General features: G+C 41.9%; 337 protein-coding genes, 13 tRNA genes, 1 other RNA gene, 1 pseudogene and 1 riboswitch. Of the genes and pseudogenes, 217 read left to right on the top strand and 135 right to left on the bottom strand.

The genetic code is table 11. The annotated features are described in order from the left end of the window. From QNM16_RS21245 to rlmB, 4 genes are all read left to right on the top strand, one after another. On the top strand, positions 1-3,989 hold a 3,989-nt coding region (locus QNM16_RS21245), incomplete at its 5' end, for an SdrD B-like domain-containing protein (protein ID WP_284022275.1). Then, on the top strand, positions 3,982-8,058 hold the full coding sequence (locus tag QNM16_RS21240) for an OmpA family protein (protein ID WP_284022274.1): 4,077 nt from the start codon (positions 3,982-3,984) through the stop codon (positions 8,056-8,058). The genes QNM16_RS21245 and QNM16_RS21240, both read left to right, overlap by 8 nt. A 159-nt stretch (positions 8,059-8,217) precedes the next feature. Beyond that, positions 8,218-10,710 carry a ribonuclease R gene (rnr, locus tag QNM16_RS21235; protein ID WP_284022273.1) on the top strand — a complete coding sequence of 831 codons (2,493 nt, stop codon included), beginning with the start codon at positions 8,218-8,220 and terminating at the stop codon, positions 10,708-10,710. A gap of 2 nt (positions 10,711-10,712) precedes the next feature. After that, positions 10,713-11,450, top strand: a complete 738-nt coding sequence (rlmB, locus tag QNM16_RS21230) for a 23S rRNA (guanosine(2251)-2'-O)-methyltransferase RlmB (protein ID WP_284022272.1) — start codon at positions 10,713-10,715, stop codon at positions 11,448-11,450. Between the two features lie 16 nt (positions 11,451-11,466). Here the strand turns inward: rlmB and yjjG are convergent, their stop codons facing one another. The 3 genes from yjjG to QNM16_RS21215 all read right to left on the bottom strand — a co-directional run bounded on the left by yjjG (position 11,467) and on the right by QNM16_RS21215 (position 13,633). Beyond that, the gene (gene yjjG, locus QNM16_RS21225) at positions 11,467-12,141 is read right to left on the bottom strand and encodes a pyrimidine 5'-nucleotidase (RefSeq protein ID WP_284022271.1); all 675 of its coding nucleotides are present in this window, start codon (positions 12,139-12,141) and stop codon (positions 11,467-11,469) included. Further along, entirely contained in the window at positions 12,138-12,671 is a 534-nt protein-coding gene (yjjX, locus tag QNM16_RS21220) for an inosine/xanthosine triphosphatase (protein WP_284022270.1), read from the bottom strand. Before yjjX ends, yjjG begins: the two co-directional genes overlap by 4 nt. 62 nt (positions 12,672-12,733) lie before the next feature. Then, positions 12,734-13,633, bottom strand: coding sequence for a phosphoribulokinase (locus QNM16_RS21215; RefSeq protein ID WP_284022269.1), 900 nt, complete (start codon positions 13,631-13,633; stop codon positions 12,734-12,736). Positions 13,634-13,921: 288 nt separating this feature from the next. Between QNM16_RS21215 and QNM16_RS21210 the strand changes: the two genes are divergently transcribed. The 11 genes from QNM16_RS21210 to QNM16_RS21160 all read left to right on the top strand — a co-directional run bounded on the left by QNM16_RS21210 (position 13,922) and on the right by QNM16_RS21160 (position 21,976). Further along, the gene (locus QNM16_RS21210; RefSeq protein WP_284022268.1) at positions 13,922-14,785 is read left to right on the top strand and encodes a hypothetical protein; all 864 of its coding nucleotides are present in this window, start codon (positions 13,922-13,924) and stop codon (positions 14,783-14,785) included. Positions 14,786-14,850: 65 nt separating this feature from the next. Then, positions 14,851-15,867, top strand: coding sequence for a UDP-glucose 4-epimerase GalE (gene galE / locus QNM16_RS21205; protein WP_284022267.1), 1,017 nt, complete (start codon positions 14,851-14,853; stop codon positions 15,865-15,867). Positions 15,868-16,049: 182 nt separating this feature from the next. Continuing rightward, positions 16,050-16,175, top strand: coding sequence for a hypothetical protein (locus tag QNM16_RS21200; RefSeq protein ID WP_284022266.1), 126 nt, complete (start codon positions 16,050-16,052; stop codon positions 16,173-16,175). 263 nt (positions 16,176-16,438) lie between these two features. Next, positions 16,439-16,771: a hypothetical protein gene (locus QNM16_RS21195; RefSeq protein ID WP_284022265.1), complete on the top strand. Its 333-nt coding sequence runs from the start codon at positions 16,439-16,441 to the stop codon at positions 16,769-16,771. 417 nt (positions 16,772-17,188) lie between these two features. After that, a complete protein-coding gene (dusA, locus tag QNM16_RS21190) occupies positions 17,189-18,202 on the top strand; it encodes a tRNA dihydrouridine(20/20a) synthase DusA (RefSeq protein ID WP_284022264.1) in 1,014 nt (337 codons plus the stop codon). A gap of 170 nt (positions 18,203-18,372) precedes the next feature. Further along, on the top strand, positions 18,373-19,050 hold the full coding sequence (locus QNM16_RS21185; protein ID WP_284022263.1) for a PspA/IM30 family protein: 678 nt from the start codon (positions 18,373-18,375) through the stop codon (positions 19,048-19,050). Positions 19,051-19,059: 9 nt separating this feature from the next. Further along, entirely contained in the window at positions 19,060-19,260 is a 201-nt protein-coding gene (locus QNM16_RS21180; protein ID WP_284022262.1) for a PspC domain-containing protein, read from the top strand. 8 nt (positions 19,261-19,268) lie between these two features. Next, positions 19,269-19,592 carry a hypothetical protein gene (locus QNM16_RS21175; protein WP_284022261.1) on the top strand — a complete coding sequence of 108 codons (324 nt, stop codon included), beginning with the start codon at positions 19,269-19,271 and terminating at the stop codon, positions 19,590-19,592. A 107-nt stretch (positions 19,593-19,699) separates the two neighbouring features. Beyond that, positions 19,700-20,215, top strand: coding sequence for a copper chaperone PCu(A)C (locus QNM16_RS21170; protein WP_284022260.1), 516 nt, complete (start codon positions 19,700-19,702; stop codon positions 20,213-20,215). 8 nt (positions 20,216-20,223) lie between these two features. After that, a complete protein-coding gene (locus QNM16_RS21165) occupies positions 20,224-21,210 on the top strand; it encodes a DUF2333 family protein (protein WP_284022259.1) in 987 nt (328 codons plus the stop codon). 4 nt (positions 21,211-21,214) lie between these two features. After that, positions 21,215-21,976, top strand: a complete 762-nt coding sequence (locus tag QNM16_RS21160; RefSeq protein WP_284022258.1) for a TIGR04219 family outer membrane beta-barrel protein — start codon at positions 21,215-21,217, stop codon at positions 21,974-21,976. 78 nt (positions 21,977-22,054) lie between these two features. Here the strand turns inward: QNM16_RS21160 and QNM16_RS21155 are convergent, their stop codons facing one another. Together QNM16_RS21155 and QNM16_RS21150 are read right to left on the bottom strand one after the other, a co-directional pair. Next, positions 22,055-22,924, bottom strand: coding sequence for a TIGR03899 family protein (locus tag QNM16_RS21155; RefSeq protein ID WP_284022257.1), 870 nt, complete (start codon positions 22,922-22,924; stop codon positions 22,055-22,057). Next, positions 22,914-23,453 carry a hypothetical protein gene (locus QNM16_RS21150; RefSeq protein WP_284022256.1) on the bottom strand — a complete coding sequence of 180 codons (540 nt, stop codon included), beginning with the start codon at positions 23,451-23,453 and terminating at the stop codon, positions 22,914-22,916. The genes QNM16_RS21155 and QNM16_RS21150 overlap by 11 nt, the downstream gene beginning before the upstream one ends. A 182-nt stretch (positions 23,454-23,635) precedes the next feature. Here QNM16_RS21150 and QNM16_RS21145 point away from each other — a divergent pair, with 182 nt between their 5' ends. Both QNM16_RS21145 and QNM16_RS21140 read left to right on the top strand, forming a co-directional pair. After that, positions 23,636-25,834: a bifunctional diguanylate cyclase/phosphodiesterase gene (locus QNM16_RS21145; protein ID WP_284022290.1), complete on the top strand. Its 2,199-nt coding sequence runs from the start codon at positions 23,636-23,638 to the stop codon at positions 25,832-25,834. 233 nt (positions 25,835-26,067) lie between these two features. Next, positions 26,068-28,281, top strand: coding sequence for a YgiQ family radical SAM protein (locus QNM16_RS21140; protein ID WP_284022255.1), 2,214 nt, complete (start codon positions 26,068-26,070; stop codon positions 28,279-28,281). 60 nt (positions 28,282-28,341) lie between these two features. Here QNM16_RS21140 and QNM16_RS21135 read toward each other — a convergent pair whose 3' ends face one another. The 3 genes from QNM16_RS21135 to coaBC all read right to left on the bottom strand — a co-directional run bounded on the left by QNM16_RS21135 (position 28,342) and on the right by coaBC (position 33,122). Continuing rightward, positions 28,342-31,095: a S9 family peptidase gene (locus tag QNM16_RS21135; RefSeq protein WP_284022254.1), complete on the bottom strand. Its 2,754-nt coding sequence runs from the start codon at positions 31,093-31,095 to the stop codon at positions 28,342-28,344. A 118-nt stretch (positions 31,096-31,213) separates the two neighbouring features. After that, positions 31,214-31,801, bottom strand: coding sequence for a nucleoid occlusion factor SlmA (slmA, locus tag QNM16_RS21130; RefSeq protein ID WP_284022253.1), 588 nt, complete (start codon positions 31,799-31,801; stop codon positions 31,214-31,216). A 121-nt stretch (positions 31,802-31,922) separates the two neighbouring features. Continuing rightward, positions 31,923-33,122 carry a bifunctional phosphopantothenoylcysteine decarboxylase/phosphopantothenate--cysteine ligase CoaBC gene (gene coaBC, locus QNM16_RS21125; protein ID WP_284022252.1) on the bottom strand — a complete coding sequence of 400 codons (1,200 nt, stop codon included), beginning with the start codon at positions 33,120-33,122 and terminating at the stop codon, positions 31,923-31,925. A 172-nt stretch (positions 33,123-33,294) separates the two neighbouring features. Here coaBC and radC point away from each other — a divergent pair, with 172 nt between their 5' ends. The 3 genes from radC (at position 33,295) to rpmG (ending at position 34,650) form a co-directional block, all read left to right on the top strand. Further along, positions 33,295-33,969 carry a RadC family protein gene (gene radC, locus QNM16_RS21120; protein WP_284022251.1) on the top strand — a complete coding sequence of 225 codons (675 nt, stop codon included), beginning with the start codon at positions 33,295-33,297 and terminating at the stop codon, positions 33,967-33,969. A 277-nt stretch (positions 33,970-34,246) separates the two neighbouring features. Next, a complete protein-coding gene (gene rpmB / locus QNM16_RS21115) occupies positions 34,247-34,483 on the top strand; it encodes a 50S ribosomal protein L28 (protein ID WP_023397288.1) in 237 nt (78 codons plus the stop codon). Between the two features lie 11 nt (positions 34,484-34,494). Beyond that, positions 34,495-34,650 carry a 50S ribosomal protein L33 gene (gene rpmG, locus QNM16_RS21110; RefSeq protein ID WP_005493124.1) on the top strand — a complete coding sequence of 52 codons (156 nt, stop codon included), beginning with the start codon at positions 34,495-34,497 and terminating at the stop codon, positions 34,648-34,650. Between the two features lie 77 nt (positions 34,651-34,727). Here rpmG and QNM16_RS21105 read toward each other — a convergent pair whose 3' ends face one another. Beyond that, positions 34,728-36,704: a winged helix-turn-helix domain-containing protein gene (locus tag QNM16_RS21105; protein ID WP_284022250.1), complete on the bottom strand. Its 1,977-nt coding sequence runs from the start codon at positions 36,702-36,704 to the stop codon at positions 34,728-34,730. Positions 36,705-36,830: 126 nt separating this feature from the next. Here QNM16_RS21105 and QNM16_RS21100 point away from each other — a divergent pair, with 126 nt between their 5' ends. After that, positions 36,831-38,651 carry an alpha/beta fold hydrolase gene (locus QNM16_RS21100; protein ID WP_284022249.1) on the top strand — a complete coding sequence of 607 codons (1,821 nt, stop codon included), beginning with the start codon at positions 36,831-36,833 and terminating at the stop codon, positions 38,649-38,651. A gap of 73 nt (positions 38,652-38,724) precedes the next feature. Here the strand turns inward: QNM16_RS21100 and QNM16_RS21095 are convergent, their stop codons facing one another. Beyond that, positions 38,725-39,645 (bottom strand): manganese-dependent inorganic pyrophosphatase, encoded by a 921-nt coding sequence (locus tag QNM16_RS21095; protein ID WP_237138094.1) that lies wholly within the window; start codon positions 39,643-39,645, stop codon positions 38,725-38,727. Between the two features lie 207 nt (positions 39,646-39,852). Here QNM16_RS21095 and QNM16_RS21090 point away from each other — a divergent pair, with 207 nt between their 5' ends. Beyond that, positions 39,853-40,344 (top strand): hypothetical protein, encoded by a 492-nt coding sequence (locus QNM16_RS21090; protein WP_284022248.1) that lies wholly within the window; start codon positions 39,853-39,855, stop codon positions 40,342-40,344. A 2-nt stretch (positions 40,345-40,346) separates the two neighbouring features. Beyond that, positions 40,347-41,156 (top strand): bifunctional DNA-formamidopyrimidine glycosylase/DNA-(apurinic or apyrimidinic site) lyase, encoded by an 810-nt coding sequence (gene mutM, locus QNM16_RS21085; RefSeq protein WP_284022247.1) that lies wholly within the window; start codon positions 40,347-40,349, stop codon positions 41,154-41,156. Positions 41,157-41,163: 7 nt separating this feature from the next. Here the strand turns inward: mutM and QNM16_RS21080 are convergent, their stop codons facing one another. Continuing rightward, positions 41,164-42,291: a M20 family metallopeptidase gene (locus tag QNM16_RS21080; protein ID WP_284022246.1), complete on the bottom strand. Its 1,128-nt coding sequence runs from the start codon at positions 42,289-42,291 to the stop codon at positions 41,164-41,166. A gap of 179 nt (positions 42,292-42,470) precedes the next feature. Here QNM16_RS21080 and QNM16_RS21075 point away from each other — a divergent pair, with 179 nt between their 5' ends. From QNM16_RS21075 to QNM16_RS21050, 6 genes are all read left to right on the top strand, one after another. Next, positions 42,471-43,418: an ATP-grasp domain-containing protein gene (locus tag QNM16_RS21075; RefSeq protein WP_284022245.1), complete on the top strand. Its 948-nt coding sequence runs from the start codon at positions 42,471-42,473 to the stop codon at positions 43,416-43,418. Between the two features lie 4 nt (positions 43,419-43,422). After that, the gene (locus QNM16_RS21070) at positions 43,423-44,802 is read left to right on the top strand and encodes an ATP-grasp domain-containing protein (RefSeq protein ID WP_284022244.1); all 1,380 of its coding nucleotides are present in this window, start codon (positions 43,423-43,425) and stop codon (positions 44,800-44,802) included. Between the two features lie 74 nt (positions 44,803-44,876). Beyond that, a complete protein-coding gene (locus QNM16_RS21065; RefSeq protein WP_284022243.1) occupies positions 44,877-47,462 on the top strand; it encodes a M14 family zinc carboxypeptidase in 2,586 nt (861 codons plus the stop codon). A 165-nt stretch (positions 47,463-47,627) separates the two neighbouring features. Continuing rightward, positions 47,628-47,777: a hypothetical protein gene (locus QNM16_RS21060; protein WP_284022242.1), complete on the top strand. Its 150-nt coding sequence runs from the start codon at positions 47,628-47,630 to the stop codon at positions 47,775-47,777. Positions 47,778-47,991: 214 nt separating this feature from the next. Continuing rightward, the gene (locus QNM16_RS21055) at positions 47,992-48,606 is read left to right on the top strand and encodes a trimeric intracellular cation channel family protein (protein ID WP_284022241.1); all 615 of its coding nucleotides are present in this window, start codon (positions 47,992-47,994) and stop codon (positions 48,604-48,606) included. Positions 48,607-48,689: 83 nt separating this feature from the next. Next, the gene (locus tag QNM16_RS21050; protein ID WP_284022240.1) at positions 48,690-50,201 is read left to right on the top strand and encodes a YifB family Mg chelatase-like AAA ATPase; all 1,512 of its coding nucleotides are present in this window, start codon (positions 48,690-48,692) and stop codon (positions 50,199-50,201) included. On the opposite strand, the gene QNM16_RS21045 is transcribed toward QNM16_RS21050, so the two are convergent. Together QNM16_RS21045 and QNM16_RS21040 are read right to left on the bottom strand one after the other, a co-directional pair. Further along, positions 50,198-50,902 carry a response regulator transcription factor gene (locus QNM16_RS21045; protein ID WP_063361345.1) on the bottom strand — a complete coding sequence of 235 codons (705 nt, stop codon included), beginning with the start codon at positions 50,900-50,902 and terminating at the stop codon, positions 50,198-50,200. The two genes, QNM16_RS21050 and QNM16_RS21045, sit on opposite strands and share 4 nt — an antisense overlap. 213 nt (positions 50,903-51,115) lie before the next feature. Further along, on the bottom strand, positions 51,116-53,569 hold the full coding sequence (locus QNM16_RS21040; RefSeq protein WP_284022239.1) for an alpha/beta hydrolase family protein: 2,454 nt from the start codon (positions 53,567-53,569) through the stop codon (positions 51,116-51,118). 128 nt (positions 53,570-53,697) lie between these two features. Between QNM16_RS21040 and QNM16_RS21035 the strand changes: the two genes are divergently transcribed. Further along, positions 53,698-54,777 carry a hemolysin family protein gene (locus QNM16_RS21035; RefSeq protein ID WP_284022238.1) on the top strand — a complete coding sequence of 360 codons (1,080 nt, stop codon included), beginning with the start codon at positions 53,698-53,700 and terminating at the stop codon, positions 54,775-54,777. A gap of 25 nt (positions 54,778-54,802) precedes the next feature. On the opposite strand, the gene QNM16_RS21030 is transcribed toward QNM16_RS21035, so the two are convergent. Beyond that, positions 54,803-56,011, bottom strand: coding sequence for an EAL domain-containing response regulator (locus QNM16_RS21030; RefSeq protein WP_284022237.1), 1,209 nt, complete (start codon positions 56,009-56,011; stop codon positions 54,803-54,805). 224 nt (positions 56,012-56,235) lie between these two features. Here QNM16_RS21030 and QNM16_RS21025 point away from each other — a divergent pair, with 224 nt between their 5' ends. After that, positions 56,236-57,249, top strand: a complete 1,014-nt coding sequence (locus QNM16_RS21025) for a site-2 protease family protein (RefSeq protein ID WP_284022236.1) — start codon at positions 56,236-56,238, stop codon at positions 57,247-57,249. Here the strand turns inward: QNM16_RS21025 and QNM16_RS21020 are convergent. After that, the gene (locus QNM16_RS21020) at positions 57,246-58,559 is read right to left on the bottom strand and encodes a short-chain fatty acid transporter (RefSeq protein ID WP_284022235.1); all 1,314 of its coding nucleotides are present in this window, start codon (positions 58,557-58,559) and stop codon (positions 57,246-57,248) included. The two genes, QNM16_RS21025 and QNM16_RS21020, sit on opposite strands and share 4 nt — an antisense overlap. 299 nt (positions 58,560-58,858) lie before the next feature. On the opposite strand from QNM16_RS21020, the gene QNM16_RS21015 reads away from it, so the two are divergent. Further along, on the top strand, positions 58,859-59,083 hold the full coding sequence (locus QNM16_RS21015) for a hypothetical protein (RefSeq protein WP_063361351.1): 225 nt from the start codon (positions 58,859-58,861) through the stop codon (positions 59,081-59,083). Between the two features lie 125 nt (positions 59,084-59,208). Here the strand turns inward: QNM16_RS21015 and QNM16_RS21010 are convergent, their stop codons facing one another. After that, complete coding sequence (locus QNM16_RS21010; protein ID WP_284022234.1) at positions 59,209-60,117, bottom strand: AEC family transporter; 909 nt, start codon at positions 60,115-60,117, stop codon at positions 59,209-59,211. 153 nt (positions 60,118-60,270) lie between these two features. Between QNM16_RS21010 and QNM16_RS21005 the strand changes: the two genes are divergently transcribed. After that, entirely contained in the window at positions 60,271-60,642 is a 372-nt protein-coding gene (locus QNM16_RS21005) for a YacL family protein (RefSeq protein ID WP_284022233.1), read from the top strand. A gap of 7 nt (positions 60,643-60,649) precedes the next feature. On the opposite strand, the gene QNM16_RS21000 is transcribed toward QNM16_RS21005, so the two are convergent. Continuing rightward, positions 60,650-61,366 (bottom strand): 2OG-Fe(II) oxygenase, encoded by a 717-nt coding sequence (locus tag QNM16_RS21000; RefSeq protein ID WP_237138057.1) that lies wholly within the window; start codon positions 61,364-61,366, stop codon positions 60,650-60,652. A 29-nt stretch (positions 61,367-61,395) separates the two neighbouring features. Between QNM16_RS21000 and QNM16_RS20995 the strand changes: the two genes are divergently transcribed. Continuing rightward, positions 61,396-61,785 (top strand): acyl-CoA thioesterase, encoded by a 390-nt coding sequence (locus QNM16_RS20995; protein ID WP_284022232.1) that lies wholly within the window; start codon positions 61,396-61,398, stop codon positions 61,783-61,785. 40 nt (positions 61,786-61,825) lie between these two features. Here the strand turns inward: QNM16_RS20995 and QNM16_RS20990 are convergent, their stop codons facing one another. Together QNM16_RS20990 and uvrA are read right to left on the bottom strand one after the other, a co-directional pair. Further along, on the bottom strand, positions 61,826-62,875 hold the full coding sequence (locus QNM16_RS20990; RefSeq protein WP_284022231.1) for a hypothetical protein: 1,050 nt from the start codon (positions 62,873-62,875) through the stop codon (positions 61,826-61,828). A 70-nt stretch (positions 62,876-62,945) separates the two neighbouring features. Continuing rightward, on the bottom strand, positions 62,946-65,765 hold the full coding sequence (gene uvrA / locus QNM16_RS20985) for an excinuclease ABC subunit UvrA (protein ID WP_284022230.1): 2,820 nt from the start codon (positions 65,763-65,765) through the stop codon (positions 62,946-62,948). A 418-nt stretch (positions 65,766-66,183) separates the two neighbouring features. Here uvrA and QNM16_RS20980 point away from each other — a divergent pair, with 418 nt between their 5' ends. From QNM16_RS20980 to QNM16_RS20965, 4 genes are all read left to right on the top strand, one after another. Next, positions 66,184-66,873, top strand: coding sequence for a substrate-binding periplasmic protein (locus QNM16_RS20980; RefSeq protein ID WP_284022229.1), 690 nt, complete (start codon positions 66,184-66,186; stop codon positions 66,871-66,873). Between the two features lie 52 nt (positions 66,874-66,925). Next, positions 66,926-68,290, top strand: coding sequence for an MFS transporter (locus tag QNM16_RS20975; RefSeq protein WP_284022228.1), 1,365 nt, complete (start codon positions 66,926-66,928; stop codon positions 68,288-68,290). A gap of 110 nt (positions 68,291-68,400) precedes the next feature. Then, complete coding sequence (ssb, locus tag QNM16_RS20970) at positions 68,401-69,069, top strand: single-stranded DNA-binding protein (RefSeq protein WP_063361360.1); 669 nt, start codon at positions 68,401-68,403, stop codon at positions 69,067-69,069. A 773-nt stretch (positions 69,070-69,842) separates the two neighbouring features. Further along, positions 69,843-71,489 carry an EAL domain-containing protein gene (locus QNM16_RS20965; RefSeq protein ID WP_284022227.1) on the top strand — a complete coding sequence of 549 codons (1,647 nt, stop codon included), beginning with the start codon at positions 69,843-69,845 and terminating at the stop codon, positions 71,487-71,489. On the opposite strand, the gene QNM16_RS20960 is transcribed toward QNM16_RS20965, so the two are convergent. Next, positions 71,481-72,383 (bottom strand): 1-aminocyclopropane-1-carboxylate deaminase/D-cysteine desulfhydrase, encoded by a 903-nt coding sequence (locus QNM16_RS20960; RefSeq protein WP_284022226.1) that lies wholly within the window; start codon positions 72,381-72,383, stop codon positions 71,481-71,483. The genes QNM16_RS20965 and QNM16_RS20960 overlap by 9 nt on opposite strands. 211 nt (positions 72,384-72,594) lie before the next feature. Here QNM16_RS20960 and QNM16_RS20955 point away from each other — a divergent pair, with 211 nt between their 5' ends. The 9 genes from QNM16_RS20955 (at position 72,595) to tldD (ending at position 85,473) form a co-directional block, all read left to right on the top strand. Next, complete coding sequence (locus QNM16_RS20955; protein WP_284022225.1) at positions 72,595-74,607, top strand: SUMF1/EgtB/PvdO family nonheme iron enzyme; 2,013 nt, start codon at positions 72,595-72,597, stop codon at positions 74,605-74,607. A gap of 124 nt (positions 74,608-74,731) precedes the next feature. Beyond that, positions 74,732-75,775 (top strand): rod shape-determining protein, encoded by a 1,044-nt coding sequence (locus QNM16_RS20950; protein WP_010376642.1) that lies wholly within the window; start codon positions 74,732-74,734, stop codon positions 75,773-75,775. Next, positions 75,775-76,617: a rod shape-determining protein MreC gene (gene mreC / locus QNM16_RS20945; protein WP_284022224.1), complete on the top strand. Its 843-nt coding sequence runs from the start codon at positions 75,775-75,777 to the stop codon at positions 76,615-76,617. The genes QNM16_RS20950 and mreC overlap by 1 nt, the downstream gene beginning before the upstream one ends. Beyond that, positions 76,607-77,083, top strand: a complete 477-nt coding sequence (gene mreD / locus QNM16_RS20940; protein WP_063361365.1) for a rod shape-determining protein MreD — start codon at positions 76,607-76,609, stop codon at positions 77,081-77,083. Before mreC ends, mreD begins: the two co-directional genes overlap by 11 nt. Continuing rightward, positions 77,083-77,661 (top strand): Maf family protein, encoded by a 579-nt coding sequence (locus QNM16_RS20935; RefSeq protein WP_284022223.1) that lies wholly within the window; start codon positions 77,083-77,085, stop codon positions 77,659-77,661. The genes mreD and QNM16_RS20935 overlap by 1 nt, the downstream gene beginning before the upstream one ends. Then, positions 77,654-79,126: a ribonuclease G gene (gene rng, locus QNM16_RS20930; RefSeq protein WP_284022222.1), complete on the top strand. Its 1,473-nt coding sequence runs from the start codon at positions 77,654-77,656 to the stop codon at positions 79,124-79,126. The genes QNM16_RS20935 and rng overlap by 8 nt, the downstream gene beginning before the upstream one ends. A 6-nt stretch (positions 79,127-79,132) precedes the next feature. Beyond that, positions 79,133-83,164 (top strand): YhdP family protein, encoded by a 4,032-nt coding sequence (locus tag QNM16_RS20925; protein WP_284022221.1) that lies wholly within the window; start codon positions 79,133-79,135, stop codon positions 83,162-83,164. Between the two features lie 45 nt (positions 83,165-83,209). After that, positions 83,210-84,037, top strand: a complete 828-nt coding sequence (locus QNM16_RS20920) for a carbon-nitrogen hydrolase family protein (RefSeq protein ID WP_417710415.1) — start codon at positions 83,210-83,212, stop codon at positions 84,035-84,037. After that, complete coding sequence (gene tldD, locus QNM16_RS20915) at positions 84,034-85,473, top strand: metalloprotease TldD (RefSeq protein WP_284022219.1); 1,440 nt, start codon at positions 84,034-84,036, stop codon at positions 85,471-85,473. Before QNM16_RS20920 ends, tldD begins: the two co-directional genes overlap by 4 nt. Positions 85,474-85,515: 42 nt before the next feature. Here the strand turns inward: tldD and yjgA are convergent, their stop codons facing one another. Then, complete coding sequence (gene yjgA, locus QNM16_RS20910) at positions 85,516-86,040, bottom strand: ribosome biogenesis factor YjgA (RefSeq protein ID WP_284022218.1); 525 nt, start codon at positions 86,038-86,040, stop codon at positions 85,516-85,518. A 148-nt stretch (positions 86,041-86,188) separates the two neighbouring features. Between yjgA and pmbA the strand changes: the two genes are divergently transcribed. Next, positions 86,189-87,538, top strand: a complete 1,350-nt coding sequence (gene pmbA, locus QNM16_RS20905) for a metalloprotease PmbA (RefSeq protein WP_284022217.1) — start codon at positions 86,189-86,191, stop codon at positions 87,536-87,538. 31 nt (positions 87,539-87,569) lie between these two features. On the opposite strand, the gene mgtE is transcribed toward pmbA, so the two are convergent. The 12 genes from mgtE to QNM16_RS20845 form a co-directional block, all read right to left on the bottom strand. Then, positions 87,570-88,928: a magnesium transporter gene (gene mgtE, locus QNM16_RS20900; protein ID WP_284022216.1), complete on the bottom strand. Its 1,359-nt coding sequence runs from the start codon at positions 88,926-88,928 to the stop codon at positions 87,570-87,572. 300 nt (positions 88,929-89,228) lie between these two features. Further along, the gene (locus tag QNM16_RS20895; RefSeq protein WP_284022215.1) at positions 89,229-89,504 is read right to left on the bottom strand and encodes an HPr family phosphocarrier protein; all 276 of its coding nucleotides are present in this window, start codon (positions 89,502-89,504) and stop codon (positions 89,229-89,231) included. Continuing rightward, positions 89,504-90,346, bottom strand: coding sequence for an RNase adapter RapZ (gene rapZ, locus QNM16_RS20890; protein ID WP_284022214.1), 843 nt, complete (start codon positions 90,344-90,346; stop codon positions 89,504-89,506). The genes QNM16_RS20895 and rapZ overlap by 1 nt, the downstream gene beginning before the upstream one ends. A 12-nt stretch (positions 90,347-90,358) precedes the next feature. Next, positions 90,359-90,814: a PTS IIA-like nitrogen regulatory protein PtsN gene (ptsN, locus tag QNM16_RS20885; RefSeq protein ID WP_284022213.1), complete on the bottom strand. Its 456-nt coding sequence runs from the start codon at positions 90,812-90,814 to the stop codon at positions 90,359-90,361. Positions 90,815-90,816: 2 nt separating this feature from the next. Further along, positions 90,817-91,104, bottom strand: coding sequence for a ribosome hibernation promoting factor (gene hpf / locus QNM16_RS20880; RefSeq protein ID WP_023397244.1), 288 nt, complete (start codon positions 91,102-91,104; stop codon positions 90,817-90,819). Between the two features lie 26 nt (positions 91,105-91,130). Next, positions 91,131-92,642 (bottom strand): RNA polymerase factor sigma-54, encoded by a 1,512-nt coding sequence (locus QNM16_RS20875; protein ID WP_284022212.1) that lies wholly within the window; start codon positions 92,640-92,642, stop codon positions 91,131-91,133. Between the two features lie 41 nt (positions 92,643-92,683). Continuing rightward, a complete protein-coding gene (gene lptB, locus QNM16_RS20870; RefSeq protein WP_284022211.1) occupies positions 92,684-93,409 on the bottom strand; it encodes an LPS export ABC transporter ATP-binding protein in 726 nt (241 codons plus the stop codon). Then, positions 93,406-93,936, bottom strand: a complete 531-nt coding sequence (gene lptA / locus QNM16_RS20865; protein ID WP_284022289.1) for a lipopolysaccharide transport periplasmic protein LptA — start codon at positions 93,934-93,936, stop codon at positions 93,406-93,408. The genes lptB and lptA overlap by 4 nt, the downstream gene beginning before the upstream one ends. Beyond that, the gene (gene lptC / locus QNM16_RS20860; RefSeq protein WP_284022210.1) at positions 93,926-94,480 is read right to left on the bottom strand and encodes an LPS export ABC transporter periplasmic protein LptC; all 555 of its coding nucleotides are present in this window, start codon (positions 94,478-94,480) and stop codon (positions 93,926-93,928) included. The genes lptA and lptC overlap by 11 nt, the downstream gene beginning before the upstream one ends. Next, a complete protein-coding gene (kdsC, locus tag QNM16_RS20855) occupies positions 94,477-95,028 on the bottom strand; it encodes a 3-deoxy-manno-octulosonate-8-phosphatase KdsC (protein ID WP_284022209.1) in 552 nt (183 codons plus the stop codon). Before kdsC ends, lptC begins: the two co-directional genes overlap by 4 nt. A 2-nt stretch (positions 95,029-95,030) precedes the next feature. After that, positions 95,031-96,002 carry a KpsF/GutQ family sugar-phosphate isomerase gene (locus QNM16_RS20850; RefSeq protein WP_284022208.1) on the bottom strand — a complete coding sequence of 324 codons (972 nt, stop codon included), beginning with the start codon at positions 96,000-96,002 and terminating at the stop codon, positions 95,031-95,033. A gap of 8 nt (positions 96,003-96,010) precedes the next feature. Then, on the bottom strand, positions 96,011-96,973 hold the full coding sequence (locus QNM16_RS20845; protein ID WP_284022207.1) for a calcium/sodium antiporter: 963 nt from the start codon (positions 96,971-96,973) through the stop codon (positions 96,011-96,013). Positions 96,974-97,208: 235 nt separating this feature from the next. Between QNM16_RS20845 and QNM16_RS20840 the strand changes: the two genes are divergently transcribed. The 7 genes from QNM16_RS20840 to murA are packed head-to-tail and all read left to right on the top strand — an operon-like array spanning position 97,209 to position 101,880. Further along, positions 97,209-98,024 (top strand): ATP-binding cassette domain-containing protein, encoded by an 816-nt coding sequence (locus QNM16_RS20840; protein ID WP_284022206.1) that lies wholly within the window; start codon positions 97,209-97,211, stop codon positions 98,022-98,024. Between the two features lie 2 nt (positions 98,025-98,026). Next, the gene (mlaE, locus tag QNM16_RS20835) at positions 98,027-98,803 is read left to right on the top strand and encodes a lipid asymmetry maintenance ABC transporter permease subunit MlaE (RefSeq protein WP_284022205.1); all 777 of its coding nucleotides are present in this window, start codon (positions 98,027-98,029) and stop codon (positions 98,801-98,803) included. 11 nt (positions 98,804-98,814) lie between these two features. After that, positions 98,815-99,360, top strand: coding sequence for an outer membrane lipid asymmetry maintenance protein MlaD (mlaD, locus tag QNM16_RS20830; RefSeq protein WP_063361385.1), 546 nt, complete (start codon positions 98,815-98,817; stop codon positions 99,358-99,360). Between the two features lie 6 nt (positions 99,361-99,366). After that, positions 99,367-100,053, top strand: coding sequence for an MlaC/ttg2D family ABC transporter substrate-binding protein (locus QNM16_RS20825; protein ID WP_284022204.1), 687 nt, complete (start codon positions 99,367-99,369; stop codon positions 100,051-100,053). Continuing rightward, complete coding sequence (locus QNM16_RS20820; protein WP_417710375.1) at positions 100,046-100,339, top strand: STAS domain-containing protein; 294 nt, start codon at positions 100,046-100,048, stop codon at positions 100,337-100,339. The genes QNM16_RS20825 and QNM16_RS20820 overlap by 8 nt, the downstream gene beginning before the upstream one ends. Before the next feature lie 5 nt (positions 100,340-100,344). Then, on the top strand, positions 100,345-100,602 hold the full coding sequence (locus QNM16_RS20815) for a BolA family protein (protein WP_284022202.1): 258 nt from the start codon (positions 100,345-100,347) through the stop codon (positions 100,600-100,602). Between the two features lie 12 nt (positions 100,603-100,614). Further along, complete coding sequence (gene murA, locus QNM16_RS20810; protein WP_284022201.1) at positions 100,615-101,880, top strand: UDP-N-acetylglucosamine 1-carboxyvinyltransferase; 1,266 nt, start codon at positions 100,615-100,617, stop codon at positions 101,878-101,880. A gap of 40 nt (positions 101,881-101,920) precedes the next feature. Here murA and QNM16_RS20805 read toward each other — a convergent pair whose 3' ends face one another. The 3 genes from QNM16_RS20805 to QNM16_RS20795 form a co-directional block, all read right to left on the bottom strand. After that, positions 101,921-102,994 (bottom strand): trypsin-like peptidase domain-containing protein, encoded by a 1,074-nt coding sequence (locus QNM16_RS20805; RefSeq protein WP_284022200.1) that lies wholly within the window; start codon positions 102,992-102,994, stop codon positions 101,921-101,923. A 103-nt stretch (positions 102,995-103,097) separates the two neighbouring features. Then, on the bottom strand, positions 103,098-104,450 hold the full coding sequence (locus QNM16_RS20800) for a DegQ family serine endoprotease (RefSeq protein WP_284022199.1): 1,353 nt from the start codon (positions 104,448-104,450) through the stop codon (positions 103,098-103,100). A gap of 163 nt (positions 104,451-104,613) precedes the next feature. After that, positions 104,614-105,069: a Z-ring associated ZapG family protein gene (locus tag QNM16_RS20795; protein WP_284022198.1), complete on the bottom strand. Its 456-nt coding sequence runs from the start codon at positions 105,067-105,069 to the stop codon at positions 104,614-104,616. A gap of 137 nt (positions 105,070-105,206) precedes the next feature. On the opposite strand from QNM16_RS20795, the gene zapE reads away from it, so the two are divergent. The 8 genes from zapE (at position 105,207) to QNM16_RS20755 (ending at position 111,657) form a co-directional block, all read left to right on the top strand. Beyond that, complete coding sequence (gene zapE / locus QNM16_RS20790; protein WP_284022288.1) at positions 105,207-106,295, top strand: cell division protein ZapE; 1,089 nt, start codon at positions 105,207-105,209, stop codon at positions 106,293-106,295. 222 nt (positions 106,296-106,517) lie between these two features. After that, complete coding sequence (rplM, locus tag QNM16_RS20785; RefSeq protein ID WP_023397225.1) at positions 106,518-106,946, top strand: 50S ribosomal protein L13; 429 nt, start codon at positions 106,518-106,520, stop codon at positions 106,944-106,946. Positions 106,947-106,954: 8 nt separating this feature from the next. Further along, positions 106,955-107,347: a 30S ribosomal protein S9 gene (rpsI, locus tag QNM16_RS20780; RefSeq protein ID WP_155732008.1), complete on the top strand. Its 393-nt coding sequence runs from the start codon at positions 106,955-106,957 to the stop codon at positions 107,345-107,347. Between the two features lie 480 nt (positions 107,348-107,827). Beyond that, positions 107,828-108,418, top strand: a complete 591-nt coding sequence (gene petA, locus QNM16_RS20775) for a ubiquinol-cytochrome c reductase iron-sulfur subunit (protein WP_284022197.1) — start codon at positions 107,828-107,830, stop codon at positions 108,416-108,418. A gap of 104 nt (positions 108,419-108,522) precedes the next feature. Beyond that, positions 108,523-109,746, top strand: a complete 1,224-nt coding sequence (locus QNM16_RS20770; protein ID WP_063361535.1) for a cytochrome b — start codon at positions 108,523-108,525, stop codon at positions 109,744-109,746. Then, positions 109,743-110,480: a cytochrome c1 gene (locus tag QNM16_RS20765; protein WP_237136112.1), complete on the top strand. Its 738-nt coding sequence runs from the start codon at positions 109,743-109,745 to the stop codon at positions 110,478-110,480. The genes QNM16_RS20770 and QNM16_RS20765 overlap by 4 nt, the downstream gene beginning before the upstream one ends. Positions 110,481-110,578: 98 nt before the next feature. Beyond that, positions 110,579-111,202: a stringent starvation protein SspA gene (gene sspA / locus QNM16_RS20760; protein WP_211036133.1), complete on the top strand. Its 624-nt coding sequence runs from the start codon at positions 110,579-110,581 to the stop codon at positions 111,200-111,202. Beyond that, positions 111,202-111,657, top strand: a complete 456-nt coding sequence (locus QNM16_RS20755) for a ClpXP protease specificity-enhancing factor (protein WP_237136111.1) — start codon at positions 111,202-111,204, stop codon at positions 111,655-111,657. Before sspA ends, QNM16_RS20755 begins: the two co-directional genes overlap by 1 nt. Before the next feature lie 41 nt (positions 111,658-111,698). On the opposite strand, the gene dolP is transcribed toward QNM16_RS20755, so the two are convergent. From dolP to QNM16_RS20735, 4 genes are read right to left on the bottom strand one after another with little or no spacing between them, the layout of a single operon-like run. After that, positions 111,699-112,265, bottom strand: coding sequence for a division/outer membrane stress-associated lipid-binding lipoprotein (gene dolP, locus QNM16_RS20750; protein ID WP_284022196.1), 567 nt, complete (start codon positions 112,263-112,265; stop codon positions 111,699-111,701). A 1-nt stretch (position 112,266) separates the two neighbouring features. After that, complete coding sequence (locus tag QNM16_RS20745) at positions 112,267-112,851, bottom strand: SIS domain-containing protein (protein ID WP_284022195.1); 585 nt, start codon at positions 112,849-112,851, stop codon at positions 112,267-112,269. 1 nt (position 112,852) lies between these two features. Then, positions 112,853-113,218, bottom strand: a complete 366-nt coding sequence (locus tag QNM16_RS20740; protein WP_284022194.1) for a YraN family protein — start codon at positions 113,216-113,218, stop codon at positions 112,853-112,855. A 44-nt stretch (positions 113,219-113,262) separates the two neighbouring features. Next, complete coding sequence (locus tag QNM16_RS20735) at positions 113,263-115,137, bottom strand: penicillin-binding protein activator (RefSeq protein WP_284022193.1); 1,875 nt, start codon at positions 115,135-115,137, stop codon at positions 113,263-113,265. Positions 115,138-115,199: 62 nt separating this feature from the next. On the opposite strand from QNM16_RS20735, the gene rsmI reads away from it, so the two are divergent. The 4 genes from rsmI (at position 115,200) to QNM16_RS20715 (ending at position 125,929) form a co-directional block, all read left to right on the top strand. Next, complete coding sequence (gene rsmI / locus QNM16_RS20730; RefSeq protein ID WP_284022192.1) at positions 115,200-116,060, top strand: 16S rRNA (cytidine(1402)-2'-O)-methyltransferase; 861 nt, start codon at positions 115,200-115,202, stop codon at positions 116,058-116,060. Between the two features lie 46 nt (positions 116,061-116,106). Next, positions 116,107-116,467: RNase P RNA component class A (gene rnpB / locus QNM16_RS20725), an RNA gene on the top strand. 280 nt (positions 116,468-116,747) lie between these two features. Next, a complete protein-coding gene (locus QNM16_RS20720) occupies positions 116,748-123,917 on the top strand; it encodes a LamG-like jellyroll fold domain-containing protein (RefSeq protein ID WP_284022191.1) in 7,170 nt (2,389 codons plus the stop codon). A gap of 347 nt (positions 123,918-124,264) precedes the next feature. Further along, positions 124,265-125,929, top strand: coding sequence for an alkaline phosphatase (locus QNM16_RS20715; protein ID WP_284022190.1), 1,665 nt, complete (start codon positions 124,265-124,267; stop codon positions 125,927-125,929). Between the two features lie 49 nt (positions 125,930-125,978). Here the strand turns inward: QNM16_RS20715 and QNM16_RS20710 are convergent, their stop codons facing one another. Beyond that, on the bottom strand, positions 125,979-128,981 hold the full coding sequence (locus QNM16_RS20710) for a bifunctional diguanylate cyclase/phosphodiesterase (RefSeq protein ID WP_284022189.1): 3,003 nt from the start codon (positions 128,979-128,981) through the stop codon (positions 125,979-125,981). A 440-nt stretch (positions 128,982-129,421) separates the two neighbouring features. Between QNM16_RS20710 and mraZ the strand changes: the two genes are divergently transcribed. The 16 genes from mraZ (at position 129,422) to lpxC (ending at position 147,088) form a co-directional block, all read left to right on the top strand. Next, a complete protein-coding gene (gene mraZ, locus QNM16_RS20705; RefSeq protein WP_284022188.1) occupies positions 129,422-129,880 on the top strand; it encodes a division/cell wall cluster transcriptional repressor MraZ in 459 nt (152 codons plus the stop codon). Positions 129,881-129,902: 22 nt separating this feature from the next. After that, a complete protein-coding gene (gene rsmH / locus QNM16_RS20700) occupies positions 129,903-130,838 on the top strand; it encodes a 16S rRNA (cytosine(1402)-N(4))-methyltransferase RsmH (protein ID WP_284022187.1) in 936 nt (311 codons plus the stop codon). Continuing rightward, a complete protein-coding gene (gene ftsL, locus QNM16_RS20695) occupies positions 130,839-131,162 on the top strand; it encodes a cell division protein FtsL (protein ID WP_063361405.1) in 324 nt (107 codons plus the stop codon). Beyond that, positions 131,159-132,973 carry a peptidoglycan D,D-transpeptidase FtsI family protein gene (locus QNM16_RS20690; RefSeq protein WP_284022186.1) on the top strand — a complete coding sequence of 605 codons (1,815 nt, stop codon included), beginning with the start codon at positions 131,159-131,161 and terminating at the stop codon, positions 132,971-132,973. Before ftsL ends, QNM16_RS20690 begins: the two co-directional genes overlap by 4 nt. Continuing rightward, complete coding sequence (locus tag QNM16_RS20685) at positions 132,966-134,429, top strand: UDP-N-acetylmuramoyl-L-alanyl-D-glutamate--2,6-diaminopimelate ligase (protein WP_284022287.1); 1,464 nt, start codon at positions 132,966-132,968, stop codon at positions 134,427-134,429. Before QNM16_RS20690 ends, QNM16_RS20685 begins: the two co-directional genes overlap by 8 nt. Next, positions 134,426-135,808, top strand: coding sequence for a UDP-N-acetylmuramoyl-tripeptide--D-alanyl-D-alanine ligase (locus QNM16_RS20680; RefSeq protein WP_284022185.1), 1,383 nt, complete (start codon positions 134,426-134,428; stop codon positions 135,806-135,808). Before QNM16_RS20685 ends, QNM16_RS20680 begins: the two co-directional genes overlap by 4 nt. Further along, positions 135,808-136,890: a phospho-N-acetylmuramoyl-pentapeptide-transferase gene (gene mraY / locus QNM16_RS20675; protein ID WP_284022184.1), complete on the top strand. Its 1,083-nt coding sequence runs from the start codon at positions 135,808-135,810 to the stop codon at positions 136,888-136,890. Before QNM16_RS20680 ends, mraY begins: the two co-directional genes overlap by 1 nt. After that, entirely contained in the window at positions 136,891-138,210 is a 1,320-nt protein-coding gene (murD, locus tag QNM16_RS20670; RefSeq protein ID WP_284022183.1) for a UDP-N-acetylmuramoyl-L-alanine--D-glutamate ligase, read from the top strand. It abuts the gene before it with no gap. After that, a complete protein-coding gene (ftsW, locus tag QNM16_RS20665; RefSeq protein ID WP_284022182.1) occupies positions 138,211-139,386 on the top strand; it encodes a cell division protein FtsW in 1,176 nt (391 codons plus the stop codon). It abuts the gene before it with no gap. Continuing rightward, positions 139,383-140,447 (top strand): undecaprenyldiphospho-muramoylpentapeptide beta-N-acetylglucosaminyltransferase, encoded by a 1,065-nt coding sequence (gene murG / locus QNM16_RS20660; protein WP_284022181.1) that lies wholly within the window; start codon positions 139,383-139,385, stop codon positions 140,445-140,447. Before ftsW ends, murG begins: the two co-directional genes overlap by 4 nt. Before the next feature lie 37 nt (positions 140,448-140,484). After that, a complete protein-coding gene (gene murC, locus QNM16_RS20655; protein WP_284022286.1) occupies positions 140,485-141,894 on the top strand; it encodes a UDP-N-acetylmuramate--L-alanine ligase in 1,410 nt (469 codons plus the stop codon). Further along, positions 141,891-142,799 (top strand): D-alanine--D-alanine ligase, encoded by a 909-nt coding sequence (locus tag QNM16_RS20650; RefSeq protein WP_284022180.1) that lies wholly within the window; start codon positions 141,891-141,893, stop codon positions 142,797-142,799. The genes murC and QNM16_RS20650 overlap by 4 nt, the downstream gene beginning before the upstream one ends. A gap of 1 nt (position 142,800) precedes the next feature. Beyond that, on the top strand, positions 142,801-143,580 hold the full coding sequence (locus QNM16_RS20645) for a cell division protein FtsQ/DivIB (RefSeq protein WP_284022179.1): 780 nt from the start codon (positions 142,801-142,803) through the stop codon (positions 143,578-143,580). Beyond that, on the top strand, positions 143,577-144,809 hold the full coding sequence (gene ftsA, locus QNM16_RS20640) for a cell division protein FtsA (protein WP_039608215.1): 1,233 nt from the start codon (positions 143,577-143,579) through the stop codon (positions 144,807-144,809). Before QNM16_RS20645 ends, ftsA begins: the two co-directional genes overlap by 4 nt. A gap of 21 nt (positions 144,810-144,830) precedes the next feature. Further along, a complete protein-coding gene (gene ftsZ, locus QNM16_RS20635; protein WP_284022178.1) occupies positions 144,831-146,087 on the top strand; it encodes a cell division protein FtsZ in 1,257 nt (418 codons plus the stop codon). A 77-nt stretch (positions 146,088-146,164) separates the two neighbouring features. After that, positions 146,165-147,088, top strand: a complete 924-nt coding sequence (lpxC, locus tag QNM16_RS20630) for a UDP-3-O-acyl-N-acetylglucosamine deacetylase (protein WP_284022177.1) — start codon at positions 146,165-146,167, stop codon at positions 147,086-147,088. A gap of 51 nt (positions 147,089-147,139) precedes the next feature. On the opposite strand, the gene QNM16_RS20625 is transcribed toward lpxC, so the two are convergent. Beyond that, the gene (locus QNM16_RS20625; protein ID WP_284022176.1) at positions 147,140-147,613 is read right to left on the bottom strand and encodes a DUF721 domain-containing protein; all 474 of its coding nucleotides are present in this window, start codon (positions 147,611-147,613) and stop codon (positions 147,140-147,142) included. 482 nt (positions 147,614-148,095) lie between these two features. Between QNM16_RS20625 and secA the strand changes: the two genes are divergently transcribed. The 5 genes from secA (at position 148,096) to nagP (ending at position 157,850) form a co-directional block, all read left to right on the top strand. After that, on the top strand, positions 148,096-150,804 hold the full coding sequence (secA, locus tag QNM16_RS20620) for a preprotein translocase subunit SecA (protein ID WP_284022175.1): 2,709 nt from the start codon (positions 148,096-148,098) through the stop codon (positions 150,802-150,804). A gap of 61 nt (positions 150,805-150,865) precedes the next feature. Beyond that, on the top strand, positions 150,866-151,261 hold the full coding sequence (gene mutT / locus QNM16_RS20615; RefSeq protein WP_284022174.1) for an 8-oxo-dGTP diphosphatase MutT: 396 nt from the start codon (positions 150,866-150,868) through the stop codon (positions 151,259-151,261). An 86-nt stretch (positions 151,262-151,347) separates the two neighbouring features. Next, complete coding sequence (locus QNM16_RS20610; protein ID WP_284022173.1) at positions 151,348-153,411, top strand: M13 family metallopeptidase; 2,064 nt, start codon at positions 151,348-151,350, stop codon at positions 153,409-153,411. A 261-nt stretch (positions 153,412-153,672) separates the two neighbouring features. Then, positions 153,673-156,270: a family 20 glycosylhydrolase gene (locus tag QNM16_RS20605; RefSeq protein WP_417710362.1), complete on the top strand. Its 2,598-nt coding sequence runs from the start codon at positions 153,673-153,675 to the stop codon at positions 156,268-156,270. A 278-nt stretch (positions 156,271-156,548) separates the two neighbouring features. After that, a complete protein-coding gene (nagP, locus tag QNM16_RS20600; RefSeq protein WP_284022172.1) occupies positions 156,549-157,850 on the top strand; it encodes an N-acetylglucosamine MFS transporter NagP in 1,302 nt (433 codons plus the stop codon). Positions 157,851-158,141: 291 nt separating this feature from the next. Here nagP and QNM16_RS20595 read toward each other — a convergent pair. Then, positions 158,142-158,217: transfer RNA gene (locus QNM16_RS20595), tRNA-His, on the bottom strand. A 184-nt stretch (positions 158,218-158,401) separates the two neighbouring features. Here QNM16_RS20595 and QNM16_RS20590 point away from each other — a divergent pair. From QNM16_RS20590 to QNM16_RS20400, 39 genes are all read left to right on the top strand, one after another. Beyond that, positions 158,402-159,220, top strand: a complete 819-nt coding sequence (locus tag QNM16_RS20590; RefSeq protein WP_284022171.1) for a mechanosensitive ion channel family protein — start codon at positions 158,402-158,404, stop codon at positions 159,218-159,220. 19 nt (positions 159,221-159,239) lie between these two features. Further along, positions 159,240-160,034: a DUF481 domain-containing protein gene (locus tag QNM16_RS20585; RefSeq protein ID WP_284022284.1), complete on the top strand. Its 795-nt coding sequence runs from the start codon at positions 159,240-159,242 to the stop codon at positions 160,032-160,034. A gap of 128 nt (positions 160,035-160,162) precedes the next feature. Next, on the top strand, positions 160,163-162,778 hold the full coding sequence (locus QNM16_RS20580; protein ID WP_284022170.1) for an SLBB domain-containing protein: 2,616 nt from the start codon (positions 160,163-160,165) through the stop codon (positions 162,776-162,778). Positions 162,779-162,792: 14 nt separating this feature from the next. Beyond that, positions 162,793-163,713, top strand: coding sequence for a Wzz/FepE/Etk N-terminal domain-containing protein (locus tag QNM16_RS20575; protein ID WP_284022169.1), 921 nt, complete (start codon positions 162,793-162,795; stop codon positions 163,711-163,713). Between the two features lie 59 nt (positions 163,714-163,772). After that, positions 163,773-164,711: an exopolysaccharide biosynthesis polyprenyl glycosylphosphotransferase gene (locus QNM16_RS20570; RefSeq protein WP_417710410.1), complete on the top strand. Its 939-nt coding sequence runs from the start codon at positions 163,773-163,775 to the stop codon at positions 164,709-164,711. A 21-nt stretch (positions 164,712-164,732) separates the two neighbouring features. After that, positions 164,733-165,893: an O-antigen ligase family protein gene (locus QNM16_RS20565; RefSeq protein WP_284022167.1), complete on the top strand. Its 1,161-nt coding sequence runs from the start codon at positions 164,733-164,735 to the stop codon at positions 165,891-165,893. Continuing rightward, complete coding sequence (locus QNM16_RS20560; protein WP_284022166.1) at positions 165,886-166,764, top strand: glycosyltransferase; 879 nt, start codon at positions 165,886-165,888, stop codon at positions 166,762-166,764. Before QNM16_RS20565 ends, QNM16_RS20560 begins: the two co-directional genes overlap by 8 nt. 13 nt (positions 166,765-166,777) lie before the next feature. Further along, positions 166,778-167,872 carry a glycosyltransferase gene (locus QNM16_RS20555; protein ID WP_284022165.1) on the top strand — a complete coding sequence of 365 codons (1,095 nt, stop codon included), beginning with the start codon at positions 166,778-166,780 and terminating at the stop codon, positions 167,870-167,872. Beyond that, on the top strand, positions 167,869-168,921 hold the full coding sequence (locus QNM16_RS20550) for a glycosyltransferase (RefSeq protein ID WP_284022164.1): 1,053 nt from the start codon (positions 167,869-167,871) through the stop codon (positions 168,919-168,921). Before QNM16_RS20555 ends, QNM16_RS20550 begins: the two co-directional genes overlap by 4 nt. 82 nt (positions 168,922-169,003) lie before the next feature. Further along, the gene (gene rfbB, locus QNM16_RS20545) at positions 169,004-170,089 is read left to right on the top strand and encodes a dTDP-glucose 4,6-dehydratase (RefSeq protein ID WP_284022163.1); all 1,086 of its coding nucleotides are present in this window, start codon (positions 169,004-169,006) and stop codon (positions 170,087-170,089) included. Positions 170,090-170,092: 3 nt separating this feature from the next. Then, on the top strand, positions 170,093-170,962 hold the full coding sequence (gene rfbA / locus QNM16_RS20540; protein ID WP_284022162.1) for a glucose-1-phosphate thymidylyltransferase RfbA: 870 nt from the start codon (positions 170,093-170,095) through the stop codon (positions 170,960-170,962). Between the two features lie 2 nt (positions 170,963-170,964). Then, entirely contained in the window at positions 170,965-171,657 is a 693-nt protein-coding gene (gene rffC / locus QNM16_RS20535; RefSeq protein ID WP_284022161.1) for a dTDP-4-amino-4,6-dideoxy-D-galactose acyltransferase, read from the top strand. Next, entirely contained in the window at positions 171,644-172,768 is a 1,125-nt protein-coding gene (rffA, locus tag QNM16_RS20530; RefSeq protein ID WP_284022160.1) for a dTDP-4-amino-4,6-dideoxygalactose transaminase, read from the top strand. The genes rffC and rffA overlap by 14 nt, the downstream gene beginning before the upstream one ends. Positions 172,769-172,797: 29 nt before the next feature. Further along, positions 172,798-173,829: a TDP-N-acetylfucosamine:lipid II N-acetylfucosaminyltransferase family protein gene (locus QNM16_RS20525; protein WP_284022159.1), complete on the top strand. Its 1,032-nt coding sequence runs from the start codon at positions 172,798-172,800 to the stop codon at positions 173,827-173,829. A 40-nt stretch (positions 173,830-173,869) separates the two neighbouring features. After that, on the top strand, positions 173,870-175,294 hold the full coding sequence (locus tag QNM16_RS20520) for a lipopolysaccharide biosynthesis protein (RefSeq protein WP_284022158.1): 1,425 nt from the start codon (positions 173,870-173,872) through the stop codon (positions 175,292-175,294). A gap of 68 nt (positions 175,295-175,362) precedes the next feature. Then, positions 175,363-176,529 (top strand): nucleotide sugar dehydrogenase, encoded by a 1,167-nt coding sequence (locus QNM16_RS20515; protein WP_284022157.1) that lies wholly within the window; start codon positions 175,363-175,365, stop codon positions 176,527-176,529. A gap of 1 nt (position 176,530) precedes the next feature. Next, the gene (locus QNM16_RS20510) at positions 176,531-177,553 is read left to right on the top strand and encodes an NAD-dependent epimerase (protein ID WP_284022156.1); all 1,023 of its coding nucleotides are present in this window, start codon (positions 176,531-176,533) and stop codon (positions 177,551-177,553) included. Between the two features lie 1,026 nt (positions 177,554-178,579). Continuing rightward, on the top strand, positions 178,580-179,704 hold the full coding sequence (locus QNM16_RS20505) for a polysaccharide export protein (protein WP_284022155.1): 1,125 nt from the start codon (positions 178,580-178,582) through the stop codon (positions 179,702-179,704). 15 nt (positions 179,705-179,719) lie between these two features. Beyond that, positions 179,720-180,154 (top strand): low molecular weight protein-tyrosine-phosphatase, encoded by a 435-nt coding sequence (locus QNM16_RS20500; RefSeq protein ID WP_284022154.1) that lies wholly within the window; start codon positions 179,720-179,722, stop codon positions 180,152-180,154. A 14-nt stretch (positions 180,155-180,168) separates the two neighbouring features. Continuing rightward, the gene (locus tag QNM16_RS20495; RefSeq protein WP_284022153.1) at positions 180,169-182,406 is read left to right on the top strand and encodes a polysaccharide biosynthesis tyrosine autokinase; all 2,238 of its coding nucleotides are present in this window, start codon (positions 180,169-180,171) and stop codon (positions 182,404-182,406) included. 409 nt (positions 182,407-182,815) lie between these two features. Continuing rightward, positions 182,816-184,090, top strand: a complete 1,275-nt coding sequence (tviB, locus tag QNM16_RS20490; protein ID WP_284022152.1) for a Vi polysaccharide biosynthesis UDP-N-acetylglucosamine C-6 dehydrogenase TviB — start codon at positions 182,816-182,818, stop codon at positions 184,088-184,090. 60 nt (positions 184,091-184,150) lie between these two features. Next, a complete protein-coding gene (locus QNM16_RS20485; RefSeq protein WP_284022151.1) occupies positions 184,151-185,197 on the top strand; it encodes an NAD-dependent epimerase/dehydratase family protein in 1,047 nt (348 codons plus the stop codon). A 35-nt stretch (positions 185,198-185,232) separates the two neighbouring features. Next, entirely contained in the window at positions 185,233-186,642 is a 1,410-nt protein-coding gene (locus QNM16_RS20480) for a mannose-1-phosphate guanylyltransferase/mannose-6-phosphate isomerase (protein WP_284022150.1), read from the top strand. A 3-nt stretch (positions 186,643-186,645) separates the two neighbouring features. Next, on the top strand, positions 186,646-188,052 hold the full coding sequence (locus QNM16_RS20475) for a phosphomannomutase (RefSeq protein ID WP_284022149.1): 1,407 nt from the start codon (positions 186,646-186,648) through the stop codon (positions 188,050-188,052). 156 nt (positions 188,053-188,208) lie between these two features. After that, positions 188,209-188,979: a glucose-1-phosphate cytidylyltransferase gene (rfbF, locus tag QNM16_RS20470; RefSeq protein ID WP_284022148.1), complete on the top strand. Its 771-nt coding sequence runs from the start codon at positions 188,209-188,211 to the stop codon at positions 188,977-188,979. Positions 188,980-188,981: 2 nt separating this feature from the next. Continuing rightward, a complete protein-coding gene (gene rfbG, locus QNM16_RS20465) occupies positions 188,982-190,037 on the top strand; it encodes a CDP-glucose 4,6-dehydratase (protein ID WP_284022147.1) in 1,056 nt (351 codons plus the stop codon). Then, positions 190,024-190,560 carry a dTDP-4-dehydrorhamnose 3,5-epimerase gene (gene rfbC, locus QNM16_RS20460; protein ID WP_284022146.1) on the top strand — a complete coding sequence of 179 codons (537 nt, stop codon included), beginning with the start codon at positions 190,024-190,026 and terminating at the stop codon, positions 190,558-190,560. The genes rfbG and rfbC overlap by 14 nt, the downstream gene beginning before the upstream one ends. Further along, complete coding sequence (locus QNM16_RS20455; protein ID WP_046007010.1) at positions 190,560-191,699, top strand: DegT/DnrJ/EryC1/StrS family aminotransferase; 1,140 nt, start codon at positions 190,560-190,562, stop codon at positions 191,697-191,699. Before rfbC ends, QNM16_RS20455 begins: the two co-directional genes overlap by 1 nt. Further along, positions 191,683-192,339, top strand: a complete 657-nt coding sequence (locus tag QNM16_RS20450; RefSeq protein WP_052713299.1) for a NeuD/PglB/VioB family sugar acetyltransferase — start codon at positions 191,683-191,685, stop codon at positions 192,337-192,339. The genes QNM16_RS20455 and QNM16_RS20450 overlap by 17 nt, the downstream gene beginning before the upstream one ends. Before the next feature lie 2 nt (positions 192,340-192,341). Continuing rightward, complete coding sequence (locus QNM16_RS20445) at positions 192,342-193,175, top strand: glycosyltransferase family 2 protein (protein ID WP_052713300.1); 834 nt, start codon at positions 192,342-192,344, stop codon at positions 193,173-193,175. Further along, entirely contained in the window at positions 193,172-194,260 is a 1,089-nt protein-coding gene (locus tag QNM16_RS20440) for a glycosyltransferase (RefSeq protein WP_046007011.1), read from the top strand. The genes QNM16_RS20445 and QNM16_RS20440 overlap by 4 nt, the downstream gene beginning before the upstream one ends. Further along, positions 194,226-195,305: a glycosyltransferase family 4 protein gene (locus tag QNM16_RS20435; RefSeq protein ID WP_284022145.1), complete on the top strand. Its 1,080-nt coding sequence runs from the start codon at positions 194,226-194,228 to the stop codon at positions 195,303-195,305. The genes QNM16_RS20440 and QNM16_RS20435 overlap by 35 nt, the downstream gene beginning before the upstream one ends. Continuing rightward, the gene (locus tag QNM16_RS20430) at positions 195,272-196,198 is read left to right on the top strand and encodes an EpsG family protein (protein ID WP_284022144.1); all 927 of its coding nucleotides are present in this window, start codon (positions 195,272-195,274) and stop codon (positions 196,196-196,198) included. The genes QNM16_RS20435 and QNM16_RS20430 overlap by 34 nt, the downstream gene beginning before the upstream one ends. Continuing rightward, the gene (locus QNM16_RS20425; protein WP_284022143.1) at positions 196,195-197,457 is read left to right on the top strand and encodes a lipopolysaccharide biosynthesis protein; all 1,263 of its coding nucleotides are present in this window, start codon (positions 196,195-196,197) and stop codon (positions 197,455-197,457) included. Before QNM16_RS20430 ends, QNM16_RS20425 begins: the two co-directional genes overlap by 4 nt. Next, positions 197,450-198,571 carry a glycosyltransferase family 4 protein gene (locus QNM16_RS20420; RefSeq protein WP_284022142.1) on the top strand — a complete coding sequence of 374 codons (1,122 nt, stop codon included), beginning with the start codon at positions 197,450-197,452 and terminating at the stop codon, positions 198,569-198,571. Before QNM16_RS20425 ends, QNM16_RS20420 begins: the two co-directional genes overlap by 8 nt. 78 nt (positions 198,572-198,649) lie before the next feature. Further along, positions 198,650-199,558, top strand: coding sequence for an NAD-dependent epimerase/dehydratase family protein (locus QNM16_RS20415; RefSeq protein ID WP_284022141.1), 909 nt, complete (start codon positions 198,650-198,652; stop codon positions 199,556-199,558). A gap of 10 nt (positions 199,559-199,568) precedes the next feature. Next, positions 199,569-200,123, top strand: coding sequence for a sugar transferase (locus QNM16_RS20410; RefSeq protein ID WP_284022140.1), 555 nt, complete (start codon positions 199,569-199,571; stop codon positions 200,121-200,123). Between the two features lie 218 nt (positions 200,124-200,341). Then, the gene (locus QNM16_RS20405; protein WP_284022139.1) at positions 200,342-202,294 is read left to right on the top strand and encodes a polysaccharide biosynthesis protein; all 1,953 of its coding nucleotides are present in this window, start codon (positions 200,342-200,344) and stop codon (positions 202,292-202,294) included. 360 nt (positions 202,295-202,654) lie between these two features. Further along, on the top strand, positions 202,655-204,772 hold the full coding sequence (locus QNM16_RS20400; RefSeq protein WP_284022138.1) for a YjbH domain-containing protein: 2,118 nt from the start codon (positions 202,655-202,657) through the stop codon (positions 204,770-204,772). Positions 204,773-204,994: 222 nt separating this feature from the next. On the opposite strand, the gene QNM16_RS20395 is transcribed toward QNM16_RS20400, so the two are convergent. From QNM16_RS20395 to QNM16_RS20380, 4 genes are all read right to left on the bottom strand, one after another. Then, positions 204,995-205,465, bottom strand: a complete 471-nt coding sequence (locus QNM16_RS20395) for a DDE-type integrase/transposase/recombinase (RefSeq protein ID WP_284022137.1) — start codon at positions 205,463-205,465, stop codon at positions 204,995-204,997. A gap of 42 nt (positions 205,466-205,507) precedes the next feature. Beyond that, on the bottom strand, positions 205,508-205,675 hold the full coding sequence (locus QNM16_RS20390; RefSeq protein ID WP_284022136.1) for a hypothetical protein: 168 nt from the start codon (positions 205,673-205,675) through the stop codon (positions 205,508-205,510). 708 nt (positions 205,676-206,383) lie between these two features. Continuing rightward, the gene (locus QNM16_RS20385) at positions 206,384-208,306 is read right to left on the bottom strand and encodes a hypothetical protein (RefSeq protein ID WP_284022135.1); all 1,923 of its coding nucleotides are present in this window, start codon (positions 208,304-208,306) and stop codon (positions 206,384-206,386) included. A gap of 235 nt (positions 208,307-208,541) precedes the next feature. Beyond that, positions 208,542-209,198: a Crp/Fnr family transcriptional regulator gene (locus QNM16_RS20380; RefSeq protein ID WP_284022134.1), complete on the bottom strand. Its 657-nt coding sequence runs from the start codon at positions 209,196-209,198 to the stop codon at positions 208,542-208,544. A gap of 312 nt (positions 209,199-209,510) precedes the next feature. Between QNM16_RS20380 and QNM16_RS20375 the strand changes: the two genes are divergently transcribed. Then, positions 209,511-209,729, top strand: a complete 219-nt coding sequence (locus tag QNM16_RS20375; RefSeq protein ID WP_284022133.1) for a YgjV family protein — start codon at positions 209,511-209,513, stop codon at positions 209,727-209,729. On the opposite strand, the gene QNM16_RS20370 is transcribed toward QNM16_RS20375, so the two are convergent. Continuing rightward, a complete protein-coding gene (locus QNM16_RS20370) occupies positions 209,726-211,369 on the bottom strand; it encodes an amidohydrolase (RefSeq protein WP_417710343.1) in 1,644 nt (547 codons plus the stop codon). The two genes, QNM16_RS20375 and QNM16_RS20370, sit on opposite strands and share 4 nt — an antisense overlap. A 122-nt stretch (positions 211,370-211,491) precedes the next feature. After that, positions 211,492-211,701 carry a hypothetical protein gene (locus QNM16_RS20365; protein WP_284022132.1) on the bottom strand — a complete coding sequence of 70 codons (210 nt, stop codon included), beginning with the start codon at positions 211,699-211,701 and terminating at the stop codon, positions 211,492-211,494. Positions 211,702-211,908: 207 nt separating this feature from the next. Here QNM16_RS20365 and proB point away from each other — a divergent pair, with 207 nt between their 5' ends. The 4 genes from proB to gltX all read left to right on the top strand — a co-directional run bounded on the left by proB (position 211,909) and on the right by gltX (position 216,108). Continuing rightward, positions 211,909-213,027, top strand: coding sequence for a glutamate 5-kinase (gene proB / locus QNM16_RS20360; protein WP_284022131.1), 1,119 nt, complete (start codon positions 211,909-211,911; stop codon positions 213,025-213,027). A 48-nt stretch (positions 213,028-213,075) separates the two neighbouring features. Further along, entirely contained in the window at positions 213,076-214,029 is a 954-nt protein-coding gene (locus QNM16_RS20355; protein WP_284022130.1) for a GGDEF domain-containing protein, read from the top strand. Positions 214,030-214,162: 133 nt separating this feature from the next. Beyond that, positions 214,163-214,528 (top strand): glutaredoxin family protein, encoded by a 366-nt coding sequence (locus tag QNM16_RS20350; RefSeq protein WP_284022129.1) that lies wholly within the window; start codon positions 214,163-214,165, stop codon positions 214,526-214,528. A 92-nt stretch (positions 214,529-214,620) separates the two neighbouring features. Continuing rightward, entirely contained in the window at positions 214,621-216,108 is a 1,488-nt protein-coding gene (gene gltX, locus QNM16_RS20345) for a glutamate--tRNA ligase (RefSeq protein ID WP_039608265.1), read from the top strand. A 21-nt stretch (positions 216,109-216,129) separates the two neighbouring features. Here gltX and QNM16_RS20340 read toward each other — a convergent pair whose 3' ends face one another. The 3 genes from QNM16_RS20340 to QNM16_RS20330 form a co-directional block, all read right to left on the bottom strand. After that, on the bottom strand, positions 216,130-216,573 hold the full coding sequence (locus tag QNM16_RS20340) for a MarR family winged helix-turn-helix transcriptional regulator (protein ID WP_284022128.1): 444 nt from the start codon (positions 216,571-216,573) through the stop codon (positions 216,130-216,132). Further along, on the bottom strand, positions 216,570-217,052 hold the full coding sequence (locus QNM16_RS20335) for a glutathione peroxidase (protein WP_284022127.1): 483 nt from the start codon (positions 217,050-217,052) through the stop codon (positions 216,570-216,572). Before QNM16_RS20335 ends, QNM16_RS20340 begins: the two co-directional genes overlap by 4 nt. 73 nt (positions 217,053-217,125) lie before the next feature. After that, positions 217,126-217,989, bottom strand: a complete 864-nt coding sequence (locus QNM16_RS20330; RefSeq protein ID WP_284022126.1) for a LysR family transcriptional regulator — start codon at positions 217,987-217,989, stop codon at positions 217,126-217,128. Between the two features lie 151 nt (positions 217,990-218,140). Here QNM16_RS20330 and QNM16_RS20325 point away from each other — a divergent pair, with 151 nt between their 5' ends. From QNM16_RS20325 to QNM16_RS20315, 3 genes are all read left to right on the top strand, one after another. Then, on the top strand, positions 218,141-219,295 hold the full coding sequence (locus QNM16_RS20325; protein WP_284022125.1) for an iron-containing alcohol dehydrogenase: 1,155 nt from the start codon (positions 218,141-218,143) through the stop codon (positions 219,293-219,295). Between the two features lie 170 nt (positions 219,296-219,465). Further along, complete coding sequence (locus QNM16_RS20320) at positions 219,466-220,104, top strand: cytochrome b/b6 domain-containing protein (RefSeq protein WP_284022124.1); 639 nt, start codon at positions 219,466-219,468, stop codon at positions 220,102-220,104. A gap of 196 nt (positions 220,105-220,300) precedes the next feature. Further along, the gene (locus tag QNM16_RS20315) at positions 220,301-220,996 is read left to right on the top strand and encodes a DUF3581 family protein (protein ID WP_284022123.1); all 696 of its coding nucleotides are present in this window, start codon (positions 220,301-220,303) and stop codon (positions 220,994-220,996) included. A gap of 15 nt (positions 220,997-221,011) precedes the next feature. Here the strand turns inward: QNM16_RS20315 and argE are convergent, their stop codons facing one another. Further along, positions 221,012-222,190, bottom strand: a complete 1,179-nt coding sequence (argE, locus tag QNM16_RS20310; protein WP_284022122.1) for an acetylornithine deacetylase — start codon at positions 222,188-222,190, stop codon at positions 221,012-221,014. A gap of 167 nt (positions 222,191-222,357) precedes the next feature. Between argE and argC the strand changes: the two genes are divergently transcribed. The 7 genes and pseudogenes from argC to QNM16_RS20275 all read left to right on the top strand — a co-directional run bounded on the left by argC (position 222,358) and on the right by QNM16_RS20275 (position 229,228). Next, positions 222,358-223,365, top strand: coding sequence for an N-acetyl-gamma-glutamyl-phosphate reductase (argC, locus tag QNM16_RS20305; RefSeq protein ID WP_284022121.1), 1,008 nt, complete (start codon positions 222,358-222,360; stop codon positions 223,363-223,365). Further along, on the top strand, positions 223,362-224,150 hold the full coding sequence (argB, locus tag QNM16_RS20300; RefSeq protein ID WP_284022120.1) for an acetylglutamate kinase: 789 nt from the start codon (positions 223,362-223,364) through the stop codon (positions 224,148-224,150). The genes argC and argB overlap by 4 nt, the downstream gene beginning before the upstream one ends. 8 nt (positions 224,151-224,158) lie before the next feature. Continuing rightward, on the top strand, positions 224,159-225,076 hold the full coding sequence (locus tag QNM16_RS20295; RefSeq protein ID WP_284022119.1) for an ornithine carbamoyltransferase: 918 nt from the start codon (positions 224,159-224,161) through the stop codon (positions 225,074-225,076). A gap of 15 nt (positions 225,077-225,091) precedes the next feature. Continuing rightward, positions 225,092-226,303: an argininosuccinate synthase gene (locus tag QNM16_RS20290; protein ID WP_284022118.1), complete on the top strand. Its 1,212-nt coding sequence runs from the start codon at positions 225,092-225,094 to the stop codon at positions 226,301-226,303. A 21-nt stretch (positions 226,304-226,324) separates the two neighbouring features. Then, positions 226,325-227,683 (top strand): annotated as a pseudogene (gene argH, locus QNM16_RS20285) (argininosuccinate lyase); the annotation flags it as partial. 691 nt (positions 227,684-228,374) lie between these two features. Further along, complete coding sequence (locus QNM16_RS20280) at positions 228,375-228,890, top strand: hypothetical protein (RefSeq protein ID WP_284022116.1); 516 nt, start codon at positions 228,375-228,377, stop codon at positions 228,888-228,890. A 209-nt stretch (positions 228,891-229,099) separates the two neighbouring features. After that, the gene (locus tag QNM16_RS20275) at positions 229,100-229,228 is read left to right on the top strand and encodes a hypothetical protein (protein WP_284022115.1); all 129 of its coding nucleotides are present in this window, start codon (positions 229,100-229,102) and stop codon (positions 229,226-229,228) included. Between the two features lie 126 nt (positions 229,229-229,354). Here QNM16_RS20275 and QNM16_RS20270 read toward each other — a convergent pair whose 3' ends face one another. Continuing rightward, a complete protein-coding gene (locus QNM16_RS20270; RefSeq protein ID WP_284022114.1) occupies positions 229,355-230,710 on the bottom strand; it encodes a capsule assembly Wzi family protein in 1,356 nt (451 codons plus the stop codon). After that, positions 230,707-231,189 (bottom strand): pantetheine-phosphate adenylyltransferase, encoded by a 483-nt coding sequence (gene coaD / locus QNM16_RS20265; RefSeq protein ID WP_284022113.1) that lies wholly within the window; start codon positions 231,187-231,189, stop codon positions 230,707-230,709. The genes QNM16_RS20270 and coaD overlap by 4 nt, the downstream gene beginning before the upstream one ends. Positions 231,190-231,359: 170 nt before the next feature. On the opposite strand from coaD, the gene QNM16_RS20260 reads away from it, so the two are divergent. Both QNM16_RS20260 and thiI read left to right on the top strand, forming a co-directional pair. Then, positions 231,360-232,016, top strand: a complete 657-nt coding sequence (locus QNM16_RS20260) for a TetR/AcrR family transcriptional regulator (RefSeq protein ID WP_284022112.1) — start codon at positions 231,360-231,362, stop codon at positions 232,014-232,016. Between the two features lie 168 nt (positions 232,017-232,184). Beyond that, positions 232,185-233,642 carry a tRNA uracil 4-sulfurtransferase ThiI gene (gene thiI, locus QNM16_RS20255; RefSeq protein ID WP_284022111.1) on the top strand — a complete coding sequence of 486 codons (1,458 nt, stop codon included), beginning with the start codon at positions 232,185-232,187 and terminating at the stop codon, positions 233,640-233,642. A 12-nt stretch (positions 233,643-233,654) separates the two neighbouring features. Here the strand turns inward: thiI and QNM16_RS20250 are convergent, their stop codons facing one another. Together QNM16_RS20250 and QNM16_RS20245 are read right to left on the bottom strand one after the other, a co-directional pair. Next, positions 233,655-234,551, bottom strand: coding sequence for a ketopantoate reductase family protein (locus tag QNM16_RS20250; RefSeq protein ID WP_284022110.1), 897 nt, complete (start codon positions 234,549-234,551; stop codon positions 233,655-233,657). After that, complete coding sequence (locus QNM16_RS20245; protein ID WP_284022282.1) at positions 234,548-234,931, bottom strand: VanZ family protein; 384 nt, start codon at positions 234,929-234,931, stop codon at positions 234,548-234,550. Before QNM16_RS20245 ends, QNM16_RS20250 begins: the two co-directional genes overlap by 4 nt. Before the next feature lie 173 nt (positions 234,932-235,104). Between QNM16_RS20245 and QNM16_RS20240 the strand changes: the two genes are divergently transcribed. Together QNM16_RS20240 and QNM16_RS20235 are read left to right on the top strand one after the other, a co-directional pair. Then, positions 235,105-235,587, top strand: a complete 483-nt coding sequence (locus tag QNM16_RS20240) for a YajQ family cyclic di-GMP-binding protein (RefSeq protein WP_284022109.1) — start codon at positions 235,105-235,107, stop codon at positions 235,585-235,587. An 86-nt stretch (positions 235,588-235,673) separates the two neighbouring features. Continuing rightward, positions 235,674-235,845: riboswitch (cobalamin riboswitch) on the top strand. 39 nt (positions 235,846-235,884) lie between these two features. After that, entirely contained in the window at positions 235,885-237,741 is a 1,857-nt protein-coding gene (locus tag QNM16_RS20235) for a TonB-dependent receptor domain-containing protein (RefSeq protein WP_284022108.1), read from the top strand. Between the two features lie 41 nt (positions 237,742-237,782). Here the strand turns inward: QNM16_RS20235 and msrA are convergent, their stop codons facing one another. From msrA to QNM16_RS20220, 3 genes are read right to left on the bottom strand one after another with little or no spacing between them, the layout of a single operon-like run. After that, positions 237,783-238,316 carry a peptide-methionine (S)-S-oxide reductase MsrA gene (gene msrA / locus QNM16_RS20230; RefSeq protein WP_284022281.1) on the bottom strand — a complete coding sequence of 178 codons (534 nt, stop codon included), beginning with the start codon at positions 238,314-238,316 and terminating at the stop codon, positions 237,783-237,785. Then, positions 238,313-241,423 (bottom strand): efflux RND transporter permease subunit, encoded by a 3,111-nt coding sequence (locus QNM16_RS20225; protein ID WP_284022107.1) that lies wholly within the window; start codon positions 241,421-241,423, stop codon positions 238,313-238,315. The genes msrA and QNM16_RS20225 overlap by 4 nt, the downstream gene beginning before the upstream one ends. A gap of 3 nt (positions 241,424-241,426) precedes the next feature. Then, complete coding sequence (locus QNM16_RS20220) at positions 241,427-242,476, bottom strand: efflux RND transporter periplasmic adaptor subunit (protein WP_284022106.1); 1,050 nt, start codon at positions 242,474-242,476, stop codon at positions 241,427-241,429. Positions 242,477-242,704: 228 nt separating this feature from the next. Here QNM16_RS20220 and QNM16_RS20215 point away from each other — a divergent pair, with 228 nt between their 5' ends. From QNM16_RS20215 to QNM16_RS20195, 5 genes are all read left to right on the top strand, one after another. Then, positions 242,705-243,412 carry a DUF2982 domain-containing protein gene (locus QNM16_RS20215; protein WP_284022105.1) on the top strand — a complete coding sequence of 236 codons (708 nt, stop codon included), beginning with the start codon at positions 242,705-242,707 and terminating at the stop codon, positions 243,410-243,412. 17 nt (positions 243,413-243,429) lie between these two features. Beyond that, a complete protein-coding gene (locus QNM16_RS20210) occupies positions 243,430-243,762 on the top strand; it encodes a hypothetical protein (protein WP_284022104.1) in 333 nt (110 codons plus the stop codon). A gap of 32 nt (positions 243,763-243,794) precedes the next feature. Then, complete coding sequence (locus QNM16_RS20205) at positions 243,795-245,501, top strand: Lcl C-terminal domain-containing protein (protein ID WP_284022103.1); 1,707 nt, start codon at positions 243,795-243,797, stop codon at positions 245,499-245,501. After that, complete coding sequence (locus QNM16_RS20200; protein ID WP_284022102.1) at positions 245,491-246,024, top strand: Lcl C-terminal domain-containing protein; 534 nt, start codon at positions 245,491-245,493, stop codon at positions 246,022-246,024. Before QNM16_RS20205 ends, QNM16_RS20200 begins: the two co-directional genes overlap by 11 nt. 106 nt (positions 246,025-246,130) lie before the next feature. Beyond that, a complete protein-coding gene (locus QNM16_RS20195; RefSeq protein WP_284022101.1) occupies positions 246,131-246,913 on the top strand; it encodes a YggN family protein in 783 nt (260 codons plus the stop codon). On the opposite strand, the gene QNM16_RS20190 is transcribed toward QNM16_RS20195, so the two are convergent. The 7 genes from QNM16_RS20190 to QNM16_RS20160 form a co-directional block, all read right to left on the bottom strand. After that, a complete protein-coding gene (locus QNM16_RS20190; protein WP_284022100.1) occupies positions 246,910-247,749 on the bottom strand; it encodes an amidohydrolase family protein in 840 nt (279 codons plus the stop codon). The genes QNM16_RS20195 and QNM16_RS20190 overlap by 4 nt on opposite strands. Further along, on the bottom strand, positions 247,749-248,477 hold the full coding sequence (locus tag QNM16_RS20185) for an SDR family NAD(P)-dependent oxidoreductase (protein WP_284022099.1): 729 nt from the start codon (positions 248,475-248,477) through the stop codon (positions 247,749-247,751). Before QNM16_RS20185 ends, QNM16_RS20190 begins: the two co-directional genes overlap by 1 nt. Before the next feature lie 9 nt (positions 248,478-248,486). Then, positions 248,487-248,981, bottom strand: coding sequence for an FKBP-type peptidyl-prolyl cis-trans isomerase (locus QNM16_RS20180; RefSeq protein ID WP_063361493.1), 495 nt, complete (start codon positions 248,979-248,981; stop codon positions 248,487-248,489). 48 nt (positions 248,982-249,029) lie between these two features. Next, positions 249,030-250,526 carry a transglycosylase SLT domain-containing protein gene (locus tag QNM16_RS20175; RefSeq protein ID WP_284022098.1) on the bottom strand — a complete coding sequence of 499 codons (1,497 nt, stop codon included), beginning with the start codon at positions 250,524-250,526 and terminating at the stop codon, positions 249,030-249,032. 90 nt (positions 250,527-250,616) lie between these two features. Further along, entirely contained in the window at positions 250,617-251,588 is a 972-nt protein-coding gene (locus QNM16_RS20170) for an MBL fold metallo-hydrolase (protein ID WP_284022097.1), read from the bottom strand. A 1-nt stretch (position 251,589) separates the two neighbouring features. After that, positions 251,590-251,877, bottom strand: a complete 288-nt coding sequence (locus QNM16_RS20165) for a cell division protein ZapA (RefSeq protein WP_237136011.1) — start codon at positions 251,875-251,877, stop codon at positions 251,590-251,592. Beyond that, entirely contained in the window at positions 251,877-252,104 is a 228-nt protein-coding gene (locus QNM16_RS20160; RefSeq protein ID WP_063361545.1) for a hypothetical protein, read from the bottom strand. The genes QNM16_RS20165 and QNM16_RS20160 overlap by 1 nt, the downstream gene beginning before the upstream one ends. A gap of 227 nt (positions 252,105-252,331) precedes the next feature. Here QNM16_RS20160 and QNM16_RS20155 point away from each other — a divergent pair, with 227 nt between their 5' ends. Together QNM16_RS20155 and QNM16_RS20150 are read left to right on the top strand one after the other, a co-directional pair. After that, positions 252,332-253,168, top strand: coding sequence for a 23S rRNA (adenine(2030)-N(6))-methyltransferase RlmJ (locus tag QNM16_RS20155; protein ID WP_284022096.1), 837 nt, complete (start codon positions 252,332-252,334; stop codon positions 253,166-253,168). Positions 253,169-253,285: 117 nt separating this feature from the next. Continuing rightward, entirely contained in the window at positions 253,286-254,566 is a 1,281-nt protein-coding gene (locus QNM16_RS20150; RefSeq protein ID WP_284022095.1) for an EAL and HDOD domain-containing protein, read from the top strand. 48 nt (positions 254,567-254,614) lie between these two features. On the opposite strand, the gene QNM16_RS20145 is transcribed toward QNM16_RS20150, so the two are convergent. The 3 genes from QNM16_RS20145 to QNM16_RS20135 all read right to left on the bottom strand — a co-directional run bounded on the left by QNM16_RS20145 (position 254,615) and on the right by QNM16_RS20135 (position 258,866). Continuing rightward, positions 254,615-256,102: a Ppx/GppA phosphatase family protein gene (locus QNM16_RS20145; protein ID WP_284022094.1), complete on the bottom strand. Its 1,488-nt coding sequence runs from the start codon at positions 256,100-256,102 to the stop codon at positions 254,615-254,617. Position 256,103: 1 nt separating this feature from the next. After that, entirely contained in the window at positions 256,104-258,191 is a 2,088-nt protein-coding gene (ppk1, locus tag QNM16_RS20140; protein WP_284022093.1) for a polyphosphate kinase 1, read from the bottom strand. Positions 258,192-258,359: 168 nt separating this feature from the next. Further along, positions 258,360-258,866 (bottom strand): glycine cleavage system transcriptional repressor, encoded by a 507-nt coding sequence (locus QNM16_RS20135; RefSeq protein ID WP_284022092.1) that lies wholly within the window; start codon positions 258,864-258,866, stop codon positions 258,360-258,362. 271 nt (positions 258,867-259,137) lie between these two features. Between QNM16_RS20135 and QNM16_RS20130 the strand changes: the two genes are divergently transcribed. From QNM16_RS20130 to QNM16_RS20100, 7 genes are all read left to right on the top strand, one after another. After that, positions 259,138-261,372 (top strand): ABC transporter permease subunit, encoded by a 2,235-nt coding sequence (locus tag QNM16_RS20130; protein ID WP_284022091.1) that lies wholly within the window; start codon positions 259,138-259,140, stop codon positions 261,370-261,372. Positions 261,373-261,384: 12 nt separating this feature from the next. Beyond that, positions 261,385-263,034 carry a phosphate ABC transporter permease PstA gene (gene pstA, locus QNM16_RS20125; RefSeq protein ID WP_284022090.1) on the top strand — a complete coding sequence of 550 codons (1,650 nt, stop codon included), beginning with the start codon at positions 261,385-261,387 and terminating at the stop codon, positions 263,032-263,034. A 29-nt stretch (positions 263,035-263,063) separates the two neighbouring features. Then, a complete protein-coding gene (gene pstB, locus QNM16_RS20120; RefSeq protein WP_039608306.1) occupies positions 263,064-263,891 on the top strand; it encodes a phosphate ABC transporter ATP-binding protein PstB in 828 nt (275 codons plus the stop codon). A 68-nt stretch (positions 263,892-263,959) separates the two neighbouring features. Continuing rightward, positions 263,960-264,661, top strand: a complete 702-nt coding sequence (phoU, locus tag QNM16_RS20115) for a phosphate signaling complex protein PhoU (RefSeq protein WP_046355639.1) — start codon at positions 263,960-263,962, stop codon at positions 264,659-264,661. A gap of 131 nt (positions 264,662-264,792) precedes the next feature. After that, a complete protein-coding gene (locus QNM16_RS20110) occupies positions 264,793-265,470 on the top strand; it encodes a TIGR00153 family protein (RefSeq protein WP_284022089.1) in 678 nt (225 codons plus the stop codon). 175 nt (positions 265,471-265,645) lie between these two features. Then, positions 265,646-266,914 carry an inorganic phosphate transporter gene (locus tag QNM16_RS20105; RefSeq protein ID WP_063361506.1) on the top strand — a complete coding sequence of 423 codons (1,269 nt, stop codon included), beginning with the start codon at positions 265,646-265,648 and terminating at the stop codon, positions 266,912-266,914. 75 nt (positions 266,915-266,989) lie between these two features. Beyond that, positions 266,990-267,895 carry a hydrogen peroxide-inducible genes activator gene (locus QNM16_RS20100; RefSeq protein WP_284022088.1) on the top strand — a complete coding sequence of 302 codons (906 nt, stop codon included), beginning with the start codon at positions 266,990-266,992 and terminating at the stop codon, positions 267,893-267,895. A gap of 30 nt (positions 267,896-267,925) precedes the next feature. Here QNM16_RS20100 and QNM16_RS20095 read toward each other — a convergent pair whose 3' ends face one another. Next, positions 267,926-268,123, bottom strand: coding sequence for a hypothetical protein (locus tag QNM16_RS20095; protein WP_284022087.1), 198 nt, complete (start codon positions 268,121-268,123; stop codon positions 267,926-267,928). Positions 268,124-268,276: 153 nt separating this feature from the next. Further along, positions 268,277-270,784 (bottom strand): GGDEF/EAL domain-containing response regulator, encoded by a 2,508-nt coding sequence (locus tag QNM16_RS20090; protein ID WP_284022086.1) that lies wholly within the window; start codon positions 270,782-270,784, stop codon positions 268,277-268,279. Between the two features lie 268 nt (positions 270,785-271,052). On the opposite strand from QNM16_RS20090, the gene queA reads away from it, so the two are divergent. The 8 genes from queA to QNM16_RS20050 all read left to right on the top strand — a co-directional run bounded on the left by queA (position 271,053) and on the right by QNM16_RS20050 (position 280,289). Next, a complete protein-coding gene (gene queA, locus QNM16_RS20085) occupies positions 271,053-272,087 on the top strand; it encodes a tRNA preQ1(34) S-adenosylmethionine ribosyltransferase-isomerase QueA (protein ID WP_284022085.1) in 1,035 nt (344 codons plus the stop codon). A 205-nt stretch (positions 272,088-272,292) separates the two neighbouring features. Then, entirely contained in the window at positions 272,293-273,423 is a 1,131-nt protein-coding gene (gene tgt / locus QNM16_RS20080) for a tRNA guanosine(34) transglycosylase Tgt (protein ID WP_063361509.1), read from the top strand. Between the two features lie 32 nt (positions 273,424-273,455). Continuing rightward, on the top strand, positions 273,456-273,794 hold the full coding sequence (gene yajC, locus QNM16_RS20075; protein WP_023397444.1) for a preprotein translocase subunit YajC: 339 nt from the start codon (positions 273,456-273,458) through the stop codon (positions 273,792-273,794). Positions 273,795-273,815: 21 nt separating this feature from the next. Next, a complete protein-coding gene (secD, locus tag QNM16_RS20070) occupies positions 273,816-275,675 on the top strand; it encodes a protein translocase subunit SecD (protein ID WP_284022084.1) in 1,860 nt (619 codons plus the stop codon). 8 nt (positions 275,676-275,683) lie between these two features. Next, entirely contained in the window at positions 275,684-276,625 is a 942-nt protein-coding gene (gene secF / locus QNM16_RS20065; protein WP_237135999.1) for a protein translocase subunit SecF, read from the top strand. Between the two features lie 162 nt (positions 276,626-276,787). Continuing rightward, positions 276,788-277,318 (top strand): hypothetical protein, encoded by a 531-nt coding sequence (locus QNM16_RS20060; RefSeq protein ID WP_284022083.1) that lies wholly within the window; start codon positions 276,788-276,790, stop codon positions 277,316-277,318. A 231-nt stretch (positions 277,319-277,549) separates the two neighbouring features. Next, positions 277,550-279,289, top strand: a complete 1,740-nt coding sequence (locus QNM16_RS20055) for a bifunctional diguanylate cyclase/phosphodiesterase (RefSeq protein ID WP_417710407.1) — start codon at positions 277,550-277,552, stop codon at positions 279,287-279,289. Positions 279,290-279,494: 205 nt separating this feature from the next. After that, a complete protein-coding gene (locus QNM16_RS20050; RefSeq protein ID WP_336620313.1) occupies positions 279,495-280,289 on the top strand; it encodes a substrate-binding periplasmic protein in 795 nt (264 codons plus the stop codon). 6 nt (positions 280,290-280,295) lie between these two features. On the opposite strand, the gene QNM16_RS20045 is transcribed toward QNM16_RS20050, so the two are convergent. From QNM16_RS20045 to QNM16_RS20025, 5 genes are all read right to left on the bottom strand, one after another. Further along, the gene (locus tag QNM16_RS20045) at positions 280,296-280,910 is read right to left on the bottom strand and encodes a hypothetical protein (RefSeq protein ID WP_196760683.1); all 615 of its coding nucleotides are present in this window, start codon (positions 280,908-280,910) and stop codon (positions 280,296-280,298) included. Between the two features lie 24 nt (positions 280,911-280,934). After that, the gene (locus QNM16_RS20040) at positions 280,935-281,090 is read right to left on the bottom strand and encodes a hypothetical protein (RefSeq protein ID WP_284022081.1); all 156 of its coding nucleotides are present in this window, start codon (positions 281,088-281,090) and stop codon (positions 280,935-280,937) included. Positions 281,091-281,436: 346 nt separating this feature from the next. Next, positions 281,437-283,068, bottom strand: a complete 1,632-nt coding sequence (locus tag QNM16_RS20035) for a methyl-accepting chemotaxis protein (RefSeq protein WP_284022080.1) — start codon at positions 283,066-283,068, stop codon at positions 281,437-281,439. Between the two features lie 149 nt (positions 283,069-283,217). Next, complete coding sequence (rsuA, locus tag QNM16_RS20030) at positions 283,218-283,928, bottom strand: 16S rRNA pseudouridine(516) synthase RsuA (RefSeq protein ID WP_284022079.1); 711 nt, start codon at positions 283,926-283,928, stop codon at positions 283,218-283,220. 49 nt (positions 283,929-283,977) lie between these two features. Further along, positions 283,978-284,307 (bottom strand): 5-carboxymethyl-2-hydroxymuconate Delta-isomerase, encoded by a 330-nt coding sequence (locus QNM16_RS20025; RefSeq protein ID WP_284022078.1) that lies wholly within the window; start codon positions 284,305-284,307, stop codon positions 283,978-283,980. Positions 284,308-284,509: 202 nt separating this feature from the next. Between QNM16_RS20025 and QNM16_RS20020 the strand changes: the two genes are divergently transcribed. The 5 genes from QNM16_RS20020 to QNM16_RS20000 all read left to right on the top strand — a co-directional run bounded on the left by QNM16_RS20020 (position 284,510) and on the right by QNM16_RS20000 (position 289,008). After that, positions 284,510-285,295 carry a hypothetical protein gene (locus tag QNM16_RS20020; RefSeq protein WP_284022279.1) on the top strand — a complete coding sequence of 262 codons (786 nt, stop codon included), beginning with the start codon at positions 284,510-284,512 and terminating at the stop codon, positions 285,293-285,295. Then, positions 285,288-285,911, top strand: coding sequence for a LysE family translocator (locus QNM16_RS20015; protein ID WP_284022077.1), 624 nt, complete (start codon positions 285,288-285,290; stop codon positions 285,909-285,911). The genes QNM16_RS20020 and QNM16_RS20015 overlap by 8 nt, the downstream gene beginning before the upstream one ends. A gap of 8 nt (positions 285,912-285,919) precedes the next feature. Further along, entirely contained in the window at positions 285,920-286,417 is a 498-nt protein-coding gene (locus QNM16_RS20010; RefSeq protein ID WP_284022076.1) for a gamma-glutamylcyclotransferase family protein, read from the top strand. 12 nt (positions 286,418-286,429) lie between these two features. Continuing rightward, positions 286,430-287,995 carry a serine hydrolase gene (locus QNM16_RS20005; RefSeq protein ID WP_284022075.1) on the top strand — a complete coding sequence of 522 codons (1,566 nt, stop codon included), beginning with the start codon at positions 286,430-286,432 and terminating at the stop codon, positions 287,993-287,995. Between the two features lie 95 nt (positions 287,996-288,090). Continuing rightward, a complete protein-coding gene (locus QNM16_RS20000; protein WP_284022074.1) occupies positions 288,091-289,008 on the top strand; it encodes a histone deacetylase family protein in 918 nt (305 codons plus the stop codon). A gap of 4 nt (positions 289,009-289,012) precedes the next feature. Here QNM16_RS20000 and QNM16_RS19995 read toward each other — a convergent pair whose 3' ends face one another. Then, the gene (locus QNM16_RS19995) at positions 289,013-289,315 is read right to left on the bottom strand and encodes a DUF4144 family protein (RefSeq protein ID WP_284022073.1); all 303 of its coding nucleotides are present in this window, start codon (positions 289,313-289,315) and stop codon (positions 289,013-289,015) included. Positions 289,316-289,392: 77 nt separating this feature from the next. On the opposite strand from QNM16_RS19995, the gene QNM16_RS19990 reads away from it, so the two are divergent. Then, on the top strand, positions 289,393-291,909 hold the full coding sequence (locus tag QNM16_RS19990) for an EAL domain-containing protein (protein ID WP_284022072.1): 2,517 nt from the start codon (positions 289,393-289,395) through the stop codon (positions 291,907-291,909). Here QNM16_RS19990 and QNM16_RS19985 read toward each other — a convergent pair. The 12 genes from QNM16_RS19985 to rsmD form a co-directional block, all read right to left on the bottom strand. Further along, complete coding sequence (locus tag QNM16_RS19985; RefSeq protein WP_284022071.1) at positions 291,885-292,697, bottom strand: DUF2797 domain-containing protein; 813 nt, start codon at positions 292,695-292,697, stop codon at positions 291,885-291,887. The two genes, QNM16_RS19990 and QNM16_RS19985, sit on opposite strands and share 25 nt — an antisense overlap. A 193-nt stretch (positions 292,698-292,890) precedes the next feature. Further along, positions 292,891-294,174 (bottom strand): phosphoribosylamine--glycine ligase, encoded by a 1,284-nt coding sequence (gene purD / locus QNM16_RS19980; protein WP_284022070.1) that lies wholly within the window; start codon positions 294,172-294,174, stop codon positions 292,891-292,893. Positions 294,175-294,188: 14 nt separating this feature from the next. Further along, positions 294,189-295,019 (bottom strand): class I SAM-dependent methyltransferase, encoded by an 831-nt coding sequence (locus QNM16_RS19975; protein ID WP_284022069.1) that lies wholly within the window; start codon positions 295,017-295,019, stop codon positions 294,189-294,191. A gap of 101 nt (positions 295,020-295,120) precedes the next feature. Continuing rightward, the gene (gene purH / locus QNM16_RS19970) at positions 295,121-296,707 is read right to left on the bottom strand and encodes a bifunctional phosphoribosylaminoimidazolecarboxamide formyltransferase/IMP cyclohydrolase (protein ID WP_284022068.1); all 1,587 of its coding nucleotides are present in this window, start codon (positions 296,705-296,707) and stop codon (positions 295,121-295,123) included. Positions 296,708-296,959: 252 nt separating this feature from the next. Beyond that, positions 296,960-297,250 (bottom strand): DNA-binding transcriptional regulator Fis, encoded by a 291-nt coding sequence (gene fis, locus QNM16_RS19965; protein WP_010374122.1) that lies wholly within the window; start codon positions 297,248-297,250, stop codon positions 296,960-296,962. Between the two features lie 15 nt (positions 297,251-297,265). Continuing rightward, positions 297,266-298,237 (bottom strand): tRNA dihydrouridine synthase DusB, encoded by a 972-nt coding sequence (gene dusB, locus QNM16_RS19960; protein ID WP_284022067.1) that lies wholly within the window; start codon positions 298,235-298,237, stop codon positions 297,266-297,268. Positions 298,238-298,516: 279 nt separating this feature from the next. Beyond that, positions 298,517-299,392, bottom strand: coding sequence for a 50S ribosomal protein L11 methyltransferase (prmA, locus tag QNM16_RS19955; protein ID WP_284022066.1), 876 nt, complete (start codon positions 299,390-299,392; stop codon positions 298,517-298,519). A 178-nt stretch (positions 299,393-299,570) separates the two neighbouring features. Then, on the bottom strand, positions 299,571-301,412 hold the full coding sequence (rpoD, locus tag QNM16_RS19950; protein ID WP_284022065.1) for an RNA polymerase sigma factor RpoD: 1,842 nt from the start codon (positions 301,410-301,412) through the stop codon (positions 299,571-299,573). Positions 301,413-301,515: 103 nt separating this feature from the next. Next, a complete protein-coding gene (dnaG, locus tag QNM16_RS19945; protein WP_284022064.1) occupies positions 301,516-303,273 on the bottom strand; it encodes a DNA primase in 1,758 nt (585 codons plus the stop codon). 76 nt (positions 303,274-303,349) lie between these two features. Continuing rightward, the gene (locus QNM16_RS19940) at positions 303,350-303,796 is read right to left on the bottom strand and encodes a GatB/YqeY domain-containing protein (protein ID WP_063361530.1); all 447 of its coding nucleotides are present in this window, start codon (positions 303,794-303,796) and stop codon (positions 303,350-303,352) included. Positions 303,797-303,817: 21 nt separating this feature from the next. After that, on the bottom strand, positions 303,818-304,033 hold the full coding sequence (gene rpsU / locus QNM16_RS19935) for a 30S ribosomal protein S21 (RefSeq protein ID WP_010362466.1): 216 nt from the start codon (positions 304,031-304,033) through the stop codon (positions 303,818-303,820). Between the two features lie 164 nt (positions 304,034-304,197). Beyond that, positions 304,198-304,794, bottom strand: a complete 597-nt coding sequence (rsmD, locus tag QNM16_RS19930) for a 16S rRNA (guanine(966)-N(2))-methyltransferase RsmD (protein WP_284022063.1) — start codon at positions 304,792-304,794, stop codon at positions 304,198-304,200. 287 nt (positions 304,795-305,081) lie between these two features. Between rsmD and ftsY the strand changes: the two genes are divergently transcribed. From ftsY to QNM16_RS19895, 7 genes are all read left to right on the top strand, one after another. Continuing rightward, positions 305,082-307,283, top strand: coding sequence for a signal recognition particle-docking protein FtsY (gene ftsY, locus QNM16_RS19925; protein WP_284022062.1), 2,202 nt, complete (start codon positions 305,082-305,084; stop codon positions 307,281-307,283). A 73-nt stretch (positions 307,284-307,356) separates the two neighbouring features. Beyond that, complete coding sequence (gene ftsE, locus QNM16_RS19920; protein ID WP_284022061.1) at positions 307,357-308,061, top strand: cell division ATP-binding protein FtsE; 705 nt, start codon at positions 307,357-307,359, stop codon at positions 308,059-308,061. Beyond that, positions 308,058-309,044: a permease-like cell division protein FtsX gene (ftsX, locus tag QNM16_RS19915; RefSeq protein ID WP_284022060.1), complete on the top strand. Its 987-nt coding sequence runs from the start codon at positions 308,058-308,060 to the stop codon at positions 309,042-309,044. The genes ftsE and ftsX overlap by 4 nt, the downstream gene beginning before the upstream one ends. A 231-nt stretch (positions 309,045-309,275) precedes the next feature. Beyond that, complete coding sequence (rpoH, locus tag QNM16_RS19910) at positions 309,276-310,139, top strand: RNA polymerase sigma factor RpoH (RefSeq protein ID WP_284022059.1); 864 nt, start codon at positions 309,276-309,278, stop codon at positions 310,137-310,139. 134 nt (positions 310,140-310,273) lie between these two features. After that, positions 310,274-310,984 (top strand): 1-acylglycerol-3-phosphate O-acyltransferase, encoded by a 711-nt coding sequence (locus QNM16_RS19905; protein WP_284022058.1) that lies wholly within the window; start codon positions 310,274-310,276, stop codon positions 310,982-310,984. Then, positions 310,984-311,319 (top strand): ribonuclease E inhibitor RraB, encoded by a 336-nt coding sequence (rraB, locus tag QNM16_RS19900; RefSeq protein WP_284022057.1) that lies wholly within the window; start codon positions 310,984-310,986, stop codon positions 311,317-311,319. Before QNM16_RS19905 ends, rraB begins: the two co-directional genes overlap by 1 nt. A 152-nt stretch (positions 311,320-311,471) precedes the next feature. Continuing rightward, on the top strand, positions 311,472-312,749 hold the full coding sequence (locus tag QNM16_RS19895; RefSeq protein WP_284022056.1) for an HD-GYP domain-containing protein: 1,278 nt from the start codon (positions 311,472-311,474) through the stop codon (positions 312,747-312,749). Here the strand turns inward: QNM16_RS19895 and QNM16_RS19890 are convergent. Then, positions 312,709-313,032 carry a hypothetical protein gene (locus QNM16_RS19890; protein ID WP_063363164.1) on the bottom strand — a complete coding sequence of 108 codons (324 nt, stop codon included), beginning with the start codon at positions 313,030-313,032 and terminating at the stop codon, positions 312,709-312,711. The genes QNM16_RS19895 and QNM16_RS19890 overlap by 41 nt on opposite strands. 255 nt (positions 313,033-313,287) lie before the next feature. Here QNM16_RS19890 and QNM16_RS19885 point away from each other — a divergent pair, with 255 nt between their 5' ends. Further along, a complete protein-coding gene (locus QNM16_RS19885; protein WP_284022055.1) occupies positions 313,288-314,553 on the top strand; it encodes an outer membrane protein transport protein in 1,266 nt (421 codons plus the stop codon). A gap of 48 nt (positions 314,554-314,601) precedes the next feature. On the opposite strand, the gene mutS is transcribed toward QNM16_RS19885, so the two are convergent. Further along, a complete protein-coding gene (gene mutS, locus QNM16_RS19880) occupies positions 314,602-317,184 on the bottom strand; it encodes a DNA mismatch repair protein MutS (RefSeq protein WP_284022054.1) in 2,583 nt (860 codons plus the stop codon). 22 nt (positions 317,185-317,206) lie between these two features. On the opposite strand from mutS, the gene QNM16_RS19875 reads away from it, so the two are divergent. Both QNM16_RS19875 and recA read left to right on the top strand, forming a co-directional pair. Further along, entirely contained in the window at positions 317,207-317,698 is a 492-nt protein-coding gene (locus QNM16_RS19875; protein WP_284022053.1) for a CinA family protein, read from the top strand. A 65-nt stretch (positions 317,699-317,763) separates the two neighbouring features. Beyond that, entirely contained in the window at positions 317,764-318,813 is a 1,050-nt protein-coding gene (recA, locus tag QNM16_RS19870; RefSeq protein WP_284022052.1) for a recombinase RecA, read from the top strand. 97 nt (positions 318,814-318,910) lie between these two features. Here the strand turns inward: recA and trmL are convergent, their stop codons facing one another. Further along, positions 318,911-319,375, bottom strand: a complete 465-nt coding sequence (gene trmL, locus QNM16_RS19865; protein ID WP_284022051.1) for a tRNA (uridine(34)/cytosine(34)/5-carboxymethylaminomethyluridine(34)-2'-O)-methyltransferase TrmL — start codon at positions 319,373-319,375, stop codon at positions 318,911-318,913. Positions 319,376-319,644: 269 nt separating this feature from the next. Between trmL and QNM16_RS19860 the strand changes: the two genes are divergently transcribed. Further along, complete coding sequence (locus QNM16_RS19860) at positions 319,645-320,541, top strand: cation diffusion facilitator family transporter (protein ID WP_284022050.1); 897 nt, start codon at positions 319,645-319,647, stop codon at positions 320,539-320,541. Here the strand turns inward: QNM16_RS19860 and QNM16_RS19855 are convergent. The 3 genes from QNM16_RS19855 to QNM16_RS19845 are packed head-to-tail and all read right to left on the bottom strand — an operon-like array spanning position 320,496 to position 323,507. Continuing rightward, the gene (locus tag QNM16_RS19855) at positions 320,496-321,449 is read right to left on the bottom strand and encodes an alpha/beta hydrolase (protein ID WP_284022049.1); all 954 of its coding nucleotides are present in this window, start codon (positions 321,447-321,449) and stop codon (positions 320,496-320,498) included. The genes QNM16_RS19860 and QNM16_RS19855 overlap by 46 nt on opposite strands. After that, positions 321,449-322,819 carry an ATP-binding protein gene (locus QNM16_RS19850; protein WP_284022048.1) on the bottom strand — a complete coding sequence of 457 codons (1,371 nt, stop codon included), beginning with the start codon at positions 322,817-322,819 and terminating at the stop codon, positions 321,449-321,451. Before QNM16_RS19850 ends, QNM16_RS19855 begins: the two co-directional genes overlap by 1 nt. Position 322,820: 1 nt before the next feature. After that, positions 322,821-323,507, bottom strand: a complete 687-nt coding sequence (locus QNM16_RS19845) for a response regulator (protein ID WP_284022047.1) — start codon at positions 323,505-323,507, stop codon at positions 322,821-322,823. Between the two features lie 333 nt (positions 323,508-323,840). On the opposite strand from QNM16_RS19845, the gene QNM16_RS19840 reads away from it, so the two are divergent. After that, positions 323,841-324,329: a Spy/CpxP family protein refolding chaperone gene (locus QNM16_RS19840; RefSeq protein ID WP_284022046.1), complete on the top strand. Its 489-nt coding sequence runs from the start codon at positions 323,841-323,843 to the stop codon at positions 324,327-324,329. 38 nt (positions 324,330-324,367) lie between these two features. Here the strand turns inward: QNM16_RS19840 and QNM16_RS19835 are convergent, their stop codons facing one another. From QNM16_RS19835 to xseB, 6 genes are all read right to left on the bottom strand, one after another. Continuing rightward, positions 324,368-325,441, bottom strand: coding sequence for a PAS domain-containing protein (locus QNM16_RS19835; protein ID WP_284022045.1), 1,074 nt, complete (start codon positions 325,439-325,441; stop codon positions 324,368-324,370). 123 nt (positions 325,442-325,564) lie between these two features. Continuing rightward, on the bottom strand, positions 325,565-326,824 hold the full coding sequence (locus QNM16_RS19830) for an alpha/beta hydrolase (protein ID WP_284022044.1): 1,260 nt from the start codon (positions 326,822-326,824) through the stop codon (positions 325,565-325,567). Between the two features lie 313 nt (positions 326,825-327,137). Next, the gene (locus QNM16_RS19825) at positions 327,138-327,374 is read right to left on the bottom strand and encodes a helix-turn-helix transcriptional regulator (protein ID WP_039608355.1); all 237 of its coding nucleotides are present in this window, start codon (positions 327,372-327,374) and stop codon (positions 327,138-327,140) included. 649 nt (positions 327,375-328,023) lie between these two features. After that, on the bottom strand, positions 328,024-329,889 hold the full coding sequence (dxs, locus tag QNM16_RS19820; protein WP_284022043.1) for a 1-deoxy-D-xylulose-5-phosphate synthase: 1,866 nt from the start codon (positions 329,887-329,889) through the stop codon (positions 328,024-328,026). A gap of 112 nt (positions 329,890-330,001) precedes the next feature. Then, complete coding sequence (gene ispA, locus QNM16_RS19815) at positions 330,002-330,889, bottom strand: (2E,6E)-farnesyl diphosphate synthase (protein ID WP_284022042.1); 888 nt, start codon at positions 330,887-330,889, stop codon at positions 330,002-330,004. A 4-nt stretch (positions 330,890-330,893) separates the two neighbouring features. Further along, a complete protein-coding gene (gene xseB / locus QNM16_RS19810) occupies positions 330,894-331,136 on the bottom strand; it encodes an exodeoxyribonuclease VII small subunit (protein ID WP_284022041.1) in 243 nt (80 codons plus the stop codon). 245 nt (positions 331,137-331,381) lie between these two features. Here xseB and pomA point away from each other — a divergent pair, with 245 nt between their 5' ends. The 3 genes from pomA to QNM16_RS19795 all read left to right on the top strand — a co-directional run bounded on the left by pomA (position 331,382) and on the right by QNM16_RS19795 (position 333,793). Then, positions 331,382-332,149 (top strand): flagellar motor protein PomA, encoded by a 768-nt coding sequence (gene pomA / locus QNM16_RS19805; RefSeq protein ID WP_063363178.1) that lies wholly within the window; start codon positions 331,382-331,384, stop codon positions 332,147-332,149. A 3-nt stretch (positions 332,150-332,152) separates the two neighbouring features. Beyond that, positions 332,153-333,088 carry a flagellar motor protein MotB gene (locus QNM16_RS19800; protein WP_063363179.1) on the top strand — a complete coding sequence of 312 codons (936 nt, stop codon included), beginning with the start codon at positions 332,153-332,155 and terminating at the stop codon, positions 333,086-333,088. Positions 333,089-333,262: 174 nt separating this feature from the next. Next, positions 333,263-333,793 carry a hypothetical protein gene (locus QNM16_RS19795; protein WP_284022040.1) on the top strand — a complete coding sequence of 177 codons (531 nt, stop codon included), beginning with the start codon at positions 333,263-333,265 and terminating at the stop codon, positions 333,791-333,793. A gap of 48 nt (positions 333,794-333,841) precedes the next feature. Here QNM16_RS19795 and QNM16_RS19790 read toward each other — a convergent pair whose 3' ends face one another. The 3 genes from QNM16_RS19790 to putA form a co-directional block, all read right to left on the bottom strand. Further along, positions 333,842-334,717 (bottom strand): hypothetical protein, encoded by an 876-nt coding sequence (locus tag QNM16_RS19790; protein ID WP_284022039.1) that lies wholly within the window; start codon positions 334,715-334,717, stop codon positions 333,842-333,844. 141 nt (positions 334,718-334,858) lie between these two features. Continuing rightward, complete coding sequence (locus QNM16_RS19785) at positions 334,859-336,058, bottom strand: aromatic amino acid transport family protein (RefSeq protein ID WP_284022038.1); 1,200 nt, start codon at positions 336,056-336,058, stop codon at positions 334,859-334,861. Positions 336,059-336,306: 248 nt separating this feature from the next. Beyond that, positions 336,307-340,110, bottom strand: a complete 3,804-nt coding sequence (putA, locus tag QNM16_RS19780; RefSeq protein ID WP_284022037.1) for a bifunctional proline dehydrogenase/L-glutamate gamma-semialdehyde dehydrogenase PutA — start codon at positions 340,108-340,110, stop codon at positions 336,307-336,309. Positions 340,111-340,384: 274 nt separating this feature from the next. On the opposite strand from putA, the gene QNM16_RS19775 reads away from it, so the two are divergent. The 6 genes from QNM16_RS19775 (at position 340,385) to QNM16_RS19750 (ending at position 348,426) form a co-directional block, all read left to right on the top strand. After that, entirely contained in the window at positions 340,385-340,873 is a 489-nt protein-coding gene (locus QNM16_RS19775; protein ID WP_284022036.1) for a winged helix-turn-helix transcriptional regulator, read from the top strand. Positions 340,874-341,188: 315 nt separating this feature from the next. After that, positions 341,189-341,515, top strand: a complete 327-nt coding sequence (locus QNM16_RS19770) for a 2Fe-2S iron-sulfur cluster-binding protein (protein ID WP_284022035.1) — start codon at positions 341,189-341,191, stop codon at positions 341,513-341,515. Further along, entirely contained in the window at positions 341,502-342,905 is a 1,404-nt protein-coding gene (locus QNM16_RS19765; RefSeq protein ID WP_284022034.1) for an FAD/NAD(P)-dependent oxidoreductase, read from the top strand. The genes QNM16_RS19770 and QNM16_RS19765 overlap by 14 nt, the downstream gene beginning before the upstream one ends. After that, positions 342,892-344,109: an NAD(P)/FAD-dependent oxidoreductase gene (locus QNM16_RS19760; protein WP_284022033.1), complete on the top strand. Its 1,218-nt coding sequence runs from the start codon at positions 342,892-342,894 to the stop codon at positions 344,107-344,109. The genes QNM16_RS19765 and QNM16_RS19760 overlap by 14 nt, the downstream gene beginning before the upstream one ends. 178 nt (positions 344,110-344,287) lie before the next feature. Next, positions 344,288-347,521: a S41 family peptidase gene (locus QNM16_RS19755; protein WP_284022032.1), complete on the top strand. Its 3,234-nt coding sequence runs from the start codon at positions 344,288-344,290 to the stop codon at positions 347,519-347,521. 161 nt (positions 347,522-347,682) lie between these two features. Beyond that, positions 347,683-348,426 carry an SDR family oxidoreductase gene (locus tag QNM16_RS19750; protein ID WP_284022031.1) on the top strand — a complete coding sequence of 248 codons (744 nt, stop codon included), beginning with the start codon at positions 347,683-347,685 and terminating at the stop codon, positions 348,424-348,426. 220 nt (positions 348,427-348,646) lie between these two features. Here the strand turns inward: QNM16_RS19750 and QNM16_RS19745 are convergent, their stop codons facing one another. The 8 genes from QNM16_RS19745 to miaB form a co-directional block, all read right to left on the bottom strand. After that, positions 348,647-348,991 (bottom strand): hypothetical protein, encoded by a 345-nt coding sequence (locus QNM16_RS19745; protein ID WP_284022030.1) that lies wholly within the window; start codon positions 348,989-348,991, stop codon positions 348,647-348,649. A gap of 94 nt (positions 348,992-349,085) precedes the next feature. Beyond that, positions 349,086-349,628, bottom strand: coding sequence for a GNAT family N-acetyltransferase (locus tag QNM16_RS19740; RefSeq protein WP_284022029.1), 543 nt, complete (start codon positions 349,626-349,628; stop codon positions 349,086-349,088). A gap of 1 nt (position 349,629) precedes the next feature. After that, positions 349,630-349,869 (bottom strand): helix-turn-helix domain-containing protein, encoded by a 240-nt coding sequence (locus QNM16_RS19735; RefSeq protein WP_284022028.1) that lies wholly within the window; start codon positions 349,867-349,869, stop codon positions 349,630-349,632. Positions 349,870-350,061: 192 nt separating this feature from the next. Beyond that, entirely contained in the window at positions 350,062-351,639 is a 1,578-nt protein-coding gene (lnt, locus tag QNM16_RS19730) for an apolipoprotein N-acyltransferase (protein WP_284022027.1), read from the bottom strand. Continuing rightward, positions 351,617-352,495: a CNNM family magnesium/cobalt transport protein CorC gene (gene corC, locus QNM16_RS19725; RefSeq protein ID WP_063363196.1), complete on the bottom strand. Its 879-nt coding sequence runs from the start codon at positions 352,493-352,495 to the stop codon at positions 351,617-351,619. Before corC ends, lnt begins: the two co-directional genes overlap by 23 nt. Before the next feature lie 18 nt (positions 352,496-352,513). Further along, positions 352,514-352,975 (bottom strand): rRNA maturation RNase YbeY, encoded by a 462-nt coding sequence (gene ybeY, locus QNM16_RS19720; protein ID WP_284022026.1) that lies wholly within the window; start codon positions 352,973-352,975, stop codon positions 352,514-352,516. Further along, positions 352,972-354,021, bottom strand: coding sequence for a PhoH family protein (locus QNM16_RS19715; RefSeq protein ID WP_039608383.1), 1,050 nt, complete (start codon positions 354,019-354,021; stop codon positions 352,972-352,974). Before QNM16_RS19715 ends, ybeY begins: the two co-directional genes overlap by 4 nt. A 54-nt stretch (positions 354,022-354,075) precedes the next feature. Next, positions 354,076-355,509: a tRNA (N6-isopentenyl adenosine(37)-C2)-methylthiotransferase MiaB gene (gene miaB / locus QNM16_RS19710; protein WP_284022025.1), complete on the bottom strand. Its 1,434-nt coding sequence runs from the start codon at positions 355,507-355,509 to the stop codon at positions 354,076-354,078. 266 nt (positions 355,510-355,775) lie between these two features. Here miaB and QNM16_RS19705 point away from each other — a divergent pair, with 266 nt between their 5' ends. Beyond that, positions 355,776-356,939, top strand: coding sequence for an FAD-dependent oxidoreductase (locus QNM16_RS19705; RefSeq protein ID WP_284022024.1), 1,164 nt, complete (start codon positions 355,776-355,778; stop codon positions 356,937-356,939). Positions 356,940-357,108: 169 nt separating this feature from the next. On the opposite strand, the gene QNM16_RS19700 is transcribed toward QNM16_RS19705, so the two are convergent. From QNM16_RS19700 to lolB, 17 genes are all read right to left on the bottom strand, one after another. Further along, positions 357,109-357,193 (bottom strand) — tRNA-Leu (locus QNM16_RS19700). Positions 357,194-357,222: 29 nt separating this feature from the next. After that, positions 357,223-357,297: transfer RNA gene (locus QNM16_RS19695), tRNA-Gln, on the bottom strand. A gap of 38 nt (positions 357,298-357,335) precedes the next feature. Continuing rightward, positions 357,336-357,420, bottom strand: a tRNA-Leu gene (locus QNM16_RS19690). 22 nt (positions 357,421-357,442) lie between these two features. Then, positions 357,443-357,517 (bottom strand) — tRNA-Gln (locus tag QNM16_RS19685). 42 nt (positions 357,518-357,559) lie between these two features. Beyond that, positions 357,560-357,644: transfer RNA gene (locus QNM16_RS19680), tRNA-Leu, on the bottom strand. A 22-nt stretch (positions 357,645-357,666) separates the two neighbouring features. Then, positions 357,667-357,741, bottom strand: a tRNA-Gln gene (locus tag QNM16_RS19675). Positions 357,742-357,779: 38 nt separating this feature from the next. Continuing rightward, positions 357,780-357,864: transfer RNA gene (locus tag QNM16_RS19670), tRNA-Leu, on the bottom strand. Positions 357,865-357,886: 22 nt separating this feature from the next. After that, a tRNA-Met gene (locus tag QNM16_RS19665) sits at positions 357,887-357,963 on the bottom strand. Between the two features lie 2 nt (positions 357,964-357,965). Then, a tRNA-Gln gene (locus QNM16_RS19660) sits at positions 357,966-358,040 on the bottom strand. A gap of 33 nt (positions 358,041-358,073) precedes the next feature. Further along, a tRNA-Leu gene (locus QNM16_RS19655) sits at positions 358,074-358,158 on the bottom strand. A 47-nt stretch (positions 358,159-358,205) separates the two neighbouring features. Then, positions 358,206-358,282: transfer RNA gene (locus QNM16_RS19650), tRNA-Met, on the bottom strand. A gap of 319 nt (positions 358,283-358,601) precedes the next feature. After that, positions 358,602-359,693, bottom strand: coding sequence for a redox-regulated ATPase YchF (ychF, locus tag QNM16_RS19645; protein WP_039608386.1), 1,092 nt, complete (start codon positions 359,691-359,693; stop codon positions 358,602-358,604). Between the two features lie 46 nt (positions 359,694-359,739). Then, the gene (pth, locus tag QNM16_RS19640) at positions 359,740-360,324 is read right to left on the bottom strand and encodes an aminoacyl-tRNA hydrolase (protein ID WP_039608387.1); all 585 of its coding nucleotides are present in this window, start codon (positions 360,322-360,324) and stop codon (positions 359,740-359,742) included. Positions 360,325-360,343: 19 nt separating this feature from the next. Then, complete coding sequence (locus QNM16_RS19635; protein ID WP_039608388.1) at positions 360,344-360,952, bottom strand: 50S ribosomal protein L25/general stress protein Ctc; 609 nt, start codon at positions 360,950-360,952, stop codon at positions 360,344-360,346. Positions 360,953-361,154: 202 nt separating this feature from the next. Next, complete coding sequence (locus QNM16_RS19630) at positions 361,155-362,102, bottom strand: ribose-phosphate pyrophosphokinase (RefSeq protein ID WP_284022023.1); 948 nt, start codon at positions 362,100-362,102, stop codon at positions 361,155-361,157. Between the two features lie 84 nt (positions 362,103-362,186). Then, positions 362,187-363,041: a 4-(cytidine 5'-diphospho)-2-C-methyl-D-erythritol kinase gene (gene ispE, locus QNM16_RS19625; protein ID WP_284022022.1), complete on the bottom strand. Its 855-nt coding sequence runs from the start codon at positions 363,039-363,041 to the stop codon at positions 362,187-362,189. Beyond that, positions 363,041-363,628 carry a lipoprotein insertase outer membrane protein LolB gene (gene lolB / locus QNM16_RS19620; protein ID WP_284022021.1) on the bottom strand — a complete coding sequence of 196 codons (588 nt, stop codon included), beginning with the start codon at positions 363,626-363,628 and terminating at the stop codon, positions 363,041-363,043. The genes ispE and lolB overlap by 1 nt, the downstream gene beginning before the upstream one ends. A gap of 83 nt (positions 363,629-363,711) precedes the next feature. Here lolB and hemA point away from each other — a divergent pair, with 83 nt between their 5' ends. From hemA to QNM16_RS19555, 13 genes are all read left to right on the top strand, one after another. Beyond that, on the top strand, positions 363,712-364,968 hold the full coding sequence (hemA, locus tag QNM16_RS19615; protein WP_237135940.1) for a glutamyl-tRNA reductase: 1,257 nt from the start codon (positions 363,712-363,714) through the stop codon (positions 364,966-364,968). 7 nt (positions 364,969-364,975) lie between these two features. After that, positions 364,976-366,061 (top strand): peptide chain release factor 1, encoded by a 1,086-nt coding sequence (prfA, locus tag QNM16_RS19610; RefSeq protein WP_063360590.1) that lies wholly within the window; start codon positions 364,976-364,978, stop codon positions 366,059-366,061. Next, positions 366,054-366,908: a peptide chain release factor N(5)-glutamine methyltransferase gene (gene prmC, locus QNM16_RS19605; RefSeq protein WP_417710299.1), complete on the top strand. Its 855-nt coding sequence runs from the start codon at positions 366,054-366,056 to the stop codon at positions 366,906-366,908. The genes prfA and prmC overlap by 8 nt, the downstream gene beginning before the upstream one ends. A 63-nt stretch (positions 366,909-366,971) precedes the next feature. Beyond that, positions 366,972-368,519, top strand: a complete 1,548-nt coding sequence (locus tag QNM16_RS19600; RefSeq protein ID WP_284022020.1) for a DUF3369 domain-containing protein — start codon at positions 366,972-366,974, stop codon at positions 368,517-368,519. A gap of 7 nt (positions 368,520-368,526) precedes the next feature. Beyond that, positions 368,527-368,901 (top strand): SirB2 family protein, encoded by a 375-nt coding sequence (locus tag QNM16_RS19595; protein ID WP_284022019.1) that lies wholly within the window; start codon positions 368,527-368,529, stop codon positions 368,899-368,901. 139 nt (positions 368,902-369,040) lie between these two features. Continuing rightward, positions 369,041-369,844, top strand: a complete 804-nt coding sequence (locus QNM16_RS19590; RefSeq protein WP_284022277.1) for a tetratricopeptide repeat protein — start codon at positions 369,041-369,043, stop codon at positions 369,842-369,844. 349 nt (positions 369,845-370,193) lie between these two features. After that, the gene (kdsA, locus tag QNM16_RS19585; protein WP_284022018.1) at positions 370,194-371,045 is read left to right on the top strand and encodes a 3-deoxy-8-phosphooctulonate synthase; all 852 of its coding nucleotides are present in this window, start codon (positions 370,194-370,196) and stop codon (positions 371,043-371,045) included. A 96-nt stretch (positions 371,046-371,141) separates the two neighbouring features. Then, positions 371,142-372,035, top strand: coding sequence for a transcriptional regulator GcvA (locus tag QNM16_RS19580; RefSeq protein WP_284022017.1), 894 nt, complete (start codon positions 371,142-371,144; stop codon positions 372,033-372,035). A gap of 16 nt (positions 372,036-372,051) precedes the next feature. After that, a complete protein-coding gene (locus QNM16_RS19575; RefSeq protein WP_284022016.1) occupies positions 372,052-372,693 on the top strand; it encodes an alpha/beta fold hydrolase in 642 nt (213 codons plus the stop codon). Then, complete coding sequence (locus QNM16_RS19570; protein WP_063360584.1) at positions 372,686-373,054, top strand: DUF423 domain-containing protein; 369 nt, start codon at positions 372,686-372,688, stop codon at positions 373,052-373,054. The genes QNM16_RS19575 and QNM16_RS19570 overlap by 8 nt, the downstream gene beginning before the upstream one ends. An 18-nt stretch (positions 373,055-373,072) precedes the next feature. Further along, positions 373,073-374,158 (top strand): 23S rRNA (cytidine(2498)-2'-O)-methyltransferase RlmM, encoded by a 1,086-nt coding sequence (gene rlmM / locus QNM16_RS19565; RefSeq protein ID WP_284022015.1) that lies wholly within the window; start codon positions 373,073-373,075, stop codon positions 374,156-374,158. Positions 374,159-374,451: 293 nt separating this feature from the next. After that, complete coding sequence (locus QNM16_RS19560; RefSeq protein WP_284022014.1) at positions 374,452-376,080, top strand: FAD-binding oxidoreductase; 1,629 nt, start codon at positions 374,452-374,454, stop codon at positions 376,078-376,080. A 217-nt stretch (positions 376,081-376,297) separates the two neighbouring features. Further along, positions 376,298-376,555 (top strand): hypothetical protein, encoded by a 258-nt coding sequence (locus QNM16_RS19555; RefSeq protein ID WP_284022013.1) that lies wholly within the window; start codon positions 376,298-376,300, stop codon positions 376,553-376,555. A 52-nt stretch (positions 376,556-376,607) separates the two neighbouring features. Here the strand turns inward: QNM16_RS19555 and QNM16_RS19550 are convergent, their stop codons facing one another. Both QNM16_RS19550 and cysZ read right to left on the bottom strand, forming a co-directional pair. Continuing rightward, entirely contained in the window at positions 376,608-377,822 is a 1,215-nt protein-coding gene (locus QNM16_RS19550) for a glycerophosphodiester phosphodiesterase family protein (RefSeq protein ID WP_284022012.1), read from the bottom strand. A 64-nt stretch (positions 377,823-377,886) separates the two neighbouring features. Next, positions 377,887-378,612 (bottom strand): sulfate transporter CysZ, encoded by a 726-nt coding sequence (gene cysZ, locus QNM16_RS19545; protein WP_284022011.1) that lies wholly within the window; start codon positions 378,610-378,612, stop codon positions 377,887-377,889. Positions 378,613-378,844: 232 nt separating this feature from the next. Between cysZ and QNM16_RS19540 the strand changes: the two genes are divergently transcribed. Together QNM16_RS19540 and QNM16_RS19535 are read left to right on the top strand one after the other, a co-directional pair. After that, positions 378,845-379,117: a hypothetical protein gene (locus QNM16_RS19540; RefSeq protein ID WP_284022010.1), complete on the top strand. Its 273-nt coding sequence runs from the start codon at positions 378,845-378,847 to the stop codon at positions 379,115-379,117. Between the two features lie 52 nt (positions 379,118-379,169). Then, complete coding sequence (locus tag QNM16_RS19535) at positions 379,170-379,757, top strand: CBS domain-containing protein (protein WP_284022009.1); 588 nt, start codon at positions 379,170-379,172, stop codon at positions 379,755-379,757. A gap of 74 nt (positions 379,758-379,831) precedes the next feature. Here QNM16_RS19535 and QNM16_RS19530 read toward each other — a convergent pair whose 3' ends face one another. Continuing rightward, on the bottom strand, positions 379,832-380,125 hold the full coding sequence (locus QNM16_RS19530; protein WP_284022008.1) for a hypothetical protein: 294 nt from the start codon (positions 380,123-380,125) through the stop codon (positions 379,832-379,834). Between the two features lie 214 nt (positions 380,126-380,339). Between QNM16_RS19530 and QNM16_RS19525 the strand changes: the two genes are divergently transcribed. The 6 genes from QNM16_RS19525 to msrB all read left to right on the top strand — a co-directional run bounded on the left by QNM16_RS19525 (position 380,340) and on the right by msrB (position 388,610). After that, positions 380,340-381,071, top strand: a complete 732-nt coding sequence (locus QNM16_RS19525) for a TrmH family RNA methyltransferase (RefSeq protein WP_284022007.1) — start codon at positions 380,340-380,342, stop codon at positions 381,069-381,071. 43 nt (positions 381,072-381,114) lie between these two features. Continuing rightward, positions 381,115-384,504 (top strand): chromosome segregation SMC family protein, encoded by a 3,390-nt coding sequence (locus QNM16_RS19520; protein WP_284022006.1) that lies wholly within the window; start codon positions 381,115-381,117, stop codon positions 384,502-384,504. Positions 384,505-384,522: 18 nt separating this feature from the next. Further along, complete coding sequence (zipA, locus tag QNM16_RS19515) at positions 384,523-385,227, top strand: cell division protein ZipA (protein WP_284022005.1); 705 nt, start codon at positions 384,523-384,525, stop codon at positions 385,225-385,227. 95 nt (positions 385,228-385,322) lie between these two features. After that, positions 385,323-387,344, top strand: a complete 2,022-nt coding sequence (gene ligA / locus QNM16_RS19510; protein ID WP_284022004.1) for an NAD-dependent DNA ligase LigA — start codon at positions 385,323-385,325, stop codon at positions 387,342-387,344. 75 nt (positions 387,345-387,419) lie between these two features. Then, positions 387,420-387,893: a DUF2919 domain-containing protein gene (locus QNM16_RS19505; protein ID WP_284022276.1), complete on the top strand. Its 474-nt coding sequence runs from the start codon at positions 387,420-387,422 to the stop codon at positions 387,891-387,893. 261 nt (positions 387,894-388,154) lie between these two features. After that, positions 388,155-388,610 carry a peptide-methionine (R)-S-oxide reductase MsrB gene (msrB, locus tag QNM16_RS19500; protein WP_284022003.1) on the top strand — a complete coding sequence of 152 codons (456 nt, stop codon included), beginning with the start codon at positions 388,155-388,157 and terminating at the stop codon, positions 388,608-388,610. Between the two features lie 38 nt (positions 388,611-388,648). On the opposite strand, the gene QNM16_RS19495 is transcribed toward msrB, so the two are convergent. Both QNM16_RS19495 and QNM16_RS19490 read right to left on the bottom strand, forming a co-directional pair. Continuing rightward, positions 388,649-390,277: a response regulator gene (locus tag QNM16_RS19495; RefSeq protein ID WP_284022002.1), complete on the bottom strand. Its 1,629-nt coding sequence runs from the start codon at positions 390,275-390,277 to the stop codon at positions 388,649-388,651. A gap of 129 nt (positions 390,278-390,406) precedes the next feature. After that, positions 390,407-390,482 (bottom strand) — tRNA-Val (locus QNM16_RS19490). Positions 390,483-390,525 lie beyond the last annotated feature (43 nt).

Below are 390,525 nucleotides of genomic sequence, written 5' to 3'. Positions count from 1 at the left end.
CGGGTGACAAATCTATCTCAGGTCGCGTGTTTGTGGACATTAATCAAGATGGCACAAATAACGGCAATGACTTTGCACTTGCTGGCATTGCGATCACGCTAACGGGTCAGGATCTTTACGGCGAAGAGGTGAGCCTAAACACCACAACGGATGCAAACGGTGCATTCAACTTTGCTGGTCTGCGCAAGTCTGATGCGGCGGGTTACATCATCACGCAAGGCACAACAGATTACCTTGAAGGTCAAGATTACCAAGGTGCAACCCCAGATCAATTTGGTTCAAACAGTGAGATCAAACTGGTATTAGCTGAGCAAGCAGTGGCAGATCTTATCTTTACAGAGCAGATTTATTCTGACGCGAAAATATCGGGTAAAGTATTCATTGATTCAAATAACAGTGGCTTGTTTGATACAGAGGAAACAGGGTTGGCTGGTGTCATAGTGACATTGAATGGTACTTCGGCATTTGGTGAGCCTATATCTATCCAAACTCAAACAGATCAAGCTGGTTTGTTCTCGTTTGATAATCTGATTGAAAGTGATGAACAAGGTTATACGGTAACGCAAGTTCAGCCAGTTGAGTTTAGTGACGGCCTTGAATCGCGCGATGGAGTTATAACTTCAACAGATACAAATGATGCATTTGTGGTTTTATTGTCGACTAGCGATCAGGCTGAAAATTTGCATTTTGCTGAGCTATATATGGGTCGAATTTCCGGTGCTGTGTTTGTAGACAGAAATTCTGATGGTCTATTGGGCAACGGCGATGATGCTATTGCGAATACAGTAATTAAGCTAACAGGTACAACTCATTTAGGTAATGACATTGCTTATGAAGCGATTACTGCTGAAGATGGTCGATTTGAGTTTACACAATTACCGCAAAGTAATGAACAGGGCTATCAGCTCACCCAAATACAACCTGAGCATTATGCCGATGGTTTTGACTATCAAGATGGGACCCGAGTTGATGATTCGGATCAACGAGATGTCATAGACAAGTTGGTACTTGCTCAAGGTGGTGAGCTAGCAAAGCTAAACTTCACTGAAGGCTTCGGTATTGCAATCAGTGGCCGTGTCTTTATTGATAAGACGGACTCTGGCTTATTCCCACAGGGCACTGTGCAAGAACTATCAGAGTTGATGATCGCAGAGAGTGAAATTCAACTCACAGGTGTGGATTATCAAGGTTATCGTGTTGAGCTGACTGCGCTGACCAATGAGCAGGGGGTTTACTCTTTTACTGAATTGCCGCCAAGTAATGAGCAAGGTTATACCTTGACACAGGTTGTACAACCAGATGCTTATTTAGATGGCCAAGAGTCAGCCAATGGCGCCGTGATTGCGAGTACCAAAGGCACGGATAGTATTTTTGTTGGTACCATCTTAGAAATTAAACAGTATGCAAATTATGATTTTGCTGAGCTACCAACTGCTTCTATTTCTGGCGAAGTTTGGGTTGATGCAGATGAAAATGGCTTATTAGATGAAGGTGAAGCACTGCGTATTGGTGGCGTTCAAGTCAATTTAACAGGCTCCACACTAGACGGCATTGAAGTAGAGCGCGCCGTAGTTTCTGACGAACAAGGCGAATATATCTTCGATTATTTATATCCAGGTACGTATCAAATCACCCAACAACAACCAGATGCTTGGTTAGATGGTAAAGAGCAGCTAGGTAATGCGGGCGGAGCAGTTGGAGAAGATCAATTCTCGGGCATTTCAATTGCCTTAGATCAGCATGCAACAGGATATAATTTTGCAGAGCGCGGCAGCGATCTTGCTGGTCGAGTGTATATTGATTTGAACGATGATGGTGTACAAGACACATATGAGTTGGGTTTACGTGATGTTAGATTGACCATTACCGGTGCAGATCTGGATGGGCAGCCTGTTAGCCGTGATATTTTAACTGATGCTTATGGACGATATGAGTTTGAAGATCTGCCACTCAGTGGTGTGGATGGATTTACTGTAACTGAGTACCAACCTGAAAATACACAAGATGGTCTTGATAGTGTAGGTAGTATTGGCGGCGTGCTTGGTGATGATTTGATCTCTGCGATCCACATCGAGCGACACGTCACAAAGGCACATTCATATAACTTCGGTGAGCAGTTAATGGATCCGGCCAGTATTTCCGGCTTGGTATGGTTAGATAAAAACCACAACCGTGAAAAAGATGATAGTAATGGACAAAGCGGTTGGATCGTTGAGCTGTTACCGGATCCCATGACTGGGGAAGGCAATCCGCTAGATGCAGAGCCATTGGCAACGATCGAATCAGATGCTAACGGCCAATATACTTTCCATGGTTTACCTGTGGGTACGTATGAAGTGCGCTTTAGACACCCTCAAGGTGGTGTAATTTATGGTCTTCCAGTCTCTGACGATCCAGAGGCGAGTACTGAAAAAGGGACTATCTTAAATCTACGAGTGAGTGCGGGCGAACAGGTTGAGAATCAGTCATTACCTGTCGATCCATCTGGCGTGATTTATGACTCAGAACTGAGGAAGCCAATTGAGGGTGCAAAAATTAAGATCACTGGCCCAGATGGTTTTGAGCCTGATCTGCACCTAGTAGGTGGTTCGGCGAATGTAGAGCAAACCACCAGCGATGATGGTTACTATCAGTTTTTACTCTTTGCACAAGCGCCTGCTGGGGTATATGAGTTACATGTAACGGAACCAAACGGGTATCAAAGTGGTGGTTCGAAGCGTCTACCTGTATGTGCTAATACACTCAGAGTGGGTGCTCGAGAATTACCAATTACCATTTTTGCTGAAGAAACTGTGCCAACGCTTAATGCACCTGAGCATGTCGCAACCCAGTGCGCTAGCCACTCGGATCAAGCACTGCAAGATATGCATACAACACAGTACTATCAGAGCTTTTATATTGAGCCTAAATTACCATCAGGCAACGTCGTAAATAACCATATTCCGTTAGATGCCTTTGGCGACGATCTTGTTCATGTGAGCAAGCAAGCGCTTAAACAAGACGTTGTGATTGGTGAGCTGGTGCCTTATCGCATTAAGGTGACCAACCAGTCAGATATGGTGCTTTCACCTCTGGGTCTTATTGATCAACTGCCAGCTGGTCTGAAATATGTTGCTGGTAGCGCTAAAGTCGATGGTCAAGCGATTGAACCAGAGCAGCAAGGCAGACAATTACGTTGGCATGTGAGCGCCTTACAACCAGAGCAGTCGATGATGATCGAATTGATCGTGGTTGTCGGTGCCGGTGTCAGTGAAGGCAAATACATTAACCAAGCTTGGGTAGAGTTTGTCGGGGGCTTGTACCAAAACGGTGTGGGTAACCGTATCTCAAATATCGGCGAAGCTGCGGTGAGAGTTGTGCCAGATCCTATTTTCGATTGTAGCGATCTGTTGGGTAAAGTCTTTGATGATCACAACCGTAACGGCATGCAAGATCAGGGAGAGCCAGGGCTACCAGCCATTCGTCTTGCTACGGCGCAAGGTCTTTGGATCACTACGGATCAGCATGGTCGCTATCATCTTGCATGTGCAGACATTCCACATGCAATTCGCGGTGGTAACTTTATTGTTAAACTAGACGAGCGCAGCTTACCTTCAGGTTATCGTGTGGTGAGTGAAAATCCACGAGTGGTGCGTTTAACACGTGGTAAATCACAACAACTTGACTTTGCAGCCAGTATCCATAAAGTAGCGCGCATTGAGATCACCGCTGAGTTATTTGATGGTGAGTCAGTTATGCCTGAGTACTTGTCTCGTCTAACGCAGCTAATGGATGCACTAGATAAAACACCGACAGTGATCCGCATCGCGTATCAACAATCTGAATTAGAGCAAACCACAGAAGCGGAGCGCAAATCTCAATTGTTACTTGAATGGCTCCAAACACAAGTAGCAGAGCGTGAGCTTCCAATCACTATTGAAACGGAAATGATCCCATTTTTTATTCCAGCTTTACCAGCCCACCAGCAGTTAGGAGGAAGCGATGACTAATCGATTCTTGCTAAGTAAAATTTCGTTATTGTGTGCAGCAGCGTATGCTTCTGCACCTTCAATGAGCTATGCCTTTATCGACGCTGTTAATGATAGCAAAGTGGCGTCTGCGGCAAGTAATACTGAACGGGTGATAGTGCAAAAGCATTTTGTTTTTAGTGGATTGGATGAGCCTAAGGCAAAAACCGTCGCAATAGAGCGCACGGTTAAAAATGATAAGTCCGCTCAATTCGTGAAAGACTCTGCGATCCGTTTTGTTTCTGGTAAGCATTATTTAACGGGCACTACGAAGCTTGAAATGGACCGTATTATTGGCTTTTTGCAAGGCAAGCAAGATATTAAATTGCACTTTATCGGCCACGCAGATTCACAAGGTCTGAGCGCCAATGCGCGTAAGATTTATAAAACCAATCAGGGTCTGTCTGAGCATAGAGCTAATATTGTATCGGATTATTTTCGTCAGCAGCTTAATCTTGCCCCCTCTGCGACAACAACCGAAGGTCGATCTAATCGCGAGCCGGTAGCAAGTAATGCGACATTGGCCGGAATGGCTAGAAACCGCCGAGTCGAAGTCATTGCTGTTTACACAGAAACGCGCAAGGTCAAAGATACACAGGTTATAGCTCCGCCGCAGCGTCATAAGTTATGCGGCAACAGTACATCTCATCAAGGGCCGCTGAATATCACCATAGATGGTGAAGCCTTTATGGATGAAGATGCAACCAATAATGCCGATAGTCAACGCTGTGCTGATATCAATTTAGAGCGCTTTGAGCTGCAATTAAAATATGACCCTTTGAATGTATTGCCGAAATTGAACGTGCAGCACGCACTGGCTAAATCTGGTAATACCTTGATGCTACATCTAAAAGGTTATAGTAATTACCAGAGCTTTTTTGATTACGCAGAAGTGCAGATCCTCGCCCCACACAGTGACAAAGTGCTGGCGAAGGTGGCGTTAGATGAAGGATTAACAGGCCGCTGGCGATTACCGAGCAATATGCTGGGCATGAGCTTGAAATACCGCTTAAGAGTTTACAATAAGCAAGGCCGCTTTGATGAAACAAGCCTTGCTCAGGCTGATTTCAAACCTCGCTATGCGGTAGATGCCAACAAGCTTGATGGATATCTAATGACAGGTTACGGCAAGTCGACGCTTGCTAAGCAAAATATCAAAATCTCAGGCGGTGCACTGACTTTATATGGTGAGCAAGTACCGAGTAATCATCGTGTGTACTTCTTAGGCCGTGTGGTAGCTGTAAATCGTGAGCGTAAATTTGTACATCAAGAAATTGTTCGTAGTGGTTTTCATCGCGCGGAAGTTGCCGTTTTAAATGAGCAAGGGGAAGGACGCTTAATCCATCGGGATTTAGCATTGCCAAAGAGTGATTGGTTTTATGTGGCAATGGCCGATTTAACCTTAGGTCAAAACAGCCATAATGGTCCAGTTGAATTACTCAGTGCTGATCACAACAAAGACGGCAATGTGTTTGCCGAAGGCCGATTAAGTGGTTATATCACGGGGAAATGGCAAGATGAATACAAGGTTACCGCGCGGATAGATACGCAGGAACAAGGGCTGAATAAGTTACTCTCTGGCTTACATGAGAAAGATCCAAAAAGCTTATTTCGACGTCTTGAAGAAGAGCAGCACCCGACAGAATATGGCGATGACTCGACCGTGATTGATGATGCACCAACCAATGGTAAGGTGTATCTAAAAGTCGAGAAGTCTCAGTCTCACGTATTATGGGGTAACTTTAATACGTCGTTCAATGATACTGAGTTGGCACGTGTTGAACGAGGCTTATATGGTTTGCAATTGCAATACATCACAGATGAGCTGACTGCTGCCGGTGACAATCAATCCCAAGCTCATTTCTATGCAGCAGAGGCGGAAACGCTAGGCGCGTATGAGTCCCACCGCTCCACAGGCGGCTCTCTGTATTATCTTCAACATCAAGATATAGTGCAGGGATCTGAACAGGTAGCTGTTGAGGTACGTGATAAAATTACGGGTTTAGTGTTAGTCAGGCGCAGCCTAGTTGCTGGTCAAGACTATGATATTGATGCACTACAAGGGCGAGTGTTACTTAATAGACCCTTGTCTTCATTCCAGCAAGACGACTTATTGGTGCGTACCGCAAGTTTAGATAGCAACCCTGTTTATTTAGTGGCGCAATATGAGTATACACCGGGGATAAACGGTTTAGACAATTTGACGTATGGTGCACGTTTGAGTCATTGGCTGAGCGATACTATTCAAGTGGGTACTACGCTGAATCATCAAGAACAAGACCTGTTTAACGATCAATTGATTGCGTTAGATGCTACATACCGTAAAAGTGATACTGCATACATCAAGGTTGAGGTCGCCCAAACAGAAGGTATTGGCAATACATTGAACTCGTTTACTGGTGGTATTGAGTTTGACCAGCAACAGTCGAGTGAAATGGGCCAAGTAGCTGATGGGCATAGAATTGAAGCTGCATTTGAGTTTTCTGATCTTGGTCTGGATGAACAGGGGCATGGCCAATTTTATTGGCAACAACTTGAATCCGGGTTTAACTCGACAGGCCAAATAAGCCAAGTTGATAGCCATGCAGTTGGCACATTTTGGCAATGGCAAATTGAAGACGATCATGCCATTCAGCTCAAAGTGGATGAACAAAAAGCAGAGCAGCAACAACGCAGGCAGGCGGCTGAATTAGGGTATGTGTATCAACTAAATGACGATTGGCAAATTAGCAGTGCTGTGCGTCAAGACAATAAAGAAAACCTTACAGAGCAAAATGAGCAGTCTCAAGCCCGTCAACTTGATGATGGTGAACGTGTTGATGCAATAGTACAGCTTGATTACGACGGCAGTGAAAAGTGGCAGCCTTATGTTTATATTCAAGGCACGCTTGCAAGAGAGCAAAGCCGACTAGCAAATAACCGTGTTGGTATCGGCACTGAAGTGCAATTGACAGACACACTGGCTGTCAATTCTGAGGTATCTCATGGCAACCTCGGTGAAGCGGGTAAACTCGGGGTTGATTGGCAATATAAAGCGGGCAGCAATGCTTATGTTGAATATCGTGTCGACCCTGATGGGGGAGAGCTATTTTCGACCGGCAAGCAAAAAAACTGGGTAACAGGCTCAAGACATAGATTTAATTCTTCAACCAGCGTCTACGCAGAGCAGATCTGGCAACAAGATAGTCGACAAACGGGTTTAACCCATGCCTATGGCATTGAACATGACTTTTTAGTTGGTTGGCAAGCGGGCCTTGGTTTTGAACAAGGTGAGCTTGAAAGTGATAATGATTTAATAGACCGTGATGTCACCACCTTATCGCTTGGCTATCAAACCGATAAATGGCAGTGGCGCAGTGCTCTCGAGTACCGAGAAGATAGCAATAGTACGGAGACTAGAACGTCTTGGCTGGCAAGACAAAACATTCATGCAAAATTAACTGATGATTGGCGAGCACAGCTGCGCATCGACTGGGCGCAAAGTGACAGTTCCTTATCTGACAGCGCGCCTGCGGGCGCGCTCAACAGTGACTTCACTGAAGCACAATTTGGTGTGGCATATCGACCGATTGAAGCGAGCCCTTGGTCCGGTATGGCAAGCTTTACATATCTTGAAGATTTAGCGCCTGCATCACAATTGAGTGGCATTGGTCTCGATAACACGCCACAGCAGCGAAGCCGCGTGTGGGCATTAGACGTAAATTATCAGCTGACACCGCGCTGGCGTATCGGTACTAAACTGGCGCAGAGACAAGGTGAGCTGAGAATGGGGCGTGACACAGGTCAATGGTTTGATTCTGAGGCAACACTTGGCGTATTGCGTGCTGACTACCATTTGATGCATCAATGGGATGCAACCCTTGAGTGGCGCTCTTTGAGTGTTGGCTTAGCAGAAGACCGCCGATCGGGCGCCCTATTTGCGCTACATCGCCATGTGGGAGAGCATATGAAAATCGGTGTTGGCTATAACTTTACTGACTTCTCTGATGATTTAACGGACCTAGACTACGACTCAAAAGGGTGGTTTATCAACCTTGTTGGTAAGTTCTAGGCAGTGCACTTAACTCTCCCAGAGTTCCAACTTGGCATTAAGATGGCTTGTTGGAACTCATCTCTGATTATTAAATTATAGTTGCCTTAAATTGTTTGGTTAGGCCATTAGTATGTTTTGCGTTAGAATATAGCTATAACTCCTTTACACAGTTTATGCATGTCAAAGCAGGACCCCTATCTCTCTCGAGAACAAGAAAAATACGATAATCCAGTTCCAAGCCGTGAATTTATACTGGAAAAGATTAAAGTCAGTAGTAAAAAGACCAGCTTTAGCCAATTGTGCCAAGCACTTAATGTGTTTGAAGAAGAGCGCCAAATTGCCTTTAAGCGCCGTCTTCGTGCTATGGAGCGCGATGGGCAGCTGCATTTTAATAAATTCAAATGCTACGTTATCCCTTGTGATGATGGCTTGGTGAAAGGCAAGGTCATTGGTCATCGCGATGGATTTGGCTTTTTGGAAGTCGAAGGTGAGAAAAAGGATTGGTTCATTACCAAACATCAAATGGATCGCGTATTACACGGAGATTGGGTATTGGCCAAGGCGGCAAGCCGCGGCTCTGGCGGTAAAGTTGAAGCGCGTATCGTGCGTGTACTGGAGTCTGAACGTGCCCCTATCATAGGACGTTATTTTGTTGAGCACGGTATGGCGGTGGTTGTGCCTGAAGATCCGCGTTTAACTCAAGATATTGTAATTTTGCCGGGCGGTGAAAAAGGGGCTCGCCATAACCAAATGGTGCAGGTTGAAATTACTCAACGCCCAAGCAAGCAAATGAATGCTGTTGGTAAAGTTACGGATGTCATTGGCGATCATATGGCGCCGGGCATGGAAATAGAAGTTGCATTGCGCAACCATGATATTCCGCATGTGTGGCCTCAAGCAGTTGAAGATCAAGTCAGCAAACACGGTGAGTTTGTTGCTGAGAAAGACAAGCAAGGGCGTATTGATCTTCGTAATCTACCATTATTGACCATTGATGGTGAAGATGCGCGAGACTTTGATGATGCCGTGCATTGTGAGCGTAAGCGTTCAGGTGGTTGGCGACTTTGGGTAGCCATTGCTGATGTCTCTCACTACGTTGAAAAAAATAGCCCGTTAGATAAAGAAGCGATTGAGCGCGGTAACTCAGTGTATTTCCCAGAGCAAGTAGTACCCATGTTACCTAAGGTATTATCTAACGGCTTATGTTCACTGAATCCAAAAGTGGACAGACTATGTATGGTCGCTGAGATGACAGTTTCAGAAGCTGGAAAATTGTCTGGATACCGTTTTTACGAAGCCGTGATGAATTCTCATGCGCGTCTTACGTATACAAAGGTACATGCGATTTTACAAGGTGATGAAAAACTGCGTGAAGAGTATGCAGATGTCACTGAGCATCTAACTGAACTACATAATATGTATATGGCGCTGAAGTCGGCGCGTCAAACCCGTGGTGCGATTGAGTTTGAAACGCTGGAAACGCGTTTTGTATTTAATGCATATCGTAAGATTGAATCAATTGTGCCTGTGGTTCGAAACGATGCACATAAACTGATCGAAGAGTGCATGATCTTGGCCAATGTCTCTGCGGCGAGGCTACTTGAAAAGCACGACGCGAGTAGTTTGTACCGTGTTCACGATGAGCCAGATCCTGAAAAATTGAGTCACTTTAGACAGTTTTTAAATGATTTGGGCATAGAGAGCCCAATTGGTCATGAGCCGACTCCACTTGAGCTGACAGAAGCACTTGCATCATTGGGCCAGCGTCCTGAAACTGAGCTGATCCAAACCATGTTATTGCGCTCTATGAAGCAAGCGGTGTATCAACCAGACAATATCGGCCACTACGGATTGGCATTGAAAGCGTATGCACACTTTACTTCACCGATCAGGCGTTACCCTGACTTGGTGGTGCACCGTGCAATCAAAGGCATTTTAGCGGCGCAGGGGCAAACCGTATCTGGTGCTTATGTATATGATGCTGATGAAGCTGATCAGTTAGGTGAGCAGTGCTCTATGACTGAACGTCGCGCTGATGATGCAACACGTGAAGTTGCTGATTGGCTCAAATGTGAGTTTATGCAAGACCATGTTGGCAGTGAGTTCTCAGGTGTTATTTCGTCAGTCACGAACTTTGGTTTATTTGTTCGCCTTGATGAGTTGCAAATTGACGGCATGATCCATGTGAGCAATTTAGGCCATGAGTATTTCCATTTTGATGGTGCAAAGCACTGTTTAGTGGGTGAGCATAGCAAAACGGTTTATCGTTTAGGGGACAAGCTAAGCGTTGTTGTGGCATCAGTGAGCTTGGATGAGCGACGCATCAATTTGGTGCTGGCAGATGAAGCTGAACCAGATCGCTACGCGCGACGCCGTAAAAAGTCAAAGCCGAGTGGTGATGCTGCCAAAAGTAGCGTTCGTGCTCAGCTGAAGGCAGGCAAGATCCCAAATGGTAAGTCAGATAAGCAAGATGACTCGTCAGAAAAAAGCGCTAAAAAAGCCAAAAAGCGCAAAAAAACAACCCCGAAAGGGGTGTTGAAAAAAGGCAAAAAAGCGGGCGCATCAGGAAATAAAAAAACCGCTAAAAAGAGTACAGGAAAAAAAGCCACCAAGGCAAAAAGGCCGGGTAAAAATGCCCGCAAGAGACAAAAAAATAGTGCTGGAGCATAGTTTTGAGTAATGAATTAATTTTTGGCTTTCACTCTATTGAAGCCATTTTAGCCAAAGAGCCAGAGCGCTTTTTGGAGATTTACGCACTAAAAGGACGCGATGATAAGCGCTTGAGTGCCGTGGTTAATGAAGCACGTAAATTTGGTATCTCGGTGCAGTTTATGCAGCGAAAAGCGCTAGATAATAAGGCGAAAGGCGAGCAACACCAAGGCCTTATTGCCAATGTAAAAGCGCCGCGTACATTGAATGAAAATGACCTACAAGGGATCATCGATGCTAACGCTGCGCCATTTTTCTTGGTGCTAGATGGTGTGACTGATCCGCACAACTTAGGTGCTTGCTTACGTAGTGCTGATGCTGCAGGTGTACACGCGGTGATTGTGCCAAAAGATAAGTCTGCGAAACTCAATGGTACAGCGCGTAAAGTTGCGTGTGGTGCCGCGGAGACAGTACCTCTTATTCAAGTGACTAACCTAGCCAGAACGCTACGTGACATTAAAGAAGCGGGTGTTTGGGTTGTGGGTACGGCTGGTGAAACTGACAGTGAGGTTTTCACTTCAGATTTAAAAGGCCCAATCGCGATTGTGATGGGCGCTGAGGGCGATGGTATGCGCCGCCTAACCAGAGAGCACTGTGATTTATTGGTAAAAATCCCGATGGTTGGTACCGTATCGAGCTTGAATGTGTCGGTTGCGACCGGTGTTTGCTTGTTTGAAGTACTGCGCCAACGCAGTTTGTAAGCATTACTTGGAGGGGCTACTTCACCAGTAGCGCCTCTAATTCTGATAAATGACTGACTTGATAAGTTGGCGTTATATCCTCTGGGCAGGTTTGTCCATCATGCTGTAACCAGCAACTATCAATACCGAATCGATTAGCACCTAAAATGTCACTCTTGGGTGTATCTCCCACCATCAAAACCCGCTCTTTGCTTGGGTTATCTAACAGCGCTAATGTGTGCTCAAAGACTTGAGGATCCGGTTTAGCGACGCCCACTTGCTCAGAAATCACGACATGATCAAAAAAGTGTTTGAACCCTGTTTTATGTAAGCGCTTTTCTTGTAGCGCAGTAAATCCATTGGTGATGATATTCAGTGAGACAGTTGGGTTGAGCGCTGACAGCAGTGACTGTGCGCCCGGCAAAGGGGTGCATATATCCGCCATGGCGTTTAAAAAGCCTAGGTTCAAAGACTCTGGCGAAACAGATAATTTGGAAGCCCATGCATTGAAGCGCGTCACTTGCAGTGTTTGTGCATCAATTTTTCCATCTTGATACTGCACCCAAAGCGGTGCATTGAGGGTTTGATATTCATCGTAGTCTTGTCGGTCGAACGTGACACCATGTTGTTTGAATAAGGTTTGCAGACCAAGAAAAGCATCAAAATGAAATAGCGTTTCATCGGCATCAAAAATGATATGTGAGTACTTCATGAACTATATAACTCTGAATGAATAAACGGTGCCATGGCTAACGTGAGTGCTTGTGTATATGAACTTTCTCTGGTGGCAAGGTTATTCGTAAGCAGGCCTATTGCGCCACCTTTTTGTTTTATATTGGTGGTGTTGAATACGCGATCCATAACATGTCCGAGCTCTTCACCTTGCTCTAAAGCTGAATATATTTTGTCGGGAAGGGGGAGGTTACAACTTCTGCTGATACTGGTTTGTTGCTTATCTGCAATGACGACAAATGCAAATGTGGCTGCGCCATAGTCAAACCTAGCGGCACCGCCTTCCATCGCGCAGTAATAATCTGCATCATACTGTGCTTTAAGATAATCAACCCGATTTTGAGCGCCTAAACGCGTATCTAATTCGCCAAGCGGTTGGTCTGGTACACCACTAGGTGCATGGTGCCCTTCGCAAATAATTTCTGCTTCTGGAAAGTATTGCTGAAAAATCGTTTTTGCGGCATTAATTTTGACTGGGTTTTTAGAACCAACAAGTATTTTGAGCATCATTTATTTCATATCCCTCAATTTTGAATAGCTAGTTTACTGAGGGAACGTGAAATAAGGCAAATTTAAATGTTGAGCTCTGTGGGTGCTAAATTTTCATAGGCACGTTTTTTGATGAGCAAATCTTTAATAAGTGGTGTTAATACCAATTCCATCGCCAAACCCATCTTACCACCAGGGACAACCAAGGTATTGACCCGTGACATGAAGCTGCCTTCAATCATTTGCAAGTAATAAGGGAAGTTCACATCTTCAATGCCGCGAAAACGGATCACCACAAAACTTTCATCCAGTGAAGGAATGTCTTTCGCGCTGAAGGGGTTAGATGTATCGACTGTTGGTACGCGCTGAAAATTAATGTGTGTGCGAGAAAATTGTGGTGTGATGTGATTGATATAATCATCCATACTTCGCACGATAGAAGTCATTACAGCTTCTCGTGAGTGGCCACGCTCATGTGTGTCTCTAATGAGCTTTTGGATCCATTCAAGGTTAATGATAGGCACCATGCCAATGAGTAAGTCGACATGTTTAGCCACATTATGTTCTTCTGTTACCACCCCACCATGCAAGCCTTCATAAAACAGCATATCAGTGTTTTTTTCTAGGTCTTGGTATGGTGTAAATGTGCCAGGTAATTGATTATAAGGAACAGCATCATCGAATGTATGTAAGTACTTACGTATACTCCCGTTTCCTGTCTTTCCATAACTGGCAAATAACTCTTCAAGGGCTGCAAAGTCATTGGCTTGTTGGCCAAAGTAACTTAGGTGCTTGCCCTCTTGTAAGGCTTCGCGTTTGAGTTTATCCATTTCAGGGCGCGTGTAGCGATGAAAGCTATCTCCTTCAACGAGTGCGGCTTTGGCGTCGAGACTGCGGAAAATATGTTTAATTGCATTAGTGGTGGTGGTGGTTCCAGCGCCTGAGCTTCCTGTGATAGCAATGATTGGATGTTGTTGTGACATGATAACCTCAATAAAAACGGAATCTAATCGCGGCCTCACTTATTTAACAGCGTGCTAGCCGAGTGTTGTTGCGCACCAATCGCGCTTCTGCATTAAGTCATGTGAAGCATAACAAATTCGCTGCCATCATCACTGGAACTTTAATTTGATGTTACTGAAAGACAAAAATTTCGCAAGCGCTTTGCGAGCATAGGTTATTTTTCATATATCGTGGGTGTATTTAAATGTGAGATTTTATTGGTTTTTGAAGTGTGTACTGGGTAAGATCAAAAATAAAAAGGAATCACAATGTATAAAGCCATAAATAATGCGCTGGTGGTGTGTAGCTTTATTATCCTTACACATGTACAGGCTGCAATGCCCAAAAGCCAAATATGGTTGGCACAAGAGGGAGAGAGCGGGTTTACTGTGCAGCCCCTGACAGATAAAAGTGCCTATAATAATCAGCCACTGATAACAGACGATGGGGTCTACTACACTAAAGAAGTTGAAGTGCAGGGGCAATCTCAAACAGATTTGTTTTTATACCGCTTTGACGATAATTCGCATACTAATTTGACGAATACGCCTGAATCAGAGTATTCCCCTACAATTTTCCCACATAAAAAAGGCATATCAACCATAGTAGTAGAAAAGTCTGGGGAGCAAAGACTGTGGTTTTACCCAGAGGATAAATCACAATCGACATCACGTATTTTCGAGCATATTAAACCTGTGGGTTATCATGTTTGGGGTAAAAATGAAGAGGTTATTCTGTTCATTTTAGGCCAGCCACATTCGCTACAGTTTACAAATCTATCAGGACATTTGCCTAAGGTTGTAGCAAAAGATATTGGACGCAGCCTAGCTTATAATTCTGCGAGAGATATATATAGTTTTACATATATGGTAGATGGCGAACAGTGGTTTGCAACCTACTCAAGTCAGCATAATTCAGTTCGAAAACACTTCAGATTACCTAGCACTATTCGGGATTATACTTGGATGAACGACAATGTTGTGGCCTATGCACTAGACAATAAAATATATACAAGGGATATTGATACACCTAAATCTGTATCTTTATGGCGCAATTTGCAAGACTATTGTGATACGAATATTACCAGATTAAGCTATTATGAGGGTAGTTTGGCTTTTGTCTGTGCGCGATAAACGCTATATAATTCGAGCTCGGTGATATAGCCAGTGTATATGATATATTTTTAGGTAGGAAAAACATGGTGGTTTTAGTTACAGGTGGGGCGGGTTATATTGGCTCGCACACTGTCGTGGAGTTACTCAACCAAGGTGATGATGTTATTGTAGTTGATAATCTTTCCAATTCATCCAAGGTGGCGCTGAGTCGTGTTAAAGAGATTGCAGGTAAAGATGTTACGTTTTATGAAGGGGACGTATTAGACCGCGATTTTTTAGACTCTGTCTTTTCAAAACATGATATAGACCAAGTTATCCACTTTGCTGGGCTAAAATCTGTAGGTGAATCGGTACAAAAACCAATAGAGTACTACCAGACAAATGTTCAAGGAACGCTTAACCTTTTGGATGCGATGAAAGATGCGAATGTATTTAAGTTAGTATTTAGTTCATCAGCGACTGTTTATGGAGATCCAGATAGCCTACCTATTCGTGAAGATTTTCCTGTTGGTGGTACCACCAACCCATACGGCACTTCTAAACTGATTGCGGAAATGGTTTTGCAAGATGTTGCTAAGTCTGACGACAGATGGGCGTTTGTTATCTTACGTTACTTTAATCCCGTAGGTGCACATCATACAGGGTTAATTGGTGAAGACCCCAATGGTATTCCCAACAACCTATTGCCTTATATCACACAGGTCGCGGTAGGTAAGCTAGAAAAGCTTGGTGTATTTGGTAATGATTATGATACCCATGATGGGACAGGTGTGCGGGATTACATTCATGTTGTTGATCTGGCAATAGGGCACCTGAAGTCTCTACAGAAGATAAGCACTGAAAATGGCGTTCATATTTATAATTTAGGTACTGGCAATGGCTACTCTGTTTTAGATATGGTGAAGGCGTTTGAATCTGCATCGAATAAAACGATTCCTTATGATATTAAACCTCGTCGATCAGGCGATATTTCAGCCTGTTATGCCGCACCTGAAAAGGCCAAGCAAGAGTTAGGGTGGGTGGCTGAGCGAGGGCTAAATTCTATGATGGAAGATTCTTGGAAATGGCAGAAAAACAACCCTAGAGGCTATAGTTCATAATACCTTGTATTTACTGTGTGATTTTGAGGTTATGTAGGATGAATAACCTCAAAACAAGGCTCTTGTAGCATAGGATAAATGCCTAATTACTGTTTAGTTTAACGGTATACTGATGTTTGACTTGTCAAAATTGGGTTGTTACATTTTCTGCTATAAAAATATTCATTATAAGGCTTTGTCTCATGAAATTGCAGAAAAAAATCTTGCGAGTATTATCTGATAGAGAAATGAGTTTTGTACAAGGTGGGACGCACAATGGTAAAAACCCTCCGGAAATGATGCAAAGGTTACTCGAGTTTCCACGATAGAAAAATATCAGAATTATAAGAGTGGGCAGAAAAGGATGTATATTAATGAGATACTTACTTATATTGATTGGTCTTTTAGGGGGCTTTTTCTTTTAGCCGTTTTATTTTTAGTTGTTATGTTTTGGGAAAGAAGGTTTAGCTTATTTTTTGGTGGTAAGAGTAGCTTAAAAAGCACAGAAGATCATATCCTCCATTCTTGTTTCCTAACAGGCTTATGTATTGTGGTATTTTACATAACTGGTACTACGATAACTGAGCATATCATGTCTCTATCTATGGATACTATCTCGCTCAGGCGTTTGTTCTACTTCTCTATTTTATTAAACCTATCCTTATTTTTTGTTTCTTTGTTTTTGCTCCATGAAATCAGACAATGTGCGTTTTCGAATATCACGCGGACAGTGTTGTATTTAATGTTTATCGAACTATCACTAACTCTTGCACAGCTTATCGCAAGGGGCTATTTCGATTTTAATGCGTTAAACCCTTTTTATAGTTTGATCATTGTAGTCTGTAATACCTTGGCACTCATTGCACTGGTGAGTTACCCAGCTAAGTTAATTTTACGAAAAAGAGGGCTGTATTCAAAATTTTAAATTAGGTCATACAGAGATATTGTGCTGTGTTTTTGTCATTATTGCCTCTGTATTGTCATTTTGTCATTCATTGCTTTTTGTATACATGTCTAAAAGAACACCTAGGGGGACAGTTTTGCTCTATTCCCTTCAAAATCTCTTCTTCCACCTCTTCAACACGTTGCGACTCCATTTATCGGCTATGCTCATTTTGCTGAATGTTTTACTTTCATTGTGTATAATCTTGCCATTAAACTTTGCTCTAACTCGACACTTGTATCGAGTTTCACCGCTTGTAGTCTTGCGTTTTTCTATTGCGTAAAATGCCATTCGAAGCTCTCCTTAAAGGGTTCCCGTCCTACTTTTTGGGGGTGCCTATGGGGTACCATTCATCGAAAAATAGGCTAAAACAAGCGCAAATCAGGTAAAATAGTCACTATGAAAAGTACTGATAAATCAGGCGTTAGCCCACTAAATACAAGCGATTCGGCGTTTCGCCGCTTCTCCGTTGCACCTATGCTAGATTGGACTGATCGGCATTGTCGAACATTTCATCGCAAACTGAGCAAACATGCTGTTTTGTATACGGAGATGATAACCACAGGTGCAATTATCTATGGTAAAGGTGATTATTTAGCGTTTGGCGAGCATGAAATGCCAGTTGCATTGCAACTAGGTGGTTCTGATCCAACAGCTCTGGCTGAGTGTGCTAAACGCGCTCAAGAATATGGCTACAATGAAGTGAATTTAAATGTTGGCTGTCCTTCTGATAGAGTTCAAAACGGCCGGTTTGGTGCTTGTTTGATGGCTGAACCAAACCTTGTTGCTGAATGTGTTGCTGCAATGAAAGCAGAAGTATCTATCCCGGTAACAGTGAAAACGCGCATTGGTATCGATGAGCAAGATTCTTATGAATTCTTAACAGCCTTGATTGAGGCATCCCATAAAGTTGGGTGTGATGATTTTATTATTCATGCAAGAAAAGCTTGGTTGCAGGGGTTAAGCCCAAAAGAAAATAGAGAAATTCCACCGCTTGATTACCCCAGAGTTTATAAGTTAAAGCAAGACTATGCGAACCTGCATATCAGCATTAATGGCGGAGTTAAGACGCTAGAAGAGTGTCTGCATCATTTGGAGCATTTGGATGGTGTAATGGTTGGCCGAGAAGCGTATAGCAACCCTTTCTTACTGTCACAAGTTGATGAAAAGTTATATGGGGATGCACCATTCACACAGACTCGTCATGAGGTTGTACGTAGTATGTATGATTACTTTGAGCAAGAGATGACGCGTGGTGCAAATTTCTGGCATATTGCACGTCATATGTTGGGAATCTTCCAAAATCAACCAGGTGCACGCGGCTACAGACGTCACTTATCTGAAAATGGTCATAAGAAAGACGCAGATATTAGCGTCATGGAAAAAGCACTTACGTTTGTACCTGAAGTCTAAAATCATATATGACCAAAAAAACAATTTTTTGGTCATATTTACCACATTTTAATCATCTACTTTATTTTTAAGTGCTACACATTTTATTAAGCTTCTGTTTTTAATAGGTTTTAATATTTGGCATAGAGTTTGGAACATTAGAGTCATCATATGTTATTAAGGAACATGTAATGGCTTTAATCAACCGCATCGAAGATCTAATTAAATCGGAATTTAACACGTTACTCGGTGATGCCTGCTCTAGAGAGCGCTGTTCACCGAATATCAATGACGCATCTGCGCGTATCCAGGCGCTCATTATCCAATTGAAAACGGAAGCGTCGTCAGCCCGCAAACAAGTCGTTAACTATGAGGGTGCTATTGCAGACTGGTATGAAAAAGCACAGTACGCTTTAGAAAAGGGCAGAGAGGATTTGGCGAAGGCGGCTTTAAATGAAAAGTTTAGCTGTCAAAATAAATTATCGTCATTAAAAACGCATCTTGAAAACTTGTCTCAAGCGTTAAATAAATTGGAGCAGGAGTATATTGCTTTGCAGTCAGTCCAGCAAAGCAATACTAAAAATGAAAGCCATAGTCACAGTATTAAAGAAGAGTGTTTACGTGCACGCCTTAAACTAAAACAAGCTTTGCATGGACCCGCTATGCAAGATTTAGCGTCACATATCTCAGAGTGGGAAAGAAAGCTCACATCAACAGAATCTCCACATGGTCACTCATTTACGAGTCAAGCACATAAAACAATGGATGAATTGAATCGATTGATCCAACATGAAAATGTCACGTCCATGATGCAGTCTTTAAAGCGAAAAGTTGCTTTAGCATCGTCAAGTAAGCCTTTGTCTCAGTAGGAGAAAGCTATGCATTCACGAAAATATGAGAGTACCTTGAACCCTCGAGGTAGAAAGAAAATTGCGGGTGTTTGCAGTGAAGTTGCAAAACGCATCGACTTACCTGTTTGGTTAGTTCGCTTGCTGTTGGTATTAATGGCATTAAAATTTACTTGGCCTTGCATTATTGGTTACTTCATTGGGTGGCTTTGTTTATCAGATAAGAAATAGGAGGCGTTATGAAAACAGTGGCGTTAATATTATGTGCATTACTGGGGGCACTGCTATTTTCATGGTTATCCATTCCATATACTGCACTGGGCTTATCAGATTTGTTTCAAGAGTTAGGTTGGGTTGGTTTAGAGTTTTTTGGCTTTCTGTTACTGATGGTTTGTGGAATTGCGATTGTGGCGTTACTCAGTGTCGGAATACTGGGAGTCGGGTTAGTTATGCTCATTGGGCTAGTATTGGCATTTTTATTTAACTCCGTCATGATAGCAATTCCTTTATTTATGATATTGGTACTTGCTTGGTTAGTATTTGAAAAAGCCCCTGAATATTGATGTTATTTAAAGCTGGTGGCCATATAATTTGCTGTGAATTCAGTGCTCAAGAACGGTATAATCATCGTATCTAATACTGTTTAAATCAGAATTAAAGGAATCCAGCCATGCGTAAAGCGTTTGCATTTGTATCTCTGTTGTCTTTGTCTTTTTTCGGAGCTGCTCATAATCATCAACATGATGGTCATGACCATCATCAACATCAAGTGGTTCAAGATTCAGTGGGTCTTCAGGTTAACAAAGCTAAGATTCGTGCTTTTCTGCCGGCTGCGAAGTCTACGGCTGGTTATATGACGCTGCACAACAATACAGACAAGCCTATTACTATTGTAAGCGCTAAAATTGAAGGGCTAGGTCGTGTTGAAATTCATGAGCATATTCACAGTAACGGCATAATGAAAATGCAGCCTGTAAAAGCGCTTATTGTCTCAGCTAAAGGGCATGTTGAATTTAAACCAGGCGGTTATCACCTAATGGGTTTTGATCCAAAAATTAAGTTAAAAGTAGGCGAAACCCGCAAACTCACACTATATTTTTCTGGTGGTGAAAAAGTTGAAAGTACTATCAAAGTTGTTTCTTTAAAAGATGAATTTTCCAATGAGTCACACCATCATCATCATTAGGAGCTAGGATGAAAGAACATAAAGGCAAGGTATTTGCCGCACTGGCTGGTATCGTCGTTTTAGGTTATATATTGGCGGTGTATTGGAGTTTTGAGCCTGAACAGTTTGATGTGGTAGAACGTGCAAAATTGCGTGCTGACGAGCAAAAAACAACTTTAGTAACAGGGTACGTTACAGCAAATACGTTAGTTGAGGTAATGCAAACATTATTAGATAAGCCCGGAGGTTACTTGTCAAATGATGTGCTTCCTCCTAGTGTTTTAATGGATAACATGCCAGCCTGGGAGTTTGGTGTGCTTGAAATGTCGAGAGACTTAGCGTTGTCGATGCGCAAAGACTTCAGCCGTTCACAATCACAGTCTACTGAACATCCAAGTTTAAAGAAAGCGCAACCTAAATTTAATATAAGCTCAACAGCTTGGATATTACCGAGCGCGGAAAGCGAGTATCAAGCGGGAATTAATTTTTTACAAGAGTATCAAGCGCAGATAGCGAATCAAACTCAAGTTGATAGCCAGTTTTATGCACGTGCAGATAACTTGAGAGGTTGGTTAAAAGAAGCGGAAAAGCGCATGGGTAGCCTGAGTCAAAGACTTAGTGCCAGTGTTGGGCAAGAACGAATAAATACTGACCTAGCAGGGGATGCAAATGCAGCTCAGGCGACTGCGGGTAAGCAGCAGTCAGTAGTCAAGACATCATGGTGGAAAATTGATGATGTTTTTTATGAGTCTCGAGGTGCAACATGGGCACTATTGCACTTTTTGAAGGCTGTAGAACATGATTTTTCCGATGTGTTGGAAAAGAAAAATGCCAAAGTGAGCTTACAGCAAATTATTAGGGAGTTAGAAGCCACACAGGAAACTGTATGGAGCCCGGTAATTTTGAATGGCAGTGGCTTTGGTTTTGTAGCTAATCACTCATTAGTGATGGCGAATTATATATCTAGAGCAAATGCAGCTCTAATAGAACTCAGTGAACTTTTAGCGCAAGGATAAAAAAATGAAAAAGTATTGTTTAGCGGCAGCGTTGTCTCTGGCTTGCCTTACACCTGCAGCACATGCTGATACTTTATTAGGTTTATACTTAGGAGCCGAAGGGTGGCAAAATGATCCTGAAGGTAGCTTTGCAGAAAAAGGTAACCTTCAATCATTTGATTTTGAAGATGAGACCTTTTCAAGCTTTTACGCAGCCCTTGAACATCCTGTTCCGCTCGTACCTAATGTAAAACTGAAATACACTGAGCTTGAGCTAGTGGGCAGTACAACATTAACGGACACGTTTGAGTTTGGTGATAGTAACTTCACCGTTGGTACACAAGCTAATACTGTCGCCGATTTAAATCATATTGATTATATTTTCTATTACGAATTGTTTGATAACGATCTCGTTTCTTTTGACTTTGGTATAAACGCTAAGCAATTCGATGCAGATGTAGTTGTTACTGGTGATGTTAACGGCTCTCAAGTAACTGAAACAGTCGATTTCTCAGGTTTTGTACCTTTAGGTTATTTACGAGCAGAAGTAGGATTACCGCTAACTGGGTTGAGTGTGTTTGCGGAAGGTAGTCTTCTCGCTATTGACGATAGTAAAGTTCAAGATTATCAAATAGGTGTAGCTTGGGAGTTTATCGATAACTTAGCTGTAGATGTTGCTGTAAGAGCTGGTTACCGCTCTTTAGTGCTTGAGTTAGACGATATTGATGACTTTGATTCTGACATTGATGCATCAGGTCCATTTGCCGGATTGCAAGTACACTTCTAATTCACTTACCTTGATAAGTATGCACTAGTTTGGATAGCCCTAAAGCGACGAAATTCGTTTGAGGGCTATTTTTTTGCTCTACTCAAAGGTAAGTGAAAACTCTTCTTCTAGAGTTTTATTGAGCAGTTGTCGATACGTTTTATTGACGGGTGTATTGATTAATTTTTTTAGCTCATCACCCGTTTGTGTCAGCTTGTAATAACTCAATACCAGTTCATTACTTTTAGCTTCAAAGTTCACTTTTTGATTCTGGTAAACCAATGTTAGAGACTGGCCTTTTTGCAAGCTCGCAGATTCAATTTCTTGGCGGTACATCAGATTAATATCCATTAACGTGAGGATATGCGGAAAACTGAGGCCTGCTTGCGCTAGGTTGATTGTTTCGGTGCTGCCTTTTCTCAATAAGTCTAACAGTGAAGGTTTTTTGTAGTACCCTAGAATTATTAAGTAGCTATCTTCTTTTTCTAGATAGCCACACAATGAGGCACATTTTTGTAACGCTTCGGCCTCTCTTTGCGTCATTAACTTTAGTGTTTGCAGGCTTTTAATCGAAAATGTTCCTGGAGCAATAGACTCCCCGACAAGTATTTTCGCCCATAACTTTTGCATCGTTTGATTGGCGATATCTTCTGCTAAGGAGATGAAGTGTTCTAGCCAATCTGGATCAGGTCTACCGCGGCTAGTCACATCCGGGCAAAGAGATAAGGACATGCCCATGACAGCTTCAATATTTTGTTGACGTTGTATTTTTTGAAGTTGCTGCCTCTTTAAAGCTCTTTTTAGTGTGCCATGCTCACTTTTGATAAAAAAGCTATTTTGTTGTGCAGAGCTAGAAGTAAAGCGTCCATTTGTTGCTGCAGGTTTTGCGTGTTTGACCATAGCATAGCCAAGCTTTTCTTCGATAAGTAAAGCTAAGCTTGAGCGGGCTTGGGCACTTTTAATTGTCATTAGTTTCTTGCCCCATTACTTGTAATTGGAGTTGAGAGTTCATTTCATTGACGGCCGTTTGTACAATTTTTTCTAAATAATATTTGGTAAGAAATGCATTTAAGCTGCCAATAATTGGAGAAAGTACTTCTCCATGGATTAATACCGTGATTTGCTGAGTTTTAGGCTGAAAAAATATACGCATCCTAGCTTGGTGCTCCTCATGGAACCTTAAGTGATATTGTAATTCATGAGGTTTTTTTTCGACTAATGTTGCGTCAACTCTGCCGCGAGAGTGATTAAAAGCGACAAACCCACCTACTTTCTCTTCATTTTGCATCGACAGTAATTGTATCTTACTCGATTCTAATACATTTATTGCCTGTACCCAGTTTTTCGTTGAAAGAATGAACTTTAAGGCATGAGGGTGATCTTTAGAAATAGGTGCTGTAATGTTGATTTGGTATGTTGTGGGCAGCATATTTACAATGATGAGGATGATCAGTACACCAAAAATAATTACTTTTAAGACTGTTTGAATTAGTTGCACTTGATCTCCCTCGACGTTTTATTTACGCCTTAACTGAGCGCAAGTATTTGAACATCGTCTATAATATTACTTGGGTGTTAACGAATGTAGAACTCGATAGTAAAAACCTATCATATTTTATAAGATGAAATATAGAGAAAGCTGCTCTTGCAGAATTGATGTGGTTAAGCATAAGGTGGATGATGGCGTCTGAGCAAGAAGATTTTCTATTTGCAGATCAAGAAGTTTCCCATGATACCCAAGAAGGTGATACGGGCTTTTGGGACGTTCTGGTTGTGGACGATGATCCTGAAATACACTCTGTGACAAAGCTTGCTTTATCTGGGGTAGAGTTTTGGGGTAAAACGCTACGTTTTCATCATGCCTATTCAGGAAAGGAAGCTGTCGCTTCTTTAAAGAATCTACCTGAGGTATGTGTTTTACTGCTTGATGTTGTGATGGAGAGCGATGACGCTGGGTTAAACGTGGTTAAGCAAGTCCGCGAGGAGATAGGTAATCATGCGGTGCGGATCATATTACGCACTGGTCAACCTGGATATGCGCCAGAAGAGAAAGTGATCCGAGAATATGACATCAATGACTATAAAATGAAGACTGAACTTACCCGCGGTAAGTTGGTGACATCATTGATGACCGCAATTCGATCTTATCAACAGATTTGTGAACTAGAGCAGCAAAGTGTGGCTTTGGCAAATATACTAGACGCTTCACAGGCTATTTTGGGTCACACAGACATGGTTTCATTCGGTAAAGCTGTGGTGCAGCAGCTTGCCAAGATAATCGGTGCCCTTGATAGTGGGTTGGTAGCGGGTGTCACTAATGGTTCTCGCGTGATTATATTTGGCGGTACAGAGCACTACGAAGAATTTATCGGGCAAGGATTGGAGCAGTTAGATAACGGCAGAGTGATTATGCAAGTGCAAAACTGCTTTGACCGCGAAGTTCACCAACACACCGACCATGATATTACCTTCTTATTGGAGGGAAAAAGCCGAAAAGCTGCAATTTTTGTGGAGGTTGAGCAGCCTCCATCAGCTTCTCAATTGCAATTTGCTGAGATATTTTTGACCAATGTGGGTGTGGGCGTTGACAACATAAAGTTGATCAATGAGTTGCGAGATGTAGCATATAAAGATGCGCTTACACGGTTACCCAACAGGGCTAATTTTGTTGATCTCATCGCACAGTTTTATCAACCCGGCAGTGATGATTTAGTTTTTGTGCTGCTTGATATTGCACAGTTTTCGGATATCAACAATGGCTTGGGTCAGGAAGTGGGCAATTTACTTTTACTCGCGGTGAAAGAGCGACTTTGTCTTGAGTTTCCACAAAGCCAGCTATTGTCACGTATTGGTGCCGATGTATTTGGCTTATTACTACCAAGTCAGTTGTTTGATGAACAGGGGTTTGTAGATACCATTACTGTGCCTTATCAAGTTGGTGAACATGTATTAACTATGCATTTTCATATTGGTGTTTGCCGTCAAGCAGACTTTCATCACCTAGGTCTAGAAACGCTAAAGTTAGCTTACATCGCGCTGAATCAAGCAAAGCAAGCGAATAAGATTTTAGATTGGTATACGCCAGACTTAGAAGAAAAAATGGCATGGCGACTTGGTTTGATCCGCCAACTTAGGCAAGACTTTGAAATGAGCAAGTTAGAAGTTTGGTATCAACCACAATTTAGCTTAGAGACCAATAACGTTATTGGCTGTGAGGCTTTGTTGCGTTGGCCATCAGGTAACGGCGATTATATTTCTCCAGGTATTTTTGTTCCACTAGCAGAGGATTCGGGACTCATTGTAGATATTGGCCAGTGGGTTCTGGAGCAAGCATGTAAGTTACAACATCAGCTGAGTGCCCAAGACATTGATATTAGCGTAGCAGTGAATGTGTCAGTGCCGCAATTCAAAGTGAATAACTACGCTGAGCAAGTAAAAAGTACAATCACTCACTACCAAGTCTCCCCTGAAAAAATAGAATTAGAAGTAACAGAAAGCGTGGTAATGGATGAAGTTAAAACGGTGATTGAGACGTTGGGTGAATTAAAGTCTTTTGGTGTTGAAGTGGCAATTGATGATTTTGGTACGGGATTTTCATCGCTAAGTTACCTACAACAACTACCTCTTGCACGTTTAAAAATTGACCGCGCATTCGTCAAAGATATTCCCGATTCAGATAGCGGGGCTATTGCTGATCTGGTGATATCGTTAGGCCGTCATTTGGGCTTGAAAACCATCGCTGAAGGGGTGGAAACGCAACAGCAAGCTGATGTACTTAAAAAATTGGGCTGTGATGAAGTACAGGGGTTCTTATTGGCGAAGCCCATGCCTAAAGATGAGTTGTTAGTGTTTTTAAATGCCACTGATCATGACAAATGAATAACTTCAAGTAAATATTGCGTATGTCTAATGTGTAGATAATTACCTCGCAGTTTAACCGATAAAGACGATAATTTTCCTGTAGTCGTAATTTATTCCTGTTTTTAATTTATTTTAGATTAATAATTACAGTGATTTAGGTTTTTTAGCTCATACTTTCACCATCTATAGTACGGTATAGCGTGCCGCTGGGGTATAATAGTAACCTTGCAAATTATTTGAGCCGTCACTTTATGAATACATCAAAGGTCTCCGGGTTAAAAGCGGAGCGTTCGCTTTTCTCATATCCTAAATACTGGGCTGAATGCTTTGGCCCAGCCCCATTTTTACCAACTTGCCGTGCTGAAATGGATGCTTTAGGGTGGGACAGTTGTGACATCATCATTGTTACAGGGGACGCATATGTCGATCACCCTAGCTTTGGTATGGCGGTGATAGGTCGAGTACTTGAAGCGCAGGGCTTCAGAGTAGGTATTATTGCGCAGCCGGATTGGTCCGATAAAACAGCCTTCGAGTCACTGGGTAAGCCAAACCTATTTTTTGGTGTAACGGCTGGCAATATGGACTCTATGATCAATCGTTATACTGCAGAGAAGCGGATCCGCCATGATGATGCTTATACACCTGGCAATATAGGTGGTAAGCGTCCTGATAGAGCCGTGGTTGTGTATAGCCAACGCTGCCGTGAGGCATATAAAGATGTACCTGTTGTGATTGGTGGTATTGAGGCTAGCTTACGCCGCATTGCACATTATGATTACTGGCAAGAAAAAGTGCGCCGTAGTGTAATCTTTGATGCCAAAGCGGATATCTTGATTTACGGTAATGCTGAGCGCCCATTGGTAGAAGTAGCACATCGCATTGCCAACGGCGAGACCATTGACACAATTCAAGATGTACGAGGCACCGCGGTCATTCGTAAGACGCCAATTGAAGGTTGGCGAGGCAGTGATTCAACTGCCATTGATAAAGTAGGGAAGATTGACCCTATTCCAAACCCATATGGTGCCGATGATATGGGGTGTAGCAAGTCTGAATTTGCCAAAGCGGGTATTGATTTGAAAAGTGAAGCGGCAAAGCCAATCACAGTGCAGCCGCCAAGATTAAAGCCATGGGAAAAGGTATATGTGAAGCTGCCTGCTTTTGAGCAAGTGAGTGTGAATAAGCCATTATATGCCCATGCTTCGCGTATCTTGCATCAAGAAACAAACCCAGGATGTGCAAGGGCTTTATTCCAACGTCATGGAGATCGCTCAGTCTGGGTAAACCCACCTGCATTTCCACTAGAAACAGAAGAAATGGATCATGTATTTGGGCTGCCTTATCAACGTATTCCGCACCCAGCTTATGGCGACGACAAGATCCCAGCCTATGACATGATCAAAACCTCAGTCAATATTATGCGAGGCTGTTTTGGGGGCTGCAGTTTCTGCTCGATCACTGAGCATGAAGGTAGAATCATTCAAAGTCGTTCAGAAGAGTCTATTATTGAAGAAATAGAACAGATCAGAGATAAAGTACCGGGCTTTACTGGGGTGATTTCGGACTTAGGCGGCCCGACCGCAAACATGTATAAACTGCGTTGTAAGAGTAAAAAAGCGGAAAGCACCTGTCGTCGTTTATCGTGTGTGTATCCTGATATTTGTAAGCACATGGACACAGATCATACTCCGACAATAGAACTGTATCGCAAAGCACGAGATGTTGAAGGGGTTAAAAAGATCCTGATAGCTTCAGGTGTTCGCTACGACTTGGCGATTGAAGATCCGCGTTATGTCAAAGAGCTGGTATCCCACCATGTTGGCGGCTACTTAAAAATTGCACCTGAGCATACTGAAAGTGGCCCGCTATCGAAGATGATGAAGCCCGGTATGGGCACCTATGATAAGTTTAAAGAGTTATTTGATAAGTACTCAAAAGAGGCAGGCAAAAAGCAATATTTAATTCCTTATTTCATTTCTGCGCATCCAGGTACAACGGATGAAGACATGGTGAATATGGCACTTTGGTTGAAAGCACACGACTTTAAGTTAGATCAGGTACAAAATTTTTATCCATCGCCTATGGCCAATGCAACCACGATTTATCACACTGAAATGAATTCGTTGCGTAACATCAAAAACAATCACGAGGAAGTAGCGGTACCAAAAGGTGCGCGTCAGCGTCGTTTGCATAAAGCCATTCTGCGTTATCATGATCCTGCGGGCTGGCCACAGATCCGTGAAGCGCTGAAAAACATGGGTAAAGCACACTTAATCGGTCGAGGACCTGAATGCTTAGTGCCTGATGAAAGCACGCGAGGTAGACAAACGGGCTCAGGGCAAAAGCGTGGTAATAAAGCTCTGACAAAGCACACTGGGTTTAGCCAGTTTAATCAAGCGAATACAAAACCTAGAGTTGGTAAAAATAAACGTAAGCCGAACAAGAGTAAGCCAACACATCATTAAAATAAAAAAGCCGCTCAGTGCGGCTTTTTTTGGACGGTTGTCCCGTACAACTAGACGGTATCAATTTTCAGGGCGATAGGCTTTGCCTGATGTGATCCACTCAGGTGCAGGCATATCACGTAAGTAGTGGTCAAAATACTCCATCATGCGCACTGAGAAATCCACTTGATTCGGGAACTGCTTCAAGTGATGTGGCTCACCTTCATATTGTAAGAATATAGCGTCTTTATTATGGCGTCGTAGTGCTAAGTAGTATTGGATACCTTCTTGCCATGGTACCGCGCCATCTTTGTCCCCAAACATCAGTAGAATCGGCGTATTCACCTTATCTGCAAAAAATACCGGCGAGTTCTCAATGTATAACTCAGGCGCTTCTGTCAACGTTTTACCAATTCGACTTTGCCCTGTTTCGTACTGGAATTGACGAGCAAGGCCTGATTTTAAACGGATTCCGCTGTATGCAGAAGTCATGTTTGATACCGGGGCACCAGATACGACGGCTTTAAACATATCTGTTTGTGTCACAGCAAAAGCGCTTTGATAACCAGCCCAAGAGTGGCCTTGTAAACCAATTTTATTTTTGTCAGCAACACCCATATCAATCAGCTTTTGCGCTGCATTGATCAAGGTTTGTGTTGATGATGGTCCCGGCTTGCCAATTTCAAAGCGAATATCTGGTAAAAATACAGCGTAACCGTTGGACGTGAACATTGGGAAATTAGGTCTGTGGTTGAGTTCCATTTTAGGGAAGTCATACATGCGTTGACTCATGTATCGATAGAAATAAATAACCACAGGGAGCTTTTGACCTGGTTTATAATCAGCAGGCTTGATAAGCACACCTTGCAGGTTTTCGCCATTGTAGCCCTTATATTGAACCAGTTCAGGTTTTTGACCCCAAGCAAATTTACTCACTTGCGGGTTAAGGTTGGTAATTTGTTGAGCTTGTGTAAATTGGCTATCTGTTTGCCAATAATCAGGGAACTGGTGATAGCTTTGCTGAGTGAAAATAAACTTATCTGCATGCTTTGCTTTTTTCACCAGATCAAATCGGGTTTTCCCTTCTAGTACGGTTTCTAGTTTACCGGTTTCAAGACTTAGTTTAGCAACATGCGTTTGCTTATTTCGTAAGTTATGGGCAGATAAAAAGAGCGTCTCGTCTTTTGCAAAGCCGACCTGCTTTTTATCTAGGTTGATCACACGATAGCGAGTGTTGGTTTCTTTTCCAGCCGTTAGGCGCTTAGCTTTGCCTGTCGCGCTATCAAAAGCCCAGATATCGTATTTACTGTAGGCATATAAGGTGCTGCCATCTTTTTGCCATCCAGCAAAGCCATAACCTGGATTTGGTTCTGGGTAATCATGCTGGTCATCCGCGAAAATCGCTTGGCGAACAGCTTGGCTGACCGCGTGTTCCTTTTGTTGGTGTAAGTCTTTTAGCCAAATTTGGTCGTTAAGAAAATAAGCAGCATGTCGTCCCGTTGGAGACAGTGAAGGCTGATTTGGCGAGTCTTTAACAATATAGCCTTTTGCACCTGTACTGACTTTGACTGCATAATAATCGGCATAAAAGCCTTTATACATGACTTTTTCTAGGTAAGGCTGGTCATTTTTACCTAATAAGAAACCGGCTTCTGTATTGAGGGTGACATCGCGCACTGTTTCATCAGCTAGCTGAACAACCTTCTGCGACTCTATATGATAAACCGCTTGGTATTGGCGTTCGCGGTTGGTTTTTTTCCACGTATTTTGTTCGCGGGTTTTAATCTCAGGGTCATTATTGTGCCAAATTTGTAGCCCAGATTGTTGGCGAATGGTATTAAAGTCTCTTAAAGAGGTGTCATTATTATATTTGAGCTCTTCTACCTTGTCGCTTAGCAGTGGGCGGTTTTCAAAATAGAGTCGTTCACCTTGCTCAGACCATTCGAGATTTGCCGTTTTTGAACTATACCAGCCAGCTGGATTTTCTATGGTACTTAGCTTGTCCGTGTTTGCATCCCAAAGTGTCACTTCGTAGCTGCGACGACGTTTATCTTCGTTTACGTAGTTGCCAAGGTTAAATGCCACAATGCTAGAATAGGGATGCCACGCTATTGCACTGACTGTAATGCCAGGCTCACTAAATAAAGGACTGGTTGTGTTGTTTGTTAAGTCTAGATACTGAACTTGATTATTGGCACCAGTTTCATCATGTTGACTGAATAGTACACCATACTCGGCGGGGCTTAAGCCATAATTAACAACATTATCAAAGCGTTGTGTTTGGCTTGTTGTTAAATCGACAACTACTAATGTCAGCGGCTTATCTTTTTTATCTGCGCTGATTTTAGGGGCGTCTGCGCTTTGCGTTGCGTCTTTTGGCTCTGTTTTTTTATCTTCGCGATAGGCTAACCAGCGGCCATCATCACTGAGTTGATAGTCTTTGACGTGCTCGAAGCGCTGTTGCTTCCCTGTTTGCGTATTTACAAGTACCAGATTGCTTTTTAGTGCTTTTTTTTCTTTTTTACTGGCTGTTTCCAACGCAAGCAAAGTCGGAGTTTGAATAAACGCAGCCCAAGTAGCCGATTTATTCAAATGTGCTTTTGTACCACGTTCAACAGTCGCGAGCAGCTTATTCGTAGCTAGGTTATATACTTGCCCCTGTGCATTTCCTCGATAAGGCTTGGCACTAAATGCGAGCACTTTGCCATCTTCAGCTAATTGCGTGCCTTGTGCATATTTGAAGTCAAAAACATCGGAGAATTCGAGTTGGGCTTTGTTGGCCATTACTTGACCAGAAAATAAAGCCGCTGCTATAAGCGAATAAGTATACTTCATGATTCTGTCTATTTTATTTATTGAGTGTGTCTTTGTAACACTTTTAATGCTTAAACAAAATCATGCTGCGTTATGTGGGAGTGAAAAAGCGTTAGAAGCGGTTAGGTACCGCTTCTAGTTACAACCAAATGCGTTGTAGTTCTTGCCAATGATTGGTGAAAGTTGCAGTGGGTTTAGCTTTAAAATCACTGCGAACGAATTGATTCATTTTGCCTTCAACATGTGCTAAGAATAAATTGGCGAGTGCTGCTTCATCACTGTTGAATGCTTTACCTTCTCTCAGCTTTCTTTCTCTTAAAACTTGCTTGAATTGTGTTTCAAGTTTTTCGAATAGGCTTTGCACACGTTCTCTCAAACGCTCTTGTTCACCTTGCAGTGCGTCACCTGTTAAAATGCGTGTAATACCAGGGTTTTTCTCAGAGAAGGTCAGTAGCAAGTGAAGAATATTATACACGCGACTTTGCGTATCTTTTTCATTTTCTAAAATGATGTTGATCCTTGAAAGCAACGTGTCTTCAATAAATTCGATTAGCCCCTCAAACATTCTCGCTTTACTTGGAAAATGACGGTATAGAGCGGCTTCTGAAACGCCTACTTCAGCTGCGAGCTTTGCAGTTGTGATCCGTTGACCTGGGCTAGTTTCAAGCATTTGCGCAAGAGATTGAAGAATTTGCTCTTTGCGATTACTGCGTTTAGTCGCTGGCATGAACTTTCCTTTAATAATTATCGTTATTCTGGTCTGTATGGTGTGTTTTTATTAGGTCCATACTTGATAAAGACCTATGTTAATGTTTTATTCAGCTTCTTTCCAGCCTTTTAACACTAGGTCAACTAAGTTTACCTGCAATTGCTTTAATGACAGTGAGTGCTAACTCTGTTTTGCTAGAAGTTGGTAATGTTCGTTGTTCATTTGCCCAAAATAAAGTTAAGGCATTGTTATCTGAGTTAAAACCAAGACCTTCTTGTGAAACATCGTTGGCGCAAATCATATCAAGGTGCTTGTTTTTTAATTTGCCCAGTGCATATTGCTGAATATCTTGAGTTTCAGCAGCAAAGCCAACTGTATAAGGGCGTTTATCCTGTAAAGCTGCCACTGACGCAATAATATCAGGGTTTTTGACTAGAGTAAGCGTCATTTCATTGCCCTGTTTTTTGATTTTTTGGTCGGCAATATCAGCTGCGCGATAGTCTGCAACGGCGGCACATCCAATAAATATATCTGACTGTGGTGCCAGTTTGAGCGCAGCTTCATGCATTTCAGTGGCACTGCTAACTGTCGTGATATTTAAATCTTGTGGCGCTGCTATATTAACAGGCCCTGAAATTAAATTGACTGTTGCGCCTAGGGTGTGTGCTGCATGTGCTAGGGCATAGCCCATCTTGCCAGAACTATGATTGGTGATATATCGCACTGGGTCGAGTGCTTCACGAGTGGGTCCTGCGGTAATCGTTACAGTTCGACCTTTAAGCAATTTTGGTGTTGGGTTAAGTGCTGTAATACAGTGCCCTAATAGCTCCATGGGCTCTAGCATTCGCCCTTTACCAACATCACCACATGCTTGCTCACCACTGCCTGGTCCCCATATGGCTACGCCATAAGTCGATAGCATTGCTAAGTTTTTTTGTGTGGCTGGGTGCGCATACATTTGCTGGTTCATTGCTGGCGCAATAGCAACTTTAGCAGGTGTAGCAAGCACTAAAGTTGTCAGCAGGTCATCAGCAATACCATTGGCCATCTTGGCGATTGTATTACAAGTCGCGGGCGCGATTAATATCAAATCAGCCCATTTGGCAAACTCAATATGCCCCATTGCAGCTTCAGCTTGCGGGTCGAGTAGGGAGTCTGATACTGGCTCTCCGGAAACAGCTTGCATGGTTAACGGGGTAATAAATTGCTTTGCAGAGTCTGTCATCACAACTTTGACTTCGCAATGTTGCTCTTTTAAGCGTCTTACAAGCTCTGCGCATTTATACGCAGCAATACCACCGCTTATTCCCAATACTATTTTTTTGCCAGCTAAGTTCATCTTCACATTTCCACAGCTTAAACTGGGCTAAAGATATCACAGCCACTAGGTTGTTTTGAATCATACAGTGTATAACTGCGTAAATAAGCTCGTTTTGGGCGTTTTTTTTATTGGCTGGCATGTTACATAAAGAGCTAAGACTAAGGAATAAGCACCGTTACAAGGAGAGAGCATGCAGCTTACCCAATTACCAAAACATACTAGGCCTAGGGAGAAGTTGCTGAATGAGGGGCCTGGTGCGCTCAGTGATGCCGAGCTTTTGGCTATTTTTCTGCGCACCGGTGTAACTGGCATGAATGCGATTGAACTCGCAGATTCTTTATTGCAACAATGTGAGTCACTACAGCGTTTATTTAATGCTTCGCAGGCTGAATTTGTCGCGCTAAAAGGAGTGGGGGAGGCTAAATATGTACAATTTCAGGCAGTTTTGGAGCTTTGCAAGCGATATTTAAAAGAGGGATGCAAACGCGAATATAAGTTTGAAAGCCCGGCCATGGTCCACAATTATTTGAGCATGCAATTAAAGGGCTTAGAGCATGAGGTATTTATGGTGTTATATCTGGATAGCCAGTATCAACTCATTAATGATGAAATATTATTTCGGGGTACGATTAATTCTGCTTCAGTGTACCCTCGGGAGGTGGTTAAAGCTGCGTTAAAACACAATGCGGCAGCAATTATTTTTGCCCATAATCACCCATCAGGTATCAGTGAACCAAGCCGTGCAGATAAAATTTTGACAGAGAAACTACAAAAAGCTTTAGCATTAATGGATATCAAAGTCTTAGATCACATCATTGTTGCGGGAAATCGCTGCGTTTCATTTGCCGATATGGGCCTACTATGAGCTTTTATTGAGCATTTTTAGGCTGCAAACCGTTATTTCGCTTAAATTTTATAAAATAGTTTAATTTAAATGCAGTTTTTACTTTCCACAGGGGCCTATGATCATTATAATTGGCCGCTATCAAATTTTACCCATGAGCTGACTAGGATACCATCAGGTCCTTGATCTCTGCCTGCAGATGCTGTATAAAGAGCGCCCTTTGTTTTTACCCGGGGCACACCAGTGTAAGGCCTAAGGGGAAATTAAGCTCGAGCGAAGTTATTGGAGATACATAGACATGTCTAAAGTCTGTCAAGTTACAGGTAAGCGCCCGGTTGTTGGTAACAACCGTTCACACGCGCGCAACGCAACTAAGCGTCGTTTCCTACCTAACCTACAAACACACCGTTTCTGGGTTGAAAGTGAAAAGCGTTTCGTTACTCTACGTACTACTACTAAAGGTATGCGTATTATTGATAAAAAAGGCATCGACGCGGTATTAGTAGATATCCGTGCTCGCGGCGAAAAAGTATAAGGAGCTAAATCATGCGTGATAAGATCCGTTTAGTTTCAACTGCTGGTACTGGTTATTTCTACACTACCGACAAGAACAAGCGTAACATGCCTGAAAAAATGGAGATCAAAAAGTACGATCCTAAAGTACGTAAGCACGTGATCTTCAAAGAAGCGAAAATCAAGTAATTTTTGCTTTAAGATTTGAAAAACCCAGTCTTGTACTGGGTTTTTTGTTGCCTGAAATTTACAGACTTGAAGGTATGTCAAAGTCTGAGAGCGTGTATATCACCTTGCATAGGCTTTAACTTAATATATGTAATAGCATCATCATTGATAGTGTATTGATGCACAAAACCATCAGGCTGTGCTAGTACACGTTGTTGCTGTTTTGTCTCGATGTCGTAGTACCAAATACCATCATCCGGCTTATAGTAATAAATATTGCCAGCCAATATTCGCCAATTGAGCCAGTTGATGTTACTCACATGAGGGAGCAATAGTAGCTCTTTACCTTCGTCTATTGTCCAAATCCCACTGACGTGTCGTTTTGTATAGTAAAGTTGGTTTTGATAATAATATCCGCTATATCCCCCGTTATTTGTAAGTTGTGTATGACTCTGTTTTATTCGGTCAAATAACCACAGTTGCCACTCTCCTTGCTTATTACTGCTATAAATTATTTGCTCACCGTTGTCATGATAGTTGGCCACATATGCTTTGTGCTTAGGGTCAATGACTTGCTGTAAGTCGTGTGTGTTTAAATCAAGTTCAAGCAAGGCACCTTGTTTTTCAAATAGAATAGTCTCTGTTACTGGGTGTGGTTGGTAACGTTTAAATCCAAATTCAAAAGGCAAAGCAAGTTTTGTTGTTTGGTTATTTCTGATTATCCATAGCTCATGTTGTTGCTCTGTATTAGACACATAAATTAAGTGCCCTTCGTTAGTGCGCTGTGGTAATCGGTTGAGCGCAGCATTGTCAAATAATGACTGGCTTTGCTTGCGTTTGATATGAAACGCTTTCACTTCGGAGCTGATATGGTACTGGCTGTGTATCAGTAGATCCTTTTCTTTAACTTGTGTAATGGCCAAAGATTCAATTGGATAGCTGGTATTTTTGATCCTTTCTATTTGATTGGTATCAATATCAAGTTGATATAGAGAGTGTTGTTCGCTGAAGTAGAGTGCGTCTTCACCAAAGCCCATCGCTGTTATCGCTCCTGCAAACTTTGTCATTTGTATTGTTTTTAACGACTCGCTATTTACAAGGTGAATTTCTGTGAGATCGGGCGCTAGGTAGCGAGCGTACGCAAAGAGCTCTTTTTTTGGATGCGCAGCTAATAAGTAGTCACCTTTCATATCATAATGTTCCGCTGGCAATGAGGCTTGAATGAGCTTTTGACTATTTAGTAAAAACTTAAATATGGTAAATGGACTGGCATTATTTTCCCGGGCTCTTATGAATATAGCTTTGTTATCATGCTGCCAAGCAAGCTTTAAGTTAGCCATATTGCTGCAGTCAAAAGCATCAGTATCAGTTACATCATCTATTGTGTGTAACTTAACACTGCACTGCTCTTCTTGTTGAGTAACATAAGCGATGTATTGACCATCAGCGCTCATACTGTGTGACTGGAGTTGTGCGGTTGTAATAGGCAATAAATGAGTCTGCTGTGTATTTAAGTCTTTGAGGTAGAGATGTTGGGTACCTTGCGCATGGTTGGTGTTAAGGTAAGTGAGCTTGCCATTAAAAGAGGTGCTAGCTCTTGTCTCAATGCCAGCATGTGCAGTGAGCCTTTCTAATTGCAAAGGGGATGGAATTGGATCATGCCCGCTTAATGACCATCGAATGGCGTAAAATACGATGGCGATAAAAACGAGTAGACAAATTGAGAGCAAAACGGCTTGATTAATTATCTGTTTTTTTTGTGGGGCTGATGTTGTTACATCTGCACTAAATACATAGCCGATTTTAGGTTTGGTTTGAATAATGCTGGAATTGGGTTGGAGGGTTTCTAAGTGCTGGCGAAGTTTTGATATGGCTTTGTTAATCGCACTGTCTGATACAATACGACCGTCCCAAGCTAAATCAATGAGTGTATCTCGCGTTAGGATTACATGGTTATTGGCAATGAAGACAGACAGCAATTGAAATGATTTAGCTTCTAAATATACTTGCTCATTGGCTACTGACAAAGTCCTTTGCTGCGTATCAAAGGTAATTCCATTGATGATGTATTTCATTTTTATTATTGATTATTATAAATATTTTTTTGGTAAGGAAAAGCTCTTAACTTAGTCTCACTCAGGTTATGATTTCAATGTATCAGCTTCATTATATTAAACGCAACGAAAATTGGAGCTGTGATTATGAGAGTACAACTAGGTCTTTTTTTATTTATTTTCTTGCTACAAGCCTGTGGTGGCGGTCAGAGTGAGGGGACTGGAATAAGCCCCATAAAGAATACTGAGACCTCAGCCACTGACAAATCATCCATGCGACTGTCTTTGTCTGGTCAACATTATATTGTCGCTTTTCCTCAAGGGGGTATCGACCCCGCTCGAGCATATAAGTTACTACTTGCCTTTCATGGCTCGGGCCAAAGTGAGCTGGGCATGCAGTCAATGACTCAATTAGAAACATTGAGTGATGAATACATTGTTGTTTATCCGAAATCGCAGGAAGTTGAATGGGACGAAGGGTGTAGCTGTAATATCGCGTCACGATTGGGGGCAAACGATGTCAACTTTGTTGTTCAGTTAGTTGAAAAAATGCATCGTGATTATAATTTACTCGAAGGGGAAAATTACGCAGTAGGATACTCACAAGGCGGATTATTTAGTCAGAATATGTTGTGCAAGCACAGCGATATCTTTAGGGCTGTTGTTAGTGTGGGTGCCCCCATGTCAGCGCAATTAGGACGTACTTGCCAGATCTCAGAACCCACCCATTACATGTTGGTTCAAGGCACTGCTGATAAGGTATTACCTTATACGGGCTATGTAGATAACAACTTTCCTCTGCTGTCTGCACCTGATGCTATCGAAGTCATTGCCGAGCAAAATGGACTAGATCTAGATTACACTGAGGATCAATACAATGCGTCGGTCACTGAACGCGTTTATCAGTCTGAGCAAGGTGTGACGAATAAATTGATCTCTATTCAAGGTGGGGGGCATCAATGGTCATTTTCACACTATGATACCGCAAATGAAATCTTAGATTTTTTTACAGAGCATAGCCAATATCCAATAATGGAAGGATCGGCTTTATATAACGTTGACTCAAAAAGGTATCATGTTAGAAGCTTAGGTGATGACTCAGCGGCTGGAGATATCGTGATTTTACCTGGCGCTAATCGATTTTTTCACAGCGATTCTGCATGGGCTGCTTTAATTCAGCCTTTGTTGGCAAAGCACAGTCGAGTACATGTAATTGATAGGCTTGGGAGTGCTTGGAGTGGCTCAAGTGATACACCTTCACAGGCTAGTTTTGCCGCTGATTTACCAGGTTTATTGGCATTACTTGAGATAGAAAAAGTCACACTGTTATCATTTTCGAATGCAAATTTAACGACTTTAATGTATTTAGCTGAGCCCAACCCAGATATTGATATTAACGGGGTTGTCTGGGTCGACCCTGATGTCATTATGGCGCATTCAATCCAACTATATCAGAGTGGTCCTGTTGCAGAGCTTAGAGCATACCCTGAGATATTCTTAGAGCATGTGGCTGCAGGTAATTGGAGCGACAAGAGCATGGAGAGAATAGCCATAGAGCGAGCTGAGATCGAGTCACTTATCCCTGATATTTATCAAGAAGACATGGATTGGGCCTATTATGATTTGGTGACAAATCAGCGTGCCGATATTGATAAACAAGTAACGCGTATAAAGGAAATGATGAGCTATCATGATGATTTAGAGACGGTCAGTCATTTGAACCTAGCATTGAGTGTGCCTGTGAGTATCGTAGATGGTGATTTTGAGCGTCATGATATAGCGCTTGCTTCAGAGGATGACAAACCTGCTTTGATAAAATGGCAAGAAGAGGGGAGTTTTTGGAGCCAGTCTCTGGCTAATGACACTGGCGGTCATTATTACCCTTTACAGAATACCAGTCATCAACTTTTCTTTGAGCACCCTGATACGGTGATTGATGCGGTTTTAGCTTTTCATCAAGCCCAGTAGTTATCAATGCGTGGGCATGATGGATATAAAAAAACCGAAGCATAAGCTTCGGTTTTTTATTACAAATCTGCGATTAAGCAAATGCATCCTGAAGTGGTGGTACTACTTGCTTTTTACGGCTTAGTACACCATCAAGCCAAACGCGGCTTTGCTCAGGCGCTTGACCATAGGCTTTTTCGATAATGCCTTCATCGTTTGATGCAATCAGCATTTGCGAGCCTTCTTTCATGATATCAGTAAGAAGCAGTAGTACTGAATGACGACCGCCTTCTTCTTTTAATTTTGCGATATCTGCTTCTAGGTCTGCTTTGATTTCGTCAAATACAGACAGGTCGATGACTTCTAGCTGACCGATACCAACTAGGTTACCGTTCATGTTAAAGTCTTTAAAGTCACGCATTACAAGATCGCGAGCCGGCGTGCCTTCAACCGCTGATTTTACTTTGAACATTTCCATGCCAAACGCTTTGAAATCTTCAATACCAGCAATCTCTGCTAATACTTCAACACATTTGATATCTGCTGTTGTACATGTCGGTGATTTGAAAATAACCGTATCAGATAAAATTGCGCCTAACATCAGGCCTGCGATGTCCTTAGGAATTTCAACACCGTAAAAGTCATACATCATCTTGATGATGGTGTTACTACAACCAACTGGACGGATCCAACACTCAAGTGGCGTTGAAGTGGTTAAATCACCTAGTTTATGGTGATCAACAACACCGACAACGGTTGCTTCGTCAATGTCATCAGGTGCTTGTGTTTTTTCAGTATGATCAACGATATACACTTCTTCACCTGCATAGCTTAATTTAAGCTCTGGGGCTTCGAAGCCAAAGCGATCTAAAATAAACTGTGTTTCTGGTGATACATCACCTAAACGAGTAGGAATTGCTTCTTCACCAATTTGGTTTTTAAGGTAAGACAGTGCAATTGCACCACAAATTGAATCAGAATCAGGGATTTTATGACCCACTACATACATTGCCATTGACGGACTCCTAAAAAATTTTGTCGCTTATTTTAGCAAAAATTAATCACATTAATACAGTGTCAGACTGGTTTTGGACCTAGAAAATAGTCTAAGCTGCGATTGTGAAATTAAAATAGGCCAATGAATTAAAGTACAGCTCGGCTTCTTAGCAATGTATAGTACTATGATCTAATTAATCTTCTTGTAAGTATCTATGGGGCCAATATGGGGTTAAGTCGCAAAGCTTGGAATAATGTGGTGATTTTTTCCATGTTGATCATGATCTTTTTTCTCAATGGGCTTCATCATAAACTCAATCCGCAACAAGCTGAATTTGAACGAGTTATGGTCTTGCCTGAACAAAGCTTTGTATTGGCTATGGCTTACCCCGGGGTTAAAATTGAGCGTATTGGCACAACGTGGCGTATTGATAATAAACTGATTGAACCCGCGCAAGACGAGTACACTGAGCAGGATCTTGTGCACATAGTTCAGCAGTGGCAAAGCCTTGAATTACAAACGGTCGCACCACAGCAGTTTAATCCAGACTCTGCTATTTCAGTGGTGACTTTTTGGTTAGCGGGGGAGGAGTTGCCGCTGAGTTATCAGTTATATCGAACGCAAGAAGTCTACTTTCTGTTTGCTAAACGCCAGCAGCAGTGGCTAGAGCTCAGTGCAGATACTGCCAAACAATTATTTAAACCAATAGAAATTTAGTTATGCCAGAATTACCAGAAGTTGAAGTTAGTCGTTTAGGTATTGAGCCTCATATCAAGGGGCGAACGGTTGAAGAGGTTCGTATTCACAACGGTCGCTTGCGTTGGCCTGTGCCTGAAGAAGTTGCCCAGCTGGAGCGCACTGCCATTTTGGCAGTTAAGCGCAGAGCCAAGTATTTATTATTAGAAAGTGAGGCTGGGACCGGCATTTTGCATTTGGGCATGTCAGGCAACTTACGTGTTGTTGAAAAAAACGAGCCCTTAAAAAAACATGATCATGTTGAGCTACTTTTTGATAATGGGCTTGCGTTGCGACTCAATGATCCGCGTCGGTTTGGTGCATTTTTATGGCAGGAACCGGATCAGCAGCACAGTTGCTTTGCTAAATTAGGCCCGGAGCCTTTAACCGACCTTTTTGATGCTAACCATTTATACCAAGCCAGTCGTGGTAAAAAAGTCGCGGTGAAGCAGTTTATTATGGATAACCATGTGGTGGTTGGGGTCGGCAATATTTACGCCAATGAATCTTTGTTTAAAGCGGGGATCCACCCAAAACGTGAAGCCGGTAAAATTTCTTTGGCACGATATCAAAAGCTGACGCCAATTATTAAAGAAACGCTGGCCGCTGCAATTGAGCAAGGGGGCACAACATTAAAAGATTTTGCCCAAAGTGACGGTAAGCCGGGTTATTTTGCACAAGAGTTACTGGTCTATGGCCGTAAAGGCGAGCCTTGCGTGCAATGCGAGACCATTTTACAAGAGATCAGGTTAGGTCAGCGCAGCACAGTCTATTGTACTAAGTGCCAGCGCTGACAATAGGCTATGCTTGATGTGCAGCAGGTGCCGCGATGCTTGCCCTGTAGCATAGTTCCGATAATATGGCGGTTACCTGCTCGATACGCAGCTCAAAACTTGATTTGAGCGCACGTTCGTTTCGCGTATGGTCGCCATCCCCATAGGGGCCAAAGCCATCTAATGTTGGCGTTCCTGTAGCTGAAGCTGTATTAGCATCAGAGACGCCGCCACGATGCTCGATCGGTTGAGCTTCTCCTAAAATGTCGTTAATTTCCTCCAGTAGCGCTTGTTGCGCTTGGGTCGGTGCCATCACACCGCGTTGTAAGCCGCCTTGTATATCCACTTCTACGCCAGTGATCTCTATGGCCATACAAATATTTTCAATGCCTTCTAGCAGTCTTTGTTGTTCGGCATGATTGGTAAAACGTGCTTCAACTTGCATCGTCGCTTTGCCCGATATGGTATTGGCACCTATACCGCCCTGTACTTTGCCTACGTTAACTGTACTGCCGGCTTTAAGGTCAGTAAGTGAGCTCATCTCTAATAACATATTGGCCATGGCAAAGTTGGCGTCAATACCGTCTCTATAGTGATTACCAGCATGGGCCGGTTTACCTGTCACGGTGATATGGTAGGTCGCGATGCCTTTTCGTGCGACAACAAGTTCATGCTCTTTCCCTGCAGCTTCAAAGACGAAACACGCATCATATTGCTTGGCAATTTTTGTGGTCAATGACTGGCTATCATCGCTGCCAATTTCTTCATCGCTCACCAGTAGCCAATCGATATTTGCGAGTTGACCATATTGCTGCTTGAGTTGTCTAAGCGCATTTAAGGCAACCCAATTTCCACCTTTCATGTCACAGACACCCGGGCCATAGACGTAATATTCGTCTTCTGAAAACTCGGTAAAGGTGTCTTTGGGGAAAACCGTATCGAGGTGGCCTAGTAATAATATGCGTTTACCTGAGTTCCGAGGTGAGCGAAACAGCAAGTGATCGCCAATGTGCTCTCGTTGGTAGCGAGTGAGTGAAAAGCCCAGAGGCTCTATCAGCGCAATCATTTGCTCACCGTGTTTATCCACACCAAGTTTATTTTTACTGTGCGAGTTACAGCGAATTAAGTCCGCTAATTCTGCATAGTCCAGATTCATCCTAATCTTCTCCCTGTGAAGGTTTGGCTCATCGTGGCGTTTTTCGGTTGCAGTTCGGTGAAGCTTTTATGAACAGTTTTCAGTTCAGTAAAAGGATCAAAAATTTGTCATACAGATGGTCTTAACTAGTAAGACAAGGCTCTGTTTATGCACCTATTTTTAAACCAAGGAGATACTTTATGACAGCCGTATCGCGGGCGCCGCATGTCGGGATTTGGATGTACGAAAATGGCGGGGGAAAAGAAATTGAACAACAGTTGGTTCACGCATTAGCCGAGCGTGGGATCTTAGCTAGTACAGGTCTAAATCTGCGTGATGCCAGAGCGCGAGATGGTGGGATTGAGTGTAACGGTGTGGCAATGGAGCAATTAGATGCTTTTTTAAGTTACAACGCAGGGCAGCAAACACAATATCAGCTTTATTTATACGAAACGCTCAATGAAACAATTCCAACGTTGAATAACTATCGAGCTTTTGCACTGGCTGAAGATAAGTTTCGCACCTCCCACTTGCTCAATAGTCATGGGATATATACGCCTGATTACCGTTTATGCCACAAAAATGATATGGACGGCTTACGTGCTGCGCTACACGATTTTGGCGGCAAGCTTGTATATAAACCCACTGATGGATGGGGCGGCGTCGGTATTGTAAAAATTGAAGGTGAGCAGGCATTGGATATGATCATGCCATTTTTGAGTCGTACAGATTTACGCTATTTCTATGTGGAGCGCTTCATTAATTACGACAATACAGATTATCGCGTCGATATTGTTGATGGTCAGTTTGTAGGTTGTTATGGCAGAAAAGCCCCTAAAGATGATTGGAAAACCAATGTCACCAGTGGTGGCAGTGTATTTGTGCGTGAAGCGAATGATGAGGTGGTGGAACTGGCATTAAAAGCAACCAAAGCGTTGGGGCTTGAGATCGCGGGGGTTGATCTCATTTATGATCGAGAAAAAGAACAGTACGTAGTGTTAGAGGTCAATACAATTCCTGCTTTTGCAACCCCAGAGCAAGAGCAGCTAGGACTGACATTTAATCAAGCTAAAATCCAAGCTATGGTGGGTTTGATTGAAAAAACAGTGCTTAATAAAACTTCATTTCAATCTGCCAAGGTGGCCTAATCTCATGCAAAACAAAACACAATTACCCAAAATTGGCTTGCTCTATTTGGACTATGTACTGCGCTTTTTTGATAAGTCTAATTTTAAAGGCTGGCCCGATAAAATTGAAACTGTGGTTTATCACTGGGGTAACGATAAGGCACGCTTTATCGCCGAAGTGAAGCGTAAAAAAATTGAGGTATTGATCGGTAATATTCCGGCAACGGCCTATGAAACATTTAGAGAGATTGCGCGTGCTTTACCTGAGGTTAGGTTTTTACCTTCACTGGATAGCCAGTTTTCGAATAAATCTAAAGAAAACGTCACCCACTTTTGTCGTAAATATAAGCTGCCTGCGCCACATACAGAAATATTCTACATTCCCGAAAGAGCACAGCAATATTTGGCAAAAGCACAGTATCCGAAAATTATTAAGCGCTCTTATGGTCCGTCGAATTATGGTGGATATTTTGTTCATAAAGTAGATAGTGCTGAGGAGGCACAGGCTCTGCTGAGTGAGAAAAAGTATTACCCACTCTACATTCAAGACTTTGTGCCTATGGAGGCGGATATTCGCGTAATGTTGATTGGTCATAAACCGGTATGTGCGTTTTGGCGCAGGCCCCCCGAAGGTGAATGGTTAACCAATACCAGCCAAGGCGGGAGTATGGACTATCAAGCTGTGCCCAAATCAGTATTGAAGCTGGCAACTGCCGCATCTAAAGCGGCCAATGCGGAATATTGGGCATGTGATATAGCATTGGGTAAAGATGGCAAATTGCGCATTTTAGAATGTGCAACGGCCTTCGCAGCATTTCCTTACATCCGAGATTGGATCGGTCAATACTTGATGTGGCTACTCTCTAGTGGTTATTTCAGAAAGCCAAATATTCCTTTATATAACTGGGAAGAGCTTGGCAAAATAGACTCTCGACTATTGCGTACCATGCGTCATATCGGTTTTTCTCAGTACACGCCAAGCCAAGATTGTGCAGAAGTATTCCAGCAATTTGATGAACAAGCGTTTCCTATTTTAGATACAAATTTCAAGATTGGAGAAGAGTGGCCAAGTGAAATTTGGAATCTGCAAGATAACTTTGTGCTTGGCGCTCAAACTGTTGCCGCCAAAGCCATGCAGCCAATTCCTGCCAGTGATGAGTTAGCCGAAGATCTCAATAACTATGATGCGCCCCAGTTTGATGAAGCCCAAGTGAGGGCACTGTTGAGTCAGGTGCGAGGTGTGGGTGAAAAGATGGTTGATGACATTATGACGACTTTTGGTGCACATGGTGTCGTTGAAGCGCTCAATACTGACCCTCAAAAGCTGTGTGTGGTGAAAAACCTCAAAGATAAAAAATTAGAGAAGATAGTCGAGCATTGGCAAAACCATGCAGGCCAAATCTAATTGAACCAAAGAGATCCTTCTAGTGACGGGGGCTTTGCCGCCGTCTTTTTCCGCCCTAAGAGTAAATCTGTGCTATGAAAATTCAATATGCTTCCTATCAAGACACCATCGACGCCTTGCAAAATGCAATGAGTGAACACCCACATTTAATTCGCCTTCAAAGCATTGGCAAAACATGGGAGGGACGACCGATCATGTTGGTGACAGTGTCTTTAGATGTGACCTATGCGGATGATAAGCCTGCTTTGTTGTATACAGGCTCTATTCATGCCAGAGAGTGGATAGGAAATGAATTGGCACTTAAATTTATTCATTATATTACTGAAAATTATCGCTTTAATCCAAAGCTGCAAACAGCGCTGACCCGTAATACCTTGTATATGGTGCCTTGCTTAAATCCAGATGGCTTTGAGTATTCACGAAATCACTTTTCATTTTGGCGAAAAAACCGTCGCAATAATGGCGATGGTACTTATGGTGTGGACTTGAATCGTAATTTTGATGCCAAATTTATGCGTAATCAAAATACTGGCTCAAACACCTACGGCGGGCCACACGCTTTTTCAGAGCCTGAAACTTGTGCGATCCGGGATTTTGTTGAACAACATGACAATATTCGCATCGCACTAGATTATCACTCACAGGGGAATGTGTTTTTCCCTGCGCATAAATTTAACCATGAAGTAGAGATCGAAGGGGCTGATCTCAATATTTTGTGCGCCAACATGAATCATGAGATCAAAAAAGTCACTGGCAGGCAATATGGGATCCATCGCGGTAAACCGCCAGCTCAGCTAATTCATGGCAGTGGTCGTGAATATTATTACCGCAAGGGGATCATTGCCACTGTGGTTGAGGTGGGGACAAGGAATATTCCGGATTATATGAAGAATATGTCAGAAAGCGTTGCGGAAAATATTCCCGCGATTGTACATGCTTTGAATGAAGCGATAAATTACTCGCCCCTTGCTCCTCAACGTGTAGCCGATTTTACGATTAAGGGCGTCGATCACGAGGGCGTGGAGCTTGAGTGGCAATACGACAATAGAGATGATATTTACTTTGAGCTATATCGCAGTGAAAGTAACAAAAGTCCTTGTGGTGAAGAAAGTCTAATCGCCATTACCAAGTCTTTATCGTTTAGAGACTCACAGCTGCGCAGTGGACAGAGCTATTTTTATAATATTCGCGCTGTAGATAAAGTCACTAAAATTAAATCACCATTTAGCCCTGAGCTCAGGCTAAAAACGCATTTAGCGCGACATCAAAGTGCGCGGACACTATTCCCCGCGAAAGAGTATGTAGGGTATTTGAGCGAGAATTATTTGTCTAAAAACAAAGAGCACTTTGGTTATAACTCGATGTTTATTGGGGTTGATAAGAAACGGGGGGTGAGCCTTGGCGTGGTGCAGTTTGATTTAAGCACTCTACCTGTTGGCGCTAATATTGAACGCGCTGAATTTTCGCTTTACCCAATGAACCGTGTAGCGGCTAAAATTGAGCAATATGGTGAGTGGTCAGTGTCCATTATTGACCCAAATGAGATTGTAGATATCTATGATTATCAAGCTGTCAGTGAAGCTAGGCCTCTGCACACATTAGGGCAGACCTTTGAATCAGATAAGATGACGCAAGGGATTTGGATGAAGTGGCAGCTCAATGGGGTAGAGCGCACTTTACTAAATTCGTTGATTACACAAAAGAGTTTATTGCTGCGCTTGCAAGGTCCTAAAACACTGCCCATCGGCAATGACTCTCAGGTGATGCAATTTGACATTGGTTACGGTCCTTTTGGCAGTGGCTTACATTACCGTCCCAATTTGGAATTGGTTTATCAGGTCCCTGAGCAGCAGCTAACTTTGGCACCAACTCGCTGTAATACGATTTACAAAGATGCGGTTGTCGCGGATAGGCTTGCCTCTGGTTTTGATGAGCAAGGAGAAATTGTTTATGGGCAAATGGCGTTTGCTTTAAACGCCGATTTGCCTGTCGAAAAAACAGTGTTTACTCAAGCATGTTTGACACTGCGCAGTTGTAACAGTATTGCCAGTGCCAAGGATGTTCGCTTTACGATTGAGCTTGTAGAGCTGCAAGATGTAGATTTCCAAGCGGTTAAGCAGCGTCAAAAAATAGAGTATATCGGCTATGAAGTGAGTAATGAGCAGTTGCGTGAGCGTGCTGAGCATCACTTTATATTTGATAGTTATAGTTTACAGGCTTTAGAGCGCCTGCATCAGGCACATACGCCCTTTTACTTTATCATTCGTGCAACCTCAGAATCACAAGCAACCAATGCTTTAGTTAATTGGACTGCATGTCAGGATCAACACCCTGCTCAGCTTAAAATCAACTATATCTCGCGACGCAAACAGGCCGTGTCTGCACCGCGAAATCTATCTGCTCAGACAGAAGGGGGAGTGGTGAAGTTAATGTGGGAGAATCCTGAGGATGACGATTTTGTCGGTTGTTTTGTAGTACGCAATCGATTTCATCCACCACGTTCTCCGTTTGATGGCGTTAAGTTGTATGGCGGAAAAGACGCATATACATTAGATAATTTTGGTAATGCAAAGCTCAGTAAATATTATGCGGTGTTCAGTTATGACGATGTTCCTAATTATTCAGAGCCCGTCACTCTGTATTTTTGTGCAGAGGAGTAACAGCCAAATTGATGCCGGAGTATCTTGCTCTCCGGCAGAGGCAATGTAGTTGTTTCATCACTCGAATTAAATTCAAAATTAATTATTTTATTTATCTAATCTGTACATCCACGTTTTTCTTAAAGTATTAATTTTATTATTTCTTTGATTTTTTAGGCTCTGTATTTGGCAAGAAAAATTCCCAACACCCCTGCTAATTTTGTCGCCAGTGAGCGAAGTGAAGTAAACACCAAGAGTGTGACTCTTGATACAACTGCGTTAGCTGAAACGCAGCACTCGCTTGCTGAGAGTATCACTCTTCCCTATTTTTATTGATTGTACAGGTTTTAGGGCGAATAGTGTGGGAACGGGAGGGTGGCCAAACTGTCCGTAATTGGGTGACCCATTTTATGTTCGATCAAGGCAATGGATTGCTAAGATAAGAGTGATACGCATGGAGGCTTTACTGAGTGAAGCGGTTTTTATACTTGGCGCGCATTGATGATGTCAGTTACCATTTAGGTTTTACTGTTATTGATGATAAGCGCGTATGACTGAACTATATCACTGGTTTGATTTACTGGGTGTTATGGTCTTTGCCATTTCAGGTACTTTGTTGGCACACCGTAAGCATATGGATGGATTTGGCGTGGTGGTGCTGGCAACTGTAACCGGTATTGGTGGTGGCACAATACGAGATATGATTTTAGATACTCCCGTATTTTGGCTCCATGATAGTAGCTATTTTATTGCTATTTTTAGTGCTGTAATTTTATGCATTTGGTGGCTTAATCGACAAAAAATAGTGCCAAAGCAGCGTCTACTGGTTGCTGATGCATTCGGACTGGCATTTTTTGCAGTGATGGGCATGCAAAAAGCTATGAGCTTGGCAATGCCAGATACAACGGTGATCATAATGGGTGTGTTAACTGGGTGCTTTGGTGGCGTGATCCGAGATGTGTTAGCTGATGAGATGCCAATGTTGTTAAAAGGCGAGCTGTATGCCATTACCTGCATTATCGGTGGGATTATATATACTCAGCTAACACACTTTGAAGTGCCCCTAGAAGTCACTATGGTGGTGTCGATGTTGACTATCTTGTTGTTACGTCTGGCGGCAATTAGATGGAATTTGGTGCTACATGTTTTTAAATATAATTCTTAGGTTTACCCCTGCCTCACTGTAAAAGGCAGTTGGGTAAATCGGCGTTCAATTAGGTTGCTTATCAATTAACTGTGAGACAATGGATGTCGTTAGCAAAAATTTATACACGTGCACAAGTGGGGGTGGATGCGCCCCTTGTCACGGTTGAAGTTCATCTAAGTAATGGTTTACCCGCCTTTAATATTGTTGGCTTACCAGAAGCGTCCGTTAAAGAGTCTAAGGAGCGAGTGCGCTGTGCATTAGCCCATTGTCACTTTTTATTTCCTGAGCAACGTATTACCGTTAATTTGGCCCCAGCAGATTTACCAAAGCAAGGGGGAAGATATGACTTGGCCATTGCGATTGGCATTATCGTGGCGTCTGGGCAGCTTAATCATACTCAAACAGAGGGTTATGAATTTTACGGTGAGCTTGCACTGACAGGCGAGATCCGAGAGGTGACGGCGATTATTCCCGCTTTAATTGCGGCGGCGAATGCACAGCGTTGTTGTTATATTCCTAAAGCAAATCAAATGATGGCCAGCTTGGTATCAAGCGGTGTACGCAAGTCCGTGTTGAGTTTGCGAGATGTATGGTTGGATTTAGGCGGCCAGCAAGCGTTGCCTTTTGATGAACATATGGAGTGCTCCGATGAAGATCAATTTAGCGCCCATATTGATATGAATGAAGTCAAAGGCCAAGCGGTTGCAAAGCGCGTGTTAGAAATTGCTGCAGCAGGTGGACACAATGTTTTATTTTTGGGTCCGCCAGGTACTGGAAAGTCTATGTTAGCCCAGCGCATGCCTACAATTATGCCGCCTATGCAAATTGACCAAGCGTTGGAAACTGCGTCGGTTTATTCTCTCATCGGTAAAAATATTGACCCATCTCAATGGCGTCAACGGCCCTTTCGTTCTCCACACCACACATGCTCTGCTGTCGCTTTAGTCGGCGGGTCATCTACGCCTAAACCAGGGGAGATTTCTCTGGCACACAATGGCATTTTATTCTTGGATGAATTACCTGAGTATGAACGCAAAGTTTTAGACTCTTTAAGGGAGCCTATGGAAACGGGCATGGTGAATATTTCCAGAGCTGCCCAGCAAGTGGACTTTCCCGCGCGATTCCAACTTATTGCGGCGTTAAATCCAAGTCCTACAGGGTGCCACAACGATAAGCGTTCCACACCGGAGCAAGTATTGCGCTATTTGAGCAAGGTGTCCGGTCCCTTTATCGACCGTATTGACTTGCAAATTGAGTTACCAAGGCTAAGTACTGCTGAACTGCAGTCAAAAGCAGAAGCTGAGAGTAGCGCCTGTATTCGAGGGCGGGTTGAGCAGGCGCGGTTGGTTGCGCTTAGCCGTCAAGGTAAAGACAATGCACAGCTTTCAAGTAAAGAGTTAGACAGGTATTGTGTGTTATTGGATGGGGTTGCAGACTATTTAGCAAAAGCGACTGAAAAACTGCATCTATCGCCACGTTCTTACCATAGAGTGGTTAAAGTTGCGCGTACCATAGCCGATCTGAATAGACATCAAGATATCATGCTGACGGACTTAAAAGAGGCGCTTAGCTATCGTGCATTTGAGCGCCTGCTTTCACAACTTACACGCTAAGTGGATAGCATATATCCTTTACCACGCACAGTAACGATGCGTTTTTGATCTTTTTCATCACCCAGCTTTTTGCGAAGTCTGCCTATTAATACATCCACAGTACGATCGCTTGGGCTCCAATCTGGCTGACCTATATCCTCAGAGATCTTTGCGCGAGAGGTGGCTTTACCCGCATTGGCAATGAGACAGATAAGTACTTTATGTTCTGCTTCGGTGAGCCGCGCTTCATCGCCATTTGGGTTGATCAAAGTACGGTTGTCAGGGTGCAATTTGAAGTCTGCATATTCGATGAACTCTTCGGATTCATCTTCATTACGTGCGCCAGCTAAACGTTTATAAAGTGCGCGCATACGCAATTCAAGTTCTAATAAATCGACTGGTTTGCAGACATAGTCGTCAGCACCTTGCGCTAAACCTGCGATGCGGTCTGCTTGCGAATCTCGGCTAGACAACATAATGACACCGAGATCGGTTAATGTATTAAGTTCCTTAGCTAGTTGCAGGCCGTCGGTGGCTGGCAATACTATATCAATGATAGCCATCATAAATGGCGTGCCTTTTTGGGCATGCTCCTGCACGTGCTCTAGGGTTCGAGCACCGGTATTATCAACAGTGATATGAAACTCCGTTTGTGCAAAGTGACTTTCGACTCTTTTAGTCAGTAACTCATCGTCCTCGACTAACAATACGTTTATGCTCATGGTCTCGAAACTTATTCAATAATTAATCTTTATCTTAGCACCGAGAATTCTCGGCTGAGAACCCTAAGTTATCTATTTTTATATAAAAACTCTAATGAAATACGACAGTAATTTGTATGCTATTTAGTCACTTTTTAAAAATAATGAAATAGTTCTAGCTTTTTATTACTTGCACATAAAAAAATAGCAGCACTAAAGTGCTGCTACAAGATTTTATTTACCATACATGTGTTGCCACCACTGTGGCTCATCTTTTAGGTGCTTATCAAAGTAAGCGAGCATAGTGTCCCACCATTGGAAACGACGGTCTCTGGCGAAGATTTGATGATCTGCACCTTTATATTCAATCAGCTCGACGTCTTGATTTAACATTTTTAGCGCTGTGTACATAATATGACTTTCGCCAACTGGGACGTTGACGTCAGCATCACCATGGATCAATAGTAATGGCGTTTTTACTTTGTCAGCATTGAATACAGGGCTTTGTTGGCTGTAAAGCTTGCTGTTATTCCAAGGGTAGCTGTGCTTTGATGCCTCAGCTGAGTATAGGTAGCCCCACCAACCGTGACCCCAATAAGACGTTAGGTTAGAAATACCTGCATGTGAAATCGATGCGCTGAACATGTCAGTTTTGGTCGCCAAAGTCATCGTCATAAAGCCACCATAAGAGGCACCTAGGTTACCCAAACGTTTTTTATCAACAAACTGATAAGCGTCTAAGAATGCGTTGGTGCCTTCAATGATGTCATCAGCTGCTCTGTTGCCCCAGTCATTGACATGTTTTGCTGAGAAGTCTTGACCAAAACCTGTTGCACCTGATGGTTGTAATACGTAAACAACATAGCCGTTGGTCGCCCAGAAATTAAATGGGTAACGGCCCGTAAACCCGCGAGAAACCGGAGATGTACCGCCATAGTAGTAAATAAGTGCTGGGTGCTGCTTATTTTTATCTAAGCCGTGCGGGATATAGACACGACCTTTAATTTCAGTGCCAGCTGAATTAGTGAAGTTAAACTCTTCAAGTGTTGCAATTTCAGCTTGTTTATAAGCGATTGGCTGAGAGTCCCAAAGTGTGCTTACACGATTGTTTTTCACATTTAATTGCACTAACTTTTGCGGTGTTGATGCCGTAGTACCAGCCGCAATGACGACAGGGCTGCGCTTATCAGCGACACTGTACTTGTCGACAACGTCCATTTTAGTTTTTAGCGATTTGAATTTGTTTTTACTTTCATCAAATAAATACAGTTTTTTGCGATCTTCATCTACCGCTTTTAGTACAAGGTCACCATTGTTAAGGACTTTGAATGACTCAATAGAAGGATCAAACTTTTTGCTAAGTGCTTTTATATCAGTGCCTTGGGTGTTCATCCAAAAGAGTTGAGTATCATAGTTGTTTGCCAATACGCCTTCATCAAGCGCGCGGCCTGCACCATTGCCAAATTCGGCACCCGCGGTCACGTAAATGCCATCGTTACCATAACGTGCATCGTTAAAAGTACCGTACTGACCCAGTACTTTGCTGCTATTTGTATTGAGATCAAATTCAACCAGCTCTGTCATGTAGTGTGCTGGTGCAGCATAATATTTTGGTGAGCGAGTGGCCAGAATGCGGTTATTTTTGGCGTCAAAATCTTTCAGGGAGTGGCTGAGATCATGTTCAGTCACAGCTTGAATAAGCCCCGTGCTGATATCCATTAAATACACTTGGGTAATATTCCGTGCGTATGACCAGCGGTCTTCTAACCCTTTGTAATGTTTTACAATTTTATCACCTTTAGGGGCTGTTTTTGTCCATGAAAATATTAAGGTATTGTCATTAAAGTATTTAAACCCGCTGGCTCCATCTAAATCTTCCGCGATGACGGTTTCTTTCAGGGTTTTAATATCGAGCGTTTTTAACTGCTTGTTTTGTACAAAGACCGCAACTTTAGAGTCCGCTCTCCAGCTTACTGCGTTAGCTCTCACTCCGTTTAGGCGATAAATAATGTCACCATCTTCATTGTAAAGTACGGTATCACGCAGTGCGGCATTGCCTTTGTTATCCTGATAATGCTGTTGTGTGGCAACATAGTAATTTGCATCAGGAGAGACAGAGATTGCACTGATTGTCGGTGCATCGAAAAGTTGCTTGGCAGAGAGTGCCTTTGTGCTTTTACTGGTAAAGTTAAGTTGGTCGTGTTCTGCTGTGCCAGTAAAATCAACCGCTACTTTTTTCCAGTCACTGACTTGCTCTGCGACGATAAGTAGTTGGTGGTCGCCAGTCACAGCATTGAGCTGATAAGCGCTTTTTCCATCAAGCTGTTGACCATTTAAAAATACATGAGCTTTCTCAATACCTGCTAAAGTCAGTTTACCTTGTACAAATCGTGATGTAGAAAACTCAAGTTTGAGTGCCTGTAGTCCACCCATTGTTAACGCATTGACATCAGCAAGTGGTTGCCACTTAACTTGCTCACCAAATACCTCTAATGATGGGCTATCTGCACTGAGTTTATTGATTAGCGTATTGACTATGGCTGATTGGTGGCCAGTATGATGCGGCTTAGTTTGAATATTTTGACCAATCGGACCAATAAATTGTATGTTCTGAGGATCGATTGGCGCTGCGCTGAGTTGCGTAGCTATTGCGGAAAAGAGTAAAGTGACCGCGGACTTAAATTTCATAGTATGCGCCTATTGTAGGTAAATAATATGCGGTAATATAACATATTCATAAAGAATGCTATGCGCTGTGCGATTAAATGCTGTACAGCTATGATATAAGTGAATGGTTTTCACGTGAGGAGTAGACCTTGTTTTTGTTAATTAGCTACATGTTATTAGCTATCGCGATTTCTTTTTTGTGCTCGGTAATGGAGGCGGTACTACTGAGTATTACGCCAAGTCATGTTGGGATGATGAAGCAACAAAACCCAACTTTGGCATCAAGAGTAGAGAAGTTAAAAGAAAATATTGATAAGCCTTTGGCGGCTATCTTGACGCTTAACACCGTTGCCCACACTGCAGGCGCAGCGGGTGTCGGTGCACAAGCTGCCGTTGTCTTTGGTGATGCGGCTGTAGGTATTGCATCGGCAGTGATGACCTTATTGGTATTGGTGTTATCTGAAATTATCCCAAAAACACTCGGTGCAACATACTGGCGTGCGCTAACACCAAGTGTCAGCTTTGCACTGGTATGGATGGTACGCTTGTTAAAACCTTTCGTATGGATGTCTGATCAATTGACCAAGTTAATTGGTAAGAAGGGCGACGAGTCCATTTATATTCGTCAAGAAATAGAAGCTATGGCAGAAATGGGCTCTCAAGCCGGTGCACTGCAGGCTGAAGAATCTGCAACAATTCGTAGTTTGTTGCAATTTAGGCATGCCAAATTAGAAAACCTGATGACGCCCAGAACGGTACTTTTTAAAGTACATAAAGATATGACAGTACATGACTATCTTGCTGATCATGGCTCTGTATCATTTTCTCGCGTGTTGGTATTTGATCAGAACAGCGACGACATTGTGGGCTTTGTGCATAAAAATGACATTATGCTGGCTTACCACAGGTTAGGTGAAGAGTATAAAATTAGTAAATTAATGAAGCCGCTGTATACGGTACCAGAAACCTTAGCTGCTCCTAGTTTGTTCCAAACCTTGTTAGAAAAGCGCATTCATATTGCGTTAGTTATCGATGAATATGGCGATATTCAAGGTATTGTAACGCTTGAAGATTTACTTGAATCTTTGATGGGGATGGACATTGTTGATGAGCGTGAGCAAACCAGCGATATGCAAGCTGCTGCAAAACAAAAATGGCAGCAACGTGTTGATAATCATAGCCATCTCATTGTCACTGAAAACGAACCAGATAAGCAAGATGAGCAGTAATATCTGATTCGTTGTGTGTTTATCATTAAGGGTTAGAATTAATCATTCTCTGCCAAGAGTGTATCCAACGCACAAACTCTGACAGGGCTTTTGGTCTACTGATCAAATAGCCCTGCATCAACAAACTAAATTTATACCGTTCTAAATACTGTAATTCTTCTATTCGTTCAATGCCTTCTGCGACAATATCGAGTTGCTCGTTTTGAGCAATGTCTATTAAGCTATCAACCAACACCTGAGAAAATCGATCTGATTCAATATAGGTAATTAAAGAGCGGTCAATTTTTATTTCAGTGAATGGCAATGTCTTTAACTGGTGAATATTGGTAAACCCGGTACCAAAGTCATCTAGGGCGAGGTCAAAACCCCGTAAACGCAGGCGGTTGATGGTCTCTAATTGTAAGCTAGTGACAATCGGCTGGTTTTCGGTGATTTCAACAATGACCTCTTGTGGCTTTAAGCGGTTCAACTCTAAGATTAAGGCTAATTTATCTGGACAGCTTGTGTCATTGAGTTGGATGGGCGAGAGGTTAAATGCCAGCTTGAAAGGATAATTTAATTCATTTCTAATCAATTGAAACTCTGTAGCTGCTTTTTCGAAGAGCTGAAAAGTCAGTAAGTTAACCAAATCAAGGTCTTCTGCCACACCAATGAAGCGCTTGGGCAGCATGACTTGTCCTTGATTTTTGGAGACGATACGTGCCAGCACTTCAATGCTTTTAATCTGCTTGGTACCACGATGTACTTTGGGTTGATAAAATGGGGTGATCTCATGTTGGCTAATGGCTTCGAGTAATTTATCTTCCGTGATGGGCTGCTCGTACTCTTCTTCTGTGCCGACAAAACTATCTAATTTTTTTAAATTTCTTTCGACATCGATGAGTTGAACCGGTTTAGCGATATTGCCGATTAAGTGGGTGCAATGTTGTCTAGCTAAATTAGCCGCAAGATCTATGATGCGATTTTCCATTTCTGAGATGATTATAATGCCACCTGGGTAATGTATCTCACCGAGATGACGAATAAACTCCATACCGTCCATTTCGGGCATATTGAGATCGGTAAAAATGGCATCAAAAGGGTAGGGGGATTGCTTTATTTTTTCGAGCGCTTTTGTTGCACTGTCGACCGCCGTAATGTGTTCGACATCAAGCTCAGAGAGGATAGCTTGCATCACGATTAAAATTGCTTGAGAGTCATCTACAACAAGTATGCGTCGGCTACGGTTGTTCATAATTTCCTGTCCCTAGGGCTGAATTTCACAGTTGCTCGCTAAGATTAGAAAGCTATTATCTTACTTGATTTACAAGTATGACCAAATTATTGCAAACAGATCAGAGAGTGTGTCTGTTCAACACCATAAGCGTAGTACAACTTAGCAATAATTCACTCAATCTCTCTTCAATAGATACTGCGAATTAGTGATAATAGGAAAAATTTCACAGTGTAGTGAGCGTGATGACAAGAATTGAACTTCCTATCGGAAGCATGATGGTATCGGTGATGATACATCAACACAAAGTAATACAAGTGTATAAAGAGCAGCAGTCAGTGCCCATAGAAGAGCATGGAGCACATCAGCTGAGGGTTGATTTAGATGGGCATGAACTACAACTAGATACGTCTGAGTTAAATGCCAATGCGCTGGCTGTGTCGGTTGATAATGCGCCTTGGCAATGGGTAGAGGTGCCACATGCGACAGCGCAGCAACGCGGTAATTGGCTCGGTTTAGCTGCGCTTGGGTTTAAATTATTTAAAAGTGCTAAAGTGATAAAAGCTGCACTGCTCGGTGCGTCAGTCGCGGGCTATGCATGGTTGTTCTCTTGGCAGTTTGCGTTAATGCTGGTGGCCTGTTTGGTGGTGCATGAATATGGCCATGTTAGAGCAATGAGATACTTTGGACTAAAAACTAAAGGCTTCTATTTGATCCCATTTGTCGGTGGTTTAGCCATGAGTGAAGACAAGATGACTACGCGCTGGCAAGATGTGATCATTTCTTTGATGGGGCCTGCTTTTGGCCTTTTTACCTCTGTGCTGGGTGTGGTTTTATATTATGCGACTGGTGCAGAGATCTTTGCCGGGGTCGCAGTGTTAAGTGCGCTACTTAATCTATTTAACTTACTTCCTATTTTGCCACTCGATGGGGGGCATGTATTAAAAAGCATTAGTTTTTCGATGCGTTCTTGGATGGGCTTATTAGCCTGTTTAGGCGGTTTGGCACTGGGATTATGGATAAGTTATGAGTTTGGCTTAATGCTGCTGGCGTTTTTTATTTTTATCGGTAGTGTCGAGATTTTATTGGAATGGCGCAGTAGGCATCAAACTCATTTATTGCCCCTCGATAGGTATGGTCAGATTGTATCCGCGGCACTTTATGTACTGGTCGCTGTTGGTCACATTGCTGTGATGTGGCACTTTGCAGACTCAGATAATGTGATCCTGAGCCTGCCAGTTAAAGTCTTATCTAGCTAAACGAAAGTTAAAATCGCGGCGATAATAACGCCTGTTACAACCAGTTGTAGCAGGCAAAACCCCATAATATCTCGGGCCTTTAATCCCGCGATGGCAAGCACTGGCAATGCCCAAAATGGCTGGATCAGGTTAGTCCACGCATCTCCCCAAGCCACAGCCATGGCAACACGGGCAATATCTGCTTCTAGTGCTTGCGCAGCAGGAATGACGATGGGCGCTTGAACAGCCCATTGGCCGCCGCCAGAAGGGACAAAGATATTAACTAACCCTGCACTTAAAAAGCTCCAAAATGGCAGGCTTTGTGCGTTGCTGATAGAAACGAACCCCGCTGAAATCTGCTCTGCAAGACCTGTTTTTACCATAATGGCCATAATGCCAGCATAAAATGGGAATTGGATCACGATACCTGCACCGCCTTTGATGGCTTCTTGTAGCGCATTAAGGGTGTTTGCAGCCGAGCCATGTAAGAGGATCGCTAAAAATAAAAACAGTGCGATGATGATATTGAGGTTTAGTCCGCCATTCTCCACTAAAAAGTAATAGCCTAAATAGCCGCAACCAATGAGCCCTATGATTCCGCCAAGTAACGGACTATGCTCTAAGCGCTCTGCTGGGGTTAAATTAGTTTTATTTGATGATTGAAGTGCTGAGCGTAACTTTTCCTTATCGATAAATATTTGTTCTTTTTTAGGCGGTAACATGGCGCGGTTTAACAAGGGTAATATGATCAACATGACAGCGAGTAAAATGAGGTTAAAATACGAAAAAATCGTTTGTTCGGTCGTTAAAATACCAATTTGAGACTGGGCAAAATGTCCCTCTGAAGCAACTGTTAAGGGTACTGAGCCGGCAAGACCGCCATGCCAAACGATAAACCCTGAATAGGCGCTGGCGACGAGGACACGATAATCGACCTCAATCTGGCGAGCCAGTGCTTTGGAAAATAGCGCGCCGACGACGAGTCCAAACCCCCAATTGAGCCAGCTTGCGAACATGGATACAACAGTAACAAGCAAGATGGCTTGGCCTGGTGACTTTGCACATTGTGCTAATCTGGAGAGGAGTCTGCCGCATAACGGTGTATTGGCAAGCATAAATCCTGCGATTAATACCAAGAGCATTTGCATGGCGAAGGTGAGTAAATTCCAAAGTCCAGCTCCCCAGATTTCAATAACCTCAATGGATGCAGCTGGGGTGAAAAGTGTTGCCATTAGCATCACAAATAGGGTGAGGATGATGACAAAAACAAAGGGATCTGGCAGATAGCGTTCAACGATATTGCTCAGTGGTCGGGTGATCTTGTTTAGCATGTGAAAAATCCTGTTTTTATTATTCGACCTACAAAGTGCTTTGCTGCATAGTGGGCGTGCTAAGCTAATATGGTCATATTTGATAATATAACTAACGAAATCACTAATAGTTAGTGTTTTAGACTAAATAAAGTCAGCTAATCTTATTTTTAAATATTTAAGTTGTTGATATAGTTGAATTAATAAATGTGGCACGCATTGTGGTTAATATTGTTTATAGTGAATGAAGCATGGAGCTTCTGTAAACTCTGTCACAATGTAATGTTATTGGAATAAACATACAACAAAGAGAGGTATTTATGGCAGGACAAGGTTCTGGCGGTAATGTTATTGCAGCAATATGTAATATATTTTTTCCTGGCTTAGGTCAGTTAGTTCAAGGCCGTATTTTGGCTGCGCTTATTTTTGCGATTATTACGTTTGGTGGCTACGCGCTATGGTTTTTAGTGGTGCCAGCAATTATTGCGGCGGTTGTTCATTTATGGGCGATCATCGACGCTGCTAAGTACTCTTCTAGAGAGTAACTTACACCACTCGATTTTACTTTTCTAAGTCAGCTCAGTTGCGTGGACATTACCATGCATCTGAGTCTAACCTGTTATTTTTAATATCCCTATCACCCCGTCGAATTTTATCAATGAGACAAACTTTAAAGAACAAGCCAATAAAGCCAAAAGCTCATGGTCAAAGGGCTTAATAACGTGGACATGACGACGCTACTGGCAAGTGTCGCTTGCGCACAAGCTTGTTGCCTAGCCACAAGGTAAGCATTGACTCCAAGCGGAGAGGCGGCCATTAAAGTAAGCACAGAGATCTGCATCGTCGGTAAAGTGAGACTAGAAGCAAACCCCCAGACCATAGCAGGTAAAAGCAGCAGCTTCACGAGGCTTAAAATGAGTGCACTTTGCCATGCTTGTTGCAGTGAATATTGCACCAAACTTACCCCCAGAACAAACAGCGCCCCCGCAATAGCTGGTTTGGCCAGCCAATCCAATCCAGAGAGCATTAATTTAGGAATAGAAAGCTCAAGTGCATTTAGCAACAACCCAAGACTAATACTCAATACAATGGGGTTGATGAATAAAGGTTTGAAGGTACCTACGAGGGACTGCTTCACCGTACTAGAAAATAAAAAGCTGAGTGCAAACAACAAAGCGCTGTGGAAGGTGATGATCATAAACACCATAGCACCTGCATCAGTGCCAAGCGCTGCAATTATAACGGGTAAACCAACCAGTACAGTATTTGAGTAGGTGCCGCTTAATCCCCACATGGCCGCTTCATTCAGTGCATTTTTATGTGTCATCCATTTTGCAAATAGCACTAAGAAGTAACAGGTCGCGACAGGGAGATAAAAAGCCAGTAATAGTTTTGCAGATGCCACCTTTGATAGATCAGCTTGGTACATATTAAGAAATAGAAAAACGGGGATCGCCAAGTAAAATATAAAGCGTCTGAGCCCTTCAAGCTGATTAGTGGCTATAAAACCGGTTTTACCGCATACAAACCCCGCAAGGACTAAAAATATTAGGGGGAATAGAATTTCAACAGGGGTCATAGCAAAACGGTGCGAGTGAATTAGAGGTGCATTATACGAGCATGAAGGATTTTTTCATGACTTTATTACGGACTTTTTAGTGTGTCATTCCCTTGCCCATTTGAGGTTATTCCGCGATATAATAAAATACTGTCCAGTGTGAGTATGAGTAGTATGGAATATCAGTTTATTAGAGATCCAATCACAGGTTATCGTGTGCGAATGTCACAGGAGCATGCGTTAGTTGGGCGCTGGCTTAATGAAGAGCTGGCGATTGCCGATGTAAAGTCCTTTGTCGAGCAAATGGAAAGTATCGTCAGTAGTCAGGATGAGATCCGTATAGAAGGACGGGAAGTCCGTTTGATCTTATCTAAAGACGAAGCCCTGTTTGAAGCGCACTCTTTGTATCAAAATGATGTTGATTTATCTCGGTATGAGGATGACTTTTTAGAATTAGACGAAGATGGCCTTGTCGCTGGGTGCGGCTTTGAAGACTTTCAAGCCCTGATGCTAGATTGGCAAGCGTTTACACAGGGCCGAAGATAAGTCTCTTTTAAGCGGTGGCGTTTTGCGGTGGTGCACCGTATAGACGCTCAGCTCTTTGAAATAATACCCAAGAGGTTAAGATATATTTGTCATTGGATAAAGGCATGTTGCCTCTGTGTGTATGGGTAAAGTAACTCGGTGCAATCACCATACTGCCTTGCTTAGGGGCAAGTTTTTTATTTTGATAGAAAAACTCGGTTTCTCCGCCATCTTCCACATCATTAAGGTAAAACATAAATAACAGTACACGGTGTAGTGCTTCATTATGATGGAGCTGTGGGTAAACCTCGCTGTGCCAATATGGGTAGCCGCCTTTGTTAACTGGATATTTTTGTGCCTGAATGGGTCCTAATCTAAACAGCTGCTGTGTCAAGATAGGCAGCTGCGGTTTACCGATTTCTTCGAAGTTATCCATAGTTAGATTGACTGGCTGGCCTGTTTGCGGATGATAGACATTCAAGCCAAATGCTCCAAGCATCATAAAAAAGTGCTCTTCTATATATTCAAATAAATATTTTGAGGTGGCTTGTTCAATTTCGCGCAGTTGACTTTGGTATTCAGGGTGATTATTGAGATACAAATCTTGGCTGACTTTTTTGCTGAGATCGACGCCGCCAGACGTTTGTCCTTGAGCTAAATGTGGACTTTCATCAAAGGTTTGCATAAATTTGTTGCAAAACTCTGCACTGAGTGCATTGTCATAAACGCGAATAAAATCAGTCATCTCAATCCTCAAAGGTTATTAGAATTATTATGCTTACAGAAAAAATCATGCCACGCTTTAGTGAAACCGATGTGCTTGGCCATATAAACAATACCGTACTCCCTGTGTGGTTTGAAGCTGCTAGAGCACCTATTTTCAAAATATTTACACCTGATTTAAATCCACATAACTGGAAACTGATTGTCGCCAAGGTAGAAGTTGTCTTCAAAGGAGAGCTTTTTTATGGCCAAGAAGTAGCAGTAAAAACCATGATTGAAAAGCTAGGAAATAGCTCTTTTGTGATTTTGCAGCAAGCTTGGCAGCACGGTGAATGCTGCGCGGAAGGGCGTACAGTTATGGTGCGTTATGATTTTGCAAGCAAGTCTTCTCAGCTTTTAAGTGATGCTGAGCGCGAGGCACTGTCCGCGTATCTTTTGTAAAGCGGTCGTGTGGCGCTGCGTAAACAGCGCCATCTAAGGGTTACTTGGTGGTAATGTGTGTTTTAAATTGATGCCCCAGCGCTGCAGAAATACAAGGGAGCACATCGTATTGGTAGCTCGATAAGGTATTGGCATCATCCAATTTGGTGATTTGCAATATCTCATAATCATTTAACTCTATGATACGTGTCCCGGGCACATGCTCACAGCGCGAACGCGAGTCTGCTTCATATTCATAAATAAAGTGCGCCAATATACGTTTTAAATGGGTTTCGTATTTAACCGTGTTTTCACTGACGGTTGAGATCCTCACTTTAAACGCTTCAAAGTCAGGATCTTCCTCAACGTTCTCTGTGGGCTCAACTTTTAAGAGGCTAACTTCATTGGTTTGCGGAGTTTCATTATTTGACACTGCAACAGTAACTGGTTGGTTACTAATGATTTCAAACCACCCTCTGAGAAATTGGTTTACACCGCCAGACAAGCCTGTATGTGATAACAGGTTAGCGACTTGTACAAGAATAAATAAGCTAAAAATAAAGCGTAATAGCCCAGTGGTGACAGGGAATTTGTAATCGATAGGTTGCCAAATACGGTGCAGACCAAATGGCCTCAATAATATCAGCGCTAACAAATATAACGGCTGAATAATTTGCAACAGCAACAGCAGTACGATGGTGGTGAGAAAAAACCAGGTTGGCAATGAGAGCAGTACACTGAGGTTGTGACTGTAGGGCAGGGGATCTGAACTGACACCTGTAATGTCATTGATCATGCCAGCGGCTTGCACTAATGCATAGTTAGCGATAAAGGCATAAAAGAGTAAAATAATCGCTTTACCTGGCAAGCTTTCCCAAAATACTAAAAATTTTGGCCAAAACTCGTAGATCATGGCACACAGTACCAGTACTGCTACCAAGTTAAACCAGCCAGTATTGTCTTGGTTAGCAAAGATAATGGCATAGACACTGATAAATAGGGACGAGAAGTAAAGTCTTTGAGGTGTATTTAGTGAGTGCCAAAAGCGCTCGAAAGGGGCACTGATCTTTTTGGCTGTTTGCTTAACTTTGGTCCATGCGGGGTGATTCATTGTTATTTTAATTCCCTACTGTTTAAAACTAAGTCGCAGTGGTGAATGTATTACCACTGCGACTGGTTAGTTATAACATAGGGTTAAGATAACGACCAGTGTGCGATTGCGGGTGTTGCGCGACGTCTTCTGGTGTGCCTGATACTAAAATTTGCCCGCCACCTGAACCACCCTCAGGGCCAAGATCGACAATCCAGTCCGCAGTTTTGATCACATCTAAGTTATGCTCGATCACAACCACGGTATTACCATGATCACGTAAACGGTGCAGGACTACCAATAATTGTTGGATATCATGGAAGTGCAAACCTGTGGTTGGCTCATCAAGAATATATAGGGTTTTACCTGTATCACGCTTCGAAAGCTCTCTTGCTAACTTAACTCGCTGAGCTTCACCACCTGATAGCGTTGTTGCAGCTTGACCAAGTCGGATATAAGACAAGCCAACATCCATCAATGTTTGTAGCTTGCGTTTAATCGCTGGGATCTTATCAAAGAACTCTCGTGCATCTTCCACGGTCATCTCGAGTACTTCATGAATGTTTTTACCTTTATAAAGTACCTCAAGTGTTTCACGATTGTAGCGTTTGCCTGTACATACATCACAAGGGACATACACATCCGGTAAAAAGTGCATTTCAACTTTTAATACGCCGTCACCCTGACAGGCTTCACAGCGTCCGCCTTTCACATTAAAACTAAAGCGACCAACTTTGTAACCGCGAGAGCGTGCCTCTTGAGTACCAGCAAACAACTCTCTGATCGCGGTGAAGATCCCAGTATATGTTGCTGGATTAGAACGAGGTGTGCGGCCAATTGGGCTTTGATCAATGTCGATGACTTTATCAAAATGATCCAAGCCTTGAATGTCTTTATGCGGTGCGGGTTCTGACACGGTTGCACCGTTCAACGCGCGATGTGCAAGTTTGTAAAGGGTATCGTTGATCAGTGTTGATTTACCAGAGCCAGATACACCTGTGACGCAAGTCATCAAACCAAATGGGATCTTTAAATCGACATTTTTTAAGTTATTCCCTGTGGCTCCAAAGAGCTCTAACCATTTATCGTTTGGTTGGTGACGCTCCTGTGGCACAACAATTTGCTTGGTACCCGCCAAGTATTGGCCTGTTAACGAGTCTTTGTTTGCAATGATGTCATCACGAGAGCCTTCAGCAACCACATGGCCGCCATGTACACCAGCGCCTGGACCAATATCGATGATGTGATCGGCTGCGCGAATAGCATCTTCGTCATGTTCAACTACGATAACCGTATTACCCAAATCACGAAGATGTGTAAGTGTACTCAAAAGTCTGTCATTATCTCTTTGGTGTAAGCCAATTGAAGGCTCATCGAGGACGTACATGACGCCTACCAGACCTGCACCAATTTGACTTGCCAGCCTGATCCTTTGCGCCTCACCCCCTGATAGGGTATCGGCACTGCGTTCGAGTGAGAGATAGTTCAGACCAACGTTAATTAAAAATGACAGTCTGTCACGGATCTCTTTGAGTACCTTTTCTGCGATTTGTGCTTTTTGGCCTGATAAAGTGAGATCTTCAAAGAACTGACATGCTTCGCCAATGCTCATGGTGGTCACGACCGGTAGATTGGTATCACCAATAAATACATGTCTCGCTTCTTCTCTCAGTCGCGAGCCATTACAGCTAGGGCAGGCTTGGCTGGTTTGGTATTTAGCAAGCTCTTCACGTACTGAGGTAGATTCAGTTTCATGATAACGGCGATTCATATTATTTAAAACGCCTTCAAACTCATGGTTGCGAGTAATTAGGTCCCCGCGATCATTTCGGTAACTAAATGCGATCTTCGTTTTACCTGAGCCTTCTAATACGACTTTTTGTGCGGATGCAGGGAGCTCACCAAACGGAATGTCTAAATCGAATCCGTAATGTTGCGCAACCGACGTCAGCATCTGAAAATAGTAGAAGCTGCGTTTATCCCAGCCCTTGATCGCGCCACCTGCAAGGCTAAGCTCAGGGTTTTGCACGACGCGATTGGGATCAAAATACTGTCTTACACCTAGGCCATCACAGCTTTGGCACGCACCTGCTGGGTTATTAAATGAAAACAGGCGAGGTTCTAACTCGGTCATGGCATAGCCACAGGTTGGGCAGGCAAAGTTGGCAGAAAAAATTAAATCTTCTGCATCCGGATCATCCATACTGGCGATTTGCGCAATACCATCTGCTAATTCAAGTGCTGTTTCAAAGGACTCGGCTAATCGCTGTTGTAGGCCATCTTTTACTTTAAAGCGGTCAACAACAACTTCAATAGTATGTTTTTTGTGGAGTTCCAAAGTGGGTGGATCAGAGAGATCGCATACCTCTCCATCAATACGTGCTCGGATAAAGCCTTGACTGGCAAGCTGCTCCAAAAGTTTAACGTGCTCACCTTTACGGTTTTTCACCACAGGTGCAAGTAGCATGAGTTTGCTGCCCTCAGGTTGAGCAAGTGCGGTATCTACCATTTGGCTGACTGTTTGCGCTTTAAGTGGCAGATCATGTGTTGGACAGCGCGGCTCACCGACTCGGGCGAATAACAATCTTAGATAGTCGTAGATCTCAGTAATAGTGCCCACTGTTGAGCGTGGGTTGTGCGACGTAGACTTTTGCTCGATGGAGATAGCCGGAGAAAGTCCTTCGATGTGATCAACATCGGGTTTTTCCATCAAGGATAAAAACTGTCTTGCATAAGCGGAAAGAGACTCGACATAGCGTCTTTGGCCTTCGGCGTATAACGTATCGAAAGCAAGAGAAGATTTTCCTGAACCAGACAGTCCAGTAATAACAATTAACTTGTCTCTTGGGATAGTTAAAGAGATGTCTTTGAGGTTGTGCGTACGCGCACCTCTTACTTCTATTTTATCCATAGTGGCCTTATGTGAATCTCATGTGCTTGCAACCATTATTGGTACGTACACCCCGTTTTATGGTGTTTGCTATTTCACAGTTGTGAAATGTATGTTCTTTGATACGTACTTAATTAACCTAGGTGATCACGCTTAGGGTTTGCAAACTAAATTATGGGTAGCTGTATACACATACAGTATACTAAAAGCTGCGGTTATTCCACCCTTGATACGTGCTAAGCCATGTACTGGCTCACTCGCTGAGGTTGATTGCAAGAATAGACGGAATAAGCGCGCATGTTAGCGCATCCGACATACAAAATTAAGCTTTTGCAAAAATAAACAACTAAACTTATTTTTGAATATCACCTACTGAGTGGTGCAAGTGCGTTTTTTGCTTTTGAGTCTTTTTTTTCTTCCACCTTTGTGGGCATGCGAAATGACGGTGCGATTTGAAAATTACGCTGCGCAATCTCGTTTGGATGAAGAAAAGGGCTGGCACGGAATGGATGTTGATTTTGCCAAAGCCTTATTGGATGAGGCGGGATGTAGTTATAAGTTCGTCAGTATTCCATGGGGACGTTCATTGAAAATGCTTGAAGCGGGTAATATTGACTTAGTACTCAGCGTTACCCGCACGCAAGCGCGTACAGAGTTTGCCTATTTTGTGGGTCCTCAGCGCATGGAAACCATAGTGTTCGCAATGAATGCAGAACGCATGTTTGACGTTGACAGCATGGATGATTTGTTTTCTTTACCCGTTCCTGTTGCGATACAACAAGGTGCATTTTACGGGCGCACTTTTACTGAAAGGTATAGTAAACGGTTAGGCGATGAAACCCAGTTTATCTTTGTCCCTGATAATCAAACCAAGCTTAGTTTGCTCAAACACGGGCGTATAGCCGGTTTTTTGGAAGAAAAATTTAATATTATTTTTCAGTCAACAAATCATCCTGACTTTATGACCATAAAAATCGCACCGCTGGTAGTGAACCAATCACCGGTCTATTTTGCATTTAGTAAAAAAAGTGTGTCTGACAAGCAACTAGAACACTTAGTCAGCGCGTATAACAGACTGAATAAAACTGGGCGGTTTAGTGAAATATTAAAAAAATATCAGTTAGACTGAGTTTTTGCTAAACTAGCTCGCGATTTTTTACTGTTTGACTTTACATTACTTTATGTCCAATCAATCTTTGAACCAAATTGAAAAACGCGCCGCTTTTTCACTGGCGGGAGTCTTTGCTTTTCGCATGCTCGGCTTGTTTATGCTGATGCCAGTATTGGCGATCTATAGTGATTCATTCGAAGATGTTTCGCTTCTTTGGATTGGACTGGCTATTGGTGCGTATGGTTTAACACAGGCGCTTTTACAGATCCCAATGGGATGGCTGTCAGATAAGTTTGGCCGCAAACCAATCATTATTGGCGGTCTTGTGGTATTTGCAATTGGCTCTGTCATTGCTGCTACCGCGGAATCTATTTACTGGGTGACAGCGGGTCGAGCGCTACAGGGAATGGGCGCTATTGCCAGCGCTTTGCTTGCGCTTGCATCTGATTTAAGTCGTGATGAACAGCGACCTAAAGTGATGGCGGTGATCGGCATGTGCATCGGGCTGAGTTTTGCTGTAGCCATGTTAGTCGGCCCTATGGTTGCCGCTGCTTTTGGTATTGCAGGGGTCTTCTGGTTGACCGCGATATTGGCTGTGGTCGGCATCTTAATTGTCTTGTTTGTGGTGCCTAATGCGGTGCATAAAGCACCTAAAGGTGACACGGTTGCGTCACTGGTCGATATTAAAAATCTAGTTAAGCACCCGCAATTACTACGTTTAGATCTTGGTGTATTAATGTTGCACCTGACGCTGACTACATTATTTGTTGTGTTACCCGCGAAATTGATTGATGACGGGCTAGATGCACAATCTCATTGGCAAATATATATTCCTGTATTGATACTTGCGTTTGTTTTGATGGCACCTATGATGATGATCGCAATAAAGAAACAAAAAGAAAAGCAGGTGTTTTTAGGCGCTGTTGCCATGCTGAGTGTCAGTACTTTATTACTGATATGGCTGTCTGACTCGTTGTGGGGCATAGCACTGTCAATGACGCTGTACTTTATTGCATTTAACTTCTTAGAAGCGACCATGCCTGCACTTGTTTCTCGTATTTCACCAGCAAATCAAAAAGGCTCTGCCATGGGGGTGTTTTCTTCTGGGCAGTTTTTAGGTGCCTTTTTAGGTGGTGTTCTTGGCGGTTATTTAGCACAGAATTATGAGACGCAAACTGTATTTGCTGCGGCAGCAGGAATTGGGGTAATATGGCTGGCTATTGCATGGCGCATGCAAGTCCCTCCACGTAGTAAAGCGTTGAGCTTTGTAACAGAACTCGATAAACCTCAGCATGCACAAACACTTGCTGATAAACTAGTTACATTACCGGGCGTGCTAGAGGCGACTGTGGTCAGTGAAGAAAATCGCGCTTATTTAAAAGTGGATGAAAGTAAATTTGATTTAAACCAAGCGAAGCAAATTTTATATTCTTAATAACGAGGAACGAGGCGCGATGAGGAGTCGAATTCGAAGCGCAATCGGTATACAATCGTTAGAGAGAGTTAAACTAAGCAATGCTTGTAATTGTGTGAGGAGAGGGTGCCATGGCACGCGGTGTGAATAAAGTAATCTTGGTAGGTAACCTAGGCCAAGATCCTGAAGTTCGATATATGCCTAACGGCAACGGTGTAGCGAACATTAGTATTGCAACCACAGATAGTTGGAAAGACAAAAACACAGGTCAGCTGCAAGAGCGTACTGAGTGGCACCGAGTTGTGTTATTCGGTAAATTAGCTGAAGTGGCTGGTGAATACTTACGTAAGGGCTCACAAGTATATATTGAAGGTCGTTTGCAAACGCGTAAGTGGACCGATCAAAGTGGTCAAGACAAATATACAACTGAGATCGTCGTAGACATGGGCGGTCAAATGCAAATGCTTGGTGGCCGCAATGAGCAAGGTGGTCAATATCAATCTGGCGGTAACCAAGGCGGTTACGGACAGCAGCAAGGTGGTGGTTTTGCGCCTCAGCAAAATAATCAGCAGCAATATGGTCAACAACCTGCAGCACAGCAGGGTGGCTTTGCACCACAGCAACAAGCGCCTCAGCAAAGTGCGCCTCAGCCGCAAAATAATAACTTTGGTGGTGGACAATCTCAAAGTGCACCTGCGCAGAGTGGACAGCCTCAAGGTGGCTTTGCACCTCAGCAGCAAGGTAGTGCTTCTAACCCTATGGAGCCACCAATTGACTTTGACGACGATATTCCATTCTGATCAAAGACAAATATAAAGTTATTTGAAAACTTAAAAGCCGCTAAATAGCGGCTTTTTTAATGTTATTAGAAAGGTAATGATTAAGCGCTTAGTTAATAAAGCAGTGAAAAGCTTCCAACATGAAATTGAAGGGTTTAACTTTCCAAATATAAGTTGGGGTAATCAAAGTAACTGTTTGCTCCATAGGTTACTTCGATGGTGTACAACTTTAAAAGAGGTCGGTGTTAGTTTTAAAAGTCAATCATGCCTTACAATAAAGTGTCTGTAGCCTGTTTAGCGCGCCGAAGTGCATTGTGTCCTTGTTAAAGTTCGCCAACCTCGATGAGTGTTTGCCTCTCTCTGCTGAGATTCACTATACGCTCATCTTCAAGAGCAATTAATGCAAGCATGAGCATTTATTCGAGCTCACTTAAAAAACTTATTTTGTCAGATATTGTATGGTAGCAATTAAATGTAGTTTTCGTATTTTTACTACATTATGATGACTAAGCCATAACCAGAGTTGTGTTAAGCGTATTGAGATAACATAAATAGAGTATGTGAGCATTTGTACATAGGGAAATAGCTTTGAAACTCAGGCCAAAATTGTGGTTCGTTATGACGCTCAGAAGTAGTGAGCTCTTTCATGGTCTTTTTGCTACCTGTTTCATTTATTATCCTAAAAAATAATACATTCAAGATCAGCGGCTTTTGGGAATCTTAATTAGGTTGCCTTGAGTTTTGTAATAGATTGAACAAAACTTTAATCAGATTCCTTGATGGCAGCCAGTATTATGTTTCACTTCGCGCTAACTAAACACATCGCCAAACGTGAGTACGTGTTTTTGTTTGCTTGGAGTATATTGCTCATAGTGAGTAATTTAGTGGTGATACAATCGACCAACACTTGGATTGATGAAGAAGCGAAGGGCTTAGATACGCAGTTGTCTTATTATATTGTTTCTATACCCCCTCAAGAGCTCAGCATGTTGGCTAAACAACATGGCTTTAGTGTTTTCCCTAGTAATGATGTTTTCATTTCATGGTTCTCCTCGGCGTATCATTTTAAAGTTGGCGAACAGTCAATGAACATGTACCCAACTCAAATGATTAGTAGAGGGTTAACGTGGGGTATTTGGATAAACACAGTTATTTTTGGAGTGGGGGCTGGGTTTGGTGTTTTATATGTAAATCAGCGCAAACGCTATGTAGAGCGTCGCCAGATGAACAAGCTAAATACGCCTAAAAAACGAGGTGATAAAGAGGAGGCTGCAGCGCGAATACCTGTTACAACAGAGCAACAAGTGACGATGTTTGCGATGTTTAAGTGGCGCTGTGAGCTGCCGAAGCATATTGAACCACAAAGCCATTTTAGTGTTACTTTGGCGAAGTGTTTCAATAAGTACCAATATTGTTCTGCTAAATATCTATCTTCAGGCACTTTGACCGTCACACTTGGTGCGTTAAGTAAGAATGAAGTTGAGCAAGCGATCAAACGCTTACATGAAGTTGTATATCAAGCATTACTTGCCTTTCGTGGAGATTTATCACGTAGTGCGGTTAAGTGCGGTGCATGTTTTTATGGTGAAGGTGCTGACCAAACACAAGTGTATCAAATTGCTAGATCTTCTTTAAGTATTGCACAAAATCATGTTTGGCAACATATACATATGCTTCCACTAAATTATACGTTAGCATCGAGTTTACTCGATGCGGAAGTGCATATAATGGAAGATATCCGCGCTGGGCGATTTGTACTTTTTTGTCAGCCATTATTTGAGTTCAAATCACAAGATGTTATCCAAAGTGAAGCGTTATTACGTGTTAGGCATAAAACGCTAGGCTTGATCACTGCGGGGCAATTTATTCATAAGATACACCACAATGAGCATTTAGTTGAACTCGATAAGGCCATTGTTAAACAAGCATTAAAAGTTTTATCTAAAGAGCCGAGAGGTTTTTCGGTGAGTGTTAATTTACATGTAGTGAACTGGTCCAATAGTGTATTTTTAAGCTGGCTGATAGGGGCTTTGAAGGATTCAGGCCGAGCAAGTGATGTAACTCTGGAACTGATGATAAATGACTATTATCAACATAAAGAATACTTTGAGCAGTTTTTTTCTTCGCTGGTACTGCTGGGTACTAATGTGGTGTTGGATCACGTTAATAAACCATTAGATGTTATTCAACTGCAAAGGCTGCATAGTGTAAAGGGCATCAAGTTGGCCTTTGAGCTCATTCACGGTATTAATGGATGCGCTAAGCGGCGTGCAGTAGTTAAGCAGATAGTAGGTCAAGCCAGAAAATTGCAAGTGCCGGTTTATGCGGTGGGTGTAGAAACGCAAGATGAGTTTAACTGTATCAAGCGCCTTGGTGTTGATGGTGCGCAAGGGTATTTTTTCAGTGCGCCCTTGTTAGAACTGGAAAACAGCTTAAATTAACTCACGATAGCGAAGACCGTCTAAGCCTTGTAGACCTCCTGTATGTATGGCGATAATTCGGCTGTGTTTTGGGAAGTGATCTTGTTCAATCAATTGCCAAAGTCCATACATCATTTTGCCTGTGTAGATAGGCTCTAGAGGCAAATTATAATCACGCCGCATTGTTTGACAGAATTGCCAAAGTGCGTGTGAAAATTTACCATAACCCCCACCATGAAATTGCGTCAGTATTTGCCAATTTTTTTGAGCCATTGCCTTTGGGTTTAGATTCACGACTTCTTCATTTAAATACTCAGCCCCTTTTAGTACTGCAAACCCCATAAGCTTTACGGAGAGGTTAAGTCCATCAAGTATACCGGCTAGCGTTCCACCGCTACCAACAGCACAGCAAACATAGTCACTTTTAGGTAAAGAGCGTGCTAATTCTTCGCAGCCTTGCAAAGCAAATTGGTTACTACCACCTTCAGGTATGATAAAAGCATTGGGAAATCGCTTTTTGAGCAGAGCAAGGTAATCAGGATCATGACGTTGTCGATATTCTATTCGAGTGACGGGATGTAGGTTGACGTTACATGCTTTGGCAAAGCGGATAGTTGGATTTGCTGCATCAAGGTGTGGGCCTCTCACAATAATATCCGCAGGGATATTGAACAGCTTACTGGCCATGGCTGTTGCATATAAGTGATTTGAGAAAGGTCCACCAAAGGTGACAAGAGAGCGGCATTGCTGGCGTTTAAGTTCTTCAAGATTATATTTAAGCTTTCGCCACTTGTTTCCTTGCACGGTGGGATGAAGAAGATCATCTCTTTTTACCAGCAATTTTATTTTTTTGGCTTCTAATAAAGGATGCCTAATTGACTGTAGAGGTGATTCTAAGTGGCCTGAAGTCTTCATTTGATTTTTGATTTATCTGTAAATAAACGCTTTGAGGTTATTATTTCATGAAAATGTGCTCAGAACACTGGTAAGTACGTGACTAATAGTTGTAAACTCAGATATTAATTGTGCAAGGCTTGTGTTTTACTTCGTAAGTACATAGCATTGAGCATTAAAACATCAAAAATAACAAAGACCAAAACAACTGCCGCTGTTGGGAATGGAATATATGCGAATTGCTCCTTTATCTCTTTTTGTCTCTGCCGCCTTATTGTCTGTAAGTGTTTGGGCACAAGATACTGCGACTGTGACAGCTATCGAGTCAGAGCGCTCCGAAAAACAGGCTGAGTTAGATAGATATACTCAGATTTTAGACAAGCACGTGGCTGAAGAAGCCCGTTTACAATCACAACTTGAATTGTTGAGGACCAACTCAACAGAGTTGGATAAAGAAAAGAATCAGGCACTCGACGCCATGAATGATTTATATCGTCGATTGATTGATGATCCTTCTATTGATATTTCAGCTGCGCAGATGAGGTATCAGCAGTCTGTTGCTGATCATAAATCGAATAAAGAAGATATTGCGATGCAGTTAGCGGCCATAGCATCGCACCGCAAAGATATAGAGCAAATTCGCGTCAGTAAACACACCCTAGTTAATACGCTTGCGAGCTTAAAAGATCAATTAAGCACAGCGCGAGTAGAGCGGCTACGCAACGAGTTTACCCGTGAAGGCACATTAGAAGTCGAACACACTATTAACTGTAAGCGGACAGAAACGCTTGCTGCGTGTGAGCAAAGGGGTCAGCAATTAGGTCTACAAAAAGCAACTAAACGCTTTATTGATCAGATATTTGCAAACCTAACAGAACAACGAATTGTAGAGCCGAAGAGGCACTTAGCTGGTGCGCAAGTACAGGTAGTGAGCAGCCATGTGATTGGCAGTGCATTCAGCGGTCAGGGTAATTATAGCGTTAATCTAAGTGTGACGATGCGCGGTGACGTCAATAATAGCCGCTTATGTGGCTTATTAGCGCTGGATAATCGCTTTTGTAGCGAGTACGGCACGCCATTATCTGTAGGTTATCAAGCAAGTTACCCAACGACATTCAGTGACAGCCAGCTTACTTTTAAAGATGAGCTTGATAAACCCAAACCAAGTGTGCCTAGTGTAGCGGCATTGCAACCACAGACAGAAATTAAATCACAAGTCATTCAACAAGCACCTCAAGACAGGCAGGTTGATCTTACTTTACGGTCTAATGTTTATGATGATGAAGTATTTATTGATGGCGTAAGTTATGGTTCTACTAAGCTAGTTGTCAGTGTTCCTACAGGATCTTATGACATTGAGATCCGTAAATTAGGTTATGAGTCTTATAAAGCTAGAATTGACGTAAGGCGTGCGCGAACGATAAATGCCAAATTGATAAAAAAGCCTGAGTCGATTGCTGCACCGACACCGCAAAGAGAGCAAGTAGAGCGTCCAAGCACTGTACAAAAATCAGTGACGCCTAACTTGATTGAAAATAAAGTGGTGATTATTCCTGCAGGAACATTCCAAATGGGTGACTTAACAGGTAATGGACTTGCTAATGAGCGCCCAGTGGTGGAGAAAGTGCTCAGTCACTCCTATGCGATGCAAAGCAATGAGGTGACGGTAGCAGAGTTTAGACAGTTTATTGCTAGCACGGGATATCAAACAGAAGCTGAAAAAGGCACTGGGTGTGCACATTACAAAAATGGCGAGCCTATTTGGGAAAGCGAATACAATTGGAGCAATCCAGGTTTTGAGCAAGCGGAAAACTTCCCTGTAGTTTGTGTTACCTATGAAGATGCAAAAGCATATGCAAACTGGTTATCTGCGGAGCAAGGTATTCAATACCGTCTGCCAAATGAAGTAGAGTGGGAATATGCAGCCAGAGCCGGAACAGGTTCAGAATACCCTTGGGGTAATGAGATTGGTAGAGGGCTGGCAAATTGTGGGTGGTGTGGCAGTGAGTGGTCAAATAAAAGTCCATCCCCAGTTGGTGAGTTTTCACCAAATAACTATGGTTTATATGATACCGTCGGCAATGTTTGGGAATGGACGCAAAAGCGTGCTTCTCAAGAAGATGTGACGGTGCGAGGCGGTGCATGGAACTTTGCACCTAGCTTGGCTAGGGTATCAACACGCCTAGCTTTAGCGCCTGATTTTAGAGCTAATTATATCGGTTTTAGATTGGTTCGTGAAAGATAAATAATGCGCCGAGTTGGGCGCATTCAGCTAAAGTGCAGTTAGCACTTTGTAGACTTAATTATTTTTGCCGCAGTGACAATTACTGCGGCTTAGTTAAAAGAATTCTTTAAGGTTACCCAGCCTCATGTTTAAAAAGCTACGTGGATTATTTTCAAATGACCTGTCTATTGATTTAGGCACGGCGAATACACTGATTTATGTTAAAGAAGAAGGTATTGTATTGAACGAGCCTTCTGTTGTGGCAATTCGTCAAGAGCGAGCAGGTGGACCAAAAAGTGTTGCCTCTGTCGGTACAGCTGCAAAGCAGATGCTTGGTAGAACACCAGGTAATATCAAAGCGATAAGGCCTATGAAAGATGGTGTTATTGCGGACTTCTATGTGACGGAAAAAATGCTTCAGCATTTTATTAAGCAAGTTCACAACAATAACTTTATGCGTCCAAGTCCACGCGTATTAATTTGTGTACCGTGTGGTGCAACACAAGTTGAGAAGCGTGCGATCCGTGAGTCAGCCATGGGAGCTGGTGCGCGTGAGGTATACTTGATTGAAGAACCAATGGCCGCAGCAATTGGTGCTGGTTTACCAGTATCTGAGGCAACGGGTTCAATGGTTGTTGATATCGGTGGTGGTACAACAGAAGTTGCGATCATCTCACTTAACGGCGTGGTTTATTCTTCCTCTGTGCGTATTGGTGGTGACAAATTTGATGAAGCCATCATTAATTATGTAAGACGTAACTTTGGTAGCTTAATTGGTGAAGCAACTGCGGAGCATATTAAGCATGAAATCGGTTCTGCTTTTAAGAGTGAAACACCAATTGAAATTGAAGTGCGCGGACGTAATTTAGCAGAAGGTGTACCACGTTCGTTTACACTTAACTCACACGAGATTTTAGAAGCATTACAAGAGCCACTAATGGGGATTGTGAGTGCAGTGATGGTTGCGCTAGAGCAATCTCCACCTGAGTTGGCATCTGATATCTCAGCGCATGGCATGGTCTTAACAGGCGGTGGCGCATTGTTAAAAGATTTAGATCGATTGCTGATGGAAGAGACTGGAATCCCTGTCGTGGTTGCTGATGATCCTCTTACGTGTGTTGCACGCGGTGGTGGTAAAGCGCTAGAGATGATTGATATGCATGGTGGCGATGTATTTAGTTACGACTGATGAATTTACTGTTTGGCCGAAGCATCTCTTTACAACTGCGACTTACTGTCGCAGTTGTGCTTAGTATTATCCTCATCATAGGTGACAGGTATACCGCTGGTGGTACTTTTGTCAGAACGACACTGAATACCTTAGTTAGCCCAGTATTATATGCCGCTAACATCCCATACGAACTATTTAATGTGAGTGCACAAAGCTTACATACGCGAGATCGGCTCCTAGACGAGAATGAAACCTTGCGCGCCAAGCAACTTTTGCAAAGTGAGCAGCTTCAGCAATTCCAATTTTTATTAAAAGAAAATAACGAGCTGCGAGCGCTACTGGGGGCTTCGTCACGACAGTCCCATGACCGCCAAATCGCTCAGGTACTGTCTGTGCGTTCGAATCGATATAATCATCAGGTTGTTATTAATAAGGGCACGATTGATGGCGTATCAGAAGGGCAAGCTGTTATTGATGAACTGGGATTAGTAGGTCAATTGACTCATGTCGGCACCACAACCTCCCGTGTATTGTTGATGACAGACACGACCCATGCGACTCCAGTTCGGATCTTACGTAATGATGTCAGTATGGTAGTCGAGGGGATTGGCAAGATCAATTTGGTGCAATTAGCCCATGTCTCACACAGTTTGGATATTCGTATCGGCGATATCTTAGTGACCTCAGGTCTAGGGAGTCGCTTTCCTGAGGGTTATCCAGTCGCCGTTGTTACTGAGATTGACAGAGATGAAGGACTGCCTTTTGCAAAAGTGTATGCTGAACCTATTGCGCAGTTAGACAGGATTAGACTACTGGTTATTTTAGGGGAAAACGATACGGAGGTAAGTAATGAGCCGTAGCTTTTCTTTTATCACGTTTAGCGTGTTTCTTGCGCTTATTATGGCATTGATGCCATTACCCTTTTCTTTAGAACCTTTTAGACCAGATTGGGTCCTATTAGTATTGATGTATTGGTCAATTGCGTTACCGCACAGGGTTAATATTGGCTGGGCATGGTGCACGGGTCTGATCATGGATTTGGCTGTAGGCTCTCCTTTGGGGGTTAACTCATTGACCTACTCAGTGTGCATATATATTACAGTCAGTAATTTCCAGAAGTTAAGAAACTTCTCCTTGTGGCAGCAAGCCATGTTAATAGGCTTGTTTTTAGCGCTGTACCACTTATTGCAGTTTTGGCTAAATCATTTCTTATTAGATATTTACTTTAATCCTGCATATTTATGGCCGGCTTTGGTTGGTATGTTGTGTTGGCCTTGGATCTTCCTATTGCTAAGGAAGTACCGTAGACATTTTAGGATCCGTTAATGACCGTAAAATTATATTTGGCTTCGGCATCTCCACGCCGCAAAGAGTTATTGAGCCAGCTTGGTTACGATTTTGAGCAATTTTCTGTCGATGCGGATGAGCGAGCTTTGCCAAATGAAGCACCTGAAGCTTTAGTTGAGCGCTTGGCTAGGCTCAAAGCACAAAGTGGAGTTGGAATAGGAAGTGAGAACCGTCCTGTTTTAGGTAGTGATACGATTGTTGTCGCTGATGGAGAAGCACTTGGTAAGCCTGTAAACAAAGACGACTTTATCTCTATGATGACAAAGCTATCAGGCAACACGCATCAAGTGATGACTGCGATTGCGCTGGCAGATAATCAGACAGTGATGAGTAAAACAGTCATTACTGAGGTGACCTTCAAAGTACTCTTAGCTTCAGAGATAGAACAATATTGGTCAAGCCAAGAGCCACAAGATAAAGCCGGTGGTTATGGTATACAGGGTCTCGGTGGACGATTTGTAACACAGCTTAAAGGTAGTTATTTTGCTGTAGTCGGACTACCTTTATATGAAACAGACGAATTAATTCAAGCATTTATGGCGGGTCGAGATGAGTAGCGAATTATTGATCAATGTAACACCAAGTGAAAGTCGAGTCGCACTCATTGAAAATGGTGTGCTGCAAGAAGTGCAAGTTGAACGCGTCGGTAACTTAGGCATTGTTGGTAACATCTATTTAGGCAAAGTGAGCCGAGTGCTACCGGGAATGCAGGCTGCGTTTGTTGATATTGGCCTAGAAAAAGCTGCTTTTTTACATGCCTCAGATATTGTCAGTAGTGCTTCTATTGAAGAAGCTGTTGATCATCAGCCAATTAAAAAGGTACAGGATATTAGAGAGCTGGTTAAGCAGGGCCAATTCATTATGGTGCAGGTTGTCAAAGATCCAATCGGTACCAAAGGAGCGCGTTTAACCACGGATATTACCATCCCCTCTCGTTACTTAGTTTTTATGCCTGATGCAACGCACGTTGGTGTTAGTCAAAGAATTGAAACAGAAGAAGAGCGCGACCGTCTTAAACATATTGTTGCCCAATATAACGATGAAAATGGTGGCTTTATTGTTCGCACTGCAGCTGAAGGAGCTGCTGAAGCAGAGTTAAAGCATGACGCAGAGTTTCTAAAAAAACTTTGGCAAAAAATTGTTAGCAAGCGAAGAAAGACCAGCAAAGCAAGTATCTTGCATGAGGATTTGACGCTGGCGTTCCGTACTCTACGCGATTACGTTGGTGAAGATATGGAACGTATTCGTGTTGATTCGAAGTTGACGTATCAGCAGTTGAAGACGTTTACAGAAGAGTTTGTACCTCAATTATCTGAAACTTTGGAGTATTACCCTGGCGAGCGTCCGATTTTTGATCTTTTTGATGTCGAGGCTGAGATACAAAAAGCGCTGCATCGTAAAGTTGAACTTAAATCAGGCGGCTATTTAATCATAGATCAAACAGAAGCCATGACGACTGTAGATGTGAATACAGGGGCATTTGTTGGCCACAGAAATCTAGAAGAAACCATTTTCAATACCAATGTTGAGGCAACTTCTGCTATTGCGCGTCAGCTTAGGTTAAGGAATCTAGGCGGTATTATCATAATCGACTTTATTGATATGGTTTCCGATGAACATAAACGTCGAGTATTACATTCACTCGAAGCGGCACTGGCAAAGGACCGCGCTAAAGCAAATATTAATGGGCTGTCAGCGCTTGGCTTAGTTGAAATGACGAGAAAGCGCACAAGAGAAAGTCTAGAGCATATTTTATGTGATGTATGTCCCTCTTGTTCTGGTAGAGGATCTCTGAAAACCGTAGAAACGGTTTGTTATGAGATATTGCGTGAAATTGTCAGAGTAAATCGAGCATATGATGCGGATAAGTTTATGGTGTATGCATCTGCTGCTGTGAGTGAGGCCTTGGTTAATGATGAGTATCATAACTTAGCTGAACTAGAGCTGTTTATTGGGAAGCAAGTAAGTATCCAAACTGAAAACTTGTACAGCCAAGAGCAGTTTGATGTGGTAATGATGTAGGCCGATATGCACCCCAAAACAATTTGTTTTTTTTGTATTCGAAAGGTTTGGCAAGCTTTTGCTGTAACCTTGGTTATGCTTGCGGTTTTGGTTTCTCTGTTGAAGCTGAGCTTGCCGTACGCTAATGATTACAAAAATAGCATAGAATCTTTGATTTACCGTCAACTTGATGTTGAGTTGAGCATTGGCTCAATTAGTGCGAGTTGGCAAGGCACTGGACCTGCTCTTGTGCTTGAAAATGTAAGCTTTGAAGATAACCAAAATGCTCCTATTTCTCTACATATTGATAATACCAGCTTGCAGGTTAACGTTGTTCAGTCTCTGCGGCAATGGCAATTAGTTTCCAATTATTTTGTGCTTGATGGTTTTAAAGCGAATATTCATCTAGATAGGCTTAATTTGGAAGACAGTGCTAATGAAGGAGAGTTTGAGCAACAGGCACTGATAGAAGGATTATTTTTAGGTGAAACTGGGCATTTCTCGGTCCAAAATAGTGAGGTTCACTTTTTTGGATTGCAGGATCTGCAACACACCATACTTATACAAGATATGGTTTGGCAAAATAGCACTAATGCACACCATGGTGAAGGCCGACTTGTTTTTCCAAGTTTATCCAAGGGGAGTTTAAATACCCGAGTTAAGCTTTCAGGACAAACTTTGCAAGAAATTGAAGGCGATATTTACCTCCAAGCTAATGATCTAAATGTATTAGACTTAATTGATGAGCATTTAGATGATAGTTATCGCAGCCTCAGTGCCAGCATAAATGGACAGCTTTGGACTCAGCTGCAGCAGGGAAAATTAAGTGACATATTAATTCAAGTTGAGCCTAGCTACGTGACTTGGAGTGATAAAAATAGGTTAAATAAATTAGGCCTAGAAAGTGGGCAGCTGTTAATTGAGCCGTCTGAAACTGGTTGGCTATTGACTAGCTCTGAGTTTACTTTCGTCAGCAACGATCATAATTATCAGCCAACACGATTTCAGGGTCAATGGTCGAGCACTCAGCGCATGTTTTGGCTACAGCAATTTGATTTAGAGCCGGTAGCACATGCCCTTGCATTGACAAAATACGATTGGGCGAAAGGCATAGAGAAAAGCCAGTTTAAAGGCGAGCTCAATAAGGCTAAGGTCACTTGGCAAGCAGACAGCGGCATCAATGTTTGGGGTCTTGCAAAAAATATTGCATGGCTTGAAAGTGATGCTGCACCAGGCCTTACGGGTTTAGACCTTGAAATTAACTGGCTGGGGCAGCGTGGTGTGGTCAGCGTAAGTGCCCATCAGCAACAGCTCATGACTGGGCCGCGCTTTATAAAGCCCATTGGCATTGATGAGCTCCATGGCGAGATACATTTTTGGCAGGATATGAATGCGCATTGGCAGGTTAATTCCGATAATTTGTGGGTAAGTAATGACCACCTTGCAGTGGCGCTAGAATTTCATACTCGTTTATTCTCTCAGCCTGAATTAGATTTGTATGCAGAAGTGTATGGTCAAGATGCTTCGATTGCGGGGCATTATTTTCCATTGGATTTAATGCACAGCAACTTGGTTGAGTACTTAGACAGGGGCATCATTACCGGAGAAGAGGTTAGTGCTCAAGTATTGTTGTCAGGGCCATTAAATGCGTTTCCATATCGTGATAAACAGGGGCAGTTTGAAGTATTGGCGCATATTGAAGGCGCTGAGTTTTTATTTGCACCTGATTGGCAAAGCGTAAAAAATGCTGGAGTTGAGCTGCATTTTCATAATGAACGTATGGATATTACGGCAGGTTCTGGCCAACTTTCCAATCAGAATATTGTCGGTAATGTGTTGGTGAGTTTGGCTGATCTTGAGCAAGCTGATAATCTCACGGTTAAAATCAGCCAGCAAACAGAAGCATCAAGTTTAAACGATTTTTTTGCAGATACACCGATAGCAGATCCCTTGGTTAATGTACTTGATATTGTTCAAGGTGAGGGCACTGTATATGGTGAGATAGATCTCGATATAGACTTACATAACTTAGAAGTTGTTGCAAAAGGGGCGGTGCAGTTAAATGGCAATCATATTTATCTTAGTAAACCGGGTATGCAGCTTAACGATGTGCATGGTGAATTAACCTTCCATGATGATGAGATAAAACTTCAGGAAGCACAAGCAACTTGGTTAACCATGCCGATAGAATTTTCGGTTATGGGTAATGGTGATAAACAAGGTTATGAAGTAAACATAGAAGCAGCTTTACAAGCCAGCAGCGAAGCCTTATTACCACACGGTAATGGGTTGATGGATGGTTTTATTGAAGGTAATGCGCTTTTAAGTACCAATATAGCGCTAAATTTTACAGAGCGAGGATTTAATTACTTAGCAAGTTTCAGCTCAGATTTGACTGGCGTGTCAGTGATGCTACCTCATCCTTATAGTAAAACGTCTGACTCAGCTGGAAAATTGATTGGTGAAGTAAGAGGCGATGACATATCTAACCTGATCACAGCGAATGTGAATGATCTACTGTATTTCAATGGTATTTTAGATAATAAAAATGGACGCTTCGATAAAGCGCACTTGGTAGTTGGATCACAAAATCGAGGGCTTGATCCGTTAGGCTTTACAGTGACGATCGATCAACCTGACGTTCAGTTAGATACATGGTTCGCTTTTATTGATAGGGTTATCGAGAAGAGCACATCATCGTCGCAAAATAACACCAGTTTATTACCAGAACTGAATGAAATAAGAGCGAATTTTGGTGAGCTTCTTGTTGGTAATATCCTGTTCAATGACATTGAAATGCAGATGAAGCCAGAAAGTGATGGCTGGAAAATGCGCTTGAATGGAAAGGAGCTCAGAGCACAGGTCCTGCTGCCTACTGAGGAAACTGCTGCAATTGATATACAGGCAGATTATCTGCGTTTGAATTCACAGCAGGCAGAGGTGCCTGAAGTAGAAGAAGCGACAGATTTGAGCTGGTTGACGCGTATTCCAGCCATAGAGTTTGGTTGCGATGATTGCCGTATTAATCAGTATCAACTTGATAGAGTAAACCTGTCAATTGTGGGTAATGGTGAGCAACTTACGATTGCAAACTTAGATGTAGATAAAGGTACACATACGCTTTCGGCGAAGGGGAGTTGGCGAGACGGTGTGTCACTTATAAATGGCAATTTAAGTAGTGCTGACTTTGGTGACTTAATGGAAGAGTTTGATATCACGTCAACTGTGAAAGACTCTCAAGCTAATATCGATTTTAATTTGAGTTGGCAAGCTGCGCCGTATGATTTCCAATGGGAAACATTAGCTGGAGATATTCAGTGGCAACTGGGCGAAGGCCATTTGACAGATATTAGCGATCAGGGTGCGCGTGTTTTTTCTCTGTTGAGTTTGGACTCTTTGGTACGCAAGTTGAAGCTTGATTTTAGGGATGTTTTTGCTAAAGGTTTTTTCTACAATCAAATGGAAGGTAGCTTGCAGATCGATAATGGTGTTGCGTTCACTCAAGATACGAAAATGGATGGTGTACCAGCTGATCTGAGTATTTCTGGTTATGCGAACTTAAAGACGCACGAGATTAACTATGATTTAGCGATTGCGCCACAGGTCACGTCGAGTTTACCTGTGATAGTGGGTTGGATGGTTAATCCAGTGACTGGACTGGCAGCGCTTGCAATTGACAAGGTTATTCATTCGGCACGTGTGATATCAGAAATTAATTTTAAGGTGACAGGTACAATGCAAGAGCCTGTTGTGACCGAGGTAGAGCGTAAGAGTCGCGAGGTTACGTTACCTGGCGTGAAGCCGCCAGAGTCGCCACCACCTGAAATCCCAAATGACGTATCTAAGCCTAAAGATGTTGAAGGAAATGAGTCAGAGTCAGGTCTGCCGACAGTGTTAAGCACAGAACGTGTGCAATCGAGCACCGAGCAAACGGTGACACCAAAGCAGAACAAATCAGTGCCGATAAAGCCAAAGCAAACTGAGTTAAAAATGGGTGAAACCCAGCCGTCAGAGCAGGAAAAGCCGATAAATGACGAGTCCCAAGGTAATGGACGTTAGACCTTGGAAAAGAGCAGTGCGTTTAACAAAGTGGTATAAAGCATGATGAAATCTGACTACGCCAATATTGTCGTGATCCCAATGTGCTCGGCTATGGCACCTGAAGAGAATTTTAAATATCTCACTCAACAATTAGATACTTTGAGATTGACGTCGCCCAGTTTAGTGTGTTTGCCAGAAGCCTGGCTGGCATTTTGTGCAAATGGTTTAGACTCGCTTTCAATTGCAAAGCGCAGCGACGAGTGGATAGAAAAAATAGCACAACTTTGCAAAGCTAAAGGTATATGGTTGAGCGCAGGTACCATGCCAATTTCGGCGACGGGCGATAAATATTTCGCCGCCAGTTGCCTGTTTGACGATAGCGGCAAGCTTGTAGCTCAGTATAACAAGATTCATCTATTTGATGCTGATGTCAGCGACAAAGCAAAGCGCTACCGAGAATCCGAGTTTACAGCAGCGGGTGATCAAGTTGTTGTTGTAGATAGTCCCTTTGGTAAGCTAGGCTTAAGTGTGTGTTATGACATGCGCTTTGCAGGTTTGTATCAGGTTCAACGTGAGCAAGGGGCCAATATACTCCTAATTCCAAGTGCGTTTACCACGGTAACAGGTCAGGCTCATTGGCTGCCATTACTACAAGCAAGAGCCATAGAAACACAAAGCTATGTGGTTGCTGCAGCGCAAGTTGGGCAACATAAAAATGGGCGAGAAACATACGGGCATAGCGTTATTATTTCCCCATGGGGAGAAGTGCTAGATAACAGCGCGCTATCTTTAGAGCCAATACAAAGACGGTTAGATTTAACCGAGCTACGCAGTATAAGGCAAGCAATGCCTGTATTGCAGCACAACCGATTTAAGAGCAATATGATATGAATCAAGTTGAAAAAAGCTTGTTAGCTGACAGTCAGTTAACTAGAGAGCAACTGGAAAAAACACTTAATTATATTCATCAGCACAATGTTGATTATTCCGACCTTTATTTTCAGTCCAGTTACAATGAAACATGGGTACTTGAAGATGGCAAGATAAAGGAGGGGAGCTACAACATCGAACGCGGTGTAGGTGTTAGGGCCGTTAGTGGTGAGCAGACTGGCTTTAGTTACTCAGATGCAATCAACTTAGAAGCAATTAATCAAGCTGCTGAAGCGGCACGTTCCATTGCCCAGCAAGGTGAGTCTAAGCGCGTGCAAGTTTTTACTGATGTAAAAGCGCCAATTCAGTTTCATCCTGTGCAGCCACTGCTTAGCATGACGGATGAAGAAAAGATAACTTTACTGAAAGAAGTCGATGCAGCGATCAGAGATTTAGCGCCGGATGCTCAGCAAGTCGTTTGCTCGATTGCTGCAGTATATGAGGAGGTGTTAATCGCTGCAAGTGACGGCACGTTTGCGACTGATATTCGCCCGTTAGTTCGTTTAAATTGCTCTGTATTATTGGAAAGTAATGGCAGAAGAGAACGCGGTAGTGCTGGTGGTGGTGCTCGCTTGGACTATGGTTATTTTAAAGAGTTAGAAAATGGCCAACCACGCTGGATGGTCTATGCAAAAGAGGCTGTGAGACAAGCACGTGTAAACCTAACTGCCATTGATGCTCCTGCGGGAACTATGCCGGTTGTGTTAGGCGCTGGTTGGCCTGGCGTACTGCTACACGAGGCTGTGGGGCATGGTTTAGAAGGAGATTTTAACCGCAAAGGTGCGTCAGCTTTTAGTGGCCGAGTCGGCGAACAAGTAGCTTCATCATTGTGTACTGTAGTTGATGATGGCACGATGGCGAATCGTCGAGGTTCGTTAAATATCGATGATGAAGGTACACCTGCTGGTTATAATATTCTGATTGAAAACGGTATTTTAAAAGGTTATATGCAGGACAAGACCAATGCTCGTTTAATGGAGACTCAGCCTACAGGTAATGCACGTAGAGAGTCGTTTGCACATCTACCTATGCCTAGAATGACAAATACTTATATGTTGGCAGGACAGAGTACACAGCAAGAAATCATCAGCTCAGTGAAAAAAGGCATTTTTGCGAGCAACTTTGGCGGTGGTCAAGTGGATATTACTTCAGGCAAGTTTGTTTTTTCTGCATCTGAAGCGTATTTAATCGAAGATGGTAAAGTAACGCAGCCAATTAAAGGCGCAACTCTGATTGGCAATGGCCCAGAAGCTATGCAGCAGATCTCTATGGTTGGTAATGATTTGTCGTTAGATAGAGGTGTTGGTGTCTGCGGTAAAGATGGTCAAAGCGTGCCGGTTGGTGTCGGTCAGCCAAGCCTTAAAATTGATCAATTGACGGTGGGTGGTACCGCTTAATCTACCTATAATGATTAAGGGGAGCGCGCTCCCCTCAAAAACTTAGGGCAGAATTGCTTCTTTCAAGTATTGAAACAACTCTTTATAGCCTTTGGCAGGCTTCTCTGCTTTAAGCTCTTTGTTTGCTTGGCGGACCAATTGACGCAGCTTTTGGCGTTCCATAGTTGGATGTGCTTCAAGAAGTTCGTTAATTTTGCTATCTCCAAGTTTAAGCACTTCATCTCGTACTCTCTCTACTTGGCCAAGTAACACTTCTGCTTGATTATTTTTGTTGAGCAACATATCTAAAGCGGTTTGTAGCTGTTCAACATTTTCTGTTGTACGAAGTACTTTAGCAATGTAATTCATGTGGCGACGGTATGCGTCATGTTTGCCACGGATCTTATCTGCAAGTGCCATTGCTTCAATAAGTTCATTTGTCAAAGGCAGTTTGTCTCGTTGCTTTTTGCCAAGTTCAGCAATATCAATACCAAGTTGCTGATATTGCTGAGCATCTCGCTTCAGCTCGCTTTTGGAGACATAGATGATTTCTTCATCATCAATATTGTGATCTGGTTTTTTTGCCATAATAAAGGCCATTTAATATTACAATTATATTGATTATACCAAGAAGCGCAGAAAAATATCGTAATAGTGAGGTCATTTACAATTATCACGGCGAAATGCTCACTGCTGTGTTAGGATTGTAGAGTTTAAAAGTATTTGGAAAAGCAACATGAATGATAACCAAGCGGGTTCGATATACCAACAAATCGACGAAGTAAAAGAGGCTGTATCTGAGGTTTTGACGATGGCGTCAAAGTTGGGGGCTACGTCTGCTGAAGCGGCGATGAGCCGCACCTCTGGACTGTCAGTGAGCACGCGAATGGGCGAAGTCGATACCATCGAATTTAATCAAGATGGCAGCTTGGGGATCAGTGTTTATGTTGGTAATCATAAAGGTTCAGCTTCAACTGCTGACCTGAGTGAACAAGCATTACACTCAGTTGTTCAAAAAGCCATTGAAATTGCAAAATATACGGCTGATGATGAATGTAATGGATTAGCTGACAAAGCTTTAATGGCACAAAATATTCCGGACCTTGATTTATACCACCCTTGGGAGCTATCGCCACAAGAAGCGATTGAATCTTGTATTGAAGCAGAAAAATCTGCGCTTGAATTTGATAGCCGAATTGTAAATTCGGATGGTGCGAGTATAGCGTCTCACCAAGGCCTTAGGGTGTATGGTAACAGCCATGGCTTTTTAGCTGGCTTCCCTCGAACACGTCACACTTTGAGCACCATGGTGATCGGCCAAGAAGGCGATGTGATGCAAAGGGATTCCGCATTTAGCATCTCGAGAAAGCATGATTTACTAAAGGCGCCTCAAACAGTTGGAATAGAGGCCGCAGAGTCGACATTGGCTAAGTTGAAGAGTCAGAAGCTTGAAACCATGAAGGTGCCAGTGGTATTTAGAGCTGATATTGCGAATAGCCTATTTGGGCATCTTGTTTCAGCAATTGGTGGTGGTGCCTTATATCGCAAATCTAGTTTTCTATTAGATACGCTTGGTAAGCAGGTTTTTAATTCTTGTGTCAATATTCATGAAAGGCCGCATTTGTTGCAAGGTTTAGCGTCAAGCCCATTCGATAGTGAAGGAGTATATACACAAGATAGAGATATTATCGTCGGTGGTGAGCTTCAAACCTATTTAATGGCAAGCTATGCTGCGAGAAAAATGGGCATGCAGGCAACAGGTCATGCTGGCGGGATCCACAATTGGTTAGTTCAAAGTACCCATGAAAATTTGGCTGCCATTTTAAAAGAAATGGGGACTGGTTTACTGGTTACCGAATTGATGGGGCAGGGGGTGAATACTGTAACTGGAGATTACTCTCGTGGTGCTGCTGGCTTTTGGGTCGAAAATGGAAATATACAATACCCAGTGAGCGAGATTACCATTGCGGGGAACTTAAAAGAGATGTTCCACAATATTCAGGCAATCGGCGGTGATATTGAGTTACGTGGCGCAGTTCAAACTGGTTCTGTATTAATTGATAGCATGCAAGTGGCTGGTCAATAGAGCTGATTCATTTGGTTACTCTGAGCTAGGCTCAGAGTAAAAACCAAGTGGCAGTACCTAAAAACGCAAAAATTCCAACAATATCTGTCACTGTTGTTAAAACTACACTCCCAGCAAGTGCTGGATCTATCTTCATGCGCTTGAGGATCAGAGGAATACTTGCCCCTGCGATGCCTGCTGCAACCAAGTTCATAAACATGGCAAATGCGATAACTGCGCCGAGTTTAAAGTCCCATTGCCAAACCGCTACCACACCAGCGATCAATAAAGACCAAAGAACACCATTGAGAGCGCCAATCGCGAGTTCTTTCCCGAGTAAAAACTTTTGGTTAGTTTGATTAACATGTCCAAGAGCAATACCTCTAATAACTAAGGTTAATGTCTGGCTACCGGCCACGCCTCCCATACTAGGTACAATGCCATTGAGCACTGCTAAAATAGGTAGGATATCGAGAGTGCTCTCGAAAAAGCTTGCTACAAAGGCGGCGAGCAGTGCGGTGAGTAAGTTGATCCCAAGCCAAATTGAGCGCCTTTGGCTACTTTTCATGACTGGTGCAAAAGTATCTTCTTCGTCTTCAAGACCTGCCATACTCATTAAGCTATGTTCAGCATCTTCTCTGATAACATCGACAATGTCATCAATAGTTATGCGGCCTAAGAGCTGCGTTTGATCATCGACTACGGGAGCTGATATCCAATTATGTCGTTCAAAAAGTTGGGCTACTTCGCTTTCGGGCATGTTGACAGGAATGGTTTCCCTATCTTCATTCATCAATTCTTGGACAAGCTTATCAGGTGGGTTAGTCAATAAGATGCCAATAGGTAAAGACCCTAAAAAGCGATTTTCTTTGTCTACGACATAGAGATCATCTGTGCCTTGAGGTAGTTCCTCTTTTAGACGCAAGTATCTTAAAACCACATCAAGGCTTACATCTGGACGAATGGTGATGGTGTCGCCATTCATTAGTGCCCCTGCAGAGTCCTCATTATAGGATAGAGCAAGGGTTGCCCGTGCTCTATCTTGACTGTCCATGGCACTGATAACATCTTGGTAGACAGGTACTGGAAGGCTTCTAAGTACTTCACCAAGGTCGTCATCGTCCATATCCTCTGTTGCAGCCGCAATTAACTCTGGCTCCATTTTAGCTATGATACTTAAACGAACATCTTCTGAGAGCTCTTCAAGTACATCGCCTTGAATATCTGGGTCGACCAATTGCCAAAGTGTTGTTCTGATTTTATGAGGAGAGGATTCAAGTAGCAGTGCGGTATCGCACGGGGGGATCTCAGCTAATGTTTGTCTGACTTGAACAAACTGCCCACTGTTTATTGCTTTTGTTACTTGTTGTAATTGTTCCAGTGTATAGTCTTGCTCAAAAACGTCAGGCATAGGCTTCCAAATTTAAAAATAAGAAAAGGTGATTACTTGTTGTGAATAGTCACTTTAATGATTTATTAGCAATTTTCTGCAGTACAAAATGGCAATTAAGCTGTTTTATACGGAAGAGAGCTCATAATTTTGAGCTTAGTGTAAGTGCACAAGACACATTATCAATGCTAGTTATCATATTGTAATAGATAAAATAATAATTGATTATAGCTGCTTAAAATAAAAGTACGCTATTGCAGTATTACTACAAATTAAGAAGTGACAAGTTACACTAAACAAGAGATTAGGAAAGATAATGAGTTATTCCGCTTCATGAAACTTGTCTTCAATGAGGTTACCAATAGCAATTAAAGCATTTTTGGCATCAGGGCCAGTACACCTCACCTCAACTTCTTTACCTTGGCTACTTTCTAAGAGAAGCAATGCTAATACGCTATCTCCCTGTGCACTTTTATCACCTTGATAAAGTGTTATTTGTGCATCGAACTGAGTTGAAAGCTGTGCCAATGTGGTTGCGGCTCTGGCATGCAGTCCCAACTTATTCTTTATCAGAAAAACCCCTTGGCATCGCTGCATCACTCTTGTTCTCGGTGACGAATTTTCACATTAGAGTGTGTTTTCTGAAAGCGTTCACCAAGCGTTTGGGCTAGGTAAACTGAGCGGTGTTGCCCACCAGTACAACCGATAGCGATTGTTAAATAGCTACGATTATTACGTTCAAGGTGTGGTAACCAAGTCTGCATAAATGTTTGTATTTGCCAAACAAACTTTTGTACTATGCTGTGACTCGATAAGTAATCTATGACAGGCTGGTCCAAGCCTGTTAGGGGCTTTAATTCCGGCTCCCAATGAGGGTTGGGTAAAAAGCGTGCATCAAAAACGTAATCCGCCTCTTTGGGAATACCATGTTTAAAGCCAAAAGACTCAAAAGTAATAATTAGTTGCTTATCTTTTTGGCCTAATATTTTTTCACGAACACTTTCTGCCAATTGATGAACACTTAAGTCCGTTGTATCTATTGTGATATCAGCACGGCGTATCAATACGTCTAACAACGTTCTTTCTTGCTTTATAGCCAAGTCTAACGGTAAATCATTAAGTGAAAGCGGATGTAAACGTCGTGTTTCCGAAAAGCGTTTAATCAGAGTCTGGTCATCACAGTCTAAATAAAAAACCTTCGGTTTAGCGAAGCCCGGCAAATATTCTAAAATATCATGGAACTCTTGTTGCTCTTTTGGCAGGTTTCTCACATCGATACTAACTGCAATTTTATTATAGCTGTCTGAAACACTGCGAACTAAAGCAGGTAACAAGTTGACAGGAATATTATCAGCACAGTAATAGCCCAAGTCTTCTAATACTCTTAATGCAACAGATTTACCCGAGCCAGATCGGCCACTGATAATTATGAGCTCCACGATTCATTCCTATTATTTATCAAACTCAACAAGGACTTGGTAAAGCTCATGATCATTACTTGCTTGTCTAAGTCTCTTGCAAAAATGCTTATCATTTAGTTTACCAGCGATACTCGCCAAGGTCTCTAAATGTTGTTTATTTCCACCTTCTGGTACGATGAGTGAAACAAAAATGTCTACATTGCGATCGTCATAGGCATCAAATGGAATAGGCTGCTGATTTACAAGTAAGATGGCAATGATATTATCCAGCCCTGCTAGTCGTCCGTGCGGAATAGCTATGCCTTTTCCAATACCCGTACTGCCCAGTTTTTCGCGATTTAAAAGTGCCTCGAGAATATCGTGCTGATTGGCGTTTGGTATTTTTTCTTGTGCCAATTCACTGATGTATTGGAGTATTCTTTTTTTACTATTAAAAAGGACCGCAGCTTTGCTGCAGTCCTCAGAGATTAGTGTGCTAAGTTTCATGGTTAATGTCGAGTTAGCTTCTCTTTATGTTTAATAACTTGCCTATCTAGTTTGTCAATCAAGCCGTCGATGGCTGCATACATGTCTTTATGTTCTGTTGAAGCAAATAGCTCGCCGCCATTTACATGCAAAGTGGCTTCTGCTTTTTGAATTAGTTTTTCGACATCTAGGATTACATGCACGTTATTGATGTGATCAAAATGCCTTTCTAGCTTCGCAAACTTACTTGTTACGTAGTCTCTTAATGAATCGGTAATTTCTACATGGCGACCAGTTAAATTTAGTTGCATAAGCATTTTTCCTTCTTTTGTTACGCCTAAATCAAGCTTTTACGCTGATTAGACGGTGGAATAGCCAAAGACTCTCGGTATTTGGCAATAGTACGTCTTGCCACCTTAATACCTTGGTCAGCTAATACATCTGCAATTTTGCTATCACTTAAAGGCTTAGCTGAGTTTTCTGCAGCAATTAGCTTTTTGATGAGTGCTCTGATTGCTGTTGAAGAGCATTCCCCACCATTCTCGGTACTAACATGGCTCGAGAAGAAGTATTTCAATTCATAAATGCCGCGAGGCGTGTGCATAAACTTTTGTGTTGTTACCCGAGATATTGTTGACTCGTGCATATCAACCATTTCAGCAACATCATTGAGAACCATAGGCCTCATTGCCTCAGGGCCATGTTCAAAGAATGCCTGTTGTTGCTGAACAATGCAATTGGTAACTTTCAATAAAGTTTCATTTCTGCTTTCTAAACTTTTAATAAACCATTTCGCTTCTTGTAAATGCGAACGAATAAACTGACTGTCACTATTTGATTTGACTGAGCGTGACATTGCAGCGTAATGATCATTGACTCTAATTTTGGGCATTGAGTCAGGGTTTAGCTCAACTACCCAGCGCCCTTTTATTTTTTTGACGGATACATCGGGGATAACATAATCCGCTTCTTCTTGCACGATACTGGCTGCTGGCTTGGGATTCAAACTATGGATTAGCGTCATGACCTCTTTGAGTTCGCCCTCTTTAAGCTTCGTTTTTTTCATAATAGTACGATAATCACGATTTGCTAATAGGTCTATATGCTCTTCAATTACATGCTTTGTTTGTTCCAGCCAGGGCGTGTCCATTGTAAATTGATTTAGTTGCACAATCAGACATTCTTGAAGGCTACGAGCTGCGATCCCGACAGGGTCAAACAGTTGAATACGTTTTAATACGGCTTCAACTTCATCTAACTCTATTGGCTCTTGATCATTGTCTTTATTTAAGCTTTCAACAATATCTTCGCAAGGTACCGTCAAGATTCCAGAGTCATCAACACCTTCAACGATAGACAGTGCAATCAGCCTGTCGATTGCACTAAAAGGTGTGAGTTCTAATTGCCACATAAGGTATTCTTGAAGGCTTTCGGTTGTTTGGCCTTGATAGACACTTTCATCTTCAGGCATTGGGCCTGAAGAGCTTACTGGTGCAGCACTGATATATTCATCCCATGTGACGTCCATAGCCATTTCATCACTGAGTGTTTCTTTGTTGAGTGCTGTATCCGTGTCTTGTTCATAGTCACTCAGCTGCGGTTCAACGGCATCTTCAGTATTGCTGTCTGTTTTCTCTGCAGTCTGAGCTTGTTCATGGGTTTTATCTACACCGTTATCAAAGGCTTCTTGTTCGTTTTCTTCTACTTCCAATAAAGGATTGCTATCCAGCGCTTCTTGAATTTCTTGCTGGAGGTCTAATGTGCTTAACTGCAGCAGGCGTATTGCTTGCTGCAGTTGCGGTGTCATTGTTAATTGCTGCCCCATGCGCAGCTGTAGCGATTGCCTCATGTATATCTAACAATCCTTTCTGTTGTTACGCTTATTCTTAACTATAGCCTGAATTGCTCGCCTAAGTAGACATCTCGGACGGTTTGATCCGCTAAAACATGTTCAGGTGTGCCCGAAGCAATTAATTCACCATGGGAAACAATATATGCTTTTTCACATACATCCAAAGTTTCTCGAACATTATGATCAGTGATCAATACGCCGATCCCACGGTTTTTTAAATGCTCAATAATTTTCTTTATATCTAACACTGAAATTGGATCAACACCAGCAAAAGGCTCATCTAATAGAATAAATTTAGGATTTGCGGCTAAAGCGCGAGCAATTTCTACGCGTCGACGCTCACCACCAGAGAGAGCCATTCCCAAACTAGAGCGAATATGTTGAATATTAAATTCATCGAGTAAATCGTTCAATATCGTTTCGCGTTGGGCTTTGTTGAGGTCTTTTCTAGTCTCAAGTATAGCCATCAAATTGTCGTACACCGTTAATTTTCTGAATATTGAAGACTCTTGAGGCAAATACCCTATACCCAACCGAGCTCGGCTGTGCATTGGTAATAGAGTTATATCTTGTGAGTCAATATGAATACTGCCCTTATCGCTTGGTACAAGGCCAACAATCATATAAAAAGTGGTGGTTTTGCCTGCGCCATTTGGGCCGAGTAAACCAACTATGCTTCCTGCTTCAACACTTAGTTCAACATTTTTTACAACTTGTCTGCCTTTATAACTTTTGGCCAGTGCCGTCGCTTTTAATGTGCTCACTGCGGCTCCTTGTTACCATCTTGTTCTTTATCAACAGGGAGTAAAACAGTTCTCACACGTTTACCTTCCTCATTTGCCTTTTGTGCGCTAATAAGCTGTTTTTCCATATCATAGAGGATCTCTTGGGCAGAAATCTTTTGACCAGCTTGGCTGATTTCGGCATTGCCTTTAATCGTTAATAAGCGATTAGCTACGTCATATCGTACTTCTTGGGCTGAGGCTTTTAATAAGCTGCCATCGGTCTGCTGCTCTTGGAAAATCGCGGGAGATCCTGTTGCAACTAATAATTGTTTATTCTCACCCAAATCTTCTCTGCGATGGACTTCAAGACGATCAGCGAAAATTTTTCGTTGGCCATGTATTATCTCGACGTTTTCTTCAAAAACCCCAATATTAGTCTGCAACTGTGCTTGTTGCTTACCTGAACTGATGATCACTTGTTCAGGCGTATTGTTGGCAAGGGCACTATATGGAAAAAGTGCGATAGCACAAGTAACTAGTAGGGTTGCACTTAATTTATTGCTTATCATAAATCGTTTCAGTGTGGTTAATGAGTTCAATGACCTCAACATTGAGATCGGCGATTAGCCCTTTACCGGTAATGGTTAAGCTTGGGCCAGTAATGATCACCGGTTGCTCTGAGCGCATTATTCGATTACTGATTTCAAGTCGAAGATTATCTGCGTCTATTTCGGTGATCATGGCATTGTCATTTAAGTTTGTCGCTTTGACGTTGCCTTCTAAAATCAAAGTATCGTTTTCATATAAGGTGGCTTCATTGGCAGTGAGCTGCCAGTTATGTTGCCCATTATGTAGAACAAAAATTGGTACTTCAAAGTGGCTAAATCCCAACTCTTGATATAACTCCATTCGCTGTGCTGTTATTTGATAACTCAGCTGTCCATTTTCTGCAAATGAGGTCTGTTTTAAATCAATTGCAACGTAGTCAGGTTGAGCGATTGTTTCTTGTTCTTGCTGTAACGACAGTTCTGTTTGGGTCAAATAGGGGTACCAAAGCCACAGCATGGCAGCACCGAAAACTACGAGTAAAATAACCCGCAAATTGGTCATGTACTGCTCCCCGTAGAGAGTAATTCGTTACCTTGACTCAACATTAATAAGTCGGTTAGTTCTCTCACAGCGCCAAATCCACCTGGCAACAAGGTTGTGTAATGAGCCAGTTTTTTTACCAGTGGGTGGGCATCTGCGACGGCAACAGCGAGTCCTACTTTTTGCATTACCGGAATATCAGGGCCATCATCGCCAATATAGGCAATTTGATCATCAGTTAAGTTTAAGTTGTCTTTTAATTCTTCGTATGCTTTAACCTTATCTTCTTGACCTTGGTAAATGTGTTTTACGTTTAAGCTAGTCATACGTTGCTTAACTATTTCTGAATGTCGCCCAGTAATGACGGCAACTTCAACACCAGTTTCAATTAAGGCTTTGATTCCGAAACCATCTTTGGTGTTGAATGCTTTTAATTCTTCACCTTGGTTACCCAAATAAATACGACCATCTGAAAATACGCCATCAATATCGCAAATTAGCAGCTTGATAGATTTCGCTTTGTCGCTTGTCTGTACAGAGATTGCTTGATAAAGCTCACTAAATTGCATGTTTATAGTACTCCTGCTCGCAGTAAATCTTGAGTATTGAGTGCCCCGATAGGGTGTTTATTTTCATCAATGACGATTAGGCCATTAATGCGCTTTTTTTCCATGATATTAAGGGCTTCAGCAGCCAGCATATCAGGTGATGCCGTAGTACAACAAATAGTCATCACTGAATCAATAGTATCATTATGCAAATCGGCTTTTTGTTCGATAACACGGCGTAAATCGCCATCAGTGAATATACCGCATAGCTGCTTTTGCTCATTCACGATGGCAGTCATGCCTAAGCCTTTAGCTGACATGTCGAATAATGCGTCTTTAATAGAGCTTCCCAGCGGAGTCATTGGCACATCACTGCCGCTATGCATGATGTCTTGTAATGTTAATAGTAATCTTTTACCCAAGCTTCCACCTGGGTGTGAAAGCGCAAAATCATCCGCGGTAAAGCCTCTTGCCTCTAATAAAGCCACAGCCAACGCGTCACCCATTACAAGCGTCGCTGTGGTACTGGCTGTAGGTGCTAAACCGAGTGGGCAGGCCTCTTGCGAAACTTTAATACAAAGATGGATATCAGCTTGCTGTGCCATTGTGGAGCTTGCGTTGCCTGTCATGCTGATCACTCGTGCGCCAATTCTTTTTATCACAGGAATAATGCCGACAACTTCTCCTGTTTCACCTGAATTTGAAATAAGCAAGACGACGTCTTCGGCGGTGATCATACCTAAGTCACCGTGGCTCGCTTCGCCCGGGTGTACAAAAAAAGAGGGAGTGCCTGTACTGGCCAGTGTCGCCGCAACTTTATTGCCAATGTGGCCTGATTTTCCCATCCCGATGACAATTACACGCCCAGTACAGTTAAGCATAAGCTCACAAGCTGAGATAAAATTGTTGTCTATATACTGATTGAGCTCGCTAATTGCTTGTTGTTCAATATCTAGTACGCGTTTTGCGGACTCAATAAATACGTGTTTATCCATATTAACTCCTAGATAATTGCATACATATAGCCAACAAACGCGGCAAGTAGCAGGCCGCCTTCAATGCGGTTAATTTGTCGTTTACCTCTGAGGTTTACGCTCATGATAATTAACGCGGCGGTTGCGCCTAACATGACATAAATATCACGTTGGGAAATATTCATATCCAGCTGAGCTGGGTTTAATATCCCCGCGATTGATAATACTGCGAGTATATTGAAGATATTAGAACCAATGATGTTACCGAGCGCGAGGTCGTCTTCATTTTTCAATACTCCAGCAACACAAGCTGCCAGCTCAGGTAAGCTGGTACCGATAGCAATAATTGTTAGGCCAATTAACAAATCGCTCATACCAAAGAACTTGGCGATATCGACAGCAGAGTCAACCAGCAAATCTGCGCTGACAGGCAGTACTATCATGCCAACAATAAGCCATAACAGTGCATTTTTTGTAGGGACATTATCTGGAACTTCATCACATGCCTCTGAAACGAGAGGATCATCTTCTTGGTCTTTACCACTATTTTTGGTGATATAAATCAGGCCAAGGATAAAACTTGCAAAACCGGCTAATAAAATAAAGCCTTCAGTCGCGCTAAAGTAATTGTCACTGATGATATACCATGCGCCTAGTGACACGATGATAAGTAACGGCATCTCTCGGCGTAAAATGCCTGAACCGACAGCCAGAGGACGAAGCAGGGCAGTGATACCTAAAACAAGTAAAATATTAGCAATATTTGAGCCAACGGCATTACCAACTGCAGTATCTGTTTTATCTGATAAAGCAGCTTGTGCTGCGACCATCATTTCTGGGGCTGAAGAGCCCATAGCAACTATCGTTAGGCCAACAATTAAAGTTGGGACGCCAAAGTTCTTCGCTAAGGCAGCTGCGCCAAAGACAAATCTATCTGCGCTCCAAACCAGTGCAACAAAACCTAAGATGAGAATGACAAAAGATAAAACCATGAAACCTATGCCGAGCAACTAAATTACAGTGCGGTAAATATTATCAAATGCGTTGTCAAATGTATAAATAATCTCACCTAGTTACTTAACTCCGTCTTTGATTAACCTACATTCTGATGCAAAGAATGGTGACAAATAACCTTTTTAAACCATGACCATTACAAAATTTTACCAATTTGCATTTTCCATCTTGGTTGAAAAAAACGTATTATTCACCCATTGGTGAAATCGATATATGGAGAGCGACTTGTCGCAGTCAATCGTTGAAGTCAAGGATGTAACCTTTTCTCGCGGTGAAAGAGTCATATATAAAAATATGAGCTTTTCAGTGCCCAGAGGTAAAATTACAGCCATCATGGGGCCAAGTGGTATTGGTAAAACCACCATGTTGCGCTTAATAGGTGGTCAACTTCGCCCAGACAGTGGTGATATTACATTTATGGGCTCAAGTGTCCCTGCTATGACTCGATCTGAGTTATATCAGGCTCGCAAGCAAATGAGCATGTTGTTTCAAAGTGGTGCACTGTTTACCGACATGTCAGTTTTCGACAATGTGGCTTTTCCGCTGCGCGAACATACACAATTAGGTGAAGATTTAATTCGTTTGATTGTTTTAATGAAATTACAAGCTGTTGGCCTTAGAGGTGCAAAAGACCTTATGCCTGCTGAATTATCAGGCGGTATGGCGAGGCGAGCAGCACTGGCGCGAGCAATTGCTTTAGACCCTGAACTAATTATGTACGACGAGCCGTTTGCAGGGCAGGATCCAATCTCAATGGGCGTACTGGTCAGGATGATAAAATCGCTTAATGAAGTGTTAGGGCTATCTTCGTTAATTGTCACGCATGATGTTACAGAAGTACTCAGTATTGCAGACCATGTGGTTATCATCGCAGAACAAGGCGTAATTGGAAGTGGTACACCAGAGCAAATGTTGGCACATAGCTCTCCGCTTGTGCAGCAGTTTTTGCAGGGGCTATCAGATGGTCCAGTGCCATTTCATTTCAATGCAGCACCTTACGATGAGGAATTATTGGATGGAGGCGTGTAAGCGTGGACTTTTTACAAAAGCTAGGACATAAGACGCTCAATCGCTTTGCATCAATTGGGCGAGCTACTCGCATGTTATTAGGTGCCTTGCTAAATATGCCTAATGTACGTCAAGGTACGCCATTACTGATAAAGCAGCTTTACATGGTTGGTCATCAATCTCTTTTGATTATCATGGTATCGGGATTGTTCATTGGTATGGTTTTGGCACTGCAAGGCTACACTGTTTTAGTAGGTTATGGTGCGGAAGACAGCTTAGGTCCGCTCGTTGCTTTGAGCTTATTACGAGAGCTAGGGCCGGTGGTTACTGCGCTTTTGTTTGCTGGCCGAGCAGGCAGTGCACTGACGGCTGAAATAGGCTTGATGAAAGCGACAGAGCAGTTATCCAGTTTAGAAATGATGGCGGTTGATCCATTAAAACGTGTCGTTGCACCTCGTTTTTGGGCTGGTTTTATAAGTATGCCTTTGCTAGCACTCATATTTTCAGCAGTGGCAATATTGGGTGCGCATTTAGTCGGCGTTGACTGGCTTGGTGTCGACTCTGGTAGTTTCTGGTCAATCATGCAATCTCAGGTTTCTTTACAGCAAGATATCATGAATGGTCTGATTAAAAGTTTTGTATTTGCGTTAATTGTGACGTGGATAGCACTGTATAAAGGTTATGATTGTGTCCCGACCTCAGAGGGGATCAGCAAAGCGACAACGGAAACCGTTGTGCATTCTTCATTGGCTGTTTTAGGTTTTGACTTTGTATTAACAGCAGTGATGTTTTCGAGTTAAGGGTTAGGAAAATGAATACACGGAAAATAGAAATTTTGGTTGGCTTATTTGTCGCTTTAGGCGTTGCTGCATTTGTGATGTTAGCCATGAAAGTAGCCAATGCGGGGATCAGCGGCAATGGTGAAACATATCAACTAGACGCTAAATTTGACAATATCGGATCATTGAAAACACGCGCGCCGATTAAAGTAGGTGGTGTTGTTATTGGCCGCGTCGACGGCATTCGCATTCATCCGCAAGAGTTTGTGCCAGTGGTGAGCATGAGCATTGATAAGACGTATGAATGTCAGTTTTCGGATACAACGTCTGTGGCTATCTTAACTTCAGGTATTTTAGGTGAGCAATATTTGGGTATTTCACCGGTTATCGCGTCTGAGTCTGCCAAGCAAACATGTTTAGGTAATGAAGTATCTACGCAAGATGAGGTAGATTTAGATGACTTATTTGGCGTCGAGAGCCTTGCGCTCAAAGATGGTGACACAATCACAGATACTAAATCTGCACTGGTACTAGAAGAGTTGATTGGCCAGTTCCTATTTAATCAAAGCAGCGAGTAAGTCACCATGATAAAGAATTATTTCGTTATCGCTATCAGTGTGTTGACGCTGACATTATTTAGCGCAGTTGCTAATGCAGCACAGGTTGATTTGAAAGACCCTTATAAGATGGTTCAACAAGTTGCGGATAATACGTTTAAGCGTGTGGCAAAAGATCAGAGCATCATTGCAAAAGATAAGGAGCATTTACGAGTTATCGTAGAGCAGGAGCTGTTGCCATATATTGATTATAAATATGCTGCTTATCGCGTGTTAGGCAGTTATATACAAAAAGTGCGTAATATCAAAGATAAACAAGAAAAGGCGCAAGCAGTCAAAAACATTCGCGCATTTATTGAAGTGTTTAAATCATATCTGGTGGCGACATATGCTGGTGTATTTACCCAATATACAGACCAGAAAGTGGAGTTTGAAGCGCCGCGTCCTTTTGCAGATGTTAATGTCGCGACTGTAAGAACCAAGATTGTTGAAGCAGGTAAACCAGACATTAAGATTGACTTTAAAGTACGTCAAAACAAGCAAGGTGAGTGGCGCGCTTTTGATATGATGGCTGAGGGGATCAGCTTGTTGGATGCCAAGCAAAGTGAATTACACGGTATTTTGCGCCAGCAAGGCATTGAGCATGTTATTTCTCTATTAGAGAAGAAAAGCCAACTGCCAGTGCAGTTTAGAGGGGATGATGGAAATGCCTAATCTGCACTTCGACAAAGTTGCTGATGATATAGTGGCGGTAAAAGGTGAGTTGACCCGTGACACCTTAATAAATGAATCACTTCTTAATCAATTGTTAGAAAATGCGCAGTCAGTGCTGTATTTTGACCTTTGTGAGGTCTCAAGGGTTGACACAGCGGGCTTAGCTTGGTTAATTCACTCTTTAGGCAAATTAAAACGACAAGGCATACGCCTTGAGTTGCAGAATAGACCTGAGCAATTGCAAAATTTGATGGAATTGGGGCAGGTCACAACCTTATTTGAGTGAGTCCGATGGAAACAAATCAAGTCGAAACTGTTTTACAGCAATCTTTGACCTTAGAAGAAGTAAAAGTAAAAGCAAATGGCAGTCACTATGAGGTGATTGCTGTTGGCGAGTGTTTTGATGGACTAAGACGCGTAAAAAGAGAGCAAATGGTCTACGGCCCATTAATGGAAGTGATCAAAGATGGGACGATCCATGCTGTAAGTATTAAAGCTTTTACACCTACCGAGTGGCAACGCGAGCAAAAGTTTATCTTGCCACAATAATTAGGAGCCACAATGGATCAGTTTGTTATCCAAGGTGGCACCACTTTAAACGGTGAAGTCACTATCTCTGGAGCCAAAAATGCGGCTCTACCTATCTTATTTGCAGCATTACTTGCTGATGGCAAAAGTATTTTCAGTAATGTGCCTCAATTACGCGATATTGTTACCACAGAAGCTTTACTTCGTACACTTGGTGCCGAGGTGACATGGCGTGGCGATTTACTTGAAGTAGATGGTCGCTGTGTCGACAAGGTGCTAGCACCCTATGAGCTTGTAAAGCAAATGCGCGCTTCTGTATTAGCGCTGGGACCTTTGTTGGCACGTTTTGGTCAAGCACAAGTATCTTTACCTGGTGGATGTGCAATTGGCGCAAGACCTGTGGATTTACACATTTCGGGTCTAGAAAAAATGGGCGCTCAGATTACGGTTGAAAATGGTTATATAAATGCGCAGACACCTCAAGGTAAGCGTTTGCAGGGCGCAGAAATTTTCATGGAAACTGTATCAGTTGGTGCAACAGAAAACCTACTTATGGCTGCGACGCTTGCTGAGGGGACTACTGTCTTGGAAAACGCCGCGCGCGAACCTGAAATTATTAACCTCGCTGAGTGTTTGACCTCTATGGGCGCGAACATTCAAGGGGCAGGCTCGAGCCGTATTGAAATCCAAGGTGTTGAGAAGCTAAACGGTTGTGAGCATAAAATTCTTCCAGATCGTATTGAAACAGGCACTTTTTTGGTGGCTGCAGCAATGAGCAAAGGTGAAGTATTGTGTCGTAATACAGATCATGCGAGTTTGGAGCCTGTGCTTGAAAAGCTTCGTCAAGCCAATGTCGCTGTTGAAGTGAATAATGACAGTATCTTTGTCAGCATGAAGGATCGAGACCTAAAAGCTGTAAATATAAAGACCATGCCTCACCCTGGTTTTCCAACCGATATGCAAGCGCAGTTTACAGCGCTTAACGTTGTTGCCAATGGCAGCGCGACTATCACAGAGACTATATTTGAAAATCGCTTTATGCATGTGCCAGAGTTACAGCGAATGGGCGCAAATATTCGTTTGGAAGGCAATACTGCGATCTGTGATGAGACACAGCGTCTATCTGGTGCTCAGGTAATGGCGACAGATTTACGTGCGTCGGCAAGTTTGATTTTAACGGGTATTATTGCCGAAGGTGAAACTGTGGTGGATCGTATTTATCATGTGGATAGAGGTTATCAAAAAATAGAAGATAAGCTCAGTCGACTAGGTGCGAACATTCGCAGAAAACACAATTAAAAAAAGCGAGCTTAGCTCGCTTTTTTTATTTAAAAGAGGCCTAGTAAATTGGGGTCTCTAACTCCATGACTTCGACCATAAATGATAAGCGTTGACCATTTCGGTTTACTTCAAATTCTAGCACTGTACCAGGCTCTGTATTACCTATGGTGCGAAGTGTTTGCTGTGGGTTAGTAATGGCTTTACCTGCCACTTTAGTGACTATATCCCCGTCTTTCATGCCTACTTGCCAAGCAGGACCAAGGGGGTCTAAGTCTCTGATGCGAAGTCCCATAATTGGTGTATACACGTCTGTGATTATCTGCCCTTTGTTATCTACTGCAGTGCCTTTAAAACCAAGATAGCCTCTAATGACACGGCCATCCTCTATTATTTTGGTCATCACATCTTTAGCTAATCTATAAGGGACAGCAAAAGATATCCCCTCGATATCGATATTATAGCGGGTGGTAAATTGTGCAGAAGTGATACCTACTAAAGTGCCGTTTGAATTGACCAAAGCGCCACCTGAGTTACCAACATTAACAGCTGCATCGGTTTGCAATAAGCTGTTGTATTGGCTTTCGGTTAGTGCCTGCTTTCCGGTTGCACTGATGATCCCTTGAGTAATGGTTTGCCCCAAATTAAGAGGGTTTCCAATAGCAAGTACAACATCACCGATACGCGGTAATAGGTTATCATCCATTGGGATAACAGGGAGGTGATTTTCCTCTACTTTAATGACCGCAAGATCTGTGATGGTATCAAAGCCTATGAGTATACCGTAGTATTGCCTGCCATCAGGCAACAGTACGATAATTTGGTCTGCACTATTAATGACATGGTAGTTCGTTAAAATATAGCCATCAGCACTCATAATCACACCTGAGCCGAGCTCTTGGATACGATTTTGCCTTTTAAAGCGGGGGACAGAGCTGAAGCTTTCGGAAAAAATAGTGACTACAGCAGGTGCTGCGCGACTAACGCCATTGGCAAAACTCATTTGTTGCACCGTATAAGGTACATTGAGGCTGGCAGCTCTTTCTTTTAATCCTGGTTTTAACCAGAGAATTAAAAATGCAATACCAAGCCCAATTATTACTGGGGCGAGGATAAATCTAATAAATTGCAACACGGTTTATTATTATACATAGTTTATTTTGTGATAAATCTATGATGACACAAAACAACGCAGCGGCAAGAGCCGCTGCGTAAATCTGAGGATTTTTTTGTATTATTTACTGAATTAAATAGAAAACAGAATCTCTGCCTCGTTTAATACCCAATACAATATTACCCTGAATATCGTCGATTAGTCGCTTCATGTCGCGCACAGTGGTGACGCGTTGGCGGTTCACTTGCATGATCACATCACCCTCTTGAAGTCCTACACGGGCTGCAGGTGAGCGCTCTTCAATGCTGACGACCACGATACCTTTATTACCGTTTCGTTCATTACTCTCAAGTACAGCACCTTGTAAACTTGGGTGAATACGATCAGCTTGTGCTTGTCGCTCGTTTTGGCCTTGCAACTTGACGTCAAGCGTACGCTTTTTGCCATCACGATAAATGCCGACTTTAATTTCTCGTCCTTCACCTAGAGTTGCAATTTTCCCTCTTAATTCGTCAATGCTTTCAACACTGTCGCCATCAATACTGATGATTACATCGTTCGCTTTTACACCTGCTTCAGCAGCCGCTGAATCTTTAGTCACTTCTTGGATAAACACACCTTGTTTAACATCAAAACCCTGTGCCTCAGCAAGACCTGCATTAAGTGTACGGCCAACGACGCCCAGTGAGCCACGCCTTACTTGCCCGTATTCAATGATCTGATCAACGAGGTTTTTCATCATATTGGATGGGATAGCGAAGCCGATCCCAACATTACCGCCAGACGCCCCTAAAATGGCTGTATTGATGCCAATCAGTTCACCTTTTAAGTTGACCAGTGCACCACCCGAATTACCTTGGTTGATGGCCGCATCTGTTTGAATAAAGTCTTCGTAGCCTTCAATATTTAAGCCACTACGCCCAAGAGCACTGACAATACCTGATGTTACTGTATGACTTAAACCGAATGGGTTGCCTATGGCAACGGAGAAGTCACCAACGCGTAATTTATCTGAATCGGCGAGTTTCACTTCTGTGAGGTCGTCATTATCGATTTGTAATAATGCAATGTCAGACTCTTTGTCAGCACCGATCAGCTTTGCTTTAAACTCTCTGCCATCTTCTAGCGTGACAAGAATATTATCAGCTTCATCTATTACATGATTGTTTGTAACCACATAGCCTTCATCGGCATCAATGATCACCCCTGAACCTAATCCACTGAAAGGGCGTTTTTGCGTACGTGCTGGGGGATTACCAAAGAAAAAATCAAATGGGTCAACACGACGGCGCACTTCTTTAGCGCCAGATACTTGAATACTCACGACCCCTGGAGTTACGCGCTCTAACATTGGAGCCAGTGTGGGGAGTTGTTGACCGTCAACCGCAACAGGTAGCCTTGCTTCTGCACTTTGTGGTGCTAAAAGTAAGCTTGAAGAAAAAAGCGCTGCGGATAATAAAGTTAATTTTAATTTCATAGTCTGGAAATTCTCCTAAATAACAGCGTTAAACACATCACTTTAGTGAACTTAAAGCAGTTGTTTTCGTTCAACATGACATGAGTTAGTTTTGTGAGCGGGGAGTGCCCGCTCAGTTATCTGGTAGTTATTTCTAAAGACTATGGGGTCAAAAAAAAGTTCATCAAGAAGTTTTTAGTTGCTCGCTTTTTGTACGGTCGTCATTAAATAAACCGCTTTCTCCCTCTGCGTAATCGGCAGGTGGCGCATTGTGGATGGATTCTGAATTGCGTCTTTTTTCTGGTCTTGCACGCAACGAAGCTTGAAGCTGCTCTGTGGTTTCTTTTGAGAAGAAAGGTTCATTTGCCTGACTGCGCTTCTCTTCAAGTAATAGCTGATTTGTATCTTCAACATGTTGAAGTAGTTGGCTGTAATTGTCATGCATTTTACCTACTAGCTTTTTGGTATTGGCTAAGTGGTCTGCTACATCTTGCCTATATTGCTCCAAGTTTTGCTCTGCTTGTTGTGCTTGCTGCTCTAACTCTTCATGCTTGAACTGCTTTTTGGTAAAGAGTGAACCTAAGAAGAATGCACTGATCGCTACGATGATTAATAAGCCCAACCATGCAATTGTTGTCATATTTACTCCTGTGTAAGGTGAGTGGCACCTGTTACTTTTACTAAAATACTCTCAATCGATAGGTTAAATATACGCTGAGAATGGATGCGTGTTAATATATTGGGCAAAGAAAACTGCTCAGTTTAATAAAAAATATGATGACGCCTTGGGAAAAGTATCAAGAAGACCTTAAAAGAGATGACTTTCAGTACGACAGTGCACAAGAAAACGCGGTCAAGCACTTGCAGCGTTTATATGATGATTTAATCGCACAACCTCCTGAGCCCAAAGGTTTCTTTGCAAAGCTGTTTGCAAAGAAGCAAGTAGAGCCGGTAAAAGGACTCTATTTTTGGGGCGGAGTAGGTCGTGGAAAAACGTATTTAGTGGATACTTTTTACGAGGCGTTGCCGAGCGATAGAAAAATGCGCGTACATTTTCACCGCTTTATGCATCGTGTACATGATGAACTTAAAAAGCTTAAAGAAGTTAAAAACCCGTTGAATGTTGTGGCTGATATCTTTAAATCTGAAACGGATATCATCTGCTTCGATGAGTTTTTTGTGCAAGACATTACGGATGCTATGTTGCTCGGTGGATTAATGGAAGCGTTGTTTGAACGCGGGATTGTGTTAGTTGCGACATCTAATATTGTGCCTGATGAGCTATATCGAAATGGTTTGCAGCGCGCACGCTTCTTGCCAGCGATTGCATTGGTGAAAGCGAACACTGAAATCGTAAACGTTGACTCGGGTATTGATTATCGTCTGCGCACATTAGAGTCAGCAGAAATTTTCCATAGTCCACTTGATGCACAAGCGGATGCTAACTTATTTGAGTACTTTGATAAGTTGTCACCAGAGCTGGGTGTACTTGATGCTGAGATAGAGATCGAAGGACGAATGATTAAAACGCGCAAAGTATCTGATTGCATTGCGATGTTTGATTTTACACAACTATGTGAAACTGCTCGCTCACAAGTGGACTATATGGAGATTAGCCGCCTATATAACACGGTTATCCTATCGAATGTGAAGCAAATGGGACAATCTAACGACGATGCTGCACGACGATTTATCGCTTTAGTTGATGAGTTTTATGAGCGCAATGTCACCTTGATAATATCTTCTGAAGCGCCTATCGACGAGATCTACACAGAGGGGACATTAAACTTCGAATTTAGACGTTGTATCAGTCGCTTACAAGAGATGCAGTCATTAGAGTATCTCTCCAGAGAACACTTAGCTTAGCAAAATCACATTTCTGGCGGAAAAATCGGCCATACGCTGGTTTTTCCCAACTACCCTTGCTATAATCCGCGGCCTGCCACGTTGCGTTCTATAGCCCTCGTCGGCTTAGCCACCGACTTGAGCGGCAAAAAAGTCTTAAACTCGAAGGGGTTGAAGCACCATTAGTAGAGCGGTAGTCCTCTGACTACCTGTGGTTTTAACTGAAAACTTTGGATTTTATAAATGAAAACGTTTGTTGCTAAACCAGAAACTGTAAAACGTGACTGGTACGTAGTTGACGCTGAAGGTAAAACTTTAGGTCGTATTGCTACTGAAATCGCTGCTCGCCTACGCGGTAAGCACAAGGCTGAGTACACTCCACATGTTGACACTGGTGATTACATCATCGTTATCAACGCTGAAAAAGTTACTGTAACTGGTAACAAAGCTCAGCAAAAAATGTACTACGCTCACTCTGGTTACCCAGGTGGTCTTAAGTCTGTTAACTTCGAAAAACTTCAAGCTAAAAAGCCTGAAATGATCATCGAAAAAGCAGTTAAAGGCATGTTACCTCGCGGTCCTCTAGGTCGTGAAATGTTCCGTAAACTTAAAGTTTACGCTGGTAACGAGCACAACCATGCGGCACAACAGCCTCAGGTTCTAGACATTTAAGGAGCACTATCATGGCAAATCAATACTACGGTACAGGTCGTCGTAAAAGTTCAAGTGCTCGCGTATTCTTACGCCCAGGCACTGGCAACATCGTAATTAACCAACGTTCTATCGAAGAATACTTCGGTCGCGAAACTTCTCGCATGGTTGTTCGTCAGCCACTAGAGCTAGTTGAGCTATCTGAGAAGTTTGACCTTTACATCACTGTTGAAGGTGGTGGTATGACTGGTCAAGCTGGCGCAATCCGCCACGGTATCACTCGTGCACTAATGGAGTTTGACGAGTCACTACGTCCTACTCTACGTAAAGCTGGCTTCGTTACTCGTGACGCTCGTCGCGTTGAACGTAAGAAAGTTGGTCTTAAGAAAGCACGTAAGAAGACACAGTTCTCAAAACGTTAATTTATTACGTTTCAGAATGTCAAAAACCCAGCCTTGTGCTGGGTTTTTTGTTTTTTGTGCCGGCTATCAATATCCCTATTAAAACATCTTGAAATACGCCAATCTCAAATTCAGTAACTTTCAGTAAACTCTAAAAGTTGTTCACTTTGTACGCTTATTGACCATTTCTTTTGCTACACTTGCAGGGCAAGTAAATTATTCGCAATATCGTCTGATTAAATTTTCATTCATCTGGACAGAGGTTGATCTTGGTCAGGAAATCATTGCGAAAGACGTCATATCATAACCTGTCGTTTCTAGTATTGGCTGTTTATTGAAGCGCTTAGCACTTTATATGGTCATAATTAGAATAGTAATAACCGTGTTTTTTACATGGTTTTTACTAATGATCGCGTCTATTTTGAAATATCTTAAAATTAACCTGCTGTAACTGATGTTCTCAATATAGCAAGTGTTGAGGATCATAGTGGAGATAAGTGGATGAGCAATGCGCCTGTTGACAACAGCCGACGCCGTTTTTTAACTATCGCTACCTCTGTCGTAGGTGGTGTTGGTGCGGCTGGAGCTGCTGTTCCTTTTATTGCGTCTTGGAATCCGAGTGAGCGTGCTAAATCTGCAGGGGCTCCTGTAGAAGTGGACATAAGCAAACTTGAGCCTGGACAATTAATTCGTGTTGAGTGGCGTGGTAAACCTGTATGGGTTATCTATCGTACACCAAAAATGTTAGAACAAATGAAGCAACACGAAGATCAACTTCGTGACCCCAATTCTGACGAAGCACAGCAGCTGGATTCAGCGAAAAATAGCTATCGCTCTCAGCGAGAAGAGATTTTTGTTGCTGTTGGGATCTGTACCCACCTTGGTTGCTCTCCAACATTCATGAATGGTGGATTCGGTGAAAAAGTGGAAGGGACCGCAGATGGATTCTTCTGCCCGTGCCATGGCTCCAAATTTGATATGGCGGGTCGCGTTTTTCAAAATGTACCCGCACCTTTGAATTTGGAAGTGCCGCCATACACTTTCCTAGATGAGACCACGATTTTAGTGGGTGAAGAAGAGGAGATGGCATAATGGCGACTAATTACGAACAACCTAATCAAACTGCAGACGAGACGAATAAGCGCTCTGGTGGTGCTATTAGCTCAGTCGTCGACTGGATCAATGATCGCATTCCGATGACTCGGGTTTGGAATATGCATATTGCGCAATATCCTGCGCCGAAAAACTTCAACTTCTGGTATCTATTTGGCTCTTTAGCTATTTTGGTATTGGTTAACCAAATTGTGACGGGTATTTGGTTAACGATGAATTTTGTTCCTTCTGCTGAGGGGGCATTTGCTTCTGTTGAATACATCATGCGTGATGTTGAGTATGGCTGGTTATTAAGATATCTCCATTCGACAGGCGCTTCCGCATTCTTTGTGGTTGTTTATCTGCATATGTTTAGAGGCATGATTTATGGCTCTTATCAAAAGCCCAGAGAATTACTGTGGCTATTTGGTATGTTGATATTCTTGGCCCTGATGGCTGAAGCATTTATGGGCTACTTGCTACCTTGGGGGCAAATGTCGTTCTGGGGTGCACAGGTAATCATTTCCTTATTTGGTGCCATTCCTGTTATCGGAGAAGACTTAACACTTTGGATCCGAGGTGACTATGTTATTTCAGGCGCTACGCTGAATCGTTTTTTTGCGCTGCATGTCATCGCATTGCCATTGGTGTTAGTGATCCTTGTGTTCTTGCACATTGTTGCACTGCATGAAGTGGGCTCTAACAACCCTGATGGTATTGAAATTAAACGTAAAAAAGGCTCTGTGGCTGAAGAGGACAAGCCTAACTTTAAATTCCATGAATACTACACCAGTAAAAAAGACGTTGTGGATGCAATTCCTTTCCATCCTTATTACACAGTAAAAGACATTTTAGGTGTGGCAGGATTCTTAATTTTATTCTGTTGGGTGGTGTTTTTTATGCCTGAGATGAATGGTTTCTTCTTAGAAGCCCCGAATTTTGAAGCTGCTAATCCGCTTAAAACACCTGAGCATATCTTCCCTGTTTGGTATTTTACGCCTTTCTATGCGATTTTACGCGCTATTCCTGATAAACTAGCGGGCGTAGTGGCTATGGGTGCCTCGATAGTCGTTCTGGCATTATTGCCATGGCTTGACCGAGGAAAAGTACGCTCAATTCGTTATCGTAGTAAATGGCATAAGTTGAACATTGCACAATTTGTGGTTACCTTCTTGATCTTAGGTTGGGCTGGTGCGACTCCACAAACGGTATTTTCAACTATTTTGTCGCAGATTTGTACCGTGACGTATTTCATGTTCTTTGTGTTGTTGTATGTTTATTCAAAGAATGAAGTAACTAAGCCACTACCTACGAGGTTGACGAAATGATGAAAAAGCTATTAATCGGTTTATTCGCATTGTTGCCAACCTTAACAATGGCAGCAGGTCCATCAGTGCCACTAATGGACGCTAATATTGACTTGAGGGATAATGCATCGTTGCAGCGTGGCGCTAAATTGTTCATGAATTACTGTTTAGGTTGTCACCAGATGCAATACCAACGTTATGAACGTACTTTTCGTGACATTGGGATCCCTGTTGAAATAGGTAAAGAGACACTCATCTTTGATGACTCTAAAGTAGGCTCGCATATCTTAAACTCTATGTCGAAAGAGGATGCAGCTAAGTGGTTTGGTGCGGCACCGCCAGATTTAACCTTGATATCTCGAGTTAAATCACCAGATTATATATACACATACTTAAAGTCATTTTATAAAGATGAATCTCGTCCTTTTGGTGTGAACAATATCGTATTCCCATTGGTGGGGATGCCTCATGTTCTTCAAGAACTACAGGGCTTGCCAATGCCAATTACTGAAGAAGTAGTTGAAAATGGCGAGACGGTAACCAAAATTGTGGGTGTCGAAACTGACGGCTCCGGTGAGATGAGTGACGATGAATATGACCAAGCGGCAAGAGATCTCACTAACTTTTTAGCGTATGTGGGTGAACCTTCTCGATTAGAATCTGAGGCAATAGGTATCAAAGTGCTCGGATTCTTGGTAATCTTCTTCATCTTAGCTTTCTTGTTGAAGAAAGAGTACTGGAGAGACGTTCATTAATTTGAACACTCAATGGTGATTATAGGTAATAGGGGCGCATGCCCCTATTGCTGTTTAAAGTGATTTGATTACTTTGTGATTAATTTATGGAGGTAGGCATGGCCGTAGCTGCCAATAAGCGCCCAGTTATGACTCTTTTTTCTGGTGCAAACTGTATGTATAGCCATCAGGTTCGTATCGTTTTAGCAGAAAAAGGTGTAAGTGTTGATATTCATCTGGCTGAAAAGGACAACTTGCCAGAAGCGCTACACGAAATTAACCCATATGGTACAGTTCCGACGTTAATCGATCGTGAGCTTGGCTTATATCAAGCTAATATCATTATGGAATATTTGGATGAGCGTTTCCCGCATCCACCACTGATGCCAGTTTACCCAGTTATGCGTGGACGCAGCCGCTTGATGATGCACCGCATTGAAAGCGATTGGTATAGCCTTGCTGAGAAAATCATGTCAGGCAATGACGTTGATAATGCGCGTAAAGAGTTAACTGAAGCACTTCTTGCTGTGGCACCTATCTTTGGTGAAGCGCCTTATTTCATGAGTGAAGAGTTTAGCTTGGTTGATTGCTTTATGGCTCCTCTATTGTGGCGTTTGCCTCAATTAGGTATTGAGCTTTCGGGCAGCGGTGCAAGCGAGCTGAAAGATTACATGCTACGTTTATTTGAGCGTGAGTCTTTCCAAGCGTCTTTGACTGATATTGAGCGCGAGATCCGCAGCTAATGACATCTAATCGACCTTATTTACTAAGGGCGTTCTATGAGTGGATCGTGGACAATCAGTGCACGCCACACATAGTTGTCAATGCCAACTTCCCTCACGTACAAGTGCCAGTCCAGTTTGTACAGGACGGTCAGATTGTCTTGAATGTGAGCCCAAGTGCGGCAAATAACTTCACTATGGATAATGATGCATTGAGCTTCAGTGCACGCTTTTCTGGTCAACCAATGCAGGTTTATGTGCCTGTTGACGCAGTACTGGCGATTTATGCCAGAGAAAATGGTGAAGGGACAATTTTCTCTGAATCGACTATCGAAGAGGATTACGAAGAAGAATCGTATGATGCTGATGATGAGTTGGCCCCAGAGGTTGAACAGCAGCCTGATAGCGCTGTAGAGCAAACACCTTCACAAGAGGGTAAGCCTAAAAAAGGCGCTCATTTACGCGTTATCAAGTAGAAAAAAACCTGCATCAGCAGGTTTTTTTATGTTTGAGCTCACTACAGGTATTCAAAAGCCTTAATGACTTTTTCTACTCCGTGAATGTTGCGTGCGATCTCTACTGCTTTTTCTGCTTCAGCAGGGGCGACCATTCCCATTAAAAAGACTTCGGCGTTTTCTGTCACAACCTTAATATTGGTGCCATTGACGTTATCATCTGCCAGCAGTTGTGTTTTCACTTTTGAAGTCAGCCATGTATCGTGACCTTTGGTCGCCAAACCTATATTGCTGCCAATACGGATTTGGTTGAATAGCTTTTTAACACCAATAACAGGCTTTACGGCATTTTGCGCTTCGGTTCTCATCTCTATATTGGCCACCTGTCCTGTCAATAAAACAGTGCCATTGACGCTCACAACATTGATGTTGGCATGCTTTGCCAATCTTTGGATTTTTTTAAGCTCAATAGTCGCTTTAATTTCTATGCTATTGTCGTCTATTTGTGAGCCGATAGTGCGTCGGTCATTTGCTGCTGATACCGCGCCTGCAGTCCCAGCGACGACCGCTGCTGCACAGCCTTGAAGAAGAGACAAAACAGCAATTACCAAGATGGGTTTTAACAGCATATTAGGCATCCTGAGGGAATAAAATATTGTCTATAAGTTGGCTTAAGCAATGCACGGTGAACATATGAGACTCTAAAATTCTGCTTGCTCGCTTATTAGGAACCCTTATCTCAACATCATTTGGGCCTAATAAACCTGTTAATTCACCGCCATCGTTACCTGTCAGCGCAATAATCTTTAGATCTTTGGTCAATGCAGATTCAACAGCGCTTATGACCTCTTTTTCATTGCCATTGAGTGCAATGGCAAAAAGCAAATCACCTTCTTGGGCTATTGCTCTAATCTGACGGGCAAATAACTCTGTTTGTGAGCTAGTTGATTGGCCGCTGAGGTTAATGCTAGATTGGCTCAATGTCAGCGCTGGCAGACATGGTCGTTCAGTTTCATAGAAATTGATAAGTAAACTGGCAAAGTGCTCAGCAAGCATATGACTGCTTGGTTCACCACAGCAGATCAACTTATTACCATTGATCAATGTTTGAGAGATTACATAGGCAGCTGTCTCTAACTGCTCAGGTAATGCTTCTCCCGCTGCTATTTGCGCTTGAATACTTTCGGTAAAGATGGCTTTGATTGATTCTTGCATATTAAAAAACGTTCTTTATCCAATGTATCGCATGTGGGGAATGCCCCTGTATTGCAACAAAGTCTACGCGTAGCGCTACATTATGCAAGGTAAAATCCTGCATGTATTGATATATGCTACGCCTTAAACGTTGCTGTTTTTGTTGTGAAAGTGTATTGAGTGCGCCGCCAAATTTTAGACTTTTACGGTATTTCACTTCAACAAATACCCAAGTTCGGGCATCTTTCATGATTAAATCAATTTCTCCATGTCGACACAAGTAATTACGAGCTATTGGTGTCAACCCTTGCTTTTGCAGATAGCGCTCAGCAACCTCTTCAAAATACGACCCTTTTTCCCTAGTGTTGTTAAAAATTCCTTTTAGCATGCTGTTATCCTTACAGGCTGGGTGTGTGATGTTATTACTTGTATTTACTCTACTTGTTGCATAAACAGTGGCGTAGGAGGCCTCTCATCGAGGCTCACGAGTCGAATACTGTTTTTATGGTATTGACCCCAGCTAAGCTTCCTATGTATCTGGTTGGCTTCTTTAATGCTGAGTGCGCCGGTTAATCCATCAAACTCTTTGCCCGGTATTCTACTTAATTGTTTGAGTTCTGGGATCAAGTTGAGCGCATCATGGGCCATGGCAAACAAGCGTTGCTCAATATCAGCTTGTTCGGGCCAGAGTCTAGAATATGTGTCTCGCAGGTTTCGTTGATTTACAACGTCGGGGAGCATCCAGGGCAGTTCAGTAAAGTAGAGCCCTTCTAAATCACCCTTGTCTGTCTTATCTATTTGCTTACTATAACTCCGTGAGCTTGCATACAGTGGGATCCGCTCTGCAAATGTACTGACGTTAACATCAAGGTACGGTTTGAGTAATCGTGTCTCAATGGCGTCCCCGAGAATGTAGATCGCATCGATATCTCGTCTTGAGCGTGTTTCACTCTCTACTTCACTGCGGAATAGACTTTTGACCTCTTTTATTCTGGCTTTAGAGCGATCCACTTCTAGTAGCTCAGTGATCACCTCGACCATATCTTCGCTGTTACTATAAAACCCAGCTTCGGGTTGAGTTTTGCTGAAGTTTTGCCATTGAGTATTGAAATGCGAAATTAATCGCTGCCCTGAGGGGGTATCGGGCGCGAGCAGCATGGGCTTTTGGAAGCCTTTTGCTAAAAAATGCACCAAGGCTTGCTCGACTTCATGCTCAGGGTTTAGAGCGAAGTAATAGTGTTCAGTATGGATCCGTTGTGCTTCATCTGGGTTTACTTCATTAAGAAAAATAGCGGCAGACTGAGCGATAAACGGACTTGATTTAACCTTAACAATATTGCTTTTTAAGAGCGGGCCAATGACAAAGTCGGGTTGGCTTTTTTGTAACTCTCGCTCGATAAGTTCTGCGCTGTCCATTTCGTCAATAAAATAAATTTCTTCAATTTGACTTTTATCCATGGCTGCCAAAAAGCCGTTTTTTAATGCCGAGCCTAGACGTTCACTACTTCCTGATTGAGGCAGTAAAATGGCTAACTTAGTTGCTTGGTAAGGCGCAAGGTTTATGGTGGATTTCACTTCATTGGGGATAATGAAACTGCCAGGGTGATTTTTATAGCGTCTTTGCCAGTTGTTCATTGCTTGGTGCAATTGCACTGTGGAGCCCAAATATACTTGATGATACTTAGCGAGCTTTACCCAACCTTGTTGAATGACTGAACCACGATCAAAACGCTCTAGGGCGTAAGAAGATAGTTGCTGTAATGCCGTCCATATATCTTGATTTAAGCCTGTGATGTTGAGTTTGTTTTGTTGCGAGGTATCCGCGCTTTTAAAGTAATGAACGAGGGCTTTTTTAGGTAATTTCTGTGAGGCAAAAATACTGCCTTTGAGGTATTGATGCCAGCCTTTGTGCTCTGCAAGGGTAAGCTGATCACTAATATTCGTTAAGATAGTGTGTGCGCTTTCATACTTTCCTTGCTCTTTTTGTGCAAAGGCAATATAGAGCTTATTTTGAACATGATCGACGCTGGCTTTTGATTCTAACTCAAAGCAGATCTGCTCCAGCATAGGCCAATTTCCCTCGTTGATCGCAGCTTCTCGAGCACCGTAAAGCACTTGTATTCTATTTGCGCCTTGCTTTGAGAGTGCTAGTGCATACAGTGAACTCGCATCCATATTCTCAGTCGATTGCACAGCAAGTGCTTGAGTCTGCGGATTTGTTGCTGGTTGTACGTTTTTAGGGGTTGTGCCACAGGCCGATAAACCGGACAATACAGCCACTATTAGACTTATTTTTTTCAGTTGCACGCGTATACCTTCACTCATCACCTTATATGTGAATATCTTACTGACTGATCTTGGAGAGCTCAATGACAAAAGCTGACACTTTAGACAAAATTGGCACCCTGCACATCGTTGCTACACCAATTGGCAATTTAGATGACATTAGTGAACGGGCGCTGAAAACCTTAGCTGACGTAGATCTTATTGCAGCAGAAGATACGCGTCATACTGGCAAACTATTGAGTCACTTTAATATTAAAGCAAAAACCTTTGCTTTGCATGATCATAACGAAAAACAAAAAGCTCAACAAATATTAGATTGGTTGAATGAAGGCAAAGATATTGCGTTGGTCTCTGATGCGGGCACTCCTTTGATCAGCGACCCTGGTTATGCCGTGGTGAATTTATGCCGTGAAGCTGGCGCAAAGGTGACACCGGTCCCTGGCGCATGTGCAGCTATTGCTGCGGTGAGCTGCTCAGGGTTACCCACAGATAAGTTTCAATTTATCGGCTTTACGCCAGCAAAAAGCCAAGCGAGACAACAATTTTTCATAGCGGCGTTCGAATCTGGGATCACCAGCATTATGTATGAAAGCACGCATCGCATTATGGCGAGTCTGGATGATCTTGCCAGCGCGTTAGGAGAACAGCAGCAAGTGGTGTTTGCCAAAGAACTCACCAAGACATATGAAACGTTTTTTAGCGGTGAAGTGTCTGAGCTAATCACTTTTCTAACTGATGAACCTGAACGCCAGCGCGGTGAATTGGTGCTTATTTTGCCAGGTAAGGGAAAAGAAACTGCAGCAATCACGCCTGAAGCACAAAAATTAATTTCGCTTTTGGAAGCTGAAATGCCACTTAAAAAAGCCTGTGGCGTAGCTGCTGAGTACTTTGGTCTTAAAAAGAACGCCTTATACAAAGCGATTATTGCACAAAGAGAAGAATAGCAAAAAATCCGCTGTGCTTTAGTCTAGAAACAGGTATAATGCGCCGCGAGTTGGCCGGATAATCGCTGCTTGTGACGAAAATGATCAAGGGGAGGAAAGTCCGGGCTCCACAGGGCAGGGTGCCAGCTAACGGCTGGGGGGTGAAAGCCCACGACAAGTGCAGCAGAGAGAAGACCGCCAACTTCGGTTGGTAAGGGTGAAAGGGTGCGGTAAGAGCGCACCGGGCCGCTGGTAACAGTCGGTTGCAAGGTAAACTCCACCCGGAGCAAGACCAAATAGGGTTCCTTATGGTGTGGCCCACATCGGAACCGGGTAGGTTGCTTGAGCCTAAGAGCGATTTTAGGCCTAGACGAATGATTATCACCTCGTAAGAGGGACAGAACCCGGCTTATAGGCCGACTCACATATTTTAGTAGCCGCTTGAATCTTCAAGCGGCTTTCTAATCTTAAAAGCACGACTTTTCATTGCTGTGCACACAGCTGCACCTTAATTCCATTTTAAAATTACCATACCCTCACTCAATACATTCCAAGCTTGATTTTTTTCTTCTAATACTTTTATTGTTCTTATATTTTAAATAATGCTGTTTTGTGCATATTTTAATCCATTCCATATTCTTGGCACAATTGCATGTCATAAACCCTAAATTGAACTGTATTTGTCAATTAATAGGGGGTATTAATATTATGATGCGGACTAAACTGTGCCTAGCCTTGCTGACTTTGGGGGCGGCTGTCCCCAATAGTGTGCAGGCTGCCATGGCACCATTAACAATACATGTTGATGAAAATACCAAAACGAATACCACCATAGGTCGGGTGAGTTTTGTTGATGGTGTATCCGATAAAACGGTGCGCTTGGAAGTCGGTAAAACGGACATTAAAAACTGGGTAACCAATGGTGAAGCATTTGAGCCAATCTCATTTGCCTCAAGTTTTACGCAAGCGCCGATTGTTTTTGGTCAGATTCAATCCAATAGTGACTATGCAATAGAGTATGAAGTAAGCACCTATTCTTATTCTGGCCTAACGAGCAAAAACAACAATAGATTATTGATGCGCCACCGCTTAGATAACGTCAGTGCGTTGGGCTTTGAGGCCGTGCTTGAATCTGAGCTGGATAAAAAAGGCACCAGTGTCATTCAAAGCTTTACCAATACCGGTGAGGGTGAAACGCTCGGCTGGATAGCATTTGCTGAGCCAATCTCAGCGCTTTGGAATGACAAGCCATTTGAGGTTTCAAGTACAGGTACTGCGGTGACCCATCAGGTGCATGGTCACGCATTTAGTGCGCCTATTACAGAAACCCCAACGATTTTAACCTCCTTAGCATCCTACAATGGCGCATCTCAAAGCGGTGTGGCGATTGATGAAGTCTCTGCAAACCGTGTGAAAGTGCATATTGATAACATTGATGATGACGCTCATGCGGCTGAAAACGTCAATGTATTTGCACTGCAAGGCTCTGGCTTTTTATTTACAGAAAGCTTGGCAATTGTGGGGGAAACGGGCGTCATCAAAGTCGCTGATTCAGGCAGTGATGCGCCATTTTCTATCACTTTTTCGAAATCTTATAACAACCCTGTTGTATTCGTTCAAGCGGTAGGAATAGACAAAGACATTGTTGATGCGGCGGTACGCTTCAATTTTGTTGCGCCTATGATGCTGCAAGGGTATTTGCATGGCGATAACGAAAGTGTGGTACCAAATCGCTTTGGTGAGTTTGAACTGCATTATCAAATCTTTGAGGCGGGCCGTTGGGATATACCACTGGAACATTATAGCTATGAAATCATCTCTGGTAATGATGCGGGTGTATTCTCAATTGATGCAATCAAAGGTGATATTAAAGTTGCTGACCAAACACAATTAGATTTTGAGCTGGGCAATAATCAGTACGTATTAACGGTTCGTGTGAAAGATGGAGCGGGCAATACGTATGATTCGACAGTCACGATTAATGTAAACGACATTAATGATTCTTTGAACAACAATGCGCAATCCATTGATGGTCTAGCAGCGGGTGACTGGGCTGGTTGGTCAGTAGCCCCTGCTGGTGACGTAAACGGTGACGGTTTCGACGATATCATTGTAGGCTCTCCTCAAGCAGATGTTTATAGAAATGATGGCACCTTTATGTACGAAGATAATGGTGCAGCTTACGTTCTTTTCAGTGATGCAACGGGCACATTCCCATCACTAACGGAAGTGATCGGTGGTACTCGTGGTTTTGGGATCATGGGAGCTGAATCTGGCGACAACGCAGGTTTTGCTGTTGCTGGAGGCGTTGATATTAACGGCGACGGATTATCAGATGTAGTAGTTGGTGCGCCTTATGCCGGTACTAACGGTAAAAATTCAGGTTCAACCTACGTTGTATTTGGTAAAACTGGTACTAACTATGTTCCATTGTCTGATATGAATACTGGCGGGAGCGATTACGGTTTTGCTATTCATGGAGCTTACACTGAAGACTATGCTGGTGGTACGTTAGTTGTCGGCGATGTGAATGGTGATGGTCTTGGTGACATTGTTATCGGAGAAACAGTCACGCGTTTTTTAGCTGGGACTGGTTCATTTGAATTAAGGGACTTACTAGAAGATGGCACAGCAGATCCTAACTTAGCCTATGTTGTTTACGGTAAAAAAGACAATAACGTGGTTCAGTTAGCCAATGTTGCGACAGACTACAACACGCAAGGTTTTGCGATCACTCGCCCAAGCAGAAGGTTATTCAGTGGGTGGCACTACGGTGCACAAGTACTACCCACCGGTGATTTTAACAGTGACGGCTTAACGGACTTTATCGTAAGCCACGGTTTATATGTTGATACATCTGGTACCAGCTATGTGGCGTATGGCCGTATTGGTGGTGAATCAATAAAGTACAACAGCATCAAGTCGAGTGGGAATGGCATTAAAATCATCCCTGAAGCCAGCGGCAACTATGGTTTTAACTTTGGCCGTGCAAGTTTAAATACACTGCCTTCATTTACCACCTCTCACGTTGGTGACGTGAATGCTGATGGTGTTGACGACATAGCCTTGTTACTGACCGATACAGGGTGTTGCTCTGCTATTGAGCACCCGCGTGCGTATATCTTATTTGGTGGCGTAAATGTTGCCGATGAAATTAACTTAGCAGATATTGCACAAGGCAACGGCGGTTTTGTTATTCATAATGATGCGTCCAACATTGATCACAGTGATTTGCAGGTTATTTTGGGCTCCATTGGTGGGGCAGGCGACTTAAATGGTGATGGTTTTGACGACATCATTATAGGCGACCCGTTTGCAGAAGATAACAAAGGTCGTGTGTATGCCGTGTATGGGCGTGCAGGTACAGATCCTGTTTACCTAAGCGAAATCATTGAGACAAAACAAGGTTTCTACTCTGAAGGTAACGGTGGCGAGCAGTTAGGTCAATTCATCGCCAGCGCCGGTGACATCAATGGCGATGGCATCAAAGATATTCAATTTGGTACACCTTCTGCTGATAAAAACAATTTAAGCAACACCGGTGCAGTGTATGTATTAAACGGCGATGGCAATTTAGTGACACTGTGGGGCACTGTGGGTGATGATACAATCACAGGTGCAGCAACGGCAGATAATATCGCAACGGGAACCGGTGATGATGTTATTCGCACCAATGGAGGTGCTGATGCGGTGTTTGCAGGTCCCGGTGAAGATACCATTTACATTTCTGATAATACGTTTACCCGTATCGACGGGGGCGGTAATACCGATACGTTGATCTTTGATGGGGCAGGCATTAACCTCAATCTCGCAGCACAAGCATCTCGTGTTCGTAACGTAGAAGTGTTTGATATTCGAGGCTCAGGTGCAAACTCAATCACATTGAATAAAAGTGTCAGCAGCAACTCAAACTTGCGCATTTTAGGTGATGATGATGACTTTGTTGGTGCTGCGAACAACCAGTGGGTTGATTCAGGCACAACGCAAGTTATCGACAATATCACTTATAAAGTGTTTACAGTCGGTGCTGCAACCATGTTAGTGCAAGATGGTGTGAGTATTGCCGTTAACAATGCACCGACTATTGAAGCACAATCCTTCACTGTGAGTGAAGCCTCTGCAAGCGGTACTGAAATTGGCACTATTTTGGCCGACCCTAATGATGTCGGCGACTTTGTTACTTTTCAAATTCTAAGTGGCAACACAGATGGTGACTTAGTGCTAGATGCACAAACGGGTGTATTGAGCATCAGCCCTGACATTTCTCGTTTAGACTTTGAGAACACCGCTACGTACAACTTAGAAGTCATTGTTTATGACCAATACAACACTACGGATGTGGCAAACATTACCGTTGATGTATTAGACATGGAAGCCATGACCATTAGCTTTTCCGGTGATGCAAGTGGTGAAGGCAGTTATTGGGGTAACAATACTGTGCTTGAGTTGCTTGGTATGAGTTCACCTGATTGGGCATCAACTGAAACAAAAATGACTTGGACACTGCCTGATGAAGATACTGGTGCGGCAACATGGCCTGCATTTAGAGTACAGTCTGGCGGTAAAATTCACTATGTGGGTGGTCTTGACCTCTTTGGTGGTTGGGTTGAAGCTGATATCCCATTAGCCATGGACTTAAAATACCCAGATGAAATTCAAGTAGGTCAACCGGTTAACTTAACCACGCAATTTAAAGTGGATCCACGCTCTAACTTCATGGCGTCTTCCCCTGGCGTACAAATCTCAGCTGAGTTAATTGTTGAAGACTTCTTCATGAGCTTTGAGTCTGAAGTATTCCCAAATCTGAATGACACGACCAAAATTGACTATGGTTCATATGAGAAAAGTGTAGGCTCAGAGTCATCAGGCGTTTATGGTGATAACTGTGCCAATGCTTTAAATCGTGCCGATTGTTACAAGTTGGACGAGGGGGTGGAAGTTTACGATTTAACTCGTGAGCTGACGGATGACGAAATTACTACCCTCATTGCAGAACACCACTATGAGTTATCGCTAGCAACGACTATTGCGCATGCAAGACAAGTTAGCTCAAACCTGACGTACGACACCAGCATGGTTGACGGCGACTATCTTGTCGATGTTGTATATGCTCATCTAGGTGCGACCGATGGATTTGAAATCATCAGCACAGATCACTCAGATCCATTGGCATCGATCACCTCTTTTGTTCGTGCTGAAACGACAGACGAAGAGATTGCGCTATATATCAAAAATCTAACTCGCGATACGTTAGCTGCTGATGTCGCAAACAGCGCCAGAAAAGCCATTGAGAAAGCCATTAATTTAGAGGTAGATAAGCTACGTTTTCTTGCTGGTCATGACTTAATTGATTGGGTGTCTGAAGAAGTATATTGGGGTTCAAATTGGACCAAATGGCATGCCAAAGCAGGCATGGAAGCGGTTGAAGGCACTTCTGAGCAGTGTATTGATGATTTTTATGCACCAGTGGGTGAAGATTTATACCGTAGTTATAAGTTCAGTACCTTAGATACTTTTGTGAGTATCACATTAGATTTATTCCAAGACTTTGAGTTGAATGTTGAGCCTTCAGCAATTTTAGTGTTAGAAGATGGCACAGAAATTTATTTTGACCCAGAAGACGACATCGTATTCACGCCAGAGCTTACGCATGACGTTAATAACGATGGCATGATCGACGCGACATTAACAGTGGATGTTCAGTCTAAATTTGTGAACAACAGTAAGATGAAAGCGTCATATAAAATGCCGTTTAAGTTCTTAGAGTTCTCATATAACGTGCAAGAAGCTGTGTGTACTGACGCGCAAGCTTACTTCATGGGTAAGCAAGGCATTCAGTACGAAAAAGGCTCATATGGTCCGTTAATGGATAGCGAGTGGGTGTTTGAGTTCTCTGACACTGACTTTGGTGGTGAAACGGAAATCACACTGGCTCAAAATTCGTATACAACGCACCTATCGTTTGACTTGTGTAATACCAACGGCGTGTGTGGCGAGCCGGTATTGTCGTACAAAAATAATGCGCCAGTGGCATCTGATGTCACAGTAACAGGTGATTTTATTGGTAAGTCTGCAGTATTCGGGACTTATTCTTACTCGGATCCAGATGGAGATATCGAAGAAGCGACGCGTTTCCAATGGTATCGCTCAGCAACTGGTAATGAGACTGACGCACAAGTGATTGAGGGTGAGCTTTACCAATCATATACCTTGTCATTAGACGATATTGATAACTATGTGGCATTTTGTGTGACACCTGACGATGGCACAGATCTTGGGAGCCCTGCATGTTCTGAATGGACTTATGTAGAAAGCCCATTCCATAAAGACTTGTCTATCATTAATGGCTTCGGTCAATCTATTGTCTTTGATGGCACGGATCAGAGCATGGTTCAAACTCTGAATTCAGGCTTCAATCCGAATAGCTCTTATACAATTGAAGCCTGGGTGAAAGTGAATGCATTGAACCCCGATGACAATTCAAACTTAATTACCTTTACCGAAAGCGATAATAAGTCAAAAGCTGCAATTAGAATATTCTCTGATGGTCGCTTACGTATTAAAGCAACGAACAGCACGTTTAAATCGACAGAAACAGTGACCGTTGGTCAGTGGCAGCATTATGCCATCAGCTATGATCAGCCGACACAGCAGTTATCCGTGTATTTAGATGGTGAATTGATCATCTCTGAAGTTGATGCAGCTGACTCAAGTAATGTGTATTTTGTATGGGGTTCAGGCAACGATGGTGTAAGCAAGAAGCTAAATGGTCAAATTGATGAGATCCGTATTTGGAACCAAGCGCTATCGCAACAGACGATTGCGGGGCATCGTGCATTAAGTGCGTCGTTAAATGATTCAAGGCTTGTGTCTTATTACAACTTCGATACTGTGGTTGATGCTAAGGTAGAAGATTTGCTTGGTCAAAGCACCATGACGCTGGTGAACAGCCCTAGTATTGTAAAGCATGATACGTATTTAAAGTTTGATGGTAATGGCGATTACATCAACATTGCTGATGCCAGCGATGGTTCGATAGACTTTGCAGGTGAAAACTTTACGGCCTCAGCGTGGATTTACTTAGAGCCAGGTTCCAATGGCACAAAGCGTAACATTTTTGCGAAAAAAATCTCAGCGAATGCAGGTTACAAAGGCTGGAGCTTAAGTGTGAACAGTTCAAACCGTTTGGAATATCATCATGATGCTGTCAACGATGGTAAAAAAACCTTCTCAGGAGGCACGTTTAAGACGGGTCGTTGGTATCATGTTGCAGTGGTTGCCGATTGGGAGGGCGGCAAGGTGAGGCTGTATATTAACGGCAGCGAAGTCGGTGGAAATGGCAGTGGTCTAGGGAACAAACGTAACCTAAACAACCACGTACCACTGCGTATTGGTGCATATAGCTCTACCAATACGACATCAAACACTTTCAAAGGCCACATTGATGATGTCGCCATATGGACGCGCGCTTTGTCTGAAGATGAGCTCAATGTGTGCAAAGATGACATGGTGTTGGGCTGCGAGCAAGACATGTTGATATATTATGACTTTGAACAGGAAGCCCGTAAGAATAAAGCAGTTGATAGATACAACGGCACTATTTTTGGTGCGGCCGAAGTCAATCATGGTCTGGATGTTAAGTTTACGACAACTGAGTATGTTTCGTTTGTAGGCAAGCTTCCTGGTGGGTCAGGTATCACGTTTGGACTCGCTGATGCACCAGCTTATGGTGAGGTGGTCATCAATGAGTATTCAGGCGAATTTACCTATACGCCAAATGGTAGTGCAAATGGCGCAAGTGATTCATTTAGCTATGTCGTTTACGATAACAACAATGGATATAGTCTCAAGCAGATTGTGACCATTGAGTTTGAATAAGTTTATTAATTCTTAAAATTTACAAAGCCGCGATGCCAAAGGGTGTCGCGGCTTTTTTAATTGTATAGCAGTTAACGTTTCTAATTTTTATCCCATTTTTCCCTATTATCGAATTTGACGCTATCAAGAGGGCGTACTTGGTAGCTACTTTTAATCACTATTTATAATGCGTTTAACTGGTTTTTATTTTGCACTAGGTAGTGTATTTACAACGCTTAGTAATTTTATTTCAATGCTTTATGAAAAATATATGTGTCATCAATGTGACGTATTTCTGAAATAAAAAAGTCATTTCCTAGTCTTACACTTGCCGCTGCTCACAATTCAAGATGTTTTAGGAACAAATAATGAAAATGAAGTTTATAGCGCTTGCTGTATCCGCTGCTTTGCTCAGTGGTTGTAATGGAGATGATACAAAAACAGTCGAAGTCATCAAAGAAGTTGAGGTAGTGAAAGAAGTTGAAGTGAATCCAGCCTCTATTACGTCGGTGAAAAATGTCATCTTAATGATTGGCGACGGTATGGGTCCGCAACAAGTTGGCTTATTAGAAGAATATGCTCAACGCGCACCGAATTCTGTGTATAAAAGTAAAAACAATGAAACAGCATTATCAAAATTGGCTAATCAGGGCCATTTAGGTTTATCGTTAAACGCACCTCATGGACCATCAGGCAGTTTAGTGACAGATTCTGCATGCTCTGCCACGCAGCTGGCTACGGGTATAGCGGCAGGCTCGGAAATGATAGGGCTCGATACTGAAGGGAATAAAATCGCGACCATATTAGAAAAAGCCAAAGCGATGGGCAAGGCGACGGGCTTGGTATCTGATACGCGCATTACCCACGCAACACCTGCTGCGTTTGCTTCTCACCAGCCGCATCGCTCTTTAGAAAATGAGATTGCTGCTGAGCTTATTTCGTCGGGCAATGTTGATGTGATGCTCTCTGGTGGTGCTCGCGCATTTTTACCTGAGGGCGTTAATGAGAATGAAGCGCTCAAAGCACAATTAGATGAATTGGGTATGCCTGCAAGCGTGTATAAAAGCTCTAAACGAGAGGGGAGTGACAACCTTGTTATTCAAGCCAAAGAGCAATTTGGCTATAGCTTAGCATTTGATAAGTCGCAATTGGCCGACACTGAGGGTGAAAAGCTATTAGGTTTGTTTGCAAACTCAGGTATGGCAGATGCCATTGCATATAAACAATGCCAAGCTAACAACTCGTGTACGCAGCCTTCCCTTAAAGACATGACGGTTAAAGCGTTAGATATTCTGTCTCAAGATGAAGATGGATTCTTTTTAATGATTGAAGGTGGGCAAATAGATTGGGCTGGGCATGCCAATGATGCTGGCTGGATGCTTAACGAACTCCTTAAATTTGATGAAGCAGTCGAAGCTGTGTATGAGTGGGCCAAAGACCGGAATGATACGCTTGTGGTGGTGACGGCGGATCATGAAACTGGCAGTTTTGGCTTTAGTTATACAACGCATAACAAACCTAAAGAAGGCGTGCACTTACCCGGTGATGGCATGGGTGAGCACACTTATAAGCCAAAGTTTAACTTTGGCCCGCTAGAGCAGTTAGATAAACTATATGAGCAAAAAGGCACATTTTATGATGTGATGGCTGAAGTCAATTCGCAGACTAACTTTAGCAATAGCACTGATGAAGATTGGCAAAAAGCGATTCACAATCACACATCATATAAAGTGAGTACTGATGACACAGCGATTATGCTTGAGACTAATGGGGTCGATGATGAAAACAGACCTTACCCTGCTTTTTCTGATTTCTCAGACTTTTATGTGTATGGAAAAGAAGACTTTACCGGCAAGATTGGTCGAGTGCTTGCCAAGCACCAAAATGTTGTGTGGGGGACAGGCACGCACACTGCAGCACCTGTACCAGTTTACGCATTTGGGCCTGCAGGTGTCACTCAGCAATTCTCAACACTTCAACATCATGTCGATATTGCAAATAAGATGATGACCGCGCTAGGTGTCAACGAGTAACATATTCAATCCAAACGACCAAAGCCATCCAAGTTGATGGCTTTTTTGTTTAATGTCCTTGGGCTGTGAGATAGTTAATAAAGACAGTTTTTGGCAGCGGTTTGCTGTAAAAGTAACCTTGGCCAAAATCACAACCCGCTTGCTTTAACAGCTCATGCTGCGTAGCGGTCTCAATTCCCTCAGCAATGACTTTTAATCCGAGTTGATGTGCCATTAAGATCATGGTTTCACATAATACGAGGTCATTTTGGTTGTGCTCGATCCCATCCACAAAGCGCTTATCTATTTTTATGAACTCAGTATCCATTTGCTTCAGATATGCAAGTGATGAATAACCTGTACCAAAGTCATCTAAAGCGATAGAAAACCCTTGCTGAATAAGTTTGGTTAAGCGTTTTTGGCTGCGTCCTTCCCCTTGCATCATCAAGCCTTCGGTGATTTCGAGCACTAACATATCCGGCGTCAGTTGGTGTTTGGCAAGTTGCTGTTGCCACGCCAGTAAAGTGGTGTGCTTGGCACTAAATTGAATGGGTGAGACGTTGATACTCAGTTGTATTGGCCGATTTAAATCGCGAGTTTGCTGAAGTACATGGACAGCTTGATCAAAAGCTAATTCACCTAGCTGGTGGATCAGCTGGGTTTCTTCTGCCAAAGGAATAAACTCAGCAGGGTTTATCATACCTTTATCCGGATGCTGCCAACGGATCAGCGCTTCCGCTTTGGTGATTTTTTTTGTTTGCATCGAGACAATCGGTTGAAAATGCATTTCAAATTGATTTTGCGTTAATGCATGGCGCATGTCCTTGAGTAACAATATTCGTTGCTCAGCTTGCTCTCTAAGTTCTGTATTAAAGAGCGTAAAGCCATTTCTACCCAATTGCTTGGCTTTATACATGGCTTGATCGGCTGCTTTAAGCAATTGCTCTGTGTTTTCACCGTCTTCAGGTGCCAAGGCAATACCAATACTGGCGGCAATATGGCACACCTCACCTTCTAACGTAAAAGGGGTTTTAAGTGCATCAAGCACTTGTTGTGCAAAGTGTGTGGCCGCATGACGATCTGCGCAGCGATCGTAGATCAAGACGAATTCGTCACCACCAATACGGGTCAATCGCGCCCTTGCTTCTGTTTGTTTTTTTAGACGCTTGGCAATTTGCTTTAGCAGTAAATCGCCATAATAGTGGCCTAATGTATCATTGATGTCTTTAAAATGGTCTATATCTAGTAACAATACGGCGAAAGCGTGATTGGATAAACCAAATAACGTATTGAGTTGTTTCTTTAAACTGTTACGGTTTGGTAAGTCTGTCAGCTCATCAAAATGACTTTGTCGCCATAGTTGCTCATCTTTTTGTTTTTTGTCTGTGATGTCTGCAAAGATCCCAACGCGACGATACGGCTCTTCATGTTCATCATAAACCGTATCTATGGTGAGCCACTCGGTGTAAAGCTCGCCATTTTTACGTTTATTGATGATTTCACCCTGCCACTTACCCGTGGTGATAATTGATTGCCACAGTTGATCGTAAAAACTGGCATCGTGTTTACCTGAGCTGAGAATGGAGGTCGTTTTACCAATGACTTCATGTTGTTCAAAGCCGGTCACTTTGGTGAACGCAGGGTTGGTATCTAAAATATAGCCTTGGGCATCCGTAATAACCATGCATTCACTGCTGTTGTTGTAAGTCATTGCTGCGAGATTCAGTGCTTCTTCTTGCTGCTTCTTTTGACTGATATCACGCATGATGAGTATGGCTTCACCATTATGTTCAATGCGCTTGATTCGGATCTCAAAAACTTTGTGTTGGTTATTGTCTTTGTGAATATATTCAAAGTATGTGCTTGGTTGGGCTTGCAGCATGGCTAAGGCTGCTTTGATGCGAATATTAATATGCGTTGGAAAAATATCCTGAAGTGTGTCTTTGTTATTTACTCTATCGCCATGTTTATCCAAAATTTGCGCACTTTTGTTGAGCCTTAGGTAGTTATCAGGCAGCGCTTGGATAAGGGTACTCAGTTCCGCATGTTTATTGTGTGCGTTTGTTTCTGCGTGAAGTCTTACAGCTGCCATTTGGTCAAAGTGCGCAGCAAGCTCTGCAAGTTCTTTGGGCATGTCAGTGGCTTCTAATTTTTCAACCTTACCATTTGCGAGCGCACCAATAGCACGACTAAAATTTCTTAAAGGAACAAGCAAGGTGCGGTTTAATTGTGTTCGGGCAAGCCAGCTCAGCATCAATATTGTCAATAAGAAAAGCAGGGTGACCATGAAAAATTGGCTGTTTACTTCATGCAGCGCGTCATCAAATGGAAAGTCAAAATAAATGTTGAGCTCTGATTGTGGGGATTGCAATGGCAGTCTGAAATACACATGATTAAGCCCGTTTTCATCCTTCAGGGTCTGCACGGTATGCAGTTGTAGGTCATTGGGCCAGTCATCACTCACTGAACGCCCTAATGGCTTTTTTGAGTATGGGTATTCGGCAACGATTTGTGCATAATTGTCGGCGACCATGACACGAGTACCAATTGGCAAAGGTAAGTGAGACAGTGACTCACTCCAGTTAGTTAATCTACGTACGGCAAAAATCACCATTTCTAATTGATCATTTTTATAAACTGGTTGCGCAAAATTGAGTGTTTCAGTGTATACACTTCTATCTTGTTGATATTCACCAATACTAAATGCGCCCGTCGTAATTGCTTGTAAAAAGTAGGCGCGATCAGCAATGCTGATTGGTGCTTTGAGTGGATGTAATGAGCAAAAAACCTCGCCACTTGGTGTCGCTAAGCCAAAATTGGCGAACTCTTGATTTATCAATAGCGCATGACTTAGTAACGTGGGACACCCTTGTTGTTGCGTATCTAACAGTGCTGAATTCTTAGCCAGGTTTTGGAGCAATTGCTGAGCAGCAGTAATATTTACTCGCTGTAACGTCGCGATTTGGTTCGCAAAAAATAGTGCGTCTCGTTCTTTGCTATGAAGAATATCTGAACGTTGAGCGACTAAAAGTGCGAGTACTACGAGAAACCCTGGTATAGACAGTACAAGCATCAGTCTAAAAAAACGTTGTTTTATTGATGAATAAAGAATAATCAGGTCTCAATTTGTAAATACATGCATATGATAACCGCGACTTTGTAAATCACCAAATAACAGTGTGGCATATCTACTTTAAGATGTGATTTATATCTGCATAACACACTTATATATGAGTTTTTGGCTGGATATTTTTCATTCTTAGTATACTGATTCTGGACAAATTAAATATTAATTTTCACTTTATTCCAGATGCTTCCCACTTTTTACCACGTAGTTAAAAAACGTCTTTGAAAGCCTGATTTTTTCTAGATCTTAGCGTTTTTTCTAAAGGTGTCATAGCTTGACAAAACAGCTTGTCAAGCCCTAGACTTGTCAATTGTGGTAGAATGTGGGTTAAAGTGGATCAATTTGGATCAAAATGTACATTTCTTAGCTTGTGAGGTAGCGGCGATATGTTTCGCGGCGCGAACCTAATAAGCCTCGATGATAAAGGGCGCTTTTCGATACCAACTAAGTATCGCGATTCCTTGTTGTCTGAAGAAATGGGCACCGTTATTTGTACCATTGCGATAAATGAACCTTGCCTTTGGATATATCCATTATCTGAATGGCAGGACATTGAGGCTCGATTACAAAAATTATCAAATACAAACCCTCGGGTGAGAAGGTGGCAAAGAATGCTGTTAGGGCATGCTACTGAATATCAATTGGATAAAAACGGTCGCATTTTATTAGCACCGGCATTACGCAGTTATGCAAATTTAGGTAAGAAGCTGATGCTTGTTGGCCTACTAAATAAGTTTGAGATTTGGGATGAAGCACGTTGGAATGAGCAAATGCGACTCGATACAGAGATTGAGCGTAGTGGCGACGTGGAAGAAAGTTCAGATCTTGATGGTTTTTCTTTATAGAGTACAGGTGTAGCTCACAATTATGAGTTCAGAATTCGAACATATATCAGTGTTAATGGATGAAACGCTTGATGCACTGGATATTAAGTCCAATGGTATTTATATTGATGGCACTTTTGGCCGAGGTGGCCACTCGGGCCAAATTCTGAAGCGCTTGGGAGAGTCAGGGCGATTACAAGCCATTGATCAAGATCCTCAGGCGATCAAAGCTGCGCAAAAGTTTGCAGAAGATACTCGCTTTTCAATTGCACACAATCGCTTTTCTAATATTGCGCAAGTCGCTCAAGAAGCTGATCTAACTGGCAAAGTTGATGGTATTTTGCTTGATATTGGTGTGTCATCACCACAGCTAGATGATGCAGGCCGTGGTTTTAGCTTTATGAAAGATGGTCCGCTTGATATGCGGATGAACCCTGATGCAGGGCGCAGTGCTGCTCAGTGGCTAGCTGAGGCAGAGCTAGAAGATATGGTTTTTGTGATTAAAAAGTATGGCGAAGAGAAGTTTGCTAGACGCATAGCGCACAAAATCATCGAGACACGTGCAGAAACTGATATCACAACCACGAAACAACTGGCAGATCTCATTGACGAAGCTGTGCCGGTTAAAGATAAACACAAACACCCTGCTACTCGAACATTTCAGGCCATTCGAATCTATATCAATAGTGAGTTAGAGGAAATTCAAACGGCGCTTGCTGCATCGTTAGATGTACTTAAACCTGGTGGTCGTCTAGTTGTGATCTCCTTCCATTCACTTGAAGATAGGATTGTTAAACAATTTATCAAAAAGCAAAGTAAAGGAGAGGCTATTCCGAGAGGCTTACCACTGACGGATGATCAAATAAATAAAGATTTAACGTTAAAAGCCATTGGCAAGGCAATCAAGCCTAGCAATGAAGAAATTAAGCATAACCCAAGGGCGAGAAGCTCTGTTTTGCGTATAGCTGAGAAACTCTAAATGGCAAAGCCTGCACAACGTCAACCTCAGCTATTTCTGGAGATTTGCCAAGTGCTCTTGGCAAATAAGCTGACGTTTTTACTGCTAGTGAGTGTATTTGTGTCGGCACTGATCGTGGTTCAAATTACACACTCAACGAGACAGCAATTGATTTTGCAGGACAAGTTACTTCAACAAAGGGATGAGCTAGATCTAGAGTGGCGCTATCTATTGGTAGAAGAAGAGTTTTACTCACAGCACGCAAGAATTGAAGAAATCGCGAAAACACAATTAAAAATGTTGCGTCCCACGAGTAAAGAAGAGCAGGTTATTGAGTTGCCATGAAGAACAAAAATAAACCGACGCAAAACTTAATAGCGTGGCGCTTTGTACTTGTATGCGTGATGTTGGTGTCAGTGTTTTTAGCTTTGATTGCCAGAGCAGCTTACTTACAGGTGATTGAGCCTGATAAAGCGCGAGAAGAAAATGCCAAGCGCACAGTTAGAAAGGAAACGTTACATGTTCAGCGTGGCATGATCTACGATCGCAATGGCAAAGAGCTTGCCGTGAGTGTCCCAGTTGTCAGCGTTTATGCGGATCCTTATGCATTAGATAAAGCATTGAAAAAGCGAGTTTTACGGCAAGCGAGAAAAAATCGCGAAGATCATGTTGCACTTGCAGATAATGAAGTTGTGCTTAAAGAGCGTACTCAAGCACTTTATCAAGCACAGGCGCGTTGGCGTGAACTCTCTGATGTATTGCAACTGCCTACTGAGCAAGTGAATCACAAATTACGTGGTAACGCTAAACGTAGGTTTGTTTATTTGAAGCGACAGGTGACGCCTGCTGTTGCAAAATACATTCGCCAAATGCGCTTACCTGGGATTCACCTGCTTGATGAGTCGAAACGGTTTTACCCAAGTGGTGAGATTGCCGCTCATGTGTTAGGCGTAACGAATATTGATGGCATTGGTATTGAAGGTATCGAGAAACGCTTTGACTCTGCATTAACGGGGACAGAAGGTTTGCGAACAATACGCAAAGATGCACAGGGGCGTGAGGTACAAGTGCTTTCAGAAGAAGAGCGCGTTGAGCCAGAAGATATTCATCTTAGCATCGATCATCGTATTCAAACCATCGCTTATGTTGCTTTAAAATCTGCAGTATTAACGTATCAAGCCACTTCAGGCTCAGCAATGGTGGTGGATGTGCATACTGGCGAAATACTCGCGATGGTGAATAGTCCGAGCTTTAACCCAAATGATATGAGTACAGCAGCGCCTTACAAGCGCAGAAATCGTGCGATCACTGATTTATTTGAGCCGGGCTCAACACTCAAACCACTGGCAATTCTGGCGGGGCTTGAGTACGGCGCGATAACAGCGGATGAAACGATTGATACATTCCCTGGGTGGATGCGGCTTGGTGGAAGCCTAGTAAAAGATACGCGTAATCATGGTAAAATGTCATTGCGTGAAATCCTCAAAGTATCGAGCAATATGGGCGTCGCAAAGATCAGTCAAAAGCTACCGAAAGATTACTTTGTTGGTATGTATCAAAAAGCAGGGTTTGGTGAAGACACTGGCACCATGATGATTGGAGAAAGTTCAGGCTTATTTTATCCAAACAGAAGGTGGTCGGATTTTGAAATAGCCACATTGTCATATGGTTATGCGGTGTCTGCCAGTACTGCTCAAATTGCAAGGTTATATGCAACTATTGGTGCTGGTGGTATTTCTAGGCCACTAACCATTCTTAAGCAAGATGAACCCCAACCAGGAGAGCGTATTTTCAAAGAAGAAGATACAAAAGCAGTCATTACTATGATGGAGTCCATTTTTGAAAAAGGCGGCACGGCATCGATGATTAAAGTGGATGGTTATCGTGCTGCGGGTAAAACGGGTACATCTGAAAAAGCCATTGCTGGTGGGTACGGTGATGAATATGTCGGCTATTTTGCGGGGGTTGCTCCTGTGAGTGATCCGCGTTTGGCTGTTGTCGTGATGGTGAATGAGCCCGGTGGTGATGTCTATTATGGCGGTCAAACAGCGGGCCCTGTCTTTGCTGAAATCGTCTCTAATTCATTACGTATGTTAAATGTCGCACCTGACAAAGATCGTGTGGCGTATATCTCAGGAAAAAATGATGATGCGTGACTTAACTGAAGTACTCAAAAATTTTGGGGTAGTGAGTCCACAAATATTTGTAAATGCATTGCGTTTAGATAGCCGAGAGGTGTCCGAAGGGGATTGCTTTATTGCCATTTCAGGGCATCAATTAGATGGCACGAAATTTATTTCAATGGCTGCCGAGCATGGCGCAGCATGCGTTTTAGTTGATGAGCAAGCCGATGTCGATGCGATATCAATACCTATCATACGCATTGCGCAGTTGAAGAAAAACCTAGCTCGTATTGCAGCGCTGTTTTACCAAACGCCAAGTGCGGCGATGTCTGTGGTAGGAGTCACTGGCACGAATGGTAAATCGACGACGACTGCGATGATCGCGAGTTTGGCAGCACAGTGTGGTACTCCCAGTGCTGTGATAGGGACATTGGGTTATGGTGCACCAGATGCATTAACCCCTTTACACAATACAACACCTTCCGCAGTTTTATTGCAGCAGATTTTCAGTGAGTTGCAGACTGATTTTAATCAAGTGGCTATGGAAGTGTCATCTCATGGGATTGTTCAAGGTAGAACTGAGCAGGTTGAATTTGACGTCGCGGTGTTCACTAATTTAAGCCGTGATCATTTAGATTATCACGGTGATATGGACAGTTATGCGAAAGCGAAAAAGCGTCTATTTACTGAAAGTTCAGCGAAATACAAAGTGCTCAACATCGATGATATGTATGCCCGACAATGGTTAGGGGATCTCGCATTAGATGAGTGTATCGTATATGGACAAAAGCCAGATTCTCATTCATATCAGCACTACGTTTTTTTTCACCAAGTGGTGTGCGATCAAAATGGTATTTCTCTAAAGCTTGATACTTCTTGGGGCGACGCAGAGATCACTACAAATTTGTACGGGCTGTTTAATGTTTATAATTTAGCAGCAGCGATTGCCGCACTATTGGTACAAAATTACAAACTGACGAAGTTGAAAACAGCTGTGGCTAAGTTAGAGCCAGTCGATGGTCGCATGCAAGCATTTAGATCATCAGGGTTCCCAACTTGTATTGTAGATTATGCACATACCCCAGAAGCGTTAGAGCTTGCATTGAAAGCACTACAACAACATGTTCCTGGAAAAGTAAGTTGCGTATTTGGTTGTGGTGGAGACCGAGATAAAGGAAAAAGACCATTAATGGCCAAGGCTGCTGAGCAATTTGCTGACACTGTGGTCATAACCTCTGATAACCCTCGAAGTGAAGATCCAAACACAATAATAGATGACATTAAGGCTGGGCTCAGTGAACCTGAGTATGCTGTGTCACAACCAGATAGAGAGCAAGCCATTCGATATGCAATCAAACACGCTGATCAAGACAGTGTAGTATTGATCGCTGGAAAAGGGCATGAAGACTATCAAATTATAGGAAATCAAACGCTGAGCTTTTGTGATAGGAGTTTGGTGAAATCAATATTACAGGGGGAAAGTGCATGATCAAGATGGATTTTTCTTGGCTTGCAGAAGTACTTGAGGCCCCTTTTTGTGGGCAGAATTTGGCGGTTGCCAACATAAATACAGATACAAGAACAATAACCGATAATGAGGTTTTTTTAGCACTAAAAGGTGCTAATTTCGATGGCCATAAATTTGTTGAACAAGCAAAGCAAAAAGGAGCAATAGCGGCAATTGTTTCAGAGCCTGTCGATGTGGATATTGTGCAATTTATTGTATCGGATACACGTAAAGCTCTGGGAGAGTTGGGTCAAGCAGTGATGCAACACGTCGCTCCAAAGACAGTGGCGATAACTGGTAGTGTGGGGAAAACCACAGTAAAAGAGATGACCGCAGCTATTTTATCTAGACGCGGTAAAGTGCTTGCTACCAAAGGCAATTTCAATAATGACATTGGCGTGCCTTTGACATTACTTCGTTTATCAGAAGATGACGAATATGCGGTGATAGAATTAGGTGCAAACCACATTGGTGAAATTGCTTACACTAGCGGCTTAACGAAACCTGATGTGGCTGTGGTATGCAATGTTGCGCCGTCTCATTTAGAGGGATTTGGCTCTATTGAAGGTATTGGCCAAGCAAAAGGCGAAATCTTTGGTGGGCTTAAAGACCAGGGTGTGGCGATTATAAACTGTGATAGCGAGTTTGCGCCTATGTGGGAAGCCAGTCTGGGCCAGCAGTCTATTAAGCGCTTCTCAATGCAAGATAAATTGGATGTGTGGGCGGAAGGCATTCAGTTAGATGAATTTGGCTGTGCCGAGTTTACGCTTTGTACAGAGAAAGCAACTCAGCAAGTGAAATTGGCGCTACCAGGCAAGCACAATGTGATGAATGCAGTGATTGCCGCATCGCTTACTTTACCATTTGGTACTTCGTTGCAAGATATCGCTATTGCATTGAAAGACATGCCAGTCGTAAAAGGGCGAGTGAATGTGATAGATGTTTCAAGCGCGTTACGTGTAGTGGATGATACTTACAACGCCAATGTACGCTCAGTGAAAGCCGCAATTGAATTATTAAAAGACATGCCTGGTACTCGCGTATTAGCGCTAGGTGACATGGCTGAGTTGGGTGAAGAAGCAAGGGCTTACCATCAAGAAGTGGGCGAGTTTGCCCAGCAGCAAGGTATTGATGCGGTGTTCACTTTAGGGGTATTGAGTCGCTATGCAAGTCAAGTATTTGAGCAGCCTAATCGTCACTTTTCAACACGTGAACATATGCTTGAGGTACTTTCCCAATTTATTGAAAACGAGACAAGCCAATGCACTTTGCTTGTAAAAGGATCGCGTAGTGCCCGCATGGAGCTATTGGTCGCTGATCTTATTTCAGCGCATACAAACTCAGAACGTGGGGACAGATAATGTTAGTTTGGTTAGCAGAGTATTTAACGCAATACTACAGTGGATTTAATATCTTTTCCTATTTGACCGTACGCGCTATTTTAGGGATCTTGACCGCCTTACTTATCTCATTGTATTTCGGTCCAAAGCTTATTCGTGCTTTGCAACGTATGCAAATTGGGCAAACTGTGCGAGATGATGGCCCTGAATCACATTTGTCTAAATCTGGCACGCCAACCATGGGTGGTCTGCTTATTTTGGCAGCGATCTTCGTCAGTTCCTTGATGTGGGGCGATCTAAGCAATAAATATGTGTGGGTAACCTTATTTGTGATCGGCTCTTTGGGTATTGTTGGCTTCGTTGATGATTACAGGAAAGTGATACGTAAAGACAGTAAAGGACTCATTGCTCGATGGAAGTATTTTTGGCAATCGGTTATTGCCATCTCTGTCGCTGCATTTTTATATTCAACCACTACGTCGCCTGAAGAAACGTCTTTGGTTGTGCCTTTTTTCAAAGATGTATTGCCACAGCTTGGGCTTTTTTACCTCGTCATGAGTTATTTTGTGATAGTGGGTACGTCTAACGCAGTGAACTTGACCGATGGCTTAGATGGATTGGCCATTGTACCGACTATTTTAGTTGCTGCTGCGCTGGCGATCATTGCCTATTTAACGGGTAATGTGAACTTCTCAAATTATCTCCACATTCCTCATTTACCATTGGCGAGCGAACTCGTTGTTGTTTGTACGGCTATTGTGGGCGCAGGACTTGGGTTTTTATGGTTTAACACTTATCCAGCTCAAGTTTTTATGGGCGATGTTGGTTCGTTAGCTCTAGGTGGTGCGCTTGGGATCATAGCAATTTTAGTTCGACAAGAGTTGGTGTTGGTGATTATGGGTGGTGTATTTGTAATGGAAGCGCTATCTGTAATCTTACAAGTGGGCTCGTATAAGCTTCGAGGGCAGCGTATTTTTAGGATGGCACCAATACACCATCATTATGAACTTAAAGGATGGCCAGAGCCACGTGTTATTGTGCGCTTTTGGATCATTTCTTTCATCTTAGTATTAGCTGGTTTGGCGACGTTAAAGATAAGATAAATGAGTTATTTAGATTCGTTGAAGCAAAAAACAGTGACAGTACTTGGGCTCGGTATATCGGGCTTAGGTACCGTACGCTTTTTACTACAACATGATATTGTGCCAAAAGTTGTGGATACGCGTGCTGTGCCGCCCGGTGCCGATTGGCTAGCCCATAATGCCCCTGATTGTGAGGCGGTATTTGGCCCTCTTGCCGAGGGCGCTTTAGTTGATACCGATGTGATCATTATTAGTCCTGGGATCCCGCTATATGATAGGTATGTCGCAGAGGCAATTGCACATGGCGCAGAAGTCATTGGTGATGTTGAGCTATTTGCTCGTTTAAACTCAACACCGGTAGTTGCGGTAACAGGCTCAAACGGTAAATCAACGGTCGTCAGTCTTGCTCATGCAGTGTGTCAATCAGCAGGGTTAAAAGTTGGCTTGGGTGGCAATATTGGTACTTCGGTATTAGAGCTGCTTGAGCGTGATCTTGATGTGATCATATTAGAGCTTTCTAGTTTTCAACTCGAAACAACTGATAGCCTGAAGTGTACCAGTGCGATGATCCTGAATATCACAGAAGATCACATGGATAGATATCCTGATTTTGATGCTTATTGTGCGGCGAAAAAACGTATCTATCAGCAAACTGAGTGTTTAGTTTACAATTTAGAAGATGAAAAAACGTTTTTACCACATACGCATGCAGTGAGCGTTGGGTTGGGCAATGCAGATTATTGTCTCACAGACACGCCAAAGGGGTCTTTCTTTAGTGTGTATGGTCAACCGACTTTAGCTGTTGAGCATTTGGCCCTGTCAGGAAAGCATAATCAATTTAATGCGCTGGCAGTCATGGCGCTATTGTCCCCATTTAAAATCAATCTCCAAGCTTTTAAGGATGCGTTTTCAAGCTTCACAGGCTTGTCGCATCGCTGTCAGTTAGTCGCAGAGGTTACTGGGGTTAAATATTTTAATGATTCAAAAGCGACCAATGTCGGTGCCACGGTGAGTGCACTTGAAAGCCTATATACTGATGCCAATAAGATTATTTTGATTGTAGGCGGAGACGCTAAAGGCGCTGATGTGAGTCCACTTGGCCTGCCAATCCAAAAGTACTGTAGAGCAATTTATTGCTTTGGCAAAGATGGTGCTTTGTTTTCGTCTATGCACACGCACAGTCATCTTGTTACGTCTTTACATGAGGCTGTAATTGGCGCAAGTCAGTTGGCGCAAGCAGGCGACATTGTGCTCTTAGCACCAGCTTGTGCAAGCATTGATATGTATCCAAATTACATGGCTCGCGGTGATGAGTTTTGCAAGTTGGTTGAGGAGCTATAAATGATTGCGACCATCAACCTGAAAGGCATTTTTGAGTTTAAGAAGTCAGATACTCTATTTGATTTACCTTTACTTTACGCCATGTTATGCCTAATCGGAGTTGGGTTTGTGATGGTCACAAGTGCCTCTATGCCAGTTGCAGAGCGCTTATTTGATAACCCTTATCACATCATAGTGCGTCACGGCATGTTCTTGTTTATGGGGATGATCTTATTTTGGTTAAGCACCTCTGTATCCATGATGTGGTGGAAGCGCTTTAATCCTTATTTGTTATTACTCGGTGTATTGATGCTGATTTTGGTCTTGATCATTGGCCGTGAAGCAAATGGGGCAAGAAGATGGATCCCAGTTGGTCCCGTCGGTATACAAGCTGCAGAAGTCGCAAAATTGTTTTTTATCAGTTACATCGCAGGCTACTTAGTACGTAAGCGAGATGAAGTACAAGAAAATATCAAAGGTTTTGCAAAGCCTATCGTGGTATTTGCTGTGTATGCTTTTCTCATTCTAATGCAGCCTGATTTGGGCACTGTGGTTGTTATTTTTGTGACTACCGTTGGCTTACTATTTCTTGCAGGTGCAAAGCTTTGGCAGTTTTTTGTGCTGATGCTGACAGGTGTTTTTTTAGTGATTATGCTGATTATCTTTGAGCCTTATCGTATGGCTAGGGTTGTAGGTTTTCTGGAACCTTGGAAAGATCCTTTTGGCAAAGGTTATCAACTTGTTCAGTCTTTGATGGCCTATGGGCAAGGCGGTTGGTTTGGCCAAGGCTTAGGTAACAGTGTGCAAAAGCTACAGTATCTGCCAGAAGCGCATAATGATTTCATTTTTGCCGTGATAGCTGAAGAGCTTGGTTTCATGGGTGTTGTTTGTGTGCTGTTAATGTTAGGGACCTTGGTTTTTAGAGCCCTTATCATCGGTCAGCAAGCACTGAAATCACAAAAAGAATATGAAGGCTATTTGGCGTTAGGAATTGGTATTTGGTTTGCATTTCAAACCTTGGTTAATGTAGGAGCCAGTGCAGGTATGCTCCCGACAAAGGGGCTGACATTACCGTTTGTTTCTTATGGCGGATCAAGTTTACTGGTGATGACTATTGCCGCTGGGCTATTACAGCGCATAGATTTTGAAACCAAAATGTCGACAAGGCAAGCAACATCGAGAGGCAGTAAGCGATGAGCAGGCGATTATTAGTAGCTGCTGGCGGCACTGGCGGACATATTTTCCCTGGTATTGCTGTTGCAGAAAACTTAAAACAACTTGGCTGGGAAGTTTCTTGGGTTGGCACTGAAGATAGAATGGAATCGCAAGTGGTGCCAAAACATGGAATTGAGATTGATTACATTAAAGTAAAGGGGCTAAGAGGCAATGGTATTAAGCGCCTTTTGAAAGCACCTATTATGATACTGAAAGCCATTTATGCTGCGAGAAAAATCATTAAAACTCAAAAACCTGATGCGGTTCTCGCAATGGGTGGGTATGTGACTGGACCGGTTGGTATTGCGGCAAAAATGTTGGGCGTACCACTTATCATTCACGAGCAAAATGCTGTGGCTGGTTTGAGTAATCGGTTGCTCGCCAAGCTCGCAACTCGTGTTTTATGCGCATTTAACGGCGCATTTGCTGGCAAGCAACATGACGTAGTGGGCAATCCAATTAGAGAGTCTGTTGCACAGATTAAAGTTAGACCTGTTGCGCAGCAAATAAATTGTTTAGTGGTAGGTGGCTCTCTGGGGGCAAAGGCCCTAAATGACGCACTGCCAAGTGTCTTTTCATTATTAAGTCAGTCGACTGGAAGAGCACTATCTGTTTGGCATCAAAGTGGCAAAGGCAATGGAGAGTCGGTGACCCAAAGTTATTCACAAGGTGAGTTTACATATAAAGTCACTGAGTTTATCGAAAATATGGATCAAGCCTATGAATGGGCTGATATGATAATCTGCCGCGCTGGCGCTTTAACTGTCAGTGAAGTGGCTGCGGCAGGAAAAATGGCGGTGTTCGTACCCTTGCCTCATGCTGTCGATGATCATCAGACATTAAATGCGCGGGCGTTAGTTGATGAACATGCGGCACTAATCATGCCGCAACAAGAATTAAATAAGACAAGTATGGTGACGCTGTTAAAGCCATATTTTGACGAGCCACACTTAATTGAAGAAAAAGCGAAGCGGGCTAAAATGTGCGCACAGCTCAATGCGACTAAGTCTGTGGTCGAAATAATTGAACAAGTTACAAGTTGAAGAGAAAGTTGTGAAAGAGAATAAATATCGCCGAGCTATGAGACGCATCAATACCATTCATTTTATTGGAATTGGCGGTGCGGGTATGGGCGGTATAGCGGAAGTGTTAGCCTATGAAGGTTACCGGATCACAGGTTCAGATATCGCACAAAATGCGATGACAGAACGTTTATTAAAAGTTGGGGCTGAGATTTTTATTGGTCATGATGCTGCGAATGTCACTGATGCTGATGTGGTCGTTGTGTCTAGTGCAATTGATACGGCAAACCCAGAGATTGTTGCTGCACAACAGGCGCGTGTACCTGTTGTAAGACGTGCAGAGATGCTAGCAGAGTTAATGCGTTTTAGACACGGTATAGCTGTTGCTGGCACACATGGTAAAACAACGACGACGAGTCTAATTGCAAGCATTTTTGCAGAAGCACAGCTTGATCCAACATTTATTATTGGCGGACTACTCAATAGTGCTGGTAGCAATGCAAAAGTTGGAAGCAGTGACGTACTGATCGCTGAAGCTGATGAAAGTGATGCGTCATTCCTTCACTTACAGCCAATGGCGTCTGTGATCACAAACATTGAAGCTGATCATATGGATACGTATGGCGGTGACTTTGAAAAGCTCAAAGATACCTATATCGACTTTATACATAATTTACCTTTTTATGGGTTAGCTGTGGTATGCATTGACTCACCTGTGGTAAGGGAGTTATTACCAAGATTTGCAAGGCCAACCATCACGTATGGTGAAAGCGAAGATGCTGACTACCGCATGGTTGATTATGTACAGCATGTAGAAAGTTGTCGTTTTACTGTGATTCATAAATCGGGCTTTAGCATAGACATCAGATTGAATATGCCGGGTAAACATAACGCGTTAAATGCAACAGCTGCCATTGCGATTGCAAGAGATCACGATATCGAAAATATGGCGATACAAGTCGCGCTAAAAGAGTTTGCTGGAATAGGGCGTCGTTTTCAGCATTATGGCACGTTTAATAATGACTCTGGGGAAGTGATGTTGGTGGATGACTACGGACATCACCCATCAGAAGTTGCCGTCACTATTCAAGCTGCGCGTGCAGGGTGGCCAGATAAAAGATTAGTTATGCTTTACCAACCTCATAGATACACACGTACGAGAGATCTGTATGAAGAATTCGTTAAAGTGCTTAGCGAAGTTGATCAATTGATTTTGTTGGATGTTTATTCTGCAGGTGAATCACCTATTGTGGGAGCAGATAGTAAAGCCTTATGTCGCAGTCTAAGACAGCGCGGAATTGAGCCCATCCATGTAGCAGAACATACTGAATTAATGAATGTTTTAGCAGATGTAATCGAGGATAAAGATTTAGTGATTACTCAGGGGGCAGGTAATATTGGCCAGATTGTTAAGCAATTGGCTGCCACTGAGTTATCTAAGCAAAAGTTGAAAGCGGAGAATCAATGAGTCAATTTGGTAAAGTAGCCGTTTTACTTGGTGGCAACTCAGCAGAACGCGAAGTGTCTTTAGCTTCGGGAAAGGCGGTTGTAGACGCACTGAAAAACCAAGGTGTTGATGTTATTGCATTTGACCCAGCGCAGCGTAGCATTTCTGAGCTTACCTCACTGAATGTGAAGCGTGTATTTATTGCTTTACATGGCAGAGGGGGAGAAGATGGCACGGTGCAAGGAGCGCTTGAGTTTATGGGGATCCCTTATACTGGCAGTGGTGTGTTAGGTAGTGCATTAGCGATGGACAAAATTCGCTGTAAGCACTTGTTTGAGTCTGCCAAACTCAGTACGGCTAAATATGCTGTTGTAGATAAACACAGCGGATACGATGCTAAAGCAATTATTAATGAGCTTGGCGAGGTCATGGTAAAACCAAGTCATGAGGGCTCTAGTGTCGGTATGGCAAAGGCGCATGATGAAAACTCATTAATTGCGGCATTGAATGATGCTTTTAAGTTTGACAATCAAGTATTGGTTGAGCAATGGATTGAAGGGCGTGAGTTTACTGTCAGTATCTTTGATGGTCAGGCACTTCCGGTTATCGAAATGCGTACACCACGTGGGTTTTATGATTATCAGGCAAAGTATAAAGAAAATACGACAGAGTATATTTGCCCTGCAGAATTGACACCTGCTTATACCGAACAGCTTCAAGTGATGTCGTTACATGCATTTGAACTAGTTGGTGCAAGTGGTTGGGGACGAGTTGATGCAATGCAAGATGCAAATGGACAATTTTATTTATTAGAAGTAAATACAGTACCTGGGATGACAGAAACATCTCTGGTACCTAAAGCGGCTCAATCACAAGGTATTAACTTTGAGCAGTTAGTCGTTCGCATTTTGGAGCAAACGTTATAATATGCGCTCGAATATGAAAAAAGCGTTTATTGCGATAAAAGGTCTTAATTGGCCACGCGCATTAGGAGTTAGCTTTTTTCTCGGTGTTGTATTGATGTTGGTGCAGAGTGTTTATTGGGTGAGTGATTGGCTGGTTGAACATAGAGATGCACAAATTAAGACATTAACTGTGTTAGGAGATCCTCTTTACACCGAGGAGAGAGACATTGTTAATGCGATAAAAAAAACGGATTTAACCAGCTTTTTCCAATTGAATGTAAAAGCTGTTCAAGCTGCTGTAAGAGACTTGCCTTGGGTTGCAAGTGTATCTGTACGTAAACAGTGGCCTGATACAATTCAAGTTTATGTGGTTGAACATAAACCGGTTGCCTATTGGAATAGTGACTCACTGTTAAATACAAATGGTACACTATTCCAAGCTGACAGTAATAAGCTCTCTGCGAGTCTACCTCAGCTGTATGGACCTGAAGGAAGCGAAGGAGAAGCTTGGGAAACATTTTTGCAGTTAAAAGAGATGCTTGCAGTTAATTCATTTGAGTTAACAAGCTTGGCTTTATCTGAGCGTTTTGCTTGGCAGTTGTGGCTAAAAAGTGGCATCAAGCTGAATTTAGGTAGAGAAGAAAAAGCCAAAAGAGTGCAAAGATTCATAGATGTGTATCCGTTGTTAAAAAGACCTGACGGAGCACTGCTTGATGTGATTGATTTGCGTTATGATACAGGGCTGGCGGTGAGCTGGAGATACCCTCAGGTACAAGAGAAAAAAGATAAGAGTAAAGCATGACCAAGTCAGCAGAAAGAAACTTAGTGATAGGGCTGGATGTCGGCACTGCAAAAGTAGTGGCTACCGTCGGTGAGATCACATCTGATAATCAATTAAGTATTGTTGGCGTTGGTAACCAAGTTGCGCACGGTATGGATAAAGGTGGTGTAAACGACCTTAACTTGGTATCTGACTCAATTAAGCGAGCGATCGACGAAGCTGAGTTAATGGCTGATTGCAGAATTAGCTCGGTGTATTTGGGGATATCTGGTAAACATATTCAGTGCCAGAATGAGAGTGGTGTTGTTGCAATTAACAATGCCGAAGTAACAGATGATGATATTGCTAATGTGATTCACATTGCACGCTCTGTTCCAATTTCAGCAGAACGTAAAATGTTACACTCTCTGCCTCAAGAGTACAGCATTGATATGCAGGAAGGGATTAAAAATCCACTCGGTATGAGTGGGGTTCGGATGGAAGCTAAAGCACATATCATTACTTGTTCAAATGATATGGCTAAGAATATCGAGAAATGTGTTGAACGGTGTGGTTTAGAAGTTGACCAACTGACTTTTACGGCTTTGGCATCCTGTTACTCGGTTTTAACTGAAGATGAAAAAGAGCTGGGGGCAGCCGTGGTTGATATCGGTGGGGGTACCATGGATATCGCGATTTATGTCAATGGGGCGTTACGCCACACTGCAGTCATCCCTGTTGCTGGCAATCAGGTTACTGGAGATATTGCAAAAATTTTTAGAACACCGCTCTCACATGCAGAGTCTTTGAAGGTACAATACGCATTTGCTAGCAGTCAAATGGCCAGTGTTGAGGAAACCATTGAAGTACCGAGTGTGGGGGGAAGACCTTCGCGTATAATGTCGCGACACACATTGTCGGAAGTGGTTGAGCCAAGATTTAGAGAGCTATTTGAATTAGTTCAAGAAGAAATTCGCCGTTCAGGGTTTGAAGACCAAATTGCGGCTGGGGTTGTCATGACAGGTGGCAGCGCCAAAATGAAAGGGGCACTGGAAGTGGCTGAAGACATATTTCAGATGCCTGTAAGGATAGGAAAACCTGTTGGGATCACAGGATTAACAGATTATGTTGATGATCCGGCATATGCAACAGCGGTAGGTTTGTTACAATATGGCCGAACGCTGCAAGCCAAAAATGCACAAAAGGCGAAGGTAGATGCCGAAGATGGTTGGTGGAGCCGAGTAACAAAATGGTTCCAAGGTGAGTTTTAAAGCTCAAGTCGGAGAGTGAAGATGTTTGATATTATGGAGCAACACGGCGAAGAAGCCGTAATAAAAGTAATTGGTGTTGGCGGCGGCGGCGGTAACGCTGTTGAGCACATGGTAAAACAAGAAATTGAAGGTGTGCGCTTCATCGTCGCGAATACAGACGCACAAGCACTGAGAAAGTCATCAGCGGATGTAACAGTACAGTTAGGTACCCAAATTACACAAGGCTTAGGTGCAGGTGCTAACCCTGAAGTGGGCAAGAGTGCAGCCGAAGAAGATGTTGAAACAATCAAGGCAAGCCTTGAAGGTGCAGACATGGTCTTTATCGCAGCAGGTATGGGTGGCGGTACCGGTACTGGCGCTGCGCCTGTGGTTGCACGTGTTGCGAAAGAGCTAGGTATTTTGACTGTTGCTGTTGTTACTCGTCCATTTGATTTGGAAGGGAAAAAGCGCATGGCAGCGGCCGATCATGGCATTGGTGAGTTGTCTGAAATTGTAGACTCGCTTATTACAATTCCTAACAACAAGTTACTGAAAGTACTTGGCAAAGGCACTACATTATTAGACGCATTTGCAAAAGCCAATGATGTTTTGTACGGCGCGGTTCAGGGTATTGCAGAATTAATTACTCGTTCAGGTTTGATTAATGTGGACTTTGCTGATGTAAGAACTGTTATGTCAGCTATGGGGACTGCGATGATGGGTACGGCTGCGGCGTCAGGCCCTGACAGAGCGCAAGAAGCTGCCGAAGCAGCTATCTCAAGCCCATTACTTGAAGATGTTGACCTGACTGGTGCAAAAGGCATCCTTGTTAATATCACTGCGGGTATGGACATCACAATTGAAGAATTTGAAGTGGTAGGTAATCACGTTAAAGCATTGGCATCTGAAAACGCGACAGTTGTAGTAGGTGCAGTGATTGACCCTGAAATGAGTGATGAGTTACGTGTGACCGTTGTTGCAACAGGTCTAGGTGGCGATCGCAAACCACAATTTGGCATAGTTGATAAAGGCATTCAAGGTCTTGCTGGACAAGCTGCTACAGGCACGCATGGTCCAAGCCACACGAACGAAGACTTTGTACCAAGTTTTGGTGGTGCAGGCAATAAACCTGTTGAAGCGCAACCAACGAATGATGCTGCTACTGGGTTTAATGTTGATACCAACACAGCTTCGGTAAAAGAAACGATTAAAACGGCTGAACAACCAAAAGAGTCTGGTGAGAAAGAAAAAGGTGATTATTTCGATATTCCAGCGTTTTTGAGAAAACAGTCAGATTAGGATAAATAATGACCGATTGGCATGGGGTGTTAATTATGATACACTCCGCGGTCTATTAACTTAAAGTGGGCGAATATATGATTAAACAACGTACAATTGCTGAAGTTGTTAAAGCCACAGGTGTAGGTTTACACAAAGGTGAAAAGGTCACGATCACTCTCCGACCTGCGAGCGCAAATACGGGTATCGTGTTTCGTCGCGTAGATCTAGACCCTGTTGTCGATTTTGAGACAACCCCTGAAGCTGTGGGTGATACGCAATTATGTACTTGTTTAACGAACAAAGATGGTGTTCGTCTATCTACAACTGAGCATTTAATTGCGGCAGTTGCTGCTTTAGGTATCGATAATTTGATTGTTGAGCTCGATAGCGCCGAAGTACCAATTATGGATGGTAGTGCATTACCATTTATCTATTTGTTACAAAAAGGTGGTATTGCTGAGCTAAACGTTGCTAAGCGTTTTATCCGTTTAAAAGAGACGGTACGTGTTGAGGAAGGCGATAAGTGGGCTGAAATAGAGCCATATGATGGTTTTCATATCGACTTTGAAATCGCTTTTGATCACCCAGCTATTAATGCCAGTCGTCAGCGCATTGGTCTAGACATTACTGCACAAAGCTTTACTGAAGAAATTAGTCGTGCACGTACTTTTGGTTTTATGAAAGACATCGAGTACATGCATGCGAACAATCTTGCACTTGGCGGTAGCATGGATAATGCTGTTGTGTTGGATGACTTCAAAGTGTTAAACCCTAACGGTTTACGTTATAAAGATGAGTTTGTTAAGCATAAGATTTTGGATTGTGTAGGCGACTTGTTTATGACGGGTCATAACATTTTAGGTAAAGTGACATGTTACAAATCAGGTCATGGTTTGAATAATAAACTACTACGTGAAGTAATGGCAAATGAGCAAGCGTGGGAATGGGTGACCTTTGATGAACCTGTTACCATGCCAGCGCCAGGTCTGGAAGCTGCTCAACAGGTTACAGCAGGATAAGAAATGACGCGAAAGCGTCATTTTTTTTGTCTAATTGATAGTTTAAAGCAGCTATTTTTTTGCATGCTTTGCTAATTTTAATAGTCTTTCTTTTAATCCATCAGGCGCTGATTCTGCGAGCATAGTAAGTTGCTCAGCTGTTGACTCGCTGAGTTTGTGTCGGTTTTCAGGAATTGGCTTTGATTTGACTGGGCGCTGTGCGAGACGCTGCTGAGCTTCAGGGTTGGTGGTGACTTTAACCTGACAGCAGTCGTGAAAACCAGATTGTCTAAACTCTGTGAGAATTTCCATCTTTAAGTACCCAAGGCGAGTTGCAAGCGTCGCAGAAGCGGCTTCAATACATAAAGTGCCTTGATGATAATTTGATACTCGACATTTTTTACTTAAAATGGGACCAAGTGCTTTGTTCAAAGGTGCTTGTAGAGCTGCAATATCTTGTGCTTTCTCAATGTAGTTAGAGAGTTTATTTGACCACTTTGGCGCAAGCTCAGAGAGCGATTTAGGATCAAATCTATTTTTCGCCATGTTGAGACTCCATAAAGACGACCAGAGTAACAACGTGTGATCACGCTATTACTTTTATAAATACTATTTTAGTACTGTGTACAGTCTACCTTATTTTTTGTTTTTGGTATTGCCTCAGCAGCTTTAAACTCGTCTGTAATTGTGAAGAAAAGCACTGGCTATACATTCTACTTGAAGTTTTCCTCTGTTATCCCCATATCTGCATAATTACCAAACAATACCGTCATATCCGATGGGTAATATTTAAGTGATCATATGCGTTATTACGTGTATTCTTGAAACGCCTTTGCGGCAGACATGTTATTAAATAGGAACAGTTTTCGCTTAGGTGGTTTGCAGATGCGCATAGTCTGGTATGATAGGTAGAAAATTAACTCGGCACACAGCACAAATTCGACTTTGTCGCCAACAGGACTTAGTAAGCCTTTTGGGAATACGCGAATGCACGGGGCTTACAAACATAAGATTGAAATGGTTTAAACATGATAACTAAAATTTTTACCAAGATTTTTGGTAGCCGTAACGACCGGATGATCAAAAATTTACGCAAAACGGTCGCTTTAGTTAATGCTTTAGAAGAGCAGTATAGCAAGCTATCTGATGAACAACTAAAAGCAAAAACAGCTGAGTTTAGACAAAGATTTGAGCAAGGATCTAGCTTAGACGAATTACTTCCTGAAGCATTCGCTACGGTTCGTGAGGCCTCAAAACGCGTCTTTGAAATGCGTCATTTTGACGTGCAGATGATCGGTGGTATGGTACTGCATCAAGGCCGTATTTCTGAGATGCGTACAGGTGAAGGTAAAACGCTAACAGCGACCTTGCCTGCATACCTAAATGGCTTAACAGGTAAAGGCGTTCATGTTATTACGGTGAACGACTATTTGGCGAAGCGTGATGCTGAAAACAACCGTCCACTATTTGAATTTTTAGGCTTGAGCGTAGGTTGTAACATTCCGGGCATGATGCCTGCACAAAAGAAAGAAGCTTACGCAGCAGATATCACTTACGGCACAAATAACGAGTTTGGTTTTGATTACTTGCGTGACAACATGGCGTTTAGCATTGAAGAGCGTGTACAGCGTCCATTGCACTATGCGGTTGTGGATGAAGTTGACTCAATCTTAATCGATGAAGCAAGAACGCCATTGATCATTTCTGGTCCAGCGGAAGATAGTTCAGAGCTATATACACAAATCAATAAAATAGTCCCAGAGCTTGTTCAACAAGAAAAAGAAGATGAAGAAGGTGTAGAGGGCGACGGTGACTACACAATTGATGAGAAGTCAAAACAAGCACATTTAACAGAGCGCGGCCAAGTTAATGTAGAAGAGCTACTTATCAAGCATGGTCTAATCGAAGAAGACGATTCATTATACTCAGCTGGCAATATTACATTGCTGAGCCATGTTTATGCTGCATTACGTGCGCACAAACTATATCAAAAAGATGTAGATTACGTCGTAAAAGACAATGAAGTTATTATTGTTGATGAGCATACTGGCCGTACAATGGAAGGACGTCGTTGGTCAGAAGGTTTACACCAAGCCGTAGAAGCAAAAGAAGGTGTTCGCATTCAAAATGAAAACCAGACCTTAGCTTCTATAACATTCCAAAACTACTTCCGTTTGTACGACAAGCTATCAGGTATGACGGGTACTGCTGATACTGAAGCATTTGAATTTCAGTCTATCTATGGCCTTGATACCGTTGTGATCCCAACTAATAAGCCGATGATCCGTGACGATCGGGCCGATTTGGTTTACTTAACACAAGAAGAGAAGTTTGAAGCAATTTTGACTGACATCAGAGATTGTCAGAAGCGTGGTCAGCCAGTATTAGTTGGTACTATTTCGATTGAAAGTTCTGAGTACTTATCTCACTTTTTACGTAAAGAAAAGATTGAACACAATGTACTGAACGCTAAGTTCCATGCGCAAGAAGCGGACATTATCGCAGATGCAGGTCTGCCAGGTAATGTGACGATTGCAACCAATATGGCTGGCCGTGGTACAGATATTGTGCTTGGCGGTAACTGGCAGAACGATATTGCAAAAATCGACAACCCAACAGAAACGCAAATCGAAGAAGCGAAAGCAAAATGGAAAGAGCTTCATGACAAAGTACTTGAGGCGGGTGGTCTGCATATCATTGGTACAGAGCGTCATGAGTCTCGTCGTATTGATAACCAGCTACGTGGTCGTTCTGGCCGTCAGGGTGATGCAGGTTCGAGTCGATTCTACTTATCTATGGATGATGCGTTGATGCGTATTTTCGCTGGTGAACGCATGACGACAATGATGCGTAAGCTAGGTATGCAACGTGGTGAAGCCATTGAGCACCCATGGGTAAACCGTGCGATTGAAAACGCGCAGCGTAAAGTTGAAGCTCGTAACTTTGATATTCGTAAGCAGTTGCTTGAATATGATGACGTTGCAAATGATCAACGTCGAGTTGTATACGAGCAGCGTAATGAGCTGCTTGAAGAAGGCGATATTTCAGAAACCGTCAATGCGATCCGTAGCGATGTGCTCAACGGCACAATTGATCGTTTTATTCCACCACAAAGCTTGGCCGAGATGTGGGATATTCCTGGTCTTGAAGAGCGTTTGAAGTCTGATCTGCTATTGGACTTACCAATTGCTAAGTGGCTTGAGGACGATAGTAAGCTATACGAAGAGTCACTACGTGAACGTATTGTTGAAGAAGCTGAAAAAGCGTACAAGCAAAAAGAAGAGCAAGTCGGTGTAGAAGTACTTCGTCACTTCGAAAAAGCCGTTATGCTACAAAGCTTAGACCAGCATTGGAAAGACCACTTAGCTGCGATGGACCACCTACGTCAAGGTATTCACTTGCGCGGTTATGCACAAAAGAATCCTAAGCAAGAGTATAAACGCGAGTCATTTGAACTGTTTTCTAATATGTTAGAGACGTTGAAAGTGGATGTGGTTGGTATCTTAAGCAAAGTTCAAGTGCGCGCTGAAGAAGACGTTGAAAAAGTAGAAGAACAACATCGCCGCAGTGAGCAAATGCCAAGACAGTATCAGCATGAAGAAGCTGAAACAGTTGGTGGTGAGGCACCTCAAGGTGCTGCAATTGCCGCAAGAGCTGAGCCAAAGGTTGGCCGTAACGAGCCATGTCCTTGTGGTTCAGGTAAAAAATATAAGCAGTGCTGTGGCAAATTAAGCTAACTAGTACGAACGCTATTTATTTAAAAGCGACCTCAGGTCGCTTTTTTTATGGGATAAAAAGATGAGTAAAAAAGTAGTTAATGTAGCTGTTGGTGTCATAGTGAAACAGGGTAAGTACTTTGTTTGTAAGCGTAGTGACGAACAACATCAAGGTGGTCTATGGGAGTTTCCGGGCGGCAAAGTTGAAGTCAATGAGAGCGTTGAGCAAGCGTTAGCAAGAGAGTTAGCTGAGGAAATTGGCATTGAGGTTAAAGGGTCTGAACATTTGCTGACTATTGAACATGATTATGGCGATAAGCAAGTTCGTTTAGTTGTTCATACTGTAGAAGATTTTACTGGAGAGGCAAAAGGGCTTGAAGGCCAACCTAGCCAATGGGTTGATTTTGAAAAACTTCGCACACTTGATTTTCCTGCTGCTAATGTGGATATTATTGACGCTTTGGCTGTACAAAAATAACCCGTTACAATTGTTTTTTTCTTTAGATACTAATCTAATGTGCTGCGAGGTATGATTCATATATGTATTAAAAGGAGCCGACATATATGCGTAAAACATTCGCAGCCATTGGTGTGGCATTGGCACTTGGCCTAGTAGGCTGTAGTGAGCAGTCACAAACTAAAAACACGACAAAAGTTGTCCAACAGCAAACATTAAGTTCAGGTATTGAACTAGACAATATTGATCAATCCATTCGCCCACAAGACGACTTCTACCGTTTTGTGAATGGCATGTGGTTAGAAAGGACAGAGATCCCTGCTGATAAGTCAAGTTACGGCTCTTTTACTGAACTCCATGAAAAGTCTCAAGCTGCACTAAAAGTTATTTTGGAAAATGCAGCTAAAAATGCAGCAGCTGCGCCGGATAGCGATGAATATAAGCTAGGTGCTTTTTATAAAAGCTACACGGATGAATTGGCAAGAGAGGAAATTGGTGTTGCTGCGATGGATGACTATTTAGCACCTGTAAAAGCGTTAACCAATAAATCTCAGTTGCCTGCCTTGATTGCAAAGTTACAGCTTCAAGGTGGTACAACGCCTTTTTCTTGGTACGTATATAATGACGCTAAAAACTCTACAGTGAATGCACTATATTTATACCAATCAGGTTTAGGATTACCAGATCGTGACTTCTATCTAAAAGATGCGGAAAAATTTCAAAATAATCGAACAGCTTACCAAATCTACATCGCTAATATATTGTTTGAATTTGGATATGATGAAAAAGGTGCTGAAAAAGCCGCGAGAGATATTCTTGAACTTGAAACGAAGATAGCCCAAGCACAATGGACTCGGGTAGACAGTCGAGATGCCTCAAAAACTTATAATAAGCTCACAGTAAGTGACCTTAATAAGCAAATGGCTGAATTTGATATCTCATCATATTTTAAGACATTGGGTGTTAACGTTGATGAGCTTATTGTGTCCCAACCTTCTTATTTTACACAGCTTTCTAATATTGTGAATGATACTGACATTGCTATATGGCGCGCTTATCTCACATTTCACTTAGTAAGCAATTATGCAGAGTTACTTGAGCGTAAAATCGTTGATCTTCACTTTGGTTTTTATGGTAAAACTTTACGTGGGCTTGAAGCGCAATCACCAATGTGGAAAAAAGCGGCTGACGCGAGCAATGATGTATTAGGCGAATTGCTGGGTAAAATTTACGTTAAAGAGCACTTCCCGCCTGAAGCTAAAGCGCGAATGGGTAAAATGGTCGATAACTTGATCCTTGGTTTTGATAAGTCAATTAATGATTTAGAGTGGATGAGTGCAGAAACGAAGACAGCTGCCAAAGCTAAATTGAAAAAGTTTACCCCGAAAATTGGTTATCCTGATCAGTGGCGTGACTATTCAGCACTTGAAATCAATGCGGATGATTTAGTGGGTAACTATGTTCGTTATAATGAGTGGTCACGTCGCTCTATGATTGATGATTTAGGAAAGCCAGTTGATCGTTCAAGGTGGTATATGACACCGCAAACGGTAAACGCCTACTACAATCCAGTGAATAATGAGATTGTATTCCCAGCTGCAATTTTGCAGCCACCATTTTTTAATCTAGATGCTGATGACGCAGTTAACTACGGCGCAATAGGTGCTGTGATAGGGCATGAAATTGGCCATGGCTTTGATGACCAAGGGGCTAAATACGATGGTGATGGCAACCTGCGTAATTGGTGGACCGATAGTGATTTATTACAGTTTGAAGCAAGAGGTAAACAGCTAATTGATCAGTTTAATGACTTTAAGCCATTTGATGACGTGCATGTTAATGGTGAGCTTACCTTGGGCGAGAATATTGGTGATCTAGGTGGTTTAACGGTCGCTTATCAAGCCTATAAATTATCATTGCAAGGTAAAGAGGCACCGTTAATTGACGGATATACCGGCTCGCAACGTTTCTTCATGGGGTGGGGGCAAATTTGGCGTCGAGAGTATCGTGAAGAAGAGCTGAGAAATCGATTAATGACAGATTCTCACTCGCCAAGTGAGTATCGTGTGATTGGTATATTATCCAACATGCAACAATTCCATGATGCCTTTGATGTGCAGGACGGTGATGGCATGTATAAAAAGCCAGAGGAAAGAGTGAAGATTTGGTAATACCTATATAAATACGACTAAACCCGCTATGACTTATCTTGAGCGGGTTTTTTTGTGGAATAAACGGGCTTTTTGAAAAATTGATAGCGCTGTCATTTTTTCTTCTATATGATGAAATGCTAACAATAAGTTGGTTAGTGCTACTAACTTGTGCCACGATTTCATCGTACGTCATACCATAAATCGTAATAATCAGAATACGTACATGAATGTAAAGCTTTTGCTAAAATGTGGTTCAGGGGATAGCCTTTAGGAGCTAATATGAATCTACGAAATAATATGCTTTCGCATATGTTTGCAACGACACTGATCACCTCTTCTTGGTGTGCGAGTGCTATGCTTTCTCAATCTCAGCTTGATGCTTTTGCTAAAGATACACAACTCACTTTTGCGGTAGAAAACAATTTTCACGGCGGCGCTGGTAGTTTCATCGGCTCTTTGTCATTAAAAAATGGTTCGAATGTTGCGTTGCCTAAAGGTGAAAGTGACTGGCAGATATATGTACATTCAGTTAGAAAAATTAAAACATTGGCTTCTGCAGGTCTGCGTATAGAGCATATAAATGGTGATTTACATCGCTTTGTGCCAACGCCTGAGTTCGCAGGACTAGCCGCGAATGAATCACTCAAAATTGAATTTGAAGCAGCAGCTTGGATCGCCGCATATACAGATTTTATGCCGCGAGCATTTATCGTATCAGGTCAATCACTACCAGTGATTTTCGCAAATACAGATACTGAAGACATGTTGTCATTTGTGGCACCCATTGAGCGTGAAAATCAGCTTAAAAGGCACAATGAGCCACTAGACTACTCCCCATTGGCGAACGCTGCTTGGCGATATGAGCACAATGCCCACACTGTAAAAGTCGACAAAGAAGCGGCGCTAAAACGCATTATTCCTAAACCGCAAAATGTCGACTTTAATCGTGGCGTCGCACAGTTGGATAATAAATGGCAGATTCGCTTTGCTGGACGTTTAAAATCTGAAGTCGCTGTTTTCCAAGAGGACTTAAGCGAATTAGGTCTAACATTGGATGCAAAAGCAGATCATATTGCAGCAGGTAAAGTCCCGACGATTTTCTTAAAAGTTGAAGAGGATGAAGGGCGCTATACACGCCAGTCGGGTAGCTACAAACTAGAAATTGACGACGATAAAGTAGAGATTATTGGTGTTGATAATGCGGGGGTTTTTTACGGGATACAGAGCTTGTTAGCACTGTTAACAACTGCGAAAGATGGCAGTGTAGAAGCGCCTAATGTTGAAATTGACGATGCACCAAGATATGGCTGGCGTGGTATGCATTATGACAATGCACGAAACTACCATGGTAAAGAGGCATTGTTTAAGCTCGTTGAGCAAATGGCGCGCTATAAGCTAAATAAATTCCATTGGCATTTTTCAGATGATGAAGGCTGGCGTCTAGAGATCCCTGGCTTACCAGAGCTATCGGAAATAGGCGGGTATCGCTGCTTTGATTTGGAAGAGCGCACGTGTTTGCTAACTCAATTGGGGACAGGTCCATTTAAGTCTGGTTCAGGTAATGGCTACTTATCACGTGCAGACTTTGTTGAGTTACTTAAATTTGCCAAAGCTAGACACATAGATATCATTCCGGAAATTGAAGGTCCGGGCCATGCCCGTGCAGCAATCAAAGCGATGGAAGCTAGATATCATAGATTAATGGAGCAGGGGAAGGAAACAGAAGCGCGTGCTTTCTTGTTGAGTGATCCTGAAGATAAATCTGAATACTTAACGGTACAAAACTACACAGATAATTCATTCAATGTATGTATGGACTCGACATACGCATTCGTTGAAAAAGTGACTTATGAACTGCAAGGCATGTATCGTGAAGCGGGGACTCGTTTGGAGAATCTTCATTTTGGCGGTGATGAAGTCGGAGCCGGTTCTTGGACACAATCACCCGCTTGTAATATTTTGTTTAAAGATGCGAACAACGGCATTGCTGGACCTGCTGATTTGAAGCCCTATTTTACGCAGCGTATTGCAGCAATCTTTGCTAAACGCGGTATTGCGCCGGGAGCGTGGGAAGATGGCCTGATGTATGACCGTGTAAATCCGTTCAAACGTGATGAGTTCCCGAATCAAGTATTCACCGCTAATGTATGGGATAATATCTGGGAGTGGGGAGTAGCAGACAGGGCTTACCGCTTGGCTAATGATGGTTATCAGGTTGTGCTATCTCACGGTACACATTTATACTTCGACCATCCATATGAAGCACATCCAGCAGAGCGTGGCTATTACTGGGCGGCAAGATACACAGATACCAAAAAAGCATTTAGTTATATGCCGGATGATGTCTATGCTAACGCAGACTTTACCCGTAATGGCGAAGCGATAGACAATTTAGAAGCGCTTGTTGGTCGACCGTTACCAAGGCTCGAAAAACCTGAAAATATCTTGGGCATGCAAGGGCAGGTATGGACTGAAACTATCCGTACTGAAGATCAAGTGATGGCAATGATGTTCCCACGTGTCTTGACCGTCGCTGAGCGTGCTTGGCATAAAGCAAGCTGGGAAGGTGAGCTACCAAATGAAAAGGCACGCGCTGCTGACTGGCAAGAATTTTCAGCAGCACTGGCTTTAAAAGAGCTTAGTAGGCTAGTTGCTGATGGTGTGAACGTGAACTTACCTGTGCCAGGCGCGGTAATTAAAGATGGTCAACTACTAGCTAATAGTGCATTTTCATTTTTGACGATTGAAGTAAGTCTGGATGCGGGTAAATCATGGCAGACTTATTCAGGTCCGATGACAGTGACTAATTCATCAGGTGTACGTTTGAGAACCACATTAGATGGTAAAAAGTACAGCCGTATTACAGGTTTAGAGTAAATTAACTGACAATTAAAAAATAAAATAGGGGCGTATGCCCCTTTTTTAAATCCAGTTTAGTATAATTTCTAACTAGAAATACGTGTAAAATTAACGTAAAGTTAAATGTCAGCGCTGTCATTTTGCTGTTTGAACTCATTTTCATCTACAGCACTGACAGAGTTGCCGAGGCTTTAAGCCTTGGAAGACGGACATAAAAAGAACATATATCGTGTACCTGTGATAAGTGGTCACATGTACAACTTGTCATAAGATTTTATTGCAACAAGAAGAGTATTATGGAAGCAACAGTGGATATGAACGAAAAAGCGAAGCAGAGTGTCTGGTTGCCGATGACACTGGCTGGTTCTATGTTTTTTATATTGGGGTGTATAACCTGGTTAAACGGTGCTATAACCCCATTTTTACAGCAGATGCTTGAACTGTCACCGTTACAAGCGTCATTTATTATATCGTCATTTTATATTGCCGTAACGATTGCTGGCATCCCATCTGCAATGGTGATTAAAAAAGTGGGATATAAAAATGGTATGGCAGTAGGTTGTTTGATCATGGCTTTGTCAGCCTTATTATACATTCCAGCAGCGAAAATGCAGGCAATTGAAGTTTTTCTATTAGCACAGCTATTAATCGGTGTTGGCCAGACTGTATTACAAACTGCGGTTAACCCATATGTTGTTAAAATGGGTTCAGAAAAGTCTGCGGCAGTGCGTGTATGTATCATGGGCCTATTAAATAAGTCTGCTGGTGTAATCGTACCTATTGTGTTTGCTGCGGTTGTGGTGAGCGGTGTTGTAAATGGTGGCGAAAGCTTATCGCAAGAACAAAAAGATGCGATGGCAAACAGCTTGATAGCACCTTATCTAGCGATTGCAGGTTTAATATTTTTGTTTGCACTGTTCGCAAAATTTGCCCCACTACCTGATTTGGTTTTTGAAGAAGAAAGTAAAACATCAAAAGGTGAATTGAGAGAAGCATTACAGCACCCGCACTTAGTGTTAGGTGTAATTGGTATTGCATTATATGTTGCTGTGGAAGTTATTGCGGCAGATACTATAGGTTCTTATGCACTGCACTTGGGTATTGCAGACTACTCGATTATGACGTCATATACCATGGGGTGTATGCTACTCGGCTACGCAATTGGTATTGTCTTAATCCCTCGCTTTATGTCTCAACAGAGTGCTTTGGTGATGTCGGGCATCGCAGGTATCATCACTGTACTTGCTGTCGTAATGGGTGATAACAGCTCATTTGCACTTTCTAATCTATTGTTGGCGCCTTTTGGTGGACCTCAGCTACCAGATCCGTTATTGTGTATCGCATTACTAGGTTTTGCTAATGCAATGGTATGGCCTGCGATTTGGCCGTTGGCATTAGATGGTCTTGGTCGATTGACTGGTACTGCGTCTGGTTTACTAATAATGGGTATTGCCGGTGGTGCGTTAGGACCATTGCTTATTGGCCTAGGGAATGTTGCTGGCTTAGGTGCGCAAGGCGCATATAGCTTAATGATCCCAAGTTATATATTTATACTTTTCTATGCTTTAAAAGGTCACAAAATGAGAAGCTGGAAATAAGTAAACAGAATTTCTATTTATAAGTAGAAATAATCCCGTGTGTAATGCCACCTATTTTAGGTGGCATTTTTTTTGCGTAAACAAATAAATCATAAGGTGCTTAGGTGCCTAGAAAAACAACCGTAATCTAAAAGTTAGTCTTCAGAATTATCAATTGAAACCAATGAGAAAGTAGAACAAAAAACTATAAGTGTATAAAAGGCAAAGAAGTATAAAGTTAGAGGGCTTAAAATTAGAATAGATTTGGATTTATTTAAAAATCATAAGTAAAGACACGAAATAAGAGGGAGATGGGGCGACTGATGGGGCTCGAACCCACGACAACCGGAATCACAATCCAGGGCTCTACCAACTGAGCTACAGCCGCCACAATGTTTCGTGTAACACCTCTTGGGTGTGGCGCGCATATTACAGCGTTTTACTGAATATGCAAAGCCTTTTTTTATTTTTTTGTCTATTTTAGTCTGTTTGGGGAAAATCTCCACAAAATGTCTAATATTTATACCTGTTGTAAATAATTATATTGATAACTCTCTGAAACAGGACGCTTTATGGATATCATACTAGATTGGTTCAATAACAATTCAGATTTCATTGTGCACTATGCGCTTCAGGCATTACTCGCTTTATTCATATTTTTGATTGGGCTAAAAGTAACGCGCTTTTTATCTAACTTAACAGAAAAGGCAATTTGTAATCGCAAAGTGGATAAAGCAGTAGGTGTGTTTCTTGCCAATATTGTATATGCGTTAGGCTTTGTTGCTACATTGCTTATGGCTTTATCTCAAGTTGGCGTAGAAACAACGTCCTTTATTGCTATCTTAGGTGCTGCAGGTCTAGCCGTTGGGCTAGCGTTGCAAGGGTCGCTATCGAACTTTGCTTCGGGTGTGTTAATTATTATACTGCGTCCATTCAAGTCTGGGGATTACATCGATGCGGGTGGGAAATCGGGGAGTGTTCGTAAGATAGAGATATTTTCAACAGAACTGATCACGCCAGATAATAAAGTTATTATAATACCCAATTCCTCGGTTATGTCTGGGGCGATAGTAAACTATTCAAGAGAAAAAACGAGACGAATCGACTTAGTTATCGGTGTTGGCTACGAGTCAGATCTAAAAAGTGCAAAGTCAGTATTGGAGAACGTCTTGAATAGTGAAAATCGCATCTTGAAAGACCCAGCTTATACTGTGGCGGTGTTGGAGCTAGGGGATTCTAGCGTCAACTTTGCCGTTAGGCCATGGGTTAATACTGGCGATTATTGGCCTACCTACTTTGATTTACTAGAAAACATTAAGGTTGCATTGGATGATGCAAACATTAATATTCCGTATCCGCAAATGGATGTGCACGTACAAAAAAATGATTAATTATGGGCTGATTGTACCAATGAAAATGAAAATTTTACCTATATCTATATTAGCAATACTTTCTCTGCAGAGTCTTGCCGCCGAAAATACCACATTAGTTGAACAAGAAAAGCAATGGGAACTGACAAGTGAAGTGGGTGCGATTGTTACAAGTGGTAACACAGAAACAACGACTCTGAAAGGTGCGCTTAAGGCGAAGCACAATTTAGAATCATGGCGAAATGAGTATAAACTTGACGGAATTTTTTCTGAAGGTGAATCGGAAAATGAAGATGGGGTAAAAGAAAAAGAAACCACCAGTCGCAAATATGAAATCTCATTGCAGGGTAACTATGAATTAAACGAAGAAAATAGCCATTTATTTATATATGGTTCTTATACAAAGGATCATTTTGGCGCCTATCGTAGTGAAGCTGTTTTCTCCGTTGGTTATGGCTTGAGGCTGTTAAATACACAAAATATGTATTTAGACGTGCAATTAGGTCCTGGTATCAAGCAATTTGAATATGCGGAAAGTGCAATTGATGAAAAAACAGGCTTATCACTTGCTGGAGAAACAGATAGTGAGGCTATTGGGTTAGCTAAGCTAGACTATCAATGGCAAGTCTCAGAAAATGCAAGGTTCACTCAGCTGGTAGGTATAGAGTACGGAAGTACAAATACAAAGACTATTTCTGAATCTGCATTATTAACGAAAATACACGGTTCACTTCAAATGAAAGTGGCGTATAACATAACGCACAATTCAGATGTAGACGAAGATAAAGAAAAAACTGATACCGAAACTTCCTTGACACTTGTTTACAATTTTTAACAGTGGGCGGTGAAAGGGTAACAAAAATATGACAAAAAAAAGGGCGTTTGGCCCTTTTTTTATAGGTTGCTTCTCGTGTAAAATGCGCAATCTTAAACTTTTGGTTTGCTACAGGGTGTATTTTTCAGATGTTATTTATAAGAATTACAGCTTTATTAATGCTTAGTTTCAGTGCAATCTCTGCAGCTTTTAATCCAACGCCTGAACAAATCGAACAGTTTTCTAAGTTACCTAAAGCACAACAGGAAGCGCTAGCAAAGCAATACGGTATTGACTTATCAACTATTAGAAACTTGAATACGAATTCAGCCCAAACAGTCTCTAACAATCAGAAAAATACAATAAAACCGCGCAATTCATCAACTATTGAAGAACAAGAAGATGAACTAAAGCCAGTAGAGCATACTTTAAAACCATTTGGGTATGATATTTTTTCAGGTGAACCAACCTCATTTGCCCCTGGAGAGTCAGCAGAAGTAACATCAGACTATGTTATTGGCCGTGGCGATGCAATTAATATCACTCTGTACGGTAAAGAAAGTGCGAGTCATACCTTAGTAATTGATAACGAGGGACGACTTTCTATTCCAAACTTCTCTCCCGTGCAAGTTGCAGGGCTTACTTATGAAGAGTTGAAGCAGTTAATTAAGAATAAAATCTCTCAAGAAGCTATTGGGCTTAATGTCTTTGTAGCTATGTCACAATTGCGCTCAATGAGGGTTATGATTGTTGGTGAAACATATAAGCCTGGCAGCTATACAGTTTCACCTTTATCAACGGTTACACATGCTTTATATGTAAGTGGTGGATTAACCGAAATAGCAAGTTTAAGAAATATACAAGTTAAAAGACAAGGCAAAACGATTGCGACCTTAGATTTATATGACCTATTGCTTGAGGGAGATTCTTCGGGCGACGTGAGTCTTCGCAGTGGTGATGTTGTCTTTGTTCCTTCAGTAGGTTCTCAAGTGAAGGTTGAGGGCGCAGTGAAACGAGAAGGTATTTTTGAGTTAAAAGATGACGATACAGTAGATTCTCTGATCAAAATGTTTGGCGGATTTAAAGATGATGCCTTTTTAGAGCAGGTTCAAGTTAAAAGAGTTGTTGAAAATTCGAGGCAGTCTATTATTTCGGTTGATTTTATAAATGGACTTGGTCTTTTTAAACCTAAAGGTGGAGACTCAATTAAAGTTAAGAGTGTCAAAAATGAGGTTGTCGACTCAATAACTTTAATTGGTGCTGTTGCTAGGCCAGGTCATTATGAATGGTCTAAGGATTTGGCATTCGACAATTTAATAAAAAGTATTCAAAACGACTTATTACCCCAAGCTGATCTCGGTTATGCAATTATTGTTAGGCAAGTTTCTAAGCTTGGTGAGATTGAAGTCATTCAGTTTTCAATTGCTGATGCACTTAATGGTAAGCGCGTATTTTTGAATAAAAACGATGAGGTTTATGTATTTAGCCGCTTCCAAACTCAAGAAGAAGAAGATAAAGCTCTAACGGACTTAGCTTTGACCAAAGATGAAAAAGAACTGCAAGAACGAGTGAAACTTTGGCATTTGTATGAAACGAGGCAGTTTGAAGAAAAAGTTATGCAGTGGCCAACTAGCGAAGAAGAGTTAGGATTGGAGGCAACAAAACTTGAAGATACACAGCCGGAAGAAAACTTAACCGTTTTTGGTCGTACAACCTTGCTTGAAACTGTGATCTCAAGATTGGAATACCAATCAACAGTAGGCCACAATAAAGCGGTTTTTGAGGTCTCGGGTGAAGTTAAGTTCCCGGGTGTTTATCCTTTAGCAAACAATACGACTACTTATAGTGCTATTCAGGCTGCAGGTGGATTACTTGAATCGGCATTTGTTGGCTTCGCGGAAGTAACAAGAGCGATTAATGATGGTAATGTAAGGCATATTAGAGTTGAGGATATCGATGCTCAGCCGTTAGCTGATGCGTTACTTTTGAAAAGTAGAGATACACTAAACGTTTTAATGCGTCCAGATTGGCAAGCCAGTTATAAAGTGCATTTAGCGGGAGAAGTCACTTTCCCTGGCACCTATACTGTGAAAAGAGGTGATACACTTGAGGGTGTTATTAAGCGTGCAGGCGGTCTAACCAAGTATGCAGAGCCTCGAGCTGCTATATTTACAAGAGAAGCTATCAAAGAGCAAGAAAAGCAACAGCTTCTAAAATTGTCTGAAGAGTTAAGAAAAGATATTGCTTCCAAGAGCTTTCAAAAGTCAATTGGTTCAAACACTTCCCTAAGCTATGAAGAAACAGACAAGCTATTGAAAGATCTTGCAAGTGTTGAAGCCTTAGGGCGGTTAGTAATTAATCTTCCAAGCATACTCGCACAACAAGACACACTCAGCCTACAAGATGGTGATAGTTTGTATATTCCTGGAAAACAAGAGTCGATTTCTATCATCGGTGAGGTGAACTATAGTTCTTCTCATTTGTTTAAGCGTGGTACTTCAATTGACGATTATATTAATTTAAGTGGTGGCTTAAAGGATCGTGCTGATGAGGATAAGGTATATGTTATAAAAGCCAATGGTGCGGTTTATATACCTAATAGGTCTAGTTGGTTTGCCGTTAATAATCAACATAACTTAGAGCCAGGTGACACTATTGTAGTTCCAATGGATGCGTCATATATGGATAACCTCACTCTGTGGAGCACTGCTACACAAATATTTTATCAGTTAGGCGTTGGCATCGCTGCTATTGCTAGAATCTAATCTAAAGAGTTATTATGAGCAATTTGATCAAAGGCGATGATATTAATTTAAAAGAACTTCTTTTCATTCTCTGGAAGAGTAAGTGGATATTCATTGGCATTACTTTCGTCTTTGCTGCGGCAAGTGTGTATGTAAGTGTATCCTTACCAAATGTGTATCAGTCAAATGTAGTTTTATACCCGCAAAAAGACAGTTCAAGCGGTGGTGTTTCTGGCTTGGGTGGTCAGCTTGGTGGGCTGGCGAGCTTAGCTGGGGTTAATTTACAGAACAATGACAAAACAGATCTAGCAATCGAAATACTTAAATCAAGAAAGTTTATAGATCAGTTCATAGTTGATCATGATTTATCTGTAAATATTTTGGCTGCAAAAGAGTGGTCGAAGGGTGAAAACAAGGTCGTTATAAACCCTGATATATATGATGAACGTAATAAGGTTTGGCTAAAAACGTTTTCAGATATCGAGTCAGATACGCCTTCTAAGCAAGAACTTTACAAGAAGTTTAGAGAACTTCTAAATGTTACCAGGCTCAAAGAGGCAGGCTTAGTTAGAATATCATTTGAGCACGTATCTCCCTATGTCGCAAAAGAGATAGTAGACAATTTGGTCATCGCTATTAATAACGTTATGAAAGAAGAAGTTATTGATAGCTCAGAGAAGAGTATTGCATTTTTAAGTGCACAATTAAGCAAAACAGACATCAGTAATATACAGAGTGTTTTGTATGAATTGATCGAAGATCAAGCTAAAAGCAGAATGTTCGCAGAAGTAAGAGATGAATACATTTTTAAAACCATTGACCCAGCTATTGTACCTGAAAAGAAGAGTTCACCGAACAGAGCTCTAATTTGTATCATAGGCACTTTTTTAGGGGCGCTGTTAGCGTTCATAATAGTCGTAGTTTCTTACTTTGTTAAGAATGAACATAAATCTTGAATAATAGGGTTGCTATAGTGGCTAAATTAGATAAAGACACAACAGTTTCTGTGAATGGTTTGAGTATAAAAAAGCGTTTTAGAACAAAAACACATGCCCTAAATCAAAAGACTATTTATGTTTATTGTCCTGATAATAGGTATGAGAAAATCCAAAACTTAGCTAAACAGTTTGATTTTGATGTTGTGATCAATGATTACTCAATTACTGACATTACGAGAAAAGTAATATGTCACTACGAAAGTGCTTTTTTATCCGAAGAGAAAAAAGCTTTTCTAGTAACAGCAACAGAACTCGGTGGTTGGGTTGAACCTCTGGTTAGCTATCTTGATGGACGTCTGGGTTATACTGAAGTTGAATTATTAGGTAGTAGTTATTTCTTGCATCAGAAAGCATTTTCAATTCTTTCTACAAAGAGAACTCAAATAGCAAAAAGAGTCATCGATTTAGCTGCAGCGATAACATTATTACTTTTTACTTTACCTATCTCGATAATTACAGCTTTGTTGATTAAACTTGAGAGTAAAGGACCTGTTTTTTATAAACAAAAAAGAACAGGTCTTTATAATGAAGAGTTTGAAGTAATTAAGTTTCGTTCTATGGCACAAAACGCTGAAGCCTCAGGGGCTCAGTGGGCAAAAAAAAATGACTCTCGAGTAACAAAAGTAGGTAAGTTTATCCGTAAAACACGTATTGATGAGCTTCCTCAAATCATTAACATTTTGCGTGGTGAAATGTCAATTGTAGGACCGAGACCAGAAAGAGAGTTTTTTATTAAAAACTTAGAAAAAGAAATTCCTTATTATCGCTTTAGGCATGCCGTTAAACCTGGTATTACAGGTTTAGCTCAAGTGTGTTTTCCATATGGTGAATCTCTAGAAGATGCAATTTGGAAGCATAAATATGATACTTATTATATAAAACACCATAGTACATTTTTAGATTTGAAAATTTTATTAAAAACTGTGAAAGTTGTGATCTTTGGGATGGGGCGCTAGAAAACTAGCTGCCTCAAGTTTATGTCAATACTAGAAAGAATAAAACTAAACCAGTTGTTCAGTTCACTATTGTTAGTGCTGTTAGTTTTTTCTATCTACAATAGAACTTTCTCTCTTGGCTTTGACATTCGTTTTATTGTTCTACCAATATTATTTATTGGCTTGTCACTAACATGTATATTGAAATTAAAGTACAAAGATTACTTTATACCCTCGGTCATTTTGATCGTTATAATGTTGTTGACATTAATTGTTGTTCAAGATCAATTGGCATGGCTGAACTCAGACTTATCTAAAAATAACTCAGTTTATAAAAACGTTCTTATTCTTTATTTTTATAATTTCTTAATTGTTATTTATTTAATTCTTAACAAAAACAATTTTAGCGAAAAGCTTTTTAAAAATAGTATTGTTTTTTCAAGTCTTTTTTTAGCATTTTCGTGTTTATACCAAGCAGTAGTTGGAGATCTTCCCCTTGTATCTGCTAGCTCTACTGGCGAAGTTTTTGAAGATAAAATATCTATATTAGGCGTCAGGCCAGCTGGTTATGCACATGACCCTAATTACACTTCATTACTAATGGTGTTTTCTATTTATGTAGTTTCAAAGTTTGAAAACAAAACTTTATTACATTACTCGTATTTGTTTTTATTTATTTTTATTTTGCTAGCTTCAGGTTCAAAGACAGTAATGATGATTTGCTTGTTACTGCTTGTTCGTCTGGTGTTTATAAAACTAAGAATAAAGCTACTATTTAATGTAGGATTTATATTTATCTCAGCATTTGGTTTGTTGATTTTGCTGTCGTTACTTGAGCAGCTTTCCACTTTTTCACAGAGACTAACAATGTGGAATTTGGCTATTAATGGATTTTATGAAACACCATTGCTAGGGCAGGGCATTACAGGCGTTAGGAGTTTACTAGCTCTAGATATGCGATATGTTCAGCCTCATAATGGATGGCTGGCTCTATTGGTTGACCACGGAATTTTTGTTTTCTCAATTATAGTTGCATTTATTTTAACTTTAATTTTTAAAGCACAGACTAGAGGTTTTAGGTATTTAATCGTTATATTTTGCTTCTTGTCTATATCAAATGAAATGTGGGTTTATCCTTACTGGGTACTTTTCCTTGTATTCCCATTTGTTTTTAAACTTAACTTAGGAACTAAAAATGTCTAATAATGACAATTTAGTCAGTGTATATATTCCATCACATAAACGCCCTGCAGAGTTGAAAGCTGCAGTGGAATCTGTATTAAGGCAAACTCATTCTAAAATTGAGTTAATTGTGGTGCTAGATGGCATATGTTCTGAGTCTGAAGCTTTCTTAATTGAGATATCAAGTACGGATAAGCGAGTTAAGTACCTGGTAAATGAACAGGCCAAAGGAGCTTGTAATGCTAGAAACAGGGCCATTTCCAGTGCAACTGGAGCATTTGTAACTGGTCTTGATGATGATGATATAATGGAACCTGATTGTATCAGTGAATACATCAAACATTGGGATTCAAAATTTGCATTTATTTGTGCTGCTTATTCTATATTTGGTGTTAATTCAACACGTTTTGAAGAGCGCAATGTAGAATATCATTTTGATAGTTTAGCTGAGAGAAACTATGTTGGAAATCAAATTTTCACTGAAACTAGCAGGTTAAAAGATGTATGTTTCGATGAAAATATGACTGCATGGCAAGATTATGATTGTTGGTTTAGGTTAGCTTTTGGGGTAAGTAAGCCATTTCTGAAACTAGGTAAACCGCTATATAAAGTTAATGTAGACCCAAATAGAGCAAGAATAACAACGGGTACAAGAACAGCTAAAGGTGCGCAGCAGTTCCTAGCCAAACACATAGACAATTTAGATGGGAAAGTTCAATTTTGGGTGTTTAGTGATTTAGTGAATAGAGGTCAGAAGATCCCTTTATGGTTAGTAATATCACTTTTGGGGACCTCACAAAGTAAAAGAGCGTTTTACTTTATGTTAAAACACTCAGCATTAGGTAGTTTAGTTTTTTCATTTAAAAACCTAATCGCTAAAATTAAGTCTTAATTAGAGAATATTGATGAAAGTTTTATACCTTTTAAACTCAAATGGTGTTGGTGGTGCTGAAGCATCCATTAGAAGAATGGTCGATAAAGGGTTTACCGACTCTCAAGTGGTATTGCTGTGGTCCCACAACAATGTACAGGAGAACTTTTGGGAAGGTAGGAGAATGACTCAACTTACTGATGAAAGCTCTCCGCTCTTAGGCTTTATCAAGTCGATTTTCTTGTTACCTAAGTTAGTAAAAAAAGAAAAGGTCGATGTCGTTCAGAGCCAATTGAAAGGTGCTGACTTATTGCTCTCATTTCTACTCTTCACGGGCTTAATGAAAAAAGACTTCACTTATCTTGTTAGTTTGCGTAACTCTTATGACTTTTATTATGGTAATGGGTTTGTTAATCGCTTTATTGGACGTATTCACAGGTATCTAATAAATAAAACTGCAGACAAAATAGTTGGTGTTTCTAAGCAAGATATTGATAGATTTACAAATGCATTTGGTAAAAAGTTTAGAGTGATAGAGAATTCTGTCGATATTACAAATTTTCAGACAAAGGACAGTCTTACAATAGGTTCGGATGTAAAAATAGCTCTTGTAGGAAATGTTAAGCATCGCAAAGGCTACGACAAGTTAAAGTACGTGGTAACTTACCTCAATTCGGCATTCCCAGAAAAGCACTTTGACTTCTCAATTGCAGGAGCTGTAGAAGATAATACCTACATGGAAGATGTAAAAGCGTTAGAGCAGGGTAATGTATCCATAAACTTTCTTGGTAAAGTCGAGAGAATTAATGACTTACTAGTGTCGTCTGACATTTTCTTATCGCTTTCAAGAGAAGAGGGCTTACCTATTTCAGTGTTAGAAGCGATGGCTTCTAGAGTTCCTATATTACTATCAAATATTCCTGCTCATAGCCTAATTCTTGAGCCGAGTGTTTCTGAGAGTATTTTATTTCAAACTGAGAATGAGCTTCAAAAGACTCTTCATCAGTTTGTCGAATCAGAAGAGCTAAGGAGTAAGGTCGTAAATGAGCAATACACAAAACTCACTCGAGATTTTAGTTTAGAGCGTATGTGCGAACAATATCTTCAAAACTATAAAGGTGAGAGATGACAAGACTGTTAATGATTACCAACTCAAGCAGCGGCGGAGGTGCTGAGAAGGTATTTAATAGTTTAGTAGAAGGTTTTAAAGGTGAGGGTAGTTTATCTGCGAGTCACCTTTACCTTCAAGGTGAGTCATCACATAAGTTATGGAAGCTATTTGCTATATTTAAGTTTATTTGGGTTTTGATTCGATTAAGGCCTGATGTAGTACAGTCTCATCTTCTATTCCCAAATATGTTGAATGTGGTCTTGTCGCGTGTATTTCGATATAAGTCACAAATTGTTTGCCATAGTAGTTTTGAACGCTTTAAAAATACTAAATTAGAAAAGGTAATTCGAGCCTTATATCGCGGTGCTCACTCCATTATCTGTGTTTCTAAAGAAATGGCTAATCAAGCAAAAGTATTTCTAGATAAAGCTGACGGTATAGAAACGATTTATAACCCTCACCTTTTGGCGACATATGAGGAATTATCTCAACAGCACTATGAGAAATACTTTGATAACTACTTCATAGTTGTTGGCCGCCTAATAAAGTCCAAACAGGTGAAGAGTATTATTGAGGTGTTACGTCAAGTTGATGAAACAGAGAACTTATTAATTGTCGGAAATGGTCCTGAATATGAGCCTCTTTCAAATTATGTGAACCGACTAGACTTGACTCACAGAGTTAAGTTTACAGGGTTGTTGAGTAACCCTTATCCTTACATCAAGAATGCAAAAGCAATGATTTTAGCTTCTGAAACAGAAGGGTTTCCAAATTGTTTAGTTGAAGCGTTCGCGTTGGGAGTACCTGTTATAACGTCTAATTGTAAAACCGGTCCCGCAGAGCTTTTAGGTGTATCTTATGAAGACACAGAGTTAAGAAGAGTTTATAAAAATAGTTTTATTTACCCTGTGAATGATGTAGGAGCACTCAAAAAATCTATTGAAGATTTTAATAGTTTACATACTGATTTAGAAGGGTTAAAGCTGGCTGTAGCTGCTCTAAACATAGATAATGTAGTGAAGCAATACATCGAATCTATTAAATTAACACTGACTACAAAGTCATAATTAAGCGCTTCACTATAGAGTACAGCTTAGGAGTCTTGCCTATGCTATGTATATCTAATAAAAGTTTTTATAGGAGTTTCACGTGAAAATACTTGTCACTGGTGGTGCCGGTTTTATTGGTTCTGCTGTAATCAGGCATATTATTACAAATACAACAGATGAAGTTTTAAATGTTGATAAATTAACGTATGCAGGAAACCTAGAGTCTCTAAATCCAGTATCATCTAGCTCAAGATATCAATTTGAACAGGTTGATATATGCAGCCGAGCTGAAATTGAGCGAGTATTCACAGCTTTTCAACCTGATGTAGTCATGCATTTAGCTGCTGAAAGTCATGTAGATAGATCTATCACCGGGCCGTCAGAGTTTATCCAAACTAATATTGTAGGTACATATAATTTATTAGATGTAGCAAGATTATATTGGTCTTCTTTGGAGGGGAAAAAGAAAGCGTCATTTAAATTTCATCATATTTCTACAGATGAGGTTTATGGAGATTTGCCGCACCCTGACGATGTTGAACCAGGCTCTGAGCTTCCATTGTTTACTGAAAAGACTTCATATGCACCTAGTAGCCCTTATTCAGCAAGTAAAGCATCTAGTGATCACTTGGTAAAAGCTTGGCATAGAACTTACGGCCTTCCAGTTATTATTACTAATTGTTCTAATAACTATGGTCCGTATCATTTTCCTGAGAAACTAATTCCTCTTGTTATTTTAAATGCTTTGGAAGGTAAACCATTACCTATTTATGGTAAAGGGGACCAGATCAGAGATTGGTTATATGTTGAAGATCATGCAAGAGCACTTCACACTGTTGTCACGCAAGGGCAAGTCGGGGAAACATATAACATCGGCGGTCACAATGAAAAACGTAATATCGAAGTTGTTGAGACGATATGTAAAATACTTGATGAATTGGTACCGAGCGATAAAAAGTATAGTGAACAGATCACCTATGTCGATGACAGGCCAGGACACGATAGGCGCTACGCTATCGACTCGAGTAAAATGCAGCAAGAGCTAGGTTGGGTGCCTCAAGAGAGTTTTGAGTCTGGTTTGAAAAAAACGGTTCAATGGTACTTAGATAACGCCCAATGGTGTGAAAATGTACAATCGGGCAATTATCAAAGGGAACGTCTGGGCGTAATCGCTGGTGAGGAATAAAAGATGAAGGGTATTATTTTAGCAGGTGGTTCTGGTACGAGGTTGTATCCAATCACAATGGGTATCTCAAAGCAATTGATACCAGTTTATGATAAACCAATGATTTATTATCCGCTGTCAGTGCTCATGCTAGCCGGTATTAAAGAGGTTTTGATTATTACAACGGCTGACGATTCCGAGGCATTTAAAAGACTGTTAGGTGATGGCTCTCAGTTTGGTATCGAATTAACATACACTGTTCAACCATCACCTGATGGATTAGCTCAGGCATTTATTTTGGGTGAGGAATTCATTGGTAGCGACGATGTATGTCTTGTATTGGGTGATAATATATTCTACGGTCAAGGCTTCTCTCCAAAATTGAAAAGGGCTGTTGAAAATGCAAAAGATGGAAAGGGCGCCACTGTTTTTGGCTATCAAGTGAAAGACCCTGAAAGGTTCGGTGTTGTAGAATTTGATGACGATAATAAAGCTGTCTCAATTGAAGAGAAGCCCCAATATCCAAAATCTAATTTAGCCGTTACAGGGTTATACTTTTATGATAATTCAGTTGTTGAATTAGCAAAGTCAGTGAAGCCATCTAAGCGTGGTGAATTAGAAATTACTTGCCTTAATGAACTATATTTAAACAAAGGTTTATTGAATGTTGAAATTTTAGGTAGGGGCTTCGCTTGGCTGGATACTGGGACGCATGAAAGTCTTCTTGAGGCGTCAGCATTCGTAGAAACAATCGAGAAGCGTCAAGGTTATAAAATAGCTTGTCTCGAAGAAATAGCCTTTAATAATGGATGGTTATCAACAGAGAAGCTTGAAGAGCAAGCCAAGAAGTTTGCTAAAAATGATTATGGTATGTACTTGAAGAGTATACTTTAACTATGTCATTCAATCTAACTAAACTAGATTGGGATAGTAACTTCTTTGCTAGGCCAATTTATGCTCTAAGGTTTGGTGAAAGCAGTAATAATTTAACTACTGAGCATGGGGCATTGATAACTGCGAAGGTCGATGCAAAAGACTATGAAAGCGTTGATAAGCTAAATACACTAGGTTTTCAATTTTGTGAAGGTGAAATAGACTTTATAAAAAACCTTGAGGCTTCAACTGCCTCGGAACCCATCGAAAGTTATGTAGCCCAGCACTCAGATATTGAGTCTTTAGAAAGTCTTTGCTCTAGTCTATATGAAAATAGCAGGTTTAGAGCACCTTGGTTTACAGTATCTCAAAGAAACGAATTTTATGCGTTATGGATACGTAAAGCGGTGCAATCTGACTTTGATGATATCTGCTTAGTGATTAGAGAAAGTTCTGAAATAAAAGGTTTTGTATCTATAAAGATTCGAGATCATAAAGCTAGGATTGGTCTTATTGGCGTTCATAGTAAATTTCAAGGGCAAGGGATTGGAAAAGCATTATTGAAACTCGCAGAAGCGTATTGTGTGAAGAATAACGCTAAGTCTTTGTCTGTTGCTACACAAACAAGTAATGACGCAGCTATATTATTATATGGCAAGTCAAATTTTTTAACTCAAAGTATTTCATATTGGTTCTATAAGAATGATTCCATTTAATATTCCACCAAGTCTAGGGTGTGAGCTAGACTACCTTGGTAAAGCTATTGAATCAGGGAAACTGTGTGGCGACGGGCCATTTTCAAAAAAATGTGAAAAGTGGTTCGAGGAAGAGTTCAATACTCCTAGAGCATTACTTACTCCTTCATGCACTGCGTCGCTAGAATTGGCAGCATTATTGATTGATCTTAAAGAGGGAGATGAAGTCATAATGCCCTCGTATACTTTCGTGTCAACGGCAAATGCGTTTGCACTGAGGGGAGCAGTCATTAAGTTTGTGGATGTTGACCCTAGCACCATGAATATAGACCATAACTTGATAGAGTCCGCTATAACTGGCAAAACTAAAGCAATTGTGCCAGTACACTATGCTGGCGTATCATGCGATATGGATACTATCTTAAGCATTGCGCAAAAACATAACTTGTGGGTTATTGAAGATGCAGCTCAAGGGGTTATGTCTAAATATAAAAAACAGGCTTTGGGTACGATAGGTCATATTGGGTGTTTCAGCTTTCATGAAACCAAAAATTACTCTTCTGGCGGGGAAGGTGGTGCAATCTTAATTAATGCCCCTGAGTTAATAGAGCGAGCAGAAATTATTCGTGAAAAAGGTACTAATAGGAGCCAGTTTATCAATGGTTTAGTTGATAAATATACTTGGCAAGATATTGGTTCTAGTTTTTTACCTAGTGAGCTACAAGCTGCATTTTTATTTGCTCAGTTGCAGGCTGCTACAGAAATCAATAATAAGAGACTATCTATTTGGGATAGATATTATAGTGAGTTAGCTCAAGTACTCCCTCAATCAGTTTTGCCCCTCATACCAGAGGGTTGTGAGCATAATGCTCATATGTTCTATATCAAACTAGAAGACAAAGAGCAAAGAACTCAATTTATCCAGTTTATGAAAAATGAGGGAGTTGTTACACCTTTCCATTATGTTCCTCTTCATTCTAGCCCTGCTGGAAACAAGTTAGGAATGTTTAGTGGAGTAGATGCATATACAACTACAGAAAGTGAGAGATTAGTTAGGCTTCCTCTTTATTTCAATATGTCGGATGAAAATCAAAGTCGCGTCATAGAGACTGTTAAGAAGTTTTTTAGTTAGTAAATTATATATTGTTGAGATTAGATTAAGTGAAAGTTCTACATATTTCATCGGGTGATAAATTTATCGTCCCTTTTGTGCAGTTGGTAAAAGATAACTTCAAATTTGATGAACATCACTTTCTAATCTCAGAAGGTATTGCAGCTGACAAGGTTATGAGAGCAAAAAATATTTTTGTATCTGACAGTTCTCTAAGCTCAAAACTAAAACGTTTGTTACTGACCTTAATAAACATGCATCGTGCAGAGCGAGTTATCATACATGGCTTATTCGATAAAAAACTGATTTACCTTTTATTTTTATGCCCATGGTTGTTAAAGAAGTGTTATTGGTTCATTTGGGGAGGCGATCTATACACTTTTCAATCTGAATTTAAAACACTGAAATGGAAGTTTAATGAATTTATAAAGAGTACAGTAATTAAACAAATTGGAAATTTAGTTACGTATGTAAAAGGCGATATAGAAATTGCAAAAACAGTTTACTCGGCTAGAGGAAAACACCATGAGTGTTTGATGTATACTAGTAACCTATACAGTGAACTAAAAATACTAAATAATGCCGAGAATACAATACACATTCAAGTCGGCAATTCAGCAGATCCGAGTAATAATCACTTAGAGGTATTTGAGAAGCTTAAACCATTTGCAAATGAAAATATTCAAGTTCATGTGCCGTTGTCTTATGGTAACTCAAAAAACGCTGAAAAAGTAATTGCTGAAGGGACTAAGCTGTTTGGAGAAAAATTTAATCCGATGACAGAATTGCTTCCATTTGATGATTATTTGCTCTTTTTAAGTAAAGTTGATATTGCATTTTTTAATCACAATAGACAGCAAGCTATGGGAAACATAATTACACTGCTGGGGTTAGGGAAAAAAGTTTACATGCGTGAAGATACCAGCCATTGGGAACTTTTTGATTCTATTGGTGTAGATATTTTTTCTGTCAAAAAGTTTGGTGGATTAGATAAAGAGCAAATGATAAGCAATCAAAGGAAAATCCGTCAGTACTTCTCTAAAAGTAACTATCTAAGTCAGCTAGAAAGTATTCTTAATTGATGATATTTGAAAGCTTTTTATAAAATAAGCTCGTGCTAATATGAATATAAAGAAAATTGCTCAATTTGCGATAGGACCTGTTGCGGGTGCTTTACTTGGCTTTATCTCACTACCATTAATAACCTGGTTTTTTGCTCCTGAAGATGTGGGTCGAATTGCCATGTATAACATTGCATTGAGTTTAAGTGTTATGCTATTCAGCTTGGGATTAGACCAAGCTTATGTGAGAGAATACCACGAGTCATCAAATAAAATTCAGCTACTCAAGACGTCTTTATTTCCCGGCTTATTAATATTAACGACTTGCTTTTCAGTATCGTTATTATTTTCTAAGGATTGGCTGTCATCACTGCTCTTTGATCTTGAAAGCGGCTTTCTCTCACTACTGGTTATGTTGTCGATTTTTGTAGCATTTTTAGCGAGGTTCTTTTCACTGATATTACGAATGGAACAAAGAGCTTTGGCTTTTTCAATAGTACAAGTTTCACCAAAAGTTTTTCTTATTTCGCTGGTTTTAATTGCAGTCGCCATTTTAGCATCTCCTCAAACGCAAGATCTTGTATTAATAACCGCGTTATCTCAATTTCTTACTTTTTTTATTTTGTTTTATTTGATCAAAGACGCTATTTGGCAATTGCTGAAACAGCGTTTTGATTTTAATTTATTTAAAACTATTTTGGCTTATGGTTTTCCACTTATATTTGGGTCGCTCGCTTTTTGGGGCCTTACAGCGATAGATAAGGTATTGTTGAAAAAAATATCCGGCCTAGAAGAGTTAGGGCTATATTCAGTTTCTGTGAGTTTTGCGGCCGCAGCAGCCATTTTGCAAAATGTATTTTCAACTGTTTGGGCTCCGACAGTCTATAAGTGGGTTGCTGATGGGGAGAATTTAGACAAAATTCAAGATGTTCATCGTTACATACTTTTTATTGTTATTGTATTGTTTTGTCTTGCTGGATTATTATCCTGGATTGTGCCCTTCTTTTTACCTAGCTATTATGTTGAGGTACAATGGGTTCTTATATCCTGTTTAGGTTACCCTCTTTTATACACTCTCTCTGAAACCACTGTTGTTGGAATTAATGTTGCGAAGAGAACAGGCTTAGCAATGCTTTCAGCGATATTAGCATTTGTTTTTAACATAGCATTAAGTTTTATCTTGATCCCGGTTTATGGGGCGGCTGGCGCAGCCGCAAGTACTTGTGCGGCTTTCTTCTTATTCTTTTTGCTAAGGACTGAGTTGTCTGCCAGAGTATGGGTATCGTTCCCACGAACTTTGCTTTATGGATATACTTTTCTGTTAGTTTTTGGGGCATGTACAAGTACGCTCTTCGGTAAAGACTATGCAACATATAGTTATGTTTTTTGGTTTGTATTATTTGTAAGCTCACTTATCATTTTTAAGAAAGAGTTAGCATCCTTTCTGAGGTTTGTCGTAGCTAGAAAAAAAAGAGAGATTGCTTAAGGCTTAAATAGCTTATTCTGAGTTGTTATACTTAGGGATTGCTGAAATTTACGTAAAGTGAGTATTAAATGAAAATTACTGTGGTAGGGACTGGTTACGTCGGTTTATCGAATGCGTTGTTGCTAGCGAAACACAATCAAGTAGTTGCTTTAGATATAGATGAGTCAAAAGTGCAACTACTGAATGAAAGAACCTCTCCAATTGAAGATGTCGAAATTTCCAATTACTTAGAAGACGATAGTCTTGACTTTAAAGCGACGGTTGACCCGAAAGAAGCATTAGAGGGGGCCAGCTTCGTCATAATTGCGACTCCGACTGATTATGATGTTGTAACCAACTACTTTAATACGAGCTCTGTTGAAAGCGTCATAAAGACTGTATTAGATATAGAGCCATCAGCAACAATGGTTGTTAAGTCAACAGTACCTGTTGGCTTTATTGATTCAATTAAATCACAACTTAACATTGATAATATTATCTTCTCTCCAGAGTTCTTAAGAGAGGGTAAAGCCTTGTACGACAACTTATATCCATCAAGAATAATAGTAGGTGAACGCTCTGAAAGAGCTGAAGTTTTTGCTGGTCTATTGGAACAAGGCGCACTAAAAGAAAATATTGATGTACTTTTCACTGATGCGACAGAAGCTGAAGCAATCAAGTTGTTCTCTAATACATATTTAGCTATGCGAGTTGCGTATTTTAATGAGCTTGATAGCTACGCTGAATCACACGGTTTGGACACAAAGCAAATTATCGAAGGTGTTAGTTTAGACCCAAGGATCGGTACTCATTATAATAATCCATCATTTGGTTATGGCGGCTATTGCTTACCGAAAGATACGAAACAGCTTTTAGCAAATTATCAAGATGTACCTAACAATATGATCCGCGCAATCGTAGACGCTAATACAACCCGCAAAGACTTTGTTGCGGATGCAATTATTGCTAAGAGACCAAAGGTCGTTGGTGTATACAGGCTTGTTATGAAGTCAGGTTCTGATAATTTCCGAGCTTCAGCTATTCAAGGGGTTATAAAGCGCATTAAAGCTAAAGGTATTGAGGTAATCATTTATGAACCAACATACACAGAAAAGGAGTTTTTCTACTCTAAAGTGACTCAATCCATCGAAGAGTTAAAAGCAGAGTCTGATGTTATCATTTCAAATAGAATGTCAGATGAACTGAGTGATGTAGCCGAAAAGGTTTATACAAGAGATATCTTTGGGTGTGATTAATATGAGTACAACAACAGAAAAATATTTGGTTACAGGTGCTGCAGGCTTCATTGGTGCGGAAGTTTGCAAAAAGCTATTGGCTAAAGGGAATCAGGTCGTTGGTATTGACAATATCAATGATTATTATGATGTGAACTTAAAAAAAGAGCGCTTGAAACAAATACCAACGGAAAACTTTTCTTTTGTACAGCTTGATATAAGCAGTAGAAGTGATGTTGAAAAGCTGTTTCAATCTGAAAACTTTGACTTTGTGATCCATTTGGCGGCGCAAGCTGGTGTGCGCTACTCCATAGAAAACCCACATGCATATGCTGACAGTAATTTACTTGGCCACCTAAACATATTAGAGGGGTGTAGAAGTGCGAGAGTTAAGCATTTCGTATATGCTTCGTCTAGCTCTGTATACGGTTTAAACGAAAAGACCCCATTTGAAACATCAGATTCAGTTGATCACCCTGTTTCGTTATACGCAGCTACGAAAAAATCAAATGAATTGATGTCCCATAGTTATTCACACTTATATAACATCCCAACAACTGGGCTAAGATTCTTTACAGTGTATGGCCCATGGGGAAGACCTGATATGGCCCCATTTATTTTCACCAAGAAAATATTAGGTGGTCAGGTGATCGATGTTAATAACAATGGGGACATGTGGCGTGACTTTACTTATATTGATGACATTGTAGAAGGTATAATACGGGTAGTAGATGTCATTCCTTCACGAGATAAGGATTGGAAAGTTGAAAGCGGCAGTCCTGCAACCAGCTCAGCTCCTTATGCAGTTTACAATATAGGTCATGGTAGCCCGGTAAACCTTATGGATTTTATTAAGGCGATTGAATCAGAATTAGGTATAGAAGCGAATAAAAACTTTAGGGAAATGCAACCAGGGGATGTATATAAAACTTATGCTGACACAAAGGATTTGTTTGAGGCTACTGGCTATAAACCTAAAGTAGGTCTAACTGAGGGCGTAAAAAACCTAGTCTCTTGGTATAAAGATTTTTACGATATCGACTAATAGTACTGAACTATACTCACTTCTACTTTTGAATGCCGCCTATTATGGCGGTATCCAACTTTAACCGCAGCAACTCTCATTGTTTATTTTAATAACTAAGACTTTTTGTCTTCAAATTTTACTTCACGAAAAGTAACGATTTCGTGAGAGCCGTTTTTGTGGTTTTGCCGACGACTATTATCGCTCCAAGCTATTAAGGTCGTTATTGAAGACGACATAGCTCTAATGAGTACTCCTGTTAAGTGTTATGACTACTGGGATACATCTGAGGAAAGCTTGCTGAATGACTCAGAAAAATTATTCGAGTGTTCGGTAAGCTTACGTTGGTTACTATCCAACAAGGCACTTTTTTGCTAGCTATGAAGCTAAACGAGCTAATTCCGCTGCTTACAATTTATCTGAGAATGATAAGAAAATGCTGGGCGAAGGTGTTGGTTGCTATGTAAATTATTGTGTAAAAGTGCTTTTTAGATTTATTTAATACAAAAAGATTAAGATATTAAATTTTATAGTATAGATAAATTGGCCTCCCATTGTTTATATTGTATAATAACTCAAGTTTAAGGAAATACTACTTCAAAGCATTGGAAGGCTTAGTCTATGTAATTTTTGTGTTCTCCCCTGTGTAAGCTAATTAAATTTTTGAGTAAGAAACTTAAGCAAAAAACGCTACTTCAAGAAGTTGTTAAATTGCATTTTTTTGTTGTTTTTTTTAAAGCAATTATGAGCTGGTTGTTTCGTGCTTTTATTTGAACATCACAGTTCCTTTTTTGGATAAAACTGTTGTTTGTTAGTTGTTTAGGTTTTTATATTAGGTGACTAATAAGATGGCAATTAGCTCACAGTGACGTTCGAAGCTATTGCAACAAATCTTTAGTAAAACTCATGTAACATTAACGCAATGTAAACTTGCGATTGAGAACATCGCATGGTTTAATTACCCATCATATAAGTGGGAGTTATGTTGTTAAGCTACTTCAAACTTAGTAACTAAGAATAAGTATTAAAAATATTTAGGAAGAAAAAATGGCCCAACGCTGTAAAAATTTCATTGCCATGTCTATAGCATCAGCAGGTTTATTGGTAATGAGTGGCTGCACCTTGATCCCAGGTGGGCATTTTGAAGGAATTACATCAGGCGATAAAACAGCAAATTTGGATCAAGAACTTTCAAAAGTTAATATTCAAATCATTGATTCAGAAGTGATAAATAACCAGAAAAGTAAGAATAGAACTGAGCGTATGACTTCCGTTCAAGGTCTTGACGTCTCTGACTATGAATATCGTTTGGGTATTGGAGATGTAATTACTGTTGGCGTTTGGGACCACCCTGAATTAACAATCCCTGCAGCAGTCCAGAGAACGGCTGAATTTGATGGCTTTAGAGTCCAAGCTGATGGCACCGTTACATATGCATATGCTCCGAAAGTTCCTGCTGCTGGAAAAACGGTTGTAGAGTTAAGAGAAGAGCTTGTTAATCGCTTAAGCCGAGTTATTGAAGATCCTCAGATAGATGTAAAAGTTGTAGGTTTTAAAAGTCAAAAGGTTTATGTAACTGGCGAGGTTAAGAACCCTGGCGTGTATTCAGTTACTGAGACACCACTTACTTTAATCGATGCTATTAATCAAGCCGGTGGATTGAATGAAAGGGCTGATTGGAAAACGGTTACTTTTAGCCGAGCAAATACAGTAGAACATATTCAGTTGGACGACTTTTATTCTAAAGGCGATATTTCACAAAACCGCATACTTAAACATGGAGATGTTATTCACGTAGCGCGTAATGATAAACGAAATGTCTATGTGATGGGGGATGTCAACAAAGTAGGCACCGTTGAAGTTAAGCGCTATGGCTTAAGTTTAGCTGAAGCTTTATCTGAGGTCGGTGGGATCAATGAACGTAGTGCCAATGCAAATGGTATATTCGTCCTTAGGAAAAGAAATTTTGAAACAGATGGTGTGATTGCAGACGTGTACCAATTGAGAGCGAATAATATTGCGGCGTTAATTTTTGCGGAGCAGTTTGAACTGGAACCTCAAGATATTGTATACGTTACTAGTGCACCGATTGCTAGATGGAATAAAGTTATTAGCCTACTTCTTCCTTCGCTTTCAACAGTAGATGCATTACAAGATATAGATAATCAATAGGTAGGTATATAGATAATGTTTGATAGTATATTGGTTGTCTGTGCAGGTAATATTTGTAGAAGCCCCACTGCTGAATACGTATTGAAAGATAAGCTAAGTAATACACGTATAGATGTATCCTCTGCAGGCTTAACTGCGCTTGAAGGAAAACCTGCTGATAGTGTTGCTCAAGAATTAGCTAGCGAGCATGGTATTGACATGGGACCTCATAAGGGACGTCAACTTAATTCATCACTTGTCGCACAAAACTCACTGATCTTGGTAATGGAACAAAGGCATGTACAAGATTTGTGCGCACGCTACCCAGAGGCGCGTGGTAAAACATTTTTGCTTGGTAAATGGTTAGGTGATAAAGAAGTACCAGATCCTTACAGGCAAAGTCGTGAAGCATTCGAACACGTTTTTGAGTTAATTGATAGCGCATGTAGCGCTTGGCAGAAGTATTTATAAGGATGAAAGAGTCAATGAATGCTCAATCAAACCTATTAAGTGGCTCTCAACAAAAGCCAAACACACAACAAGCGCAAGAAATAGATTTAATGGCCCTATTCGGAGCTTTGTTAGATCGTAAATTTTTCATCGTTATAATCACAGCTCTATTTATGATAATTGGTGTGGCAGTTGCGATTTTCAGCACGCCAATTTATCAAGCGACTGCGATGATTCAAGTTGAAGAGAAAGGCGGCTCTGTCCCTGGTTTTGATGAATTGGGTGGTATGTTTGAAACCACATCAGCAGCAGTAACCGAAATTGAGCTTTTAAAGTCTCGCAGTATTATCGGGGAAGCTGTTGATAGCTTGAAACTTGATATTGTTGCTGAACCAAAAATTTTTCCAATAGTTGGCGGGCGTGCGTTTCGTCAATTTACTCCAATGGCAGAGGGTGATATAGCAGAGGCCAGCTTTGGCGCTTCGAGCTACGCTTGGGGTGGAGAAAAAATTGAAGTATTTAAATTCGATGTACCTAATAGTGCAGTAGGGGTTGAGTTTACTTTAGTTGCGTTAACAGGCAATCAATTTGAGTTACTACACAGCAGCGGTCAAAGCATTCTGAAAGGTAAAGTTGGAGAGGAAGTGACGAATGGTACTTTTACTTTAACACTTAAAACACTAATTGCCCGTCCTGATACTGAGTTTGCGCTTGTAAAGCGAGATCGATTAAATACGATACTGGATTTACAAGCTGCAATTGAGGCTGCTGAAAAAGGAAAAGATTCTGGAATTATTAATTTAGGCTTACAAAATGCTGATGCTGAATATGCTGAATTAGTATTAAATAAGGTAGCTAACACCTATGTAAGAAGAAATGTTGAGCGTAATAGTGCGGAAGCGCAAAAGTCGCTTGAGTTTCTTGAGTATCAGTTACCACAAGTTAAAAAGCAATTGGAATCAGCTGAACAGCGCTTTAATGATTACCAAGTAAAGCAGCAGTCAGTGGATATTAGCCTTGAAACTGAAGGCGTACTCAAGCAACTAGTAAAAATTGAAACACAGCTACAGCAGTTAGAGCTCCAAAAGCTTGAATTAGGACGTAAGTTCAAACAAAGCCATCCGAGCTATCAAGCTGCCCTTCAACAAATTGAGGCAGTTAATAATCAAAAGCGTCGCTTAGCTGCAGAGGTACAGGTTCTTCCTGAAACACAACAAGAGCTACTGCGTCTAACGCGCGATGTGGAAGTGAACAATGAAATATACACATTGCTTTTAGCTAAGACTCAAGAGTTAGATATTGTCCGTGCAGGTACGGTGGGCAATGTTCGAGTTATCGATCTTGCCGAAGTAAATATTTCAAAGCCGGTTAAGCCTAAAAAAGCCTTGATAGTCTTTATGGCTACCATGTTGGGTGGGATGTTAGCAATAGCTATTGTGATTATCCAAAAGGCTATGCACAAAGGCATTGAGGACCCAAGTGAAATTGAGGCATTAGGTTTACCTGTATATGCAAGTGTGCCTTATTCTGAATACCAAGTTAAGCTTACCGGTTTTGCAAAAGCGCGCAAAGGCAAAACTGCTAAAGCGAAATCAATTTTGGCGGTTGACAATCCAGCTGATCTTTCTATTGAAGCTTTAAGAAGCTTACGGACGAGCCTTCATTTTGCAATGATGGAAGCAAAAAATAATGTCATTGCTATTTCTGGCCCTAGTCCGGGAGTTGGTAAGTCTTTTATATCTGTTAACCTTGCCGCTGTTCTTGCACAAAGTGATAAAAAGGTTTTGATTATTGATGCGGATATGCGTAAAGGCTACTTACAAACTCAATTTGGTTTACAGTGGGAAAATGGCTTGAGTGACTTTTTGTCAGGCAGATTAACACTTGAGCAAGTAACCAAAAAAAGCCAAATTGATAGTCTAGATGTGATGACAAGGGGGCAAATACCACCTAATCCATCTGAGTTATTAATGCATGAAAACTTTTCTAAATTGGTTGAAGAGGTTAGTGCAAAGTACGATTTAGTGATTATAGATACACCACCAATATTAGCTGTGACAGATCCTGCTATTGTAAGTGCGCACGCAGGAAGTACGCTACTTGTCACTCGTTTTGGACAAAACCATGTTAAAGAGTTAGAGCTAACCCGCAATCGCTTTGAACAAAATGGCATTGATGTGAAAGGTGTTGTATTTAATGGCGTTGTTAAGAAAGCCAGTAATGCTTATGGTTACTATGGTTACTATAACTATGAGTATAAGTCGGATAAATAAATAGCAGCGTCAGCTTAAACTTGCTTTATGAATAGATGATAGACTGCATTTTAAAAGCACCGCGTGACATCCATGTAGCAGCTAGATAACTGTTAGCTGCTACTGGTTAAGTAGTTAACATCATCGAGCTCGCTCAAAAAGTAGCTTTTCGGTATTTGAGTAACTAGTAATCTGTAACAACACTATTTGTAAAGTTTTTGCAAGGAATGGCTGGTAAGCCTGCAATACATATATTCCAGACTCGAGTTCGACAGACAGTGTTAGTTCTGGGTTTGTGACAAGCTTAACTCAAGCACTAAGAAGATTAAATTAGGGCAAGTAAGTTACCTTATAAGGCCTATAAAATAGCTGATTAAATTCGGTGCTAATTACGAACAAAAATTTAAATTTTGCCAGGTGAGATGTACATATGGACTTAAATGACACAAAGGTCGGTGTAATTGGTTTAGGCTATGTAGGCCTTCCTCTAGCCGTAGAGTTCGGAAAAGAATACCAAACACTCGGCTTCGATATAAATCAGAACCGTGTTGCAGAGCTTCTGTCAGGCCATGATTCAACCTTAGAAGTGAGTGATGAAGAATTATCGCAATCACCGCAGCTAAGCTTTTCTTATACAGTCGATGATTTAAAAAGCTGTAATGTTTATATTGTCACTGTACCGACACCAATAGACAAACATAACCAACCTGATTTAACACCGCTGATAAAAGCAAGTGAGATGCTTGGCAAGGTTGTAAACGAAGGTGATATTATCATCTATGAATCAACAGTATATCCTGGTGCTACGGAAGAAGATTGTATTCCTGTTGTGGAGCAAGTATCAGGCCTGAAATTTAATAAAGATTTTTTTGCGGGTTATTCACCTGAAAGAATAAATCCTGGCGATAAAGAACACCGTGTAACAAATATATTAAAAGTGACTTCAGGCTCAACAGATAAAGTGGCTGAGTTTGTAGATCAGCTTTATAAATCTGTAATTACTGCGGGAACACACAAAGCTTCTAGTATTAAAGTTGCTGAAGCTGCGAAAGTTATTGAAAATACCCAACGTGATGTCAATATTGCTTTGATTAATGAGTTATCAATTATTTTTAACAAGCTAAATATTGATACATTAGAGGTCTTAGAGGCTGCTGGAACTAAATGGAATTTCTTGCCTTTCCGCCCAGGTCTTGTTGGAGGCCACTGTATTGGTGTAGACCCTTATTATTTAACCCATAAAGCGCAAAGCGTTGGCTATCATCCTGAAATGATTTTAGCAGGGCGTCGCCTTAACGATGGCATGGGCCAATATGTTGTTTCTCAGTTAGTAAAACAAATGCTTAAGCAACGCATTCACGTGGAAGGTGCTAATGTGCTTGTGATGGGCTTTACATTTAAGGAAAACTGTCCAGACCTTCGTAATACTAGAGTAATTGATATTGTCGAAGAGCTTAAAGAATACAATGTGAATGTTGATGTGGTTGATCCTTGGTGTTCTAGTGAAGAAGCCGAACATGAATATGGCTTAAAATTGGCTCCAGAAGCGCAAATAAACCATTATGATGCCATCATCCTTGCTGTTGGCCATAACGAGTTTAAACAACTTGGTAGTGATGCCATTCGTAAATTTGGTAAGAATGAACATATTTTATATGACTTAAAATATGTACTGGATAAGAACGCAGTAGACATGCGCCTGTAACAATTATTATGTAAAGCTAGGTTTAGGTGTGACCGAAACCTTACTTTTTATGGAAAAAAAATGACACGTTTTGATCAAATTAAAAATGAATTGGCTGCAAATCCAAAAACTTGGTTAGTAACTGGCGTTGCAGGCTTCATTGGCTCAAATCTACTAGAGACATTATTGAAATTAGAGCAAAGAGTTGTCGGTTTAGATAACTTTGCGACTGGACACCAGCACAATTTAGATGAAGTTCAAACTCTTGTTACTGAGGGGCAATGGGCTAATTTCTCTTTTATTGAGGGTGATATAAGGGATTATGACACTTGTACCAATGCAGTCGAAGGTGTCGATTATGTACTACATCAAGCTGCCTTAGGATCTGTCCCTCGCTCGATCGCTGATCCATTAACTACCAACTCTGCCAACATCACTGGCTTTTTAAACATGTTACAGGCTGCTAAAGAAGAAAAGGTAAAAAGCTTTACTTATGCTGCAAGTAGCTCGACATATGGTGACCATCCGGCACTTCCTAAAGTGGAAGAGAATATTGGTAATCCACTTTCACCATATGCAGTAACTAAATATGTCAATGAATTGTATGCTGGTGTGTTTGCTAAAACTTATGGGTTTAAAACAATTGGCCTTCGTTATTTCAATGTATTTGGAAAAAGACAGGATCCAAACGGCGCTTATGCAGCGGTTATTCCAAAATGGACGGCCTCAATGATTCAGGGTGAAGAGGTCTTTATCAATGGAGATGGTGAGACTAGTCGAGATTTTTGCTTTATTGAAAATACGGTGCAAATGAATATTCTTGCAGCTACTGCACCCGAGGAAGCAAAAGATAAAGTTTATAATGTCGCTGTGGGTGACCGCACCACTTTAAACGAACTTTACTACGCCATTCAAGCGGCTTTGAAAGAGTGCGATGTGATTGTAACGAATGAACCAAGTTATCGAGATTTTAGAGCCGGTGATGTACGCCATTCACAAGCTGATGTGAGTAAAGCAAAAGACTATCTTGGCTACTCACCAGAGTACCGCATTTTAGAAGGCATTAGTAAATCAATGCCTTGGTATAAGAGCTTTTTAAATCTAGCAACGACGAGCAAGCAAGCCTAGTCACATTTTGAACAATATTCAGCTTAAGAGTTAAAATGATTTTACCAATTATTATGGCAGGTGGTTCAGGTACTCGTCTTTGGCCTTTATCACGTGGCAACTATCCAAAACAATTTCTCAAGCTGCATGGTAATAACACCATGCTGCAAAGTACGCTTTTAAGGCTGGACGGCCTATCTCATTCACCTGCAATGCTAATTTGCAATGAGGAGCACCGTTTCATTGCGGCTGAGCAAATTCGTCAGTTAAATGTAAAACATAGTGGCATATTTCTAGAACCGGTTGGTCGTAACACTGCACCGGCTATCGCTTTGGCAGCGTTTAAAGCGATTGAAAATGCTCAGGACCCTCTACTACTGGTGTTAGCAGCAGATCACGTAATCGAAAACAAAGATGCGTTTCAAGAGAGTATCATTAAAGCAAAGTCTTTAGCTGAGCAAGGTAAGTTAGTAACGTTTGGTATTGTTGGTAATACCCCAGAAACTGGCTATGGATACATCAAGCGTGGCTCAGAAGTTCAAAATGGCTTTGTAGTGGATAGTTTTGTAGAAAAGCCTGATTTAGAAACTGCAATGAGTTATGTTTCAAGTGGCGATTATTACTGGAATAGCGGTATGTTTTTGTTCAAAGCAAGCCGCTATCTCGAAGAGTTGAAAGCCTTCCGTCCAGATATTTACAAGGCTTGCGAAAAAGCTGTTCAAGTACAAAACAACGATATGGACTTTATTCGTGTTGATAAAGAAGCATTCGAAGCATGCCCAGATGAGTCAGTCGATTATGCGGTGATGGAGCATACAAAAGACGCAGTTGTTGTCCCAATGGATGCCAATTGGAATGACGTAGGTGGTTTTTCTGCTTTGTGGGAAGTATCGGAGCAAGATGCAGATGGTAATGCGTTCATCGGTGACGTTAAATCTGTCGACACGAAAAACACGTTAATCTTTGGTGAAGATAAATTAATTACAACTGTAGGTGTTGAAAATTTAGTGATTGTAAACACCAAGGATGCTGTACTTGTTGCGCATAAAGATGAGTCTCAAAAAGTAAAACAAATCGTTAACCAGCTAAAAGCCGATGATCGCTCTGAAGTTACTTTCCACCGCGAAGTTTATCGCCCTTGGGGGAAATATGACTCTGTGGATAATGGTGAGCGTTTCCAAGTTAAAAGGATAACTGTTAAACCAGGTGCCAAGTTATCAGTGCAGATGCATCATCATAGAGCCGAGCACTGGGTCGTAGTCTCAGGTACTGCCAAAGTACAAATTGATGACACAGAACAGTTTGTTACTGAAAATGAATCAGTTTATATACCTATTACTGCGGTACATGCCTTAGAGAATCCAGGCAAGGTAGATTTAGAGTTGATTGAGGTACAATCAGGTTCATATTTAGGTGAAGATGATATTGTACGTTTTGAAGACCGCTATGGAAGAGTAAAAGGTTAAGCAATGAACACAAAGTCTGTAATTAATAGTAGTGGAATTGCATTTGGCACAAGCGGAGCTCGAGGTCTAGTTACTGATTTTTCACCTGAGGTTTGTGCTGCTTTTTCAATTGCTTTTGCCCAAAGTCTTAAAAACGAATTTGAAGTTAATACAATAGCAATTGCAATTGACAACCGTCCGAGCAGTACTGAAATAGCTCGAGCTTGTGTGGCAGGTTTAAAGCTACTTAATATTAATGTTGTATATTATGGTGTTGTTCCTACTCCCGCACTTGCTTATACAGCCATGCAAAAAAACATGGCTTGTATCATGGTGACAGGAAGTCACATACCATTTGACAGAAACGGGCTTAAGTTTTACCGCCCTGATGGTGAAATTACTAAAAGTGATGAGCAGGCTATTTTATCAACTGATTTTGATTTTTCAGATATCAATGTTAATGATGTAGAGCTTGTTGCGAGTGACGAGGCAAAAAATATCTATGTTTCTCGTTATACCGAGCTTTTCAATCAAAATACCTTGTCAGGAAAAAGGATTGGTATTTACGAGCACTCAAGTGCAGGTCGAGATATTTACAAAGTACTTTTTGAACTGCTGGGCGGCGAAGTAATTTGCTTAGGCCGAAGTGATGAGTTTATTCCTATTGATACTGAAGCAGTTTCTGAAGACGATAGAGAAAGAGCTCGAAACTGGGTTCGTGAGCATGACTTAGACTTATTGTTTTCAACTGACGGAGATGGTGATAGGCCGCTTGTTGCTGGTGAAGATGGAGAGTGGCTTAGGGGAGATATTTTAGGCTTACTTTGTAGCCAAGCTTTGGATATTGAAGCACTTGCTACACCAGTTAGTTGCAATACAGCAATAGAGCTTTCAGATAGCTTTAAGTCTGTAGTAAGAACAAAAATTGGGTCTCCATATGTCATAGAAGCATTTGAAAATCTAAACAAGACATACTCACGCATAGCGGGCTTTGAAGCTAACGGTGGGTATTTGTTAGCAAGTGATTGTGAATTTAATGGTAAGGTGCTAAAAGCATTACCGACAAGAGATGCTGTGTTACCAGCATTAATTGTAGCGACTATGAGTGATAGTATTTCCGGCTTAATTAAAACATTGCCGAAAAGATTTACCGCGAGCGACCGACTAAAAGACTTTGCAACTGAGAAGAGCAAAGCTTTAATTGCTGAGTTAAGCGAAAACCCGAATAAACTTTTGGAAGAGCTACATCGTGGTGTCGCAGTACTAGTGAGTCAAATTGATGGATTAAGGCTTACAGCAGAAAATGGAGATGTTGTACATTTAAGGCCATCAGGTAATGCGCCAGAGTTAAGATGTTATGTTGAATCAAATTCAGAGCACGCAGCGGTGGAGTTGATGAAAAATGTTTTTGGCGTAATAAAATTAAAGTAAAAATGAAACTTTTAGTGGTTAAAAAATATTTTTAACCGTTAGTCTCTAAGGAGCCTCAACTTACTTACTTTAGATATAAGGTTTTTGACCTTTAATCGTTGTTAATTAGATTTGACGGGTTTGTAAGTCGGGATTAATTGAATATAGGAATCAAAAATGAAAGCTGTTATTTTAGCAGGTGGGCTTGGAACACGTTTATCGGAAGAAACTTCTGTAAAGCCTAAGCCAATGGTCGAAATTGGTGGGATGCCAATCATTTGGCATATCATGAAAAATCTATCCAAGTATGGCGTTAATGATTTCGTTATTTGCTGTGGATATAAAGGTTATGTGATTAAAGAATTTTTCTCTAATTACTTATTACATTCTTCTGATGTAACTTTAGACCTTTCTGATGGCTCTATTGATATTCATAATAACAAAGCTGAAAACTGGAAAGTAACCCTGATCGATACGGGTGCTACGACTCAAACCGGTGGCCGTTTAAAGGCAGTTAAGAGCTACTTAGAAGACGAAGAGTACTTTTTGTTTACTTATGGTGACGGTTTATCTGATGTTAATGTCGATGCATTAGTTGATACTCATAAAAAGCATAACAAACTTGCGACCGTTACTGCAGCACGTCCTAATGGTCGATATGGCGCTCTGCAGATTGAAGATGGTACGGTTAATCGCTTCAAAGAAAAGCCTGAAGGCGAAGAGAGTTGGATTAATGGCGGCTTTTTCATTTTAGACCCAAAAGTCATTGAATTAATCGAAGGGCCTGAAGTTCCATGGGAATCAACACCTCTAGAAACATTATCAAGAGATGGCCAGCTAGCAGCATATCAACACGCAGGTTTCTGGCATGCTATGGATACGCTCAGAGATAAAAATGCACTCGAGAAAATGTGGCAAGATAATGTAGCCCCGTGGAAGAATTGGTAATAATGAAAAATATTAATGTTCTGATCACTGGGCATACAGGTTTTAAGGGCTCGTGGCTAACTGCGTTACTTCATAGTCTAGGTGCTAATGTCTATGGCTATTCCCTTGAAAAAAATGCAACACCGATTTATGAGAAAATACGTGAGCTGGATTTGCTTGCTGGTGAGTGTATTGGTGATATAAATGATGAAACCAAATTTCGAGAGTTTGCTGAATCAGCTAATCCGGAAATTGTGTTTCATATGGCGGCTCAGCCATTAGTGATAGAATCCTATGAAGACCCTATTAGCACTTTTGATACTAACGTTGTTGGTACTGCTAAGGTGTTAAACGGATTAAGGTGTATAGCAAATCTTAAGTCAATCGTAGTCATAACTACAGATAAGTGCTACCGAAATAATGAATGGTGCTGGCCTTATAGAGAGACTGATGCTTTGGGTGGACATGACCCATACTCTGCGAGTAAAGCATGCACGGAATTGGTCGTTGATTCATTTAGGAACTCATTTTTTAATACTGAGAGTTCACCGTTGATTGCAACTGTTCGAGCAGGAAATGTTATTGGTGGTGGTGATCCAACACAAGGGCGTTTATTGCCTGACATTGCTACAGCGCTTGTGACAGAAAGTACTTTAGAAACGAGAAATCCGTATGCTACTAGACCATGGCAACATGTACTAGAGCCCATTACTGGATACTTATCTTTAGCAATGAGGATGCGTAGTGGCGAAGATTCATTAGCAACTGCTTGGAACTTTGGGCCAGCTGCAGATGCAAATAAATCAGTAGGTGAAATCCTAAATGTTGTTGAAAGCATTTACTCTGGCTTTAAATGGAAAGCTTTGGGCGAACCTAAATACCACGAAGCAAAATTACTTTCATTAGATAGTTCTAAAGCAAACTTTGAGTTGTCTTGGTCTCCTAATTGGGACTTTGATACGTCTATAGAAAAGACGCTGCAATGGTATGTTGACGTTCATGCTGGTAACGACCCTTTTGAAGTCACACTTGCACAACTGAAAGAATTTATGGAAGGGGTTAATTATGATTTTTCATAAAACACCGATAAGCGGTCTCTATCTAGTTGAAGAAAAGAGAATAGAAGATGATAGAGGTTTCTTTGCAAGAACTTTTTGCGAAGCTGAGTTTGCCGAGCATGGATTAAATACGGAGTGGGCTCAGAATAATCGCTCTTATAATGTACATAAAGGCACTCTGCGTGGATTACATATGCAATCAGATCAGCACGCGGAAGTGAAGCTTGTTAGTTGTACACGAGGAAAAATATGGGATGTCGCGGTTGATCTAAGACCAGACTCTCCGACTTTTAAGCAGTGGTATGGCGTCTATTTAGAAGAAAATGACGGCAAATATTTTCATATCCCTAAAGGTTTCTTGCATGGTTATATTACTTTAGAGGAGCACTCTGAAGTATATTATAAAGTTTCAGACCCTTATCAGCCAAACTCAGAAGTCGGCGTACTTTGGAGTGATAAGGAGCTGGCGATTGAATGGCCTATTACCCCCCAGTTTATATCTAGTAAAGACGAAGAAGCAGTTTTGCTTGAGGAATTATTGTAATGAATATTCGTTTATTTAAGCCGTCATTTGGTGATGAAGAATTAACAGCGGTTCAAGGGTGCTTTGACCGTTCATGGGTTGGTTTAGGTAATAATGTCAATGAGTTTGAAAAACAGTGGAAAGAGAAACTGGGCTGTGAAGAAGCAATTGCTTTAAACTCAGCGACGGCTGCGTTGCATCTTGCTTTGGCATGTATGAAATTGCCAAAAGGCTCCAAAGTACTTGTTAATGCACTAACATTTGCATCTTCTGCTACTGCGATTTTATATAATGATCTTGTTCCTGTCTTTGTAGATTCTGACCCAGAAACGCTTGGAATGTCATTTGAAGACTTACAGGCTAAGTACACTGATGATTGTTCAGCAATTGTTGTTGTTCATTATTCTGGTCACCCTTCTCCAGTAGACAAAATTGTCCCTTGGGCAAAGGAGAAAGGTATCAAAGTTGTTGAAGATTGTGCGCATACAACAGGCCCTATGTATAAAGGTAAGCGACTGGGTCTTTGGGGTGACATTGGTTGTTATTCGTTTGAAGAAAAAAAGCTTATGACCACTGGTGATGGTGGTATGCTTTGCTCAAATGATAGTGAGCTTGTTAAAGATATGAAAGCCCTACGCTGGGTTGGCATTGATAAAGACAACTGGAAGACAGCGCAAAAGTATACGGATAACAGCGTAGATAGCATGCATTGGTTCTACGAAATTAGTGTATTGGGCTTCAAATACAATATGAACGACCTTGCTGCTTCTATTGGTTTGGTACAACTTGCAAAATTAGATCAAATGAACCAAAACAGATCCGGTACTATTCGTAAATATGTAGATGGGCTGGTATCTTCAAAAACAGTAAAACCAATGCTACCGTACAACCCGGAAGACTTTGTCTATCAGGTTTTTGCGGTTAGAACTAAATATAAGCATGAGTTAATTCTATTTCTTAAAGAGCATGGCGTTGCAACCGGGTGTCATTATACTCCTCTTACTATGCAACCGTTATTTGAGAAGTATGAAGGTGAGTGTCCTATTGCAGAGGCTGCATACGAAGAGCTTGTTACTCTTCCGTTACATTCAGATTTAACTGATGAGGAAGTGAATTACGTCATTGAAAAGCTGTTAGAGTTTGATGCAAAATATTCGTGAAATCATAATTTGGGGTGGCACAGGCCACTCCAAGACCGTATTTGATAACCTTGGCGATGACAGAAAACTTGTTTCCGCTGTGTTTGATAACAATGTCAATGTGACTGAATCACCGATACGTAATGTTCCATTAATTCATGGGAGCCAATTTAACGAATGGTTGTCATCAAGGGATGATATCAAGTCTATTGGTTTTATTCTTGCTATTGCCGGTGGGAATGGTTTAGCACGCAAAGAGGTAGGTCGTTTTTTGTGCTCACAGAATTTGACGCCAATTGATGTTATTAGTGAAAAATCAATAGTTGCTCATGATGTTATCTCAGGAAAAGGAACTCAGCTGCTGGCTGGATGTAACGTAGGCGCAAATGCAAAATTTGGCGACTACTGTATCGTCAATAACAACGCCAATGTAGATCATGATGCTCTAATTGGGAATTATTGCCATATTGCTCCTGGTGCGACACTTACTGGTGAAATTGAGCTGGGCGAAAATGTTTTTATTGGCGCTGGAAGTGTCATTTTACCTCGTATTAAAGTGGGTTCAAATGTAGTTGTTGGGGCTGGATCTGTAGTGACAAAGGATATCCCAAGCGATTCGATTGTTTATGGCAATCCAGCTCGAATTAAGGGAGAGGTCTAATTATGAAAACGGTTGAAATAGGGTTACCCGTCTATAATGGGGCTAAATATATAAGTGAAGCATTGGATTGCTTAGTTAAATTAGACACGACTGGTATAGATCTAAAAATTACCGTAAGTGACAATTGTTCTACGGATAATACATTAGACATAGTTCGTAACTTTCAAAAAACACATAGCAACATTCATATAATTGAACGGCCTGAAAATGTTGGGGCTGTCCCAAATTATTTTGAATTGTACGAGCGTTCTACTGCAGATTATTTTATGTGGGCGGCATGCGATGATTTATGGGACTCTAATTGGCTGGTTGAGCTTTTGAAAGAGTTTGATGATAATACAATTGCTGTCAGAGGGAACGTGATCCCATTTATGGGAGATGAACATCTACCTAAGCTCAACTTGCAAGAGTTTGAAGCTAGAAAAATATGCAAATTTATTTTAGATGATGAGAAAAATGGCAAAGGTTACTATATCTACTCACTTATCAACAGAAAAGCATTTCCGGGCTTTGTTGATGATCTTGTTATAGATGCAGATTCTTTCTCTCCTGATACTCAAATCAGCTATAGGCTCCTGCAAGAAGGCTCACTGAAACTATCTACTCAGACTAGTCAATATATTAGACGCCATAAAGAAAATGATGGAATTAAGCAATGGAGTGGTTGGGGATTAAAAATGCGTTTGCTAAGCTCTTATCCGCCAGCATTTTATAAAGGCTTATTTAAAAATACAGTTGGTGTATACAACAAGTCTCTTGTGTTCTTAATTACACCGCTTAAATATTTTAAATCGCAGTTTGAGCTGTTTTATAGAAATTTAAAGAAAATTGTATGAAAGTGTTAAATATACTCAACCCTGTCGAAAGAGGTGGGGGAGAATCAATGTTAATGGACTTATTGACGGAAAAAAGAGTAGGTATACACGAAGAGGTTGTACTTGTTTCAAAATGTGAATATTTGACAGAGCAATTTGATATTATGGGGATAAACTATAAAGAGATCCCTTTTAATATTAAAAACATCCCCTCTAGCAGTAAGTTTAAAAAGTTATTTAACGCTTTTGTTCAGATTATCTGGTTACTTGCAAATTATAGATATCTAAAACGTTTCGATGTAACGATACTACATTCCTTTCCTATTCATTTCTTCTCTGCACTATTGAAGAACTGTGTGATTGTTAAGCACTCTGTAGTTGGAAATAAAAAGTTAGTAAATCGATTTTTTGCGTTTTTTTTCCGCAAAGCACATAAAGTTATCGGAGTTGGGCCCGCGGTAGTTCAATCTCTTGATGCATATTATGAGATTAAGTCTACGGAAGTATGGAACCCTGTCGCCAGTGAATATTTCGACGCCCCTCAATTACCTTCTTGCGAAGATGATGAGGAAATAAATCTCGTACATGTAGGTAGGTTGGTTCATGGAAAGAATCAAGCTCTTTCTATTCGAGCATGCTCAAGGTTACAAGAGCAAACTGGTAAACGTGTCAATCTTCATATTGTTGGACATGGAGAGTTGGAAACAGAGCTTAAAGAGATTGCTCGCGATTATAGCAACATTAAAGTCAACTTTTGTGGTCGCCTCGACAAATCCGAAATAATAAATTTAGTCGATAAATGTGATGTAGGTTTGTTGCCTTCATCTGCCGAAGGTTTTGGTATAGCCGCTGCTGAATACGTTATTCGCTCTAAGCCTGTGGTTGGCCTATTAGAGAGTGGCTTGCATAATATATTTGGAAATGTTGGCGTATTTACTACAGCAGAGACGCTGGATACTGCTATTTTAGATGCAATACAGTTAGCCAAAAAAGTAGAATTTTCAGACGCTGTGAGTTTAATGAAAGAACGTTTATCAGTGTCTAGTGTGAAAGATAGGTATATAGGAATTTATGAAGAAGCATGCGGTCCTATTCTTAAATCGTAAAGGTGGGGGATCTCACTTTACATACGAGCTAGTAAAAGAAATAGAAAAGAATAAGCTTGAGCAATTAGGGATGGTGATCATTCCTAAAACAAATATCCAAAAGCACTTATACGATAAACTTTCAACAGATGTTACATATCTGCCACATTATGATAGCTTGTTATCATATGTTTTTTTTGTATTGCTAAAGCTACCTTTTATTGGCTTATGGTTAGTTTATCAGTTGAAGAAAAATAGCATTGATGTCTTAACATGCACAATGCCTAGTGCTTATTTCCCACTGACTGCTTGGTTACTTAAACTTGTAGGGATTGAGTATCGCTTGATTGTTCATGATGTTCATCAACATGTTGGTGAAGAATCAAAGATTCAAAAGTTTTTATATAAGCTTGATATGAAGTTTGCGGATTCATTTTTCGTTCTAACTCAACATGCAAAAGAGCAGTTGTCAAAGCTTACCAAAAAACCTATTAAAGTATTAAAGCATGGCTATTTAAGCTTTGGTAGAGAGTTTGCTGCAGGCGATGTCAAGCCAGAAAAACAGATAAATGCTGTATATATTGGTCGAATTAGAGAGTATAAAGGTGTTCAGTACTTTTTGGAGGCCAATCAAAAGTTTGCTCATGATGATAGGATCAAGTTCACATGTGCAGGCAGTGGTGATCTTTCATTTTTGGGGGATTTAAACAAATACTCAAATACTGAAATTATAAATGATTGGCTGTCCGATGAAGATATTGTAGACCTTGTCATGTCTAGTTCTATAATTGTACTTCCTTATATTGACGCTAGCCAATCAGGTGTTATACCTCTTGCTGTTTTCCATGGGAAGCCTGTTATCGTTACAGACGCAGGTGGCTTAGCGGAGCAAGTAAATGGTGATTTTGCAATAACAGTTTCACCGAGAAGTGTTTCACAACTAGTTGAAGCTTATGAAGCACTTTTGAATGGGAGCATTGACCTAAATGCTATGTCAATAAAAGCGAGAGAGTTCGCACTATCTGAGTTGTCATGGAAAAACGTTATAGCGCAGTTAATAGACTAATACTTGTACTAGTCATATTTGCTCAAATATACCTGTACTTTTATTCTGGTCTAAAGTTTAGCGCTGATTATGAGGCGTACAAAAAGTATTTTGAGCATCAATATTACTTAGCTCATTATGGGTATAACCCCATTGTTGTTTTATACTTTATTGTCGATTATGTGGGAGGTGAAGCAGAAATGCTTTATTTCCTTATCTATTTAATATTTACAATAAGTATATATAACTTGAATTTTGAGTTTGTCGGTGAGCGATTCGGTGGGTTTTTACCATTTCTGCTGTATTTTTGCTTTCCATTAGGTTTTTTGTTTGCAATCGACAACCCTAAATTTACTTTGGGAACATCCTTTTTTTGTTTTTTCATTTTAGCCCTGGAAAGAAAACATCCATCATATATTTTAAAAGGTGCTTTGCTATTACTTTCTGTAATGGCGCATTGGGGAGTTTTCCTGCTTCTGATTAGTTTGTTTTCGGCAAGGCTGGTTCGTACTAACTCCCAATTTTGGTTCGCTTTACTTGGTGGGAGTGTTTGTATCATTCTATTTGGAAGCATTGTAATCCAAAATATTCTACCAAGTTATTTATTGTTTGACGGAGATGCAACTGGACGCGTTCGTGTTTTATTTATGGTGGTCGTGTCATTTCTTGCTACATGTATTGCATTGTTTTATGAGCAAACAAGATTAGACCGCTTTGTATTGATGTTGGCTATATTTGCAACCTTAGCATATTTTTTTGTGCACCCTGTATTTGCAAGGTATTGTTCATTTTTATCTCTTATACTTTTAATGTCTGCATTTCTCAAAGTTAAGCATTCTAATGTGATTTATGGGTATTTATCTCCATTATTGATTGGAGCTACTCTGTATGCATTTTATATGAAGGACCTATGAATATTTTAGGTAAAAACTTTGGCGGGTATTTTTTGTCATTTGTCATGGCAAAGGCATGCCTTTTTCTATCAAGTATTTTAGTTGCAAGGAATATAGATGATACAACGGCAGGTAATTACTTTCTTGTTCTATCCATCGCAGGTGTAATTTCTTCTCTAACCTCTGTAACCGTAGGGAAGTTTGCATTTAAGTATATTTCAGAAGATAAAAGCTCAAAAATACATGATGTATACTTTAAGCAGTTAAACTTATACTGGCTTATTTCGGTAGTTTTCTTTTTGTTAATTGCCTTTTTCGCAATGCGGTATTTATATCTATTTGATGCAAGTATGGCTATTGTGGCGCTTGTGTTTATCTGTGTATATTCATTGTCACATTTGTTATCTTGGTATTTGAGGTTATACAAGAAGGACGCGTTGTCACAACTCGTTATTTTAGCTCAGCCTTTTGTCGTTTGTTGCCTGGTCGCTACGACTTTATTTTCGACTTCTAGAGTTGAGGTTGATTATAATATAATTGTTCTCTCTTCCTTAATTGCAGGTGCTATTGCATTGTTGTTTTTAAGCAAGGGTACGAATCTGAGTGTTGGCTCTTCTGTAGCAATGCTAGATATGCAATCTTTTAAATATTTTTTCCTAGCCTCTTTTTCTGCAATTTGGCTTAATGAAATTGATAACTTAATGATCCCCTTTATTCTAGGTGTGAGTGAGCTTTCAGATTATAAGCTTGCGTTTACTTACAGTTCGATAATATTGTTGATTTTGACTCTTGTCGGTAATGTAATCCCTAGAAAAGTAACTACTATTCTTGAAGAAAAAGATTACTCCAAGTTACGAGCATTTTATTTTAAAAGTGTAAAAATGACGGCGTTACTCTCTATCTCGGTGAGTATTTTTGTGGCTCTGGTACTCTCATTTTTCCGAAGCTTCTTTTTTTCAGCGGGAAATGATGAGGTACTTTTGTGTTTTTATGTTTTACAAGCCTGTTTTACACTTGTTGCTGTACTTGGTGTGGTTTCATTTTTTGCAATCTATGTTGGTTTGGAAAAGCTGGTTGCAAATAACATCATAGTGTTTGGTCTTCTAAATGTGGTTGGTAATTTTTTCCTTATTTCTGAATTCGGTATTATTGGTGCTGCTCTATCTACAGGTTTGTCGACTTTATTAAGCTATATAGTCTTGAATTTCTATTTTATAAATAGGTTGAATCACCTATTATCACCCGAAACACTTCCTCAAAAAGGCGGATCTAATGCGTAAGGTTTTCTTAGTTGCAAACTCACCATTTACGATTTTGAATTTTCGTAAAGAGCTAATAAAAGAATTCAAGAGAAAAGGGTTTGCAGTATATGTTTTATTTCCAGATAGCACTGACTTAATGAGTGCTCATGCATGCCAAGATGCAATTAGAGAGCTAGGTTGTGAATGTATTCATATTCCACTATCACGAAATGGAATGAATCCTAAAGACGACTTAGCTCTAGTTATGTTCTTGAGAAAGATCTTCAAAAGAGAAAAGCCTGATTTAGTTATGAATTACACCATAAAAGCAACTATCTACTCCTCAATAGCTGCGCGCCTTTCAGGTGTAAGAAATATATATTCTAATATAACCGGCCTTGGTTATGTTTTTATTGGTATGGATCTTAAAACTAAGGCATTAAGATTCTTTATCAAAAACTTGTATAAGTTCTCATTAAGTTTTAATAAAAAAGTTTTCTTTCAAAATCCTGATGATCGAGAACTGTTTAATAAATTCGGTATGTGTAAACTCGATAAAAGTGTTTTAATTAACGGCTCAGGAGTGGACACAGCTCATCTCAATCGGTCTAGTACAAATAGAAATAATAAGAAGTTTTTATTTGTTGGGCGGATTTTAAAAGACAAAGGTGTTGTTGAGTATATAAATGCAGCTCGAATGTTGAAAAAAGAATACCCAGATACTGAATTTGCATTGGCTGGTGCTTTTGATAGCAACCCTTCGGCAATTTCAAAACAGCAGATCAGTGAGTATGAGCAAGAAGGGGTAATTAAATACTTAGGAGTCACGAGTGATATCAAAGGGCTACTCAATGAGTATGGCGTATTTGTATTACCCTCATACCGAGAGGGTACGCCTCGTTCAACACTAGAAGCAATAAGTATGTCGATGCCTGTTGTTACAACAAATGTACCTGGTTGCAAAGAGACTGTGATAGAAGGGTATAATGGTTTTTTGGTAGACCCTAAATCAGCAAATGACTTGGCTCGTGGTTTATCGCGCATACTTGAGCATGATGATTTTGATTTGTTGGCTAATAATAGCCGTAAATTAGCAGTAGATAAGTTTGATGTGCATAACGTTAATGGGAACATACTAGATGTCGTACTTTAAACCGCATCTAGTGCATATCAAAATGTAGTGTATTAGAGAATTTCTACCACGTCGACTTTGATTTTTTGGAGAGCTTTTTTGAGTATATTAGTTACAGGCGGAAGTGGCTTTATAGGTCGCCATCTTTACAAACATTTGCAAAGTAATAGCTTGGATGTCTCTGTGATATCAAGAGAAAAAAGTGAGCAGTCGAACTTTTATACTTATGATGATTTCTTTAGTTCAGACTTTCCAAACGGTCATTATCATACTCTAATTCATCTAGCAGGTGCCGCGCATGCTAAGTACTCTGATGAAGATGCATTTAAAATAAACGTAGAATTCTCTCGCGCAGTTTTTTCAAATGCGATAGAAAAAGGTGTTGGTAAAATTATTTTTCTTAGCTCTGCAAATTTGTTCAGTAGTAGTGTAACATCTATCACCCCTGATTCTGATGTTCTACCTGTGAATCAATTGACAAATACATTGTCTACAAAGTTACAAGCTGAATTAGAGTTACAGGAAATTGCACGAAAAGCTGGTATTTCATACACCATAATAAGGTCTCCGCTCGTTTATGGTGAAGAAATGAAAGCAAACTTTGCTGCACTGGCTGGGCATATTAATAAAGGGAGACCGTTGCCTTTTTCAGCGATAAAGGACAATAGAAGAAGCTTTGTTTCTGTATATAACCTTGCAGATTTGATTCGGACGTGTGTTATTCACCCTGGCGCAAATAATCAATCTTTTTTGGTCAGTGATGATCATGACTTATCTACGTCACAATTGGTTTCTATAATGGCTGCTGCGCAAGGTAAAAGACCTTTTTCTTTTCCGGTACCAGCGTTTTGCTTCAAGGTTCTTGGAAAATTACTGGGTAAAACGCAAGCGATTGATAAACTAATTGGTTCATTACGGCTGGATATAAATAAGACCAAGAATGTACTTGAGTGGAAACCACCACTTTCAGTTACTCAAGGTTTTGAAAAAACTTTTACTAAAAATTAATGGCTTTAAGATGATTCGACTACTTGACTTTATTCTAGCTCTGGTTGGGCTTATAGTTACTCTTCCTGTATTGATTGTGATCTGTGTACTAGGTGTTTTTGACACAGGTTCTCCCCTCTTTAGGCAGCAAAGGGTGGGGAAAAATAAAAAGCCTTTTACGCTGATAAAGTTTAGAACTATGAAGGTAGATACAGCATCTGTCGCAAGTCACTTGGCAAGCAGTGCATCTATTACGCCACTAGGCGGTTTTTTACGTAAAAGTAAATTAGATGAGCTACCTCAACTATGGAATGTGTTGAAAGGCGAAATGAGTTTAGTTGGACCGCGACCAGGCTTATTTAATCAAAAAGAGTTAACGACTGCTCGAGAACAGAAAAATGTTTTTGCCGTTAGGCCGGGGATTACTGGTCTTGCACAAGTTAATGAAATTGATATGTCGACACCTGAGTTATTAGCGAAAACAGACAAAGAAATGATCGACTCAATCACGATTGGGAACTATTTTAAGTATATTTTTATGACGGTTGCTGGCAAGGGGACTGGTGATAGGGTTAATAAGCCCTAGGCGTTTACTCTACGAAAATTTTGCAAGCGTAGGCTTTGCCTACGCCTTCGTACATTATTGTTTAATTTGATAAATATCATTTATTGTTGGATAAGCTTTACACTGATTTGTACTTAATTCATTTAGAAATGACAGTTGTTTATTTTTTGTGTATATTTGTGTGCTATAGTTAAGTTGCTTGTCTATGCGATTGAAATTTTTCAGTTCAAGGATTTACAGTGGATAGTTGGTTCCGTTCTCTTCTCAATACATCTCGTACAAAAAAGCGCTTATTTACTCTTTTTATTGATTCTGTTTTTATATTTAGTGCTTTTTGGTTAGCCCTAATCGTTAGGCTTGATAGTTTATCGCCTTTTTTCGATGTAAAAAACTGGCTTATTTTGCTGCTAGTACTGCCGGTAAGTTTGTTTGCATTTATTAATTTGGGTCTTTACCGAGCAGTTTTAAGATATGTTGGTGCACATGCCATTGGTGCAATCTTAATTGGTACTGTTATGAGCACTGTCGCGTTGGTTATCGCGTCATTTTTTACACAAGTTTCAATACCTCGCACTATGCCTGTTATTTATGCTTGGCTCTTAATTTTATCGGTAGGTGGCTCTCGAATTATGGTCCGTGCAATGGTCGGGCGCTTAGCTACGGTTAATAAAACTCCGGTCGTTATTTATGGAGCGGGTTCTGCAGGGCGACAACTAGCACCTGCAATTGGTGCTGGAGATGAATACTTTGTCAGTGCGTTTATTGATGATGATAAGTTAAAGCAAGGTGCAATTTTACAGGGTATACCAATTATTGCTTTTAGTGGCATCTTTAATTTAATTGAGCGCAAAAAAGTGAAAAAAGTATTGCTTGCAATGCCTAGTGAGAGCAGAGCAAGGCGTAAGGAGATTCTAGCGCAACTAGAGAACTTGCCGCTAGAGGTAATGACGATACCTGGTATGGTTGATGTACTGGAAGGCAGAGCAACGCTTGATGAAATCAAAGATGTTGAGATAGAGGATTTATTGGGCCGAGATCCTGTTGCACCCAAGCAAGACCTACTAGACGCCAATATTAAAGGTAAATCCGTCATGGTTACCGGAGCTGGCGGGTCTATAGGCTCAGAGTTATGCCGACAAATAATTAAACAAGAGCCTAGTAAACTTGTGCTTTTTGAACTAAGTGAGTTTGCACTTTATTCTATAGAAAAAGAATTAAGTGAGTTGCTTAAGAATCAAAATTTAAAGATTGAATTAATACCTATAATGGGCTCGGTGCAACATATTAATCGTTTAGAAACGTGTATGATGGCATTTGGGGTTCAAACAGTTTATCACGCTGCGGCATATAAACACGTACCTCTTGTTGAGCACAATGTTGTTGAGGGGATTCGTAATAATGTATTCGGTACTTACTATGCGGCAAAAGCTGCCATAAATGCCAAAGTTGAGACCTTTGTATTAGTTAGTACTGATAAAGCCGTTCGCCCAACAAATGTAATGGGCACAACAAAACGCTTAGCTGAGCTATGCTTACAAGGCTTGGCTCAGAATAAAGATAAGGGCAAGCATAGAACACGTTTTTGTATGGTCCGCTTTGGTAATGTTTTAGGCTCTTCTGGTTCAGTAGTGCCATTATTTAGAAGACAGATTAAAGAAGGCGGCCCAATTACGTTAACACACCCAGATATCACACGTTTTTTCATGACTATTCCCGAAGCTGCTCAGCTGGTGATTCAAGCTGGAGCTATGGGCAAAGGTGGGGATGTGTTTGTACTTGATATGGGTGAATCAGTAAAGATTAAAGATTTAGCTACAAAAATGGTTCACCTTTCTGGATTAGAAGTTAAAAGTGATTCTAATCCTCATGGAGATATTGAGATAAAGTGTACAGGACTACGACCTGGTGAAAAGCTTTATGAAGAGCTTTTAATTGGTGACAATGTCGAGAATACAACTCATGAGCGTATAATGACAGCAAAAGAAGTGATGTTGCCTCTTGCTGAGTTGAACGTTTTCTTAGAAGCGCTTGATATTGCTTGTCATAACTTTGAGCACGAGACAATACGACAGCTTCTTCTCGATGCACCTACTGGTTTTAATCCAACGGACGGTATTTGTGACTTGGTTTGGAATGCAAAGATATCCCCTTCAGAGTCATTGGATGATAGAAAGGTAGTAAGTTTTAAGTAATAGTAAATGAATAAAGCCAGTCGTTATAGGCTGGTTTGCTCCGCTTTATGAGAGGGGCTCGACTCATTATCGGTTAGGTATGACCCCCCTGTTCGTAAAATATGTATGCTATCTCAATATCTAGCAATGTAAGATGTTCTTTTTCCTTAGCTCAATATTTTAGTAAAACATGTTAATACCGCATGGGTTATGCCACTTTCACCGTGAATTAAATAAAATGGTAAATAAACAGTATTGTGGGTTAATTACACCATAAACAAAGTTCATTTGGATATAACTCTACCTTTCAGCTAGCCGAATTCAATGTTATATTGTTTTCCATCATTTGGATCAAATAACAACCGCTTGGACTTAGGATTTATGTCTAAATTATTCCCTTTGCTTGCACCTGGCTTAGTCGCCATTGCAACGCCTAGTTTTGCCGATGAACCACTTAAAACTTATCGTAATTTTACTGGATTTACTGGTTTAATAAATACTACTAATACTGAAGCTCTTGAATCAGGTAGTGTTGATATTGGCTATAACAATATGCTTGACTACTCGGGAAATGAATATGTTGATGGACATAATATCATTTTTTCGGCAGGGGTTTTTGATGGCTTAGAGGTAAGTGGCTTAATCGCGGCTCATACGATGCATGATAATATGTTTGATCCGGTTATATATGCAGAAAAGCAAATAAGAGACTTATCATTCAATCTTAAGTATCAAATCCCCTTTATTCCAAAGGATTGGTTTACTATCGCGGTTGGGAGTAAGGATATTGGCGGCGCTGCAAACAGATATAAGACGCATTTTGCGGTTGCCTCTAAAGAGTGGGCTGATTTTAGATTTTCCGCAGGTATTGCAAAAAGCGATCATGAAACTGGTTTACTCAATGGTGCTTTTGGCGGGATTGAATGGATGCCGTTAGATTGGTTTGCACTGCAAGTAGAATATGATGCTGAAGCTGTCAATGCAGCTGCTCGAGTGGTGGTGCCAAAAGAGTGGCTATACGACATCGGTGAGCTTACACTCACTAGCCGATTTTACTCTAGCAGTGACTTTGCAGCAAATGATACCTATTGGGGGGTAAACTTTAAAACATCCCTCTATACCAAGTATCAACCGGTCTCTGCTGGTGTCAAAGCAGCACCAGTGTATGCCAATAATTCTAATAAAAGTAGCCGCCCAGAACCTCTTAAAAAAACGACTGTTCTCCAAAGTAACCAAACAGAACTTGCAAGTATTAAAGCTAGCCATGTTTCTTCGCTGGATAGAACTGAATTAAATAAACTAGCTCGTGCACTAAGAGATATTTTAATTGAAGATGGTTTTGAATCAGTAAGAGTAGGCTTTACGGCGCAACCTTTGATTATGGTTTCTTTAGAAAATGCGAGCTTTAATAATAACGAAATTGACGCGTTAGGTCTGGCGGCTGGTCGCGTAGCTGAGGTCTTTTCAGGTACATCTGCTAAGTTTATTTTAGAGTTACAAAACCATGGTATTTCTATGGTTTCACTGTCTGGTGATGTAGCTCTTTATGAACAGTTTATCAAAGAAAATGTGGACCCCGGTGTGTATGTTAAGGTTGGTGGCATGCAGCAGCCTAGAGGGATAACTTGGGTTGGATTGGAGAGTTCTAATCAACGATTCTTAAAGCCGAGAGTAACACTGAGCCCAGAAGTGAACTCTACACATGCTACAGAGTTTGGTGTTTTAGATTATTCACTGGCAATAAAAGCTGATGTTAATCTTCCGCTTTGGAAAGGTGCAGGATTCAATGTTTCAGCTCAAACACTTGTATCGGAAAGTGATGATTTTAAAGAAAAAAAGATATTTGACGATTTATCAGAAGATAATGGTGTAAGAAATGCGTTTTTCTATCAGACATATCAGCTTCCTTGGGGGTTTTATAACCAGACTAAGGTTGGCTTTTTCAGAGAGTTTCATAAATACACTGGTATCATTAACGAGACTGCATGGGTAAGTCCTAATGGAAGTCATAAATTTACAAATACTTATGGTTATTTTGATTATCAAGATTACGACTCAAATCGAGATTTTCATACAATAGACTATCAATATTACTGGGCTGAAAGAGATGTCAGTATTCATATTACAGGCGGTAAATTTTGGCGTAAAGACAGTGGGTTTAAAGTAGAAACTAGGTTTTGGTTCGGAGATAGCTATATAGCATTATTTGGCGAAGATACTAATGCCCAAGTTGCAGGGGTTGCAGTGAGTATTCCATTATCTAAACGTAAAAATATGAATGTAACTAAATTTGGTCAGGTTAAAGGTAATAGTAGTTGGCGTCACCAAGTAGGTACCCGAATTGGTGAAAGTCATAACAACTTGGTATATCAACAAGCATATCAGCCTAGGTTACCAGTTAGTATAAATGAGACCTTCCTTAATAGAGGCAGAAGCTCAGTAGATTATATTAATAGCAACCTGCCTAGGTTACGAGATGCCTATATCACGTATAAATAGGCATAAGACCATGATTATATCTTGAACTATAGGCTTTGGTTAATGCGTTGTGTATACACAGCGTGTTTGCCGGGGCTTGTAAATCAGCAAGGAGTATAATTTGTTGTGTAACTGTTCCAGTTTGAGTCGGGCTTTATTAATGGAGTTATGCTGACAACAGATAGCCCATTGAAGTTTGATCGTCAGGGACACCGGAGGCAGTTCATAATTATAAATATTTAATCATTCATCTGTAATGTCACAAACCTGCTGAAGTAACTCAAGCAGATATAAATCCAATGCTTCTTCTCGATAGCTGCGATTAAATCGCTCAGCAAAACCGTTCTGATATGGGCTTCTTGGTTTAATAAACTCAAGTTTTATGCACTTTTCAGTAGCCCAATTTTCCATAGCACTCGATGTAAATTCAGGACCATTATTCACTCGAATTTGTTTTGGTTTTCCGCGCCATGCAATAACCCGTTCCAACACTCTAATAACTAGTTCAGCGGTCAGGCTTGTATCGTTCTCAATTGCTAATGCTTGGCGATTGTAATTATCCAGCAAATTCAGTGTTCTAAAGCGGTGTCCGTCGTTTATAAAATCCATCGACCTCGAGTCATTGTGTTTGTTAGGTGCGCTTAACGGCTCCAGTGTGCGTGTTGGTATGATTTCGTCTAAGGTTAAGTTTAAGCATGCTATACGCTCGCTCAACGCGCTTTTTATTCCATACGTTGCCCTTGATGCCTAAGTCGTTTAAGCAGCTTGATATGCCCCACCAGGGTGCCGCTCGACAAGCGCTAACAAAGCATAAAGCACATCATCATCCGGTGGTCGCTTGCATTTATGGTAATAAACGCTTCGACCTAAACCCGCTACGTCACAAGCAAATGCTACGTTTACCTCAAACCGTGCTCTGCTCATGCTGCGTATACTTGCTTTTACAGCTTTTTTGAGGTGTATTTCATCGAGTATAGAGTGTTTTAAACTGAGAGTCGCAAACATGTCTTTGAACTTACGACTTTCATCTTCCTGCTCTTTTTAAATGCTAAGCGTCAGGGCCTCTATCCCACCATATTTAGAAGCCACTTGTAAGGTGTACTTTGAGCAACGCAATGTTTACGACGTATTTTTGGTACAGGCACGCTAGATTCAATATCTTTGATCCTGCACAGCCTGTGTTTCTGTTAGCTCACTTTTTGAGTAGCGAAAATTACACTTTTATATTGATAGAAGCTTTACTTACGAACTATTTCAGTTTACTAAGCAGGTGACAGTTTGCTTTGAGTTAAGGGGGGATCTCAAGCTTGATCGTACATTTGTTTTTCGTAACCCATTTAAATGCACCCGGAGAGTAATATGGGCGACTATGTTTCTAAATGAAACCAGAGCAGATTAATAACTATGAATACGATTAGGATTAATGTTTGGTATATCGATAACCTTGGCTCGTTTGGCCATAGTTTATAGTGGCTCATTGAAAGGTAAGTGACCACCATTCTAAGCGCAATTAGCTATCGATAGCATTGCACTTGCCAAAACAAATTTTAAGTATCACGTTATTTTAGGAATTAATAAATGTAAAAAAGCCGCGATAAATCGCGGCTTTAAGTTTCAGTTTACTAAGTAAAATTAGTTACCACCAGTTACACCAGTAACTGTTTGAGTATCACACTGGGTAAGCATGTTAAGTGATAGTGCGTCAGTGTTACCAGTCGCCACTTGAGTTTCCCACGTGTTAGTGAAGGTATTGAAGAATCTGAATGTATATTCTACACCTGACTCAACATCAATGTTGAACTCACTACCATAGTAGCTGTCTTGTAAGTTATTCGCTAAAACTTCACCGCGGTATAACTGAACTGTAGTTGGGCTTAGTACTGGGTCTGCACCTTGGTCAACATCATCGTTGTTGCTACATACTGCAAATGTAGATACCGGCTTAGTTACAACTTCAACATTTTCTGTTGGCGTAAGTTGTAGTGTTAGACCATTTAAGCCACAAAGTGCACCAGAGTATACAGAAGCTGTGTTGTCAACAGCAGGACCTGTATCACCTTGAACGCCATCAAGTACGTTTACATTGTTTTCAAGTACACGTACTTCTACATCGAAACTAGGTGGGTTACGGAATGTAGCACGGTTCAGTGCAGCACGGTTCCAAGGCTGCGCATCAAATCTATAACTATTTGTTAATAGCTGAACTGATGTGAAGCGTGAGCTAGGTTCACCATCGCTATCAACAATGTTGAATGAAGAAACATTACAACCGCGCTGTGCGAAGAAGTCAAGGTTCCAGTATGATAAGTGGTCAACTTCTACTTCTACGTTGTAAGTTGTGCTGTCTGCATTGCCGTCGTCTGCAACTACACCGAAGCTTTCAAATGTCCACTGACCATTTGACTCTTCGTAGCTCCATACTGGGAAAATTTGACCAACTTGAACTAGTGTAGGCTCGTTTACTAGTGCTGAATCTTTACATACACCAGCTTCTGTGAAGCCTCTGTTAGCTGCATCAGCAACACTTTCGCCGTCTTGCTGGATAGTAGGACATGGCGTACGTGTAGTTTTGTCAACCTTCATAGCCACTTTTATTGACTTGCCTTCACCGAAAGACTTTACTTTCTCGCCTTGTTCGTTTACTAGTTCGATAGCAACAAAACCACCGGTAGTGAAGTTACCTTCAACTGACTCACCGCCATCTGCAACTGCTAGGTTTAAACCACCAGGGAATGCATCTAATGAAGACGTTTGGTCAGTCGCAGCACTGTCAGCTCCACCTTCAACTGCAGTTGCTTCGTTTGCGAAGTATGCAACTGTTAGTGATGGTGCTGATTGTAGAGGTTCACCATTTGCTTGGACGAACTCAGTACCGTTAGGAAGTATTACTTCCGCGCCACCTACGGCTTTTTCTGCCTGCTCTGTACCTACATTCACTGGAAGTGTGATTTCAGTTGCATCACCAAGGTCAAGGCCACCAGTTGGGCTGTATTCAACAGCAACATCAGCATTTAACTCAGCTAGTGCTTTCGTTTCTGCGACAACTGGGATATCAGTACTTGTGAAGTTGCGAGCAGTTAGACGAACGACTTCAGTTAGAGTTTCACCTGAGCCAATGCTAACTTCAGCTGTATTTGATAGGAAATCAGCTGATTGAACTGTAAACGAAAAAGTTTTAGTTGTGTCTGCTGCAATACCATCCACAGTGTATGAGAACGAACCATTGGTGTTCGTGTTATAAGGGTCATTGGCTGTATCTGTTACCGCAATAGCTGTACCAGAAGCTGTTTGTAAGCCATCAACTGAAGAGTTAAACACAACTTCAACCGACGTGCCGTCTGGTAATGGAGCGCCTAGAGAATCAGTAACTGTAACAACGAAACCACCGTCAGCTAACTCAACTGCAGTTGGTGGAACAACAACTGTCTGCTCGCCACCTGGATCTGGCGGAGTGATTGTAACATCGTTATCATTATCGCTGAAACAACCTGTTAAACCAACTGTTAAACCCAATGCGAGGGCAAGTTTAGTTAGCTTTAAATTTTTATTTCCCATGATTTTTACCTTTTCCTTTAAATACAAGTAAACTGAGAGTTTTAACCAATTAAGTGCAGATGTAAGACAGCCTTGCCCTGCATGCAAATTAGTGAATTAGAGAATAAGCGTACATTAAATGTTCGTCAAGTGAACAGGCCTAACTTTATCCAAAAATTCACGTTTAATAATAACACACTGATCTAGAATTGGGATCTGAACGTCACAATGTTAATAAAATAATAATATAACTAAATTAGAGTTGAGAGAAACTGTCCACAAAATCGTTTAAAGCGCTCAAATCAACAGGTTTCAAACCTGCATTTGTTCTTTCGATTAGACCTTTTTGGACAAGCTCACTAACGACACGTCGGTAAGCTCGTTCAGTTGTGGCAAATCTTTCCGCTTCTGCACTGACAGTTGAATATGCACGAAGTAACGTTGAGTGCTTATCTTCAGCTCTTAACAAACAATCTTTAGCGATATTGTAACTTAAGGGTAGTAGCAACTTATCAAGATTTATTTTTTGGTTCTCGGTAAATTTTGCAGCAATAGTCTGAGCTGTATATAAACTTAGCTCTGGCTGCTCTAATAATAGTTGTCGCCAGTGTTTAAGCTCAATTAAGTTGTACTGGACATCACTTAAACAGGTTACAGTATAGATGCATGGTTGGTTGTTAAGCGCTTCTATTTCGCCAATCAAAGTATTGTTACAATCAAGCTGTCCAAGTAATAATCGCCTTCCATTACCTACATCGTAACTAAAAGAAACAGTACCACTTCTGACCAGGATCAATTTACTAAGCGGTTCATCTTGATGGATTAAGATTTCTTTTTTCCTGTGTTGAAAACTATTACCCGCAAAACTGAGTAATTGCTCAACCAAAGTGGTTGAAAAGTGATATTGGAACATCTGGTTAGCTCTCGGACAATTGTCCTATTTATTAAATTAGTATAAAGATAGCATGAACTGAATTATTCAAAGCTATACATGTGGCTTCTTTTAAGACTTTATTCTCGCTTATCCTTAACTAAGAGAATTAATTACTCTGCACTATGAGTGTGAACTAAACTGTTCATAATTCAAATGATTTACTGAGTAAGTGTGTATAAAATTAAGGCGCATATGCGCAATTTAGGCTTCATTGAATCCTGTAATTATCCTTAAAAATGCTTGAATATCGTTTTAACTGTTAATGCTAACCTAACTAAGAGGAGAGAACAAATGACTTGGGAATATTTAGGCTACCTAGCTTCTGTCTTTTTAGTTGTTTCTCTTATGATGACCAACGTAACCAAATTGCGCTGGTTTAACCTAGCTGGCTGTATTTGCTTTACCATTTATGGCACGATGATAAGCGCATGGCCAGTTGTATTGACCAACGGATTACTGGCATTGGTCAATATTTATCACTTGTTTAAGCTGGCGAAATCAGAAGATTAATGTCGTTTGTACTTTAGTTTTCCTGCGATCCATGTTTGCTCAACTTGTATGTTGAATAACTGTTCGTTATTGACCTCAAAGTAATCACGATCAATGAGAATAAAGTCTGCCCATTTACCGTGTTCTAAACTTCCTAGCTTGAACTCTTGAAAGGCAGCATAAGCCGCATCTAGGGTAAATGCTTGCAATGCTTGTTGTTTACTCAGGCGCTCAGCTGTTCGCCACCCCCCTTTTGGATGCAGTGACTTATCCATTCGCGTTACAGCGGCATACAGACCGTCAAATGGATTTGCAAGTTCGACAGGGAAATCAGATCCTGCCGCAACTTTAATCCCTTGCTTAAGGAAAGTTTGCCATGCATAAGCCCCTTCAAGTTGAGACTCTCTTAGGCGCTTTTGTGCCATGTGCATATCTGAGGTTGCATGCACAGGTTGCATGGATGGAATAATTTTTAACTGTTTGAAACGAGCAATATCTGTAACATCAACTATTTGGGCGTGCTCGATACGGTTTCTAAGTAGCTTACCGCCGGTGTCTTTAAATACGTTTTGATAGCTGTCCAAGACGATGCGATTTGCACGATCTCCAATGGCATGCGTATGAGCACTGAAGCCATGTTTTACACTTAATCGTATTAGTGATTCCAAAGCAGGTTGATTCTCCAGCATTAACCCTTTATGTCCAGGTCTGTCTTTATAATCTTTCAATAGGGCTGCGCCACGGCTACCTAGCGCGCCATCCGCATATATTTTTACACTGCGTATGGTTAGATAATCAGTTTGCTCTTTGACTATGCCCGCTTTGAGCATCTCTTCTAGATGAGGGTCAGATGCGCTGAGCATGGCATAAATTCTCAGCGGCATAGTGTGTTGTTGTGATCTGGTTTTATATAGTTGCCATGTGGCCTTATCAATACCAGCATCATGTACTGATGTGATCCCTAAACTTAGTAAGTGCGCGGATGCTTTGTCTAATGCTTTGTTGAGTTGAGCGTTTGAGGGTTTGGGGATTTTTTGTAAGATAAGCTGTTCTGCCTTATCGATAAACACACCACTAGGTTGTGTATTGGCTAAACGAAGGATCTCACCACCATCAGGAGACTGTGTGTGCTGGCTGATATTCGCCAGTTTCATTGCTTGTGAGTTTACCCAAATAGCATGTCCGTCTACTCGGGTTAATACGACGGGGCGATCTGCAACATATTTATCTAAGTCTGCTGCTGTTGGGAAATGGCTTGGGGTCCATTTAGTTTGATCCCAGCCTCGTCCAATAATCCATCCCGAAGGGTTTTCCTTAGCATAGTTTTTGAGTTGAGCCCCAACTTCTGATACCGATTTTGCATTGCGAAGGTTAAGGCGGGATAAATTGTCACCAAGGCCAATGACATGGCCATGCGCATCAATAAGCCCAGGTAACATGGTTAAGCCTTTACCATCTATGGTGGTAGATTGTGGGTATTGCTTGATGGTGTCTTTATCGCCAGTCTTTACTACTTTGCCATCTTTAATGACGAGCGTACTAAATTGAATAATTTCACCGGCGCGGTTGGGGGTGTAGCCATTCACATTGTGGATCACGGTAAATTGCGCTTGACTCCAGTGGCTTACTAGACATAAGCAAAGTAAGAGTAGTTTTTTCACAGCAATGCCTTTGTTGTTATATTTTATAGATCCTATAAATGTAATATTTTTGATTTGATATCAAGTATAAAAAATTAATTTTCTAGAGAGCAAGTCATACACGTGATGAGGGCGTGAAAGGCTTACTCTTCTTTATCGGCTTTTATTGCTATTTTGATGGCAATGATCACAATCGCAAACATTAAAAATGGTAATGCTGCGAGGCTATACTCAGCCCAATGATTATTTTGGTAGTTCGGCTGCAAGATAAAATGTCCCCCAATACATAATGCGATACTGATCAAAAGTAGGGGAAGCATTATCAACTCCTTTCTGTAATTTGGCTTTTTCATAGTCACCTCCTCGATTAGCAGTATACATCTGGTTTGCTTAAATAGAGATTGATACTGATCATAATCCACACGCGAGTTATTTGAAATGTGTCATGTAATGATGATAGATGGCTTGAAATAAATTTCATTAGTCTGTTTGTTTAGTATTCAATTGAGTATGTGCATGTTATAAAAATAACCTGTTTTGAGAAGTTTGGATGTAAGTAGATGCCTAATAGTAAAGTCATTGTTGTTAAGCTGGGCACTAGTGTGCTCACAGCTGGAGGCACACTGTTAAATAAACCTCGGTTAGTTGATTTGGCGAGTCAGTGTGTCGAGCTAAGAAAGGCCGGCTGGCAGGTCATTCTTGTTTCCAGTGGAGCTGTTGCTGCTGGGCGTGCTGCGTTACATAAGGACGTAGGTAATTCAATTGCTGAAAAACAAATGTTAGCCGCAATTGGGCAGGGCCAATTAATTCACTTGTGGCAAAGTTTGTTTTCGATTTTTGATGTGGCCGTCGCACAGTTATTGCTGACCCGAGCTGATGTGGAAGATCGTGCACGGTATTTAAACGCTAGAGACACATTAACGCAGTTGTTAAGTCATGATGTAGTGCCAATTATTAATGAAAATGACGCGGTGGCAACCAGCGAAATTAAAGTAGGAGATAATGATAATTTATCTGCAATGGTGGCTATTTTGGCCAACGCAGACAGGCTTTTACTTCTCACTGATCAGTCGGGTTTATTTACAGCCGATCCAAGACGAAACCCAGATGCACGGCTCATTGAAACGGTGGGAGAAATTGATGAGCACATCATAGCACTTGCTGGTGGCGCAGGTAGCTCTTTGGGCACAGGTGGCATGGCGACTAAATTACAAGCCGCTCAAATTGCGCAGCGTGCGGGAATTGAAACCGTGATTGCTAAAGGCAGTGAGTCTAATGTGATTGTAAATATTCATTTGGGTCTGGCAAAAAGCACTAAGTTTATTCGTTTTAACGCGCCGTTAGATGGACGAAAAAAATGGTTGCTATCAGGTCCAAGATGCAGTGGTGCGCTGATCTGTGATGCGGGTGCTATCAATGCGGTTTGCTCACAGGGGGCAAGTTTGTTGGCTAAGGGGATAACAGATGTGAGCGGACAATTTCAACGCGGTGATTTGATAGAACTTAAGAACATTCAGGGCAAAGTGATTGCTAAAGGGCTAGTGGCCTTTGACAGCCAAGAATTAGAGCAGATCAAAGGATTACATAGTGCACAGATCAACGAGGTACTGGGCTATCAAGGCGCAAATGTGGTTATTCACAGAGATGACCTTGTCTTACTCGAGCACGTTGCAACCTAACTAAGAGGGGCTAAGCTATACTGTGTGAGGGTTTTAGGAGGCTTCAGTGTGGATATATCGCCATGCGGACATGAATTTGCGATTAGCTTGTTGCAGATGCGAAGTGAAAATGACTTGTATAAGCGTATTCAGACAATCCTTACTGAGCTGCTTCCAGATATACCCATGGCTATGTACCTCGCTCCAAGCTTATCTGACAAAGAACGATTAAAGCTTCTAGCTTTATCATCCTCTAAAACACCGCCAGATTTGGAGTATTTATTAGCTCGGGCTGAGACACTTAAACACAAGCATATTCTATTTGGTGATAACCATCTTTGTATCGTACTGAGAAGCAACAAAGCCATTATGGGTTTATTATGGATCGGTGAGAAACTGCCCACGGCTCGCAGTTATTTGATTGCGCATTTGATCAACGTGTTCTATCACCAACTCAACACCCTCGCACTGAGCCGCATAGATCCACTAACGCAACTTTTAAATCGGCAAACATTTGATGACAAAGTGATAGAGATCACCACGGGTGAAGGGTTTGTTATTGAGCGGGAGCAGCAAGGAGTTCGGAAATGGTACTTAGCACTGTTTGATATTGATCACTTTAAAATTGTAAATGACAATTTTGGTCATGTGATTGGCGATGAAGTGTTATTGCTGGTTGCACAGCAGCTCAAAGATAACTTCCGTGCAGAAGATTTTGTTTTTCGTTATGGCGGTGAAGAGTTTGCTGTCTTGTTTCAAGCCCATGACAGGAGTGAAGCCGGCTCTCTACTGAATCGTGTACGCAAAGTCATCTCAGCATTCAACTTCCCTCAGGTTAAAAAGCTCACCATCAGTATTGGTTACACAGTATTAGAAGAAATTGCTCAGGTTTCTGAGTTGGTTCACGAGGCTGATCTGGCACTTTATTACGCTAAGAAGCATGGCCGGGATCAGGTTGTGGACTTTGAAGAATTAGGGATCGCTGGGCAAGCAAAAGCGGAAACAGACATTGAACTTTTTTAATCCACTCTAAAGAGAAATACAGACGTATTTGGTTTGAACTTTCGGTTACGAAATATACTTTTATAGGAACTTTTGCGCGTATGTTGCGCAGCTTTATGGTATTCTAGCGCCGATTTTGACTGGGAGAATATTCATGAAACTGATCCGTTGGTTGCTTGGCCGTCTTATCTTATTATTCGACTTTGTTTTTACACCAAGAAGTAAAAAACGCTCGGCGCAAGCACAGCAGCAACTCGACACCATTACGCAAAACCTAAAACTATATCAGTTTAAGGCTTGTCCTTTTTGCGTGAAAGTGAGACGAGCTGCAAAACGTGAAGGCTTAAAGCTTGAAACACGTGATGCAAAAAGCAATGCAGCTTACCGCCAAGAGTTACTCGAACAGGGCGGAAAGGTCAAAGTACCTTGTCTGAGAATTGAAGATCAAGGACGAGTAACTTGGCTTTATGAATCCAGTGACATTGTGAGCTATTTACAGGGTTTAGAGCGTTCAGCTTAACACACAGTCAATGATGCTAGCTATTTTCCCTATGCTGAGGCTGTGCTAGCATCTCATTTATTATTTTAAGTAACAAATTTAAGAGACATATCATGACAATCCGTACACGTGTTGCGCCCTCTCCGACAGGTGATCCGCATTTAGGTACTGCTTATATCGCCCTGTTTAACTACTGCTTTGCAAAACAGCAAGGTGGTGAGTTTGTATTGCGTATTGAAGATACCGATCAGGTAAGAAGCACGCCTGAATCAGAACAAGCTATTATGGATAGCTTACGTTGGTTAGGTCTTAACTGGGACCATGGCCCAGACGTTGGCGGTGAGTTTGGCCCATACCGCCAGTCAGAGCGTACAGAGTTATATCAAAAGTTTGCTCATCAGTTAGTGGAAGAAGGCAAAGCGTTCTACTGTTTTGCTACCGCAGAAGAGCTTGACCAAATGCGTGAAGAGCAAATGGCTGAAGGCCTTCGTCCTAAATATGATGGTCGTGGTTTACGTTTAAGCAAAGAAGAAATTCAAGCAAATTTAGACGCAGGCAAACCTTATGTGATCCGTATGACCATTCCAGAGGAAGGCACGTTTAAGTTTAACGATTACTTGCGTGGTGAGATTGAGATCCCTTGGGAAAACGTAGACATGCAAGTGCTGTTGAAAGCGGATGGTTTTCCAACTTACTTCATGGCGAACGTCGTGGATGATCATCACATGCAGATCAGCCACATTTTCCGTGGTGAAGAGTGGATCAACTCTGCGCCTAAACTGTTAAAGCTGTATGAAGATCTAGGCTGGGAAGCGCCTGTATTAGGTCACTTGCCTCTGCTACGTAATCCAGATAAATCAAAGCTGTCAAAGCGTAAAAACCCGACTTCTATCAATTATTATAAAGAAATGGGCTTCTTACCTGAAGCAGTGCTTAACTACTTAGGCCGCATGGGCTGGTCAATGCCAGATGAGCGTGAAAAGTTCACATTGGCTGAAATGATCGAACATTTTGATATGAAACGTGTATCACTTGGTGGACCGGTATTCGATGTTGATAAGTTAAGCTGGTTAAATGGTTTATGGATCCGTGAAAACTTGTCTGATGAAGAGTTAATTCAGCGTTTTGTTGATTGGAAATTCAATGCGCAGACGTTGGCGCGAGTATTGCCTGAAGCAAAAGCACGTATTAATACGTTATCAGATCTGGTCGATCTTGCTGGTCACTTTGTTGGTGGCATACCAAGTTATGATCCTGCACTATTAACTGCTGGTAAAGCAGATGATGCGGTGATCACTCAAGCACTTCAGTTCTTTATCTGGGAATTGGAAAAGCTTCGTAGCTGGAATAAATCTGAGATCTTTGCGATTGCGAAAAGTGTTGCGACGTTCCATGAATTAAAGATCAAAGAATTCTTGGAGCCGATTTTTGTCGCGATCACCGGTAAGACTTCGTCAACATCTGTGGTGGATGCGATGGAAGTACTGGGCTCAGATCTCTCTCGTGCACGTCTACGTGTGGCGCTTAACCACATCGGCGTGTCAAAGAAACAGGCTAAAAAGCTAGAAAAGGCTTACCGGGAGTATCCAACAATCGGCTAACTGTGATGCATGGTAAGTGTCTTACTTACCATGCACTTCTTTGACCACCAGCTGGTCAAGCAGTTGCTTGAGCTCGATGAGTTTTTCTATTGGCATCTCAGTTTGCTTAAGCATTTGAGAGGGGATGCAAGCACATAAACTCTCTAAGTTTTTACCTTGTTCAGTCAAATACACATAACACTGTCTTTCATCTTCACTATCCCTTTGACGTGTCACTAATCCGTTTTGCTCTAACCTTTTTAACAAAGGGGTTAGCGTATTGCTCTTGAGCTGCGCACGCTCCCCAATGTCTTTGATTAACATGCCATCTTTTTGCCATAGGATCAGCAGCACAATGTACTGTGGGTAGGTTAAGTTATGCTGTTTCAGCATGGGCTGATACAAGCGTGTAATATGTCTTGAGGCTGCATATAAGCTAAAGCAAAGCTGATTATCTAAGTTTAATTCAGGGTGCTTTTCGCTCATGACGTGTGTCCAAGCGCATTGATGATATCTGCTTTAATTTTTTCAGGCTTCGTGGTGGGCGCATAACGTTTAAGAGGTTGCCCATCTTTGCCAATTAAAAACTTGGTAAAGTTCCACTTGATGTTGTTGGTTAATATCCCAGGCAGTGCTGATTTGAGATATTGATAAAGCGGATGTGCCCGAGCGCCGTTGACTTCAATTTTTTCCATCATAGTAAAGTCGACACCATAATTGATTAAGCAGCCTTGTTGGATCTCTGATGCACTGCCAGGTTCTTGTTTACCAAATTGATTACATGGGAAACCGATGATCTCAAGCCCTTCAGTGTGCAGTTCTTTATGAAGCTGTTGAAGCCCTTCATATTGCGGTGTCAAACCACATTGGCTCGCCGTATTCACGACAAGTACTACTTTCCCTTTTAAATTCGAAAAGTCATAGGCTTGGCCCTGTAAGGTATTGGCAGTAAATTCGTAAAGCATTTATATCTCCAGTGATTTAATCGTGCACGATTTAAATGTTAGGTTAGATTTACTATGACCGCAATAGAAAAGATCACTTTATGTTTGCAAGTAAAAAGTCGATCAGTAGCCGAACACGAAGTGGCATTAAGTCTTTTCGGGGATAAACCAGCCAGCTGGCATTATCGTTGACCTGATGCTCGTCAAGTAATGACACGAGCTCGCCACTTGCTAGACTTTGCTCGGCAATATCTTCAGCTAGATGAGCGATCCCAAGACCTGAACGACAAGCATGAAGGATCGCTTGTGGGTTGTTACTTCGCCAATTACCTGAGACTTTGATCTCATCTATGCCTTCATCGCCAAGGAATCGCCAGCGATTAGAAATCGCAATTAGGCAATTATGTTGGGACAAATCTTGTGGAGATCTTAAAGGAGGCGCTGTTGCCAAATAGTCAGGGCTTGCTAATAACTTCATGTAGCGTGTACTGAGCTTACGGGCGATGAGTCTGGAGTCTTGCAGGCGTCCAAAGCGAATTGCTAAATCAAAGCCATCTTCGATTAAATCGACATTGCGTGCATTGAAATCAAGATGCACGTCGACCTCAGGATAAAGTTGGCAAAACTGAACAATGACAGGGGCAACTCGGTTTGCAACGAAATCGCCTGCCCCCGTGATTCTAATCGGTCCTTTTGGGATGTGCTGGACGCCTTGTAGCTCATTGTTTGCATCTATTAATGCGTGTTGAATGTCTTTCAATTTGGCTGCATAGGCAAGTCCTTCTTCAGTCAGTTTTATACTGCGAGTCGTACGCTGCAGTAGTACCGTGCCCAATCTGGACTCCAACTGCTGTATCTGACGACTCACATGGGAGGTGGAAACATCCAAAGCATCTGCTGCTTTGCTAAAACTACCATGCTCAACAACTGCTAAAAAAATATCTAACCCTTGCCACATACTTTGTATCACCTGTGCAAATATGAGGGTGAATAATACTCCATTATTGCAACTGAGAAAAAGTGAATTGCTTTTTGATTAATGATCTTCGCTATGCATGCCATTAAACTATCTTGGAATTAAATAACATACCGTCATTGCAGGAGCAGTTATGCTTAACTTTAATTTTTACAACCCGACTGAGATCTTTTTTGGTGAAGGACAGATAGCTGAAATAACCAAGGCTATCCCGAGTGAAGCAAAAGTATTGGTGGTTTATGGTGGGGGCAGCATCCATAAAAATGGTATTTATGAACAAGTCAGTGCCGCTTTAAGCGAATTTAACTGGGGTGAGTTTGCTGGTATTGAACCTAATCCGACTTATCAAACTTGCATGCAAGCTGTTGAAAAAATTAAGGCTGAAGAGTTTAATTATATTCTTGCTGTGGGTGGCGGTTCGGTGATTGATGGTAGTAAATTCATCGCTGCGGCTGCCAACTTTGAAGGCGAGCCATGGGATATCCTGAGTAAAGGCGCAGAAGTCAAATCTGCATTGCCAATTGGTGTGGTATTAACTTTACCTGCAACGGGGTCAGAATCAAACAGCTTTAGCGTAGTGTCAAATAGCGAAACACATGACAAACTGCCGTTTGCTTCAATACTTGTTCAACCTAAGTTTGCAGTACTTGATCCAAAAGTGATGGAAACGCTTCCAACGAGACAATTAACCAATGGCGTTGTTGATGCATTTGTTCACACCATGGAGCAATACTTGACATATCCTGTTGATGCGAAGGTACAAGATCGATTCGCTGAGGGCCTCTTGATGACATTGATGGAAGAGGGTCCAAAGTTGCTGTCAGATGACGTGGATTATAAAACGCGCGCGAATGTGATGTGGTCGGCAACTATGGCGCTCAATGGGCTTATTGGTGCAGGCGTACCGCAGGATTGGGCAACACATATGATTGGGCATGAGATCACCGCGGTTTACGGCTTAGATCACGCACAGACGCTCGCAATTATTTTACCAAGAATGATGTTAGAGCAAAAAGAGCATAAACGAGAGAAACTACTGCAATATGCAGAGCGTGTTTTAGGGCTGGACATCTCAGATGAAGAGCAAGCAATCGCATCGGCTATTGAAATGACAGAGCAGTTTTTCCATCGCGTTGATATGAAAACACGCTTAAGTGATTATGGTGTTGACGAAGAGGCGGTAGATAAGATCACGGATCAATTGGAGCGTCATGGCATGACGGCACTGGGTGAACAACAGGCTGTTACACTGGATAAAAGCCGCCAGATCATTGCTGCGAGCTTATAAACTATTAGTTGAGTTGGGCGTCAAATCGGCGCCCCAATTCACAATGGCAATCTTTATTCCCCTACCTTTTGTCCTGCCGCAAAATTTCTGCGTTTTATAACGCAAAACCATCGTTTTTGTTTATGCCCTCAGGTACTCTTTACAATCACACAAAAATAGTAGGGGCAATTATGATCAAAGTGTGGGATGGATTTATTCGCGGGTTTCACTGGCTACTCGTCATTGGCATTGCTGTTTTATATGTATCGGGAGAAGAAGGTTGGCTTGATCTGCACTTTGTGACTGGATATGTGTTATTAGCATTGATGATCACGCGAGTTGCATGGGGTGTATTTGGTAGCGATACAGCCAAACTAAAAGCATTATTTCACCATCCAAAAGCGGTCGTTAAAGCACTTAAAAGTAAACGCGCGCACATTGGGCACAACCCTGCGGGCAGCATGATGGTGCTGTTTTTCTTTGTGGTTATTTTTGTCCAGCTGATATCTGGGCTAATGACCACAGATGACATTTTGATGGATGGGCCGCTAGTGAGCTATGTAAGCTACGATTGGGTGGAGCTTGCGGGGAGTATTCACAAGACCAATATTGATATTTTATTGGTTGGCATCGGTGTGCATATCATTGCCATTTTACTGTACCGCATCAAAGGCATTAAATTGTTGCGAACTTTGCTGACAGGAAAAATGGCGTCATCAGATAATGCGCCTGCGATTAAAAATGGTTTATGGGCATATGTTTTATTTATTTTAGCAGCGAGTGGTATTTTAGTTTTATGGGGGTTAGAACCTCTCAGTGCGCTGTTGTAGTTTTAGCATTGTCCTTCGTCTTGCAGTGACACGCTTTTGTTATGTTCAGTTTGTGAATGTATTCATTGTTTTCTGATGGCACACATAAAAAATGCAAGCGACATCAAAAGTTACAACATTTAGCATAGAGATATGACCTCTCTATGCTTATTTTCTGCTAATATAGCGCGATTTTCATGCAAGAAAGAAGTTAACTATGCTTACACCCTATTACCAACAAGAAACCAATAAACTCGTGATCAACCGTGAACAAGGCAGTCAATTTGCAAAGCAGGTGGCTGATGACTTCAACCCTTTGCACGATATTGATGCAAAGAAATTTTGTGTTCCTGGTGACTTACTGTTTTCATTGGTCCTTGATAAGTATGGTGTGAGTGAAAATATGCACTTCACCTTTGCTGGCATGGTTGATGAGACATCAGTGTTAGAGTTTCCTGAAGGTAGTGACGAGTTTGATATTGTTTCAAATGAAAAAACCATGTTGTCTGTGAAGCGCTCAGGCCAAAACAAGCAGTGTACTCAACTTGTAGAAAGTCTAATTAAAAATTATGTTGCCTTCTCTGGCAAAGCCTTCCCACATGTGATCATTCCGCTGATGGGTCAGCAAGAGGTGATGATCAATCCGGCGCGCCCTATGGTGATCTATGAATCAATGTCTATTCATTTGGATACATTAGACATTGAAGAGGTAACACTGGAAGCTGCAACGCCAGAGTTTAGTTATGAAGGTAAACGCGGCAAGATCATTCTGCGCTTTGAACTATTAAGTAATGGTGAAAAAGTTGGCTTTGGTGAAAAGCACATGCTGGTATCTGGCATTAAAGAATACTGCCAGCAGGCAATCGATGATTTGATTGCCTATTACAATGAGCGAAAAGTCACATTAAAGTAAGTAAAGAGCCAGCGATTAGCTGGCTTTTTCGTTATTAAAGCAACACTTTTTAATTAAATCTAAAATCACATTCTGGCTTGGAGTGATTTTATCCATATCTAAGTGCTCGTCCGGCTGGTGGGCTTGATTTATTGAGCCTGGACCCATGACAATGGTTTCACAACCTAACTGCTGTAAAAAGGGCGCTTCTGTGCAGTAATTCACGGCAATGGCTTTTTGTTTTGAGAGCTTTTCAGCTAACCTCACAAGTCCTGAATCTGTACGGCCACTAAATGCAGGTATTGGGTCGTGAAGCGCAATGACATCGACACAACCGGGAAATTGCTCGTTGATCGGCTGAATGGCATTTAAGAGCATCTGTTCAAGTTCAGTGATACTGAGACCTGGTAGTGGCCGAATATCAATATGCAGTTCGCAACATCCGCAAATGCGATTGGCATTGTCGCCACCATGAATATGACCTAGGTTCAAAGTTGGGTGCGGTACAGCGAAGTGCTCAATTGAATATTTATTCTTTAATTCTTCTTTTAAATGTAACAATCTTGAGATCACTTGTTGCATCACTTCGATGGCATTGAGGCCTCTGTCTGGATCTGAACTATGTCCTGATCGTCCTGTGACACGGATAGCGCTGCTCATATGACCTTTGTGTGTAAACACGGGCACCATGTCTGTGGGTTCACCAATGACACAGTATTTTGGCTTGAGGGAAGTGTGCTGGGCAACTTGCTGCGCGCCTGCCATGGTGGTTTCCTCATCCGCTGTGGCGAGGATCATTAAAGGCGCATTCTGATATTTGCGATCAAGTTGCGATATCGCCGTGATCACAAACGCAAAAAAGCCCTTCATATCAATGCTACCAAGCCCAAATAACTTATTGTCTTTTTCTGTCAATTCAAACGGGTTTGAATTCCAACGGGCGTCGTCAAAAGGCACTGTATCTGTGTGGCCTGCGAGCATTAACCCACCATGATTTTTACTACTATTAAGTGGCTCTCTTCGGGCTAATAAATTGTATTTTCCCGGCGCATGTGTGAGCTCGGTGATCTCCACCTCAAACTCGAGATCGCGACACCAGTTAGCGAGTACATCGATAACGGCTTTGTTACTCAGATCTAAAGACTCATCAATGGCACTGATTGATGGCTTCGCAATGAGCGTTTTATACATGTCGAGAAAATCTGGTACTGACATAATACTCCAAAATATTTATTCAAAGATGTTGCATAAAAATCTATATGTGTTTAGTATGAATATCAATTCATTTTTAAAGAATAATTATTTTAGGGGTGGCGATGCGAAGAACATGACATCTATAGCAAGTGTGACTCCCCAATCAACTAACTAAAAAAGAGTTATCGATGTTAAATGTTTCTATTATCGGCGCCAGTGGATATAGTGGTGCAGAATTAGCCAAATTACTAGCAAATCATCCTGAATTTAATTTGATCAGCTGCTATGTGTCTGAGCAAAGCTTAGACAAAGGTAAGTTGCTGAGCGCGTTATATCCAGAACATAGCGGTTTACTGGATATCGAGTTATCCCCCCTCACAGAGCAAGCATTCGCACACATTGCTGCGCAGTCGGATTACGTTTGCCTTTGCACTGACCATAAAGTAAGTGTATCTCTGGCCCCTAAATTTCTCGAATTAGGATTAAAAGTTTTTGACTTGTCAGGGGGCTTTCGCCTAGCTGATGCCTCTCAATACCAAGCATTTTATGGATTTGAACATCCACATCAAGCATTGCTAGACGAAGCTCAATATGGCTTGGCCGAGTGGTACTCTACTGCGATTAAAGATGCGCAGTTGATTGCTGTTGCTGGGTGTTATCCAACCGCAGCGTTAAATGCATTAAAACCACTTAAAAACGCAGGGTTACTCACTGAATTACCTATTATTATCAATGCGGTTTCCGGTGTTACAGGGGCGGGCAGAAAAGCCTCTTTGGCTACGCATTTTTGTGAAGTGTCTTTATCTCCTTATGGTTTATTTAACCATCGTCATGGCCCCGAAATCACTCAGTATCTGGATCACCCAGTTCTATTTACACCACATTTAGGCAATTTTGCACGTGGGATCTTGGAAACTATCTACGTGCAGTTAAAAGAAGGCGTGACTCCTCATGAGGTTGAAGCGGCTTATCAATGCCTTGCGGATGAACCCCTTATTCGTCTCAAAGGCGAAAACATGCCATCGATTAAAGGAGCGGCAAATACCCCGTTTGTAGATATAGGCTGGCAACAACAAGATCAGCAGTTAATCGTGGTTGTCGCAATTGATAATTTACTGAAAGGCGCAGCGGGCCAAGCACTTCAATGTATGAATATTGTTAGTGAGTTTTCACCTACTTTGGGGTTAAAAGGATGAATCAAGTAGCAAAACAAACTTGGGTGATCAAAGTGGGTGGTGCGGTGCTCAATACCGAGCAAGCAGCGCTTTCGCTATTTCAGGTTTTACACGGGTTAAGCAAAGAGCAAGACAAGCAGTTTGTACTGGTTCATGGCGGTGGCGCATTAGTTGATCGCTGGCTAGAAGATGCTGGCTTTGCCACAGCTAAACATCAAGGTTTGCGGATAAGCCCCAAAGAGCAATTGCCATATATAGTCGGCGCTTTGGCGGGGTGCGCTAACAAACAGCTTATGTCACAAGCCATTGTTGCGGGACTTCAGCCTGTTGGCACGTGTTTGTACGAGGCGGGTTTTCTAGCTAAGCAAAAGCTCAAGGCGCTCGGGCAGGTCGGTACATGCGTTGCCGAAGAGGGGCTCGGTCTTTTGGAAAATCTCTTGGCGCTTGGGCGCATACCTCTAGTGAGCTCAGTTGGAATAGGTCAAGACGGCGGTCTGTATAATATCAATGCGGATGAGGCTGCTGCGGAGATTGCTCAGAATATTGGCGCTGAGTTGGTATTTATGACCGATGTAGAAGCGGTATTAGATGCACAAAAACAGCCTTTGCACTCGTTAAATGCAGAGCAAATTGAGAGCTTGATACAACAGAAGGTGATTGTGGGCGGGATGGAGGTCAAAGTTAAGACCAGTCTTCACGCTGCCCAACATTTACGACGTGGTGTTTATATCTCTAGTTGGCAAAAGCCAGAAAATTTAATTGCCTTATTAAGAGGCGACCATGTTGGAACCAAAATTTTACCTTAGGATATGAGATGACGCAGTCATTTATTACGGGCTTAGAGCTCGACCAAGCAGCACTTTTAAAACTCTTTAACCTTGCGCATCAAATTAAAGCGCAACCACAAGACTTTTCGCAGGCTTTAGCTGGACAATCGATAGTCACTTTATTTGAAAAACCAAGCTTACGGACGCGCCTATCATTTGATATTGGGATCAACAAGCTCGGTGGCCATGCTGTGTATTTAGATCAACAAAATGGTGCTATGGGCAGTCGCGAGTCAGTAAAAGATTTTGCGCTGAATATTTCCACTTGGGCTGATGGCATTGTCGCGCGAGTTAATCAGCATAGCACGCTGTCAACGTTGTCTGAATATGCCAATGTACCTGTAGTAAATAGTCTGTGTGACCTGTATCACCCATGTCAGGCATTAGCCGACTTTATGACATTACAAGAAGTGTATGGTGATGTGAGTGGCTTGAAGTTGGCATACCTCGGCGAGGGAAATAACGTGACTCACTCACTGATGTTATTGGCTGCGAGTTTAGGCACTGACTTTGTAGCAGTATGCCCTAAAGGCCATTCACCTGATGCGCAAATCGTCAAGCAAGCAGAGCAGATGGCAGCGGTGAATGGTGCCAGTATTTTGATTAGTGACCGAGTTGAAGCTGCAGCTGGGGCAAATGTTCTGTACACAGATACTTGGGTATCGATGGGCTCGAATGTTTCATTGGAGCAAGCAAAAGATACATTCATGCCATATCAAATTAATACTCAGCTGTTAGAACAGACTGGGGCACAAACTGTATTACATTGCCAACCTGCGCATAGAGAGTATGAAATTACTTCTGCCGTAATGGATGGTGAAAATTCAAGAATTATTCAACAAGCTGAGAACCGGATGCATGCCCAGAATGCGCTACTGGTCACTTTGTTAAGCAAGCAATTTTAAAAGGGTTAAGAAAAGATGAGTGAAGTAAAGAAGGTTGTTTTGGCGTATTCTGGCGGGTTAGACACGTCTGCTATCGTACCATGGTTAAAAGAAAACTACGGCTGTGAAGTGGTCGCCTTCGTTGCAGATGTTGGTCAAGGTGAAGAGGAGCTCGCTGGCGTTGAAGAAAAAGCCATTGCTTCTGGTGCCAGTGAATGTTATGTCGTTGACTTAAAAGAAGAGTTGGTGAGTGAGTATATTTACCCGACATTGCAAACCGGTGCTATTTACGAAGGCACATACTTACTAGGAACGTCGATGGCACGTCCTATCATTGCCAAAGCACAGGTGGAAGTGGCCCGTAAAGTCGGTGCTGATGCATTATCTCATGGCTGTACAGGTAAAGGTAATGATCAGGTTCGTTTTGAGTCCTGTTTTTCTGCATTAGCACCTGATCTAAAAGTAATTGCACCTTGGCGAGAGTGGACGTTATCGAGTCGCGAGTCTTTACTGGACTACCTTGCACAAAGAGATATCCCTTGTGCTGCATCAGCAACAAAAATATATAGCCGAGATGCTAACATTTGGCATATTTCTCACGAAGGTGGAGAGCTTGAAAACCCTTGGAATCAGCCGAGCGATCAAGTCTGGACTTGGACAGCTGCACCTGAACAAGCGCCCGATAAACCTGAGTTTGTTTCTGTGATGGTTGAGAAAGGTAAAGTCGTTGCTGTTAATGGTGAACGTTATAGTCCATACCAATGTTTAGTGACTCTCAATGATATTGCTGCCAAACATGGTGTTGGTCGTGTAGATATCGTGGAGAATCGTCTTGTAGGAATGAAATCTCGCGGCTGTTATGAAACACCGGGTGGTACGGTGATCATGGCTGCGCTTCAAGCAATTGATGAATTGGTGCTAGATAAATCAAGCCGTAAATGGAAAGAAACGTATGCCAGCGAGTTTTCTCATCTCGTCTACGATGGTCGTTGGTTTACACCACTGAAAGACTCTATCTTGGCAGCTGCGCAGGCATTAGCTGACTGCGCAACGGGCGAAGTGGTGCTAAAGCTATATAAAGGACAAGTCGTTGCCGTTCAAAAGCAATCCGTGAATAGCCTATATAGTGAAGACTTTGCCACATTTGGTGAAGATGATGTGTATGATCAGTCTCACGCAGAAGGGTTTATTCGTTTGTTCTCGCTTTCAAGCCGAATTGCGGCTTTGAATAAGCAAAAACAGTCCTAGTTGATAAAGGAGTTATACGTTATGGCACTATGGGGCGGGCGATTTTCTTCAGGTCCAGATCAAGCATTTAAGCAATTTAATGACTCATTACCTTTTGACTATCAGTTAGTTGAGCAAGATATTATCGGTTCAATTGCATGGGCTGGCGCACTTGAGCAAGTCGGAGTTTTGACAACAGAAGAGTGTGGGCAGCTTGTCGCCGCTCTAAATTCACTGCTAGAGGAGTCAGTGCAAGATAGGGCGTCGATAGCAAGCAGTGGCTATGAAGATATTCACTCTTATGTAGAAGCAAAACTGATAGAAAAAGTGGGAGATTTAGGGAAAAAACTACATACGGGTCGTAGTCGCAACGATCAGGTTGCTACTGACTTTCGTTTGTGGTCACGTCAAACAGCTGAGCAAATTGTCACGGCAATTAAGTCACTACAATGTGCGCTTGTGCAATTGGCTGAGCGAGAGTTAGAGACTATTTTACCTGGTTATACCCATTTGCAGCGTGCGCAACCTGTGCTGTTTAGCCATTGGTGCATGGCCTATGTAGAGATGTTAACCAGAGATGTATCGCGCTTGAATGATGCCATTGAACGTCTTAACGAATGTCCACTGGGATCGGGGGCATTGGCTGGGACAGCTTACCCCATTGACAGAGAGCATTTGGCGACACAGTTAGGGTTTAAAAGCGCTACACGTAATAGTTTAGATGCTGTTTCAGATCGGGATTTTGTTGTAGAGCTTCTAAGTTGTGCGTCTATTTCAATGATGCATTTATCACGACTAGCAGAAGATATGATTTTCTATAATAGTGGTGAATCAAGCTTTATTGAGTTAGCAGATAACGTAACCTCTGGCTCATCCTTAATGCCGCAGAAGAAAAACCCAGATGCACTGGAGTTAATTCGAGGCAAAACAGGACGTGTATTTGGCGCATTTAGTGCCATGATGATGACGCTCAAAGCATTACCTTTAGCTTATAACAAAGATATGCAAGAAGATAAAGAAGGTCTTTTTGATGCCCTACCAACGTGGATAGCATGTATTCATATGGCGGAATCTTGTATTAAAGGGGTGAAAGTGAATGCTGAAGCGACCTTAAAGGCTGCGCAAGGCGGGCACGCTAATGCAACTGAACTTGCTGATTATCTTGTCGCCAAAGGTGTTCCTTTTAGAGAAGGACATCACATAGTTGGACAATTGGTGCAAATCGCCATTGAGCAGGGCAAGAATTTAGAAGAGCTTGCTCTGGATGAGTTTAAACTCGTATGCCCAAAAATTGACAGTGATGTTTACCCGCGGTTAGAAATTGCCGCTTGTATTGCCGCAAGACAAGCGTTGGGAGGCACTTCTTTGCCGCAAGTGACGGCTGCAATTAATCACTTTAAAGGTGCAATCGAAAAATAAGCATCTTATATCCTCAATTGAGAGAGGTATTTTTTATACCTCGCTCAAAAAAATTGTGTTTACATGATTTTTTTCACTGTTGCGTACGTTAACCTTTTTTTGTCCCTTTTATGTTCTTTACTTTCCATATTGCTAAGCGGTATGTTCATTTCTTTCACATTTCTTTAATCTTACAAAATTATGCAAGGCTATGTTCTAATTAATATTTATATTCACTTTTTGGAATGTACGTCTGTTATTTCTATGGCAGGAGTATTGTTAACAAATTATTGAATTATAAATTTCGTTGTAATTCATATGGTTATAGTTGTTTTAAATGAAATTATTTAATTGTTTATATAAAAAACAATTGGTTAATTATTGTTCTAGCTGGTTTGTGCGTAAATTTTTTGTTTTATTTTTGTTTTTTATTGGCCCGTTTGTTGCTTAAACATAAGCTCTAGAGCTTTAGCTGTTGAGTATTATCGTGTCAGCTAAAATGAATTATGTTATAAAGAGGGAAAGCAATGTTTAACTTAAATACTAATAATTTTGATTCATCTAAAAACGCTAGTAAAGCAGAGACAAAGTCTGTTAGTGTTATTACATCCTTGGACAACTTAAAAGCGGTTTCTGGTGGGCGTGGTAGTGGTAATTATCCTAGAAAGCGCTTTTCATATACTCAACGTAGATAATGGCATTTGATTACTTTGGATTAAGTATAGGAGCCCTAGTCATTTGGGGCTTTTTTATGGCTAGTTTACTTCATGTGTCTTTTTATATTCTGGCCGTAAACAAAAATGCGCAAGCCTTGGCGTGCGCATCGATACTTGCTGTTTCTTACGGCTTAAGCGACCTTACTGGTTCCGCAAAATTAGAATCTTTCGATTTTGCAATTTATTTCTTCTATGATGCACTAACGCTCTCAATTATTGTTTTTGCTAGATTTCTTTTTTTCAAAAATGCTCCCAAAGAACCATGTTACCTCTATTGCTGCGTGGGGTTAATCATCAATGCATTGCTGTTTATTGCTATGTTTGTTGACTCGCATTTACTGGGTACAAAAGAGCCTTGGGCTTTGTGGTATTTCTATTCATCGACTGTAAATTTAGTTGATTTAATTATGGTTAGTGCATTGATTCTCAACCGTGACTTTTTCGGTTTTCAATTTATAGCCAAGAAAATTTATGGCATGAAGTATCCACAATAGCAAGTACTGGTTTTGGTGCAAAAACACCGTTATATAGCGATTATTTTTTATCTCTTTTCAAAGAAAGAAAACTTTTACCCCTTTATTTTGTTATTTTCATTAATGTTACTGCTAATTTGGGGCGAAGTATCGTTGTTTAATTCGCAACCTACATGTTTGCGGTAGCGAGCAATAACTCAAAGTTAATAAGGAAAGTTATGTTTAAAATAATGAATAACAAAAAAAGCTCTACCCAAGATCAAAATTATTCTATCAAGGTACTTACTAGTGAAGCGTCTCTTAAAGCTGTATCAGCAGCGCGTGGAAGTGGTATCTACCCTAAGCCTATTGGTGGTTGATTCTGCTTGATAATTGAACTAAGCCCTTTTTAAGTAAAGGGCTTAATTATTAAAAGCACATTGTAAATGTATTTCACTTTTTCTGAGGGGCGGAAAAGCTATACATAATATTCTTTACCCTATGAGCTAATATTGATACTCCCAGCTCAGACCTAGTGATTGATGAGTATCATCTTGCAGGTCCGTTTCATCTTTCCAGATGGTGAAATTGGTCTTAAGTAAACCTGTCCACAGCGCTTGCTGGTAACCGACTTCAATTAATGTACGATCCATTTGTATTGACTCAAACTCAATGAGTTTTAGTTTTGCATAGCTTCCAGACCCTTCAATTTGAAAATAATCGGCTGCTAGCGTAATGCTCTTAGCTTGTGGGCCGATCCCCGCGCCAAGCCATAAATCATACTCTTTATAGTCAGATCCGCTACCTGTTTGCTGGAAGTTACATTGAAAACTAGTTGACTCTGCTAAGCAATCTGTTGTCGTGTCACTATATTCAATAAAGCCTTTAATTCTGTAGTCTTCATTGGACCAATATGTTTCTATACCTGCAGTAAATAGCGCTTCATCGGGCATAATACCTGTATCATTATCACCACTATATTCAGCATAAATAGCGAATGGAAGTTGATTAAAGATAGATGAATACTTAAAGTCTATACTGGTAATACGTCGCTTGTCTGTTTGAGTGGTCGCGTCGAGCTGTGTAAAAACAAAATCACTTCCTGTTGTAGCGAAACCAAGCTCAAGGCCTTTGATAGGAGTTGCTGAAAAGCGTGCCCCCCAAAAATCACCTTCTTTATTGTGAGGTTTCTGTTTTGCTGCAATAGCAGTGATCTGCCATGGTCCAATAAAAGATAAAAATTGCGGGCCACTGTAATTTGTATTTGCGCGGCTTACTCTCACGGCTTTCATTGGTGTTGCATTGTTTGAAAGGAGTAGGGCAGTTTCGTTACCAGGCCCCCACCAATAGTCTAGCCTCTCAGCACTGAGAGACCAATCCCCTAATAGTATTGCTAGGTGACTACCATGATGATTAACATATTTTCCATCTGCAGCGTCGTCAGCATAGTTAACTTGAACGCGCGCACTGACATTACTTCCTGTTATCTGCCCAAAAGTTGTGAGCCCTGACTTTTCCCTCAGATTTTCCCCCATTCCTGAACTAGTTTCAGAGTGTTCTTTGAAGTGTGCTTTGACACCTGAGCTAGTTGTACGTTTGGCATAACTTAACGCATGTCGTAAATGATTCACTGCAAAAGCGGTTTCATTATTTATCTGAGTAGAGTCAATTTGCTGTAGATCAGATGCAATACCTTGCCATAATAATGGATATTGGTTGACTGGACGATTGATTAAGCCATAGCTCACTAATAAATCAATAGAGTGCTTTATTGCACTATCTTCAGCCGATATCCAAGGGGATGCACTGCTATGGAAAGACATTGCACAGAGACTGAATACACAAAATTGCTTTAATTTCATTTATGTAATTTCTCCAAAAGAGCTTTTGCAACGATAGGATCAACGAACTCACTGACATCACCATGATGAAGTGCAACTTCCTTCACTAATGTTGAAGAGATGAAAGAGTTTCTTTCTGAAGGCGTTAGGAAAACACTTTCTAATTGCGGATAAAGTCTACGATTCATATTGGCAAGTTGAAATTCATAGTCGAAATCAGACACAGCTCGAATGCCTCTAATTAACACGTTAGCATTTTGTGCTTTAGCTAAATCTACTAAAAGGCCAGAAAAGCCAATGACTTTTACATTAGGAATATCGGCAAGAACTTGCTCTGCTAGCTCGACGCGTTCTTCTAATGTAAAGCATGGTTTTTTAGTGGGATTATGAGCAATAGCAAGAACAACCGTATCGAACATTTTGGCAGCGCGTTTAATGAGATCTGAGTGGCCGTTGGTCAAAGGGTCAAATGTACCAGGATATAAGGCGATAACTTTCATGGGATTGTTGCAACACAAAAAATTTTTGTTATGTTAGCAAGCTTCTGAAGCAAATTCACTGGTCTGCTTTCAAATTTGCTCATTTAACCTTGTATATGTTTAGTGCTATTTTCAATTAACCAAGTGGCCGCAAGCCATTACTTCAATTAAGCGTGTAAAGAGAGTTGGATATGAATACCAAGGAAAAAATAATTCGTACGAGTATTGCCTTATTTAATCTACATGGTGAGCGAGCGATAACCACTAATCATATTGCATCAAATATGGGAATAAGCCCAGGCAATTTGTACTACCATTTTAAAAATAAAGAGGACATTATCAGACATATTTTTTCTCTTTATAGTGAGCATTTAAGCACACACTTTAAGCCATTGAGTATTGAGCATGAGCCACTTGAGCAATTGACACAATATTTAGACTCGTTATTTGAGTTGATGTGGCGATATCACTTCTTTTATGACAATCTCACTGATATTTTGGCGCGTGATAAAGGGTTGAAAAAGGATTACATTGAATTTCAGTCTCAATTATTCGAACAAGTAAAAGCTGTAGTTATTGGCCTGCGCAGTGCAGGTGTTATTGATATTGAAGATTATGATGTTGATGAGCTAGCGCATATGTTAAAAATGGTTGTGAGCTTCTGGACGCCTTATGTCAAAGCAAGAAGATTAACAGGGGTGTTGGAGCAAAAAGATATCTACAATGGTATCGTCAAGGTATTGATGTTATTTAAGCCTTATGCGACTCAAATGAGTAATGAAAAAATTGCACAGCTGCGCGATTATTATCAAGAGCAAGCAGATACTAGTTTGCCTAGTATTGCATAACCCTTGATTCATCAAGCTGCCAGTTGTGGCTGGCGGCTCGTCTTATTTATTCAAGTTGCCAATCGCCCTGATTATTTCCTAGTCTTTAATAAGTTTGCTATAATCCCGCGCCTTAAAATGATTCAACGTCTTTTGCGTTTATAGTTTCACACCAGCGAGTAACTTCATATGCTTAAATTTATCGTCAAGCTGCATCCTGAAATCGTCATAAAAAGTAAATCAGTGCGCAAGCGTTTTACTAAAATCTTAGAAAAAAACATCAAGCTTTTGTTAGGTCGAGTTGATGAAAAGGTTTTTGTAAAAAACAACTGGGATAACATTACTGTTGTAAGTCAGCTCAGTGATGATAATACTCGATTAGCACTTATCGATGGTCTTAAACGCGTACCTGGTGTGACGCTATTTTTAGAAGTGCAAGAAGTAAGTTTTGAATCTTTGGATGATATTTATCAACATACTTTGCCGTTGGTGCGAAAACAAATTGAAAATAAGACCTTTTGTGTTCGAGTGAAACGCCAAGGTAAGCATGATTTTACTTCAAGTGATGTTGAACGTTATGTTGGTGGCGGATTAAATCAAAATGTTGAGACGGCGAGCGTTAAATTAACACGTCCACAAGAAACTGTAAAAATAGAAATTAAAGACCAGTTTGCCTATATCGTGCGAGCACAATATCGCGGATTAGGCGGTTTCCCTTTACCAACGCAAGAAGATGTTCTCTCTTTGATGTCAGGTGGTTTTGACTCTGGTGTTGCTAGCTATCAAATGATCAGAAAAGGGGCTCGCACGCACTTTCTGTTTTTTAATCTGGGTGGTGCAGCGCATGAAATCGGTGTAAAGCAAGTAAGTCATTACCTTTGGAAACAGTACAGTTCAACGCACAAGGTGAAGTTTATCACAGTAGACTTTGAGCCAGTTGTAGCGGAAATACTAGAGAACGTAGAAAACAGCCAAATGGGTGTGATCTTAAAGCGTATGATGATGCGTGCAGGCAGTGCAGTTGCCCAAAAATTAGGTATCCAAGCGTTAGTAACGGGTGAAAGTATCGGTCAAGTATCGAGCCAGACTCTGGCTAATTTAAGTGTTATTGACCGTGTGACTGAAACTTTGATTTTAAGGCCGCTGATTCAAAACGACAAAGAAGAGATCATCCGAATTGCACGTGAAATTGGCACGTGTGAAATGGCGGAAGCAATGCCTGAGTATTGTGGTGTTATCTCTAAAAAACCGACAGTAAAAGCGGTACTGGAGAAAATTGAAGCTGAAGAAGCGAATTTCGATTTTGATGTACTCGATACTGTGGTTGATAATGCAGTGATTAAGGATATTCGTGACATTGAAGTTGAGGCGAAAGAGGAAGTCAAAGAAGCTGAAAATGTGAAAGAGCTTCCTGAAAATGCTGTAGTTGTTGATATTCGCTCTCCAGAAGAAGAAGATGCAGATCCGTTGGAAATTGAAGGTATTGAAGTTATCCACCTACCATTTTTCCGTTTAGCAACTAAGTTTGGTGATTTACCTCAAGATAAAGACTATTACTTGTATTGCAGTAAAGGGGTTATGAGTCAGCTACAAGCACTCATTTTACATGAAAATGGCTTTACTAAAGTTAAAGTTTATCGTCCATAAATAAGAGCAGGTCTAAACCTGCTCTTTTTGTTTTATTTGCTGCCAAAGGCGCTCATTTTGAGGGGCTTGGTGGCCATGCGTTTTCGCCGTGGTTGAAACAAACCCACAAATTGCATCTATTTCAGAACGTCTATTGAGTTTGATATCTTGTGCCATGGATGAGGTGTTATTTGCGGTCAGTGTCATGACATGATAAGCGCGTGTTAGCTCTTCACTCATTTGCAATTCAACGCCTTCTAACCCTGCGACTTTACATGCTTCATTAAGTAAGTTCAAAACTTGGCGTGCATATTTTGGGGCTCTTAAGGCGCCATTTTTGCATTGATGTATTGCTGTTAGTGGGTTGATAGCAATATTGACACATAACTTTTGCCAACGGACCAAATTAATGTCGTCGACCACTTCAATCGGGTCAAAATGCTTTGCAAACCACGTTTGATACACTGTATTCAGTCGTTGTTTCGCAATCTGATTACACGCGCCAAGTTGCGAGAGACCAGCTCCTTTAAATATGACTGAATTTGGGGTTGGTTTCATGCCACCCATAGACGTGCTGAAGAAAAAGAGGGCGTGTTTTGGTGCGAGTTGTGTTTGAATACGCTGAAGATCATGCATGCCGTTGTGGCTGAGAATGAGATTTGCGTTATCACTCAAGTGCGGGGCTACGTCAGAAATGGCTTGTTCAACTTGGTATGCTTTGACCGGAATAATACACGTATGCATTTTTTCACTGAGCTGAGCTAAAGTAGTTACTTTTATATTTAGGCGAGTTTGCTCTTTACCTTGAATAAACAAAAACGCTTTGTAGGATAAATCACGTGTGACAAGCGTAACAGAGTGATCTTTTGCAAGCTTTTCGGCCAGTAATAGGCCAACAGCTCCGCAACCGAGTATGTAGACCTGACTCATGATGCCGCTCGTCGCTGCTTATATTTATCAAATAGCCACAGAGCGATAAAATAGCTCATTGCACCGCTGATATCAGCAATAAAGTCGCCAAGGGATGCCTGCCTATATGGTAATGTAGATTGCATCCATTCAACAGCTGCACCATAGCTAGTGAGTAAAATCATATGAAACCAGATCTTAAATTTAAACGCTCGATGTGAAAAAAACGCCAACGCGAAAAATACCCCAAAATGCACCACCTTATCTAGGTGCTCAATCCTAATAGCGTGATTGTTAACTTCTTTTGCAAATAGGTATGTTACGACGATCAAAAATAACAATAGCAATGTTCGGTATAATTTTCTTGTCACATGCACTCCAACTTCACTGTGATGAAAAATCAGTATAACACCGAAATATTAAAAGTGGCTTAATAGTAAATACTTGAATACTCATGTGCATACAAGAACATATTTTATGATCGGAAGAAGCCCAGCTTACATGCAAAAAAGTATATCGTATTGCTGTTGAGCATTGTTATAATTGCTCGCAAATTTGTTTTGAGGAGAGAGCAATGCCTTCTTTTGATATTGTATCTGAAATAGAAATGACGGAAGCGAAAAACACCGTTGATAATGCAAACCGCGAATTGGAAACGCGATATGACTTTAGAGGTGTTGAAGCATCTATTGAGTTGAAAGACGAGGTTATCCAGTTAAAGTCTGAATCTGAACAGCAAGTAATGCAGTTATTTGACATGGTTGTTGGTAAGGCTGCTAAACGTGGGTTAGATGTAGGTTGTTTCGAACTTAAAGATGTTGAGCGCAGTGGTAAAACGTTTGCACGTAAAGTGGCTTTGAAACAAGGTATTGATAAGGATATGGCAAAAAAAGTTGTCAAGCTTATCAAGGACTCTAAATTAAAGGTACAGGCGGCTATTCAAGGTGAAGAAGTTCGCGTAACGGGTAAAAAGCGTGATGATTTACAAGAAGTAATGCAGTTAATTCGCTCTTCAGATCTGGGCCAACCATTCCAGTTCAAAAATTTTAGAGACTAATCGGTTTCTAACACAGGGGTTCCAGATCAACATATGGTGCTGGAACTCTAGACGTCCATTGACAATCCCCCCTTAAATCTCAGACAATATGCGCGGAATTTCGAGGTGCCAATCAGTACTGATGGACTGTCGGTATATTGGATAATCGGGAAGTTGGTGCGCAAGAGTAAAACTTGGCAATCCCAACGCTGCCCCCGCAACGGTAAAACTACTTTCATTTGGTTGAGCCCGGAGACCGGCCTTGTATTTGACTCATTTGATGAACTTTGTGCGGTGGGTACAAAGTAGGGGATCTTCATGTTAAAAATATCTGTGCTAAGTGCTGCTGTATTTTCAGCGGTTTCATTCGACACATCTGCGGCTCAAGAGATAGAGCGAATTACAGTCACTGCAAATAAATTTGAACAGCCAATAAAAAATACGCTAGCAAGCATTTCGGTGCTTGACCGCGCTCAAATCGATCAACTAAATGTGAGAGATATTCCATCTTTATTAAATACATTACCAGGTGTTGACGTAGTTAGAAGTGGCGGTTTAGGACAGGTTGCGAGCGTTTTTGTTCGCGGCGCATCAATCCAACATACACTTGTACTTATTGATGGTGTGCGTGTCAGTGACGCAAACTCTGGCAATGTTTCATTTACTAATATACCTGTAAATAGTATTGAGAGAATTGAGGTTGTAAGAGGCGCTCGCGCGGCCATTTATGGCTCAGATGCCGTATCTGGTGTGATTAATATTATTACTCGTGAAGCACAAGCACATGAAGCCACTTTGACATCGGGCAGCCACAATTATGTTAGCGCACAAGCTTCTGGTCGATTTAAAGTAGAGAAATTGAGCTTGGGTTATAATTTTGGTATCGAGGAAACTGATGGGTACGATGTTATAGAAAAGGACCCAAGTGCACCGATTGGTAAAGACCATGATCAGGATGGCTATGAGAACAAAAACTTAGGATTCAACCTTGCTTATGATTTTGAGCAATATGGTGAGTTATCTGCGATTACTCAACTGAGTGAAGGTACTGGAGAGTATGATAACCCATGGGGTAATGATGAATATGACTTCGAGAATTATACCGCTAAATTAGCTTGGGCTAAGCGCACAGATGGGTTAACCCAGAATGCCGCATTAAGTGTATCACAAGAAGAAAATGTGCAGACGGGTACTGAAAAAGAAGATATTTACAGTACTGAACGTCGTGAGTTGGAGTACCAAGCGCGTTTTAAAGTGCTTGAGTCACTGCAGGCTACTGCGGGTATTTCACACCTAAACGAAGATGTTTCAAAATCGACTGCCAAGTTCACAGAGTCACAAAGAGATAATACGGCTATCTTTGCTGGTGCGTTTTATGATGATGAGAAGTTTCTTGCAAATTTATCGGTGCGTTCAGATGACTATGATTTTCATGGTCGTGCCAATACCTATACAACAGGATTTGGTGTGAAAGCACATAAAAATGCAACGTTTAGAATAAATCATGGTACATCATTCCGCGCGCCAACATTAAGCAATGCGTTTGTAGCTGATAGCCCTTGGTATGCGCCTAATGGTGAGATAAAGCCTGAAGAAGCAGAAAACAACGAAATAGGTTTAACGCTAACGTCATCTTGGGGTCGATATGATGTTGCTGTTTTTGAAAATCGAATTACAAACTTGATTTCAAACATCCAAGATCCAGAGACTAAGCTGTTTGTGGCGCAAAATATTAACAAAGCGACGATGAAAGGTGTAGAGCTTAGTGCGCAGTTTGAAGCACTTGGTTTTGAACATTCTGCAAATCTGACTTTACTTGATGCAAAAGATAACTCAACAGGTACATCGACGGATCTTCCGCGTAGACCTTCTAAAGCATTTAATTACACCTTGACTAAACAATGGGAAAAGTTGAATGTCAATTTGACTATGCTGTATCGTTCAGACAGACCAACAATTGCTTTTTATAACTCAGAGCTAAGTGCTTACACCGTGTTTAATTTATCGGCGAACTACGAACTGTTAGATGGCATTAAGCTAAATGCGCGAATGGAAAACTTAACAGATAAAGAGTACTTTACGTCAGGAGCTGGCTTTACAGCTGACGGTAGCAGGTTGCTAGGCTATAAGCCATTGGGGCGTCAGCTGTATGTTGGTGCTAAATTTGAATTTTAGTTCGAATGATAAAAGAGCTAGTATTCACTAGCTCTTTGCTTTTAATTTAATTCTTTAGAAAATAGCTGTTCAAACTTCGCCACTTTGGGCGCAATCATAATGCTGCAATACCCTTGATTGGGATTCTCATCGAAGTAGTTTTGATGATACTGCTCGGCATCATAAAATTTATCGATTTCACTTAACTCCGTGACAATGGCGTCTTGTAGTTGAGGTTGAAGCTTTGTGATATAAGCTTTAGCCAGCTGCAACTGCTCATCAGAATGATAAAAAATCACGCTGCGATACTGGGTACCAATGTCATTACCCTGGCGATTAAGCTGAGTGGGATCGTGGAGTGTAAAAAACACCTCAAGTAGTTTTTCAAATGACACCACATCAGGGTCAAACGTCAGTTGCACCACTTCAGCATGGCCGCTAGCCCCAGAGCAAATTTCTTTATACGTCGGATTGAGTGTATTGCCACCGCTGTAGCCAGATGTCACTTGCGTGACACCTTTTACTCTACGAAATGCGGCATCGATACACCAAAAGCACCCACCACCAAATGTGGCTAGTTGTGATTGACTCATTATTCAATTCCTTCGTTTTGCTCACGATGAGGATATGATTGTTGCTGTTTTGTGAGCTCAACAGCAGTATGTTCAGGTGAGCGGGTTCGTTTAGCAAGTATGCTATAAGCTGTTGGAATAACAAACAAGGTAAGAATAGTAGCTAGACTGACACCTGCAAATACCACCACACCAATCACCATTCTGCTTTCTGCACCTGGCCCCGTTGCTAATACTAATGGAATGGCGCTCATTACTGTGGTCAGTGAAGTCATGATGATTGGGCGCAAACGCTGCGTTGCAGCGGTGATAATTGCTTGCTCAAATGCTATTCCTTTGTCCCGTAATTGGTTGGCAAATTCCACGATCAAAATACCATTTTTAGCACTGAGCCCTATTAACATGACAATTCCAATTTGGCTGTAAATATTGATTGAACTATCACTGAAGTATAGGCCCAGCATCGCACCGATTAATCCTAGCGGTACCGTTAGCATGATCACAAATGGATGCACAAAGCTTTCAAATTGCGCAGCCAGTACTAAGAAGGTGACGGTTAAAGCAAGAATAAAGACATATGTCATTGCAGATGCGCCCTCATAAAAGAGCTGTGACTCGCCTTTATAATCTATTGCACCATCGGTGTGATTTTCTTCGCTAGCCACAGTATTCAGGAAATCTAGTGCTTGCTCTAGCGTGTAGCCCTCAGCCAGATTAGCCGAAATAGTGATTGCTCGCATGCGGTTGTAGCGATTTAATCGGGCGGCTGTCGCTTCTTCTTTTATCGTAATAAGGCTGTCTAACGGGATAAGTTGTCCCGTACGAGAGGTGACATACACATTATTGATATCTGTGGGGGCTGCGAAATCTGCTTTGGTGCCTTTTAGGATAACATCATACTCTTCACCTCTGTCGATAAAGGTGGTGACTCGACGCTGGCCCAACATGGTCTCTAACGTACGGCCGATGTCGCTGGTCGACACACCTAAATCAGCAGCTTTAAGTTTGTCTATGCTGATTAAAAACTGAGGGAACGTTTCCTTATAATCATGATCGAGTCTGAGTAACCCAGGGTTACTGCGAGCTCGTTCAAAAATACGATCGCGCCAAGCGGCGAGCTCTTGATAATCATTACCCTGTAATACAAATTCAATAGGTCGAGATGAACCTCCGCCACCAATGCCTCTGCGCATGATGGCAAATGCTCTGACATCAGTAACCTGTTGCATTTTGCCGCTGATCTCAGACATGACTTGCCAAGTTGAGCGCTTTCGTTCATCCCAGTCAGGCATGCCAACAATCGCAACACCCCCCATATTCCCCCAGCCTGGAACACGGATCAGTACACGGCTGAGTTCATTATTCTCAACATATGGCATGAGATGCTGCTCAATTTGCGCCATGTTTGCCGCGTTATTCTCATAACTAGCACCTTCAGGGCCGCTCATCATAAGGAAGAAGGTGCCACGATCTTCTTTGGGCGTGAGCTCCGATGGGATCTGTTTAAACAAGCCATAGCTGGCAGCCAGCGATAGGATTAACACGAGGAGCAAACCATAGCGGCTATGTATGTTACGTCTTAATACGTTTTGATAGTGCTGTTCTAACTGAGCAAATTGATGATTCATCCATTTCGAGAAACGTCCCTCTTGCTCTTGTTTAAGCACTTTTGAACACAGAGCCGGTGATAGAGTAAGTGCGGTGATACTTGAGAAAATAACGGCTGCACTAACCGCAAGGGCAAACTCCGTAAATAGCGCACCGATGCGCCCATCCATAAAGATCAATGGCACAAATACAGACACTAGAACGAGTGTCGTGGCAATGATAGCAAAGCCGACTTCTCTGGCACCTCGATACGCAGCAAGCAGTCTAGGCTCTCCTTGCTCAATACGTCGGTGAATGTTTTCTAACATTACGATGGCATCATCCACGACAAGGCCGATGGCCAATACTAATGCAAGCAACGTGAGCAGGTTAATGGAATATCCCATGGCCAATAAAAACATAAAAGTTGCTATGAGTGCTACAGGTACAGTGACTGCGGGGATAAGCGTTGCCCGAATGTTACCTAAAAAGATAAAGATGATGAGAACCACTAAACCCATAGCGATGGCGAGTGTGCGATAAACTTCAGAAATTGATTCACGAATGAAAATAGATGAGTCGTAACTGTCTTCTATCTTTGTTCCTTCAGGTAAGTTTCGCTTTATTGAAATAAGTTCTTTACGAACATTATCAACCACGTCTAACGTATTCGCTTTGGCTTGCTTAACGATACCAAGGCCTATCATGTTCTTACCATTGCCACGGAATGTGCTTTCTTCATCTTGTGCTTCTAACGATACCTTGGCGACTTCACCAAGGCGAACTAGATAACCGTTATCACCGCGCTTGACAACCAGCTCTGAAAAATCGCGTTGTGAAGTGTAACTCCGAGCAATACGGACGGCGAAATCACGATCTAAAGATTCGATTTCCCCTGCAGGTAATTCAACATTCTCGCGACGTAATACATTTTCAATATCACTACTGGTTACGCCTCTGGCTGCCATAGCTTGGCGGTCAAGCCAGATCTTCATAGCATATCGACGTTCGCCACCGATTTGTACCCGTGATACACCGTCAACAACAGCCAAACGATCAACAACGTATCGCTGAGCATAATCAGACAGCTGTAACGTATCCATAGAGGTACTGTTTAAAACAAACCACGCAATGGCGTTTTCATCATCACTCGATTTAGAAACCTCCGGTGGTCGAACTTGCTCGGGTAATCGGTCTAATGCGCGTGAAACACGTTCTCTGACGTCATTGGCCGCGGCATCAATATCTCTGTCGACGTTAAACTCAATGGTGATGTTTGAGCGGCCATTACGGCTTGAAGAATTAATACTTTTAATGCCCTCAATACCTGAAATGCGATTTTCTAGTACTTGAGTGATTTTGGCCTCAACCACCGCGGCTGATGCGCCAGTGTAATCTGTGCTGACATTGACAATCGGTGTTTCGATATCCGGATACTCACGCAGCGGTAACATAGTAAATGCAACAATCCCGAAGGTAAGTAATAGTAAATTGATTACAATTGCAAAAATTGGCCTTTTAACGGCTGTATCGGTGATCTTCACAGCTTACCCCTTTACAGATACTTGGCTGCCACTGCGTATTTTGGTCGTACCTTCAGTGACGACCAGTTCGCCAGAATTCAGCCCTGTAACAGCAACCCAACCAGGAAAGCGATTGAGTAAGGTAATTTGTTGTTGCTGCACTTTATTATCTTTGACGACATAGACAAAATGCTTGTCTTGTCTGGGGATCAGGCTCTTTTCCGGCACCATTAAAGCATCGAGCTGTTGCAATTTTACTGCGACATTTAAGAGCATACCAGGGCGCAATAAGTGTTCACTGTTGTCAAAGCTGGCAGTGACTTGGATACTACGAGTCGACTCATCAATACGAGGATCAATATGTGATATCTGCCCCATAAATTGTTGAGTTTTGTAGGCATCGCTGGTCACACTGGCTTTCATTCCCAGTGCGATTTTTGCTAAGTACTTTTCTGGTAATTGGAAATCAACTTTAATGGTACCAATATCATCAAGTGTTGTAAGAGGGGTGTTGTCTTTTACATAACTGCCTATCGACACTAAGCGTTTACCTAGCACACCATCAAAAGGCGCATGTATGCTCATTTCAGATAATTTCAGTTTGGTGGTCTGCAGTTGCGTTTTTAGTGCATCAACTGAAGAACGCTGGGCATCTAATTGGGAGCGTGCCGCTGATTGTGTTTTAGCCAGCTCGGTAAGTCGCGAGAGTTGTCTCTGTTGTTCTGCTAGATTGATCGTCAACTCTTTGACTGCCAGTAACTCTTCTTTATTGTTAAGCTGAGCCAATTTTTGACCCTGTGATACGGTTTGACCATCAAAAAATAATATGTCGCTAATGTAATCGCTATGCGAACTCGTAATATCTATTGCTTGGTTTGCTCGAGCGGAGCCGATGGCTTGTGCTGTAATGGCACGGTTTTCGGTGATCACCTCATGAACTGATACTTCCACAGCTCTGTTTGGACGGTTTGATTGCTCTCCTTGTGACGCGGGAAAATAGAGATAGCCGCACAATGCGATTAGCATTAAAATAAGAGTAGGAAAAAGGGCTTTGCCCGACTGGTTTGCACGCATAATTTTATCTCACTATTTGTAGATGGTTAGTGTACAAAAATTCTTATGAGAGAAAATCACGGATATCTTGTATATTTGTGTATTAAACGAAAAAATAACAGAACTTATTACTGTGTACCTAAAAGGTTACTGAAATGGGTAAAATAAAACCCTGCAAAAGGTGCTTGCAACTAAGAAAGTTATTCTTATGGTTAATTGCCATGCTGATATTTTATTGGTGGTTTTATTATGCATAAAGTGTCGTTGCGAGCGTCTGCTAACCGCCACAGCATAGAGTTTATGCTCGCTGGTGGAATTTGCTTAGGGGTGATTATTTTATTTGTGACATTGCGTGCTACGCCACCGACAATTTTAGAATTAGCCTTGGCTGCAGCAGCTATCTGCTCGATATTACTTGGTTTTTTAAAGAGTCAGCAACCATACTACAGTATCGAATTGAGTGCGTTAGCACTGAACTATGTGCATAAATTTGGGGTTTTGCATGTTACACACCAAAATTTTCATTCAAGTGGTGTCCCTTTTGTGACTCAAGGAGTTGAAAACCTTGAGTTAAATGCTGTAGGTATTAAACTAAACAATATTGATGAGTTTTTAGTAGAACTTACCCCCCGTTTGGCTGGGAAGTTATTAATAGAACAACGGCATATTTTTTTACAAGCTGTTAAAATACATTGCGCAAATGGCAATTGTCCATCAGAATGGCTGATTGAAGAAACCTGTTATGAATCGCCGCAGGGGCGCTCATATACAGGCCTAATGGCCATGTTTGCAAACCGGATGCAAAATTTGAAGACGGTAACAGGGTATGACTTGATATTACCTGCGAATGTTTTAGATAGGGATATATGGCAATTTGCTACTATTTTAAACCACTGGAAATTGAATCCAGAAAAGGTGGTCAAAGATTTGCATGAGCAAATAGCCACCGCTAGATGAAGTAACAGGATATATACATGAGCTTCGATAAAGCCTTTATTAAAAGTGGTCGTAATACCATCATCCATAAAGATAAAAAGCTCGATTTAGTGATCGTAAACGGGGAAGCCCATCCGAAGATTAAAGTAACTTCTACTGGTTTGATACCGTTTAAAGAAGACTTACCGAGAAATCGCCGGGAAGCTAAAGAGCGTTATTTAGAGGTGGTGCAAATATCCAGTCCGGATGTGTTCAGTGAAGTAAAGCGACTGCTGTTTATTCAGTCATTAGATGGTCGCGAATACAAGGTGGATTACAGTAAAATCGGTACTAAGTTATTTGTTCGTATACATCAAGATAGCTACCTCTAACATGACTCGGAGGTAGTCAGTTAGGAGTTGTAATGCTAAAAAAATCGCTTACCATTGCGGCCGTCTCAGTGATATTGAGTGGGTGTGGTGGTTCAGGTGGCTCAGATGAAGAAGTTGTCAGAGCCAGTATCAATGCAGGACAAGATGTCACTGTTATAGAAAAAAACGAATTTACACTCAAAGCGATGGCCTCCCCAACTGGAGGAACATTTAACTGGCAGGTGACCTCCGGGCCATCAATTGATGGTTTCCCACAAACCGGTGAAGAGCTAACAGTTACCGCGCCGGATGTGAAAAGCGATAGCATCGCTGTGCTGAAAGTCGATTACCTTTCACCTTCTGGCGAACTGGTTTCTGACACACTCAATGTTAATATTACCTCTAATAACCAACTGCCAGTTGCTAAGGTAACGCAAACCGGCCCTGCAACATTGCCTTCTAAATACTTAGACACGGTTGTTTTGTCTGCTGAGGAGTCGAGTGATCCGGATGATAATGGCCAAGTTGTCGGGTATAAATGGGAGCTGATATCTGGTCCAAGTAATATTGTCGTCGAAGACAGTGGCAGCATGACATTGAGCTTTGTACACCCGCTACTGGCCGATACCCAAACAGCAGTTTGGCGTTTAACGGTTACTGATGATGAAGGCGGAAGCACAACGACTGATTTTAGCGTGGCATTAGCAAAAAATGATAAAGTGGTACTGGCAAATGCAGGCGAAGATCAGGAAGTTTTAGAATTCGACACCGTCACCTTAGATGCATCTAAAAGTGTGACTGTGGATGGCCAATATACTTGTACTTGGCAACAATCGAGCACTGGTGACACGATCGCTTTAGCTGATAGCAGTGCATGTAAAACAACGTTCCAAGCGCCGGATAAAGACGACAAAACATTTGCAACTTTTAAAGTAACCGTGACCGACTCATCTAATCGCACGGGCGATGATGAGGTTCGAATTGATATTTTGCCTAAGCCATTGAGCAATTTAAACGACAGTGGGGCAAGTGCTTGTTACAATGACTCAGCCAAAATCGATTGCGCCAATACTGAGTTTCCACGACAAGATGCAGAGCTGGGTAGAGACAGTGTTGCCGCACTTATCTCCAAAGAGGGATCCGGTGATCTTGCGTTTGACTTTACTAAACTTGATGCGGATGGGAAAGAGCTTAGTAATGATGCGTCGAGTTTTAGTTGTGTGCGTGACAATATTACAGGTCTAGTTTGGGAAGTAAAAGAAGCTACGGCGGGTACGTTACCCAATACATCAACTCGCAATGCACAAAATCATTATACTTGGGCTCTAAACCCCGACGGAACAGAATTAATTGGCAGTGAGTACCCTGTAATAAACCCTGCTCCTTGCCCCCACATTAGCGATACATATCGGTGTGGTGTGCAAGCTTTTATCAACCGTGTAAATAGTGAGTCGGGAGGCTACTGTGGTGGTAATACCTGGAGGCTACCAAGCTATACCGAGTTAATGAGTATTGTTGACTTTGGTCTTGTGGGAGTTCATGTACTCGACCCTGCTTTTTTCCCAAATATGCCAGCATCATCACTACGAGGCCATTTGTACTTCTGGACCAGTCAAACAGCGGTCGGCGGGACCAATGGCGTGGGCGCTAACCTTACCAGAGCGTATGTGGTTGATATGGAAACAGGTAATGATATTCCGAGGGCAAAAGAACAAACTGCATATGTGAGATTAGTACGAGGTGATAGCAATGAAAATTAAACTAATGGTGCTAGCCTCTATTTTTAGCCCTCTTGCACTTGCTCAGCAATGCGCTGATGTGGGTTCTGTGCCTCTTTCAACTCCTGAGGAGCGTTTTGTCATCAACTCAGATGGTACCGTTTGTGATACCAAAACAGACATTATGTGGCAGCGTTGCACATTTGGGTTTGTGTATAACGCAGAAACTGAAAGTTGCGATAACAAAGAGCAGCAGCTCAGCTGGCAGCAGGCACTAACTGCTGCGAATAACAGCCGATTGGGTGGGCACGATGACTGGCAGGTACCGAATGTCAAAGAGTTGGCTACAATAGTTGAGCGTAGTTGTGAAGATCCAGCGATTAATGAAACGATTTTTCTTGGTAACCATAGTGGTAATTATTGGACAAGCACTACAAATGTAAAAGACATATCTCGAGCTTGGACATATCAATTTGCAGATGGCTTAAATGATAGCACCAGCAGTAAGACATCGGATGCTTTTTTAAGGTTAATGCGATATACATTTTGCCCAGCGGCAGAATAGCACTTAAATTTGCAAAGCTTCATTTGTATCTGACCTTCAACTTAAAAAATAAGTTTGGTTGAAAAATAAAATTTGCTACCCTCATGCTATTAAGTATGGGGGTAGTATGAAGTTATCTGTAGCTAGCGCTAAATCTGTTTTTTTCTCATTGTTGCTTGGGGCATCTATTGCTGCTGAGGCTGATGACAAATGTGATGTTGAGTTAGGGCATGGATTAATCATTACTGATTCTGTAATACGAATACTCGATAACGGCCAAACACGCGTACAAATTAATAATGATAATCAGCTACTGGTACGTGGTATGTGGGTTGAGCTCAACGAGCAAGAAACTCAAGTTTTGCAAGAATATGCTAAAGGGATCCGTGACACGGTACCTGAGTTAGTTAACTTGGCAACCGATGGCGTGAATTTAGGCTTAAGCGCAATAGAGCAAGTGGTAGAAGGCATGTCAGATAGCAATCCTGAAGTGCTAAAAACACAGCTGCAATATGTAGAACGTGCGTTAATGGATAAGTTTAAGCGCGGCGAAGATTTTTATTATATTGCCCCCCAGTCCCTCTCTAAAATTGATGATTTTTTCACTAAGGAGATAAGTGGCAAAATTCATTCTGCGGTGCATGGCTCTCTCGGCGCGATCTTGGTGTCAGTTGGAGATGCTTTTAAATCGAGAGAGGGCAATATAGAAAGTCGTTTCTCTGACATGGGACAACGCATGGAGATAATCTCTAAAGAGATAGACAAGTCTTTACAACAAAAAGCAGCGCAACTTGAAGTGAAGGCAAATGAGTATTGCGAATGCCTCAATACGTTGGATGAGACGGAAAAGCGCTTACAAGTGATTGTACCAAGCTTGGCTGCGTTTGATCTGGTACAGATCCGTTCTTAAACCGTCAGTTGATAGACTTTCTTAGCGTTTTCAAAGCTAAGGTGCTGCCACACACTGCCATCAAGGTGCTGAACAAGCTCATAATAGTGTTGCCACTGGGCTTGATAGTCACGTTTTATTAAGCAAACTGGATGATTGGACGCCAGCATGACACGCTCGGGCCCAAAATAAGTTAATAGCTCACTGAGATGATCTTGCGTGCTCATCGGCGTCTCTAACAACTCATGTCCTGAAAACTTAATAAAGCAGTTTTTTAATTGAGACAGCAACTCAATACTTTCTTGCCACTCACTGCCGTGTGTCATAAAACCTGCATGGTTTATCACTAAAGTAGCTGCTGGTCGCTCTTTATAGATTTCATATACATGGTGGCTTATCGCAGTGTTATGTACTTCAAATTGTGCTTCAAAGTGTATGTTTAGATCCGCTAAATAGTGGAGGTTTTGCTTTGTATTTTCGCACAGTAGTCGCTGAGCATCATCGCCTTCGGTGATGTCTCTAATGGCAATTAAGCTTGGGTGTTGAAGCTTTGCCAATGCGGCACGAAACTGTGTCGGTGAGCTATCAATTTGCGCATAAGCGACGGCTTTGTAGGGAAGCGGTGGCACAATATCGGCCAGCCAGTGTAGTTCATTGATTGGATGATTATTATCGAACCCAGCTTCCACATGCACGCAGGCGGCGACCTTAAATGATGCAACATCCTGTATAGCCGCTGGCAAATGGTTTTGTTGGATCAAGTCTAAGTTAGGCCAAGCTGGTGGATTGTGTTTCAACCAGTGATAATCTCCCTTTTCAAGATCGAAAAAGTGCAAATGTGGGTCGATAATCTTCATTAGCGTGCCGTGTAACCACCGTCAATTGTTTGCAAGCTGCCTGTAATAAACGCCGCATCGTTACTGAGTAAAAAGGCCACGAGCGCAGCGACTTCATTGGGCTGTCCCAGTCTACCTAAAGGCTGTAGGGACGCTTCTTCAGCGACTATCTCAGTTTTGTTAGTCCCACTTTTTGCACAATACTTATCAATGGCATTGTGAAACAGAGGTGTTTCTATGGTGCCTGGACAGACCGCATTGGCGCGTATGTTGTACTGTGCGTAGTCTAGAGCAGTGGTTTTCGCCATAGAAGCGAGAGCGTGTTTTGTAAGATTGTAAGCAAAAGAGTTGGGTTTCCCTATATGTGCCTGATCTGATGATATCAGCACAATTTTACCGTCATTTTGCTTTTTCATGACAGGCAACACTGCTTGTATCGCAGCATAAGCGCCTTTAACATTGAGCGCGAACAAAGCATCCAAAGTTGCTTCATCGGTGTGCTCGATAGTCGCACTAAGGTGCTTGCCTGCATTTGAAACCAACGCATCTATACGTCCTGTTTCTGTCGCAATAGTTGTTATCGCCTCTTTGACTTGGTCAACTTGGCTGACATCACAGTGGCGATATTCACCAAGGCTACTAGGTGCAATGTCGAGGTTAAAAACGCGATAGTTTTGGGTTAGCAGCTTTTCAACAATGGCTTTTCCAATGCCAAAGCTGCCACCAGTGATGATGGCAACAGGTTGCATAATTGCTCCTTAGTGGTCGTGACCGCAGCCACCAGCGCCATGCACATGGCCATGAGAAAGCTCTTCTGCTGTAGCCGCTCTCACGTTGATAACTTCTACGTCAAATGTCAGTGTTTTACCAGCAAACGGGTGGTTTAAATCACAATCAGCATTAAAGCGGCCGACTTTTACGATGGTTACTTGGTGACGGCCTTGGTTAGAGTCAACGATGGCACTCATACCTGGTTTCCAAACCTTGTTGTTTCCTAAACCTTGCAAATGTTTGATTGGAATACGTTGCACTAGACCTTCTTGATATTCACCATAGCTGTCTTTTGGCTCTAAAGTAACTGAAAACTTGTCCCCAGCAGTTTTGCCATCTAAGGCTGCTTCTAAGCCCGGAAGCATGCCTTCTTGACCATGCAAGTAGCTCAGCGGTTCACCATTTGTGCTAGTTTCAATTTGCTCTGAACCTTCAGTTAGCGTGTAATGGAACTCTACCGCTGTATCTTTTGTAATTTGCATATGTATTCTTCTATCTCTTGATTGTGGCCTTCTATTCTACGTCAGGGCCTAGTCTAGGGGCAAGTTAGGTTCGGTAGTACTCGGTGCCTCTTTAAGTTGAGTCGCCCCCTCTAACACGTCTAGGTAACTGGGGACGTTCAGCTGTTCATTAGGTTGAGCTTGTTTTGTTGTTGGGAGGTGCAAAATTAATACTTTACCTGGAGATAAAATACTGGCTGATTGCAGATTATTCCAATCAAGTAAATCTTTTAAAGGCACTTGATAGTGCTGGCTTAAATCCCATAAGGAATCACCTGAGACGATTGTGTGATGGTGTTCAATCGTGGCTTGCTTTGGCGTGGCCTGCTGCTCCAAATAGGGGCTGATCTGGTAGTCTACGGTTAATGTTCTATTGATATTAGCTTGATTGATCAAAAGCTTTTCACCAACGCGGATCAGGTTATTCTGCTTATTATTAATCTGTTTGATTTTCTTGACAGAGGTACCAAATTGACGCGCGATACCATAGAGAGTGTCATTAAGCTTAACCTGATAACTACGGCTAAATTGCTCACGATAAAATGGGCTTTGCATCAATGCTTGTTCAGTGAGTGGTACTAATAACTTATACGGGCCTTGCTCTGGACTTTGATGCCTTAAATAGCCTGTGTTGAGATCGTGCAGCTGTTGCTTATCGATATCAAGTAGCTGTGCTAAGACGCCAAAATTAAAAGCTTGTCCAACATCTAAGATGGTTGTTGTGGCTTTATTGTCAAGAGCTGGTCGTTTAAACCCTGTCTCAGGGTGCTTGAGTAGGTAACTTAACGCCAGTAATTTAGGAATATAATCGGCGGTTTCTTTTGGTAGCTTAAGGTGCCAATAATGCGTACTTTTACCTACTTTTTTGTTGCGTTTAATAGCTGCTTTTACGCGTCCTTCACCCGTGTTGTAGGCTGCTATGGCATGAAGCCAGTTCCCATTGAAGGTCTTATGTAAATATGAAAGGTAGGAGAGTGCAGCATCAGTGGATGCCAATACATCGCGCCTGCCATCGTACCAGTCGTTGCTTTGCAAGCCAAAATGATAAGCGGTTGCATCAACTAGCTGCCATACACCCACTGCACTTTGCTTTGACACGGCATGAGGGCGAAAATCGCTTTCTACAAAAGGTAGCAGGGCTAAATCTAATGGCATACCGCGCTGCTCTATTTTTTTGACGATATGGTACAAGTAAGCGGAGGAGCGCTGATTGACTGTGAGTAAGTATTCGGGTTGTGATAAGTACCAATCCACCCGCGCTTTTACACGTGAATGCGGTGTTTGCTCAAAGCGTAAATTATGGGCAATATGTTCCCATATATCAGATGTTTTATAGGGCTTTGGCTCGGGATCTGGTTGTGTCGGGGTTTTCACCGTTTTGGGAATTGGTGTGGGTTCTTTTTGTGTCAGTAAATCCCTAAGCACATCTTGAAGATCTGCACTTTGAGTGGGTGTTTGCTTACATCCTAAGGTGCTTAAAAAGGTAATACAACAACAAAAGATGACATAAAATTTTTTACGATTCATAGGCGCTTAGTACTGGGCAACACTATTGGCTATCGACAGGCGAATTAGCGTAGTTCATGTTAGCTACTATACCTTCTGATGGTTATTTGTTCAAAAGCTAGCGTGCTTTTTTTGTTTTTCAGCTTGCTCAAAGTATGCATCAAACTGCTCGGCTGAGATGCCATTTTGCTGATAGTCTTGACGTAATGTTGCAATCTGTAATTGCTTTTCTGGGGTGTTCAATAATGATAAAAATCGCAAAGGCAGATGAAGTTGCGCTCGCTTATAGGGTTTGCCAAAGCCTGGAAGTATCCAATTAATTTGCGAATCTTTTTCAAGGGTATATAAAGTTTGCTGCCACATCGAGCTGTTGGCTTGTGCAACATAAGGCAATAGGTTCATTGTGTGTCCGCCAAATAGTGCTTGATTACTTTGGTTGTACACATGAAGTGCTGGGCCTTTAAAACCATGAGTAGGGCTTAATAATAGTGGATAGTCACCTAAGTCTATTGATGTTACTTTGGTTATTTGCTCAATGTTTGGCATAGACATTGATTGCCAACGAGATAGGCGTTGTTTCGCTTGTTGTAGTTTAGCGCTCCACATGAGCTGCTCTGACTCGGGCGCTTTGGCAATTCGTTGTTCACTGAGTAAAACGCTTTGCTTAAAGCCAATCAATTTGTGATCTACTTCGTCTTTAATAATACCATTCAGTTGACGCGCACTAGAAGATACATCTTTAGCGGCATAAATCGTCGATTCTGGAAATGCACTTTTTAATAGTACGATGCCGGACAACTGCTTAGGATCTAAGTTTGTGACCACAATATAGCAAAGAGGGACGGTTAATTTAGACCGTATTTGTGCAATTAATAATTCCAGTGCAACAAAGTCACCATGGCTATCAATCAGTGCTGCACATTTTTGTCCATGAATAAGTGCTTGGTTAGGGAGAAGGTAGCGGGCTTCTTTGACCGGTTCAATAATCGTCGTGTGTTGATCTACTGTGTGCCAATTCGCAGCGTGAGTGAACGGGGAGAGTAGACTTAATAGAAAAAGGCTAACAGCGAGCCGAATTGGCATGCTATTTAGCCTCAAGGTGTTCGCTAATGCGTGCAATGAGCTGATCCCCTTTAGTCGTCGCAACTTGGTGTTCTTGCTCTAATGCTTGGAAATCATGGCATAAATGTAAAGCGGCCATTAATAGAGCATTTTGGTCAGTGCGAACTGTATCTCTGCGCTTCATTTCATCAACACGAGAATTGAGTAACTCAACGGCATTTATGAGGGCCTGTTCTTGTCCTTCAGCACACGAAAACTGGTGGCTTTTACCTAGTAAGGTAACCGCCACCTGGCTTACTTTATCTGTCATTAGCTCGCCTGATGAGCGCTCTGCAGTTTATCAAGCAAGCTGCTTAGTGTTGTACTTGTTTCTTTTTGCTTCTCTTCACGTTCTAGAAGTTCAAGCTGTAAAGTTTCATTTTCGTCAACTAATTTACCATTTTGCTCTTTAAGCTGAACAATTTGCTGCTCTAGCTGCTCATTTTTACCAATTAGCTGATCGATCAGTTGTTCGAGTTGTGGAAGAATATCGTTCATTTTAAATGCGCTCTTATCACTGTGTTTTGTCATGCAAATGTAAAGCAAAGTGGGCTTTATTACCAGTATTTGCGCAGCTTTATACTGATTTTTGCGCCGTTTTAAGAGATAATTCTGATAACTTCTTATTTTGTTCATTTGTTATTCATTAAAGCGGTCGGATTTTGGCCGTTTGGAATTGAGACGAATTCGCAAAAAGTCATTATAGTCAGCGAATAAGGGCCAATATGCTCAGTTATAGACATTCTTTCCATGCTGGTAATCCAGCAGACGTTATCAAGCACTTAGTTTTAGCAGAGGTGCTGTCCTACATGACGCGTAAGGATAAGCCGTTCGACTATATAGATACGCATTCAGGAGCAGGGCTGTTTGAGCTGGCGTCGAGTGATGCACAAAAGACGCAAGAATTTGAGGACGGTATCGGTCGCTTGATGCAATATACTGGTGACAATGACGCGATCATTCGTTACATCGAGATGGTGAAAGAGTTTAATGATAAAAAATTGGCTTTCTATCCAGGCTCGCCAAAGGTAGCTGAACAATATTTGCGTAAGCAAGATAAAGGTTGGTTCTTTGAATTGCACCCGCAAGATTTACCGTTACTGCAAAAAAACACGGCACATAAGCGCTCTTTAAGAGTAAAAGGTGAAGATGGCTTTAAGGGATTACTAGGTTTAGTACCGCCTTTATCTCGTCGAGCAGTGGTGTTGATGGATCCGCCTTATGAAATCAAAACTGATTATCAAAAAGCGGTAAAAACAATCCTAAAAGCACATAAAAGCTTTACTTCCGGTACCTATATGATTTGGTATCCTGTGGTTGATAGAGCACGGATTGACCAGATGGAAGCTGAATTAATCGCGTCTGGTGTGAGAAATATTCAATTATTTGAATTAGCGACCTCAGGGGATACTGAGGAGCGCGGTATGACTGCATCTGGCATGATTGTAATTAACCCACCGTACGTGCTCAAAAGCATTATGGATGCTGTTTTACCAGAGCTGGTCAAAGAGCTCGCTGCTGAAGATGGTTTTTTCCGCAGTATTGAACTCGTTGCTGAATAAACAAGTTTAGACACCAACCTGATCTTCGTTAAGTTCAGGTTGGATTTTATTTGCTCCGCTGGCGAAGTTCTCATATGCTGAAGTTATGGATGCCAGTAATGCGTGCAAGAGTGAAGGATGTTAATGAGTAGTGAAACTGCCAAGGTCAAGAAAAACGCCGTTCAGTATATCGCCCGCCAAGCTATTTTTAATAGCGAACTGCAAGTACATGCTTATGAATTGCTATATCGTGACTCGCACAATAACGTGTTCCCAAGTGGGGTAAGTGATGGTTTGGCAACCGGACGTTTGTTCTTTAATTCACTGCTTTTTATTGGTCTGGACAGATTGGCCGCTGGTGCATTGGCATTTGTAAATTTTTCAGATGAAACGCTCATTCAAGAACTCCCCAAACTGTTAAGCCCGCAGGGGTTAGTGGTTGAAATTGTTGAGCGCTCACAAGACATTGAAAGCCTGACCGCAACAGTTAATAAACTGCAAAAGGTAGGATATAGATTTGCATTGGATGATTATGACGGTGACACTAGGTGGCAGCCACTGTTAGAGCTGGTTGACTTTGTCAAACTAGAAGTAGAGCGGCCTATAATCAAAACAACGATGATGGTGAAAAAGCTTAAACGCCAGTATCCGCACTTACAAATCGTTGTCGAACGTATAGAAACTCAAGAAGAGTATAATTTCATTCGTGCTGCGGGTGCGGATTATTTTCAGGGCTTTTTCTTTGCAAGACCTGAGATGCTTAATCATGGCAATGTAGAGCCCTCGAAACTTGCTGTTTTCGATTTACTTCGCTGTACGGCAAAGAAATCGCTTTGCTTTAAAGAAGTACAAGCACGCGTGTCAAAGGATTTAAGTTTGACTGCGCGAGTTCTAAGACTAGCAAATGCCAAAGCGGGTGAGGATCGCATAGAGATCCGCTCTATTTCACAAGCCGTGGTGTATTTGGGTGAAGACGCAATTCGTCAATTTGTTAAAGTGCTGGCACTGAGTGAGCTTGGGGCTGATAAGCCGACAGAGTTAACCAAACTAGGGCTCAATCGAGCTAAATTTTTAGAGCTATTTTTAGCCCCAGGTGGCGAGGAAATGGCAGAGCAAGGTTATTTAATCGGGTTGATGTCGGTCCTAGATGCCATTTTGGACGTTGAGCTTTCTGTGGTGGTAGATGAGTTCTCACTCGACCCCGATTTAAGTAGTGCATTATTAAGTTACAAAGGCTTAATTGGCGGAGCCTTGCGTCTGGCGATAGAGGTAGAGCGCAACAACTTAACTGAGGCCGAGCTGATTTTGAATGCCATCCGCCCAGCTTCCGAAATACAGGTACTATTTGACTTGATCATCCAAAGCCGTGCCTATGGAGATGAAATGTTTGCGGTGGCACGGGATGACTTCGACGACTAGCACAGCCGTTTTATTGTTGTGACTATGGCGTTGATTGATTATATACACTCAATATGTGGCGATATTGAGAGATAATACTAAGTTTTTCCAGTAGGCTTGCTCTTGTTCTAGATCTGCAGCAAACAACGAATGCTGCTCAAACCAAGTTTGCTCAAACATCAATTCAACGGTTTGATTGGTCACCACCATGGTATATTCGGGCACAAGGTTTTTTTGTCGCTTTTGGTGAAACAAAATTGCTAGGCGTAATAGTGTGAGTAATTTGGCAAATTGTGGTTGTGATTCAATGTCTATCAGGGCATTGAGGTCAACAGTTTTGATCTTTTTGCGATGAAAACGGATCAGCGCACCAAGTAATGCTTGTTGTTCTTGGGTAAATCCAGGTAACTGACTATTGCTGACAACATAAGCACTGTGTTTGTGTATGCCTGAGGAGTTGATCGCGATACCCACTTCATGCAATTGCACGGCCCAGCGCAGTGTTTCTAAATCTAAGCTTTCTAGTTGCCAAGGTGCTTTGGCCGCGTCAAATAGTCGCTTAATGGTTTGGCATATATTGTTGGCATGTTCGGTATCGACAGCATAGTGATCTGCAAATGACGCTATGGTGCGGGCACGAATATCAAATTCATCGTTTTGCGCCAGTTCATGCAACAGTCCTTCTCGTAACGAGTGGTCACAATATGTTATTTCGGCCATATTAAGCTGATTAAACGCGCCAATCAGTACTGCTAGTCCACCAGCAATGCTAGATTTTCTCTCCGGTGGCAGTGATTTAAGGTCTACGTATTCTAATTTTTGTGCGGCAATAAAATGGGCTTGGATCTGTAATAAAGAGGATAGAGTGAGTGTTTTACTGGCAAATAATTCTTCATTGATTGCGGCTAAGGTTTTTATGGTCCCGGATGTGCCAAGACAAGTTTGCCAACCCATTTTTTGATAGCTTGCAGCGATGGCCTCAATATTTTGCTCAGCTTCAATCGTTGCTTTTTGAAAACGTTTTTCTGTCAATTTACCATCATCGAAATAGCGTTTGCTCATGGTCACACAACCAATATCTCGACTGGTAAGCAGCTTATGGTGATGGTGTTTGCCGATGATCATTTCTGTGCTGCCACCACCGATATCAATGATCAGTCGATTGCCGTCATCATGTATATAATTCGCAACGCCTTGGTATATTAATCGGGCTTCCTCTTGACCAGAAATCACATTGATTTTATAAGGAAAAACCTGTTTAGCTTGCTTTAAGAAGTGACGCAAGTTTTGACATTTTCTGAGAGTATATGTTGCAGCGACTTCGACGTGCTTTTTTTCATAGCCTTTGAGTGTCGCCGCAAATTGGGCAAGTACATGCAGCGCCCGTTCAATGGCGTCATCATCAAGGTGGTTATCTTGATCGAGCCCCGCCGCCAAATAAACTCGTTGCTTTTCTTTGTGCAGTATTTGTAATCGACCATCTACCTCCCTTGCAACCACTAAATGAAAACTGTTTGAGCCTAAATCAACGGCTGCAAAAGAAGGGTATGTTGTCATATTAAGTCCTACTGCTTTCCCATTTTTTAATGTGATCATAGATGGCGATTTGTGAGCGGATCTTCTTTTTATTACCGCGATTCACATAGTTATTTTTTTGCTCACTATCAATTAATCGCGCTTTTACACGGTCTCGAAATTGTAGCTCTAACGTGTCAATGATCAACTGCTTCAACGATTCATCATAGATGGGCACGCCCACTTCAACGCGATGATCTAGATTGCGGGTCATCCAATCTGCGGATGAAATATACGCTTGTGGATTGCCGTCATTTTCAAATACCATGACTCGCGGGTGTTCTAAGAACCTATCGACAATGCTGATCACGCGAATGTTGTCGCTGAACCCTGCAAGACCGGGAACCAGTGCACACATGCCGCGAATGATCATGCGGATTTTAACGCCTTCCATTGCTGCACTGTAAAGCTTTTCAATTAGTTCTTTATCGACCAGATTATTTACCTTAACGGTGATACGTGAGACCTTGCCTTCGCGTACATTTTTGACTTCTTGATCTATGAGCGAATATATTTTTTCCCGCGCATTGAGCGGCGAGATCATAAGATGCTTAAAAGTAAATGGGCGATAGCTCGTTTCGATGAACTTAAAGACATCATCGCATTCATTGCAGATATCGGGGTGTTTTGTAAACAAGCTAAAATCAGTATAGATCCGCGCTGTTTTTTCGTGGAAATTGCCTGTGCCTATGTGTGCATATTTGACAATTTTCCCCTTCTCTTTGCGGTGGATCACACACAACTTACTATGTACTTTAAGAGCCGGTAACCCGACCATCACTTTGATGCCATACTCACTGAGCATTTTCGCCCACTCAATGTTGTTTTGCTCGTCAAAGCGCGCCTTGAGCTCAACCATCACAGTGACTTTTTTGCCATTTTTCGCAGCGTTGATAAGTGATGCGATTAGCTGAGAACGACTGGCTACTCGGTAAATATTGATCTTAATCTGAGTGACTTTGGGATCAAATGCGGCTTGGCGAACATACTCCAGCATATGATTGAAAGTGTGATATGGGTAATAAAGCAATATATCTTGCTCAGAGATCGCTTTGAAAGCGCTGTCATGTTTATCAAATGCGCTGCTTTTTAAGGGCGGTAAAGGCTTGTTTTCTAAATATCCTCTGCCGACATTGGGGAAGGCGATAAAGTCTCTAAAGTTACGATAGCTGCCTCCGGGAATAAGCGCGTCTTGATGTGTTACACCCAAGCGTTTTTTCATCACCTTCATGATGGAGTCCGGCATGGCTTCGTCATAGGTAAGACGAACAGGTTCTGCATATAAGCGCTGCTTTAGTCCCTTAGACATTTTATCTAGTAGACCTTCTTCTAATTCATCATCTAAGTTGTACTCGGCGTCGCGAGTGAGCTTTATTTCGTACCCTTCGATGTGATCAAAAGATAAAAAGTTACTAAACACGTCACGCAAGTGATACCTGACGACATCATCAAGCAACATCAAGGTTTTTTGTCTGCGGGTTTTTTCTGGAGGTAAGATCACAAAGCGATCTAATCTGTCAGTGGGTAACTCTAGCAGTGCATGGTGATGTTTGTCGTTGTCGTTACGCATTTCTACAAATAAGTAGGTCATGGTATCGTTGATTAAGTCTGAGTAGTCTCTATTTTCAGTAAGTAAAATTGGCGAGAGGTGCTGTAAAACCTGATCATTAAAATAATCCCGCAGCCACTGCTTGTGGAACTCTGAGAGCGCTTCAGGCTGTTTGACATGAATGTTATGGGCATTCAAATCATTGAATATTTGCTTATGAATATGATTAAACTTTTTCCCTAAAGAGAGTACTTTTTTTTGTATTTGATTAAGCAGCGCTTCGTTTTCTTCGAAGTGGGCATCAGGTAGGTTACTCAGTAGGATACGGCGTTTTACATCGGCAACACGCACGCGAAAAAACTCATCAAGGTTATTTGAAAAGATCCCTAAAAAACGGATGCGTTCAATGATGGGGTTGTTTTTATCTTTGGCCTCTTGCAAGACTCGCTCATTAAATGACAGCCAGCTAAGCTCTTTTGCAAAAAAGCTGATTGCTTTGGGGTCGCTAGATAGTGCGTGCATTTTACATTCCATAGTAACGATAGCTTATTCTAGAGTATGTCCAGAATGTGACACTTATATGACAGCGGGTACAACCGAGCAAAGAAGAGAAGATATGGCAGTGGTCAAACCTGTCTGCCATATGAGTGTAGAATATATTTGATTTGTTGGTATGTTTAAAATCAAAAATTAGTCGGGTTCAACGTCCACAATGAGGTCACTGGTGATGGCTTCTAATGCATCCACAACATGCTCTTTATCCATACCTGGAGGTAGGCTGACAGTGGCAAAAGCACTGAAAATTGGTAGCCCCCAGTTAGGTGCGCTTTGTTGTCTAGAATTCAGGTGCGTAATGTTTGCGCCTTTGTGACGAATGACGGTTGAAAGCTCTTGGATGATACCTGGACGATCATTGCCCGTGATAACCAAGTTGAGTTTTTCTATTTGAGTTTCAGGCTTGCTGTGCTCGCCGTGTTCAATGCGGACCTCAAGCTCTGGTAATGTATGAAGTGCATCTTGTAATGCTTGTAAATGCTCTTCTGCAACTTCTACGAGTACGATACCTGCAAATTGACCAGCTAAATGGCTTAAGTTACTGGTCGCCCAGTTACCATGGTGCTGTAAAATTGTGGCAGATATTTCTTCTACGAGACCAGGTCGGTCCTTACCTATAAGTGTTAATACTAACTGCTTCATATCACATGTCTCTTATTATTAAATGCCTTTATGGCGGTGGTGGAAAAGCGATTAATCGCTCTTTAAGGCTAGTAAAAGTCAGAGATATTTCCAATCAGATACGGCTTGCTTTGTAAACAAATGCAAATGAAAACGCAATGCATTCAATAGAGGATTTGCGTGGGCGTAATAAAAGTTAAAAAAAGGAACAAATTCATCATGGCTGATGTAACATAACTGTCATCTTGATGAAATATAATGCGCCGCAACTTGATAATAAAAAGGTGTTTTGATGACTTCCAATCCGCAAAAACCGTCCTTCAAAACGGATAGAAGCCGTCTCTTTAAAGACCGCTTTGCCCAATTTGGCATTACCTCGGGTGGGGTGATGGTATTGGTTGCTTTGCTTCTGATCTTCTTTTACTTACTTTATGTTGTACAGCCGATATTTGAATCAGCAAGTGTGACTAAACGCACGGAATTAGCTCTTCAAAGTGATAAAACGTATTACGGATTAGGTATGGAAGAGCAAACCGAAATTGCTTACCTACTTGATAGTGCGGGGCAAGTTGATTTTTATCAAATCAAAGGCGAAAAGTCTGGTGAGCAGCTGAGCTCTCTAACCGTTGAGTTAGACGGCCAAGTGAATAGTTTTGCACAGAGCGCACCTTTTTTAGGTATATATGCCTATGGCTTAGATAATGGTCAAATCCAGTTAGTGAAACCAAGTTTTCTGATCTCATTCCCTGGGAATGAGCGTGTAATGAAGCCACGCTTGAGTTATCCGCTAGATGGCGTTCAGCTGGTCGTTGATGAGCAAGGGCAAGCGATCAAGCAATTTGCTTTCAGTCATTATGAAGATAAAACCGCGGTGATCGCGCAAACAGAGGATAAGCGCGTTATCTTTGCCTCGTTTAGTGCTGAGGAGAATATGTTCTCTGGCGAAATAGAGTGGGCGGTTGAGCGCAGCTTATTGCCGATTGAAGGGCGTATTGATGAAATGTTGATATCGCCAGACACCACCCGTGTATTTATTCGCTCGGCAAACCAGATTTACGTATTTGACACGCGTTTTGCTGATGAGGTAGAGCAGATTCAGTTGCTTGCCGCAAATGAAGAAAACGCCAATCTAGTTAATATGAGTTTATTAGCGGGCGCTAACTCATTGATGATCAGTAACGATAATGGCGAAGTGTCGCAGTGGTTTGAAGTCAATACGGATGACGGGCGTCAGTTTGCCAAGATCCGTGCATTTGAGAGTATCGCAGGTGCGCAAGTTGATATCTTCAGTGAGTTCTATCGTCGTACTTTCTTCACCACGACCAATACTGGTGAGTTAGGGCTTTACTATACAACAAGTGAAGCGCACCTTTGGCAAGGTAAAGTCACTGATGGGGCGATTGAGCAATTCGCAGTATCACCTCGTGCCAATGCCGCGTTGTTGCTATCTGACAAGACTTTAAGCGTAGTTGAGCTTCACAATGAGCACCCAGAAGTGACTTGGTCTGCACTGTGGCAAGAAGTGTGGTACGAAGGTTACCCTGAGCCTGCATACACTTGGCAGTCAACCTCAGCAAGTGATGACTTCGAGTCTAAATTCTCCTTGGTACCAATCTCATTTGGTACGATCAAGGCGGCTATGTATGCGATGTTATTTGCAGTACCAATTGCGCTGTCAGCAGCCATTTATACAGCTTATTTCATGTCGCCGGAGCTACGTCGAGTGGTCAAGCCTACAGTAGAGATCATGGAAGCTTTACCAACAGTGATCTTGGGTTTCTTAGCAGGCCTTTGGTTAGCGCCACTGATTGAAGCGCATCTACCTGCCATCGTTGCATTGCTGATATTGTTGCCGATTTCTATTCTTGCAACAGCATTTGGCTGGACTAAATTGCCGAAGCAAATCCGTCACTTGTTGCCAGATGGCTGGCATTCTGTATTACTTATCCCTGTTGTTCTTTTCATCGGTTGGTTGTCTTTTGCAATCAGTGACAGCATTGAAGTTTGGATGTTTGGCGGCAATGTTCGTCAGTATCTAACCAATGAATTAGGCCTAACGTTCGACCAACGTAACTCCTTGGTGGTGGGTATTGCGATGGGCTTTGCGGTGATTCCAACTATTTTCTCTATTGCTGAAGACGCAGTATTCAGTGTGCCAAAGCATTTATCAAACGGCTCTTTGGCACTGGGCGCAACACAGTGGCAGACACTGGTTCGTGTGGTTCTATTGACAGCGAGCCCAGGTATTTTCTCTGCGGTCATGATGGGCCTAGGTCGTGCTGTGGGTGAGACCATGATTGTACTGATGGCAACGGGTAATACGCCAATTATGGATTGGAGTATCTTCCAAGGTATGCGTACGCTTGCCGCAAACATTGCTGTGGAAATGCCGGAATCAGAAGTGGGTAGTTCTCACTACCGAATTCTATTCTTAGCCGCTTTTGTACTGTTTATTTTTACATTTATCTTTAACACGGTTGCTGAATTTGTTCGCCAGCAGTTACGTGATAAATACAGCTCGATGTAATGGAGTAATGACATGGTAAGACAATGGTTTAAGTCAGGATCTCCGTGGATCTGGATGACAGGTGGTGCAGTCAGCATCAGTTTAATCTCGGTGATTGGCCTATTGGCAATGATCGCGTGGAAAGGGTTGAGCTTCTTTTGGCCAACAGAAGTTGTGCAGTTTGAGCTTGAAGGTTCTGTTGCGAAGCAAACAGTTATCGGTGAAATCTACGACCGTGAAATGGTGCCTAAAGAGCGCTTAGTAGCTGCTGGGTATGATTTATCGGATTATCAAGACGAGTATGTAGAGCGTCTTCTAGTTAAAACCGGTAACCGTGAATTTGTTGAGCTAGATTTTCGTTGGATTTTAACAACGGATATTCAAAGTCAATCAGCGCCTGAAGAGATGGCTGTTTTTGAACGTAGTAAAAACGGTAACTTTTATGGTTATGTTGTTCGCGTTATCGAAGATGGTCAGGTGGTCTCGCAAAATCCAGTTGCGCGTTTAGAAGAGTTAGTTGAGCGCGCCGTAGATTTAAATGAAGAAGCATTAGATCTTCAAAATGGCGATATTGGCCATATTAATTATGAGCTTGAAAGATTGCGCTTAAAGGAGCGTGGTTATCAACTTGATAATGAGCTAACAGCTGAAATTAAAGCAGACTTAGAAGCGCAGCGTGCACAGCTTCGCGAAGACTACAAAGTGTTTGAAAAGCGCTTGTTTGAGCTGCGCGGTGATGCAAAGCGTGACTATGTAGTTGTGCGCGATATGCGTGGTGAAGAAGTTACTTTACCACTTTATCAAGTACTGGATGTGTGGTTCCCAAATAATATGGGCTTCTTTGCTAAAGTTGGTCATTATTTCTCACAAACGGGTAAATTTATCAGTGATGACCCACGTGAAGCTAATACCGAGGGCGGTGTCTTCCCTGCGATCTTCGGTACTGTTTTTATGGTGATGTTGATGGCTGTGATTGTTACTCCATTTGGTGTGATAGCAGCAATTTACTTACACGAGTATGCAGCGAAAAACGCCGTGACTAAGATGATCCGTATTGCTGTGATTAACTTGGCAGGTGTACCATCTATTGTATACGGTGTATTTGGCTTAGGTTTCTTTGTGTATATGCTTGGTGGCTCTATTGACCAATTGTTTTACCCAGAAGCTGCGCCAAGTCCAGTATTTGGTACGCCTGGGGTAATTTGGTCAGCACTGACACTGGCTATTTTGACATTACCTGTTGTGATTGTGTCAACTGAAGAAGGTTTGTCACGTATTCCAAGTTCAGTCCGTCACGGTTCTTTAGCACTGGGTGCAACAAAAGCGGAGACGCTATGGCGTATTATCGTGCCAATGGCCAGCCCTGCGATCATGACAGGTTTAATTTTAGCAGTTGCGCGCGCAGCGGGTGAGGTTGCACCTCTGATGCTAGTGGGCGTGGTAAAAATGGCACCAACCTTACCACTTGACGGCAACTTCCCTTATATTCATTTAGATCGTAAGTTTATGCACTTAGGTTTCCATATTTATGATGTTGGTTTCCAAAGTCCAAATGTTGAGGCGGCACGCCCATTGGTCTATGCAACAGCCTTCTTACTTGTTACGGTGATCATTGCGCTAAATATTACAGCGATTGGCATTCGTAACCACTTACGCGAAAAATTCAGAGCTCTAGAGCACTAATAGTACAGATTTGAAATAGGTATCCTTTTATGATTACAGTAGCGCCACAAGTAAATAATGCAGATGCTAATACGAAATTAGATCTTGCCAACTTGAGCCCAGAGCAAACCGCTTTAGAGATCAAAGACCTTGACCTTTACTATGGTGATAAGCAAGCTCTGAGTAAAATCAACATGTTGATCCCAAAGGGTCAAGTAACTGCGTTCATCGGCCCATCAGGTTGTGGTAAGTCAACGTTGTTACGTTGTATCAACCGCATGAATGACTTAGTAGATACGTGTCGTATTGAAGGTGAAATTAACCTTCAAGGTCAAAATATCTATGATAAAAGCGTTGATGTTGCAGCACTGCGACGCAACGTGGGTATGGTATTCCAAAGACCAAACCCTTTCCCTAAATCTATTTATGAAAATGTCGTTTACGGCCTTCGCCTGCAAGGTATTAAAGATAAGCGTAAACTTGATGAAGTTGTAGAGCGTTCACTGCGCGGGGCTGCACTTTGGGATGAAGTGAAAGACCGTCTCCATGACAGTGCATTTGGTCTTTCTGGTGGTCAGCAGCAGCGTCTTGTAATTGCACGCTCCATCGCCATTGAGCCTGAAGTATTACTGCTGGACGAGCCAACATCGGCACTAGACCCGATTTCAACACTGGTTATCGAAGAACTCATCAATGATTTAAAAGATAAGTATACTGTTGTTATTGTTACGCATAACATGCAACAAGCTGCACGTGTATCTGATCAAACTGCTTTCATGTATATGGGCGAGCTCATTGAGTATTCAGATACCAATACACTATTTACAACACCAACGAAGAAGAAGACCGAAGACTACATCACAGGTCGTTACGGTTAATTTATGACAGTGTGGTTGCCCACATACTGGGCAACTTGTTGGGGTTGTTATCAAAGGTAGGGTTTTAGATGGAACACAATATTAATAAGCATATCTCTGGCCGCTTTAATGAAGAGCTAGAAAACGTAAGAAATCATGTATTAAGTATGGGCGGACTGGTTGAGCAGCAACTTAACCTTGCACTGGATGCCGTTAGCACTAGTAATGCGGACAAAGCGCGTAAAGTTAGTGAAAATGATTACAAAGTCAATGCGATGGAAGTCAACATTGATGAAGAGTGTACGCGTATTATTGCTAAAAGACAGCCAGCAGCCAGTGACTTAAGATTAGTCGTCGCCATTGCTAAAACGATTGCGGACTTGGAGCGTATCGGTGACGAAGCGGAGCGTATTGCCAAAGTAGCACTTGACTCATTTACGAAAGATCAGCAGCACCTATTGGTAAATGTAGAAAACATGGGTCGCCTAGTGTCAAAAATGCTGCATGATGTGCTGGACTCTTTTGCACGAATGGATGCACAGCGTGCATTTGAAGTGCATAAAGAAGATGCCAAAGTTGACAGAGAATATGAAGCGATTACTCGCCAAATTATGACTTATATGATGGAAGACCCGCGCTCTATCCCAAAAATTATGGACTTGGTTTGGTCGGTACGTTCACTTGAGCGTATTGGCGATCGCTGTCAAAACATCGCTGAATATGTCATTTATTTTGTAAACGGTAAAGATATTCGCCATACCTCTCAAGAAGATATCGAAAAGACTTTATAGATTTACAAGGGATTAGTCGGAATAAATTGGACGATTAATCCCAAGTTCACGATAAAAATCGTTCACAATTTCGGTTAATGCTGTAAACTTGGCCTTTGCACATGCATATAATTATGATTTAAGGGTCAGTTATGCCTAGTAATGCGTTTTTAGGAGTCTTTGCAAAATCTCCTATAAAGCCGATTGAAGAGCACATTAAGATAGTGCATCAAGCCAGTGAAAGCTTGATCCCGTTCTTTGAACATGTCTTCAAAGGGGAGTGGACTGAAGCGGATGCACTTCGCGTTAATATTCGTAACCTAGAACGTGAAGCAGACGCGCTTAAGCGAGAAGTACGTCTTCAGCTGCCTCGCGGCCTATTTATGCCAGTTGAACGGACTGATCTACTGGAACTTATTACCCATCAAGACAAAATCGCCAATAAAGCCAAAGACATCGCAGGTCGAGTCGTTGGTCGAGAAATGGTGATCCCCGAATCGATTCAAAAAGAGTTTGTTGCATACCTATCTCGTTGTGTAGATGCAACGAAACAAGCCTCAAAAGCGATTAACGAGCTGGATGAGCTGTTAGAAACAGGCTTCAGAGGTCGTGAGGTTGTATTAGTCGAGAAAATGTTGAGTGAGCTTGATGCCATTGAACAAGATACCGATGACATGCAAATTAGAATTCGCCAAGAACTTCGTCAAGTTGAAGCTGATCTTAACCCGGTTGATGTGATGTTTTTATACAAGATAATCGAGTGGGTAGGGGAGTTAGCTGATATCGCGGAGCGTGTTGGTGCTCGCCTCGAGGTAATGTTAGCACGCTGATTTATCAGCGATAGTTTATAAAGAAGTACACCGTTGTTACTCTCAAAGCCTAGACTAGAGAGCGGCGGTGTTGTGTTTGTTTAATAACTATTTATATGTGTTCTCATAATCAGAGTGTGACGAGATAAGCGTATAAATACATAATCAGTGTTTAAAAAACACTAAAGGTTTTTCAATGGATATCATTGCTTCTCATGGCTCGATGTTAGTACTCATCGCAGCGGCAGTTGGTTTCTTTATGGCTTATGGTATTGGTGCAAACGATGTTGCAAACGCCATGGGTACTTCAGTGGGGTCAAAAGCCCTTACAATCAAGCAGGCAATCATCATTGCGATGATTTTTGAATTTGCTGGCGCCTACCTAGCAGGTGGTGAAGTAACGTCGACGATCCGTAAAGGGATCATAGATGCAGCCCCGTTTGCTGACATCCCTGAATTAATGGTGTTAGGTATGATCTCGGCACTATTCGCTGCAGGTACTTGGCTGTTATTAGCGTCAGCACTGGGTTGGCCGGTATCAACGACACATTCAATCATTGGTGCAATTATCGGTTTTGCTTTAGTTGCCGTAGGTAGTGAGGCTATTCAGTGGGGCAAAGTTGCCGGCATCGTAGGTAGCTGGGTCGTAACACCTGCAATCTCAGGCTTCATTGCTTACCTTATCTTTATGAGTGCGCAAAAGTTGATCTTTGATACAGATAAACCGCTTACTAATGCAAAGCGTTTTGTACCTTTCTACATGGGTCTAGCTGGCTTTGTAATGTCTTTGGTTACGATCAAAAAAGGTTTAAAGCACATTGGTATTAATCTAGGTACAGTTGAAGGCTATGCGCTTGCAATTGGTATTGCAGTATTGATTGGTCTAATTGGTAAAGTGTTTATTGCACGTATGAAGATGGATCCAAATGCTGATAAGCAAATGCAGTTCAATAATGTTGAGAAAGTATTTGCTGTATTAATGGTTCTAACAGCGTGTTGTATGGCCTTTGCACACGGTTCAAACGATGTTGCAAACGCGATTGGTCCACTAGCAGCGGTTGTAAATATTGTAGAAAACAACGGTGAAATGGCGAAAAAAGCTGAGCTTGCTTGGTGGATCTTACCACTAGGTGGTTTAGGCATCGTAGTTGGTCTTGCTGTATTAGGTAAAAAAGTAATTAAAACCATTGGTGAAGGTATTACTCACCTTACACCAAGTCGTGGTTTTGCTGCTGAACTTGCAGCGGCGTCAACGGTTGTTATCGCTTCAGGTACTGGTTTGCCTATTTCGACGACACAAACATTAGTAGGTGCCGTTTTAGGTGTTGGTATGGCACGCGGAATAGCAGCACTTAATATGGGTGTGATCAGAAACATTGTGGTTTCTTGGGTAATCACATTGCCAGTCGGTGCAGCCCTTGCTATTGTTATATTCTATATTTTGAGAAGCGCGTTCGGCGTTTAACAAAAAAACAGACTTTTAGCTTGAAAAGATCTCAGCGCCATTGGTGTTGGGGTCTTTTTATTTATGGGTATATCAGTGAATAACTTACCAAGTATAAAACAATTACAATATCTGATCGCTGTACATCAGCAGCAGCACTTCGGTCGTGCTGCAGAGGCATGTTTTGTGGGTCAATCTACACTCAGTAGTGCGATTCAAAATTTGGAAGAAACGCTTGGCTGTCAGCTGATTGAGCGTGAAAATCGCAGCTTGATGTTTACGGATGTGGGTGAAGAAGTTGTCGCGCGAGCGAAGAAAATCATTGATGATTCAATTAGCGTTGTTGAGTTAACTAAAAGTTTTAAAAACCCATTGTCTGGCAAGCTTGTATTGGGGTTAATCCCGACGATTGCTAGCTTCATTGCAGCGCCCTTGTACCAGTACTGCCAAGAGGTTTTCCCAAATCTTCAACTTGTATTGGTAGAGGATACCAGTGATAGACTCCTCGATAAGTTGGAGCATGGCCAAATTGATATGGGGATATTGGCTCTGCCGTACAGAACCGATAAATTCCATACGCAGATTTTGACTAAGGATCATTTTTCACTGGTTCATCATGAAGATTATGCGATCCCTGAAGTCCTAGAAGATTTTAATTTGCTGCCTAAAGACAGTGTGTTCTTACTCGAGCGAGAGCACTGTATGACAGGGCATGCATTGAGTGCATGTAATCTGACTCGCAGTGAGTGTATTAACCCGTTTGAAGCTGCGAATTTGCATACGCTGCTGAGTATGGTTGAATACCAAAATGGCGTGACTTTTTTACCTCAAATGGCACTCAACGCGGGTATATTAGAGGGTAAGCCGATGGTAACGTTATCTCCTCAAGCGGATGCATATCGTGAGATAGGTCTTTTGTGGCGCAAGACCACGGGCAGGATTCGTGACTTTAGGTTATTCAGTAATGAAGTGGGTGAATTTATTAAAAAGCAGTGCCAATAGCACTGCTTTTGAATAGCATGAAATCATTGCTTAAGTCGAACTGAGCTTGCTCTGTGACATAATATTGGGTAAAAATAATAAGTATACCCATACAACTAGGTTAAAGTACGGCACAAATCCTAATACCGCGAATAGCTTAGTTGGATACCCTTTTTGTTTGGCGCAGCGGTAACATTGTAGTGTGATCAAACAATGCACCAGTGATAGAAACAGAATAAACTGAAACATACTTATCTCCCCGAATTCCATTACGAGATGTGCTCAAATCCATTGCATGTCTTCTACTTATATGTAAATAAGTTAAAAAGGAAGACATTCATTGCGAGTTTTTATTATAGTTGAGTTTTTAATCGACTGCAGCGACTTTTTTCCCCATTTTGATTAGCATGCTGTTTTTAGGGATAAAATAGTTTCTAATTGAAGCTTAAGCTGTTCGATAGGGAGTGGCTTTGAGATGAAGTAACCTTGCCCATAGTCGACACCTATTTTGTTTAACTCATCAAAAACTTCTTTAGTTTCAACATATTCTGCGACTGAGCACTTATCTAGTGAATGGCTAATATCATTCACTGCTTTGACTAGGGCGAGATCAATCGGGTCGTTTAACATGTCACGAACGAATGAGCCGTCTATTTTTACATGTTGTGCTGGCAGCTGTTTTAAGTAGCTGAAGGTACTGAATCCGGTACCAAAATCATCAATTGAAAAATGACACCCAAGTTGGTTAAGTTGCTTGATCATTGACTGGGTAGCACTGAGGTTATTGATACTCGCGGATTCAGTGATCTCAAAAATAATGCAGTGTGCAGGCACTTGAAAGTCGCGCAGACAAGCCTGTATATGTGGCATGAGTCGCTCATCAAGAAATGATTGAGCAGAGAGATTGACTGACAGTTGGTGTAATTCAGGGTAATTTGCAACCGCACGAATACTCTCCCTAATGACAGACTGATCCATTAAAAATGTATCATTGAGTAGCTCAAGTGCAGGTATAAATTGATTTGGATAAATCAACTTACCATCAATTTCAAGGCGCAGTAGTGCCTCGAAATACGCGATCTGGTTGTTTTTAAAATCCCAAACAGGTTGATAATGTAGCTCAAACTGACTGTTTTTAAGTGCTTCTCGTACACTATGACCCCACTCTAAGCCCGTTTGCAAGGTGCTATTTTTAGCATCTTCTTTGGTGTAGCAGTGGACTAGGTTTCGGCCAAGGTTTTTCGCAATATAAAGCGCGATGTCAGATTGCTTTAAGCATTCATTCGGATCGCAATTACTTGATGAAATTAAAGTTAAACCGATTGAGCAGCTGATTGTGTAGCTGGCTTCTTCAGAGTGAAATTGATGAGTTTCTATAGCGCTACAAATACCTTCTGCAATCATGTGGGCATCGAGTAAGCGGGTATTCTTGAGTAAAATAGCAAATTCATCACCGCCTATACGAAATATCAGGTGCTCTTGGGCGATGTGAGAGCGAAATAATTGTGCCACTTCTTGAAGCACAATATCACCTTGCTGGTGCCCCTTGCTATCGTTAATGATCTTGAAATGGTCTAAATCAATATATATTAATGCATGCTCTGTATCGAGTGCTTGCTTGGTCTCTTTACAGAAAAGGCTTAGTTGTTGATCAAAGTAATAACGGTTATGCAGACCTGTGAGTGTATCGTGCAATGCCAAATGGCGTAATTGTAACTCGGCCTCTTTACGCTCGTGTATATTATCAATTGTGGCGGTGATCAAGGCTATATTTGTTTGATTTTTAATGAGCTGGAAACGACACTCCACCCAAATCGCAGCGCCCGAATGATGTGTTAATTGTAATTCGACATTAGATGCATGTGGACCATTGAGGACATCTTCAATCGCTGTGTTTAAGGATGCAAGGTGGTCTGGATGTACATAATCTTTCAGCTTTGTAGCTAAAGTTGATTTAAGTTTGTGGCCAGTAAGGTGCTCCCAAGCTGGGTTAATAAAGCGTATGCCTCCTGTGGCATCCAGTTCGAGTACAACCGTGTTTAGGTGCAAAAGAATGCGTTGGTGCGCAGAGAATAGCTCTTTATAGCTTTGCTCTCTGCGGCTGAGTTGCTCGACTTTGTTGGCAAATTCAGCATAACTCACCATAAAGTCTTCACGCCTTGCGGCATGATCACAGACTTTACTTAACAAGGATAAATTGTAAGGTGATCTAATGAAGTCTGTTACGCCTAATAGCAGTAGCTGCTCAGCATAATCGGCATTTCGATTATCAATGATTGTCACGATTGCTTGACTAGGCTTATGCTGTAGAATATTTGCCACTAGCTCTTTGGTACTTTCTGCTCGAGTAGATGTTGCATCGAGCAATACAATAGAATAATCATTTTGTAAAAACTCGGAAAGCGCAGCATTTTCGGTTGATACGATGTTACAGCTAAAACTCAATGAAAGATGATCGCAAATATTGGCTGCTTTTTTTTCATTGGGCTCCAACAATAATAAGTTTAATCGGCTACTTTTTTCGAGGTGAGTCGATAAAACATTTGCCAAAACTTGTGGTAGTACATCATGCCTCTCTAAAGGCAGTACAGCGTCAATGCTGTAACTTCGTGCTGTGGTTTCAGCTATGCGCTCACAATAAGTTGGTGGGATCAGCACAATTGGCGTATTTTTGGGTGTCTTGAGTAGCCCTGAGCGGATCATGCGAGAGAACCGCCAGCCATCTATTTTGCCCACATTTAATCCACTGATGACCAGATCAACAGCTTGCTTTTTTAGCAGCTGTAAAGCCGCTTGTGTGTCACTTTGCTCTATTATTTGAAATACATTGAGCTTTTGTAACGTTCTTATTACGGTTTGACGCTCACCATGATCGGCATTGACAAGTAGTAGAGTAAGCTGTTTAGCCATGGTGTTACGACCCCAAACCCATGTTTTAAGTTTTTAAATGTTGTCCATAAATACTTATTTGCATGTTTTATATTGCCTTTTTGGCAATATAAAAAGCGGACACCGGATATATTGAAAAGAACTAATACATGCAAAACTGATTGTAGAGTAAAGCTATTTATCGCAACTGACAAGAGGTGAAAAAGTATGAATAGATCATGCTTGTCGCTTGATTTCATCATCTCGCAGCACTAGACTTGCCGCCTAATTGCACGATATGAGGTTTTATATGCGCGTTGCTGACTTTAACTTTGAACTTCCTGATGAATTGATTGCCCGTCACCCTAAGGCCGAGCGTACTAGTAGTCGCCTGTTAACACTTAATGGCAATAGCGGCGAATTAGAACATAAGATCTTTAAAGATATTATTGATCTGATTGAGCCTGAAGACTTAATTATTTTCAATAATACAAAGGTGATCCCTGCTCGCATGTTTGGGCAAAAGTCCACAGGTGGCAAGGTAGAAGTTTTGGTTGAGCGCATTGTTGATGAGCATCGCGTACTTGCTCATGTTCGTTCAAGTAAATCGCCTAAGCCTGGTGCCGAATTGATCCTTGAAGACAAAGCGCATGCCACTATGATTGCACGACATGGTGAGCTCTTTGAATTAGAGTTTAAAGGCGAGAACTCAGTACTGACAATTTTAGATGAAATTGGCCATATGCCATTACCGCCTTATATTGACCGTCCTGATGAAGAGGGTGACAAAGAGCGTTACCAAACCGTTTATGGTGAAAAGCCAGGGGCTGTTGCTGCACCAACAGCGGGTCTGCACTTTGACGATAACTTAATGGCGCAGCTTAAAGGCAAAGGTGTTGAGATGGCTTTTGTTACCTTGCATGTTGGAGCGGGGACTTTCCAACCTGTTCGTGTTGATGACGTCAATGATCACCACATGCATTCTGAATATATTGAAGTACCTGATGAAGTTGTGGATGCAGTGGCTAAGTGTAAAAGTCGTGGTGGCCGTGTTATCGCGGTTGGTACTACCTCTGTACGCTCTTTAGAGTCGGCAGCAAAGGTACATGGCGGAGAACTCAAAACATTTTATGGCGACACAGATATTTTTATTTATCCTGGTTATCAGTTTAACGTGGTCGATGTGATGATCACTAACTTTCACCTGCCAGAGTCAACATTAATTATGTTGGTAAGTGCCTTCTCAGGACAAGAGCACATCATGAATGCTTACCATGAGGCGATTGCACAGAAATATCGCTTCTTTAGTTATGGTGATGCTATGTTTTTGACTAAAAAACAGTAATATAGAATTTATAAACCGGCCAAGTGCCGGTTTTTTTATATTTACACCAACGCTTTTTGATTTGTGACTTTATTTATCCCTTTTTAGCCCCAATATTAGAATTGCTTGGGCTTTATTGGTAGAATCTGACAGTTTACATGGCCTATTTATTGATAGAGGCCATTGGTTGAGTTTTGTTGGACTGTTTTTCCGACGCGAGGTAGTTATGAAATTTGAATTAGATTGTACGCATGGCAAAGCACGTCGCGGGCGTTTAGTATTTGATCGTGGTGTAGTAGAAACACCAGCATTTATGCCTGTAGGGACCTACGGCACGGTGAAAGGTATGACGCCAGATGAGCTAAAAGACACAGGTGCACATATTTGTTTAGGTAACACTTTCCACCTGATGCTACGTCCAGGCACTGAAATTATTAAGCAGCATGGTGATTTACATGATTTCATGAACTGGGATAAGCCAATTTTGACCGATTCAGGCGGCTTCCAAGTGTTTAGCCTAGGTGCAATGCGTAAGATTTCTGAAGAAGGTGTGCTGTTTAAGTCTCCTGTTAATGGTGAGAAGATCATGCTGTCTCCAGAAAAAGCAATGGAAGTACAGCGTGACTTGGGCTCAGATATCGTCATGATCTTTGACGAGTGTACGCCATACCCTGCAACGGAAAAGGAAGCGAAAGATTCAATGGAGCTATCACTTCGTTGGGCAAAACGTTCTAAAGAGGCACATGGTGATAACCCATCTGCGTTGTTTGGTATTATTCAAGGTGGTATGTACCCTGAATTACGTGCTGAATCGCAAAAAGGGCTAGAAGACATCGGTTTTGATGGCTATGCCTTAGGCGGTTTATCAGTGGGTGAACCAAAAGAAGAGATGGTTAAGATCCTTGACCACTGTGCGTATAAAATGCCAGAACAGAAACCACGTTACTTAATGGGCGTGGGCAAACCAGAAGACTTGGTTGAAGCTGTTCGTCGTGGTATTGATATGTTTGACTGTGTTATGCCAACGCGTAACGCGCGAAATGGACACTTGTTTGTTACCGATGGTGTGATTAAAATCCGTAACGCTGTTCATAAAACAGATACAAGCCCGCTTGATGCGGAGTGTGATTGCCACACATGTAAAAATTACTCACGTGCGTACCTGCATCACCTAGATAAGTGTAATGAAATTTTAGGTGCGCGTTTAAATACTATCCACAACTTACGTTACTATCAGCGTTTGATGGAAGGTATGAGAAATGCCCTGACTGAAGGGACATTTGATGAGTTTGTCGCTGACTTTTATGAGCGTAGAGGGCTGCCAGTGCCGCCTCTTGCTGATGTAGAAGCAGAATAAAGTTTTATATAAAAATTAAATGAGGAAGAGCAATGAGCTTATTTATTTCTAGCGCCCACGCAAGCACAGCGGCAGCCGCGCCAGCTGGTGGTGGTATGGAAATGCTTATCATGTTGGCTATTTTCGGTTTGGTATTTTATTTCTTAATTTACCGTCCGCAGGCTAAACGTGTTAAAGAGCACAAAGATCTAATGGGTGCACTTGGTAAAGGCGATGAAGTCTTAACGTCAGGTGGCCTAGTTGGTAAAGTTTCGAAGGTTGCAGAAGACAAAGATTTCGTGGTAATTGCCCTGAATGACCAAGTTGAAGTAACCGTACAGAAGTCAGCAGTGGCAGCCGTTTTACCTAAGGGTACAATGAAGTCGCTATAACAATAACAAAGGGATAATCCAGTGCTAAACAAGTATCCAATGTGGAAATACTTGCTTGTGCTCGCTGTTTTGGCCGTTGGCATTCTTTATGCCACCCCCAATATGTATGGTCGAGATCCGGCCATACAGATTTCAGGTAAGAAAGGGGCCAGCGCCGATTTAAGCGTACTTGATCAAGCAAATAAAACACTTCAAGACAATAATCTACCTATCAAATCTGCTGTCCTAGAAGAAGGGCAAGTTCTCATTCGCTTCAAGAATGTAGAAGATCAGCTTAAAGCACAGGATATCCTGCGTGGCGCACTGAGCGAAGACTACATTTCAGCTATTAACATGTCTCCAGCACAACCAGATTGGCTTAAGAGCATTGGAGCAAATCCAATGAAGTTAGGTCTGGATCTGAGTGGTGGTGTTCACTTCACAATGGAAGTAGACATGGCAACGGCATTAGGCAAAGCGCTCGAGCAGATGGAGCAAGATTATAAGAGCGATTTGCGCGGTGAAAAACTTCGTTATCGTACTATCCGCGAAGTTGCAAATAGCGACCGCGTTCAAGTTGTTATGCGCTCTGTTGAAGACAAAAAGGCCGCTGAACGCTTTTTGAAAAAGCGCTACCCTGGCAACGTTTTTGTTAACGACAGCAGTAACGAACTGGCGTTTTTCTCTAGTTTAAGTGATTTGAAAGTTCGTGAATTACGCGACTATGCTATCAAGCAAAATGAAACCATTATTCGTAACCGTATTAACCAGTTAGGTGTTGCTGAGCCAAATGTACAAAGACAGGGTTCTGAGCGTATCATAGTGCAATTACCGGGTGTACAAGATACGGCGCGAGCTAAAGAAATTTTAGGCGCAACAGCGACACTAGAGTTCCGTGAAGTCGATGACAGAGCTGATACGCGTACTGCTGCACAGGGTCGAGTTCCGGCTGGCAGTGAAGTGCTGTATCACAAAGATGGTTACCCTGTTGTATTGAAAAAGCGTGTGATCCTTGAAGGTGTTCACATTACCGGTGCACAATCAGGTATGGATGAATATCAACGTCCTCAGGTAAGTATTAACCTTGATAGCAAAGGTGGCGCGAAGATGAGTGCCTTTACCAAACGCGCGGTTGGTAAGAGCATGGCCACGGTATTTATCGAGTATAAACCTTCTGGCAAAAAAGACGAGAATGGTAAAGCACTGCCGCCTATTAAGGTGGAAGAAGTCATTAACGTGGCGACGATTCAATCTCGTTTAAACAACTCATTCCGTATTACTGGTATTGATAATCCAGCTGAAGCCCACAATTTGAGCTTACTACTCAGAGCGGGTGCATTGGTTGCGCCAATTCAAATCGTAGAAGAGCGTACTGTTGGACCAAGCTTAGGGCAAGAGAACATTGAGGCGGGTATGACAGCTGTGGTATTAGGCTTTGCGTTTGTGCTTGGCTTCATGCTGATGTATTACAAAGGCTTCGGTATCGTTGCTAACTTAGCACTTGCGGCTAACTTGGTAATGATCGTCGGTGTGATGTCTATGATCAGTGGTGCAACCCTAACCTTACCTGGTATTGCGGGTATCGTATTAACCGTCGGTATGGCAGTTGATGCGAACGTACTAATCTTCGAACGTATTCGTGAAGAGCTAGCAGATGGCAGAAGTCCACAGCAGGCTGTTCACTATGGCTATGACAGCGCATTTAGCACGATTTTTGATGCCAATATTACCACGTTAATTGCAGCGGTTATCTTGTTCTCAGTGGGGACAGGCCCGATTGCTGGTTTCGCAGTGACGCTTGCGATTGGTATTTTGACGTCAATGTTTACAGCGATCATTGGTACTCGTGCCGTGATCAATGCCTTCATCGGCGGTAAACGCATCACGAAACTGTCGATATAGGAGCGAGCATGCAATTATTAAAATTATCGAGCACAATTCGCTTTATGTCGGCAAGAAAATTGTCGATGGCATTTTCAGCGGTTTTGATTTTGGCTTCTATCGCGTCATTTATGGTGAAAGGTCTAAACTTTGGTTTGGACTTTACTGGCGGTACAGCGGTTGAAGTGGGCTTCTCACAACCGGCCGATTTACCCAAAATCCGTAAAGTGTTGGCTGAAAATGGCTTTGCAGATGCGGCTGTGACCTTATTTGGCTCTAGCCAAGAGGTATTGGTTCGTATCGCCCCTCGTGAAGATGTTAAAGCAGAAACCATTGGTAACCAACTTATCGATGCACTGAAGCTGGCAGATAGCAGTGTTGAAATGCGTCGAATTGAGTTTGTTGGCCCAAGTGTTGGTGAAGACTTAAAAGAGCAAGGTGGCCTTGCGATGCTGACGGCACTTTTATGTATCTTGGTGTATGTGGCATTTCGATTTGAATGGCGCTTTGCTGTAGGCGCGGTTGCGGCACTTTTTCACGATGTGATCTTAACAATGGGCTTGTTCTCGCTACTTGGACTTGAGTTTGACTTAACGATTTTAGCGGCAATCTTAGCGGTAATAGGTTACTCACTGAATGATACCATTGTTGTATCTGATAGGATCCGTGAAAACTTCCGTAAAGTGCGTATTGATGACACCCTTGAAATCATCAATATTTCACTCACGCAAACGATGAACCGTACACTTGTTACCTCTATTACAACCATACTTGTTTTGATCGCTCTGTTTGTATGGGGTGGCCAAACAATTCACGGCTTCGCGACGGCGTTGTTATTTGGTGTATTCATTGGTACTTACTCATCAGTTTATGTTGCGAGCTCTGTTGCGGTTGCAATGGGTGTGAGCAAAGAAGATCTGATCCCAGTTGAAGTTGAAAAAGAAGGTGCTGATTTAGACGCAATGCCTTAAAAAATACCTAGGCGGTTACGCTTGTTAGCTGACTGTTAGGGTAAAATTCAATTTTCGATCTGAATCAAGAAGGCCACATTTATTGTGGCCTTTTCTGTTTCAAAATGATGACAAGACTGTATAATGAGAATTGTTATCAATAATAATGAATTTGAGGATTATATGTATAAACAGCTAGGAATTGCATGCGCAGCTTTAGCGCTATTTGCATGTTCAGAACAACCAAGCACACAAGCGGCCAAGACTGAAGCACAAGCACCTGCAAGCGACAATGCACTAGGCCAATATAAAACTCAGGCAACTTCACTGCTAGCAAACATCAGAGAGCACAAATCAGCGATAGATCTTGAACAGGAATCTGCAAATTTAGTTGCTACCTCGCGCGATTTATTAGCTGATTTCGTGACTAAGTATCCTCAGTGTAAAGATTACCTAGATGCACTTGATAAAGCTGCTGATATTATTCCTACGCTGCCTCTAGAAGAGATTGAATCTGGTTACCATGAAGATGGTAAATTACCTGAGTACAGCGATCCTGTGTGTTATCATGCGAAAGACTTATTAGTGCACCCTGCAACAGTACAGGCGATTGCTAAACTTGGTTTTACCGAGAAAACGCATTATGAAGATGCAGAACTTGAAATTGTTGAAGTTATTGCGCACTTTGGTCAAGTTGAGATGGCTTTAAAATAATCTCATAAGAGATGAAAACGCTGTTTTCATCTCACTCTTCTTATTGTCGGTCTACTTACTCTCTTCATATTTATCCCCAATATTGGTAAATTCCATTGGATTGCAATCTAACTGTCATAAATCTTTGATATTTTGCTCGATTATTAAACACTTGAATTGAGTTTGGTTGTTTCAGTGGACCCTTTAAACGTCATATTGGATGACATTTTGCGAAATGAAGCTGTATATCCAATGTTTCAACCCATTTTTGATATTGCAAAAGAGCAGATACTAGGCTTTGAAGCATTGAGCCGTGGCAGTTTAAACAATGAGTTAGCGCAACCTGATAAGATGTTTGCGGCGGCCAGTAAATATGACCGACTATCTGAACTTGAGCTGCTTTGTCGTAAAAAAGCCATCGCGCAGTTTGCTGCTTTGAACTTGCCTGGAAAGCTATTTTTAAACGTGAGCCCCAAAGCTTTATTAGACCCTCATCACCCTAAAGGGGAGACTTTGCATCTAATTGAAGAGGCTGGTTTAAACTGCAGTCGTGTGGTGATCGAGGTGACAGAGCAAGATAAAGTAGATGACGGATTTTTGTTGCTTAAAACCATCTCTCATTATCGTCAATTGGGCTTTCAAATTGCCATCGATGATTTAGGAGCTGGTTATTCAGGATTAAAGCAATGGTCAGAACTCTGCCCTGATTTTGTAAAAGTAGATCGTTATTTTATCGACTACTGCGATCAAAGCATCGTGAAAAGAGAGTTTCTTAAATCTATCATTGAACTTGCTAAAGCAACGAATACTGCAGTTATTGCTGAAGGTATAGAGCGTGATGAAGAATTAAAACTGCTCAAAAAAATGGGGATAGTGAATGCACAAGGGTTTTTATTAGCAAGACCTAGTGCGGAGTCTAACGATTTAGCGATTGACCCCCGTGATGTTCTCAATGCGCAGATTCAATCAGAACCTGCAGCAAGTCAATTTGAGCAATCCATGGCTATTGGTTGGCTTGCTCACGATGTGCCTGCCATTCATATGAGTACGCAGTGCATAGATGCCCATCGTCGTTTTGAACAGAATAAAGGCCTGACAAGTCTCGCTGTGCTCAATGATGCGCGGCAGCCTGTAGGGCTATTACACAGAGATCAGCTTACAGAGGTATTTGCTGCACCTTATGGTCACGCACTATTTGATAAGAAGCCTGTGATTAAATTAATGGACAAACAGCCTCTGATAGTTGATGAGCAGCAGCAGCTGGATTTTGTCAGTCAGCTGATTACTGAAAATGAATTTGATATTAGACGACACATTGTTATCACCAAAGAAGGCCAGTATATAGGCCTAGCTCCACTTAGGGATATTTTAAAGCATATAACGGAAGACAAAATTCGTCATGCACAGCATGCAAACCCACTCACTATGTTACCTGGAAATGTTGCCATAAATGAAGCCATTGAGCAGCGTCTTCGTGCTAAGCATGTCTTTTCACTGGCTTATATTGATTTAAATCATTTTAAACAATTCAACGACCTGTATGGTTACGCCAGTGGGGATAGTGTTATTAAATTATTAGCTGACGTTACTTTACAAGTTTGCCAGCACAGTCAGTGCTTTGTCGGACACATTGGTGGGGATGACTTTATGGTAGTGTTTGATCAAGCTGATGCAGAATCGCTTTGCCACCAAATAATTGAGCAATTTGAAGCGCGCTCTAAAGCTTTGTTTACGCCTGAACATGTTGCTGCTGGTGGCTATTGGGCTACCAATCGAGAAGGGCAGAAACAATTTGTGCCGTTACTAACATTATCCATTGGGTTAGTAAGCCCAGACGTTGAATCTTGCAAAAATAGCCATCAGGTAGCTGCTTTAGCTACAGATGCCAAAAAAGAAGCAAAACGTTATCGTAATAGTTATCTGTTTGTATGTAACCGCAGAAAGCCTAGTGCACCTATGGTGAGACTGGAAACGGCAGTCAATCACCTTTAAACCAACTTAGCAGTACCATTTTTAATAGTTATATGGATAGTCATTGCAATGGTACGGTGAATTTGGTTTTTATGAACAAACTTATTGCTTCATGACGATATTTTATGAAATATATATACTTAAGGCGAAGGGAAATTCTTACTAAGTTTATATATATTAATTTATACCGTCGTAGTTACCGAGTAACTTAATAAGTTTGGGGAACATGATGATCAGACAGTTTATAGGCACTTGCTTACTATTTTTGGCGTTTACCAGTGCTGCAAATAATGTGAAGGAAACGATTTACGTCGCCAAAGAGCAGCGTCCACTTTATGATCGAGACTTATTTTTATATGAGTTGTTGCAGCAGGCTTTGCAGGCCGCAAAATACGATGTAAATATAGAGCATGTTAAAGTTCACCCCCATCAACAGCGTACTCTGATGGCACTAAACAAAGGTCAAGTTGATTTACATTGGAGCATGACCAGTCCGGCAAGAGAGAAGCTTGCAATCGCAGTCAAATTTCCTCTATTTGATGGCCTTATCGGTAAGCGAGTTCTTGTTATCCATAAATCGCATTATGAGCGTTTTAAACGCATTACAGAGCTAGAGCAGCTGAGCCGGTTTACAGCAGTACAAGGACATGATTGGCCGGATACTAAGATTCTTTCAAGCAATGGTTTGAACGTAAAGCCTATAGTTAACTATCAAGCTATGTTTGATATGGTGTTAGATAAGAAAGCCGACTATTTTCCGCGTTCCATTGTTGAAGCACAATCTGAATTATTGAGTCAAAATAACCCTGCGCTCATGATCGTGCCTGATTACTACTTATCTTACCCCGCACGCTTTTACTTTTTTGTGAATAAAGATAAGGCAGAGCTCGCACAGCAGCTCGAAAAGGGGTTGGCTAAGCTTAAAAGCAATGGATCGTACGAAGCATTATTACAACGTTACTTTGATTTGAATATGCTTACCAATAGTCATATGCTGCCCTTAACAAACCCTTTTCACTAAAATGGATCACCGCCTGATAGAAGGCACCTTAAAATCATAGGCTTCTTTATAGGTTAAGAACGTAAGTACAACTAAAACACCACAAAATATTGAGTAGTTTAAGTAACCAGTTACATCGAATGCATAGTAAAAGAAAGTCATATCGTAGCCTTTACCATTGCGTATATAGTTTTCTATTAATGCGAAAAAGCTAATTGCGGCACTGATTAAACATAGCCAAGGTAAAATACTATCAGCAAAGGTATATCTTATTTTGTGTTTAGGAAATAGGCGTTTCGAAATTTCAACTCGATATGTTAATGGTACTAAAATAATGAGCTCTTTAAATAAATGCACACCATAAATGAGGCTATTTTGAATTAACCTATCGCCGGGCGTTGATACCAAGCTAATTAACCCTGTTGTAAAAATAATGTTTTCAAATAACACAGGGATCATCGCAATAAACGAGATCGAACATATGTTGACGTCCCTTAGCCGGTGGCCAATTAAAAACACCAAAGAGATTATCGATATATAAGCCAGAAAAAAGAAATAGGTCGCGTCTTGAATAATAAAGATCACTACTACCATTACAACATAAGGTAGTAGTAGATCTTTGAATGCAAATTGTTTTGCCATATATAATGCTTATTTTAAAACTAGTTAAGAGTTTTTATTGGGCGATGCAGCCCGATGGTTTGAATCTATAACAAGCATCACTTGTCGGATTTTTCGCCCTTCTGAAAAAGGGTCCGCTGGACCTAATAAACCAGAGCCGCCCACAATTAAACGGCATTGTTTGTTAGCAATCATCTTCATAGTGATTATCCTTATTTCATTATCGTCTAGTCAGCTAAATGAATGTAAGACATTCTTTAGTTTCCAATGGCAATAGGCACAACGCAAGCCTTACTGCTTTACCAGAAGAAGCATCCCCAGAGTTAGTAAAAAAGAACTATATTCAAACTTTTGATTCAAACTTAATGTTCGATTTTACGTGGGGGACTCATTGAATTTAACACCAAATAATTTGGAGTTAAACATTTTTTTACAAAAAAATAAGATGCTAAATTCAGGCCAGTTTGTGTAAAAAATTACCCAAAATAGAAAAGGCTAAATGTACCTATTCTATTTTGTATAATTGATTAATGATAATCTTGTGATATTACAGCTTAAATTTTGCCATTTCGCTTTCTAATTGCGCTGCTTGCACCTTAATACTGTCTGTTGCATGATGTGCTTGTTGCGAGACATTAGCTGTTTGGGATGCTGTGTCAGAGATAGTGACGACTCTTTTAGCGGTATCTTCTCCTGCAGTCAATTGCTCTTTGGCTGCTAATGCAATCTGGTCACTCATTTGAGAAATGGCACTTAATGAAGTGGCGACACTACGTAATGCTTCGCTTGCTTCAGATGACATCGTCACGGTCTTTTCACTCGTGGCGATGCTCAGCGCAACGGATGACTTGGCTTCTTGTGTTGCTGATTGTAAATTACCAATCATGGTATGAATTTCTTCGGTACTAGACTGAGTTCTTTGTGCCAGTTGGCGTACTTCATCTGCAACCACAGCAAAACCTCGACCTTGCTCTCCTGCTCGAGCAGCTTCAATAGCGGCGTTTAAAGCAAGCAAGTTAGTTTGCTCTGCAATGCTTTGTATTACACTCAATACGTTTGCAATATTGTTAACTTCTTCATCAAGTGCTTGAATATTGTTTCCTGCACTGTCTATTTGCTGTTCTAAGAGGGCAATTGCTTCACTTGCATTAGAAGTCAATCTATCGGCATTTTGCCCTTGGCTTTCGGCCTCCTGAACTGAGAATGCGGCTTGTTCAGCATGCTCAACGACAGTTTGGGCAGATGCTGTTAGTTCGGTGATTGCAGAAGCGACCATTTGAGTTTCTTCACTAAGACTCAAGGTTAGGTTTTCTAAATCATTAGAGCGTGCTTCGCCGTCATAGCTTTGTTCTTTCAGTTTGTCACTGACAACCATTAATCCACTAACAACCCCTTTTAAGCCATCTTGCATATAGTGCATGGCAGCCATGATGCTGTAATCTTTGGCGTTTGAAGTGTCAATACGAGAAGTTAAATTGCCGTGAGACACCTGCCTTACGATATCGAGCACATCATTGAGCTCTGCGCCGAGCTTATTAGACAGAGATAAACCATAACGTGCAACGGTAAAGGTTAGCGCAATAGCAATGATCAATGAGAGGGTAAGTAGCCAGCTAGCTGTTTCCCAATATCTTTCATCTACTTCTTTATAGCTGATCCCGGTGCCAACGTACCAACCAAATAAAGACGTTTTCTGTACAACAGAGGTAAGATCTACAACTTCGCCATTTCGTTCAGAATTCCAGTGGTATGTAATGATTCGATTAGTGTTATTACCCACTTTACGCTCTACCAATCTACCAATGCTGTTACCGCTGGCGTCTTTAAAATCATTGAAGCTTGTCCCATGTAATTGAGGGTCATGTGGTGCTGCAACAAAGTTAAGTTGTTCATCAACCACATAGACATACTCAGAATTGTGATATTTATTTTCTCTTAATATTTGGGCTGCTAGTCTTTTTGCTTCTTGCTCGGTTAAATCCCCCGACCTGACAAAGCTTTCAAATTGTTCAACGATGTTGACTGTACTTTTCATCAATTGATTTATACGTGCTATGTTATCTGTTTCGCTTGCATGGCGAAGTGATTGAAGTCCAAGTACAGCAACGGTAATTAAGGCGATAAAAATTGCTGCTGCAAAAAAGATTATTTTTAGTCGTAAAGTCAGGGTCGAAAACACAATATGCACCTTAGCAGAGTCAGTTAAAAAGTTGATGGCACTCTATACCTTTATGATTTATCATGTTTGAGCGCGCTATGTAAGTAGGACTTAACCGTATATAAGTAAAAATTAGATGATTTTTACTCATATGACGACTTTATTGCGGCCTATTTTGCATTGATTATGTCAACTTCTTGCTGAGTCAATGGGCGATATTCACCTTGTGCTAGGTTAGCGTCTAGTGTGATGTCACTTATTTTTTCTCTATGTAATTCAACCACATGATTTTCAACTGCTGCGAGCATACGCTTAACTTGGTGGTATTTTCCTTCGCAGATCGATAGCCTCAACGCATATTTATCAATCGCTTCTGCCTGTGCTGGGCGGGTCAGTTGCTTTTCATTATGTAAAGCGACACCTTGGCGTAGATTCTCTAAAGATTCTTCAGTAATTATTTCTTTTGTTTCAACAAGGTATGTCTTAAATTTTTGTTTCTTTGGTGAGGTGATTTGATGTGACCAATCGCCATCATTGGTGATTAATACCAGCCCCGTTGTATCTATGTCAAGCCTGCCTGCGACATGAAAATCTTTTAAGTTCGGCTCATTAAGCAAGTCAAAAACAGTTGGGTGTAATTCATCGTGATTTGCACACACATACCCTTGAGGTTTATTCAGCATGAAGTATCTTTTACCTAAATATTTCAGCTGCTTACCACTTACTTCAATTAGGTCATTAGCACTTATTTGTACGTCACTTTTTTTTGTCACAATGCCATTTATTGTCACTTCTCCTTTTTTAATGAGTATTTTTACTTTGCTGCGAGGAAGTTCATTTATGTGACTGACAAATTTATCTATACGACATGGAAATTTCATTTATTTACTCTTGCTAGAATGGACCAAATACTGACGTATTATGAATGATTTAATTTTTGCGATAAATAGCAGGGTCTAAATCATATGGGTGAACGCTTAAACTAACCGATTCAGGTAATAAGCTTTTTAGGTTGTTAAGTAACTTTTCACTGAGCATTTGCTTTTGTGCTTGCTTTCTGCCGACCAATAAGTGGACTTGAATGTGAACAAAGTCCTGTTTGCCATCTCCAAGAATACATTCAGCAAATGCAATTCGACGGGTCTTAATGGTTTGCTCATCAAACAAGTTAGTTTCTATGGTGCTTTGATGTATAGATTGGGTTAAGTGGGTAAGGTCACACTGCAGCGAAGCTGAGTGTTCGATAATGATATGTGGCATAGTCTGTTTTAACCGCTTATGAAGGGTGACTATAATAAGTGGCTTCTACAGCTGATCCAAGTCAGAAATGAAACCTAAATAAAGCTTATGGCTTAAGCAAGACAAGGTTTAATGCTATTTAATCATCTGCTTACCTTGCCTTAACTTAATGTGACTTGGTAAGGTGTTGAATAATGATTATCTGGTCGTGCCGATTGAATATATGTTATCAATTTTTAAACCTAAACCCTTATTAGAGTCTGAGGAGTCACAATCTTTGGTTGAGCTGTTTTTATGGGCAGCTGAACATTTTGATAGTGAGTATTTTTTAAAAAATACTCAGATTGTGCAGCCAACAGAGCAGTATTTTCCCGATCGTGTCACTAGTGTAGAAGAAATGGCCCAGTCCGTTTTTCAGCGAGTCAGAAGCTATGCCGGTTTGACACAATGGCCAATTGCATTATCGTCACCTCAAATGATGTCAATGCAGCAGACATTTCCTCGTTTTTCGTTGTCAGGCGGTTTGCGAGGAGAGGGTGTGGTATTGGTCAATAAACCTAGTTTACCAGTGCACGTCTCATACAATCCAAATCAAATCAATCAACCGCAAGATCTGGTGGCAAGCATGGCGGGGAGTATGGCATTAATGCTTATTCATCATGTTGGTAAACTACCGCCAGGCGGTCAGCAAAACTTATCGGTAGCAGCTGATGTACTGGCGATATTTTTGGGGTTTGGCACCATGATATGTAATACCGCCTATCATTTTAGAGGCGGATGTGGATCATGTTATAACCCATATGCTAACCGTCAGGCAGCGCTTAATGAACAAGAAAGTATATTTTTGCATGCGTTAGTATGTCACTTTAAAGGCGACGAGCAGGGCGGAAAGCACCTGAAGCCTCATTTAAAGGGCATGTTCAAAAAAGCGCAAAAGCAACTAAAAAAAATATTACAGAACTCTGCGGACCCTATGCTGTTAGCCCTAGAGGATCGCTGTCGTGCTTGAGTATCTAGATGAGTTTTTAATTATTGCCGTCGCACACTTTTTTGCAGTGGCAAGCCCTGGCCCTGATTTTGCGATAGTGTTAAAGCAGAGTGTACAGCAAGGGAGAAGAAATGCGCTCTATACCAGTGCTGGCGTAGGTTTAGGGATTTTTGTACATGTTTCATACTGCTTGCTGGGCGTAGCACTTGTGCTGTCAAAATCTCCAGATTTATTTAATTTATTCAAGTATGCTGCGGGTGCCTATTTAGCGTACATGGGAGTGCAAGCCCTTAGAGCACAAAAAAATGTTGAGCCAATGGCGTCTATTGAAGGTGGGCAAAATAATGAATCGGATTTTAAGGCTCTGAGGCGAGGCTTTTTAGTGAACGCCCTTAACCCAAAAGCAACGCTATTCTTCCTTTCATTATTTACACTCATGATTGATCCTGAAACACCTCAAGCAGTACAAATCTTTTATGGTTTATATATGGCTTTGGCAACTTGGATTTGGTTTTCGTTATTATCTGTATTTTTATCCAAGTCTCGAGTAAGAAGTTTCTTTCATCGTGCTGGACATTGGTTTGATCGCGGTATTGGCGTTGTTTTAATTTTGCTTGCTATGCGTGTTGTTTTATAGGGGGAGTAATGGGTAGCGAAGAGTATTTATATTTTGCATACGGCTCAAACTTGTCGTCTCTAAGACTCAAACAGAGGCTGCCTCTTGTTAAGTTAAAAGGAATTGCCACTCTAAAAGGATATAAGCTCACCTTTAATATGCTCAGCACTGATGGCTCGGCGAAGTGCAATATCATAAAAAGCCCAGAGGAGAGCATGGTTTATGGCGCAGTATATGTGCTGAATCATGAGCAAATATCACACTTGGATGATATTGAGGGAGCACGTTACGACCGTGTTCAATTTGATGTGTTGATAGGAAATGATGACTATGTCAGCGTGCACTGTTATGTCGCGAATACATTCGTAAATAAAGAGCTTCCTTTCGATTGGTACAAGCATCACGTCTTTGTCGGGGCGCAGGAGCACGGGTTTCCAATCGACTATATTGAAATGATAAAGACGCAAAAAAGCACCGCAGATGCGGATAAAAAGAAACAAGCATTAGAATTAAATATATATAAATAAGGCAATACGGATATGAGAAAAGCTCTTTGGCGCACATTATGCTGTGCAACGACCTTGATAATGAGTAGCAACGTCGTTGCTTTGACGGCGCCTCAGTTGTCTGAGATTGAGAAATCTGTACAACAGGCGATGGATAGTTTTGAAATACCGGGCTTGGCAATCGGGATAGTGCATGACGGAAAAGTGGTATTAGCAAAGGGGTATGGGGTCAGACAGTACGGTAAAAAAGACGGTGTTGATGAACATACCCTTTTTGGAATTGCATCTAACAGTAAAGCATTCACGGCTACAGCACTTGGGATGTTGGTCGAGGAAGGTAAATTGAATTGGGACGACCCGGTAACAAAGCATTTGCCAGAATTTCAGCTTTACAGTCAAGAGTTGACAGAGCAGATGACGATTCGTGATTTGTTGAGTCATCGCAGTGGTTTAGCATTAGGAGCTGGGGATTTAATGATTTGGCCTGATACCGACAAATCAACAAAAGAAATTCTAGCAGGGCTAAAACATATCAAGCCTGTCGCGCCTTTGCGCACTGAGTATCACTATAACAATTTGATGTTTGTGGTCGCCGGAGAAGTTGTTGCCAGAGTCAGTGGTATCAGTTGGCAAGCGTTTATTGAAACACGGATTTTCCCACAAGTGGGGTTTAAAAACTCTTATGCGTCTTTCTCTCGCATTGATAAAGGCAATACAAATTTTGCCACTGGAACAATTAAATATAATGGTCAACTAGAGGAGTTTGTTGGCGATTATTTGGAAGACTTTCGTGGTGCAGGTGCCATCGCTTCTAATGTAGCTGATATGACTAAATGGCTGAAAACACAAGTGAATGAAGGTAAAGCGCCTACTGGTAAGCAGCTAATTAACCGTGAAACACATCAGTACTTATGGCATCCACAAATTATGCGAATTCCTAACGATGAAGACCGCATACAATTTCAGCAAGATTTTAAGGGGTATGCATTGGGCTGGGCTGTAGAAAGTTACTTCGGCTATAAACGTGTTGGCCATATGGGTGGCATTTTAGGTATGGGCTCGCAAGTTGCTATGATCCCAGAAAAAGGCTTGGGTGTGGTTATACTCTCTAACCAGCATGCTTACCCTGCAATTAGAGCTATTACCAATGAAGTGTTTGAACAGGCACTTGATCTGGAACCCAGAGATTGGGTTTTAGATAGTTATCAGCAATTTAAGCAAAAGCGTGCATCATTATACGCTGAAATTGGCCCCAAAAAGGTGGTGTCGAAAACGGCGAGCCTGTCACTTAGTGACTACACAGGAACTCTTCGTAGTCCGTGGTATGGTGATGTCATTGTGGAGGAAATCGCAGGCCAGCTTCATATCGACTTTACCCATACGAAGCTTTTGAAAGGTACACTGCATCACCACGATGGCAATACATTTGTGGTTAAATGGCATGAAAAGCTGCTTGAGGCAGATGCTTATATTCATTTTAAGTTGAATGACAAGCAGCAAGTACAAAGTGCTGATATGGAGTGGGTGAATCCTGAAATTACCGACTTTAGCTTTGATTTTCATAATTTAGACTTAAGTGCGGTGCCGCAACCGTATTAAGATAACCTAGAGGCGTTAAATATCACACCAAAGTATCAAGGCACGCTAGTGCGTGCTTTGATACACTGTCAATTCAGATTTTTAAGGACAGCGATATGCGTACAGCGATTATATCTCACCCACTTTGTCGCAGACATAAAATGACGGAAGAACATCCTGAGTGCGCAGAGCGTTTAGATGCTATTGCTGATCGCATTTTAGCGTCTGGGTTGGATATTGCTGTCACGCATTTGATGGCTCCTAAAGCTGAGATGTCTCATTATGCTTTAGCACATAACGAGAAACATATTGAGCGAGTTTTAAATTCTATCCCTGAGCAAGGGCTGGTGGATTTAGACGGTGATACCTGGTTATGCAAAGACTCATTAAAAGCCATAGAGCGAGCTGTGGGCGCTGGAATAATGGCTGTTGATGAAGTGCTTGGTGGCCGTCATGATGCAGCTTTTTGCTCAGTGAGACCACCAGGTCATCATGCATATGAGGATAAGTCTGCGGGATTTTGCGTCTTTAATAATGTCGCGATAGCCACTAAATATGCACAAAGCAAAGGTGTTAAACGCATCGCTATTTTGGATATTGATGTGCATCATGGAGACGGTACTCAGGCAATCGTTAAATCTGATCCTAATGTGCTATTTTGTTCGTTATTTCAATATCCGTTTTACCCCAATACTGAAATAGAAAATACTGATACAGTCGTCAACTCACCTTTACCAGTTGCCAGCGACGGGACCGACCTGCGTGCGTTATACACTCAGCAGTGGCAGCCTAAACTGCGCGACTTCCAACCTGAGCTAATTATTATAAGCGCCGGTTTTGATGCGCATTTAGAAGATGATATGGGTGGACTTAAATTTGTTGAAAACGATTATGCTTGGTTTACTTTGCAGATTGCGCAATTGAGTAAAGAGCTTAATTGTCTCGGTATCATCTCCTATTTAGAAGGGGGGTATGAGCTGTCCTCACTCGGCCGAAGTGTTGAAACGCATGTGAGAACACTCGCCGAATCCTAGCCATCTACACTGTTTCTTTTATCAAACTAAATACTTGTTCTATCTCTGTAATTTGTATTTTTGCAGTGCAACACTGTCCTTCATCAACCAGTTTTTGTTGCACTAACAGCGTTAAAAACTCATAGCTAAACGCGGCTTTTTTCTGCCCATTTAACCCTGAAAAACAGCCCTCTAAATCTATACATGTTGCTGTTTTAGTTTGGGTTTCAGTTAGGTAAAAGAGACTTTCTTGTAAATCTTCTTCGGACTCAATGTACTCTATACTTTGGTCGAATATCAGCACTAATGGGTATGATTTAATCGTCATTATTTGTTCTCAGTCAAAGTTAGCGAAAGACAGCTCAGTATACTCAAGATGGTAGTTAGAATGCGAGGAAAGTGCTTATGATAGGTGACTCACGTCAGCTGAAAATTAAAGACGTGTTTTCGACTAGCTTATTATCATGTGATGAATCAACCAGTTTATATGATGCATTAGTAAAAATGCGTCAGCACAATGTCAGCTCGATCTTTGTTACGCATCGAGGTGGCATTGTAGGCATATGGACTGAGTCTGATTGCGTGAAACTAGATCTAAAGCATATTCACCTTTCTCAGCTGCCAATTAAGCAGGTCATGACTTCACCTGTTCATGATATTTTGCTTGATAAGACACTTAGCGAAGCAACAATCAAATTACACCAACTTGGGATCAGACACTTACTGGTCAAAGACTACAATAATGAGCCTTCGGGCGTTGTCTCTTTATCCGATATTGTTCGTAACCAAGGCTTAGATCATTATCTGCACTTTCGTCCTATAGAAGATCACTTTGACAGTGATGTGAGCGTGCTAGATAGTCGTCAGTGTGTTAGTGAGGCGATTGAAGTCATGCGACATAAACGAGCAACAGCGGTACTGGTCTATCACGAACAGTTGAAAGAGTATGGCATTATTACCCAGCGTGATATTGCGTATGCGATTTTAGAGCCGCATTGGCAACAGCAATGCTGGGAGTTAGCAAGCTTTCCTATGCTGTCTATGACGCCAGATGAAAGTCTATTTGATGCATATCGCAAGATGACTGCGAAATCGATACGTCACCTTGTTGTACGTGATAAATCTACTAGCCAAGTTGTTGGTTTATTAGCACTGAAAAATGTCCTTACTGAAATAGAAACAGCCTACTGTAGTGAGTTAGAAAATGTATTGGCGCAGCGAGATATTGCCCTTCGTAAATCTGAGAAAAACCTCTACCTCGCCAATAGAATAATCGATGCTTCACTGGATGGCATTATGATCACCCGCAGTAGCGGCGAAATCATTCAAATCAATCCCGCATTTAGTGCATTGACTGGCTATCAGGATTACGAGGTGATTGGCAAGAAGCCAAGCATTCTGAGTTCAGGTATGCATGATGAGGACTACTACAACTCAATGTGGGCGGCGTTAAAAGAAAAAGGAGTTTGGCAAGGCGAGATCTGCAATAAGAAAAAAACAGGTGATATTTACGTTGAGTGGCTCACAATCATAGAAATTAACGACCCTTATAGTGATGAAGTCCTCTATGCTGCAATATTCAGTGATATTACCGAGCGCAAAAATGCAGAAGAAAAAATTGCGCGATTAGCCTATTTTGATGAGCTAACTGGACTACCAAATCGTCGATTATTTTATGACAGGCTATCCATGGCATTGGCTTCGGCACACCGTGACCAGCATAAGATCAGTGTTATGTTTATTGATTTAGACCGCTTCAAAGAAGTGAATGATACGCTCGGACACAGCGCTGGGGATAAACTGCTAATGCAAGTTAGTGAGCGGATCAAAAGTATTCTAAAAGAAGGGGATACCCTTGCTCGACTCGGTGGGGATGAGTTTGTGGTACTTCTGACTGAAGTGGCTGATATGGACTCTGTGGTCTCCTTTGCTGATAAGCTACTACTGCAATTTAATAAGTCTTTTAACTTAGGTAATATTTCAGTCGCTGCGACGGCATCACTGGGTGCATCTATGTATCCAGATGATGGCTCTGACAGTGAAAGTTTACTGAAGCACGCCGATGTAGCTATGTATCGTTCTAAAGAGCTGGGACGTAATTCATTTCAAATGTATAAAGCGTCTATGAATGCACGTTCACTTGAGCGTTTATCGATGCAGAGCCGCTTTCAAAGTGCACTTGAAAATGGCGAGTTTGAGCTCTATTTTCAACCACTAAAGTGTCTTGTCAGCGGCCGTATAACGAGTTTGGAGTGCTTATTAAGATGGCATGATCCTAACCTTGGCATGATTTCCCCCGCACAGTTCATCCCATTGGCAGAGGAGCTGGGTTTAATTGTTAAGTTAGATGAGTGGGTTATCGATAGGGCCTGTGCTCAGCTGGCACACTGGCAAAAGATGAACATTGATGTCAGGCATTTAGCGATCAATGTCTCTGCGCAGCATTTAACACAGGGCGATCTTGTTAATTCATTACACAATGCCCTGAGTAAATATGAATTAGAGGGTAATCAAATTGAGCTAGAGCTCACAGAAGGCTGCTTTATTAGCAACTTCCAATGTGCCAAGGACGTGCTTAGCAGTGTAAAAAAAATGGGAGTGAGCATTGCATTGGATGATTTTGGCACGGGCTATTCGGCGTTAAGTTATCTTACTAAGTTACCGATAGATATTTTAAAAATTGATCCTAGCTTTATTGCAAAAATACCTGATGAGTATGGCAATAGTGAAATTGTCAGTGCGATTGTGGCAATGGCCAAAGCATTGAAGTTACATGTGGTGGCAGAAGGGGTAGAGAAGCAAGAGCAAATGCGCTTTTTACAAAAGTTAGGCTGTCATGCTATGCAGGGGTACTTGTATTGCAAGCCGCTTTCGCAAGCGGCTTGGTGTGAGTTTTATCAAGCGGAGAAATTGATTTCGTAGGACGTAAACTTACGAATATTAATGACGCCTTTTTCAAAAATGAGATATTGCCCTTTAATGCCTTTTAATACACCATTCACGGTCGGCTCTTTATCAAAGTTAAAGGAACTAATTTTTGTTGGGTAGTCCTCAACAGGGAAGGTTAGGTCTACAACTTCTTCATCTAAGCGTTCAATGGCAGTTGCACCAAATAACTCAGCCAGCTCATCGAGCTTTTCTTGGATCTGAGGAATTAATTCTTGTGCACTTTGCTTTAGGTCTAATTCAGGATTAATACCTTTTAGCATGTTTCGCCAATTAGTTTTATCTGCAATGAACTTAGCCAGTGCAACCTCTACCAGTCCAGACTGGAGGCGTGTTTGTACTTTAAAAATTGGCAATGCTTGGGTTGCGCCTTGATCGATCCAGCGAGTTGGGATTTGAGTGTGGCGTGTGATACCGACTTTGAGACCCGATGTATTGGCTAAATAGACATAGTGTGGGATCATACAATTGGCTTCCCCCCACTCTGGCTCTCGGCATGTGCCTTGATCATAGTGACATGTTTCAGGCTTCATGATACACATATCGCAGCTAGCAAGCTTTTTCATACACACAAAGCAGTGGCCCTGAGAGTAGCTTTTTTTGGTTTTTTTACCGCAACTGCAGCAATAGATATTACCTGTGAAAGTTAAGGTAATTTCTTTGTCAAAATAGTCATTGAGATTAACCAGTTCGTCGCCAATTGGCAGCTGATATTGAATTGGATTGGTAAGGCTGGCTTTTAGTTTACTTAACGTGCCCTGCATCTTTACGCCCCTAAAGATGATACAAAAGGAGATCCTAGCAAGTCAGTTGGAAAATACCAATGGTAAATTGAAAAAAATTATAGATTTCAAGGGTTTGAAATTGATATTGGTTTTTGTTTTTATTTGCGTTTTAGTATTTTAAATAAAAAACGGCTCTTCGAGAGCCGTTTTAGCATATTCATCTAATTAAAGATCACTGCTCACGAGCAATAGCACGATAAGCAATATCTGTACGGTATTCTACACCGTCCCAGTTGATGTCTTTAACGAGTGCATAAGCACGTTTTTGTGCTTCTGTCACAGTATGGCCTAGCGCTGTAGCACATAAAACACGCCCACCTGCTGTCACAACATCATCCCCTTGCTGCTTAGTACCCGCATGGAATACCTTTTCACCTTCAGAGTAATTAACCTGAAGACCTGAAATTGCATCGCCTTTTGGATAGCTGGCTGGGTAGCCTTTTGCTGCTAATACAACACCAACTGCGGCTCTAGGATCAAATTGAATTTCTGTTTGATCTAGTTCCTGACGGTTTGCCGCCTCAATCAGTGACACAAGGTCCGATTGTAGACGCAGCATAATTGGCTGTGTTTCAGGATCACCAAAACGACAGTTATATTCAATAACCTTAGGTGTGCCGTCTGCTGTGATCATCAAGCCCGCATACAAGAAGCCAGTGTAAGGGTGACCTTCAGCTGCCATACCTTCTACTGTTGGATAAATCACTTCATTCATAATGCGGTCGTGAATGTCTTTTGTCACAACTGGAGCTGGAGAGTATGCACCCATACCGCCGGTATTTGGACCTTGATCGCCATTATATGCACGTTTGTGGTCTTGGCTGGTGGCAAAAGGTAGCACGTTTTTACCGTCAACCATGACGATAAATGACGCTTCTTCACCTTCTAAGAACTCTTCAATCACCACTCGGCTGCCAGCATCGCCAAATGCGTTACCAGCAAGCATGTCACGGATTGCTTCTTCCGCTTCAGCTTCGGTCATTGCGACGATAACGCCTTTACCCGCTGCTAGCCCATCTGCTTTAACAACAATCGGTGCGCCTTGCTCTTTGACATAAGCAATCGCAGGCTCAATGTCAGTAAACGTTTGGTAAGCCGCTGTTGGGATCTGATGCCTTGCTAAAAAGTCTTTGGTAAATGACTTTGAACCTTCTAGCTGTGCAGCAGCTTGAGTCGGGCCAAAAATAGCCAAACCTTCAGAGCGGAATCGATCCACAACGCCGATCACTAATGGTGCTTCAGGGCCAACGATTGTGAGCTCAACTTTGTTCTCTTTCGCAAATGCAACCAATGCATCTAAGTCTTCAACGCCAATTGCAACGTTTTCTAACTTTGGTTCTAAAGCCGTACCAGCGTTACCTGGCGCTACAAATACAGTTTTTACTGATGGGTTTTGAGCGGCTTTGAACGCAAGCGCGTGTTCACGGCCGCCGCTGCCAATGACAAGTACATTCATGGCAAAGTATCCTATTAAATCTTTTTAAACTTTAAAGTCATACGGTCGCTTTCCCCAATCGCTTTGTACTGCGCTGACTTTTCGTCACCTAGCGCAAGTCTTGGCGGCAGTGTCCACACACCACGCGGGTGGTTTGCACTGTCTAATGGGTTAGCGTTGATTTCACTACTTGCTACCAATTCGAAGCCTGCTTTTTTTGCCATTTCGATGACATAGCTTTGTTTCATATAACCTGAACGCTTCTGATCTTCAGTATCACGGTGCTCTGGCAAACGGTGCTCTACTACACCTAAAATGCCGCCTGGCTTAAGTGCGGTATGGAATGCTTTGAAAGATTTAAGCACGCCCTCATCACCTGGGCGCATGTACCAGTTATGAACATTACGGAATGTTAGTACCATATCTGCAGAGCCTGCAGGTGCGATATCATGATGCGTTAATGCTGAAAACTCAGTCATTTTAATTTCGCTATAACGTGCGTCATTTGAAATTTTGTCTTTAAACGCAGCTAAAGATCTTTTGTAATATTCACCGTCAGAATCTGCTGGAAAGTGTGCTGCATACAAAGTACCTTGGCCTTTTATTGCTGGCGCTAGGATTTCAGTATACCAACCACCACCAGGTGCGATTTCAACTACGGTCATATTTGGTTTTAGACCAAAAAACTCCAATGTCTGGACTGGATTACGGTATTTATCACGGGCACGATTACTCTCTGTGCGCTCGCTGCTTTGCGCTGCTTTGGCAATGCTTGCATTTGAGCTGCTAGAGCCTGTTGTACTGCTACACCCTGCGATTGCAGTGACGATACCTGCTGTGATTAATGCTTTAATACCTAGTTTCATTATTCAGTTCCTTCAAGGTTATTGTGATTGTCTTTTGGTCAGAATACTTGAATTTGGTGCAAACAAAAAGCGCGAAACGTTAAACGTTTCGCGCTAATCGATTAGTGACGGAAATGGCGCATTCCGGTAAAGACCATTGCCATGCCTGCTTCATCAGCAGCAGCAATGACTTCTTCATCGCGCATTGAGCCACCTGGCTGAATAACCGCTGTAATACCAGCTTCAGCGGCTGCATCGATACCGTCTCGGAACGGGAAGAATGCATCAGAAGCCATGACAGAGCCTTTTACTTCAAGGTTTTCGTCTGCTGCTTTGATACCGGCGATTTTCGCTGAGTATACGCGGCTCATTTGACCTGCGCCTACACCAATGGTCATGCCATCACGAGCGTACACAATCGCATTTGATTTAACGAATTTAGCGACTTTCCAGCAGAATAATAGATCTTTCAGCTCTTGCTCAGTAGGCTGGCGCTTAGAGACAACCGTCAAGTCGCCAAGTGTGACCATGCCTTGGTCGCGGTCTTGGATAAGCACGCCACCGTTTACGCGTTTGATGTCAACGCCAGTAGATTTCGCTTCCCACTGACCACACTCTAGAAGGCGTACGTTTTTCTTTTCAGAGACAATGTCAGCTGCTTCTGCTGAAATGCTTGGTGCAATGATGACTTCCACAAATTGACGTTCAATGATGGCTTTTGCCGTTTCAGCATCTAGTTCGCGGTTGAAAGCAATGATGCCACCAAACGCAGAAGTTGGGTCCGTTTTAAATGCTCTGTCATAAGCGCTTAAAATATCTTTGTCTTCTGCTACACCACACGGATTTGCATGTTTAACGATAACACATGCCGGTGCTTCAAAGCTTTTCACACACTCAAGGGCTGCATCTGTATCAGCGATATTGTTATATGAAAGTGCTTTACCTTGTAATTGCTTCGCAGTCGCAACAGAGGCTTCTTCAATGTCGTTTTCTACATAGAAAGCGGCGTCTTGGTGTGAGTTTTCACCATAGCGCATATCTTGCTTTTTAGTGAACTGCATATTAATTGTGCGCGGGAATTTAGTTTCTTCCGCCGCTTCTTCGGTGTAATCAGCGACAAGCTTACCGAAGTAGTTTGCGATCATGCCATCATATTGTGCTGTGTGCTCATAGGCTGCAATCGCAAGATCAAAACGTGTTTTATATGTTGTTGAACCATCGTTGCCTTTAATCTCTGAAAGTACGCGGTCATAGTCGTTGGCATTAACTACAATGGTGACGTCTTTGTGGTTTTTAGCCGCTGCGCGAACCATAGTTGGGCCACCGATGTCGATATTTTCAATCGCATCTTCTAGGCTGCAGTCAGCTTTTGCAACAGTTTGTGCAAAGGGGTATAAGTTAACTACAACCATATCAATAGCAGAGATGTTGTTGTCTGCCATAACGTTTTCATCTTGGCCACGACGCCCCAAGATCCCACCGTGTACTTTCGGGTGGAGAGTTTTCACGCGACCATCCATGATCTCTGGGTGGCCTGTGTAGTCAGATACTTCCGTTACCTGAATGCCGTTGTCGGCTAGGAGTTTACAAGTACCGCCTGTAGAAAGAAGTTCAACGCCTGACTCAGCAAGAGCACGGGCAAACTCAACGATACCAGTTTTATCTGACACGCTTAAAAGTGCGCGACGAATAGGACGATGTATATCCATGATGGTTTTGATTTCCTCAATGATTAGTTAAGGGCTAGCTTAGAAAGGCTGTATTTTAGCTCAACTAGGATGAGAAAACGATGGAAATGATGTTAACGAGATTGAGAAATACTGAACTTTATGCGCTAATTTGGCTTTTAGAGGACATTATGCCTTAATTTACGTGTTTAGATAGGGTAGGTGAGTTGTTACTGAACAAGTGAGGAGGGATGAAAACGCCCTAAAGAAGGACGCTTTCAAAATCAGTACAGATTAGTTCATGCCGTACTTTTTAAGCTTCTTACGAAGAGTACCACGGTTGATACCAAGTAAGATCGCTGCGCGAGTCTGGTTGCCGCGTGTGTACGTCATTACTTCTTCAAGTAAAGGTGCTTCAAGCTCTGATAATACTAGCTCATATACATCTTGCACGTCTTGACCATTTAACTGCTTTAAGTAGTGGTGGACAGCTTTTTTAACTGCATCGCGTAGTGGTTGCGGTTTCTCTTGTGACTGAACATGAGCGTTAGTGATAAAAGGAGAAGTCACATTTTGTTCAAACATCTTTATGTCTCTTTCTTAGTTAGCTGCTAGTGTTTCAAAATAGTTTTCTAATGCCTCGATTTGCGCCTTTGGCTCCTCAAGTGCATTGAATACTCGCCTAAATTGACCTTCTTGGTCATGGGACTGCAAATACCAAGATACATGTTTGCGTGCGATGCGCGCACCCATTGGCTCACCGTAAAACTGATGAAGGTTCACAAGGTGCTCCATCAAAATACCACGCACTTCGGAAACCTCAGGTGCTGGTAAGTGTTTTCCAGTTCGCAAATAATAGTCTATCTCTCGGAAAATCCAAGGACGACCTTGGGCGGCTCGACCAATCATGATGGCATCTGCGCCCGTATAATCCAAAACCTGCTTTGCTTTCTCTGGTGATGTAATGTCACCATTCGCTACAACAGGAATAGAAACCGATTGCTTTATCGCTTTGATAGTGTCGTATTCTGCTTCACCTTTATACATGCATGCACGCGTTCTCCCGTGCACAGCCAGTGATGCAATACGATTGCGCTCGGCTATTTTCGCAATTTCAACACCATTACGGTTATCAGGATCCCATCCTGTCCGGATTTTTAAGGTAACAGGTACATCTACCGCGCCAACCACAGCTTGTACTATTTCCTCAACTAAATCCGGGTACTGCAAAAGTGCAGAACCTGCGAGTTTCTTGTTCACTTTTTTGGCTGGGCAACCCATATTAATATCTATGATTTGCGCGCCATTACTGACATTGAATTGTGCAGCTTGTGCCATAAGTTCAGGATCTGCTCCTGCAATTTGCACTGAACGTATACCTGATTCACCAGAGTGATCCATACGGTTCATTGATTTATCAGTTTTCCAAACCTTTGGATTTGATGACAACATTTCTGAAACCGCAAGTCCCGCGCCTAAGCGTCGACATAGCTGTCTAAATGGTCGGTCGGTTATACCTGCCATTGGAGCTACGATTACATTGTTATCAAGTTGGTAAGGACCAATACGCACTGCTATTCATCTGCCTCATTTCAAGGGGCGCTAAGTTTACGGTTTTTTTCGCAAAAATCAAAGGCTATAAATTGAACATAAGTGTTTTTTTTTTGAACTTTTTGGGTTGACTTTTGGTAACAATATGAAGGGCTGCATAAATTGCTGTAATTTTATCCAAAAAAACTTTGCAGAGTAGATTTAGCCTTGTTTATCGAGCTGTAAAAAAAGCGTAAAGCCTGTTAAGTACAGGCTTTACGCGTAATAGAATACTAACTCAGATGATAGTCGTTACACTTGTTATGGTTTTGTAATTCCACTCACTCGTGTCCATTCACCCTCTTGCTTTATTGCATCTAACTCAATATAAGGTGCATACACATCTGCAACAGATTGAGCTTGTTCTTCTAATATCCCTGACATGGCAATTGCGCCCTGCGGTTTCAAGAACCCAAGGATAATTTCATGCAATTCTCTAAGCGGTTGAGCGAGGATATTTGCAACAACGATATCGGCTTTAAATTCAGGTTGATCCTCTGGTAAATACACTTCTAGTTGATCAGCTACGCCATTACGCTCTGCATTGTCTCTGCTTGCGACAAGGGCTTGAGGATCGATGTCGATGCCGATTACACGCTCGGCTCCTAGTTTTATGGCTGCTATGCCCAAAATGCCAGAACCACAGCCAAAGTCGACTACGGTTTTACCACTCAAGTCTTGTGCTTCCAGCCATTGCAAACATAGCGAAGTGGTTGCGTGCGTGCCTGTGCCAAATGCAAGTCCCGGGTCTAGCAATACATTTACTGCATCCGGATCTGGGATATCGCGCCAACTTGGACAGATCCACAAACGCTCACCGAACTTAATAGGGTGAAAGTTATCCATCCATTCTCTTTCCCAGTCTTTGTCTTCTAACTGTTCTACCTTATATTTAGGCGCTTCAGGCATCTGCTCGGTAAGGTAATCAACAACTGATTGCATATCATGAGTTGCTTCAAATAGGCCTATCACGGTTGTCTCTGGCCACAAAATGACTTCACCTGGCTTAGGTTCATATACTGGGGTGTTTTGGCCATCAATAAATGTCACAGAAGGACAGCCAATATCCATTAATAAATCACTGATCAGATCGGCTGTTTCTTTGTTAGCATCAATGCGGATTTGGATCCAAGCCATAATATTGTTCCTATTAAATGTCTTTGTCTTCATTGTGCGATGAATACACATCTAATAGCAGTGATGATAACTACTATTAGGTGTGAGCGTGTAATTGGCTATGTCTGCAATTACCAGCACATATTTAAATTCAAATAAAAAGGCCGCATTATGCGGCCTTTTTTAGTATTTTTTACTCTTAGCCTTTTACGTCTAAGAAGCTCTTCAGAAGATCTGAGCGAGAAGGGTGGCGTAGTTTACGAAGTGCCTTCGCCTCAATCTGACGGATACGTTCACGTGTTACATCAAACTGCTTACCAACTTCTTCAAGTGTATGGTCCGTATTCATATCGATACCAAAACGCATACGAAGTACTTTAGCCTCTCTGGCTGTTAAGCCAGCCAACACTTCATTTGTTGCGCCGCGCAAGCTTTCCATTGTGGCTGAGTCAATCGGAGATTCAATCGTTGTATCTTCGATGAAATCACCAAGGTGTGAATCTTCATCATCACCGATAGGCGTCTCCATAGAAATTGGCTCTTTCGCAATTTTAAGCACCTTACGGATCTTGTCTTCAGGCATCATCATGCGCTCAGCCAATTCTTCAGGGCTAGGTTCACGACCCATTTCCTGTAGCATCTGACGAGAAATACGGTTAAGTTTATTAATCGTTTCAATCATATGGACTGGAATACGGATTGTTCTCGCCTGATCGGCAATCGAGCGTGTGATTGCCTGTCGGATCCACCATGTTGCATAAGTAGAGAACTTATAACCACGGCGGTATTCGAACTTATCAACCGCTTTCATAAGACCAATGTTACCCTCTTGGATAAGATCCAAGAATTGTAAACCACGGTTGGTATACTTTTTAGCGATTGAAATTACAAGACGTAAGTTTGCTTCAACCATTTCTTTTTTAGCACGGCGCGCTTTTGCTTCACCGATACTCATGCGACGGTTGATATCTTTGATACGTTCTACACTCAGGCCTGTACTTTCTTCAATAGCTTTGAGTTTATTGATACAACGTTCAATTTCTGGTTTAACTTCACGAAGTTTATCTGAATGTTTTTCACCAGATGAGATTTCAGCGTCGATCCAAGCAACGTCGGTTTCATTGTTGGCGAAGTGCTTAACGAATGTTTTCTTAGGTAACTTTGCAATCTGAACTGCTTGTTTCATGATGATACGTTCTTGAACACGTACTTTATCCATCATTTCACGCATGTTGTTAACCATGCGGTCAAATTGCTTAGGTACTAATTTGAATTTGCGGAACAGCTCACCAATCTCTTTAATTGCGGCTTGTGCATCTGGGTGACTGCGACCTTTTTCTTCAAAACATTTACGGGCACTGTTATATAGTGCACGAAGTTCTTCGAAGTGTTCGCGTGCAACTTCAGGGTCAGGACCTGATTCACCTTCTTCAGAATCATCGTCGTCATCTCCATCATCGTCTTCATCATCTAAGTCTTCTTCACTTAGTTCTGAACCGATATGTGTTGCAGAGATAGTTGCTTCGTCATCTTCTAATGAGTCGAAGAAACCTGTGACGATGTCACTTAAGCGCATTTCTTCGGCTTCGTACTTATCCCACTGTTCTAGCAAATACGTGATTGCTTCAGGGTATTCGGCAACAGATATCTGTACCTGATTAATCCCTTCTTCAATACGCTTTGCAATAAGAATTTCGCCTTCCCGAGTCAGTAGCTCAACGGTGCCCATTTCGCGCATGTACATACGGACTGGATCTGTTGTTCTGCCAATTTCTTTTTCTACCGTTGCTAGCGCAGCTGCCGCTGCTTCTGCTGCATCCTCGTCGGTGGTTGTTTCTTGCATCATCAGCTCATCGGCATCAGGAGCTGCTTCAGAAACCTGAATACCCATATCATTAATCATGCTAATGATATCTTCAACTTGATCCGAATCTATGATGTCTTGTGGAAGGTGATCGTTAACTTCTGCAAAAGTTAAGTAACCTTGCTCTTTACCTTTCTGAATCAGAAGTTTGAGTTGTGACTGAGGAGATTGATCCATAGAGATTTATGCTTCCACTCTGATAAAGTTTATACAACGGGCGCCAGCTAAAAACAGCGTTATTTTGGTTGACGCAGTGAATAGAACATTATAACACCAAAAATTAATTTTGACCAGTTCTACGAGAGCCTAAAGCTTGTGTTAATAACGCACATTCCAGTCGTTCGTCGCTATTTAAGCCCTCTGTTTTATCCTTAATAAGTAAGGTCTCTAATCGCAGATTTAAACACTGGTCCTCAATAAACTTGAAAGTGTGTTTAAATTCTTCTTCTAAAGCCTCTTCCTGTATATTGTGTTGCCAAGTTGCAAGCTTTTTTAAAGCCTCATAATCCTGCGTATCTCTAAAGGACTCTAAAATATGTGCAGTAGTATACTGTGTGTTTTCTAAGCATGTATGCTGTAACCTTAAAAATAGCGCCATGCCAGGTAACTGCATATGAGCGAGATCGGGTAGATAGTCAACACTGTGAGCTAATTGGGGATGCTGCAGTAGTAAACCAATTGCACGACGCATTGGGGTGACTTTAAATTTTCTTTCTATATTATGCTGTTTTTTTGGCGTTGATAGTTTTGCTGTCAACTGCTCCCGAGTTCTGCCGATGAGTCTTGCCAATGTCGTCAACAGTGATTCTTGATAAAATTCGCTGGGGATTTTACTGATCAGTGGCACCGCTTCTGCCAGTAACTTTGCTTTTCCAGCATCTGTGGTTAGATCACACTGTTCAGAAAGACGGCTGAATAGGACTTTACTGTAGTCATCTGCAGTTGCAAGCCTTTCTTCAAAGCGTTCTTTACCTTCTTTTTGCACCAATGAGTCAGGATCTTCACCGTCCGGTAAAAATACAAACCCGAGAGATTTACCATCTTTTAGATTTGGTAATGCATGCTCTAGTGCACGCCAAGCTGCGTCTCGACCAGCTCTATCTCCATCATAGCAGCATATTACCTTATCTGTATTTCGAAATAGAGTTTGCATATGCTCTAGTGTTGTTGCGGTGCCAAGTGCTGCGACGGCATAATCGATACCATACTCTGATAAGGCAACAACATCCATATAGCCTTCAACAATCAGCACTTGCTCTAATTTTTTATGTGCTTGCTTGGCTTCATAAAAACCATAGAGTTCAAAGCTTTTGTGGAAAATACGTGTTTCCGGGGAGTTTAAATACTTTGGACCTTGATCTTGGCCCATAACGCGACCACCAAATGCAATAACTCTTCCGCGTTTGTCGCGAATAGGAAACATTAACCGGTCGCGGAAAAAGTCAAATTGCCTGCCAGGTGTTTTTTCACTGGCGAGCTTTAATTCTACTAATTGTTGCTTTTGAGCTGTGTTTCGAGCAAGTTTACCAAGTAATGCGTCCCATTCAGGGGGAGCATACCCAATCTGAAATTTACTGACAGTTTGCTCTGACAGTCCACGCCCTTTTACATAGGCCTGTACTTGCGCAGCATTATTATGAGTATTTAATTGCTGTTGGTAAAAACGTGCGGTATGCATCATTAAGTCATAATCTGACTTTTTTTCTTCAAAACTTCGTTGCGGACCACCTAGACCTTGCTCTTTTGGGATCTCAAGATTAAACATGCCGGCAAGTTCTTCAATGGCGTCAACAAACTCAAGTTTGTCATATTCCATTAAAAAGGAGATGGCGTTACCGTTGGCACCACAACCGAAGCAATGATAGAACTGCTTATCTCTAGAAACTGTAAAAGAAGGAGACTTTTCATTGTGAAAAGGACAGCAGGCTTGATAGTCTTTTCCTGCTTTTTTTAGACCAACACGGCCATCTATAAGCTCGACGATGTCAGTTCTTGCTAATAAATCATCGATAAACTGTCTTGGAATTTTGCCAGCCATAGTTTTCCTAACGCTTATACGAAGAAACCGAGCGCAAGGCTCGGTTTACTAATTTCATACATTTGTATGTGGGTAGTTATGCGCTTAATCTTTGCTTAATTAAACCAGAGATTTTGCCCATATCAGCGCGACCTTCAGCTTGTGCTTTAATCACACCCATTACTTTACCCATGTCTTGCATACCAGCTGCGCCTGTGTCAGCGATAGCAGCGTCGATCATCTCAAGGACTTCTTCCTCAGATAAAGGCTGAGGTAAGAAAGACTCAAGTACTGATATTTCACCAGCCTCGATCTGTGCTAAGTCTTCTCTTCCTGCATCAGTATACTGAGTGAAAGAGTCTTTACGCTGTTTAACCAGTTTAACCAACACTGAGGTGATACCAGCATCGTCTAGCGTTGTCTGGTTATCAATTTCACGTTGCTTGACTTCAGCTAGAGCTGCTCTGATTGCCGTAAGACGTGGTTTGTCTTTGGCTTTCATTGCTTCCTTTTGGGCGTCTTTTAGCGTCGCTAATAAGCTCATATGTACAAGACCAAATGTTAATTAGTATAGTTTAACGCGACGTGCGTTTTCACGAGAAAGCTTTTTCATGTGACGCTTTACAGCTGCTGCTTTCTTACGCTTACGCTCTGCAGTTGGCTTTTCATAGTGCTCGCGACGACGAACTTCAGAAAGGATACCTGCTTTTTCACATGAACGCTTGAAACGACGAAGTGCTACGTCAAACGGTTCGTTTTCTCTTACTTTAATTACTGGCATTAAAAATTCACCTACCTAAATAATGAGCTTGGCTCAAATTGACCGATAAATGGTCAATTGGTTCAAAAATGGTGCGGTATTGTAAGCCGAAGCGAGACCGCGTGTAAAGATCAAATTATAGCGGATCTGAATAATTGTGTCATGCGTTAATCTCGGTGTGCTTTTTATATGCTTTCTACTGGGCCTCGATTAAAAAGCATGCAAATCACTTGGCCTGCTTTTTTCTCTTTTAACAACTGCCAGTTAGCAGGGAAATTTGGCTGTGCTTCTTTTTCAAATTCAACATAAATTAATGAATCATCATGAAGCCACTCTGCGCTTTCAAGTAGTTCGCAACAAGGGAAAAGTAAGTCTTTTCTAAATGGGGGATCTAGATAAACAATGTCAAAGGTGTGTTGTTCATCATTACTACGCAAGTAATCTAGTGCACTTGTATGGATCACTCGTGCATTATCGAGCGCGAGTGTTTGTATATTTTGTGTAATTTGCGTCGCAGCTGTTTTATCTAATTCTATGAATGTTGCATGCTGAGCAAAACGAGATAATGACTCTAATCCCAAGCTACCGGAGCCGGCAAAGCAATCTAGTACGTTGGCGTCTCGTGTATCAGCCATCAGCCAATTAAATACTGTTTCTTTTACACGATCAGTTGTCGGCCTGAGGCCTTCAACATCTTTTACTGGTAGCTTACGACCTTTAAATTTACCACTGATAATTCGAATATGACCGTCAGTTCGGGCTTGAGGCTTTCTTTTTTTCATATATTTTCGCTATCGAGTATGTTGCACTCGATTATAAATTTTTCATCTACTTGGAACATGATACACTAAGCGCATATTATGGCGTTAACTTAGTGATTATAACAATTATCACAAAGTCTTTTGTGTGATTATTAAGGTCTTTGTACTAACCCCAAAGTTTTGGCATGCATAGCTCAATGACGATGCGCGCGATCGCAACGTGGGAAGCTTTGCGCTTAATGGTGGTGATCATAGATACGGTTATGGCTACTAAATCACAATACAAACTTTAATGGTATTAGTTGGTTATGGGAAAGAAAAACAAATTTTTATCTTGGTTGGGGTTTGGTAAATCCGACAAAGAACAGGCGGAACGCGAGGAAGCAGAGCGTTTAGCCAAAGAGCAGGCAGAGCGTGAAGAAGCAGAGCGTTTAGCCAAAGAACAGGCAGAGCGTGAAGAAGCAGAGCGTTTAGCCAAAGAACAGGCAGAGCGTGAAGAAGCAGAGCGTTTAGCCAAAGAACAGGCAGAACGAGAAGAAGCAGAGCGTTTAGCCAAAGAACAGGCAGAGCGTGAACAGGCAGAGCGTGAAGAAGCAGAGCGTTTAGCCAAAGAACAAGCAGAGCGTGAAGAAGCTGAGCGTCTAGCCAAAGATCAAGCAGAGCGTGAAGAAGCTGCGCGTTTAGCCAAAGAACAGGCAGAGCGTGAAGAAACTGAGCGTCTAGCCAAAGATCAAGCAGAGCGTGAAGAAGCAGAGCGTTTAGCCAAAGAACAGGCAGAGCGTGAAGAAGCAGAGCGTTTAGTCAAAGATCAAGCAGAGCGTGAAGAAGCTGCGCGTCTAGCCAAAGATCAAGCAGAGCGTGAAGAAGCAGAGCGTTTAGCCAAAGAACATGCAGAGCGTGAAGAAGCAGAGCGTCTAGCGAAAGAACATGCAGAGCGTGAAGAAGCAGAGCGTTTAGTCAAAGAACAGGCAGAGCGTGAAGAAGCAGAGCGCCTAGCCAAAGAACAGGCAGAGCGTGAAGAAGCAGAGCGTTTAGCCAAAGAACAGGCAGAGCGTGAAGAAGCTGAGCGTTTAGCCAAAGAACAGGCAGAGCGTGAAGAAGCAGAGCGTCTAGCCAAAGAGCAGGCAGAGCGTGAAGAAGCTGAGCGTCTAGCCAAAGAACAGGCAGAGCGTGAAGAAGCTGAGCGTCTAGCCAAAGAACAGGCAGAGCGTGAAGAAGCTGAGCGTCTAGCCAAAGAACAGGCAGAGCGTGAAGAAGCAGAGCGTCTAGCCAAAGAACAGGCAGAACGTGAAGAAGCTGAGCGTTTAGCCAAAGAACAGGCAGAGCGTGAAGAAGCAGAGCGTCTAGCCAAAGAACAGGCAGAGCGTGAAGAAGCAGAGCGTCTAGCCAAAGAACAGGCAGAACGTGAAGAGGCAGAGCGCCTAGCCAAAGAACAGGCAGAACGTGAAGAGGCAGAGCGCCTAGCCAAAGAACAGGCAGAACGTGAAGAGGCAGAGCGCCTAGCCAAAGAACAGGCAGAGCGTGAAGAAGCAGAGCGTCTAGCTAAAGAGCAAGCTGAAGCAGAAAAGCCAAAGAAGAAAGGCTTTTTTGCACGCTTAAAACAAGGACTTCTTAAAACAAAAGAAAATATTGGTTCTGGTTTTGCGTCAATTTTCCGCGGCAAGAAGATTGATGATGATTTATTTGAAGAACTAGAAACCCAGTTATTAACAGCTGACTTGGGTGTTGAAACCACCATGAAGCTGATTGATAACCTGACCGATGCCGCTGATCGCAAGCAGCTAAAAGATGGCGATGCGCTGTATGAATTGATGAAAAGTGAAATGGCTGAGATCTTAAAGGATGCTGAGCAACCATTAGAAATCAATACAGGCAAAAAACCATATGTGATTTTAATGGTCGGTGTGAACGGTGTAGGTAAAACTACCACAATCGGTAAAATGGCTAAGCAGTTCCAGTCACAAGGTAAATCTGTGATGCTCGCTGCCGGGGATACTTTCCGAGCTGCCGCTGTTGAGCAATTGCAAGTATGGGGCGAGCGAAACGAGATCCCTGTTGTCGCACAGCATACTGGCGCTGATAGTGCTTCAGTGGTATTTGATGCATTTCAGGCTGCGCAAGCACGTAATGTAGATGTGCTGATCGCTGATACTGCGGGTCGTTTGCAAAATAAAGATAATTTAATGCAAGAGCTTGAAAAAATTGCCCGAGTAATGAAAAAGCTTGACCCAGATGCACCACATGAAGTGATGCTGACGATTGATGCGGGTACGGGGCAAAATGCTATTAGTCAGGTTAAACTATTTGACCAAGCAGTTGGTTTAACTGGTATCACGCTAACTAAACTAGATGGCACGGCAAAAGGTGGCGTCATTTTCGCTGTTGCAGATCAGTTTAAAATTCCAATTCGATATATCGGTGTTGGTGAAGGTATCGATGACTTGAGAACGTTCAAGAGCGATGATTTCATCGAGGCGCTATTTAGCCAAGATGATGAGCAACAAAGTTAAAAACAAAAAGCGCCCGATTAGTCGAGGCGCTTTTTCTCTATAAGGACAGAGCATACGCATTTGTAGGTCGTATATGATTAAATTCGAACAAGTTAGCAAAACTTATCCAGGTGGCCACAGAGCGCTCGAGAAAGTGAGCTTTGAACTTGGCAAAGGTGAATTAGCATTTTTAACCGGTCACAGCGGCGCGGGCAAAAGTACGTTGTTGAAGCTTATAAGTGTAATGGAGCGCCCGTCAGCAGGTCGGGTATCAATCAATGATGTTGACCTTAACAGTATTTCGAATCGGCAAGTACCTTTTGTTCGCCGAGACATTGGCATTATTTTCCAAAACCACCGGTTACTTGAGCGTTATAACGTATTTGACAATGTTGCTTTACCTCTCGTCATTGAAGGAACACACCGTAAGCACATCACAAAGCGTGTACATGCTGCGTTAGATAAAGTCGGCTTACTGGACAAAATAAAGTGTCAGCCGAGTACGTTATCTGGCGGTGAGCAGCAACGCGTCGGTATTGCCAGAGCAATTGTTAATTCCCCACCACTATTATTAGCAGATGAGCCAACTGGTAACCTAGACCCTGAATTATCAATGGAGATTTTAACCTTATTTGAGGATTTTAACCGTCACGGCACTTCGGTTTTGATTGCGACCCATGATTTAGGATTGATTGCACGTATGAAATATCGCAGCTTAACCTTGGATCATGGTCGGATGCTTCAAGACCCATTGGCTGTAGACCCTTTAAAAGGTGATTTTATAGGAGATTCGCTATGAGTTTACTATTTAAAGGTCGAGGCAATCAGGTTAATAGTCAGGATAAGTCGCTCTTTTTAAAGTTGTACTTTTTTGTTTTGACAATTTTTCGTCATGGTGTTCATAGTTTAGGTGAAATGTGGCGCACACCAATGGCCTCTGTCATGACGATATTGGTACTTGGTTTGAGCTTGACGTTACCAGCTACATTATATGTGGTTGTTAAGAACGTCCAAAAAGTCAGCAGTGGTTTTCAAGAAGCAGCAGAGATCTCTTTATTTGTTAAAGAAGGGATTAGTGAACAAGAAACGCAAACCTTAGTAAAGCGTTTGGCACTCTATCCTGAAGTTGACTCAGTGAGCTTTATTTCTCAGTCCCAAGCATTAGAAGAGTTCAAGCAAATTTCGGGGTTTGGCCAAGCGCTAGATTACTTAGAAGAGAACCCACTTCCAAGTGTGGTTTTGGTTACACCCACTAAACGCCATCGAGGCGCTGAAAGCGCACAAGTATTACTTGAGAAGTTAGAGAGCGAGCGTGAAGTGGAGTTTGGTAAGCTTGATATTGAGTGGTTGGAGCGGCTAAATGCTTTACTAGGACTTCTGAAAGAGAGTGTTTTTACTGTTGGTTTGTTACTCCTTAGCGCAGTGGTATTGATTATTGGTAACACTATTCGTTTGTCCATTATGGATAAAAAAGAAGAGATCCAAGTTTTGAAACTCGTAGGCGCGACCAATACATTTATTCATACTCCGTTTTTATGGACTGGAATTTGGTATGGCATTGTTGGTGGGTTAGTGGCCTTTATTTGTGTTGTTTTGATGCTTTGGTGGTTAGAGTCTGCTGTATCATTGGTGGTGGGCGTGTATCAAAGTAGCTTTGTATTAGAGGGCTTAAATTTATCAGAGTTGTTTTCTCTACTCTTATTAGCTATTTCTCTTGGCTTCATTGGTTCTTACCTTTCGGTGCAAAAGTACATTCGTGAGATTGAACCTGAAAAGGTTTAAATCCATTTTTAGCAGACTGTATTACTACCAGTCTGCTACTCTTCTTCTTGCTCAACAGGCTCTGTGAAATATTACAGTTTTAAAAATCATTTAAAATCAGTATCTTATTTATTCATCTATTGTTAATAATAAAAAGCTTGATTTTTAGGTTTAAAAAGTAGTAGATTGCAGTTAGCACTCTAAAGGTTAGAGTGCTAAAATACACAAAAGAATTTATCACTGAGGTGAAAAATGAGTAAAGACACATATGCAATGGCGTTAACAGTTGGACAGCAAAGTGCTAGTATCGAAGGATATCTGCAAGCTGTGAGCACGATTCCTATGCTTGACGCTGAAAAGGAACACAAGCTTGCTACACGTCTTCATGAAAATGGCGACCTAGATGCCGCAAAACAGCTCATTATGTCTCACCTCAGATTTGTAGCACATATTGCTAAAAGCTACTCAGGATATGGTTTACCGCAAGCTGACCTAATCCAAGAAGGCAACATTGGCCTAATGAAGGCAGTGAAGCGCTTTAACCCAACTGTCGGTGTGAGACTTGTGTCATTCGCAGTGCATTGGATTAAAGCTGAAATTCATGAGTACGTACTTAAAAACTGGCGTATCGTCAAAGTTGCGACAACAAAAGCACAACGCAAACTGTTTTTTAACCTGCGTAAGAATAAAAAGCGTCTTGGTTGGTTTAATCAAGAAGAGGTGAGCACTGTTGCTTCTGAGCTAGGTGTCAGTGAAAAAGAAGTCCGTGAGATGGAGTCGCGAATGAGCGGTCAAGATATGGGCTTTGATTTAGGGTCTGATGAAGATGAAGGGCCGCAAAGCGGTAACTTTTCACCAGTTCAGTACCTAGCAGATTCAAACAGTGACATTGCCGAAGTAATTGAAGAAGAGCAGTACCAACAGCAGGCACAGAATCGCTTGCTGGCGGCAATGAAGACGTTAGATGAGCGTTCTCAAGATATTGTTGCAGCAAGATGGTTAGCTGAAGACAAGGCTACACTGCAAGACTTAGCTGACAAATATAGCGTATCCGCAGAGCGAGTGCGCCAACTTGAGAAGTCAGCCATGAAGAAGCTGCAAGCAGCAATGAGCTAAGCGTTAACGCATTCAAGTTTTTTAAATACCGCTCCAGTTATGGGGCGGTATTTTTTTGTGTCATAAAAAATTGAGCTTACAAGTGTACGCTTATTTGATTATAATGCATCGATCAAGTTTTAGGAGCGCTGAGTTTGTTAGCTTTATTACGAATTTTGGCCATGGCCATATTTATTATTATGAGTTGTATTTTTGGATTGGCACTGTGTATTGTAAGACCATTCCATCGCAACAATGTGCATGTTATCGCCTCTTGGTTTGGCTCTATGGCCAAGGTAATAGGTGTTGAGTTAGTGATAGAGAGAGCGCCGGAAGTGTCTGATGTTGGCCCTGCGTTGTATGTTGCTAATCACCAGAATAACTATGATTTATTTACTTTGCCTGCGGTTGTACCACACAATACAGTGAGTATGGGTAAAAAAAGTCTCAAGTGGATCCCATTTTTTGGCCAGCTTTATTGGCTATCCGGTAATATCTTAATTGACAGGGCAAACCGTTCAAAAGCCGTAGGTACGTTGGATAAAGCCGTGGAGAAGATCAAGCAAAAGGGCTTGTCACTGTGGATGTTTCCTGAAGGGACGCGTAGCTATGGTAGAGGCTTGTTGCCATTTAAAACAGGTGCTTTCCACGCAGCTAAAAATGCGCAAGTACCAATTATTCCAGTATGCATGAGTTCAACGAAAGATAAAATTAAGCTAAATCGTTGGAACAACGGCAAAGTCTATATTTCGATGTTAGCACCGATTAAGTTATCAGAGGATTGCTCAGCAAGAGAGCATGCGGTGCGCATTCATGCTAAGATGGCCGATAAAATCGCACAATTAGATAAAGGTGAGAAAAGCTGATGGAAAATTGGCAAGAGATCAGTGAAGACATAGTTGAGTCGCTTCTTGAAGATGGCTCTAACCCTGAAAAGCTTTATGAGGTTGAACATCACTTTGTATGTGAGAACTTTGATAAGCTAGAAGAAGCCGCGTTAGCTGCATTCAAACTTGGTTATGATGTAGAAGAGCCTGCAGAGCTAGAGCTGGAAGATGGTGGAAAAATTTGGGGCTTTGATATTGTTGTTGAAGCTGAGCTAAATGCAGAAGTCATTATGGAAGATGTTGCAAAGCTAGTGGCAATTGCACAGCAAACTGGCGTTGAGTATGACGGTTGGGGTACTTACTTCCAAGACTAATTCACTCAGTTTGTGAGCCCGCAGAAAGAAATGGACTTCTCTCTACCCTTATTTTCTCATCCTTTATTCTTGTATTTTGATCTTATAGTAGACAATTTTGTCGTAACTATGCATATTATTGCGTTTGATTAAAAAAGCTTCTCCTAGGAACCATGCACGCAACAATTCCCATTAGTGAACTTGTACCAGGTATGTTTGTGGACAGTGTTCATAAATTAAAATCTGATGCAGATATTAAATTAAAGTCACGAGGGATGGTGCGTAATTCGGCGATTATTACTCAGCTAGAGGCTGACGGTGTACTTGAGCTCAATATAGACATCAAGCAAAGCCAAGTACCTGTGCCTGAGCGTTATATCAAGGCCGACGCTGCGAATACGCCTTTAAAGCCATCACAGGCAAGGTATGAGATAAAAGCTGATGCTGTATCAGATATCGAAGCAGATGCAGAACTTCAAGCGCTTCTCACCAGCTCCGGTGGTAATGTTCTGCCCACCGCTGAACTGTTTTCAGCAGCGTTAAATCAATTTGAAATGCAAAATAAGCGGTTGCAGCTGATCTATGGCAATATTTTGGGGGGAGAAGCGCTGCAGATGCATTTGGTGAATGACGTCAGCAAAGAAATTGTCTCCTCTGTGACACAAAATAGTAATGTCATGGCTATTCTCACCCGCCTTAAAGATAAGCGCGGATTCAGTTGGCGGCATATGATCAACTGCACTATTTTGATGACCATCTTTGCCAAGTATCTTGGGCTGAAGCCTCATGTGGTAGAGCAAATGGCCATGGCTGCCATGCTGCACGATATTGGTAGGAGCAAGGTCCCACAGAGTATTCAAGAAAAAGCAACGCCACTGAGTGACAATGAAACACGTCACATGCAAAGACATGTTGCATACTCGGTTGCTATGGTTAAAGAAGAAAAAGGAATAACGCCTTTGATGATAGACATGATTGTTAATCATCATGAGCGCCTTGATGGCAGTGGCTTTCCTCGAGGTCTTACAGAAGACAAGCTCAGTAAAGCTGCGCGTGTTATGGCTATTGTTGACACTTATGCAACGTTAACATCGGATCAGCCTGGCATGAAAGCCATAGAGCCTGTGCATGCGCTGCGCTTTTTATTATCTAATAAAGACCAGTTTGATGCGGTATTGGTGCAAAAGTTTATCAAGTGTATTGGGATACATCCCGTTGGTACCTTAGTAAAGCTGACCAATGATCGCTTGGGACTCGTGATGGCGGGTAATGAGGGCTCACCGACCTCCCCAATTGTGCGTGTTTTTTATAACGTGAAACACATGCATCAAATCACACTGAAAGATGTGGATCTGAGCGCGACAAACGACATTAAAATTGTGTCGAATGTTAGGCCGATTGATTATCAGATTAATTTATCCCGTCTGTTGCAAGAGAACTTGCTTGTTTAGCCTGCTTGCAACGCTTTAGTTTTTGTACTTTGGCTGAAAGTAGCGCGCCTGCAAGGCAGCTCGACATCAATACAATCCAAAGTAAGGTACCTCTTTCGCTATGCAATGCAAAGCAGCAGCAAGCGAGAGCAAACAAGGCTGCAATAATTGCACCTAGCCAATAATGATTGACTGGATTGTCACATTGTCCTGCACGCTGGCAGGCACAGTAATTTGCTTTACAAAGGCAGTACACGCTGACGCCTGAAAACAGCAGCGCTGCCATAATCAATAACACCATCATGATTATTCTCCTCACTTGAATGGCAAAGAGTATATGTGAAACTCTCACTTGGTTCAATGATATTGAGAATTAGTCTCATTTATAATTGTGTGCCAAGTGTTTAAATTCTGGTCTGACTTGTCACTAAAAGTAATTAAAAGCTGTTATTTTACGCAAATGGTGAGTTAAAAGTGTCAAAGTTGAAGATTTTTAATTCAGATTTCTGTAGTGTGTCGAGCCATTAATTTTATTGCAGTTAGAAATTAAGAGGCAAGAATGAACAGAATTATGGTTGCACTGATAGGTGCAGGTGCAATGATCACATCAACGCATAGTTTAGCCGCTGCATTTCAGTTAGCTGAGCAAAATGTATCAGGTTTAGGCAGAGCATACGCGGGTGAGGCCAGTGTCGCAGACGACGCATCAGTGGTTTCTCGCAATCCAGCATTGATGAATAAATTAGATGGTACGCAAATAAGTATTTCCGCGATGTATGTTAAACCGGATGTGAGTTTACAGGGCACAAGCACGAATAATGGTGTGCCAGCATCTGCGTTGGATAACAGCAGCATTGCGCCAAGTGCGGTTGTACCAAGCGCGTTTATCACGACTAATATCAATGACAAGTGGTCTATTGGTGGTGGCATGTACTCTCAATTTGGCTTGGCAACAGAATTTGAAGATGACTATGTTGCTGGCCAAATTGCAGGTGAAACTGAAATTGTGACTATCAATACTGGTATTGCAGCGTCCTATCAAGTTAATGCGCAGTGGAGCATTGCGTTGGGATTAAACCATGTCTATGCTGACGCGAAAATCCTTAGAAACCTTGGTGTAAATACATTTGGCGTACCCAATGAAACCGAGGTTGTGAATTTGGAAGGTGACGATACTGGCTTTGGCTGGAATGTTGGCGCTGTGTTTAACATTGACGAAGACAATCGTTTTGGTTTTCACTACCGCAGTGAAACAGACATTACATTTAAAGGCACTTTCAGTAATCAGCTACTAGCAGTCGCGCCTTTCAATGGTACTGGTGGCCAGGCTTTACCTGGTAGCGTTGCAATCACATTACCTGCAATTGCTGAAGTATCTGGTTCTCACAAGTTAGACAAACAAACTGCGCTACATTACAGCATTTTATGGACTGGCTGGAATAGCTTCCAAACGCTAGCGGCCAATGTTGAAAATGTTGGTACTGTGTTCACAAAGGATGAAAACTTCAGTAACTCGTTACGTTACTCAATTGGCGCTGATCACCAGTGGAGCGAAGTGCTTAAGTTACGTGCCGGTTTTGCGTATGATGAGTCACCAGCGGATGAAAATCATATGTCTATCTCTATACCAGATACAGACCGCATTTGGTACTCATTTGGTGCAGAATACCAGTTAACGGCAAATTCAAGTTTAGATGTTGGCGTGAGTATCATTCGAGGTAAAACGCAGCGCTTTATTGAAAAAGATAATTTTGGTAGCGAGTGGGGCTTTAAGTCAAAAGGCCATGCGTCAGTATTTGGTTTGCAATATAACCATACACTTTAACGTTCTACCCAATGTAAGAAATAGGGCTGCAATGATGCAGCCCTTTTTTTATAGCTTGTCTTTTAGCTGATATAGCAAAGCATGTGCTTGCTTTGGTGTCAGCTCATCTGGGTCAATAGACTCTAACAGCTGCTCTACTTCAGAAGGTTCAGTATTGAGTACTAAACTCTGTTGTTGAGGCACTGTCGTTGGCTGAACACCATCCACGACACTTTGGTGTTGCTCAAGCAGTGTGAGTTTTTGTTTGGCTAACTTGATAACGGCTTTTGGCACACCAGCAAGGCCTGCTACTTGTAAACCAAAGCTCTTACTTGCCGCGCCATCGAGCACGGTATGTTTGAATGCTATGGTGTCATTATGCTCAATCGCATCTAGATGCACATTAACAAGACCAGATTGCTGCTCTGCTAGCTCAGTAAGCTCAAAGTAATGCGTTGCAAATAATGTCTTGGCAGAGATTTTGTTTGCAAGGTAGTCAGCTGTGGCGTATGCCAATGATAGGCCATCGTATGTACTGGTGCCTCGACCAATCTCATCCATTAATACCAAAGACTGCTCGGTTGCATTGTTGAGTATGGTAGCGGTTTCGGTCATTTCAACCATGAAGGTTGAACGCCCTGAGGCAAGATCGTCACTTGCACCAATACGAGTAAAGATCCTATCAATTTGGCCAATTTGTGCATGGCTTGCAGGTACAAAGCTACCAATATGAGCCATTAATACAATCAGCGCGGTTTGGCGCATATAGGTTGATTTACCACCCATATTTGGACCTGTGATCAGCAACATCTTTCGGTCATTGCTTAGGTGCACTGGGTTTGCAATAAAGGGCTCGTTGCTGACCTGTTCAACCACAGGGTGGCGACCAGCTTGAATATTAATTTCATCGCTTGAGGTCAGCTCTGGCTTACAGTAATCCAGTGTCTGCGCTCGCTCCGCTAAAGTATTCAACACATCTAAGTCTGCCAGTGCTGCAGCCATTGTTTGTAGCTGCTCTAGGTAAGGAGCAATTAATTCAAATAATTGCTCATACAGCTGTTTCTCAAGTGCCAGTGCCTTGGATTGGCTGCCAAGGACTTTATCCTCGTGCTCTTTTAGCTCAGGTATAATGTAGCGCTCATTATTTTTAAGGGTTTGACGTCTAATATACTCAGGTGGCGCAAGGTGTGCGTTGCCTTTGCTGATCTCAATATAAAACCCATGTACCTTGTTGTAACCAATTTTTAGGGTGCTGATACCAGTACGTTCACGCTCACGTTCTTCCAGTTGCTCTAAGACGTCCGTTGCCCCTTCACTGAGTGCTCGCCATTCATCTAATTCCGCATTGTAGCCTGTGGCAATTACGCCACCGTCTCTTATCAGTACTGGCGGATTATCAATAATTGCGCGTTCGAGTAAATCTTGTAAATGAGGCAGTTCTGGAGATTGCGCTGTGATCAATTGAATACGCGCATCATCGCTCTCATTTAATAATTGATGCAGTGGTGGTAGTGCTTGCAGTGCGCTGCGAAGACGCGTTAAATCTCGTGGCCTTGCATTACACAGCGCAAGCCTTGCGACGACACGTTCAATATCACCAATTTGACGCAAGGCATCATACAGCTCAATACCTAAATGCATATCGAGTATGCTTGAGATGGCGTTTAGGCGGGCATTCAACTCAGCTCGGTCACGGACCGGTGTATGGATCCGGCGTTTGAGTAAACGTGACCCCATAGGTGTCGCTGTTTTATCGAGTACTTGCGCTAGGGTATTATCGATAGAACCAGATAAATTGACCGTGAGTTCAAGGTTTTTGCGTGTTGCCGCATCTAAAATCACAGCGTGTTCATTTTTTTCTAAGGTAATCGCTCTGATATGCGGCAGTGCTGTACGTTGGGTATCTTTGACATATTGCATTACACAGCCTGCTGCAATTAATCCTGCAGAGGCCGATTCGACACCAAACCCAATCAAGTCTTTGGTGCCAAATTGTTGGCAAAGTAGGTGTTTGGCGGTGTCTAAGTCAAACTCCCAATCAGGACGACGGCGACAGCCTTTGACTTGCTCAAGTACGATTAAATTTTGAAATGACTCAGGGTAGAGCAGTTCAGCTGGCTGCAAGCGCTGCAATGTTGACATCAGTGCTTCGTCTGTTGCCAACTCCACAATATTAAATCGCCCAGAATTGATATCCAAATAGGCAACACCATACTTACTTTTATCTTGCCACACTGCAGCAAGCAAATTGTCTTGACGCTCTTGTAGTAGGGCTTCATCAGTGACGGTACCAGGTGTGACAATACGCACGACCTTACGCTCAACGGGGCCTTTACTGGTTGCTGGGTCGCCAACTTGCTCACAGATCGCAACTGATTCACCCATTTGAACCAATCTTGCTAAGTAATTCTCTACCGCATGATAAGGTACACCTGCCATCGGAATGGGATTACCGCCGGCTTTGCCGCGGTGTGTTTGCGAAATATCGAGTAGTTGTGCGGCACGAATGGCGTCATCGAAAAATAATTCGTAAAAATCACCCATACGGTAGAATAGCAGGATCTCTTGATGTTGGGCCTTGATCCTAAGATACTGCTGCATCATAGGTGTTTGTTGCTTTATAGTATGTTCAGAATAAAGATCTAATGACATGCTTCAACCTAAGGTTTTTTGTATGGAAATACACACTAAAATCGCCGCTCTTGCGGCACAATTGGGCGCTATTCTAACGAATAAAAGCTTCGTGATCACTACCGCTGAATCTTGTACTGGTGGTGGAATTAGTTATGCGCTCACAGACACGCCGGGAAGCTCTGCCTATATAGATCGCTGTTTTGTCACATACAGCAATGAAGCGAAGCATGAATTACTGGGTGTATCAGAGCAAACCCTTGCTCAGTATGGCGCTGTCAGTGAGAAAACAGTCATGGAGATGGCAACAGGGGCAAGAGCTGCGGGTAAAGCAGATATTGCGATATCGGTATCTGGCATTGCAGGGCCAAGTGGCGGTAGTAAAGAAAAACCTGTGGGTACTGTATGGTTTGCAATAGATATACAGGGGAACATACATACATTTATGCAAGTATTTCCCGAAGGGCGAGCAGAAGTTAGATTGCAAGCTATTGAATTTATTTTGGAAAAAATAATTTCTTTAATAAAAGAGTAAAAGGCTCTTGATACTGTAATTCTATACAGTATACTTGTTCGCATTACGCTAGATTGGAGAAACAGATGAACGATAACAAACAAAAAGCATTAGATGCTGCATTGTCGCAAATTGAGCGTCAATTTGGTAAAGGATCAATCATGAAGCTAGGTGATAGCCAAGCTTTAGACATAGAGTCAGTATCAACCGGTTCATTAGGATTGGATATTGCTTTGGGTATCGGTGGTCTGCCTTCTGGTCGTATTGTTGAAATTTATGGTCCTGAGTCATCAGGTAAAACAACACTAACTCTACAAACAATCGCACAAGCACAAAAAATGGGTAAAACCTGTGCGTTCGTTGATGCGGAACATGCACTTGACTCAGTATATGCAGAAAAGCTGGGTGTAAATGTTGATGATTTGCTTGTGTCTCAACCTGACACTGGTGAACAAGCCTTAGAGATATGTGACATGCTAGTGCGTTCAGGTGCAGTTGATGTAGTCGTCGTTGACTCTGTGGCAGCACTAACTCCAAAAGCAGAAATTGAAGGTGACATGGGTGACTCTCATGTTGGTCTTCAGGCGCGTTTAATGTCACAAGCACTGCGTAAGTTGACTGGTAACATCAAGCGTTCAAACACGCTATGTATATTCATTAACCAAATCCGTATGAAGATTGGTGTGATGTTTGGTAACCCAGAAACAACCACTGGTGGTAACGCACTTAAGTTCTATTCATCAGTACGTTTAGATATCCGCCGTATTGGCTCTGTGAAAGAGGGTGATGAGGTCGTTGGTAACGAAACGCGTGTTAAGGTTGTTAAAAACAAGGTTGCGCCACCATTTAAGCAAGCGGAATTCATCATCATGTATGGTGAAGGCTCCTCTAAGCAAGGTGAGCTTATTGACTTAGGTGTTAAGCACAAGTTAGTAGACAAAGCAGGCGCATGGTTCAGCTACAATGGCAATAAGATTGGTCAAGGTAAAGCGAACTCAATCAAGTTCTTGAAAGAAAACGTGGCAATTGCTGATGAGATTGAAGGCAAGTTACGTGAAATGTTATTACTTCAAGCAACCATTAAAGATGAAGAAGGTGAAGATAAAGGTCTTGCTGACGTAGAAGACAAGCTTTAACTCTTTCTATCTAGCGAATAATCTAGAGTAAAAAAGCCGCTTAATAGCGGCTTTTTTAATTTTGTAACTTACGGTCGCTTAAATTTTATTAAGGCTTTTATACCGCGCCATCAAAATCAAATTGACGCCAAGACTCATAAACGAATACTGATACCGCGTTAGATAAGTTCATGCTGCGACTATCTGGCCTCATAGGAATTCTGAGTCTTTGCTCTTCTGGTAAAGAAAAAATTATTTCTTCGGGTAGACCACGCGTTTCTGGTCCAAATAATAACGTATCACCAGCTTGGTATTTTGGTGCATGGTGATAGGCTTTTCCTTTGGTTGTGCATGCAAATACACGTTTAGGCTTGCGCTGCTCTAAATAGTCTTCGTAAGACGGGTAACGCTTAACTTCACTGAATTCATGGTAATCCAGTCCTGCACGCCTTACACGTTTGTCATCCCAGTCAAATCCCAGCGGTTCAATTAAATGTAATGAATAGCCTGTGTTGGCACATAAACGGATAATGTTGCCCGTATTTGGTGGGATCTCAGGTTGATATAAAACGATGTCTAACATGATTAACCTCTAACTCAATTTGAGCGCAGTATAGCTTATTGGACGTTGTGCAACTAGATAATATGAATAGGTTCTCGGTCTACAACAAGTTTTTTAATTAATTCTTGTCTTGTAGAATAGTCTATTTAAATATTGATTATGTCAGTTAGGTAGGTAAATTGCTGATACTGAAATAGGGTAGATACCTGTTTTTTGACACAAAGTTTCTACCTATTGGCTGAACTGTCGTATGATGAGAAGGTAGTCACCTGCGTTATTAAGGGGGAAGTGTGGCGCGAGATTATGACGCATTAGTACGTTTTTCAAGTATTTTCACAATCATAATGGCTGGTGTGATGATTGCCGCGAAGGCTTGGGCATGGCTCTCATCCGGTAGTGCCGCAATGTTGGGCTCATTAACTGACTCCATGCTGGATGTGACCGCGTCACTGATGAGCTTTTTTGTCTTGAGTTATGCACTTCGTCCCGCAGATGATGAACATAGGTTTGGTCATGGGAAAGCAGAAGCACTTGCAGGACTTGGTCAAGCTGCATTTATTTCTGGTTCAGCCTGTTTACTGGCTTTTCATGGTATTGAGCGTTTATTTAACCCCGTTGAAATAAATCAGAGCTTACTGGGGGTTTGGGTAAGTATATTTGCCATTATTTGCACTTTACTGGTGGTTGCAGTTCAACACCAAGTTGTAAAGCGTACACAGTCTTTGGCAATAAAAGCAGACTCAATGCATTACAAAGGCGATATCTTGCTTAATATTGCTGTACTTATCGCGATGATGTTGAGCCATTATAGTATTGGCTGGGCTGATCCTGTGTTTGCCATCGGGGTTGCTTTATATTTACTTTACAATTGCTGGGGTATTGCGCGAGAAAGTGCCGATCACTTAATGGATAAGGAACTTCCAGAGGAAGAAAAAGCTGAAATTGTGGCGATTGCGACCTCACACGCAGCAGTGTATGGCGTGCATAACTTAAGGACACGCCAAGGGGGTAAAGTGAAGTTTGTGCAACTTCATTTAGAGCTTGATGACGATATGCCCTTGATGGAGGCACATCAAATTGCGGATGAAGTTGTGGCACGGATCCAAGCGAATAGTGAAGGAGAGATCGATGTCCTTGTGCATCAAGACCCTGTTTCTTTAAGTGTTACGGAGTCTGCAAATTCGTAGCATTGCGTCAACACGGCACGTCTAATTGTGTCTTCTTCACATAGCAATTCATGTTTGCCCGAGTAGCTCTCTATCTTACAAAGAGTTTGCTGCGATGCATATGCAAAGTGCGCTTGGCTATTGACGATACTGTCATGCTCGGCGCTAGCGATGGCGATTGGCAGTGAAATAGACTGTCTTTTTTTACTGGTTTCAGTAAGGGCCGCATTTAACCAGCCAAAACTCACACCGCCAAGTTGTAATTCACTGTGTTGTTCATATAGTGCTCTGAATGCTTGATATCGTTTATCACACCCGGTGAGTTCATTATCTTCAAATGATTTTGGCTGATAAGATTGCTGGCCTATGGCAAAGCTTTTTGCTTTACCTAGTATGCAAGCGGTTTTTGCCACCCATTTAGCAAACCAGACTGGGTAGGGGGCTGTATTTATCTCAAACATCGGTGCGCTGAAAAATGCCCCTTGTGCGTCTGTATTGGGTGTGTTTTCAAGATAATGACGCACGATAGCGCCTCCCATTGAGTGGGCTAAAAAAAGCCAACTATCAGTGTGGGGCGTAACTTGCTCTGCGATAATGAGGCTAAGTACGTCGCTGTATTGTTTAAAATTTTGAATATGGCCAATTTGTCTATTGGCTAATAGGCGCTCCGAATACCCTTGTCCGGGATGATCAAAGGTGACAACACCAATCTTATTCTGGGCCAACTCCCAAAGTAGTTCCCTGTATTTATAGGCGCTTTCTATTCGACCGTTTACCAGTACCAGCGTGTACTTTGCTTGTGCAGGAATATGACGAAAATAAAACACTTTACCAATTTGGGTGTGGATATATCCTTTAATACCCGTTTGCCAGTGGTGTTCGATGGCACATTGATTATCAAAAAGCGAAGAACTTTGACTATAAAACATTAAGGCTGCTGTAATGGGATCGTTAGGGTCACACAAAGACCTTGCCGATTATTAAACTCTATGTGGCCATGATGCACTTTTATCGCATGTTGCGCAATTGCCAAACCCAGACCAAAGCCGCCAGCTTTGTTGTTATCTGGGGTTCTTGACTGAGATGCACGATAAAATGGAATGCAAAGTTTATCGAGCATATCATCACTGACACCAGGACCATCATCGGAGACTGTGAGTACCAAAGCTTGCTGTGCGATGAGACTTGTGACCGTGACTTGATTTTTGGCGTACTTGAGTGCATTTCGGATTATGTTTTCAATTGCTCTGCTGAGCAAGATCTCATCCCCTTCAATAATCGCATCTGGTAATTCATTGGTACTGATGGTTTTCTCTAGTTGTTGGCTTTCAAAATCAGCGTCATTGATGACAGGCGTAAGTAAGTCGATTACTGATATGGGGTGTGGTTCAAAGTGATTGATCCCAGACTCTAGCTTGGAGAGCTGTAAAATATCGCTGAGCATATGCTCGAGCAGTTGGGATTCTTTTTCGATCCGCTGCAAATAGCTATCTAAATCGCCACTGGCTTTGCTGGCAGCAATGCCTGTTGCCATTTGTAGTCGTGTTAGTGGAGAGCGCAATTCATGAGAAATATCAGCAAGCAGTCGTTTTTGACTTAGCACTTGAAACTCAAGTTGAGACGCCATCGCATCAAAGTCCTTACCTAACTGGCCTAATTCGTCTTGACGTTTGTTATCGACATTTGCACGTGTGCTAAGGGCACCATTGGCAAGTTTGGCTGCGGCTGTTTGTAGCTGCTTTATTGGTTTAAGAAGCCCTCGAGCAAACCAGTAGCTCAGTAACATACTGGCAAATAATATAATTGAGAGCTTGAGCCATTGTGGCATCAGTCGGACCTTGAGAAATAAGTCGTCTTCACGGTTATCAATAATCATAAATAGTTGGAATTCATCGCCGCGAATATGCATTTTTATAGGGCCATAGGCTCTAAACTTTTCAGTATTAATGGCTTTGGGTTCACCGTTAATGGCAAAGTTGAGTAGGGCTAAGTCGTAGGCATAGAGCTCTTCTGCACTCACCAAGCTTTTCTCAGACTCTATATGTTTGAGATACACCTTTGCACGTTTGTTATGTCGTCGATTTGAGATGATCTGCGCAATCGATTTCTCTGGCATGCGATCAACATGACGCTCCAATGATCGTTGTAAATGAAATAAATTTTTCAACATGGGCGGTGAGATGTCTTTACTGGCCAACATATCGGGTTGTAAAAAGCTAATGCTTATCAGTAAAGATAAGGTGCAAACTATGGTTAGCCAAAACCAAAAAAAGACTTTTACTGCTAAAAATTTTCTCATATTAAGCTGTGAGGAATATGTATCCTGAGCCTCTTAATGTTTTTATAAAAGTATGCTCACTGAATTGAGCCAGTTTTTTTCTTACATTACTGACATGCATGTCGACGGAGCGGTCATAGGCAACCAAAGGGCGGCCTAAGACGCTTTGGCAAAGGGTTTGCTTACTCACAATTTCACCAGCTGATTTCATCAGTTGATATAGCACTTCATACTCGGTGCCCGTTAATGGGATGGCCTGATCGTTTAGGTAGGCACTTCTTGATGCTATATCTAATGCAAGGCCATGATACTCAAGTTGCAAAGGAGAGCTGTGCTGAGTTAAATGGGCAACCCTGCGAGTAATGGCCTTGATCCTTGCAAGTAATTCACGGTGATTGAATGGTTTTGGAATATAGTCATCTGCGCCAAGCTCTAATCCAAATATTCGATCAAAATCATCTCCCTTTGCTGTGAGCATGATCACAGGGGTCATTTTTTTAAGCCTGAGAGATTTTAACACGTCGAAGCCATCTTTTTTAGGCATCATCACATCAAGCAAAATAACCCCGTATTCATGATTTAAAGCTGAGTCTAAGCCTTGTTCACCATCGTGTTTACATTCGACATTAAATTGTTCAGCTTCTAGGTATTCTGTCAGCAGCTCGCACAGTGACTGGTCATCGTCGATGATAAGAATTGACGTGCTCATAAAGGCTTCTTTTTTAATTATCTAATGAAATCATTTTACTTAACTATAAGAGTCTTCGAATTGAATTTACACTTCTTTACGCTAAAAGATGCGGATCTGACAACTGTTTTAAATCTTAGATAGATTTCATCATTTCAATAATATTTGCACATTGTTAGGGACAATAGGAGTTCTGAGATGCCTTGTTATCGCTTTTGACATAACTTTACATTAGCTTGACGTTGCTTTGCTTTGTGCTTGCTAAAGTTCACCATGACATGAATACGAGGCGCGCTCAGTTAAAAGGAGTAAGAGCGAACGTTCGCATTAACACAATCAACCGGAGATAGCTTGATGAATAAATTAGCCAGCCTACTACTAGCAAGTTGCATCAGTGTTGGGGTGATCCCACACATTACGTTAGCCAGTGAACCAACAAGTCATGAGCAAAAAGCAAAGCGTCATCAAATGAAGCCGTTTGCGCATTTAGAAAAACGGTTACTATCGGACAAGGCGATCCGTCATCTTGAACTGACTCAAACTCAGCAGGATAAGCTGAAAGCTGTATTTGCAACTTACAAAGCACAGCTTGAAGATTTAAAAGAGGCGTATCCGAGTAAGCCTCGCCAAGCGTTTAAATCAATCATAGAAGCCGATACCTTTGATAAAACGCAGGCGCAGTTGTTATTAGAAGAGCATTCACCGAAGAAGCAAGCATTTATGCTGACTATGCTTGAAGCACGACATGCAATTCACCACATTCTGACGGATGAACAGCGCAGTAAAATCGCCAAAAGAAAGCGTAAGTACATGGCAAACATGCAACATAAGCGCGATAATTAAATATTTTGGGCTGAGCAGAGTTGTTCAGCCCATTTCAATTACTTTAGAAACAGCAAAAGCTGATTGCCTGCAGCAATAGTATTGTTCTCACCCTCGAATATATTGTCGGCATTTTTAGTAATTACCGCACCGTCTAACCACTCATAAACTTCCTTATTGAAGGTCACAAGCACGTCGATGGGGAATTCATGACTCTCTTCTAAGATCATAAGTATGTTGGCAACTTCATCGATGATGAGGGCTCCGTCATTGAACTCGACACAGAAATACAGGTTGTTGGCAACCTCTTTAAAGCCATTGGCAATATTTTCAAGGCGTTCTTTACTCTGCCCCTGAGACTGCAATAGACCTAACTCTACATCTACCTCTTGTATCGACTCAATCAGTGCGGATACATCTTCATCATCAATGGGGTTTTCTCGCCAGAACTCTTCTGCGCTGAGCTCACCTTTATCGACTTTATTTCCTAAAGCCCCCATTTCATCGGGGGAAAAATCAAAAAAAGCATCTTCAAATAAATCGGCGTTTTCATCGTTTCTCAGACCGCCAGCATAGATTTTTTGATTGTCTTTTAATGAGTCTAAGACCTCTTTGTTAGCGTGTGTTTTATCTTTTTTGGTGGTCGATAGATAAAAGTCTTTAAAGTTCTCATTACTCTTTTTAACTTGCTTGGCAAGCCGGTGAAAGTTACTGAGATCTTTTTGCATTGAAATGTAATGAGTCACTTCGCCTTGCTCATTCTTGATTTCAGAGATATTCCACTCGACAGGGTACATGCTGCCATCTTTGCGATAGTTAATTGATGCGCCATAAAAAAAACCGCGTTCTTGTAGAGCGGGGGTGAGCTTCTCAATTATTCGTTTATTACTCTTTGGCCCTTGTAATATACGAGGAGACATACCAACCAGCTCTGCTAATTCATATCCAGTATGGCGGCAAAAAACGGGGTTTGCATAGATGATCCGATAGCCTGCGCTGGCATCAGCATCCGTAATAACAATTGCATGGTGCGAATGCATGAGTATTTGCTTCAACAACTCGAGCGGGGAGCACTCATTCAGCATTTGGCTGAAAAATAGCATCTCTTCCATGTCTTTTGCTTGGTTGGGCATGAGCGGGCCTATTATGTGGCGTCTGTTTAGAGCTTAAGTATTGTCTTTAATGGAGGAAATGCCAAAAAATATAAAGGTAGTGTATGGCTTACCCTTTTTATTAGAAGGGTAAGCGCAACATTTTTATTTGTATTTGAATTGCACGGGAGCGTAACTCTCCAGTAGCTCGACAAGCTCTGCTTTTGTAGATGCCTCTTTTAGGTAGACATCGATAAATTGCAGACTGATTGAGTTAACGATCTCAGTTACAAGATACGGATCTATACTGCCTAAAAAAGGTCGGTTGCGGTCAAATGGGAACACATAAGGGTAATCTGAAAAATCCCAATGCAATGCCCCGCTAATTTGCAGCATATATGTATCGGCAACTTGTTGATTGAACACCAGACTATAATCTGCGTTGAGAGGCAGCTCTGAGTGCATCATTAAATAAGGCTTTTGCGATGGCATGTTAGGTGACAAATTAAAATGCAAGCCATCGAAGTTAATTGCGCCTTTGCATTGATAAACTTGCTGGCAAAATGCGGCAACGGTTGGCCCTCCAAAGGAAAGGCCAATCGCGGCCAAGCGAGTGAGGTCTAACTGACCTTTAAAGGTTTTTAGGTACTCATCGACATAGTGCATCCCCCAGTATTGGCCATATTGAAGTCGCGTAAGTTGATCAAGCGCAAAATGCATGTCTGCCACCCACATATCGAGCGCTTTACGGTCACCCTCTGTCCAGCTCATTAATTGGTAAACTCGGGCGGTTTGTTCGTCATTGAGTTCAATGCCTGCAAATGAGTCTAGCTCAGCGACCAATTCATCAAAGTTTACATCGGCTAGTTCACTGATATAAAAATCATTGGCTCGTGCGTCACTGTCATAGGTTGCATGCTGGTTATGACTTTGAGTGACAAACTGAGCATGGTGAGGGTGGCCTACACTGACAGCGATATAGCCTTTTTTGGCAAGTTCTATCATTAGGATTTCTTTATCTTCAACTGTTGATTGATAGCCATGTGAGTACATCACAATGGGAAAGGGGGTTGAGCTTTCTGCTAGAGGGGCATTTTTAGTTAATTCAAAAGGAAGTGTTTTTAGGTATTGATGTAATTGTTTGTGGTGTTCAGATGGTGTGGCTGTCGAATAGGGATATTGCTCGGTGTGAAAGTGCAAGTAGCTGGGTAAATCCGTATTGGGGCTGGTAGTGGGGTACCAAATTTTTATTAAAATGTCTCGATAGTCAGTATGGTGTGAAGTGAGCTTTTCGGTTCGGCTATAATCGGTTGCGGTGAAATAGGTGACACCTACGGAGTATTCTCTTGCGCTACTTTGTGTGCTTAGGAATACGAAAAACAATATGTAGACCACATTGGCTAATTGCTTTTTAAACATCATCATTGTCCTTATTATGTTGTATAGAGATTTATCTTGATAAGAATTAAAAAGTAAATGCAAGCGACAAAATGGAAGTTTTTATATGTTGTGTATAAAGTGGCGTTTTTACATAGACTTGATAAACATGAAAGTTTATCAATAGAAAAAGACCTGAGGTTTAAGAGAGGCGTTATGGTCAACTAAGTGATGGATTAATTTTGCAAAAGTGTCTGCAGCCTATCGTCAGCTAAGGTGGGAGAAAGAGGTATAAAGTATATAAGCAGTACCTCTTTCACAGGTAGCAGTAGGCATAAAATACTTGCTGTAAAGGATAGTGTTAAGAGCTTTGATGCCCTCTTATTTTGGTAATTAATTCACTTAAGTCGATAGAGCAAAATGCGCATATTGCAAAAAACTGATTTAGTTTAGGTTGACCTACGTCACGTTCCCAGTTTTCATACGTTTTTCGGCACACACCTAAATGCTTGGCCATGATTGCTGTTGTTACACCTTTTTTCTTACGCAATGCTCTTAGGTCATCACCAGTGATATATCTTGCAAAAAAATCTACCATTTTCTCTTCCTTTTAACATCTATTCCGTTATGTGTTTTCAATACTTAAAGACGCTTTGTTACAGCTTTGCCAAGCAACACTGAAAAACAAGTTATTTGGCAAGTCTAAAGAATGCCACTCATTGCCCAACATAAATAAATACAATCAAGCAAAAATAAAAAGTTGCTCAGAGAATGTGCTACTTATCTATGATTTAGATTGTAATTTTTTACAATTTTTTATCACACTACCCCATTGTTGTCTATTGTTCATTCAGTAATATGAAATGTTTCATAGGGGGTATATTCGTACTAAAAATCGTATTTATATGGATTGAAATTTACCCATACTTATCTTTTATTGTGCAATAAAAGAACGCATTAACTTATTTGAATACGTCATTTATATTGCTGATTATTTTGTATGATTATGATTGTAATTGCATTTTCAATGATTATTTTAATTTTTAGTAAGTTTTTTCCAAAACTTTTGTATTTTAATAGGAAGGGCGTTTTGAGTGGAGCATATCTACTGAAGTGACATTTTTAAGTTGATTAAGAGCGCTTTATTGTTGCCAATATTGAATTAATTTGGTCTGTTTTAGGTGAGAATGGTGAATATGTTCGTGGAAAATGTAGTGACTACTTATGCAGTCACTACATTAATATATTTACTGTTCAATCCATGCTTTTGCAGCAGTAAGGATCCCATCGCTGTCTAGGCCCATTTCACTGTGCATTTGCGCTTGCGTACCATGTTTGATGAATTCATCTGGTATGCCTAAGTGCCTCACAGGGCGTGCGATATTTTGTTGCGCAAAATACTCGCTAACTGCACTGCCTGCACCGCCAGCAATGGCATTGTCTTCCAATGTAATAAAGTGAGTGTGTGTTTTGGCAAGAGCAGCAAGCAAAGAATCATCTAGCGGCTTCACAAAACGCATATCAACGAGTGTTGCATCTAACTGCTCTGCGACGCTGCGAGCATTATCTAGCAATGTACCAAAGTTTAATATCGCGAGTTTTTGTCCTTCACGAATGGTGTTGGCTTTACCAATTGGTAATTGTGTCATCTCTGGTGTTGGCTCGACCTCACCTGCAGAGCCTCGAGGATATCGGACAGCAGCTGGCTGATTTAGCTTATGTCCAGTGTAGAGCATTTGTCGACACTCGTTGAGGTCGCTCGGTGCCATAATCACTAAGTTAGGAATACATCGCATGAAGCTCAGATCGTATGCCCCTTGGTGTGTTTCTCCATCAGCACCGACGATGCCGGCTCTATCTATCGCAAATAGTACAGGGAGGTTCTGGATTGTCACATCGTGAATTAACTGGTCATAAGCACGTTGTAAGAAGCTAGAATAGATAGCAACAACAGGGTTTAAGCCTTCACAGGCAAAACCAGCGCCTAAAGTGACAGCGTGTTGCTCTGCGATTGCAACATCAAAATATTGACTTGGGTGTTCTTTAGAAAAACGCACCATACCAGAGCCTTCTCGCATGGCTGGTGTAATAGCCATTAGCTTAGGGTCTTGCTCTGCCATATCACATAACCAATCACCAAAGACTTTGGAGAACGTAGGCGCACTTGGCTTTTTCTTTGGCAAAGAGTGAATACTTGGGTTGAAGTTCGGCACTGCATGATAGCCAATCGGATCGGCTTCTGCTGGCTGATACCCTTTACCTTTTTGCGTTTTCACATGCAGTAATTGTGGGCCTTTCAAGTTGCGCATATTTCGCAATGTATCGACCAACATACCAACATCATGGCCATCAATAGGGCCAATATAGTTAAAGCCTAGCTCTTCGAAAAACGTGCCTGGGATCACCATGCCTTTTAAATGCTCTTCTACTTTACTGGCGAGCTCTTTCACTGGTGGTACACCGGAGAGGAGTTTTTTACCACCTTCGCGAATATTGGTATAAAAGCTACCCGATAGAATACGAGCAAAATGATTATTGAGTGCGCCAACATTTTCCGAAATAGACATTTCGTTGTCGTTTAAAATTACCAACATGTCTGATTTGACATCACCTGCGTGGTTCATTGCTTCAAAGGCCATGCCTGCAGTCATTGCACCATCGCCAATCACTGCAACCGTTTTGCGGTTTTTTCCTTCTTTCTCTGCAGCAATTGCCATTGCCAATGCGGCTGAGATAGATGTACTCGAGTGGCCGACACTGAAAGTATCATATTCACTTTCTTCTCTGAAAGGGAAAGGGTGCAAACCATCTTTTTGACGTATGGTGTGCATTTGCTCTTTTCGGCCAGTTAATATTTTATGTGGGTAAGCTTGATGACCAACATCCCAAACCAATCTATCAACAGGGGTATTGTAAACATAATGGAGGGCGACGGTTAGTTCAACGGTACCTAATCCAGACGCCAAATGACCGCTGCTTTGAGAGACAGAGTCTAATAAATAGTTTCTTAGCTCAGCACTAAATTCGTTCAGCTTATGCTGAGGCAGCTGCCTAAGCTGTTGTGGCTGATCAACTAGAGCCAATAACGGATACTTGCTACTATCAAGAGTCATATTATTCGTAATATCCTTAGCAAACCTTGCCCAATTATATACAAAGCTTGCCGATAGTTTTATAAATTTAAAGGGAACTTGTCATTAAATAGTCATGTGTTCTTTGCGATAATCAATGATCACGAGCGATAATATATTTGGCAAGCTCAGCTAATAAGCGAGTGTCTGCATCTATGTTATCTAGTGCTTCAAGCGCTTGGGTAATAAGCGTTTGTGCTTTATCTTTAGCACCTGTCATACCTAGCAGAGCCGGATAAGTTGATTTATTATGTTCTAAATCAGAGCCCTGAGGTTTGCCCAGTGTGTCTGTATCACTCTCAATATCTAAAATATCGTCCTGAACTTGAAATGCTAGTCCAATAGCTAAGCCAAAATCCTTTAATTGACTACGTGTTAAATCTGAAATGTCAGTCGCACAGAGTGCGCCTAACTCTATGGCGCAATTAAGCAAAGCACCTGTTTTTAATCTGTGTATGTCTTCTAGCGCTTTAATACTGATTTTCTTGTCTGTTGCAGCAATATCAAGCGCTTGACCCCCTACCATACCTTGCAGACCAGAAGCGCGGGAAAGCGCTTTAATCATTGCAATTTGTTGCTGTGCAGGGACCTGAAACTGGTGTGATGAAAGAAATTCAAAAGCTAATGTTTGTAAGGAGTCGCCAGCTAAAATAGCTTGTGCCTCGTCAAATGCAATATGGCAGGTAGGCTTACCACGTCTAAGATCGTCATCATCCATGGCTGGTAAGTCATCATGTACAAGGGAGTAGCTATGAATACACTCAACAGCCGCAGCTGCGATATGAAGATCTTCTATATTTGCACCTAGCATTTCACCCGTCGCATAGACTAAAAATGGACGCAGACGTTTACCACCATTACTTATAGAGTAAAGCGCCGCGTCTTTTGCAGTTGGATCTGTATCCAAGTCTTGTGCAAAGTATGCGTTTATTGTTTTTTCAACATCTTTCTTTGCGATGTTTAACCTTTCATGTAGTTCCACGCAACTAGTCTACCTGCTCAGAAAACTCGCTTGGCGCACTGGCCTCATCATTAGCGAGTAAAATATTAACTTTTTGTTCTGCTTGTTGGAGCTTTTGATTTGAAGCTTGCGCTAGTTTTACCCCTCTTTCAAACTGCTTTAGAGATTGCTCTAAAGTAAGCTCACCGTGTTCCATTTCTTGAACAATTGACTCAAGCTCATTGACAGCTTCTTCAAAGTTCATATTTTCAGGTTTTTTAACTGCCATCTCTTCTTTAACTCCCAAGCAAAACTTTAGGAGGGTAATTTTATTGCTTATAAAGATTGAGGTCAAAGCATCTGATAGACTTTTTGTGGCTTTAAGCTGTTAAAATGATCTGATAGTTTTGGTTAATTCTCGCAATTTAAAGGCTTTTTAATATAATTGAATTAAGTTATTGCAAAACTTGCCGATAACACAACGTATAAGAATAACTGCGTGATATCTCACGAATAAATGCCTTTGGAGGGTGTGTGGATTTAGCAACCGTTATAGGTATCCTTGGTGCAATAGGCCTAATTGTCATGTCCATGGTACTCAGTAGTGATGGACAACTCGCCATGTTTTACAATACGCCGTCGGTTGTTATTGTATTTGGTGGCTCAATTTTTATTGTTTTGTCCAACTTTACACTTGCACAATTTTTAGGCATAGGGAAGGTTGCAGGCAAGGCGTTCATGTTCAAAATTGAAACGCCTGAAGAATTAATTGAGAAGGCAGTGGAGCTTGCTGACTCGGCACGTAAGGGCGGGTTTCTTGCTCTTGAGGAAGCTGAGATTCCCAATCCATTTATGCGAAAAGGCGTTGATATGTTAGTCGATGGTCACGACGCGGATGTGGTTAGAGCAACATTGCAAAAAGACATTGCATTGACTGCCAATCGGCATGAAATGGGCGCGGGCTTGTTTAAGTCTCTAGCGGACATAGCCCCAGCAATGGGCATGATTGGTACACTTATCGGTCTTGTTGCCATGTTATCAAACATGGATGACCCCAAGGCCATCGGTCCTGCGATGGCGGTAGCACTTCTAACCACGCTATATGGTGCATTTTTAGCAAACGTTGTAGCCATTCCCATTCAAGTAAAACTCGAACTTAGAAAAGACGAAGAAGAAAGAAATCAACGCCTTATTCTAGATGCTATTTTGGGTATTCAAGATGGTCAGAATCCGAAGGTTATTGAAGGCATTTTGAAAAACTACCTGCCAGAGTCAAAACGTGGTGATGGCGGTGAGGAGTAAATAATGTCAGATGAGAACGAATGTAAATGCCCGCCCCCAGGGCTACCTGCTTGGATGGGGACATTTGCAGACTTAATGTCACTGTTAATGTGTTTTTTCGTTCTATTACTGGCCTTCTCAGAAATGGATGTTCTGAAGTTTAAGCAAATTGCAGGTTCAATGAAGTTTGCTTTTGGTGTGCAAAATAAAATCGAAGTAAAAGATATTCCAAAAGGCACTAGTGTAATTGCCATGGAGTTTACCCCTGGCAAACCAGAGCCTACCCCGATTGAAACTATCCAGCAACAGACCGTTGAGATGACGCAGCAAATGCTTGAGTTTCAAGCAGGAGAAGAGAGTTCTGCTGGTGGTCGTCAAGAACAACGAGGTAATAAACGTGGTGGCGAATCTGCCAGTACGGCTCAAGAACAGTCTATGACACAAGCTGTCTCGGCAGCAGATCAAGAGCAAGTGAATGAGTTAGTTAAAAAGATTTCTCAACAGTTAGAGAAGCAAATAATGGATGGCGCCATTGAGTTAGAATCATTAGGTCAGCAAATTATTATCAGGATCCAAGAGAATGGCTCCTTTCCGTCTGGTAGTGCTTTTTTGCAGCCCAAGTTCAAGCCAGTGATCCATGATATTGCTGAGCTGCTTAAGGATGTGCCCGGAGAAATCACTGTTTCAGGTCATACGGATGATTTTCAAGTGTCCAATGAGCTTTATTTCAATAATTGGGATTTATCGGCGACTCGTGCAGTTGCGGTAGCTAGTGAAATGCAAACAGTCAGTGGCTTTGATAAAAATAGAATGGTTGTCGTTGGACATGCCGATACACGACCTTTAGTACCAAATGCAAATGACACTGACAGAAAGCGTAATCGACGCGTTGAGATATCTATTTTACAGGGTAAAGCCAAAGAGTCCGATCCTATTGAAGTTAGAAGGGAAACTAACTAGAAAAGTTGCGTCTAAGCGCGATTTGGGCTAACGTATGTTGGCTTTCATTTTTTTAATTTTAAGGGAGTTTACTATGTCAATACTATATAAATTTGCGGATATGCCAGGTGGTAACGGCAACGGTAATGATACCGGAGAGACGGAACCTAAATAATTAATAAATAAGGTAAAGCGGTGTCTTTAGGCGAATATTTAGATAGTGCTGAGTTTGCTCTCAAATACTTAAACGCGCTACTAGAAGTTTCATATATACTGGCTTTTATTTCAGTGTTCATCTATATCCTAAATAAAGATAAGATGGCATTGCGGTATTCGTGCTTGTGCTCGGTTTTTTATATTATTGGCTTTTTTACGTTTAAACCATTAATAGATCATGACACCGATAGAGTATATAGATATATAGTATGGGCGCTGAATGATATTATATTTATTGCGATTGTCGCTTATTGGGCACTGCGTGATAAAATGTATATGTGGCAAAGTATTCTAGTACAACTCGTCGTTTTGCCTGCGCCATTGTTGCAGTTGTTTAGACTTGTTGATATTCACTTGATGGATGCAAGTTACTCGGCTTATTTTTATCGTACTGTTTTACCATTTGTTAATTTTATGACAGTTATGCTCTGTTTCGCGCCATTACTTGTTTATTTTGGAAACAAAGCTAAGCAAGTGACGTTGTTTCAGAGGAAAGAAAATGAGGGATAGATATTAATCATCCCTTTTTTTACGCCAACTTTATCTTCCTTTATTTCGCTACAGTTTAATGTCTTTAATTTCTAAGGTTGCCATGTTTGATGAGAAACTCAATACACCAGCTACTTTAGCAGAAGATTTGTTCGCATTTTGATCTGGTAGTATCACAGTTGTCAGCTCAAATCGACATGACTCTAATCCCGTATCTTGGCTTATGCTTGCAGACAGGCAATGTAGCTCAGTTTCTAACCCTATTTGAACTTCTTCACAATAAGCCTTATTAAGCTGTTCTTGAACACTCATAACGACAGGCTGCATTTGTAATGTTAAATCGAAGGCAGCTTTGTTACACGTCAAAGTTACTGGGCTTGTATTGGTATTACCTTTACCGAGTGTAATCAGGTTATTGTCTTGGTCTCGATAGTGGATTGTTAAATTAACCGACTCAATAGCTTGGCTGAGTGTCTCTGGACGACCTTTATTACGCCAGTCTGTTAAAGAGCTTATCTCTGGTAGTGCTGTTTTAAAGATAAGCTCCGGTGCATAGTAAAACAATTCACCTTGTTTAAAGGAAGAGGTGTTTTCACTTTGCCAAGTTTGTGCACTGGTTGAACCAAATATATGCGCGGCCAACAAGCAATAAGTGTTGTCAGATGAAAGAGTGTGAGTTGCGCCTAACGAGTTTTTGTCTGCATATATTCTAAATTCGGGTTTAGATTGCAGGCGATCCCCTTCAACTTGCCAGAATATACTTGAAAACTCTAATTTATTAAGCGAACGCTCGGCGCTAAAGTCTGTACCGCAGTCTTGCTCAGGATTGTCCGCTGTAGGTGTTGTAGACTGCGATGTATTCGTTTTTTTTAGTGGTTGTTCACTTTCGCTTCCGCATGCCGTTAATAGTAATAATGGAACTATTGCTAGCGTAACCTTGTTCATAATTAACTCCTTGGTAAGTGAGTCATTATATTCATAGCTAGACTGGAAAAGCGATGTTTGAATTGTAAAAAGTAGTTGGGAATTAGTGAGATATTGCTCTAGATTAAGCAGCTTGCTTGATCTAGAGCTGATGGTAAGATATTAGCCTAGGGCTGGGATCAGACCAAACATTTGTAAGCCTTGCGCAGAGATGATAAGCACACCACATAAGCCCGCGCAAATGAGACCAAAATTACCACCTTGTACTTGATAGCCTGAATTTTGATCTTTACGCTGTTGCCATACCATGGCTACAGGCAAAAATACTGCTAAAACAACCAATGCAATAGCTGCGTAGCCTAGCGCCATGATAAACCCCTGAGGGTAAAATAAAGCAAAACCTAAAGGAGGTGTAAACGTGATCAAAGCAGTTTTGATTCTATCCCGCCCAGAACCTTGTTGTTTAAATGCATCGGCAAAAAAGTCAAATAAGCCAAGACTCACGCCTAAAAATGAAGTAGCCAATGCAAGGTCTGCAAAAATGGTGACAAAGGTATGGACTTGGCTACTATGAGCAATATTAGAGATAGCAGTGACAAAGCCTGGTAAACCGGCGCTTTGTACTAATGCTTCTTGTGCCATAACACCTTGGCTTAATAATTGCCAAAAAATGTATATGACCAATGGCAATGAGGCACCTGCAATCATCACACGCCGTAATGTCTTGATATCTAAGCCAACGTATTTGACGATAGAAGGTATTGAGCCATGAAAGCCAAATGAAGTAAAAATAACAGGAATAGCCGATAAGATAAGGCCTTGCTCCATCGGCATGTTCAGTAAGTGCTGACCATGTACATAAGGCGTAAGGACAAAGAATAAGCTGGCTAATACCATGATTTTGATTGTAAACAGCACGCGGTTGAGCTTATCGACAGTACTCGTGCCGAGAGCGACGATTGTGGCGACTATGAGCGCTAAGACCACTGAGCCTACTTGTGGTGCGATATCCATGCCTGTTGCAGCTGAGAGCTTCTCTTGTAACTGTGCACCGCCACCTGCAATGTAAGCTGCACATAAAGCATAAAACAAAAAAACCATCGAAAAGTTTGCGATGTATTGGCCTTTTTTTCCAAGGATCTGTTTTGCTAATGTATTGAGTGTTGCTTCTTTATTTGCGAATTGGTGCACTTCTAGCATTAGCAGGGCGGTATAGGTCATGAGCAACCAAGTTGCGATGATTAAAATAAGTGACGTTGAAAACCCGAGCCCTGCTGATGCGATAGGCAATGCCAGCATGCCTGCGCCAATCGTTGTACCAGCAACGATGAGCATGCTACCTAGCGTTTTATTATTAAGCACAAATTGCCCCTATATTTGTGAGAGAAACAGGCACAATATACCGCTCTGCTAAAAATTGAAATAGTTTTGCTGCAAATCAAAGTGAAAGTTTGTAATTTATGTCTTACAAAGGTTAATTTTGTTTACGGATAATGCAATTAGCTTGTTTCAAAAAGTGTCAATTATCATCAAGTTGATGTTGTTATATAGCAGAGCATAAAAAAGCCAGCATACGCTGGCTTTTCAATATATCGTTTTAGATACGTCAATTACGCATCGTCTTCAACCAGCGTCATTAGTGATGTATTACCACCAGATGCTGTAGTATCGATACTGATTGTTTTCTCTGTGACTAGGCGACCTAGTAGGGTATCGTAGTACTCAGCACTGATCACTGGCAAGATAGCACCACTGCGTGCAGCAAGCTGTGTACTTACGTAACCTTTACGCTCACAACCATTGCCAACCACGGCACCTGCTAGGTGCTCATGGGCTAAGATTGCAGGTAGCTGGTTTAGCTTAGCAACTTGAAGTACGCCTTCAGCAATGCCACTGCTTAGTAGCTTGTCTCTAAATGCGATAGCTTCTTCATGGAACAAGTCCGAAACAACCGTGATAACTGTGTTACCTGCCGCAAGTGCAGTGATCACAGAGAGTACCCAGAAGTTGAAAGACGTATCTTTGTCTGCATAGCAAACTACACAGCCACGCGACTCGTAGCGCAGCGTATTTGATTCACCTGTTGGTCCTGGTAACTCAATCACTGTATCTAAGCGCTTCTCAACACGGATAAGTTGCTCACGTGCATCTGATAATGTTTTATTCAAATCATCAGCAAGCGTATCTAGGATCTCGACTTTAGCCAGCTTAGCCAGTAGCTGGCGTACCGCTGAGACACGGTCGTTCAGTGGCATTGCACGCCAAGCTTTCTCATCACGCTTAGATAGTGACATCATGCGTGATACTTGCTCTTGCGCACCTTGGTAAGCAGTGATCTCTTCGTTATCAACTTTAACGTTAGTCGCTTGGATGTTTTGATCTGCTTGGTTTTCTTTTACCAATCGGGCAATGTAGTTTGGACCACCTGCTTTTGGACCTGTACCAGATAGACCACGACCACCGAACGGCTGCACACCTACCACGGCACCGATCATGTTACGGTTGACGTAGATGTTACCGGCACGAGATAACTTAGCTAGGTACTCTGCACGTTCTTCGATACGTGTGTGAATACCCATAGTTAAGCCGAAGCCTGTGCTGTTTACTTGGTCGATCACATTGTCGATATCACTGCCTTTAAAGCGGATCACGTGAACACATGGACCGAATACTTCTTTTTTCAGCACTGACAGGTCGCTGATCTCATATAAGCGCGGTGCAAAGAAGAAGTGACCGTTATCACCCATATCTGGTAGTGAACACTCATAATGTAATGTTGCATTACCTTTTAGGTATTCAACGTGCTCATTAAGTGCATTCAAAGCTTTCTGGTCAATTACTGGACCCACATCTGTAGAAAGGTGTGCAGGGTCGCCAATGTGTAGTTCTTGCATTGCACCTTTGATCATGTTGATCACTTTGTCTGCGATTTCCTCTTGTACAAATAGCACACGTAGTGCGGAACAGCGTTGACCAGCACTTTGGAAACCGGAAGAGATAACGTCATCAACAACCTGTTCAGGCAGTGCTGTTGAGTCAACGATCATACAGTTTTGACCACCCGTTTCTGCGATCAGTGGTACTTGATCGCCACCGCGCTCAGCCAATGTTTGTGAAATACGTGTGCCAGTCTCTGTGGAGCCTGTGAACATTACTGTTTGAATGCGTGTATCTGGAACAATGTGCTTACCTACTTCACTACCACGTGCGATCACAGGTTGTACGATGCCCTTTGGTAGACCTACTTCTTCCATAAGCTCAATGGTGCGAAGCGCAACGAGTGATGTTTGCTCTGCAGGTTTTGCGATAACCGTGTTACCAGTTACGATAGCTGCAGCAACCTGACCTAGGAAGATAGCCAGTGGGAAGTTCCAAGGGCTGATACATAAGATCACACCGCGTGGGCTAAAACGCTCATCCAGTGCAAGTTCTTCTGCTTTTGCTGCGTAGTAACGGCAGAAATCAACGGCTTCACGGACTTCATCGATGCCATCTTGGGTGATCTTACCTGCTTCTTTGATACACATTGCAATAAGTTCGTCACGATGACGCTCAAGCGCATCACCTGTACGACGCAGAATTTCTGCACGTTCGCTCACTGGCGTTTGTGACCAAGTTGCAAAAGCGGCTTCTGCGCTAGCAACAAGTTGTTGCATCTCTTGTGCATCTTGGTGGCGGATAGAGCCAACAACTTCACTGTGATTTGCTGGATTCAATACTGCTTCGTGGCCTTCAGGCACATCCGCTGCAGTGATCAGGTTTTCATCAACCCACTTTTGTAAGTTGTCACGCATTGGTGTGATGTGGTTGATGTTGGTTAAATCTAACCCTTTAGAGTTGTTGCGTTCTTCGCCGTATAGATCGATAGGCATGGTGATCTGCATGTTGCGCTTGTGCTTAACACGTTGGATCTTCTCAACTGGATCTTCAAGTAGTGACTCAACAGGCATAGACTCATCAACAATCGCGTTTACGAATGACGAGTTTGCGCCGTTTTCAAGTAAACGACGAACAAGGTAAGCAAGTAAGTCTTCGTGCTGACCAACTGGTGCGTATACGCGGCACTGTACTTTATCTTCTGTTACTACTTGATTGTATAGTGAGTCACCCATACCGTGTAGGCACTGGAATTCAAAGTTATTGAATTCGCCGTTTGCCAGTTCAAGAATAGTTGCCGCAGAATAGGCGTTGTGCGTGGCAAACTGAGGGAAGATCACTTCTCGTGCGTTCATCAGTTTGATAGCACATGCTTTGTAAGAGACGTCAGTTGTTGCTTTACGTGTAAATACAGGGAAGTCTTCAAGACCATCCGTTTGAGTCAGCTTGACTTCAGTATCCCAATAAGCACCTTTTACTAGACGAACCATCATCTTGCGACCAACGCGACGACATAGCGCTTCAAGCCAGTCGATAACCCAAATCGCACGTTTTTGATATGCTTGTACCGCAAGACCAAAGCCATTCCAGTTACCTAGTGCGTCATCAGAGAATACAGCTTCAATGATATCGAGTGAGATATCTAAACGGTCAGCTTCTTCAGCATCTACTGTGAAGTTAATGTCATACTGCTTTGCAGCAAGTGCCAGTTCTTTAAGCTTAGGTACAAGCTCGGCGATAACGCGGTCACGGTGCGTAAATTCATAACGAGGGTGGATAGCGGATAGCTTTACAGAAATACCTGGGCTTTTAATTGGACCACGGCCGTTAGCTGCTTTACCAATGACGTGGATAGCCGTCATGTAGCTGTTGAAGTAACGCTCGGCATCAGCCATGGTGCGTGCGCCTTCGCCTAGCATGTCGTACGAGTATGCGTAACCTGTTGCTTCTTTCTCTTTAGCACGCTCAAGAGCCGCTTCAATCGTGGTGCCCATAACAAATTGTTGGCCCATGATTTTCATTGCATATTGTACTGATTTACGAATTGCAGGTTCACCAATGCGGCCCATAGTGCGTTTTAGTAAACCAAATTGCTCTTCTTTATTCTTATCAGCATAGTTAACCATTTTACCGGTTAGAAGTAGGCCCCAGCTCGACGCATTTACGAATAGCGAATCACTATTACCTAGATGCGAGCTCCAGTCACCTTTGCTAAGCTTATCGCGAATTAACATATCTTGTGTTTGTGCATCAGGCACACGTAAAAGTGCTTCCGCTAAACACATTAATACAACGCCTTCTTCTGAAGATAATGAGTACTCTTCTAATAATGCGTCTACACCGCCTTGACCGTGTTGGTCTTTACGGATATTTAATACCATTTGACGAGCACGTTCCCATGCGCGAGTACGGGCAGAAACACCGACCTCAGCCAATGGTAAAATGTGATCGATAACAGTTTCTTCATCAATGCGGTAGAAGTCACGGATCTTTTGACGGATCGGACACTGGGTTGTTAAGTCGCCTTGAAATAGCATAGGTTAAACCCTCTATTGAAAACCTAAATACTACAGAAAGCACAGCCAAAGGCTGAGGTTGCTTTCTTGCCTCATTTTTTTAAATGAACGCTGCGTAATTTTGTGGTGGTTAAATTTTAGCCCCTTTGTTTATATAAACAAACTTCATAAAAAAGGGACATCCATAATAATTTTCGAGCATTGTATAGAAAGTGCAGCAGAATGTGCTGTCTTATTTTCATGAATTACGGTAAATTTGAGTGTTATTAGACCTTATTGCAGAATTTTATACTGTATGACTACTTCAATAAAAACGCGTATTTTAGATAGGATCGACCATGCAATCTTAAATGAATTGCAAAAAAATGGCCGAATTTCAAATGTTAACTTGGCTAAAGCTGTCAATTTAAGTCCCAGTCCCTGCTTAGATAGGGTTAAGAAGCTAGAGTCAGAAGGCTATATAGAAGGTTACACAGCAAGATTAAATGCTGAGAAGCTGGGGCAGCAGTTGGTCGCGCATGTTGAGATAACACTCAAAAGTTCAACAGAATCTGTATTTGAAACCTTTAAACAGCATGTTTTAGAGATCCCCCATGTAGTTGCTTGTGACATGGTCGCTGGTGGGTTCGATTATTTATTAAAAATTAGGGTTTCTGATATGCACCAGTATCGTGAGGTGCTTGGTCAAATTGTAGAAATACCGGGTGTTGGCACAAACCATACTTATATGGTGATTGAGCATGTAAAAGAAGATATAGGTGTGACAATCTTACCAAAAAGTTAACATTTATAAGTGTTTTACTTACCCTTACCACTCGTTATTTTGTGGGGTGTATCATACTTTTTATGTTGATATATATTGCATAACTGGTCAGTCCAATAAATTTTAAGTCACTAATTTAGTGAAAAAATATAGGGTTTTATAATTCTTTACATTCACATTTTTTAGGAAAAATAAATTACATGGCATTACAAATTGCCGCTTTTTCTCAGTTCCTTAATTTAGATCAACAAATATTTAACTGTTGTAAAAAATGGGTTTTTATTGGCAGTTTTTTACCCTAGGCTGACATGAAATTTAGTAGCGAAAGGTAAAAAAATGACAACAGCGACGCGTACAAAGGATATTACGCCTTTAGACTCAATCACATTTCAAATTCTCATAGATGACCAACCTATTAACGCATGTGAAGGTGAAACTATCCTATCAGTGCTACAGGCCGCAGACATTAAGCAAATATGTGAAAACGACAGAAAAGTTGTCACGGGCGGGTATTGTGCAATGGGCGTTTGCCATTGCTGCCATGTAAAAGTGAATAAACGATACAAGCAAAGGGCGTGTCAGACCTTAGTGGAACCGAATATGCAGGTAGAAACGTTGAGTAATCGTTTTAAAGATGTGGGGATTGATCATGAAAAAGTCTAATCCTGTTGTGATTGTGGGTGGAGGGCCTTCTGGTACGGCTGCAGCTGCGATGCTTGGAAAGTACCAAATCCCATCAGTTATCATTGATGAGACCTCCAAAATAGGGGGGGTTATCTATCGTGGGCCACTTAGAAATACAGCTACATTGCCGCATTTGGACGATAATTTACAGCGTGCAATGAGTGCTTTGCGCACTCGTTATGAAAAGCACAAATCGTTCATTGAGCTCAAGTTGCAAACTCGTGTACTGGGGCCTGAAGGTGATCAGCATTTATTATTGAGTGAAGGTGGGGGATTGACCACGTTAGAGCACAATGAGCTGATCTTAGCAACGGGCTGTCATGAGCGCAGTGTTCCTTTTCCTGGCTGGCAGTTGCCTGGGGTAATGTTACTGGGTGGTGTGCAATTACAAATCAAAAGTGGCTTGGTAAAGCCGGGCAGCAAAATGGCTTTGTTAGGCACGGGCCCATTATTACCCTTAGTGGCGTGTCAGCTGCATAAAGCGGGTGTTGATGTTGTGGGTGTTTATGAAGCGAGCGCTTTCAACAAACTAGCCAAAGAAGCGGTGGCCTTGTTACATAAACCGAAACTAACGCTCAATGGCTTAAGCATGATGAGCTACTTGAAAAAGCATCAAATTCCTTTTCGCTATGGTCACGGTATTGTTAGTGCACAGGGGGATACATACCTAGAGCAAGTGTCTGTCGCGCCATATGATGATCAGTGGCGTCCTGATATTAGTCAGGCTAAGCCATTAGACGTGGATGCGATTGGTGTCGGTTATGGTTTTGTTGCACGCACTCAATTGGCCATGTTACTCGGTATTGAACATGACTATTCTAAAGTAAGTGGTTACATACCTAAGCTTGATGATAATTATCAAAGTAGTCAAAAAAATACTTATGTGGTTGGTGACAGCAGCGGCTTGCTGGGAGCAGATGCTGCGATTTGTGAAGGGCAGATAGCTGCGCTCAACATTGTGCATCAACGTGGCTTGCTAGACAGTGCGACAATGGAAAAAGAAAAGCGAAAAATAGAGCGCAAGCATGCGCGCATCAAGCGTTTTCGATTTGGCTTTGATCGCTTTAGTGCGCGTCAGACTGGGTTATTGGATTTACCTCAAGACGATACAGTTGTGTGTCGCTGTGAGCAAGCAACTAAAAAGCAGCTTACTGATGCTATCGACGAGGGTGTGAAAGATCTAACAACACTGAAAATGCGTACCCGGATTGGTATGGGCGATTGTCAGGGAAAAACGTGCAGTAGTTATGCCCTTGATTTACTTCATCAGGCTGGACATGACAAAAATACAGGGGTAATAAAACCTCGATTCCCGCTTGATCCTATCCCTTTTACTTTTATGGAAGAAACGCTAAATGAACAAGTATGATGTTGTAATTGCCGGTGGTGGTGCTGTAGGCGCTGCGTGTGCTTATTTTTTAAGTCGTGATACAGGCTTAAAGATTGCGCTGGTTGATTTAAAAAAGCCCGGTAATGCATCCAGAGCATCGGCTGGTGGATTATGGGCCATCGGTGAGTCAGTAGGACTTGGCTGCGGTGTTATATTCTTTAAAACTTTGTCCAAACTGCACAGTGAGGCCAAAGGTGAAGAAGTGCCAACTATGCGTCCACACCAATTACCAGACTGCTTTTTTGAATTTGCACTCAAATCCAATGATATGTACCCAGATTTATATGAAGAACTGCGTACCAAGCATAATGTTGATTTTAAATTTGAACGCACTGGGCTTAAATTTATTATGTATAACCGTGAAGATGAGTTGTATGCCGATCAAATTGTCAGTGGCATTCCTCATTTAAGTGACCAGATCCGTTGGTTGAATGCCGAGCAGTTAAAAGCTGAGGAGCCTTATGTCACGTCAGATGCCATTGGTGCGATAGACTTTATTTGCGACCACCAAGTGAATCCTTATCGTTTAGTTGAAGCATATACTGAAGCAGCGAGACAAAATGGTGTTGAGTTGTTCTTAAATACTGAAATCCAGTCAGTATTAAAAGAGGGAGAGCGAGTGGTGGGCTTGCAAACCGCTGCCGGAGAGTTGCGCTGTGATACGCTCGTTAATGCAACTGGGGCATGGGCTAATGATCTGTATAAACAGGCAACAGGCAAAGATATGCCTGTTTATCCAGTTAAAGGGCAAATTGTCTTATCTGAGCGCATGCCAAAAATTATGAATGGCTGTATCAGCACCAGTGATTGTTATATCGCGCAAAAAGACAACGGAGAGATCTTGATAGGCTCGTCAACGGAAGAAAAAGGGTTCGATACTACCAATAGCCTAGATAAGATCCAAGAATTGTCCCGAGGGGCGATGAAGTGCTTACCGATTCTCAATGAGTCTAATATCAAGCGTTGTTGGGCAGGCCTTAGACCGGGCACGCCAGATGAGCTGCCTATTTTGGGCAAGGTGTCTGGTGTGGAAGGGTACCTTAATGCATGTGGTCATTTTAGAACGGGGATTTTGACGTCGGCCATTACAGGTAAATTGATAACCGAACTCGTCACCAATCAGCCAACTTCTATTGATTTGACACCGTTTAATGTCAGTCGTTTTGATAACGATCCCACATAACTAAACTTACCCTCTTGATGACTCACACGGCTGTGTGAGTCATTTATTCATCTATTTACATTTTGTGACGATTTTTCAGTTTAATTTGGTGGGTATTTTTGTGCTTTTTATCGCATCAACCTGACTTTATGAGTGAAATTGTTATCATGTAACAGTCAAATTTATATACGAGATAATAATGAAAATTAAGCACTTGTTTGCAGCGATGGCTGCTGTGCTTGGGCCGCTAGCAAGCCCTTTAGCGAGCGCCTACAGCACTGAAGATACCCGTTTATTAAGATTCCCTGATATCCATAAAGAGCACGTTACTTTTGTGTACTCTGGCGATATCTATGTTGCGAATACAAATACAGGCAAAAGCACGCGTTTAACGGATCATGTGGGTTTCGAAACTTTCCCTAAGTTTTCACCAGATGGCGAAAAAATTGCTTTTGCTGCTGAATATAACGGTAGCCGTCAAATCTATGTGATTAATCGAGATGGTTCAGGTCTAAAGCAACTGACTTATTATAATGATGTCGGTCCTATGCCGCCTCGAGGTGGTTTTGATTACCGCGTATTAGATTGGACACCTGATGGTAAGCATATTGTTTTCCGTGCTAACCGTACACCTTGGGGTAAACGCATGGGTCGTCCTTACATGGTGCCAGTAGAGGGCGGTTTAGAGCAGCCACTTGCGATTCCTGAAGGTGGCGGCGGTATGCTATCTGGTGATGGCAGTAAGTTTGTATATACGCCAATTGATCGTGAATTCCGTACTTGGAAGCGTTCTCGTGGTGGGCGTGCGCAAGATGTATGGGTCTATGATTTAGATAAGAATACGTCTAAGCAATTGACGACACACCGTGCAACTGATCAGCAACCAACTTGGGTGAATGACAGCATTTACTTCGTCTCTGACAGAGATTATACACTTAACCTTTACAAATATCGTGAAGGCAAAAAGCCAGTCAAAATGACGGACCATAAAGAGTTTGATGTATTGTGGCCATCAGCCGGTCCTGACTCAATCGTTTATGAAAACGGTGGTTATTTATATCGCTTCAATGAAGCAAATAAAATGACCGAAAAACTGACTATCAATGTTGATGGTGTACGCAAGTCGGCACTGCCTTACACTAAGAATGTGAGCAAGTTCATTGACTCAATGGATATCTCACACGATGGTAAACGTGCAGTGTTTACAGCCCGTGGTGAGATTTTCTCAGTACCGGTGAAAAATGGACCAACACGCAATTTGTCACATACACCAGCTGGTCGTGAAATCGCAGCAACGTGGTCGCCAAATGCACGTTATGTCGCTTATTTAAGTGATGCGACGGGCGAATATGAGATTTATATAAAAGATCGTGCCAATAACAATGCAGTCAAGCAACTAACTGATAATGGAACTATTTGGCGTTTCGATCCTATCTGGTCACCAGACAATACCAAGCTATTATTTGCAGACAAAGACCATATTATTTGGTGGTTAGATGTTGAGAGCGGCAAGTTACACAAGATTGACCGTGGTTTGCACGATGAGCGCAGCATCACACAATATACGTGGTCACCAAACAGCAAAGACTTAATCTTTGTTAAGAATAACGAAAACCGTTATTCATCACTTTGGCACTATAACGTTGAGTCTAAAAAGGTAAGCCGCTTAACTGATGACATGACGTCTGAGTCAAACCCAACGTTCTCAGAAGATGGCCAGTACATTTACTTCACTTCTGAACGTGATTTTAATTTAGCATTTAGCTCGTATGAGTTTGATTATCTGTTTAATAAAGCCACACGAATTTACTCGGTAGCGGTGAACGACAGTATTCAACCTATCAACACGCTACAAAGTGATGAAACACAAATTGTCGGTGACGATAAAGCGTCAGAAGAGAAGACAGAGCTGGACACCAGCATTCAAGTTGATGGCTTTATGGATCGCGTCGTGTCATTACCTGCCCCTGCAGGCAACTACTCATCACTGACTGGCGTTAAAGGCGGTGTGTTAACACTGAGCGGCGGTACACTGAAGCTGGTTGAAAACAAGGTTGATGGTAAAGTTAAGACTGTCGCGAAAGGTGTCAGTGAGTACACAGTCTCTGCAAATCGTGAGCATGTCATTGCACGTGCTGGCAGCAAGTACAGTGTGATCAAACCAAAAGCGAAGCAAGATCTGAAAGCGAATCAACTTGATCTTAGCAACATGAACCTGAAGATTGACCCTCGTGTTGAGTGGTCACAAATGTACACAGAAGGTTGGCGTACATTACGCGATTGGTTCTATGACGCAAATCACCACGGTCAAGACTGGGACGCAATCTTGAAGCGCTACCAACCTATGGCCGATGCAGCAGCGCACCGCACAGATATTGATTATGTGTTGAGTGAAATTGCTGGTGAAATCAATGCAGGTCACATTTATGTGCAATCAGGTGATGAGCCAAAAGGCGAGCGTAAAAAGCATGGCTTGCTAGGTGCTGAAGTGGCAAGCCACCCGTCAGGTTTTGTGACTCTTAAACATATATTTAAAGGCGAAAACTGGCATGAAGACTTCCGCTCTCCACTGGGTGAGACTGGTGTGCGTGCAAGTGAAGGTGATTTCATCTTGGCGGTTAACGGTCGTAATGTAAATGAAGTGAGTAACTTCTATGAGTTACTAGAAAATACACAAGGCGAGCAAGTTGAGCTTATTCTTAGCAAATCAACAAGCTTTGACGATAGCTGGAAAGTAACCATTAAACCTGTGAAGAGTGAAATCGGTCTACGCTACTTACAGTGGGTTGAAACGCGTAAAGCTTATGTCGATGAATTATCTGGCGGACGTATCGGCTATGTTCATTTGCCAAACACGGCATATGAAGGTAACCGTTCGATGTTCAAGAACTTTATGCCGCAAACAACCAAAGATGCGTTGATCATTGATGACCGTTACAACGGTGGTGGTTTTATTCCTGAGCACGTGATCACTTGGTTAGCACGCAAGCCGCTAAACTATTGGAAGCGTCGTGGTGTAACACCAACAAAAACACCTCAGTTTGCTCATGATGGACCAAAAGCTATGCTGATCAATGGCTATTCAAGCTCAGGTGGCGATGCTATTCCTTACTACTTCCGTCAAGCGGGTCTAGGTAAGTTGATCGGTACTCGTACTTGGGGTGGCTTAATTGGTATCTCTGGTAACCCATACTTAGTTGACGGTGGTCAGGTAATTGCGGCGACATTCCGTATTCTTGATAATGACGGCAATTGGATCATCGAAAATGAAGGGGTTGTCCCAGATATCGAAGTTATTGATCGCCCAGAGCTTATTCAAGCCGGTAAAGATCCGTCAGTTGAGCGTGCGGTGAAAGAGCTATTAAAAGAGCTTGATGAAAACCCTAAAAAGAAACTTGTTGTGCCACCGGCACCGACTAAGTTTATTGACTAAATACACGCAATGTTAAAAAGGAGCTGAAAGGCTCCTTTTTATTTTTGGTGGCATGACGAAAAGTGTACTCGCAAGTATTCAGTTCCGTTATGTGATAATTTGAATGTTGATACTGAAAAAAGTGCTAGGTTATTGAACACAAATCCCAATAAGGAATATAAATGAAGGTTGTATTGATCACTGGTGGGAGCCGAGGTATTGGCGCTGCAACGGCCAAAAAGCTTGCTCAGCAAGGATATGCCGTTGCCATTAATTTTAAGTCTAACCATCACGCTGCGCACCAAGTTCAAAAAGATATCATTGAGGCTGGTGGTAAGGCCCAGTGTTTTCAAGCAGATATCAGTGAAGAGGTACAGGTTGTCGAACTGTTTCAAGCCGTGCAAACGCATTTTGGTCCAGTCACTCATTTAGTCAATAATGCAGGTGCCTTGACCAAGCAAATGCGGGTTGAAGAAATGACTGCCGAACGTATTAATTGGATGTTGATGCAAAATGTCACGCCGTATTTTATTTGTGCGCGTGAGGCAATTAAACAGATGCGCCAGAGCAATCTTGTCAAGCAGTGCGCTATCGTAAACGTATCATCGGCAGCATCTTATCTGGGCGGTGCGAACGAGTATGTGGACTATGCTGCATCAAAAGGGGCCATCGATAGCTTTACGAAAGGTCTGTCTTTGGAACTCGCAGCAGAGGGAATACGTGTCAATGGTGTACGGCCCGGTTGTATTTATACCGATATTCATGCGGATGGTGGTGAGCCTAATCGAGTGGATAGAGTAGCTGAATTATTACCGCTAAAACGTGGGGGTACATCCGAAGAAGTCGCAAACGCAATAGTCTGGCTGTTGAGTAGCGAGGCATCTTATGCAACAGGGACATTTATTGATTTGGCGGGGGGGAAATAGTCGTCGCTCCACTGCCATTGTCGTTTAAGTTTAGTGATTCCCCTAACGGCTTAATCATTTCTAGGCCATAGCATTCTTTATTTTAACGCTTATTTAATCGCATTTACTCTGATGCCTGATAGAAAAAATTGCCTGTATGTATGCAGAGTTTGTTCATTAGATTTCCATGAGCCCACACAAAGATTTTGTGAGGGCTCACTAGTAGCATTGTTTAGTTATTTTATTTCTTGGCAATCGCTATCAGAGCGTTATCAGTACTGCCGTCCCAGCAGCGCGTATCTCCGCCTTCTCTATTCTCTAGTACCAGCGCATATTCAGTACCGTATTTCTCGCCTTCTTCGATGGCTTTCAATACTGGGCCTAGTAAATAAGTATGGGTGTCATAAATCCAAACAGGTTCCATTTGATTACCTGTGCGAGTGCTTTTGTACTGGACTTCAAAGTTTCCGTATTTAGAGACAACTTTTGTCACAATACCTGAGCAGATAAAGACTTTTGCTTGTGCAGCAAAAGTACTGCTGAGGATACACAGACTGACTAAAGCGCTTAAAGTACGAGTTTTCATTTTTTCTTCCTTAAGTTTAATAGAAGCCAAAATTGGCGATAAAAGATTAAACCTTTGCGATGAATAATTTGTGTATCGTGTATTTCATTTGCATTTAATTTACATTTAAGCAGGCGGTGCCATGCGCAAGGTATTTATAGTAGTAACTGGTACTATGCAGTTGGCCTTGATTATCCGATACGTAAAATGGGATCTGGCCAACTTTAGTGTAACCAAAGGCTTGATAGAATAACTCCGCCTTGTCTGTGCTTTGTGTATCTAAAACCAGTAATGTTCGCCCATTTTCCAATGCGCTTTGTTCCATGTGACGCATTAAAATTGTGGCGTAGCCTCTACGCTGTGTATTTGGGTGAACCAAAAGTTTTTCGACATCAGCTCGATGTCGGCCATTTTCTTTCATACATAGAGAGAGCTGTACCGTCGCAACTAAGGCGTCGCCACGATAAAGTGCATAGAGCTTACGCTCTTTCGTAGCGATGGCTTGTGCAACTGAATACCAGTATTGCTGTAGCATGTCTGAGTTTACCGGCGTATAAAAGCCAAGAGAGGCGCCATGCTCTATACAGACGGTGAGTAGATCGCACAATTGACTATGAGTATCTAACCCTATGGTATCGAGCTGTTTGATTTTTAACATTTTAACATCCTTTTTTGAGCTGTTCGATATCCGATTCAAGGCAGGCTAGCTGCTGTAATAACCTTTCTTTTTGTTTTTGGAGTTTGCTTAGCTGCTGTGTATGAGAGGTATTGTGCGCACGCACTGCACGATACAGTGCTTGCTTTGATATTTGGTAAGACTCTGCGATGTCGCTAATACTTAATCCATGCTTACTCACCATATAAACGGCTTGAACTAGGTTTGGTGTGTTATTTAACAAGTTGGGTTCCATCATTGACTCTATTGTTTTATGAAACCTTATGATAAGAAAGAACAATGCCAAATCAATAAGTTCAATATTTTCAATGCTTTAACTTTATTTGGTGTGCGCTAGATGTGCCAGGGGAGGGCGATATGTATGAAGTTGCACCATTTTAAGGCACATATTAATAATAGGGTGAAGTAAAAGGCATTAAAAAAATGCCTTTTCCATTTTAGATGATAAATAATTTCTACTATTGGCAGCTAACACCAGTAACAGCAAGATACCGACTAAGATCCAAACTGGTGTATGACCGTGCTTACTAAAAAAACTATGGCCGGATATCAGTTTTAAATCTGTACTGAGAATGCCACTGGTAAACTGAGCAATGGTTACCTGCTGGTGTGAGATGGGATCATATACGCCACTAATGCCGTTATTTGTAACTCTCACCATTGGTCTTTGGAGCTCCAAGGCTCTCATTCTGGCGATTTGCATATGCTGGTGTGGGCCATGAGAGTCGCCAAACCAAGCATCATTACTCACTGTAAACAAGATATCTGAAGAAGTTGTATAGTTTCCTCTAACTAGCTCGCTGAAGGCGATTTCGTAGCAAATTGCTGGCAATACGTGAATGCCATTAGCAAGCAGATTGTTTTGCACCGCATCTCCGCGAGAAAAAGAAGACATGGGCAAATCAAATAGGGGAGCTAGAGGTCTGAGCAGGTCCTCAAAAGGTACAAACTCACCGATGGGTAACAGTTGATGTTTCTGATAGCGGTTTCTGTGCAGGTATTGATATTGCCCTTCGGTATCTTCTTGATGTTTTTTACCAAGTACAATCAGGGTGTTGTATACACTACGCGTGTCGAATTGGTAATCAGGAATACCAGTGATCAAAGCGGTATTATTAAAAGCAGCGGCTTTGTCTAAATTGACCAAGTAATCAAATGCATAATCTTCAATTTCGGGGATAGCGGCTTCTGGCCAAACTACCAAATCAACATCGGTCCAGTTCGGTCTGGTCATATCTTGATATTTGGACATGGTAGGCCAAAACTGCTCGGGCTCCCAGCGTAAGCTTTGCTGAATGTTCCCTTGTACGAGTAATGTTTTTAGATGTTTCCCACTGTAATTTGTATCTGTGTTTTGCATAGATAACAAATAAGCGATGCCGACAGGCACCATAGTGATGATTGCGGCTTTATACTGCTTGTAATTGATCAGCCAATATAGTGCATAGGCGATGATGATACACAATATAGTTAAGCCAAATTCACCTATCCAAGGAGCTAGCGTATTAAGTGGAGAATCAGTGAGGGTATAACCAAAACTGAGCCATGGAAAACCCGTAAAGAGCGTGCCTCTTAAGTACTCAGTGATGGCTAAGCCACTGATTAAAAGTGCAAATCGTTGCAAAGGAGATTTGCTGTAGCGGGTAGCAAACGCAAATGCTAAAGCAGGATAAAGCGCTAAGTAAGCACATAACATAGCCATGGCCATGAGCGATAGCACAATGGGCAACCCACCGAATTGTGCGATAGACACATGTACCCAGCTAATGCCTAGTGCAAACCAACCAAAGCCAAATAAAAAGCCATATTTAGCAGCTTGTTTGGGAGTAGGTTGATCTGTTACATAAAAGGCAGTGACAAGGCAGACAAATGTCAGTGGCCAAAAGCTAAAAGGTGCGTATGCAAAAGTCAGTGCACAGCCTGCAATCAGTGCAAGCCATGCGTTTTTATCTTTTGCAAAAGAAATAAGCTTATTCAGTGGTATCTTCAACATGCTCTGTTTTTGGAACAGTGACCTGAAGCTGTAATATACGGCGATTATCTGAGTTAGTTATTTTGAATTGCAGCGGTCCAACATCAATGGTTTCTCCTTTGCTTGGCATATGACCAAACGCATGTAGGATGATACCACCAATGGTGTCAGCTTCTTGAGTATCAAAGTCTGTCTTAAAGAATTCATTAAACTCTTCAAGCGGCGTTAATGCTTGCACATTAAACACATGCTTTGACAGCTGGCGAATATCTTGTTGCTCGTCTTCATCATCATGTTCATCCTCAATTTCACCCACAATGGTTTCAAGGATATCCTCGATAGTGACAAGACCCGAAACGCCGCCATATTCATCAATAACAATCGCCATATGGTAGCGTTTTTGTCTAAACTCGTTGAGCAAAGTGTCTACACGTTTACTTTCTGGTACTACAATAGCCGGGCGCAAGTACTCTTTAATCGCAGGTAGTGCGCCATTTTGTTGCACTATCAGAGGTAAGAGATCTTTTGCAAGCAAAATACCTTCTACGTGGTCTTTGTCCTCGCAAACAACAGGAAAGCGAGAATGACTAGACTCTACCATAGCAGGGAGCTGTGATTCCAAGTCTTGCTCAACATCTAGCGTTATCATCTGAGAGCGAGGAATCATGATATCACGAACTTTAAGTTCAGAGACGCTCAGCACGCCTTCCATCATGTCTTTGGTCTCAGGGTCGATAAGTGCTCGTTCTTGAGCGTCAGCAATGACTTCTACCAACTCTTCTTTGTTTTGGGGTTCCCCTTGCAGCATCTGAGTGATGCGTCCAAGCCAGTTTCTGCTAGAAGAACCCTGGCTACTTTGCGAGTTATCGTCGCTCATTGTAGTTCTTTACTCCACTTAGTTAATGTCATCACGATATGGGTCTGCAATGCCCAGATCGGCTAAAAATTCTTTTTCTAGACTTTCCATTTCCATGGCGTCTTGTTCATTTATATGGTCAAAGCCCAACAAATGCAAGCACCCATGTATGACCATATGTGCAAAATGGTCGTGGAAAGTTTTTTCTTGTTCCTGTGCCTCACGAAAAACCACCTGAGGACAGATAATTAAGTCACCGACTAAAGGTAATTCAATGCCAGGCGGTGCTTCAAACGGAAAAGACAACACATTAGTTGGCTTATCTTTTCCACGATATTGGCTGTTGAGCTCTTGGCTCTCCGCCTCATCGGCAATGCGAATTGTGACTTCGGCGTACTCTCTATACGGCAAAAGTGCTTTTTCGGCCCAATTTTGAAATTGATGTTCATTGGGTAAATTGTCAAACTCACAGGCGAGCTGCAAATCTACATCGACACTCATGACTCTGGACCTTGTTGTTCAGCTGCTTGCTGTTTCGCTTTTTGCTTAGCGACTTTTTCTTGACGCTCTTGCTCTTCTTTTGCTTCATAGGCTTCCACGATTCGTGCCACAACTGGGTGACGAACGACATCGTGAGATTTAAAGAAGTTAAATGAAATTTCATCGACATTGCTGAGTACTTCAATGGCATGACGAAGACCAGAGCGTGCGCCCCTAGGTAAGTCGACCTGAGTAATATCACCGGTGATCACGGCTTTTGAATTAAAACCGATACGCGTTAGGAACATTTTCATCTGTTCTGTAGTCGTGTTTTGGCTTTCATCCAAAATGATAAAGGCATCGTTCAAAGTTCTACCACGCATGTATGCCAGCGGTGCTACTTCTATGACATTTTTTTCAATTAAGCGTTCAACTTTTTCAAAACCAAGCATCTCAAATAATGCGTCATATAAAGGACGTAAGTATGGATCAATTTTTTGTGTTAAATCACCTGGTAAAAATCCCAGCTTTTCGCCGGCTTCAACCGCTGGACGCGTTAGTAGAATACGTCTGATCTCTTGCCTTTCTAGCGCATCAACCGCAGCAGCAACGGCAAGGTACGTTTTACCTGTGCCTGCAGGACCAATACCAAAGCTGATGTCGTGAGTTAAGATATTTGCCACATATTGACTTTGATTTGGGTTACGAGGTTTGACAACACCACGGCGAGTTTTAATGAAAACTTCTTTTTCCCATACATTCGGCGCGTCTTGTTCTAGGCAATTTGCTTCTGTGATGGCGAGGTGGACATTGTCTGGCTCTATGTCTTTGGCTTTGCCTTTCACTGGCTGAGTATCAACATACAGAGACTTTATAATATCAACAGCAGCTTTAGCTGTAACTTGATTACCCGTTACTTTAAACCAGTTATCTCTGTGTGCGACTTCGACACCTAGACGGCGTTCAATTTGTTTTAGATTATCGTCAAAAGGACCACAAAGAGAAGAGAGACGGTTGTTGTCGGCAGGTTCTAGATAAAACTCAATATTTTTTACTTGGTTGCTCAAAATGACTTCCTAAGATTGATTGCGCCAGCAAAATGCTGGCGCAAAACAAATGTTCTATGGTGTAAAAGTTGCAACACCAATCTCATTGGCTTGTGGTTCTGACGGTGCACGACTAAGGATATCTGACGGTGCAACATCACGTCGCAAGTCCATTTCAGCCTCAGTTCGGATCAATTCACCACGCAATGAGTTTGGTAGCGCCTCAGTAATACGCACGTCAACGAACTGACCGATCACTGAGTGTGGACCTTCAAAGTTCACTACACGGTTATTTTCGGTACGTCCTCGCAGTTCCATTGGATTCTTTTTCGAAGGACCTTCAACAAGAATACGCTGCTCAGTATCAAACATTTTACGGCTGATATCTTGTGCCATTTGGTTGATGCGGTTTTGTAATAGATACAAACGCTCTTTCTTTTCTTGCTCTGGTACATCATCTGGTAAGTCTGCCGCTGGAGTACCTGGGCGCGCTGAGTAGATGAAGCTGAAGCTCATATCAAAGCCAATCGCGTTGATAAGGTTCATCGTTTCTTCAAAGTCTGCCTTGCTTTCGCCCGGGAAACCAATGATGAAGTCTGAGCTCATGCTTAGGTTTGGACGGATCTTGCGTAGCTTACGGATAGTAGACTTGTATTCAAGTGCAGTATGGCCGCGCTTCATCAAGTTAAGTACACGGTCTGAACCACTTTGTACTGGCAAGTGCAGGTGATCAACAAGCTCAGGTACGTCTGCGTAGGCTTCAATGATGTCAGGTGTAAACTCAACAGGGTGTGACGTGGTATAACGAATACGGTCAATACCATCAATCGCAGCCACATAACGCAGTAGATCAGAGAAGTAGCACACTTCACCATCGTGCATTTCACCGCGATAAGCGTTTACGTTTTGACCCAGTAAGTTCACTTCACGCACGCCTTGCTCTGCAAGTTGCGCAACTTCTAAAATAACATCGTCTAGCGGACGGCTTACTTCCTCACCACGCGTGTAAGGCACAACGCAGAAAGTACAATATTTAGAACAGCCTTCCATGATGGATACGAACGCCGTTGGGCCTTCTGCTTTTGGCTCTGGTAAACGGTCAAACTTTTCAATCTCAGGGAAAGAAATATCGACCACTGAGCCTTCTTTGCTTTGCACTTGCTTGATCATTTCTGGCAGACGGTGCAGTGTTTGCGGACCGAATACGATATCAACGAATGGTGCACGTTGACGGATTGTGTCACCTTCTTGTGAGGCTACACAGCCACCTACGCCGATAACCAAATCAGGGTTATCTTCTTTTAATAACTTCCAGCGACCCAACTGGTGGAATACTTTCTCTTGTGCCTTCTCACGAATTGAACACGTGTTGAGTAGGATCACATCCGCCTGTTCAGCTTCTTCTGTCAGCTGATAGCCGTTAGTGGCATCAAGCAGATCCGCCATTTTCTGGGAGTCATACTCGTTCATTTGACAGCCCCAGGTTTTGATATGCAATTTTTTACCCATTGAAATAAAGCCTCGTTTTCAATTCGATGATCAGCACAACGCCTTGCCAGTTATTAAAAATACCCCAAGAACTGGCAAACACTTACTAAAATAGCTTAAAAAGAGGCGTATTTTATCTGACCTATAGTCACTAGCCAAGTATAGATTTCATCTTTCAAAATGGGGATCAAGGAGGGTTGTAATTATTCGGCTACAATCATGCAAAGAGATCTTTTTTTCACGAATTAAGATACAATGTAATTACACCAGCTAATTTAGGCAAATTTATGAAAAATAACGTGTTGATCGTCGGTGGCGGCATGGTTGGCGCAGCGGCTGCGGTGGAGCTTGCTCGTCAAGGATGTCAGGTCACTGTGATAGAAAATAATCCCATAGATCCGAAAGCCATACTTGAAGGCGAGCAGGTGGACATTCGAGTCTCTGCCATCAACCGTTTTTCAGAAGCGTTATTAGATAAACTCGGTGCAATGCCACTGATAAGGGCGAGTCGCAATGCGCCTTACCACCAGTTAGAGGCGTATGAACGAGGCAGCGAGCATTTGGTGTTTGATAGAGCCGATGTATCCACTTCTCATTTAGGCCACTTAGTCGAGAATAGCATTATTCAAGCGTCGCTTTGGTCACAGTTTGAAGACAATCATATTCAAGTTGAAACAGTCACTGATGCACCCATCGCGATTGAGCAGCACTTAAGCAGTATCGATTTGGTTTACCCTCAGCAGCGCTTTAGTGCGGACCTCGTCATTGCAGCCGACGGTGGTCGCTCTGCGCTGCGTAGTCTTGCAGGTATTGGCGTAACAGGGTGGCAATATCAGCAGCATTGTATGGGTATTCTGATCAAGCTTGACGGACCGCAACAGGTGAAAACGTGGCAAGAGTTTAAACCCACTGGCCCCATCGCCTTTTTGCCCATGCAAGCACCTTACGCCAACTTAATTTGGTATCACCATGGCTCTGAGCTAAAACGTTTAAAAGGCTTATCTAATGAGGCGTTAAAACAAGAAATATTAGAGCACTTTTTTGACTTACCGGGAGATTTTACCGTTGAGCAAAGCGCTGTATTTCCACTTGCACGCCAACATGCCAATCAATATAGCAAAGGACGTTTGGTGTTAGTTGGGGACGCTGCCCATACGATTAATCCACTTGCAGGGCAGGGCGTTAATCTTGGTTTTAAAGATGTGGCTGCACTTGGCGGATGTTTGCAAGGATTTGATGATGTTGGCGAGCTTGCTCGTCTTCATCAATATGAAAAAATGCGCCGCAAAGATAATTTGTTAATGATGAGCATGATGGACGCTTGCTATTTTGGCTTTTCAAATGAGATTAAGCCGCTCAAATCACTGCGAAGCCTTGCGTTAAAAGTGGCAAATAAAGCAGGCCCTATTAAACGAGAAGTGCTTAAGCATGCGATGGGTGGTAGCTTCTGATTTAGTTAAAACTTTAAACTATTAAAATTAAGGGAGCTACAGGCTTCCTTTTTTATGTGTAGCTGAAATAGCAAAGGATTAAGACTAAATAAAGTGTAATGTGAGAATATAAAAGGGATATAAATGTATATTAAGAGGAGATTAAAGAGTTATTTAGATGAGTTAAACATGGTGCGGAAGGAGAGACTTGAACTCTCACATCCGAAGATACTGGAACCTAAATCCAGCGCGTCTACCAATTCCGCCACTCCCGCAATGTTTAATAATTATCTTTGTAGATAATTGGCTGGAGTACCAGGATTTGAACCTGGGAATGGCGGGATCAAAACCCGCTGCCTTACCGCTTGGCGATACTCCAACAAAGGTAGTCGATTATTTTAGTTCTTATCGAGAACATGGTGCGGAAGGAGAGACTTGAACTCTCACATCCGAAGATACTGGAACCTAAATCCAGCGCGTCTACCAATTCCGCCACTTCCGCATAGTGTTATCTCGTAAAGAGATGGCTGGAGTACCAGGATTTGAACCTGGGAATGGCGGGATCAAAACCCGCTGCCTTACCGCTTGGCGATACTCCAACAAAGGTAGTCAAAGTTATTTTAGTTCTAACTTTAAGAACATGGTGCGGAAGGAGAGACTTGAACTCTCACATCCGAAGATACTGGAACCTAAATCCAGCGCGTCTACCAATTCCGCCACTCCCGCATAGTGTTATCTCATAAAGAGATGGCTGGAGTACCAGGATTTGAACCTGGGAATGGCGGGATCAAAACCCGCTGCCTTACCGCTTGGCGATACTCCAACAAAGGTAGTTGATTATTTTAGTTCTTATCGAGAACATGGTGCGGAAGGAGAGACTTGAACTCTCACATCCGAAGATACTGGAACCTAAATCCAGCGCGTCTACCAATTCCGCCACTTCCGCATGTATTTTCTTTTTAAGAAAATGGTGGCTATGCCCTGATTTGAACAGGGGACCCCATCATTATGAGTGATGTGCTCTAACCAGCTGAGCTACATAGCCATTGGCTGGAGTACCAGGATTTGAACCTGGGAATGGCGGGATCAAAACCCGCTGCCTTACCGCTTGGCGATACTCCAACGAAACGATTATTTTAGTTCTTATCGAGAACATGGTGCGGAAGGAGAGACTTGAACTCTCACATCCGAAGATACTGGAACCTAAATCCAGCGCGTCTACCAATTCCGCCACTCCCGCACATTAGGGTAGTTAGTTTTAAAGTTGCTAATCAACTTGAAAAAGAATGGTGGCTATGCCCTGATTTGAACAGGGGACCCCATCATTATGAGTGATGTGCTCTAACCAGCTGAGCTACATAGCCATCTCTTTTTCGTTCATCACCATCGCTGGTGCGGGGCGTATTATGCGTATATGCCCCCATGCCGTCAACACCTTTTTTCGAAAAAATTTCGTATCACAGATTGTTTGCAGATAAATTAAGCGAAACGGCCTGTTTTTATACCAAAACAAAAGGAAAAGTACAATTATCGACAACAATCAAGGTTAAAAAATATAGCAGTGTTTTGTACCTTTTAAGGTGAAAAGCGCAATCGGAGCGTTTTTGAATTGATAAAAGTGTCGAACGGACACAAAAAAAGCCCTGAATGAGGGCTTTTTTAGTCATTGTATAAGAGAGGTCATTAAACGTTGAACAAGAAGTTCATTACGTCGCCATCTTTTACGATGTAATCTTTACCTTCTTGGCGCATTTTACCTGCATCTTTTGCACCGCTTTCACCTTGGTATTCAATGTAGTCATCAAAACCAATCGTCTGTGCACGAATAAAGCCACGCTCAAAGTCAGTGTGAATTTTACCAGCAGCTTGTGGTGCCGTTGCGCCAACAGGAATGGTCCATGCGCGCACTTCTTTTACACCCGCAGTAAAGTAGGTTTGTAATTTAAGAAGTTCGTAACCGCCGCGGATCACTAAGTTAAGACCTGGCTCTTCAAGACCAAGATCAGCCATGAACTCAAGCTTGTCTTCTTCTTCAAGTTCAGACAGCTCTGATTCAATCGCAGCACATACTGGGATCACAACCGCGTCTTCAGCAGCTGCAATTTCACGTACTTTGTCTAAGAATGGGTTGTTTTCGAAACCATCTTCTGTGACGTTGGCGATATACATTGTCGGTTTGATCGTTAAGAAGTTAAGCGGCTTGATAGCAGCAAGTTCTTCTTTAGTTAGCTCTAAAGAACGCAGTGTTAGGCCTTCATCAAGGTGTGCTTTAACTTTTTCTAATACGTCGTTTTGGAATTTAGCTTCTTTGTCGCCGCCTTTTGCTTTTTTAGCATTACGTTGTGCTGCGCGATCTGCTGCTTCCATATCTGATAAAACAAGCTCAGTATTGATAACGTCAATATCATCAGCAGGGTTAACTTGACCCGAAACGTGTACGATATTTTCATCTTCAAAACAGCGAACAACATGGCCAATGGCATCTGTTTCGCGAATGTTTGCTAAGAACTGGTTACCAAGACCTTCACCTTTTGATGCGCCTTTTACCAGACCGGCAATATCAACAAATTCCATCGTTGTTGCGATGGTCTTTTGTGGATTAACAATCGCAGCCAGTTGGTCTAGACGAGGATCCGGAACGGCAACAACGCCTGTGTTTGGTTCGATTGTACAAAACGGAAAGTTTGCGGCTTCGATCCCCGCTTTAGTTAATGCATTAAATAGGGTTGATTTACCAACGTTTGGTAAACCCACAATGCCACATTTAAAACCCATAATTTTGAACCTTCAGTTAATCAAATTGTTGCCGTATAAAAATACTTTACGGCTTAAATGAATGTAGTCTGTTTTGTGCTTTTAACACACCGTCTTTCGCTAAAATTTCCATGCAACGAACCGCTTCATCAACGACCGCATCAATTTTTTCTTGGTCAGCTTTTGGTGCTTTACCTAATACCCAGCCCGTGACTTTGTCTCGGTGGCCCGGGTGACCAATGCCTATTCGCAAGCGCATAAATTCTTTATTATTGCCAAGCTTAGAAATAATGTCTTTCAAGCCATTATGTCCACCATGACCACCGCCTTTTTTAATTTTGGCGATACCTGGGTCCATATCCATTTCGTCATGTGCAACGAGAATGTTTTCAGCTGGAATTTTAAAAAAGTTTGCAAGGCTTGAGACTGCTTTGCCACTTAAATTCATATAAGTGGTGGGAATAAGCAATTTGAATTCTTGGTTATTGATAAGTACTTTGCCTGTAAGGCCATGATACTTAGAGTCGGGTTTGAGAATGCAATTGTAGCGCTTTGCCAGTTCTTCTATGAACCACGCACCGGCATTGTGACGAGTGTTTGCATATTCGGGGCCTGGATTAGCCAGGCCCACAAGCATTTGAATATTATTCAAGGTGTTAACACCTTAAAAATTACTCAGCTGCTTCTTCAGCTTCTTCTTCAGAAGCAGCGCCTTTAGGAGCGTTTAAAGTAACAACAGCTTGGTCGTGGTCCGCACCTTTAGCTAGTTCTACTGAAACAACACCTGCAGGTAGTGCAACGTCAGATAGGTGTACAGTTGCACCTACAGCGATTGCAGCAACATCCACTTCTACGAACTCAGGAAGTTGAGCTGGTAGACATGTGATTTCGATTTCTGTTACGTGGTGAGCAACAGTGTTACCGCCTTTAGTAGCAGCGTCTTCGTTGATGAAGTGTACTGGTACTTTAGTGTGGATCTTCTGAGAAGCATCAACACGTTGGAAGTCTAAGTGAGTGATCTTAGGCTTGTACGGGTGACGCTGGATGTCTTTAACGATAGCTTCAACAGACTCACCGCCAATGTTTAGCGTAAGGATGTGAGTGTAGAAACCTTCGTCTTCTTGCATGTGGATCACTTTGTTGTGATCTAGAGTAAGAGAAACAACTTCTTTGCCCGCACCGTAAAGGATTGCAGGAACTTTATCAGCGCGACGTAGGCGGCGGCTCGCACCAGTACCTAATTCTACGCGTACTTCAGCGTCTAAAACGTATTGTGACATAACTGTCTCCAAAATATATAAAGTTAATAATGTCAGAAAACTCGCGACCAAATTCTCTGGCGTATACCTATCAAGCTGACAAATTTTGTCTGCCCAGTAGGTAAAAAAGGCGCGCTAATATAGCACTATCATGGCTAGATTAAAACCATTAGAGCAATAAAAAAGCACCAAACGGTGCTTTTTTATTTAATCTTGCAATGAATTAATGTTCAAACATTGCCGAGATTGATTCTTCGTTGCTGATACGGCGAATAGTTTCTGCCATCATGTCAGCTAAGGTTAACACTTTAACCTTATCAATTGCGCGAAGCTCGTCAGACAATGGAATAGAGTCTGTTACGATCACTTCGTCGATAACTGAGTTACGTAAGTTATCAGCAGCATTACCAGATAAAACTGGGTGCGTTGCATAAGCGAATACACGCTTAGCACCATGCTCTTTCAGTGCAGCAGCAGCTTTACATAAGGTGCCACCTGTATCAATCATATCGTCAACGATAATACAGTCACGGCCTTCTACGTCACCGATAATGTGCATTACTTGTGATACGTTCGCTTGAGGGCGACGCTTGTCGATAATCGCAAGGTCTTTATCGTCAAGTAGCTTTGCAATAGCACGCGCACGTACTACGCCACCAATGTCTGGTGAGACAACAACGACATCGTCGAAATCGCGCTCTTTCATGTCTTCGATAAGTACAGGGCTACCAAATACATTATCTACTGGCACATCGAAGAAGCCTTGGATTTGTTCTGCATGTAGATCCACAGTTAATACGCGGTCAACACCTACACTTGATAGGAAGTCGGCTACTACTTTTGCAGTAATAGGCACACGTGCTGAACGAACGCGGCGGTCTTGACGTGCATAACCAAAATATGGGATTACTGCTGTGATACGGCCAGCAGAAGCACGACGTAGTGCGTCAACCATAACGATAAGCTCCATCAGGTTATCGTTTGTTGGTGCACAAGTTGATTGAATAATAAAGACGTCTGAACCACGTACATTTTCATTGATTTGAACGCTGATCTCACCGTCACTAAAACGGCCTACAACGGCATCACCTAACTCAATAAATAAACGTTTTGCAACTTTTTGAGCTAGCTCGGGTGTTGCGTTACCAGCGAAGAGCTTCATGTCGGGCACGGTAGGGTTCCTCAGGCACTGAATTTTTGGACTAACATGCAAAGACTAAAATAGCACAGTCGATACAGGCTAACTTAAACTAATTTACTTCTCTTTGTTTAGCCACGTAGCTAATTGTTTGTGAGTAATCGACTCACTTGCACTTTTAGCTACAAAGCCTTGCCAAGATGACGGCATTTGCTGGAGTACACGCAGTGCTGTTTGCTCGTCATCAAAAACTGCAAAACAACAACTTCCAGTTCCTGTCATTCTTGACGGCGCATATTTTAGCAACCACGTCAGGGTCTTTTCAACCTCAGGGTAAAGCTTTTTAACTAACTCTTCGCAGTCATTGCGTGTATCTGCCATTTGCCAAGGCGTTTTTAGTTTCGCTGTACTACGTGGTAAGTCCGGATCTGTGAACACTTTTACGGTACTAACATGGACCCCAGGCGCGACCACTAAATACCACTTTTCAGGATAATCAAACGGGGTTAAAACTTCCCCAACACCTTGGGCTAGCGCGGTTTTACCATGAATAAATACAGGGACATCTGCACCGAGTTGTAATCCTATTTTTGCCAGCGCTTGCAGTGTCAGTCCACATTCCCAAAGCGTGTTTAAAGCAAGTAGGGTCGTCGCTGCATCAGAAGAACCACCGCCCACTCCTCCGCCCATAGGTAAGTGTTTCGTTAAATGTACGTTTACACCTTTTTTTACTGTTCGATGGGGTAAAAGTGCTTTGGCAGCTTTATAAATGAGGTTATCTTCATGATTGATTCCCGCTACATCCCCTACTATTTGGATGTCATCTTCTTCAATTAGCTCAAAACTAAGTTCGTCACCAAAGTCGAGCATAGTGAATAGACTTTCAAGTTCATGGTAGCCATCTGCTCTGCGGTTATTGATATGTAAAAAAAGATTGAGTTTAGCGGGCGCTGTTAAAGTAAGTTTGGTCATTATGAGTCGAACTGCCATGCATTAATTTGAATTTTAATTGTAATATCTTGATGTGCCAGTGTCAGCCTCGCAGGCAATGTTAGCCCATTGAAGTTACGATATCGTTGGTATTGGATTGTCCAAACTTTTCCTTGTTCGTCTTGCCAGCTTGCTTGCTGAATATAGCCTGCTGTATCTAGTTCAAAACCCGCTTCAAATCGTGTTGCGGTAAACCAGTTGGGTGCTTGTGTGATAGGTAATTGCCAACCACTTACGCGATGAATAAGTGCAGCGCTTTCTGGTCCGGTATAAGACTTGCCATCTACAACCAGTTCACTATATTGATCAAGTTCCATCATTTTTAAAACTTGAGTACCGATAAAGCTGGTTAAGGTGAGTGTTTGTTTATTATCAGTATATTGCCAATTAAAGTTCACCGACTGTCTATCATCGGGGGCAATAAAGGCAATTTTGCCACGTGCCTGCCATTTATTGAACTCGGCAAGGGTGTTTAGCGTTGCCTGTCCCTGAACTGGGTGCCGTGGTGATTGCGCACAGCCACCTAGAAATAAAAAAAACATGAGCAAAATCAAATGAAACTGTTTCAAATGAGGTTCCTTACTTTCCATATTCGATTGATTTTTGGTAAAATTGGCCGCTTTAAAGCAGGGCTTGGGCAACACTGGCATTTATGACCATCATCGCACTTGGTATTAATCACAAAACCGCTTCCGTCGAATTACGTGAAAAAGTCGCTTTTTCACCCGAGCAATTGTCTCGTGCTTTGGAGCAGCTCAATCAGTTAACAGAGTTTCATGAATCTGTGATTGTGTCTACCTGTAACCGTACCGAAATCTATTGTAGCCTCGACAATGCTAATTCCCAAGCGCTTCTCGGTTGGTTGGCAAATTTCCATGATATCTCCCAGCAAGAGCTAGCGGACAATGTGTATATTCATCAAAATCAAGACGCTGTAAACCATTTAATGCGAGTTGCATGCGGTTTGGATTCATTGGTGTTAGGTGAGCCGCAAATTCTTGGCCAGATAAAGCAAGCTTATAATAGCTCTAAGCATCATCATGTGATCCAGCCCATGTTTGAGCGCTTATTTCAAAAAACCTTCTCGGTTGCAAAGCAAGTGCGAACGGAAACAGAGATTGGTGCCAGTGCGGTATCTGTTGCTTATGCTGCGGTGAATTTAGCAAAGCATATCTATGGCAAGCTGGATAAAACAAAGGTCTTGTTGATCGGGGCGGGTGAAACCATAGAGTTAGTTGCTAAGCATTTGTCTCAACATCACCCACAGCACATTACCGTAGCAAACCGAACGATTGAGCGTGCTAAAAATCTTGCTGAGGAAATTGGCGGGGATGTCATCTCTCTTGCTCAGCTACCAGATGAATTACAGCATGCTGATATCGTGATAAGCTCTACAGCAAGTACTTTACCGATAATTGGTAAAGGGGTGGTAGAGCAAGCGTTAAAGCAAAGAAAGTATCGTCCTATGTTGTTTGTTGATATTGCAGTACCAAGGGACATTGAAAGCCAAGTTAATGAACTGGATGCTGCCTATTTATATACGGTTGATGACTTACAAGCCATCGTTAATGAAAACATCGCAAGTCGCGAGCAGGCGGCAACACAAGCACAGGCGATCATTGATGATAAAACCAGAGAGTTTGCAGATTGGCAGCGCTCTTTAAAATCGGTTGATGTTATTCGCCAGTACAGAACATCAGCACAAGAAATAAAATTAGAGCTCGTGGAAAAGGCTGTAAATCAGCTACAATCGGGTAAAGATTCAGAAAAAGTCTTGCTTGAATTAGCAAATAAGCTAACCAATCGACTCACACACGCCCCAACGCATGCCATTCAAAAAGCTGCAAAAGAAGGGGATACAGAGCGATTAATGGTGCTTAAGCAGGCATTAGGTATTGAACAGGAATAAAATTTAGATGAAAGAGTCTGTCTATCGTAAGTTAGAAACCCTAGTTGAGCGTCATGAAGAAGTAGAGGCGATGCTAGGCGATCCAGAAGTGATTGGCGATCAGAACCGCTTTCGCGCACTTTCTAAAGAGTACTCAGAACTTGAAGATGTTGTAAAAACATTTACTGCTTATCAGCAAGCACAAGAAGATGTCGCTACAGCAGAAGAGATGCTAAAGGATTCAGATCCTGATATGCGAGAAATGGCGCAAGAAGAATACAAAGAAGCCAAGGCGGCGATTGTTGAGTTAGAAGATCAGCTACAAGTATTGATGCTGCCAAAAGATCCAAAAGACGATAACAATGTTTACCTAGAAGTACGTGCGGGTACAGGTGGTGATGAGGCCGCAATATTTGCAGGTGACTTATTCCGTATGTACAGCCGCTATGCGGAAACGCAAAAGTGGCAAGTAGAGGTTGTAAGCGCTAACGAGGGTGAACACGGCGGTTATAAAGAAGTCATTGCCAATATTAAAGGCGATGGGGTGTACGGCAAGCTGAAGTTTGAGTCAGGCGCGCACCGTGTACAACGTGTTCCAGAGACGGAATCACAAGGTCGTGTTCATACATCTGCGTGTACTGTTGCTGTGATGGCTGAAATCCCAGAGGCGGAAGCCATTGAGATTAACCCTTCAGATTTAAAAGTGGATACGTTTAGAGCATCAGGTGCCGGTGGTCAGCACGTTAACAAAACAGACTCAGCAATTCGTATAACCCACATTCCAACAGGTGTTGTTGTTGAGTGTCAGGATGAGCGTTCTCAGCATAAAAACCGTGCTAAAGCGTTATCTGTACTCGGTGCGCGACTGCAGCAGGCTGAAGACGAAAAGCGTCAAGCGGCTGAGGCGAGCGAGCGTCGCAACTTAGTGGGTAGTGGAGACCGCTCTGAGCGTATCCGTACTTATAACTATCCTCAAGGTCGTATCACGGATCACCGCATCAATTTAACGTTATACCGTTTAAATGAAGTAGTTGGTGGTGAGCTAGGCGCGATTATTGACCCGCTTCTTCTTGAGCACCAAGCAGACCTACTGGCTGCGATGGGTGATGATTAAGGTGAGCCCAATCTCCAATGCCCAAGCAATCGCTTGGGCAACTCAGCAACTAATTGAACACTCTGATTCCCCAAAACTCGACGCAGAAGTCCTCTTACTACACATTCTAGATAAGCCCCGTAGTTACTTATTTACCTGGCCTGAAGCAGCATTATCTGACGAACATCATCAAGCTTTTAAAGCGCACATCGCAAGGCGATTAGAAGGAGAACCTGTTGCGCATATTACCGGTGAGCGTGAGTTTTGGAGTCTCCCCCTTTATGTCAACAACAGCACCTTAATCCCAAGACCAGATACGGAAACCTTGGTGGAGTGCGCCCTTGGCTTGTCATTGCCTCATACCGCAAAGGTCTTAGATCTAGGTACTGGTACTGGCGCTATTGCGCTGTCATTGGCCAGTGAAATGCCGTCTTGGCAAGTTTGGGCGGTGGACTACTCACAAGATGCTGTGGCGTTGGCAACTCGCAATCAACAAAGACATGCATTGAACAATGTCACTATTGCACAAAGTGATTGGTTTTCAAATGTGCCAGCACAGCAATTTGATTTGATTGTCAGTAATCCGCCGTATATCGAAAACAACGATGTACATTTAACCCAAGGGGATGTGCGTTTTGAACCCTTGTCTGCTTTAGTTGCTGAAGAAAATGGCTATGCAGATATACGTCATATTGCTTCACAAGCGAGAGAGTACCTGAGCTCAGACGGTTTTATTTTGATAGAACATGGCTTTGAGCAAGGTGAGGGTGTAAGAGAGATTTTTGCACAAATGAACTATCGCAATATACTTACAATAAAAGATATGGCAGGCTGTGATAGAGTAACTTTGGCACAGATGCCTGAGTGATGCGTTGAATGCATTAATATTTTTAATTTACAGCCCGCGTCAAATAAGCGTTAAGGACTCTCTATGGATGATTTTTTGTTTTCAGATGAGCCAACTGATGTCATAGAAACGGAACAAAGTGGCACTTGGAAAGTCATCATTGTGGATGATGAACCTGAAGTGCATGCTGTCACTAAACTTGCGTTAAGTGACTTCGAATTTCAAAAGAAGAAACTCGAATTTCTCAGTGCATATTCGGGAGAGGAAGCAAAGCAGGTGGTGACTGATCACCCTGACGCAGCGATTGTATTGCTTGATGTGGTGATGGAAACCGATGATGCCGGTTTAAAGGTTGCTCAGTTTATTCGCGAAACGGCCAAGAATAACAACATTCGCATCATCCTCAGAACCGGACAACCAGGGCAAGCACCAGAGAGGCAGGTCATTGTTAATTATGATATCAATGACTATAAATCGAAAACTGAACTGACAGCACAGAAACTTTTTACTGTGGTGATGTCTAGCCTGCGCTCATACCGGGATATCTTATCAATTGATCAATCTCGTCAAGGCTTAGAAAAAATTATTACAGCGTCTCGCGATATTTTTGCAACGCACTCGATTGAGCAGTTTATCGAAGGGGTAATGCAACAGCTTACCTCATTATTGGGCACTGTCGATGAAGCCATGTATGCAACGTCTTTGGTGGCCAGTAATGAACCCGACACTTGCAGTGAAGACTTAGTGGTGTTTACAGGCCGAGGTGAGTTTGCAAAGAGTGAAGGCAAACCCATTCAAGATGTTTTAAATGAGGAGCAAATTCAAGCGTGTAAAAAGGCGCTGAATGAAAAAAGCATTGTTTACAAAGACAATTACTTATTCTCGTACTGCTCAAGTGAGTATAATCACGCATCTATGCTGTTCGTCTCTGGGATCCCTGAGTTTTTAACTGATACGCAAAAGCATTTAATCGAAATATTCTCGCAAAATGTACAACTGGCTTACGAAAATGTGCAGTTACAAGCGGAAATTGAAGATACCCAGCAGGAGCTAGTTTATCGTCTAAGTGAAGCTTTAGAGATGCGCTCAACGGAGTCTGGCAATCATGTCAAACGTGTAGCTCATATTTGTCATGCACTTGCTGTGGGCTATGGGCTGGGTAATCGAGAAGCAGATTTAGTACGTATTGCCTCGCCACTTCATGATGTCGGCAAAGTGGGCATTCCAGATGCGATATTAAATAAGCCTGCCAAACTGGATGAGCAAGAATGGACGGTAATGCAAAGTCACGCTAAAAAGGGCTATCAGTTGTTGCGAGATTCCAAACGTGAAATTGTCAACGCAGGTGCACTTATTGCCAGAGACCATCATGAAAAGTGGGATGGCACAGGCTACCCCAAAGGCACTAAAGGTGAAGATATACACGTGTTCGGACGCATTGTAGCGATGGCCGATGTATATGATGCGCTGCGTCATCGCCGTTGTTACAAAGAGGCATGGGATTTACCTGAGGTAGTTAAAGAGATTAATAATCAAAGTGGTAAACATTTTGACCCTAAATTAGTCACTGTGTTTAATGAAATTATTGACGATCTAGAAGCCATTTTAGCGCGCTACCCAGATAAACAGTGAGGCGGATGTGGATTACCTTTTTTTAAAGCATACCCATATGATGTTTGCAGCCCTTAGCATTATACTTTTTTATACACGCTCAGTGTCGCGATTAACATCTGGTAAATTAGCCAATAATAAAGTCTTGTTTATTACCAGCCATGGCGTAGACACATTACTACTTGTGTCTGCTGTTTATCTGGCGGTGACCTTGGGCATGAAGCCTTCATCTCAACCTTGGCTGATGGAAAAAATAATACTGGTCGTTGGGTATATTGGCCTTGGTTTTGTGGTGGCTAAATCAAAACATAAGTCAAAACAAATCCCTGCGTTAATAGGAGCCACTGCTGCACTACTCGCTATTGGCTATCTTGCAGGTACAAAAAGCGCATTCATTCTTTAACCTTCGTTAATAAAGCTTAAGTCATGTAGCCAGTCACCCAGCTGGTTGCATGGTTATGCGTAAAATTTCCCCTTGGGTATGGACTAAAAAGTGTTACACTAGCGGCTTATTATTTTCACATGGGTTTGCAGTACAGTCTATGACGGATACTTGGTTTGATGAACAACAAGAATTAGGTATGGATTATACCGTGCCAGCATTGCTTCGTAGTATTTATGCAGAGCAACGATGGGATGCTCAAGCCGACATCGAGCAAACGCTATGTCTGTTAGCCGAGTTAGAGTTGGCAGTCGACGAGATGCGTGTGAAGGAAAAAGAGGTGCATAAGCGCATTGATTTAATACTCGATACTTTTTATACCAAATGGCTATTTAGTGGCACAGGCCAAAAAGTCCCTGAGTATTTGCTAAATAACGTGGGTTATGTACTTAAAATGCGTAGCGGTACAAGTACAGCATTGGCCATGTTATTAGCCCATTTACTAGAGCGCGCAGACTTTAATGCCACGGTTGCACTATTGCAAAGTGAAGTTATGGTGCATGTTGCGCTAAGTAGTGAAGAAGGTTACATCATTGATCCAAGTTCAGGTCAGCAATCATGGTATATTACCCCTGAAAACGACAGCGAAAAGGAGCAAGAACCGCTTGAACTAGTAATAGGAGATGAAGCGTTTAAACTTTATCTTGCTCAGCAAAAGTGGTCGTTTATTGCTGCTGAAAAATTTAGCCATGCATTGAGTTGCGTAGAACTTCTGATGGAACTGTTGGGCGATGATCCATACGAAAGGCGAGATAGAGGGTATTTATTGAATCAACTTAACTGCCCGAAGATGGCCAAAGATGATCTACAGTATTTTGTAGATGAGTGCCCTGATGACCCCACCATTGAGATCATACAGAATCAAATAGAAGAGCTTGCTGATCACAACAATATATTGCATTAACAATAAAGTGTGAGCGAACGCCTCATAAATTGAGAGTATAGGGGCTTACATGACAGCAAGCTTTATCTCACTATCGACTAACCGCGAGTAGTCAAATTACACATAAGACTATATGCTCTAAAGACTTTATCACTGCTTGTGGCTGAACTAAGTGCCTATATCAACGTATCATTATCAATTCGCTATCGAGCATGGCGACGTGCGCAGCGATAAATAGCGTGTTGAGCAATTAGGTACTATGCTGAATTATCATAATAAGTTATAAGTTGGCCTTAAGGCGTATATCAATATGTGTGCTTGGTAACTAAGTTATGTGGTTGCTTTTTACCAGTTTAAATTGGATTGAAATATGAATACACAGATTATAAAAGTTGGAAACATTGAAGTGGCAAACGATAAACCGTTTGTTTTATTTGGCGGCATGAATGTACTTGAATCACGTGATTTGGCGATGCAAATTGCAGAGCATTATGTTGAAGTCACCTCAAAGCTTAATATCCCTTATGTTTTCAAGGCATCTTTTGATAAAGCTAACCGCTCATCAATCAATTCATACCGCGGTCCAGGTATGGAAGAAGGGTTAAAAATTTTTGAAGAAATAAAAAAGACCTTCAATGTGCCTGTGATCACTGATGTGCATGAACCGTTTCAAGCTGCACCTGTGGCAGAAGTTGCAGATGTGATCCAATTACCAGCATTCCTTGCTCGCCAAACCGATTTGGTTGTCGCGATGGCAAAAACTGGCTCGGTTATTAACGTGAAAAAACCTCAGTTTTTAGCCCCGCATGAAATGCGTCATATCATTAAAAAGCTGAATGAAGCGGGCAATGAGCAAGTCATTTTATGTGAGCGTGGTAGCAGCTTTGGCTACAACAACCTAGTTGTTGATATGCTGGGTATGGATGACATGAAACACATGGCCCCTGTCATTTTTGATGCAACGCATGCGCTGCAACGTCCTGGTGGCCGCGCTGATTCAGCTGATGGCCGAAGAGCACAGGCGGCAGAACTAGCGCGCAGTGGAATGGCGCTGGGCTTAGCAGGGTTATTTATCGAAGCTCACCCAGATCCAAATGTGGCTAAATGTGATGGTCCGTGTGCGCTACCTTTAAATAAACTGGAAGGTTACTTGAAGCAAATGAAAGCGGTTGATGAGCTAATCAAAAGCTTCGATGCACTTGATACCAGCGCGAGCGTTTAATTTGCCTATTTAGTTAGGCCGGGCAGTGACCATAGGATGGTAGTTGCCCAACGATACAACAACATAATATATAACAACATGTAAAGGCGTCCTGCTATGGCAAGAAGGTTACCACCACTGAATGCTTTAAAAGCGTTTGAAGCAGCAGCCAGGCACTTGAGTTTTACCAAAGCCGCTGAAGAGCTATTCGTAACACAAGCGGCTATTAGCCACCAAATAAAAACGCTTGAAGAACACTTGGGGTTAAAGCTGTTCCTCAGAAAAAATCGTTCCTTGCTTCTGACAGAAGAAGGGCAAGGCTATTTTTTAGATATAAAAGACATCTTTTCACAGCTTATTGATGCAACTGAAAAACTGCTAGCACGTGGTGCTAAAGGGTCACTTACAGTGAGCTTAACGCCGAGTTTTGCAATTCAATGGCTAGTGCCAAGGTTAAGTAAATTTAATGAGTTATTTCCAGATATTGATGTGCGGATCAAGGCCCAAGATCAGGATGAAAACTCGCTTACTGATGACGTCGATGTAGCAATCTATTATGGTCGAGGTAATTGGAATGGTGTGCAAACTCACAAATTACATACTGAGTACTTAGTGCCCTTATGTAGTCCTTTGCTACTAAATGGCCCAAAGCCGCTTGATCAACCCAGCGATTTGGCAAACCATAATCTGTTGCATGACACTTCTCGTCGTTCTTGGAAGTCGTGGCTCAAAACAGCCGGTGTGCGAAATGTGCCCGCCAATACGGGGCCTATTTTTAGCCACTCATCTATGGTGCTACAAGCGGCTGTACACGGCCAAGGCATTGCATTGGGTAATAGTGTACTGGCAAAACCAGATCTAGATGCCGGTCGTTTGGTCATTCCGTTCAGTCACAGCTTAGAAAGTAAAAACGCATATTATTTGGTTTGTCGTGAATCTCAGGCAGAACTGGGTAAAATCGTGTCGTTTAAAGATTGGATGCTCAGCATGGTTGAGCAAGAACAAATATAACAAGGTACTTTTAACTATGAGTGATAAGGTCGTCATTGAATGGCACAAATCCCCGAACCCTTTAGCACAGTTTGTATTTGCCCATGGTGCAGGCGCGGGGTGTGATTCAGACTTTATGCAAGATATGGCGACCAAGCTCGCTGAGCAAGGCATTGATGTTGCGCTATTTGATTTTGAATATATGGCTACGGCCAAAGCGCAGAATAAAAAGCGTCCGCCGGACAGAGCGCCCAAGTTATTAGCGCGTTACGAACAGGTCTTGTCACAGCTAGATGATGCATTACCGATATTTATCGGTGGCAAATCAATGGGTGGGCGTATGGCTTCGATGCTGGCATGTGAGACAACAGCTAAGGTCAAAGGCGTGATTGCTTTTGGCTATCCATTTCACCCCCCAGGCAAACCTGAAAAGTTAAGAGTTGAGCACTTTGGTGATATTTCGTGTCCGTTTTTAGTGCTGCAGGGAGAGCGAGACACATTTGGTAATAAAACCGAAGTGAGCGCACTGCAACTAGAGGCAACACCAGAGTACTTTTGGTTGCCTGATGGCGATCATTCATTAAAGCCACGCAAAGCGAGTGGTTTGACTGAATCACAAAACCGCGATGCCGCTGCACAAAAAACTGTGCAATTTATGCGAGATATTTGCCATGGCTAAACTATTTTTATTAGCAGGCAGTGTCTTCTGTATGTTGTCAGTGGCATTAGGGGCGTTTGCTGCCCACGGTTTAAAGCATCATGTAAGTGACTATGCTGTGGGGATTTTTAAGACTGCGGCACAATATCAAATGACACATGGTTTAGCCCTTATCGCTGTGGCGCTTTTAATAAAGTGGGGCATGCAGCTTAAATGGGCAGGCTTTGCTTTTATAGTGGGTATTTTGCTATTTAGTGGCAGTTTATATCTATTGGCCCTGACTGGTGCAAAGTGGCTAGGGCCTATCACTCCTATCGGTGGAGTGTGTTTTATTATTGGTTGGCTAATACTAATTGTTAAAGCCGCTAAGCAACCTCTTTAATTTGGAAATATTGAAACAATGTCGAGTGTAGTTATTTACTGTCGTAGCGGTTTTGAAAGTGATGCGGCTGCTGAAATTAATCACCATGCAATGCAACAAGGTGTTGCTGGATATGTCAAAGCCAAGCCAAATACTGGGTTTGTGACCTTTGAATGTTATGCCAAAGAAGAGGCAGAGCGGCTGATTAAGCAAATCGATTTTAAGAGCTTGGTGTTTGCAAGGCAGTGGTTTGCAGGCACTTTGCTGACAAATATGCCACTCGAAGATCGAGTCGGCGAGATTAAGCAATGTGTTGCGGATTTCCCGCTGTGTGGTGATTTGCGTGTTGAAACACCAGACACCAACGAAGGTAAAGAGCTGTCGAAGTTTTGTAAAAAGATCTCTACTCCGCTGGCTAAATCGCTTGAGAAGCAAAATAAGTTAACACGCAACGTGAAGCCGCAAAAGCCTGTGCTGCATATTTTGTTTTTAGCAAATGATACAGCTTATGTGGGCTACTCGTTTAGCGACAATAATTCGCCATTTTTTATGGGGATCCCTAGGCTTAAAATGCCCGCAGATGGCCCAAGCCGCTCAACGTTAAAATTAGATGAAGCGTTCAATGTCTTTTTAACCAAAGAGCAAGCTGAAGATCGTGTGCGTCCGGGCATGCGCGGTGTTGATTTAGGCGCTTGTCCTGGAGGTTGGACGTATCAATTAGTTAGACGCGGTATGTTTGTCGCTGCTATTGACAACGGTCCAATGAATGACAAGTTGATGGAAAGTGGTCAAGTGAAGCACTTTCGAGAAGATGGTTTTAAATACCGCCCAGAAAAGCGCAATATTGATTGGCTAGTGTGTGACATGGTTGAAAAGCCAAGTAAAGTAACGCAACTGATGATCGATTGGATAGTGAATGGCTTTGTTAAAGAGTTAATATTTAACCTCAAACTACCAATGAAAAAGCGCTTTGATAGTGTTTACGAATGTTTGCAGCTGATTGATGATGAGTTGGCTCATTACAATGTTGGTTATAAGCTACAAGCCAAGCACCTGTATCATGACCGTGAAGAAGTTACCGTACATATTCAGGTCTTAAAAGTCCCGCAAAATTTGTATAGTTAATTGCTATTTTCTGGCCACATGGATGTGGCTGAACCACACCTTTAAACGCCACGTACGCAAAAGAAATATTTTGATACATTGTGGATGTAACTACTTACTATCTACAAACTAGCTTTTATTATTAATTTCCTATTACGCGCTGTTCCTTTTCAATCTACACCTTTAGTCTAATTTATATACAGTTTTTGTTTTGTTTATTGCTACATTGGAAACGTCGCATGCTGGAGCGTGTCGGGTTTGGATAGTGGCAGGACGCTGTGTGACCAATAACAATAACATGTAAGGACAGTACGATGGATAATAAAGAACAAGAGTTAGAGTTACAGACAACAGAGCAAACATCTCGCCGTAGTTTTTTGAAAAAGTCACTGGCAGTCGGTGGTGTGGTTGGGGCTGCACCTTTGGCGTTGCAATCAACGTCTGCAGAGGCCCGTGGAGAGTATGGGCAATATCACAAAGTGTTTGGTAATGATCCGCGGTATATATCTATGTTACTGGGTTCTAATATGCGCTTTTTAAGTCAGCCGACATACATAGGTGCCTGTAGCTCTGCCCATGAAGTGTATATGGCAGCCCGTGATGCGATCACGCAGGGCAAGCGCATCACCGTGCGTTCAGGAGGGCATTGCTATGAAGGGTTTGTTGATAATGATAATGGGGTGGTTATCGACATCAGCAATATGGACCGCATTTACAAAGACGGTGATTATTATGTGGTGGAAGCGGGGGCTAATTTAGGCCATACCTATAAAACGTTATTCAAAGAGTTTGGCAAAATAATACCAGCAGGGTCTTGTTTTGGTGTCGGGATTGGTGGCCATGTTTGTGGCGGTGGGTTTGGCGTACACTCTCGTCAATACGGTTTGTCGAGTGATTACTTGGCTGGTGTCGAGCTGGTGGCGTTTAATGAATGGGGTGGGCAGGCAACTTATCCGCGTAAATACTTTAAAGGCCAATCCGCTCAGGCTGATGAAATTGTCTGGGCACACCAAGGCGGCGGTGGCGGTAATTTTGGTATCGTGACCAAATACTTTTTCAAAGACTTACCAGACGTACCAGCTTTTATTCATACACAAGAGGTGTCGCTGCCGTGGGCAAGTTTAGACTATCAGCAGTTTGCAGCCCTGATTAAAAATTACGGCGAGTTTTGGACTAAAAATAATGGCCCAGAAAGTCGTTTTAATGCGCTGCATACATCCATGTCTATGCCAAAATCGGTTGGTGGTGGGGGCAGTATTCGCTTGCAGTTATTCTGCGCAGGTAACCCCAGCTTAATTGATGAATTCTTAGATGCCATTTTCTCTGCGGCGCAATTGGCACAGGCCAAAGTCGGTTTGCGTACATCCGATCATATGGGGATCCAGAGCCAAGAAGATGCGCCGCCAAGGCCAACGCCACCGGGAAGTTACTTCAGTTTGCCTTGGTGGTATGGCACTCAGTATGCTGCAGGGCCTTTAATAGGTGCGCGAGGTAAAAACAAGTCTGCCTATATGAATAAGCCTTTTCCTGAAGCGCAAATTCGCACCTTGTGGGATGAGCTAAGACATGGTGACTATTTAAATCCAAGCGGTACATTGCAGCTGTCATCGTATGGCGGGAAAATAAATGCGTTATCATCAGAAGATACAGCTGTGTCGCATCGTCGCTCTGTGATGAAGTTGCAATATCAAACCTATTGGTTTGACCCAAGCCAAGACCCGTATCATTTAGGATGGATGAGTAACTTTTATAACAAGATGTATGGTGAAAAAGGCCCAGTTCCGGATGGCGTTATGGATGGCTGTTATGTCAACTATGCAGATATGGATATTGTGAATTGGCAATATCTATATTACAAGGACAACTATCCAAGGCTACAGCAAGTAAAACGCTTACTCGACCCGACCAACCGCTTGAATCATGGGCAGTCGATAGAAGTATAAGTGAGTTGCCAAGGTACCCAGTAAGGCAGATATATGAATATTTGCCTTACTTTTTTATTATTGAATTCTAATAGGTTGGTTTTTATTAGGATATTTGTCAGTTAATAATTGCGCAATTATCTTATCGCTTATGATTTTTTATTTTGACAGACTGTTTTAAGTTGCTCGAATTTTGCTGATTTGTACTATTTGTGGGGACTTTAATTAGGAGTAAAAAATGTTAAATCTTAAAAAGCGTAAACTAAAAGCCCTTTCACAAGATGCTACTGTAATCCCATCAAAAATGACAAAGCACGTTGGCGGTGCTGATGGTGCGTATGTGAATGTGGGTAGTGATCAATTCGCTACTGTCACGCCACATGGAACGATTATTCAAACGGGTCCAACTGATCCGGATGGTCCTTACACTGGTACCATTACTAACCCGAGCACTATCACGGGCCCTGGCACGATTGGTACAAGCAAATACTTCTAAACTTGCTTAAAAACGCGATGTGCAAACACTGATGCACATCGCTTATTTGAGATTAATAGATGTTCATGCAGTTTGCATAAAATGTAGTGGTTGCCGGCCAGTCGCTAAACACACCTTTAACGCCAACTTGCTTGGCTAAAACATCCAGTACTTTATAGACGTCGCCCTCATTGCTAATGGCATCTTTAAGTCCTTGGTAATACCATCCGCCATCTTGAGAAATCAAGCCTGAACGCTCAAGTGTCCAAGTGATGATATCTAAATTTGCCGCCTTAGCTGCTTTTGCGTATTGGGAAGGTACAATATTGCCTTGCGCATCTAAAGTTAATAGTACCCAAAGTGGCGGGGCAATAATATTTATCCCACTGGCTTTAATGTCTCTCATGCTTGGTTGCCATGTGCTAGAGTCATTTGGGTTAAAATGTGCATCACTATATCGGCCATCTAAATATACGCCTTGCTTACCAAAGCGGGTGTTGTGACGCCAATATTGCACATCCCTGATATTGAATGATTGCGGCAGTACCTTGCGCGACGACACACCTGCCGCGCGATATTCATCAATCATTTTTTGCGCATAATCTTGTTGAGTCATGCCCTCAAATGGCATATCTACCGCTGGTGCTTTGAGCTCGGGTGTCATCTTTACACGCAACGATTTAAACAGCTCAATACTCTGTGCATGGGTCATTAAAGTACCTGTGGCTGAATATAAATCTGTACGCCAGCCCGCTGTTCCTTTGACGTATTGCTCTGGAGATTGCGCTTGTGGGTTGGCACCGTCCATTTTGCCTCTGAGCTGCATAAACTCATCGAGCGTTAAGTCCGATGTACAGCACTTTGCACTTGCAGGTGCACCAGTATCTGGGTTTGCAGGGGTGAAAGGCTGATTGCATTTCGCGGCCAGTTCCGGGCGCAGCAATATATCAGTACTGGTATGTAAGTCACACTGTGCATGGCGACAAACCAGCTCTTTATCCTTGGTAAAGGTGACATCACACTCAAGTACACCTGCGCCCATGCGCGCAGCAGCGACATAAGACTCTTTGGTGTGTTCAGGAAATTGTGTCGGTGCGCCGCGGTGGCCAATCGAAAAGTTACTTTTAAAGGCTGGCCTGTTGGCACACCGAGACAACTTGGTTTTTAAGGCACTCGGTGCCATTTGGTCGACCAAATAAAATGGGCGAGGGCCAAGCTGAGCACTGGCATATGAATAGGCACTGCTAAGCAGTGCCGTAGTAAGTACGATATTAGTTAAAAATTGCATAACGTCCCAGTAAGGTTGTTTTTTTAACTATTATCGGGATGAATTATGACGATTGTATGAGCTGTTAGCGGTAGTTACCGCGATAATTTTCTACCCAAAGCTTGGTTGCACCACAGACTGCCGCAGGCATCACAATCAGATTAACAAACGGGATAGCCGTGAGCACAAACACCGCAAAGCCAAAGCCATAAGAGAGCCCTTGCTGGCCTTTAAGATCTTGTTTCATTTGTTTAAAACTGACTTTGTGGTTATCAAACGGATAGTCATTATATTGCACGTTATACATCCAGCAGGTAAAGAGGATCCATAAAATTTGGCCGACCACAGGTAACATCCACAGCATTAAAAAGAAAATAACCGCACGAGGAAGGTAGTAACAAAGCTTAGTCCACTCTCGACCAATCATACGAGGTACATCTTTTACGATATCCGCAAAACCATCATCATTGATCGGTTGGCCTGTTAGATGCAGTTCTACTTTTTCAGACAACAAGCCATTGAATGGGGCCGCGATAAAGTTGGTGATAACCGTAAACACCATGCTGTAACTAAACAGTATAATTAAAATCGCTAAGGGCCAAAGTAACCACTCGAGCCAACTAAGCCAGCTTGGCAGGGCGCCACTTAAATATTCAAAACCTTGTGTTAACCAGTCAAATAAAAAAAACAACGAGCCGCCGAATAACACAATGTTGATCAATAGCGGAATAAAGACGAACCGCTTTAATCCTTTTTGTCCCAACATTGAAAATCCGGCGATAAAGTATTCCATCCCTTTGGTAATTTGCATAAGTAAACTCTAAATTGGGAACAATTAGAGTCTATTATAATCGTTATTATCATTTTTAGTGTGTGATTTTTCTTACTGGCTGATTCGGTGAAAGGCTTGAAATTCAAAGAGTCACGTACTTATGTCACACTCTCTTACAATTATCTTAGGTACAATTTCGTAGTTTACCCCTTGTAAACCCATGGGTGAGTCCATACACTAATTAGTAGATTATTGTGGAGAAGAAAACAGCATGCGCGTCTTTCACTTATTGTTTGCAGTCAGCTTAGCGACGTTACTTTGTGTAACGGCGACAGGCACGCATGCAGCAGAAGAAAGGCAGCAAATCATCGAGCTAATAGCTGACTTTGACGTTCAGTATTTAGACGTTGATATTGATGAGGCATTGCCGTTTAGTGTGTCAAAGAGCGCACAGTTTGACGCTGACAATGCGTCGTCTGCTTTCTCTTCAGAGTTTAGTTCGCAACCTCATAGTACCCGCATTCGAGCACCACCGGCTTTTTAATCCCCTTTTAAAACAACATTATTAGTTTCTATTAATCGTCGTGAGGTGGATCATGAGCTTTTATCATGCACTAAAAACTGCTGCTATAGATAGTGGCGCTGTAACGAATAACGTATTCAATGTGGCAACTGCCCATACCAAAACGTTTGCACAATTACCTGCTGAGCAATTTCTTCGCCCTTTGCCAGCGATACATATCGACATTGACGCCAGCTTGAATGATGCCACGCTGGTGCTTAATAAGACACATCAAGCCGCAGCCCTTGTTGTTAACGCTAATTCTGAGCCTGTGGGGCTTATCTCATTGGCACAACTTGGCAGTCGTAACGTGCTGGAGACGGCACAAAAGATGGGGCTCAGTCGTAGCGAACTGACGGTATCTGACATGATGGTGTCAATCAATTCTCTGCGTCAGATCTCAACTGCACAAGTGGTTAATGCGCAAGTTGGCGATATCAAAGAAACGATCGAAGCCGATGGGATAGCTTATTTATTTGTACAAAATAGCCAGAAAAAAGCAGTGGGTTATTTTGACATCATTGACCTAGTTAAAAATAGTAATGGCATGATCACAACACTTAAGCCATGCCATGATTTTAAAGATGTGGTGGCGCAGCTACTGCACAACAAAGAAATGTAACAGTTCCCCCAAAGTTAATGTAAATTAAAGCCAAGGCATCTAAATGATGCCTTTTTTAATGTCGTTACGATTGCTTAGGGAAGTTTTACATTGTGGCGTTTGGCATACCAATAAAATAGCGGCAACTCGATAATGGTAAAGCTCACTAAAGTAAACCACGCCCAGCTTACCTCAAAAAAGAACAAGGTAAATTCAACGCCAGTAGCAAAATAAACTGAACCTGCAATGCCCAAAGAGATAATGGATGCAATAAAGTCTTGTGCTGAAATCTTTTTAAAGTCGTTACCTGCATATTTGGGGTATATCGCAAAATACGCGATAAATAGAATGGCAATATTCAACAGGATAATATGAAGCTCTGCAGACATAACTACGTCTCAACTCAAGTTTTGGGCATGTGATATCAAAAGTATCACTTTATAATGTGGCACTATTGTAATCATACTTTTATGTGAGTGCAAAATAAGCTTAAAGAGGATAATTTTGTTTATTTGTAGCGCATCCCACTGGGTCTTAGGCAATTACACTGCCTTTTATTCTATATTGTGTATATACTTCGCTTCTTAACCAAATGAGGTGTGTATGCTGTCTAAAAATCAACAAAAACTTGTTCGCGCTCTGGCACAAAAAAAATACCGTAAACAACATGGTTTGTATCTTGTTCAAGGTGAAAAAAATGTCTTGGAATTGCTACAAGCCAATGTTGAAGTACAGCAAATTTTTGCGACACCTCAATTTATCAGTGCACATCAAACTGACTTAAAGCAGTGTCCAGTCACAGAGTGTGATGAGCAGGCGCTAAGCAAAGTAAGTACCTTAGTCAGCAATAATGCAGCGATTGCTATCGTGCCAGTGCCTGAAGAGAAGCAAATCGACAAAAGTGGTTTGGTGTTGGCACTGGATGGGGTATCCGATCCAGGCAATTTGGGCACAATTATTCGTTTAGCAGATTGGTATGGGCTTAAGCAAGTTGTGGTTAGCGAAGACTGTGCAGATCATCTAAATCCAAAAGTGATCAGCGCAACCATGGGGTCTTTTGTCCGTGTGAATGTGATTAGGACAGATCTTCCACAGTTTTTAAGTGCGTATAACGGGCCAATATACGGGGCGTATTTAGATGGACAGAGCGTGCATCAAACGGCATTTTCAACACAAGGTGTTTTGGTGATGGGCAGTGAATCCCATGGGATCCGTGAGCAAGCTGGCCAGTACATTAATCAGCCGATTACCATACCTGCATATGGTCAAGCTGAATCGCTCAATGTGGCCATGGCGACCGGTATCATACTTGATAACTTTCGCCGTGCAATTTAATGTACGTGAGTTGTTCAAACCCTAACAATACATCATTTTATCTATGCGCTTAAGTCACATTAAGCTCGCAGGCTTTAAGTCCTTCGTCGAGCCTACTAAAATTCCATTTCCTGATCAGATGACCTGTGTGGTTGGCCCCAATGGGTGTGGCAAATCAAATGTTATCGATGCAGTGCGCTGGGTTTTGGGTGAAAGTTCTGCCAAGAACTTACGTGGTGATGCGATGACAGACGTTATTTTTAATGGCTCGACAAATCGAAAAGCCATTTCACAAGCGTCTGTTGAGTTGATGTTTGACAACACGCGCGGCACATTACCGGGGTCGCTGGCAGATAGAAACCAAATATCGATTAAGCGATTAGTAACCCGTGATGGTCAATCGTTATATTTTTTAAATGGCAGCAAATGTCGTCGTCGTGACATTACAGATATTTTCCTCGGCACAGGCCTTGGCCCGCGCAGTTACTCTATCATTGAGCAGGGTATGATCTCTCGTCTAATTGAGAGTAAACCGCATGAACTCAGAGTCTTTTTGGAAGAGGCCGCAGGGGTTTCTAAATATAAAGAGCGCAGACGAGAAACACAAACGCGTATTAAGAGTACCCGAGAAAACCTTGAGCGTTTGCTGGATATGCGTAAAGAGCTGCAATCACAGCTAGATAGATTAGCTCAGCAAGCAGAAGCTGCCAGAAAGTACAAAGAGCTAAAAGCCAAAGAACGGACCTTAAAAGGTCAGTTAGCGGTTTTAAAATGGCAGGATTTTAATGATAAGTTGCAGCAAAAAGTACAGCAGATCGCGAAACTGGATGAAAAACTGCAATTTTTAGAACAAGCCCACGGCGGACAAAATGATGTTGTTGCAAGCTTTGAGCAGCAAGTGACTCATCTTAGCGATGCCCTCAATGTATTACAGCAAGAGCTTCATAAAACCCATACTGAGCTGACTCGAGCAGAACAGCAAAAAATTCACCTGGCAGAAAAACGGGTTGAATTGGGCGAGGCAAAAGTAAAATTACAATCGGAGCAGGGCAAGGCACAGGCTCTTTTGAGTGAGCAACAAACCAGCTGCACCTCGCAGCAGAAAAAGTGCGAAGATGCAGCCGAGCGCTTAGCACTTGCAGAGGCTGAGCTTGAAGAGCGAGTGGCGTTGTATGAGCAAAATCAGCAGTTGAATAATGATGTTGAAGACACGCTAAAAGCACTCATCGAGCATGAAGCAAAAGTAAAAGAGCAGCATGCAGCCAGTAATGTCGCTTTACAACAGGCAAAGCAAAAGCAACTTCATGTTGAAGAGCGCCACGCTAGTTTGGTACTCGATAGTGAGGCATTATCGGCGCAAAATAGCAGCGAGTTATTAACGCAAGAAAGCGCAAAGCAACAGTCATTGCTTAAAGAAATGGCGAGCTTGCAAAGCCAAGCACAAAAATTGGTAGAACAACGTCAAAATAGCGATAAGCAAGTGCGCGAAAGTCAAAAGAACGTTCATTCTGCGCAGCAGCAGTTATTGCAAAGTACCGCTGAGCGTGACACGTTGATTTCATTGCTAGGTGAAATTGAGGCCGCTCAACAACCTTCTTTTTTGGCCCAATTAAAAGTTAAAGAAGGATTTGCTGACATAGTCGAAAGTGCGTTACTGGGCTTAAATGAATTGCCTTTGAGTGAAACGCCAAATAGTGCTGGGATTTGGGCCCATAAACCGGCGTTTGACCCACATAGTATCGCTCAATTTATAGAGTCAGGTATTTACCCCAGTGTTTTAAATCATATCAAATGGTTGGCTTCATCTAGAGAGTTTACCTCAGATGCACACTTTATCTTAGCCATTGATGATATGGGATGCGTGTATGGCGATAATTTTAAAATGCCGCGCGCTGAGGGGAGCGCGAGCCAGCTGGCAAATTATCAAAAGCTGGATAACTTGAATGCTGACTTACCTAAACTGCAAGCTGCTTTCGATAACGCCGAAAAAGACAAAGAGCTCTCTATTGCCAAGCACACTGAACTTGAAACGGCAATTGAACACAATAAGCAAGCAGTGCACAGTGTTGCTCAGCAAGTGGCAGCTAATAAAAGCCGTTTAGAGGTTTTAGAACTACAGCAGCAAGGGTGGCAGGCGCAATCTGATAAGCTCGCTGAAGAGTTGACAAACATCCGACAAGAAATGACATCAGTGCAAACACTTGCCCAGCAGTGTGCGACAAGTCATCAGAAAGTGACTGAACAGCTAGAGGTGTTGCAAAACGAATTAGCTGAAAAAAAACTGCTCGTTGAGGCGAACAAACAGAAAATACAAGCGACATTAGTGGGTAAAACTCAAGCGCAAGAGCAAGTACATCTGGCGAAGTTGGCGTTGCAGCAAGCGCAAAGTGATCAACAGATAAGTGCGACAAAGACTCAGCATTTGAAAGAGAGTGTGCTGCAGTGTGTGGCTGCGTTAGAAGCCAATGCTGAGCAGTTGATGCAACTTGAGTCGCCGCTATTAGAAACGCAAGCACAGATAACGACCTTATTGAGCACGCACCAGATTCAGCAACATAAGCTGACAGACATGGAGCAAGAGGTTGCAAAGGCAAAAACACAGCTATCTGAAAAGCAAAGTAGTGTGCAGGATGCCCAAGCAAATAGTTTGAAGCTCAAAGAACAAAAACAGCAGCTACAATTACAAGAGCAAAGTTTAGTTGTTAAAGCCCAAGCAGCGCTTGAACCGCTGTTAGAGCTCAAACAAACGTTAAAAGGTGTGTTAGCGACATTAGATGATAAGTTGAGTGCAGGGGTGTACCAAAGTCAGCTAAGCGCGACAGCACAAAAAATATCGATGTTAGGCGCAGTCAATTTAGCTGCCATAGAAGAGTTTGACGAAGCTTTAGCAAGAAAAACGTATTTAGATGAACAACTAAATGATTTAACTGCGGCACTAGAAACTCTTGAAAATGCAATTAGAAAGATAGATAGGGAAACCAAAACACGATTTCGAGCGACCTTTGATCAGGTCAATAGAGATTTAGGGGAGTTGTTTCCTAAAGTGTTTGGCGGCGGAAATGCATACTTAGAGCTCACCAGTGATGATTTGTTAGAAAGTGGTGTTACTATAATGGCAAGGCCGCCAGGTAAGAAAAACTCGACAATTCACCTGTTAAGTGGTGGAGAAAAAGCGTTGACCGCATTATCATTGGTATTTTCTATCTTCAGATTAAATCCAGCGCCATTTTGTATGTTGGATGAAGTAGATGCGCCGCTGGACGATGCCAATGTTGGGCGTTTTTGTCGCCTCGTGGAAGAGATGTCTCAAGCGGTACAGTTTATTTATATTAGTCACAACAAAGTGGCGATGGAAATGGCCGCAAGGCTGACGGGGGTAACTATGTCGGAACCAGGTGTTTCTCGCGTAGTTGCTGTAGACATAGAACAAGCAGTGCAGATGGCACATACATAAAAAAAGTAAAGGTGAACAATGGCCACAGAATTGAGATGGGCATTAATTGTGATCAGTGCGTTGATCATAGGTGGACTACTGGTACATGGGCTTTGGTCTGTTAGAAAAAAAGAAGATAAAAACGATCGTAGTCAAGATTTACCCGCTGCGAAAGAAGACGCAAAGCCAAAAGAGCCTGAACTAAGTGATATGAGCTTTGCTGCTGTTGAGGAAGAACCGCAGCAGCCTAATACTGCACAAGTACAGTCTACACACGATGAACAGCCAGTTGAGCAGCAGGATAATGCGCACAGCGAACAGTCAGCGCCAGAGCCACAAGATTTTATTATCCTCCATATTCAAATGCCTGAAGGTTTAACAATGGCCGGCTCTAAGTTATTACCGAGCGTGTTAAGTCTTGGATTTAAATACTCAGAAGAAGGCTTTTTTAACCGTCACCTAGAGTCGTCGGGTAATGGACCTGTCTTATTCAGACTGGTCAATATGTATAACCCGGGTACGTTCGATATTGATAATATGGAGCAGTTTAGTACAGCGGGTGTGAGCTTGTTTATGACACTACCCTGTGAAGGCGATAGCATGGCGGCATTTAATATGCTACACGGTGCGGCTAAGAAGCTGTCAGATGAGTTTGGTGCGCAAGTATTAGATAGCAGTCGTGAGCCGCTAACGGTTGATACGATCAGAACGTATGTAGAAAAAGTACGTGAATTCGCAGCCTAAATTTTAGGTGTGCTACTGCCTAAATAGTTGGGCAAAAAAAGATAGAGTAAGCCACTGGCATAAACCGGTGGCTTTTGTTTTATTAAGAGGTTGAAATGTCGGAATCTATCAGTAATAGAATCAATGAATTAAGAGCGCAGTTGGAAGAGCATAATTACAAATATTATGTACTGGATATGCCCACTGTGCCAGATGCCGAATACGATAGGTTAATGCGTGAACTCACGGAATTAGAAACAGCCCACCCGGAGCTATTAACAGCCGACTCTCCATCACAGAAAGTGGGTGGTGTTGCATTAAGTAAATTTGATCAAGTTACGCATAAAGTGCCTATGTTATCTCTCGATAATGCGTTTGATGAAGATGAATTTAACGCTTTTAATCGTCGTATCAAAGAACGTTTACTGGAGTCTCGTGAGCTGGCATTTTGCTGTGAACCCAAACTGGATGGCTTAGCGGTATCGATTCTATACCGAGACGGAGTGTTGGTTCAGGCGGCGACCCGTGGCGATGGCCAAGTAGGCGAAAACATCACTGAAAACGTAAAAACGATTCGAAATATACCGCTACGCTTAAGAGGCGACAATATACCTGCCGAGGTTGAAGTACGCGGCGAAGTGTTCATGGATAAGGCTGGTTTTGAAAGGCTTAATGAAACGGCATTAGCAAAAGATGAAAAAACCTTCGCGAACCCAAGGAACGCAGCTGCGGGTAGCTTGCGTCAGTTAGATTCTAAGATCACGGCAAAGCGACCTCTGATGTTTTATGCTTACTCAATGGGTACTGTGGAAGGGGCTGAATTAGCCGAGACACATTATGGGCAGCTAGAGCAATTGAAGTTGTGGGGCTTGCCTATGTGCCCTGAAACAAAGCGCGTAGAAGGAGTTTCACAGGCACTGGCATATTATCAAGATATCTTAACGCGTCGTGATGCGTTGAGTTATGAAATTGATGGTGTGGTCATTAAAGTAGATGATAAGCAGCAGCAAACTCAATTAGGCTTTGTTGCGCGAGCACCTCGTTGGGCGATCGCATTTAAATTTCCTGCACAAGAAGAAATCACCCAGCTATTAGATGTGGAGTTCCAAGTAGGCCGTACAGGTGCTATCACACCTGTAGCCCGACTAGAACCAATCTTTGTGGGCGGTGTGACGGTATCAAATGCAACGTTGCATAACCAAGATGAAATTGACCGCTTAGGAATTAAAGTAAAAGATCATGTGATCATTCGCCGTGCAGGGGATGTGATCCCGCAGATCACTCAAGTTGTATTAGATAAACGCCCTGATGATGCTTTTGATATAGAGTTTCCAAATACGTGTCCAGTTTGTGATTCACATGTTGAGCGCGTTGAAGGGGAGGCTGTGGCCCGCTGTACTGGCGGCTTGGTATGTCAGGCACAGCGAAAAGAAGCCATCAAGCATTTCTCCTCACGAAAGGCACTAGATATAGATGGTTTAGGCGATAAAATTGTTGAGCAGCTGGTGGATCGAGAGCTAATCAAAACGCCTGCTGAGCTGTTTAAACTGCGCCAAGGTCACTTTGAGTCACTTGAGCGTATGGGCCCCAAATCGGCTAAAAATTTGGTTAATGCGTTAGAGGCTGGAAAACAAACTACCTTGGCGAAATTCTTATACGCACTTGGTATTAGAGAAGTCGGAGAAGCTACAGCTCAAAATCTAGCTAATCACTATTTAACGCTTGAAAATGTCATGAATGCCTCCATTGAAAGTTTACAGGAAGTGAGTGATGTTGGTGTGATCGTAGCACATAATATTCACGCATTTTTTGGTGAGCAGCATAATCAACAAGTGGTTGCTGAGCTTCAAGAGGTTGGTGTGCACTGGTCTGATATTGAGGCACCTTCAGAGCAGTCACAGCCGCTAGAGGGTCTCACATATGTATTAACAGGGACCTTAAGCCAACTTAACCGTAATGATGCTAAAGCAAGGCTTCAAGCTTTAGGGGCAAAAGTGGCAGGCAGCGTGTCAAAAAACACGCATGCACTGGTTGCGGGTGAAAAAGCAGGTTCTAAGCTAACCAAAGCGCAAGATCTTGGTGTAGATGTAATGGATGAGGTGGCACTCATCGCTCTTCTTGAGCAGCACCAAGGGTAATTGATAATAAAAAAGGCTACCCGATAAAGGTGGCCAGATAAGCTGCAGGCAAGAGGTGGTTGAGTGAGTAAGTTAATTGGGCGATTTGGACCAGAGTATTGGGATAAGTATGGTGTATATCGCACGCCTTTAGGCTTTAATTTAACTTTGCTTGTATTGCTTCGGCCTTTTTTAGTTTGGTTGATGTCTGCACTGACTTGGCGACCAGATTTAGATATTATGAGCTTGTTCTTTCCTTCAAAAAGTAATTTCTTAGTTGCTATCGGTATTGCCGCAATTGCATTATTACCTGCGGTTGTTTACTCCATGCGCAGACCCAGTAGTTCTCAAAGTTGGGGGCGTATATGGCGCTTTATGCGCTGGCCGATGTTATTGGCAGCAGTTTTAGATCTTGGCTGGTTACTGATGCAGGCTTCCAGTAATCACTACCAGTTTTCATTCTATCTAGCAGGTCAAATCGTCTTAGTATCATGGGTAATTTTATACCTAATCAATAGCCGTTATTTAACGTGTTTTTTTGGTGACTGGCCGGAACCAGATACAAAATAGCTTGACGATAAAGCACACAAACGCCTAAATGATATTGGGGTGTTTTATCTATCTGTTGTGACCTTATTTAGAGATTAACACGTATCATTTTTTAAGCTTAATCTATGTGCATTTAGTAACTCTCTTTGTTGCTTGAAATCACAGATTGACCCCATTGTGTCATGAATGAAGTATAAGCTGTTACATGAATTACGTCGTGATAGATGAAATTAAGATTATTATCTTCTAATAATAAAAATTAACTAGTTTAGGAATATCAACATGTTACTTTGGAAAGATATACTCGAGAGGGCTAATGAAGGTAATCCAGCTCCACCAAGAAAGGTCGAAAAAAGCTTAATGCAGTGGCAGGCTTTGCTTGAACCATCTGTCTTTCATATTACTCGAAATAAAGGAACTGAGCGTCCTTTTAGTTCAGAATCATGCAGTTTGTTTGAGCCGGGCCAGTACGAGTGTGCCTGTTGTGGAGAGTTGTTATTTAATGCACAAGAGAAGTTTGAAAGTGGTTCTGGGTGGCCATCATTTACACAGCCAGCAAGTAATAATGCAATTGCCTATCGTGGGGATACAACACATGGTATGACAAGGATAGAAATTGTTTGTAACGTCTGTGATGCACACTTAGGCCACGTTTTTCCTGATGGGCCTAAACCAAGCGGTTTAAGATATTGTGTTAACGCACTTGCCATGGTCAAACAAGAGGTCGTGACACAATAAGTTTCATAGGCGCAGTGTTAAAAGCTATTTGCATCCCATCATTGCGCTAGCCCCATTTCCTTCATTTGTGCCATCAATTTCTCAAAGCGTGACTCTTGATCAGGTTCTAGCTCTGCGTCGTTTAATACTTTCAAGCATTTTTTGGCAAGGTTTGTATTGAAGGTGATACCTTTTTTACCAGTTGCATCTGCCAAGCATTGTAATAAGTTGAGCGCGATACTGGAATTTTTTGGCATCACTCTAAAGGCTTGAGAGAATGCTTCTAATGCGACATCTAGCTGACCTTTATTGAATTGTTTTACTGCGTGGTTGTTTAGCTCTTTGGGGCCCATCGTAATATCTTTACGCTCATCATGTTGCTGTTGTAAATAACGCATCATAACAGGGTCTTCGTTGCTTCTATGTCGTTCACAGTGGTCAATTATCTGACCAAATAGTGCTTGAGCTTTATGCTGAAATCCTAATTCATGGAATGCTTTTGCTTTATCCAATGCAGCGTCTACTGAGCGGATCTGAGGCTCATCATCGAGTTGCTCCATTAATTGGCGTGCTTTTTTGTGCTCATCTTTTAGGTAGTGCAGACGAGCATGAAGCACATCCATTTGTGTCTGATTGATTGCATGGGGAAATTGCTTTTTTAAATCATTTAAATATTGCTGTGTTTGCCGAGTAATTTTGTTTATTTGTTCATGTTGATCTGTAGCCAGTGCGAAATCTATACCCGCTCTGGCAGCATTTAGATAGACTTCAGGGCTGTCATGAATCGAATATCGAGCAAAACTGGCAATTTCTTTTTGTGCATTATAACTGCATTCATAATCATGGTTAATCATGGCAACTGTGCTCAATGATTTCTGACGGGAAAGGTTACGAGGTGCCATTTGCGAGGCTTCATGCAATGCTTTTTGTGCATGTTCAAATTGGTTTAACTTGATCTCTAGTCGCCCGAGGAGATCAAGTGCTGCGAGGCGTGTTTCACTTTTTTCTATTAAGTTTTTTAGCAGCTTTTGTGCAGTGATATCTTCATTATTTGCAATCAGGGCTTCGACTAGGCCTAGTTTGGCCCATGTAAACTTTTGTAGTTCCAAAGCTGATTTATAAAACTGTTTTGCTTCATCAAATCGTTTAAGCTTAAGTAGCATTTCGCCTTTTAATTTAAGCAGCATAACAGAGTAACTCGTTTGCTGACTATCTAACTCTGCATTGATAAATTTTAGTGCTTTAGAATAATTTTCGTCATCTATGAGAGTGTATAACTTTTTTAGGCTTAGCTTTCTTTTCAGTACACGCTCGATTCTCGATTGTAGATCTTTAATCGTAAATGGTTTAACTAAAAAATCATCAGGTTGCAATTCAACGACGCTATGCACCAGCTCTGGGCTTGTTTCGGCTGACGTAAAAATAAACCCAGTACTGCGTTTGATTAAACGCTTTTTTAAGAGCTCTTCGTAAAGTTGGTAGCCATTTTGTCGTTTGCTTAAATCAAAAGAGCAGATGATTAGCTCAAACTTATTAGTTTCGCATGTTTCTTTTGCGACTATTGCTGACTCTGCGACAAATATATTGCGATAGGCCAAACGTTCTAGCGACTGTTTCAAGTAGCTGAGTGCGAGCGGTTGTTCTTCCACAATTAAAATTTTTGAATTAACAAATGGTTGAACGGCCATATCAGTATTAAGGTGTTACCAGCAATAATTTTAGTCTAGTCGTTTCTTCAAACTTTTAAAATAGAATGAGATAGAACTTAAAATGGAATTCAAGAGGATAAATATGGTTCGATGAATGATATAAAAGAATGGTGGGTTGTACTGGACTTGAACCAGTGACCCTCGCCTTGTAAGGGCGATGCTCTCCCAACTGAGCTAACAACCCGGGATATGTGTAATTTGGTGGGTGATACTGGACTTGAACCAGT

Origin of the sequence: Pseudoalteromonas umbrosa, from assembly GCF_030125375.1 — a bacterium.
Lineage (GTDB): Bacteria > Pseudomonadota > Gammaproteobacteria > Enterobacterales > Alteromonadaceae > Pseudoalteromonas > Pseudoalteromonas umbrosa.
The sequence above is the reverse complement of the archived record's forward strand: the minus strand, read 5'-3'. Positions and strand labels throughout refer to the sequence as shown.

Bases quoted from the DNA above. Each gene is read 5' to 3' on its own strand.
- QNM16_RS21240 (WP_284022274.1), top strand. From the start codon at position 3,982: ATGACTAATCGATTCTTGCTAAGTAAAATTTCGTTATTGTGTGCAGCA.
- rnr (WP_284022273.1), top strand. From the start codon at position 8,218: ATGTCAAAGCAGGACCCCTATCTCTCTCGAGAACAAGAAAAATACGAT.
- yjjG (WP_284022271.1), bottom strand. From the start codon at position 12,141: ATGAAGTACTCACATATCATTTTTGATGCCGATGAAACGCTATTTCAT.
- yjjX (WP_284022270.1), bottom strand. From the start codon at position 12,671: ATGATGCTCAAAATACTTGTTGGTTCTAAAAACCCAGTCAAAATTAAT.
- QNM16_RS21215 (WP_284022269.1), bottom strand. From the start codon at position 13,633: ATGTCACAACAACATCCAATCATTGCTATCACAGGAAGCTCAGGCGCT.
- QNM16_RS21210 (WP_284022268.1), top strand. From the start codon at position 13,922: ATGTATAAAGCCATAAATAATGCGCTGGTGGTGTGTAGCTTTATTATC.
- galE (WP_284022267.1), top strand. From the start codon at position 14,851: ATGGTGGTTTTAGTTACAGGTGGGGCGGGTTATATTGGCTCGCACACT.
- QNM16_RS21200 (WP_284022266.1), top strand. From the start codon at position 16,050: ATGAAATTGCAGAAAAAAATCTTGCGAGTATTATCTGATAGAGAAATG.
- QNM16_RS21195 (WP_284022265.1), top strand. From the start codon at position 16,439: ATGTCTCTATCTATGGATACTATCTCGCTCAGGCGTTTGTTCTACTTC.
- dusA (WP_284022264.1), top strand. From the start codon at position 17,189: ATGAAAAGTACTGATAAATCAGGCGTTAGCCCACTAAATACAAGCGAT.
- QNM16_RS21185 (WP_284022263.1), top strand. From the start codon at position 18,373: ATGGCTTTAATCAACCGCATCGAAGATCTAATTAAATCGGAATTTAAC.
- QNM16_RS21180 (WP_284022262.1), top strand. From the start codon at position 19,060: ATGCATTCACGAAAATATGAGAGTACCTTGAACCCTCGAGGTAGAAAG.
- QNM16_RS21175 (WP_284022261.1), top strand. From the start codon at position 19,269: ATGAAAACAGTGGCGTTAATATTATGTGCATTACTGGGGGCACTGCTA.
- QNM16_RS21170 (WP_284022260.1), top strand. From the start codon at position 19,700: ATGCGTAAAGCGTTTGCATTTGTATCTCTGTTGTCTTTGTCTTTTTTC.
- QNM16_RS21165 (WP_284022259.1), top strand. From the start codon at position 20,224: ATGAAAGAACATAAAGGCAAGGTATTTGCCGCACTGGCTGGTATCGTC.
- QNM16_RS21160 (WP_284022258.1), top strand. From the start codon at position 21,215: ATGAAAAAGTATTGTTTAGCGGCAGCGTTGTCTCTGGCTTGCCTTACA.
- QNM16_RS21155 (WP_284022257.1), bottom strand. From the start codon at position 22,924: ATGACAATTAAAAGTGCCCAAGCCCGCTCAAGCTTAGCTTTACTTATC.
- QNM16_RS21145 (WP_284022290.1), top strand. From the start codon at position 23,636: ATGGCGTCTGAGCAAGAAGATTTTCTATTTGCAGATCAAGAAGTTTCC.
- QNM16_RS21140 (WP_284022255.1), top strand. From the start codon at position 26,068: ATGAATACATCAAAGGTCTCCGGGTTAAAAGCGGAGCGTTCGCTTTTC.
- QNM16_RS21135 (WP_284022254.1), bottom strand. From the start codon at position 31,095: ATGAAGTATACTTATTCGCTTATAGCAGCGGCTTTATTTTCTGGTCAA.
- slmA (WP_284022253.1), bottom strand. From the start codon at position 31,801: ATGCCAGCGACTAAACGCAGTAATCGCAAAGAGCAAATTCTTCAATCT.
- coaBC (WP_284022252.1), bottom strand. From the start codon at position 33,122: ATGAACTTAGCTGGCAAAAAAATAGTATTGGGAATAAGCGGTGGTATT.
- radC (WP_284022251.1), top strand. From the start codon at position 33,295: ATGCAGCTTACCCAATTACCAAAACATACTAGGCCTAGGGAGAAGTTG.
- rpmB (WP_023397288.1), top strand. From the start codon at position 34,247: ATGTCTAAAGTCTGTCAAGTTACAGGTAAGCGCCCGGTTGTTGGTAAC.
- rpmG (WP_005493124.1), top strand. From the start codon at position 34,495: ATGCGTGATAAGATCCGTTTAGTTTCAACTGCTGGTACTGGTTATTTC.
- QNM16_RS21105 (WP_284022250.1), bottom strand. From the start codon at position 36,704: ATGAAATACATCATCAATGGAATTACCTTTGATACGCAGCAAAGGACT.
- QNM16_RS21100 (WP_284022249.1), top strand. From the start codon at position 36,831: ATGAGAGTACAACTAGGTCTTTTTTTATTTATTTTCTTGCTACAAGCC.
- QNM16_RS21095 (WP_237138094.1), bottom strand. From the start codon at position 39,645: ATGGCAATGTATGTAGTGGGTCATAAAATCCCTGATTCTGATTCAATT.
- QNM16_RS21090 (WP_284022248.1), top strand. From the start codon at position 39,853: ATGGGGTTAAGTCGCAAAGCTTGGAATAATGTGGTGATTTTTTCCATG.
- mutM (WP_284022247.1), top strand. From the start codon at position 40,347: ATGCCAGAATTACCAGAAGTTGAAGTTAGTCGTTTAGGTATTGAGCCT.
- QNM16_RS21080 (WP_284022246.1), bottom strand. From the start codon at position 42,291: ATGAATCTGGACTATGCAGAATTAGCGGACTTAATTCGCTGTAACTCG.
- QNM16_RS21075 (WP_284022245.1), top strand. From the start codon at position 42,471: ATGACAGCCGTATCGCGGGCGCCGCATGTCGGGATTTGGATGTACGAA.
- QNM16_RS21070 (WP_284022244.1), top strand. From the start codon at position 43,423: ATGCAAAACAAAACACAATTACCCAAAATTGGCTTGCTCTATTTGGAC.
- QNM16_RS21065 (WP_284022243.1), top strand. From the start codon at position 44,877: ATGAAAATTCAATATGCTTCCTATCAAGACACCATCGACGCCTTGCAA.
- QNM16_RS21055 (WP_284022241.1), top strand. From the start codon at position 47,992: ATGACTGAACTATATCACTGGTTTGATTTACTGGGTGTTATGGTCTTT.
- QNM16_RS21050 (WP_284022240.1), top strand. From the start codon at position 48,690: ATGTCGTTAGCAAAAATTTATACACGTGCACAAGTGGGGGTGGATGCG.
- QNM16_RS21045 (WP_063361345.1), bottom strand. From the start codon at position 50,902: ATGAGCATAAACGTATTGTTAGTCGAGGACGATGAGTTACTGACTAAA.
- QNM16_RS21040 (WP_284022239.1), bottom strand. From the start codon at position 53,569: ATGAAATTTAAGTCCGCGGTCACTTTACTCTTTTCCGCAATAGCTACG.
- QNM16_RS21030 (WP_284022237.1), bottom strand. From the start codon at position 56,011: ATGAACAACCGTAGCCGACGCATACTTGTTGTAGATGACTCTCAAGCA.
- QNM16_RS21025 (WP_284022236.1), top strand. From the start codon at position 56,236: ATGACAAGAATTGAACTTCCTATCGGAAGCATGATGGTATCGGTGATG.
- QNM16_RS21020 (WP_284022235.1), bottom strand. From the start codon at position 58,559: ATGCTAAACAAGATCACCCGACCACTGAGCAATATCGTTGAACGCTAT.
- QNM16_RS21015 (WP_063361351.1), top strand. From the start codon at position 58,859: ATGGCAGGACAAGGTTCTGGCGGTAATGTTATTGCAGCAATATGTAAT.
- QNM16_RS21010 (WP_284022234.1), bottom strand. From the start codon at position 60,117: ATGACCCCTGTTGAAATTCTATTCCCCCTAATATTTTTAGTCCTTGCG.
- QNM16_RS21005 (WP_284022233.1), top strand. From the start codon at position 60,271: ATGGAATATCAGTTTATTAGAGATCCAATCACAGGTTATCGTGTGCGA.
- QNM16_RS21000 (WP_237138057.1), bottom strand. From the start codon at position 61,366: ATGACTGATTTTATTCGCGTTTATGACAATGCACTCAGTGCAGAGTTT.
- QNM16_RS20995 (WP_284022232.1), top strand. From the start codon at position 61,396: ATGCTTACAGAAAAAATCATGCCACGCTTTAGTGAAACCGATGTGCTT.
- QNM16_RS20990 (WP_284022231.1), bottom strand. From the start codon at position 62,875: ATGAATCACCCCGCATGGACCAAAGTTAAGCAAACAGCCAAAAAGATC.
- uvrA (WP_284022230.1), bottom strand. From the start codon at position 65,765: ATGGATAAAATAGAAGTAAGAGGTGCGCGTACGCACAACCTCAAAGAC.
- QNM16_RS20980 (WP_284022229.1), top strand. From the start codon at position 66,184: ATGACGGTGCGATTTGAAAATTACGCTGCGCAATCTCGTTTGGATGAA.
- QNM16_RS20975 (WP_284022228.1), top strand. From the start codon at position 66,926: ATGTCCAATCAATCTTTGAACCAAATTGAAAAACGCGCCGCTTTTTCA.
- ssb (WP_063361360.1), top strand. From the start codon at position 68,401: ATGGCACGCGGTGTGAATAAAGTAATCTTGGTAGGTAACCTAGGCCAA.
- QNM16_RS20965 (WP_284022227.1), top strand. From the start codon at position 69,843: ATGTTTCACTTCGCGCTAACTAAACACATCGCCAAACGTGAGTACGTG.
- QNM16_RS20960 (WP_284022226.1), bottom strand. From the start codon at position 72,383: ATGAAGACTTCAGGCCACTTAGAATCACCTCTACAGTCAATTAGGCAT.
- QNM16_RS20955 (WP_284022225.1), top strand. From the start codon at position 72,595: ATGCGAATTGCTCCTTTATCTCTTTTTGTCTCTGCCGCCTTATTGTCT.
- QNM16_RS20950 (WP_010376642.1), top strand. From the start codon at position 74,732: ATGTTTAAAAAGCTACGTGGATTATTTTCAAATGACCTGTCTATTGAT.
- mreC (WP_284022224.1), top strand. From the start codon at position 75,775: ATGAATTTACTGTTTGGCCGAAGCATCTCTTTACAACTGCGACTTACT.
- mreD (WP_063361365.1), top strand. From the start codon at position 76,607: ATGAGCCGTAGCTTTTCTTTTATCACGTTTAGCGTGTTTCTTGCGCTT.
- QNM16_RS20935 (WP_284022223.1), top strand. From the start codon at position 77,083: ATGACCGTAAAATTATATTTGGCTTCGGCATCTCCACGCCGCAAAGAG.
- rng (WP_284022222.1), top strand. From the start codon at position 77,654: ATGAGTAGCGAATTATTGATCAATGTAACACCAAGTGAAAGTCGAGTC.
- QNM16_RS20925 (WP_284022221.1), top strand. From the start codon at position 79,133: ATGCACCCCAAAACAATTTGTTTTTTTTGTATTCGAAAGGTTTGGCAA.
- QNM16_RS20920 (WP_417710415.1), top strand. From the start codon at position 83,210: ATGAAATCTGACTACGCCAATATTGTCGTGATCCCAATGTGCTCGGCT.
- tldD (WP_284022219.1), top strand. From the start codon at position 84,034: ATGAATCAAGTTGAAAAAAGCTTGTTAGCTGACAGTCAGTTAACTAGA.
- yjgA (WP_284022218.1), bottom strand. From the start codon at position 86,040: ATGGCAAAAAAACCAGATCACAATATTGATGATGAAGAAATCATCTAT.
- pmbA (WP_284022217.1), top strand. From the start codon at position 86,189: ATGAATGATAACCAAGCGGGTTCGATATACCAACAAATCGACGAAGTA.
- mgtE (WP_284022216.1), bottom strand. From the start codon at position 88,928: ATGCCTGACGTTTTTGAGCAAGACTATACACTGGAACAATTACAACAA.
- QNM16_RS20895 (WP_284022215.1), bottom strand. From the start codon at position 89,504: ATGCAGCGATGCCAAGGGGTTTTTCTGATAAAGAATAAGTTGGGACTG.
- ptsN (WP_284022213.1), bottom strand. From the start codon at position 90,814: ATGAAACTTAGCACACTAATCTCTGAGGACTGCAGCAAAGCTGCGGTC.
- hpf (WP_023397244.1), bottom strand. From the start codon at position 91,104: ATGCAACTAAATTTAACTGGTCGCCATGTAGAAATTACCGATTCATTA.
- QNM16_RS20875 (WP_284022212.1), bottom strand. From the start codon at position 92,642: ATGAGGCAATCGCTACAGCTGCGCATGGGGCAGCAATTAACAATGACA.
- lptC (WP_284022210.1), bottom strand. From the start codon at position 94,480: ATGACCAATTTGCGGGTTATTTTACTCGTAGTTTTCGGTGCTGCCATG.
- kdsC (WP_284022209.1), bottom strand. From the start codon at position 95,028: ATGCAATTTAGTGAGCTTTATCAAGCAATCTCTGTACAGACAAGCGAC.
- QNM16_RS20850 (WP_284022208.1), bottom strand. From the start codon at position 96,002: ATGGATAAACACGTATTTATTGAGTCCGCAAAACGCGTACTAGATATT.
- QNM16_RS20845 (WP_284022207.1), bottom strand. From the start codon at position 96,973: ATGGTTTTATCTTTTGTCATTCTCATCTTAGGTTTTGTTGCACTGGTT.
- QNM16_RS20840 (WP_284022206.1), top strand. From the start codon at position 97,209: ATGGAGAGCGACTTGTCGCAGTCAATCGTTGAAGTCAAGGATGTAACC.
- mlaD (WP_063361385.1), top strand. From the start codon at position 98,815: ATGAATACACGGAAAATAGAAATTTTGGTTGGCTTATTTGTCGCTTTA.
- QNM16_RS20825 (WP_284022204.1), top strand. From the start codon at position 99,367: ATGATAAAGAATTATTTCGTTATCGCTATCAGTGTGTTGACGCTGACA.
- QNM16_RS20820 (WP_417710375.1), top strand. From the start codon at position 100,046: ATGCCTAATCTGCACTTCGACAAAGTTGCTGATGATATAGTGGCGGTA.
- QNM16_RS20815 (WP_284022202.1), top strand. From the start codon at position 100,345: ATGGAAACAAATCAAGTCGAAACTGTTTTACAGCAATCTTTGACCTTA.
- murA (WP_284022201.1), top strand. From the start codon at position 100,615: ATGGATCAGTTTGTTATCCAAGGTGGCACCACTTTAAACGGTGAAGTC.
- QNM16_RS20800 (WP_284022199.1), bottom strand. From the start codon at position 104,450: ATGAAATTAAAATTAACTTTATTATCCGCAGCGCTTTTTTCTTCAAGC.
- QNM16_RS20795 (WP_284022198.1), bottom strand. From the start codon at position 105,069: ATGACAACAATTGCATGGTTGGGCTTATTAATCATCGTAGCGATCAGT.
- zapE (WP_284022288.1), top strand. From the start codon at position 105,207: ATGACGCCTTGGGAAAAGTATCAAGAAGACCTTAAAAGAGATGACTTT.
- rplM (WP_023397225.1), top strand. From the start codon at position 106,518: ATGAAAACGTTTGTTGCTAAACCAGAAACTGTAAAACGTGACTGGTAC.
- petA (WP_284022197.1), top strand. From the start codon at position 107,828: ATGAGCAATGCGCCTGTTGACAACAGCCGACGCCGTTTTTTAACTATC.
- QNM16_RS20770 (WP_063361535.1), top strand. From the start codon at position 108,523: ATGACTCGGGTTTGGAATATGCATATTGCGCAATATCCTGCGCCGAAA.
- QNM16_RS20765 (WP_237136112.1), top strand. From the start codon at position 109,743: ATGATGAAAAAGCTATTAATCGGTTTATTCGCATTGTTGCCAACCTTA.
- sspA (WP_211036133.1), top strand. From the start codon at position 110,579: ATGGCCGTAGCTGCCAATAAGCGCCCAGTTATGACTCTTTTTTCTGGT.
- QNM16_RS20755 (WP_237136111.1), top strand. From the start codon at position 111,202: ATGACATCTAATCGACCTTATTTACTAAGGGCGTTCTATGAGTGGATC.
- dolP (WP_284022196.1), bottom strand. From the start codon at position 112,265: ATGCTGTTAAAACCCATCTTGGTAATTGCTGTTTTGTCTCTTCTTCAA.
- QNM16_RS20745 (WP_284022195.1), bottom strand. From the start codon at position 112,851: ATGCAAGAATCAATCAAAGCCATCTTTACCGAAAGTATTCAAGCGCAA.
- QNM16_RS20740 (WP_284022194.1), bottom strand. From the start codon at position 113,218: ATGCTAAAAGGAATTTTTAACAACACTAGGGAAAAAGGGTCGTATTTT.
- rsmI (WP_284022192.1), top strand. From the start codon at position 115,200: ATGACAAAAGCTGACACTTTAGACAAAATTGGCACCCTGCACATCGTT.
- QNM16_RS20720 (WP_284022191.1), top strand. From the start codon at position 116,748: ATGATGCGGACTAAACTGTGCCTAGCCTTGCTGACTTTGGGGGCGGCT.
- QNM16_RS20715 (WP_284022190.1), top strand. From the start codon at position 124,265: ATGAAAATGAAGTTTATAGCGCTTGCTGTATCCGCTGCTTTGCTCAGT.
- QNM16_RS20710 (WP_284022189.1), bottom strand. From the start codon at position 128,981: ATGCTTGTACTGTCTATACCAGGGTTTCTCGTAGTACTCGCACTTTTA.
- mraZ (WP_284022188.1), top strand. From the start codon at position 129,422: ATGTTTCGCGGCGCGAACCTAATAAGCCTCGATGATAAAGGGCGCTTT.
- rsmH (WP_284022187.1), top strand. From the start codon at position 129,903: ATGAGTTCAGAATTCGAACATATATCAGTGTTAATGGATGAAACGCTT.
- ftsL (WP_063361405.1), top strand. From the start codon at position 130,839: ATGGCAAAGCCTGCACAACGTCAACCTCAGCTATTTCTGGAGATTTGC.
- QNM16_RS20690 (WP_284022186.1), top strand. From the start codon at position 131,159: ATGAAGAACAAAAATAAACCGACGCAAAACTTAATAGCGTGGCGCTTT.
- QNM16_RS20685 (WP_284022287.1), top strand. From the start codon at position 132,966: ATGCGTGACTTAACTGAAGTACTCAAAAATTTTGGGGTAGTGAGTCCA.
- QNM16_RS20680 (WP_284022185.1), top strand. From the start codon at position 134,426: ATGATCAAGATGGATTTTTCTTGGCTTGCAGAAGTACTTGAGGCCCCT.
- mraY (WP_284022184.1), top strand. From the start codon at position 135,808: ATGTTAGTTTGGTTAGCAGAGTATTTAACGCAATACTACAGTGGATTT.
- murD (WP_284022183.1), top strand. From the start codon at position 136,891: ATGAGTTATTTAGATTCGTTGAAGCAAAAAACAGTGACAGTACTTGGG.
- ftsW (WP_284022182.1), top strand. From the start codon at position 138,211: ATGATTGCGACCATCAACCTGAAAGGCATTTTTGAGTTTAAGAAGTCA.
- murG (WP_284022181.1), top strand. From the start codon at position 139,383: ATGAGCAGGCGATTATTAGTAGCTGCTGGCGGCACTGGCGGACATATT.
- murC (WP_284022286.1), top strand. From the start codon at position 140,485: ATGAGACGCATCAATACCATTCATTTTATTGGAATTGGCGGTGCGGGT.
- QNM16_RS20650 (WP_284022180.1), top strand. From the start codon at position 141,891: ATGAGTCAATTTGGTAAAGTAGCCGTTTTACTTGGTGGCAACTCAGCA.
- QNM16_RS20645 (WP_284022179.1), top strand. From the start codon at position 142,801: ATGCGCTCGAATATGAAAAAAGCGTTTATTGCGATAAAAGGTCTTAAT.
- ftsA (WP_039608215.1), top strand. From the start codon at position 143,577: ATGACCAAGTCAGCAGAAAGAAACTTAGTGATAGGGCTGGATGTCGGC.
- ftsZ (WP_284022178.1), top strand. From the start codon at position 144,831: ATGTTTGATATTATGGAGCAACACGGCGAAGAAGCCGTAATAAAAGTA.
- lpxC (WP_284022177.1), top strand. From the start codon at position 146,165: ATGATTAAACAACGTACAATTGCTGAAGTTGTTAAAGCCACAGGTGTA.
- QNM16_RS20625 (WP_284022176.1), bottom strand. From the start codon at position 147,613: ATGGCGAAAAATAGATTTGATCCTAAATCGCTCTCTGAGCTTGCGCCA.
- secA (WP_284022175.1), top strand. From the start codon at position 148,096: ATGATAACTAAAATTTTTACCAAGATTTTTGGTAGCCGTAACGACCGG.
- mutT (WP_284022174.1), top strand. From the start codon at position 150,866: ATGAGTAAAAAAGTAGTTAATGTAGCTGTTGGTGTCATAGTGAAACAG.
- QNM16_RS20610 (WP_284022173.1), top strand. From the start codon at position 151,348: ATGCGTAAAACATTCGCAGCCATTGGTGTGGCATTGGCACTTGGCCTA.
- QNM16_RS20605 (WP_417710362.1), top strand. From the start codon at position 153,673: ATGAATCTACGAAATAATATGCTTTCGCATATGTTTGCAACGACACTG.
- nagP (WP_284022172.1), top strand. From the start codon at position 156,549: ATGGAAGCAACAGTGGATATGAACGAAAAAGCGAAGCAGAGTGTCTGG.
- QNM16_RS20590 (WP_284022171.1), top strand. From the start codon at position 158,402: ATGGATATCATACTAGATTGGTTCAATAACAATTCAGATTTCATTGTG.
- QNM16_RS20585 (WP_284022284.1), top strand. From the start codon at position 159,240: ATGAAAATGAAAATTTTACCTATATCTATATTAGCAATACTTTCTCTG.
- QNM16_RS20580 (WP_284022170.1), top strand. From the start codon at position 160,163: ATGTTATTTATAAGAATTACAGCTTTATTAATGCTTAGTTTCAGTGCA.
- QNM16_RS20575 (WP_284022169.1), top strand. From the start codon at position 162,793: ATGAGCAATTTGATCAAAGGCGATGATATTAATTTAAAAGAACTTCTT.
- QNM16_RS20565 (WP_284022167.1), top strand. From the start codon at position 164,733: ATGTCAATACTAGAAAGAATAAAACTAAACCAGTTGTTCAGTTCACTA.
- QNM16_RS20560 (WP_284022166.1), top strand. From the start codon at position 165,886: ATGTCTAATAATGACAATTTAGTCAGTGTATATATTCCATCACATAAA.
- QNM16_RS20555 (WP_284022165.1), top strand. From the start codon at position 166,778: ATGAAAGTTTTATACCTTTTAAACTCAAATGGTGTTGGTGGTGCTGAA.
- QNM16_RS20550 (WP_284022164.1), top strand. From the start codon at position 167,869: ATGACAAGACTGTTAATGATTACCAACTCAAGCAGCGGCGGAGGTGCT.
- rfbA (WP_284022162.1), top strand. From the start codon at position 170,093: ATGAAGGGTATTATTTTAGCAGGTGGTTCTGGTACGAGGTTGTATCCA.
- rffC (WP_284022161.1), top strand. From the start codon at position 170,965: ATGTCATTCAATCTAACTAAACTAGATTGGGATAGTAACTTCTTTGCT.
- rffA (WP_284022160.1), top strand. From the start codon at position 171,644: ATGATTCCATTTAATATTCCACCAAGTCTAGGGTGTGAGCTAGACTAC.
- QNM16_RS20520 (WP_284022158.1), top strand. From the start codon at position 173,870: ATGAATATAAAGAAAATTGCTCAATTTGCGATAGGACCTGTTGCGGGT.
- QNM16_RS20515 (WP_284022157.1), top strand. From the start codon at position 175,363: ATGAAAATTACTGTGGTAGGGACTGGTTACGTCGGTTTATCGAATGCG.
- QNM16_RS20510 (WP_284022156.1), top strand. From the start codon at position 176,531: ATGAGTACAACAACAGAAAAATATTTGGTTACAGGTGCTGCAGGCTTC.
- QNM16_RS20505 (WP_284022155.1), top strand. From the start codon at position 178,580: ATGGCCCAACGCTGTAAAAATTTCATTGCCATGTCTATAGCATCAGCA.
- QNM16_RS20500 (WP_284022154.1), top strand. From the start codon at position 179,720: ATGTTTGATAGTATATTGGTTGTCTGTGCAGGTAATATTTGTAGAAGC.
- QNM16_RS20495 (WP_284022153.1), top strand. From the start codon at position 180,169: ATGAATGCTCAATCAAACCTATTAAGTGGCTCTCAACAAAAGCCAAAC.
- tviB (WP_284022152.1), top strand. From the start codon at position 182,816: ATGGACTTAAATGACACAAAGGTCGGTGTAATTGGTTTAGGCTATGTA.
- QNM16_RS20485 (WP_284022151.1), top strand. From the start codon at position 184,151: ATGACACGTTTTGATCAAATTAAAAATGAATTGGCTGCAAATCCAAAA.
- QNM16_RS20480 (WP_284022150.1), top strand. From the start codon at position 185,233: ATGATTTTACCAATTATTATGGCAGGTGGTTCAGGTACTCGTCTTTGG.
- QNM16_RS20475 (WP_284022149.1), top strand. From the start codon at position 186,646: ATGAACACAAAGTCTGTAATTAATAGTAGTGGAATTGCATTTGGCACA.
- rfbF (WP_284022148.1), top strand. From the start codon at position 188,209: ATGAAAGCTGTTATTTTAGCAGGTGGGCTTGGAACACGTTTATCGGAA.
- rfbG (WP_284022147.1), top strand. From the start codon at position 188,982: ATGAAAAATATTAATGTTCTGATCACTGGGCATACAGGTTTTAAGGGC.
- rfbC (WP_284022146.1), top strand. From the start codon at position 190,024: ATGATTTTTCATAAAACACCGATAAGCGGTCTCTATCTAGTTGAAGAA.
- QNM16_RS20455 (WP_046007010.1), top strand. From the start codon at position 190,560: ATGAATATTCGTTTATTTAAGCCGTCATTTGGTGATGAAGAATTAACA.
- QNM16_RS20450 (WP_052713299.1), top strand. From the start codon at position 191,683: ATGCAAAATATTCGTGAAATCATAATTTGGGGTGGCACAGGCCACTCC.
- QNM16_RS20445 (WP_052713300.1), top strand. From the start codon at position 192,342: ATGAAAACGGTTGAAATAGGGTTACCCGTCTATAATGGGGCTAAATAT.
- QNM16_RS20440 (WP_046007011.1), top strand. From the start codon at position 193,172: ATGAAAGTGTTAAATATACTCAACCCTGTCGAAAGAGGTGGGGGAGAA.
- QNM16_RS20435 (WP_284022145.1), top strand. From the start codon at position 194,226: ATGAAGAAGCATGCGGTCCTATTCTTAAATCGTAAAGGTGGGGGATCT.
- QNM16_RS20430 (WP_284022144.1), top strand. From the start codon at position 195,272: ATGGAAAAACGTTATAGCGCAGTTAATAGACTAATACTTGTACTAGTC.
- QNM16_RS20425 (WP_284022143.1), top strand. From the start codon at position 196,195: ATGAATATTTTAGGTAAAAACTTTGGCGGGTATTTTTTGTCATTTGTC.
- QNM16_RS20420 (WP_284022142.1), top strand. From the start codon at position 197,450: ATGCGTAAGGTTTTCTTAGTTGCAAACTCACCATTTACGATTTTGAAT.
- QNM16_RS20410 (WP_284022140.1), top strand. From the start codon at position 199,569: ATGATTCGACTACTTGACTTTATTCTAGCTCTGGTTGGGCTTATAGTT.
- QNM16_RS20400 (WP_284022138.1), top strand. From the start codon at position 202,655: ATGTCTAAATTATTCCCTTTGCTTGCACCTGGCTTAGTCGCCATTGCA.
- QNM16_RS20390 (WP_284022136.1), bottom strand. From the start codon at position 205,675: ATGAGCAGAGCACGGTTTGAGGTAAACGTAGCATTTGCTTGTGACGTA.
- QNM16_RS20385 (WP_284022135.1), bottom strand. From the start codon at position 208,306: ATGGGAAATAAAAATTTAAAGCTAACTAAACTTGCCCTCGCATTGGGT.
- QNM16_RS20380 (WP_284022134.1), bottom strand. From the start codon at position 209,198: ATGTTCCAATATCACTTTTCAACCACTTTGGTTGAGCAATTACTCAGT.
- QNM16_RS20375 (WP_284022133.1), top strand. From the start codon at position 209,511: ATGACTTGGGAATATTTAGGCTACCTAGCTTCTGTCTTTTTAGTTGTT.
- QNM16_RS20365 (WP_284022132.1), bottom strand. From the start codon at position 211,701: ATGAAAAAGCCAAATTACAGAAAGGAGTTGATAATGCTTCCCCTACTT.
- proB (WP_284022131.1), top strand. From the start codon at position 211,909: ATGCCTAATAGTAAAGTCATTGTTGTTAAGCTGGGCACTAGTGTGCTC.
- QNM16_RS20350 (WP_284022129.1), top strand. From the start codon at position 214,163: ATGAAACTGATCCGTTGGTTGCTTGGCCGTCTTATCTTATTATTCGAC.
- gltX (WP_039608265.1), top strand. From the start codon at position 214,621: ATGACAATCCGTACACGTGTTGCGCCCTCTCCGACAGGTGATCCGCAT.
- QNM16_RS20340 (WP_284022128.1), bottom strand. From the start codon at position 216,573: ATGAGCGAAAAGCACCCTGAATTAAACTTAGATAATCAGCTTTGCTTT.
- QNM16_RS20335 (WP_284022127.1), bottom strand. From the start codon at position 217,052: ATGCTTTACGAATTTACTGCCAATACCTTACAGGGCCAAGCCTATGAC.
- QNM16_RS20330 (WP_284022126.1), bottom strand. From the start codon at position 217,989: ATGTGGCAAGGGTTAGATATTTTTTTAGCAGTTGTTGAGCATGGTAGT.
- QNM16_RS20325 (WP_284022125.1), top strand. From the start codon at position 218,141: ATGCTTAACTTTAATTTTTACAACCCGACTGAGATCTTTTTTGGTGAA.
- QNM16_RS20320 (WP_284022124.1), top strand. From the start codon at position 219,466: ATGATCAAAGTGTGGGATGGATTTATTCGCGGGTTTCACTGGCTACTC.
- QNM16_RS20315 (WP_284022123.1), top strand. From the start codon at position 220,301: ATGCTTACACCCTATTACCAACAAGAAACCAATAAACTCGTGATCAAC.
- argE (WP_284022122.1), bottom strand. From the start codon at position 222,190: ATGTCAGTACCAGATTTTCTCGACATGTATAAAACGCTCATTGCGAAG.
- argC (WP_284022121.1), top strand. From the start codon at position 222,358: ATGTTAAATGTTTCTATTATCGGCGCCAGTGGATATAGTGGTGCAGAA.
- argB (WP_284022120.1), top strand. From the start codon at position 223,362: ATGAATCAAGTAGCAAAACAAACTTGGGTGATCAAAGTGGGTGGTGCG.
- QNM16_RS20295 (WP_284022119.1), top strand. From the start codon at position 224,159: ATGACGCAGTCATTTATTACGGGCTTAGAGCTCGACCAAGCAGCACTT.
- QNM16_RS20290 (WP_284022118.1), top strand. From the start codon at position 225,092: ATGAGTGAAGTAAAGAAGGTTGTTTTGGCGTATTCTGGCGGGTTAGAC.
- QNM16_RS20280 (WP_284022116.1), top strand. From the start codon at position 228,375: ATGGCATTTGATTACTTTGGATTAAGTATAGGAGCCCTAGTCATTTGG.
- QNM16_RS20275 (WP_284022115.1), top strand. From the start codon at position 229,100: ATGAATAACAAAAAAAGCTCTACCCAAGATCAAAATTATTCTATCAAG.
- QNM16_RS20270 (WP_284022114.1), bottom strand. From the start codon at position 230,710: ATGAAATTAAAGCAATTTTGTGTATTCAGTCTCTGTGCAATGTCTTTC.
- coaD (WP_284022113.1), bottom strand. From the start codon at position 231,189: ATGAAAGTTATCGCCTTATATCCTGGTACATTTGACCCTTTGACCAAC.
- QNM16_RS20260 (WP_284022112.1), top strand. From the start codon at position 231,360: ATGAATACCAAGGAAAAAATAATTCGTACGAGTATTGCCTTATTTAAT.
- thiI (WP_284022111.1), top strand. From the start codon at position 232,185: ATGCTTAAATTTATCGTCAAGCTGCATCCTGAAATCGTCATAAAAAGT.
- QNM16_RS20250 (WP_284022110.1), bottom strand. From the start codon at position 234,551: ATGAGTCAGGTCTACATACTCGGTTGCGGAGCTGTTGGCCTATTACTG.
- QNM16_RS20240 (WP_284022109.1), top strand. From the start codon at position 235,105: ATGCCTTCTTTTGATATTGTATCTGAAATAGAAATGACGGAAGCGAAA.
- QNM16_RS20235 (WP_284022108.1), top strand. From the start codon at position 235,885: ATGTTAAAAATATCTGTGCTAAGTGCTGCTGTATTTTCAGCGGTTTCA.
- QNM16_RS20220 (WP_284022106.1), bottom strand. From the start codon at position 242,476: ATGCGTGCAAACCAGTCGGGCAAAGCCCTTTTTCCTACTCTTATTTTA.
- QNM16_RS20215 (WP_284022105.1), top strand. From the start codon at position 242,705: ATGCATAAAGTGTCGTTGCGAGCGTCTGCTAACCGCCACAGCATAGAG.
- QNM16_RS20210 (WP_284022104.1), top strand. From the start codon at position 243,430: ATGAGCTTCGATAAAGCCTTTATTAAAAGTGGTCGTAATACCATCATC.
- QNM16_RS20205 (WP_284022103.1), top strand. From the start codon at position 243,795: ATGCTAAAAAAATCGCTTACCATTGCGGCCGTCTCAGTGATATTGAGT.
- QNM16_RS20200 (WP_284022102.1), top strand. From the start codon at position 245,491: ATGAAAATTAAACTAATGGTGCTAGCCTCTATTTTTAGCCCTCTTGCA.
- QNM16_RS20195 (WP_284022101.1), top strand. From the start codon at position 246,131: ATGAAGTTATCTGTAGCTAGCGCTAAATCTGTTTTTTTCTCATTGTTG.
- QNM16_RS20190 (WP_284022100.1), bottom strand. From the start codon at position 247,749: ATGAAGATTATCGACCCACATTTGCACTTTTTCGATCTTGAAAAGGGA.
- QNM16_RS20185 (WP_284022099.1), bottom strand. From the start codon at position 248,477: ATGCAACCTGTTGCCATCATCACTGGTGGCAGCTTTGGCATTGGAAAA.
- QNM16_RS20180 (WP_063361493.1), bottom strand. From the start codon at position 248,981: ATGCAAATTACAAAAGATACAGCGGTAGAGTTCCATTACACGCTAACT.
- QNM16_RS20175 (WP_284022098.1), bottom strand. From the start codon at position 250,526: ATGAATCGTAAAAAATTTTATGTCATCTTTTGTTGTTGTATTACCTTT.
- QNM16_RS20170 (WP_284022097.1), bottom strand. From the start codon at position 251,588: ATGCCAATTCGGCTCGCTGTTAGCCTTTTTCTATTAAGTCTACTCTCC.
- QNM16_RS20165 (WP_237136011.1), bottom strand. From the start codon at position 251,877: ATGACAGATAAAGTAAGCCAGGTGGCGGTTACCTTACTAGGTAAAAGC.
- QNM16_RS20160 (WP_063361545.1), bottom strand. From the start codon at position 252,104: ATGAACGATATTCTTCCACAACTCGAACAACTGATCGATCAGCTAATT.
- QNM16_RS20155 (WP_284022096.1), top strand. From the start codon at position 252,332: ATGCTCAGTTATAGACATTCTTTCCATGCTGGTAATCCAGCAGACGTT.
- QNM16_RS20150 (WP_284022095.1), top strand. From the start codon at position 253,286: ATGTTAATGAGTAGTGAAACTGCCAAGGTCAAGAAAAACGCCGTTCAG.
- QNM16_RS20145 (WP_284022094.1), bottom strand. From the start codon at position 256,102: ATGACAACATACCCTTCTTTTGCAGCCGTTGATTTAGGCTCAAACAGT.
- ppk1 (WP_284022093.1), bottom strand. From the start codon at position 258,191: ATGCACGCACTATCTAGCGACCCCAAAGCAATCAGCTTTTTTGCAAAA.
- QNM16_RS20135 (WP_284022092.1), bottom strand. From the start codon at position 258,866: ATGAAGCAGTTAGTATTAACACTTATAGGTAAGGACCGACCTGGTCTC.
- QNM16_RS20130 (WP_284022091.1), top strand. From the start codon at position 259,138: ATGACTTCCAATCCGCAAAAACCGTCCTTCAAAACGGATAGAAGCCGT.
- pstA (WP_284022090.1), top strand. From the start codon at position 261,385: ATGGTAAGACAATGGTTTAAGTCAGGATCTCCGTGGATCTGGATGACA.
- pstB (WP_039608306.1), top strand. From the start codon at position 263,064: ATGATTACAGTAGCGCCACAAGTAAATAATGCAGATGCTAATACGAAA.
- phoU (WP_046355639.1), top strand. From the start codon at position 263,960: ATGGAACACAATATTAATAAGCATATCTCTGGCCGCTTTAATGAAGAG.
- QNM16_RS20110 (WP_284022089.1), top strand. From the start codon at position 264,793: ATGCCTAGTAATGCGTTTTTAGGAGTCTTTGCAAAATCTCCTATAAAG.
- QNM16_RS20105 (WP_063361506.1), top strand. From the start codon at position 265,646: ATGGATATCATTGCTTCTCATGGCTCGATGTTAGTACTCATCGCAGCG.
- QNM16_RS20095 (WP_284022087.1), bottom strand. From the start codon at position 268,123: ATGTTTCAGTTTATTCTGTTTCTATCACTGGTGCATTGTTTGATCACA.
- QNM16_RS20090 (WP_284022086.1), bottom strand. From the start codon at position 270,784: ATGGCTAAACAGCTTACTCTACTACTTGTCAATGCCGATCATGGTGAG.
- queA (WP_284022085.1), top strand. From the start codon at position 271,053: ATGCGCGTTGCTGACTTTAACTTTGAACTTCCTGATGAATTGATTGCC.
- tgt (WP_063361509.1), top strand. From the start codon at position 272,293: ATGAAATTTGAATTAGATTGTACGCATGGCAAAGCACGTCGCGGGCGT.
- yajC (WP_023397444.1), top strand. From the start codon at position 273,456: ATGAGCTTATTTATTTCTAGCGCCCACGCAAGCACAGCGGCAGCCGCG.
- secF (WP_237135999.1), top strand. From the start codon at position 275,684: ATGCAATTATTAAAATTATCGAGCACAATTCGCTTTATGTCGGCAAGA.
- QNM16_RS20060 (WP_284022083.1), top strand. From the start codon at position 276,788: ATGTATAAACAGCTAGGAATTGCATGCGCAGCTTTAGCGCTATTTGCA.
- QNM16_RS20055 (WP_417710407.1), top strand. From the start codon at position 277,550: ATGTTTCAACCCATTTTTGATATTGCAAAAGAGCAGATACTAGGCTTT.
- QNM16_RS20050 (WP_336620313.1), top strand. From the start codon at position 279,495: ATGATGATCAGACAGTTTATAGGCACTTGCTTACTATTTTTGGCGTTT.
- QNM16_RS20045 (WP_196760683.1), bottom strand. From the start codon at position 280,910: ATGGCAAAACAATTTGCATTCAAAGATCTACTACTACCTTATGTTGTA.
- QNM16_RS20040 (WP_284022081.1), bottom strand. From the start codon at position 281,090: ATGAAGATGATTGCTAACAAACAATGCCGTTTAATTGTGGGCGGCTCT.
- rsuA (WP_284022079.1), bottom strand. From the start codon at position 283,928: ATGAAATTTCCATGTCGTATAGATAAATTTGTCAGTCACATAAATGAA.
- QNM16_RS20025 (WP_284022078.1), bottom strand. From the start codon at position 284,307: ATGCCACATATCATTATCGAACACTCAGCTTCGCTGCAGTGTGACCTT.
- QNM16_RS20020 (WP_284022279.1), top strand. From the start codon at position 284,510: ATGTTATCAATTTTTAAACCTAAACCCTTATTAGAGTCTGAGGAGTCA.
- QNM16_RS20010 (WP_284022076.1), top strand. From the start codon at position 285,920: ATGGGTAGCGAAGAGTATTTATATTTTGCATACGGCTCAAACTTGTCG.
- QNM16_RS20005 (WP_284022075.1), top strand. From the start codon at position 286,430: ATGAGAAAAGCTCTTTGGCGCACATTATGCTGTGCAACGACCTTGATA.
- QNM16_RS20000 (WP_284022074.1), top strand. From the start codon at position 288,091: ATGCGTACAGCGATTATATCTCACCCACTTTGTCGCAGACATAAAATG.
- QNM16_RS19995 (WP_284022073.1), bottom strand. From the start codon at position 289,315: ATGACGATTAAATCATACCCATTAGTGCTGATATTCGACCAAAGTATA.
- QNM16_RS19990 (WP_284022072.1), top strand. From the start codon at position 289,393: ATGATAGGTGACTCACGTCAGCTGAAAATTAAAGACGTGTTTTCGACT.
- QNM16_RS19985 (WP_284022071.1), bottom strand. From the start codon at position 292,697: ATGCAGGGCACGTTAAGTAAACTAAAAGCCAGCCTTACCAATCCAATT.
- purD (WP_284022070.1), bottom strand. From the start codon at position 294,174: ATGAATGTACTTGTCATTGGCAGCGGCGGCCGTGAACACGCGCTTGCG.
- QNM16_RS19975 (WP_284022069.1), bottom strand. From the start codon at position 295,019: ATGAAACTAGGTATTAAAGCATTAATCACAGCAGGTATCGTCACTGCA.
- purH (WP_284022068.1), bottom strand. From the start codon at position 296,707: ATGGATATACATCGTCCTATTCGTCGCGCACTTTTAAGCGTGTCAGAT.
- fis (WP_010374122.1), bottom strand. From the start codon at position 297,250: ATGTTTGAACAAAATGTGACTTCTCCTTTTATCACTAACGCTCATGTT.
- prmA (WP_284022066.1), bottom strand. From the start codon at position 299,392: ATGGCTTGGATCCAAATCCGCATTGATGCTAACAAAGAAACAGCCGAT.
- rpoD (WP_284022065.1), bottom strand. From the start codon at position 301,412: ATGGATCAATCTCCTCAGTCACAACTCAAACTTCTGATTCAGAAAGGT.
- dnaG (WP_284022064.1), bottom strand. From the start codon at position 303,273: ATGGCTGGCAAAATTCCAAGACAGTTTATCGATGATTTATTAGCAAGA.
- QNM16_RS19940 (WP_063361530.1), bottom strand. From the start codon at position 303,796: ATGAGCTTATTAGCGACGCTAAAAGACGCCCAAAAGGAAGCAATGAAA.
- rpsU (WP_010362466.1), bottom strand. From the start codon at position 304,033: ATGCCAGTAATTAAAGTAAGAGAAAACGAACCGTTTGACGTAGCACTT.
- rsmD (WP_284022063.1), bottom strand. From the start codon at position 304,794: ATGAAAAAAAGAAAGCCTCAAGCCCGAACTGACGGTCATATTCGAATT.
- ftsY (WP_284022062.1), top strand. From the start codon at position 305,082: ATGGGAAAGAAAAACAAATTTTTATCTTGGTTGGGGTTTGGTAAATCC.
- ftsE (WP_284022061.1), top strand. From the start codon at position 307,357: ATGATTAAATTCGAACAAGTTAGCAAAACTTATCCAGGTGGCCACAGA.
- ftsX (WP_284022060.1), top strand. From the start codon at position 308,058: ATGAGTTTACTATTTAAAGGTCGAGGCAATCAGGTTAATAGTCAGGAT.
- rpoH (WP_284022059.1), top strand. From the start codon at position 309,276: ATGAGTAAAGACACATATGCAATGGCGTTAACAGTTGGACAGCAAAGT.
- rraB (WP_284022057.1), top strand. From the start codon at position 310,984: ATGGAAAATTGGCAAGAGATCAGTGAAGACATAGTTGAGTCGCTTCTT.
- QNM16_RS19895 (WP_284022056.1), top strand. From the start codon at position 311,472: ATGCACGCAACAATTCCCATTAGTGAACTTGTACCAGGTATGTTTGTG.
- QNM16_RS19890 (WP_063363164.1), bottom strand. From the start codon at position 313,032: ATGATGGTGTTATTGATTATGGCAGCGCTGCTGTTTTCAGGCGTCAGC.
- QNM16_RS19885 (WP_284022055.1), top strand. From the start codon at position 313,288: ATGAACAGAATTATGGTTGCACTGATAGGTGCAGGTGCAATGATCACA.
- mutS (WP_284022054.1), bottom strand. From the start codon at position 317,184: ATGTCATTAGATCTTTATTCTGAACATACTATAAAGCAACAAACACCT.
- QNM16_RS19875 (WP_284022053.1), top strand. From the start codon at position 317,207: ATGGAAATACACACTAAAATCGCCGCTCTTGCGGCACAATTGGGCGCT.
- recA (WP_284022052.1), top strand. From the start codon at position 317,764: ATGAACGATAACAAACAAAAAGCATTAGATGCTGCATTGTCGCAAATT.
- trmL (WP_284022051.1), bottom strand. From the start codon at position 319,375: ATGTTAGACATCGTTTTATATCAACCTGAGATCCCACCAAATACGGGC.
- QNM16_RS19855 (WP_284022049.1), bottom strand. From the start codon at position 321,449: ATGTTTTATAGTCAAAGTTCTTCGCTTTTTGATAATCAATGTGCCATC.
- QNM16_RS19850 (WP_284022048.1), bottom strand. From the start codon at position 322,819: ATGAGAAAATTTTTAGCAGTAAAAGTCTTTTTTTGGTTTTGGCTAACC.
- QNM16_RS19845 (WP_284022047.1), bottom strand. From the start codon at position 323,507: ATGAGCACGTCAATTCTTATCATCGACGATGACCAGTCACTGTGCGAG.
- QNM16_RS19840 (WP_284022046.1), top strand. From the start codon at position 323,841: ATGAATAAATTAGCCAGCCTACTACTAGCAAGTTGCATCAGTGTTGGG.
- QNM16_RS19835 (WP_284022045.1), bottom strand. From the start codon at position 325,441: ATGCCCAACCAAGCAAAAGACATGGAAGAGATGCTATTTTTCAGCCAA.
- QNM16_RS19830 (WP_284022044.1), bottom strand. From the start codon at position 326,824: ATGATGATGTTTAAAAAGCAATTAGCCAATGTGGTCTACATATTGTTT.
- QNM16_RS19825 (WP_039608355.1), bottom strand. From the start codon at position 327,374: ATGGTAGATTTTTTTGCAAGATATATCACTGGTGATGACCTAAGAGCA.
- dxs (WP_284022043.1), bottom strand. From the start codon at position 329,889: ATGACTCTTGATAGTAGCAAGTATCCGTTATTGGCTCTAGTTGATCAG.
- xseB (WP_284022041.1), bottom strand. From the start codon at position 331,136: ATGGCAGTTAAAAAACCTGAAAATATGAACTTTGAAGAAGCTGTCAAT.
- QNM16_RS19800 (WP_063363179.1), top strand. From the start codon at position 332,153: ATGTCAGATGAGAACGAATGTAAATGCCCGCCCCCAGGGCTACCTGCT.
- QNM16_RS19790 (WP_284022039.1), bottom strand. From the start codon at position 334,717: ATGAACAAGGTTACGCTAGCAATAGTTCCATTATTACTATTAACGGCA.
- putA (WP_284022037.1), bottom strand. From the start codon at position 340,110: ATGCTATTTCAAGGCGACTTAACAACCCAGTGTCCGATCCGTCAAAAG.
- QNM16_RS19775 (WP_284022036.1), top strand. From the start codon at position 340,385: ATGACTACTTCAATAAAAACGCGTATTTTAGATAGGATCGACCATGCA.
- QNM16_RS19770 (WP_284022035.1), top strand. From the start codon at position 341,189: ATGACAACAGCGACGCGTACAAAGGATATTACGCCTTTAGACTCAATC.
- QNM16_RS19765 (WP_284022034.1), top strand. From the start codon at position 341,502: ATGAAAAAGTCTAATCCTGTTGTGATTGTGGGTGGAGGGCCTTCTGGT.
- QNM16_RS19760 (WP_284022033.1), top strand. From the start codon at position 342,892: ATGAACAAGTATGATGTTGTAATTGCCGGTGGTGGTGCTGTAGGCGCT.
- QNM16_RS19755 (WP_284022032.1), top strand. From the start codon at position 344,288: ATGAAAATTAAGCACTTGTTTGCAGCGATGGCTGCTGTGCTTGGGCCG.
- QNM16_RS19750 (WP_284022031.1), top strand. From the start codon at position 347,683: ATGAAGGTTGTATTGATCACTGGTGGGAGCCGAGGTATTGGCGCTGCA.
- QNM16_RS19745 (WP_284022030.1), bottom strand. From the start codon at position 348,991: ATGAAAACTCGTACTTTAAGCGCTTTAGTCAGTCTGTGTATCCTCAGC.
- QNM16_RS19740 (WP_284022029.1), bottom strand. From the start codon at position 349,628: ATGTTAAAAATCAAACAGCTCGATACCATAGGGTTAGATACTCATAGT.
- lnt (WP_284022027.1), bottom strand. From the start codon at position 351,639: ATGTTGAAGATACCACTGAATAAGCTTATTTCTTTTGCAAAAGATAAA.
- corC (WP_063363196.1), bottom strand. From the start codon at position 352,495: ATGAGCGACGATAACTCGCAAAGTAGCCAGGGTTCTTCTAGCAGAAAC.
- ybeY (WP_284022026.1), bottom strand. From the start codon at position 352,975: ATGAGTGTCGATGTAGATTTGCAGCTCGCCTGTGAGTTTGACAATTTA.
- miaB (WP_284022025.1), bottom strand. From the start codon at position 355,509: ATGGGTAAAAAATTGCATATCAAAACCTGGGGCTGTCAAATGAACGAG.
- QNM16_RS19705 (WP_284022024.1), top strand. From the start codon at position 355,776: ATGAAAAATAACGTGTTGATCGTCGGTGGCGGCATGGTTGGCGCAGCG.
- ychF (WP_039608386.1), bottom strand. From the start codon at position 359,693: ATGGGTTTTAAATGTGGCATTGTGGGTTTACCAAACGTTGGTAAATCA.
- QNM16_RS19635 (WP_039608388.1), bottom strand. From the start codon at position 360,952: ATGTCACAATACGTTTTAGACGCTGAAGTACGCGTAGAATTAGGTACT.
- ispE (WP_284022022.1), bottom strand. From the start codon at position 363,041: ATGACCAAACTTACTTTAACAGCGCCCGCTAAACTCAATCTTTTTTTA.
- hemA (WP_237135940.1), top strand. From the start codon at position 363,712: ATGACCATCATCGCACTTGGTATTAATCACAAAACCGCTTCCGTCGAA.
- prfA (WP_063360590.1), top strand. From the start codon at position 364,976: ATGAAAGAGTCTGTCTATCGTAAGTTAGAAACCCTAGTTGAGCGTCAT.
- prmC (WP_417710299.1), top strand. From the start codon at position 366,054: ATGATTAAGGTGAGCCCAATCTCCAATGCCCAAGCAATCGCTTGGGCA.
- QNM16_RS19600 (WP_284022020.1), top strand. From the start codon at position 366,972: ATGGATGATTTTTTGTTTTCAGATGAGCCAACTGATGTCATAGAAACG.
- QNM16_RS19590 (WP_284022277.1), top strand. From the start codon at position 369,041: ATGACGGATACTTGGTTTGATGAACAACAAGAATTAGGTATGGATTAT.
- kdsA (WP_284022018.1), top strand. From the start codon at position 370,194: ATGAATACACAGATTATAAAAGTTGGAAACATTGAAGTGGCAAACGAT.
- QNM16_RS19580 (WP_284022017.1), top strand. From the start codon at position 371,142: ATGGCAAGAAGGTTACCACCACTGAATGCTTTAAAAGCGTTTGAAGCA.
- QNM16_RS19575 (WP_284022016.1), top strand. From the start codon at position 372,052: ATGAGTGATAAGGTCGTCATTGAATGGCACAAATCCCCGAACCCTTTA.
- QNM16_RS19570 (WP_063360584.1), top strand. From the start codon at position 372,686: ATGGCTAAACTATTTTTATTAGCAGGCAGTGTCTTCTGTATGTTGTCA.
- rlmM (WP_284022015.1), top strand. From the start codon at position 373,073: ATGTCGAGTGTAGTTATTTACTGTCGTAGCGGTTTTGAAAGTGATGCG.
- QNM16_RS19560 (WP_284022014.1), top strand. From the start codon at position 374,452: ATGGATAATAAAGAACAAGAGTTAGAGTTACAGACAACAGAGCAAACA.
- QNM16_RS19555 (WP_284022013.1), top strand. From the start codon at position 376,298: ATGTTAAATCTTAAAAAGCGTAAACTAAAAGCCCTTTCACAAGATGCT.
- QNM16_RS19550 (WP_284022012.1), bottom strand. From the start codon at position 377,822: ATGCAATTTTTAACTAATATCGTACTTACTACGGCACTGCTTAGCAGT.
- cysZ (WP_284022011.1), bottom strand. From the start codon at position 378,612: ATGCAAATTACCAAAGGGATGGAATACTTTATCGCCGGATTTTCAATG.
- QNM16_RS19540 (WP_284022010.1), top strand. From the start codon at position 378,845: ATGCGCGTCTTTCACTTATTGTTTGCAGTCAGCTTAGCGACGTTACTT.
- QNM16_RS19535 (WP_284022009.1), top strand. From the start codon at position 379,170: ATGAGCTTTTATCATGCACTAAAAACTGCTGCTATAGATAGTGGCGCT.
- QNM16_RS19530 (WP_284022008.1), bottom strand. From the start codon at position 380,125: ATGTCTGCAGAGCTTCATATTATCCTGTTGAATATTGCCATTCTATTT.
- QNM16_RS19525 (WP_284022007.1), top strand. From the start codon at position 380,340: ATGCTGTCTAAAAATCAACAAAAACTTGTTCGCGCTCTGGCACAAAAA.
- QNM16_RS19520 (WP_284022006.1), top strand. From the start codon at position 381,115: ATGCGCTTAAGTCACATTAAGCTCGCAGGCTTTAAGTCCTTCGTCGAG.
- zipA (WP_284022005.1), top strand. From the start codon at position 384,523: ATGGCCACAGAATTGAGATGGGCATTAATTGTGATCAGTGCGTTGATC.
- ligA (WP_284022004.1), top strand. From the start codon at position 385,323: ATGTCGGAATCTATCAGTAATAGAATCAATGAATTAAGAGCGCAGTTG.
- msrB (WP_284022003.1), top strand. From the start codon at position 388,155: ATGTTACTTTGGAAAGATATACTCGAGAGGGCTAATGAAGGTAATCCA.
- QNM16_RS19495 (WP_284022002.1), bottom strand. From the start codon at position 390,277: ATGGCCGTTCAACCATTTGTTAATTCAAAAATTTTAATTGTGGAAGAA.